Origin of the sequence: Stenotrophomonas rhizophila (genome assembly GCF_000661955.1) — a bacterium.
Classification (GTDB): domain Bacteria; phylum Pseudomonadota; class Gammaproteobacteria; order Xanthomonadales; family Xanthomonadaceae; genus Stenotrophomonas; species Stenotrophomonas rhizophila.
Genome location: NZ_CP007597.1, coordinates 2,460,984 through 2,916,743, shown reverse-complemented (window position 1 = coordinate 2,916,743; position 455,760 = coordinate 2,460,984). Strand labels below are relative to the sequence as shown.

General features: G+C 67.2%; 419 protein-coding genes, 11 tRNA genes and 1 other RNA gene (1 of these 431 cut by a window edge). 279 read left to right on the top strand and 152 right to left on the bottom strand.

The genetic code is table 11. The features are described 5' to 3' along the window. The 7 genes from msbA to DX03_RS12600 all read left to right on the top strand — a co-directional run. On the top strand, positions 1–390 hold the 3' portion of the coding sequence (gene msbA, locus DX03_RS12630; RefSeq protein WP_038689237.1) for a lipid A export permease/ATP-binding protein MsbA. It extends 1,359 nt beyond the left edge of the window; only the last 390 of its 1,749 coding nucleotides appear in the window; its start codon lies beyond the left edge, outside the window; it ends in the stop codon at positions 388–390. Then, entirely contained in the window at positions 390–1,412 is a 1,023-nt protein-coding gene (lpxK, locus tag DX03_RS12625) for a tetraacyldisaccharide 4'-kinase (RefSeq protein WP_038689235.1), read from the top strand. Before msbA ends, lpxK begins: the two co-directional genes overlap by 1 nt. 49 nt (positions 1,413–1,461) lie before the next feature. Continuing rightward, positions 1,462–2,235 carry a 3-deoxy-manno-octulosonate cytidylyltransferase gene (kdsB, locus tag DX03_RS12620; protein WP_038689234.1) on the top strand — a complete coding sequence of 258 codons (774 nt, stop codon included), beginning with the start codon at positions 1,462–1,464 and terminating at the stop codon, positions 2,233–2,235. Between the two features lie 78 nt (positions 2,236–2,313). Beyond that, on the top strand, positions 2,314–3,729 hold the full coding sequence (locus DX03_RS12615) for a nhl repeat protein (protein ID WP_038689231.1): 1,416 nt from the start codon (positions 2,314–2,316) through the stop codon (positions 3,727–3,729). Next, positions 3,726–5,573, top strand: a complete 1,848-nt coding sequence (uvrC, locus tag DX03_RS12610) for an excinuclease ABC subunit UvrC (RefSeq protein WP_038689230.1) — start codon at positions 3,726–3,728, stop codon at positions 5,571–5,573. Before DX03_RS12615 ends, uvrC begins: the two co-directional genes overlap by 4 nt. 9 nt (positions 5,574–5,582) lie before the next feature. Then, positions 5,583–6,206, top strand: coding sequence for a CDP-diacylglycerol--glycerol-3-phosphate 3-phosphatidyltransferase (gene pgsA, locus DX03_RS12605; RefSeq protein ID WP_038689228.1), 624 nt, complete (start codon positions 5,583–5,585; stop codon positions 6,204–6,206). Between the two features lie 46 nt (positions 6,207–6,252). Beyond that, positions 6,253–6,328: transfer RNA gene (locus DX03_RS12600), tRNA-Gly, on the top strand. A 95-nt stretch (positions 6,329–6,423) separates the two neighbouring features. Here DX03_RS12600 and DX03_RS12595 read toward each other — a convergent pair. Both DX03_RS12595 and DX03_RS12590 read right to left on the bottom strand, forming a co-directional pair. Next, a complete protein-coding gene (locus tag DX03_RS12595) occupies positions 6,424–7,059 on the bottom strand; it encodes a hypothetical protein (RefSeq protein WP_185753345.1) in 636 nt (211 codons plus the stop codon). Continuing rightward, positions 7,056–7,403 carry a hypothetical protein gene (locus DX03_RS12590; RefSeq protein WP_038689224.1) on the bottom strand — a complete coding sequence of 116 codons (348 nt, stop codon included), beginning with the start codon at positions 7,401–7,403 and terminating at the stop codon, positions 7,056–7,058. The genes DX03_RS12595 and DX03_RS12590 overlap by 4 nt, the downstream gene beginning before the upstream one ends. A 134-nt stretch (positions 7,404–7,537) precedes the next feature. Here DX03_RS12590 and DX03_RS12585 point away from each other — a divergent pair, with 134 nt between their 5' ends. Beyond that, the gene (locus tag DX03_RS12585) at positions 7,538–8,650 is read left to right on the top strand and encodes an NAD(P)/FAD-dependent oxidoreductase (RefSeq protein WP_038692334.1); all 1,113 of its coding nucleotides are present in this window, start codon (positions 7,538–7,540) and stop codon (positions 8,648–8,650) included. Positions 8,651–8,707: 57 nt separating this feature from the next. On the opposite strand, the gene DX03_RS12580 is transcribed toward DX03_RS12585, so the two are convergent. Then, the gene (locus tag DX03_RS12580; protein ID WP_038689222.1) at positions 8,708–10,996 is read right to left on the bottom strand and encodes a hypothetical protein; all 2,289 of its coding nucleotides are present in this window, start codon (positions 10,994–10,996) and stop codon (positions 8,708–8,710) included. A 259-nt stretch (positions 10,997–11,255) separates the two neighbouring features. Here DX03_RS12580 and DX03_RS12575 point away from each other — a divergent pair. The 6 genes from DX03_RS12575 to DX03_RS12550 all read left to right on the top strand — a co-directional run bounded on the left by DX03_RS12575 (position 11,256) and on the right by DX03_RS12550 (position 13,064). Beyond that, positions 11,256–11,331: transfer RNA gene (locus DX03_RS12575), tRNA-Gly, on the top strand. Positions 11,332–11,477: 146 nt separating this feature from the next. After that, a tRNA-Gly gene (locus DX03_RS12570) sits at positions 11,478–11,553 on the top strand. A gap of 73 nt (positions 11,554–11,626) precedes the next feature. Continuing rightward, positions 11,627–11,700: transfer RNA gene (locus DX03_RS12565), tRNA-Cys, on the top strand. Positions 11,701–11,835: 135 nt separating this feature from the next. Beyond that, a complete protein-coding gene (locus tag DX03_RS12560; RefSeq protein WP_038689220.1) occupies positions 11,836–12,288 on the top strand; it encodes a BLUF domain-containing protein in 453 nt (150 codons plus the stop codon). An 87-nt stretch (positions 12,289–12,375) separates the two neighbouring features. Then, positions 12,376–12,597, top strand: a complete 222-nt coding sequence (locus DX03_RS12555) for a hypothetical protein (protein WP_185753344.1) — start codon at positions 12,376–12,378, stop codon at positions 12,595–12,597. Positions 12,598–12,827: 230 nt separating this feature from the next. Continuing rightward, the gene (locus DX03_RS12550) at positions 12,828–13,064 is read left to right on the top strand and encodes a hypothetical protein (RefSeq protein WP_038689216.1); all 237 of its coding nucleotides are present in this window, start codon (positions 12,828–12,830) and stop codon (positions 13,062–13,064) included. 65 nt (positions 13,065–13,129) lie between these two features. Here the strand turns inward: DX03_RS12550 and DX03_RS12545 are convergent, their stop codons facing one another. Together DX03_RS12545 and DX03_RS12540 are read right to left on the bottom strand one after the other, a co-directional pair. Continuing rightward, positions 13,130–14,149, bottom strand: a complete 1,020-nt coding sequence (locus DX03_RS12545; protein ID WP_038689214.1) for a 4Fe-4S dicluster domain-containing protein — start codon at positions 14,147–14,149, stop codon at positions 13,130–13,132. 74 nt (positions 14,150–14,223) lie between these two features. Then, positions 14,224–14,520 (bottom strand): hypothetical protein, encoded by a 297-nt coding sequence (locus tag DX03_RS12540; RefSeq protein ID WP_038689212.1) that lies wholly within the window; start codon positions 14,518–14,520, stop codon positions 14,224–14,226. Positions 14,521–14,658: 138 nt separating this feature from the next. Between DX03_RS12540 and DX03_RS12535 the strand changes: the two genes are divergently transcribed. From DX03_RS12535 to DX03_RS12520, 4 genes are all read left to right on the top strand, one after another. Beyond that, complete coding sequence (locus DX03_RS12535) at positions 14,659–15,096, top strand: group III truncated hemoglobin (protein WP_038689210.1); 438 nt, start codon at positions 14,659–14,661, stop codon at positions 15,094–15,096. A gap of 44 nt (positions 15,097–15,140) precedes the next feature. Further along, positions 15,141–16,550 (top strand): oxygen-independent coproporphyrinogen III oxidase, encoded by a 1,410-nt coding sequence (gene hemN / locus DX03_RS12530; RefSeq protein WP_038692332.1) that lies wholly within the window; start codon positions 15,141–15,143, stop codon positions 16,548–16,550. A 67-nt stretch (positions 16,551–16,617) separates the two neighbouring features. Then, the gene (locus DX03_RS12525; RefSeq protein ID WP_038689208.1) at positions 16,618–17,580 is read left to right on the top strand and encodes a hypothetical protein; all 963 of its coding nucleotides are present in this window, start codon (positions 16,618–16,620) and stop codon (positions 17,578–17,580) included. 53 nt (positions 17,581–17,633) lie between these two features. After that, a tRNA-Leu gene (locus DX03_RS12520) sits at positions 17,634–17,720 on the top strand. A gap of 174 nt (positions 17,721–17,894) precedes the next feature. Here DX03_RS12520 and DX03_RS12515 read toward each other — a convergent pair. Next, the gene (locus DX03_RS12515; protein ID WP_038689206.1) at positions 17,895–18,095 is read right to left on the bottom strand and encodes a hypothetical protein; all 201 of its coding nucleotides are present in this window, start codon (positions 18,093–18,095) and stop codon (positions 17,895–17,897) included. A 210-nt stretch (positions 18,096–18,305) separates the two neighbouring features. Here DX03_RS12515 and DX03_RS12510 point away from each other — a divergent pair, with 210 nt between their 5' ends. Together DX03_RS12510 and DX03_RS12505 are read left to right on the top strand one after the other, a co-directional pair. Then, complete coding sequence (locus DX03_RS12510; protein WP_038689203.1) at positions 18,306–19,010, top strand: glutathione S-transferase family protein; 705 nt, start codon at positions 18,306–18,308, stop codon at positions 19,008–19,010. A gap of 36 nt (positions 19,011–19,046) precedes the next feature. Next, positions 19,047–20,021: a hypothetical protein gene (locus DX03_RS12505; RefSeq protein ID WP_038689202.1), complete on the top strand. Its 975-nt coding sequence runs from the start codon at positions 19,047–19,049 to the stop codon at positions 20,019–20,021. A gap of 9 nt (positions 20,022–20,030) precedes the next feature. Here DX03_RS12505 and DX03_RS12500 read toward each other — a convergent pair whose 3' ends face one another. Further along, positions 20,031–20,375 carry a phosphohydrolase gene (locus DX03_RS12500; RefSeq protein ID WP_244880118.1) on the bottom strand — a complete coding sequence of 115 codons (345 nt, stop codon included), beginning with the start codon at positions 20,373–20,375 and terminating at the stop codon, positions 20,031–20,033. Positions 20,376–20,589: 214 nt separating this feature from the next. Between DX03_RS12500 and DX03_RS12495 the strand changes: the two genes are divergently transcribed. The 5 genes from DX03_RS12495 (at position 20,590) to DX03_RS12475 (ending at position 25,960) form a co-directional block, all read left to right on the top strand. Beyond that, positions 20,590–21,606, top strand: coding sequence for a TraB/GumN family protein (locus tag DX03_RS12495; RefSeq protein ID WP_038689198.1), 1,017 nt, complete (start codon positions 20,590–20,592; stop codon positions 21,604–21,606). A 112-nt stretch (positions 21,607–21,718) separates the two neighbouring features. Next, entirely contained in the window at positions 21,719–22,174 is a 456-nt protein-coding gene (locus DX03_RS12490) for a BLUF domain-containing protein (RefSeq protein ID WP_038689196.1), read from the top strand. Between the two features lie 295 nt (positions 22,175–22,469). Then, positions 22,470–23,756 carry a nucleotide sugar dehydrogenase gene (locus tag DX03_RS12485; protein ID WP_038689194.1) on the top strand — a complete coding sequence of 429 codons (1,287 nt, stop codon included), beginning with the start codon at positions 22,470–22,472 and terminating at the stop codon, positions 23,754–23,756. Between the two features lie 30 nt (positions 23,757–23,786). Then, positions 23,787–25,409 (top strand): FMN-binding glutamate synthase family protein, encoded by a 1,623-nt coding sequence (locus DX03_RS12480; RefSeq protein ID WP_038689193.1) that lies wholly within the window; start codon positions 23,787–23,789, stop codon positions 25,407–25,409. A gap of 53 nt (positions 25,410–25,462) precedes the next feature. Further along, positions 25,463–25,960: a GNAT family N-acetyltransferase gene (locus DX03_RS12475; protein ID WP_051598853.1), complete on the top strand. Its 498-nt coding sequence runs from the start codon at positions 25,463–25,465 to the stop codon at positions 25,958–25,960. Positions 25,961–26,220: 260 nt separating this feature from the next. On the opposite strand, the gene DX03_RS12470 is transcribed toward DX03_RS12475, so the two are convergent. Continuing rightward, positions 26,221–27,468, bottom strand: coding sequence for a TIGR03862 family flavoprotein (locus tag DX03_RS12470; RefSeq protein WP_038692330.1), 1,248 nt, complete (start codon positions 27,466–27,468; stop codon positions 26,221–26,223). 9 nt (positions 27,469–27,477) lie between these two features. After that, entirely contained in the window at positions 27,478–27,918 is a 441-nt protein-coding gene (locus DX03_RS12465; protein WP_038689189.1) for an FKBP-type peptidyl-prolyl cis-trans isomerase, read from the bottom strand. Positions 27,919–27,982: 64 nt separating this feature from the next. Between DX03_RS12465 and DX03_RS12460 the strand changes: the two genes are divergently transcribed. The 4 genes from DX03_RS12460 (at position 27,983) to DX03_RS12445 (ending at position 30,911) form a co-directional block, all read left to right on the top strand. Next, entirely contained in the window at positions 27,983–28,348 is a 366-nt protein-coding gene (locus DX03_RS12460) for a DUF6164 family protein (RefSeq protein ID WP_038689187.1), read from the top strand. A 54-nt stretch (positions 28,349–28,402) separates the two neighbouring features. Beyond that, positions 28,403–29,158: a sulfurtransferase gene (locus tag DX03_RS12455; RefSeq protein WP_038689185.1), complete on the top strand. Its 756-nt coding sequence runs from the start codon at positions 28,403–28,405 to the stop codon at positions 29,156–29,158. Positions 29,159–29,310: 152 nt separating this feature from the next. Beyond that, entirely contained in the window at positions 29,311–30,297 is a 987-nt protein-coding gene (locus tag DX03_RS12450) for an LLM class flavin-dependent oxidoreductase (protein ID WP_038689183.1), read from the top strand. A 104-nt stretch (positions 30,298–30,401) separates the two neighbouring features. After that, positions 30,402–30,911 (top strand): pyridoxamine 5'-phosphate oxidase family protein, encoded by a 510-nt coding sequence (locus DX03_RS12445; RefSeq protein WP_038689181.1) that lies wholly within the window; start codon positions 30,402–30,404, stop codon positions 30,909–30,911. Between the two features lie 148 nt (positions 30,912–31,059). Here DX03_RS12445 and DX03_RS12440 read toward each other — a convergent pair whose 3' ends face one another. Beyond that, a complete protein-coding gene (locus DX03_RS12440) occupies positions 31,060–31,716 on the bottom strand; it encodes an exopolysaccharide biosynthesis protein (RefSeq protein ID WP_038689179.1) in 657 nt (218 codons plus the stop codon). Next, positions 31,700–33,010, bottom strand: a complete 1,311-nt coding sequence (locus tag DX03_RS12435; RefSeq protein ID WP_038689178.1) for a hemolysin family protein — start codon at positions 33,008–33,010, stop codon at positions 31,700–31,702. The genes DX03_RS12440 and DX03_RS12435 overlap by 17 nt, the downstream gene beginning before the upstream one ends. Before the next feature lie 282 nt (positions 33,011–33,292). Between DX03_RS12435 and DX03_RS12430 the strand changes: the two genes are divergently transcribed. Both DX03_RS12430 and DX03_RS12425 read left to right on the top strand, forming a co-directional pair. After that, the gene (locus DX03_RS12430; protein WP_038689176.1) at positions 33,293–33,919 is read left to right on the top strand and encodes a DUF47 domain-containing protein; all 627 of its coding nucleotides are present in this window, start codon (positions 33,293–33,295) and stop codon (positions 33,917–33,919) included. 13 nt (positions 33,920–33,932) lie between these two features. Continuing rightward, positions 33,933–35,054, top strand: a complete 1,122-nt coding sequence (locus tag DX03_RS12425) for an inorganic phosphate transporter (RefSeq protein ID WP_038689173.1) — start codon at positions 33,933–33,935, stop codon at positions 35,052–35,054. Between the two features lie 727 nt (positions 35,055–35,781). Here DX03_RS12425 and DX03_RS12420 read toward each other — a convergent pair. The 3 genes from DX03_RS12420 to parE form a co-directional block, all read right to left on the bottom strand. Next, positions 35,782–36,333 (bottom strand): GNAT family N-acetyltransferase, encoded by a 552-nt coding sequence (locus DX03_RS12420; RefSeq protein ID WP_038689171.1) that lies wholly within the window; start codon positions 36,331–36,333, stop codon positions 35,782–35,784. A 12-nt stretch (positions 36,334–36,345) separates the two neighbouring features. Continuing rightward, a complete protein-coding gene (locus tag DX03_RS12415; protein ID WP_038689169.1) occupies positions 36,346–36,804 on the bottom strand; it encodes an acetyltransferase in 459 nt (152 codons plus the stop codon). Between the two features lie 166 nt (positions 36,805–36,970). After that, on the bottom strand, positions 36,971–38,860 hold the full coding sequence (gene parE, locus DX03_RS12410) for a DNA topoisomerase IV subunit B (RefSeq protein WP_038689167.1): 1,890 nt from the start codon (positions 38,858–38,860) through the stop codon (positions 36,971–36,973). A 162-nt stretch (positions 38,861–39,022) separates the two neighbouring features. Here parE and DX03_RS12405 point away from each other — a divergent pair, with 162 nt between their 5' ends. The 8 genes from DX03_RS12405 to truD all read left to right on the top strand — a co-directional run bounded on the left by DX03_RS12405 (position 39,023) and on the right by truD (position 45,717). Beyond that, complete coding sequence (locus DX03_RS12405; RefSeq protein WP_038689165.1) at positions 39,023–39,262, top strand: hypothetical protein; 240 nt, start codon at positions 39,023–39,025, stop codon at positions 39,260–39,262. A 379-nt stretch (positions 39,263–39,641) separates the two neighbouring features. After that, positions 39,642–41,300 carry a CTP synthase gene (gene pyrG / locus DX03_RS12400; protein WP_038689163.1) on the top strand — a complete coding sequence of 553 codons (1,659 nt, stop codon included), beginning with the start codon at positions 39,642–39,644 and terminating at the stop codon, positions 41,298–41,300. Positions 41,301–41,337: 37 nt separating this feature from the next. Continuing rightward, entirely contained in the window at positions 41,338–41,682 is a 345-nt protein-coding gene (locus tag DX03_RS12395; RefSeq protein ID WP_081797235.1) for a hypothetical protein, read from the top strand. A gap of 128 nt (positions 41,683–41,810) precedes the next feature. Beyond that, on the top strand, positions 41,811–43,103 hold the full coding sequence (gene eno, locus DX03_RS12390) for a phosphopyruvate hydratase (protein ID WP_038689162.1): 1,293 nt from the start codon (positions 41,811–41,813) through the stop codon (positions 43,101–43,103). A gap of 4 nt (positions 43,104–43,107) precedes the next feature. Beyond that, positions 43,108–43,455: a cell division protein FtsB gene (gene ftsB, locus DX03_RS12385; RefSeq protein ID WP_038689160.1), complete on the top strand. Its 348-nt coding sequence runs from the start codon at positions 43,108–43,110 to the stop codon at positions 43,453–43,455. Continuing rightward, positions 43,452–44,150, top strand: a complete 699-nt coding sequence (gene ispD / locus DX03_RS12380) for a 2-C-methyl-D-erythritol 4-phosphate cytidylyltransferase (RefSeq protein WP_038689158.1) — start codon at positions 43,452–43,454, stop codon at positions 44,148–44,150. The genes ftsB and ispD overlap by 4 nt, the downstream gene beginning before the upstream one ends. A 35-nt stretch (positions 44,151–44,185) precedes the next feature. Further along, on the top strand, positions 44,186–44,683 hold the full coding sequence (ispF, locus tag DX03_RS12375) for a 2-C-methyl-D-erythritol 2,4-cyclodiphosphate synthase (RefSeq protein ID WP_038689156.1): 498 nt from the start codon (positions 44,186–44,188) through the stop codon (positions 44,681–44,683). Then, positions 44,680–45,717, top strand: a complete 1,038-nt coding sequence (gene truD / locus DX03_RS12370) for a tRNA pseudouridine(13) synthase TruD (protein WP_038689153.1) — start codon at positions 44,680–44,682, stop codon at positions 45,715–45,717. The genes ispF and truD overlap by 4 nt, the downstream gene beginning before the upstream one ends. 551 nt (positions 45,718–46,268) lie before the next feature. On the opposite strand, the gene DX03_RS12365 is transcribed toward truD, so the two are convergent. Continuing rightward, positions 46,269–46,808 (bottom strand): Smr/MutS family protein, encoded by a 540-nt coding sequence (locus DX03_RS12365; RefSeq protein ID WP_038689151.1) that lies wholly within the window; start codon positions 46,806–46,808, stop codon positions 46,269–46,271. Between the two features lie 187 nt (positions 46,809–46,995). On the opposite strand from DX03_RS12365, the gene surE reads away from it, so the two are divergent. From surE to DX03_RS12345, 4 genes are read left to right on the top strand one after another with little or no spacing between them, the layout of a single operon-like run. Beyond that, on the top strand, positions 46,996–47,775 hold the full coding sequence (gene surE, locus DX03_RS12360; RefSeq protein WP_038689150.1) for a 5'/3'-nucleotidase SurE: 780 nt from the start codon (positions 46,996–46,998) through the stop codon (positions 47,773–47,775). After that, the gene (locus tag DX03_RS12355; RefSeq protein WP_038689147.1) at positions 47,772–48,449 is read left to right on the top strand and encodes a protein-L-isoaspartate(D-aspartate) O-methyltransferase; all 678 of its coding nucleotides are present in this window, start codon (positions 47,772–47,774) and stop codon (positions 48,447–48,449) included. Before surE ends, DX03_RS12355 begins: the two co-directional genes overlap by 4 nt. Positions 48,450–48,468: 19 nt before the next feature. Then, on the top strand, positions 48,469–49,083 hold the full coding sequence (locus DX03_RS12350) for a YqaA family protein (RefSeq protein ID WP_038689145.1): 615 nt from the start codon (positions 48,469–48,471) through the stop codon (positions 49,081–49,083). Next, the gene (locus DX03_RS12345) at positions 49,080–49,862 is read left to right on the top strand and encodes a peptidoglycan DD-metalloendopeptidase family protein (protein ID WP_038689143.1); all 783 of its coding nucleotides are present in this window, start codon (positions 49,080–49,082) and stop codon (positions 49,860–49,862) included. The genes DX03_RS12350 and DX03_RS12345 overlap by 4 nt, the downstream gene beginning before the upstream one ends. Before the next feature lie 385 nt (positions 49,863–50,247). Here DX03_RS12345 and DX03_RS12340 read toward each other — a convergent pair whose 3' ends face one another. Next, a complete protein-coding gene (locus DX03_RS12340) occupies positions 50,248–50,622 on the bottom strand; it encodes an Mth938-like domain-containing protein (RefSeq protein ID WP_038689141.1) in 375 nt (124 codons plus the stop codon). Between the two features lie 13 nt (positions 50,623–50,635). Next, the gene (gene yhbY, locus DX03_RS12335; RefSeq protein ID WP_038689139.1) at positions 50,636–50,941 is read right to left on the bottom strand and encodes a ribosome assembly RNA-binding protein YhbY; all 306 of its coding nucleotides are present in this window, start codon (positions 50,939–50,941) and stop codon (positions 50,636–50,638) included. A 65-nt stretch (positions 50,942–51,006) separates the two neighbouring features. Between yhbY and rlmE the strand changes: the two genes are divergently transcribed. From rlmE to DX03_RS12250, 17 genes are all read left to right on the top strand, one after another. Then, positions 51,007–51,639 (top strand): 23S rRNA (uridine(2552)-2'-O)-methyltransferase RlmE, encoded by a 633-nt coding sequence (rlmE, locus tag DX03_RS12330; protein ID WP_038689137.1) that lies wholly within the window; start codon positions 51,007–51,009, stop codon positions 51,637–51,639. 53 nt (positions 51,640–51,692) lie between these two features. Next, positions 51,693–53,639 carry an ATP-dependent zinc metalloprotease FtsH gene (gene ftsH / locus DX03_RS12325; protein ID WP_038689135.1) on the top strand — a complete coding sequence of 649 codons (1,947 nt, stop codon included), beginning with the start codon at positions 51,693–51,695 and terminating at the stop codon, positions 53,637–53,639. A 100-nt stretch (positions 53,640–53,739) separates the two neighbouring features. After that, positions 53,740–53,928, top strand: coding sequence for a hypothetical protein (locus tag DX03_RS12320; RefSeq protein ID WP_038689133.1), 189 nt, complete (start codon positions 53,740–53,742; stop codon positions 53,926–53,928). 70 nt (positions 53,929–53,998) lie between these two features. Beyond that, positions 53,999–54,898, top strand: coding sequence for a dihydropteroate synthase (gene folP / locus DX03_RS12315; protein ID WP_038689131.1), 900 nt, complete (start codon positions 53,999–54,001; stop codon positions 54,896–54,898). Beyond that, a complete protein-coding gene (gene miaA / locus DX03_RS12310) occupies positions 54,898–55,851 on the top strand; it encodes a tRNA (adenosine(37)-N6)-dimethylallyltransferase MiaA (RefSeq protein WP_038692327.1) in 954 nt (317 codons plus the stop codon). The genes folP and miaA overlap by 1 nt, the downstream gene beginning before the upstream one ends. 106 nt (positions 55,852–55,957) lie before the next feature. Next, the gene (hfq, locus tag DX03_RS12305) at positions 55,958–56,242 is read left to right on the top strand and encodes an RNA chaperone Hfq (RefSeq protein ID WP_038689130.1); all 285 of its coding nucleotides are present in this window, start codon (positions 55,958–55,960) and stop codon (positions 56,240–56,242) included. Positions 56,243–56,268: 26 nt separating this feature from the next. Continuing rightward, entirely contained in the window at positions 56,269–57,579 is a 1,311-nt protein-coding gene (gene hflX, locus DX03_RS12300) for a ribosome rescue GTPase HflX (RefSeq protein WP_038689128.1), read from the top strand. A 265-nt stretch (positions 57,580–57,844) separates the two neighbouring features. After that, complete coding sequence (locus DX03_RS12295; RefSeq protein ID WP_038689126.1) at positions 57,845–58,339, top strand: CinA family protein; 495 nt, start codon at positions 57,845–57,847, stop codon at positions 58,337–58,339. 35 nt (positions 58,340–58,374) lie between these two features. Then, a complete protein-coding gene (gene ubiB, locus DX03_RS12290; protein WP_038689124.1) occupies positions 58,375–60,051 on the top strand; it encodes a 2-polyprenylphenol 6-hydroxylase in 1,677 nt (558 codons plus the stop codon). 751 nt (positions 60,052–60,802) lie between these two features. After that, a complete protein-coding gene (gene lexA / locus DX03_RS12285) occupies positions 60,803–61,453 on the top strand; it encodes a transcriptional repressor LexA (protein WP_038689122.1) in 651 nt (216 codons plus the stop codon). Positions 61,454–61,657: 204 nt separating this feature from the next. Beyond that, positions 61,658–62,698 carry a recombinase RecA gene (gene recA, locus DX03_RS12280; RefSeq protein ID WP_038689120.1) on the top strand — a complete coding sequence of 347 codons (1,041 nt, stop codon included), beginning with the start codon at positions 61,658–61,660 and terminating at the stop codon, positions 62,696–62,698. A 115-nt stretch (positions 62,699–62,813) separates the two neighbouring features. Continuing rightward, positions 62,814–63,305: a recombination regulator RecX gene (gene recX, locus DX03_RS12275; protein WP_038689119.1), complete on the top strand. Its 492-nt coding sequence runs from the start codon at positions 62,814–62,816 to the stop codon at positions 63,303–63,305. 105 nt (positions 63,306–63,410) lie between these two features. Continuing rightward, positions 63,411–66,059 (top strand): alanine--tRNA ligase, encoded by a 2,649-nt coding sequence (gene alaS, locus DX03_RS12270; RefSeq protein ID WP_038689117.1) that lies wholly within the window; start codon positions 63,411–63,413, stop codon positions 66,057–66,059. 141 nt (positions 66,060–66,200) lie between these two features. After that, positions 66,201–66,404 (top strand): carbon storage regulator CsrA, encoded by a 204-nt coding sequence (gene csrA / locus DX03_RS12265; RefSeq protein ID WP_019183311.1) that lies wholly within the window; start codon positions 66,201–66,203, stop codon positions 66,402–66,404. 81 nt (positions 66,405–66,485) lie between these two features. Next, positions 66,486–66,578: transfer RNA gene (locus DX03_RS12260), tRNA-Ser, on the top strand. A gap of 200 nt (positions 66,579–66,778) precedes the next feature. Further along, positions 66,779–67,783: a sensor histidine kinase gene (locus DX03_RS12255; protein WP_038692326.1), complete on the top strand. Its 1,005-nt coding sequence runs from the start codon at positions 66,779–66,781 to the stop codon at positions 67,781–67,783. Further along, positions 67,780–68,157 (top strand): response regulator, encoded by a 378-nt coding sequence (locus DX03_RS12250; RefSeq protein ID WP_038689114.1) that lies wholly within the window; start codon positions 67,780–67,782, stop codon positions 68,155–68,157. The genes DX03_RS12255 and DX03_RS12250 overlap by 4 nt, the downstream gene beginning before the upstream one ends. 73 nt (positions 68,158–68,230) lie before the next feature. Here DX03_RS12250 and DX03_RS12245 read toward each other — a convergent pair whose 3' ends face one another. Further along, entirely contained in the window at positions 68,231–68,602 is a 372-nt protein-coding gene (locus DX03_RS12245) for a hypothetical protein (protein WP_038689112.1), read from the bottom strand. A 268-nt stretch (positions 68,603–68,870) separates the two neighbouring features. On the opposite strand from DX03_RS12245, the gene DX03_RS12240 reads away from it, so the two are divergent. Next, positions 68,871–71,081 carry a TonB-dependent siderophore receptor gene (locus DX03_RS12240; protein WP_486669403.1) on the top strand — a complete coding sequence of 737 codons (2,211 nt, stop codon included), beginning with the start codon at positions 68,871–68,873 and terminating at the stop codon, positions 71,079–71,081. A gap of 140 nt (positions 71,082–71,221) precedes the next feature. Further along, positions 71,222–72,370, top strand: coding sequence for an aldo/keto reductase (locus DX03_RS12235; RefSeq protein ID WP_038689111.1), 1,149 nt, complete (start codon positions 71,222–71,224; stop codon positions 72,368–72,370). 54 nt (positions 72,371–72,424) lie between these two features. Here DX03_RS12235 and DX03_RS12230 read toward each other — a convergent pair whose 3' ends face one another. Further along, a complete protein-coding gene (locus DX03_RS12230) occupies positions 72,425–73,126 on the bottom strand; it encodes a pirin family protein (RefSeq protein WP_038689109.1) in 702 nt (233 codons plus the stop codon). A gap of 142 nt (positions 73,127–73,268) precedes the next feature. On the opposite strand from DX03_RS12230, the gene DX03_RS12225 reads away from it, so the two are divergent. Together DX03_RS12225 and DX03_RS12220 are read left to right on the top strand one after the other, a co-directional pair. Further along, positions 73,269–74,195: a LysR family transcriptional regulator gene (locus DX03_RS12225; RefSeq protein WP_038689108.1), complete on the top strand. Its 927-nt coding sequence runs from the start codon at positions 73,269–73,271 to the stop codon at positions 74,193–74,195. 130 nt (positions 74,196–74,325) lie between these two features. Then, positions 74,326–75,471, top strand: a complete 1,146-nt coding sequence (locus DX03_RS12220; RefSeq protein WP_038689106.1) for an alpha/beta hydrolase family protein — start codon at positions 74,326–74,328, stop codon at positions 75,469–75,471. A gap of 430 nt (positions 75,472–75,901) precedes the next feature. Here the strand turns inward: DX03_RS12220 and DX03_RS12215 are convergent. From DX03_RS12215 to DX03_RS12170, 10 genes are all read right to left on the bottom strand, one after another. Then, positions 75,902–75,978 (bottom strand) — tRNA-Arg (locus DX03_RS12215). Between the two features lie 82 nt (positions 75,979–76,060). After that, positions 76,061–76,137: transfer RNA gene (locus DX03_RS12210), tRNA-Arg, on the bottom strand. A gap of 53 nt (positions 76,138–76,190) precedes the next feature. After that, positions 76,191–76,267, bottom strand: a tRNA-Arg gene (locus DX03_RS12205). 61 nt (positions 76,268–76,328) lie between these two features. Next, positions 76,329–77,171, bottom strand: a complete 843-nt coding sequence (locus DX03_RS12200; RefSeq protein ID WP_038689103.1) for an alpha/beta hydrolase family protein — start codon at positions 77,169–77,171, stop codon at positions 76,329–76,331. Continuing rightward, positions 77,168–77,977 (bottom strand): bifunctional hydroxymethylpyrimidine kinase/phosphomethylpyrimidine kinase, encoded by an 810-nt coding sequence (gene thiD, locus DX03_RS12195; RefSeq protein ID WP_038689102.1) that lies wholly within the window; start codon positions 77,975–77,977, stop codon positions 77,168–77,170. The genes DX03_RS12200 and thiD overlap by 4 nt, the downstream gene beginning before the upstream one ends. A 36-nt stretch (positions 77,978–78,013) precedes the next feature. Further along, positions 78,014–78,685 (bottom strand): YoaK family protein, encoded by a 672-nt coding sequence (locus tag DX03_RS12190; protein ID WP_038689100.1) that lies wholly within the window; start codon positions 78,683–78,685, stop codon positions 78,014–78,016. Between the two features lie 42 nt (positions 78,686–78,727). After that, positions 78,728–79,234, bottom strand: a complete 507-nt coding sequence (locus tag DX03_RS12185; RefSeq protein WP_425598275.1) for a hypothetical protein — start codon at positions 79,232–79,234, stop codon at positions 78,728–78,730. After that, a complete protein-coding gene (locus DX03_RS12180) occupies positions 79,231–80,628 on the bottom strand; it encodes a PhoH family protein (RefSeq protein ID WP_038692321.1) in 1,398 nt (465 codons plus the stop codon). The genes DX03_RS12185 and DX03_RS12180 overlap by 4 nt, the downstream gene beginning before the upstream one ends. 81 nt (positions 80,629–80,709) lie before the next feature. Continuing rightward, positions 80,710–81,189 (bottom strand): peroxiredoxin, encoded by a 480-nt coding sequence (locus tag DX03_RS12175; protein ID WP_038689098.1) that lies wholly within the window; start codon positions 81,187–81,189, stop codon positions 80,710–80,712. Positions 81,190–81,267: 78 nt separating this feature from the next. Then, positions 81,268–81,828 (bottom strand): glycine cleavage system transcriptional repressor, encoded by a 561-nt coding sequence (locus DX03_RS12170; protein ID WP_038689096.1) that lies wholly within the window; start codon positions 81,826–81,828, stop codon positions 81,268–81,270. 163 nt (positions 81,829–81,991) lie between these two features. On the opposite strand from DX03_RS12170, the gene dapA reads away from it, so the two are divergent. Further along, positions 81,992–82,885, top strand: coding sequence for a 4-hydroxy-tetrahydrodipicolinate synthase (gene dapA, locus DX03_RS12165; RefSeq protein WP_038689094.1), 894 nt, complete (start codon positions 81,992–81,994; stop codon positions 82,883–82,885). A 27-nt stretch (positions 82,886–82,912) separates the two neighbouring features. After that, complete coding sequence (locus DX03_RS12160; RefSeq protein ID WP_038689092.1) at positions 82,913–83,434, top strand: hypothetical protein; 522 nt, start codon at positions 82,913–82,915, stop codon at positions 83,432–83,434. A 285-nt stretch (positions 83,435–83,719) separates the two neighbouring features. Here DX03_RS12160 and fdxA read toward each other — a convergent pair whose 3' ends face one another. Next, on the bottom strand, positions 83,720–84,043 hold the full coding sequence (gene fdxA / locus DX03_RS12155; protein ID WP_038689090.1) for a ferredoxin FdxA: 324 nt from the start codon (positions 84,041–84,043) through the stop codon (positions 83,720–83,722). Between the two features lie 253 nt (positions 84,044–84,296). After that, entirely contained in the window at positions 84,297–85,205 is a 909-nt protein-coding gene (locus DX03_RS12150; protein ID WP_038689088.1) for an SMP-30/gluconolactonase/LRE family protein, read from the bottom strand. Between the two features lie 326 nt (positions 85,206–85,531). Between DX03_RS12150 and DX03_RS12145 the strand changes: the two genes are divergently transcribed. After that, on the top strand, positions 85,532–86,962 hold the full coding sequence (locus DX03_RS12145) for a sugar porter family MFS transporter (RefSeq protein ID WP_038689086.1): 1,431 nt from the start codon (positions 85,532–85,534) through the stop codon (positions 86,960–86,962). A gap of 152 nt (positions 86,963–87,114) precedes the next feature. On the opposite strand, the gene DX03_RS12140 is transcribed toward DX03_RS12145, so the two are convergent. Then, positions 87,115–87,189: transfer RNA gene (locus tag DX03_RS12140), tRNA-Glu, on the bottom strand. A gap of 50 nt (positions 87,190–87,239) precedes the next feature. Between DX03_RS12140 and pcnB the strand changes: the two genes are divergently transcribed. The 6 genes from pcnB to pgi all read left to right on the top strand — a co-directional run bounded on the left by pcnB (position 87,240) and on the right by pgi (position 92,889). Next, entirely contained in the window at positions 87,240–88,613 is a 1,374-nt protein-coding gene (gene pcnB / locus DX03_RS12135) for a polynucleotide adenylyltransferase PcnB (RefSeq protein ID WP_038689084.1), read from the top strand. Positions 88,614–88,616: 3 nt separating this feature from the next. Continuing rightward, positions 88,617–89,105, top strand: a complete 489-nt coding sequence (gene folK, locus DX03_RS12130) for a 2-amino-4-hydroxy-6-hydroxymethyldihydropteridine diphosphokinase (RefSeq protein WP_038689082.1) — start codon at positions 88,617–88,619, stop codon at positions 89,103–89,105. A 31-nt stretch (positions 89,106–89,136) separates the two neighbouring features. Then, positions 89,137–89,952: a 3-methyl-2-oxobutanoate hydroxymethyltransferase gene (panB, locus tag DX03_RS12125; protein ID WP_038689080.1), complete on the top strand. Its 816-nt coding sequence runs from the start codon at positions 89,137–89,139 to the stop codon at positions 89,950–89,952. After that, entirely contained in the window at positions 89,949–90,791 is an 843-nt protein-coding gene (gene panC / locus DX03_RS12120; RefSeq protein WP_038689077.1) for a pantoate--beta-alanine ligase, read from the top strand. Before panB ends, panC begins: the two co-directional genes overlap by 4 nt. 206 nt (positions 90,792–90,997) lie before the next feature. Beyond that, the gene (gene panD, locus DX03_RS12115; RefSeq protein WP_038689075.1) at positions 90,998–91,378 is read left to right on the top strand and encodes an aspartate 1-decarboxylase; all 381 of its coding nucleotides are present in this window, start codon (positions 90,998–91,000) and stop codon (positions 91,376–91,378) included. Beyond that, positions 91,375–92,889: a glucose-6-phosphate isomerase gene (gene pgi / locus DX03_RS12110; protein WP_038689073.1), complete on the top strand. Its 1,515-nt coding sequence runs from the start codon at positions 91,375–91,377 to the stop codon at positions 92,887–92,889. Before panD ends, pgi begins: the two co-directional genes overlap by 4 nt. A gap of 170 nt (positions 92,890–93,059) precedes the next feature. Here the strand turns inward: pgi and DX03_RS12105 are convergent, their stop codons facing one another. Beyond that, the gene (locus DX03_RS12105; RefSeq protein WP_038689071.1) at positions 93,060–93,638 is read right to left on the bottom strand and encodes a response regulator transcription factor; all 579 of its coding nucleotides are present in this window, start codon (positions 93,636–93,638) and stop codon (positions 93,060–93,062) included. After that, positions 93,635–94,861, bottom strand: a complete 1,227-nt coding sequence (locus DX03_RS12100) for an ATP-binding protein (protein ID WP_038689069.1) — start codon at positions 94,859–94,861, stop codon at positions 93,635–93,637. Before DX03_RS12100 ends, DX03_RS12105 begins: the two co-directional genes overlap by 4 nt. A gap of 128 nt (positions 94,862–94,989) precedes the next feature. On the opposite strand from DX03_RS12100, the gene ispG reads away from it, so the two are divergent. The 4 genes from ispG to DX03_RS12080 all read left to right on the top strand — a co-directional run bounded on the left by ispG (position 94,990) and on the right by DX03_RS12080 (position 98,179). Beyond that, positions 94,990–96,255, top strand: a complete 1,266-nt coding sequence (gene ispG / locus DX03_RS12095) for a flavodoxin-dependent (E)-4-hydroxy-3-methylbut-2-enyl-diphosphate synthase (protein ID WP_038689067.1) — start codon at positions 94,990–94,992, stop codon at positions 96,253–96,255. After that, the gene (locus DX03_RS12090; protein WP_038689065.1) at positions 96,236–96,985 is read left to right on the top strand and encodes a phosphatase PAP2 family protein; all 750 of its coding nucleotides are present in this window, start codon (positions 96,236–96,238) and stop codon (positions 96,983–96,985) included. Before ispG ends, DX03_RS12090 begins: the two co-directional genes overlap by 20 nt. A gap of 181 nt (positions 96,986–97,166) precedes the next feature. Beyond that, complete coding sequence (locus DX03_RS12085; protein ID WP_038689063.1) at positions 97,167–97,814, top strand: response regulator; 648 nt, start codon at positions 97,167–97,169, stop codon at positions 97,812–97,814. A gap of 74 nt (positions 97,815–97,888) precedes the next feature. Beyond that, positions 97,889–98,179, top strand: coding sequence for a hypothetical protein (locus DX03_RS12080; RefSeq protein ID WP_185753343.1), 291 nt, complete (start codon positions 97,889–97,891; stop codon positions 98,177–98,179). A 225-nt stretch (positions 98,180–98,404) separates the two neighbouring features. Here the strand turns inward: DX03_RS12080 and DX03_RS12075 are convergent, their stop codons facing one another. From DX03_RS12075 to zwf, 5 genes are all read right to left on the bottom strand, one after another. Beyond that, positions 98,405–99,064 (bottom strand): bifunctional 4-hydroxy-2-oxoglutarate aldolase/2-dehydro-3-deoxy-phosphogluconate aldolase, encoded by a 660-nt coding sequence (locus tag DX03_RS12075; RefSeq protein ID WP_038689059.1) that lies wholly within the window; start codon positions 99,062–99,064, stop codon positions 98,405–98,407. Between the two features lie 195 nt (positions 99,065–99,259). After that, positions 99,260–101,176 (bottom strand): phosphogluconate dehydratase, encoded by a 1,917-nt coding sequence (gene edd / locus DX03_RS12070; RefSeq protein ID WP_038689057.1) that lies wholly within the window; start codon positions 101,174–101,176, stop codon positions 99,260–99,262. A 45-nt stretch (positions 101,177–101,221) separates the two neighbouring features. Further along, a complete protein-coding gene (gene pgl / locus DX03_RS12065) occupies positions 101,222–101,944 on the bottom strand; it encodes a 6-phosphogluconolactonase (RefSeq protein WP_038689056.1) in 723 nt (240 codons plus the stop codon). Further along, a complete protein-coding gene (gene glk, locus DX03_RS12060; RefSeq protein ID WP_038689054.1) occupies positions 101,941–102,948 on the bottom strand; it encodes a glucokinase in 1,008 nt (335 codons plus the stop codon). Before glk ends, pgl begins: the two co-directional genes overlap by 4 nt. Beyond that, positions 102,945–104,387 carry a glucose-6-phosphate dehydrogenase gene (zwf, locus tag DX03_RS12055; protein WP_038689052.1) on the bottom strand — a complete coding sequence of 481 codons (1,443 nt, stop codon included), beginning with the start codon at positions 104,385–104,387 and terminating at the stop codon, positions 102,945–102,947. The genes glk and zwf overlap by 4 nt, the downstream gene beginning before the upstream one ends. Positions 104,388–104,741: 354 nt before the next feature. On the opposite strand from zwf, the gene DX03_RS12050 reads away from it, so the two are divergent. Beyond that, entirely contained in the window at positions 104,742–105,833 is a 1,092-nt protein-coding gene (locus tag DX03_RS12050; protein WP_038692319.1) for an ABC transporter ATP-binding protein, read from the top strand. A 140-nt stretch (positions 105,834–105,973) separates the two neighbouring features. On the opposite strand, the gene ygfZ is transcribed toward DX03_RS12050, so the two are convergent. Continuing rightward, positions 105,974–106,837 (bottom strand): CAF17-like 4Fe-4S cluster assembly/insertion protein YgfZ, encoded by an 864-nt coding sequence (ygfZ, locus tag DX03_RS12045; protein WP_038689049.1) that lies wholly within the window; start codon positions 106,835–106,837, stop codon positions 105,974–105,976. Positions 106,838–106,876: 39 nt separating this feature from the next. On the opposite strand from ygfZ, the gene DX03_RS20725 reads away from it, so the two are divergent. From DX03_RS20725 to DX03_RS12000, 10 genes are all read left to right on the top strand, one after another. Continuing rightward, a complete protein-coding gene (locus DX03_RS20725) occupies positions 106,877–107,050 on the top strand; it encodes a DUF1674 domain-containing protein (protein WP_081797234.1) in 174 nt (57 codons plus the stop codon). A 56-nt stretch (positions 107,051–107,106) separates the two neighbouring features. Then, positions 107,107–107,499 (top strand): succinate dehydrogenase, cytochrome b556 subunit, encoded by a 393-nt coding sequence (gene sdhC, locus DX03_RS12040; protein WP_038689047.1) that lies wholly within the window; start codon positions 107,107–107,109, stop codon positions 107,497–107,499. Further along, positions 107,496–107,882 carry a succinate dehydrogenase, hydrophobic membrane anchor protein gene (gene sdhD / locus DX03_RS12035; RefSeq protein ID WP_038689045.1) on the top strand — a complete coding sequence of 129 codons (387 nt, stop codon included), beginning with the start codon at positions 107,496–107,498 and terminating at the stop codon, positions 107,880–107,882. The genes sdhC and sdhD overlap by 4 nt, the downstream gene beginning before the upstream one ends. Positions 107,883–107,913: 31 nt before the next feature. Continuing rightward, entirely contained in the window at positions 107,914–109,704 is a 1,791-nt protein-coding gene (sdhA, locus tag DX03_RS12030) for a succinate dehydrogenase flavoprotein subunit (protein ID WP_038689043.1), read from the top strand. Between the two features lie 163 nt (positions 109,705–109,867). Then, entirely contained in the window at positions 109,868–110,653 is a 786-nt protein-coding gene (locus tag DX03_RS12025) for a succinate dehydrogenase iron-sulfur subunit (protein ID WP_038689041.1), read from the top strand. Between the two features lie 148 nt (positions 110,654–110,801). Next, on the top strand, positions 110,802–111,050 hold the full coding sequence (locus DX03_RS12020) for an FAD assembly factor SdhE (protein ID WP_038689039.1): 249 nt from the start codon (positions 110,802–110,804) through the stop codon (positions 111,048–111,050). A 64-nt stretch (positions 111,051–111,114) separates the two neighbouring features. Then, on the top strand, positions 111,115–111,450 hold the full coding sequence (locus DX03_RS12015) for a hypothetical protein (protein WP_051598851.1): 336 nt from the start codon (positions 111,115–111,117) through the stop codon (positions 111,448–111,450). A 23-nt stretch (positions 111,451–111,473) separates the two neighbouring features. Continuing rightward, a complete protein-coding gene (locus tag DX03_RS12010) occupies positions 111,474–112,715 on the top strand; it encodes a lipoprotein-releasing ABC transporter permease subunit (RefSeq protein WP_038689035.1) in 1,242 nt (413 codons plus the stop codon). After that, positions 112,708–113,421, top strand: coding sequence for a lipoprotein-releasing ABC transporter ATP-binding protein LolD (lolD, locus tag DX03_RS12005; protein WP_038689033.1), 714 nt, complete (start codon positions 112,708–112,710; stop codon positions 113,419–113,421). The genes DX03_RS12010 and lolD overlap by 8 nt, the downstream gene beginning before the upstream one ends. Before the next feature lie 87 nt (positions 113,422–113,508). Continuing rightward, positions 113,509–113,970: a DUF6491 family protein gene (locus tag DX03_RS12000; protein ID WP_038692317.1), complete on the top strand. Its 462-nt coding sequence runs from the start codon at positions 113,509–113,511 to the stop codon at positions 113,968–113,970. Between the two features lie 95 nt (positions 113,971–114,065). Here the strand turns inward: DX03_RS12000 and DX03_RS11995 are convergent, their stop codons facing one another. From DX03_RS11995 to ftsY, 3 genes are all read right to left on the bottom strand, one after another. Beyond that, on the bottom strand, positions 114,066–114,335 hold the full coding sequence (locus DX03_RS11995; RefSeq protein WP_038689032.1) for an oxidative damage protection protein: 270 nt from the start codon (positions 114,333–114,335) through the stop codon (positions 114,066–114,068). Positions 114,336–114,338: 3 nt separating this feature from the next. Beyond that, a complete protein-coding gene (gene mutY, locus DX03_RS11990; protein ID WP_038689030.1) occupies positions 114,339–115,478 on the bottom strand; it encodes an A/G-specific adenine glycosylase in 1,140 nt (379 codons plus the stop codon). A gap of 183 nt (positions 115,479–115,661) precedes the next feature. Continuing rightward, positions 115,662–117,110: a signal recognition particle-docking protein FtsY gene (gene ftsY / locus DX03_RS11985; RefSeq protein WP_038689028.1), complete on the bottom strand. Its 1,449-nt coding sequence runs from the start codon at positions 117,108–117,110 to the stop codon at positions 115,662–115,664. A 231-nt stretch (positions 117,111–117,341) separates the two neighbouring features. Between ftsY and DX03_RS11980 the strand changes: the two genes are divergently transcribed. Further along, a complete protein-coding gene (locus tag DX03_RS11980; protein WP_051598850.1) occupies positions 117,342–117,674 on the top strand; it encodes a hypothetical protein in 333 nt (110 codons plus the stop codon). 235 nt (positions 117,675–117,909) lie between these two features. On the opposite strand, the gene htpG is transcribed toward DX03_RS11980, so the two are convergent. Then, positions 117,910–119,808 carry a molecular chaperone HtpG gene (htpG, locus tag DX03_RS11975; protein ID WP_038689026.1) on the bottom strand — a complete coding sequence of 633 codons (1,899 nt, stop codon included), beginning with the start codon at positions 119,806–119,808 and terminating at the stop codon, positions 117,910–117,912. 551 nt (positions 119,809–120,359) lie between these two features. Here htpG and rsmD point away from each other — a divergent pair. The 6 genes from rsmD to DX03_RS11945 all read left to right on the top strand — a co-directional run bounded on the left by rsmD (position 120,360) and on the right by DX03_RS11945 (position 125,164). Beyond that, positions 120,360–120,965, top strand: a complete 606-nt coding sequence (gene rsmD, locus DX03_RS11970; protein ID WP_038689025.1) for a 16S rRNA (guanine(966)-N(2))-methyltransferase RsmD — start codon at positions 120,360–120,362, stop codon at positions 120,963–120,965. 7 nt (positions 120,966–120,972) lie between these two features. After that, the gene (gene coaD / locus DX03_RS11965) at positions 120,973–121,482 is read left to right on the top strand and encodes a pantetheine-phosphate adenylyltransferase (protein ID WP_038689023.1); all 510 of its coding nucleotides are present in this window, start codon (positions 120,973–120,975) and stop codon (positions 121,480–121,482) included. 48 nt (positions 121,483–121,530) lie between these two features. Next, positions 121,531–122,022, top strand: a complete 492-nt coding sequence (locus DX03_RS11960; protein ID WP_038689021.1) for a hypothetical protein — start codon at positions 121,531–121,533, stop codon at positions 122,020–122,022. Between the two features lie 125 nt (positions 122,023–122,147). Further along, on the top strand, positions 122,148–122,429 hold the full coding sequence (locus DX03_RS11955; protein WP_038689019.1) for a YfhL family 4Fe-4S dicluster ferredoxin: 282 nt from the start codon (positions 122,148–122,150) through the stop codon (positions 122,427–122,429). Then, positions 122,426–124,168, top strand: a complete 1,743-nt coding sequence (ggt, locus tag DX03_RS11950; RefSeq protein ID WP_038689017.1) for a gamma-glutamyltransferase — start codon at positions 122,426–122,428, stop codon at positions 124,166–124,168. Before DX03_RS11955 ends, ggt begins: the two co-directional genes overlap by 4 nt. Before the next feature lie 108 nt (positions 124,169–124,276). Continuing rightward, positions 124,277–125,164, top strand: coding sequence for an MBL fold metallo-hydrolase (locus DX03_RS11945; protein ID WP_038689015.1), 888 nt, complete (start codon positions 124,277–124,279; stop codon positions 125,162–125,164). A gap of 214 nt (positions 125,165–125,378) precedes the next feature. On the opposite strand, the gene DX03_RS11940 is transcribed toward DX03_RS11945, so the two are convergent. Both DX03_RS11940 and upp read right to left on the bottom strand, forming a co-directional pair. Beyond that, on the bottom strand, positions 125,379–125,663 hold the full coding sequence (locus DX03_RS11940) for a PsiF family protein (RefSeq protein ID WP_038689013.1): 285 nt from the start codon (positions 125,661–125,663) through the stop codon (positions 125,379–125,381). Between the two features lie 106 nt (positions 125,664–125,769). After that, a complete protein-coding gene (gene upp, locus DX03_RS11935; RefSeq protein ID WP_019183235.1) occupies positions 125,770–126,405 on the bottom strand; it encodes a uracil phosphoribosyltransferase in 636 nt (211 codons plus the stop codon). Between the two features lie 199 nt (positions 126,406–126,604). Here upp and DX03_RS11930 point away from each other — a divergent pair, with 199 nt between their 5' ends. The 6 genes from DX03_RS11930 to DX03_RS11905 all read left to right on the top strand — a co-directional run bounded on the left by DX03_RS11930 (position 126,605) and on the right by DX03_RS11905 (position 133,264). Next, positions 126,605–129,109: a TonB-dependent receptor gene (locus tag DX03_RS11930; RefSeq protein ID WP_081797328.1), complete on the top strand. Its 2,505-nt coding sequence runs from the start codon at positions 126,605–126,607 to the stop codon at positions 129,107–129,109. Further along, positions 129,109–130,209, top strand: a complete 1,101-nt coding sequence (locus DX03_RS11925; RefSeq protein ID WP_038689010.1) for an NHL repeat-containing protein — start codon at positions 129,109–129,111, stop codon at positions 130,207–130,209. The genes DX03_RS11930 and DX03_RS11925 overlap by 1 nt, the downstream gene beginning before the upstream one ends. Then, positions 130,206–131,588 carry a purple acid phosphatase family protein gene (locus DX03_RS11920; protein WP_038689008.1) on the top strand — a complete coding sequence of 461 codons (1,383 nt, stop codon included), beginning with the start codon at positions 130,206–130,208 and terminating at the stop codon, positions 131,586–131,588. The genes DX03_RS11925 and DX03_RS11920 overlap by 4 nt, the downstream gene beginning before the upstream one ends. A gap of 49 nt (positions 131,589–131,637) precedes the next feature. After that, entirely contained in the window at positions 131,638–132,273 is a 636-nt protein-coding gene (locus tag DX03_RS11915) for an inorganic diphosphatase (protein WP_038692313.1), read from the top strand. Positions 132,274–132,317: 44 nt separating this feature from the next. Beyond that, on the top strand, positions 132,318–132,749 hold the full coding sequence (locus DX03_RS11910; RefSeq protein ID WP_185753342.1) for a hypothetical protein: 432 nt from the start codon (positions 132,318–132,320) through the stop codon (positions 132,747–132,749). 86 nt (positions 132,750–132,835) lie between these two features. Then, a complete protein-coding gene (locus tag DX03_RS11905) occupies positions 132,836–133,264 on the top strand; it encodes a hypothetical protein (protein ID WP_185753341.1) in 429 nt (142 codons plus the stop codon). Between the two features lie 6 nt (positions 133,265–133,270). Here the strand turns inward: DX03_RS11905 and DX03_RS11900 are convergent, their stop codons facing one another. The 5 genes from DX03_RS11900 to DX03_RS11880 are packed head-to-tail and all read right to left on the bottom strand — an operon-like array spanning position 133,271 to position 135,881. After that, complete coding sequence (locus tag DX03_RS11900; RefSeq protein WP_038689002.1) at positions 133,271–133,597, bottom strand: tetratricopeptide repeat protein; 327 nt, start codon at positions 133,595–133,597, stop codon at positions 133,271–133,273. Continuing rightward, positions 133,588–134,154 carry a flavin reductase family protein gene (locus tag DX03_RS11895; RefSeq protein ID WP_051598849.1) on the bottom strand — a complete coding sequence of 189 codons (567 nt, stop codon included), beginning with the start codon at positions 134,152–134,154 and terminating at the stop codon, positions 133,588–133,590. Before DX03_RS11895 ends, DX03_RS11900 begins: the two co-directional genes overlap by 10 nt. Continuing rightward, on the bottom strand, positions 134,154–134,783 hold the full coding sequence (locus DX03_RS11890; RefSeq protein WP_038689000.1) for a superoxide dismutase: 630 nt from the start codon (positions 134,781–134,783) through the stop codon (positions 134,154–134,156). The genes DX03_RS11895 and DX03_RS11890 overlap by 1 nt, the downstream gene beginning before the upstream one ends. 55 nt (positions 134,784–134,838) lie before the next feature. Further along, a complete protein-coding gene (locus DX03_RS11885; protein ID WP_038688998.1) occupies positions 134,839–135,285 on the bottom strand; it encodes a hypothetical protein in 447 nt (148 codons plus the stop codon). Continuing rightward, positions 135,282–135,881, bottom strand: coding sequence for an RNA polymerase sigma factor (locus tag DX03_RS11880; protein ID WP_051598848.1), 600 nt, complete (start codon positions 135,879–135,881; stop codon positions 135,282–135,284). Before DX03_RS11880 ends, DX03_RS11885 begins: the two co-directional genes overlap by 4 nt. A gap of 111 nt (positions 135,882–135,992) precedes the next feature. Between DX03_RS11880 and DX03_RS11875 the strand changes: the two genes are divergently transcribed. Beyond that, positions 135,993–136,319 carry a hypothetical protein gene (locus DX03_RS11875; protein WP_038688996.1) on the top strand — a complete coding sequence of 109 codons (327 nt, stop codon included), beginning with the start codon at positions 135,993–135,995 and terminating at the stop codon, positions 136,317–136,319. Positions 136,320–136,325: 6 nt separating this feature from the next. Here the strand turns inward: DX03_RS11875 and DX03_RS11870 are convergent, their stop codons facing one another. Both DX03_RS11870 and DX03_RS11865 read right to left on the bottom strand, forming a co-directional pair. Next, positions 136,326–137,399, bottom strand: coding sequence for a catalase family protein (locus DX03_RS11870; protein WP_038688995.1), 1,074 nt, complete (start codon positions 137,397–137,399; stop codon positions 136,326–136,328). Positions 137,400–137,580: 181 nt separating this feature from the next. Beyond that, positions 137,581–138,159, bottom strand: a complete 579-nt coding sequence (locus DX03_RS11865; RefSeq protein ID WP_038688992.1) for an SMI1/KNR4 family protein — start codon at positions 138,157–138,159, stop codon at positions 137,581–137,583. Positions 138,160–138,300: 141 nt separating this feature from the next. On the opposite strand from DX03_RS11865, the gene DX03_RS11860 reads away from it, so the two are divergent. Both DX03_RS11860 and DX03_RS11855 read left to right on the top strand, forming a co-directional pair. Continuing rightward, a complete protein-coding gene (locus DX03_RS11860) occupies positions 138,301–139,710 on the top strand; it encodes a cryptochrome/photolyase family protein (protein WP_038692307.1) in 1,410 nt (469 codons plus the stop codon). Positions 139,711–139,846: 136 nt separating this feature from the next. Next, on the top strand, positions 139,847–140,542 hold the full coding sequence (locus tag DX03_RS11855) for a YiaD family glycine zipper/OmpA-like lipoprotein (RefSeq protein WP_038688990.1): 696 nt from the start codon (positions 139,847–139,849) through the stop codon (positions 140,540–140,542). Positions 140,543–140,935: 393 nt separating this feature from the next. Here the strand turns inward: DX03_RS11855 and DX03_RS11850 are convergent, their stop codons facing one another. The 4 genes from DX03_RS11850 to DX03_RS11835 form a co-directional block, all read right to left on the bottom strand. Continuing rightward, on the bottom strand, positions 140,936–143,977 hold the full coding sequence (locus DX03_RS11850; RefSeq protein ID WP_038688988.1) for a TonB-dependent receptor: 3,042 nt from the start codon (positions 143,975–143,977) through the stop codon (positions 140,936–140,938). 472 nt (positions 143,978–144,449) lie between these two features. Continuing rightward, the gene (locus DX03_RS11845; RefSeq protein WP_038688986.1) at positions 144,450–145,622 is read right to left on the bottom strand and encodes a DUF418 domain-containing protein; all 1,173 of its coding nucleotides are present in this window, start codon (positions 145,620–145,622) and stop codon (positions 144,450–144,452) included. Continuing rightward, positions 145,615–146,217, bottom strand: coding sequence for a TetR/AcrR family transcriptional regulator (locus DX03_RS11840; RefSeq protein WP_081797232.1), 603 nt, complete (start codon positions 146,215–146,217; stop codon positions 145,615–145,617). The genes DX03_RS11845 and DX03_RS11840 overlap by 8 nt, the downstream gene beginning before the upstream one ends. A 250-nt stretch (positions 146,218–146,467) precedes the next feature. Then, positions 146,468–147,490 (bottom strand): LysR family transcriptional regulator, encoded by a 1,023-nt coding sequence (locus tag DX03_RS11835; protein WP_038688983.1) that lies wholly within the window; start codon positions 147,488–147,490, stop codon positions 146,468–146,470. A gap of 141 nt (positions 147,491–147,631) precedes the next feature. Between DX03_RS11835 and DX03_RS11830 the strand changes: the two genes are divergently transcribed. The 7 genes from DX03_RS11830 to DX03_RS11800 all read left to right on the top strand — a co-directional run bounded on the left by DX03_RS11830 (position 147,632) and on the right by DX03_RS11800 (position 155,875). Then, a complete protein-coding gene (locus DX03_RS11830; RefSeq protein ID WP_038688981.1) occupies positions 147,632–147,859 on the top strand; it encodes a hypothetical protein in 228 nt (75 codons plus the stop codon). After that, complete coding sequence (locus DX03_RS11825) at positions 147,856–148,629, top strand: SDR family NAD(P)-dependent oxidoreductase (protein WP_038688979.1); 774 nt, start codon at positions 147,856–147,858, stop codon at positions 148,627–148,629. Before DX03_RS11830 ends, DX03_RS11825 begins: the two co-directional genes overlap by 4 nt. A gap of 91 nt (positions 148,630–148,720) precedes the next feature. After that, complete coding sequence (locus DX03_RS11820; protein ID WP_038688977.1) at positions 148,721–149,935, top strand: efflux RND transporter periplasmic adaptor subunit; 1,215 nt, start codon at positions 148,721–148,723, stop codon at positions 149,933–149,935. A 160-nt stretch (positions 149,936–150,095) separates the two neighbouring features. Then, positions 150,096–153,266, top strand: a complete 3,171-nt coding sequence (locus DX03_RS11815; protein ID WP_038688975.1) for an efflux RND transporter permease subunit — start codon at positions 150,096–150,098, stop codon at positions 153,264–153,266. A gap of 25 nt (positions 153,267–153,291) precedes the next feature. Continuing rightward, entirely contained in the window at positions 153,292–154,029 is a 738-nt protein-coding gene (locus DX03_RS11810) for an SDR family oxidoreductase (RefSeq protein ID WP_038688973.1), read from the top strand. Beyond that, the gene (locus tag DX03_RS11805; protein ID WP_038688971.1) at positions 154,023–155,453 is read left to right on the top strand and encodes an efflux transporter outer membrane subunit; all 1,431 of its coding nucleotides are present in this window, start codon (positions 154,023–154,025) and stop codon (positions 155,451–155,453) included. The genes DX03_RS11810 and DX03_RS11805 overlap by 7 nt, the downstream gene beginning before the upstream one ends. Positions 155,454–155,608: 155 nt before the next feature. After that, positions 155,609–155,875: a hypothetical protein gene (locus DX03_RS11800; protein ID WP_038688969.1), complete on the top strand. Its 267-nt coding sequence runs from the start codon at positions 155,609–155,611 to the stop codon at positions 155,873–155,875. 1 nt (position 155,876) lies between these two features. On the opposite strand, the gene DX03_RS11795 is transcribed toward DX03_RS11800, so the two are convergent. The 5 genes from DX03_RS11795 to DX03_RS11775 all read right to left on the bottom strand — a co-directional run bounded on the left by DX03_RS11795 (position 155,877) and on the right by DX03_RS11775 (position 158,821). After that, the gene (locus tag DX03_RS11795) at positions 155,877–156,260 is read right to left on the bottom strand and encodes a VOC family protein (RefSeq protein WP_038692302.1); all 384 of its coding nucleotides are present in this window, start codon (positions 156,258–156,260) and stop codon (positions 155,877–155,879) included. Positions 156,261–156,410: 150 nt separating this feature from the next. Then, positions 156,411–157,277, bottom strand: a complete 867-nt coding sequence (locus DX03_RS11790) for an endonuclease/exonuclease/phosphatase family protein (RefSeq protein ID WP_038688967.1) — start codon at positions 157,275–157,277, stop codon at positions 156,411–156,413. A gap of 131 nt (positions 157,278–157,408) precedes the next feature. Further along, entirely contained in the window at positions 157,409–157,651 is a 243-nt protein-coding gene (locus DX03_RS11785) for a hypothetical protein (protein ID WP_038688965.1), read from the bottom strand. 88 nt (positions 157,652–157,739) lie between these two features. Next, positions 157,740–158,408 carry a hypothetical protein gene (locus DX03_RS11780; protein WP_038688963.1) on the bottom strand — a complete coding sequence of 223 codons (669 nt, stop codon included), beginning with the start codon at positions 158,406–158,408 and terminating at the stop codon, positions 157,740–157,742. A gap of 2 nt (positions 158,409–158,410) precedes the next feature. Next, complete coding sequence (locus DX03_RS11775; RefSeq protein ID WP_038688961.1) at positions 158,411–158,821, bottom strand: hypothetical protein; 411 nt, start codon at positions 158,819–158,821, stop codon at positions 158,411–158,413. 119 nt (positions 158,822–158,940) lie between these two features. On the opposite strand from DX03_RS11775, the gene DX03_RS11770 reads away from it, so the two are divergent. The 3 genes from DX03_RS11770 to DX03_RS11760 are packed head-to-tail and all read left to right on the top strand — an operon-like array spanning position 158,941 to position 160,561. Beyond that, positions 158,941–159,252 carry a hypothetical protein gene (locus DX03_RS11770; RefSeq protein WP_038688959.1) on the top strand — a complete coding sequence of 104 codons (312 nt, stop codon included), beginning with the start codon at positions 158,941–158,943 and terminating at the stop codon, positions 159,250–159,252. Between the two features lie 34 nt (positions 159,253–159,286). Next, positions 159,287–159,958 (top strand): hypothetical protein, encoded by a 672-nt coding sequence (locus DX03_RS11765; protein WP_185753340.1) that lies wholly within the window; start codon positions 159,287–159,289, stop codon positions 159,956–159,958. 54 nt (positions 159,959–160,012) lie between these two features. Continuing rightward, positions 160,013–160,561 carry a GNAT family N-acetyltransferase gene (locus DX03_RS11760; RefSeq protein WP_038688956.1) on the top strand — a complete coding sequence of 183 codons (549 nt, stop codon included), beginning with the start codon at positions 160,013–160,015 and terminating at the stop codon, positions 160,559–160,561. Here the strand turns inward: DX03_RS11760 and DX03_RS11755 are convergent. After that, positions 160,519–161,106, bottom strand: a complete 588-nt coding sequence (locus tag DX03_RS11755; RefSeq protein WP_342341998.1) for a DUF1203 domain-containing protein — start codon at positions 161,104–161,106, stop codon at positions 160,519–160,521. The two genes, DX03_RS11760 and DX03_RS11755, sit on opposite strands and share 43 nt — an antisense overlap. Before the next feature lie 122 nt (positions 161,107–161,228). On the opposite strand from DX03_RS11755, the gene DX03_RS11750 reads away from it, so the two are divergent. Together DX03_RS11750 and DX03_RS11745 are read left to right on the top strand one after the other, a co-directional pair. Continuing rightward, positions 161,229–161,954, top strand: a complete 726-nt coding sequence (locus DX03_RS11750; protein WP_038688954.1) for a hypothetical protein — start codon at positions 161,229–161,231, stop codon at positions 161,952–161,954. Positions 161,955–162,087: 133 nt separating this feature from the next. Further along, positions 162,088–162,519 carry a GNAT family N-acetyltransferase gene (locus DX03_RS11745; RefSeq protein WP_038688952.1) on the top strand — a complete coding sequence of 144 codons (432 nt, stop codon included), beginning with the start codon at positions 162,088–162,090 and terminating at the stop codon, positions 162,517–162,519. A gap of 31 nt (positions 162,520–162,550) precedes the next feature. Here DX03_RS11745 and DX03_RS20720 read toward each other — a convergent pair whose 3' ends face one another. Then, the gene (locus DX03_RS20720) at positions 162,551–163,060 is read right to left on the bottom strand and encodes a P-loop nucleotide/nucleoside kinase family protein (protein ID WP_081797231.1); all 510 of its coding nucleotides are present in this window, start codon (positions 163,058–163,060) and stop codon (positions 162,551–162,553) included. Between the two features lie 249 nt (positions 163,061–163,309). Between DX03_RS20720 and DX03_RS11740 the strand changes: the two genes are divergently transcribed. Then, a complete protein-coding gene (locus tag DX03_RS11740; protein WP_038688951.1) occupies positions 163,310–164,215 on the top strand; it encodes an ADP-ribosylglycohydrolase family protein in 906 nt (301 codons plus the stop codon). 97 nt (positions 164,216–164,312) lie between these two features. Here DX03_RS11740 and ssrA read toward each other — a convergent pair. The 6 genes from ssrA to smpB all read right to left on the bottom strand — a co-directional run bounded on the left by ssrA (position 164,313) and on the right by smpB (position 167,788). After that, positions 164,313–164,712: a transfer-messenger RNA gene (gene ssrA, locus DX03_RS20715) on the bottom strand. Positions 164,713–164,827: 115 nt separating this feature from the next. Then, complete coding sequence (locus DX03_RS11735) at positions 164,828–165,898, bottom strand: tetratricopeptide repeat protein (protein ID WP_185753339.1); 1,071 nt, start codon at positions 165,896–165,898, stop codon at positions 164,828–164,830. An 89-nt stretch (positions 165,899–165,987) separates the two neighbouring features. After that, positions 165,988–166,350 carry a DUF6713 family protein gene (locus DX03_RS11730; RefSeq protein ID WP_038688947.1) on the bottom strand — a complete coding sequence of 121 codons (363 nt, stop codon included), beginning with the start codon at positions 166,348–166,350 and terminating at the stop codon, positions 165,988–165,990. Between the two features lie 49 nt (positions 166,351–166,399). Continuing rightward, positions 166,400–166,759 (bottom strand): hypothetical protein, encoded by a 360-nt coding sequence (locus DX03_RS11725; protein ID WP_038688945.1) that lies wholly within the window; start codon positions 166,757–166,759, stop codon positions 166,400–166,402. Positions 166,760–166,850: 91 nt separating this feature from the next. Then, on the bottom strand, positions 166,851–167,288 hold the full coding sequence (locus DX03_RS11720) for a GNAT family N-acetyltransferase (RefSeq protein WP_081797229.1): 438 nt from the start codon (positions 167,286–167,288) through the stop codon (positions 166,851–166,853). Further along, positions 167,285–167,788, bottom strand: coding sequence for an SsrA-binding protein SmpB (gene smpB, locus DX03_RS11715; protein ID WP_038688943.1), 504 nt, complete (start codon positions 167,786–167,788; stop codon positions 167,285–167,287). The genes DX03_RS11720 and smpB overlap by 4 nt, the downstream gene beginning before the upstream one ends. Positions 167,789–167,847: 59 nt before the next feature. On the opposite strand from smpB, the gene DX03_RS11710 reads away from it, so the two are divergent. Together DX03_RS11710 and DX03_RS11705 are read left to right on the top strand one after the other, a co-directional pair. Continuing rightward, entirely contained in the window at positions 167,848–168,276 is a 429-nt protein-coding gene (locus tag DX03_RS11710; protein ID WP_038688941.1) for a type II toxin-antitoxin system RatA family toxin, read from the top strand. A gap of 3 nt (positions 168,277–168,279) precedes the next feature. Beyond that, positions 168,280–168,540, top strand: a complete 261-nt coding sequence (locus DX03_RS11705) for an RnfH family protein (protein ID WP_038688939.1) — start codon at positions 168,280–168,282, stop codon at positions 168,538–168,540. Between the two features lie 17 nt (positions 168,541–168,557). Here DX03_RS11705 and DX03_RS11700 read toward each other — a convergent pair whose 3' ends face one another. After that, entirely contained in the window at positions 168,558–168,953 is a 396-nt protein-coding gene (locus DX03_RS11700) for an outer membrane protein assembly factor BamE (RefSeq protein WP_038688937.1), read from the bottom strand. A gap of 103 nt (positions 168,954–169,056) precedes the next feature. On the opposite strand from DX03_RS11700, the gene fur reads away from it, so the two are divergent. Next, positions 169,057–169,473, top strand: a complete 417-nt coding sequence (fur, locus tag DX03_RS11695) for a ferric iron uptake transcriptional regulator (RefSeq protein ID WP_038688936.1) — start codon at positions 169,057–169,059, stop codon at positions 169,471–169,473. A gap of 171 nt (positions 169,474–169,644) precedes the next feature. Continuing rightward, complete coding sequence (locus DX03_RS11690) at positions 169,645–170,124, top strand: CPCC family cysteine-rich protein (RefSeq protein ID WP_244880245.1); 480 nt, start codon at positions 169,645–169,647, stop codon at positions 170,122–170,124. A gap of 25 nt (positions 170,125–170,149) precedes the next feature. Here DX03_RS11690 and DX03_RS11685 read toward each other — a convergent pair whose 3' ends face one another. Continuing rightward, the gene (locus tag DX03_RS11685) at positions 170,150–171,373 is read right to left on the bottom strand and encodes an SGNH/GDSL hydrolase family protein (protein ID WP_038688931.1); all 1,224 of its coding nucleotides are present in this window, start codon (positions 171,371–171,373) and stop codon (positions 170,150–170,152) included. A gap of 95 nt (positions 171,374–171,468) precedes the next feature. On the opposite strand from DX03_RS11685, the gene DX03_RS11680 reads away from it, so the two are divergent. After that, positions 171,469–172,386: a LysR family transcriptional regulator gene (locus DX03_RS11680; protein ID WP_038688929.1), complete on the top strand. Its 918-nt coding sequence runs from the start codon at positions 171,469–171,471 to the stop codon at positions 172,384–172,386. Between the two features lie 251 nt (positions 172,387–172,637). On the opposite strand, the gene recN is transcribed toward DX03_RS11680, so the two are convergent. Continuing rightward, the gene (recN, locus tag DX03_RS11675) at positions 172,638–174,299 is read right to left on the bottom strand and encodes a DNA repair protein RecN (RefSeq protein WP_038688927.1); all 1,662 of its coding nucleotides are present in this window, start codon (positions 174,297–174,299) and stop codon (positions 172,638–172,640) included. A 111-nt stretch (positions 174,300–174,410) separates the two neighbouring features. Between recN and hrcA the strand changes: the two genes are divergently transcribed. The 6 genes from hrcA to DX03_RS11645 all read left to right on the top strand — a co-directional run bounded on the left by hrcA (position 174,411) and on the right by DX03_RS11645 (position 181,719). Further along, complete coding sequence (gene hrcA / locus DX03_RS11670) at positions 174,411–175,478, top strand: heat-inducible transcriptional repressor HrcA (RefSeq protein WP_038688925.1); 1,068 nt, start codon at positions 174,411–174,413, stop codon at positions 175,476–175,478. Between the two features lie 84 nt (positions 175,479–175,562). Beyond that, complete coding sequence (gene grpE / locus DX03_RS11665) at positions 175,563–176,078, top strand: nucleotide exchange factor GrpE (protein WP_038688923.1); 516 nt, start codon at positions 175,563–175,565, stop codon at positions 176,076–176,078. Between the two features lie 187 nt (positions 176,079–176,265). Continuing rightward, positions 176,266–178,194: a molecular chaperone DnaK gene (dnaK, locus tag DX03_RS11660; protein WP_038688921.1), complete on the top strand. Its 1,929-nt coding sequence runs from the start codon at positions 176,266–176,268 to the stop codon at positions 178,192–178,194. Between the two features lie 161 nt (positions 178,195–178,355). Beyond that, complete coding sequence (dnaJ, locus tag DX03_RS11655) at positions 178,356–179,489, top strand: molecular chaperone DnaJ (protein ID WP_038688919.1); 1,134 nt, start codon at positions 178,356–178,358, stop codon at positions 179,487–179,489. A gap of 215 nt (positions 179,490–179,704) precedes the next feature. After that, positions 179,705–180,613, top strand: coding sequence for a pyridoxal kinase (gene pdxY, locus DX03_RS11650; protein WP_038688917.1), 909 nt, complete (start codon positions 179,705–179,707; stop codon positions 180,611–180,613). Beyond that, positions 180,610–181,719: a prephenate dehydrogenase gene (locus tag DX03_RS11645; RefSeq protein ID WP_038688915.1), complete on the top strand. Its 1,110-nt coding sequence runs from the start codon at positions 180,610–180,612 to the stop codon at positions 181,717–181,719. Before pdxY ends, DX03_RS11645 begins: the two co-directional genes overlap by 4 nt. A gap of 168 nt (positions 181,720–181,887) precedes the next feature. Here DX03_RS11645 and DX03_RS11640 read toward each other — a convergent pair whose 3' ends face one another. From DX03_RS11640 to DX03_RS11620, 5 genes are all read right to left on the bottom strand, one after another. Next, complete coding sequence (locus tag DX03_RS11640) at positions 181,888–182,091, bottom strand: hypothetical protein (RefSeq protein ID WP_038688913.1); 204 nt, start codon at positions 182,089–182,091, stop codon at positions 181,888–181,890. A gap of 71 nt (positions 182,092–182,162) precedes the next feature. Continuing rightward, the gene (locus DX03_RS11635; protein WP_038688911.1) at positions 182,163–183,929 is read right to left on the bottom strand and encodes an ABC transporter transmembrane domain-containing protein; all 1,767 of its coding nucleotides are present in this window, start codon (positions 183,927–183,929) and stop codon (positions 182,163–182,165) included. Further along, entirely contained in the window at positions 183,922–184,530 is a 609-nt protein-coding gene (locus DX03_RS11630) for an IMPACT family protein (protein WP_038688910.1), read from the bottom strand. The genes DX03_RS11635 and DX03_RS11630 overlap by 8 nt, the downstream gene beginning before the upstream one ends. Positions 184,531–184,572: 42 nt before the next feature. After that, positions 184,573–185,568, bottom strand: coding sequence for a hypothetical protein (locus DX03_RS11625; RefSeq protein WP_038688908.1), 996 nt, complete (start codon positions 185,566–185,568; stop codon positions 184,573–184,575). Then, positions 185,565–186,083: an RNA polymerase sigma factor gene (locus DX03_RS11620; RefSeq protein WP_244880244.1), complete on the bottom strand. Its 519-nt coding sequence runs from the start codon at positions 186,081–186,083 to the stop codon at positions 185,565–185,567. Before DX03_RS11620 ends, DX03_RS11625 begins: the two co-directional genes overlap by 4 nt. A 272-nt stretch (positions 186,084–186,355) precedes the next feature. Between DX03_RS11620 and DX03_RS11615 the strand changes: the two genes are divergently transcribed. After that, on the top strand, positions 186,356–189,205 hold the full coding sequence (locus DX03_RS11615) for a bifunctional diguanylate cyclase/phosphodiesterase (protein ID WP_425598274.1): 2,850 nt from the start codon (positions 186,356–186,358) through the stop codon (positions 189,203–189,205). A gap of 43 nt (positions 189,206–189,248) precedes the next feature. Here the strand turns inward: DX03_RS11615 and DX03_RS11610 are convergent, their stop codons facing one another. Further along, positions 189,249–189,842, bottom strand: coding sequence for an LOG family protein (locus DX03_RS11610; RefSeq protein WP_038688904.1), 594 nt, complete (start codon positions 189,840–189,842; stop codon positions 189,249–189,251). A 224-nt stretch (positions 189,843–190,066) separates the two neighbouring features. Beyond that, the gene (locus tag DX03_RS11605; RefSeq protein WP_038688902.1) at positions 190,067–191,563 is read right to left on the bottom strand and encodes an aminotransferase class III-fold pyridoxal phosphate-dependent enzyme; all 1,497 of its coding nucleotides are present in this window, start codon (positions 191,561–191,563) and stop codon (positions 190,067–190,069) included. A gap of 213 nt (positions 191,564–191,776) precedes the next feature. On the opposite strand from DX03_RS11605, the gene queA reads away from it, so the two are divergent. The 7 genes from queA (at position 191,777) to fabV (ending at position 200,644) form a co-directional block, all read left to right on the top strand. After that, the gene (gene queA, locus DX03_RS11600; RefSeq protein WP_038688901.1) at positions 191,777–192,841 is read left to right on the top strand and encodes a tRNA preQ1(34) S-adenosylmethionine ribosyltransferase-isomerase QueA; all 1,065 of its coding nucleotides are present in this window, start codon (positions 191,777–191,779) and stop codon (positions 192,839–192,841) included. 201 nt (positions 192,842–193,042) lie between these two features. After that, entirely contained in the window at positions 193,043–194,173 is a 1,131-nt protein-coding gene (gene tgt / locus DX03_RS11595; protein ID WP_038688899.1) for a tRNA guanosine(34) transglycosylase Tgt, read from the top strand. A 151-nt stretch (positions 194,174–194,324) separates the two neighbouring features. Beyond that, positions 194,325–194,672 (top strand): preprotein translocase subunit YajC, encoded by a 348-nt coding sequence (gene yajC / locus DX03_RS11590; protein ID WP_038688897.1) that lies wholly within the window; start codon positions 194,325–194,327, stop codon positions 194,670–194,672. A gap of 60 nt (positions 194,673–194,732) precedes the next feature. Next, positions 194,733–196,586, top strand: a complete 1,854-nt coding sequence (gene secD / locus DX03_RS11585) for a protein translocase subunit SecD (protein ID WP_038688895.1) — start codon at positions 194,733–194,735, stop codon at positions 196,584–196,586. A 16-nt stretch (positions 196,587–196,602) separates the two neighbouring features. Next, on the top strand, positions 196,603–197,580 hold the full coding sequence (gene secF, locus DX03_RS11580; protein WP_038688893.1) for a protein translocase subunit SecF: 978 nt from the start codon (positions 196,603–196,605) through the stop codon (positions 197,578–197,580). 112 nt (positions 197,581–197,692) lie between these two features. Next, a protein-coding gene (locus tag DX03_RS11570; RefSeq protein WP_244880116.1) for an IS3 family transposase occupies positions 197,693–198,927 on the top strand; the annotation gives its coding sequence in 2 pieces (ribosomal slippage) (positions 197,693–198,044 and positions 198,044–198,927; 1,236 coding nt in all). Between the two features lie 460 nt (positions 198,928–199,387). Continuing rightward, positions 199,388–200,644 (top strand): enoyl-ACP reductase FabV, encoded by a 1,257-nt coding sequence (fabV, locus tag DX03_RS11565; protein ID WP_038688887.1) that lies wholly within the window; start codon positions 199,388–199,390, stop codon positions 200,642–200,644. Positions 200,645–200,695: 51 nt separating this feature from the next. Here the strand turns inward: fabV and DX03_RS11560 are convergent, their stop codons facing one another. Next, positions 200,696–201,901 carry an MFS transporter gene (locus DX03_RS11560; protein ID WP_038688885.1) on the bottom strand — a complete coding sequence of 402 codons (1,206 nt, stop codon included), beginning with the start codon at positions 201,899–201,901 and terminating at the stop codon, positions 200,696–200,698. Next, complete coding sequence (locus DX03_RS11555; RefSeq protein ID WP_038688883.1) at positions 201,898–203,139, bottom strand: MFS transporter; 1,242 nt, start codon at positions 203,137–203,139, stop codon at positions 201,898–201,900. Before DX03_RS11555 ends, DX03_RS11560 begins: the two co-directional genes overlap by 4 nt. A gap of 133 nt (positions 203,140–203,272) precedes the next feature. Between DX03_RS11555 and DX03_RS11550 the strand changes: the two genes are divergently transcribed. Next, a complete protein-coding gene (locus tag DX03_RS11550) occupies positions 203,273–203,860 on the top strand; it encodes a TetR/AcrR family transcriptional regulator (RefSeq protein WP_038688881.1) in 588 nt (195 codons plus the stop codon). Positions 203,861–203,889: 29 nt separating this feature from the next. Here DX03_RS11550 and DX03_RS11545 read toward each other — a convergent pair whose 3' ends face one another. The 3 genes from DX03_RS11545 to DX03_RS11535 all read right to left on the bottom strand — a co-directional run bounded on the left by DX03_RS11545 (position 203,890) and on the right by DX03_RS11535 (position 207,794). Beyond that, entirely contained in the window at positions 203,890–205,962 is a 2,073-nt protein-coding gene (locus DX03_RS11545; protein WP_038688879.1) for a GGDEF/EAL domain-containing response regulator, read from the bottom strand. A 90-nt stretch (positions 205,963–206,052) separates the two neighbouring features. After that, positions 206,053–207,237: a BaiN/RdsA family NAD(P)/FAD-dependent oxidoreductase gene (locus DX03_RS11540; protein WP_102100685.1), complete on the bottom strand. Its 1,185-nt coding sequence runs from the start codon at positions 207,235–207,237 to the stop codon at positions 206,053–206,055. An 8-nt stretch (positions 207,238–207,245) separates the two neighbouring features. Then, a complete protein-coding gene (locus DX03_RS11535; RefSeq protein WP_038688875.1) occupies positions 207,246–207,794 on the bottom strand; it encodes a YaeQ family protein in 549 nt (182 codons plus the stop codon). 122 nt (positions 207,795–207,916) lie between these two features. Between DX03_RS11535 and DX03_RS11530 the strand changes: the two genes are divergently transcribed. Continuing rightward, positions 207,917–208,291 carry a hypothetical protein gene (locus tag DX03_RS11530; protein WP_038688873.1) on the top strand — a complete coding sequence of 125 codons (375 nt, stop codon included), beginning with the start codon at positions 207,917–207,919 and terminating at the stop codon, positions 208,289–208,291. After that, positions 208,288–209,169 (top strand): pseudouridine synthase, encoded by an 882-nt coding sequence (locus DX03_RS11525; RefSeq protein ID WP_038688872.1) that lies wholly within the window; start codon positions 208,288–208,290, stop codon positions 209,167–209,169. Before DX03_RS11530 ends, DX03_RS11525 begins: the two co-directional genes overlap by 4 nt. Positions 209,170–209,593: 424 nt before the next feature. Here DX03_RS11525 and DX03_RS11520 read toward each other — a convergent pair whose 3' ends face one another. Further along, positions 209,594–210,070: a YaiI/YqxD family protein gene (locus DX03_RS11520; protein ID WP_038688870.1), complete on the bottom strand. Its 477-nt coding sequence runs from the start codon at positions 210,068–210,070 to the stop codon at positions 209,594–209,596. Between the two features lie 300 nt (positions 210,071–210,370). On the opposite strand from DX03_RS11520, the gene DX03_RS11515 reads away from it, so the two are divergent. From DX03_RS11515 to pcaC, 15 genes are all read left to right on the top strand, one after another. Continuing rightward, positions 210,371–210,580 carry a cold-shock protein gene (locus tag DX03_RS11515; protein ID WP_017356920.1) on the top strand — a complete coding sequence of 70 codons (210 nt, stop codon included), beginning with the start codon at positions 210,371–210,373 and terminating at the stop codon, positions 210,578–210,580. Between the two features lie 154 nt (positions 210,581–210,734). Continuing rightward, entirely contained in the window at positions 210,735–211,427 is a 693-nt protein-coding gene (locus DX03_RS11510; protein WP_038688868.1) for a glutathione S-transferase family protein, read from the top strand. A gap of 37 nt (positions 211,428–211,464) precedes the next feature. Then, positions 211,465–213,030 carry a protein adenylyltransferase SelO gene (locus tag DX03_RS11505; protein ID WP_038688866.1) on the top strand — a complete coding sequence of 522 codons (1,566 nt, stop codon included), beginning with the start codon at positions 211,465–211,467 and terminating at the stop codon, positions 213,028–213,030. A 300-nt stretch (positions 213,031–213,330) separates the two neighbouring features. Beyond that, positions 213,331–214,842, top strand: coding sequence for a right-handed parallel beta-helix repeat-containing protein (locus DX03_RS11500; protein WP_038688864.1), 1,512 nt, complete (start codon positions 213,331–213,333; stop codon positions 214,840–214,842). 23 nt (positions 214,843–214,865) lie between these two features. Next, the gene (locus DX03_RS11495) at positions 214,866–216,161 is read left to right on the top strand and encodes a carbohydrate porin (protein ID WP_038688862.1); all 1,296 of its coding nucleotides are present in this window, start codon (positions 214,866–214,868) and stop codon (positions 216,159–216,161) included. Further along, entirely contained in the window at positions 216,161–217,048 is an 888-nt protein-coding gene (aroD, locus tag DX03_RS11490; protein ID WP_244880115.1) for a type I 3-dehydroquinate dehydratase, read from the top strand. Before DX03_RS11495 ends, aroD begins: the two co-directional genes overlap by 1 nt. A gap of 49 nt (positions 217,049–217,097) precedes the next feature. Further along, the gene (locus tag DX03_RS11485; protein WP_038688860.1) at positions 217,098–218,417 is read left to right on the top strand and encodes an MFS transporter; all 1,320 of its coding nucleotides are present in this window, start codon (positions 217,098–217,100) and stop codon (positions 218,415–218,417) included. 150 nt (positions 218,418–218,567) lie between these two features. Then, positions 218,568–219,263 carry a 3-oxoacid CoA-transferase subunit A gene (locus DX03_RS11480; protein ID WP_038688858.1) on the top strand — a complete coding sequence of 232 codons (696 nt, stop codon included), beginning with the start codon at positions 218,568–218,570 and terminating at the stop codon, positions 219,261–219,263. Further along, positions 219,260–219,907, top strand: a complete 648-nt coding sequence (locus tag DX03_RS11475; RefSeq protein ID WP_038688856.1) for a 3-oxoacid CoA-transferase subunit B — start codon at positions 219,260–219,262, stop codon at positions 219,905–219,907. Before DX03_RS11480 ends, DX03_RS11475 begins: the two co-directional genes overlap by 4 nt. Before the next feature lies 1 nt (position 219,908). Then, positions 219,909–221,123, top strand: coding sequence for a 3-oxoadipyl-CoA thiolase (pcaF, locus tag DX03_RS11470; protein ID WP_425598273.1), 1,215 nt, complete (start codon positions 219,909–219,911; stop codon positions 221,121–221,123). Positions 221,124–221,229: 106 nt separating this feature from the next. After that, positions 221,230–221,940, top strand: a complete 711-nt coding sequence (gene pcaH, locus DX03_RS11465) for a protocatechuate 3,4-dioxygenase subunit beta (RefSeq protein ID WP_038688855.1) — start codon at positions 221,230–221,232, stop codon at positions 221,938–221,940. A 4-nt stretch (positions 221,941–221,944) separates the two neighbouring features. After that, positions 221,945–222,508 (top strand): protocatechuate 3,4-dioxygenase subunit alpha, encoded by a 564-nt coding sequence (gene pcaG / locus DX03_RS11460; protein WP_038688853.1) that lies wholly within the window; start codon positions 221,945–221,947, stop codon positions 222,506–222,508. Positions 222,509–222,577: 69 nt separating this feature from the next. Then, positions 222,578–223,921 carry a 3-carboxy-cis,cis-muconate cycloisomerase gene (locus DX03_RS11455; RefSeq protein ID WP_038688851.1) on the top strand — a complete coding sequence of 448 codons (1,344 nt, stop codon included), beginning with the start codon at positions 222,578–222,580 and terminating at the stop codon, positions 223,919–223,921. A gap of 19 nt (positions 223,922–223,940) precedes the next feature. Then, entirely contained in the window at positions 223,941–224,717 is a 777-nt protein-coding gene (gene pcaD / locus DX03_RS11450; RefSeq protein ID WP_038688849.1) for a 3-oxoadipate enol-lactonase, read from the top strand. Positions 224,718–224,924: 207 nt separating this feature from the next. Continuing rightward, positions 224,925–225,317, top strand: coding sequence for a 4-carboxymuconolactone decarboxylase (pcaC, locus tag DX03_RS11445; RefSeq protein ID WP_038688847.1), 393 nt, complete (start codon positions 224,925–224,927; stop codon positions 225,315–225,317). A gap of 126 nt (positions 225,318–225,443) precedes the next feature. Here the strand turns inward: pcaC and DX03_RS11440 are convergent, their stop codons facing one another. Both DX03_RS11440 and DX03_RS11435 read right to left on the bottom strand, forming a co-directional pair. Continuing rightward, positions 225,444–226,298 (bottom strand): IclR family transcriptional regulator domain-containing protein, encoded by an 855-nt coding sequence (locus DX03_RS11440; protein ID WP_051598847.1) that lies wholly within the window; start codon positions 226,296–226,298, stop codon positions 225,444–225,446. 95 nt (positions 226,299–226,393) lie between these two features. Then, complete coding sequence (locus tag DX03_RS11435) at positions 226,394–228,835, bottom strand: membrane-bound PQQ-dependent dehydrogenase, glucose/quinate/shikimate family (RefSeq protein ID WP_038688843.1); 2,442 nt, start codon at positions 228,833–228,835, stop codon at positions 226,394–226,396. A 307-nt stretch (positions 228,836–229,142) separates the two neighbouring features. Between DX03_RS11435 and DX03_RS11430 the strand changes: the two genes are divergently transcribed. Next, positions 229,143–229,679 (top strand): adenine phosphoribosyltransferase, encoded by a 537-nt coding sequence (locus tag DX03_RS11430; RefSeq protein ID WP_038688841.1) that lies wholly within the window; start codon positions 229,143–229,145, stop codon positions 229,677–229,679. 204 nt (positions 229,680–229,883) lie between these two features. Here DX03_RS11430 and dbpA read toward each other — a convergent pair whose 3' ends face one another. From dbpA to DX03_RS11415, 3 genes are read right to left on the bottom strand one after another with little or no spacing between them, the layout of a single operon-like run. Beyond that, entirely contained in the window at positions 229,884–231,260 is a 1,377-nt protein-coding gene (dbpA, locus tag DX03_RS11425; RefSeq protein WP_038688839.1) for an ATP-dependent RNA helicase DbpA, read from the bottom strand. 48 nt (positions 231,261–231,308) lie between these two features. Continuing rightward, positions 231,309–231,593 (bottom strand): hypothetical protein, encoded by a 285-nt coding sequence (locus tag DX03_RS11420; protein WP_038688837.1) that lies wholly within the window; start codon positions 231,591–231,593, stop codon positions 231,309–231,311. A gap of 27 nt (positions 231,594–231,620) precedes the next feature. Continuing rightward, entirely contained in the window at positions 231,621–232,595 is a 975-nt protein-coding gene (locus DX03_RS11415) for a YeiH family protein (protein ID WP_244880243.1), read from the bottom strand. 210 nt (positions 232,596–232,805) lie between these two features. Between DX03_RS11415 and DX03_RS11410 the strand changes: the two genes are divergently transcribed. Beyond that, positions 232,806–233,708 carry a LysR family transcriptional regulator gene (locus DX03_RS11410; protein ID WP_038688833.1) on the top strand — a complete coding sequence of 301 codons (903 nt, stop codon included), beginning with the start codon at positions 232,806–232,808 and terminating at the stop codon, positions 233,706–233,708. Positions 233,709–233,744: 36 nt separating this feature from the next. Next, positions 233,745–235,631 (top strand): ATP-binding cassette domain-containing protein, encoded by a 1,887-nt coding sequence (locus tag DX03_RS11405; protein WP_038688831.1) that lies wholly within the window; start codon positions 233,745–233,747, stop codon positions 235,629–235,631. Between the two features lie 252 nt (positions 235,632–235,883). Here DX03_RS11405 and DX03_RS11400 read toward each other — a convergent pair whose 3' ends face one another. Together DX03_RS11400 and DX03_RS11395 are read right to left on the bottom strand one after the other, a co-directional pair. Then, entirely contained in the window at positions 235,884–236,345 is a 462-nt protein-coding gene (locus DX03_RS11400) for a c-type cytochrome (protein WP_038688828.1), read from the bottom strand. 9 nt (positions 236,346–236,354) lie between these two features. After that, the gene (locus DX03_RS11395; protein WP_038692290.1) at positions 236,355–236,765 is read right to left on the bottom strand and encodes a c-type cytochrome; all 411 of its coding nucleotides are present in this window, start codon (positions 236,763–236,765) and stop codon (positions 236,355–236,357) included. A gap of 205 nt (positions 236,766–236,970) precedes the next feature. Here DX03_RS11395 and DX03_RS11390 point away from each other — a divergent pair, with 205 nt between their 5' ends. From DX03_RS11390 to DX03_RS11380, 3 genes are read left to right on the top strand one after another with little or no spacing between them, the layout of a single operon-like run. Then, positions 236,971–238,119, top strand: a complete 1,149-nt coding sequence (locus DX03_RS11390) for an efflux RND transporter periplasmic adaptor subunit (protein ID WP_038688826.1) — start codon at positions 236,971–236,973, stop codon at positions 238,117–238,119. Continuing rightward, positions 238,116–241,622, top strand: a complete 3,507-nt coding sequence (locus DX03_RS11385) for an efflux RND transporter permease subunit (protein ID WP_038688824.1) — start codon at positions 238,116–238,118, stop codon at positions 241,620–241,622. The genes DX03_RS11390 and DX03_RS11385 overlap by 4 nt, the downstream gene beginning before the upstream one ends. Beyond that, positions 241,619–244,708, top strand: a complete 3,090-nt coding sequence (locus DX03_RS11380) for an efflux RND transporter permease subunit (protein WP_038688822.1) — start codon at positions 241,619–241,621, stop codon at positions 244,706–244,708. Before DX03_RS11385 ends, DX03_RS11380 begins: the two co-directional genes overlap by 4 nt. Before the next feature lie 684 nt (positions 244,709–245,392). On the opposite strand, the gene DX03_RS11375 is transcribed toward DX03_RS11380, so the two are convergent. The 6 genes from DX03_RS11375 to ykgO all read right to left on the bottom strand — a co-directional run bounded on the left by DX03_RS11375 (position 245,393) and on the right by ykgO (position 250,336). Next, entirely contained in the window at positions 245,393–246,628 is a 1,236-nt protein-coding gene (locus DX03_RS11375; protein ID WP_038688820.1) for a TraB/GumN family protein, read from the bottom strand. Continuing rightward, positions 246,621–247,151, bottom strand: a complete 531-nt coding sequence (locus tag DX03_RS11370; protein WP_038688819.1) for a GNAT family N-acetyltransferase — start codon at positions 247,149–247,151, stop codon at positions 246,621–246,623. Before DX03_RS11370 ends, DX03_RS11375 begins: the two co-directional genes overlap by 8 nt. Before the next feature lie 19 nt (positions 247,152–247,170). Further along, positions 247,171–248,058 carry a carbon-nitrogen hydrolase gene (locus DX03_RS11365; RefSeq protein ID WP_038688817.1) on the bottom strand — a complete coding sequence of 296 codons (888 nt, stop codon included), beginning with the start codon at positions 248,056–248,058 and terminating at the stop codon, positions 247,171–247,173. 583 nt (positions 248,059–248,641) lie between these two features. Continuing rightward, positions 248,642–249,679 (bottom strand): agmatine deiminase family protein, encoded by a 1,038-nt coding sequence (locus DX03_RS11360; RefSeq protein ID WP_038688815.1) that lies wholly within the window; start codon positions 249,677–249,679, stop codon positions 248,642–248,644. Positions 249,680–249,728: 49 nt separating this feature from the next. Then, a complete protein-coding gene (locus tag DX03_RS11355) occupies positions 249,729–250,055 on the bottom strand; it encodes a hypothetical protein (protein ID WP_038688813.1) in 327 nt (108 codons plus the stop codon). 155 nt (positions 250,056–250,210) lie between these two features. Further along, a complete protein-coding gene (gene ykgO, locus DX03_RS11350) occupies positions 250,211–250,336 on the bottom strand; it encodes a type B 50S ribosomal protein L36 (RefSeq protein WP_005409283.1) in 126 nt (41 codons plus the stop codon). Between the two features lie 194 nt (positions 250,337–250,530). On the opposite strand from ykgO, the gene cmk reads away from it, so the two are divergent. The 8 genes from cmk (at position 250,531) to galU (ending at position 258,824) form a co-directional block, all read left to right on the top strand. Continuing rightward, positions 250,531–251,211, top strand: coding sequence for a (d)CMP kinase (cmk, locus tag DX03_RS11345; RefSeq protein WP_038688809.1), 681 nt, complete (start codon positions 250,531–250,533; stop codon positions 251,209–251,211). A gap of 193 nt (positions 251,212–251,404) precedes the next feature. Continuing rightward, entirely contained in the window at positions 251,405–253,090 is a 1,686-nt protein-coding gene (gene rpsA / locus DX03_RS11340) for a 30S ribosomal protein S1 (protein ID WP_038688807.1), read from the top strand. An 87-nt stretch (positions 253,091–253,177) separates the two neighbouring features. Then, positions 253,178–253,483: an integration host factor subunit beta gene (locus DX03_RS11335; protein ID WP_017355596.1), complete on the top strand. Its 306-nt coding sequence runs from the start codon at positions 253,178–253,180 to the stop codon at positions 253,481–253,483. Positions 253,484–253,565: 82 nt separating this feature from the next. Beyond that, positions 253,566–253,856, top strand: coding sequence for a LapA family protein (locus DX03_RS11330; RefSeq protein WP_038688804.1), 291 nt, complete (start codon positions 253,566–253,568; stop codon positions 253,854–253,856). Positions 253,857–253,862: 6 nt separating this feature from the next. Next, entirely contained in the window at positions 253,863–255,041 is a 1,179-nt protein-coding gene (gene lapB, locus DX03_RS11325; protein WP_038688802.1) for a lipopolysaccharide assembly protein LapB, read from the top strand. Between the two features lie 3 nt (positions 255,042–255,044). Then, positions 255,045–256,019 carry an MraY family glycosyltransferase gene (locus DX03_RS11320; RefSeq protein ID WP_038688800.1) on the top strand — a complete coding sequence of 325 codons (975 nt, stop codon included), beginning with the start codon at positions 255,045–255,047 and terminating at the stop codon, positions 256,017–256,019. Positions 256,020–256,035: 16 nt separating this feature from the next. Next, complete coding sequence (locus tag DX03_RS11315; protein ID WP_038688798.1) at positions 256,036–257,943, top strand: polysaccharide biosynthesis protein; 1,908 nt, start codon at positions 256,036–256,038, stop codon at positions 257,941–257,943. Beyond that, positions 257,940–258,824 carry a UTP--glucose-1-phosphate uridylyltransferase GalU gene (gene galU / locus DX03_RS11310; protein WP_081797227.1) on the top strand — a complete coding sequence of 295 codons (885 nt, stop codon included), beginning with the start codon at positions 257,940–257,942 and terminating at the stop codon, positions 258,822–258,824. The genes DX03_RS11315 and galU overlap by 4 nt, the downstream gene beginning before the upstream one ends. A gap of 211 nt (positions 258,825–259,035) precedes the next feature. On the opposite strand, the gene DX03_RS11305 is transcribed toward galU, so the two are convergent. The 3 genes from DX03_RS11305 to DX03_RS11295 all read right to left on the bottom strand — a co-directional run bounded on the left by DX03_RS11305 (position 259,036) and on the right by DX03_RS11295 (position 263,486). Beyond that, positions 259,036–260,244 (bottom strand): acetyl-CoA C-acyltransferase, encoded by a 1,209-nt coding sequence (locus DX03_RS11305; RefSeq protein WP_038688794.1) that lies wholly within the window; start codon positions 260,242–260,244, stop codon positions 259,036–259,038. 131 nt (positions 260,245–260,375) lie between these two features. Then, the gene (locus DX03_RS11300) at positions 260,376–262,748 is read right to left on the bottom strand and encodes a 3-hydroxyacyl-CoA dehydrogenase/enoyl-CoA hydratase family protein (RefSeq protein WP_038688792.1); all 2,373 of its coding nucleotides are present in this window, start codon (positions 262,746–262,748) and stop codon (positions 260,376–260,378) included. A 75-nt stretch (positions 262,749–262,823) separates the two neighbouring features. Continuing rightward, positions 262,824–263,486, bottom strand: a complete 663-nt coding sequence (locus tag DX03_RS11295; RefSeq protein ID WP_038688790.1) for a TetR/AcrR family transcriptional regulator — start codon at positions 263,484–263,486, stop codon at positions 262,824–262,826. 320 nt (positions 263,487–263,806) lie between these two features. Here DX03_RS11295 and ndk point away from each other — a divergent pair, with 320 nt between their 5' ends. From ndk to guaA, 12 genes are all read left to right on the top strand, one after another. Next, positions 263,807–264,232, top strand: coding sequence for a nucleoside-diphosphate kinase (ndk, locus tag DX03_RS11290; protein ID WP_038688788.1), 426 nt, complete (start codon positions 263,807–263,809; stop codon positions 264,230–264,232). Positions 264,233–264,242: 10 nt separating this feature from the next. Next, positions 264,243–265,448 carry a dual-specificity RNA methyltransferase RlmN gene (gene rlmN / locus DX03_RS11285; protein WP_038688786.1) on the top strand — a complete coding sequence of 402 codons (1,206 nt, stop codon included), beginning with the start codon at positions 264,243–264,245 and terminating at the stop codon, positions 265,446–265,448. Beyond that, positions 265,435–266,232: a tetratricopeptide repeat protein gene (locus DX03_RS11280; protein WP_038688785.1), complete on the top strand. Its 798-nt coding sequence runs from the start codon at positions 265,435–265,437 to the stop codon at positions 266,230–266,232. Before rlmN ends, DX03_RS11280 begins: the two co-directional genes overlap by 14 nt. Positions 266,233–266,238: 6 nt before the next feature. Beyond that, positions 266,239–267,108, top strand: a complete 870-nt coding sequence (locus tag DX03_RS11275) for a RodZ domain-containing protein (protein WP_038688782.1) — start codon at positions 266,239–266,241, stop codon at positions 267,106–267,108. A 58-nt stretch (positions 267,109–267,166) separates the two neighbouring features. After that, entirely contained in the window at positions 267,167–267,805 is a 639-nt protein-coding gene (locus tag DX03_RS11270) for a YfgM family protein (protein ID WP_038688780.1), read from the top strand. Continuing rightward, on the top strand, positions 267,805–269,013 hold the full coding sequence (gene bamB / locus DX03_RS11265; RefSeq protein WP_038688778.1) for an outer membrane protein assembly factor BamB: 1,209 nt from the start codon (positions 267,805–267,807) through the stop codon (positions 269,011–269,013). Before DX03_RS11270 ends, bamB begins: the two co-directional genes overlap by 1 nt. A 12-nt stretch (positions 269,014–269,025) precedes the next feature. Further along, positions 269,026–270,417, top strand: coding sequence for a ribosome biogenesis GTPase Der (gene der / locus DX03_RS11260; RefSeq protein ID WP_038688776.1), 1,392 nt, complete (start codon positions 269,026–269,028; stop codon positions 270,415–270,417). A gap of 140 nt (positions 270,418–270,557) precedes the next feature. After that, a complete protein-coding gene (moeB, locus tag DX03_RS11255; RefSeq protein ID WP_038688773.1) occupies positions 270,558–271,697 on the top strand; it encodes a molybdopterin-synthase adenylyltransferase MoeB in 1,140 nt (379 codons plus the stop codon). Between the two features lie 235 nt (positions 271,698–271,932). Then, the gene (locus tag DX03_RS11250) at positions 271,933–273,759 is read left to right on the top strand and encodes a monovalent cation:proton antiporter-2 (CPA2) family protein (protein WP_038688772.1); all 1,827 of its coding nucleotides are present in this window, start codon (positions 271,933–271,935) and stop codon (positions 273,757–273,759) included. A 69-nt stretch (positions 273,760–273,828) separates the two neighbouring features. Next, positions 273,829–274,713, top strand: coding sequence for a bifunctional methylenetetrahydrofolate dehydrogenase/methenyltetrahydrofolate cyclohydrolase FolD (gene folD, locus DX03_RS11245; RefSeq protein WP_038688770.1), 885 nt, complete (start codon positions 273,829–273,831; stop codon positions 274,711–274,713). A gap of 355 nt (positions 274,714–275,068) precedes the next feature. Further along, a complete protein-coding gene (gene guaB / locus DX03_RS11240; protein WP_038692289.1) occupies positions 275,069–276,526 on the top strand; it encodes an IMP dehydrogenase in 1,458 nt (485 codons plus the stop codon). Positions 276,527–276,637: 111 nt separating this feature from the next. Beyond that, positions 276,638–278,203, top strand: a complete 1,566-nt coding sequence (gene guaA / locus DX03_RS11235) for a glutamine-hydrolyzing GMP synthase (RefSeq protein ID WP_038688768.1) — start codon at positions 276,638–276,640, stop codon at positions 278,201–278,203. Positions 278,204–278,297: 94 nt separating this feature from the next. On the opposite strand, the gene DX03_RS11230 is transcribed toward guaA, so the two are convergent. Further along, positions 278,298–279,221 (bottom strand): LysR family transcriptional regulator, encoded by a 924-nt coding sequence (locus DX03_RS11230; RefSeq protein WP_038688766.1) that lies wholly within the window; start codon positions 279,219–279,221, stop codon positions 278,298–278,300. Positions 279,222–279,317: 96 nt separating this feature from the next. Here DX03_RS11230 and DX03_RS11225 point away from each other — a divergent pair, with 96 nt between their 5' ends. From DX03_RS11225 to DX03_RS11215, 3 genes are all read left to right on the top strand, one after another. After that, positions 279,318–280,157 (top strand): type 1 glutamine amidotransferase domain-containing protein, encoded by an 840-nt coding sequence (locus DX03_RS11225; protein ID WP_038688763.1) that lies wholly within the window; start codon positions 279,318–279,320, stop codon positions 280,155–280,157. A 190-nt stretch (positions 280,158–280,347) separates the two neighbouring features. Continuing rightward, positions 280,348–281,130 carry a 3-hydroxybutyrate dehydrogenase gene (locus DX03_RS11220; protein ID WP_038688761.1) on the top strand — a complete coding sequence of 261 codons (783 nt, stop codon included), beginning with the start codon at positions 280,348–280,350 and terminating at the stop codon, positions 281,128–281,130. Between the two features lie 195 nt (positions 281,131–281,325). Beyond that, positions 281,326–281,964 (top strand): hypothetical protein, encoded by a 639-nt coding sequence (locus DX03_RS11215; protein ID WP_038688759.1) that lies wholly within the window; start codon positions 281,326–281,328, stop codon positions 281,962–281,964. A 182-nt stretch (positions 281,965–282,146) separates the two neighbouring features. Here the strand turns inward: DX03_RS11215 and ftrA are convergent, their stop codons facing one another. Continuing rightward, complete coding sequence (gene ftrA, locus DX03_RS11210) at positions 282,147–283,145, bottom strand: transcriptional regulator FtrA (protein ID WP_038688757.1); 999 nt, start codon at positions 283,143–283,145, stop codon at positions 282,147–282,149. 397 nt (positions 283,146–283,542) lie between these two features. Between ftrA and DX03_RS11205 the strand changes: the two genes are divergently transcribed. The 10 genes from DX03_RS11205 (at position 283,543) to DX03_RS11155 (ending at position 295,176) form a co-directional block, all read left to right on the top strand. Continuing rightward, positions 283,543–286,119, top strand: coding sequence for a TonB-dependent receptor plug domain-containing protein (locus DX03_RS11205; RefSeq protein ID WP_038692287.1), 2,577 nt, complete (start codon positions 283,543–283,545; stop codon positions 286,117–286,119). 44 nt (positions 286,120–286,163) lie between these two features. After that, positions 286,164–286,739: an FMN reductase gene (msuE, locus tag DX03_RS11200; protein ID WP_038688754.1), complete on the top strand. Its 576-nt coding sequence runs from the start codon at positions 286,164–286,166 to the stop codon at positions 286,737–286,739. A gap of 10 nt (positions 286,740–286,749) precedes the next feature. Beyond that, positions 286,750–287,787, top strand: coding sequence for an LLM class flavin-dependent oxidoreductase (locus DX03_RS11195; protein WP_038688752.1), 1,038 nt, complete (start codon positions 286,750–286,752; stop codon positions 287,785–287,787). A 149-nt stretch (positions 287,788–287,936) separates the two neighbouring features. Next, positions 287,937–288,299, top strand: coding sequence for a DUF3088 family protein (locus DX03_RS11190; RefSeq protein ID WP_038688750.1), 363 nt, complete (start codon positions 287,937–287,939; stop codon positions 288,297–288,299). 14 nt (positions 288,300–288,313) lie between these two features. Continuing rightward, positions 288,314–289,309 (top strand): MsnO8 family LLM class oxidoreductase, encoded by a 996-nt coding sequence (locus tag DX03_RS11185; RefSeq protein ID WP_038688748.1) that lies wholly within the window; start codon positions 288,314–288,316, stop codon positions 289,307–289,309. A gap of 17 nt (positions 289,310–289,326) precedes the next feature. Then, positions 289,327–290,670, top strand: a complete 1,344-nt coding sequence (locus tag DX03_RS11180; RefSeq protein ID WP_038688746.1) for an LLM class flavin-dependent oxidoreductase — start codon at positions 289,327–289,329, stop codon at positions 290,668–290,670. Between the two features lie 12 nt (positions 290,671–290,682). Further along, complete coding sequence (locus DX03_RS11175) at positions 290,683–291,894, top strand: M20 aminoacylase family protein (RefSeq protein WP_051598846.1); 1,212 nt, start codon at positions 290,683–290,685, stop codon at positions 291,892–291,894. Further along, the gene (locus tag DX03_RS11170) at positions 291,891–292,436 is read left to right on the top strand and encodes a GNAT family N-acetyltransferase (RefSeq protein ID WP_038688745.1); all 546 of its coding nucleotides are present in this window, start codon (positions 291,891–291,893) and stop codon (positions 292,434–292,436) included. The genes DX03_RS11175 and DX03_RS11170 overlap by 4 nt, the downstream gene beginning before the upstream one ends. Further along, positions 292,433–294,172, top strand: coding sequence for an ABC transporter permease subunit (locus DX03_RS21495; RefSeq protein ID WP_081797226.1), 1,740 nt, complete (start codon positions 292,433–292,435; stop codon positions 294,170–294,172). Before DX03_RS11170 ends, DX03_RS21495 begins: the two co-directional genes overlap by 4 nt. Positions 294,173–294,201: 29 nt before the next feature. Then, complete coding sequence (locus DX03_RS11155; protein WP_038688743.1) at positions 294,202–295,176, top strand: ABC transporter substrate-binding protein; 975 nt, start codon at positions 294,202–294,204, stop codon at positions 295,174–295,176. A 3-nt stretch (positions 295,177–295,179) separates the two neighbouring features. On the opposite strand, the gene DX03_RS11150 is transcribed toward DX03_RS11155, so the two are convergent. Together DX03_RS11150 and DX03_RS11145 are read right to left on the bottom strand one after the other, a co-directional pair. Then, positions 295,180–295,587: an Imm1 family immunity protein gene (locus tag DX03_RS11150; protein ID WP_185753336.1), complete on the bottom strand. Its 408-nt coding sequence runs from the start codon at positions 295,585–295,587 to the stop codon at positions 295,180–295,182. After that, positions 295,584–298,700: a discoidin domain-containing protein gene (locus DX03_RS11145; protein ID WP_038688740.1), complete on the bottom strand. Its 3,117-nt coding sequence runs from the start codon at positions 298,698–298,700 to the stop codon at positions 295,584–295,586. The genes DX03_RS11150 and DX03_RS11145 overlap by 4 nt, the downstream gene beginning before the upstream one ends. A gap of 551 nt (positions 298,701–299,251) precedes the next feature. On the opposite strand from DX03_RS11145, the gene DX03_RS11140 reads away from it, so the two are divergent. The 3 genes from DX03_RS11140 (at position 299,252) to DX03_RS11130 (ending at position 301,217) form a co-directional block, all read left to right on the top strand. Continuing rightward, positions 299,252–299,773 (top strand): helix-turn-helix transcriptional regulator, encoded by a 522-nt coding sequence (locus tag DX03_RS11140; RefSeq protein WP_038688738.1) that lies wholly within the window; start codon positions 299,252–299,254, stop codon positions 299,771–299,773. Between the two features lie 104 nt (positions 299,774–299,877). Beyond that, entirely contained in the window at positions 299,878–300,690 is an 813-nt protein-coding gene (locus DX03_RS11135; RefSeq protein WP_051598845.1) for an APH(3')-II family aminoglycoside O-phosphotransferase, read from the top strand. A 227-nt stretch (positions 300,691–300,917) separates the two neighbouring features. Continuing rightward, positions 300,918–301,217, top strand: coding sequence for a DUF6916 family protein (locus DX03_RS11130; RefSeq protein ID WP_038688735.1), 300 nt, complete (start codon positions 300,918–300,920; stop codon positions 301,215–301,217). Here DX03_RS11130 and DX03_RS11125 read toward each other — a convergent pair. Genes DX03_RS11125 through DX03_RS11110 form a run of 4 tightly spaced genes read right to left on the bottom strand, consistent with a single transcriptional unit; the run spans position 301,210 to position 303,393 of the window. Beyond that, positions 301,210–301,710 (bottom strand): GNAT family N-acetyltransferase, encoded by a 501-nt coding sequence (locus tag DX03_RS11125; protein WP_280512932.1) that lies wholly within the window; start codon positions 301,708–301,710, stop codon positions 301,210–301,212. The two genes, DX03_RS11130 and DX03_RS11125, sit on opposite strands and share 8 nt — an antisense overlap. Positions 301,711–301,760: 50 nt before the next feature. Further along, complete coding sequence (locus DX03_RS11120) at positions 301,761–302,291, bottom strand: phage tail protein (RefSeq protein ID WP_038688733.1); 531 nt, start codon at positions 302,289–302,291, stop codon at positions 301,761–301,763. Between the two features lie 51 nt (positions 302,292–302,342). Beyond that, positions 302,343–302,876 (bottom strand): phage tail protein, encoded by a 534-nt coding sequence (locus DX03_RS11115; RefSeq protein WP_038688731.1) that lies wholly within the window; start codon positions 302,874–302,876, stop codon positions 302,343–302,345. 13 nt (positions 302,877–302,889) lie between these two features. Next, entirely contained in the window at positions 302,890–303,393 is a 504-nt protein-coding gene (locus DX03_RS11110) for a phage tail protein (protein ID WP_038692277.1), read from the bottom strand. 168 nt (positions 303,394–303,561) lie between these two features. Here DX03_RS11110 and DX03_RS11105 point away from each other — a divergent pair, with 168 nt between their 5' ends. Beyond that, a complete protein-coding gene (locus DX03_RS11105; protein ID WP_051598844.1) occupies positions 303,562–310,521 on the top strand; it encodes a putative Ig domain-containing protein in 6,960 nt (2,319 codons plus the stop codon). Positions 310,522–310,658: 137 nt separating this feature from the next. Next, positions 310,659–311,678 (top strand): phosphotransferase enzyme family protein, encoded by a 1,020-nt coding sequence (locus DX03_RS11100; RefSeq protein WP_244880113.1) that lies wholly within the window; start codon positions 310,659–310,661, stop codon positions 311,676–311,678. Positions 311,679–311,933: 255 nt separating this feature from the next. On the opposite strand, the gene DX03_RS11095 is transcribed toward DX03_RS11100, so the two are convergent. The 7 genes from DX03_RS11095 to amaB form a co-directional block, all read right to left on the bottom strand. Next, positions 311,934–312,821 (bottom strand): DMT family transporter, encoded by an 888-nt coding sequence (locus DX03_RS11095; RefSeq protein WP_038692273.1) that lies wholly within the window; start codon positions 312,819–312,821, stop codon positions 311,934–311,936. A 32-nt stretch (positions 312,822–312,853) separates the two neighbouring features. Then, positions 312,854–313,903: a UDP-N-acetylmuramate dehydrogenase gene (gene murB / locus DX03_RS11090; protein WP_038688727.1), complete on the bottom strand. Its 1,050-nt coding sequence runs from the start codon at positions 313,901–313,903 to the stop codon at positions 312,854–312,856. Further along, positions 313,900–314,955 carry a quinone-dependent dihydroorotate dehydrogenase gene (locus tag DX03_RS11085; RefSeq protein ID WP_038688725.1) on the bottom strand — a complete coding sequence of 352 codons (1,056 nt, stop codon included), beginning with the start codon at positions 314,953–314,955 and terminating at the stop codon, positions 313,900–313,902. Before DX03_RS11085 ends, murB begins: the two co-directional genes overlap by 4 nt. A 9-nt stretch (positions 314,956–314,964) precedes the next feature. After that, on the bottom strand, positions 314,965–315,735 hold the full coding sequence (locus tag DX03_RS11080) for a class I SAM-dependent methyltransferase (protein WP_038688723.1): 771 nt from the start codon (positions 315,733–315,735) through the stop codon (positions 314,965–314,967). A gap of 7 nt (positions 315,736–315,742) precedes the next feature. Beyond that, positions 315,743–316,027 (bottom strand): DUF4190 domain-containing protein, encoded by a 285-nt coding sequence (locus DX03_RS11075; RefSeq protein WP_038688720.1) that lies wholly within the window; start codon positions 316,025–316,027, stop codon positions 315,743–315,745. 86 nt (positions 316,028–316,113) lie between these two features. Then, entirely contained in the window at positions 316,114–316,887 is a 774-nt protein-coding gene (locus DX03_RS11070; RefSeq protein WP_051598842.1) for an SDR family NAD(P)-dependent oxidoreductase, read from the bottom strand. Beyond that, complete coding sequence (amaB, locus tag DX03_RS11065; RefSeq protein ID WP_038688716.1) at positions 316,887–318,419, bottom strand: L-piperidine-6-carboxylate dehydrogenase; 1,533 nt, start codon at positions 318,417–318,419, stop codon at positions 316,887–316,889. Before amaB ends, DX03_RS11070 begins: the two co-directional genes overlap by 1 nt. A 371-nt stretch (positions 318,420–318,790) precedes the next feature. On the opposite strand from amaB, the gene DX03_RS11060 reads away from it, so the two are divergent. From DX03_RS11060 to DX03_RS11010, 12 genes are all read left to right on the top strand, one after another. Next, positions 318,791–320,224, top strand: coding sequence for an undecaprenyl-phosphate glucose phosphotransferase (locus tag DX03_RS11060; RefSeq protein ID WP_038688714.1), 1,434 nt, complete (start codon positions 318,791–318,793; stop codon positions 320,222–320,224). Positions 320,225–320,408: 184 nt separating this feature from the next. Next, positions 320,409–320,843 (top strand): low molecular weight protein-tyrosine-phosphatase, encoded by a 435-nt coding sequence (locus tag DX03_RS11055; RefSeq protein ID WP_038688712.1) that lies wholly within the window; start codon positions 320,409–320,411, stop codon positions 320,841–320,843. A gap of 74 nt (positions 320,844–320,917) precedes the next feature. Beyond that, complete coding sequence (locus tag DX03_RS11050) at positions 320,918–323,134, top strand: polysaccharide biosynthesis tyrosine autokinase (protein WP_038688710.1); 2,217 nt, start codon at positions 320,918–320,920, stop codon at positions 323,132–323,134. A 104-nt stretch (positions 323,135–323,238) separates the two neighbouring features. Next, positions 323,239–324,372 carry an NAD-dependent epimerase/dehydratase family protein gene (locus tag DX03_RS11045; protein ID WP_038692271.1) on the top strand — a complete coding sequence of 378 codons (1,134 nt, stop codon included), beginning with the start codon at positions 323,239–323,241 and terminating at the stop codon, positions 324,370–324,372. 28 nt (positions 324,373–324,400) lie between these two features. Then, positions 324,401–325,402, top strand: coding sequence for a WaaS/CpsH family glycosyltransferase (locus DX03_RS11040; RefSeq protein WP_038688708.1), 1,002 nt, complete (start codon positions 324,401–324,403; stop codon positions 325,400–325,402). Positions 325,403–325,471: 69 nt separating this feature from the next. Continuing rightward, entirely contained in the window at positions 325,472–326,818 is a 1,347-nt protein-coding gene (locus tag DX03_RS11035) for a capsular polysaccharide export protein, LipB/KpsS family (RefSeq protein ID WP_051598840.1), read from the top strand. Beyond that, on the top strand, positions 326,815–328,113 hold the full coding sequence (locus DX03_RS11030; RefSeq protein WP_038688706.1) for a lipopolysaccharide biosynthesis protein: 1,299 nt from the start codon (positions 326,815–326,817) through the stop codon (positions 328,111–328,113). The genes DX03_RS11035 and DX03_RS11030 overlap by 4 nt, the downstream gene beginning before the upstream one ends. Positions 328,114–328,124: 11 nt before the next feature. Beyond that, a complete protein-coding gene (locus tag DX03_RS11025; RefSeq protein WP_185753335.1) occupies positions 328,125–329,375 on the top strand; it encodes a hypothetical protein in 1,251 nt (416 codons plus the stop codon). A gap of 26 nt (positions 329,376–329,401) precedes the next feature. Further along, a complete protein-coding gene (locus DX03_RS20700; protein WP_219335230.1) occupies positions 329,402–329,956 on the top strand; it encodes an acyltransferase in 555 nt (184 codons plus the stop codon). Between the two features lie 60 nt (positions 329,957–330,016). After that, entirely contained in the window at positions 330,017–330,463 is a 447-nt protein-coding gene (locus DX03_RS11020; protein ID WP_102100681.1) for a DAHP synthetase I family protein, read from the top strand. A gap of 4 nt (positions 330,464–330,467) precedes the next feature. Further along, positions 330,468–331,016, top strand: a complete 549-nt coding sequence (locus DX03_RS11015) for a KdsC family phosphatase (protein ID WP_038688703.1) — start codon at positions 330,468–330,470, stop codon at positions 331,014–331,016. Between the two features lie 89 nt (positions 331,017–331,105). Then, the gene (locus DX03_RS11010) at positions 331,106–332,056 is read left to right on the top strand and encodes a KpsF/GutQ family sugar-phosphate isomerase (protein WP_038688701.1); all 951 of its coding nucleotides are present in this window, start codon (positions 331,106–331,108) and stop codon (positions 332,054–332,056) included. Positions 332,057–332,146: 90 nt separating this feature from the next. Here DX03_RS11010 and DX03_RS11005 read toward each other — a convergent pair whose 3' ends face one another. From DX03_RS11005 to DX03_RS10980, 6 genes are all read right to left on the bottom strand, one after another. Continuing rightward, positions 332,147–334,294, bottom strand: a complete 2,148-nt coding sequence (locus tag DX03_RS11005) for a YjbH domain-containing protein (protein ID WP_038692265.1) — start codon at positions 334,292–334,294, stop codon at positions 332,147–332,149. Then, positions 334,294–335,070, bottom strand: a complete 777-nt coding sequence (locus DX03_RS11000) for a capsule biosynthesis GfcC family protein (RefSeq protein ID WP_038688699.1) — start codon at positions 335,068–335,070, stop codon at positions 334,294–334,296. The genes DX03_RS11005 and DX03_RS11000 overlap by 1 nt, the downstream gene beginning before the upstream one ends. Next, a complete protein-coding gene (locus DX03_RS10995) occupies positions 335,067–335,753 on the bottom strand; it encodes a YjbF family lipoprotein (protein ID WP_051598838.1) in 687 nt (228 codons plus the stop codon). Before DX03_RS10995 ends, DX03_RS11000 begins: the two co-directional genes overlap by 4 nt. A 13-nt stretch (positions 335,754–335,766) precedes the next feature. Beyond that, on the bottom strand, positions 335,767–336,873 hold the full coding sequence (locus tag DX03_RS10990; protein WP_038688697.1) for a polysaccharide biosynthesis/export family protein: 1,107 nt from the start codon (positions 336,871–336,873) through the stop codon (positions 335,767–335,769). Positions 336,874–336,966: 93 nt separating this feature from the next. After that, positions 336,967–337,287: a hypothetical protein gene (locus DX03_RS10985; RefSeq protein WP_038688695.1), complete on the bottom strand. Its 321-nt coding sequence runs from the start codon at positions 337,285–337,287 to the stop codon at positions 336,967–336,969. A 117-nt stretch (positions 337,288–337,404) separates the two neighbouring features. After that, entirely contained in the window at positions 337,405–337,998 is a 594-nt protein-coding gene (locus DX03_RS10980) for a phosphatase PAP2 family protein (RefSeq protein WP_038688693.1), read from the bottom strand. A gap of 223 nt (positions 337,999–338,221) precedes the next feature. On the opposite strand from DX03_RS10980, the gene kdsA reads away from it, so the two are divergent. The 5 genes from kdsA (at position 338,222) to DX03_RS10950 (ending at position 344,935) form a co-directional block, all read left to right on the top strand. Then, positions 338,222–339,067, top strand: a complete 846-nt coding sequence (gene kdsA, locus DX03_RS10975; protein ID WP_038688691.1) for a 3-deoxy-8-phosphooctulonate synthase — start codon at positions 338,222–338,224, stop codon at positions 339,065–339,067. 126 nt (positions 339,068–339,193) lie between these two features. Then, a tRNA-Arg gene (locus DX03_RS10970) sits at positions 339,194–339,270 on the top strand. A gap of 731 nt (positions 339,271–340,001) precedes the next feature. After that, a complete protein-coding gene (locus tag DX03_RS10965) occupies positions 340,002–340,484 on the top strand; it encodes a hypothetical protein (protein WP_038688690.1) in 483 nt (160 codons plus the stop codon). A 1,088-nt stretch (positions 340,485–341,572) separates the two neighbouring features. Further along, positions 341,573–344,113, top strand: coding sequence for a hypothetical protein (locus tag DX03_RS10955; protein ID WP_185753334.1), 2,541 nt, complete (start codon positions 341,573–341,575; stop codon positions 344,111–344,113). A gap of 483 nt (positions 344,114–344,596) precedes the next feature. Beyond that, positions 344,597–344,935, top strand: a complete 339-nt coding sequence (locus DX03_RS10950) for a barstar family protein (protein WP_081797222.1) — start codon at positions 344,597–344,599, stop codon at positions 344,933–344,935. Here DX03_RS10950 and DX03_RS10945 read toward each other — a convergent pair. Next, a complete protein-coding gene (locus DX03_RS10945; RefSeq protein WP_425598271.1) occupies positions 344,928–346,052 on the bottom strand; it encodes an alpha/beta hydrolase fold domain-containing protein in 1,125 nt (374 codons plus the stop codon). The two genes, DX03_RS10950 and DX03_RS10945, sit on opposite strands and share 8 nt — an antisense overlap. Before the next feature lie 152 nt (positions 346,053–346,204). Between DX03_RS10945 and DX03_RS21185 the strand changes: the two genes are divergently transcribed. Then, positions 346,205–346,450 (top strand): hypothetical protein, encoded by a 246-nt coding sequence (locus DX03_RS21185; protein WP_038688681.1) that lies wholly within the window; start codon positions 346,205–346,207, stop codon positions 346,448–346,450. 18 nt (positions 346,451–346,468) lie between these two features. Here the strand turns inward: DX03_RS21185 and DX03_RS21180 are convergent, their stop codons facing one another. After that, entirely contained in the window at positions 346,469–346,639 is a 171-nt protein-coding gene (locus DX03_RS21180; protein WP_185753333.1) for a hypothetical protein, read from the bottom strand. A gap of 148 nt (positions 346,640–346,787) precedes the next feature. Between DX03_RS21180 and DX03_RS10935 the strand changes: the two genes are divergently transcribed. The 8 genes from DX03_RS10935 to DX03_RS10900 all read left to right on the top strand — a co-directional run bounded on the left by DX03_RS10935 (position 346,788) and on the right by DX03_RS10900 (position 352,313). Then, positions 346,788–347,951 (top strand): zinc-dependent alcohol dehydrogenase, encoded by a 1,164-nt coding sequence (locus tag DX03_RS10935; protein ID WP_038688679.1) that lies wholly within the window; start codon positions 346,788–346,790, stop codon positions 347,949–347,951. A gap of 1 nt (position 347,952) precedes the next feature. After that, entirely contained in the window at positions 347,953–348,930 is a 978-nt protein-coding gene (locus tag DX03_RS10930) for an acyl-CoA dehydrogenase (protein ID WP_038688677.1), read from the top strand. Further along, the gene (locus DX03_RS10925) at positions 348,918–349,676 is read left to right on the top strand and encodes a PIG-L deacetylase family protein (protein ID WP_038688675.1); all 759 of its coding nucleotides are present in this window, start codon (positions 348,918–348,920) and stop codon (positions 349,674–349,676) included. The genes DX03_RS10930 and DX03_RS10925 overlap by 13 nt, the downstream gene beginning before the upstream one ends. Beyond that, complete coding sequence (locus tag DX03_RS10920) at positions 349,673–350,260, top strand: class I SAM-dependent DNA methyltransferase (protein ID WP_038688673.1); 588 nt, start codon at positions 349,673–349,675, stop codon at positions 350,258–350,260. Before DX03_RS10925 ends, DX03_RS10920 begins: the two co-directional genes overlap by 4 nt. Next, on the top strand, positions 350,257–350,979 hold the full coding sequence (locus DX03_RS10915; RefSeq protein ID WP_038688671.1) for a glycosyltransferase family 2 protein: 723 nt from the start codon (positions 350,257–350,259) through the stop codon (positions 350,977–350,979). The genes DX03_RS10920 and DX03_RS10915 overlap by 4 nt, the downstream gene beginning before the upstream one ends. Beyond that, positions 350,979–351,248 carry a PQ-loop domain-containing transporter gene (locus DX03_RS10910; protein ID WP_038692259.1) on the top strand — a complete coding sequence of 90 codons (270 nt, stop codon included), beginning with the start codon at positions 350,979–350,981 and terminating at the stop codon, positions 351,246–351,248. Before DX03_RS10915 ends, DX03_RS10910 begins: the two co-directional genes overlap by 1 nt. Before the next feature lie 161 nt (positions 351,249–351,409). After that, positions 351,410–351,859 carry a PA2169 family four-helix-bundle protein gene (locus DX03_RS10905; RefSeq protein ID WP_038688670.1) on the top strand — a complete coding sequence of 150 codons (450 nt, stop codon included), beginning with the start codon at positions 351,410–351,412 and terminating at the stop codon, positions 351,857–351,859. 166 nt (positions 351,860–352,025) lie between these two features. Continuing rightward, a complete protein-coding gene (locus DX03_RS10900) occupies positions 352,026–352,313 on the top strand; it encodes a hypothetical protein (RefSeq protein ID WP_038688668.1) in 288 nt (95 codons plus the stop codon). Here DX03_RS10900 and DX03_RS10895 read toward each other — a convergent pair whose 3' ends face one another. Both DX03_RS10895 and DX03_RS10890 read right to left on the bottom strand, forming a co-directional pair. Next, positions 352,314–352,796 (bottom strand): GNAT family N-acetyltransferase, encoded by a 483-nt coding sequence (locus DX03_RS10895; protein ID WP_244880112.1) that lies wholly within the window; start codon positions 352,794–352,796, stop codon positions 352,314–352,316. Further along, the gene (locus tag DX03_RS10890; protein ID WP_185753332.1) at positions 352,793–353,611 is read right to left on the bottom strand and encodes a hypothetical protein; all 819 of its coding nucleotides are present in this window, start codon (positions 353,609–353,611) and stop codon (positions 352,793–352,795) included. The genes DX03_RS10895 and DX03_RS10890 overlap by 4 nt, the downstream gene beginning before the upstream one ends. 123 nt (positions 353,612–353,734) lie before the next feature. Between DX03_RS10890 and DX03_RS10885 the strand changes: the two genes are divergently transcribed. From DX03_RS10885 to thrC, 5 genes are all read left to right on the top strand, one after another. Further along, positions 353,735–354,457 (top strand): helix-turn-helix transcriptional regulator, encoded by a 723-nt coding sequence (locus DX03_RS10885; RefSeq protein ID WP_038688666.1) that lies wholly within the window; start codon positions 353,735–353,737, stop codon positions 354,455–354,457. 72 nt (positions 354,458–354,529) lie between these two features. Continuing rightward, the gene (locus tag DX03_RS10880; protein ID WP_038688664.1) at positions 354,530–355,477 is read left to right on the top strand and encodes a DMT family transporter; all 948 of its coding nucleotides are present in this window, start codon (positions 354,530–354,532) and stop codon (positions 355,475–355,477) included. A gap of 352 nt (positions 355,478–355,829) precedes the next feature. Then, positions 355,830–358,346 (top strand): bifunctional aspartate kinase/homoserine dehydrogenase I, encoded by a 2,517-nt coding sequence (gene thrA, locus DX03_RS10875; RefSeq protein WP_038688663.1) that lies wholly within the window; start codon positions 355,830–355,832, stop codon positions 358,344–358,346. After that, entirely contained in the window at positions 358,343–359,275 is a 933-nt protein-coding gene (locus DX03_RS10870; protein ID WP_038688661.1) for a homoserine kinase, read from the top strand. The genes thrA and DX03_RS10870 overlap by 4 nt, the downstream gene beginning before the upstream one ends. 35 nt (positions 359,276–359,310) lie before the next feature. Then, positions 359,311–360,600, top strand: a complete 1,290-nt coding sequence (gene thrC, locus DX03_RS10865; RefSeq protein WP_038688660.1) for a threonine synthase — start codon at positions 359,311–359,313, stop codon at positions 360,598–360,600. A gap of 406 nt (positions 360,601–361,006) precedes the next feature. On the opposite strand, the gene DX03_RS10860 is transcribed toward thrC, so the two are convergent. Further along, positions 361,007–361,759: a Crp/Fnr family transcriptional regulator gene (locus tag DX03_RS10860; protein WP_038688658.1), complete on the bottom strand. Its 753-nt coding sequence runs from the start codon at positions 361,757–361,759 to the stop codon at positions 361,007–361,009. A 139-nt stretch (positions 361,760–361,898) separates the two neighbouring features. Here DX03_RS10860 and hisS point away from each other — a divergent pair, with 139 nt between their 5' ends. The 15 genes from hisS to DX03_RS10785 all read left to right on the top strand — a co-directional run bounded on the left by hisS (position 361,899) and on the right by DX03_RS10785 (position 375,840). Further along, entirely contained in the window at positions 361,899–363,296 is a 1,398-nt protein-coding gene (gene hisS, locus DX03_RS10855) for a histidine--tRNA ligase (RefSeq protein ID WP_038688657.1), read from the top strand. Next, the gene (locus DX03_RS10850; protein WP_038688655.1) at positions 363,293–363,586 is read left to right on the top strand and encodes a hypothetical protein; all 294 of its coding nucleotides are present in this window, start codon (positions 363,293–363,295) and stop codon (positions 363,584–363,586) included. The genes hisS and DX03_RS10850 overlap by 4 nt, the downstream gene beginning before the upstream one ends. 172 nt (positions 363,587–363,758) lie before the next feature. Next, positions 363,759–364,130, top strand: a complete 372-nt coding sequence (locus DX03_RS10845) for a YerC/YecD family TrpR-related protein (RefSeq protein WP_051598835.1) — start codon at positions 363,759–363,761, stop codon at positions 364,128–364,130. Continuing rightward, a complete protein-coding gene (gene hisG / locus DX03_RS10840) occupies positions 364,099–365,010 on the top strand; it encodes an ATP phosphoribosyltransferase (RefSeq protein ID WP_038688653.1) in 912 nt (303 codons plus the stop codon). Before DX03_RS10845 ends, hisG begins: the two co-directional genes overlap by 32 nt. Before the next feature lie 11 nt (positions 365,011–365,021). Next, positions 365,022–366,317: a histidinol dehydrogenase gene (gene hisD, locus DX03_RS10835; RefSeq protein WP_038688652.1), complete on the top strand. Its 1,296-nt coding sequence runs from the start codon at positions 365,022–365,024 to the stop codon at positions 366,315–366,317. Continuing rightward, complete coding sequence (gene hisC, locus DX03_RS10830; protein ID WP_038688650.1) at positions 366,314–367,405, top strand: histidinol-phosphate transaminase; 1,092 nt, start codon at positions 366,314–366,316, stop codon at positions 367,403–367,405. Before hisD ends, hisC begins: the two co-directional genes overlap by 4 nt. Beyond that, a complete protein-coding gene (gene hisB / locus DX03_RS10825) occupies positions 367,402–368,475 on the top strand; it encodes a bifunctional histidinol-phosphatase/imidazoleglycerol-phosphate dehydratase HisB (RefSeq protein ID WP_038688648.1) in 1,074 nt (357 codons plus the stop codon). The genes hisC and hisB overlap by 4 nt, the downstream gene beginning before the upstream one ends. Then, positions 368,472–369,074, top strand: a complete 603-nt coding sequence (gene hisH / locus DX03_RS10820; protein ID WP_038688646.1) for an imidazole glycerol phosphate synthase subunit HisH — start codon at positions 368,472–368,474, stop codon at positions 369,072–369,074. The genes hisB and hisH overlap by 4 nt, the downstream gene beginning before the upstream one ends. Then, complete coding sequence (hisA, locus tag DX03_RS10815; RefSeq protein ID WP_038688645.1) at positions 369,071–369,805, top strand: 1-(5-phosphoribosyl)-5-[(5-phosphoribosylamino)methylideneamino]imidazole-4-carboxamide isomerase; 735 nt, start codon at positions 369,071–369,073, stop codon at positions 369,803–369,805. Before hisH ends, hisA begins: the two co-directional genes overlap by 4 nt. Then, a complete protein-coding gene (gene hisF, locus DX03_RS10810) occupies positions 369,799–370,575 on the top strand; it encodes an imidazole glycerol phosphate synthase subunit HisF (RefSeq protein WP_038688643.1) in 777 nt (258 codons plus the stop codon). Before hisA ends, hisF begins: the two co-directional genes overlap by 7 nt. Then, a complete protein-coding gene (hisIE, locus tag DX03_RS10805) occupies positions 370,565–371,188 on the top strand; it encodes a bifunctional phosphoribosyl-AMP cyclohydrolase/phosphoribosyl-ATP diphosphatase HisIE (protein WP_038688641.1) in 624 nt (207 codons plus the stop codon). The genes hisF and hisIE overlap by 11 nt, the downstream gene beginning before the upstream one ends. Positions 371,189–371,276: 88 nt before the next feature. Then, positions 371,277–372,875: a calcineurin-like phosphoesterase C-terminal domain-containing protein gene (locus DX03_RS10800; RefSeq protein ID WP_038688639.1), complete on the top strand. Its 1,599-nt coding sequence runs from the start codon at positions 371,277–371,279 to the stop codon at positions 372,873–372,875. Positions 372,876–373,047: 172 nt separating this feature from the next. Next, a complete protein-coding gene (locus DX03_RS10795) occupies positions 373,048–374,052 on the top strand; it encodes a glucokinase (protein WP_051598834.1) in 1,005 nt (334 codons plus the stop codon). A gap of 55 nt (positions 374,053–374,107) precedes the next feature. Then, a complete protein-coding gene (locus DX03_RS10790; protein WP_038688637.1) occupies positions 374,108–375,106 on the top strand; it encodes a glycosylasparaginase in 999 nt (332 codons plus the stop codon). Between the two features lie 2 nt (positions 375,107–375,108). Then, positions 375,109–375,840: a copper homeostasis protein CutC gene (locus tag DX03_RS10785; protein ID WP_038688635.1), complete on the top strand. Its 732-nt coding sequence runs from the start codon at positions 375,109–375,111 to the stop codon at positions 375,838–375,840. Positions 375,841–376,078: 238 nt separating this feature from the next. Here DX03_RS10785 and DX03_RS10780 read toward each other — a convergent pair whose 3' ends face one another. After that, a complete protein-coding gene (locus DX03_RS10780) occupies positions 376,079–379,150 on the bottom strand; it encodes a TonB-dependent receptor (RefSeq protein WP_038688633.1) in 3,072 nt (1,023 codons plus the stop codon). 620 nt (positions 379,151–379,770) lie between these two features. On the opposite strand from DX03_RS10780, the gene DX03_RS10775 reads away from it, so the two are divergent. From DX03_RS10775 to DX03_RS10745, 7 genes are all read left to right on the top strand, one after another. Continuing rightward, entirely contained in the window at positions 379,771–382,236 is a 2,466-nt protein-coding gene (locus DX03_RS10775) for a GH92 family glycosyl hydrolase (RefSeq protein WP_038688632.1), read from the top strand. 105 nt (positions 382,237–382,341) lie between these two features. Continuing rightward, on the top strand, positions 382,342–383,388 hold the full coding sequence (locus DX03_RS10770) for a LacI family DNA-binding transcriptional regulator (RefSeq protein ID WP_038692249.1): 1,047 nt from the start codon (positions 382,342–382,344) through the stop codon (positions 383,386–383,388). A gap of 44 nt (positions 383,389–383,432) precedes the next feature. Next, positions 383,433–384,743, top strand: a complete 1,311-nt coding sequence (gene fucP / locus DX03_RS10765) for an L-fucose:H+ symporter permease (protein WP_051598833.1) — start codon at positions 383,433–383,435, stop codon at positions 384,741–384,743. A 7-nt stretch (positions 384,744–384,750) separates the two neighbouring features. Then, positions 384,751–385,746, top strand: coding sequence for a carbohydrate kinase family protein (locus DX03_RS10760; protein ID WP_038688630.1), 996 nt, complete (start codon positions 384,751–384,753; stop codon positions 385,744–385,746). Next, the gene (locus tag DX03_RS10755) at positions 385,743–386,936 is read left to right on the top strand and encodes an AGE family epimerase/isomerase (RefSeq protein WP_038688628.1); all 1,194 of its coding nucleotides are present in this window, start codon (positions 385,743–385,745) and stop codon (positions 386,934–386,936) included. The genes DX03_RS10760 and DX03_RS10755 overlap by 4 nt, the downstream gene beginning before the upstream one ends. A 161-nt stretch (positions 386,937–387,097) precedes the next feature. Continuing rightward, positions 387,098–389,746 (top strand): beta-mannosidase, encoded by a 2,649-nt coding sequence (locus DX03_RS10750; RefSeq protein WP_051598832.1) that lies wholly within the window; start codon positions 387,098–387,100, stop codon positions 389,744–389,746. Positions 389,747–389,810: 64 nt separating this feature from the next. Then, on the top strand, positions 389,811–390,260 hold the full coding sequence (locus DX03_RS10745) for a hypothetical protein (RefSeq protein WP_038692243.1): 450 nt from the start codon (positions 389,811–389,813) through the stop codon (positions 390,258–390,260). 36 nt (positions 390,261–390,296) lie between these two features. Here DX03_RS10745 and mtnC read toward each other — a convergent pair whose 3' ends face one another. From mtnC to DX03_RS10720, 5 genes are all read right to left on the bottom strand, one after another. Continuing rightward, positions 390,297–390,995 (bottom strand): acireductone synthase, encoded by a 699-nt coding sequence (gene mtnC / locus DX03_RS10740; RefSeq protein WP_038688626.1) that lies wholly within the window; start codon positions 390,993–390,995, stop codon positions 390,297–390,299. Between the two features lie 3 nt (positions 390,996–390,998). Beyond that, positions 390,999–391,562: a 1,2-dihydroxy-3-keto-5-methylthiopentene dioxygenase gene (locus DX03_RS10735; RefSeq protein WP_038688624.1), complete on the bottom strand. Its 564-nt coding sequence runs from the start codon at positions 391,560–391,562 to the stop codon at positions 390,999–391,001. A gap of 294 nt (positions 391,563–391,856) precedes the next feature. Next, positions 391,857–392,501 carry a methylthioribulose 1-phosphate dehydratase gene (locus DX03_RS10730; protein ID WP_425598270.1) on the bottom strand — a complete coding sequence of 215 codons (645 nt, stop codon included), beginning with the start codon at positions 392,499–392,501 and terminating at the stop codon, positions 391,857–391,859. 755 nt (positions 392,502–393,256) lie between these two features. Next, a complete protein-coding gene (locus DX03_RS10725) occupies positions 393,257–394,684 on the bottom strand; it encodes an amino acid permease (RefSeq protein WP_038688620.1) in 1,428 nt (475 codons plus the stop codon). A 67-nt stretch (positions 394,685–394,751) separates the two neighbouring features. Further along, entirely contained in the window at positions 394,752–396,230 is a 1,479-nt protein-coding gene (locus DX03_RS10720) for an amino acid permease (protein ID WP_038688618.1), read from the bottom strand. A gap of 183 nt (positions 396,231–396,413) precedes the next feature. Between DX03_RS10720 and DX03_RS10715 the strand changes: the two genes are divergently transcribed. After that, the gene (locus DX03_RS10715; RefSeq protein WP_038688616.1) at positions 396,414–396,995 is read left to right on the top strand and encodes an NUDIX hydrolase; all 582 of its coding nucleotides are present in this window, start codon (positions 396,414–396,416) and stop codon (positions 396,993–396,995) included. 81 nt (positions 396,996–397,076) lie between these two features. Here the strand turns inward: DX03_RS10715 and serA are convergent, their stop codons facing one another. Then, positions 397,077–398,318: a phosphoglycerate dehydrogenase gene (gene serA, locus DX03_RS10710; RefSeq protein ID WP_038688614.1), complete on the bottom strand. Its 1,242-nt coding sequence runs from the start codon at positions 398,316–398,318 to the stop codon at positions 397,077–397,079. A 187-nt stretch (positions 398,319–398,505) separates the two neighbouring features. Between serA and DX03_RS10705 the strand changes: the two genes are divergently transcribed. The 3 genes from DX03_RS10705 (at position 398,506) to DX03_RS10695 (ending at position 402,070) form a co-directional block, all read left to right on the top strand. Beyond that, complete coding sequence (locus DX03_RS10705) at positions 398,506–399,894, top strand: FAD-binding oxidoreductase (protein WP_038688612.1); 1,389 nt, start codon at positions 398,506–398,508, stop codon at positions 399,892–399,894. Between the two features lie 65 nt (positions 399,895–399,959). After that, positions 399,960–400,253: a DUF2388 domain-containing protein gene (locus tag DX03_RS10700; RefSeq protein ID WP_392732939.1), complete on the top strand. Its 294-nt coding sequence runs from the start codon at positions 399,960–399,962 to the stop codon at positions 400,251–400,253. After that, complete coding sequence (locus tag DX03_RS10695) at positions 400,253–402,070, top strand: DUF7844 domain-containing protein (protein ID WP_038688607.1); 1,818 nt, start codon at positions 400,253–400,255, stop codon at positions 402,068–402,070. The genes DX03_RS10700 and DX03_RS10695 overlap by 1 nt, the downstream gene beginning before the upstream one ends. On the opposite strand, the gene DX03_RS10690 is transcribed toward DX03_RS10695, so the two are convergent. Both DX03_RS10690 and DX03_RS10685 read right to left on the bottom strand, forming a co-directional pair. After that, the gene (locus DX03_RS10690; protein ID WP_038688605.1) at positions 402,048–403,112 is read right to left on the bottom strand and encodes an ATP-binding protein; all 1,065 of its coding nucleotides are present in this window, start codon (positions 403,110–403,112) and stop codon (positions 402,048–402,050) included. The genes DX03_RS10695 and DX03_RS10690 overlap by 23 nt on opposite strands. Further along, a complete protein-coding gene (locus tag DX03_RS10685) occupies positions 403,112–403,858 on the bottom strand; it encodes a response regulator (protein WP_102100680.1) in 747 nt (248 codons plus the stop codon). Before DX03_RS10685 ends, DX03_RS10690 begins: the two co-directional genes overlap by 1 nt. Before the next feature lie 126 nt (positions 403,859–403,984). Between DX03_RS10685 and DX03_RS10680 the strand changes: the two genes are divergently transcribed. From DX03_RS10680 to DX03_RS10665, 4 genes are all read left to right on the top strand, one after another. Then, a complete protein-coding gene (locus tag DX03_RS10680; RefSeq protein ID WP_038692242.1) occupies positions 403,985–405,139 on the top strand; it encodes an efflux RND transporter periplasmic adaptor subunit in 1,155 nt (384 codons plus the stop codon). Positions 405,140–405,729: 590 nt separating this feature from the next. Beyond that, positions 405,730–408,843, top strand: coding sequence for a multidrug efflux RND transporter permease subunit (locus tag DX03_RS10675; RefSeq protein ID WP_038688601.1), 3,114 nt, complete (start codon positions 405,730–405,732; stop codon positions 408,841–408,843). A 1-nt stretch (position 408,844) separates the two neighbouring features. Then, entirely contained in the window at positions 408,845–409,234 is a 390-nt protein-coding gene (locus tag DX03_RS10670; protein WP_038688599.1) for a nuclear transport factor 2 family protein, read from the top strand. 99 nt (positions 409,235–409,333) lie between these two features. Continuing rightward, complete coding sequence (locus tag DX03_RS10665; protein WP_038688597.1) at positions 409,334–410,068, top strand: MliC family protein; 735 nt, start codon at positions 409,334–409,336, stop codon at positions 410,066–410,068. Between the two features lie 24 nt (positions 410,069–410,092). Here the strand turns inward: DX03_RS10665 and DX03_RS10660 are convergent, their stop codons facing one another. The 7 genes from DX03_RS10660 to DX03_RS10630 all read right to left on the bottom strand — a co-directional run bounded on the left by DX03_RS10660 (position 410,093) and on the right by DX03_RS10630 (position 416,979). Further along, positions 410,093–410,674: a hypothetical protein gene (locus DX03_RS10660; RefSeq protein ID WP_051598830.1), complete on the bottom strand. Its 582-nt coding sequence runs from the start codon at positions 410,672–410,674 to the stop codon at positions 410,093–410,095. Continuing rightward, a complete protein-coding gene (gene yeiP, locus DX03_RS10655; RefSeq protein ID WP_038688595.1) occupies positions 410,664–411,230 on the bottom strand; it encodes an elongation factor P-like protein YeiP in 567 nt (188 codons plus the stop codon). Before yeiP ends, DX03_RS10660 begins: the two co-directional genes overlap by 11 nt. Before the next feature lie 66 nt (positions 411,231–411,296). After that, positions 411,297–412,067 (bottom strand): SDR family NAD(P)-dependent oxidoreductase, encoded by a 771-nt coding sequence (locus DX03_RS10650; protein ID WP_038688593.1) that lies wholly within the window; start codon positions 412,065–412,067, stop codon positions 411,297–411,299. Positions 412,068–412,145: 78 nt separating this feature from the next. Then, on the bottom strand, positions 412,146–414,713 hold the full coding sequence (locus DX03_RS10645) for a sensor domain-containing protein (RefSeq protein ID WP_038688591.1): 2,568 nt from the start codon (positions 414,711–414,713) through the stop codon (positions 412,146–412,148). Next, positions 414,710–415,603, bottom strand: a complete 894-nt coding sequence (locus tag DX03_RS10640; RefSeq protein WP_038688589.1) for a hydroxymethylglutaryl-CoA lyase — start codon at positions 415,601–415,603, stop codon at positions 414,710–414,712. The genes DX03_RS10645 and DX03_RS10640 overlap by 4 nt, the downstream gene beginning before the upstream one ends. Before the next feature lie 190 nt (positions 415,604–415,793). Continuing rightward, positions 415,794–416,180 (bottom strand): VOC family protein, encoded by a 387-nt coding sequence (locus DX03_RS10635; RefSeq protein WP_038688587.1) that lies wholly within the window; start codon positions 416,178–416,180, stop codon positions 415,794–415,796. A 10-nt stretch (positions 416,181–416,190) separates the two neighbouring features. Then, on the bottom strand, positions 416,191–416,979 hold the full coding sequence (locus tag DX03_RS10630) for an enoyl-CoA hydratase-related protein (protein WP_038688585.1): 789 nt from the start codon (positions 416,977–416,979) through the stop codon (positions 416,191–416,193). 119 nt (positions 416,980–417,098) lie between these two features. Between DX03_RS10630 and DX03_RS10625 the strand changes: the two genes are divergently transcribed. The 3 genes from DX03_RS10625 to DX03_RS10615 are packed head-to-tail and all read left to right on the top strand — an operon-like array spanning position 417,099 to position 419,463. Beyond that, positions 417,099–417,353, top strand: coding sequence for a FeoA family protein (locus DX03_RS10625; protein ID WP_038688583.1), 255 nt, complete (start codon positions 417,099–417,101; stop codon positions 417,351–417,353). Further along, complete coding sequence (gene feoB, locus DX03_RS10620) at positions 417,350–419,209, top strand: ferrous iron transport protein B (protein ID WP_038688581.1); 1,860 nt, start codon at positions 417,350–417,352, stop codon at positions 419,207–419,209. Before DX03_RS10625 ends, feoB begins: the two co-directional genes overlap by 4 nt. Continuing rightward, positions 419,209–419,463 carry a DUF6587 family protein gene (locus DX03_RS10615; RefSeq protein ID WP_038688580.1) on the top strand — a complete coding sequence of 85 codons (255 nt, stop codon included), beginning with the start codon at positions 419,209–419,211 and terminating at the stop codon, positions 419,461–419,463. Before feoB ends, DX03_RS10615 begins: the two co-directional genes overlap by 1 nt. 232 nt (positions 419,464–419,695) lie before the next feature. On the opposite strand, the gene DX03_RS10610 is transcribed toward DX03_RS10615, so the two are convergent. Both DX03_RS10610 and DX03_RS10605 read right to left on the bottom strand, forming a co-directional pair. Next, positions 419,696–420,277: an NAD(P)H-dependent oxidoreductase gene (locus DX03_RS10610; protein WP_038688578.1), complete on the bottom strand. Its 582-nt coding sequence runs from the start codon at positions 420,275–420,277 to the stop codon at positions 419,696–419,698. 53 nt (positions 420,278–420,330) lie between these two features. Continuing rightward, entirely contained in the window at positions 420,331–420,732 is a 402-nt protein-coding gene (locus tag DX03_RS10605) for a MerR family transcriptional regulator (RefSeq protein ID WP_038688576.1), read from the bottom strand. Between the two features lie 155 nt (positions 420,733–420,887). Here DX03_RS10605 and dapB point away from each other — a divergent pair, with 155 nt between their 5' ends. From dapB to DX03_RS10570, 7 genes are all read left to right on the top strand, one after another. Then, positions 420,888–421,628 (top strand): 4-hydroxy-tetrahydrodipicolinate reductase, encoded by a 741-nt coding sequence (gene dapB / locus DX03_RS10600; protein ID WP_081797221.1) that lies wholly within the window; start codon positions 420,888–420,890, stop codon positions 421,626–421,628. Positions 421,629–421,909: 281 nt separating this feature from the next. Continuing rightward, entirely contained in the window at positions 421,910–423,040 is a 1,131-nt protein-coding gene (carA, locus tag DX03_RS10595) for a glutamine-hydrolyzing carbamoyl-phosphate synthase small subunit (protein ID WP_038688572.1), read from the top strand. A gap of 148 nt (positions 423,041–423,188) precedes the next feature. After that, positions 423,189–426,431 (top strand): carbamoyl-phosphate synthase large subunit, encoded by a 3,243-nt coding sequence (carB, locus tag DX03_RS10590; protein ID WP_038688570.1) that lies wholly within the window; start codon positions 423,189–423,191, stop codon positions 426,429–426,431. Between the two features lie 8 nt (positions 426,432–426,439). Beyond that, positions 426,440–426,904 carry a transcription elongation factor GreA gene (gene greA / locus DX03_RS10585; protein ID WP_026069738.1) on the top strand — a complete coding sequence of 155 codons (465 nt, stop codon included), beginning with the start codon at positions 426,440–426,442 and terminating at the stop codon, positions 426,902–426,904. 5 nt (positions 426,905–426,909) lie between these two features. After that, a complete protein-coding gene (locus tag DX03_RS10580; RefSeq protein ID WP_038688568.1) occupies positions 426,910–427,830 on the top strand; it encodes a phosphoglycerate mutase in 921 nt (306 codons plus the stop codon). 181 nt (positions 427,831–428,011) lie between these two features. After that, the gene (gene recJ / locus DX03_RS10575) at positions 428,012–429,676 is read left to right on the top strand and encodes a single-stranded-DNA-specific exonuclease RecJ (RefSeq protein ID WP_244880111.1); all 1,665 of its coding nucleotides are present in this window, start codon (positions 428,012–428,014) and stop codon (positions 429,674–429,676) included. A 1-nt stretch (position 429,677) separates the two neighbouring features. Beyond that, positions 429,678–430,289, top strand: a complete 612-nt coding sequence (locus DX03_RS10570) for a hypothetical protein (protein ID WP_038688565.1) — start codon at positions 429,678–429,680, stop codon at positions 430,287–430,289. A gap of 360 nt (positions 430,290–430,649) precedes the next feature. Here DX03_RS10570 and DX03_RS10565 read toward each other — a convergent pair whose 3' ends face one another. Both DX03_RS10565 and DX03_RS10560 read right to left on the bottom strand, forming a co-directional pair. Continuing rightward, positions 430,650–431,711, bottom strand: coding sequence for a DUF1176 domain-containing protein (locus DX03_RS10565; RefSeq protein WP_038688563.1), 1,062 nt, complete (start codon positions 431,709–431,711; stop codon positions 430,650–430,652). Between the two features lie 137 nt (positions 431,712–431,848). Then, positions 431,849–432,910: a DUF1176 domain-containing protein gene (locus DX03_RS10560; RefSeq protein WP_038688560.1), complete on the bottom strand. Its 1,062-nt coding sequence runs from the start codon at positions 432,908–432,910 to the stop codon at positions 431,849–431,851. A 138-nt stretch (positions 432,911–433,048) separates the two neighbouring features. Here DX03_RS10560 and DX03_RS10555 point away from each other — a divergent pair, with 138 nt between their 5' ends. Beyond that, the gene (locus DX03_RS10555; protein WP_051598829.1) at positions 433,049–435,964 is read left to right on the top strand and encodes a VIT domain-containing protein; all 2,916 of its coding nucleotides are present in this window, start codon (positions 433,049–433,051) and stop codon (positions 435,962–435,964) included. Between the two features lie 128 nt (positions 435,965–436,092). Next, positions 436,093–436,968, top strand: coding sequence for a LytTR family DNA-binding domain-containing protein (locus DX03_RS10550; RefSeq protein ID WP_038688557.1), 876 nt, complete (start codon positions 436,093–436,095; stop codon positions 436,966–436,968). A 58-nt stretch (positions 436,969–437,026) separates the two neighbouring features. Here the strand turns inward: DX03_RS10550 and DX03_RS10545 are convergent, their stop codons facing one another. Continuing rightward, positions 437,027–437,773, bottom strand: a complete 747-nt coding sequence (locus tag DX03_RS10545; protein ID WP_038688555.1) for a M48 family metallopeptidase — start codon at positions 437,771–437,773, stop codon at positions 437,027–437,029. Between the two features lie 204 nt (positions 437,774–437,977). Here DX03_RS10545 and prfB point away from each other — a divergent pair. The 4 genes from prfB (at position 437,978) to DX03_RS10525 (ending at position 444,803) form a co-directional block, all read left to right on the top strand. Then, positions 437,978–439,103 (top strand): peptide chain release factor 2 gene (prfB, locus tag DX03_RS10540; protein ID WP_102100629.1). Its coding sequence is split into 2 segments (ribosomal slippage): positions 437,978–438,052 and positions 438,054–439,103, totalling 1,125 coding nucleotides; the frame shifts between segments, so codons are not numbered across the junction. A gap of 126 nt (positions 439,104–439,229) precedes the next feature. Then, a complete protein-coding gene (lysS, locus tag DX03_RS10535; RefSeq protein ID WP_038688552.1) occupies positions 439,230–440,747 on the top strand; it encodes a lysine--tRNA ligase in 1,518 nt (505 codons plus the stop codon). Positions 440,748–440,944: 197 nt separating this feature from the next. Next, positions 440,945–442,084 (top strand): cyclic di-GMP phosphodiesterase response regulator RpfG, encoded by a 1,140-nt coding sequence (rpfG, locus tag DX03_RS10530; protein ID WP_038688550.1) that lies wholly within the window; start codon positions 440,945–440,947, stop codon positions 442,082–442,084. 1 nt (position 442,085) lies between these two features. Then, a complete protein-coding gene (locus tag DX03_RS10525; RefSeq protein WP_081797220.1) occupies positions 442,086–444,803 on the top strand; it encodes a response regulator in 2,718 nt (905 codons plus the stop codon). 12 nt (positions 444,804–444,815) lie between these two features. Here DX03_RS10525 and rpfF read toward each other — a convergent pair whose 3' ends face one another. Further along, the gene (gene rpfF, locus DX03_RS10520; protein ID WP_038688549.1) at positions 444,816–445,685 is read right to left on the bottom strand and encodes a diffusible signal factor synthase RpfF; all 870 of its coding nucleotides are present in this window, start codon (positions 445,683–445,685) and stop codon (positions 444,816–444,818) included. A 508-nt stretch (positions 445,686–446,193) separates the two neighbouring features. Here rpfF and DX03_RS20445 point away from each other — a divergent pair. Then, on the top strand, positions 446,194–447,297 hold the full coding sequence (locus DX03_RS20445) for a DUF6624 domain-containing protein (RefSeq protein ID WP_185753331.1): 1,104 nt from the start codon (positions 446,194–446,196) through the stop codon (positions 447,295–447,297). A gap of 100 nt (positions 447,298–447,397) precedes the next feature. Here DX03_RS20445 and DX03_RS10510 read toward each other — a convergent pair whose 3' ends face one another. Both DX03_RS10510 and acnA read right to left on the bottom strand, forming a co-directional pair. Next, complete coding sequence (locus DX03_RS10510) at positions 447,398–449,074, bottom strand: long-chain fatty acid--CoA ligase (RefSeq protein WP_038688547.1); 1,677 nt, start codon at positions 449,072–449,074, stop codon at positions 447,398–447,400. Positions 449,075–449,351: 277 nt separating this feature from the next. Beyond that, entirely contained in the window at positions 449,352–452,108 is a 2,757-nt protein-coding gene (gene acnA / locus DX03_RS10505) for an aconitate hydratase AcnA (RefSeq protein ID WP_038688545.1), read from the bottom strand. Positions 452,109–452,395: 287 nt separating this feature from the next. On the opposite strand from acnA, the gene DX03_RS10500 reads away from it, so the two are divergent. From DX03_RS10500 to acnB, 3 genes are all read left to right on the top strand, one after another. Beyond that, positions 452,396–452,620 (top strand): AbrB/MazE/SpoVT family DNA-binding domain-containing protein, encoded by a 225-nt coding sequence (locus tag DX03_RS10500; protein WP_038688544.1) that lies wholly within the window; start codon positions 452,396–452,398, stop codon positions 452,618–452,620. Between the two features lie 7 nt (positions 452,621–452,627). Then, complete coding sequence (locus DX03_RS10495) at positions 452,628–453,026, top strand: type II toxin-antitoxin system VapC family toxin (protein WP_038688541.1); 399 nt, start codon at positions 452,628–452,630, stop codon at positions 453,024–453,026. A 61-nt stretch (positions 453,027–453,087) separates the two neighbouring features. Continuing rightward, entirely contained in the window at positions 453,088–455,673 is a 2,586-nt protein-coding gene (acnB, locus tag DX03_RS10490) for a bifunctional aconitate hydratase 2/2-methylisocitrate dehydratase (protein ID WP_038688539.1), read from the top strand. Positions 455,674–455,760 lie beyond the last annotated feature (87 nt).

The following is a 455,760-nucleotide window of genomic DNA, read 5'->3' as shown; positions in this document are numbered from 1 at the left end:
GCCAATGCCTGGGAGTTCATCGAGCGCATGCCGCAACAGCTGCAGACGCCGGTGGGCGAAAACGGCGCGCTGCTGTCCGGCGGCCAGCGCCAGCGCCTGGCGATCGCACGCGCGATCCTGCGCGATGCACCGATCCTGATCCTGGACGAAGCCACCGCCGCACTCGACAACGAATCCGAACGCCTGGTCCAGGACGCGTTGCAGCGCCTGATGCCCGAGCGCACCACGCTGGTGATCGCACACCGCCTGTCCACCATCGAACACGCCGACCAGGTGCTGGTCATGGACCACGGTCGCATCGTCGAACGCGGCACCCACCAGGAGCTGCTGGCCCTCGGCGGGCTGTATGAGCACCTGCACAAGATGCAGTTCCGCGAAAGGCAGGCCTGATGGCGGCCAAGGGCACCCGCACGCCGTCGTACTGGTATGACGGCAGCGCCATTCCGTTGCCGGCGCGGCTGCTTGCGCCGTTGTACGGCGGCGCCATTGCGCTGCGCAGGCTGCTGTATCGGCGGGGCTGGCTGAAACGCCACGCGCTGCCGGTGCCGGTGGTGGTGGTGGGCAATGTCACGGCCGGTGGCACCGGCAAGACCCCGCTGACCATCGCGCTGGTCAAGCGCCTGCGTGACGCCGGCTGGAAGCCCGGCGTGGCCAGTCGCGGTTACGGCCGCGACGAGCCGGGCACGGCGCGCTGGGTGGAGGCCACCACGTCCACCGCCATCGGCGGCGACGAACCGGTGCTGATCGCGTGGAAGACCGGCGTGCCGGTCCGCGTGGATGCCGATCGCCTGGCCGCCGGCAAGGCGCTGGTCGAGGCCGGCTGCGACATCATCGTCTGCGACGACGGCCTGCAGCATTACCGGCTGGCCCGCGATATCGAGATCGAAGTGGTCGACGCGCAGCGTCGCTACGGCAACGGGCGGATGATCCCCGCCGGCCCATTGCGCGAGCCGGTCAGCCGCGCCAACGACTGCGATTTCCGTGTGGTCAACATGGGCCAGGCCAGTGATGGCGTTGGCGCGCAACCGGCGTGCGGCTTCGGCGAATGGCCGATGCAGTTGCATATCGACAGTGCCCAACCGCTCAGCGGAGGTCGCCCGCGCACGCTGGCACATTTCCGTGGCCAGCGCGTGCATGCGGTGGCCGGCATTGCGCACCCGCAGCGCTTTTTCGACATGCTGCGCGCGCAGGGCATCGGCGTGGTGCCGCACGCGTTCCCCGATCATCACGCCTACCAGGCCGCCGACCTGCGGTTTGGCAGCGAACTGCCCGTATTGATGACCGAGAAAGATGCGGTGAAGTGCAAGGTGTTTGCCAACGAGTGGCATTTCGCCGTGCCGCTGGCGGCCGACCTGCCCGCCGCGTTCTGGGTGAACCTGCTCGACCGCGTCGACAAGCTGGGCAAGCGCTGAGCGTGGTGCCCGTCGTCTCGAGTCCCCTGACATTTTCGTGAGTCCGCACATGAGCCAGCCCCTCGATTTCGTTGTCGCCATTCCGGCCCGTTACGCGGCCTCGCGCCTGCCCGGCAAACCGCTGCGCCTGTTGGGTGGCCAGCCGCTGGTGCTGCGCGTGGCCGAGCGTGCGCTGCTGGCCGGTGCGCGCGAGGTGTGGGTGGCCACCGACGACGCCCGCATTGCCGATGCGCTGCAGGGCCTGTCCAGCGTACGCGTGGCGATGACCTCGGCCGACCACGCCTCCGGTACCGACCGCCTGGCCGAATGTGCCGTACAGGCCGGTTGGAGCGACGACACGGTAGTGGTGAACCTGCAGGGGGACGAGCCGTTCGCCCCGGCCGAAGGCATTCGCGCGGTGGCCGAAGCGCTGGTCTACAGCGGGGCGGAGATGTCCACCCTGGCCACCCCGGTGGAAGACGCTGAGACGCTGTTCGACCCCAACGCGGTCAAGGTGGTGCGCCGGCAGAACCTGGATGCGCTGTACTTCAGCCGCGCACCGATTCCGTGGCATCGCGACGCCTTCGCGCGCTCCCGCGACACCCTGGCGGGGCCGCACTGGCTGCGTCACATCGGCATCTACGGCTATCGTGCCGGCTTCCTGCGCCAATTCGCAGCGTTGCCGCCGGGCACTCTGGAGCAGCTGGAGTCGCTGGAGCAGCTGCGCGCGCTGGAAGCGGGCCATCGCATCAGCGTGGCGCTGACCCCGGCCGAGTTCCCGCCGGGGATCGACACCCCGGAAGACCTGGCCCGGGCCGAAGCCTGGCTGGCGGCGCAGGGCTGACCGGCCGGCGTGTGCGGGCCGCCGTCGGATTGACGCGGCACGACGATTGCGTGACGCCGACTCCGGCATAATCGGGGCATGAACGTACAGCCCGTCCAGGACTTGCCCGAATTCGCCACGTGGCTCAACGCCACGCCCACCACCCTCACCGAACTGCGTGGGCGGCCGGTGGTGCTGGCCTTCGTCAACGCCGCCTCGGTGTGGTGCGCGCAGCGGTTGGCCGAGTTGGCGCAATGGCAGTCGCGCAACCCGGGCAAGCTGCAGCTGCTGATCCTGCAGGTGCCTCGCTTCGACTGCGAACGCGACCCCGCGCAGGCGCTCAAGCTGCTGCGCCGGCAGGGCCTGAGTGGCCCGGCGCTGCTCGACGCGGACTGGGATGGCTGGCGTCGCTTCGGCGTGACGGCCTGGCCGACGCTGGTCCTGCTGGATGCGCAGGGACGCGAGCGTGATCGCCTGGTCGGGTTCGGCGGCGAGTTGGAACGCGCGCTCAACGCGCTGTGCGAGGGCGGCGCCCGACCGGTCGACGGTGACATGGCGCTGGTACGCGAACTGAACCCCGAGCCGCGCCTGCCGCTGTCCTTCCCGACCGGGCTGGTGGCCACCACCGAGCGCCTGTACATCGCCGACAGCGGCCACCACCGCGTGCTGGAATGCAGCCACGGCGGGCGTGTGCTGCGCCAGTTCGGGCTGGGCACCGCCGATTTCATGGACGGCGGGCCGGCCGAGGCCGCCTTCAACCGTCCCCAGGGCCTGGCCCTGGAGCGCGAGTCGCTGTACGTGGCCGACACCGGCAACCATGCCCTGCGCCGCATCCACCTGCTGACCGGCCAGGTCGACACGCTGTGCGGCACCGGCCGCCCGGGCGAGCCGATCGAGGGGCCGGTGGCGCAGCCACGCCAGACCGCGCTCAACCACCCGCAGGGGCTGGCGGTGGCCGACAACCAGATCCACATCGCCATGGCCGGCGACAACCGCATCTGGACCTACCACCTGGGCCAGCGCAGCCTGCACTGGCGCGCCGGCTCGGGCGCCATCGACGAGCGCGACGGCAGCGGCCACCTGGCCGCGTTCGCACAGCCGACATCGCTGGCGGCCGTGCAGCAGGTGCTGTACGTCTGCGATGCGCTGGGGTCCTCGATCCGTGCCATGCAGCTGCGCGGCGACCTGGTGCAGACGCTGGTCGGGCAGGGCCTGTGGTCGTTCGGCGAGCAGGATGGCCCGCGCACGATCGCCCAGTTGCAGCATCCGCAGGCCATCGCGCTCAGTCCGGATGCGCCGTTGCTGTGGATCGCCGATGCCGGCAATGGCCGCCTGCGCACGCTGCGCCTGGGCGGCGGTGAACTGAGCACGCTGGAACTGCCGCGTCGTCTGCACGGCCCGGCCGGGCTGGCGCTGGGTGGCGGGGCGGTGTGGATCGCCGAGACCGACGCCCATGCCGTGCTGCGTTTCGACCCCGTCAGTGGCGTATTGAGCGAAGTCCCGATCAGCGAATGACTGTTTCCACCGCACCCGCCTTCGATGGCAAGGCATTCGCGGCCCACCTGAGTACCGCGCCCGGCGTTTACCGCATGTATGCCGCCGACGACAGCCTGCTGTATGTCGGCAAGGCACGCGCGCTGCGCAACCGGGTGGGCAGCTACTTCAACGGCACGCCCAAGACCACCCGGATCATGTCGATGCTGTCGCAGGTTGCGCGCATGGACGTGACCGTGACCCGCTCGGAGGCTGAAGCGCTGCTGCTGGAAAACCAGCTGATCAAGTCGCTGTCGCCGCGCTACAACGTGTCCCTGCGCGACGACAAGACCTACCCGCACGTCCTGCTCACCCGCGAAGACTGGCCGCGCATCGCGCTGCATCGCGGGCCGCGCGCGGTGCCGGGCCGGTACTACGGCCCGTATCCAGGCGTGACCGCCGTACGCGACACGCTCAACCTCATGCACAAGCTGTTCAAGCTGCGCAGCTGCGAGGACAGCGTGTTCCGCAACCGCTCGCGGCCGTGCCTGCAGTACCAGATCGGCCGCTGCAGCGCCCCCTGCGTGGACCTGGTCAGCACGACGGACTATGCCGAATCGGTACGTCGTGCCTCGATGTTCCTGGAGGGAAAGAGCGACCTGCTCGCGCGCGAACTGGGTACCCAGATGCAGGCGGCCAGCGACGCGCTGGAGTTCGAGCAGGCGGCCCGGCTGCGCGACCTGGTCACCGCATTGCGCAGCATGCAGACCCGCCAGTACGTGGACGGCCGCGCCGCTGATCTGGACGTGCTGGCCTGCGCCACCCGCGGCGCCAACGCCTGCGTGATGCTGCTGGCCTTCCGTGACGGCCGCAACCTGGGCACGCGCCCGTTCTACCCGCGGACCAACGGCGAGGAGAGCGCCGAAGAAATCCTGGCGGCGTTCGTGTCGCAGTATTACGCCGAACACTCACCGCCCCGCGAGATCCTGCTGGACCGCGAAATTCCCGACGCCAGCCTGATCGAGTCCGCGCTCTCGGCCTCGGCCGAGGTCAAGGTGCAGTTGAAGTGGAACGTACGTGGCGAGCGCGCCGGCTATGTCGAACTGGCCAGCCGCAATGCGCAGATCACCCTGGTCAGCGAACTGAGCAGCCGCAGTGCCCAGCATGCGCGCAGCGAAGACCTGCGGCAGATGCTGGGCCTGGCCGAGCAGGTCAAGCGGGTGGAGTGCTTCGATATCAGCCACACCATGGGCGAAGCCACCGTGGCCTCGTGCGTGGTGTTCGATGCCGCCGGCCCGGTACGCAGCCAGTACCGCCGCTTCAACATCAGCGGCATCGAGCCGGGCGATGACTACGCGGCCATGCGCCAGGCGATCGAGCGGCGCTTCCGCCGTGCGGTGGAAGAAGACGGCGTGCTGCCGGACCTGCTGCTGATCGACGGTGGCGCAGGCCAGCTCGGCCAGGCCCAGGCGGCGCTGGCCGACCTGGGCGTGGAAGGGGTGATGCTGGTGGGCGTGGCCAAGGGCGTGGAGCGCCGGGCAGGGCACGAGGCCCTGGTGCTGCCCGATGGCCGCGAGCTGCGCCCCGGGGCGGCCTCGCCGGCCCTGCAGTTCATCCAGCAGGTGCGTGACGAAGCCCACCGTTTCGCCATCACCGGCCACCGCGGGCGCCGCCAGAAGGCCCGCATGACCAGCAAGCTGGAGGATATCGCCGGCATCGGCCCGCGCCGCCGCGCCAGCCTGCTCAAGCATTTCGGCGGCCTGGTCGGCCTGAAAGCGGCCGGCGAAGCCGAAATCGCGAAAGTCGAGGGCATCAATGACGCCCTCGCTGCACGCATCTACGCTAACCTTCATGGACTGCCCGCGCCCGACGCGGCGGGCGAGTAGAGAGATGCGATGAAGTTGACCCTCCCCACCTGGCTCACCCTGCTGCGGATCCTGATGATCCCGGTGCTGGTACTGGTGTTCTACCTTCCCTACAAATGGACCAATTTCGCCTCCGCGGCGATCTTCGGCCTGGCCGCCATCACCGATTGGCTGGATGGCTGGATCGCCCGCCGCTACAACCTGGCATCCGCGTTCGGCGCGTTCCTGGACCCGGTGGCCGACAAGCTGATGGTGGCTGTGGCGCTGTTCCTGATCGTGCAGGGCCATTCGACCGCGTGGATGGCGGTGTGGGCGGCGGTGATCGTCGGCCGTGAGATCGCCGTGTCGGCACTGCGCGAGTGGATGGCCGAGATCGGCCAGCGCGCCAAGGTGCGCGTGGCCCTGATCGGCAAGATCAAGACCACCGCGCAGATGGTGGCGCTGTTGTGCCTGCTGTATTCGGTGGCACCGCATACGCCGATGCAGGACATCTGGATGGGCGTGCAGGTGTTCCACATCGGCGACTGGACGCTGGCCATCGCCTCGATTCTTACGCTGTTCTCGGGCCTGCAGTACCTGCATGCCGCGTGGCCGAGCCTGCGTGAAGACGAACGCCTGGCCCGCGAAACCGCGCGTGCGAAAAAGAATGCGTAAGGGCTGTTGACACCTGCGCATTTGGTTGTAGAATTTCGCCTCCCAAGCGGGAATAGCTCAGTTGGTAGAGCGCAACCTTGCCAAGGTTGAGGTCGCGAGTTCGAGTCTCGTTTCCCGCTCCAGATACAGGTTTCCAAGGCGATTCATCGCGGTGGAGGCCAACAGAAAAAGCGACCGGAAGGTCGCTTTTTCTGTTTCTACTGTTGGCCCAGGTCGATCACGGCGACGCGTCGGGCGCGGCTATGCAATCGTCCTGGAAGGTTAGCCGCTCATCGCGGATGCCGACGCAACGTTGCACGCGCCTGTCGTCGTGCATGGCCGCAAAGCTCACCAGCCAAGGGGACGGCACGGGATGGAGGGCGGCCGCAGGCTCAGCACCCAGGTCCACGGCCTGCTCGATGGAGTGCAGGCAGCTCTGCAAGAGCACGAAATCGTGCATCACCAGCGCGCCGTTGCGCACCGCAAGCAGCAGCAATCCGTCTTCTTGCCCTGCGCCGCAGTAGCCCATCGGGGCAGTGGGATTGGACGGGGCGCTGACGAACAGCAGCACGCTGCTGTCGGGTTCGGCGGTGAGGCGGTGCCGGCCGATCGCCAGCACAGTGTCTGACCTGGACAGCGCATCGCGCAGCGTCGTGTTCACCCGAAGCTCGGTTTCGCCGGACGCAGACAGCAGCTGCGCGCTGCCTTGGTGGCTGTCGATGCGCAGGCGTGCACCGCTGCCATCGGCCAACGGCACGCTGATGGGCGCCGGTGCAGCCCTCAACGGCAGCGTGAGGGTAGCGGCGACCAACAACAACGCCACGCCAACCCTTCGCGACACATCGCGTGTGAACGTGCCGGGCAACGGGGTCATCGCCCCCCTCCGGTTCGGGCCTGGCACCAGGTGCGTGCATTGGTGTGATCGAAGCCGGGGCAGCTGTTCTGGATGGGGATATACACGTAGGCGGCGTCTTGTCGATAAATGAAGTGGTAGTAATTGCGCCGATCCCGGCCGTATAGCCAGTAGTTGGATGAACCTTGGTTGATCACATAGGGTTCGAAGAAAAAAATCGACGACTCGGCAGGGATGACATTGCTGCCGTCCAATAGCAGCATCATCGCGTTCGAGGCGAGATTCGTTGACAGGCTGCAGGTGAGCGCTGCTGCCAGCACGGCGGCGCTCCACCAGCCGATCCACGTGTTCAATGGGGCTTTCATGGCAGGCATTCTTCCACGTGGCGGGCGCCGCCACACCTGCCCCTGTCGCTTCATCCTCGCTTCACCGGCACTTCATTGCCTCCCCCTCCATGCATTCGATCCTGTGCGCCTCGACCGCACAGGACACCCCGTTGATGGAGACGTCTTCTACCGCCTACGACTGGGACCTTGTCGTCGTTGGTGCCAGCTTCGCCGGCGCGGCCTGCGCGCTCGCCGCCGTCCAGTACGGCCTGCGCGTGTGCGTGCTGGAACGCAAGGCCGATCCCGGCGCGCGCCTGCACACCACCGGCATCATCGTCAAAGAGGCCATCGAGCAGACGTGGCTGGGCCGGGCGCCGGGTGAGTTGCTGCAACGTGTGGAGCGGGTGCGGCTGTATGCCCCCAGCCTGCGCAGCGTGCTGCTGGCCGCACCCGGCTACTACTTCATGACCACCGACACGCCGAACCTGCTGCGCTGGCTGGCGGCCGAACTGTGCGCCAACGGGGTCGACCTTCGTCTGCAGCAGTCGTTCACCCAGGCACGGCGCGACGGTGACGGCTGGCAGGTGGAGGGGGCAGGGCGCACGCGGTATCTGATCGGTGCCGACGGCGCCACCTCACGCGTTGCGCAGCGCACCGGGCTGGGCCGGGTGCAGGACAATCTGTACGGGGTGGAGCAGGAGTTTGGCGGCGTCCAGCTGGCCGAAGCCGGGGCACTGCACTGTTTTGCCAGCAAGCGCTTCGCTCCGGGGTACATCGGCTGGGCGGCGCAGAATCCAACCGGCGTGCAGGTGGGGCTGGCGCTGCGACACGATGCGGCCCACGCACGGCAGCCCGACCTGGACGGCTTCTTGCAGCATGTGCGCGACGTGGTGGGTCTGCCGGCTGCGGCGGTGCCGACCGCCACGCGCGCCGGGCTGGTGCCGTGTGGCCTGCCGGACGGCCCGATCACCGCGCCCGGGGTGATCCTCACCGGCGACGCGGCCGGTATCGTGTCGCCGCTGTCCGCCGGCGGCATCCACTCGTCCTGGCGGCACGGTTGGGCGATCGGCGACGCCGCTGGCCTGCGACTGCGTGGCAACGGGCCGCCGCCGGAAACCGTGGCACGCAAGGCAGCCCCCACCTTCCGTCGCAAGCGCCTCATGCGCTGGGCGATGGACCACCTGCAGATGGACTGGCCGCTGGATCTGGTGCTGCACTCCGGCGCGATGCGACGGGTGGCCGAGCAGGTGTATTTCCATCGGCGCGGGATGCGATTGGGGGCATAGCCTTTGGAGGCCAAGGGGATCTTTGATCCGGCCGGGCGCTGCCGGGCGATCCAGCCGTCAGCCCGACAAGTAGCCGCGATCGCGCCAGTGACGCATCGCGAATGCATCGTCGGTCGCATGGAGCGGCGGGGTACCTTCCAGCAGTGCTGCGTTGACCTGCTCCAATTGGCCGGCGGCACGATGGAAAAGTCGAACGGCCTCAACCAGCCGCGGGCCACCCTCGGCATCCAGCGGCATCGACGGTTGTTCGCTCTCCTGATCGGCGAGGTGGCGCACGCGAACGCGTTCCTGCCCGTCCTGGCAGCGCTCCAGGTCGTAGTAGAAGCTCTCCGTGGTTTCTTCATCTGTATCACGGCAGTAGCGACTCCGGGAAAAGCGCAGGATGGGATGCTGGCCTTCGGCGTCCGCGCCGTGCCCGCGCTGCCGGAACGCGGCATGGAATCTGCCTGTCCACAGTCCGTTGCGGTCGCTGTCCTCGTAGTCGTCATACGGGGTGGCCACAGGCAGGGCCAACAGACGCCGCACCCGGTCGGCGGGGATCTGGCTGGCGGCCCAGTGCCGATGCGATGCCCACTCCAGCAGCGCTGCCCAGCCCTTGAGAATGAGGGCGGTGTACTCCGGGGTGAAGGTGACACCCTCCACGCCGACCCAGTCGGGATCTGGCGTGTCCAGGGTGTCACAGGTGGCTTTCAGCAGTACCCAGCCACGTTGCGGTTTGCGCAGTGACACGACATCCCGCCACGACCAGGGCGCCGTCGCCGGTTCCAGTGTGAAGCTGACACCGATGTTGCGCGCGATGTCCTTGATCAGGATGGCGCGTCGTGGGATGCGATGCTCTTCCGACAGGTAGGCCATCACGGTCAGGTCGAGTCCGTCGCGCTTGATGCTGTGCAGGCAACCGTCGTCGGGCAGCAGGTCCGGATCGGACAGCCGGAGGAAATTCCCGGGGCTGACGTTGGCGTCTGCGAACAGCGACGGAATCGTGAAGGGCGGATCGGGGCGTTCCAGCGCTTCCCTGCAGATGACGCTGCGGCCCGCCTCCAGCCGTTCGATCATGGCGGCTGCATTAAGTGACCACTCCGGCGCGGGCTCTGGTTCGGTCTGAATCACGCAATCGGCGGCAATGATCTTCATCAGTTCATCCCCGTCCAGGTCGTCAAGATCATCTACGCGTTTGAGGCAGCTCACCTTGCCGATCAGGTCCATGCGGTAGTCGGTTTGAATCAACAAGGCGGCCACCGTGTCGCCTTCGACATGCAGGCACCCATGGTTGTAGTCGCCCCAGTACAGTTCCTCGATCGTCAGGTTGCCGCCGACATGAATCTGCTGGCCGCCTACGATGGCGTTGCGCGCCGTCAGATCACCGAGCGCGACCAGCCCGCAGCTGCCATCGGTTTCCATGCACCATAGGTGCTGTTCGATGACGACGTTGCCGGTGACCAGGATGAACCAGGGCAGGACGACATCGGCGTCTGGACGGCGCCAGCGGGCAAGGGGATCGTCCAGGTCCAAGCGGTCAAGATGCAGGTCGCCATCGACGAAAAGGACGATCGGCGGGTCAGGTCGCAGGGAATCGGTGTAAGCGCCCTGGTACAGGGAGGTCTCCGGCACCTTGTTGGCGACGTCCGCATAGGCCACTACCTCGAAGGGCCGGTCGTCCACCAGGGTTTCGCTTACCTGGGCTGGCGTTGGAGACGGCGTGGCCGCAACGACGTCGCAGGCGCGGATGATTGCACCGAATACCATTATCCAGTTGCCGACGGCCACGTCGGACAGAGAGCCCAAGCAATGCCGCAGCGCTACGGCGATGTCCCGATGCGACAGTGTGGCCGGCGCCAGGCATACGCCATGGATCACGTCGAAGGCCCACCCCAGCGGTCCATCCGCTTGTCCGGCCTGGCCCAGCGCGACCGCCCAGTCGAACATCGCCTGCAGTCGGCCGTCGGCGATGTCGCCGTAGACCGTGCGCAGCAGATCCACGACGTTGCGCCGTAGGTCGATGCACGAGGGGGCGTCGTGGTCCGCTGCGTGGCGCAGTGCCAGTTCAACCGCCATCAGGTCGCGTTCTTCCACCAGCAAAGGCGTCGGCCACCGGTGGGGGCGGTCGGGGGCCGCCTGTACCTCGGTCAGCCACGAGGCTGCATCCCGTGGGCCGGCATGCCCGCGCATCCACTGGACGGCGAACTGGGCCATCTCCAGCGGATCCTGGATCAGGGGCGACAGGATGCGGTCTGTGACCGGATCATGGCCAAAATAGTGACGCTGCCCATCCAGCAGCAGCGACTCAATGTGGCCTGTGGCGTTGAAGCGTTCGAGGATGGGGGTGTGCGGAAGAGAAAAGGGCATGTCCACGTCGCGGTATGCGAATGCACCAGTGTCCTTGCGGGGTCACACGCGTGACCATGCAATTTGTTGCATCCGACGGCTTCCGCGCCGCAGCGGCACCGGGAAGCCGTCGGTGGAGCCGGGGCTATAAATCGAAGCCCTGCGGACAGTTGACGGCGTGAAGGAATCCCGACACAATAGCGCTCCTTCGACGCAGGTCGATGGGCCGGCAGCCTCCAGTACTTCACGGTGCGGTGCAGTCGGGGCAAGCAGAAAGTCTGCGGGAATAGCTCAGTTGGTAGAGCGCAACCTTGCCAAGGTTGAGGTCGCGAGTTCGAGTCTCGTTTCCCGCTCCAGATTTCGACAGGGCCCCCTTGGGGCCTTGTTTATCTCCGCGGTGGCACGCGGGCATCCTGATCGGCAGGTTCGACAGGGATGTGAAATAAAGTGTGAAAAGGCTGGTGTGTTACCTGCGGTTTCGGTAAGATACGCGCCTGATTTTGCGGGAATAGCTCAGTTGGTAGAGCGCAACCTTGCCAAGGTTGAGGTCGCGAGTTCGAGTCTCGTTTCCCGCTCCAAATCCTGACCAGGCCCCGTTCTCGGGGTCTTGTTTTATCGGGGTATCATTGCCCGGTAAGCTGTAGGGTCACCGGCCTGGTGGCAGAGTGGTTATGCACCGGACTGCAAATCCGTTGAGATGGGTTCGATTCCCGTCCAGGCCTCCAAATTGATGACGCATAGAGCCCGCGAAAGCGGGCTTTATCGTTTGTCGGATCGCCTCCCATCTGAACGCTTCAGCGACGTGGTTTATCTGCCCGGCTGAAAGTGACAGCATCTCCCTTCCATCCAAGGACACGCCCATGCCCCTTCGCGCGATTGCCTACGTCAGTGAGGCGCCCGCCGGCTTGTCCAGCACCGCCCTGGATGCGTTGGTCGACGATGCTGCCCGCTTCAACACCTTGGCCGGCGTCACCGGCGTGCTGTTGTTTGATGGCGGCCGGTTCCTGCAGTACTTCGAAGGCCCGGAAGACGGCATGGCCGCCGTGCACGAGCGCATCCTCCAGGCACGCAGTCACCATGGCATCGTGGAGCTGTGCCGGGGCAGCGTGCCCCAGCGCTACTTTCCGTTCTGGGGCATGCGCTGGCTGGGTGTCGAGCCGGCCCTGATCCGCCAGTTGTCGGCGGGCGACTGGGCCGGGTTTGCGCGCCAGGTCAATGACGGCGCGGCGGTAAGCACCGGTCTGGACCGGTTGCTTGACCTGCTGGCGCACACCCTGCCCGCGCCCCCGGCCATGCCGGCGGCGGCGGGGTAAGTCGACCGCCTCTGGCGGCCCGGTCTTCACCGCGTCGGCACGATCGGTTGACCACGATGCAGGCTGGTTCACTTCCCAGGTTCTGCCATGACATTGACCCAGCTGTTTGCCGTCACCGGGGCGCCCGGTTCGTTCTGGGCGTCGCCCAGTAACGTAAACGGCGTACTCTGGCTCGCGATCGGCCTGGCAGGTATCGGGTTCTCGCTGGTGCTGGCCAAGGCGTTCAAGCGCTTCAATGGCCTGGTGTGGGCGCTGCTTGGCGTGGGGATCGCCATTTGCGCCTACGGAATCTGGCGGCTGGCGTCGTAGGCCGACCGCGTCAGCGGTTGCTGACATCACGCTGTCACTCTGTCCGGCCCATGCTGCTGGAGCGGGAGGGTGCGGCGCAGGTGAACCATTCAGCGATGTCCTCGCCAAACTGCCTCCTGCCGGTTGACTTGGTGCGAGGACCGTGCAAATTTTAGGTGAAGCGCAAGTGAACCTGTACGACGCAGGGTGGTAGCGCGTCTCCGATGCAAAGCAAGTCCAAGGGAGGTCGTATGCATTACGACGTACATGACTTGGCAAGTGGCGTGCGCACCGAGCTGGAAGCCAGTTACAGCAAGCATGGCTGCGGCCCGGAATTCTGGACCACCTACCAGCAGGTGCTGGAGCGGCTGGTGCCCAAAGGGCGCAGCCGTACCCAGGTCACCAATGAATTGGCGTTGATCATCGAGCAGTTGGGGATCGTGCGGCGTGCGCAGATGGTGCCGCCACGCAGTACCCGCCTGCGCTGAGTTTCCGGTCGGGGGGGCCGGTGCCATTCGGGGGAATGGCGGCCGTGGGGCAAGGGATCAGGGGTCTATAGCCGATGCAGTCCGACACCCAGCAGCACCAGCAGGGTGATCAGTGCTGTGAGCGTGCGTGGCCGCAGCCAGCGGGTGCGGCGCTGCTGCATGTGGGCCGTGCTGGCATGGCGGAGCAGGCCGGCCGGGAACTGCCACGCGCGCATCTGCGTGTTGCAGGCGTCCACGCAGGCACCGCAGGCGATGCAGTCCACGTGCGGCCCACTGCGCACATCCAAGGCCATCGGACACGCCGCCACGCAGGCACCGCAATCCACGCAGTCGCCGAGCCGGTCGGCCGGGAAGTGCGGCATCGGCCCGGCCAGGGCCGGATGGGCGGCGCGGAAGGCGTAGTCGCTGGCGCTGACCGCATCGAGCAGGCCACGGCCGCGCTGCATCACCGCGCCCAGCCCGTGCGCACGCGGCCCCCTCGGTTCGCCACGGCGTGCGTCGTACTGCACCTGCGGGGTGTCCGCGTCACACAGGCTCGGGCAGATCCGCGCGAACGGGCACAGGTCGATGCACACCTGCTGGCGCAGGAAGCCGGCGTTGCCCCAGGTGGCCAAGGCGTAGAAGGCTACCCAGAAGGTTTCCCAGCCGCTCCAGGTCGGCGGCCACAGCGTGCCGACCAACGTCTGCATCGGGCTGAACAGGCCCACGAAGGTCACCCCGGTCCACAGCGCCACCACCGCCCAGAGCAGGTGTTTGGCCGCGCGCGCCAGCGCAGGCTGGCGCAGGTGGCGCGCCGTGGCCTGCTCGATCCAGCGGAACAGACGGCTCCACAGGGTCTGCGGGCAGCCGTGGCCGCACCACACCCGCCCGGCCAGGGAGGTCAGCAGCACCAGGCTGGTGGCCATCACGGCCAGCAGCCCCAGCAGAACCCCGAGGTCCTGCGGCCACAGGGTCAGCCCGAACAGGTCGAAGCGGCGCCCCGGCAGGTCGAACAGCAGCGCCTGGCGACCGTTCCAGCGCAGCCACGGCAGTGCGTAGAAGGCGGCCAACAGGGCGGCCGACAGCAGCGGACGCCAGGGCGGCATGGGTCGTCCACGCGGCGGCGGAAGCGGTGGCGGGGCAGGATCGACCAGGTGCAGGTGAAGGCGGGCTGGCATGGTCACCCCAGCTGCTCGTCGTCGTCATCGCGGCGCGGCGGCCGTGACAGATACCAGGTCAGGCCGCTGGCTGCGGCGGTTACCGCCCAGAACATGAAGAAGCCCAGCGTGTAGCCCAGCTCACGGCTCAGCGCATGCTGCGGAAAGCTGATGTCGCGCAACTGCAGCGGATCGACAATGGCAAAGAACACCATGCTGGCCAGGCCAGCGGCGACGAAGCTGGGCCACAGGATGGCGCCCCATTGCTGGATCAACAGCCGGCGGCGGCGGGCCCCGGGTGGGTCGTGCAGGTCGGTCATTGCAGCCACGGTCAGTGTTTGACTCACAGACTAGGGCGCACGATCTGCGCCGACATTGATCCTGATCAAGATGGCGCGCCGCCTGCGCGCGCATGCTCGGCACCACGCGCAGTACCCCACCGGCCGTAGAGAAACCGCATGCAGCATCCGCCCGTCACCGCGTTGCCCACGCCATCGCTGGACCTGTGCAGCGAGCAGGAGGTCACCCGGCTGGTGCACGATTTCTACGCGCGTGTGCGCGAAGAGCCGCGCCTGGCCCCGGTGTTCACCGCCCGCGTGCACGACTGGGACGCGCACCTGGCGCAGCTGGTCGATTTCTGGTCGGCGATGCTGCGCGGTACGCGCCGCTTCAACGGCGCGCCGATGCCCAAGCACATGGCGATGGACGAGCTGGACCGCGACCTGTTCGACCGCTGGCTGCAGCTGTTCCGGCAGACCACCGCCGAATGCGCCAACCCGCCGATGCAGCGCCTGGCCGATGACGTGGCCACGCGGATCGCCGATACCTTCTGGCGCCGCTTCCAGATGCTGCGCTGGCCGCAGCTGCCGATCGCCGGCGCCGCGCGCCTGGATTGATCTGGCTCAATGCGCGCGGGGCCGGCCGCGCGCACGCTGGCGGCATGGACATCACCTCGCCTGCTGCCGCCGGGCTTGCCTGGCACTTCGACCCGGACCTGCTGCGCCGCCACGACCGGCCCGGCCCGCGCTACACCTCCTATCCGGCCGCACCGCATTTTCACGACGGCTTCGGCGCGCATGCGCTGCGCGCGGCCATCGGCGCCAGCAATGCCAGCGCCCGGCCGTTGTCGCTGTATGTGCATGTGCCGTACTGCAGCAGCCCGTGCTTCTACTGCGGCTGCAACCGGGTGATCACCCGCGACCACAGCAAGGGCGTGGCCTACGTGGCGCGCGTGCTGAGCGAAGCGGACCAGATCGCGCCGCTGTTTGATGACACGCGCGAGGTGATCCAGCTGCATCTCGGCGGCGGCACGCCCAACTTCCTCGCCGCCGCGCAGTTGCGCGAACTGGTCGATGGCCTGCGCGAGCGGTTCCGCTTCAGCACCGCCGCGCACCGTGACTTCTCCATTGAACTGGACCCGCGTTTCGTCAGTCCAGACGACATCGCCACGCTGGCCGCGCTCGGCTTCAACCGGGCCAGCCTCGGCATCCAGGATTTCGACCCGGTGGTGCAGCGGGCGATCAACCGCGAGCAGGGAGTCGAGCCGACCCTGGAGATCCTGCGTGCCTGCCGTGCAAACGGCCTGCGCTCGGTCAACGTGGACTTGATCTACGGCTTGCCGCACCAGACCCCGGCCGGTTTTGCGCAGACCCTGGAAACGGTGTTGCGCGAGCGGCCGGACCGGCTGGCCGTCTATGGCTATGCGCACCTGCCGCACCTGTTCAAGGCGCAACGGCAGATCCCCGATGCGGCGCTGCCCAGCCCGGAGCAGAAGCTGGCCCTGTTGGGGCTGGCGGTGCGGCGCCTGTCGCTGGCCGGCTACCAGTACGTGGGCATGGATCACTTCGCGCTGCCCGACGAAGACCTGTCCCAGGCGCAGCGTGCCGGCCACCTGCACCGCAACTTCATGGGGTACACCACCCATGCCGACACCGATCTGGTGGGGCTTGGCGCCAGCGCCATCAGCCATATCGGCGACAGCTACAGCCAGAACCCGCGCGACCTGCCGGGCTGGGAAGCGGCGGTGGATGCCGGGCGGTTGCCGGTGTGGCGCGGCCTGCAGCTGGATGCCGACGACGTGGTGCGCGCCGAACTGATCGGCCAGCTGATGTGCCAGGGTGAGGTGGACGGTCGCGCGCTGGCCACGCGCCATGGGCTGGATTTCGACGGCTATTTCGCCGACGCGCTGGTGGCGTTGCAGGCCTTGCAGCACGATGGCCTGGCCGAGTACGCCGACGGCGTGGTGCGCGCCACCGAGCGTGGCCGCCCGCTGCTGCGGCTGCTGGCGATGTGCTTTGATCGCTACCTGGCACGCCCGGACCAGCCGGTACGCTACTCGCGCGCCATCTGAGGGCCGGTCATCGGCGCGGTGATGCGCGTGTAGTACCCTCCGCTGGCCTCGGCCAGTGGAGTGCTGCATGAAGAAAATGCTGTATTTCTGGGCAGCGTACCTGCTGTTTTTCGCCCTTCCGTTCCCGTGCATCCTGTACTACAGCATCGGTTATCCAGTCGATGCCGCCGAGCGGACGTCGCCCGCCGTGGCCACCGTGTGGTTGGCGTTGTCGATCCTGCTGTGGGCGCTGCTGGCAGCGGCCTATGTGCATACGCTGTTGCGGGCGCCGTTCCGCGCCCAGGCGCGCACCCGGGCGATCCAGCGTGCGGCGATCCGCCGCCGCGCCCGCGTGGTGCAGGCGCAGGACACCGGTCGGCTGATGCGGGGCTGGCGGGTGTGGAACCTGACCCTGGCCTTCGACAATCTGTCCGGCACGCCGATCCAGGACCAGATGCTGGCGGTGGACAGCCAACCGCAGCTGCAGCGGTTCGTGGTCGACAACCAGCTCGATGCGCTGCTCAGCGATGATCCGGGCGGGTATCCCAACGTGGTGCTGGAAGGGGCGATGCCGGAGATCGACCGGGGTCGGCTGCTGCGCCGCGCGTTGATCGGCGTGGTGCTGCTGGCTGCGCTGGCCGCCTACTACGCCTGGTGCTGGAACGACCCGGGGCAGGGGAACGGGCAGGGCTGGACGTTCCTGGCCCCGTGGCATCCGCTGCTGGTCATGCCGGCCTGCCTGTGCGGTTATCTGGTGCTGGGCCGCCTGTTCACCCGCATGGCGGGGATCGACCGGCGCGCCGAAGCCCTCCACTACCGCGGTATCGGGGTCGAGGCCCGGGTGCTGCACGTGCGCCAGACCGGCACCGAGATCAACGCCCAGCCGCAGTTGGCGTTCCAGCTGGCCTTCGAGGACCGGCAGGGCACTACGCACACGGTTACCGTGCGCAAGGTGGTCAGCCTGCTGGACCTGCCCCGGGTCCCGCGTGAGCGCGCGCGCATTCTGTACCACCCCGATGACCCGTCGCAGGTGCTGATGCCGGACCTCTGAAACGCCCGTGCATTCCCAAACCGGGCGCGATCAGGCACCCTATGCCCCGCGTTGCCCGGATGGCGAAACTGGTAGACGCATCGGACTTAAAATCCGCCGGAGGCAACTCCATGCCGGTTCGATTCCGGCTCCGGGCACCAAACAATGTTGATGAGCAAGCCGCGCGAGGTCCAGCTGCTCTGGACCGTCAACGCCAGATTCGATCAACGATCTGACGACCGACAGAAGGATGAACATGCCTCCTTCCAACCTGCGCTTTGTGCTGCGCAGCAGGCGTACTGGCGGCGGGTTGACGCCGCCAGTGGCATCACGTGTTACTGGCAGAAATCCCGGACGCACTCGTCGCGCAGCTGCGTACATACCGGGACACTGCGGCCATCGGCCAGGCATTGCCGGTATTGATCGTTGCAGAACACGCGACCGGCGTTGCAGGCGATGGGATCCGCGTTGGCGATGGAACCGAATGCCAACAGCGCAATGAACGAAGCGACAGAAAGCCGAATCTTCCCTTTCATCCTTGTCTCCGTTGTTGTCAGGCCCGAATGGGCAGCGCCAGCGTATGAGAAAGCGTCATGCGGTTATGTGACCGCTATCGCGGAGTTTCCGTGAAGGCGAGGGAGCTGCAGCAGGGCGGGACCGCCAACCACGTGCTGCCCGGAGTGGCCGCCGGGTCCACGCCGAATACCGGTAGCATGGGCGCTCCCTCGCCAGCCTGCGCCGCCGCCATGCTTACGCTCCATATCGGCAACAAGAATTACTCGTCCTGGTCGATGCGTCCGTGGGTGCTGATGACCCAGGCGGGCATTGCGTTCGATGAAGTGCTGCTGCGGTTCGACAGCTTCGATCCCGACTCGCAGTTCAAACGCCAGGCCATGGCGCTGTCGCCGTCGGGCACGGTGCCGGTGCTGGTGGATGGCGACCTGGTGGTGTGGGACACGCTGGCGATCGCCGAGTACCTGGCCGAACGTTTCCCCGACCGCGCGCTGTGGCCGCAGGCGGTGGAGGCGCGTGCCCTGGCGCGCAGCGTATGCGCGCACATGCACAGCGGATTCGGCGCGCTGCGTCAGCACTTTCCGATGAACATCGAAGCCACGTTGCCCGAGGTGGGCGCGCGCGTGCTGCGCGAGCAGCCGGCCGTTGTCGACGACCTGCAACGCCTGCAGGCGCTGTGGGAACGCCTGCTGGCGCGCCACGACGGCCCATTGTTGTTCGACCCGTTCAGCATTGCCGATGCCTTCTTCGCGCCGGTCGTGATGCGCCTGAAGACCTATGCGCTGCCGGTCAGCCCGCGCGTCCAGCGCTACATGCAGGCGGTGCTGGCCTTGCAGGGCGTGCAGCAGTGGGTGGCGGGCGCGCTGGCCGAACACGACTTCCGCCCGTTCGAAGAGCCGTACCGGCAGGCACCGGACGCGCGCGACGGCGATGAATGACCGTCGCCGGTGCACCACCGGGCCTGCCACGCAGGGATGAACCTGGACGCTCTGTTCAACCAGCGCATCGCCGCGTTCGTGCAGGGTGGGCCGCCTGCGTGCGCGCCGGGGCCGCTGTTCCATGTCGAGGATGACGGGCAGCCCGGGCGTTGGCACCTGTCGGCCCGTGACCACCGTGGCCGTCCGATCGCACTGGTGCGCTGGCATGACGTGATCCGGGTGCCTGCGTTGGCGCGCCGCATGCGCGACCGTGGCTACACCGAGGCCGATATGCATGCGCTGCTGCTCGTGCTGACGCGGGCGGCGAACCTGTTTGCCGTCGACGCCGGGCAGCGCAGCAACAAGGATTACGCCCTGTTCGGCCACGTGCTGCACCTGTTGACGCTGACGCAGCAGACAGACGCGCACCTGGCGCTGCGCCAGCATGCGCTGTACTTCCTGCTGTTCGAGCTGGACGTCGATGATGAAGCGCGGGACCGCGTCCAGTTCGGCGAAGGACGCCTGCTGTTGCATGCCGAGCGGCTGGGCCCGCATCCGCTGTCGGAGGCCGTCGGCGCGATGTATGACAGCCTGGCCCTTTCACGTCGGCGTTTCGCACCGTTCCTGGAAGTGGCCCGCGCGTTCCACCTGGGCTGGGTGCACTGGCTGGAAACGCCAGCGCCGCCGCCCTGGCGCCTGGCACTGGACGCACCCCATGCAGCCCTGGCGCATCCGGATGTCTTCCTGGCCACGCTGCGCGATGACGAAACGCGCATCTTCGACGCGCTGATCGATGCGGCGTCACCCCAGGCGAGTCCAGCGGCGGGATTGGTGTCCCGCCTTGTGCTGATGCACTACGGCCTGCACGTGCTGCGCCACACGCCCGAGGCGGTGCTGCGGCTGCGCGACTATGTGGGCGATCCGACGCGCTTCTCGCGGGTGCTGTGTGCGCTGGTCACGCAGGGCGCGGTGCCGGACCGGGGCCGGTTCGATGCGCTGGGTCTGAGCATCTGTCTGGTCCCCGCCGGGTGACCGCGCGGGTCAGTTCGCGGCGGGTACCGGGCCCGCACCCAGGGCCAGCAGGGCGTGTGCATATTTCTGCGTCAACCGCTGCGACACCGCCGCGGGCAGGTACTGCAGGCGCGCCGGATCGCTGTTGTCGGCAATGTCGGCAAGCTTGACCTTCCGCGCCAGCGGGTTGCGTGCGATGGCGGCGTAGTAGTCGTCTGCCGGTACCTCCTTGCGCCGGGTAAGGCAGGCGACCGCCGCACGGATGTGGGCGGGGAACTGGTCCACCTCGGCCGCGAAGTCCGGGCAGTCTTCCACCACGTCGTGCAGCCAGGCCACCGCTTCGGCGTCGGCGTCGCCACGCACGCGCGCGGCCACGCGCGCGACATGACCGATGTACGGGTGGCCGGCCTTGTCGATCTGGCTGGCATGGGCGCGGCGCGCCAGCGCCTCGGCACTGCGAAGGGTATCGATGGCATCTTCTCCTGGGGACCGATGGCTGCATTATGCGGGCAGTGGCCAAACGCAAACTTTACGCAGGCGCGCCGAGGTCTCCGTAGGCTGCGTTCGACCCCAACACAGGCAAGGCAGCATGGCGAGCGCGGCACGGGCAGGGAAGGCGGTGGCGGTACTGGCGATGGCGTTGTGGTGCGTGGCTGGCGCGCAGGCCCAGACGCCCGCGGGTGGGCCGGCGGTGGTCGATCTGGCGCCGGTGGTGGTGTCCGGTGTGCAGCCCGGTCCCGGCATGTGGAAGGTGACCGGCCGCGACGGCCATGCACTGTGGATCCTGGGCACGGTGTCACCGTTGCCGGCCAAGCTGGAGTGGCGCGCCGATGAAGTCCAGGCGGTGATCGCCAGCGCCGATGAGGTGCTGGGGCCACCCGGCTGGACGGTGGACGCCGACATCGGGGTGTTCAGGGGATTGACCCTGCTGCCCTCGGCGATGAAGGCCGCGCACGATCCGCAGGGCCGGCGCCTGGACGAGATCCTGCCGGCGGCGCTGTATGCACGCTGGCTGCCGCTCAAACAGCGCTACATGGGGCGTGACCGCGGCGTCGAGAAGGACCGTCCGCTGGTGGCGGCCGCCCGCCTGTATGGCGATGCATTGAAGTCGGTGGGGCTTGGCGGCAGCAAGCCGATGACCCGTGTGCTGGAGAAGGCCTACAAGGCCCGGGGCCTGAAGCCGGTGCCGACCCGGGTGGCAATCCGGGTGGAGGATCCGCGCGCGGCGTTGAAGGAAATGCGGGGCAGCACGTTGGCCGATGCCGCGTGCTTCCAGCGCACGCTGGAGGTGGTGGAGCACCAGTTGCCGCTGCTGGTGGAGCGGGCCAACGCCTGGGCCGTGGGCGACACCGGGGCGCTGCAGCAACTGGCGGTGCAGAGCCAGTACGACGCCTGCGTGGGCGCTATCGCCGACAGCGAGTTCGGGCGCCGTCGCGGCATGGCCGGGGTGGACCAGCAGGCGGCGGATAAATGGGTGCAGATGGCGCGGGCCGCGCTGGGGCGCAACGCAACCACCTTCGCGGTGGTGCCGGTGGCGTTGCTGGTGCAGCCCGGTGGCTATCTGGCGCGCCTGGAGCAGGCCGGGTTCGAGGTCCAGGCGCCCTGAGCCTGCGACAAGCGGACGCACGCCTGCCGGTGCCGTGGCGCCCCGTGATCATCTATCTACACATGCAGGTTCGTGGCATAGTCGAAGCAGTTCTCAGGGGAGTTCTGACTGCATGCCGTTGCGTGCGATCGCCTACACCAGCGTCGCCTTCGAAGGGATTCAAGCATCGGATATCGATCGCATCCTTGCCGCGGCGACAAGCTTCAACAAGGTCGCCGGGGTCACCGGCGTGCTCATGTTCGACGGCACCCGGTTCCTGCAGTATTTCGAAGGCCCCGAAGACGGCGTCGATTCGGTCTACCAGCGTGTCCTGAATTCGCGCAGCCATCTGTTCCTGCGTGAGCTGGCGCGTGGCTCGGTCCTGACCCGCCACTTCCCCCGGTGGACGATGGCGTCGGCGGCGATCGAACCGCAGGTGCTCACCGGCATGATCGAGACCGCCTGGGAGGGCTTCAGCCCTGCGGCGCCGATCGAAGGGCAGGGCCGGGTGGGGTTCGCCCGCCTGCTTGAATTGTGGACCGGGGTAACCGGTGAACTGGAACCGGCGGCGGTCATGCTCGGCTCGTAACGCAACTGTTCGTTTCCCGTAACAAGAACATCACGGGTCCGCGCCTACTATCTCTCTACCAGCTGTGACCGGTCCTGCGGAAACTCCGCCAGGCTGTCTGAAAGGGTAGTAACCGCAGCTGGACCATTTTGTTGGCCGTCGTCCGTACTCTCCGCGGACGGCGGCTTTGTTCTTTGTGGCATGCGGCTTCCCGCGTTAGGCTGTGCCATTCGTTTCCCGGCGCCGCCCCCATGAGTCCTTCCGCCCCATTGCCGCCCCCCACCTGCACCTGCTGCCTACCCCAGGGGCGCGGCTGATGGTCGTTGGGGCAGGCGCTGCGGATGCGCCACGTATCGCGGTAATCGGGCTTGGCTACGTCGGGTTGCCGTTGGCCGTTGCGTTCGGCGCCCGTCAGCCAACACTCGGGTTCGACATCGACCACGCGCGGGTCGAGGAGCTCCAGCGTGGGCATGACCACACCCTGGAAATGGAGCCGCACGAGCTTGCCGCCGCACGGCACGCCCGTTACACCGCCGACCCCGCCGAACTGGCCGCGTGCACCATTTACATCGTGACGGTGCCCACGCCGATCGATGCGCTGGAGCAGCCGGACCTGGGGCCGTTGCGGAGCGCCTCGTCGCTGATCGCCGCCGTGCTCAAGCCGGGCGACCTGGTGATCTACGAATCCACCGTCTACCCGGGAACCACCGAGGAAGTGTGCGTGCCGCTGCTGGAAGCGGGGTCGGGACTGCGGTTCAACCACGATTTCCATTGCGGCTACAGCCCCGAGCGGATCAATCCCGGTGACCGCCAGCGCCGCCTGCCCGACATCCGCAAGATCACGTCCGGTTCTACCCCCGAGATCGCGGCGCGGGTCGATGCGCTGTACGCGACCATCATCACCGCCGGCACGTGGCCGGCGCCGTCGATCCGCGTGGCCGAAGCGGCCAAGGTGATCGAGAACATCCAGCGCGACGTCAACATCGCGCTGGTCAACGAGCTGGCGTTGATCTTCGACCGGCTCGGCATCGATACCCAGGACGTGCTGGATGCAGCGGGCAGCAAATGGAATTTCCTGCCGTTCCGGCCGGGCCTGGTTGGCGGCCATTGCATCGGCGTGGATCCCTATTACCTGTTGCACAAGTCCGAAAGCGTGGGCTACCACCCGGACCTGATCCACACCGCGCGGCAGGTCAACAACCGGGTCGGTGCGCATGTGGCCCAGCGCGTGCTGGCGCTGCTGGCGGGGCGCGGCAAGGTGCCGGCCGCTGCGCGCATCCTGGTGCTGGGCGTGACGTTCAAGGAAAACTGCCCGGACCTGCGCAACAGCCGCGCGCTGGAGCTGGCGCAGTCGCTGCAGGCGGCCGGTGCGCGGGTGGACGTGCAGGACCCGTGGGTCGGGCCGGCGGTGTTGGCCGGCAGCGGCGTGCACTGGGTGGAGCGCGCCGATCCCGGCGTGTTCGATGCCGTGGTGCTGGCCGTGGCCCACGACGAGTTCCGTGCGTTCGACGCGGCCACCGTCCGCGCACTGCTCACCCCCGATGGGGTGGTGTACGACGTCAAATCGGTCTGGCCACGGGACGTTGTCGACGACCGGTTGTAGACTCGAATGCGTTATTGATCGAGGAAAGCCATGCATCGTTACCTGGTCTACGTGCTCGCCATCCTGTTGTTGCCGGTCTGCCTGTGGCTGGCCACGATCTGGCCCGCCTGGTATTGGGGCGTCGGCGGCACCCTCGCGCTGGTGGTGCTGGGCACCTGGGACCTGTTGCAGAAGCGCAGCACGCTGCGCCGCAACTACCCGGTGATGGCGCATTTCCGCTACGGGCTGGAGTCGATCGGCCCGGAAATCCGCCAGTACTTCGTACAGAGCGACCTGGAGGACGTGCCGTTCTCGCGGCAGCAGCGCGCGCTGATCTACCAGCGCTCCAAGAACGAAATGGACGTGGTGCCGTTCGGTACGCTGCGCAGTACCTATGCGGTGGACTACGAATGGATCAACCATTCGCTGGCCCCCACCGAGATCGCGCACAGCGATTTCCGCGTGCTGATCGGCCCCAATTGCGCCAAGCCGTATTCGGCCAGCGTGTTCAACATCTCGGCGATGAGCTTCGGCTCGCTGTCGGCCAACGCAATCCGTGCCCTCAACGAGGGCGCGCGCCGCGGCAGTTTCTATCACGACACCGGCGAAGGCTCGATCTCGCCCTATCACCGCGAGATGGGCGGCGACCTGGTGTGGGAAATCGGCTCGGGCTACTTCGGCTGCCGCGATGACGCGGGCGGTTTCAGCGAAGAGAAGTTCGTGGCCAATGCCAACACCGATCAGGTGAAGATGATCGAGATCAAGCTGTCCCAGGGCGCCAAGCCCGGCCATGGCGGCGTGCTGCCGGCGGCCAAGGTCAGCGCGGAAATCTCGGTCACCCGTGGCGTACCGATGGGCGTGGACTGCGTGTCGCCGTCCAAGCACTCGGCGTTCAGCACGCCGGTGGAGCTGCTGCAGTTCGTGGCGCGCCTGCGTGAGTTGAGCGGTGGCAAGCCGGTCGGGTTCAAGCTGGCCATCGGCCATCCGTGGGAGTGGTTCGGCATTGCCAAGGCGATGCACGAGACCCAGCTGCTGCCGGACTTCATCGTGGTCGACGGCGCCGAAGGCGGCACCGGTGCGGCACCGGCCGAGTTCATCGACCACGTCGGTGTGCCGATGCACGAAGCGCTGCTGCTGGTCCACAACACGCTGGTCGGCCTGGACCTGCGCGACCGCATCAAGGTGGGCGCGGCCGGCAAGGTCACCAGTGCGTTCGAGATCGCGCGCACGATCGCGCTGGGCGCGGACTGGTGCAATGCCGGGCGCGGCTTCATGTTCGCGCTGGGTTGCATCCAGTCGCTGAGCTGCCACAGCGACAAATGCCCCACCGGTATCGCCACCCAGGACCCGCACCGCTGGCGCCACCTGGATGCGGCCGACAAGGCCACCCGCGTGCACAGTTACCACGACAACACCGTGCGCGCGCTGCGCGACCTGCTGTGCGCGGCCGGCTTGAACCACCCGTCCGAACTGGGCCCGGAGCACATCCTGCGGCGGGTATCGCCGGTGGAGATCCGCTCGCTGGCGTCCTTGTACCGGTACCTGGCGCCGGGTGAACTGCTGCGGCAGGTGCCCGATCACGCGGTGTTCCATGATTACTGGAGCGACGCGCGCAGCGATTCGTTCCAGCCGCCGGCGCGGATCCAGGCGCTGCGCACGAGCAAGTCGCGATGATGGCTGGAACGGTTCGTGATGGTGGGGCTGCCGGGCAGAGCCCGGCGCTACGGATGGGGACGGCCGGCGATGGCGGGGCTGCCGGGCAGAGCCCGGCGCTACGGGTGGGGACGGCCGAAGAGGCCGAGCGGCTGTGGGTGCTGCGCACCCGCTGCGTGCGTGAGCTGTGCAGTACGGCGTACCCGCCCGAGGTGATCGCGCCGTGGGCGGCCTCGCCACCGCCGGCGCAGTATGCTGCGCTGATCGCGCAGGGCGGCTGCGTGGTGGCCGAGGACGGGGCCGGGCAGCTGCTGGGGTACGGCATCCTCGACACGGCAGGCAATGAAATCGATGCGCTGTTCGTCGACCCCGACTGTGGCGGGCGTGGCATCGGCCAGGCCTTGATGCAGGCCCTGCAGGCCTTGGCCGATCCGGACAGGCCGCTGGTTCTGTCGGCCTCGCTCAATGCGGTCCCGTTCTACCAGCGCTGCGGTTTCCGGGCGCTGCGCGAGGAAACCTACCCGCACCCCAGCGGCGTCGCACTCGCCTCGGTGCGCATGCAACACCCCTGACCCGGTAGTGCCGGCCGCTGGCCGGCTCCCCGCGGTGCCCATGGATCTGCGTGGAGCCGGCCAGCGGCCGGCACTACCAGGTTGCTTCGGGGTGTGCGTGGAGCCGGCCAGCGGCCGGCACTACCAGGGTGCTTCGAGGCGTGCGTGGAGCCGGCCAGCGGCCGGCGGTATCAGGGTGCTTCGGGGCGTGCATGGAGCCGGCCGGCGGCCGGCACTACCGTTTCAACGCGGCCCGTTACCGGCGTTTCAACGCGGCCCGTTTACTGGGTCTGCAGGTACTGGATCACGCCGCGCCCGGCGCGCAGACCGCTGGCAAAGCAGGCGGTCAGCAGGTAGCCGCCGGTGGGTGCTTCCCAGTCCAGCATCTCGCCGGCGCAGAACGTGCCCGGCATCTGCCGCAGCATCAGCTGCGCGTCCAGCGCCTCCAGGCGGACGCCGCCGGCGGTGCTGATCACCTCGGCCATCGGGCGCGGGCGCAGCAGCGACAGCGGCAGGCGCTTCAATGCAGCGGCGATGCGGTCGGCGGGCAATTGGCCGGCGTCCTTGCCCAGCACTTCAAACAGCAGCGCCGACTTGACCCCGCCCAGGCCCAGCTGGCGGCGCAGGTGCTCACCGAAGCTGCGGCCCTGGCGAGGGCGCTGCAGCTTGTCCAGCAGCTGCGCCTCGGTCTGGCCGGGCAGCAGGTCCAGATGCAGCGTCACCGCGCCGTCGCGGGTGAGGGTGTCGCGCAGGTCGGCGGCCATCGCATAGATCAGGCTGCCTTCGATGCCATCGGCGCTGATCACGCATTCGCCCTGCAGCGTGCGTGGTTGACCGTCCAGCGCGATCCAATGGGCCACCAGCGGCTTCAACGGAGCACCAGCCTGGCGATCGCGGAAGTACGCGGTCCAGTCGACGTCAAAGCCGCAGTTGGCCGATTGCAGCGGCGCCATATCAATGCCGCGCGCGGCCAGCGGTGCCACCCATGCCGCATCCGAGCCAAGCTGTGGCCAGCTGCCACCGCCCATCGCCAGAACCACGGCATCGGCCTGCACCGTGACCTCGCCCTCGGGCGTTTCAAAGCGCAGGGCACCGTCGTCTGCCCAGCCGGTCCAGCGGTGCTGCACATGCAGGCGTACGCCCTGTTCCTTCAGGCGGCGCACCCAGCCACGCAGCAGCGGGGCGGCTTTGCGGTCCACCGGGAACACCCGGCCGGAACTGCCCACGTAGGTTTCCACACCGAAACCCAGCGCCCAGTCGCGCAGTGCCGGGCCATCGAAGTCGGCCAGCCATGCGCCCACCTCGCTGGCCCGCTCGCGGTAGCGCGCCACGAACACGTCGTGCGCATCGGAATGGGTCAGGTTCAGGCCGCCCTTGCCGGCGATCAGGAACTTGCGCCCGGGCGAGCCTTTGGCCTCATACACATCGACCTGGTGGCCGGCGGCGCGCACGGTTTCGGCCGCCATCAGCCCGGCCGGGCCACCGCCGATGATCGCCACACGTCGTGGGGCAGTGCTGGAAAGGGTCATGCAGGCCAATCAGCGCGGGGTGACGTCGAGCAGCTCGACATCGAACACCAGCGACGAACCGGGCCGGATCGGGCCGGCACCCCGGTCGCCGTAGCCGTATTCGGCCGGAATCATCAGGGTGCGCTTGCCGCCCACCTTCATGCCGGCGAAGCCTTCGTCCCAGCCCTTGATGACCTGGCCCTTGCCGAGGTCGAAGCTGAAAGGCTCGTCACGGTCAACCGAGCTGTCGAACTTGTCGCCGTGCTTGTCGGCGGTGCGCTCGTCGTAGATCCAGCCGGTGTAATGCACGGTCACTTTGCTGCCGGGCGTGGCCTCGGCGCCGGTGCCCGGCTGGGTATCGATCTTCTCGAACTGCGCGATCGTGCCGCCCGGGGGCGGACCGGGCGGGGTGCAGCCGGCAAGCGCCAGCAGCATCAAGGGGGCAAGCAGATAGGAGGGCAGGCGGCGCATGGCGGCTCCGGATCGCAAAAACGGGACGCAAGGGTAGCGCATCGCCGGGCGCTATCATGGGCGCATGTCGAAACTGCTGCTCAACCTGCGCAATGTCGCGGACGATGAAATCCAGGACGTGATCGCCCTGCTGGACCAGGCGGGCATCGCCCATTACCGCACCGAACCCAGCCCGTGGGGGATCTCCTGGGGCGGGATCTGGATCCGTGACAACGAGGACCTGCCGCGGGCGAAGGCGGTGATGGCGCCCTACCAGGAGGCCCGCGGGGTACGCGTGCGGGCCGAGCGCGAGGCGGCGCTGCGCGATGGCACCGCCGAAACCTTCGGCAGCCTGCTGCAGCGCCGGCCGCTGTTCGTGGTCGCCGTGCTGCTGGGCATGGTTGCCGCGGCGGCGCTGGTGTTCCTGCCGTTCGTGCTGCTGCGCGGCTGAACCGCCGGCGGCCACGGCCCCGGCAGCGGGGCGGTCGGCATTTATAATGGGCCGATGATCGCCAATACCGCCGCCTACCATTTCACCCCCATCGCCGACCCCGACGCGCTGTGCGCCACGCTGCTGGAGCGCGCCACTGCGGGCGGCCTGCGCGGCACCATTCTGGTGGCGGGCGAGGGCATCAACCTGTTCCTGGCCGGCACCGACACCGGCATTGCCGATTTCTACGCTGCCCTGCATGCCGACCCGCGCTTTGCCGGGTTGCGGGTGAAAACCAGCTACAGCCAGATGCAGCCATTCGCGCGGCTCAAGGCCAAGGTCAAGCCGGAGATCATCAGCTTCCGCATCGACGACGGGCAGCCGCTGGCCTACCCGCGCGCCCCGTCGGTGGACCCGGCCACGGTGCAGCGCTGGCTGCGCCAGGGCCATGACGATGCCGGCAAGCCGGTGGTGATGCTGGACACCCGCAACACCCAGGAAATCGAGTACGGCACCTTCCAGGACGCGCTGGTGCTGCCGATCACCAAGTTCACCGACCTGCCGGATGCACTCGCGCCGCACCGCGAGGCGCTGCGCGACAGCACCGTGGTCAGCTTCTGCACCGGCGGCATCCGCTGTGAAAAGGCCGCGTTGTGGATGCGCAACGACGGCATGGACAACGTGCTGCAGCTGGACGGCGGCATCCTGGGGTACTTCGAGGCCGTCGGCGGCGAAGGCTACGAGGGCCGGTGCTTCGTGTTCGACGAGCGCGTGGCGCTGGACGCGGACTTGCAGCCGCTGGTCGATCAACCCGGTACCGAAGCCGCCTGAGCGCTGGCGGCCGGGCAGGGCGCGGCACGACCGGCAGCTACGCGGCATCCTCACGAAGCCGAACCGCAGGAATCAGCATCCCGCCACCGGCACTGGCGGCGGGCGGTGGCCAGCCCCATCTGGGTGGGATGACTTCTGGAGGGAACGCGTCCATGCAATTGTCGATTCTTGATCTGGCCCCCGTGTGTGAGGGCAGTGACACCACCCAGGCCTTCGCCAACATGCTGGACCTGGCCCAGCACGCCGAAGGCTGGGGCTACCACCGCTACTGGCTGGCCGAGCACCACAACATGCCGGGCATCGCCAGCGCCGCCACGGCCGTGCTGATCGGCCACGTGGCCGGCGGCACCCGGCGCATCCGCGTCGGCGCCGGCGGCATCATGCTGCCCAACCATTCGCCGCTGCAGGTGGCCGAGCAGTTCGGCACGCTGGCCTCGCTCTACCCCGATCGCATCGATCTGGGCCTGGGCCGCGCGCCCGGCACCGACCAGCCCACCGCGCGCGCCCTGCGCCGCTACTTCGACAGCGCCGACCAGTTCCCCCAGGACGTGCGCGAACTGCTGCATTACTTCGAACCGGCACAGACCGGCCAGGCCGTGCGCGCCGTGCCCGGTGCGGGCATCCCGGTGCCGGTGTGGCTGCTTGGCTCCAGCCTGTTCAGCGCGCGCCTGGCCGCCGCGATGGGCCTGCCGTTCGCGTTCGCGTCGCACTTCGCGCCCGATGCGATGGACGAGGCGCTGGCGGTGTATCGCCGCGAGTTCCGCCGGTCGCAGTACCTGGAGGCCCCGTACGCGGTGCTGGGCATCAACGTGGTGGCGGCCGAGTCGGAAGCCGAGGCCAAGCGTCTGTTCACGACCCAGCAGCAGAGCTTCGTCAACCTGCGGCGCGGCAAGCCGGGGCTGATTCCGCCACCGATCGACGACATCGAAGACTTCTGGCAGCCGCATGAAAAGCTGGGCGTGCAGAACGCGCTGGCCTGCGCGGTGGTCGGTGACGTGCGCCAGGTGGGCGAGGGCATGGCGGCGTTCGCTGCGCGCCACAAGCCCGATGAACTGCTGCTCACGGCCAACATCTTCGACCATGCCGCGCGCAAGCGCTCGTTCGGGCTGGCGATGCAGGCGTGGAAGGCCAACGCGTAAGAACACCGTTGCGAATGCGCGCGAAGGCGGCGTGACCGCATGGTTCACGCTGCCGTGGCTGCCGATCGGCTGTGATGGGGGCTCCCGTTTCAGGAGCTACGTCCATGGCAGAACACGACCGCCAACAGCACATCAAACAACTGGCGGGCATGATCCGCGATGTCGACATCGCCATGTTCACTACCGTCGGTGTCGACGGCCGGCTCTACAGCCGTCCGCTCGGCACGCAGGAAGTCGAGTTCGATGGCGACCTCTGGTTCGCCACCGAAGCCGACAGCCCCAAGGTGGCCGAGATCGCGCTCAACCCGCGCGTCAACGTGTCCTATTCCTCGCCCTCGGGCAACACCTATGTGTCGGTCGCCGGCACCGCGCGCATCGTCGATGACCGCGCGAGGATCGAGGAACTGTGGTCGCCGGCGATGAAGCTGTTCTTCCCCGGCGGCAAGGACGACCCCAACCTGCGCCTGATCCACGTCAGCGCCGAATCGGCCGAGTATTGGGACGGCCCGGGCGGTCTGCTGGGTAGCGCGCTGTATTTCGTGTTGTCGGCCGTTACGGACGACCCGGGCGCGTTGTCGGATACCGGTACGGTGGATCTCAAGCCTGGGGCGTGATGGTTGGGCGGTTTTTGGGGCAGGTTTTGGGGCGATTTCCGGGAAGCCGACCAACGGTCGGCTCTACCTGTTCGGTGGGTAGCCGACCAACGGTCGGCTCTACCCCGGGGGCTCGCGTCGGTAGGCGCCGACCGTTGGTCGGTGCGTCTCAGAACCAGCGCTGGACCTGTTCCACCGTGTAGCTCACCAACTGGCCGGAGCTGAAGCCGAAGAACAGCACGGCGGCCAGCGCGCCGATCCAGTTCAACAACATCAGCATGCCGTCGCGTTCCAGCAGCGCCAGCGCGAACAACAGCAGCTGGAAGCCGAACAGGTAGTTGGTGAACGGGATCGGCAGCGACAGCAGCACCGCCACCAGGATCAGCAGCAGGCCGGTGAGCGCGTGCGCCGGCAGTGGCACCAGCAGCGTGGGCAGGCGCGGCTTCAGCAGCTTGTCCAGCCGCCGCAGGGGGCCGTCGATACGGGCCAGGAACCGGTGCATCGTGCCGCGCTTCGGACCGCGGTTGGCAATGAACTTCGGCAGCCACGGCCGGCGCAGGCCGAACAGCATCTGACCGCCGATCAGCAGGATCAGCGGGCCACTCACCGCGCCGCCCACCCCGGGAATCGGGATGAAGGCCGGCAGGATCGCCACGAACAGGAACACGCCGAACGCGCTCTGCTGCAGGTCCTGCAGGATCTTGCCCAGCAGCAGCCGCTCCTCCGGGTCGCCGTGGTCGAACATCGCCAGCAACGTGCGGATGCCTTCGTTGCGGTACGCCGGGCGCCCCTCGTCCGGCGGAATTGGATCAGCCGGTGAGTTCATCGGTCTCTTCTTCGGACAGCGTGCGCAGCAGCAGCTTGTCCACCCGCGCACCGTCCAGGTCGACGATCTCGATGCGCCAGCCGGCCCAGTCGAAATACTCGCCCGCATGCGGAATGCGCCCGAAGAAGTGGATGCACATGCCGGCCAGCGTGTAGTAGTCGCCGTCCTCGGCGTCGGGCAGTTCGGCATTGCCCATCAGTTCGCGCAGGTCTTCGATCGACAGCGAGCCATCGACCAGGTAGGAGCCGTCCTCACGGGTCACCACCAGGGCGTCCTCGTCCACGTTCTCCACCGACTGCAGGCGGCCGACCACCGCGCCCATCAGGTCGCTGATGGTCACCAGACCCTGGATCTCGCCGTACTCGTCCACCACCAGCGCCATCGACTGCTGTTCCTCGCGGAAGATCTCCAGCAGCTTCATCGCATGGGTGGATTCGGACACATACAGCGGCTCGCGCAGCTGCTGGAACAGCGAATGGTCATCGCGCACCAGGCGCGTCACCAGGCTCTTCACTTCCAGCACGCCCACGATGTCCTGGTCGTTGTCGCGGTACACCGGGTATCGGGAGAACTCGTTCTCGCGCATCGTGGCGATGTTCTTCTCCGGGTCGGCCACGGTGTCCAGCCAGGCGATCCGGTTGCGCGGGGTCATCAGGCTGTCGGCGGTCCGGTCGCCCAGGCGCATCACCCGGTTCATCATGTCGCGCTCGTGCGCGTCGATGACCCCGGCCTCGTGGCTTTCGGCCACCAGCATGCGGATCTCCTCTTCGGTCACCGATGCGGCCTCGTCCTTGCCCAGGCCCAGCACGCGCAGCACCAGCCGGGTGCTGTGCGAGAGCAGCCACACCGCCGGGAAGGCGATCCGGGACAGCCAGCCCATCGGCCAGGCGACCAGCCCGGCGATGTCCTCCGAGCGGGTGATCGCCAGCCGCTTGGGCACCAGTTCGCCGAAGATCAGCGTCAGAAAGGTGATCAGGGCCACGGCCAGTGCCTTGCCCACTTCACTGGCATAGGCAAAGGCGGGGAACACACCGTGCAGCCACTCGGCGATGGCCAGGCCGATCGCCTCGCCGCCGAACACACCGGTCAGGATGCCGATCAGGGTGATCCCGATCTGCACCGTGGACAGGAAGCTTTCGGGCTTTTCAGACAGTTCCAGCGCGCGTGCGGCGCGCTTGCTGGTGCCGGCCATCTGCTTCAGGCGGCTCTTGCGCGAAGTCATGACCGACATCTCGGACATGGCAAAGAAGCCGTTGATCAGGATCAGGGCCAGGACAATAATCAGTTCAAACACGGGCGTCGTCCCCGGTTGGTGGCAGGGAGGGCGTGTTCAAGCGATGGCGGCTACCGTAGGGCGCGTGAGCGCGGCGGTGCGGCGGGGGGTAAGGGTCGTCGTCCATAGAGTGCGCCCGAAGGCGCCCGCGCATCTTAACAAAAGGCCGGGGCAGGGAAGCAAACAGAGTCGTTCAGGCAGCCCCTTTGCGGCGTGAAGACAGGGGGGAGTACCCGGAGTGGACATCAAACCGTCATAATTCCGCCCGGTGCCGTCCTTCCTCGACGGCGAATAGGTTTCTCAATGTTCTCTCTGCAGACCATTTTCGGCTCCGGCAAACAGTTCTACACCCTGCTGGACGAGGCTGCCCAGGCCGCCCAGGACAGCGCCAAGGCGCTGCACGCCATGCTGCGCGATTCGGACCGCCAGCCGGCGCTGGACGCCTTCAAGCTGGCCCGCCTGCGCGAACGTGCCGCCTCGGACAAGATCAGCCAGGCCCTGGTGGACAGCTTCATGACCCCGATCGAGCGCGAGGACATCGAAGCGCTGGGTTCGGCCCTGTACAAGATCCCCAAGCAGGTCGAGAAGTTCGCCGACCGCTACTCGCTGGCCACCGCCCACCTGGAGCACATCGATTTCGCGCCGCGCGCGGCGATGCTCGAACAGGCCGCCAGCGTGGTGGTGGAGATGGTCAACGACCTGCGCCACATGAATCTGGACCGGATGACCGCGCTCAACGAGAAGCTGCGCTCGCTGGAGAACGAAGCCGACCGCCTGATGCTCGAGCTGTACCGCGACATCTACTCCGGCCGCCTGGACAACCTGCAGATGTTCCTGCTCAAGGAGTTCTTCGAGATCCTGGAAAAAGCCATCGACCGTTGCCGCGAGGCCGGTGTGGTGGCGTACCAGATCGTGCTGAAGAACAGCTGACGGACGCCAGAGCATGCTGACCCTTGTCCTGGTGGTGATCCTGGCCGCGCTCGTCTTCGAGTTCATCAACGGCTTCCACGACACCGCCAACTCCATCGCCACCGTGGTGGCGACCAAAGTGCTCTCGCCCGGTTGGGCGGTGATGCTCGCGGCTTTCATGAACCTCATCGGCGCCCTGACCGGCACCGCCGTGGCGCTGACCATCGCTTCGGGCCTGCTCAACACCAACGTGGTCGATGTGACCCCGCAGGTGATCCTGTGCGCGCTGCTGGGCGGCATCATCTGGAACCTGATCACCTGGTGGAAGGGCCTGCCTTCGTCGTCCTCGCACGCCCTGATCGGCGGCCTGTGCGGCGCTGGCCTGGCCGCGGCCCACAACAACTGGGATGCGTTGATCTGGTCCGAGCGGATCGGCACCTGGGCCCAGAACAAGGGCCTGCTGTGGAAGGTGTTCCTGCCGATGATCACCTCGCCGGTGGCCGGCTTCCTGCTGGGCATCGTGGTGATGCTGCTGCTGTGGGCGATCATCGCCGGCATGGCCAAGGCCGGTGGCTGGCTCGGGCGCCTGGCGCGTCCGCGCATCGTCAATGCGTTCTTCGGCAAGGCACAGATCGTGTCGGCGGCCTACATGGGCTTCGCCCACGGCCACAACGACGCGCAGAAGACCATGGGCATCATCGCCATGACCCTGATCGGCGCCGAGGCGACCGGTGCGCTGAACGACCTGCCGTCGTGGCTGGCCTTCATGCACCCGCAGGCCAGTGCCGGTGACGGCATCGCCATGTGGATCGTGTTGACCTGCGCGGTGGTGATGGCGGCCGGTACGGCGTCGGGTGGCTGGAAGATCATCAAGACCCTGGGTCACAAGATGGTCAAGCTGCATCCGATCCACGGCTTCGCCGCAGAAACCAGCTCGGCCACGATCCTGACCCTGGCGGCGCATTTCGGCATGCCGGTCTCGACCACGCACAGCATCTCCACCGCGATCATGGGCGTGGGTTACGCCAAGAACCCGCGTTCGCTGCGCTTCGGCGTGATCGAGCGCATCGTCTGGGCCTGGATCCTCACGATCCCGGCGGCAGGCGGCTGCGCATACCTGATCCTGCGCCTGTTCGAACTGTTCGGCTGGGCATAAGCCTGCGCACTGTAGAGCCGGGCTCTGCCCGGCTGCCACAAAAAACCCGCCGAAAGGCGGGTTTTTTGTGGGCACAAGCAACGCATCAGACAGGCATGCCCGACAGATCCCGGCGACGCCGCGGCAGGACGCGGGCCCTCGGCCCGCGTTCCCGCACGCCGGGGCGCCGAATGCAGGACACCGGGATGCTGGATGCCGTCACGCCGAACGCCGGGACGCCGGTAGGGTCGCGCCCCAGCCGACTGCCGTGAACCCCCGCCGCCGCGATATCGGCATGGAAATGATCGGCATCTGAGTGCGATGAGGCGGGATGTCGTTCGACGGTCATGCCACCATCGAACGTTGCGCCGTTATCGGCAGTCGGCCGGGGCGCGACCCTACCTTGGGTGCCCATTGCTGCGGGACGCATCGGCACGACCCTATCGGTGTTGGCCCATGCGACGCGTTGGTCCGGCACGCGCTTCGGTAGGGTCGCGCCCCAGCCGACTGCCGTGAACCCCCGCCGCCGCGATATCGGCATGGAAATGATCGGCATCCGCGTACGGTGAAAGGCGGGGTGCCGTTCGAAGATCACGCCACCATCGAACGTTGCGCCGTTATCGGCAGTCGGCCGGGGCGCGACCCTACCGGGGTCGCCATTGTCGCAGGACGCGTCGGCGCGCCCCGACCGGGATCCATCGCAGCAGGACGCATCGCCCCCAACCGGTGTCCGCCCCCGACACACTGCTCAGGCGCTGCGGTCCCCCGCCAGCAAGCCATACAACGCCGAGTCGGACAGCTCCCCGCCCACGCACCAGCGCTCGCGCAGCAGGCCTTCGCGCTGGAAGCCGATCCGTTCCAGCACCCGGGCCGACGGCACGTTGCGCGGGTCGATCTCGGCCTCCAGCCGGCGCAGGCCGCGGTCGTCCAGCAGGTGGTCGATGAAACACTGCAGCGCTTCGCGCATGTAGCCCTTGCCCTGCGCCTCGGGCGCCAGGTGGTAGCCGATCTCGGCGCGGCGTGAATCGGCATCGAGCGCAAACACCACGCAGATGCCGAGCAGCGGCGCGTCGGCGTGCTCGCGGATGCCCAGCTTGAGCTGGGTGCCGGCCCGCATCGCCGTCAGGTCGTCCAGGATCTGCGCGTAGGCCTGCTTGATGTCGGTCCAGGCGGGGTGGTTCCAGTAGCGCATCACCGCCGGATCGGACTGGATGGCGAACAGGGCGGCGCCGTCGCTGGCGCGGATCGGGCTCAGTACCAGGCGCGCGCTGTGGAGCTGCAGGGTCGGGTCGAAATACATGGGAACACTCGATCAGGAAGAGGGGCCGGCCGCGCCGGGCAGCGCCATGTGCAGCAATGGATACGGTTGATCCTGGCCATCCAGCGGCGAGCGCCCGGTGACGACGAAGCCAAGGTGCTGGTAGAAGCCGACCGCCTGCGGGTTCTGTTCGTTGACGTCCAGTGCGGTGGCACCGAGCGTCTCGATGGCATGTCGCAGCAGGTGTTTGCCGATGCCGCCGCCGCGCCGCTGCGGGTGGATGAACAACATTTCGATGCGGCCTTCGGCGACCCCGACGAAGCCGTCGATCGCGCCTTGCGCATCGCAATACACCCACAGGTCCACCGCGGCCAGATACACCTCGCGGATCAGCGGTCGCAGCGTCTGGATGGCGTGCTCGGGCAGGAAGTCGTGGGTGGCCCGTACCGATGCCTCCCACACGTCGGTGATGGCGTCGTAGTCGGCGGGCAGGGCGGGGCGGATGGCGATCATCTGAAGGTCTGGCGGTGAACCGTGTTCGATTATCGCCGTTTCCCGCACACGACCGCGCCTGCAGAGGTTCAGGGTGCATTACCGGCCCGTCACACGGACGGCAGAAGAACAAAAAAAAGCCCGCCGGTAGGCGGGCTTTCTCATCGGGCGGTGGCTGGCGCTGCGATCAGACTTCCAGCGAGGCCAGGTCGCCCTTGTTCTCCAGCCACTGCTTGCGGTCGCCCGCGCGTTTCTTGGCCAGCAGCATGTCCATCAGCGAATGGGTCTGTTCGCCATCGTCGATGGTCAGCTGCACCAGGCGGCGCGTATCGGGGTGGATGGTCGACTCGCGCAGCTGCGGCGGATTCATCTCGCCCAAGCCCTTGAAGCGGGTCACACTGACCGTGCCCTTGATCTTCTCGCGCTCGATCTTGTCCAGCATGGTGCGCTTTTCTTCTTCATCCAGGGCGTAGAACACCTGCTTGCCCACGTCGATACGGAACAGCGGCGGCATCGCCACGAACACGTGGCCGGCATCGACCAGCGCCGGGAAATGCTTCAGGAACAGGGCGGTCAGCAGCGTGGCGATGTGCAGACCGTCCGAGTCGGCGTCGGCCAGGATCACCACCTTGCCGTAACGCAGCCCGCTGATGTCGTCTTTGCCCGGATCGCAGCCGATCGCGATGGCCAGGTTGTGCACTTCCTCCGAGGCCAGCACGCTGCCCGAGGACACTTCCCAGGTGTTCAGGATCTTGCCGCGCAGCGGCATGATCGCCTGGAAGTCCTTGTCGCGCGCCTGCTTGGCACTGCCGCCGGCCGAGTCGCCTTCCACCAGGAACAGCTCGGTGCGCGACAGGTCCTGGCTGATGCAGTCGGCCAGCTTGCCGGGCAGGGCAGGGCCCTGGGTGACCTTCTTGCGGGTCACCAGCTTTTCGGTCTTGAGGCGCGCGCTGGCGCGCTCGATGGCCAGCTGGGCGATCTTCTCGCCCATGTCCACGTTCTGGTTCAACAGCAGGCTGAAGGCATCATGCGCGGCACCCTCGACGAACCCGGCGGCCTGGCGCGAGGACAGGCGCTCCTTGGTCTGGCCGCTGAACTGCGGGTCGGTCATCTTCAGCGACAGCACGAACGACACCCGGTCCCACACGTCTTCCGGGGCCAGTTTGACCCCGCGCGGCAGCAGGTTGCGGAAGTCGCAGAACTCGCGCAGCGCCTCGGTCAGGCCGGTGCGCAGGCCATTGGCATGGGTGCCGTGCTGGGCGGTTGGAATCAGGTTGACGTAGCTTTCCTGGACCAGCTCGCCTTCCGGAATCCAGGCCAGGGCCCAGTCCACGATCTCGTTCTCTTTCTTCAGGTGGCCCACGAACAGGTCGGCCGGCAGCATCTCGCGCTCGCCCAGCTCGGCCTTGAGGTAATCGCTCAGGCCATCTTCGTAGTACCAGGTGTCCTGCTCGTCGGTGGCTTCGTCGCGCAGCTTCACGGTCAGGCCGGGGCACAGCACCGCCTTGGCGCGCAGCAGGTGGCGCAGGGCGCGCAGGTTGTACTTGGGCGTATCGAAGTACTTCGGGTCGGCCCAGAAGCGCACGCGGGTACCGGTGTTCTTCTTGCCGACACTGCCCACCACTTCCAGCGGGCTGGCGCGGTCGCCATTGCGGAAGGTGATGCGGTGTTCGCTGCCCTCGCGCTTGATGTGCACCTCGACCAGGGTCGACAGCGCATTGACCACGCTCACGCCCACGCCGTGAAGGCCGCCGGAGAAGGTGTAGTTCTTGTTGTTGAACTTGCCGCCCGCGTGCAGGCGGGTCAGGATCAGCTCGACGCCGGGGATCTTCTCCTCGGGGTGGATGTCCACCGGCATGCCGCGGCCGTCATCGCTGACCTCGCAGCTGCCGTCCTTGTACAGGGTGACCTCGACCGTACGGGCATGCCCGGCCAGGGCCTCATCGACGGCATTGTCGATGACTTCCTGCGCCAGATGGTTCGGGCGGGCGGTGTCGGTGTACATGCCGGGGCGGCGCTTGACCGGGTCCAGGCCGGACAGGACTTCAATATCGGCGGCGTTATAACGGGCGTTCATCTGTTTTCATATAGCGCAAAGCGACGGCGAAGTTTGCGGTCTGGACGGTTTTTTTGCACGCCGCACGTTCAGGGGGCGGCCGACCAGGGTTGGATACACTGTGCGTGGTGGAAACCGTACCCCGGCGACCCCGTCCCAAGCCGATACCGCGAGGAGTGACCCATGAAGAAGTTGCTGACCATCGTTGCCATTGCCGCCGCCGTCGTGGCCGTGCCGTTGGCCATGGCCCAGAACGCCGGACAGGGCCAGCCCACGCCGCAGCAGGGCGAGCAGGCCGACAAGGCGCAGTCCGAGGCGGACGCCAAGGCCAAGCGCCGGGCCCAGGCCACGGCCGACATGAAGGCCAAGGGCGCGCAGGCTCCGCAGAAGGAAGAAGAGGAAGAGGCCAAAAAGAAGCGCTGAGCCTTCTTCTGCTGCCATGGGCGCCCCGGCCTTGCCGGGGCGCCTTTTTTTGTGGGGACCGCAATCCAGTGCTTGGGCTTGCGGCCTCCAATCTGTAAACTAGCGCTTTCCGGGAGCAGTGCGTGTCATCCATCAGCGAATGGACTGGCCTGATCGTGCGCGATCGCCAGCAGGGTAGGCAGGAGGTGACGGTCCCAACGGCGACCGGCACGGCCACCCCGACCTCGCCGACCGGTCCCCGCACTGCCTCCCCGATCCCGTCCCCGGCGCGTGTTTCCACCGTCCCGGCCGACCGGATCCGCCCCCCTTTCCCCTTCACGTCGTCCGTCGCCCTGCGCGCCGGCGCCGTCTCCCCCTTCCTGACAGGACACCCCCAGCCATGACTCCCTTGATCTTCGTAACCGGCGGCGTAGTGTCCTCGCTCGGCAAAGGCATTGCCGCCGCGTCACTTGCCTCCATCCTTGAAGCCCGTGGCCTCACCGTCACGATGATGAAGCTCGACCCGTACATCAACGTCGATCCGGGCACCATGAGCCCGTTCCAGCACGGCGAGGTCTACGTCACCGACGACGGCGCCGAGACCGACCTGGACCTGGGCCATTACGAGCGCTTCGTGCGTACCCGCCTGAGCCGCAAGAATTCGGTCACCACCGGCCGCATCTACGAGAACGTGATCCGCAAGGAGCGTCGCGGCGACTACCTGGGCGCCACCGTGCAGGTCATCCCGCACATCACCGACGAGATCCGCCGCTGCATGGACGAGGCCACCGAAGGCTTCGACGTGGCCCTGGTCGAGATCGGCGGCACCGTGGGCGACATCGAGTCGCTGCCGTTCCTGGAGGCGATCCGCCAGGTGCGCACCGAGCGCGGCCCGGAAAAGGCGCTGTTCATGCACCTGACCCTGGTGCCGTACATCGCCGCCGCCGGCGAGCTGAAGACCAAGCCCACCCAGCACTCGGTCAAGGAACTGCGCTCGATCGGCATCCAGCCGGACGTGCTGCTGTGCCGTTCCGAGCAGGTGGTGCCGGACTCGGAGCGCCGCAAGATCGCCCAGTTCACCAACGTCTCCGAGCGCGCGGTGATCAGCGTGCCGGACGTGGACGTGCTGTACCGCATCCCGATGGGCCTGCACGCCCAGGGCCTGGATGACATCGTCATCAACCAATTCAAGCTCGGCGACAAGGCCGGCCCGGCCGACCTGCACGAGTGGGAAGCGGCGGTGGACGCCACCCTGCACCCGCTGGACGAGGTCACCATCGCGGTGGTCGGCAAGTATGTCGACCACCAGGATGCCTACAAGTCGGTCGGTGAAGCGCTCAAGCACGGCGGCCTGCGCCAGCGCACCAAGGTCAACCTGAAGTGGCTGGAAGCCCAGGACCTGGAAGGCAGCGACATGGGCGCGCTGAAGGACGTCGACGGCATCCTGGTGCCGGGCGGCTTCGGCGACCGCGGCTTCGAAGGCAAGGTGCTGACCTCGCAGTTCGCCCGCGAGCAGCAGGTGCCGTACTTCGGCATCTGCTACGGCATGCAGGCCGCGGTGGTTGATTTCGCCCGCCACGTGGCCGGCCTGGAAGGCGCCAACAGCACCGAGAACGATCGCCAGTCGCCGAACCCGGTGATCGGCCTGATCACCGAATGGCGCACCGCCACCGGCGATGTGGAAAAGCGTGACGACAAGAGCGACCTCGGCGGCACCATGCGCCTGGGCCTGCAGGAGCAGCGCCTGAAGCCGGGCACCCTGGCCCGCGAGCTGTACGGCAAGGACGTGGTGTCCGAGCGCCACCGCCACCGCTACGAGTTCAACAACCGCTACCGCACCCAGCTGGAAGATGCCGGCCTGGTGATCGCCGGCAAGTCGATGGACGACACCCTGGTGGAAGTGGTGGAACTGTCGCGCGACCAGCACCCGTGGTTCCTGGCGTGCCAGGCCCACCCCGAGTTCCTGTCCACCCCGCGCGATGGCCACCCGCTGTTCATCGGGTTCATTCGTGCCGCGCGTGAGCGCAAGTCCGGCGCCCCGCTGGACGCGGGCGCCTGATCGCGCTGCGCACCGGTCGCCCTGCCGGGCGGCCGGCATGAGCCCGGACACAATGGCGGCGCAGAACGTGCGCCGCCGCTGGCGCGCCTGGCCCTGGGGCTGGGCCGCGCTGCTGCTGTCGATCGGCGCCTGGGCCTGCACCTTCATGCTGGTGGTGCTGGTGATGACCAGCATGGGCATGCCGGGCGATGGCAGCCATGCCCTGCAAGGCGTCGCCCCGTACCTGTATTTCACCCTGGCGCTGGGCGTCGGCCTGCTGATGGGCGGCGTGGTCGCCAGCGTCCTGGCCATGCGCCTGCGCCGGCAACCGGCCGGGGGCGTGTGTGCGCTGGTGTTGACGGCGCTGCTGCTGGTGGCCCTGCTGGTACCGGCGCTGTTCTAGGCCGCTGTCGCCGCGGCCCGCCCGCACGCCGATTTGGCAAGCGGCAGGTGGATGGCGATAATCACGCGGCAGCTTTTTCAGCGCTCCTTTTTTGGCGTTTCCCCTTCCTGACTGGTAACCGGCCCACCATGACCACGATCCGCAGCATCCACGCCCGTGAAATCCTCGACAGCCGTGGCAACCCCACGCTGGAAGCCGATGTCATCCTCGAGGACGGTTCGTTCGGCCGCGCCGCGGTTCCGTCGGGCGCCTCGACCGGCAGCAAGGAAGCGGTGGAGCTGCGTGACGGCGACAAGACCCGTTACCTGGGCAAGGGCGTGCGCAACGCCGTGGCCAACGTCAACACCACCATCGCCAACGCGCTGAAGGGCTATGACGCGGCCGACCAGGAAGGCCTGGACCGTCGCCTGATCGACCTCGACGGCACCGAGAACAAGGGCCGCCTGGGCGCCAACGCGCTGCTGGCCGTGTCCATGGCCACCGCGCACGCCGCTGCCGCCGCCAACAAGCAGGCGCTCTGGCAGTACCTGGCCGCCAAGACCGGCGTGACCCCGTCGCTGCCGGTGCCGATGATGAACATCATCAACGGCGGCGCACATGCCGACAACAACGTCGACTTCCAGGAGTTCATGGTGCTGCCGGTCGGCTTCACCTCGTTCTCCGAAGCGCTGCGTGCCGGCACCGAAATCTTCCATTCGCTCAAGTCCGTGCTCAAGGGCCATGGCCTGAGCACCGCCGTGGGCGACGAAGGCGGCTTCGCGCCGGACTTCCGCAGCAACGTCGAAGCGCTGGATACCATCCTCGAAGCGATCGGCAAGGCCGGCTACACCGCCGGTGAAGACGTGATGCTGGGCCTGGACGTGGCGTCCACCGAGTTCTACGAAAACGGCAAGTACAACCTGGTGGGCGAGAACAAGCGCCTGACCTCCGAGCAGTTCGTCGACTTCCTGGCCGACTGGGCCGCGCAGTATCCGATCATCACCATCGAAGACGGCCTGGCCGAGAACGACTGGGCGGGCTGGAAGCTGCTCACCGACCGCATCGGCAGCAAGGTGCAGCTGGTCGGCGACGACCTGTTCGTGACCAACCCGAAGATCTTCAAGGAAGGCATCGCCTCGGGCACTGCCAACGCCATCCTGATCAAGGTCAACCAGATCGGCACCCTGACCGAGACCCTGGAAGCGATCGCCATGGCGGACGCGGCCAACTACGCGGCCGTGGTCTCGCACCGTTCGGGCGAAACCGAAGACACCACCATCGCCGACATCGCCGTGGCCACCACCGCCACCCAGATCAAGACCGGCTCGCTGTGCCGCAGCGACCGCGTGGCCAAGTACAACCAGCTGCTTCGCATCGAAGAAGCGCTGGGTGCGGGTGCGCGCTACGCCGGCCGTGATGCGTTCGTGTCGCTGAAGCGCTGATCCCATGCGCAACTGGCGTTGGATGTTGCTGCTGCTGGCGCTGTTGCTGGCGTGGCTGCAGTACCGTTTCTGGTTCGGCCCGGGCAATTCAGGTGAAGTGATGACCCTGGAAGCCCAGGTCGACAACCAGAAGCGCGACAACGCCGGTCTGCAACAGCGCAATGACGCGCTGGCCGCCGAGGTCAAGGACCTCAAGGAAGGCCAGGCCGCCATCGAAGAGCGGGCACGCAGCGAGCTGGGCATGATCAAGCCGGGCGAGAAGTTCTACCGCGTGGTGGAAGATGCTCCGGTTGCGCCCGCGCGCGCGCCGGTGGCCGTCGACCCTGACGCCCCGCACCAGGACGTGCCCTGATGGGTACGGTCTGGGCGGTGGTGCCCGCGGCCGGTCGCGGCACCCGCTTCGGCGGGGAAACCCCCAAGCAGTATCTGGTCGCGGGCGACCGGGTATTGCTTGCCCATACCCTGGAGGCCCTGCTGTCGCACCCGGTCGTGGCCGGGGTGATGGTGGTGGTCGCCGACGGCGACACCGACTGGCCCGGCTGGCAGTCGCTGGCCGACAAGCCGATCCTGACCTGCATCGGCGGTGCCACCCGCGCTGCCTCGGTGCTGGCGGGGCTGCAGGCCTTGCCCGACAGCGTGCGGGCCGATGATTTCGTGCTGGTGCATGACGCCGCACGACCCAACCTGGCGGCCGCCGACCTCGGCCGGCTGCTGGAAGTGGGACGCAATGACCCGGTCGGGGCGATCCTGGCCGCGCCGGTGCGCGACACCCTCAAGCGTGCCGGCGATGACGGCGGCATCGATGCCACCGAGCCGCGTGCCCGCCTGTGGCGCGCGCTGACCCCGCAGCTGTTCCGCCGCCACCAGCTGGCACGGGCCCTGCAGGAAGCAGCCGACGCCGGCGTGGAGGTCACTGACGACGCCATGGCGATGGAGCGGCAGGGGCTGCGCCCGTTGCTGGTGGAAGGCAGCGAGGACAACTTCAAGGTCACCACCCCGGCCGACCTGTCCCGATTCGAATTCGAGCTGGCGCGTCGCGGGTACTGAGTCCGCGCGCGTCGCCACAACTGCAGGTTTTTGCCATGAACACCGCACCATTCCCGCCGGTCCGCATCGGACAGGGCTACGACGTCCACGCCTTTGGCGAGGGCGACCACGTGATGCTGGGCGGTATCCGCGTGCCGCACAGCTGCGGCGTGCTGGCCCATAGCGACGGCGACGTGATCCTGCATGCGCTGTGCGATGCGATGCTGGGCGCGCTGTCGCTGGGCGACATCGGCGTGCACTTCCCGCCGACCGACATGCGCTGGAAGGGAGCCGACAGCGCGCACCTGCTCGACCATTGCAACGGTCTGCTGCGCGAACGCGGCTGGCAGGTCGGCAACACCGACATCACCGTGATCTGCGAGCGGCCCAAGGTGGGCCCGCACGCGGCGGCCATGCGCGAGCGCATCGCCAGCGTGCTCGGCGTGGCGCTGGACTGCGTGAGCGTGAAGGCCACCACCTCGGAGAAGCTGGGCTTCACCGGGCGCGGTGAAGGCATTGCCGCCCAGGCCGTCGTGCTGCTGGTGGCGCTGTGATCGCGCTGCCGCTGGCGTTCGGCGCGCCGCTGCTGACCGCGAAGATCCGCACCACCCCCGACGATTTCCAGGTGGACGAGCTGCCCGCGTTCGAGCCGAGCGGGGAGGGCGAGCACCTGCTGCTCACCCTCCGCAAGCGCGGCGCCAATACCGTGCACGTGGCCAAGGTGCTTGCACGCTGGGCCGGGCTGCCGGACATGGCGGTCAGCTACGCCGGCATGAAGGATCGCCATGCGGTCACCACCCAGCGCTTCAGCGTGCACCTGCCCAAGCGGATCGCGCCGGACCCGGCGCTGCTGGCCTCCGATGAAATCGAGGTGGTCGAATCCACGTGGCACAACCGCAAGCTGCAGCGCGGTGCGCTGGCCGGCAACCGCTTCAAGCTGGTGTTGCGTGACGTGCAGGGCGATGCGGCGGCGATTGACGAGCGGTTGTCGTTGATCGCTGCGCGCGGCCTGCCGAACTGGTTCGGCGAGCAGCGCTTCGGCCGCGATGGTGGCAACGTGCCGGCCGCGCTGGCGATGTTCGGCGGGCGCCGGATGCGCCCGGACCAGCGCTCGCTACTGCTGTCGGCGGCGCGTTCGGCGCTGTTCAACCAGGTGCTCGCCGAGCGCGTGGCGCAGGGCAACTGGGACGCCCCGCTGGACGGTGAGGTGTGGATGCTGGACGGCAGCCGCAGCGTGTTCGGCCCCGAGCCGTTCACCGACCTGCTGGCCGACCGCCTGGCGCGGTTCGACATCCATCCCAGCGGCCCGTTGTGGGGTGAAGGCGAGCTGCGCAGCAGTGAAGCGGCCGCGGCGCTGGAACTGGCCGCGGTCAGCGACGAGCAGTCGCTGGCGTTGCGCGCCGGGCTGGAAGGGGCGCGCCTGAAGCAGGAGCGCCGTGCGCTGCGCCTGCGCCCGGCGATGCTGCAGCACCAGTGGCTGCAGCCGGACGTGCTGGAACTGAGCTTCGCGCTGCCGCCGGGCTGCTATGCCACTGCAGTGCTGCACGAGCTTGGGCCGGTGGAAGACGCCAGCCAGCCAGGCGCCTGAACAACGCGCCGGAACGGAATGCAGCCGACCAACGGTCGGCCAGACCCACACCCAGGTAGAGCCGACCGTTGGTCGGCTTGGCGCGGTGCGCGGCTTCCCGGTATCGGAACGGAATGCAGCCGACCAACGGTCCGCCAGATCCGCGTCCGGTAGAGCCGACCGTTGGTCGGCTTCGCGCGGTGCCTGGTTCCCCGGTACCGGAACGAAATGCAGCCGACCAACGGTCGGCTCTACGCGCCAGATCCACGCGCCGGAACGGAATGCAGCCGACCAACGGTCGGCCAGATCCCCGCCCGGTAGAGCCGACCGTTGGTCGGCTTGGCGCGGTGCATGGCTCCCCGGTACCGGAACGAAATGCAGCCGACCAACGGTCGGCTCTACGCGCCAAATCCACGCGCCGGACCGAAATGCAGCCGACCCACGGTCCGCCAGATCCGCGTCCGGTAGAGCCGACCGTTGGTCGGCTTCGCGCGGTGCCTGGTTCCCCGGTATCGGAACGGAATGCAGCCGACCAACGGTCGGCTCTACCGATGTGCGCTGCGTGGCGGGCGTTATCGGTTGCTCAGCAGCACCAGCACCGCGCCGGTACCGCCTTGGCCGGCCGGCGCCGAATGGAAGGCCAGCACGTCGTTGCGCTGGCGCAGCAGGCGGTCGACCAGGTTCTTCAGCACCGGCGCGCCGCCGTCGGACTGCAGGCCCTTGCCGTGGATGATGCGCACGCAGCCATGCTCGTGCGCATGCGCTTCCAGCAGGAACTGGCGCAGCAGGGTTTCGGCCTGCGCCACCGTGGCGCCGTGCAGGTCCAGCTCGTCCTGCACCGAATACTGGCCACGCTTGAGCCGCTGGAACATGCGGGCGGGCAGGTTGTCGCGGCGGTAGCTGGCGGTGTCGCCGGCTTCCAGCGGGCTGCTGTCGCGCAGCAGCCGCGCGAACTCGCCGCGTGCCTCCTGGTCGTCGCGTTCGGCCATGCGCGCACGCGGCTTCGGCTTGGGCGTGGGCGGTGGCGCCGCCGCGGGCTTGCGCAGGGGTTTGACCTCGCCGATGGCCGAACGGAACAGCGCGGCGGGGTCTTCGTCTTCAGGATGTGACATGCGTACAGCGTAATGCCAGGCGAGGGCAGCTGCCTACGGTTTCCGGGGTAGGACGATCTGCCCGCTTGCGGCACAATAGCTGACGCACTTGCGCGGTCGACCCGCCCCATCTGGGGACGCGCCGGCCCCGCCAACGCTGGAAAGTGATGGAATCGAAGTCTTGAAAAATCAAGCGGTTAAATCGCAGATGCGGATCCTGGTCAGCAACGACGACGGTGTCGACGCCCCCGGTATCAAGATGCTTGCGTCGGTATTGCGTGACGCCGGTCATGAAGTGACGGTGTTCGCCCCGGACCGTGACCGCTCCGGTGCCAGCAATTCGCTCACCCTGGACCTGCCGATCCGGCTCAAGCGCATCGACCACTACACCTGTTCGGTGGCCGGCACCCCGACCGACTGCGTGCACCTGGCGCTGACCGGCGTGCTCGAATACGAGCCGGACATCGTGGTATCGGGCATCAACAACGCCGCCAACCTGGGCGATGACGTCATCTACTCCGGCACCGTGTCGGCGGCGATGGAAGGGCGGTTCCTGGGCCTGCCGGCGGTGGCCATGTCGCTGGTGACGCGCAACCACGAGCCGCGCAACTTCGAGACCGCCGCGCGCGCCGCGGTGGAGATCGTGACCCGGCTCAAGGCCGACCCGCTGCCTGCCGACACCATCCTCAACGTCAACGTGCCAGACCTGCCCTGGAGCGAGATCCGCGGCTTCGAGGTCACCCGCCTGGGCAACCGGCACCGTGCCGAAGGCTGCATCGCCCAGCGCGATCCGCGCGGCAACGAGGTGTTCTGGATCGGCCCGGCCGGGCGCGAACAGGACTCCGGCCCCGGCACCGATTTCCACGCGGTACGCAACGGCTTCATTTCGATCACCCCGATCCAGGTCGACCTCACCCGTTACCAGGCACTGGAGAAGGTGGCCAGTTGGGTAGGTGGGCTGACCGCCGCGCTGGACCAGCCCGCATGAGCCCGCGCCTGCGCCTGCAGCCCGAAGCGGTCGGCATCGGCATGACCTCCCAGCGCGTGCGCGACCGGCTGGTCGAGCGCCTGCGTGAGGCCGGCATCGCCGACGAAGACACGCTCAATGCCATCCGCGTGGTGCCCCGGCATCTGTTCATCGACGAAGCGCTGGCCTCGCGTGCCTACGAAGACACCGCGCTGCCGATCGGCCATGGCCAGACCATCTCCCAGCCGTGGGTAGTGGCCCGCATGACCGAAGCGGTGCTGAAATGCGCACCGAAGACCGTGCTGGAAGTCGGCACCGGCTCGGGTTACCAGGCCGCGGTGCTGGGCGCGGTAGGGCTGGAGGTCTACACCGTGGAGCGCATCGGCGACCTGCTGCGGCAGGCGCGCAAGCGCTTCCGGGCGCTGGGCATGAACATCCGCACCAAGCACGACGATGGCCGCGCCGGCTGGGCCGAGCACGGTCCGTTCGATGCAATCGTGGTGACCGCCGCGGCACCGGCGCTGGTGGATGCGCTGGTTGAACAGCTGGCCGTGGGCGGCCGCCTGGTGGCCCCGGTGGGTGGCCCCGGTGCGCAGTCGCTGGTGCAGTTGACCCGTCGCGATGACGGCAGCATTGAACAGCAGGTACTGGCGCCGGTCACGTTCGTGCCGTTGCTGTCTGGCATGCTGGATTGATTCCCAGGAGCGTTACGTCATGAAGATCTTTGGTCCGCTGTACGAGCGGGCGATGAAGTGGGCCGCGCACGAGCGCGCCCCGACCTATCTCACCGTGCTCAGCTTCATCGAGGCCATCATTTTCCCGGTGATGCCCGAGGTGATGCTGGCTCCGATGTGCGTGGCCCAGCCCAAGCGCGGCTGGTGGTTTGCCACCCTGAGCCTGTCCGGCTCGATGGCCGGTGCACTGGTCGGCTACGCGTTGGGGCATTACGCCTTTGAAGTGCTCAAGCCGGTGTTCGCCGCGCTGGGCATGTTGACCAGCATCGAGAGCGGCATCGCGGTGGTGCAGGCCAAGATGGCCGAGTCGCCGTGGGCGGTGTTCACCTTCCTGGTGCTGGGCGGCTTCATGCCGATCCCGATGAAGGTCTTCACATGGGCATCGGGTATCGTCGGCGTGCCGTTGCCGCAGTACTTCCTGAGCATGTTGATCGGCCGGGGCAAGCGCGTGTTCGTGCTGGCCGCGGTGATCCGTATTGGTGGACCGCGCGCGGAAGCTGCGCTGCGGCGTTGGATTGAACCGCTGGGCTGGATCGCGACCGTGCTGGTCGTGGCGCTGGTCGCCTGGCTTGTCTGGAGGTCGAAGTTCGCATGAGTGCTGATCGGTTGAACAAGGGAATGCGCGCCACGGCGCTGCTGCTGGCGGTGGCCACGCTGGGCGCGTGCGGTACCGCGACGGTGGTGAAGCCGGCTGGCGGCCGGGGCGGCACCGTGCACACCACGCCGCAGGCGTCGGTGGCCAAGCCGGGCCAGACCGCGGTGATCCGCAAGGGCGACACCCTGTATGCGCTGGCGCGCATCCACAACATTACCCCGCGCGATTTGGCCGCCTGGAACGGGCTGTCCGAGCCGTACACCATCTACCCGGGGCAGACCCTCAAGCTGTATCCGGGTGGCGGCGCGCCGGGTCGGGCACCGACCACGGTGGTGACCGCGCCGCGTCCCGGCACGACCACCCCGGTAGCCACGCCGACGCCGTCGCCGACCACCGCCATCAAGAGCAACATCAGCTGGCGCTGGCCGGCCGATGGGGCATTGGTGGGCAGGTTCGTGGGGGCTGACGTCACCAAGCAGGGCGTGGACATCGCCGGCAGCAGCGGCCAGCCGGTCCGCGCCACGGCGCAGGGCGTGGTGGTGTATTCCGGTGCCGGCCTGGTCGGCTTCGGTGAACTGATCATCATCAAGCACAGCGACCAGTGGCTGTCGGCCTATGGCCATAACCGCAAGCGCCTGGTCAACGAGGGCCAGAGCGTGAAGGCGGGTGAGCAGATTGCCGAGATGGGCCGTACCGGCACCACCCGCGACATGCTCCACTTCGAGATCCGTTACAACGGCAAGCCGGTCGACCCGCTGCTGTACCTGCCGCCGCGGTAATCAGGGCAGCCGACCAACGGTCGGCTCTACCGGGCATTCCGCGCAGCCGACCGACGGTCGGGTATACCGGGCATTCCGGGCAGCCGACCGACGGTCGGGTCTGCCGGGTATTCCGTGCAGCCGACCAACGGTCGGCTCTACCGGGTATTCCGCGTAGCCGACCGGCGGTCGGGTCTGCCGGGTGTTCCGTGTAGCCGACCAACGGTCGGCTCTACCGGGTATTCCGCGACCGGGTAGAGCGACGCCATGCGTCGCTGCGGGGTCGAACATGCAGGCCCTTCCGCACCCGCGTACCCACCCATGGGGTGGCTCAACGTCCGGGGCAGGGCCATAGGCACAAAAAAGGCCGCTCGCGGCGGCCTTTCCTGAACGAAAATCGCCGGTTTCAGCCGGTCAGGATGAACGCCGCCGCCACCTTGCGGCCTTCGCCGGCGAGGATGTTGAAGGTCCGGGCCGCTGCCGGGTTGTTCATCACTTCCAGGCCGATCCCACGGGTCAGGCAGGCGGCCATCACGGCGGCCGGCGGGAACACCTGGGTGTCGCCCGTGCCAAGGACCACCAGCGCCGGATTCAGCGCCAGCACCGGCTGCAGGTGCTCGGGGGTCAGTTCGGCGATATTGGCCACCGGCCACGCCTCGATCAGCGTCTCGGGGGTCAGCACGAAGCTGCTGGCCAGGGTGCGGTCATTCACCTTCGCGGTGCGGCCATCGGCGGCGCGCAGGGCGTAGGCGTAATCGGGCAGTTCGTGACTCAGTTGCATCGTGGGGTCCGGATCAGCCGCGCGGCAGCACGATCTGGCGCATTTCCTTGCTCGGGCGGTACAGCACGGCCACATGGCCGATGCGCTGCACCAGCGCGGCGCCAGAGGCGGTGGTCAGTTCGGCGATCATGGCGTCACGGGCATCGCGGTCTTCGGCGGCCACCTTCACCTTGATCAGTTCATGGCGTTCCAGAACTTCCTCCAGTTCGGCCAGGAAGGCCGGCGTGACCCCCTTGCCGCCGATCTGCAGCAGGGCTTTCAGATCATGGGCATGGCCGCGGAGGAAGCGGGTCTGGGCAGAGGTCAGGGCAATAGACATTCAGGAACAAGCGGTTAACTGGGGCGATCAGGGTATCATGACCACCCGTTCCGGCCCTATTACCAATGGTATCGCGCAGCAAGAGCAGTCAACGCTGGTTGAAAGAACACTTTTCCGACCCCTTCGTGAAGAAGGCGCAGGCAGAGGGCATGCGCTCGCGCGCCGCTTACAAGCTGGAGGAGCTGCTCGCGCGTGACCGGTTGCTGAAGCCGCACATGGTGGTGGTCGACCTGGGCGCGGCCCCCGGCGGCTGGTCCCAGCAGGTGCGCCGGCAGATCGGCGACACCGGCCGGGTGTTGGCCCTGGACATCCTGGAGATGCCGCCGCTGGCAGGCGTGGAGTTCCTTCACGGAGACTTCAGGGAGCAAACCGTCCTATCGGAGTTTGAAGCGATGCTGGGGGATCAGCCGGTAGACCTTGTTCTGTCGGATATGGCCCCCAATAAAAGTGGCATGGACGCGGTCGACCAGCCGCGGATGATGCACCTGGCGGAGTTGGCGTTGGAATTTGCCGACAACCATCTCAAGCCGGGTGGTGCGTTCCTGATCAAGCTGTTCCAGGGCGTGGGCTTTGACGACTACGTGCGCGAGATGCGCCGCCGGTACGACAAGGTCGCCATCCGCAAGCCGGAAGCGTCCCGCAAGCGCTCTCCCGAGGTGTATGCCTTGGGGCAGGGCAAACGCGCGCAGATCAAGTAAGCTCAACCATACGAATCGCGTCAGGAATTAGAGGAACACCGGAGCCAATGAGGATGAACGACTTGACCAAGAACCTCCTGCTATGGGTGGTCGTCGCCGTGGTGCTGATGGTGGTCTTCCAGAGCTTCTCGCCCAAGAGCAGCGGCGCGGGAGCCCAGGGCGCGACCTATTCGCAGTTCCTGGACCAGGTGGACAGCGGCAACGTACAGAAGGTCACCTTTGCCGGTGACGTGCGCGGCGGCACCAGCCAGCTTTCCTACACCACCCGTGGCGGCCAGTCGGCCACCATCACCGCGCCCTACGATCGTGACCTGATCAACGTGCTGCGCGGCAAGAACGTGGAAATCGTCCAGGAAGAGCCGTCCAGCGGCATCTCGCTGGGCGCCATCCTGATGAACTTCCTCCCGGTGATCCTGATCATCGGCTTCTGGTTGTTCATCATGCGGCAGATGCAGGGCGGCGGTGGCGGCTCCAAGGGCGCCATGTCCTTCGGCAAGTCGCGCGCCAAGCTGCAGGGCGAAGACCAGATCAAGGTCACCTTCGCCGACGTCGCCGGCTGCGACGAAGCCAAGGAAGAAGTCGGCGAACTGGTCGACTTCCTGCGCGACCCGACCAAGTTCACCAAGCTGGGCGGCAAGATCCCGCGCGGCGTGCTGATGGTCGGTCCGCCCGGTACCGGCAAGACCCTGCTTGCCCGCGCCATCGCCGGCGAGGCCAAGGTCCCGTTCTTCTCGATCTCCGGTTCGGATTTCGTGGAAATGTTCGTCGGCGTCGGCGCCAGCCGCGTCCGCGACATGTTCGAGCAGGCCAAGAAGCAGGCGCCGTGCATCATCTTCATCGACGAAATCGACGCCGTCGGCCGCCACCGTGGTGCCGGCCTGGGCGGCGGTCATGACGAGCGCGAGCAGACCCTGAACCAGCTGCTGGTCGAAATGGACGGCTTCGAGGGAGGCGAGGGCGTGATCGTCATCGCCGCCACCAACCGTCCCGACGTGCTGGATCCGGCGCTGCTGCGTCCGGGTCGCTTCGACCGCCAGGTCGTGGTGGGCCTGGCCGACGTGCGCGGCCGCGAGCAGATCCTCAAGGTGCACATGCGCAAGCTGCCGCTGGCCGACGACGTCGAGCCGATGGTGATCGCGCGCGGTACCCCCGGCTTCTCCGGTGCGGACCTGGCCAACCTGTGCAACGAGGCGGCGCTGTTCGCCGCGCGTGGTGGCGAGAAGGAAGTCCGCATGGACCACTTCGACCGTGCCCGCGACAAGATCCTGATGGGTGCCGAGCGCCGTTCGATGGCGATGAGCGAAGAAGAAAAGACGCTCACCGCCTACCACGAAGCCGGCCATGCCATCGTCGGCCGCCTGGTGCCCGAGCATGATCCGGTCTACAAGGTCACCATCATCCCGCGCGGTCGCGCGCTGGGCGTGACCATGTACCTGCCGGAAGGCGACAAGTACTCGATGAACCGCGTGGCGATCGAATCGCAGCTGTGCTCGCTGTACGGCGGCCGTGTGGCCGAAGAGCTGATCTTCGGTACCGACAAGGTCACCACCGGTGCCTCCAACGACATCGAGCGCGCCACCAAGATGGCCCGCAACATGGTCACCAAGTGGGGCCTGTCCGACGAGCTCGGTCCGATCGCCTACGGCGAGGAAGACGATGAAGTGTTCCTCGGTCGTTCGGTGACCCAGCACAAGAGCGTCTCCGACGACACCGCGCGCCGCATCGATGAAGTGGTGCGCAGCATCCTGGACAAGGCCTACGCCCGGACCACCGAGCTGCTGACCGCCAACCTCGACAAGCTGCACACCATGTCGCAGCTGCTGCTGCAGTACGAGACCATCGACGTGCCGCAGATCGATGCGGTCATGGAAGGTCGCGATCCGCCGCCGCCGATGGGCTGGGAAAAGTCCAACAAGGACGGTGGCAACGGCAGCAACAACGACAAGGGCGGCGACGCCCGTCCGGTGCCGCCGATCGCCGGTCCTGCCGAGCAGCTGTAAGCAGGCAGTGATGTGAATGACGAAGGCCGGGGCAACCCGGCCTTCGTCGTTTCCGCGCCATAATGGCGCCCTCGTTTTCGTCGTCCGTTCCGGAGCTGCCATGTCCATCCCGCCCCCGACCCCGGTGTCGCACACCGCCGAAATGGTGATCGCCACGGTGGTGGGCGTAGGCATCGGCCTGTTCCGCGACAACTTCCTGCTGGGCGCGGGCATCGGTATCGCGTTGGGCATCCTGCTGAGCATTGCCAAGACGCTGTACGTGGATCGCAAGCGCCGCCAGCAACGCTGAGCGAGGCGTCCCGGGCTGGTGGCGATGGGCCGGCGTAAACTACGCGCTGGCGTATTCCGTGGACCTGCCCATGTTCGACATTTCCCCCCAGCTCGATTGCGGCGGCCGCGTGCTGCGACTGGACCGCCCGCGCGTGATGGGCATCGTCAACGTCACCCCGGATTCGTTCTCCGACGGCGGCGCCCACGACACCGTGGAGGCGGCGGTCGCGCATGGCCTGCAGCTGGTGGCCGAGGGCGCCGACCTGCTGGACATCGGGGGCGAGTCCACCCGTCCCGGCAGTGCGCCGGTGCCGGTGGAGGAAGAGCTGCGCCGGGTGATCCCGGTGATCGAGCGGTTGGCGGCGGAAACCGCGGTGCCGATCAGCATCGACACCTTCAAGCCGGCGGTGATGCGTGCCGCCGTGGCCGCCGGCGCCGGCATGATCAATGACATCCATGCCTTGCGTCAGCCCGGTGCGCTGGACGCGGCCGCCGACCTCGGCGTGCCGGTGGTGCTGATGCACATGCAGGGCGAGCCGGGCAGCATGCAGGACACCCCGCACTACCACGACGTGGTGGCCGAGGTGCATCGCTTCCTGACCGAGCGCATGTTCCAGGCCGAGATGGCCGGCGTGGCCAAGAAGCACCTGGTCATCGACCTGGGCTTCGGCTTCGGCAAGACCACCGAACACAACATGACCTTGCTGGCACGCTCGGCGCGGTTCCTCGATCTCGGCGTGCCGATGCTGGCGGGCCTGTCGCGCAAGCGCAGCATCGGCGAGCTGACCGGCCGCGAGCAGCCGCGCGACCGCGTGGCCGGCTCGGTGGCCGCGCACCTGATTGCCGCCCAGCGCGGCGCGATGCTGCTGCGCGTGCACGACGTGGCTGCCACGGTCGACGCACTCAAGGTATGGGCGGCGGTGGACGCGGTGCCGATGCCGCGCGTGGACGCCGCCCCGGCGATGCCGCGCTGGCCGGACGACGCCTGATGGGCGCAGACCAGCGTCCGCTGGCGATCGCGGTGATGGGCCCGACCGCGTCGGGCAAGACCGCCACCGCGATCGCACTGGCCCAACAGCTGGGCGGCGAGATTGTCAGCGTCGATTCGGCGCTGGTCTATCGCGGCCTGGAGATCGGGTCGGCCAAGCCGGATGCGGCCGAGCGCGCGCAGGCCCCGCACCACCTGCTGGACCTGCGCGATCCGTGGCAGACCTATTCAGCGGCCGAGTTCGCCGCCGATGCCGCGCGCGCCGTCGCCGACATCGTCGCCCGTGGCCGCATGCCGATCCTGGCCGGCGGCACCGGGCTGTATTTCCGTGCGCTGCTGCAGGGGCTGTCGCCGATGCCACCGGCCGATCCCGACACCCGCGCGCGGATTGCCGAACAGGCCGCCGCCGAGGGCTGGGCGGCGCTGCACGCCGAACTGGCCGGCATCGACCCGGTGGCCGCGGCGCGCATTCACGCGACCGATCCCCAGCGCATCCAGCGTGCGCTGGAGGTGTACCGGCTGAGCGGCACCCCGATCAGCGAATGGCAGAAGCTGCCCGGCGTGGATCGCCTGCCGGTGCGTACCCTCAAACTGGTGCTGGCCCCGCGCGAGCGCAGCGTCCTGCATCAGCGCATCGAGACCCGCTTCGACGCCATGCTGGCCCACGGCTTCCTGGACGAGGTCCGCGCCCTGCGCGCCCTGCCGGAGATGACCCGGGTGGCGGCGCCGCTGGACCTGCCGGCCATCCGCGCGGTCGGTTATCGCCAGGCCTGGGAATTCCTGGACGGGCAGGGCAGTGCCAGCCAGTTCCGCGACCGGGGCATCCAGGCCACCCGCCAGCTGGCCAAGCGCCAGCTGACCTGGCTGCGCGGCGAGCTTGATGTGCGCTGGTTCGACCCCCATCTGGATAAGGCTTCCCTGGCAGACGCGGTGTCGACCTTCGTCGCACGCTGACTCCACGCCTTCTCCCCTCCGGCCCGTGTACCATCAAGGATTCCGGTGGGCGGCGGGGGCCGTGGAACTGCCGGAAGACCATAAAAACAATAATCAGGAGTTGGCAATGTCCAAGGGGCAATCGCTGCAGGACCCGTTTCTCAATGCACTTCGGCGCGAGCGCGTGCCGGTTTCGGTGTATCTGGTCAATGGCATCAAGCTGCAGGGAACGATTGAATCGTTCGATCAGTTCGTGGTGCTGCTGCGTAATACGGTGAGCCAGATGGTGTACAAGCACGCCATTTCGACCGTGGTACCGGCACGCAACGTGCGGGTCGGTCCGGGCGGCGGCTATGTGCAGTCCAATGAAGGTGGCGCCGACGGCGTCCAAGGTGAAGACGACGTTGAGTAATACGTTCGGTATTTTCGGAGAACTGCGTGTTTGACCGTTCCAAGCGAGGCGAACACGCACTCCTGATCCAGCCGCATTCCGGCCGGCTCGAAGACGATGTGCTTGAAGAGTTCACCGATCTGGCCCGCTCGGCAGGGGCCAGCATCGCGGCGACCGTGACCGCGCGCATCGATCGGCCCAATCCGTCGATCCTGATCGGCACCGGCAAGCTGGACGAGGTGAAAGCCGTGGCCGATGCCACCGGCGCCGACCTGATCCTGGTCAACCATGCGCTGTCGCCGGGGCAGGAACGCAACCTCGAACGCTTCCTGGAACGGCGCGTGATCGACCGTTCCGGGTTGATTCTGGACATCTTCGCCCAGCGTGCGCGCAGCCACGAAGGCAAACTGCAGGTCGAGCTGGCGCAGTTGCGCCACATGTCCACCCGGCTGATCCGCGGCTGGACCCATCTGGAGCGTCAGCGCGGCGGTTCCATCGGCCTGCGCGGCCCGGGTGAAACCCAGCTGGAAACCGACCGCCGCCTGCTCCAGAAGCGGGTCGAGCAGCTGCAGAAGAAGCTGGAAAAAGTGGAAGTGCAGCGCACCCAGATGCGCCGCGCACGCGTGCGCAGCGAGTTGCCGCGCGTGGCCCTGGTGGGCTACACCAATGCGGGCAAGTCGACGCTGTTCAATGCGCTGACCGGTGCCGAGGCGTATGCCGCCGACAAGCTGTTTGCCACCCTCGACCCGACCGTGCGCCGCATCATCGTGCCCGGTGGCAGCGTCGTGCTGGCCGACACCGTCGGCTTCGTGCGCGACCTGCCGCATGAGCTGGTGGCTGCGTTCCGCTCGACCCTGAGCGAAGCGCGCGAAGCCGATTTCCTGCTGCACATCGTCGATGCGGCCGATCCGCACCGCGAGGAGCGCATCGCCCAGGTCGACGAAGTACTGGCCGACGTCGGTGCAGGGGATCTGCCGCAGCTGCTGGTCTTCAACAAGATCGACCGCATCGACGGTGCCGACGTGCGTCACGACGCGCAGGACGGCATCCCCGATGAGGCGCGCCGTGAGCGGGTGTGGATTTCCGCGCGCGACGGGCTTGGCCTGCCGCTGCTGCAGTCCGTACTGGGCAAGCGACTGGGCCTGCAGCATGTCACCGGCGAACTGCGGCTGCCGCCCAGTGCTGGCCGGCTGCGCTCGCGCCTGCACCAGCTGGAAGTGGTGCGCAGCGAACAGGCCGACGAAGACGGCTGGCTGCTGGATGTCGACCTGCCCATCGCCGAGGCCGAGAAACTGGCGGCGGGCGAGGGCGGCGAACCGATCCGCGCCCTGCTGCCGGAAAAGCTGCCGGAGTGGTAACCCCGGCCGGCGCCCACGCCCCGTAGCGCCGGGCTCTGCCCGGCTGCCAGCACACCCGTAGCGCCGGGCTCTGCCCGGCTGTTCGTGATTCGTAGCGCCGGGCTCTGCCCGGCTGTTCGACACCTTCAAGCCGGGCAGAGCCCGGCTCTACATGCATCGGCCGCCCACGGGCACCGGTCGCGACACTGCGTCGCACGCCCCGCACACGACACCGCCGTCGATATCGGCTAAAACGGGGGCATTCGTCCCCCGTTCCAGGATCCCCATGCACGTCCCCACCGATGCCGAACTCGGCGTCCTCGCCCGTGATGTCGGCCAGCGCCTGCAGCAGGCTGCCCTGCAACTGGTCAGCGCCGAAAGCTGCAGCGGCGGCTGGATCGCCAAGGCGATGACCGACGTGGCCGGCTCGTCGGCGTTCTTCGATTGCGGCATGGTGGTCTACAGCTACGAGGCCAAGCAGCGGCTGCTCGGCGTGCGCGCACACACCCTGGAACAGTTCGGCGCGGTCAGCCGTGAAACCGTGGTGGAAATGGTCTCCGGCGCGTTGATCAATTCCGGCGCCGGCATGGCCGTGGCCGTGACCGGCATTGCCGGCCCCGGCGGCGGCAGCCCGGACAAACCGGTGGGCAGCGTCTGGATCGGCTGGAAGCAACGCGGCGGTTACGCCCGGGCGCAGCTGTTCCAGTTCGATGGCGACCGCGATGCCATCCGCCGCCAGACCGTGCAGCAGGCACTGACGGGAATTTTCGCCCCGGTGTGACATCCTGAGCGCGTGCGTCGACAGGAGCTGTACCGATGTGGGAAACGCTGGGCACCGTGCGCGACCTGGGGCGATTGCAGGAAATCGCCTCGGTCCTGATCCGCTATGGCTTTGGCGACCTGGTGCGCCGGATCGGCCTGGCCGACGTGCTGGAACGCGCCGGGCGCCTGCTGCACTGGAACGACACGGAGATGCTGCGCATGACAGCCCCGGTGCGGGTGCGTCGCGCAATGGAGGACCTGGGCCCCACCTTCGTCAAGCTCGGGCAGGTGCTGGCCACCCGCGTGGACCTGTTCCCGCCGGACTGGATCGCCGAATTCTCCGAACTGCAGAACGCCGTACCCGCGCTGCCCTACGCGCAGGTGCGCGAGCAGCTGGAAGCCGACCTGGGCGCGCCAGCCACCGAGGTATTCGCGTGGCTGGATGAAACCCCGATGGCGGCCGCCTCGCTGGCCCAGGCCCATCGCGCAACCCTGCACGATGGCACCGCGGTGGTGCTGAAGATCCGCCGACCCGGCATCCGCGAAGTGATCGAGGCCGACCTGCGCCTGCTGGCCCGGCTGGCCGAGATCGTCGAAGCGCGCCTGCCGGACCTGCAGCGCTACCGCCCGGCCGAAGTGGTGCAGCAGTTCCAGGTATCGCTGCGTCGCGAGCTGGATTTCGCTGCCGAATGCCGCAACGCCGAGCGTATCGCCCGCAACTTCCAGGGGCGCCAGGACATCCTGATACCCAACGTGCACTGGCAGTGGACCTGCGAAAGCCTCAACGTGCAGGACTTCGTGGATGGCATTCCCGGGCGCGACCTGGTCGGCGTCGACGCGGCCGGCCTGGACCGCGTGCAGCTGGCGCGGCGTGGCGCCCACATCGTGCTCAAGATGGTGCTGGAGGACGGGTGTTTCCATGCCGACCCGCACCCGGGCAACATCATTTACCTGCGCGACGGGCGGATCGGCGTGATCGATTTCGGCATGGTCGGCGCCATTTCCGAACAGCGTCGCTTCCAGGTCGCGCAGCTGCTGCACGGGCTGGTCAGCCAGGAGCCCGAAGCGGTGTCGGACGTGCTGCTGGACTGGGCCGGTGGCGTGGACGTTGACGAATCGCGGCTGCAGCAGGACATCAGCACCTTCGTCGACCAGTACCGTGGCGTGCCGCTCAAGGACCTGCACATGGGCCTGATGCTGGGCAACATCACCACGCTGCTGCGCCAGTACTCGCTGACCCTGCCGGCCGATCTGGCGCTGATGATCAAGACCTTCCTGACCCTGGAGGGCATGGGCCGCCAGCTCGACCCGCAGTTCGACATGGCCAGTGCGGCGCGGCCCTATCTGGAACGGGTGATGTGGCAGCGCTACGCCCCCGGCGCGGTGCTCAAACGCGGCAAGCGCAGCCTGGTCGGGGTGATGGACCTGCTCGGCGACCTGCCGCGCGACGTCCGCCGCCTGCTGCAGATGGCGCGCCGTGGGCGCCTGCAGCTGAAAGTAGAAACCACCGCGCTGCAAGGCTTCGGCGACCAGGTCAACCGCGCCGCCAACCGGCTGGTGATGGGCATCGTGACCGCCGCGCTGATCATCGGCTCCTCTATCGTCATGCACAGCGTAGGCGGCGTCTCCAGCCGCTGGCTGCTGGCGCTGGGCGTGGCCGGCTTCATCGGCGCGGGTTTCTGTGGCGTGTGGATACTGTTTTCGATCTGGCGCAGCGGCAAGAACCCCTAGGGTTCTTGCCGCTGGGATCCGAAGGATCCCGCAATCTGCCGCAAACGCGGCAGATTGCACGTAGAGCCGACCGTTGGTCGGCTGCTCTACCTGGCCGCCCTCATGAGCCTCCAGCTACGTCGCCGCCCTTCATTCGCCGGCCACGAACGCCTGATTGCGGCCACCGACCAACGGTCGGTGGCTACCGGTCCAGCCACCACAGATCAGGTTCGCCGCCCATACGCCGTTACCGCACGATCAGACACCGCCCGGTAGAGCCACCCCACGGGTGGCTGCTCTCCGTTTCGGGCGTCATGAATCCCTGACCCATGGGATTGCACACGCTAAACCCCGGAAACACAGTCGAAGCCGACAAAGATCCGCGCCGCCATGCATGGCCGCGCGTTCGCGCGGCCACCGACCAACGGTCGGCGGCTACCGGCTCAGCCAACACAGATCTGGTTCGCCCACACGCGCTTGCCGAAGGATCAGACACCGCCCGGTAGAGCCACCCCATGGGTGGCTGCTCTCCGTTTCGGCCGTCATGAACCTCTGATCCAAGAGATTGCACACGCTAAACCCCGGAAACACAGCCGAAGCCGACAAGAATCCGCGCCGGCATGCATTGCCGCGCGTTCGCGCGGTCACCGACCAACGGTCGGTGGCTACGAACTGCTGAGGGCTTCGGTGAGGGTGGGATGGTCCTGCCTCTGCTTGCTCTTCTTCTGTGGGCACTTGCGTGCCCACATCGTTAGTAGTAATACTACTAACCATGGACCTGACCGATACCCAGCAGGCGATCCTGCAGTTGATCGCCGAGCGTATAGAGATCGATGGCGCACCGCCGTCGCAGACGGAAATCGCCCGCGCGTTCGGCTTCAAGGGCGTGCGCGCGGCCCAGTACCATCTGGAAGCGCTGGAGCAGGCCGGGGCGATCCGTCGCATTCCCGGGCAGGCCCGCGGCATCCGGCTGGTGCAGGCGCCGCCGCTGCAGGACGGCCTGCCGGCCTCGCTGTCGGTGCCGGCATTGCCCGACCACGTACTGCGCCTTCCGGTGCTGGGCCGGGTCGCTGCCGGTCTGCCGATCGGCGCGGACATCGGGTCCGACGATTTCGTGGTGCTCGACCGGGTGTTCTTCTCGCCCGCGCCGGATTACCTGCTCAAGGTGCAGGGCGATTCGATGATCGACGAAGGCATCTTCGACGGCGACCTGATCGGCGTGCACCGCACCCGCGACGCCCGCTCGGGCCAGATCGTAGTGGCGCGCATCGATGACGAGATCACCGTCAAGCTGCTCAAGATGGGCAAGGACCGCATCCGGCTGCTGCCGCGCAACCCCGATTACAAGCCGATCGAAGTACTGCCCGACCAGGACTTCGCAATCGAAGGCCTCTATTGCGGCCTGCTGCGGCCCAACCGCTGACCCCTCTACTACGTAAAACCTGCACGGTCTTTTGTGGCGATTCTCTGGTTCCGCTGAGGTTGGTACGGATGTCCGATAATTTTTTTCCGAACGCCGGGCAGAATCTCAGCCTGTGCGATACGCCAGCCTTAAAGTGAACCCATGGCCAAGAAGACTTCCAAAGACAGCACCTCCACCGACACGACCTCTGCAAGGACCACTCCGATGGACGAAAACAAAAAGCGTGCCCTCACCGCCGCGCTGAGCCAGATCGAAAAGCAGTTCGGCAAGGGCGCCGTGATGCGCATGGGCGACCGCGTCGTCGAGGCGGTCGAGGTCATCCCCACCGGTTCGCTGATGCTGGATATCGCACTCGGCATTGGTGGCCTGCCCAAGGGGCGTGTCGTTGAAATCTACGGTCCGGAATCGTCGGGCAAGACCACCCTGACCCTGCAGGCCATTGCCGAATGCCAGAAGAAGGGCGGCACCGCCGCCTTCATCGACGCCGAGCATGCACTGGACCCGATCTACGCCGCCAAGCTGGGTGTGAACGTGGACGACCTGCTGCTGTCGCAGCCCGATACCGGTGAGCAGGCGCTGGAAATCGCCGACATGCTGGTGCGGTCCAGCTCCGTGGACATCGTGGTGGTGGACTCGGTCGCCGCGCTGACCCCCAAGGCCGAAATCGAAGGCGAAATGGGCGACCAGCTGCCGGGCCTGCAGGCCCGTCTGATGAGCCAGGCGCTGCGCAAGCTCACCGGCAACATCAAGCGCTCCAATACCCTGGTGGTGTTCATCAACCAGTTGCGCCACAAGATCGGCGTGATGATGCCGGGCCAGAGCCCGGAAGTGACCACCGGCGGCAACGCCTTGAAGTTCTACGCCTCGGTCCGCCTGGACATCCGCCGCATCGGCGCGATCAAGAAGGGCGACGAGATCATCGGCAACCAGACCAAGATCAAGGTCGTCAAGAACAAGCTGGCACCTCCCTTCAAGCAGGTCATCACCGAGATCCTGTACGGCGAAGGCATCAGCCGCGAAGGCGAACTGATCGACATGGGTGTGGAAGCCAAGCTGGTTGAGAAGGCCGGCGCCTGGTACAGCTACGGCGATGAGCGCATCGGCCAGGGCAAGGACAATGCCCGCGGTTACCTGCGCGACAACCCGCAGATCGCCCAGCGCCTGGAAGCCGAGCTGCGCGAGAAGTTCCAGCCGGAAGAGGCCGCCCGTGAAGGCGGGGACGACGTGGAAGACGACGTCGAGTGAGTTTCCTGCGGGGCAGGGCAGCGCCGTCAGTGACGCTCGCCCTGCACCGCGGTTTCCGTATTCCCCCGACGGGGGGAGCGCCAGGGACGGCGCATTTGATTGGGTAAAGGTGGCCATGCAGGATTCCGACAGCCCGGCACCCCGCCGTAAACGCCGTGTCAGTGAACAGACCCCGGTCCAACGGGCGCTGGGCCTGCTGGTGCGCCGGGAGCACTCGCGCAAGGAACTGACCCGCAAGCTGCAGGCCCGGGGCATCGAGACCGAGGCCGCCGTGGCGGCGGTCGACACGCTGAGCGAGGCGGGCTGGCAGGACGACACCCGGTTCGCCGAGAACCTGGTCCGGATCCGGGCCAACACCGGCTACGGTCCGATCCATATCCGTGCCGAACTGGGCACCCATGGGCTGGACAGCGAACAGATCGCACTGGCCATGGACACCTTCGAGGGCGATTGGGCCGAAAATGCCCGGGATCTGGTCTGCCGTCGTTTCGGCGAGGCCGGCCCCCAGGAGCTGCCGCAACGTCGTAAAGCGGCCGATCTGCTGGCCCGGCGCGGGTTCGACGGCGACACCATTCGGCGCGCCACCCGCTACGACCCTGACGACTGAGCGGCCCGGGCCTGATACCCTTTGTGGTTTCGGCGGTCCAGCAGCGACACCCGGCCATTGGGGCTGAGTGCCATGGACCGGCCGGCCCGCATAAAGCCAGCCCCCATGAACGCATCCGTCACATTCACTACCTCCCAGATCCGCAGCGATTTCCTTGAGTTCTTCAAGGGAAAGGGCCACACCATCGTGCCGTCGGCGCCTCTGGTGCCGGGCAATGATCCGACCCTGCTGTTCACCAACTCCGGCATGGTGCAGTTCAAGGACGTGTTCCTTGGCGCGGAAAAGCGCAGCTACGTGCGCGCCGCGGACGTCCAGCGCTGCCTGCGCGCCGGCGGCAAGCACAACGACCTGGACCAGGTCGGCTACACCGCGCGCCACCACACCTTCTTCGAAATGCTGGGCAACTGGTCCTTCGGCGACTACTTCAAGAAGGACGCCATCGCCTGGGCATGGGAGCTGCTGACCCAGGTCTGGAAGCTGCCGGCCGAGCGGCTGCTGGTCACGGTCTACCAGACCGATGACGAGGCCTACGCGCTGTGGCGCGACATGATCGGCATCCCGGAAGCGCGCATCGTGCGCATCGGCGACAACAAGGGTGCGCCGTTCGCGTCGGACAACTTCTGGCAGATGGCCGAAACCGGCCCGTGCGGCCCGTGCACCGAGATCTTCTATGACCACGGCGACCACATCGCTGGCGGCCCTCCGGGCTCGCCGGACGAAGACGGCGACCGCTTCATCGAAATCTGGAACCTGGTGTTCATGCAGTTCGATCGCCAGCCCGACGGCACCCTGGTGCCGCTGCCGGCGCCCTGCGTGGACACCGGCATGGGTCTGGAGCGCCTGGCCGCGATCCTGCAGCACGTGCACACCAACTATGAAATCGACCTGTTCCAGGCGCTGATCCGCAAGGCCAGCGAACTGACCGGCATGGCCGACCTGGAGAACAAGTCGCTGCGTGTCATCGCCGACCATATCCGGGCCTGTTCGTTCCTGATCGTCGATGGCGTGCTGCCGTCCAACGAAGGCCGCGGCTACGTGCTGCGCCGGATCATTCGTCGCGCGCTGCGCCACGGCTGGATGCTGGGCGTGCGCCAGCCGTTCTTCAGCAAGCTGGTGCCGACCCTGGTCGAGCAGATGGGCGTGGCCTATCCGGAACTGCCGGCCCAGGCCGACACCGTGGTGCGCGCGCTGCAGGCCGAGGAAGAGCGTTTCGCTGAAACCCTCGACGCGGGCATGAAGATCTTCGACGACGTGGCGGCCAAGGTCAGTGACGGCGTGATCCCGGGCGTGGATGCCTTCCGCCTGTACGACACCTACGGCTTCCCGGTCGACCTGACCGCCGACATCGCCCGCGAGCGCGACATGACGGTGGACATGGACGGCTTCAACGCCGCGATGGACAACCAGCGCGAAACCGCGCGCGCCGCCGGCAAGTTCGGCGGCGGCGTGACCCTGTCCGCCGACCTGGTGGCCACGCTCACGCCGACCGTGTTCCTGGGCTACGACCGCCTGCAGGCCGACGGTCTGACCGTGCTGGCCATGCTCAAGGACGGTCGCCCGGTGGACGCGGCGCAGGCCGGTGACGAGGTGATCGTGATCACCGACCAGACCCCGTTCTACGCCGAATCCGGCGGCCAGGTCGGCGACACCGGTGAACTTGCCGGTGCAGGCGGCCAGATAAAGATCAGCGACACCCAGAAGTTCGCCGGCCAGTTCCATGGCCACGTCGGCACGATCACCCAGGGCAGCCTGAAGGTCGGCGATGTGCTGCGTGGCCAGGTCGATGGCGAGCGCCGTGGCGCCACCATCCTCAACCACTCCGCCACCCACCTGCTGCACGCCGCCCTGCGCGAAGTGCTGGGCACCCATGTGCAGCAGAAGGGCTCGCTGGTGGCGCCGGACCGCCTGCGCTTCGACTTCGCGCACTTCGCCCCGATCAGCGCCGAGGACCTGGCGGTCGTCGAGCGCAAGGTCAACGCGCAGGTGCGCGCCAACAACGCCGTCGAAGTGCACAACATGGCCATGCAGGAAGCGCTGGACTTCGGCGCGATGGCGCTGTTCGGCGAGAAGTATGGCGAGAACGTGCGCGTGCTGAAGATGGGCGATTACTCCACCGAACTGTGCGGCGGCACCCACGTGGGCCGCACCGGTGACATCGGCCTGTTCAAGATCACCTCCGAAGGCGGTGTGTCCTCGGGTGTGCGCCGCATTGAAGCGGTGACCGGGCAGGGCGCGCTGGATTACGTGGCCCACGAAGAGGCCGTGCTTGGCGAAGCGGCGTCGCTGCTCGGCGGCAACGCCGGCGACGTGGTCGACAAGATCCGCCAGCTCGGTGAGCGCCAGAAGAAGCTGGAACGCGAACTGGACGCATTGAAGGCCAAGCAGGCTGCGGGCGCCACCGCCGATCTCGGCGCGTCGGCGGTCGAGGTCAACGGCATCAAGATCCTGGCCGCGCGCCTGGAAGGCTTCGATGCCAAGGCGCTTCGTGACGCAATCGACCGTCTCAAGCAGCAGCTGGGCGACTCGGTGATCGTGCTGGCCGGCACCCAGGACGGCAAGGCAGCCCTGGTCGCCGGCGTGAACGGCAGTGCAATGGGCAAGGTCAAGGCCGGGGAACTGTTGTCCCATATCGCCAGTCAGACCGGGGGCAAGGGCGGCGGCCGCCCGGATCTCGCCCAGGGTGGTGGCGAGGACGGGCCCGCCCTTGCTTCTGCCCTTGCGGCCGTTGTCGACTGGGTCACCCCACGTATCTGAACACCTGAAGCTTCCTGCTCCTTGAAGGGGCGGGAGGCCTGACGGTACTATGGCTAATCCTTTCCCTTTGTCGTGTGGCGTTCCTTGGCTGGGCGCCGAGCCGGTGGGGAAGATCCACCGGTTCCCTGGAGACTTGCAAAAATGTTGATCCTGACTCGCCGCGTAGGCGAAACCCTGATGATCGGTGACTCGGTCAGCGTGACCGTGCTCGGCGTCAAGGGCAACCAGGTGCGTATCGGTATCACTGCTCCGAAGGACGTGGCCGTGCACCGCGAAGAGATTTACCAGCGTATCCAGCGCGGCGATGAGCCGAATGCATCCGGAAGTGAAAATTCTTCGGATTAAGGCTTTACCTTCGGGCGCGGAAAACGTTATTATTCGCGCCCCCGCTGAGATGATTCAACGCAGCGGCGGAACCAGAACACTGGAGCGGTGCCCGAGTGGCTGAAGGGGCTCCCCTGCTAAGGGAGTATAGGGCTTAAAACTCTATCGAGGGTTCGAATCCCTCCCGCTCCGCCAGATGTGAGAAAAGCCCTTGAGCGCAAGCTCAGGGGCTTTTTTTTTGCTTCTTTTTTACCCGTCTGCAGGGAAGGGCTACTTCAAGGAAAAGCGCCTTCCTTTGGTGGCTGATGCAGCATGAACGCCCGCCTGCTGCGCTGACCCGTCTTTCACAGGCGTACACCTATGGTTCTCATCCAACTGTGGATGGCCCCTCTGTGCTGCACGAACACGAACACGACACCGCGAAGTGGCGCATCTACGAGGCCCTCCTGCAGGCCACGCCGGATCTGTCGTATGTCTTCGATCTGCAGCACCGCTTCATCTATGCCAACAAGGCGTTGCTGGACATGTGGGGCATGCGCTGGGAGGAGGCGGCGGGCAAGACCTGCCTGGAACTGGGCTACGCGCCCTGGCATGCCGCCATGCATGACGACGAGATCGAGCAGGTGATCGCCACGAGGCGACCCGTACGTGGCGAGGTGCCGTTCCCGCATACCACCGAAGGCACCCGCGTGTACGACTACATCTTTACGCCAGTGTTCGGGCCGGACGGGCAGGTGGAAGCCATTGCCGGCAGTACCCGCGACATCACCGAACGTACCCGCCACGCCGAGCACCTGCAGTTGCTGGTCAACGAATTGAATCACCGGGTCAAGAACACGCTGGCCACGGTGCAGTCGATCGCGCGGCAGACCTTCGCCAATGCCGACGGCATCGACGACGCCTGCGGCAAGATCGAAGAGCGCCTGCTCGCCCTGGCCAGCGCGCACGATGTGCTGACCCGCGAGAACTGGCACAGCGCAGACGTGGCCGAGCTGGCCCGTGGGCTGGCGGCACAGGGCCGGTTTGATGCACGGCAGTTCGACGTGCAGGGCGAATCGTGCCGGATCGATCCGCGCCGTGCGATGGCACTGGCCATGGCACTGCATGAGCTGTGTGCCAACGCGGCCCGGCACGGTGCGTTGTCCACGCCGGACGGGTCGGTGCAGATTGCCTGGCAGCGCAACCGCCGTGGCGATGGCGAGGAGCTGGAGCTGGTGTGGCGCGAGCGCGGTGGCCCGCAGGTACAGCCGCCGGCGCAGCGCGGCTTTGGTTCGCGGCTGCTTGAACGCGGGCTCAAACATGACATGGGGGGAAACGTGGACCTGGCCTTTGACCCGGAGGGCGTCACCTTCCGCGTATCGATCCCCCTGCCTGACGATGCACACGAGGTTGAACGATGAAGGCGCGCGTACTGGTGGTCGAAGACGAATCGCTGGTGGCGATGATGGTCGAAGACTGTCTGATTGAACTTGGTTATGAAGTGGCGGCGGTGGCCCCCAATGTCGATGCGGCACTGGCGGCGCTGCAGGGGGGTGGCATCGACTGCGCCATGCTTGACGTGAACCTCGGCGGCACGCCGTCGTTCCCGATTGCCGAAGCGCTGGAAGCGCGCGGCATCCCGTACATGTTCGTCACCGGCTACGACGGCACCGCCATCCCGCCGAACTTCCGGGCGCGACATGGCCTGCAGAAGCCGTTCCGGATGCGCGAACTGCAACAGGCCATGGCCGGGCTGCAGGATGCCCCGGCGGTGCCGGGCGACCTGATCGCCTAGCGCGGGCGTCGCCCAGCGGCCGGATCGGTCCGGCCCGCCGTGGCAGGGGCGGGGCGGCAGCGCCGCCCGGTGATCAGGCTGCGCGTGCCTGTGCCAGCGCCAACCGCACCACGCCTTCAAAACGTTCCAGTTCGCCGCTGTCGGTGCCGGCGCGCTGGTACTGCGTCGGGTCGTCGAGCACATCCAGGACCACGGCGGTACCGCTGCCATCGTCGGCCATGACAATCACACTTTCGTAGATGCAGCCGCTGGTCAGCGCGCGCCAGCACCGCAGGGTGGTGCCGTCCAGCCACACCGCCCAGCGATCGTCGCTGGCGCGGGGCCACAGGCCGTCGCGCAGCTGCGCCAGTTCCTCGGCGGAAAAGCCGTGGCCGCAACGGATCGGCCAGCGGGTGCCGGTCAAGGGCGGAAGGCCGCCGCGCTGGGCGGGGGAGAAATCGATCATGTGCGTGCCTCGTGGGCCGTTGTGAGTGCATGCGCTGCGGTGACGCATGCCGGCACACAGTCTACCGGTGAGTTAGTAGTTTTGCTAATTTCGCGCCCGCCTACGGGCCCGGCGCCTGCGGTTGCCAAGGCAGGCTGCGTCATCGCGGACCGCGACAGCCCGCGGCTGCGGGAGTAGAATCGCGCCGCACTGAAGGCGTTGCAGCCTTCAAACCCCCTTTCCCTCCAGCCGCCGCCAGAGGACTTCCTTCCTTGCTGGAGGCGTTGCCGTGTCCGTTGCTTCGTTCCGTGTTGTCCCCACCCGCGTCGGTCGCGCTGCGTCGTCGCCGTCGTTGTCCCCGTTGAGCCTGGCACTGGCCAGCGCCCTTGGCCTTGCCGTGTTTGCCACGGCCGCACAGGCCGACGACGCGCCGGCACCGCCCAAGGACGACGCGGCGCAGACCCTGCAGACCGTGCAGGTCACCGCCAACCAGCTGGGTACCGTCACCGAGGGCAGCGATTCGTACACGCCCGGCACCATCGCCACCGCCACCCGGCTGGTACTGAGCCCGCGGCAGACGCCGCAGTCGATCAGCGTGATCACCCGGCAGGAGATGAATGATTTCGCGCTCAATGGCATCGACGATGTCATGAAGGTCACCCCGGGCATCAGCATCGTCACCTACGACAGCGAGCGCACCGAGTACTACGCGCGCGGCTTTGCGGTGCAGAACTTCCAGTACGACGGCATTCCGATGGCGCGCGATTCGGCGTACTCGGCCGGCAACACGCTCAGCGACATGGCCATCTACGACCGCGTGGAAGTGCTCAAGGGCGCCACCGGCTTGCTCACCGGCATGGGCGACCCGGGCGCGACCATCAACCTGGTGCGCAAGAAGCCGACCCGCGAACTGGCCGGCAGCGCCACGCTGGGCGTGGGCTCGTGGGACAGCTACCGCGCCGAGGTGGACGTGGGCGGGCCGCTGACCGAAAGCGGGCGCGTGCGGGGCCGCGTGGTCGGGGCCTACCAGGACAAGCACTCCAACGTGGACCACTACCAGCGCAGCAACCAGGTGTTCTACGGCATCCTGGAAGCCGATCTCGACGACAGCACGCTGCTCACCGTCGGCGCCGACTACCAGGACAGCGATCCGCGCGGTTCCAGCTGGGGCGGCATTCCGCTGCTGGACAGCACCGGCAGCTTCAACGACATGCCGCGGTCGTTCAACAACGGGGCGCGCTGGAGCCGCTGGGGCCAGTACAGCCGCACCGCCTTCGCCACGCTCCAGCACACCTTCGGCAATGACTGGGTGGCCAAGCTGCAGCTCAACCACCAGGTCAACGGATACGACGCCTCGCTCGGCGCGGCCGCCGGTGGCAACCCGGACCCGGTGACGGGGGAGGGCGTGAGCATGTGGCTGGGCCAGTACATCGGCAAGACCACCAGCAACGCCGCCGACCTGTATGTCAGCGGCAAGTTCGACTGGTTCGGTCGCCAGCACGAACTGGTGGTGGGCGGCAGTGTGTCGCGCAAGCGCTGGGTCAACAACGGTTACTCGCCGCAGCCCGGCTACATCAGCAGCGTGGCCGACTATTACAGCTGGACCGGTGACGTGCCCGAGCCGGACTGGCAGTGGGGCTACGGCGACAACCAGGTGACCCGCGAGAGCGGTGCGTACGTGGTGGCCCGCTTCGACCTGGCCGATCCGCTCAAGCTGATCGTCGGCAGCCGCATCGCCAACTACACGTCGCCGGACACCGACGAAAGCGGCGTGATCGTGCCGTACGCCGGCGTGGTCTACGACCTCAACCGTAACTTCTCGGTCTTCGCCAGCTACAGCACCATCTTCAAGCCGCAGGGCAACCAGGACGAGCAGGGCAAGACGCTCGACCCGATGGAAGGGCGCAGCTACGAGGCCGGGCTGAAGGCGGAGTTCCTTGAGGGCCGCTTCAACGCCAGTGCGGCGGTGTTCCAGCTCGACCAGGACAACTACGCCGAACCCACCGGGGGCCGCACCCCCAGTGGTGGCATCGCCTATCGCGGGCTGATGGGCGTGCGCACCAAGGGCTACGAGCTGGAGATGTCCGGCCAGGTGGCGCCGGGCTGGCAGGTCCAGGGCGGCTACGCGCACAAGATCGCGCGGCAGCAGTCGACCAAAGTCTCCACGCTGGAACCGGAAGACCAGTTCAGCCTGCACACCAGCTACCGCCTGCAGGGCGGCGCGCTGCAGGGCTGGAGCGTGGGCGGCGGTGCGCGTTGGCAGGGCAGCACCTTCGGCACCATCACCAACCCGGCCAACGGTGCCAGCCTGGTGCATCGCACCGAGCCGTACTGGCTGCTGGACGCGATGGCGCGGTATGAGTTCAACGACCAGCTGTCGGCGACGCTCAACGTCAACAACCTGTTGGACAAGCATTACTACACGATCTTCAGCTGGTACAGCACCTACACCTGGGGCGAACCGCGCAATGTGCGGCTGACGCTGAACTACAAGTTCTGATCCTGCGCAGCACCCCGGCCCGTGCGCCGGGGTACTGCAGGCGGTCCAGGCCGCCGTTGCCGTCACGTTGACGTCGTCCACGCATGGCGTGCACCGCGCGAATGCGAGGGTGGGTATTGGTCCGCCCTGCAGGAGTCGCCGTGAACGCACGTCGCCAGTTTCTTTCCGCCGCCGCTGTCGGCACTGCCGCATTGGCGGCGTCCCCGTTGCTTGCCCAGGCCGCCGGCCCGGGCAGCGTGCTGCCCACGCGCGGGCAGGTCAGTGCGCGCACGCTGGCCACCAACGCGGCGGGGCAGGCGGGGCGCTACCGGCCGCACACCCGGCTGGGGCTGGGCGGAGTGGCGATCGGCAATGGCTTTGCGGCCACCACCGATGCCATCAGTGAGGCGACGCTGGCAGCCGCATATGCGGCCGGCGTGCGCTGTTTCGATACCTCGCCCTGGTATGGGCTGGGCCTCAGCGAGCGCCGCTACGGCCATCACCTGCACAACCACCCGGCACGCGAGTACACGCTGTCGACCAAGGTCGGCCGCCTGCTGACGGCCACGACGGGCGCACTTCAGAAAACGATGTGGCAGGAACCGTCACCGTTCCACTACCGCTACGACTATTCGGCCGATGGCACCCGCCGCTCGGTGGAGGACAGCCTCAACCGGCTTGGCGTGTCGCAGCTGGACGTGGTGTTCATCCACGACCTGTCCCCGGACAACGAGAAGGACCTGGGCATGCCGTGGGAGCAGCGCTTCGCCGAGGCGGCCAAGGGCGCGATGCCGGCGTTGACCCGCATGCGCGAAGAGGGGCTGATCAAGGCGTGGGGATTCGGCGTGAACCGCCCCGAGCCTGCGCTGCGCGCGATCGCCGAGGCCGACCCGGACATCTTCCTGCTGGCCTGCCAGTACTCGCTGCTGGACCACGACCAGGCCCTGCACGACACCTTCCCGAAGATCGCCGCGCACGGCGCGTCGGTGGTGGTGGGGTCGCCGCTGCTGGCCGGCTATCTGGCCGGGCGCGAGCGGTATCTGTATGACGGCACAGTGCCGGCCTGGGCGCCGGACAAGCGCGCCAAGGTGCAGGCCATCTGCGACCGCCACGGCGTCGACCTGCGTACCGCGGCGCTGCAGTTCGCCGATGCGCCGGCGGTGGTGTCGGCGGTGATCCCCGGGGCGCGCACGCCCGAACAGGTACTGGCCAACGTGGCCTCGATGTCGGTCGCCATCCCGGCCGCGTTCTGGGCCGACCTGAAACAGCAGCAGCTGATCGCCGCGGATGCGCCGGTACCCACGGCCTGACGCGCAGCAGGCGACCCCGATCGGGTCGGGGCCGCCTGCGTGCATCGCACCGGCTTACAGGGGCAGGTCGAACACCAGCACTTCGGCATCGGTGGCGTTTTCCAGCGTCACCTGTGCCTCGTCACTGATCTGCAGCGCGTCGCCGGTGTCCAGGGGGATGCCGTTGACCTGCACCTGGCCCCGGGCCACCTGTACATAGACGCCGCGACGCGGGGCCAGTGGCAGCTGCACGCGATCGTTGCCGTCCAGGATCGTGGCGTAGATGTTGGCGTCCTGGTGGATCAGCAAGGCGCCGTCACGCCCATCCTTGGCGGCGATCAGGCGCAGCTGGCCGCGCTTGGCCTCGGGGGCGAAATGGGTCTCCTGGTAGCTCGGGGCGATGTTCTCCTGGTCGGGGAACAGCCAGATCTGCAGGAAGTGCACCGTCTCGTTGGCCGAATGGTTGAACTCGCTGTGGCTGACCCCGCTGCCGGCGCTCATGCGCTGCACGTCGCCGTAGCGCAGCACCGAGCCGGTGCCCATCGAGTCCTTGTGCTCCAGTGCGCCGCCGAGGACGTAGGAGATGATCTCCATGTTGGCGTGGCTGTGGGTGCCGAAGCCCTGGCCGCCCTGCACACGATCCTCGTTGATCACCCGCAGCGGGCCGAAGCTGGTGTAGCGCGGGTCGTAGTAGTTGGCGAAGGAGAAGGTGTGCATGGAGTTCAGCCAGCCATGGTCGGCCTTGCCACGGGTAGTGCTCTTGCGGATCTGCAGCATGGTGGATCTCCTCGGGTATTCGATGGTTTCGATGGTGGTCAGGGAGGCGTTTGCCGCGTCCCTTTCCTGTTGGCGCCAGTATCCGCTTGCGCCTGGGGTTTGAAAAACGGATAGTTTCGCAAGCCATCATCGAAAAATTCGAATGCTCAAGCTCAGCCTGGATGCCCTGCAGATCCTGGACGCCATCGACCGCCGCGGCTCGTTCGCGGCCGCCGGCAAGGCGCTGCACAAGGTGCCGTCGACCATTTCCTACACGGTGTCCAAGCTGGAACAGGACCTGGGCGTGCAGCTGTTCGACCGGGTGGGCCCGCGCGCGCAGCTGACCCAGGCCGGGCAGGCGCTGCTGGAAGAGGGGCGGCACCTGCTGCGTGCGGCGCGCGAGCTGGAGATGCGGGTGCGCCGGGTGGCCTCGGGCTGGGAAGCGGAGCTGACCGTCGCGGTGGACTCGATGTTCCAGCCGGCGCTGTTGGCCGAGGACGTGCGCGCGTTCAATGCGGTGGCCGAACAGACCCGCGTGCGGCTGATCAGCGAGTCGCTGTCGGGCACCTGGGAGGCCCTGCTGGATCGTCGCGCGGACCTGCTGGTGGGCGCGGCTGGCGAAGGGCCGAGTGGTGGCGGCTACGTGGTGGAGCCGATGGGCGTGGTGGAATTCGTGTTCGCGGTGTCGCCCTCGCATCCGCTGGCGGCGGCGCCCGGGCCGTTGGGGCGCGAGCAGCTGGCGGCCCACTGTGCGATCGCGGTGGCCGATTCGGCGCGGCGGTTGCTGCCGCGCACGGTGGGCCTGCTGATGGGGCAGGAGACGGTGACGGTGCCCGATACGGTCAGCAAGTTCCGCCTGCAATGCGCCGGGCTGGGGTTCGGCTTCCTGCCGGCGCCGTACGTGCAGCAGGCGGTGCAGCAGGGCCGGCTGGTGATCAAGCAGGTGGAAGAGCCCAAGCCCGACGAGACCTTCTGGCTGGCCTGGCGGCCGGGCGAGGAGGGGGCTGCGCTGCGCTGGTGGCGGGCGCGTATGCAGGGTCCGGTGGTGATGGCCGGCTGGTGGCCGACGATGCAGAGCTGGTTGGGATAGGGCGCCTGGCTCGGTGCGGTCAAGCTGAATCGCCGCTGCGCTGTCATCGCACGGTCATGTGGATGCGATAGAGCGCCTCGGCATCGGTCGGTACCCTGCCGGGCTCAATCTGGTTTCCCGTGTGTCCCTCATGAAGCGCCTGCTGCTGTTGTTGCTGGCCGGGGCCGGCCTGTGGCTGGCTGCCTGCTCCTCGCTCACCTCCACCGCTGCCTCGACCTCGCTCAGCGACCGGCTGGTCGCGCCCGGTGGCGTGTCCACGTTGCTGGACACCGCGGGCATTGCCGCAGCGGTGGACAGTGTGCCCAACCGGCATGGCCGGGTCACCAGCCGGGCCGGCGTGCCGATCTTCTGGCGGGCGTTCGACCCGGGCCAGTACGGGCTGCGTTACCAGTACCTGGCCCAGCAGCACGAGAACGGCGAGCCGCTGCAGACCGGGCTTGCGTTGGCGCTGCCTATGCCGTTCCGCGCGCAGCCGCCGCGCGGCACCGTGGTGCTGCTGCACGGCTGGATGATGAACGGCGATGCGATGCTGCCGTGGTCGTTGCAACTGGCCCAGGCCGGCTACCGCGTGGTCACCATCGACCTGCGCAACCATGGCCATTCCGGTGCGGGTCCGTCGGGCTATGGCACGTTCGAGTCGGACGATGTGATCGACGTGATCGATGCGCTGCAGGCGCGCGGCGAAGTGGTGGGGCCGCTGTACCTGTTCGGTGTGTCCTACGGCGCGGCCACGGCGGTGTTTGCCGCCGACAAGCTGGGCGACCGGGTCAGCGGCGTGGTGGCGATGGAGTCCTTTGCCAACGCCGGCGATGCCATCCGCAGCATGATCCCGCACCTGATGGCATTGCAGCCCAGCGCGTGGAAGGCCCAGGCGATGGCCGCCTACGGGCGCTGGCGCTACGGCGGGCAGGACATCGACGCGGTGATTGCCGCGGCCAGCCAGCGCCTGGACCTGGACCTGGATCGCGTCGACGTGGCCGGCGCGCTGGCCGACACGCGTGCCTGCGTATTGCTGGTGCACGGGCAGGATGATCAGCACGTGCGGGTGGACCAAGGCCGACGGCTGGCCTTGGCCAGCCCGCGCGTGCATTACATCGAAATGCGCGGCGAAGACCACATTACGCTGCCGTTGCGGCTGGATCTGCTGGGTGGGGTGGTGGATGACTGGCTTGCGCAGGAGGGTCCTGCCGGCGCGCGCTGCGCCGCGCCGCAGATGCCGCATGAGGCCGACCGGCTGGTGATGGCGCAGCTGCAGGCGCAAGCGCCGCGCGGATGATCGCGCGATAGGCGTCGCAGGCCAATGCGGTAGTGCCGGCCGCTGGCCGGCTCCAGGCGATCCCAGCATTCGGTAGTGCCGGCCGCTGGCCGGCTCCACGCGATCCCAGCATTCCGTAGTGCCGGCCGCTGGCCGGCTCCACGCAAATCTCCCAGCGTTCATGACGAGCCGGCCAGCGGCCGGCACTACGCGTGTTTGTTCGAGGGGCAGGGGGAGCCGGCCAGCGGCCGGCACTACGCGTGGTTGTTCGAGGGTCATGACGAGCCGGCCAGCGGCCGGCACTACGCGTGGTTGTTCGAGGATCATGACGGGCCGGCCAGCGGCCGGCACTACGCGGTCGTTCGTTGGTCGGGGTCGGTCGACGCGCGTTGGCCGATGCGGAACGCAAAAAAAAACAGCAGCCCAGGGCTGCCGTTTTTCATCGATGCAATGGTGCGCCCGGAGAGATTCGAACTCCCGACCGCCTGGTTCGTAGCCAGGTACTCTATCCAACTGAGCTACGGGCGCATTTGCATTGTCTGGTTGTGCGTCCTGCCGTACGTGTTGCCACGTTCGACGGGATGGCAGGCGAGCCTGCTGTGCGATGTAATGGTGCGCCCGGAGAGATTCGAACTCCCGACCGCCTGGTTCGTAGCCAGGTACTCTATCCAACTGAGCTACGGGCGCATTTACATCACGTTGTACTGCTGATGCCAACGGCGGAGTTGGCAACCTGTTGATGGTGCGCCCGGAGAGATTCGAACTCCCGACCGCCTGGTTCGTAGCCAGGTACTCTATCCAACTGAGCTACGGGCGCGTCAACAGGAGCGGAATTATGCGGATGTGGGCCGCATTCGTCAACGCCTTTGTGAAGAACTTCACTCAAATGAATGAAAAAGCAGCGTGGCCACGGCCTGCGGCGATTTCATCCACGCGAAGTGATCCGCATCGGTTCCCAGCGTCGCCGCATCGAGCACGCGCAGCGTGGCCTGCACCTGCGGCAGCTTGGCCAGCAGGCCCTGCATCGAAGGGACCGGCGCCAGCCAGTCCTGCGCCATCACCACGGCCGTGGCGCGGCCGCGCACGGTGCGCAGGCCGGCTTCAAGGTCGTCGGTGATGCCGACGCCGGCGTAATGATTGGTCAGCCCGACCCGGGCCCAGTCGCCGATCAGGCCGCGTGCCTCGGTGCCACCGAACCCCAGCCTACGCCCGTGCAGCACGCCCTGGCGTTGCGCCAGCCAGGGCAGGAAGCGGTAGATCAACGGTAGCGTCCAGCCGCGTGGGCCGGGAAAGGTGCGCCAGTACGGCGTGCCGCTGGCGACCAGCCACACGCGCTGGAACACCGCCGGGTGCAGCCCGGCAAAGCAGCAGGCCAGCTGCCCGCCCAGGCTGTGCCCGCCGATGAGGGTGTCCATCGCGGCGCCGTCCCGCGGGAGTGCGGCCAGGCTGGCCGGCAGGTCGTGGTAGAGGATCTCGCGATAGCCCCAGTCCTGCGTGCGCGAGGGGCGCAGGCTGCTGCTGCCGTTGCCGCGCCACTCGTGCAGGTACACGGCGATGCCGTACGCGGCCAGCGCATCGGCCAACGGCAGGTAATGGCGTGCCGCCACGCCCAGTGCCGGCAACCACAGCAAGCACGCGCGTGGCTGCGCCGGCACGCGGGCCAGCAGGTCGAAACGGTGGTCGTCGGCGGCCACGACCGGCAACGTCAGCGCCTCGATCATGCCGGGCGCGCCGCGCCGAAGTGGTCGATCACCAGCACTTCGCTGCGCCCCGGGTAGTAGCCCCCCTGCAGGCCGCGGGCGACGTAGTCGATGGCTGCTTCACAGGCATTGGGCAACGACAGGCCCTGGCACAACTGCGCGGTGATTGCCGAGGCCAGCGTGCAGCCGGTGCCATGGGCGTCCACCGGCAGGCGGGCGTGGATGAATTCGTCGCGGGTGACGCCGTCGAAGTAGCGATCGACCACGCGCGCACCCTCGTGCAAATGGCCGCCTTTCAGCAGCACCGCGCCGGTGCCCAGATCGAGCAGGGCCGCAGCGGCATCCTCGGCTTCGTCGGCGCTGGTGATGGGACGGCCGAGCAGCAGCTCCGCTTCGGGAATGTTCGGGGTCAGCAGCGTGGCCAGTGGCAGCAGGCGCGTGCGCATCGCGTGCAGCGCGCTGTCCTCCAGCAGCCTGGCACCGCTGGTGGCCACCATCACCGGGTCCAGCACCACGTGCGTGGGGCGGTACTTCTCCAGCGCATCGGCCACCAGCCCGATCACCTCGGCATTGGCCAGCATGCCCAGCTTCACGGCGTGGATGTCGAAGTCGGCAAAGCAGGCGTCGATCTGTGCCTGCAGGAACGCCAGCGGCGGTACGTGGACCGCGGTGACGCCGCGGGTGTTCTGCGCGGTCAGCGCGGCAATCGCCGACAGGCCATGCACGCGGTGGGCGGCGAACGCCTTGAGATCGGCCTGGATACCGGCGCCACCGCCGGAGTCGGAGCCGGCGATGGTGAGGGCGGAAACGGGAGAAGAGGGGGTCATGCGGCGATTGTGCAATGTTTGCCGCTGGCGTGCTGCTCAGTGCGGGCGCCACCGCCGCCATTGCTGGAACAGCATGTAGCCCAGGCCGGTGCAGCCGGTCAGCAGGGCAGGGGCCAGCAGCGCGTCGTACCCCCAGCGCAGGAACAGCCATGCGCCCAGGACGCCGCCGGCGAGGAAGCCGCTGACGATCAGCCCGCTGAGGGTCAAGCGTCGGATCGGCAACGGCAGCCCGCGCAGCAGGTGGCCCAGGCCGATGCCCAGGTCGGTGAACATGCCGCTGAGGTGGGTGGTGCGCACCACCGCGCCGCTGAAGGTGGTGGCCATGGCGTTCTGCAACCCGCAGGCCATCGCCGCGGCCAGTGCGCCCCAGATCTGTTGCTGTTTGAACAGCGGGATGGCGGCCAGCAGCAACAGCGATTCCAGCGTGAGCACCACCCCATAGCGGCGGCCCAGCTGCAGGGTGCTGTCCTGCACGATCATGCCGCTGAGCATCGCGCCCAGGCAGAACGCGATCAGCAGGCCCCACAGATGACCGACCACGCGCCAGTCGCGTTGTGCCAGCGCCATGCCAAGCTGGCTGGTGGTGCCGGTCATGTGGCTTACCGCCTGGTGTTCGAATCCCAGGAAGCCGACCACGTTGACCATGCCGGCCACGCAGGACAGCGCGATCGCACCGATCCATACCCAGGTCGGAAGCCGGATGCTCATCCGGCGTGCGGGCGGCTCATCGCGGCACGGTCAGTGCCATGCTCAACGGCCCTTCGGCGGGCCGTTGAACTGCACATCGGAGAAGGTGCCGGTGGCCGGATCGAACACCGCGCCCCAGAACTGCGCCCCGCCGTCACAGACCCGGATGGCGTCGCGCGCCGGGTCGATATCGGTGCCGTCGGGCAGATGGAAGGCGTTGAGGTAGATCAGCTGCTTGCCGCCCATCTCGATGCCGACGTACTGCCGGTCGAAATCGGCCGCATGGGGCACCTGGGCGTCCAGGCCGGGCAGCTGGGCTTCCAGCTGTTCCACCTGCTGGCGGCTGGGTGCCCAGTAGCCGGTGACAGCCCCGGCCTCGCGGCCGGGGCTGGAACGTGAGCAGGTGTCCAGCACCTGGGCGGCGATCACCGGGCGGGTGACCACCCAGGACTGGCCGGTCTTGACTGCGGTGGGCACGCTGGCGCCCGGGCGGACGTTGGCAGGCGTGCAGGCGGCCGCCAGCGCAGCAAGCGCCAGCGGCAGGACGGCACGGGACAGGGAACGGCTCACAACACCTCCGAGGCGTAATCGGCCAGGCGCGAACGCTCGCCACGACGCAGCGTGACGTGGGCGCTGTGCGGCCAGTTCTTGAAGCGGTCCACCGCGTAGGTCAGGCCCGAGGTGGTTTCGGTCAGGTACGGGGTGTCGATCTGTTCGACGTTGCCCAGGCAGACGATCTTGGTGCCGGGGCCGGCACGGGTGATCAGGGTCTTCATCTGCTTGGGGGTGAGATTCTGTGCTTCGTCCAGGATCAGGTAGCGCGACAGGAAGGTGCGCCCGCGCATGAAGTTCAGCGAGCGGATCTTGATCCGGCTGGCGATCAGGTCGTTGGTGGCCGCACGGCCCCACGCGCCGCCTTCCTGGGTGTGGGTGAGCACTTCCAGGTTGTCGGTGAGCGCGCCCATCCACGGCGTCATCTTCTCTTCCTCGGTGCCGGGCAGGAAGCCGATGTCCTCGCCGACGCTGACCGTGGCACGGGTCATGATGATTTCGCGGTAGCGCTGCTGGTCCATGGTCTGGGCCAGGCCGGCGGCCAGCGCCAGCAGGGTCTTGCCGGTGCCGGCGGTGCCGAGCAGGGTGACGAAATCGATCTCCGGGTCCATCAGCGCGTTGAGGGCGAAATTCTGCTCGCGGTTGCGCGCGCTGATGCCCCACACCGCGTGGCTGCCGTGGCGGAAGTCGTTGACCAGCGACAGGGTGATCTTGTCACCGTCCACCTTGGCCACGCGCAGTTCGACTTCATCGTCGCCCGGCAGGTAGGCGTACTGGTTGGGGTGCCAGCTCTCGTCTTCGCTGGCGATGATTTCGTAACTGGTGCGGCCCTTGTCGCTCCAGCTGCGCAGGTTGTCGGTGTGCTTCTTCCAGAAGTCTTCCGGTAGTTCGGTGGCGCCGGTGTAGAGCAGGCTGAAATCGTCCAGCGCGCGGTCGTTTTCGTAGTCTTCGGACACGATGCCGGCGATGGCCGCCTTGATCCGCAGGTTGATGTCCTTGGAAACGAACACCACCGGGATCTCGGGGATCTGCTCCTTCAGCGCCAGGATCGCGCCGAGGATGGCGTTGTCCGGGATGACCGCGCCAAAGCTCTTGCCCGCGTCGAAATGACTGGTCTGGAAACGCAGCAGACCCACGCTCTGCTTGCCGCGCAGCTGCAGCCCGTTGGGCCGAAGCAGCGGAATGCCGTCGGCCAGGTTGTCCAGGCCCGAGGCCTGCACCAGCTCGTTGAGGAAACGGCTGACCTGGCGCGCGTTGCGGCTGGCCTCGGTGGTGCCCTTCTTGCCGTTGTCCAGCTCTTCGATCACCTGCATCGGCAGGTAGACATCATGCTCCTCGAACTTGAACAGCGCGGTCGGATCGTGCATGAGCACGTTGGTATCCAGAACGTAGATGCGCTTGCCTCGGGTCATCGTCATTTCCTGGTGGCAGAACAGGGACAAGCCATCACAGCCTGCAGGGCAGGGTGATGGCCATTGGGGGGTGCAGGTTGGTCACTGGGTTTTCGCGGCCTTCAGGGCTTCAAGGACGGTGTCTGCGTGGCCGGCCACCTTGACCTTGCGCCACGCCTGCACGATACGACTGTCGGGCGAAATCAGGAAGGTGCTGCGCTCGATGCCGCGCACCTGCTTGCCGTACATGTTCTTGAGCTTGATCACGTCGAAGGCGGTGCACAGCGCTTCGTCGCCATCGCTGATCAGCGGGAAGGCGAAGCCCTGCTTGGCGCAGAAGTTGTCGTGGGATTTGACCGAATCGCGGGAGACGCCGAACACGCGCGCATCGAGGCGGGTGAATTCGGGCAGCAGGGCGTTGAAGTCGATGCCTTCGGTGGTGCAGCCCGGGGTGCTGTCCTTCGGGTAGAAGTACAGCACCAGCCACTGGCCGGCGAGTGCGCCGAGAGAGGTGTGCTCGCCGCCGGACAACGCCAGCGGCAGTGCGAGGGTGGTGCTGTCCAGGGTGTCGCCGTCGTTCATGGGTTCCTTTCCGGATCCTGGGGTCGTGCCATTACAACTGCATGAAACGCTGCGCGCCCGTGACGAACGCGCGAACGATCAGAACTTCATCGGATCCATGATGGCATCCAGGTTCAGGTGGTCGCAGAACTCGAGGAAATCGTCGCGCAGCGCGGCGATGTGCATGTTGGCCGGCACCCCGATGGTGACCTGTGCCGAGAACATCTCCGCCCCGGTCTGCATCGCCCGGTAGCGGGTGCTCTGCAGATTCTCGATGGTGATGCCCTGGCGGTCGAAGAAATCGGCCAGCTGGAACAGGATGCCCGGCTTGTCGGCGGCGATCACTTCCACGATGTACGGCAGCAGGTTGGACTGCGCCTGCTTGGCACCGGTGCGGTACCACACCAGCTTCAGGCCCTCTTCGCGCTCGAGCCGGGTCAGCATGGCTTCCAGCTTGGCCACCGCGTCCCACGAGCCGGTGGCCAGCGCGGTCACCGAGACGTCGCGGCCCACCGTGGCCAGGCGTGCATCGACCAGGTTGCAACCGCTGTCGGAGATACGCCGGGTGACGGGCAGCAGGGGGGACTCCGGATGCGTCGTGTAGGCGTTGATCAGGAGATGGTTTTCGGTCGGCGCAGGCCGCGGCGTGGTGTCGGTCAAGAGGGTTCCGGGTGATGCAAGGTGAGTCTGAACGGCCGGCGACGGCACGTTCGCCGGAGTCCAGCATACTTGCCCGTGCTTTCGACCCGCAAGTAACATGCAACGTACATCCGGCCGGCGTTTAGGCCCGCCGGGTTCCCCCTTTCTTCCGAGCAACGTTTCCTTGTCCCTTTCCGGTCTCATCACCGCGCTGGCCACGCCTTTCAAGGCCAATGGCGCATTGGATCCCGACGGTTGGCAGCGCCTGCTGCATCTGCAACTGGAGGGTGGCGTTCACGGGGTGGTGGTTGCCGGTTCGACCGGCGAGGCCGCTACCCTGTCCGACGACGAGTACGACCAGCTGCTGCGCAGCGCGGTCAAAACCGTGGCCGGGCGCATCCCGGTGCTGGCCGGGACGGGCCTGTCGGGCACGGCGAAAACCATCGAACAGACCCGCCGGGCGGCCGCCAGCGGCGCCACCCATGCGCTGGTGGTGACCCCGCCCTACGTGCGCCCCACCCAGGAAGGGCTCATCGCCCATTACCGCGCCGTCGCCGACCAGGGCGGGCTGCCGGTGATCCTGTACAACGTGCCCGGCCGGACCGGCTGCGACATGCTGCCCGAGACCGTGGCCGTGCTGGCTGCCCACCCGAACATCGTGGGCATCAAGGAAGCGGTGGGCGATGTGGGCCGCGTGCAGGCCCTGCTGGCGCTGCGTTCGGCCGATTTTGCCGTTCTCAGTGGCGATGACGGCACCGCGGCGCGCTCGATCCTGTCCGGCGTGGATGGCTTGATCTCGGTGGGCTCCAATGCCTTGCCGGGCGCATACCGACGCATGTGCGACCTGGCTGCGGCCGGCGAGCGCGAGGCAACCGAGGCGTGGGATGCCCGCCTGGAGCCGTTCCATGAATTCTGCGGCGTGGAGTCCAATCCGATCCCGGTGAAGGACCTGCTGCGCCGGATCGGCATCGGCCACGGGCTTCGCCTGCCGCTGCTGTCCCTGTCTGCGGCGCACCATGCCGCTGCCGAACACCTGGCCACCGATATCGGTGCGCTGGAAGCACTATCCAACCACTGACCACCCGTGGTCACCCAGGAGATTCCCATGCGTCAATCCGTTTCCGCCATCCGCGTGTTGTCCTTCGCGATCCTGGCTACCGCCACCCTCGTGGGTACCACCGGTTGCTTCAAGCGCGGGGCCAAGGGCGACTACGCGCTGGCGCCGGAAATGCGCCCGCTGGAAGTGCCGCCGGACCTGAACGCCCCGGGCGGCAGCCCGGCCGCCCAGGTGCCGGTGCTGGCCTCGCAGGCGGCCAAGCCCGCGCCGGCGGCAGCGTCCACCCAGGCTCCGACCAACGCCGCAGGCTTCACCGTGCCGGGCAGCAAGGACGAGGTGTTCGGCAAGGTCGGCACCGCGCTGGAATCGGTGGCCGGCGTGAAGGTCGCCAGCAAGGCACAGCTGCTGGGCTCCTATGACGTGGCCTATGAAGGCAGCGACTTCCTGGTCCGCGTGGTCGGTGTTGAAGCCGGCGCCTACGTGTCGGCTGTGGACCCGCGCGGCCTGCCGGCCACCGGCGCCGCCCCGACCAAGCTGCTGGGCGAGCTGAAGGCGAAGCTGGCTCCGTAAGGAAACCTGCGGTAGGTCCGGTTGCTGGCCGGGCAGGGATGCATTGCGTGCCTGCCCGGGTCTGACGCTGATGGCGTTGGGGCGAAGGGCAGCCGGCCAGCGGCCGGCACTACCGGGGATCCGGTTGGGGAAACGAAAAGGGCGCCCTGGGCGCCCTTTTTCGTCCGGGGATCCGGTTGGGGAAACAAAAAGGGCGCCTTGGGCGCCCTTTTTCGTTCGGGGATCCGGTTGGAGAAACGAAAAGGGCGCCCTCGGCGCCCTTTTTCGTTTGCGGCTGGCCGCGGCTCAGCGTTCCAGCAGCGGCAGCTTGTCCGGCTTGCCGTCCCATTCGCCGGCGTCGGCGGGCGGGTCCTTGCGCACGGTCAGCACCGGCCAGGATTTGGCCAGCTCGGCGTTCAGGGCGACGAACGCTTCCTGCCCGGCGGGCACGTCGTCTTCAGGGAAAATCGCGTTGACCGGGCATTCCGGTTCGCACAGGGTGCAGTCGATGCACTCGTCCGGGTCGATCACCAGGAAGTTCGGGCCTTCATGGAAGCAATCCACGGGGCACACTTCCACGCAATCGGTGTGTTTGCACTTGATGCAGTTTTCGGTGACAACGAAAGGCATGGGGAAATCCGGCGTTAAGCCGCGTAATTCTAGAACAGGTTGTGGCTGAATGCTGGCGTGGCGTGCTCAGTCGGCCCGCCGGCTGTCCGGGTAAGTGTGGGTAGCCCTTGTGCTGCAACGCGTTGCGGGGTCTGCATGGCGATCGGGCCGGGCGGTTGCGGGGTCTGCGCACCCGCGCGCTGGGCGCGGGGATTCCCTGTGCACGTGCGTCGCCGCTGCCTAAGCGCCCGGTGCATGCCCGACCCGCAGCGGGTCAGGCCACGTGGACCCGGCTCTCCGGCAGGCCAGGCTGGTCCTGGCGCGCGCTGAACAGGCTGCCCGCATGCGGGCTTGCGGCCAGGGCTTCGGGCGTGTGGTCCAGCTGCGAACTGATCACGTACAAGGTGCGCAGGTCGGCGCCGCCGAAGGCAACGCAGGTGGGGTTCTTCACCGGCACCGGCTGCACCTGCAGCAGTGCGCCGTCGGCGCCATAGCAGCTCACCTGGCTGGCGCGCCATTGTGCGTTCCAGACCCGCCCGCCGGCATCCACCGCCGACCCGTCGGGCTCGGCGGCGCGGTTGGCCAGCGTGGTGAACACGCGCACGTTGGCGGTGCTGGCGCGCTCGGGGTCGTAATCGCAGGCCATGATCCGTGGCGTCACCGAATCGCACCAGTACAGCGTGCGTCCGTCCAGGCTGAAGCTGATCGCGTTGGGAATCACGATGCCCGGCAGCGGCAGTGTGCGCAGGCCGTGGCGGCTGGAGTACTGATAGAAGCGGCCGTCGGCGGCGCGCGCCGGGTGTTCGTTCATGGTGCCGAACACGAAGTTGCCGTGGCGGTCGGCGCGACCATCGTTGCTACGCGTGTACGCGTTGTGTGGGTCCACGTCGGCCAGCCACTGCAGCGGCAGCGCCTCGTCGGTGGCTGCGGCCAGGTCGGCGCGGTGCAGCGAACTGACCAATGCCACCAGCAGCGTGCCGTCGTCGAACAGTCCGATGCAGCCGGGCCGGTCCGGCAACACCCAGTGGCGCGTGCTGCCGCTGGCCGGCGTGTGCTGCCACAACTGGCGTTCGGCGATGTCGATCCAGAGCAGGCTCTGCCGCCGGTCGCACCAGAGCACGCCCTCGCCGTGGGTGCAGCGGCTGTCCACCGCCAGCGTGGCCGGCGCGCGTTCGAGGCTCATCGCGACGCACCGGCGGGCATCCGCACCATCGGCGTGGCGCCACAGCGGGATAGGGCAATCAGGCGAACGTACATGGGCATGGGCAGGCGCTCCTCCACAATGCCGCCCCACGCCCGGGAGTGGGCAGGGCGGCCAGGCGGGCATGGTCGCAGTGGAGGGCGTCGGTGATCAACCGGTGGGCGAGCGCGGCGATGCCCGCACCGCCGCGGGCCGCCGCCAGGTCCGGGCCCACCCGCCGCCGCCCAGCCGGCGGGAAAGGTATGAGAACCTGCGCCATCCGTCCCTGCTGCGGTCGTGCGCAGCGTCCCTTCAACCCAGGGTTTCCCATGACCAGTGCTTCGCTCAGCAGTACACGTGCCGGCAGCGGCGAGAACACCGGCTTCATCATCCTGATCAGCTGCGTGGCCACCATCGGTGGCTTCCTGTTCGGGTTCGACAGCGGCGTCATCAACGGCACCGTCGATGGCCTCAAGGACACCTTCCAGTCCAGCTCGGCCGGGATCGGCTTCGAAGTGGCCTCGATGCTGCTCGGCTGCGCGATCGGTGCGTTCTTCGCCGGCCGCCTGGGCGACCGGCTCGGGCGCCGCGGCGTGCTGATCATCGCGGCGGCGATGTTCCTGTTCTCGGCCCTGGGGGCCGGCGCGGCGCACAGCTCCACGGTGTTCATCATCGCCCGGGTGATCGGCGGGTTTGCGGTCGGCGCGGCCAGCGTGATGTCGCCGGCCTACATCGCCGAGGTGGCCTCGGCCCGGTACCGCGGGCGGCTGGCCACGGTGCAGCAGATCGCGATCATCAGCGGGTTGTTCTGCGCCTTCCTGAGCAACTACCTGCTGGCCAAGGCGGCCGGCGCCTCCACCGAGTCCCTGTGGCTGGGCCAGGCGGCATGGCGCTGGATGTTCTGGATGCAGGCCATTCCCTCGCTGCTGTTCCTGTGCCTGTTGCTGCTGATCCCCGAAAGCCCGCGCTTCCTGGTGGTCAAAGGGCGCCGTGACCAGGCCCTGGCGGTACTGACCCGTCTGTACGGGCCGGCCGAGGCCCAGGCCAAGATCACCGAGATCGAAGGCTCGCTGTCCCAGGACCAGCACCGCCCGACCTTCTCGGACCTGATCAGCAAGGCCACCGGCACGCTGCGCCCGATTGTCTGGATCGGCATCGGTCTGGCGGTGTTCCAGCAGCTGGTGGGCATCAACGTCGTCTTCTACTACGGCGCGGTGCTGTGGCAGGCGGTGGGCTTTTCGGAGAACGACGCGCTGCTGATCAACGTGCTGTCCGGTGCGCTCAGCATCGGTGCCTGCCTGGTCACCGTGGTGCTGATCGACCGTATCGGCCGCAAGCCGCTGCTGTGGATCGGCTCGGTGGGCATGGCGATCTCGCTGGCGCTGGTCACCATCGCCTTCGCCAGCGGGTCGCTGGATGCCGGCGGCAAGCTGCAGTTGTCCGACAGCATGGGCGTGCTGGCGCTGGTGGCGGCGAATGTCTACGTGATCTTCTTCAACATGTCCTGGGGCCCGGTGATGTGGGTGATGCTGGGCGAGATGTTCCCCAACCAGATCCGCGGCTCGGGGCTGGCGGTGGCTGGTGCGGCGCAGTGGACGGCCAACTTCGCCATCACCGTGTCCTTCCCGGTCCTGCTGGGCAGCATCGGCCTGGCCGGGGCGTACGGCATCTATACGGTGGCCGCGGTGCTGTCGGTGTTTTTCGTGCTGCGCTTCGTCAACGAGACCAAGGGCAAGGAGCTGGAGCAGATGGAGGGCTGAGCGCGCGCCCGACCGGGGCGACCCGGTCGGGCGATGCAGCGGGTGGCACGTGCTCCCCGTTGCGCGCCTGGCAGGGCAGGGGCTGGCGGCCCCGGGCCTGGAACGCAAAAAACCCCGCCGTGGCGGGGTTTTTGGCTTCCGTGCAGTGCGACTGGTGCTCCCTAGGGGACTCGAACCCCTGTTTTAGCCTTGAGAGGGCCACGTCCTAACCATTAGACGAAGGGAGCAGGCTTTGTCGCGAACTGCGCAGCGCGCTAGTATATGGACCTAGATGCCATTGGGCAATCCCGAAAACTCAACCGGAAGCGCCAACATCAATTCTTCTGCTACATCACCGTTCAGCCTGCGCGTGATTCCGCGCGACCAGCACACCATCTCCCGCAAGGACATCAGCCCCAACGCGTTGCGCGTGTTGTACCGGCTGCGTGATTCCGGGTTCGCTGGCTACCTTGTCGGGGGCGCCGTGCGCGACCTGCTGGTCGGAGGCAACCCCAAGGACTTCGACGTGGCCACCGATGCCACCCCGGAACAGGTCAAGGCGCTGTTCCGCAACTGCCGCCTGATTGGCCGCCGCTTCCGGCTGGCCCATGTGGTGTTCGGTCGCGAAATCATCGAAGTGGCCACCTTCCGCGCCAACATCGACGATGGCAGCGGCGACCGCGAGATGGAAAACGGCATGCTGGTCCGCGACAACGTCTACGGCAGCATCGAAGACGACGCGATCCGCCGTGACTTCACCTGCAACGCCCTGTACTACGCCATCGAGGACTTCTCGGTGCGCGACTACACCGGCGGCTTCGAAGACGTCCAGGCGCGCCTGATGAAACTCATCGGCGACCCGGAAAAGCGCTACCAGGAAGACCCGGTGCGGATGCTGCGCGCGGTGCGCCTGGCGGCCAAGCTCGGCTTCCAGATCGACGACGCCAGCGCCGAGCCGCTGCCGCGGCTTGCCGGCCTGCTGGCCGAAGCCGCGCCGGCGCGCCTGTTCGAGGAAGTGCTCAAGCTGTTCCTGTCCGGGCACGGCGTGGCCAGCTTCGAAGGCCTGGAACGTTATGGCCTGCTGGACGTGATGTTCCCGGAAAGTGCGGCCGCGCTACGCAGCAACCGCAGTGGCGCGCTGCGCCGGATGGTCATCGAAGGCCTGCACAACACCGACCTGCGCGTGGCCAACGATGAGCCGGTGTCGCCGTCGTTCCTGTTCGCGCTGCTGCTGTGGCCGGCGTTCTGCCGCGCCCTGGCCAGCCTGCAGAAGCAGGGCGTGGCGCTGGAAGAGGCGCAGCGCCGCGCCGCCGACCGCGTCACCCTGCACCAGCTGACCACCATCGCGCTGCCGCGCCGCTTCTCGCTGCCGATGCAGGAGATCTGGCTGCTGCAGGGGCGTTTCAGCTCGCGCCAGCGCAAGCGCGTGATCCGCACCCTGACCCATCCGCGCTTCCGCGCCGCCTACGACTTCCTGGTGTTGCGCCAGGTGGCCTCCAGCGAGCACAGCGCCGACGTCGAGTTCTGGCGCGAAGCCCAGCTGCAGTCCGGCCCGGAGCTGGATTCGGCGCTGGATGCGGCGCATGTCGAGGGTGAGGTCGACGAAGACGGTGCACCGCGCAAGCGTCGGCGCCGGCGTCGTCGTCCGGGCGGGGCCGCCACGGGCGAGTAAGACGTGACCGCTGCCTGCATTGGATTGGGCGCCAACCTGGGCGACGCCGCGCAGACCCTGCGCGACGCGTTCGAGGCCCTGGCGGGGCTCCCGCGCACCACGCTGCGCGCGTGCTCCCGGTTGTACAGCACGCCGGCCTGGGGCAATGAAGACCAGCCGGCGTTCGTCAACGCCGCGGCGCTGCTCGACACCGCGCTGAGCGGCCCGGAGCTGCTGGACGCGCTGCTGGGCATCGAGCGCGACTTCGGCCGGGTTCGCCAGCCGGGCGTGCACTGGGGGCCGCGCACGCTGGACCTGGACCTGCTGCTGTTCGGCGAGGACGTCATCGACCTGCCGCAGCTGAAGGTCCCGCATCCCTACCTGCACGAGCGTGCGTTCGCGCTGCTGCCGCTGGCCGATATCGCCGCCGACGCGGTGATTCCCGGCCACGGCCGTGTGCGGGATGCTGTGATGCGGGTCGAGGCCTGCGGGATCGCGCCAATAGGGGGATAATGCGGGGCTTATCGCCACCGGTTATCAGCTCATGAGTACCCACGCAGACAGCAAGCCCTGGACCGTTCCCGCCCTGGCCGAGGCCAAGCGCAACGGCCAGAAGCTGGTGATGTTGACCGCCTATGACGCCGGGTTTGCGCGTGCGTTCGACGCCAATGGCGTGGACCTGATCCTGATCGGCGACTCGCTGGGCATGGTGGTGCAGGGGCATGATTCGACCCTGCCGGTGACCACCGATGACATGGTCTATCACACCCGCGCTGTGGCCCGTGTGCTGCAGCGTGCGTTGCTGGTGGCCGACCTGCCGTTCGGCGCCGACGCCACCCCCGAACGCGCGCTGGATGCCTCGCTGCGTCTGCTTCAGGCGGGCGCGGAGATGGTCAAGATCGAAGGCGCCGGGTTCAAGCTGGACATCATCCGCTACCTGGTCGAGCGCGAGATCCCGGTCTGCTCGCACCTGGGCCTGACCCCGCAGTCGGTGCTGCGCCTGGGCGGTTACCGCGTGCAGGGCCGGGGCGATGCCGCCCAGCAGCTGCGCGACGACGCCAAGGCGGCGGTCGCCGCCGGTGCCACCCTGATCGTGCTGGAGTGCGTGCCTACCCCGGTCGCCACCCAGGTCACCGCCGACGTGTCCGTGCCCACCATCGGTATCGGCGCCGGCCCCGGCTGCGACGGCCAGGTGCTGGTGCTGCATGATTTCCTCGGCCTGGACAGCGGCCATCGCCGACCCAAGTTCGTCAAGGATTTCCTTGCCGACGGCGGTTCGGTCGCCGGTGCTGTCCGTGCCTACGCCGACGCCGTGCGCGACGGCTCCTTCCCCGACGCAGAACACGCCTACGCCTCATGATCGAAACCGTCACCGAACTGTCCCGCCTGCGCGCCGTCGTCAACGGCTGGAAGCGTGAGGGCCTGCGCGTCGCGCTGGTCCCCACCATGGGCAACCTGCATGCGGGCCACTACTCGCTGGTCACGCTGGCCCGGCAGTACGCCGACCGCGTGGTCTCCAGTGTCTTCGTCAATCCGACCCAGTTCGGCCCCAACGAAGACTTCACCCGCTACCCGCGCACCCCGGAAGCCGACACCTCCGGGTTGGAGCAGGCCGGCTGCGACGTGTTGTGGCTGCCGACCGTCGAATCGATGTACCCGTTCGGCATCGAACTGGCCGCCAGCGTCAACGTGCCGGGCATCAGTGGCCTGCTGGAAGGCGCCCACCGCCCGGGCCATTTCGATGGCGTGTGCACGGTGGTCTCGCGCCTGTTCAACCAGGTGCAGCCGGACGTGGCCGCCTTCGGCAAAAAGGACTACCAGCAGCTGGCGGTGATCCGCCAGATGGTGGAAGACCTGGCCTTCCCGATCCAGGTGGTGGGCGGGGACATCGTGCGTGAAACCGACGGCCTGGCGATGAGCTCGCGCAACCAGTACCTCAACGCCGAGCAGCGCCCGGTCTCGACCACCATCCACCAGGTGCTGCTGGGCATGCGCGAAGGCTTCATCGCCGGCAAGACCCGCAGCCTGATCGAAGCCGAGGCCACCGCCGCCCTGCAGGCCGCCGGGTTCCAGGTGGACTATGCGGTGGTGCGCAAGCCGGACCTGTCCGAGCCGGCCGACGCCAATGACGGCACCCGCGTGGCCCTGATCGCCGCGCGCATCGGCAACACCCGGTTGATCGACAACCTGGAGTTCTGAGGGTGTAGCCCCCGGGGCGCCCGCCGTCCTGCGGATGTGACCCGAGATGACCGCGCAGCCACCCATGGGGTGGCTCTACCGCGGGGCGGGTGGGTCGTGACGATGCTGAACCGCTGGCAGCCCCCGGCACGGGCGGGCGCGGCTTGCCCTGCCGGTTGTCTGGCGGGTGCTAGAATTTCCCTTTCCTTTACCGTTGTCCCGTTGCCATGCATCTGTCCCTGCTCAAGACCAAGATCCACCGCGCCACCGTCACCCACTCCGAGCTGAACTACGAAGGTTCCATCGCCATCGATGACAACCTGCTGCAGGCCACCGGCATCCGTGAGTTCGAACAGGTGCACATCTGGGACGTCACCAACGGTGCGCGTTTCTCCACCTATGCCATCCGTGCCGAAGCCGGCAGTGGCGTGGTGTCGCTCAACGGCGGCGCGGCGCGCCACGTGCAGGTCGGCGACATCATCATCATCGCGGCGTTCGCCAGCATGAGCGAAGAAGAAGCTGACAGCTTCAAGCCGAAGTTGGTATATGTGGACGGCAAGAACCAGATCTCCCACACCAACGACAGCATCCCGACCCAGGCCGCATGACACAGCACAACGGATTCGACCCGCTCCACTCCCATGCCCAGCGCCTGCGTGGCGCAAGCATCCCTTCGTTGATCGCCGCCGAACCGGGCCGCGCACAATCGCTGGGGCTGCGGGTCGGTCCGTTGTACGTCAATTTCGCGCGGCAGAAGTACGACCGCGCGGCCTTGGACGCACTGCTGCAGCTGGCCGCCGAGCGCGATGTCGCCGGCGGCTTCCAGCGCCTGTTCCGCGGTGAAACGGTTAACCTGACCGAAGGCCGCGCAGCGCTGCATACCGCATTGCGGGGCGACCTCAGCGGCGCACCGGTGGCCGGCGAAGCCTTCGCCACTGCCGCCCAGGTCCGCGCGCAGATGGGCGACCTGATCGCCGCGCTGGAAAAGACCAACGTCACCGACATCGTCAGTGTCGGCATCGGTGGCTCGGACCTCGGCCCGCGCCTGGTTGCCGATGCGTTGCGCCCGGTCAGTGGCGCGCGCTTCCGCGTGCATTTCGTTTCCAACGTGGACGGCGCCGCCATGCAGCGCACGCTGGCCACGCTGGACCCGGCCACCACCGCCGGCGTCCTGATTTCCAAGACCTTCGGTACCCAGGAAACCCTGCTCAACGGGCAGATCCTGCATGACTGGCTGGGCGGCAGCGAGCGCCTGTACGCGGTCAGCGCCAACCCGGAGCGGGCGGCCAAGGCCTTCTCGATCGCCGCCGGCCGCGTGCTGCCGATGTGGGATTGGGTGGGCGGGCGCTACTCGCTGTGGTCGGCGGTCGGGTTCCCGATCGCGCTGGCGATCGGTTTCGAGCGCTTCGAACAGCTGCTGGCCGGTGCCGCGCAGATGGACGAACACGCGCTCACCGCGCCGCTCGAACAGAACCTGCCGGTCCTGCATGCCCTGACCGATATCTGGAACCGCAACCTGCTCGGCCATGCCACGCATGCGGTGATGACCTACGACCAGCGCCTGGCGCTGTTGCCGGCCTACCTGCAGCAGCTGGTGATGGAAAGCCTGGGCAAGCGCGTGCAGCTCGATGGCAGCCCGGTTGCCAGCGACACCGTGCCGGTGTGGTGGGGCGGGGCAGGCACCGATGTGCAGCACAGCTTCTTCCAGGCACTGCACCAGGGCACCAGCGTGATTCCGGCCGATTTCATCGGCTGCGTGCGCAACGATGACCCGTACGTGGTCAACCACCAGGCGCTGATGGCCAACCTGCTGGCACAGACCGAAGCGCTGGCCAACGGCCAGGGCAGCGACGACCCGCACCGTGCGTATCCCGGTGGCCGCCCGAGCACGCTGATCCTGCTCGACGCGCTCACCCCGCAGTCGCTTGGCGCGCTGATCGCCATGTACGAACACGCTGTGTACGTGCAGTCGATCATCTGGAACATCAACGCCTTCGACCAGTTCGGCGTGGAGCTGGGCAAGCAGCTGGCCAGCCAGTTGCTGCCGGCGTTGCAGGGTGAAGCGCATGCGATCACCGACCCGGTGACGCTGGAGCTGCTGGGCCGCCTGACGGCCTGACCACCGCGTAGAGCCGACCGTTGGCCGGCTAAAAGGGCAGGTAGAGCCGACCGTTGGTCGGCTATCGCGCGCAGCGCGCGGTGTTGATCGTTGTGGTGAAGAGCAGCCGACCAACGGTCGGCTCTACCGGTTGTTGCGCCCGCGTTTGCGCGGCCAACCCGCGCCCGGCCTTACCGGCTCGGGTCGCGTTCCGGACTCGGCCGCTTGGCCAGCTTGCGCTGCAGCGAGCGGCGGTGCATGCCGAGCAGGCGCGCGGCGGCCGATACGTTGCCGCCGGTTTCGTGCATGGCCTGCTGGATGTGTTCCCACTGCAGCCGGCTGATCGGGGTCATCGCGTCTGGCGGCTCCAGGTCGCCATCGTCGGCCGGGCCATCGTCTTCTTCGCCCAGTGCACGCAGGATCATCGGCACCGTGGCCGGTTTGGGCAGGTAGTCGTCGGCCCCCAGCTTGATCGCCTCCACCGCGGTGGCGATGCTGGCGTAGCCGGTGACCAGCAGGATCCGCATGTCTTCGCGCAGGGCGCGCAGCGGCTGGATCAGCGACAGGCCGGATTCGGAGCCCAGCTTCAGGTCGATCAGCGCATACGCCGGCGGGTTCTGCCGGGCCAGCAACAGCGCCGAGGCAATGTCGCTGGCGGTCACCGTTTCCAGGCCTTTGCGGCCCAGGCTGCGCTGCAGGGTGCGCAGGTACAGCTCGTCGTCGTCGACCAGCAGGCCATGGCTGGCAGCGGGCAGGGTGGGAATGTTCATGCGGAAGTCTCCGAAGACGTCAAAGGCAGGCGGAAGCCGACGCGGGTGCCGGCGCCGTTGGCCGGGCGCATCCACAGTTCGCCGTCCAGGCGTTCAATGGTGGCGTGCGACAGCGCCAGGCCCACGCCCATGCCCTGCGCCTTGCCGCTGTTGAACAGGGTGCCGGGCAGAACCGCCTGGCGGGCATCGAAGCCGTGGCCGTAGTCGCGCACTTCGCCGATCAGGGTGTCCCCTTCAATCCGCAACGTCAGGTCCACCTGCGGGCGCTCGGCCTTCTCGCCGGCGTCGGCGGCGTTGTTGAGCAGCACCATCAGCAGGTGGCCAATGCCCGGGTCCAGCGGCAGTTTCAGCGGTGCGTCGTCGTTGCGCTTGAGGGTGATGGTCGGGCGCACCAGCCGCCACTGTTCCAGCACCTGCGGCAGGGTCACCGTGTCGCGCCCGGGCGCATCGCCGGCGGCCGGCCGGGCCAGCGCCAGCACCCGCTCGCGGCACTGCACCAGCAGCTCGCGCAGCGTATCCACGTCATCGCGCACTTCGCTGCTGTTGGTCTGGTCGGCGATGTCGTCGGCCAGCAGGGTCATGGTCGCCAGCGGCGTGTTGAGTTCATGGGCCACCGACGCGGCATGGGTGGCCAGGGCCACGATGCCTTCGTTGCGCACGAAGCGCTCGCGCAGCAGGGCCAGCTCATGCTCGCGGTGGCGCAGGGCGATCGCCAGGCGGGTGGCGAACACCAGCACCACCGTGGCCGACAACAGGAAGTTGCAGACCACGCCCCACTGGTGCATCTGCATGGCGGTGAAGTAGCCGGCCGGCAAAGGCAGCCCGAAGATGCCGCTGACCGCATAGCCGATCAGGCAGGTGGCGGCCACCGCCAGGGTCCAGCGCAGGGGCAGGGCGAGCGCGGCCAGGGCGATCAGGATCAGGAACAGCGAGCCGAACGGATTGCCGATGCCACCGCTCCAGCCCACCATCCAGGTGAGCACGCTGACGTCCACCAGGATGTGGCCGAACGCGGTCACCGGCGCGGTGTCGGCGTCGTTCACGCGCAGCTGCGCGTACAGGTTGAACAGGGTCAGCGCGGCCACCCCCGCCCACAGCGGCAGCTGCGGCAGTTCCAGCCCCAGCACCGAGGTGGCCACCAGGATCGTGGCGGCCTGGCCGGCCACGGCCAGCCAGCGCAGGCTGCACAGGGTTCGGAGGAAGGGGGCGTCGGTGCCGGTCATTGCGCACATCCTATGCGCTCGGGGGCTGGCCTGCCTGCGACAATCGGCCGCATCGGTTGAATGAGTACCGACCAACGGTCGGTAGCCACGCCGCGCGCGTGAACACCCTTGGCGCGCTAAAATGGGGAATGCATGACGCCGTGACCCAACCGACCCAACCGTCCGACACCACCGTGTGGGCCCGCCGCCAGACCCAGGCCGTCCGCATCGGCGGCGTGGTCGTGGGCGGGGGCAGCCCCGTGGTGGTGCAGTCGATGACCAACACCGACACCGCCGACATCGCCGCCAGCGTCAAGCAGGTGGCCGAACTGTGGCGGGCCGGGTCGGAGATGGTGCGGCTGACGGTCAACAACCCCGAGTCGGCCGCGGCCATCCCGCGGATCGTGGAAAAGCTGCAGATGATGGGCATCGACGTGCCCCTGATCGGCGACTTCCACTACAACGGCCACCAGCTGCTGACCCAGGAGCCGGCCTGCGCCGAAGCCCTGGCCAAGTACCGGATCAATCCGGGCAACGTCGGGTTCGGCAAGAAGAAAGACACCCAGTTCGCGCAGCTGATCGAGTTTGCGATCCGCTACGGCAAGCCGGTCCGCATCGGCGCCAACTGGGGCTCGCTGGACCAGTCGCTGGCCGCGCGCCTGATGGACGAGAACAGCCAGCGCGCCACCCCGTGGGATGCCGGCCGGGTGCTGCGCGAGGCGCTGATCCGTTCGGCGCTGGATTCGGCGCATACCGCGGTCGAACTGGGCCTGCCGCGCGATCGCATCGTGCTGTCGGCCAAGGTCAGCGGCGTGCAGGAACTGATCGCGGTCTACCGTGACCTGGCGCAGCGCTCGGATTTCGCGTTGCACCTGGGCCTCACCGAAGCCGGCATCGGCAGCAAGGGCATCGTGGCCTCCTCGGCGGCGCTGGCCGTGCTGCTGCAGGAAGGCATCGGCGACACCATCCGCATTTCGCTCACCCCCGAGCCGGGCCAGTCGCGCACCGCCGAGGTGATCGTGGCCCAGGAACTGCTGCAGACCACCGGCCAACGCGCCTTCACCCCGCTGGTCACCGCCTGCCCGGGCTGCGGCCGCACCACCTCCGAGTTCTTCCAGGAGCTGGCCAAGGTGGTGCAGAACCACGTGCGCGAGAAGATGCCGGTCTGGAAAATCAGCCACCCGGGTGCGGAGAACATGACCCTGGCGGTGATGGGCTGCATCGTCAACGGGCCGGGCGAGTCGCGCCATGCCAACATCGGCATTTCGCTGCCGGGTACCGGTGAAACCCCGGCCGCGCCGGTGTTCGTCGATGGCGAGAAGGCCGTGACCCTGCGTGGCGACCACATCGCCCAGGATTTCGTGGCGCTGATCGACGATTACGTTGAGCGAAAGTATGTCCGCAGCGTCGGATAAGCCCGACGTAATGGCCGGCCAGGAGCCGGTCGCGGGGTTCCGCCATTGGATGGCGCACAACGCGTGGCGGTTCGTCCTGCTGTTCGCCGGCGTGTTGCTGCCGCTGGCCGGCTTCGTCGCACTGGCCGACGAGGTGCACGAATTTGAATCGTTCCACTTCGATGCGCCGCTGCTGTGGAAGATGCACGGCCTGCATTCGCCGGGGCTGGATCAGTTCTTCACGCTGCTCTCCAAGCTGGGCTACGAGTGGTTCCTGATCCCGGCCGATGTGCTCATCGTGGTGGCGCTGCTGTGGCGCAAGCGCTGGCGCGAGGCCAGTTTCGTGGCCATCAGCTTCGTGGGCTCGGCCTTGTTGAACCTGGGCAGCAAGCAGTTCTTCCAGCGCGACCGGCCCAGCCTGTGGGAATCGATCGCCCCGGAAAGCACGTTCAGCTTTCCCAGCGGGCACGCGATGGGCTCGATGACCCTGGCGGTCACGGTGGCCCTGCTGGCCTGGAACACCCGCTGGCGCTGGCCGGTGCTGGTGCTGGCACCCGGGTTCAGCGTGCTGGTCAGCGTGTCCCGGGTGTATCTGGGGGTCCACTATCCGTCGGACATCCTGGCCGGTTGGTGTGCCGCCCTGGTTTGGGTGGTAGGGTGCTTCCTGGTCATGTTCAGGCGCCGGCATCCCTGGCGCCACCGACCGCTCGCCGGGTCCTCGGCCGCAAAGGCCGATCGCGACGGGGTATAGGCGTAGAGTAATAGGCGTAGTAAACCGATATGGCCTGGGGTGAAAGGCTAAGGGGTAGGGGTAATCCAGCTTGGTTGTGATGCGGGCACCAGAACGCGCCGACGGGAAGGTTTCTTCCTTGTTATCGCATCATCCCGCCGCTAGGCTTGCCCCCGTTCGCAGCGTTTGAAGAGGTACGTGGATGACGATTCGAGTGTATCTGGTGGACGATCATGCGCTGGTGCGAACCGGCATGAAGATGATCCTGTCCAACGAGACCGATATCGAGGTAGTCGGTGAAGCGGACTCCGGCGAAGATGCGTTGCCTGACATCCGTCAGCTGCGACCGGACGTGGTGCTGTGCGACCTGCACCTGCCGGGCGTCAGTGGTATGGAAGTCACCGAACGGGTGGTGCGTGGCGACCACGGCACCCGCGTGGTGATTGTCTCGGTGCTCGAAGACGGTCCGATGCCCAAGCGCCTGCTCGAAGCCGGTGCCTCCGGCTATATCGGCAAGGGCTGCGATGCACAGGAACTGCTGCGTGCCGTGCGCGACGCCGCGCTGGGCCGGCGTTACCTGGGCAGCAGCATCGCGCAGAACCTGGCGCTGTCCAACGTCGAAGGCACCCAGTCGCCGTTCGACGCCCTGTCCCCGCGCGAACTGGAAGTGGCCTTGCTGCTCACCCAGGGCCTGCGCCAGGAAGACATCGCCAAGCGCTTGAGCCTGAGTGCCAAAACCGTCAACACGCACAAGGCGCGCCTGTTCGAGAAAATGGGCATCCACGACAACATCGCGCTGGCCCGCATGGCCAGCCAGTACGGTCTGGTGGATCCGGCACGGCCGATGTAACGCGTTGTCGGTGAGATTTGTACCAGGAACAAGGCTGGTACGGTCACGGAGAACTTATACTTGGGGGTGACGCCGTGAGAATTTGGCAGGCGGTCGTCAGTGATTCTGGTAGCAGGTCTCTCAATGTCGCGCATTTCGGTGCCGACACATCGGGTGGCGCGGGTATCGTGAACCTCGATGCAGATTTTCACACGAGGATTCTTCGGATCGAAGAAGAGTCGGTCGGCTATTTTCTTCACAGGTTCGGTATGGATATGTCGCACCTGGCTGACACGTGGCATCAATCATTGGAAGAGGCGATGGAGCAGGCCGAAGAAGAGTTCGGCGTTCCGCCAGCAGCGTGGTCGCTGCTGATTGAGGGATGACCAGTTCCGTCGGAGCTATGGATCTTCATTCACGAAGATCGCTCCGAAGTGACTCGGGGCCCACTCGTCAGGACTTCTGCTGTTTGACCTTCATGGGCCCCGCGCGCCAGACGTAAAGGTGGTCCCCGTTTTTGCAAAAAAAAGCCCGGGCAAGCCGGGCCTTTTTCGGTGCGCCATCCTACCGGTAGAGCCACGCCATGCGTGGCGGGCTCCGCCGACAGTGCCTCAGTGCGCGCGAACCCGCGCCACGATCTTCGCCGCCTGCGCCGCGCTGTCGCGCACCTTGTCCCACTGCCCGTGCTCGATCCAGCTGCCCGGCACCATCCACGAGCCGCCGATGCAGACCACGTTCTTCTGCTCCAGGTACTCGGCCGCGGTGTCCTCGGTGATGCCACCGGTCGGGCACAGCTTCAGGTCCGGAATCGGCCCGGCCAGGCCCTTGATCATCGCCAGCCCACCCACCGCCGAAGCCGGGAACAGCTTGCACACCCGGAAGCCCCGCGCATACAGCGCCAGCATCTCGGTCGGCGACGCCGCACCCGGCACCACCGGCAGTGCCGCCTGCGCCAACGCATCGGCCATGTGCGCCGGCGTACCCGGCGTCACCAGGAAATCCGCGCCCGCATCGATCGACTGCTGCATCTGCGCCACGGTCAGCACCGTACCGGCACCCACCACCACATCGGGCAGCTCACGCTTCAGCATCGCCAGCGCTTCCATCGCCACCGGCGTACGCAGGGTCAACTCGATCGCCGGCAACCCACCTTCCAGCAACGCCGCACTGACCGCACGGGCCTGGTCGAGCGTATGCACGGTCACCACCGGCAGAATGCCGGCTGCCTGCAGCAGCTCGGCTGCGCGCTTCTGATGTTGCTCGATGCTCATGTGTTTTCTCTCTTTCTCAATGACGGCAGCGCAATTGACGCGCCGGATGGTGTCCGAGGGCAGCGGATCGCCCTGGCCGGGACCGTTGAGCGGCATGGATGCCGCTCACGAGCCCCCATGGATGGGTTCACGGCGTGTCCCGGCCAGGGCGATCCGCTGCCCTGGCCCGTAGCGTCGCCGCCGCGCTTTTGCGCCTCAGGCGTCCTTGGCCTCATGCGGCGCTTCCGCCGCCGCCGCATCACGCCCCAGGTCGTACTCGGCGTCGTAATTCCAGATATCGCCGTCGGCCGTTGCCGGCCCGCACGAAATCGAAATCGCGCCCTGGTCGGCCGGACCGACCACGCGCCGGTTCAGCGCGAACAGATTGCGCCCCATGTCGTGCGCCGCCGGTGCCGTGTTCGGTGCCGGCGCGCGCGCCGCGAACTCCGCCGCGTCCACCAGCAACTCCAGCGTCCCCGCCTCGCCATCCAGACGGATCATGTCGCCCTCGCGCACCCGTGCCAGCGGCCCGCCGCGCGACGCTTCCGGCGTCATGTGGATCGCCGCCGGGAACTTGCCCGACGCGCCCGACAGACGACCATCGGTCACCAGCGCCACACGCCGCCCCTGGTTCTGCAGCAGCCCCAGCAACGGCGCCAGCGAATGCAGCTCCGGCATCCCGTTCGCGCGCGGCCCCTGGAAACGCACCACCGCCACGAAATCGTGCGGCAGCACACCGGCGGCATGCAGCTTGTTCAACACCTGCGGCGCATCCACCACCACCGCCGGCGCCTCGATCGTACGGAACTGCGGCTTCACCGCCGACAGCTTGATCAACGAACGCCCCAGATTGCCGCGCAGCAGCCGCAGCCCACCCTGGGCCTCGAACGGATCGGCCACACCGCGCACCACGTCCGCATCCGCGCTCTCGCGCAGCCCGTCGACGTACGCCAGCGTGCCATCACGCAGCGCCGGCTCCTGCCCGTACTGCGGCATCCCGCCTTCGGCCACCGTCTGCAGGTCGGCATGCATCAGCCCGGCTTCCATCAGCTCGCGGAACACGAACGCCGTACCGCCGGCGGCCGCGAAGCGGTTCACGTCGGCCTCACCGTTCGGATACACCCGCGCCAGCAGCGGAATCAGCTGCGACAGCTCGTCCATGTCGTCCCAGGTCAGCACGATACCGGCCGCCCGTGCCACCGCGATCCAGTGGATGGTGTGGTTGGTCGAGCCGCCCGTGGCCATCAACGTCACCACCGCATTGACGATCGCACGCTCGTCGATAAGCCGGCCGAGCGGACGGAAATCGTCCCCCAGCGCGCAGATCTCCAGCGCACGCTCGCCGGCGCGGCGCGTCAATGCATCGCGCAGCGGCGTATCGGGATTGACGAACGACGCGCCCGGCAGCTGCACGCCCATCGCTTCCAGCAACGTCTGGTTGGAGTTGGCGGTGCCGTAGAACGTGCAGGTGCCTGCACCGTGGTACGACGCCGCTTCGGCTTCCAGCAGTTCCTCGCGGCTGGCCAGCCCGGCGGCATAGCGCTCGCGCACTTCGGCCTTCTGCTTGTTCGGAATGCCCGGCGTCATCGGACCGGCCGGCAGGAAGATCGCCGGCAGGTGGCCGAACGCCAGCGCGCCGATCAACAGGCCCGGCACGATCTTGTCGCACACCCCGAGGTACACGGTGGCGTCGAACATGTCGTGGCTGAGGCCGATCGCCGTGGACTGCGCGATCACATCGCGCGAGAACAGCGACAGCTCCATGCCGCCACGGCCCTGGGTGACGCCGTCGCACATCGCCGGCACGCCGCCGGCCACCTGCGCGGTGGCGCCCATGTCGCGCGCAACGGCGCGCAGGATCTCCGGATACGACTCGAACGGCTGGTGCGCCGACAGCATGTCGTTGTAGGCGGTGATGATGCCCAGGTTCGGGGTGACACCGCCGCGCAGGCGCGACTTGTCGGTCGGCCCGCACGCGGCGAACCCGTGGGCGAGGTTGCCGCAGCTCAGGCGCGAACGGAACGGCCCATCGCGCAGCGAGGCATCGATCCCGGCCAGGTAGGCCGCGCGCGAGGCGACGCTGCGCTGGACGATGCGCTGGGTGATGGCATGGAGTTGGGGATGCAGGCTCATTGGCTACCGGCTATGAGAGGGCGGACGAACAACACCGGGGACAGGTCAGTCACACCAGTGGACGCGCAGTTTCGCGCCGTCGAGGTCGATCGCGTTGAGGATGGGATACAGCTGCGGGTTGTTGCTTTCCAGCGCCTGTTTGAGCACTTCCAGCTTCTGCTTGCCACGCAGCAGCAGCAGGCGCTGGCCGCTGTGCCTGAGCCCGTGCGGGGTCAGCGTGATGCGCAGCGGCCACTGGTTCGCGCCCGGGCAACCGGTGGCGTCCAGGGCGGCGTAGGGCAGGGTGCTTTCCAGCGCCCGGGCCAGGTCCTTGGAACCGGGGAACAGCGACGCGGTGTGGCCGTCGTTGCCCATGCCGAGCACGCTCAGGCACGGCGCCTGGCTGTGCTGGGCCTGCAGGTTGGCGGTATACACGCACTCCGGCAGCGGCTTGCCGACCCGCACCAGCGGGTCGAAATGCGCGCCATCGGCGCGACCGAGGAAACTCTCGCGCACCAGCCAGGCGTTGCTGTCACGGTCCTGCGGCGACAGCCAGCGCTCATCGACCAGGCTGACTTCCACCCGGTCCCAGTGCACGTCCAGTTCGGCCAGCGCCTGGTACACCGGTGCCGGCGTGGTGCCGCCGGACAGCAGCATGCGCGCGCGCCCGAAGGTGGCGATATCGTTGTTCAGCGCCTGCGCCATTTCGGCGGCGATGGCTTCGATCCAGGCATCGGCGTCGCCGTGGCGGATCAGGGTGAAGCGATCGGATGCATCCAGGCTGTTCATGCGTTGGTTCCTTGCAGGTCGCGTTCAACATCGGCGGCATAGGCAGCCGAGCCCAGCAGGCCGGCATGCGGGTGCATCACCGCCAGCGACGGCACGCGCGCCATGATCGAAGAGAAGCGCCCCTTGTGCTCGAAGCGCTGGCGGAAACCGGAGTGCTGCAGCGAATCGAGCATCTTCGGGGTCAGCCCGCCGGTCAGGAACACGCCATCCCAGGCGCCCTGCATCAGCACCAGGTCGCCGGCGATGGCGCCGAACACCGCGCAGAACACGTCCACCGCACGCATGGCCTGCGGGTCACCGTGCAGCGCACGGGCGGTCACGTCCACCGGCTGCAGCTGGCCCGGATCGATGTCGGCCATCTCGCACACGGCGCGATGGATGTTGACCAGGCCCGGGCCGCAGATCAGGCGCTCGTTGGAGACCCGGCCGAACTGCTCGGAGAGGATCTCCAGGATGCGGATTTCCTCCGGCGTGCCCGGCGGGAAGCTGACATGGCCGCCTTCGGTTTCCAGCGGATAGCAGCGGCCGTGGCGCAGGATCAGGCCACCGACACCCAGCCCGGTACCCGGGCCGATCACCGCATAGTTGCGCGGCTGGCCCGGCTTGCCCGGCACCCACGCCGCGCCGCCCACCTGGACCACGTCCTGCGGCTGCAGCAGCGAAATGGCCATCGCCTGGGCGGCGAAATCGTTGATCAGGTGCAGCTCGTCGAAGCCCAGCATGTGCGCGGTGCGGCTGCGCGAGATCACCCACGGGTGGTTGGTGATGCGCGCTTCATCGCCGTCCACGCGGCCCGCCACGGCGAACACGCCGCGCGTGGCCGAGGCGCCGACCTGTTCCAGGTAGTGCCGCGCCGCATCGCCGAGCGAGGGGAAATCGGCCACCGCGAATTCGCGGATGCTGTCCTGCTGCAGCGGAGCCTCAAGGCTGGTGTCGGCAAGCGCGAAGCGGGCGTTGGTGCCACCGATATCGGCAACCAGGACCGGTTGGTTCTGCAGCGTCATGCGTCGCCGTCCTTGCGGCCGGCGTCGGCATCCACTTCAGCCGGCAGGAAGCCGGCCGCTTCGGCCGGACCCCATTCGCCGGCCGGGTAGGGCTGCAGCGGCAGGCTGGCGGCCTTCCAGGCATCACTGACGCTGTCGATCCAGGCCCAGGCGGCACGTACTTCGTCGTCGCGCACGAACAGCGCGTGGTTGCCGTTGAACGCATCCAGGAACAGCCGTTCGTAGGCGATGCGGCGGTGCAGGCCGGTCGGCACGGACAGTTCCAGTTCCAACGGATGCAGTTCCAGCGCGCCCCATTCCGGGCCGGCCAGCGAACTCATCAGGCCCAGCTCGATGTTCTCCTGCGGCTGCAGCTGGAACACGATGCGGTTGGGCGTGGCATTGCGACGATGCGGCCGCTCGAACAGCCAGTGGGTGACCGGCTTGAGCGTGACCACCACGCGGGTGGTGCGCTCGGCCAGGCGCTTGCCGGTGACCAGGTGGAACGGCACGCCGGACCAGCGCCAGTTGTCGATATGCGCGGTGACCCCGGCGAAGGTTTCCACGTCGCTGCCTTCCGGCGGCTGGTAGGCCTGGGCCGGCTGACCGTTGATGGTGCCGGCGGTGTAGCGGCCGCGCACGCTGTCGCGGGCGGCGTGCTTGGCGTCCAGCGGGCGCAGGGCGCGCAGCACCTTGACCTTCTCGTCGCGGATGCGGTCGGCTTCCAGCGAGGCCGGCGGCTCCATCGCCACCAGGCACAACAGCTGCAGGATGTGGCTCTGGACCATGTCGCGCAGCGCGCCGGAGCGGGCGTAGTACGCGTCGCGGCCGTCCACGCCTTCGCTTTCGGCCACCAGGATGTGCACCGACTCGATGTAGTTGCGGTTCCACACGGCTTCCAGCAGCGTGTTGCCGAAGCGCAGCGCAATCAGGTTCTGTACCGCGGCCTTGCCCAGGTAGTGATCCAGGCGGAACACGCGGTCTTCGTCGATCCACTGGCCGATGGTGGAGATGATCTCCTCGGCGCTGGCGCTGTCGCTGCCGATCGGCTTTTCCAGCATCAGGCGGTGCGGTGCGGCCAGGGCGCCACCCTTGGCCAGGCCTTCGCAGGTGGAGATGTACAGGCCCGGCGGAATGGCCAGGTAGCTCACGCAGTGGCGGTTGACCAGGTCACTGACCGACTCGGCCACCGAGTCCGCGTTGCGCAGGTCCACCGAACGGTAGTCGATGCGCGACAGCAGCGACTGGATGTCGTCCTGGCTGGCCATCGGCATGGCCTGCTGCAGGCGCGGGCGCAGGATGTCGCGGAAACCCTCGGTGTCGTGCGGGCTCAAGGCCAGCGCACGGATCTTGAAATCCTCCGGCAGCAGGCCGTCGCCGAGCAGGCGCAGCAACGAAGGGAACAGGTAGCGCTGGGCAAGGTCGCCGGTCGCGCCGAACAGGAAGAGGGTGTCGTGCATCGCTCGAGTTTCAGATCCGGGTGACATCGTTGTCAATCGCTTCTCGTCTATGTTCTCGGGGGTCCAGCTGGGCATGGTGTCCAGTGCTGCGGGTGCAACATGAACAGGCACCGGGCCAGCGCATCATGGGGCATGCACGGGGCGAATCGGGAGACTGTGCGGCTCCCGATGCGTCGCGGTCATGACCGACCAACGGATACTGCCACGTGAAAACGTTTACATGGCAGAATGAGCAGACTGTATTCGATTGCAGTGGTCGCCGTCATGCGGCACCACGCCATCGACCTGCCATCGGGAGGGCCGAAGGCAGTTCCGCATCAACAGCCCGGCAGCGGGCGGACTGGAATGGGTGATATGGCAAAAGTGCAGTTGCAGGGCGTTCGCAAGGTCTACGACAACGGCCAGGTGGCCGTCCAGGGCGCGACCTTCGAAGTGGCCGATGGCGAATTGATGGTGCTGGTGGGGCCGTCGGGGTGTGGCAAGTCGACCTTGCTGCGCATGGTGGCCGGCCTGGAAGAAATCAGCGGGGGCACGCTGACCATCGGTGACCGGGTGGTCAACGACGTGGCGCCCAAGGACCGCGACATCGCCATGGTGTTCCAGAGCTATGCGCTGTACCCGCATATGACCGTGGCCGAGAACCTGGCTTTCGGCCTGAAGCTGCGCGGCCACGACAAGGCCACGATCAGCAAGCGGGTGACCGAAGCGGCTGAAACGCTGGGCCTGACCGACATGCTCGACAAGCTGCCCAAGGCGATGTCCGGCGGCCAGCGCCAGCGCGTGGCACTGGGCCGCGCCCTGGTGCGCGAGCCGGCGGTGTTCCTGCTCGACGAGCCGCTGTCCAACCTGGACGCCAAGCTGCGCCACAGCGTGCGCACGGAAATCGCGCAGCTGCACCGCAAGCTGGGCACCACCATGATCTACGTCACCCACGACCAGGTGGAAGCGATGACCCTGGGCCAGCGCATCGTGGTGCTCAAGGACGGCGTGATCCAGCAGATCGACACGCCCATGGCGCTGTACGACCGCCCGGCCAACCTGTTCGTGGCAGGCTTCCTGGGCAGCCCGGCGATGAACGTGCTGCGCGGCACCCTGCAGCGCAACGACAGTGGCGTGGTGGTGCAGGACACCCAGCTGACCGCGCCGCTGGGCCAGGCGGCGATCGATCCGGCCTGGATCGGCCGCACCGTGGCCGTGGGCGTGCGCCCGGAGCACCTGCAGCCGGCCGCCGCCGACGATGCCACCGCGTTCGTGGCCACCATCGACGGCATCGAGCCGGTGGGCAACGAGATCTTCGTCAACATGACCGGCGGCGGCCAGCCCCTGGTGATGCGCGTTGCCCCGCAGGCGCTGCCGGCAGTGGGCGAGACCATCCGCGTGGCGATCCACCCGCAGGGTCTGCATTTCTTCGATGCGGAGAGCGGCGAGCGGTTGAACGCGGCCTGAGGTGGCGGGCGGGTTTCCGGGATTGCCGGCCAGCGGCCGGCAATCCCGGTGCCGCGTGATCGGGTGGTGCCGGCCGCTGGCCGGCAACCACGCAGCACGATCAACGCTCCTGATGTGGCGCATCGACCAACGGTCGATGCCTACCGGGCCAGGCCATCCAGCAGCGGCAGGTGCACGGTTTCCACGCCGTCCACCGACACCGGATCGCTGGCGATTTCCAGCGGCAACACCGCCAACGCCAGGTCGCCGGCCACGCTGGCCACCGTGCCGATCGCCGCGCCGTTCTGCTGCACCTGCGCACCGCTGGCGGTGCCATCGCCCACCCGCAGCAACTGCAGCGCGCGCTTGGCCTTGCCCAGGAAATGGGTGCGCGCCACGATCTCCTGGCCCGGGTAGCAGCCCTTCTTGACGCTGTACCCGTTCAATCGGTCCAGCCCCAGCTGCTGCGGCGTCCATTGCTCGCGCTGGTCGGCGGCCAGACGCGGCACACCGTAGCGCAGATCCGATTGGCGCCAGGCCAGCACGAAGCCGGCATCGTCGGTGGCCGTGGCACCGTCCAGCGGCGCGATCCGCAGCGTCCGCGGCAGGGCATCGCTGCCCACATCCAGCTCCAGCGTCTCACCGTGCACCGCGATTGCGGCGTCCGACGCCGCTTCCGGTGCAGTGAAGCTGCCGGCCACGATCCGGTCATCGCGCACCGCGATCTTGACCTTCCGGCGGAACACAAAACGCTGCAATTGCGACGCAATCGCATCGGCGTCGCCATCGGCCAGCACCAGCAGGATCCGTTCTTCATCCACCCGGATCAGCTGGAACACAGCAATGGTGCGGCCTTTGGCGCTCAGCCAGGCGCTCCACTGCCAATGCCGGACGGGCAGGGCAGTGACGTCGCTGGAAAATTGGGCGTGGGCGAACGCGGCCGCATCGGGACCATCCAGACTGAGCAGCTGGTGACCGGAGAGGCGCGGAAAACCGTTGAAATCCATGGGCAGGTTGTCAGGCACGTGAACGGGGTCTAAAATTTGTGCGTTGCGAGACCACCCATGATAGGCCAAACAACCCCCACTCCAGATTCCGACTCCGAAGCCCCGCAGGTCGATGAGAAGCAGCCGCTTCCGCAGACCCCTGTGGTGCCCGTGGAGATTGGTGGCCGCGGCGGACTCGATCCGGTGCGGTATGGAGACTGGGAGAAAAACGGACGCTGCATCGATTTTTGATCAGCATTGAGCCAACGCGGCATTGCGCCGCCCAGCCGAGACAACGAGCCCAGCGAATGGCCGCCAGAGAACGTCCCCTTTCCCCGCACCTTCAGGTGTATCGCTGGCAGATTCAGATGGCCACCTCGATCCTGCATCGAGCATCCGGCATCTTTCTGTCTGTTGGAGCCCTGATCATCGCCGGCGGCCTGCTCGCCCTGATGATGGGTCCTGAATCCTGGAACTGCTTCACCGGCCACGCCGGTAGCTGGTACGGCAAGTTGTTCCTGTTTGCATGGACGTGGGCCTTCGCCTACCACCTGTGCAACGGCATCCGGCACATCGTGCAGGATTTCGCGATCGGCTTCTCCATTCCTGCCTTCGTGCGCAGCAGCTGGATCTCGGTCTTTGCCAGCCTGGTGATCACCGCCCTGGTCTGGGCCTACGTCTTCGCCGGAGCCGCCGCATGAACAAGTTCCGTACCCCGCTGAAGAACGTGCGTGGCCTTGGCGCGGCCAAGACCGGTACCGAGCACTTCGTGATGCAGCGCCTGACCGCCACCGCGCTGGTCGGCCTGACCATCTGGTTCCTGGTGTTCGTGCTGAGCCTGATCGGCGCCGATTACGTGACCGCCACCGACGCGGTGTCCAAGCCGTGGAATGCGGTGCTGCTGGTCGGCTTCCTGGTCGCGATGTTCTGGCACGCCCAGCTCGGCCTGCAGGTCGTGCTGGAAGACTACATCCACAACTCGCTGCTGGCCCTGGCGCTGCAGACCACGGTGAAGTTCATCGCCGTGCTCGGCGCGATCGTCAGTGTTTTTGCGGTCGCCCGCATTGCGCTCGGCGTTGCCTGAGTCCAGGCACCAAGACAGGAATCCAGATTAGATGTCCGCTTACAAGATTACGGAACACAAGTACGACATGGTCGTGGTCGGCGCCGGTGGCGCTGGCCTGCGCGCTACGTTCGGTCTTGCCGCCAAGGGCCTGCAGACCGTCTGCCTGACCAAGGTCTTCCCGACCCGTTCGCACACCGTGGCCGCGCAGGGCGGTATTTCCGCCGCGCTGGGCAACATGGGTGAAGACGACTGGCGTTACCACTTCTTCGACACCATCAAGGGCTCGGATTGGCTGGGTGACCAGGACGCCATCGAGTACATGTGCCGCGAAGCGATTCCGGCCATCATCGAGCTGGAACACTACGGTGTGCCGTTCAGCCGTACCGAGGAAGGCAAGATCTACCAGCGCCCGTTCGGTGGCATGACCACCAAGTACGGCGAAGGCCCGTCCGCGCAGCGCACCTGCGCCGCGGCCGACCGTACCGGCCACGCCATGCTGCACACGCTGTACCAGCAGTCGCTGGCGCACAACGCGCGCTTCATGATCGAGTACTTCGCGCTCGACCTGATCTTCGATGACGAAGGCGTCTGCCGCGGCGTGCTCGCCCTGGACATGGCCGACGGCTCGCTGCACCTGTTCCGCGCCCACGGCGTGGTGCTGGCCACCGGCGGTTACGGCCGCGCCTACTTCAGCGCCACCTCGGCCCACACCTGCACCGGCGACGGCGGCGGTCTGGTCATGCGTGCCGGCCTGCCGATGCAGGACATGGAGTTCGTGCAGTTCCACCCGACCGGTATCTACGGCGCGGGCTGCCTGATCACCGAAGGCGTGCGTGGCGAAGGCGGCATCCTGCGCAACAGCAACGGCGAGCGCTTCATGGAGCGCTACGCACCGCACTACAAGGATCTGGCCTCGCGCGACGTGGTGTCGCGTTCGATGACCATCGAAATCCGCGAAGGCCGCGGCGTCGGCGAGCACAAGGATCACATCCTGCTCGACCTGACCCACCTCGGCCCGGGCGTGATCGACGACAAGCTGCCGGGTATCGCCGAAAGCGCCCGCATCTTCGCCGGCGTGGACGTGCACAAGCAGCCGATCCCGGTCATCCCGACCGTGCACTACAACATGGGTGGCATCCCGACCAACTACCACGGCGAAGTCGTGCGCAAGCTGGGCGACAACAACGATGCCGTGGTACCGGGCCTGTACGCCATCGGCGAAGCGGCCTGCGTGTCGGTGCACGGCGCCAACCGCCTGGGCTCCAACTCGCTGCTCGACCTGGTGGTGTTCGGTCGCGCCGTGGCCAACCGCTGTGCCGAGACCATCAAGTCCGGCGCGCCGCACAAGACCCTGCCGTCCGATGCGTGCGACAAGGCGCTGGGCCTGCTGGACAAGCTGCGCTACGCCAACGGCGACACCCCGACCTCGGTCATCCGCGACAACATGCAGCGCACCATGCAGAACGACGCGGCGGTGTTCCGGACCAGCAAGACCCTGGAAGAGGGTTGCAGCAAGATGGCCGAGATCTACGACTCCTTCCAGGACGTCAAGGTCACCGACCGCTCGCTGGTGTGGAACTCGGACCTGATCGAAACCTACGAGCTGAACAACCTGCTGCTCAACGCCGTGGCGACGATCAACTCGGCCGAACAGCGCAAGGAAAGCCGTGGCGCGCATGCGCATGAGGACTTCCCGGACCGCGACGACGTCAACTGGCAGAAGCACACGCTGGTCAATGTCGACGACAAGGGCAAGTGCAGCTTCGAATATCGCCCGGTGCACATGTACACGTTGAGCAAGGACGTGGACGTGGTACCGCCGAAGCCGCGCGTGTACTAAGAGACCTGCGGGATGACCTCCGGCCACGCAGCGCCTGCCCACCTTCCTGCCCGCACGGGCAGGGTGGTGCGCGCGCTGCGGGCCGGCGGTGTCAACTTCCTCATCTTCCGTGCTAGCCGCGCCTGCATCGCAGCGCGAGCCGCCTGAGCCAACGAGAACAGCCATGGCCGAGTTTTCCCTCCCCAAGAATTCCAAGATCGGAAAGGGCAAGCACTTCCCCGCCAAGAGCGGTGCGAAGAACACGCGCACTTTCAAGATCTACCGCTGGAGTCCCGACGACGACAGCAACCCGCGGACCGATACCTACGAGATCGATCTGGACAGCTGCGGCCCGATGGTTCTGGACGCGCTGATCAAGATCAAGAACGAGGTCGACCCGACCCTGACCTTCCGTCGTTCGTGCCGCGAAGGCATCTGCGGTTCGTGCGCGATGAACATCGACGGCACCAACACGCTGGCCTGCACCCGCGCCATTGCCGATTGCGGCAAGGCTGAAGTGCCGATCTACCCGCTGCCGCACATGAGCGTGGTCAAGGACCTGGTGCCGGACCTGACCCACTTCTACGCGCAGTACGCGTCGATCAAGCCGTGGATCCGCACGCAGACCCCGCCGCCGCCGGATCGCGAGCGCCTGCAGTCGCCGGAAGACCGCAAGAAGCTGGACGGCCTGTACGAGTGCATCCTGTGCGCGTGCTGCTCCACCAGCTGCCCGAGCTACTGGTGGAACGGCGAGCGTTACCTCGGCCCGGCGATCCTGCTGCAGGCCTACCGCTGGATCGTCGACTCGCGCGATGAAGACACCGGTGCGCGCCTGGACGAACTGGAAGACCCGTTCAAGCTGTACCGCTGCCACACCATCATGAACTGCTCGCGCACCTGCCCGAAGGGTCTGAACCCGGCGCTGGCCATTGCCGAGATCAAGAAGCTGATGATGGCGCGCCGCGCCTAAGCTGGGCGCTGCCCGGCTGTGCACGTAGAGCGGGGCTCTGCCCCGCTGAAAGGAGCCGGGCTCTGCCCGGCTGCATCAACGCCGGGCGCGACCCGGCTGCACGTTCGGCCGGGCCATGCCCGGCCTTGCTGTTTCCGGAGCCTGATAGATGGACGAAGCCACTGAACTGAAGAAGCTGCGCTGGCGTTGCCGGCGTGGCATGCGTGAACTGGACCAGCTGTTCGGGCGTTACCTGGACCGCTGCTGGCTGCAGGCACCTACCGAGGAGCGCGAGGTTTTCCTGTTCCTGCTGGAAAGCGAAGACGATAGGTTGTGGCGCTGGTTCATGGGTTACGAGGAGTGCCCGCATGCGCAGCCTGCCGCGCTCATCGCCCGGATCCGCGCCCTGCCGGCTTGAGTGGCGGCCTTCCCGCTGGCAGTGCGGAGCGCACTGGCTGATCACCGCGCTGCTGCCGTGGGCGGTGTTCAGCACTGACCTGACCGACCGCTGGCACTGGCCGGCCGCCCTGCTGGCCGTGGCCATGGGCGCAACCGGGGCGTGGCGCTACCGGCGCATGCCCGCCCAGGCCATCGTGATACCCCCCGGTGACGACCCGGCGCAGGTGGATGGGCAGCCGGTCGATGACCTGCAGCTGTCTGATCGTGGCGTGCTGCTGCAACTGGCCTGGCGCCAGCAGGGACGCCGCCACTGGCGGCTGTTCTGGCCCGACACGCTCACCCCGGCGCAACGACGTGAACTGCGACTGGCCGTGCGCGCACGCTGCATTTCCCGTTCACGTCCAGCAGTGGCACCATAGCCTGAATTGTCCGGCGCACCTGCATGTTCAAACCCATACCTGTTTCGATCGGTCTGCGCTATCTGCGCGCCAAGCGCCGTAACGGCTTCATCTCCTTCATCTCGATGGCCTCCATCCTCGGCATTGCGCTGGGGGTGACCGTGCTGATCACCACGCTGGCCGTGATGAGCGGCTTCCAGAAGGAAATCCGCGACCGCCTGCTGCAGATGACCGCCCATACCACCATCACCAGCGATGGCGCGCCGATGTCGGACTGGCAGCGTGCGGTGGATGCGGCCAAAAAGGATCCGCGCGTGGCCGGCGCTGCCCCGTACATCGAGATCCAGGCCATGCTCAGCGGTCCGCGCGTGCAGGGTGCGATCGTGCAGGGCATCGACCCGGCACTGGAGCCGGGCGTGTCGGTGATCAACCAGAAAGTGGTCAAGGGCAGTTTCGACAGCCTCACCCCGGGCAGCTACAACCTGCTGGTGGGCAAGGAGCTGGCGATCTGGTTGGGCGTGAATGTCGGTGACACCGTGCTGGTGACCCTGGCCGAAGTGCAGGGCACCCCGGTGGGCGCGATGCCGCGGCTGAAGCGCTTCACCGTCAGCGGCATCTTCGAGGCCGGCTACAACGAGATCGACAAGGGCGTGGCGTTTGCCAACATGGCCGACATGGAGCGCGTGCTGCGCATGGACGGCGTGACCGGCGTGCGGCTCAAGCTGCATGACATGGACAAGGCGTTGGACGTTGGCGTGGACCTGGCCCACAGCCTGGGCGGCGCGTACCGGGTCAGCGACTGGACCCAGCAGAACGCCAACCTGTACCACTCGCTGCGCATGGAAAAGGTGGTGATGGGCATCCTGCTCTCGCTGATCATCGCCATGGGCGCGTTCAACCTGGTGTCGTCGCAGGTGATGCTGGTGACCGACAAGCAGGCCGATATCGCCATCCTGCGTACCCTCGGCCTGACCCCGGGCGGGGTGATGCAGGTGTTCATGGTGCAGGGCTCGCTGATCGGCATCATCGGCACCGTCGCCGGCGTGATCGGTGGCATCACCCTGACCTTGAACCTGGAACGCATCCTCGGCGCGATCGAGACGGTGTTCAACGTCAAGCTGTTGCCCGAGGACGTCTATTACATCACCGGCCTGCCCACCGACATGCAGGCACCGGACATCATCGTCATCACCCTCATCGCGCTGGCCATGAGTTTCCTTGCCACCTTGTATCCCGCGTGGCGCGCTGCCCGCACCCAGCCGGCGGAGGCCCTGCGCTATGAATGAGCCGATCGATCGCGGCGACGAAGTGATCCGTGCCCAGGGGCTGGCCAAGGTGTACGCCGAAGGCCGCATGCACACCCCGGTGTTCAACGGGCTGGACCTGACCGTGTCGGCCGGCGAAACGGTGGCCATCATCGGCGCGTCCGGCGCCGGCAAGAGCACGCTGCTGCACCTGCTGGGCGGGTTGGACACGCCCACCGCAGGCGAGGTATTTGTGACCGGGCATCGCATGTCGGGGCTGACCGATGGCCAGCGCGGCCTGCTGCGCAACCGGGCGCTGGGCTTCGTGTACCAGTTCCATCACCTGCTGCCGGAGTTCACGGCGTTGGAAAACGTGATGATGCCCGTGCTGCTGGGCGGCCAGGAAGTGGCGGCTGCCAAGGAGCGCGCGCAGCTGCTGCTGGAGTCGGTGGGCCTGGGCCATCGGCTGGAGCACAAGCCGGGCGAACTGTCCGGCGGCGAGCGCCAGCGTGCGGCCGTGGCGCGCGCGCTGGTCAACAAGCCGGCCTGCGTGCTGGGCGACGAACCCACCGGCAACCTGGATGACAAGACGGCCGCCACGGTGTTCGAACTGATGCTCGAACTCAACCGCGCGCACCACACCAGCCTGGTGCTGGTGACCCACGACCGCAACCTGGCGCGCAAGCTGGACCGCGTGCTGGAGCTGCGCGAAGGGCGCCTGCACGAACTGGCCAACAGCGAGGTCTGAGCTGGCCGCTGAATGGTCGGCGCGACCCTGTCGCCGGCCTCACCCAACAGGTGCATCATCGGCATGTTCATCCTTGAAGGTGGTGCCATGAAGACCCTGATCGGAGCGGCTGTGCTGTGCCTTGCCCTGGTGGCGTGCGCCACCACCGGGCGCCTGTCCAGCCAGCAGCGGCTGGAGCTGTACCGGGCCCATGCCGGCCCGCCACAGGACAGCCTGCAGTACTTCGGATCGTTGAATGGCTGGACCGAGCTGGGCGACAGTGCGCTGGCGGTCTGGACCCGGCCCAGCGAGGCGTATCTGCTGGAACTGCGCGGTCCGTGCCAGGGCCTGGACTACGCCGCGGCCATCGGCCTGACCAGCCAGATGGGGCGGGTGTCGGCGCGGTTCGACAAGGTGCTGGTGCGTGACCCGACGCCGGGGCCCACCCTGCCGTGCTTCATCGGCAGCATCCGCAAGCTGGATGTGCAGGCCTTGCGTTCGACCGAGAAGGAGCTGCGCCAGGCGCAGGTGCAGGAGCGCCAGGACGCGCAGGCCGTGCCGGCGAAGTGACGACGTAGGGACCGCTTGGCGGTCGGGCGTTGCGTGGCGGCCATGTACCGACCAACGGCCGGTACGTACCGGTCACGATGGTCGGCAGGCGGCAATCACGCTTCGGGAACGAAACCTGCCGGCTTTTCGGCGTCCTTCTCGAACAGGTATTTCACCAGCTCGGTTTCCAGGAAGGCGCGGTGCTTGGGATCGCGCGGCGACAGCCGGTTTTCGTTGATCAGCATGGTCTGGTGCGCCAGCCAGGCGCTCCAGGCGCTCTTGCCGATGCCGTTGAAGATGCGCTGGCCCAGCTCGCCGGGGTAGGGCACGAAGTCCAGGCCTTCGGTGTCGCGTTGTTCGTACTGGCAGAAAACGGTGCGGGGCATGGCTTACTCGGACTCGGGTGAAGGTGGTGCGCCCCGCATTGTACGGCGCTTGGGCCGGGCCGGCGGCGCACCGGTGTCCAGCAGCTTGCGGATCGGCGCAGGCAGGCCGAGGCTGGGCAGGTCGGCGGCGGCCACCCAGCGCAACGTCGGGTCATCGCGTTGCAGGCCATCCACGCGCTGCACCAGCACCTGCAGGTGCAGCCGGTAGTGGCTGAAGGTGTGCTCCAACACGGGCAGCACCTCTGCGTCATCCAGCGAACCGCTCACGTGGGTGTCGAACCAGTCCTGCAGGTCGCTGCCGGTGTCGGCTTGCGGCAGCGTCCACAGCTGCGCCCAGATGCCGGTGTCCGGGCGCTTCTGCAGCAGCACGCGGCCATGGCCATCGCGCAGCAGCAGTGCGGTGGCTTCACGTTCGGGCAGGGTCTTGGTGGGCTTGGGCGTGGGCAGTTGGTCGGTGCGGCCTTCGCGGCGCGCCACGCAGTCCGCCTGCAGCGGGCAGATCACGCAGGCCGGCCGGCTGCGGGTGCACACGGTGGCGCCCAGGTCCATCTGCGCCTGGGTGTAGTCGGCCATGCGCGCGTCGGGCACGTGCGCCACGTGCGCGTCGGCCAGGGCCCACAGCGCCTTCTCCACCTTGGGCAGGCCGGGGAACCCGTCGATGCCGTGGTAGCGCGTCAGTACCCGCTTGACGTTGCCGTCGAGGATCGCAAAACGGTCGTTCCAGGCCTGGCTCAGGATCGCCGCGGCGGTGCTGCGGCCGATGCCGGGCAGCGCGTTCAAGGCCTCGACATCGCGCGGCAGCGCGCCGCCGTGCTGTTCAACGCAACGCTGCGCGGCGGCATGCAGGTTGCGGGCGCGGGCGTAGTAGCCCAGCCCGGCCCACTGCGCCATCACTGCATCGTTGCTGGCTGCGGCGAGGTCGGGCAGGGTGGGGAACACGCGTAGAAAGGCCAGGAAGTACGGAATGACCGTGCCGACCTGGGTCTGCTGCAGCATGATTTCCGACAGCCACACCCGGTACGGCGAGCGCGGATGCTGCCACGGCAGGTCGTGCCGGCCATGCCCGTCGAACCACGGCAGCAGCCGCGCGACGAAGGCATCGTCGGCGGGGACAGGGGCGCTGGCAGTGGGCTGGCGTGGCATGGTGATTCCTGGACGGGGGTAGAGCCACCCCATGGGTGGCTGCTCTATCCGGGCGGGGCAGCGCAAACTGCCGACGATGCATCCCCGTCCGATACAGCCACCCATGGGGTGGGCTCTACCAACCCGGGTGCGGCGATGCATTCACCGGGGGCGCGCGGGACGTACGCCCAGCGCGCCGTTCGATCAGCTGCCCAGCGCTTCGGGCAGCAATGCGTCGACGAAGGCTTCCGGGTCGAACACGCGCAGGTCTTCCGGGCGCTCGCCGATGCCGGCAAAGCGGATCGGGATGCCGAACTCGCGGGCCAGCGCAAACACCACGCCCCCCTTGGCGGTGCCGTCCAGCTTGGTCACCACCAGCCCGGTCACGTTGACCGCGGCATGGAACTGACGCAGCTGCGACAGCGCGTTCTGCCCGGTAGTGCCATCGATCACCATCAGCACCTCGTGCGGTGCCGCCGGGTCGATCTTGCCCAGCACGCGGCGGATCTTGCCCAGTTCGTTCATCAGTCCGCCCTGGGTGTGCAGGCGGCCGGCGGTGTCGGCGATGAGCACTTCGGTGCCACGGGCCTTGCCGGCCTGCAGCGCGTCGAACGCCACCGAGGCGGCATCGGCGTTCTGGCCCTGGGCCACCACGGTCACACCGTTGCGCTCGCCCCAGATCTGCAGCTGGGCCACGGCGGCGGCACGGAACGTATCGCCGGCGGCCAGCATCAGGCTGTGGCCATCGTCCTTGAAGCGCTTGGCCAGCTTGCCGATGGTGGTGGTCTTGCCCACGCCGTTGACGCCGACGGTGAGGACCACGAACGGCTTGGCGCTGCGGTCGATGACCAGTGGTTTGGAGACCGGTTGCAGGATGGCGATCAGGTCGCTGCGCAGCGCAGCCAGCAGCGCGTTGGCATCGGCGAATTCGCGCGCCTTCATGCGCTTGCGCAGGCCCTCCACCAGCGCGGTGGTGGCGCCCACGCCCACATCGGCGGTGATCAGCGCGGTTTCCAGTTCATCCAGCAGGTCGTCATCGAGCTTGGGATTGCGCGAGAACAGGCCGCCGAAGCTGCGTGCGATGACGCTGTTGCGCAGGCGGTCGCGCCAGCCCAGCTTGCCCGGTGCTGCGGCAGCGGTGCCTTCAGCCGGCTCGGTGGCCAGCGGCTGCGCGGCTTCCTGGGTGATCTGGTTGGCGACCAGCACCGGCGGCGGCAAGGGCGCGGCGATGGGTTCGGCCACCACCAGCGGGGCCGGGGTGGTCGGTGCGACAACGGCGGGCGCCACGGCGGCAGCCGTATCGGGCACAGCGGCCGGAACCACGGCAGGCGCGGCCACAGGGGCGGCGACCGGTGCTTCGGGCGTAACCGGTGCTGGCGCGACGGTGGCAGCAGGTACAACCGGCGGCAGCGGCGCGGCGGGTGGCGCAACGGGAGCCTCGGCAGCAGGCGTCTCGACAGCGGGCGCGTGAGCGGCGGGCACCTCAGCGGCAGGCACCTCGGCAGCAGGGGCCTCGATCGGCGCCGGCGCCGACGGGCCATCCTGGCTGGCCTGCGGGAACGCCGCGGCCAGTTCTTCGGCCGAATAGTGCTGGGTCTTGGGCGCGTCCTGGGGAGCGTCCGGGGTCTTTTTGCGACGGAAGAAACTGAGCATTGGATTCGGCGCTGAAATCAGGGGGATATGCTACCACTGCGCCCTTGGACGGCAGTGCGAACGTTGGTTTGCATTGCTGCGGGCAGCCGACCAACGGTCGGCTCTACCGGCCACCACCCACCACCGGGTAGAGCCGACCGTTGGTCGGCTGTCGGGTAGAGCCGACCGTTGGTCGGCTGCCGTCTTAAGCCAGCGCCGCGGCAGCCGCTAACGGCTGTGAAGCACTGCGTCATGCGGACGCAGCTGTACATCGTGGAGTGCAGGACCGTGAACGTGATGTCCATTGCCAGCTCGGGCCTGCGCGCCGCCACCCTTGGGGTGCAGGCGGCCGCGTCGAACGTGGCGCGCCTGCCGGTTGCCGAGGCCACCCGGATCGGCGTGGCCCAGGCCGCGGTTGCCGGCGGCGGGGTGGACGCCAGCCTGGTCGAGGTGGCGGCCGATCCGGCTGCGCCGGTGTCGGACCTGCTTGCCGCGAAAGAGGCGGTGCTGACGTTTGCTGCCAACGCCACGCTGATTCGCCGCAGCGACCAGATGCTGGGCGCGTTGCTGGACAAGCGCGCCTGACCCCGGACCACCACAGCCGGTAGTGCCGGCCGCTGGCCGGCTCCTCGCACCAGTGTGGTTTCCCATGAGCCGGCCAGCGGCCGGCACTACCGGTCATGCGACTGCAGCCATCTGCCGGCCGCTGGCCGGCTCCTCGCACCAGCGTGGTTTCCCATGAGCCGGCCAGCGGCCGGCACTACCGTGTGTGCGAAAGCCGACCGTTGGTCGGCACGCACCCGTCCCAGCATCGGTCGCCTTACGCCGACAATTCCAGCAGCAGCTTGTTGAGCCGGCGCACGTAGGCGGCCGGGTCCTTCAGCGTGTCACCGGCGGCCAGCGCGGCCTGTTCGAACAGCACGCGGCTGAGGTCGTCGAAGCGGGCGCTGTCGGCTTCCTGGTCCAGCTTGCCGATCAGCGGGTGGCCGGGGTTGAACTCGAACACCGGCTTGCTGTCGGGCACCTTCTGGCCGCTGGCTTCCAGGATCTGGCGCATCTGCAGGCCCAGGTCCTGTTCGCCGATGGCCAGGATCGCCGGGGAGTCGGTGAGGCGGTGCGACACGCGCACGTCGGCGACATCCTCGCCCAGCGCGGCCTTGATGCGGTCGACCAAGCCCTGCTTGTCCTTGGCGGCTTCTTCCTGGGCCTGCTTGTCTTCGGCGCTTTCCAGCGCGCCCAGGTCCAGGTCGCCGCGGGCGACGTCGACGAACGACTTGCCGTCGAACTCGGTCAGGTACCCCATCAGCCATTCGTCGATGCGGTCGGTGAACAGCAGCACTTCGATGCCCTTCTTGCGGAACACTTCCAGGTGCGGGCTGTCCTTGACCTGGGTGTAGCTGTCGCCGGTCAGGTAGTAGATCTTGTCCTGGCCTTCGATCATGCGGCCCACGTAATCGGCCAGCGACACGCTCTGCTCGCCGCTGGTGTCATGCGTGGAGGCGAAGCGCAGCAGGCCGGCGATCTTTTCGCGGTTGTTGAAGTCTTCGGCGGGGCCTTCCTTGAGCACCTGGCCGAACTGCTTCCAGAAGCCAGCGTAGACGTCGGGCTTGTCGGTGGCCAGCTTCTCCAGCATGTCCAGCGAACGCTTGGTCAGGGCCGACTTCATGGAGTCGATGACCGGGCCGGACTGCAGGATTTCGCGCGAGACGTTCAGCGACAGGTCGTTGGAGTCGACCACGCCCTTGATGAAACGCAGGTACATCGGCAGGAACTGTTCGGCCTGGTCCATGACGAACACGCGCTGCACGTAGAGCTTCAGGCCCTTGGGCGCGTCGCGGTGGTACAGGTCGAACGGGGCGTGGCCGGGCACGTACAGCAGCGAGGTGTACTCGAGCTTGCCTTCGACCTTGTTGTGGCTCCAGGCCAGTGCATCCTGGTGGTCGTGGGCGGCGTGCTTGTAGAACTCCTGGTACTCGGCGTCGCTGATCTCGGTGCGCGGGCGGGTCCACAGGGCGCTGGCGCGGTTGACGGTTTCCCATTCAACCTCGGCCGGGGCGTCGTCGCCGTGGTGTTCCTTGACCATCTGGATCGGCAGGCCGATATGGTCGGAGTACTTCTTGATGATGCCGCGCAGGCGCCAGCCATCGGCGAAGTCGTGCTGGTCGTCCTTGAGGTGCAGGACGATGCGGGTGCCGCGCTCGGGCTTGTCGATGGGTTCGACGTCGAACTCGCCTTCACCGCGCGAGGACCAGTGCACGCCTTCGCTGGCGGGCAGGCCGGCACGGCGGGAGTAGACGTCGACCTGGTCGGCGACGATGAAGGCGCTGTAGAAGCCGACGCCGAACTGGCCGATCAGCTGGGAGTCTTTCTTCTGGTCGCCGGAGAGCTGGCGCAGGAAGTCACCGGTGCCGGACTTGGCGATGGTGCCGAGGTGCGCGATGGCATCCTCGCGGCTCATGCCGATGCCGTTGTCGTCGATGGTGAGGGTGTGGGCGTCGGCATCGAAGCTGACACGGATGCGCAGGTCGCCGTCGTTTTCGAGCAGGGCCGGCTGGGTCAGCGCTTCAAAGCGCAGTTTGTCGGAGGCATCGGCGGCGTTGGAGATGAGCTCGCGAAGGAAGATTTCCTTGTTGGAGTACAGCGAGTGGATCATCAGCTGCAGCAGCTGTTTGACTTCGGTCTGGAAGCCCAGGGTTTGTTTTTGGGTCTGCTCGGTCACGGTGACGATGCTCCTTGGACGATGCCGCGCCCGGCGCGGCGGCTGGCTCAAGGGGTAGGGGTGGTGGGGTGGGTTTTCAAGAGCGGGGGCCGGAGCGAGAGCCAGGGGCCGGAGCCGAAGCCGAAGCCGAAGCCGAAGCCGAAGCATGACGCCAGAGCATGAAGCCAAAGGCGCGGCGCCTATCTGTCTGCGTGGGAGGCCGGTGGGGATGCGGTCCCGGGACACGGCGTAAATCCATCCTTGGAGCCTCGTGGGCAACATCCATGTTGCCCAACGGTCCCGGGACCGCATCCCCACCGGCCTCTGGCAGACGTTCCGAGTGACGCGGGTAGAGCCACGCCACGCGTGGCTGATCTTCGTTCCGGGGCAGGGATGTTGGTAGCGGCCGGTAGAGCCACGCCATGCGTGGCTGCTCTTCGTTCTGGAATCGGTACTCGTGGTGGTGGCGGTGGCCGGACCGCCTAGAATGACGCCCTGAATCGCCTGATCTTCGTACCCATGACCCGTTCCCGCTCGTTCGACCCGTCCGCTCTTTCCTTCTGGAGCCGCGCATGAAGCCGCGCCCGCCGGTGGCGGCGGCCGTGGGCCAGGTGCGGATCATCGGCGGCAAATGGCGCGGGACGAAGTTGCCGGTGCCGCTGTCGCCGGGGCTGCGACCCAGCAGCGACCGTGTCCGGGAGACGCTGTTCAACTGGCTGATGCCGCGGATTGGCGGCGCGCGGGTGCTGGACCTGTTTGCCGGTAGCGGGGCGCTGGGGCTGGAGGCGGTGTCGCGTGGGGCCGGGCAGGCGACGCTGGTCGAGCGGGATGCCGGATTGGCCCGGCAGCTGCGCGAATCGGTGGCCAAGCTGGGCGCGCAGGGGCAGGTGGCGGTGGTGCAGGCCGATGCGCTGCAGTGGCTGGCGCAGCCGCCGGCAGGGCGGGCTGATATCGTGTTCGTGGACCCGCCGTTCGCCGCCGGGCTGTGGGACCAGGTGCTGGCGGGGCTGGGGCCGCATCTGGCCGCCGATGCCTGGCTGTACCTGGAGGCACCGGCCGAGCAGGCACCGCGGGTGCCCGCGCCGTGGCTGCTGCACCGCGAGGGCGGGACCCGGGAGGTGCGTTTTGCCCTGTACCGCCGCGCCACTGCTACACTTTCACCAGATCACAACGTGTAGCTGACGTATGACCGTGGCCAACCGCCGCATTGCCGTTTACCCGGGCACCTTCGATCCGATCACCAACGGTCACATCGACCTGGTGAACCGGGCCGCGCCGCTGTTCGAGAAGGTCGTGGTTGGCGTGGCGCAGAGCCCGTCCAAGGGCCCGACGCTGCCGCTGGAGCTGCGCGTGCAGCTGGCGCGCGATGCGCTGGGCCACAACCGCAACGTCGAGGTGATCGGCTTCGATACCCTGCTGGCGCATTTCGTGCGCTCGGTGCAGGGCGGGGTGCTGCTGCGCGGGCTGCGCGCGGTGTCCGATTTCGAGTACGAATTCCAGATGGCGAGCATGAACCGCCACCTGATCCCGGAGGTTGAGACCCTGTTCCTGACCCCGGCCGAGCAGCACAGCTTCATTTCGTCTTCGCTGGTCCGCGAGATCGCCCGCCTGGGCGGCGACGTGTCCGGCTTCGTGCCCGCCTCGGTCCTCGAGGCGCTGCGCAAGGTCCGTGAAGCGAAGTCGGGCCCGTCGTAAACACCTGTCAGATCCACACATACCAAGAATCACCAAGGGAGGAATTCCATGAACAACACCATGCGTGCCATGTTGATCGCGTCGTTCGCGCTGGCCTTCACCGCCTGCAAGAAGGAAGAGGCTGCTCCGGTCGCCGAAGCCCAGCAGGCGCTGGTCGCCCCGGACGCCAATGACGACGCCGGCTGGAAGAAGTACCTGCAGGCCGTGGCCGTGCAGAACATGGGCAACATCACCAACAGCCCGTTCCTGTACTACCTGTCCCCGGAATCGGACCCGGAGTTCGCCGCCAAGTACGAGCGTCAGGTCGAGAGCGCCACCCAGGCCGTGGCCCGTGGCATCCAGCCGGGCAACATGCTGGCCTTCGGTTCGTCGGCCTCCTCGAAGATGGCCGACATGATCCAGGCCGTGTTCAAGGATGTGCCGGCTGACTCGATGAAGAACGTGCGCGTGGTGTTCATCGGCAAGGCCGCTGACAACGCCCGCGTGCAGTCCATCATCCAGCCGACCGGCGCCGAGTACATCTTCGTAGAAGCCAAGTAACCCGTGCAGTGGCGGCCGCGCGTCCCGCGTGGCCCGGGCGGCTTCTGCGAGGAAGCCGCCGTTGACCGGCCGGCGCGTATGCGCTGGCTGGTCTTCATCCGCCGGCGCGGGCGTGGAGTAACGCCATGTCGCTGAAAATCAATGAGCTCTGCGTCAACTGTGACGTGTGTGAGCCAGCCTGTCCCAATCAGGCCATCTCGATGGGTGAAACCATCTACGTGATCGATCCGGCCCGCTGCACCGAGTGCGTGGGACATTTCGACGAACCCCAGTGCGTGGTCGTCTGCCCGGTCGAATGCATCGATCCCGATCCGGACATCCCGGAAACCCAGGACGCCCTGCTGGCCAAGTTGTTCGGGCTGCAGCGCGACCATCCCGAACTTTATGCGGAGCCCCCATCCGAATGAACATGTTGTCGCGTCGTTGGTTGCTGCTCGTCCTGTTGTGGTCCCCGGTGGCATGGTCCGCCGCACCCGCACAGGGTTCCCTGGCCAGCCATCCGGACGGCGCGGCCATTGCCAGCGGCCACCACCTGGCCACCGAGGCCGGCATGGAGATCCTGGCCAAGGGCGGCAATGCGTTCGATGCGGCGGTGGCGGTGTCGTCCACCTTGGCGGTGGTCGAGCCGATCAGCTCGGGGCTGGGCGGCGGCGGGTTCTTCCTGCTGCATGACGCCCGGACCGGCAAGGATGTGATGCTGGACGCGCGCGAAACCGCGCCGCAGGCCGGCACCGAAGCCGCCTTCCTGGACAGCAAGGGCGAACTGGACCGCGACCGCTCGGTCAACGGCCCGTGGTCGGCCGGCATCCCCGGCCTGCCGGCGGCGCTGGTGGAGCTGTCGTCCAAGCATGGCAAGCTGCCGTTGCGCACCTCGCTGGGCCCGGCGATGCGCATCGCCAGTGACGGGTTCCCGGTGTATGCCCGCATGGCCAAGGGCTATGCATCGCGCCGCGAAGTGATGGAACGCTACCCCGGCACGCGCGAGGTGTACCTGCGCAACGGCAAGCCGATCGCCGAGGGCGACCTGTTCCGCCAGCCCGAACTGGCCGCCACGCTGGAGCGGCTGGCCGACAAGGGCTTCGACGGCTTCTACCGCGGCCAGACCGGCAAGGCGCTGCTGGCCGGCGTGAAGCAGGCCGGCGGCACGTGGACCGCCGACGAGCTGGCCGGCTACCGGGTCAAGCTGCGCGAGCCGATCGTGTTCAAGTACCGCGACTGGACCATCACCACCGCCTCGCCGCCGTCGTCCGGTGGCATCGCGCTGGCATCGATGCTGCAGATCCTGGAAGGCTGGGATCTCAAAGCGACGGACCAGGCCCACCGCACCCACCTGGTGGTGGAAGCGATGCGCCGCGCCTACCGTGACCGTACGTTCTTCCTGGGCGACCCGGACTTCGTGCAGATTCCGCAGAAAGTGCTGACCAGCAAGGACTACGCCCAGGGCCTGCGCGCCACGATCCACCCGGAGAAGGCCACCCCGAGCGACCTGCTGTCGGGCAACCCGACCCCGCTGGAAGACGACGAAACCACGCACTTCTCGATCATCGACCGCGACGGCAACCGCGTGGGCGCCACCCAGACGGTGAACCTGCTGTACGGCTCGGGCCTGATTCCCAAGGGCACCGGCGTGCTGCTCAACAACGAAATGGACGATTTCGCGCTGAAGCCGGGCACGCCCAATGCCTTCGGCGTGATGGGCTATGCGGCCAACGCGCCCAAGCCGGGCAAGCGCATGCTCAGCTCGATGACCCCCACCTTCATGGAATCGTCCGACAAGGTGGTGGTGCTGGGCACCCCGGGCGGCAGCCGCATCATCACCATGGTGCTGCTGGGCATCCTGGGCTACGACGACGGCCTGACTGCACAGCAGGTAGCCGCCTTGCCGCGCTACCACCACCAGTGGCTGCCCGACGAGATCTCGGCCGAAACCGGCGCGCTGTCGGTGGACACGATCAAGCAGCTGCAGGCGATGGGTCACAAGATCGAGCTGCCCGGCGACAGCGCCGAGGGCGGCCGTGGTTCCAGCCATGTGTGGGGCAACCTGCAGACCGTGGAGTGGGACCGCAAGGCCAACGTGCTCAGCGGCGGCAGCGACCCGCGCAATCCGGTGGGCAGTGCGGCGGTAACGCCTGCCGCCGCGCGCTGAGCCGGCGTCACCTGTTACTGCGAAAACCCCGCCTGCCGGCGGGGTTTTTCGTTGTATGAACCGCTGCGCCTAGCGAATATTTAACGCGTCCCGCCGGATAATTTGCGCATGAAACTATGGTCGATACGCGGTAACTCACAGAAGCTGGACGGCGGTGCGATGTTCGGCAATGCGCCGCGCGCGGTCTGGGAAAAATGGGCGGCACCGGATGATCTGAACCGGATCGAGCTGGCGTGCCGCGCCCTGCTGGCCAGCCCGCTGGCGGGCAAGACGGTGTTGTTCGAAACCGGTATCGGTGCGTTCTTCGAGCCGAAACTGCGCGACCGCTACGGGGTGCAGGAACCGCGCCACGTGCTGATGGAATCGCTGCGCGAGGCCGGCTTCGAGCACGAGGATATCGACGTGGTGGTGCTCAGCCACCTGCATTTCGACCACGCCGGCGGCCTGCTGGCGCAGTGGAGCGAAGGACGCGAGCTGGAGCTGCTGTTCCCCAATGCCACCTTCCTGGTGGGCGCCGAGCACTGGCAACGGGCGCTGCACCCGCACCCGCGCGACCGCGCCAGCTTCATTCCCGAGCTGCCCGGCCTGCTGCAGGCCAGCGGGCGGCTGGAGATCGTGGACGGGCCGTACTCCAAGGCGCTGGGCAACAGCGTGCGTTTCAGCTTCAGCGACGGGCATACCCCGGGCCTGATGCTGGCCGAGATCGTCGGCCCCGAGCAGGTCGATGGCCAGGCGCGTGGCGGGGTGGTGTTCTGCGCCGACCTGATTCCGGGTCGGTCGTGGGTGCACGTGCCGATCACCATGGGCTACGACCGCAACGCCGAACTGCTGATCGACGAGAAGCGCAGCTTCCTGGAAGACAAACTGGCGCGCAACGTGCACCTGTTCTTTACCCACGACCCGCAGTGCGCGCTGGCGCAGGTGGTGCGCGATGACAAGGGGCGGTTCGGCACCGTCCACGAGCAGGGCGAACTGAAGGCCCGCGCGCTGGCCTGATGCACCCGGCAATGCCGGTAGATGCCGACCGTCGCTCGGCACGTCATGGTAGTGCCGGCCGCTGGCCGGCTCCTCATGAACCTCGGACGCATAACGTGGAGCCGACCAGCGGCCGGCACTACCGTCGGGGCCGCCGTCCAAGCGCACCGGTAGGTGCCGACGGTTGGTCGGCACGGCACCCAATCCGAGCACCGGGTACAACCCGGCGCGAACCTCAATTCGCCTTCAGACACCCGCTCATGAAGGTCTTGCGTGCATCGCCGGCCAGCTTCTTCGCGGCGGCATCGGCATTGCAGGTTTTCATGCGTTCCTGCGGCGTGGTCGCCGCCGGGGCCGGCCCGCTCAGGCAGGCCTTCTGCGCGGACTTGTAGTCCTCGCCGGTCTTGCCCTTGTTCTTGGCCGAACAGTCGGCCATGCGCTGTTGCTGCGGGGTAGCGGCATCGGCCAGCACCGGGCTGCCGATCAGCAGCAGGCAGGCCAGCAGGGACACAGTCTTCATGGCAACACTCCACGCACGGGTAGGGTTGCGCGCAGCTTCTGCCTCGCCCTGAGCAGGCCGCGTGAAGAAGCCGGCGGCCGCGCAGGGCCGCCAGCCAACGCGTGGATCAACCGACCACGCGGGTACCGAAGATGCGATCACCGGCATCGCCCAGGCCCGGCAGGATGTAGCCCTTTTCGTTGAGCTGGGCATCGATGGCGGCGGTGAAGATCTCCACGTCCGGGTGCACGGCCTGCACGGCGGCGATGCCCTCCGGCGCGGCCACCAGGAAAATGCCCTTGATGCGGCGCGCGCCCGCACGCTTGAGCATGTCGATGGTGGCGATCAGGGTGCCGCCGGTGGCCAGCATCGGGTCCAGGATCAGCGCATCGCGCTCTTCCAGGCGGCCGGTCAGGCGCTCGAAGTAGGGCACCGGCTGCAGGGTTTCCTCATCGCGCTGCAGGCCCACCACGCTGACCCGCGCAGCCGGGATCAGCGACAGCACGCCGCTGAGCATGCCCAGCCCGGCACGCAGGATCGGCACCACGGTGATCTTGGCCCCGGCGATGCGCTGCACCGTCACCGGACCGGCCCAGCCGGCCATGGTGTGGGCTTCGGTGTCCAGGTCGGCGGTGGCCTCATAGGCCAGCAGGCCGCCGAGCTCGTTGGCCAGTTCGCGGAAATCCTTGGTGCTCAAGGACGCATCGCGCATCAGGCCGATTTTGTGCTGCACCAGCGGATGGCGCACTTCGACGATTTTCATGGGGAAAGGCAACGGTAAGCAGGAAGGCCACTAGTGTGCCGCAAGGCCCACCGAAGCCAAAGCCCGGCACCGCAGGACCCGGTGTCACGCCCATGCAACCTCCCGGACATACCGTGCTGACCCAATCTTTACGCCGTTGGGGAATGCCGTGCAGAACAAGAGCGTGTTGGGCCGGGCGATCAGCCTGTCGTTGCTGGTGATGGCCAGTCCGTCGGTGTTCGCCGCCGACACCAGCGTGGGTACCGCCGCCAGTGGGGCCGGGGCGATCGACCTGGACCGGGTCGAAGTCCGCCCGCAGCTGGAGTCGCAGACCCGCGCGGTCGACCTCAAGCGCAGCAGCGACGCCATCGAGGACGCGGTATCGTCCGACGCCATGGGCGTGTACCCGGACAAGAACGTGGCCGAGTCGCTGCAGCGCCTGCCCGGCGTCAGCGTGACCCGCGACCAGGGCGAGGGCCGCTTCGTGGCGATCCGCGGCCTGGACGCCAATCTCAACAGCGTCAGCGTCGACGGCATCGCCATCGGCACCCCGGAAGACTCCAGCCGCGCCGCACCGCTGGACGTGATCCCCTCCGACTCGACCGAGCGCCTGCGCGTGGTCAAGTCGCCCACCCCGGACATGCCCGGCGATGCCATCGGCGGTGCGATCCTGGTGGAATCGGCCTCGGCCTTCGATCGCGACGGGCGCAGCCTGCGCGGCAAGATCGAAGCCAGCCACCAGCAACTGTCCGGTGAGACCAGCCCCAAGGCGGCCTTCAACTACAGCGAGGTGTTCGCCGACACCTTCGGCGTGGCGGTGGGCGTGAACTACCAGAAGCGCAGCTTCGAATCGGACAACACCGAAGTGGAGTACGGCACCTTCGAGGGCGGCGCCAAGGACGACCTGTTCGCCAACAGCCTGCAGCGCCGCAAGTACGAGATCGAACGCAAACGCATCGGCGCCAACCTCAACCTGGACTGGCATCCCGACGAGGACAACCGCTATTACCTGCGCACGCTGTACAGCCAGTTCGACGATGCCGAAACGCGCCAGCGCACCATCTTCGATTTTGGTGACGAGGGCATCACCGCGCTGGGCGGCAACCAGTACCGCGTGGATGACCTGGCCGCCGACAGCATCCAGAAGCGCATGCGCTACCGCACCAAGAAGGAAAATACGTTCGCCGCCAGCGTCGGCGGTGAGAACCGCCTGAGCGGCGCGGTGGTCGACTACAAGGTGGGCTATACGCGCACCGAAGAGCGCGTCAACGACGAGATGGAAGCGCGTTTCGAGTACGCCGGTGACGACCTGTCCGCCACCGTCGACCAGAACAGCCGCGTGCCGCGCATCGCCCTGAGCGATGCGGGCTGGATGGACAACGGCACCTACGACTTCGACCGCATGGTGCTGTCGCCCAAGCGCGTGGACGACAAGGAACACAGCGCGCAGGTCAACCTGCGTTTCGACGGCGACAACGCCAGCTACAAGTTCGGCCTGCTCGGCCGCTGGCGCGACCGCGACGTGGACACCAACGAGCGCGAGCTGCGCGTTGGCCCGGACATCGCCCTGTCCGACTGGACCACCGGCACGCCCGAACACCGTGGCGGCACGCTGGGCCAGGGCATGAGCTCGGACGCGATGCGCCGCTATTGGGCGCAGTTCGGTGGCCAGTACAGTGCACGCCCGCAGGATGCCGGCGGCAATGCGCTGACCTCGCTGGAAGAGGACTACACCGCCCGTGAGGACATTTTCGCCAGCTACGCAATGGGCACCTGGGACATCGGGGCACTGCGCATCATCGGCGGCGTGCGCGTGGAGAACACCCAGTTCAGCGCCACCGGCAACAGCGTGGACGTGGCCAGCAATGGCCGCACCTACACCGTGACCCCGCTCACCGTCAGCCGCAGCTACAGCAACGTGCTGCCGGGCCTGCACCTGCGCTACGACGCCGGTGATGCCTGGGTGCTGCGCGCGGCCGCCAACAAGACCGTCTCGCGCCCGTCGTTCGGCGACATCGCCCCGCGCGTCGGCCTGAGCCGTGGTGACGAGGAAGTGCGCATCGGCAACCCGCAGCTGGACCCGTACGAATCGAAGAACATCGACCTGTCGATCGAGAAGTACATCGGCAGCACCGGCATCCTGTCGCTGGGCCTGTTCCACAAGGCGATCGACGGCTACATCGTCAACACGGTGAGCACGACCGACCCGGCCTACCCGGACTTCAAGGTCACCCGGGTGATCAACGGCAACAAGGCCACCGTCAAGGGCGCGGAGTTCAACTGGCAGCAGCAGCTGGCGTTCCTGCCGGCCGGCTGGGACGGCCTGCTGGTGGGCGCCAGCGGCACCTGGCTGGATACCGACTTCGATCCGGGCCTGGCCGGCCGCGAGCGCTACGACTTCATGCTGCCGCGCGCCTCCAAGCACGTTTACACCGCGCACATCGGCTATGAGAAGGCCGGCTTCAGCACCCGCGTGGCGGCGGTCTACCGCAGCGAGTACCTGGACACGCTGGGTGACAGCGCTGCCTACGACATCTACGTGGCGCCCAACACCCAGCTGGATGTCAGCCTGGACTACAAGATCACCGCCAACGTGAGCGTATATCTGGAAGCGCAGAACCTGCTCGACAAGCCGCTGGAGCTGTACCAGGGCACGCGCTCGCGCACCCTGCAGATGGAAGAGTATGGCCGCACCTATGCGCTGGGCCTGAAGGTGGCGCTGTGATGCGCGCACGTCATGCCGTGGCGGTGGTGAGCCTGGCCCTGCTGGCGGCGTGCAAGGCGGCATCCGGCCCGGCGGCCGATGCGCCGGCCGGCGCGGCTGCAACGCGTTCGGTGGCCACGGTGGCCGAAGCCTTCCTTACCCCGATGACTCCGGCCGACAACATCGACTCGCCGGCCAGCTGGACCGCCCCCGACGGCAAGCAGTGGCTGATCGCCACCGCCAAGACCACCCACAAGCTGGTGGTCTATGACGGCCAGACCGGCGCGCACCTGCGTGACGTGGGCAGCCAGGGCACCGCCCCGGGTCAGTTCGACCGCCCCAACGGCATCGCCGTGATCGACGACCTGGTGCTGGTGGTGGAGCGCGACAACCACCGCGTGCAGGTGCTGCACCTGCCCGATTTCACCCCGCTGGGGGTGTTCGCCGCCGCCGACCTGCGCAAGCCCTATGGGCTGTGGGTGAACAAGCAGCGCGAAGGCTACGACGTCTACGTCACCGACTCCTACGATGCCGGCGAAGACGCGCAGGGCAATGACGTGCTGCCGCCCCTGGCCGAACTGGACAAGCGCGTGCGCCGCTACGCACTCACGATGAAGGGGAACACGCTGGACGCGACCCTGGTGGGCAGCATCGGCGACACCAGCGATGCCGGTGCCCTGCGCGTGGTCGAATCGATCTGGGGCGACCCGGCCAACGACCGCCTGTTGATTGCCGAGGAAGACGAAACCTACGCCAGCGAGATCAAGGTGTACACGCTGGAAGGCCGCTTCACCGGTACCACGTTTGGCCGCGATGCCTTCCAGGCGCAGGCCGAAGGCGTGATGCTCAAGACCTGCGGCAAGGACGGCTGGTGGATCACCACCGAACAGGGCAAGCAGCGCAGCGTGTTCCACCTGTTCGACCGCCACACCTTGAAGCATGTCGGTGCGTTCCAGGGCAACACGGTGGCCAACACTGACGGCATCTGGCTGGATCAATCGGCATCTGCGCGGTTCCCGCACGGCGTGCTGTATGCCGTGCATGACGACCAGGGCGTGGTGGCGTTCGACTGGGCCACTGTCGCCCGGCAGTTGTCGTTGCCGCTGGAGTGCGCGCCATGACGCGCGCCACGATTACCACTGCGGCATTGCTGTTGGCGCTGCTGCTGGGCAACGGCCCGGCCGCCGCAAAGGCACCGGACAACGCTGCCGAACCCAACACCCAGGTGCCCGCCGGCAACCGCCACTATGCGGCCACTGGTTTCCCGGACCGCATGGTGGCCTCGCCGGCGCAGGACGCCGCGCGCGGCTTCGGCGTGTCCTGGCGCACCGATGCCTCCGTCAGCGCGCCAACCCTGGAGTGGGTGGTGGCCGGTGACTCGCCGGACGTGGGCACGCCCACCCGCATCACGGCGGCCACCCGCGCGCTGGAGACCGAGAACGGCACGGCGCATTACCATCGCGCCGACGTGGCCGGGCTGCAGCCGGACACGCTGTATCTCTGGCGGGTGCAGGGCAACAGCACCTGGAGCGCGTGGCACCAGCTGCGCACCGCAGGCACCGCCCGGCAGCCGCTGACGTTGCTGTACTTCGGCGACACCCAGAACAAGAACCTCAGCCACGTCTCGCGCGTGCTGCGTGCGGGCATCAAGGCCGCACCGGATGCGCGCCTGAGCCTGTTCGCCGGTGACCTGGTCAGCGGCGGCGACGGCCAGGACGACAGCGAGTGGGGCGAGTGGTTCGCCGCCGCGGGCTGGCTGCCACAGGAAACCGCGGTGGCCCCGGCCATCGGCAACCACGAGTATTTCGAGGAGTTCGAAGACACCCCGCAGGAGCGTCGGGTGCTGGGCCGGCACTGGCCGGTGACCTTCGCGCTGCCGCGCAATGGCGTGGACGCCGCCGACACCAGCACCTACTGGTTCGACTACCAGGGCGTGCGCATCGCCGTGCTCGACGGCACCTCGGCACTGGACCTGGGCACCGCGCAGGCGCAGGCCGCATGGCTGGACACGGTGCTGGCCAACAACCCGCACCCGTGGAGCATCGTGCTGCTGCACCAGCCGTTCTACTCGCCGCGCGAGGGCCGCGAGAACGCCGAACTACGCGACGTGCTGCTGCCGGTGGTGCGCCGCCATCAGGTGGACCTGGTGCTGCAGGGCCACGACCACACCTATGGCCGTCGTGGCGAGGGGCAGGGCGCCACCCCGCAGTTCGTGGTCACCGTGGCCGGTCCCAAGCAGTACCGCCTGTCAGAGCAGGCGCGCGCGACGATGGCGCCGGTGGGCGAAGACACCCAGCTCTACCAGGTGCTGAAGATCGACCCGAAACACCTGCGCTATGAAGCACGCACGGTCACCGGCCAGCTGTATGACGGCTTCGAACTGACCCGTGCCGCCAATGGACGCAAGCGCAAGACCGAACTGACGCAGGGACGCATCGCCCCCCGTGACTGCACGCGCGCGCAGACCCTCAAGGGCCGCGCCGACCGTTGCTGGGAATGACCCCCGTGCCGGGCCGTTGCGACGCGCCCGGCCGATGCTGGAGAACAAGATGACCACCCGACGCGTTCTGCCCCTGGCCGCCATCGCCGCCGCCTTGCTGCTGCTGGCCGGTGCCGGTGGCGCCACCAACGCCGTGCTGCACCCGTTCCTGGCCGCCCAGCCCAAGGAGGCCCCGGACGAGGCCAACCTGGCAGTGGAAATACCGGCCGGCAGTTTCACCAAGTACGAGATCAAGGAAGACGGCCTGGTCCATGTGGACCGCTTCCAGTCGATGCCGGTGGCGTACCCGGCCAACTACGGGTCGATGCCGCGCACGCTGGCCGGCGACAACGACCCGCTCGACGCGCTGGTGCTGACCCGCGAGCCGCTGCATCCCGGTGTGATCGTGCGGTTCCGTCCGATCGGGTTCCTGAAGATGCTGGACAACGGCGAACATGACGAGAAGGTCATCGGCGTGCCCACCGATAAGCTCGACCCCACCTACGCCGGCATCCGCGACCTGCAGGACCTGCCACTGATCGAACGCCAGCGCATCGAAGCGTTTTTCCGCGTGTACAAGGACCTGCCCGAAGGGCGCAATCCGGTGCAGCTGGATGGCTGGGGTACCGCCGCCGAGGCCAAGGCGCTGATCCGTGCCTCGATGCAGCGCTTCGACCTGCAGCAGCAGCGCCGCAAGGGCGATTGAGGCATTTCGGCGCCGATGTATCCTCTGCCCACATGGACGAGGGCATGGCGATGGAGAAGGCAGGCTGGGCAACGCAGCTGAGTGTGGTGCTGCTGGCATGGGAACTGCAACTGCTGGCCGTGCCGATGACGGCGCTGAGCGTCTTTGCGCTGGCGTGGTTGTGGGGACCTGCGTTTCACCCTGACCACGTGCCGATGCGGGCGGCGGTGGTGGTGGCCCTGATCGCCTTCATGGGCTTCTGGCGGCTGGTGCTGGGGTTCTATCGCGCCGGCCTGCGCCTGGACGGGACACCGCTGTGGGCACGCGTGTGCACCGCTGCCGGCGCGACGCTATGCGCGGCGGGGCTGGCGGTGGGCATATTCCAACGTCCCACCGGTTGGGCCTACATCGGGGTCATGGGCGTGCCGATGCTGCTGCCACTGGGACACATGCTTGCCCTGTCGTGGCGTACCACCCGGCAACGACCGGTGCGCTGAGAAAGCGCGCCGCGCCGCCTGGCCGCCACGTACATGGGCTAGCCGGCCCGTTGTATGCTCGGCGCACTACAGCCGGGGGGCGGATGATGGGCAAGTCGCAGTGGGCGAACGGGGTTGGCGTGGCCTTGCTGGTGCTGGAGTTGCTGGTGTTTGCATTGCCCGTCACCCTGCTCGATGGCTTCGGCCTGCTGATGCTGTCGCGCCCCACCGGCCACCCGGATTACGCGCCGATGCTGGTCGGCGTGTTGCTGGCCAGCGTGGCACTGGTCGGCTTCTGGCGGCTTGCGTTCGGCTTCCTGCTCGATGGCCTGACCCTGCACGGCGCGCCGCGCTGGGCGCGCTGGTGCACCGGCACCGGTGCATTGCTGTGCCTGGGGGCGTTGCTGATTGCCGGCCTCTTCAACCGGCTCAACGCACTGGCCTTTGTCGGCGTGCTGGGGCTGCCGGTGATGGTGCCGCTGGGCCACATGCTGGTGGTATCCCAGCGCGTGCCCACGCCACCGCCGCTGCCGTAGGCGCGCTCAACCGCGCGCGGCGGTCGCCTTGTCCACGCGGCGTTTGAACACCGCCATTTCCTTCTCGGCCTGCTTGTCGCCGTTGCGCTGCGCCACGGCAATGCCTTCCTGCCACGCCCGTGCCGCCGCATCGGCATCGCCGGCGGCCAGCCACGCCTTGCCCAGCAGTTTCCAGCCCGCCGAATAGGCCGGGTCCTGGGCCACGCAGCGCTGCAGGTGCGCGGCCGCCTCGGCGGGCTCGCCCGCGTCCAGCAGGCCCTTGCCCAGGCTGAAGCGCAGCAGCGCACTGTCGCGACCGGCGTCGAGCATGCGCTGCAGGGCGGTCATGTCCATGGCGACGCATCCACGTCGGCGCGGCCATCGATACGGGTGTAGCGGCTGCGGTGGTAGGCCAGTGCCGCGCCCGGTGCCGCCTCGAAACGCGCAACCCGGCCCACGATCAACACGTGGTCGCCCAGTGGCAGGCTGCGCTCCACCGTGCACAGCAGCCAGCCGACCGCCTTGCGCACCCGCGGTGCGGCGCCCCCCAGGTCGAGCACGTCCGCAGCGGCCGGTGTGCGACGCCGCAGCGGGTCGGCGAAGTGACGCGCCACCGCTTCCTGCCCCGCTGACAGCAGGCTGATGCCGAAGGACGCCGCGTCGCGGAACATGGGCAGGTCGGCGGCGCGTTCGCCGATGCTCCACGCCACCAGCGGCGGTTGCAACGACAGCGTGGTGAACGAGTTGATGGTCATCGCCACCGGCATGCCCGCCGCGCCGTGCACGGCGACCACCGCCACGCCGGTCGGGTACTGCCCGAACACATGGCGCAATGCAGCCGTGTCGAGCCCGGCACCGGACGCGTCGGCGGCCACGACCGGTGCCGCAGCAGGTGCCGGGCCCACGCGCATCAGCGCCCGCCCGCCGCCTCGAAGCGACGTGCCACTTCGCTCCAGTCGATCAGTTGGAAGAACGCGCCGATGTAGTCGGGGCGGCGGTTCTGGTAGTGCAGGTAGTAGGCATGCTCCCACACGTCCAGGCCCAGGATCGGCGTGCCGCCGGACAGGTTGGCGTAGGCGCCCATCAACGGGCTGTCCTGGTTGGGGCTGCTTTCCACCAGCAGGCGACCGTCGCGGCCCAGCGTCAACCAGGCCCAGCCGCTGCCGAAGCGGGTCTGCGCAGCCTTGGTGAAGGCGTCCTTGAAGGCGTCGTAGCCGCCCAGGTCACGCTCGATTGCCGCCGCCAACGCACCGGCCGGGCTGCCCCCGTTGCTGCTGAGCACGGTCCAGAACAGGCTGTGGTTGGCATGCCCGCCGCCGTTGTTGCGCACGGCGGTGCGTACGCTGTCGGGCAGCGCCTCGATATCGGCGATCAGGTGTTCAACCGGCATCGGTTCAACGCCGGCGTCGGCAAGCGCGGCGTTGAGGTTGTTGACGTAGGTCTGGTGGTGGCGCGCATGGTGGATTTCCATCGTCTGCGCGTCAAAGTGCGGTTCCAGGGCGTCGTAGGCGTAGGGCAGGGCGGGCAGGGTGTAGGTCATCGAAGACAACTCCTTCAGGGGAGGAGACATCTTCGGACCTCAAGCATGGTTTAGGTCAAGCGTGCCGGTGCAGCGCGTCAGCCATCGTTGGGGCAGGTCGACGCAACCAGCGCCGGCACAGCCGCGAGGCGAGCATGCAGGCAGCCAGGGCGACGGCCCAGTGGATGCCATCGTGGCCTACGTATAGCTGCACCAGCTGCCACCAGTACCGGCCGAACAGCAGCACCATGCCCGCGCTCACCACCACAAGCACGGCGATCAGCACAGGCACCAGGCGTTTCTCGACCCCGGCCTCGTGCACGGTGACCTGTCGCAGTACCGCGGCGGTGAAGTCCGGTGGCGGCGCGCTGCGCGGCAACGATCGCAGGGCCATCGCGATCTGCCGGTAGTCGGCCGACACCGCGCTGGTACGGGCGTTTGCTGCGTCGCCTGCATGCAGCCGACCTTGCTCCTGTGCCGCCCATTCGTCGGCATCGACAGGGGAGATGCGATCACGGTTCATGCGGTAACTCCCATGCGGGCGTGCAGAATCTGCCGCAGCTGCCGGCGGCTGCGAAACAGATGACTCTTGATGGTGCCTTCGGCAAGCGCAGTCACACTGGCGATCTCCGCGATGGGCATCTCTTCCAGATGATAGAGCGTGAGCAGTGTGCGCTGCAGCGGCGGTAGTGCCTCGATGGCGGCATGCAGCAGGGCGTGGTCCTCCTGCGTGCTGGTATGGGTCTCCAGGTCGAACCCGTCGCTGACCCGTTCTGCTGCGGCATGCATCTGCCCATCCGGGCCATTGTCGGCGATGGGAATGCGACGGCGTTCGAGGTGCCGCTTGGCCACCGAGTAGGCGACCTGCGCGATCCATGCTTTCAAGGGGCGTTCGCCACGGTACTGGTGCAGTGACTGATGCACGCGCAGGAAGGTTTCCTGGCACAGCTCACGGGTATCGTCGGGATGGCGGACCATGCGGTCCACGATATGCCAGCACAGGCCCTGGTAGCTGCGCACCACCTTTTCGAACGCACCCGGCGCGCCGGCAAGGACAGCGGTGACCAGCGCGTGGTCGGCGTGCAGTGCGGCGTCGTCGGGAGCGATGGGGTCGGGCATTCCCATAGGGATACGTCCTGCGGCCGATCGGTTGCAAGTGCGCTGGGTGCAACCGCCGCCGCCCGCACCGTATCTCCTTCTGCACACACCCCCACCACAGCGAGGCCTTCCATGGATTTCAACCTCATCCTGCCGATCATCCTGATTCTCGGCGTCGTCTACACCATCAAGAGCGTGGTCGACGCCGGTACGCGGCGCCGGATCATCGCCGCGCACGGGTCCGAGGCGTTGGTGCGCTCCCTGCTTGATGGCGACGCCAGCAAGCGCCGGCAGTCGGCGCTGCACTGGGGCAGCGTGCTGGTGGCGGTGGCGCTGGGCTTTGGCCTGATCGACCTGCTTGGCATCAACGAGGTGACCCCGGGCGCGATCGCGCTGTTGCTGGGCGCTACCGGGCTGGGCAACCTGGCCTATTACCTGCTGGAACGGCGGGTCCGCTGAGGGCGGTCACGGTTCGTGGATCGGGCAGCGGTTGAACCGGGAACGGAACTGCCGCGATGCCGCCATCACCACCCGGCGTGCGCGGTTGAGGCTGCCCAGCGGGCGGTGCGCAGCAAGCGCGTGCCAGGGTGCGAAGGCCAGGGCATCTTCGCGCGCTTCCGCATCGGCGCTCCATGCCGGCTGTGCGCCGATCGACAACTGCCCCACCGGCAGGAACGGGCTGAGGCCTTCTGGCCAGGCCACGGAGGCATCCTCGATGGGCATCTGCGCCAGGTCGCGGCACAACTGCACGCGCAGCTCCCACATCACCGGGGCGGCCAGGTCGGCGAAGAATGCGGCGATGGCATCGCGCTGGGCATCGGCGCCGGAGGGCAGTGGCTGTCCACGCAGCGCCAGCAGGGCAGGTGACACCGGCACCCACGAAAACTTGGCCATGTACGGGCCGTACAGGAACGGCACCTGGGTAAAGAAGGTTTCGCCCAGCGGATGATGCTGTGGCTCGCCGCCCAAGGCCTTCAAGGTGGCGCTTTGCCCGCCCACTGCTTCCAGCACCGCTTCGGCACCGCGCAACGTGGCCGACAGCACCTGCTTGGTGCGCGGCATGCGCTCGGTGGTGGCCGCCAGCAGTTTCGCCGCGCGCAGGAAACCCTGCACGCCCGGCGTACTGAACGCCGGTCCGTTGACCATCAGGAAATCCTGGCTGTGCTGCTCATCGCCGCCTTCCACGCGCGCGCCCTGCACGCCCAGAATCTTTACGGCCATCGCGCGCGGGGTGGAAACGCTGTCCGGCAGCTGTTCGGCCGGCGGTGACGACAGCCGCACCAGCGCGTCATACGCGCCGGGGCGGGCGAACAGCCCATGGGCAAGGTCGGCGGGCAGGTCGTGTGCTACCTGGAAGCGTGCGCGCAGCAGTGCATGACCCTTGGCATGCACCGCCCGATGCGCATGACCGTCATGGTCGGCCACGGTGCGGGCCATATCGGTGAACACCTTGGCCAGGGCGGCGATGGTCTCTGCTTCGTCCGGCGCGCGCTGTTCAACGTCGGGCGAGTAGGCAACGGCGGGCGCGAACGGGGTCATGAGGCGGCATCCTGGCAACGGGAGGAAGTGCCGGCTGGGGTGACCGTGGGTTACGCCCTGGCAGCAGCCGGCTTGGGCATTGCATGCAGCCACCTTGAACGCCGCCGCGTGCAAGGCCGGTGCACGGCGCATGGCTGCCGTGCGAAGGACGTGCCCTGGTGCCCACCGCCGCCTGCCGGCGTCACCACTCCAGCGTCTCGAAGAAGGTGTCCGCCGCCTCGTCATCGCCCAGCACGGCCGCCGCTGCCTTCAGGGCCGCGTCGCGATGCGCCGGGCGAAGCTCGCCGTCGTCGTCTTCCAGGTCGTCGCCGGCCTCCAGGTACACCGTGCCAACGGCTGCAAGGACGGCGACGAAGGTGGGCAGGTCCTCGGTGAGCACCGTTGCCTCCCACGTACCCGCCCCGTGGAAGGCAAACAGCACCTGGCCACTGTCGAGGTCAAGGATGAACGGGTCCGCGTTCTGGTCGGCGATCACCAGCCACTGTTCGGGCCACTCCGCGATGCGCGCCCCGGCGTCGCCTTCCCAGCGATAGCCTGCCTGCAGCGCCCACAAACGGTGCAGCGGCGGGAACGCGACGTTGACTCCGGGCACGCTGATGCCGACCGGGCCGACGCTGGCATGCACGGTCTCGCCCCACGAACCAACCTGCGTATAGAACGCGGCGAGCGCTGACGGCAGTGCGATGTCGCCTTGCCACAGGTCGGTCGATTGCGCCTTCAGCGGGCCGAAGCGGGCAAACGAAGCGTGCAGTGCGTGCATGGTGCGGGTCCATCCGGGGCGGGACTGCGAAGACTAGCCAGCATCGAGGCGGCGCACAAACCCGGTGTGGCGCCGGGCCAGTGCGTGTTCTTCACCGCGGCTGGCTATCATGGCCACGGTTTTTTCGCCTGGGTGGTGGTTGTGACGGTAGCGCTGGTGTGGTTTCGCCGTGATCTGCGGCTGCAGGACAACCCGGCCCTGCAGGCCGCGCTGGATGCTGGCCATCTGCCGGTACCGGTCTACATCCATGCGCCGCACGAAGAGGGTGATTGGGCCCCGGGCGGGGCCTCCAATGCCTGGCTGCACCGGTCGCTGGCGGCGCTGGACGCCGACCTGCGTGCGCGCGGCTCGGCGCTGCTGCTGTGCCAGGGCGACAGCCACGCCGAGCTGGAGCGCCTGATCGCGCAGACCGGGGCGGTGGCCGTGTACTGGAACCGCAAATACGAGCCGGCCACCCAACCGCGTGATGCGGCCATCAAGCGCGCGCTGCGCGAGCAGGGCATCAACGCCGAAAGCCACAACGGCAGCCTGCTGCTGGAGCCGTGGGATATCGCAACGCTCCAGGGCAACCCGTACAAGGTATTTACCCCGTTCTGGCGCAACGCACTGACCCGCCTGCAGCTGCCGGCCCCCACGCCGCCGCCGGCGACCTTGCCGGCGCACGCGGTGCAGGGCGTTGCACTGGACGCGCTGCAGCTGGCCGCGCCGCTGCCCTGGGACGCGCAGTTCTGGGACCACTGGCAGCCCGGTGAGGCCGGCGCGCACGAGGCGCTGACGGTGTTCATCGACGGCGCGCTCAACGGGTATCGCCAGCAGCGTGACCTGCCCGACCGGGTGGGCACCTCGCTGCTGTCGCCGCACCTGCATTTCGGCGAGATCGCGCCCTGGCAGATCGTGCGCCGGCTGCAGGACGAACGCAGTGCCAGCCGTGACGCCGACATCGACGGTTACATCCGCGAGCTGGGCTGGCGCGAGTTCTCCTACCACCTGCTGCACCACTTTCCGCAGACCCCGGACCACAACCTCAATCCGCGTTTCGACGGGTTCCGCTGGGCGCCGCCCAACGCCGCACAGCTGCAGGCGTGGCAGCAGGGCCGCACCGGCATTCCGATCATCGATGCGGGCATGCGCGAACTGTGGGCCACCGGCTACATGCACAACCGCGTGCGCATGCTGGTGGCCAGCTTCCTGTGCAAGCACCTGCGCCAGCACTGGCGCGAAGGCGCGCGCTGGTTCTGGGACACCCTGGTGGATGCCGATCTGGCCAACAACACCATGGGCTGGCAATGGGTGGCCGGTACCGGTGCCGACGCCGCGCCGTACTTCCGTATCTTCAATCCGGTCACCCAGTCGGAGAAGTTCGACCCGCAGGCGCGCTACATCACCCGGTGGGTGCCCGAGCTGGCCCCCCTGCCGCTGAAGGCCCGCTTTGCGCCGTGGCAGCACCCGCACCTGCTGGCCGAGCACGCGCCGACCTATCCCACCCTGCCATTGGTGGACCTCGCGGCGGGGCGGGATGCCGCGCTGGCTGCTTACCGTCACACCGTGTAAACCCGGCCGCGCGGGCGCCGCTCAGAAAGCTGAACGGGGAGCCCGCAGGGTTTTGCATCGTCATGCCGGCATCGCGTCTGCGTGTTTATTCTTTGGGCGCTCGCACGCCGGTAGACCGGTAACCAAGGAGAACACCATGATTCGACCCGCAACCCGTAACGTGGCCCTGGCCCTGATGACCGCCGCTGCTTTGACGGCCTGCGCCACCGGCGGCTCGTATACCCAGTCCGATCAGTACGGCAACCCCACCCAGCAGCAGAACAAGACCGGCCGCAACGCGCTGATCGGTACTGCCGTGGGCGTGGCCGCCGGCCTGCTCAGTGGCAACAGCGCCACCGAGCGCCGCCAGCACGCGATGATTGGTGCCGGTATCGGCGCGCTCAGCGGGGCGGCCATCGGCCAGTACCAGGACCGCCAGGAACGCGCCCTGCGCGAGCGTACCGCCAACACCGGTATCGACGTGTCCCGCGATGGCGACAACCTGACCCTGAACCTGCCGGATGGCATCACCTTCGATTTCGGCAAGTCCACGCTGAAGCCGCAGTTCTACGGCTCGCTCAATGGCGTGGCCAGCACCTTGGCCGAGTACAACCAGACCATGATCGAGGTGGTGGGCCATACCGACAGCATCGGCAGCGACGCGGTCAACAATCGCCTGTCCAAGGAGCGTGCCGATTCGGTGGCCGCCTACCTGACCGCCCAGGGCGTGCAGGGAGCCCGTATCGAAACGCTGGGTGCCGGCAAGGCTTACCCGATCGCCGACAACAGCACCGACGCTGGTCGCGCGCAGAACCGCCGCGTGGAAATCCGGGTGATTCCGCTTCGTCAATAACGCGTAACGCGCAGCGTTACGGCTCCGGTCACCGGCCGGAGCAAAAATGCCGCCCTTGCAGGCGGCATTTTTGTGGGTACCGGCCGTTGGCCGGTACGCCATGAACACGTCCGCCCGTTCGCGGGCTTGTGCCGACCAACGGTCGGCACTACCGGCGGTGGATAGGCACCGGCCGTTGGCCGGTACGCCATGAACACGTCCGCCCGTTCGCGGGCCCGTGCCGACCAACGGTCGGCACCTACCGGCGGTGGGTAGGTACCGGCCGTTGGCCGGTACGCCATGAAAACGTCGGCCCGTTCGCGGACCCGTGCCGACCAACGGTCGGCACTACCGGCGGTGGGTAGGTACCGGCCGTTGGCCGGTACGCCATCAACCCATCCGCCTGCGCGGCTCTTACCAGTCGTACTGCACCTGCAGCCGGGCGTAACGCGGGGTGGTGTTGTAGCGCGCCTTGCCGTAGTTGAAGTAGTCGGTCACCGTGCCGGCCGCATTGACGTCATAGCCGGTCTCGTAGACCTGCACCGGCTTGACCGAATTGAACAGGTTGATCACCGACAGCTGCACGCTCAGCCCGGCCAGCGCGGCCGGCGAATACACCACGTTCGGGTTGAAGGTCGCCGTCCACGGCGTACGGCCACTGCTGCCCAGCTTGGCGATATCGTCCTCACCCACGTTGCAGGTGTGGAACACCCCGCGATAGCCATATTCGGTGCCGAAGGTGCCGTTGCCGCCGCCCAGGCAGCTGATCGGCGTGCCGGATTGCACCAGCAGGTTGGCGCCGACCTGCCACTCCGGGCTCAACTGGTAGCTGCCGAACAGTTTGATGCTGTGACGACGGTCGTTGAACAGGTAGCCGTCGGCGCCGTAGGACAGCTCCTTGAAATCGAAGTCCGAGGTGGTGCCGGTGTCATCCTGGCCGTTGGTGCTCTTCACCAACCCTTCGTAGTTGCCGTGCAGCTTGGCCCAGGTGTAACTGGCGCTGGCATACCAGCGTTCGGTGCGTTTTTCCGCCGACAAGGTCAACGCGGTGTAGCGGCGCTTGGCCTTCGGCCCCAGGTCCTCGCCGGGAACGCGGATGTTGTCGGGCGTGCCGTCGCCGTCCACGTCGATGTCCAGCACCAGGTCGCTGCCCGGGTTGTATAGCCAGCAGCCGGGCAGGCCGCTGGGCACTTCCCACTCACTGTCCCAATGCGAGACGTCGTAGCCGGCCGCCTTGGCGGCGTTGTAAAGCGCACGGGAATCGCAGGTGTCATCGATCACCTGGTTGATCCGGCGCAGGGTGAGCTTGGCGCCCAGGGTCCAGCCATCCACCCAGTCGTTGCTTGAGTGCAGTTGCCGCTGGTAGCCAAGGATGAGTTCGTCCTGGGTATACGGCTTGAGCCCCTGTGAGGCGACCGCACGCGGGTTGGGTGTGCTGCCATCGGCCCCGTTGACCACGCCGTCGGCACTGCCGTTGCGGTAGGAGCCGGTGATGTTCGGCTTGCCGGTCACCGGGTCATAGCCGTCGTAGGTGAAGTAGTCCATGGTGTAGTACGAGGCGGTGGCCGCGCGCAGTGCCACGTTGGCCGCGATCGGCAACGAGTAGCGGCCGAGCGAGGCATACAGCTTGCTGTCGCCGTCACCGGTGGGATCCCACGACAGGCCCAGCCGTGGCTGCCAGATGTTGTCCTGTTTGACGAACGTGGCGCCGCTGCCGTTGCGGTTGTCGAACGAGTCGTTGCGCAGCCCGGCGTACAGCATCAGCCGGTCGGTGACCTGCCAGTGGTCTTCCAGGTACCACGACGCCTGCTTGACGCCGATCGCGCCCCCGGTGCGGAAGTTGATGCGCTGGGCGTAGTTCGCGTAGAGGTTCCAGTAGGCGCCGCTGGAATACGCCTTGCCTTGCACCGAGGTCCAGTCTTCCTGGCTGTAGCCGCCACCGAGCTGGTGGTTGCCGAGCTGCCAGACCAGATCGGCCTGGGTGGTGCGGCGTTCGTTGCTGCCGCTGCGCAGGCCCAGCTGGCTGTCGACCGCGCACCCGACCTGTTTGCCGAGCACACGGTCAACCACGTACGGGCACTCACCTTCGGGGGCGTTGATGTCGCCGTCATAGTCACCGCGCTTTCCGTCCGGGCTGATCGTGTATTCGCCAGTGTGGTTGCGCATGCGGCCATGCTGCACGCTGGCGGTGAGGTCGTCGGTGAGCTGGCTGGTCCACTTGAACACATGGGTGGTGCCACCGGCGCGACCTTCCTTGCGGCCGCGATAGTCGCGCTTGCCGGGCTCGGCATCGGGACGGTCGCTGCTGTACTCGGCGTCGTAGTAGTCGTAGCGGTAGCGTTGGCGGTTGTCGAAACCGGTGTATTCCAGGTGGTTGCGGTCGTTGAGATACCAGTCCAGCTTCAACAGCCAGTACGGGTCGCGCGAGCGGTAGTCCTGCGCCGACGCTGACAGCGAGGCGGGCGGTACCGGGGTGTTCGGGTCGCTGGCGCGACGCGGGCCGCTGGCCGTGCGGCCGCCGAAGGTAACGCTGTCCGAGCGGCTCAGGCTGCCCAGTGCGAACACGAACAGTTTGTCCTCGATCAGCGGGCCACCGGCCCAGGCGCTGGCCACGTCGCTGGAGCTGCTGTTGTTGTCGTACGAGCGCAGGATGCTGCCATCGCTGCGCAGCGTGTCCGGCGCATTCTCGCGCAGCGAAGAGGGCACGGTAGTCCAGCTGAAGCCGCCTTTCCAGGTGTTGGTGCCGCGCTTGACGTTGACGCTGGTCACCCCGCCAGTGGAGAACCCGTAGCGCGCGCCATAGCCACCGGTCTGCACGTCCAACTGGTCGATGGCCTGGAACGGCACCTCGGAGAAGGACAGGCTGTCGAACAGATTGGTGACGTTGAAGCCATTGACGTAGTAGCTGTTTTCAGCTGCCGAGGCGCCGCCGAACGAGGCCGGGCCAAAGAAGCTGCTGCTGGCCACGGTGCCCGGTGTCAGCAGGGAAATGCTGGTGATGTCGCGTGCCACCGGCAACGTGTTGAGCTGCTCGGCGGTGAAGGTGGTGCGCGTTTCCACGCTGCCCAGGTCGATAGGGGCGGCGGCACTGGCGCGCACCTTGACCGTCTCCAGCGTGGCCGCCCGGGCGAAGTCCGCCTGCGTGGTCTGGCCTGCCACCACGGTCACCTGGCGTTGCTCGCTGCTGCCGTCGGCACGGGTGATGCGGACCTCGTACTGGCCGGTGGACAGCGCCGGCAGGCGGAAGCGGCCGTCAGGGTTGATCCGGGTCTCACGCGTGGTGCCAGCGTCCAGGTGCCGGATCTGCACGGTGCCCTGGGTGGCCCCGGGCACATGGCCGAGGATGTCCCCGACCGTGCTTTGCGCCAGCGCAGGCAGCGGCGACAGCAGGGCCACCAGCAACAGGGAGAGGGGGGCCTTGCGCGGTTGGATCCGTGCGCGGAACGGGTGGTGCATGTCTCGCCTCCAGTGCATCCGGCCGGGCTGGCCAGGTCGCGTGGGGCGGAACCTAACGCCGCGTAGACAGTGGAAGTGCGCAGTGGTTCGCGGCAGCGCTCGTCAATGTGACGCGGGTTGGAGAAACAGCGATTGGAACGATCAAAGGTGTGATGCAGATCGCGCCGAACGCATCCGCAGGAGTGCGATGGATGCAGCGCGCAACGACGCCGATCACGACAATCCGCGCAGACAGAGCCAGATGCGTCCTGATGGCCCACTTGCCCGCTTGGGCGGCGCTGCGCTCAGCCGGTCTTGCAGGCCATATTGGGCATGTACAGCGTCTCCTTCTCCAGGCGGCGTTGCTGCCGCCTCCACCACAACGCCATGGTCAAGGTAGACGCCGAACAGCAACGCACACGTGCAAGGCAACGTTGCCGTGGCGATTTGGCAGCTTACGGCGTCGCTGGAAATTCTGACCGCCGCATCCGGGCTACTGCGCAGCGCTGGTGGATGTGAACGAGAACCGTGTGAGCGCTCTGAGCAGCCATTCCAGTGGGCCATAGCGAAAGCGGGCAAGCCAGAACGTGCTCGCCAGCAATTGCATGGCGAAGATCAAACCATCGACGATAACGAGCTGGACCATCGACAGGCGGTTGACAAGGCCAAGCCCATAGCCATGGAACACCAGGGCAAGGAGCACCGATTGCAACAGATAATTGGTCAGCGCCATTCGTCCTGCCGCAGCCAGCAGGCTGCGCAGCCCTGCCGCAGCAGGGCGCGACAGCAGGTCCAGAACCCCAAGGGCCATGGCAGCGGAGAGCAATGGCGCAGTCACGACGGACACCGCCAGACCGGCGGTTTCAAGGTGGGTGGCGGGAAAGAACGTCGAGCCCAATGCGTATGCCAAGGCACCGGGCACGCCAACAAGCCACCCGAGCGTATAGATGCGGCCAGCCCAGTTCTGCCGCACTGTCTCCAAGTGCTTGAACATCTCATGGCGGCCCGCCACATACCCCAGGAGGAACATTGCAAGTGCCGTCGGCGCTTGCAGAAGCAGCAGGAGGGGCAGAAAGTCCGCAAGCGCGGCGAGGTGCCCGGCAATGATCTGCATGGGGTTGTCCCGCCAGTTTTCTGCCGCAGCGAGGATCATGCTTCGCGCCATATCGGTCTGGTCCAGTACGGGCAGACCGGCCTGCCAAACGGCAATTCCTGCCCATAGGAGGCCCGTTGCGACCGTCAGGATCACTGCAAGCGTAGTGAGAAAACGATCAGTGCGTTTGCGCAGGGCCAGCAGTACCAGTCCCAGAACGGCATAGGTGGTCAGAATGTCGCCGTGGAAAAGCAAAACCGCGTGTATCGCGCCGATGACGAAAAGTCCTGCCTGCCGGCGCAGCATGCGGGGCATGAAGCGGGTTCCGGAACGCTCGGCAGACCGTATCTGCAACGTGACGGAGTAACCGAAGAGAAAGGAGAACAGCAGGTAGAACTTCAGCTCGAACACTGCTGAGACAAGGCCCCCGATGAGCGTATCGAGCCAGCTCACATCGGGCGTGGACAGACCGGTCCCATAGAAGGTCGAGGCGAAGACCAGGCTGTTGACCACAAGAATGCCTGCAAGCGCGAACCCTCGGACTGCGTCGATGGCGTCGATGCGTTCAGACATCTCCGCTGCCACGGTGTGTGCCTTGAAGAACTGCGAGCAGGTTGTCCATGGTCGCGAGCATGGTCAGTGGATTGAAGGAAGGATCGGTCCCGGCGCGACTGAATACTCCATCGATCCAAGATGACAGCAGTGCAACCATCTGCTCATCGGGCAGGAGAAAGCCCTTCTTTACGCGCGCGATGAGCGCACTGAGTGTTTGCACCAGGACCTTGTCTGCTTGGGCACTCAGCTTGGCAATTTCTTCGTCGCGCGAAGCGGCAGCGGATATTTCGAGGATGAGACACCTTTCTTCCGGATCGGCCGCGGCTTCGATGACGCCTTTCAGCAGAAGCCGAAGCGCCGCGCGTGCGTCATCGTGGTGTTCCAGCGCGCTGAGCGATGAATGCGTGCTGCGGGTGTGGGCTTCCACCACCGCCAGGATCAACGCCTGCTTGTTTGGAAAATAGTGAAACAGCTTGCCAGTGCTGGTTTTGGCTTCAACACGGACAGACTCGGTGCTGCAGCCATCGAAACCGGCGCGCGCGAAGCAGCGCCTCGCCGCCTGGATGAGATGGGCGCGTTGAGCGGCGTGGCTTGCTGCATTGGGTTTGCGCACGGATTCTAAATCAGAGTGTTCACTCTAATTTAGCTATTGTCATGCCGAAGGTCAACGGAAGGCAGGTCGGCATCGGATACCGATCGAGCCCAGCCCAGCCCGACGATCCGCATGTGACGCAGCTACCCGCAACGTCCCGCAGAATCCTTGGGTATCTGCGCTATCATGGCGCCCAGATGCGACAAGGCCGCCCGAGGGCGGCCTTGTGCGGCAGTGGATCGACAATCCACCGCAGGGAAAAAGCGCGCGATCAGGTCGCGGTGACCGTCTCCAGGATCCGCTTGCCAGTGGCCTGCAGTTCCTCTTCCACCTGTGCATTCTGCTGCTTGGCGAACTTCGCGTTCGGGCACTGCGCCAGCATGTAGTTGGCGTCGAAGTCGAGCTTGGCCACCAGGAAATCGACGAACGCACGCACCTTCGGCGAGACCAGCCGGCCGCCGGCGAACACCGCGTTGAAGTCCACCTCCGGGCCGGTCCAGCCCGCCAGTACGCGGCGCACCATGCCCGATTCGACGAACGGCTTGGCCATCACGTCACCGGTCAGCAGCAACCCTTCGCCACACACCAGTGCGCCGTTGAGCGCGGAGGGATCATTGGCCACCAGCAGTGGATTGACCGGGAAGTCGCGCAGGTCGCCACCGTTTTCGCCCAGCTGCCAGAAGAACCGGTTGTTGTTGAGGTTGCGCGCCTTGCGCATCGCCAGGATGCGATGGAACTGCAGTTCGTCCGGATGCAGCGGCTCGCCGTAGCGCTCGATGTAGGCCGGGCTGGCGAACACCTGGGTGCGCAGGCTGCCCAGCTTGCGCGCCACCAGGTTGGAGTCGGGCAGGGTGCCCACGCGCAACGCCAGGTCGGCTTCGCCTGCAATCAGGTCGAGCTTTTCGTTACCCAGGTGCATGTCCAGCTGGATTTCCGGGTACTGCGCATGGAACTCGCCCAGCAGCGGCGCGATCCAGGTGATGCCGATGGAGTAGGGCACGGTGAAGCGCAGCCAGCCGCGCGGACCGGACTGCAGCTGGTTGACCGCACCTTCGGCTTCTTCCAGTTCGCGTGCGATGCGCTGGCAATGCTCGTGGTACACCGACCCGGCCTCGGTGAGGCCCAGCCGGCGCGTGGTCCGGTGCAGCAGGCGCGCGCCCAGGCGCGTTTCCAGTTCCTGCACCTTGCGGCTGACCGTGGTCTTGGGCAGGCCAAGCGCAGTGGCGGCGGCGATGAAGCTGCCTTGCTCGACCACCTTGACGAAGATCAGCGTGTCGTTGAGATCGTGGGCCATGACGGGTCCGAAGTCGGGGAGGGGATAGGGTGCCCGAAAGATTGTGCCGGGTACGGGACGATTATTCCCCTTAATCCGGACTAATCAAGTGGGAGTTTGAGGACTAATCTGGCGCCATTCCCGAATTGAAGGACCTCCGCCATGTGGTTGCGGAACATTCTTGGCCGCGTACTGACCGGCCGCACAGCCCCGCTGGACCTGGCGATGACCGTTGAGAAGCGGCCCTCGTCCTTGTCCTACAAGGCTTTCCGAGAGTTCACCCCGCCCGCCAAGATGCAGCGCGGCGGCAGCCTGCGCCTGGGCAATCGCGATCTGGGCCGACTGGGCCGGATTGGGATTATCCCGGCGGCGGGAGTGAAAGTCCCATGAGTGGGACGCTGGCCCCCGAGGTCCTTGTTCTGGGCGGCACCGGTAGTGTCGGCCAGGGCATCGTGGCTGCGCTGCTGGAGGCCGGTAGCCCGGTCCTGGTGGTCGGCCGCGACCCCGGTCGGCTGGCGGCCCTGCAGGAACAGTTCGCCGATGAGCCCGGTCTGGAGACCCTGCTGGGTTCCTTCGGCGACGACGCCTCGGCGCAGACCGTGGCCGAGCGCATCGCGCCGCGCCGGCGCGCGTTGTCGGCCGTGGTCGATGCAATGGGTGGGCCTTACAACCGCGGCCGGGTGACCGATCGCAGTGGCGACGCGCTGCTGCAGGCGCTGCAGGCCGACGTGATGCCGCACGTGCATGCCGGCCGCCACCTGCTGCCGCTGCTGCGCGGTGGCACCCATCCGCGTCGCTATGTGTTGATCGGCGGTCCGGCCGGCTTCAAGCCGTGGGCCGGGCACGGTGAATCGTCCATCACCATGTCCGCCACGCGCATGTACGCGCAGGTGCTGCATCAGGAAGCGCAGGCGCTGGGCGTGCGCGCGCAGATGCTTGAAGTGTGCAACCCGGTCTGCACCCCGGCCAATGCGGCCAACGCCTGTATCGAGTGGCCCAGCGCCTTGCTGGTGGGCCGCCGCCTCGTATCGCTGCTGGACACCTGTACCGACAACCGCGCCATCGTGCGTTGCGATGCGCGCGATGCCGAACTGCCGCGCGGCCTGCTGCACAGGGATTGGCCTCCCCCGATGTCGCGCGACACCGCTGGTGCTGCTTGACCTCTACCAAGGTTGAGGTCGCAGGATGCGCCACCCACGTTCAGCACTACCCCCGATTTTCGAATACCACCCCTCCGTACGGATGCCTGTCATGACCTCCCCCAATTCCACTCCGCATCGTCTTACCCGACGGCTGGCCATGGCCGGCGTCTCGATCCTCGCCGCCGCCGTGCTCGCTGCCTGCAGCGGTGGCCACGCAGAAGAAGCCGGCATGCCACCGCCGCCGCAGGTGAGCGCCGCGCCGGTGCTGATCAAGCCCGTCAGCCAGTGGGACGACTTCAGCGGCCGCGTTGAAGCGGTGCAGAGCGTCGAGCTGCGTCCGCGCGTGTCCGGCTACATCGACAAGGTCAACTACGTCGAAGGCGAGGAAGTGAAGAAGGGCGACGTGCTGTTCACCATCGACGCCCGCAGCTACCAGGCCGAGTACGACCGCGCCCGTGCCGAACTGGCGCGCGCCCGCACCCAGTCCACGCTGGCCCGCAGCGAATCCGAGCGCGCCAAGAAGCTGTCCGATCAGCAGGCCATCTCCACCGAAACCTGGGAGCAGCGGCGTGCCGCGGCTGACCAGGCCGGTGCCAGCGTGCAGGCCGCGCAGGCCGCGCTGGATGCCGCCGCGTTGAACCTGGAGTTCACCAAGGTGCGCGCCCCGATCAACGGCCGCGCCGGCCGCGCGATGGTGACCGCCGGCAACCTGGTCACCGCCGGCGACAGCGCCAGCGTGCTGACCACGCTGGTGTCGCTGGACACGGTGTTCGTGTACTTCGATGCCGACGAAGCCACCTTCCTGCGGTACGCCCAGATGGCGCGCAAGGGCGAGCGCCCGAGCGAGCGTGACAGCGACCTGCCGGTCAAGGTGGGCCTGTCGGGCGAGGACGGCTACCCGCACGAAGGCAAGGTCGACTTCCTCGACAACCAGGTTACCCGCAGCACCGGCACCATCCGCGTTCGCGCGCTGCTCGACAACGCCGACCGCACCTTCACCCCGGGCCTGTTCGCCCGCGTGCAGCTGCTGGGCAGCGGCCAGTTCCAGGCCATGCTGATCGACGAGAAGGCCGTGCTGACCGACCAGGACCGCAAGTATGTGTACGTGGTCGACAAGGACGGCAAGGCACAGCGCCAGGACATCACGCTGGGCCGCAATGCCGACGGCCTGCGCATCGTGCAGCAGGGTCTGAAGGCCGGCGACCGGGTGATCATCGACGGCGTGCAGAAGGTCTTCATGCCCGGCATGCCGGTGCAGGCCAAGGCCGTTGCGATGCAGCCGGTTGCCGCGCCGGTCGCTGCGCCGGCTGTTGCAAAGAACTGAAGAGCAGCCGACTGACCGTCGGCTCTACGTAGGAGCCGACCCACGGTCGGCTCTACCGTGACTGCCATCGCCCCGTGCAGGGGAGCCCGCCACCGCTGTCACCTGTGACAGCGGCCGGGGTCGTGCACGCCGGCGATGGTGAAACCCCAGGAATCCACCCATGGACTTTTCCCGTTTCTTCATCGACAGGCCGATTTTCGCGGCGGTGTTGTCGATTGTGATCTTCGCCGCCGGCCTGATCTCCATTCCGATGCTGCCCATCGGCGAGTACCCGGAAGTGGTGCCGCCGTCGGTAGTGGTGCGTACCGTGTACCCCGGCGCCAACCCCAAGGTGATCGCCGAAACCGTGGCCACCCCGCTGGAAGAGGCCATCAACGGCGTCGAAGGCATGATCTACCTCAAGTCGGTGGCCGGCTCTGACGGCGTGCTGCAGATGACCATCACCTTCCGCCCGGGCACCGACCCGGACGAAGCGGCGGTGAAGGTGCAGAACCGCGTTGCCCAGGCCCAGGCGCGCCTGCCCGAGGATGTCCGCCGCCAAGGCGTGACTACCCAGAAGCAGTCGCCCACCTTCCTGATGGTGGTGCACCTGACGTCCCCCAACGGCAAGTACGACACCCTGTACCTGCGCAACTATGCCCGCCTGCACGTCAAGGACGCCCTGGCGCGTATCCAGGGCGTGGGCGACGCGCAGATCTTCGGCGGTGGCGACTACGCCATGCGCGCCTGGCTGGACCCGGACAAGGTGGCCGCGCGCGGCCTGACCGCCAGTGATGTGGTCGGTGCCATGCGCGAGCAGAACGTGCAGGTCTCGGCCGGCCAGCTCGGCGCCGAGCCGATGCCCAACAGCCAGTTCCTGACCCTGATCAATGCCCAGGGCCGCCTGCGCAGCGAAAAAGAGTTCGGCGACATCGTGCTCAAGAGCGGTACCGACGGTGAAGTGGTGCGGCTGTCGGACGTGGCCCGGGTGGAACTGGGCGCCGGCGACTACACCCTGCGCTCGCAGCTGGACGGCAAGAACGCGGTCGGCATCGGTATCTTCCAAGCCCCCGGCGCCAACGCGCTGGAGATCCGCGATGCGGTGATGGCCAGCATGGACGAGATGCAGAAGACCATGCCCGCCGATGTGAAGTACGAAGCGGTGTATGACACCACCATCTTCGTGCGTGACTCGATCAAGGCCGTGGTGTCCACCCTGCTGGAAGCCATCGCCTTGGTGGTGCTGGTGGTGATCCTGTTCCTGCAGACCTGGCGCGCCTCGATCATTCCGTTGATCGCCGTGCCGGTGTCCATCGTGGGTACGTTCGGTGCGCTGTACCTGCTGGGCTTCTCGATCAATACGCTGAGCCTGTTTGGCCTGGTGCTGGCCATCGGCATCGTGGTCGACGATGCGATCGTGGTGGTGGAGAACGTTGAACGCAACATCGAAGAAGGCCTGACCCCGCTGGCGGCTGCGCATCAGGCGATGCGTGAAGTGTCCGGCCCGATCATCGCCATCGCGCTGGTGCTGTGTGCCGTGTTCGTGCCGATGGCGTTCCTGTCGGGCGTCACCGGCCAGTTCTACAAGCAGTTCGCGGTCACCATCGCCATCTCCACGGTGATCTCGGCGATCAACTCGCTGACCCTGTCGCCGGCCCTGGCCGCCCGCCTGCTCAAGCCGCATGGCGCGCCGAAGGATGCCCCGACCCGCATCATCGACCGTCTGTTCGGCTGGGTGTTCCGTCCGTTCAACCGCTTCTTCAAGTCCAGCTCGGAGAAGTACGAGCGCGGCGTGTCGAAGATCCTCGGTCGCCGCGGTGCGGTGTTCGTGGTGTATGCGGTGCTGCTGGTGGGGACCGGTTTCATCTTCAAGCTGGTGCCGCCGGGCTTCATCCCGACCCAGGACAAGCTGTACCTGATCGCCGGTGTGAAGCTGCCGGAAGGCTCGTCGATCGCGCGTACCGATGAAATGCTGCGCAAGGTGGCCAAGATCGCCCAGGAAACCGATGGCGTGGCCCACACGATCTCGTTCCCCGGCCTCAACGCGCTGCAGTTCACCAACACGCCCAATACCGGCGTGGCGTTCATTCCGCTCAAGCCGTTCAACGAGCGCCATGGCCGCACCGCCGCGCAGATCAACGCCGAGATCAACCAGAAGATCGCCGGGCTGCAGGAAGGCTTTGCCTTCGCGATGATGCCGCCGCCGATCCTCGGCCTGGGTAACGGCAACGGCTACCAGATGTTCATCCAGGACCGTGGCAACCTGGGCTACGGCGCGTTGCAGAACGCGGTGCAGTCGATGCAGGGTGCGGTCGCGCAGACGCCGGGCATGGCGTTCCCGATCACCAGCTACCAGGCCAACGTGCCGCAGCTGGATGCCGAAGTGGACCGCGTCAAGGCCAAGGCACAGGGCGTGCAGCTCACCGAGCTGTTCGACACCCTGCAGACCTACCTGGGCTCGTCGTACGTCAACGACTTCAACCAGTTCGGTCGTACCTGGCAGGTCATCGCCCAGGCTGACGGCCAGTTCCGTGACAGCGTCGAGGACATCGGCAAGCTGCGTACCCGCAACGACCGTGGTGAAATGGTGCCGATTGGCTCGATGGTCACCGTCAAGGAAACCTTCGGCCCGGACCCGGTGCTGCGCTTCAACGGCTACCCGGCCGCCGACCTGGCCGGTGAGGCCGATCCGCGCATGCTGTCGTCGGCGGAAGCGATGACCAACCTCACCGCCATCGCCGCCAAGGTGCTGCCGGTGGGCATGGCCACCGAATGGACCGACCTGAGCTACCAGCAGGCCACCCAGGGCAAGGCTGCCTTCATCGTGTTCCCGGTCGCCATCCTGCTGGCGTTCCTGGTGCTGGCTGCGCTGTATGAAAGCTGGTCGCTGCCGCTGGCGGTGATCCTGATCGTCCCGATGACCCTGCTGTCGGCGTTGTTCGGCGTGTGGATGACCGGTGGCGACAACAACGTGTTCGTGCAGGTTGGCCTGGTGGTGCTGATGGGCCTGGCATGCAAGAACGCGATCCTGATCGTCGAGTTCGCCCGGGAGCTGGAGATGGGTGGCAAGGGCATCGTGGAGGCCGCGCTGGAAGCCTGCCGCCTGCGTCTGCGCCCGATCGTGATGACCTCCATCGCCTTCATCGCCGGCACCATCCCGCTGGTGCTCTCGCACGGCGCTGGCGCCGAGGTGCGCTCTGTCACCGGCATCACGGTGTTCGCCGGCATGCTGGGCGTGACCCTGTTCGGCCTGTTCCTGACCCCGGTGTTCTACGTGGCCCTGCGCAAGTTCGTCAGCCGTAACGGCGGCGGGCAGCTGGTGACCCACGGCGAACCCACCATCCACCATTGATCCCATCCCCCGCGAGGTTTCATACATGAATACCGCTACCCAAACGATCGCTCTGGTCACCGGTGCCACCCGCGGCATCGGCTTGGAAACCGTCCGCCAGCTGGCCCAGGCCGGCGTGCACACGCTGCTGGCCGGGCGCAAGCGCGACGTCGCCGTGGCCGAGGCGCTGAAGCTGCAGGCCGAAGGCCTGCCGGTGGAGGCGATCCAGCTGGACGTGGGTGATGCTGCCAGCATCGCCGCCGCCGTGCAGACCGTGACCGAACGTCACGGCCGCCTGGACATCCTGGTCAACAACGCCGGCATCCTGCTCGATGACATCAAGCTGGCACCGTCGGCGCAGACCCTGCAGACCTGGCGCGAGACCTTCGACACCAACGTGTTCGCGGTCATCGCCGTTACCCAGGCGTTCCTGCCGCTGATCACCGCCTCGCCGGCGGGCCGCATCGTCAACGTGTCCAGCATCCTGGGCTCGCTGACCCTGCACAGCCAGCCGGGTTCGCCGATCTATGGCTTTGCGGTGCCGGCCTACAACGCCTCCAAGAGCGCGGTGAATGCCTGGACCGTGCAGCTGGCCTATGAGCTGCGCGACGGCACCACCAAGGTCAACACCGTGCATCCCGGCTACGTCAAAACCGACATGAACGGTGGCGAAGGCGAGATCGAAATCAGCGAAGGCGCACGCTCCAGCGTGGGCATGGCGCTGATCGGTGCCGACGGCCCGAACGGCAGCTTCACCTACCTCGGCGAGGTGCTGCCATGGTGATCCGCCTGTTGACCGTGGCCGTGACCAGCGCGCTGCTGGCCGGCTGCGTCAGCGTCGGCCCCAACTACCAGGCGCCACCGGCTACGCCGGTGACCCTGCAGGGCGCCGCCGCGCCGGTGTTCACCTCCGCCTCGCCGGTGGCAAGCTGGTGGGCGCAGTTCGATGACCCGGTGCTGGAACAGCTGGTGCACGACGCACTGGGCACCAACCTGGACCTGCGCATTTCGATGGCCCGCGTGCGTGAAGCGCGCGCGGTGTTCGTCGAGCAGCGGCTGGACCAGCTGCCGCACGTCACCGCCGGCGGCAGCTACGACCGCCGCAAGCAGCCCGATGCCACCGTGGGCGGCGAGCGTGTCTTCAGCGAAACCTACCAGCTCGGCTTTGACGCCGGCTGGGAGCTGGACCTGTTCGGTCGCCAGCGCCGTGCCGCCGAAGCGGCGCGTGCGGACCTGGGGGCAGAGCAGGACAACCTTGCCGATGCCCAGGTTACCGTGGCCGCCGAAGTGGCGCGCAACTACTTCGAACTGCGTGGGTCGCAGAAGCGCATCGACGTGGCCAAGCGCACCCTCGTTAACCTGCGCGATACCCAGCGCCTGACCGAGGCCCGCTGGGAGCTGGGCGCCGGCAGCGAGCTGGACGTGCAGAGCAGCCGCGCACGCCTGAAGGCGATCGAGGCCGACATCCCATTGCTGGAAGTGGCCGAAGTGCAGTCGCGGCACCGCCTGGCGGTGTTGCTGGGGCAGCGTCCGGATGCACTGGACGAGTTGCTGCAGCCGCGCGAAGTGCCGGCCTACGCCAAGCAGCTGCCGTTGGGTGACACCACCGACCTGCTGCGCCAGCGTGCCGACGTGCGCAGTGCCGAACGCCGCCTGGCCGCCGCCACTGCCCGCGTGGGCGTGGCCACGGCCGATCTGTTCCCGCGGATCAGCCTGACCGGCTTCGTCGGCTTCCTGTCCGGCGATGCCAGCGGCCTGGTCAACGGTGCCAACAAGGCGTGGTCGGTGACCCCGTCGATCAGCTGGGCCGCGTTCGATTTCGGTACCGTGCGGGCGCGCCTGCGTGCCAGCAAGGCGCAGGCCGACGGTGTGGCGGCCGAGTACGAGAAGGCGGTGCTGTTGGCGCTGGAGGACACCGAGAACGCGCTCACCCGGTATGCCAAGCAGCAGTCGCGGCTGGCCATCGTCGCCGAGCAGGCGCAGGCCGCGCGGCGTGCCGAGCAGTTGGCGCAGATCCGCTACCGCGAGGGTTCGGAAGACTTCCTGACCCTGCTGGATGCGCAACGCACCCAGCTGGCGGCGGACGACGCACTGGCGGCGGCCGAATCCACGGTCAACGTGAGCGTGGTGGGGGTGTACAAGGCCCTGGGTGGTTGGGGCCAGCAGCAGGATGCCGCACCGCCGGCCGTGGCCGGCACGCTGCGCTGACCTGGCAGGTGAGGGCGGCCTGGCCGCCCTCACCTGTGCGCTGCGTCAGAGTTTGCCGCGACTGCGAGCCAGAAAAGAGGCCATTGGCGGCTTTGCCACTGCCGTAGACATCAATCCAAGTGATACAAAACGTCCCTTTTACCGGGGACGTTTCCATGATCAAACCCAACCCGTGGCGAGGCGACGCCACGCCCGCGCAGACCGGGCAGGCGGCACTGTCGCCCGGCGCGATCACGCTGCTGGTGCTTGCCGCAGTGATCGTGGCGCTCGGCTTTGCCAGGCTTCCCGACACGCTTCTGGCCATCGGCGTCCTTCTTATCGGGGTGTTCCTGGCCATCGTGGCCCGGATCTGCCAAGCGCGCGACCAGCATCTGGCGTTGTGCCGGCTGTTGGGGGAGCGCGCCAGCCAACGCAGGCCCTGACTCAATCCCAGTGGTTCACCGCCGCACCCTCCTGCCCATCGCGCATGCGCACGATGCAGAACCGGTGTCCGGTAGGGGCTTCCATCACCCACCAGCGTTTGACGAATCCGATCCGGCGCGCGCCCAGTGCTTCCAGGCGCACGGCCTCGGCGTCGATGTCGTCGCTTTCGATATCCAGGTGCACGCGTGACGCGTGGTCCACCCGCTGCACTTCCACATTCAGCCCGGCTGGCGCCCCGGCCAGGTCGGCGTACTCGGCCCCCTCTTCGCTATAGGCCGGTTGCGCGCGGTACCCCAGTGCTGCCGACCAGAAGGCAGCGGCTTCGTCGGCGGGGGTGTTGTGGCAATCGATGATGAAACCGGCCAGGCGGCTGCGGTGGGCCATGGTGGGCACCTCCAGGGTGGGAGGGTGCCGGTATCGCACCGCGGGCATCGACGGGGCGTGACGTAGCCCCGCCCGCGCTGTCCCAACCGCAGCGGCCGCTACGGTGCCCAGGCCGCGCCGCGATGTGCGGCACGGCCTGGATGGGTTGCCTCAGCGGGCTGCTGCCGCCGGGAAGCGCAGCTCGGCCTGCACCGGATAATGATCCGACGGCAGCACGCCGCCCGGCGCATTGTCGAGCGTCTGGAAACGGTCGACCTTGAAGCCGCGCACCAGGATCCAGTCCAGTTCCACGGTCGGCTTGCCGGTGAAGTCGTGGAAGGTCAGCCGCGGGCCATCGACCTTGGTGGCCAGCTTGCGGGCATCGCCCAGTGCCGCGGTGAACGCCTGGTAGGTGGTGCTGCCCGGTTCGCTGTTGAAGTCGCCGGTGACCACCACCGGGATGTCCTTGGGCAGCGTGGCCAGGCGCGTGGCGATCAGCTTGGCGCCCAGCACGCGGCGCGGCTCGTCCTCGTCGCGGTAGGGAAGGTGGGTGTTGAGCAGGTAGAACTGCTTGCCGTCGGCCTGGCGCTGGAACAAGGCCCAGGTGACCATGCGCGGCATGAGATTGCCCCAGGTGATGCTGCCCGGCACGTCGGGCGTGTCGGACAACCAGAAATCGCCCTGTTCCACCACCTTCAGCTGCGCGCTGTCGTAGAACACGCCCATATGTTCGTCGCCGCTGCCGCCGCGCCGGTCCTTGCCGAACCAGCGGTACCCGGGCAGGTGGGCCACCAGGTAATCGGCCTGCTTCTGCACCAGCTCCTGCGTGCCGAACACCGCCGGGTGCTGCTCGCGCAGCAGGCTGACCATCGCATCGCGGCGGTCGTCCCAGCGGCGGCCGGGTTCGGTATCCACGGGGGTGCGCACATTGAATGACATCACCCGCAGCGGGGCAGCCGTGTCGGCCAGTGCGTGGCCGGCCGGCAGTGACAGGGCCATCAGCGCCAGCAGCGCGGTACGACGAAAACGAGACAACATTGGAATCCCTCCATCCCATGAAAACGTTTCCCCGAAGGGTCGCATGGAATGGGGCCAGGGGGAATTGCACGCATTGGCGGATGGAGGGGCAGGCGGAGCGCGCCTACCCCGTGCGGCTCACCGCCGCCGTCTTACTCGTTGGGCACGTACCACTGCCCGTCCTGGTCGATGTGGTAGACACTGGCAACGTGGCGATTGCCGTTCTCGTCCAGGTAATAGGTGGTGCACCGCTGGTGGTACACGTACTTGGCGACCATGAACGGGACGCACTCGGTGAAATGACCGTCCAGTGGCGAGGCCTTGGCCATGCCGACGGTTCCGGTTGCGCCCAACGTGATTACCAATGCGGCCATCGCGGCCAAATGCAGTTTCATCAGCAGGTTCCTTGCTTCTGCAGCGCACATGCGCAGGACTTATCTAGCATGTGGCGCGACGTGCAGTAAACGCTGCACTGCCGCACGCTCAGTTCGCCAGCAGGATCCAGCCGATCAGGCTGTTGATCACGATGCCCAGCATCAGCACCCAGATGGTCGACAGCACCGTGTTCGGCCACGATCGCTGCAGGGCCACCTTCAGCCAGCCAGCCTGCACCACGGCATACCAGAGCAGCGACAGCACCGACACCGCAATGCCGATCTGGGTGGACAGCGCGCCCGGAAGGCGCACGAACACCATGCTGGTCGACAACGCCACCGCAAACGGGGCCGTCAGGTAGCACTGCATGAAGAACGGACGGCGCAGCGATTCACGGGTCATCGCCACCTTCTTGCGCCGCAGCAGGTGCACGCTGCTGATCAGCGGCCACACCGCGAAGGTGATCGAGCGATACAGCAGCAGGCTTTCCTCGTTGCCGAACACCGTTCGTGACAGCTGCCCGGTCCCGGTCACCTGCTGGTGCATCAGCAGTTCCACACCGTGTGCGACCAGCACCGCCAGCATCAGGAACATCGGCGGGCTGATCGCATCGTCGAACTGCTTGTCCAGCTTCTGGGTCAGCTCGGTGTTGACGTACTGCGCCATGCGCCGCGGGTAGACGATGACCCGGTACAACGTGCGCGGAAAGAACAGGAACCAGGTGCAGAGTTCGTAGAGAAACTCTTCCAGCGACCGGAGCAGTTTGAGGAAATCCATGGTCAGTGGATGGCGACGGTCAACGTATGCGGTGCCTTCTCGCCGCGACGTGCCTGCGCACGCATCTGATAGACCTGCACCACGTAGGTGCCGGAGGCGGGCAGGGGGCCGGTCCAGCGCCGCGTCTCATCGGTGCTTCCCAGTGCTTCGCCTTGGCCGGGCACCACACCCGGCGCGTACACGTTGAAACTGGCATTGGCGCTGCCCGCCAGCGTAACGGTCATGGTCTGGCCGGCCCGTGCGCCAACCGTGTAGCGGACGGTGTCGTAGCCGGCAACGGTGCCACGCAGCGTGGCGCTGCTGGTGCCCTTGGCGAACTGCACCGGCGTGGTGGTGACTTTGTCGGCCGCGCCGGCCAGGGTGGGGGCCAGTGCGAGCAGGGCGGTCAACAGAATCGAACGGAAGGGGGCCATGGCAGTCTTCGCTGTCCGGGAGGGGATGACCGGAGCATGATCGCCCGCACATCAAGGTGTTGTCGATGACGCCAGGGAGGGTAACCTTGGCGGTTCCTTCTTGAACGGCAGGCCCCCCGATGGATTACCAGCTTGTGATCAAGTTCTGGAGAAAGTCGCTGGACGACGAGGCCTTCCTGGCCACCCTGGAGGCAGAGCTCAGCCAGGTCCTGGGCGCGACGGCGGCGCTGGACGGCCACGACATCAGTGCCAAGGAGATCAACCTGTTCATGTTCACCGACGACCCGCGCTCGGTCTTCCGGCGGGCCAAGGACGTGCTGGACCGGCTTGGGGTGCTGCACAGCGTCTCCGCAGCCTACCGGCTGGTCGGCGGCGCGCAGTTCACTTCGGTGTGGCCGCTGCGCATGGCCCGGAAATTCACCCTGCCGTGAGCGAGCGTCGGCACCGTCACAAGGAGCGTAACGCGTGACCCAGGCTACCCAGGCAATGCTGAAGACGCTGACCGATGCCGTCGCCGCCGAGTTCGCGGCCACGGGATTCGTGCTCAAGCGCGGGCGCCATTTCGAGCGCGTCGGCGCATCCGGGCGCACCCACCGCTACACGGTCGGGTTGTCCAAGCAGAAAGGGTGGTACTCGCTCCACCTCACCCTGGGTCTGCTTGATCGAACGCTGATGGCAGGGGTGAACGCCGTGCTGGAACAGGCGCTGCGCGACGAGGCATTCGACTATCCGGAGAGTTGGCCGCCCGCTCTGGTCGAATCCACCATCAAGGCCCGTGTGTCCAACCCGGTGGTGGCGGAGCTGACTGATTGGCGGAGCCTCAGGGACGACACCGAAGCGCTGGATGCCTTCAACGCGCGCTTCTGGATCTGGCTGCGCGCGTTCGACAGCCTCGACGAAGTGCCGGGCTGGCAGGCACAGCTGTCCGCGAGCGTCACGCTATCGTTGGAGTGGTTCCGCAGGGCAGACGCAGCGGAATGGATCGAAGCCAACACCGACTATCCCGCGCTGTATCTGTTGCACCGGCGCTCGGCACACGACGCGCTGCAAGCACGCTACCAGGCGCTCTTGGAGCGCGCGCCCGACGCGCAGGAGATGCGGCTGTTCCACAAGCACCTGAGCGCGGCTGCCGGTTGACCCATCCGGTGTGACGCGGGCAGATTGAGGCAAACCGCACCGGCACCCAGCATCATGCGCACCAGCATTCCACCTTCCGGGCACCCCGAGGTCAGCCTGCGTCACTTGGTGCGGGACGACGCCGCCGAGTGGTATGCCTGCCTGATGCAACCGGGCGTACTGGAACACACTAGCTGGCAGCTCTCCTCCGTGGACGATCTGGCGCCGCTATTCGACGCGCTGGAAACACCCCGCGCGCCTACCCAGATCCGCATGGCCGTCGTGGATCGCGCCGGTGCCTTGGTGGGCAGCATCGGCTTCCACAGCATCCAGTGGCCGCATGGCACCGCAGAAATCGCCTATGAACTCTGCCCGGCGTACTGGGGGCGCGGGATCGCCAGCGCGCTGTGCCAGTCTGTCAGCCGATGGGCGTTGGCGGCCTTCGGCTGGCATCGCATCCAGGCGTGCGTGCTGGACACCAACGTGGCCTCCGCCGCCGTGCTGCGCCGCTGTGGTTTCCAGCACGAAGGCCGACTACGCCACTTCCGGCAGGTGCGGGGTGTGGCGCGTGACTTTGATGTCTATGGATTGATCTCGACCGACGGCGGCGTCGCGTCGGGCTGAACGTCGGTCGTGCAGCGTTCGGCACGGCAGGAATAGCAGCCGCGCCCGGCGTTGTGCAGATGGACCTGGTGCACGTGGGGATCATCGAACAACTGGTCCAGCGTGGCGGCCACTTCAGCGCCTTCGCAGACCTGCCCGCTCAGCATGAACGCCCCGGCGTCGTAGGCGCGTACCGACATCTGCCTGCGATGCACGTAGGGCGGCACCACGCCGGGTGGCAACACGCAGCGTACTGCATGGCACCGGATGAACACCGGCCCGGATGCGCGGTAGGGCGAGCTGGATGCCAGGTGCGTGTAGGGAAGCAGCAACAGTTCTTCGCCGACGCGTGCATCGACCAGGCTGATGCGGCACGGGAATCCGTGATCCTGCGTGGCTACGCAGCGCACGATACCGCGCGCTGCGAGGTCGCTGTCATCCATCTCAACGAGGTATTCGAATTGGCGGTGGTCAAGGCCGCTCAGATGCCAACGGTGCATGGGCGTCTCCTGGTGTGCGCCCATCGTGATGCGATGTGGGGGAAGTTGCTCGCCATCTTTGGACACCACACCATCGGGCAACACAACACCGTGCTTTTGGCGCCGTCGGAGCCGCAGCGTTTCCTTCGCTCGCTGGCCGGGTGCACACTACGACGTATCGACCGTCTTTTTCTCATGCAGGGACCGCCATGTTCTACCAGACCGATATCCGCGAGCTCCAGCCGGGCCTCACCCCGTTTCCCACAGAGGTATTCGCTCCCGGGCAGGCGTGGTTGGCGGCGCATCTGCTGCCGCTGATCTCCGTGGACCTGGGCATTCTGCGTCCGGAACTGGCGGGCACCGTGGCCACGATGCTGTGCCCCGTCGAGCCCTATGAAGGATGCCTTGGCGAAGAGACCGAGGCGCATCACAACGCCTGCATCGGCACCAACTGGATCGCGTTCGAGCTGACGACCGACAACCGTATGCGTTTCCTCGGGGAAGAAGGCTACTTCCTGGGGAGCAACGTGCAGGATCCGGAGCTGGTGGAGCACATCGGCGAAATGCGGGACAGCTACGAAAGGGCGAAGGCCTATTTCAAGGACCAGGGGCGGTTGGCCAGCTATTCGCACTTTGGCGAAGGCGGCCCCAACGAGCAGGCCTACCTGGACACGCTGGGTGGACAGATCTCCGACGGGAACTGGACCGAGACCGCGCCCATCCCGCCTGCGTTCGAGCTGTGGCTCGATCCGCTGATGTATGAGCGCGATCGCGCGGCCGATGCGGAGAATGTGCGCATCACCCGTGCGGGCAGGCCGTTCTTCGCGGTTGCCACGGTCGCCGGTTACAACTGGTGTGCCACCGGCCCGGATGCCATCGTGATGCTGTACGAACCGGACAGCCGCACCGTGCTGTTCTCGTTTGATTGGACCTGATGGACGACGGGGTGTTGAGGCGGCGGGCGAAAGAACGGGCGGGGGAGGGTGGTGCCCACATGATCCGCTGTCGCTGAGGAGCCGCTCCGATTTGCTAGGATTCAAGGTCCCAACACTGCCAGCAGATGGAACCATGCAGTTCGATATCTCCATCACAGACTCGCCTGATGCAGAGGCGCTGGATCTGATCGCCAATGGATTGGATGGCTTCAATCTGGATGCGGCCGGTTACGCCGACCGGCGTGCGTTGGCGGTTCTGGTCACTGATCCCGAAACCGGCAAGGTGCTGGGCGGTCTGACTGGCCGGACATCATTGGGGATGTTGTTCATTGATCTGTTCTACCTTCCGGCAGAACTGCGTGGGCATGGCCTCGGCGCGCGCATTCTCGCGACCGCTGAGGACGAAGCCAGGCGGCGTGGGTGCTGCTCTGGTGTGCTGTACACCATCAGCTTCCAGGCGCCGGATTTCTATGTGAAGCACGGTTGGCAGGTGTTCGGCGAGGTACCGTGCGAACCGGCCGGAGCGCGTCGCGTGTTTCTCAGCAAAGACTTGTCAGCGGCCTGAGCGCCGGACGACCCCGGCGAGGGGGTGCAGATCACCCGCGACCGGCAATCAGGTGCTGGGTGACAATCGAAACGGCTTGCACCGGTGACATGAGTGCCGTGTCTATTGAAAACGGTGCATCGGCCCACGCTTCATACTCGTGATCCAACACCGATTGCCAAGAGGGGGGTGTCAGCCCCGGAACATCACCCGGCCTTGTTTCCACCCGCCGCTGATGTTCATTTTTATCCGAGCAGATCACTTCAATATTCACCAGCTCAACGCCAGCCGTCGAGGCGATTTCGCTCCAGGCAGTTCGGCTCTCCATTACGGGATTCACACCATCAACGATGACTGTCCGTCCCAGAGGGAGATTGCTCAGCGCAAGCGCATTGGCAACCATGTAGCCACTACGCCCCACATCGTGCGCAAGCGCACCGGAGTTTCGAATCGCTTGCTCAATCGTATCGATCCGCAGATACAGAGCGCCAATCTTCGCGGCGAGCCCCTTGGCGATAGTGGTTTTTCCGGTGCCAGGAAGGCCGCTGAATACGATAAGCACTCTCTGTCCTTGCGGTGGGGTCAACTCAATAGGCGCGTTGGCCCGATACACGATGGCCGCTGCCCAACCTCGCTCGCCGCTACGTCTGTCTGCAAGCGGGTCAGTTCCTGCATCAGATTAGCAGCTGTGGATAGCGGGCTCAGGCCACGGAAGCGCGCCGTACGTCGCGGTTGTTGCGCGGCGTGTTCACCGCGCGCCTGAAGCAGTGGGCCTGCATCGCCGGTGGCGCTGTTGTCCTAGAATGGCCACATGGACCTACAGAATCGATACCGAGGCGCTTTGCTCGGCTTGGCCGCAGGCGACGCCGTTGGCACCACGCTGGAGTTCAAGCCACGCGGCAGCTTCGAACCGCTGACCGACATGGTGGGCGGCGGGCCCTTCGATCTGGAGTCAGGACAGTGGACGGACGACACGTCCATGGCCTTGTGCCTGGCCGAGAGCCTGATCCGCTGCGACGCGTTCGATCCACGGGATCAGATGAACCGCTACGCCAATTGGTATCAGCATGGCTACTGGAGCTCGACGGGCACCTGCTTCGATATCGGCGTGGCAACACGCGGCGCGATCCACACCTACCTAGTGACCGGGGAGCCTCTGGCGGGCAACACCGACCCCGATAGCGCCGGTAATGGATCGATCATGCGCTTGGCGCCCGTGGTCCTTCGGTTTGCCGGGCTGCCGGAGCTGCAGGCCATGGCCGTGCTGAGTTCCCGCACAACGCACGGGGCGGGGGAGTGTCTGGACGCGTGTCGCCTGCTGGCCGTGGCGCTTGAACGCGCGCTGGCAGGGTGCGACAAGTCGAAGGTGTTGGACCTGGCCGCTATCGAGGTGTCCAGCCAGCGTCTGCGCGACATCGCCGCCGGCGGATACCGGAGCGCCCAGCGCGGCCAGGTACGTGGCACGGGCTACGTCGTGGACAGCCTGGAAGCCGCGTTGTGGTGCTTCCACCAGCACGACACCTTCGCCGGTGCGGTGCTGGAGGCGGCGAACCTCGGTGACGATGCGGATACCACTGCGGCGGTTGTCGGTCAGCTGGCGGGTGCCTTTTACGGCGTGGCCGGCATCCCAGCGGCTTGGCTCGCCCGCGTGCACCGGGGAGACGAGATCGCGGCATTGGCGGACGGCCTGCTGCAGCGCAATCTTGCCGAGGCATAGGCTCCCTGCGCACCGCCCATGCCGGAAATTAAAAAGCCCGGGAACCCTTATTGTGTAAGGATTCCCGGGCTTCTTCGGATTCTTTCGAACCCGTCATTGGTGGAGGTGGGCGGAATTGAACCGCCGTCCGAAGGCACTCCATCCCCGGTACTACATGCTTAGCTCGCCGTTGAATCTCGCCCTGTGGCAGCACGGCGTGCAAAGCGCACCCCAGGACCAGCCTGCTTTAGTTAAGTCGTGACTGACAGGCAGCCATCACAACCGGTTCCGTGATAATGACCCTACATCTACGAGCACGGGCACAAGTAGGTTCGGGGGTTCGCCTTAGGCGGCTGTAGAACTAAAGCAACTGCTGCTGTTTAGGCGGCGATTGCGAAGTCCGAACCGTAGTTGTCGTCGTTGGCAACTAAAAGTTTGCTGCTGGATTAACGAGGAAAGCTGCCCCCTCGGCATGCACCAAGTAACTTCACAACCCCCGTCGAAACCAATGCACCCCCGGTTTCTTCAAGAACCGCAAGACGTCTGGCGACCCAGACGCTACTTGACGGGGCCAATGCTACTCCACTCCAGCTGAACAGTCACGCGAGCCCGTCGGTACGCGCGGAGACGGTCTTACAGGTAGGTCCCTTCGCTGTGCAGCAGTTGGCGGATGCTGCGGAACAGCTGTAGCGCTTCGGCCTGCTGGGCCTCGGTCATGCGGGCCTGGAACATGGCCACCTGGTTGGCGAACTGGCGGTCGTCGATCGGAAGCCCCTCGTCGTGCGCCGCCAGCGCGTAGGCGTAGGCTTTCACGTCGTCCTGCTCGACGCCCGTGCCGTACTCGTGCAGCGCGCCGAGCTGGGCCAGACCGGGCGGGTGGCCCAGTTCGGCGGCGATCAACGTGTAATGCGCGCCCTTGGCCAGGTCCTGTGGCACGACGTCGCCGCGGCCATACAGGTACTGGTCGGCCAGGTAGAACACCGCATGGGCGCGGCGCTCCTTCCCGATCGCCTCCAGCCAGCGTTCGGCCTGCACCGGATCGGGGTCGACGCCGAGCCCGGCGAGGTAGGTGATGGCCAACTGTTCCTGGGCGAACGCGTCGCCCGCCTCGGCCGCCTTCACGTACCACCGCGCCGCTTCGGGAAGGTCGACCGCGATGCATTGGGCGCCGGCGGGGTAGCGGTTGTAGCGGTTGATGGGGCCGCCGATGGCGTGGATGTCACCCAGCCGGCGCATCGCCTCCGCATTGCCCTGCGCCGCGGCCTGGCGGTACAGGGTGATCGCGCGGGGCAGGTCGGGCGGCGTGCCCAGTCCGAACAGATGGGCCTCGGCCAGGCCGGACTGGGCGGCGGGAAGCCCCTGGTGCGCCGAACGCTGGTACCAGCGCAGGGCTTCATCCGGATCTCGGAGGACGCCGCTTCCCGTGGCGTAGGCGTGGCCCACCCGGTTCTGGGCAGGCGCATCACCGGCCTGGGCCAGCACCAGATCCGCCGCGAAGGTGCCGTCGGGTTCCTGCAGGGCCGTGCCTCTCATGCTGGCGGCGTCATCGGGGGTTTCCATGCGGTCGTCCGCGATGCGTCGGCGGTCCGCTTCGTCGGCCGTGCAGGCGTGCATCGCGGGGATGGCGGCGGGCCTGGCGGCCGTCGCCGCGGTCGCCGTGGCGGCCAACGCGCCGAACAACAGCAGTGGGGTCAACGTGCGCATCATGAATGTCCTTTGCGGAATGGGGTACATCCCGAAAGGGCGACCGATACTACGTACAGGGCCTGCCGTTGCCGGCGGCGTGGTCTGGCTCAGGTCGTCGCGGTGCGCCGGCTCCGCCACCCGAGCCACAGGCCGGCCAGCAGGCAGGCCGCGATGATCGCGATGGACAGGGGAAGGTGGAAGCTGCCTTCGCCGGCCGCGGCGAAGCCGGCGTGGATGAGGAAGGTGGCGATCCCGAGTGCCGCGCAGATCCGCGCGTACATCCGCGCCTGCGGGCTGCCCAGCACGACGTGCCGGTACCCGAGCAGCAGCACCGGCAGGGCCAGCAGGTTGAACAGCAGGTAGCCCTGCACGCCGCCCGGCAGGTGGAACAGGTCCCACTCATGCCAGTAGGCGGCGTCGATCTGGTGCACGATCAGTGCCAGCAATGTGGCGAAGTAACTCTTTTCCATGAGGTGCCGGCAGGCGTCCGTTCCTGTTCTGTCTGCGTGCCGCGGTGGTTCAGCGCTTGCCTTCGCGCTGGCGCTTGCTGTCGGCCTGGTGCTTGGCCTTCAGCTTGCGCTGGTGGTTCTGCTCGTTGCGCTGGGAAATGGCCTGCTTGCGGGCTTCCGGCTGGACCTGCGCCATCAGCGCGTCCACGCGTGCCACCAGGCGGCGGTGCTCGAGGGTATCGAAGGTCTGGTTCTCGGACGCGTCGCGCTTGGCATTGCGCACCAGGTAAGTCAGCACCTTGAGCAGGGCGGCCGGGTCCATCGCGCGGGTCAGCTCGGCGAAGATCGACTCATAGGCGGCGATATCGGCCTTGATTTCAGCGATCGGGTCCGCGCTCGCGGTGGTTTCCTGGGGGATTTCCTGTGTCACGCAACGCTCCAGCCTGGGTAATAAGCGGGGATTCTGACACTTGTGGGTGCGCTGCGGGAAAATGCCGTGCGCGTGGCCCGGCCGTGTGCGCTCAGCCGCTGGCCAGCCGCTTGCGCAGGTAGCTTCGGTGATGCCCGGGCGGGAAGTCCTCGAGCCGCCCGACGATCTCGTAGCCCTGCTTGAGGTAGAAGCCCTCAGCCTGCCAGGAAAACGTATCGAGCATGGCCGAATGGGCGCCCATCGCTGCCGCCTGCTGCTCGGCATCGACGAGCAGGGCCTGCCCCAGCCGACGGCCGCGCTGGCCGGCGTCCACCCACAGGGCGTGCACCATCAGCCAGCCGCCGTAGACATCGGCCACCAGACCGGCACAGGGCTGGCCCTGCGCGTCGCGGATTACCCGGTGCAGGGGCCGGTCATCCAGTGCACTGCCGCAGGCGGCGTCGTTGAACGCGCGCAGCCCGGCCAACACCGCCGCCGCGTCGTCGGCCGTGGCCGGTTCGATACGGGGTGGCGGGGCAGGGGCGGTCACGCGTCGCGGTTGTGGCGGCGCATGGTCCGCGACTTCTCGCGGGCCCAGTCGCGGTCCTTTTCGGCGTCGCGCTTGTCGTGGGTCTGCTTGCCCTTGGCCAGGGCGACCTCGAGCTTGATCTTGTTCTTGCTCCAGTACATGGCCGTCGGGACGATCGTGTACCCGTCGCGCTGGACCCGGCCGATCAGCTTGTCGATCTCGCTGCGATGCAGGAGCAGCTTGCGCTCGCGGCGGTCGTTGGCCACCACGTGGGTGGAGGCCTGGATCAACGGGGTGATCTGCGCCCCGATCAGGAAGATCTCGCCATCACGCACGTAGGCGTATGCATCGACGATGTTGCCGCGCCCGGCGCGGATCGACTTGACCTCCCAGCCCTGCAGGGCCAGGCCGGCCTCGAAGCGATCTTCGATGTGGTACTCGTGGCGGGCACGCTTGTTGAGCGCGATGGTTTTGTTGGCCGTCGCGCTCTTTGCTTTATCCTTGCCGCTGTTCTTGCTCATGTCCGTATTGTCTCCGATTCGGGCCTCCCCGGTCGATTCATCAGCAATCAGTAATCGAAATGCCAACTATCCGCCGTAGTGCCCTGGTCGAACATTCGGCTGCCCGCATGTTTGACCTGGTCAATGATATCGATGCCTATCCGCGCCGCTTCCGCTGGTGTTCGGCTGCGCAGATCCTGGAATCCGGACCGGACCGCCTGGTGGCGCGCCTGGACCTGGGGTTGGGCGCGTTCACGACCTGGTTCATGACCGAAAACACCCTGCAGCGCCCGAGCAGCATTGATATGCAGCTGCGCGACGGGCCGTTCAAGCGCCTGCACGGGCGCTGGGAATTCCATGCGCTGGCCGAGGATGCCTGCAAGGTCAGCCTGACCCTGGAGTTCGAACCCACCTCGCGCCTGCTGGGGCCGGCGCTGGCGCTGGGCTTCCAGGGATTGGCCGACCGCATGGTCAATGACTTCGTCAGCGTCGCCGATGCGCAGGACTGAGCCGTGATTGCGGTGGAGGTGGTGCTGGCCTGGCCAGACCGGGTGGTGTCGCGGCAGCTGCAGTTGCCCGCCACAGCCACGGTTGGCGAGGCCATCGCGGCCGCTGCGCTGGAGGGCAGTGCGCTGTGCCCGGCGGTGGCCGTGCACGGGGTGCTGGCCCGCCCGACCCAGCTGCTCCGCGAGGGAGACCGGGTCGAGCTGTTGCGTCCGCTGCTGGCCGATCCCAAGGACAACCGCCGCCGGCGCGCCCGCGCCAGCAGCTGAAGCCGGGTCAGGCTGGCTCAGCGGCCGCGCTGCTTCTTCTTGTCCTTGGCCAGGTTGCGGCCGAACTGGCGCACGCTGGACTTGGCAAGCTCGGCATCCTGGTTGGGGAAGTACTCGCCGTCCCACCGGGTGACCTGGTCATTCTCGAAGTAGACCGTGAAGTTCTTCACTTCGGTCTGGCCGAGGCGGTTGACCCGCTCGCTGGCGGTGTAGTCCCAGCGCTGGGCGTGGAACGGGTCCGGGATCGAGGGGGTGCCGAGCAGAGCGTTGACCTGCTGCTTGCTCTGGCCCACCTGCAGCTGACCGACGGCCTGCTCCCGGATCAGGTTGCCCTGATAGATGGGTTGCTTATAGATGATGCCGCAGCCCGTGGTGGACAGGGCAACGGCGGCGACCAGCAGGAGATTGCGCATCGGGAATGGCGTTTGGGGAAATCCAGTCGATGATACACTCACGACGCGTCGCCGCGACCCAATCCGAGGCAGCTGGCGCTAAATCGCCAATGAACGGAGAACTATGGAAACCCACGACCTGCGCAAAGTCGGCCTGAAGGTGACCCATCCACGGATGCGGATCCTGGCGTTGCTTGAGCAGCGCAATGCCCAGAATCATCAGCACCACATGACCGCCGAAGACATCTACCGCCAGCTCCTGGAGCACGGTGACGAGATCGGCCTGGCCACGGTGTACCGGGTGCTGACCCAGTTCGAGGCCGCCGGCCTGGTGCTGAAGCACAACTTCGAGGGCGGCCAGGCCGTCTACGAACTGGACCGCGGCGGCCACCACGACCATATGGTGGACGTGGACAGCGGCAAGATCATTGAATTTGAAAGCCACGAGATCGAGGAGCTGCAGCGCAAGATCGCGGCGGACCACGGTTACGAGCTGGAAGAGCACTCGCTGGTGCTGTACGTGCGCAAGAAGCGCAAGTAAGCCCCTTGAACAGCCGAGTGTGACGAGACCCCGGGCATGCCCGGGGTTTTTCGTTATCCGTCGCCGTCGCCATCGGCCTCGACGGCGTCTTCGGATGGCGCGACTCTGAGGGATTGTGCGGAATGTGGGGAAGCGGGAATGCGTAGCGTTGGAAGGTCGGCTGCATTGGCCGTGTTGGCGGTGGATCGCCTGTCACAGCTGTCGACAGCCGAGCTGGAGGACCATCTGTCTGCGGACTATCTGGATGAGACGTCTGGCCAGCCCTTGCCCTACGGCAGTGTGTTCGACGAGGCGGCGCAGGCGTTCCTGCTGCGGCATTTCGTCGAGGTGGTCCTTCTGGGGGTCTCAAACGAGGCCCTTGAGACGCATTTGGCCGCCTGTATGGGGCGACCGGTGGCCGTGGTCGGCAATGAGCCGCCGCTGGAGGCCTGCCCCTGCTGCGGGTTCCTGACCCTCTCCCAGCGGGGTGAATATGACATCTGCCCTGTCTGCATCTGGGAGGACGATGGCAAAGGCGCGCACGACCCATCTCTGTACAGCGCCCCCAACCGCGCCTCGCTGCGGGACTTTCGGGTACGCGTCAGCGAGCGGATCGACAGTCGAGGCCGTTGGTACAGGCGGGCACGAATGCCAGAGGGACGACCGGATTGAGACGCCCTGCGGCGCTCGCTGGATATCACGGGCGCATCAGAATCGGTTCCAGGTCGACCGCCTCGGCCATCGCCCGGTTGCCCGCATCGCCCGGATGCAGGTGGTCGCCGGAGTCGTAAGCAGCCGCCATCCGTGAGGGATCGGCCGGATCACGCAGCGCCGCGTCGAGGTCGATCACCGCGTCGAACGGGCTGTCGGTGCGCAGCCACGCGTTGAGCTGGCGGCGCAGTGCGTCCTTGTCCGCGGCGTAGTAGTCGTCCAGCGGCGTGCCGGGCAGGGCGCCGGCGAACGGGGGCAGGGTGGCACCGAGGACGCGCAGGCCCCGTGCGTGGGCGCGCGTGGCCAACGCGCGATAGCCTGCCTGCAGTTCGCCCAGCGTGGGCCGGGCCTGGTTCCGGGCGAACGCGGTGCCGGGCCAGCTGATGTCGTTGATGCCGATCAGCACGATCACGCTGGCGACGCCGGGCTGGTCGAGCACGTCGCGCTGGAAGCGCTCGAGGGCCGATTCCCCCATGCCATCGCGCAGCAGGCGTCCGCCGGAAATGCCCGCGTTGACCACCGCCACGCCATGCGGGGCCAGCCGTTCGGCCAGGTGGTCGGTCCAGCGCTGGTCGCGGTCCAGGCTGGCGGTGGCGCCATCGGTGATGGAGTCGCCGATCACCACGACGCTGCGGGCGCCGGCGGCGGCCTGCACCTCGATACCGGTCACGAACAGGCGCGCGGTGGTGGTGGATGCCGGATCCATTTGCGGCGCCAGAGTCTGGTCGCCGGCCCCGATCGATGCGGTTTGCCGGCCGTCCCAATGGAACGTGCGCAGCGGGGTATTCGCGGGAACGTAGACGCTGACCTGCACGGCCTGCCGGTCGCGGGTGGGCAGCAGCACGGGGTCGCTTAGGCGCGCCTGGCCCGGGGCGATCTGCGTGCCGGCCCGCCCGTCGAAGGTCAGCGGAAGCGGTGCCTGGCCGTCAGCACCGGCCACGCTGGCCGCGCCGATCTGCAGTGGCGCCGTGCCATACGCGTTGCTCAGGCGTACCCGCAGCTGGTCCCCGCCCAGACTGAGGCGGGCGGTCTGGCGGAAGGTCTGCCCTTCCAGGGCGGCCGGGATCAGGGTGGGAAACAGGAACGTCGCATCCCAGACCGGCTGTGGGCTGGCCTGCCAGCTGGCCACCCAGGTGGCAGGCGGCTGGGCCGACGCCGAGGTCGATGCGGCGAGCAGGGTCATGGCGGTGAAGCGGGTGAGGGCGTTCATCGGGCAATCCGTTGGAGGGGACGGCCATCGTGATCTTCGCTGCATCTGTGAACTAGACTGCGCACGGACAATCATCTGTGAATTGGATTCACCCCATGGCAGGCACCGACATCAACCGTTCGGGCGAACTGGAAGTGTTCGTTCGGGTCATCGAAACCGGCGGCTTTTCGGCCGCCGCGCGCTCGCTGGAGCTGAGTCCCTCGGCGGTCAGCAAGCTGGTGTCCCGGCTGGAACAGCGGTTGGGCACGCGGTTGCTGCAGCGCTCCACCCGGCAGCTGCAGTTGACCCCCGAGGGCTGTGCCTTCTACGAGCGCGGGCTGCGCGTGCTGGCCGACCTGGACGAGGCCGAGCGCTGCGCCAGTGCGCATGCCGAGCCGCGCGGGCGCCTGCGGGTCAATGCCAACGTGCCATTCGGGCACCACTTTCTGTTGCCGCTGTTACCCGGCTTCCTGGCCGCGCATCCGCAGGTGGGCGTGGACGTGGTGCTGACCGACGAGGTCATCGACCTGCTCGAGCAGCGCACCGATGTGGCGGTGCGGGCCGGGCCATTGAAGAGCTCCAGCCTGGTGGCGCGGCGGCTGGGCGCGACGCGGATGATGATCGTGGCGGCGCCCGCCTACCTGGCGCGGCATGGGATGCCGCAGAGCGCCGACGCCCTGCAGGCGCACAACCGGCTGGATATCGCCCACCCACGTGCGCAGTCCGGCTGGCCGCTGGTGGTCGACGGCGAGCGGCAGGTGGTGCAGACCGGCGGCAGTGCGCGTGCCAGCGATGGCGAGGCGTTGCGCCGGCTGGTGCTGGGGGGCGTGGGACTGGCGCGCCTGGCGGCGTTCCAGGTGCAGGCTGATGTTGCGGCGGGGCGCCTGCTGCCGGTGCTGGAGCGGGCCAATCCGGGCGATCTGGAAGAGGTGCACGCGGTGTTTCAGGGGCAGGGCGGGTACCTGCCGCTGCGGGTGCGTGCGCTGCTGGATTACCTGATGGCCCACGTGGACCTGGCCAAGCCGTTGGGGTGAACGGCGTGCAGGTGGATGCGTCGCACGGGGCCGGCATAGCGGGGAGCCGGCCAGCGGCCGGGATTGCCGGGCGAGGTGCAGTGGGTCCGCGAGGAGCCGGCCAGCGGCCGGGATTGCCGGGCGAGGTGCAGTGGGTCCGCGAGGAGCCGGCCAGCGGCCGGCACTACCGGGCGAGGTGCCGCCACGGGTAGGTACCGACCGGTGGTCGGTACGTCAGGCGGTACGCACCGACCGTTGGTCGGTACCCGGCCTCACACCTGCAGCAGCTTGCGCGCGGCCGCGCGGGCCTCCTTGCTGACTTCGACCCCGCCCAGCATCCGCGCCAGTTCTTCCTCGCGGGCCTTGGGGTCCAGCTTTTCCACCGCGCTCTGGGTCATGCCGTCCACCGGCGCCTTGCTGACCCGGTAGTGGGCGTGGCCCTTGGAGGCCACCTGCGGCAGATGGGTGACGCACAGGACCTGGCGCTTCTCGCCCAGGGCGCGCAGCTTGTGCCCGACGATGTCGGCCACGGCGCCGCCGATGCCCGAATCCACTTCGTCGAAGACCATGGTCGGCACCGCGTCCAGGCCCAGCGCCGCCACCTCGATGGCCAGCGAAATACGCGACAGTTCACCGCCCGAGGCGACCTTGCGTAGCGCACGCGGCGGTTGCCCGGCGTTGGCCGCCACCAGGAACTCCACGCGCTCGGCGCCGTTCGGGTCGGGCTTGGCCACGGCCTGCGGTTCGATCTCGATCAGGAACTGGCCACCGCCCATGCCGAGCTCGCCGATCAGGGTAGTGGTGGTGTCCGACAGCGCCGTGGCGGCCTTGCGCCGGCTGGCGCTGAGCGTGTCGGCCACCGTCTGCCACTGGCCGGCGGCGCGCTCGATCTGGCCGGCCAGCGCCTGCAGGCGGGTGTCGGCGCCGCGCAGCTGCTCGACCTCGGCTTCCATCGCGTCGCGGTGTTCGCCCAGCGTCTCCATCGGCACCCGGTGCTTGCGCGCCAGATCGTGCAGGCGGCCCAGCCGGCGTTCGATGTCCTCGAACTGCTCGGGGTCGGCATCCAGGTCGTCATGCACCCGGTCCAGCAGCGCCAGGGCCTCGTCCAGCTGGATGGCGGCGCTGTCGAGCAGGGCGTCCACCTCGCCCAGGCGCGGGTCGTGTTCGGCCACGCGCGCCAGTTCGTGGCGGGTCTGCTGCAGCAGCTGCAGTGCCGAGGTGTCCTCGTCGCCATTGAGGCGGGCCACGGCGACATCGCAGGCGGCGATCAGGGCGCTGGCGTGGGCCTGGCGGCGATGGCTGCTGCCCAGCTGGGCAATCGAGGCCGGATCGAGGTCTTCGCGCTGCAGCTCGCCCAGCTGGTGTTCCAGATAGCCGATGCGGTCGCTGACATCGCCCTGGCGCGACAGGGCCTCGGCCTCGTCCACCAGCGCCTGCCAGCGTGCGGCGGCCTGGCGGACCTGGCTGCGCTCGGCGTCGTTGCGCGCGAACGCGTCCAGCAGGGCCAGCTGCGAGGGCCGCGCCAGCAAGGCCTGCTGTTCGTGCTGGCCGTGGATTTCGACCAGGGTCGAGGCCAGTTCGGTCAGCTGGGTGAGGGTGACCGGGCGCCCGTTGATCCAGGCGCGGGAGCCGCCATCGGCGCGGATGATCCGGCGCAGCTGGCACTGGTCCTCGTCGTCCAGTTCGTTCTCGCGCAGCCAGCGCCGCGCCGGGGCGTCCTCGCCGGGGGCGAATTCGGCCGACAGTTCCGCGCGGGCGGCACCGTGGCGGACCACGCCGCTGTCGGCGCGCAGCCCGGACAGGAAGCCGAGGGCGTCGACCATCAGCGACTTGCCGGCGCCGGTCTCGCCGGACACCACGGTCATGCCCGGCCCGAATTCGAGTTCGGTAGCACGGACGACGGCAAAATCCTTGATCGATAGATGTTTGAGCATGGTTGTCTGTTCTTGAGCCGCGCAACGCTAGCATGGGGCGGGGACAGCTCCAATAACTTGCCTTCGGTCCCCGGAGCCATTATCTAGGATGGCGTCTCACAGGCTGATTCCATGCACCCCACTGCGTCACATCTTGCGCCCCGCGCCCGCCACCTGCTGCGGACGCTGATCGCCCGCCACATCCAGGACGGCGAGCCGGTTGGCTCGCAGACACTGGCGCGGCTGGCCGGGCTGGATGTCAGCCCGGCCACCATCCGCAACATCCTGGGCGACCTGGAAGACCTGGGCCTGCTCAGTTCGCCGCATACCTCGGCCGGGCGGGTGCCCACCGCGCATGGCTACCGGGTGTTCGTGGACAGCCTGGTCAAGATGCAGCCGCCCGGCGAGGGCGAGCTGAGCCGGCTGCGCACCGAACTGGCCAGCGGCAGCGGCACCCAGGCCCTGCTGGGCAGTGCCTCGGAGCTGCTGTCGGCGATGAGCCACTTCGTTGGCGTGGTCAGCGCGCCGCGGCGTGAACAGTTCGCCTTCCGGCATATCGATTTCGTGGCGCTGGACGCGCGCCGGGTGCTGGCCATCCTGGTGTTTGCCGACAACGAAGTGCAGAACCGGGTGATCGAGCCCCGCCGCAGCTTCGGCCCCGGCGAGCTGGAGCAGGTGGCCAACTATCTCAATGCCAACTGCGCCGGGCGGCCCTTGTCGGAGATCCGCCAGCGGCTGCTGCTGGAGCTGCGCGACGCGCAGTCGGAAATGGAGCAGCTGCTGGCCCACGGCATCGAGCTGGCCGAACAGGCGCTGGTGCCGCCGGCCGACGACATGGTGCTGGCCGGCGCGACCCGGCTGATGGGCGTGCAGGACCTGTCCGACCTGGAGCGGCTGCGCGAGCTGTTCGAGGTATTCGCCAGCAAGCGCGAGATCCTGCAGCTGCTCGAGCGCACCATCCAGGCCCCGGGGGTACGCATCTTCATTGGCGAGGAGACCGGGGTGATGCCGTTGGAAGGGGTGTCGCTGGTGACCGCGCCGTATTCGGCCGGCGGCCAGGTGCTGGGCGTGCTGGGGGTAATCGGGCCCAAGCGCATGGCCTACGACCGCATGATTCCGCTGGTGGAGGCCACCGCCCAGGTGCTGGGCGCGGCGTTGGCTGACCCGGCCGGCGGCGGATTGTCCCGCGATCGCACATAAAACCCGCGGTTGGACTCTTGAAACGGGACCCCGCGCCCACATAGGGGTGGGTGGAGGCGGAGAGTCACCGCCAAGGATCCGGAAATGAACCAAGATCAGCCTGATATCGCATCCCAGAATCCCGCCGGTGAGCCGGCTGCCGAGCCGTCCCTGCAGCAGCAGCTGGACAGCCTGCACAATGAAGTGGCCCTGCTGCGCGCCGAATCGCTGCGCGAGCGCGCCGACCTGGACAACCAGCGCAAGCGCGTGGCCCGCGACGTCGAACAGGCGCGCCGCTTCGCCAATGAAAAGCTGCTGGGCGAACTGCTGCCGGTGTTCGACAGCCTGGACGCCGGCCTCAACAGCGCCGGTGCCGAGCCCAGCCCGCTGCGCGAAGGCCTGGAGCTGACCTACAAGCAACTGCTCAAGGTCGCCGCCGACAATGGCCTGACCCTGCTCGACCCAACCGGCCAGGCCTTCAACCCGGACCACCACCAAGCCATCAGCCAGGTCGACGCGCCCGGCGCGGCACCCGGCAGCGTGGTCCAGGTGTTCCAGAAGGGCTACCTGCTCAACGATCGCCTGCTGCGCCCGGCCCTGGTGGTTGTGGCCCGCGACTGATCCGGTCGTTGGCTGGCCGGTCGTTGGCCAGCCGGGCAGAGCCCGGCTCTACTGGACGCTGAACACGTTGGGCCGCCATCGGACACTGTGTTTGGTGGGTGGCTTGAAAGTCCTCCCGGCGTCCCACACATCCCATTCATAACCCGGCAACTGCCGGATGTTCCCCGACATTTCAGGAGTCTCCCTCATGGGCAAGATCATTGGTATCGACCTCGGCACCACCAACTCGTGTGTGGCGATCATGGACGGCGGCAAGGCCCGCGTCATCGAGAATTCGGAAGGCGACCGCACCACGCCTTCGATCGTCGCCTACACCAAGGACGGCGAAGTGCTGGTTGGCGCCTCGGCCAAGCGCCAGGCTGTCACCAACCCGAAGAACACCTTCTACGCCGTCAAGCGCCTGATCGGCCGCAAGTTCACCGACGCTGAAGTCCAGAAGGACATCGCGCACGTGCCCTACGGCATCCTGGCCCACGACAACGGCGACGCCTGGGTCCAGACCAGCGACGCCAAGAAGATGGCCCCGCAGGAAATCTCCGCCCGCGTGCTGGAGAAGATGAAGAAGACCGCCGAAGCGTACCTGGGTGAAACCGTCACCGAGGCCGTGATCACCGTGCCGGCCTACTTCAACGACAGCCAGCGCCAGGCCACCAAGGACGCCGGCCGCATCGCGGGCCTGGAAGTCAAGCGCATCATCAACGAGCCGACCGCCGCGGCGCTGGCCTATGGCCTGGACAAGGGCGACAACAAGGATCGCAAGATCGTGGTGTACGACCTGGGCGGCGGCACCTTCGACGTCTCGGTGATCGAGATCGCCAACGTCGACGGTGAGAAGCAGTTCGAAGTGCTGGCCACCAACGGCGACACCTTCCTGGGCGGCGAAGACTTCGACAACCGCGTCATCGAGTACCTGGTCGACGAGTTCAACAAGGACCAGGGCATCGACCTGCGCAAGGATCCGTTGGCCCTGCAGCGCCTGAAGGATGCTGCCGAGCGCGCCAAGATCGAGCTGTCCAGCGCCCAGCAGACCGAAGTGAACCTGCCGTACGTCACTGCGGACGCGTCGGGCCCGAAGCACCTGAACATCAAGCTGACCCGCGCCAAGCTGGAAGCGCTGGTGGAAGAGCTGATCAAGAAGTCGATCGAGCCGTGCCGCGTGGCGCTGAACGACGCCGGCCTGCGCTCGAGCGACATCAGCGAAGTGATCCTGGTCGGCGGCCAGACCCGTATGCCGAAGGTGCAGCAGGCCGTCACCGAGTTCTTCGGCAAGGAACCGCGCAAGGACGTCAACCCGGACGAAGCCGTGGCATTGGGTGCGGCGATCCAGGGCGGCGTGCTGGGCGGCGACGTCAAGGACGTGCTGCTGCTGGACGTGACCCCGCTGTCGCTGGGCATCGAAACCATGGGCGGTGTGTTCACCAAGATCATCGAAAAGAACACCACCATCCCGACCAAGGCCTCGCAGGTGTTCTCCACCGCCGAGGACAACCAGTCGGCCGTGACCGTGCACGTGCTGCAGGGTGAGCGCGAGCAGGCCCGCTTCAACAAGTCGCTGGCCAAGTTCGACCTGTCCGGCATCGAGCCGTCGCCGCGCGGCATGCCGCAGGTGGAAGTGTCCTTCGACATCGACGCCAACGGCATCCTGCACGTGTCGGCCAAGGACAAGAAGACCAACAAGGAACAGAAGGTCGAGATCAAGGCCGGTTCGGGTCTGTCCGAGGACGAGATCGCGCGCATGGTTGCCGATGCCGAAGCCAACCGCGAAGAAGACAAGAAGTTCCATGAGCTGGTCCAGGCCCGCAACCAGGCCGACGCGCTGATCCACGGTACCCGTACCGCGATCACCGAGCACGGCAGCAAGGTCGGTGGCGATGTGATCGGCAAGGTCGAGTCGGCCCTGGCCGACCTGGAAACCGCCATGAAGGGCGACGACAAGGCGCAGATCGAAGCCAAGTCGAAGGTGCTGGAAGAAGCCGGCCAGTCGCTGTTCGCTGCATCGGCCGCGGCCGATCAGGGCGGTGCTGCCCCGGGCCCGGACGCCGGTGCCAACAGCGGCGCGCACGACGATGTGGTCGACGCCGAGTTCACCGAAGTCAAGGACGACAAGAAGTCCTGATCCGGCCCAGACACGGGGCGTTGCGCAGGCAACGTCCCGTTGTCGTTTTCCCTGGGTCCTGGCAGCCGTAACACGGTTTGTCGGGGCGCCCGACGAAAGAGCGGACGTGGTTCCGCTCTTCCGCTTTGACGAATCCCGACCTCCGGATACCGATTCAAGTTATGAGCAAGCGCGACTATTACGAAGTGCTGGGCGTGTCCCGCACCGCCAGCGAAGAAGAGCTGAAGAAGTCCTATCGCCGCTGTGCGATGAAGTTCCACCCGGATCGCAATCCGGGCGATGCGGCGGCCGAAGCCTCCTTCAAGGAGTGCAAGGAAGCCTACGAAACCCTGTCTGACACCAACAAGCGCCGCATGTACGACGCCCACGGCCACGCTGCGTTCGAGCATGGCATGGGTGGCGGCGGTGGTGGCCCGGGTGGTCCGGACATGGGCGACATCTTCGGTGACATCTTCGGCAACATCTTCGGCGGTGCCGCCGGCGGTGGTCAGCGCCAGGCCCGTCGCGGTGCCGATGTCGGCTACGTGATGGAGCTGGACCTGGAAGAAGCGGTGATGGGCGTGGAGCGCCGCATCGAGATTCCGACCCTGGCCGAGTGCGACGACTGCGATGGCAGTGGGTCCGAAGACGGCAAGGTGGACACCTGCAGCGTGTGCCATGGCCACGGCCAGGTGCGCATCCAGCGCGGCATTTTCGCCATGCAGCAGGCGTGCCACAACTGCAACGGGCGCGGCAAGATCATCCAGACCCCGTGCAAGACCTGTCACGGCAACGGCCGTGTGGAGGAAGACAAGGTGTTGTCGGTGAAGGTGCCCGCGGGCGTCGATACCGGCGACCGCATCCGCCTGTCGGGCGAAGGCGAGGCCGGTCCGGCCGGTACGCCGCCGGGCGACCTGTACGTGGAAGTGCGGGTGCGCGAGCACGCGATCTTCCAGCGCGACGGCGACGACCTGCACTGCGAGGTGCCGATCCGGATTTCGCAGGCGGCCCTGGGCGATACCGTCCGCGTGGCGACCCTGGGCGGTTATGCGGAAATCCGCATTCCGGCCGAAACCCAGACCGGCAAGCTGTTCCGCCTGCGTGGCAAGGGCGTGCGTTCGGTGCGCAGCCGCAGCGAAGGCGATCTGTACTGCCGCGTGGTGGTGGAAACGCCGGTCAACCTGACCACCGAGCAGCGCAAGTTGCTGGAGCAGTTCGAAACCACCTTCACCGGCGAAGAAGCGCGCAAGCACTCGCCCAAATCGGCGACGTTCATCGACGGCGTGAAGGGCTTCTGGGACCGGATGACCTCGTAAGCGAGGCCGGTTCCTGCGATGTAGCGAAGGCCTCCTGGCGACAGGAGGCCTTTTTTTGTGCGCCGACGACGCGAGGTAGAGCCACCCCATGGGTGGCTGCACCGCCCGGCCCAAGGTAGAGCCACCCCATGGGTGGCTGCACGCGGTATCAGGTGGGTCGACAGCCACCCATGGGGTGGCTCTACCCGGGGGCGCGCGGGGCGTAAAATGGCGGTATGAACGAATCCCTCGAAAGCCACCTGGTCCACGGCCGCCGCCAGCGCCCGGACGGTCCGTCGCCGGTCGACGTCATCTCGGTACAGTCGCAGCTGGTCTATGGCTACGCCGGCAACAGTGCGGCCGTGCCGCCGCTGCGCGCGCTGGGCGTGCGCGTGGCCGAAGTGCCCACCACGCTGCTCAGCAACGCGCCGTTCTACCCGACCACGCGAGGCCGCGTGCTGCCGGCCGACTGGTTCGCCGAGCTGCTGCTCGGCGCCAGCGAGCGCGGGTTGCCGCAGCGTGCGCGCATGCTGGTCTCCGGGTATTTCGGCAGCGTCGGCAACGGCGCGGCCTTCGCCGACTGGCTCGACCAGGTGCTGCCCACCGCGCCGCAGCTGCGCTACTGCCTGGACCCGGTGATTGGTGACACCCACACCGGCCCCTATGTCGAGCCCGGCCTGGAAACCATCTTCGCCGAGCGGCTGCTGCCGCATGCCTGGCTGGTGACCCCCAACGCCTTCGAACTGGGCCGCCTGACCGGCATGCCCAGCCTCGCCGAAGACGATGCCATCGCCGCCGCGCAGGCGCTGCTGGCGCGTGGCCCGCAGTGGGTGCTGGCCCACAGCGTGGGCGGCGAGCCCGGCCAGCTGGTCACGCTGGCGGTCAGCCGCGAGGCGATCTGGCGCTGGTCCTCGCCGCACCTGCCGGTGGACGTGGCCGGCACCGGTGACGTGCTGATGTCGCTGCTGGTGGCCTTCCTGCTGCGCGGCGAATCCTTCGAACAGTCGATTTCGCGCGCCATCGCCGGCGTGCACGTCGCGCTGGAAACCACGCTGGCCAATGGCCACGAGGAGTTCGACGTGCTGGCCGCCGCACCGGCCGCGTTGGCGCTGCCGCAGCGCTTCGTGCCCGAGCGCATCGCGTGAGCGCACGGGTAGTGGGCATCGTCGGCAGTGCCGGCGCGTATGGCCGTTGGCTGCGCGGTTTCCTGCAGCAGCGGATGGGCGTGGAGGTGATCGGCCACGATCCCGCCGACCCGCAGTCGCACACGCCCGACCAGCTGCTGGAGCAGGCCGATGTGCTGGTCTTCTCCGCGCCGATCCGGCACACGCCAGCGTTGATCGCCGACTACGTCGCGCGCTCGGCCGGGCGCGAGGCCGGACGTCTGTGGCTGGACGTGACCTCGGTGAAAAGCGCGCCGGTGGCGGCCATGCTGGCCTCGCAGGCCGAGGTCGTAGGCCTGCACCCGATGACCGCACCGCCCAAGGCGCCCACGCTGAAAGGCCGGGTGATGGTGGTCTGCGAGGCGCGCCTGGCGCGGTGGCAGCCGTGGGTGCAGCAGTTGTGCGACGCGCTGGAAGCCGAATGCGTGCGCGCCACGCCCGCGCACCACGACCAGGTGATGGCGCTGGTGCAGGCAATGGTGCATGCCACCCACCTTGCCCAGGCCAGCGTGCTGCGCGAGTACGCGCCGCTGCTGGGCGCGCTGCCCGCGTTGATGCCGTACCGCTCGGCGTCGTTCGAACTGGACACGGCGATCATCGCGCGGATCCTGTCGCTGAACCCGGCGATCTACGAGGACATCCAGTTCGGCAACCCGCACGTGGCGCCCATGCTGGACCGGCTGCTGGCCCAGCTGCAGCAGCTGCGCGCGCAGGTCGGGCAGGGCGATGATGCCGCGCGTGCGGCGTTCCGCCAGCAGCTGCTGCTGGACAACCGTGACAGCCAAGGCGAAACGGTGTTGGCCGAAGGCAACTACACCTTCGAGCGGGTGGGCTATCTGCTGGCCGACCTGACCGAGCGCAATGCCATCAGCGTGCATCTTCCCGAAGACCGGCCCGGTTCGCTGCGCGAACTGCTGCACGTGTTCGAGCGGCACGCGGTGAGCCTGGCGTCGATCCACTCCTCGCGCACGCCAGGCGGGGAAGTGCATTTCCGTGTTGGCTTCGTGGCCGGCAGCGATGTGCAGGCGCTGCAGCGCGCCGCCGTGGAAATCGATGCCACCGGCATCGGCCGGGTTCTGCCGCGCTGACGTGCTGCAACGCCGCATTCATCCACAGGGGGTGTGGATGAGTTGCGCACAAACATGTGGATAACCGCGTGCAGCCGTTGCAGGCAAAGGCTGTCAAGATGGCTGGTCATAAAATGACCAGCCTGTCGCAAACTTTTTTGGGTCGCGCCCATCCGGCGCGCCGCGCGCTCAGGTGGTCAGGGTCAATTCGCCGCCAGGGGTGCGGAACTGACGGCCATCGCGGACCAGGTGGCGGCCATCGGCCAGCTCGTAACGGACGTTCGCGTCCGCGGCTGCAGCCGACGGTGCGGCGGCCGCCTCGTCCTGCTTGAACTCGATGATGACGTAGCTTTCGCCCGAGGCGTCGGTAGCGGGAAACTGTCGAAACGACATGAAGCACCTCCTGCAGTGGCATGGACCTGTGACCTGCGCACCATGCAACCGGCCGCGTTAGCAGTGCGTCATCAATCGATGAACTGCAGGCGTGCCAGCTCCGCGTACAGCCCGCCCTCGGCCAGCAGTTGTTCGTGCGTGCCCTGGGCGATGATGCGGCCGTGGTCCATCACCACGATCCGGTCGGCCTTGAGCACGGTGGCCAGGCGGTGGGCGATGACCAGCGTGGTACGCCCCGCCATCAACCGTTCCAGCGCCTGCTGCACCGCGCGCTCGCTCTGCGCATCGAGTGCACTGGTGGCCTCGTCGAGCAGCAGGATCGGGGCATCCTTCAGCAGCGCCCGTGCGATCGCGATGCGCTGCTGCTGGCCACCGGACAGGCGCGCGCCGCGCTCGCCCAGCTCGCTCAGGTAACCGTCGGGCAGTGCCTGCAGGAACTCGTCGGCTTCGGCGGCCTCGGCGGCGCGCTGCACCTCGTCATCGCTGGCTTCCAATCGGCCGTAGCGGATGTTGTCCAGGGCGGTGGCGGCAAACAGCGTGGGCTGCTGCGGGACCAGCGCCATCTGCGCGCGTAGCTGCGCCGGGTCGACCTGGCGTACATCCACGCCGTCGACCAGGATGCTGCCGGTGGCCGGATCGTGGAAACGCAGCAGCATCGACAGCACCGTGCTCTTGCCGGCCCCCGAAGGACCGACCAGGGCAACGGTCTCGCCGGGCCGCACATGCAGGTCGAACCCTTCCAGCGCCGCGGTGTCCGGGCGCTGCGGGTAGTGGAACACCACGTTGTCGAAGCGGATCTCGCCGCGCAGCGGCAGGGGCATCGGCATCGGGTTGGCCGGTGCGGTGATCTCGATGTCTTCCTGCAGCAGTTCGGCGATCCGTCCCATGCCGCCGGAGGCGCGTTGCAGTTCGTTCCAAACCTCGGCCAGCGCGCCGACCGAGCCGCCGCCGATCATCGCGTACAGCACGAACTGGCCAAGCGTGCCGGCCGTCATGCGACCGTCGTTGACATCGTGCGCGCCCAGCCACAGCACCCCCACGATGGCACCGAACACCAGCACGATGGCGGTGGCGGTGACGATCGACTGCGCGCCGATGCGCCGGCGCGCGGCCTTGATCGATTCGCCCAGCGCGACGTTGAAGCGGCCGCGTTCATAGGGCTCGCGTGCATGCGCCTGCACGGTACGCACCGCGCCCAGGGTTTCGGCGGCCAGGCTGTTGGCGTCGGCGACGCGGTCCTGGCTGGCGCGGGCGATGTTGCGCAGGCGGCGTGCACCGATGATCACCGGCAGCACGGCCAGGGGGATGCCCAGCAGCGACCACACGGCCAGACGCGGGCTGGTGACGAACAACATCACCAGGCTGCCAACCACGGTCACGCTGCTGCGCAGGGCCACCGACATGGTGGAACCGATCACGCTGCGCAGCAACTCGCTGTCGGCGGTCAGCCGGGACACCAGTTCGCCGCTGCGGCTGCGGTCGTGGAAGCCGGCGCCCAAGGTGATCAGGTGGGTGTAGAGCTGGCTGCGCAGGTCGGCCACGACCTTTTCGCCCAGCAACGACACGAAGAAGAAGCGCGCGGCGGTGGCCAGCCCCATCACCACCGCGACCAGGAACAGCAGGCCGAACGCGCGATTGATCTGGCCGTTGTTGTTGAAGCCATGGTCGATCATCAGCTTGACCGCCGGCGGCAGGCTCAGCGTGGCCGCCGACGAGACCGCCAGGGCGACCAGCCAGGCAGTGAACAGCCCCGAATGGCGACGGACGAACGGCCACAGCGTGCCCAGACTGCCCAGGCGGCGCAGCGCGGGGGTCGGGGCGGGGGTGGTGTCAGTCATCAAGGGGGCCTGGTTCGGTGCATCGTTGGATGCGGATACGATCACGGGTGGCGTCGCGGAGGCGGTTTTTCAACGGCTCGGCCTGGTCGGCCGGCAATTCAACCTGCATTTCCACCCCGGACGGGGTAAAGGATTCATCGAGTTTCTCGGCCGCATGGCTGGACAGCGCGGCATGCAATGCGCCCAGGTCCTCGAATGCAGCCTGCACGTGCAAGCGGGTCAGGGCCACCAGTGGCAGGCGCGGCGCGGTACGCAGGCATTCGGCCGCCGTGCCTCCGTAGGCCCGGACCAGGCCGCCGGCACCCAGCTTGATCCCGCCGTACCAGCGGATCACCACCACCATCACCCGGTCGAAGCCCTGGCCATCGATGGCGGCCAGGATCGGTCGGCCGGCGGTCCCGGCCGGTTCGCCATCGTCACTGGAGCGGTATTCGCTGCCGTGTCGGTAGGCCCAGCAGTTGTGGGTGGCATCGGGGATCGCCACCTGCTGCAGGAATGCCAGCGCGGCGGCCGCCGTGTCGATCGGCGCGGCATGCGCGATGAAGCGGCTGTGCTTGATCTCCAGGCTGTGGCTGACGACGGTGGCGAGCGTATCGGGCATTCCCACCATTGTAGGTGACGACCGTGGGTCGTCACGTGCCCCTCAGTTGTCCAGCAGCTGGCGTACGTCGCGTGGCACGCGCGCTTCCGGGTACTGCTGCAGGTAGCGTTCCAGGCTGGCGCGCGCGGTATCGCGGTCGCCGGCATCGCGACGCTCGCGGATGCGCTTGAGCCACTGCTTGCGCGGCAGCAGGGCATCGGCCGCAACGGCGGCATCGACGGCGCTGGCCGACAACGCACCGCCCACGGCCGGCGATGCCGCGCGCCGCATCACGCCGGGTGCGCCTTTCATCGGGCGCGCCGCTTCGTTGGTCATCGGTGCCGGTGCGGCGGTGAGCGCGTCGTCCCGCGCCCGCGCGCCGGTCACGGTGACGGTGTCGTTGGGGCGCGGCTCTGCGCTGTCCATCACGTACGCGTGTGCACGCGGGGCAGCGGCGGCCTGCATCGGGGCGGCCGCGGGTGCCGGCGGGGCCGGCGGCATCGGCGGCATCGGCGGGGCCACTACCGACGGCGCGGGCTGTGCCGCCATCGGGCGCGGCACGTCGTGGGGCGGAGGCGGCGGCGCGGCGGCCAGCGAGCGTTGCTTGGCCTGCGGCTGGGCCGCCGGCGCAGTGGTCGCATCGGCCACCTCGGCAGCGGCCATGGCAGGGGCGGCTGCGTCGGCGGCCGGTGCCTGCGCGGCATCCTCGGCGGTTGCAGGCGCAGGTGCGACCTCAGCCAGCGCGGGCGGGGTCGGGGCGTCGGGCTTGAGCTGCCAGGCGATGCCGACCGCGAACACCACCGACGCGGCCAGGCCCAGCGCGGCGGGCAGCCGCGACCGCGGCCGGCGCGTGACGGGGGCGGCAGCCCTGGGCGGTTGTGATGCAGCGTCCGCGTCGTCGGAGGGAACCGCCGTGGCCACCGGTGCGGCCTGCACGGCCGCCCGTGCGGCCGCCAACACCGCCTCGTCCAGCGCAGCCGACGGTGCGCTGGGCACCGCACGGCCGAGCAGGCGGGCCAGTTCGCGTTCTTCGGGGGTCAGCGGATCCGAGCGGTTCATTCGGACAACCCCGCGCGCAGCTTGTCCATCGCATAGCGCAACCGTGATTTGACCGTTTCGCGGCCCACGCCGGTGATCTGTGCGATCTCTTCCAGGCTCAGTTCCTGCTCCAGCCGCAACTGCAGTACCTCGCGCTGTTCATCGGGCAGCTGTTCCATCGCCAGCTGCAGGCGCCGGCGTTGTTCGAACTCGGACAGCTGGCTTTCCGGGGTGCGGGTATCGCTCATCCGTGCCACCCGCTCGTCGGCGTCGCCGGGCGCTGGCGGACGGTGCCGCGCGGCGCGCCAGTGATCGTTGAGCCGATTGTGGGCGATCCGGAACAGCCACGTGGTGAAGGCGGCGTCGGGCTGCCAGCCGGCGCGCGCGGCGATCACCCGCTGCCAGACGTCCTGGAACATTTCGTCGGCCAGCGCGGCATCGCGCAGCTGGCGCAGCAGGAAGCTGTACAGGCGGCTGCGGTGGCGCGCATACAGGGTTTCAAACGCGCGCAGCTCCCCGCCGGCCCAGGCCAGCATCAGCGATTCGTCGGTTGGCAGGGCAGCGGCGTCCACGGCGCACAGGGTAAGCGCTGGGCCGCCGTCCGCATAGCGGGGCGGGGCGGCGACGGCAGGCGACAGCAGGGGCGCGGGCACGGGGGACATGACCAGTTCAACGTTCGAAGGCGCTGAACGGGGTTGTGGGCTTCCATTGCCCCCCGCCCGCCGCGTTATGCTCAGGGCACAGGGGAGGTGCCGGGCATCCGGCGCCAGAAGAGATCAGCATCGTGTCCAGCCAGGTAGCGACATCCGTGCGGCATTCCGATCATGACGCGGTGGTTTCCGCTGCGCTCGCGCAGGCGTTGGGCGCGCTGCTGCCCGGCGACGCGCAGGTGGCGCTGGCCTGGTCCGATCCGGGCCTGGGTGAAGGCTGCCAGGCCGATCCCGCCCCCGCGCAGGACCCGGCCGCGCTGCTGGAGGCACTGCTGGGCGGTGCCACCGGGGCCGAGACCGCGCTGCGTCGCTGGCAGGACCATGGCAGCGAACTGGCCGTCCAGGCGCTGACCGCCGACGGCGGCGTGCCCGACCAGGCGTGGTGGGACATCGCCCGCCAGGCGCTGCAGGACGCGGTGGCACTGGCCCGGCAGCGGGCGCAGATCCGCTCGCTGGAAACCTCCAAACGGCTGCAGCAGGCGCTGTACGAGATTGCCGACCTAGCTGGCGCGGACCTGGAAATGGCCGACATGCTGCGCCACTTCCACCGCGTGCTCAATTCGCTGATGTACGCGCAGAACTGCTACATCGTCGAGTACGACGACGTGCGCCGACGGGTGCGCTTCCTGTACTTCGCCGACCAGCGCGACAGCTTCGTGGCCGACCCGGACCGCAGCTACGAAGAACACGAAATGCCGCGCAGCCTGACCTTCGCGCTGCTGCGCCACGGGCAGCCGCTGAGCGGACCGTCCAACGAGCTGCTGGCGGCGATGAACGACGAATACGACCCCAGCCGCGGGCCGGAAAGCCTGGACTGGCTGGGCGTGCCGATGCTGCGCGAAGGCCGCGTGTGCGGGGCCATCGTGGTGCAGAGCTACGAGCACCGGGTGCGCTACAACGAGGCCGACCGCACCCTGCTGGGCTACGTGGCCCAGCACATCCTCACCGCGATGGACCGTCGCCAGGCCCAGGTGCAGCTGGAGCGCCAGGTGGAGCGGCGCACGCTGGAACTGCAGCGCGCCAACCGCAGCCTGCAGGACGAAGTGGTGGAACGCCGCCGCGCCGAGAAGCTGCAGCTGGCGTTGTTCAACATCGCCGAAATGGCGATGAGCGCCGAGAGCCTGGCCCAGTTCTATGTGCAGGTGCATGGCGTGGTGGGCACGCTGCTGGATGCACGCAATTTCTACATCGCGCTGGTCAACGAGGTCGGCGATGGGCTGGATTTCGTGTACTCGGTGGATGAGTACAACGCGTCCCGCGCGCCGCGTCCGTTCAGCCAGGGCCTGACCGAGTTCATCGTGCGCAACCGGCAGCCGCTGCTGGCCTCGCGCGAGCACATCGACGCCCTGCGCGACGCCGGGCGGGTGCGCGAGTTCGGCGCGCGTTCGCATTGCTGGCTGGGCGTGCCGCTGCTGAGCGACGACGACGTGGTCGGGGTGATCGTGGTGCAGAGCTACTCGCCGGAGGTGAGCTTCACCGCGCACGACCAGCGCCTGCTCACCTTCGTGGCGCAGAACATCGGCAACGGCCTGGCCCGCCAGCGCGACCAGGAGCGCCTGCGCAACGCGCACGCCGAGCTGGAAAAGCGCGTGGACGAGCGCACCCGCGAGTTGGCCGAGGTGAACGACAAACTGCTCGGGCAGATCGGTGAACGTCTGCGCGCCGAGCAGCGCCTGACCCATCAGGCCATGCACGATGCGCTGACCGGGTTGCCCAACCGCCTGCACCTGCTGGACCGGCTGGAAGATGCGATCGCGCGCGCCCGGGTGCCCGACGGCCCACGCTTTGCGGTGCTGTTCCTGGACCTGGACCGGTTCAAGCTGGTCAACGACAGCATCGGCCACGCGGCCGGCGACCAGATGCTGGTCGAGGTGGCCAAGCGGATCGTGTCGATGATCGGCCCGGGCGACGTGGTGGCGCGGCTGGGCGGCGATGAATTCGCGATCGTGCTGCAGTGCGACCACGGGCTGGATTCGGCCCGGGAGTTCGCGCAGCGGATGCTGGTGGCGCTGGAAGAGTCGATGTGGGTGAAGGGACGCGAACTGTTTCCGTCCGGCAGCCTGGGCATTGCGATGTGGAACCCGCGCTACCGCAATGGCGAGGAACTGGTACGCGACGCCGACGCGGCCATGTACCGGGCCAAGGCCCAGGGCAAGGACCGCTGTGCGGTGTTCGACGAGGCGATGCGCGAGGAAGCGCTGCGCAGCCTGGATTTGGAAGCGGACCTGCGCCGGGCGATCATCAACCGCGACTTCCTGCCGTATTACCAGCCCATCGTGCGGCTGTCCGACGGCGCGGTAGTCGGCTATGAGGCGCTGCTGCGCTGGCGCCACGAACGGCGCGGGCTGCTGTTGCCCAGCGCATTCCTCGACCTGGGCGAGGAAAGCGGGCTGATCGAGCAGGTGGACTGGCTGCTGTATGAAGACGTGATCGGGCAACTCGCGCGGGGCGGCGAGGGCTATCTGTCAGTGAACGTGTCGCCGCGACATTTCCGTTCGGCCGATTTCAGCACCCGCCTGTTCGGGCTGATCGAGGCGGCCGGCGCCGATCCCCACCGCCTGCGCCTGGAGATCACCGAAGTGGCGCTGCTCGACGACGGTCCGCGCACGCTGCGGATCCTGCAGACGCTGCGCGAGCGCGGCGTGCTGGTGCAGCTGGATGATTTCGGTACGGGCTTCTCGGCCCTGTCCTACCTGCACCGCTTCCCGATTTCGACGTTGAAGATCGATCAGAGCTTCATCGCCGGCCTGCACGGCCAGGACATGCAGAGCACCTATGCGCTGGTGCAGGGCGTGCTGTCACTGGCCCGCACGCTGGGCATCGAAACGGTGGGCGAGGGCATCGAAAACGATGCCCAGCGCCAGACCCTGTTGCAGCTGGGCTGCGACTACGGCCAGGGCTACCTGCTGGGCCGCCCCGCGCCCATGGAAACCTTCGAAGCCCGGTAGTGCCGGCCGCTGGCCGGCAAACCCACATCACCGCATCAAGCGATCACACCAACGCGGCGCGACGCTTTTCATCGATCCACTTGGACGCCTGCGCCGGCTCATAGGCGCGCATCCAGTCCAGCATGGCGTCGATGTCCGAGCCGTACCAGAGGTCGGCGCGCTGTTCCGGGTGCAGGAAGCGCTCTTCGACCATGCGGTCGATCATGCCGATCAGCGGGGCGTAGAAACCGTCGACATCCAGGAACGCGCACGGCTTGTTGCCGATGCCGAGCTGGCGCCAGGTGAGCATCTCGAAGATCTCTTCCATGGTGCCGAAGCCGCCGGGCAGGGCCACGAACGCGTCGGACAGCTCGAACATGCGCGACTTGCGCTCGTGCATCGAGCCGACGATCTCCAGCTCGGTCAGGCCGCGGTGGGCCACTTCCCAATCGGCCAGCTGCTGCGGAATCACGCCGGTCACTTCGCCACCGCCGGCCAGCACGGCATTGGCCACGGTGCCCATCAGGCCAACGTTGCCGCCGCCATAGACCAGGCGCAGGCCGTCGCGGGCGATGCGGTCGCCCAGCGCGATGGCGCGCTCGGTGTAGATCGGCTTGCTGCCGGGGTTGGAGCCACAGTAAACGCAAATCGACTTCATTGGATCTTCCTGTGTTCGGGAACGGGTGCGGCGGAAACGAAAAAGCCCCGCCGATGACCGATGTTCCGGCCTCGTGACGGGGTTCGTTCCGCGAATGCGGGGGGTGATTATCGCGCGTTCGCGGCGCGGAGGCCAATCGGCCCATCGCCGGTAGAGCCGACCGTTGGTCGGCTGCCGTATCGCGGAACCGACCATGCGGGTTCACACCCGCACGGCCACGGGCCTTACGCCGCCTGCGACTGCTCCCGGCGCGGGCCTTCCTTCAACGCCCGGCCCACCAGGCCCACCAGCAGGTCCAGCTCTTCGCTGTCCATGCCGAAATGCGGGGTGAAGCGCAGCGAGTTCTCGCCGCCGTGGATGACGTTGATACCGTGGTTGCGCAGCCATTCCTCGGTGGAACCGGCGCCGTAGCACTTGAACTGCGGGGCCAGCTCGCACGAGAACAGCAGGCCGGTGCCCTGCACCTTGGTGATCAGCCCGCCCAGGTCGCTCTTGAGCTGCTCCAGCTTGCGCACCGCTTCCTCGCCGCGCACGCGGATGTTGTCGCGCACCTGCGGGGTCAGCAGCGACAGGGTGGCGCAGGCCACGTCCAGCGCACGCGGGTTGGAGGTCATGGTGTTGCCGTAGATGCCCTTGCGGTACAGCTGCGCGGCATGTTCGGTGACGGCCAGGACCGACAGCGGGAACTGCGCCGCGTTGAGCGCCTTGGAGTAGGTCTCCATGTCCGGCGCGTCCAGGCCCTCGAACCCGGGGTAGTCCACCAGCGACAGCACGCCATGCGCACGCAGGCCAGCCTGGATCGAGTCGATCAGCAGCAGGCTGCCGTGCTGGCGGGTCAGCTCGCGGGCCAGCGCATAGAACGACGGCGGCACCGAACGGCCCGGGTCGCCTTCGCCCATCACCGGCTCCAGGAACACCGCTTCGATGAACCAGCGGTTCTGCTCGGCCTCGGCGAAGACGCGCTTGAGCGCCTCCTCGTCGTACGGGGCCAGGGCGATGACGCTGTCTTCGCCGCGGTAGCTGGCCAGGTGCTGGGTGTAGGTCTTGCGGCTGGAATCGGAGTACAGGCCGGGGCGATCGGTGCGGCCGTGGAAGCTGCCCTTGATCACCACCCGCTTGATCTTCGCGCCGGCATGGCGGGCACCCGGGTCGGTCTGCAGCTTGGCGTTGACGTCGGCGATGCGCGCGGCCAGGCCGACCGCCTCGGAGCCGGAGTTCAGGCACATGAAGTGGCTGAACGGGCAGCCGCCGCGACGGTGGCCGATTTCCTTGCGAAGCGCCTGGATGAAGCGCTGCTGTGACAGGCTGGGCGTCATCACGTTGGCCATCACCTGCGGGGCGGCCATCGCCTCCATCACGGCCTCGGGGGTATGCCCGAAACCGAGCATGCCGTAGCCGCCGGCGTCATACAGCACCGCACCCTTCAGGGTGACCACCCAGGAGCCGCGGGCGGCGAGGGCGACATACGGGGTCACCGCATCGTCGGCATAGAAATTGACGAAACCGTCCTGCATCGCATCGATCTGGGCGCGTTCGTCGGCGGCCAGCAGCGCGCCAAGGTCGGCGCGCACGCGCTCGAATTCGGCGGCGGCAGCGTCGATCGCGGCAACCAGGTGCGGGTGGCCAGCGGCCAGGCGTTCCAGCGTGGCGTCATCCAGGCCGGCGGTGAGGCGGGTGCCGGGCTGGGCGCGAAGGGGGGCGAGGCGTTCGATGAAGCTCATTGCAGATCTCCTGAAACAATTGGCGGCACGGCGCAAAACGCAAAACGCGCGTCTATTCGCGCGCGCTCGGGGTATTCCTGCTCGTGCATCTGACTTCCAGCCTGATGCTATCACGCGGTTTTTCGCGCGATAACCCCGTCAAAAACTGTTGCATAGCAGCATTTTGCGCGACGTTCGGTAAAAGCTGCGTTGCCACCGAGGGCCAGTCGTACAATGGCCGACATTGCCTACACGTTGCCGTGCGCTGCCTTGAAGAAGTCCGATTTCAACTACGAACTGCCGCCCGAGCTGATTGCCCAGGCGCCCCTGGCCGAACGCTCCGCCAGCCGCCTGATGCTGGTGCCGCAGGCGCCGGCCGCCTTCGATCACCGCCACGTGCGCGACCTGCCGGACCTGCTCAACCCGGGTGATCTGCTGGTGTTCAACGACACCCGCGTGATCCCCGCGCGCCTGTTCGGGCAGAAGGCCAGTGGCGGCCGCGTCGAAATCCTGATCGAGCGCCTGCTGGGCGCGCAGCAGGCCCGTGCCCAGGTGGGCGCGAGCAAGTCGCCCAAGCCCGGCAGCCGGATCGCGCTGGACGCGGGCGGCGAGGCGGAGGTGCTGGGGCGCGATGGCGAGTTCTATGTGCTGCAGTTCCACGTGCCCGAGGCACTGGAGCAGTGGCTGCTGCATGCCGGGCGGCTGCCGTTGCCGCCTTACATCCAGCGTGAGCCGGGGCTGGACGACCGCGAGCGCTACCAGACCGTGTTCGCGCGGGAAGTGGGCGCGGTGGCCGCGCCGACCGCCGGCCTGCATTTCGACGAAGCGCTGCTGGCGGCCTTGAAGGACAAAGGGGTCGATTTCGGCCATGTGACCCTGCACGTGGGCGCCGGCACCTTCCAGCCGGTGCGGGTGGACGACCTGACCGACCATGTGATGCACCGCGAATGGCTGAACGTGGGCGCCGAGCTGGTCCAGCAGGTCCGCCGCACCCGGGCCGCCGGTGGGCGGGTGATCGGGGTGGGCACCACGGTAGTGCGCGCGCTGGAAAGCGCGATGCACGACGGCGAACTGCTGCCGTATGCCGGCGAGACCCAGATCTTCATCACCCCGGGTTACCGGATCCGCAGCGTGGACGCGATGGTGACCAACTTCCATCTGCCGGAAAGCACCTTGCTGATGATGATTTCGGCGTTTGCCGGCCAGGCGCGGGTGTTCGAGGCCTACCGGGCCGCCATCGCGGAGAAGTACCGGTTCTTCAGCTATGGCGACGCGATGTTGTTGTTCCCGCAGGCGTGAATTGAGGGCAGCCGACCGACGGGCAGCCGACCAACGGTCCGCTCTACGTCGGTGGGTGGGTCGCCGGCCAACGGCCGGGTCCACGCGTTTGGGTAGGTACCGGCCGTTGGCCGGTACGGTTGGCGGGTCGATCCGTGCCCGTCCGGCCATGTCGGCCGGTTTTCGGCGATAATCGGCAATTATTTGCCCGAATCCCGCTCCATGTCCCGACTCCAGTTCCAGCTCCAGACCACCGACGGCCGTGCCCGCCGGGGCCGCCTGACCTTCCCCCGTGGCACCGTGGAAACCCCGGCCTTCATGCCGGTGGGCACCTATGGCTCGGTCAAGGGCATCCTGCCGGAGCAGATCCGGGCGCTGGGCGCGGAAATCATCCTGGGCAACACCTTCCACCTGTACCTGCGGCCGGGCCTGGACGTCATCGCCGACCACGGCGGCCTGCACGGCTTCGCGCGCTGGGATGGCCCGATCCTGACCGATTCGGGCGGTTTCCAGGTGTTCTCGCTGGCCCATCGCCGCAAGATCACCGAACAGGGCGTCACCTTCTCCTCGCCCAACGACGGCGCACGCGTCTTCCTCGGGCCGGAAGAGAGCATGCGCATCCAGAAGGTGCTCGATTCGGACGTGGTGATGATCTTCGACGAGTGCACCCCGTACCCGGCCACCGAGCCGGTGGCGCGCACCTCGATGGAGCTGAGCCTGCGCTGGGCCCAGCGCAGCCGCAACGCGCATGACGAACTGGGCAACGACGCCGCGCTGTTCGGCATCGTCCAGGGCGGGGTCCACCACGACCTGCGCAGCCAGTCGGCCGAGGGCCTGCAGAAGATCGGCTTCGACGGCTACGCCATCGGCGGGCTGGCCGTGGGCGAGCCCGAGCACGAGCGCAACGCCATGCTCGACCACATGCACCCGATCCTGCCCGCCGACCGCCCGCGCTACCTGATGGGCGTGGGGCGCCCGGAAGATCTGGTCGAAGGCGTCGCCCGTGGCGTGGACATGTTCGATTGCGTGATGCCCACCCGCAACGCCCGCAACGGCCACTATTTCACCTCGGCCGGCACCATCCGCATCCGCAACGCGCGCTACCAGCGCGATATGGACACCATCGAGCCGGGCTGCGGCTGCCACGCCTGCACCAGTGGCTACACGCGTTCCTATCTGCGCCACCTGGACCGCTGCAACGAAATGCTGGCCCCGATGCTGGGCACCATCCACAACCTGTATTACTACGAAAAGCTGATGGCCGACATGCGCGCGGCCATCGAGGCGGGAACCTTTGCCGCCTTCCGTGAGTCCTTCTACGCGGCCCGTGGCATGGCCACGCCGGCGTTGTAAGGGCCGCACGCAGTCCAAATCAGCGCGCAAACCCTGCCAAACGGCCCAAGGACGAACTCCCGGGGCCATGGCATACTTCGTGGCTGACCCCCGTTTCGCGGCGACTCCCCGGCCCACCTGGGCGGGGCGCCTCCCAACCCAAGGACACAAGATGAACCTGATCGCTTTCCTGATTCCCGCCGCCCACGCCCAAGCTGCCGGCGGCTCGCCGCAGGGCGGCATGGGTCTGACCACGCTGCTGTTCCCGATCATCCTGATCGCGATCATGTACTTCCTGATGATCCGCCCGCAGATGAAGCGCCAGAAGGAACACAAGGCGATGCTGGAGAAGATCAAGCGCGGCGACGAAGTGCTGACCAACGGCGGCATCGCCGGCACGGTCACCGACATCGGCGACAACTTCATCACCCTGGAAGTGGCTGACAACGTGCGCATCCGCGTGCAGAAGGGCGCCGTGGGCAACGTGCTGCCCACCGGCACGCTGAAGTCGGCCAACTAAGCCACTCCTTTCCGAAGCACAACCGCGGCGCCGGGATGGGCGCCGCGCGGGACCCAAGCAATGCTCGAATTTCCACGCTGGAAGTATTTCCTCATCCTGATCGTGCTGGCGCTCAGTACCCTGTACGCGCTGCCCAACGTCTATCAGAAGGACCCGGCCGTCCAGATCACCGCCAACCGTGGCGGCCAGATCGACGACGCGCTGCGTGACCAGGTGCTGGCCGACCTCAAGAAGGCCGGTATCGCCACCATGGGCGCGGAAAAGGAAGGCGACAGCCTGATCGTCCGCCTGCCGGACCTGCAGGCACAGGCCGCCGCCAGCGACACGCTGCGCGACAGCGTGGGCGAAAACTACGTGGTGGCCCTGAACCTGGCCTCGACCGTGCCGGACTGGCTGGCCAAGCTGGGCGGTCGCCCGATGGTGCTGGGCCTGGATCTGCAGGGCGGTGTGCACTTCGTGCTGCAGGTCGACCAGAAGGCTGCGCTGGACAAGCGCCTGGATGCCTACGCCGAAGACGTGCGGACCAGCCTGCGTGATGCCCGCGTGGCTTACCAGTCGGTGGAGCGTCGCCCGGACAACAGCATCGTGGCCACCATCAGCCCGTCGGCCGGCGAAGAAGCGGTCACCAAGGCGCGTGATGTGATGGCCAAGGCGCAGCCCACCCTGGGCTACAACGTCACCGGCAACCGCATCGCCATCACCGTGCCGGAAACCGAGCTGAACCAGATCGCCAACGGGGCGATCGAGCAGAACATCAATACGCTGCGCAACCGCGTCAACCAGCTGGGTGTGGCCGAGCCGATCATCCAGCGCCAGGGTGCCGACCGCGTGGTGGTGCAGCTGCCGGGCGTGCAGGACACCGCCGAAGCCAAGCGCATGATCGGTGCCACCGCGACGCTGGAATACCGCGCCGTGGTCGACGGCAACGCGCAGGACGCCATCGCCAGTGGCCGCATCCCGCCGGAAGCCAAGGTCTACCAGCGCCGTGACAACGGCGGCCCGGTGCTGCTCAACAAGCGCGTGATCGTCACCGGTGACCAGATGGTCGCCGCGCAGGCCACCACCGACCAGAACGGCTCGGCCGCGGTCAGCGTGACGTTGAACAACGTCGGCGGCCAGCGCATGTTCGACTTCACCAGCGCCAACGTGAACAAGCCGATGGCCGTGGTCTACACCGAGCGCATCCCGACGGTGACCATGGTCGATGGCAAGGAAGTGCGCAGCTTCCGCGTCAAGGAAGAGGTCATCTCGGTGGCCAACATCAACGGCGTGTTCGGCAAGAACTTCCAGACCACCGGTCTGGAGAAGAAAGAAGCCGAAGACCTGGCCAAGCTGCTGAAGTCCGGCTCGCTCGCCGCGCCCATGGACTTCGTGGAAGAGCGCGTGGTCGGCCCGAGCCTGGGTGCCGAGAACGTGCAGAACGGTATTACCGCCGTGGTCTACGCGTTCCTGTTCACCCTGGTGTTCTTCAGCGTGTACTACCGCATGTTCGGCGTGATCACCTCGCTGGCGATGCTGTTCAACCTGCTGATCGTGGTGGCGGTGATGTCGATGTTCGGTGCCACCATGACCCTGCCGGGCTTTGCCGGTCTGGCGTTGTCGGTGGGCCTGTCGGTCGACGCCAACGTCCTGATCAACGAGCGTATCCGTGAAGAGCTGCGGGCCGGCATGCCGGGCAAGACCGCCATCGTGACCGGTTACGACCGCGCCAGCGGCACCATCCTCGACGCCAACCTGACCGGCCTGATCGTCGGCGTGGCCCTGTACGCATTCGGTACCGGTCCGCTGAAGGGCTTCGCGCTGACCATGATCATCGGTATTTTCGCCTCGATGTTCACTGCGATCACCGTATCGCGCGCCCTGGCGACGCTGATCTACGGCCGTCGCAAGAAGCTCCAGAACGTGGCCATCTGACGGGACGACTCGCACAATGAAACTGTTTCCGCTGCACATCCTCCCGAACGACACCAAGATCGACTTCATGCGGTGGCGTCATGCCGCCATGGTGGTCACCCTGCTGCTGTTCATCGGTTCGATCGCACTGATCGCCACCAAGGGCTTCAACTACGCGCTGGATTTCACCGGCGGCACCCTGATCGAGGCCCGTTTCGAGCGCAAGGTGGACGTCGAAGACGTCCGCGCCAAGCTCGAAGCCAATGGCTTCGAAGGCGCCCAGGTGCAGAGCTTCGGTGGCAACACCGACCTGCTGATCCGTCTGGCGCCGCAGGGCGAGCACGCACCGGGCACCGGCAATTCGGCCAGTGACCAGCGCACCGCCGCTGCGGTGGTCAAGGCGATCTCGCTGAGCGACAACCAGGCCACCATCCAGCGCAACGAGTTCGTTGGTCCGCAGGTCGGCAAGGACCTGGCGATGAACGGGCTGTACGCCACGCTGTTCATGCTGGTGGGCTTCCTGATCTACATCGCGTTCCGCTTCGAGTGGAAGTTCGCGATCACCGCCAGCATCGTGGCGCTGTTCGATCTGCTGGTAACGGTGGCCTACATCTCGGCCACCGGCCGCGAGTTCGACCTCACCGTGCTGGCCGGCCTGCTGTCGGTGATGGGCTTTGCCATCAACGACATCATCGTGGTGTTCGACCGCGTCCGCGAAAACTTCCGCAGCCTGCGCGTGGAGCCGCTGGAAGTGCTGAACCGTTCGATCAACCAGACGCTGTCGCGTACGGTGATCACCGCGGTGATGTTCTTCCTGTCGGCACTGGCGCTGTACATGTACGGCGGCACCTCGATGGAAGGCCTGGCCGAAACCCACATGGTGGGCGCGGTGATCGTGGTGCTGTCCTCGATCCTGGTGGCCGTGCCGATGCTGACCATCGGCGCCCTGCGCGTGACCAAGCAGGACCTGCTGCCCAAGGCCAAGGACATCGAGGCGCTCGAGCGTCGTCCGTAAGCCACCGGCTGCATGAAGCACCTGAAAAGCCGCGCCCTGCGCGGCTTTTCTTTTTTGCGTGACCCGTCCTGAATTGAGTTGACACCTTTTCCCACAGGAAGAGGAATGTTCAATGGATTCAACACTCAGGCGCAGCCAGCGGGATTACTCGCTGGCCTTCAAATTGTCGGTGGTCGACCAGGTCGAGCGCGGGGAACTGACCTACAAAAAGGCCCAGGAGCGATACGGTATCCAAGGACGGAGCACCGTGCTTGGCTGGCTTCGCCGTCATGGTCGGCAGGATTGGTCGGGTGGTGCATCATCTGCCCCCATGACCACTTCACCCAAAAGCGGGGCGGGCAAGCCGCTGACGCCGGAACAACAGATCAAGGCCTTGCAGGTGCAACTGCGGGAAGCCAACGAGAAAGCGCAGCTTTTCGAAGCCATCGTCGATGTTCTCAAAGAGGACTACGGGGTGCGGATCGTAAAAAAGCCTTCCGGCAAGTCCTCACGCAAGGGCGCCTCCAAGGCCTAAGCGTGGCAAGGGCTTGCCGACATTTCGGCATTAGTCGGCAGGCGTACTACAAAGCCGGCCATCGCCAACAACAGCAGCTGGTCGAGGGCGCGCGGGCGATCGCCTTGGTGGGTGGCTATCGGGCCCGTCAGCCACGCATCGGCACCCGCAAGCTCCACGGTCTGATCAGGCCGGCACTGCAGGAATCGGGGATAGCGATGGGGCGGGACCGCCTGTTTGGTGTCCTTCGTGATGCCCGGCTCCTGGTGCCCATGCGGCGCGCATATCACAAGACAACCGACAGCCATCACCGCTTCCGACGGCACCCCAACCTGCTCAAGGCTGGCGAGGGGCGCGTGGTACCCACCGGCTGCGAGCAGGTGTGGGTCGCCGACATCACCTACCTGCCGACGCAGGGGAAATTCGTCTATCTGAGCCTGATTACCGATGCGTGGTCACGCAAGATCGTAGGCTGGAGCGTGCATGACACGTTGCAGACAGAGCAGGTCGCCCAAGCCCTGCAAATGGCGTTGAAGGGGCGAAAAACGCGCCAACGTCTGGTCCATCACTCCGACCGTGGCATCCAATATTGCTCGGACTACTACCAAAAGATCCACGCCAAGCACGGCGTGACCTGCTCGATGACTGACGGCTACGACTGCTACCAGAATGCGCTGGCCGAACGGGTGAATGGGATCTTGAAAGGTGAGTTCCTGCTGTATCGGCCTCGAGACCTGGCGCAGGCGCGCCAGATGGTGGCCGAGGCGGTGGCGATCTATAACGCCGAACGCCCGCACCTGTCCCTTAAAATGCAGACGCCCGATGCAGTGCATCGGGCGTCCTTGGCCGCCTGACGGCGGCCGGTTCATCCACCACAGGTGTCAACCTATGGCAGGACGGGTCAGCGCGGCGGTAAAAGCCCAGCCGGGCAGAGCCCGGCTCTACGGATTGTGTGGCAGCCGGGCAGAGCCCGGCTCTACGGGGCGTGAAAGCGCGTAGAGCCGGGCTCTGCCCGGCTGCTCTTCTCTCCGCGCGCAGCCCACTGTCGGGCGAGGGACGGGATGGGCGTGGCGGGACCGTTGGGCCGCATGGATGCGGACCACGAGCCCCCAAGGACGGGTTTACGGCGTGTCCCGCCATGCCCATCCCGTCCCTCGCAACACCGGGGCGAGCAACCCGCCATACACCCCCGTCGGTTGTGAAACACCGCCCCGCACACTACGATCCCATGCGTTCCGCGCAGCCGCCCCGGTGGCGCGCACCGCCCCTTTTCATCGCGCAGGCCCGGCCTGCGCCAGTCCAAACGAGGTTTCCATGGTCATCAAACCGCGTGTGCGCGGCTTCATCTGCGTCACCACCCATCCCGTCGGCTGCGATGCGGCCGTCAAGCAGCAGATCGAATACATCCAGGCCAAGCCGAAGATCGCCAATGGCCCCAAGAAGGTGCTGGTGCTCGGCGCCTCCACCGGCTACGGCCTGGCCGCGCGCATCACCGCCGCCTTCGGCAGCGATGCCGCCACGCTGGGTGTGTTCTTCGAGCGTCCGGGCACCGAAACCAAGCCCGGCACGGCCGGCTGGTACAACACCGCCGCCTTCCACAAGTACGCCGAGCAGGCCGGCCTGTACGCCAAGAGCGTCAATGGCGATGCCTTCTCCGATGAAGTGAAGGCCAAGGTCATCGAACTGATCAAGCAGGACCTGGGCCAGGTCGACCAGGTGGTGTACAGCCTGGCCGCGCCGCGCCGCAAGCATCCCAAGACCGGCGAGATCATCAGCTCCACGCTCAAGCCGATCGGCGCGCCGATCACCCTGCGCGGCCTGGACACCGACAAGGAAGTGATCACCCAGACCACCATTGAACCGGCGACCCCGGAAGAAGTGGCCGGCACGGTGGCGGTGATGGGCGGCGAAGACTGGCAGATGTGGATCGACGCGCTGCTGGAAGCGGGCGTGCTGGCCGACGGCGCCACCACCACCGCCTTCACCTATGTGGGCGAAGAAATCACCCAGGCCATCTACTGGAACGGCTCGATCGGCGCGGCCAAGAAGGACCTGGACAACAAGGTACTGGGCCTGCGTGAAAAGCTGCAGGCCATCGGCGGCGATGCACGCGTGTCGGTGCTCAAGGCCGTGGTCACCCAGGCCAGCTCGGCCATCCCGACCATGCCGCTGTACCTTTCGCTGCTGTTCAAGGTGATGAAGGCCAAGGGCACCCACGAAGGCTGCATCGAGCAGCTCGATACGCTGTATGACATCGTGTACGGCGGCAAGGACACCGGCACCGCAACCGAACGCCTGCGCCACGCGCTCACCGATGGCGACCGCCAGGTTGACCTGATCGACGACGCGGGCCGCCTGCGTGCGGACTACAAGGAAATGGCGCCGGACGTGCAGGGCGAAGTGGTGGCCCTGTGGCCGCAGGTGACCAACGAGAACCTGTACGAGATCAGCGACCTGGCCGGCTACAAGGCCGACTTCCTGCGCCTGTTCGGGTTCGGCGTGGACGGCGTGGATTACGACGCCGACGTGGCCACCGACGTGCAGATTCCAAACCTGGTCGACATGGCCTGACCCAGGGCGCCCCATCAGGGGCGCGCCTGAGCTGCACTGCAAACGCCGGGATTACCCGGCGTTTGTCGTTTGCGTCCGCGGCGGCTGTCCACGTGCGGTCAGCACCACCGCCAGAATCAGCGCGGCGCCGGCACAGCCGGCCGACGTCCACAGCATGATGCTCAGTCCCGGCCCGTCCATCAGCTGGCCGCCGCTCCATGAGCCCAACGCGATGCCGACGTTGAACACGCCGACATAGAGCGCGCTGGCCATTTCAACGGCGTGCGGCGCGGCCCGCATCACCCAGGTCATCAACGCCACCGACACCCCGCCGTAGGCCAGCCCCCAGACCAGCAGCACGGCGGTGCCACCGGCGACCGTGTCACCGATGGTCAGGAACAGCACCGGCGTGAGCAGCAGGCCCAACGCAATGGCCGCGACGGTCGGTGCCGTGCGACGCGCAGCCGCGGTGCCAGCGAGGAAATTGCCGCCGATGCCCGCGATGCCATAGCCGAACAGCACCGCACCCATCCAGCGCGGATCGATGCCGGCCACGCCGACCAGCAGCGGCCGCACGAAGGTGAAGGTCATGAAGTGGCCGCCGACCAGCAGCAGCGTCAACAGCAACCCTGCCTGCAACGCCCGGTTGCCCAGCTGCGCGCGCAACTGGCGCAGGGTAGGCGAGGACGCTACCGGCAGCGCGGGCATCGCCAGAAGATGCAGTGCCAGCACCGCAGCGCTGAACAGCGCCATGCCGGCAAAGGCCCATCGCCAGCCGGCCAGGTCGCCGATCCAGGTACCCAGCGGCACGCCCAGCACCGACGCCGCCGCGACACCGCCGAAGATGATCGACGTGGCCAGGCCCACGCCCTCGGCCGGCACCAGCCGCGCCGCCAGGCCACCGGCGATGGCCCAGATGCCCCCCATGCAGAACCCCACCAGCACCCGGGCGGCGAGCAGCCAGTAAATGTCCACCGCCAGCGCCGAGGCCAGGTTGGCGACCACCAGCAGGGCCAGCAAGCCCGCCAGGATCCAGCGGCGGTCAATGCCCCCGGCGCCGATCACCGCGATCGGGGCGAACACCGCGGCCAGCAGCGCCGGTAGCGAGAGCGTCAGGCCCACGGTGCCGGTGCGCGTGCCCAACTGTTCGGCGATGCTGGACAGCAGGCCTACCGGCAACATCTCGGTGGTGACCACCGAGAACGTGGCCAGGCCGGCGGCCACCACCGCCAACCATGGACGCTGTGCGAGGGAGGGGGCAATGGAAACGCGGGTCATCGGTCGGATCCTGCAACAAGGGTGGCGGGCGCTTCGGCCGCATCGGGTGCGGCGGCAGTCCTGGCGGGCAGACGTTGATGCACCCACAGCGTGGTGATCACCACCAACGCAGCACCGGTCACGGCGACCCCAAATCCCGCGCGTGCACCGGCGATATCCACGACCTGGCCAGCACCGGCCGCACCCATCGCCACGCCCACGTTGAGCCCGGCCAGCAGCCAGGTCATGCCTTCGGTCAGCGGATGCGCAGGCACCAGCCGTTCCACGATCGACATCGCCACGATCATGGTCGGGGCGAAGAACACCCCGGCCACCAGCACGGCCACCGCAAGCGCGGCGATGCTGTCCACCTGCAGCAGGGGCAGGGTGGACAGCGCGGTGGCCATGCCGCCCAGCAACAGCAGCCGCCGCAGCGGCCAACGCAGCGACACCGCACCGAACAAGAGGCCGGCCACGCACGAGCCCAGTGCATAGGCGGACAGCACCACGCTGGCCGCACCGGGCACGCCGCGCTGCTCGGCGAAGGCGACACTGGTGATGTCCACGGTGCCGACAATCACACCCATCGCCACCATCAGCAGCGCCAGCAGACGCACGTTCGCCACGCCGAGCGCCGACCCGTGGCGGTCGCCCGCATCGATGGGCTGCAGCGGCGGTTCGCTGCCGCGTTGCACGACCAGCGCGGCGACGCCCAGGGCCAACAGCACGGCGGCAGCGAACAGGCCGGCCAGCGGATCGATCGCCACCGACAGCCCCACCGCCAGCGGCGGACCGGCAATGAAGGTCACTTCGTCCAGCACGGTTTCCAGTGAGTAGGCGGTCTGCAGGCGCGGTTGCCCCCGGAACATCGCGGCCCAACGCGCGCGCACCATCGCCGACATGCTGGGCATGGACCCGGCCAGCACCGCCCCGGCAAACAGCGTCCATGCCGGTGCTTGCCGCGAGGCGGCGGCGAGCAGCAGCGCCATGCCGAACACACTGATCGCCGTTGCGACCGGCAGCACGCGCGATTGCCCATGGCGGTCCACCAGGCGTGAGATCTGCGGCGACAGCAGCGCGTAGGTGAGGACGAAGGTGGCGGCCACGCTGCCGGCCAGGGCGTAGCTGCCGCGCAGTTGCGCAAGCAGGGTGATGATGCCGATGCCGGTCATCGGCAGGGGCAGGCGCGCCAGCAGCCCGGCCAGGGCGAAGCGCCCGGTTCCGGGGGCGGCGAACAGGATTCGGTACGGGGCGAGCATCGGTGTTTCTCCAGGATTCGGCCGTCGGCCCGATGGGCGGACGAACATACATACGACATGTATGAATAAAATCCTATATACATACGGGGTGAATGTAAATAATCATACGTGCCGTATGTAAGGAGTTGACCGGATGGCCCGCCGTACCCGTGCCGAGATGGAAGAAACCCGCGCGGCCCTGTTGGCGACCGCGCACGCCGTGTTCACCGCGCAGGGCTATGCGGACGCCTCGATGGACGATCTGACCGCGCAGGCCGGGCTCACCCGGGGCGCGCTGTATCACCATTTCGGCGACAAGAAGGGATTGCTGCAGGCCCTGGTGGCGCAGCTGGACGCCGCCATGGATGCCCGCCTACAGACGATTTCGGCCACTGCGGCCGACCCATGGGACGGGTTCCGCAGCCGCTGCCATGCCTACCTGCAGATGGCGCTGGAGCCGGATATCCAACGCATCGTGCTGCGCGATGCGCGCGCGGTGCTGGGCGGGGCATCACCGGAGGCGCAGCGCCACTGCGTCGCCTCGATGCAGGGCCTGATCGAGAACCTCATGCGCCTGGGTGTGGTGGCGGACGCCAACCCGCAGGCGCTGGCCTCGCTGATTTACGGCAGCCTGGCCGAAGCGGCGTTCTGGATTGCCGAGAACCCCGACGCAACCGAGCGTCTGCGCCAGGCACAGGCCGCGCTTGATCTGCTGCTGCGCGGCCTGCTGGCCACCCGGTAGTGGGTCACGACCGTTGGTCGTGACGCCCCTTACGCGAAATCGAAATTCATCACCGGCCCGGCGGGGCCGACGAAGTCGCCCTGCACGTAGTCCACGCCGGCACTGAACAACAGACTCATCGAGTTGGCATCGGCGACGAACTCGGCGATGGTGCGGATGTTGGCCGACTGCGCGCGTGCGGTGATTTCGCTGATCTTCTCGCTGTGCTCGCGGGTGCTGGCCACATCGCGGGTGAAGTCGCGGTCCAGCTTGAGGAACTGCGGCTGGAAGTGCGCCAGCAGCTGGAACGAATCCAGCCCCGAGCCGAACTGCTCCAGGCCGATCCGGCAGCCCAGCGGCGCCACCTCGGCCAGGAACTGCTGGGCATTGCGCAGGTGGGTGAACACCTTCGCTTCCGGCGCATGCAGCCACAGCCGCTCGCCGGGCACGCCCTGGGCCTGCAGTTCGCGGCGCAGGGTGGCCACCATCTGCGGGTCGTTGAACGATTCGGGGGTGATCTTGACCATCATGTGGGTGGGGTGGCCGGCGCGTGCGCGCTCGCCCAGCACGCCGATGGCGTGCGCCACCACCCAGCGGTTGATGTCGGCCAGCAGCCCATGTTCCTCGGCGATGCCCAGGAACGCGGTGGGGCTGAGCAGTTCGCCGTTGTTGTCCAGGCGCAGGTACGCCTCGTACAGCTCCAGCGGCTCGCCCTGCAGGCTCAGCACCGGCTGGTAGTGCAACTGGAAGCCGTCGCCGCCCAGCGCTTCGCGGATGCGGGTGACCCAGCGCTGGATGCGTTCTTCTTCCACCCGGTCGATGGCGGCCGGATCGAAGATGCGCGTGGTGTTGCCCAGTTCCGACGCCGCCTGCTGGCATTCGGTGGCGCGCGCCAGCACCTGGCCGATGCTGGCGATCTTCTCGCCCACCTGTACGCCGCCGATGCTGACGGTGACCGTGGCCGAGCGCTCGCCGATGCTGAACACCTGGCCGGCGAACGCGTCGCGGATCTGGTCGGCCAGGGCCACCGTCTGCGCGTAGGCGCCTTCGGTCAGCACCGCAAAGCTGTGCTCGCCAAAGCGGGCCACCTGTGCCACATCGCCGACGCTGGCGGCCAGCACCTGGCCCAGTGCGCCGATCAGCGCATCGGCCGAATCCAGCCCGATGTCCGGCAGCAGGCGCGCGTAGTGGTCCGGCTCGATCAGCAGCAGGCCGAACTGGCCCTCGCTGCGGCCGGCCTGGGCCACTGCGTTCTCCACGTGCAGCATGAAGGTGGGGCGGTTGAGCAGGCCGGTGACCTGGTCGCGCTGGCGCAGGTCTTCGACCTCGCGGGCCAGTTCCGGGTCGAACTCCATCCGCCGGCGGCGGAACACCACCTGCAGGCAGGATTCGCCTTCGTAACTGGCCTGGGTGAATTCCATGGTGGCCGGGAACACCGCGCCGTCCTGGTTGCGCGCATCCACCTGGTACTGCGGCGGTGGCGCCTCACCCTTGCTCATCGACTTGAGCAGCTGCTTGAAGCCGTCCACGTGTTGCGGGGCCACCATGTCCAGCAGCGAAATGCCTTCGACGTCGTCGAAGGATTCGTAGCCGAACATCTCCAGGTACGCCTCGTTGGCGCGGATGTGCATGCCTTCGTGGACGTAGGCGATGGGGTCGCGCGAGGAGGAGATCAGGGCATCGCAGCGGCGTTCGGTTTCGCGCATCTGCGCTTCGATGCGGCGCAGCCCGCGGCGCGCGTGCAGGTCGGTCCACTCGTTGCGCACCACCGCCAGCAGGTGCTCGGGGCGGTTGCGCAGGGCGATGGCGCGGATGCCGTTGGCCCCGGCTTCCACCCATTCGTTCTCGTCGATCGACTCGGCCAGCAGGATCATCGGGATGTCCTTGCCACTGGCCGCGATCTGCTGGGTGACCAGCAGCAGCGGAATGCTCTGCGCAGGCGCGGCCAGCACCAGGTCGATCGGCTGGCTGCCCAGGATCTGGGCCAGCTCCTCGGCGTGCTGCGGGCGCGCCGGGCGCACCGCGATGCCGCTGTTGCGCAGCGTGCTGACGATGGTTTCAGCGTTTTCACCGCTGTCATCCACGATCAGCAGGCGCACGGTCATGTCATTCGTGTTCTGCATTCACTACTCCCCGGACTGCAAACTTGATACACGATGGCTGTGGATACGTCCATGCGGCAAACGGTAGCCGGTCACGAATCCGCCGCCGGCTTACACCACCTGGCCTGCGGCATGGCCGCTGGCCCAGGCCCACTGGAAGTTGTACCCGCCCAACCAGCCGGTCACGTCCAGCACTTCCCCCACGAAGTGCAGGCCGGGAACCAACTGCGATTCAAACGTACTGGACGACACCTTGCGGGTGTCCACGCCCCCCAGGGTGACCTCGGCGGTACGGTAACCCTCGGTGCCGCTGGCCACCAGCGGGAAGCCCTGCAGCAACGCCGCGGCCTCGCGCAGTTGCGGTTCGTCGATCTGCTTGACCGGGCGGTCGGGCAGCCAGTGCTCGCACAGGCGCAGCGCCAGCCGCCGCGGCAGCACTTCGGACAGCACCGTGCGCAGTTCGGCGGCGCCGCGGTCGCGCTTCATCGCGCGCAGCCAGCCTTCCGCGTCCTGGCCTGGCAGCAGGTCCAGGCGCAGGTCGTCGCCGGGCTGCCAGAACGAGGAGATCTGCAGGATGGCCGGGCCGCTGATGCCGCGGTGGGTGATCAGCATGGAGTTGCTGAAGGCTACATCGTTGCAGCGCGCCGTCACCGGCAGGGCCACCCCGCTGAGGTCGTTGAAGCGTTCCTGATGCTTGCCGCTCAGGGTCAGCGGGACCAGCCCGGCGCGCGTGGGCAGCACCTCATGCCCGAACTGGCGGGCCAGCTCGTAGCCGAAGCCGCTGGCGCCCAGGCTGGGGATGGACAGCCCGCCGGTGGCCACCACCAGCGAGGCGGCATGGAACTGCCCCTGTGCGGTGGTGACATGGAAACCGTCGCTGCCGCGTTCGACCTTGGTCACCCCGCAGTCGGTGCGCACCTGCACGCCGGCGGCCTGGCACTCGTCCATCAGCATGCGCACGATCTGCTTGGAGGAGATGTCGCAGAACAGCTGGCCCAGTTCCTTCTCGTGGTAGGCGATGCCGTGGCGTTCGACCATCTCGATGAAGTGCCACGGCGTATATCGGGCCAGCGCCGACTTGCAGAAGTGCGGGTTGGCCGAGAGGAAATTGGCCGGCGTGGTGCCGGTGTTGGTGAAGTTGCAGCGCCCGCCGCCAGACATCAGGATCTTCTTGCCGACCTTGTTGGCATGGTCGATCACCTGCACCATGCGGCCGCGTTGGCCGGCGGTGAGCGCGCACATCAGCCCGGCCGCGCCGGCGCCGATCACCAGCACGTCGCATGCAATGGGCTTCATCGCCTGGCTCATTCCTTGATGCGCTTACGCCAGGTCGGGATCACGTCCAGCTGCATCTGGTCGTTGATCAGCTGCACTTCGCCATCCTGGATCAGCACATTCCAGCGCATGGCGCGCTGGATCTGCTCGGCCCAGCGTTCCACGAAGGTGCTGTCCAGATCCAGCACCGAGAGGTTGTCGAAGCGCTCCAGGCCCTTGGCCTGCTTGCTCCACCAGATATCGGCGCCGTGCCCGGCGAAGGTGATCACCTGCACCTGCCGGCTGCGATTGCAGGCTTTGCGGATGCGCGATTCGTCGGGCTGGCCCAGGTCGATCCATTGCAGGATGTCGCCGGTGTAGTCGCGGTGCCACAGGTCCGGCTCGTCGTCGGTACTCAGGCCGCGGCCGAACTCCAGGCGGTCCTCTGCATTCAGCGCGAAGGCCAGCAGGCGCACCATCAGGCGCTCATCGTTTTCCGACGGGTGCTGGGCGAGGGTCAGGTTATGGGTCGCGTAGTAGCCGCGATCCATGTCGCTGATCTGCAGTTCGGCCTTGCGGATGGTGGCGGTGAGAGCCATGGGGATACCGGGAGCAAAGAGGACCATGATAGTGGTTTGCCCCGGGGGTGTCCGGGGCGATGCTTCTGGAGGAGGGCGTTTGGTGGCACGCTGGGCGCTTCGCGGTCCGGTTGTCGCCCTGCATGTCACGTTCCCCGCCACGCCGTCTGGTCATCGACGGTGCTCCCTTCATCTGCAGCGTCCGGCGTGGGCCGGTCACCGCCGACCCGGCCTGCACGGTGCTGTCGGCTTACGGTGCCGGGCGCCGCCTGCGTATCCGCTTCGATGCCGATCCGGCACGTGGTTGCCTGTCAGGCGATGCGGGGCTGGCCACGGGCAGCGTGCGGACCGCCGACGGTCAGTGGATCAACCTGCACCGGCCGGCGGTGATGCGCGCGCTGATCGACGCCGGGCTGGCTGCAGCCGATGTGCGGGGCGATGAGCGCGATGGCTGGGCACTGCTGGCGGTGGCCGCGCTGCCTGCCGACGCCGACGCTGGCGGCGGAGCTTCGGCATGACCCCGCCCAGTCGCCTGCAGCTCCCTCCGGGCACGTGGGCAACGCTGCTCGACGGCCTGTGCGCGCGCTTCCCGCGGATCGACCGGGCGCAATGGGAAAGCCGCTTTGCACGCGGGCGGGTGCTGGACGCGCAGGGCAGGGCGCTGGCGCCGGACCGGGCGTGGCAGGTGGGGCTGGAGATCCAGTATTTCCGTGAGGTGGCCGAGGAGCCGGTGATTCCGTTCCTTGAAACGGTGGTGCATCAGGATGCGCACCTGCTGGTGGCTGACAAGCCGCACTTCCTGCCGGTGACCCCGGCCGGGGCGCATGTACGCGAAACCCTGCTGGCGCGGCTGGTGGCGCGCACCGGCAATGCGGACCTGGTGCCGCTGCACCGGCTGGACCGCCTCACCGCCGGGCTGGTGCTGTTCTCGACCCGCTCCGATAGCCGTGACGCCTACCAGCGGCTGTTCCGCGAGCGACGCATCGACAAGACCTACGAGGCGTTGGCCCCGGCGCTGCCCGGGCGAACGTTTCCGCTGGAGCGGCATACCCGGCTGGTAGCGGGCGAACCGTTCTTCCGCATGGCCGAAGTGCCCGGTGAGCCCAATGCCCGCACCCGCATCGAGGTCATCGACGCCGACGGCCCGATCTGGCGCTACCGGCTGCACCCCGAGTCCGGCCGCAAACACCAGTTGCGCGTGCACATGGCCGCGCTGGGCGCCCCGATCGAGGGCGACGACCTGTATCCGGTGTTGCGCACGGCGGGCGAGGGCGACGCCGCGGCACCGCTGCAGCTGTTGGCCCAGGCGCTGGCATTCCTCGACCCGCTGACCGGCGAACCGCGTCATTTCAGCAGCGACCGGCAGCTCACAGCCAAGGTGGCGGCCCCCCGGTAGTGCCGGCCGCTGGCCGGCTCCCCGCAAAAACCCCGTAGCGCCGGGCTCTGCCCGGCCCCCGCAAAAACCGGTAGTGCCGGCCGCTGGCCGGCTCCCGGCGACGCCTGGATTCATGCAGAGCCGGCCAGCGGCCGGCAGCCCACGTGGTGCCCGGAATTCATGAGGAGCCGGCCAGCGGCCGGCACTACCGGGGTGCCCGAATTTCATGAGGAGCCGGCCAGCGGCCGGCAGCCCACGTGGTGCCCGGATTTCATGAGGAGCCGGCCAGCGGCCAACAGCCCCCGTGGTGCCAGAATTTCATGAGGAGCCGGCCAGCGGCCGGCACTACCGGGGTGTCCGAATTTCGTGAGGAGCCGGCCAGCGGCCGACAGCGCACGTTCTGCCCGGATTTCATGAAGAGCCGGCCAGCGGCCGCCCTCCCGGTTCAGCGCCCTGAACGCTTCGCCAGCCACCGATCCAGTTCAGCCGCGAACGCCTGCCTTTCACGCGGGCCCAGCGGCGGCGGGCCGCCGGTCTGCACGCCGGCGCCGCGCAGTTCCTCCATGAAATTGCGCATCGACAACCGCTCGGCCATGTTGTCGGGGGTATACAGCTGCCCGCGCGGGTTCAGCGCCACGCCCTGCTTGGCAATGACCAGCGCCGCCAGCGGGATGTCCTGGGTGACCACCAGGTCGCCGGCGGTCACCCGCTCGACGATGGCGCTGTCGGCCACGTCCAGCCCGGCGGGCACCTGAAGGAACTCGATCACCCGCGAGGGCGGGGTGCGCAGCCAGTGGTTGGCTACCAGGGTCAGCGGCACCTGCACGCGCTCGGCGGCCCGGAACAGGATCTCCTTGATCACCCCGGGGCAGGCGTCCGCATCAACCCAGATGCGGCATATGGCGGAACTTGAATCGGGCATTTGGCTGATCTTAAGGTAGGAAAAGTCTGAATGGGGCGTGCGAAATCGTGTAGGATGCGCCAATCCCTTGTCCCGTCAGGCGTGACGGGGGGATGGCTGAATAAACCAGCTATCGCTTTTTAGGTAAAACACGAGTATCGTCACCCACACTGTGTTTGCTAGGGTCACCGTGAATCGTGGCCTGGTGCAGTTGATCTCACGATCTGCTCATCGATCCGCTTTACCAACGCCTGCAACTCAGTCTCGGCTCCGATAAGCGGCGGCCGCGATTATTTCAACTATTGTTTCAGGAGTTAGTACATGTCTGATCGTCAGCAGGGCACCGTGAAGTGGTTCAACGATGCCAAGGGCTTCGGCTTCATCACCCCGGAAAGCGGCCCGGACCTTTTCGTGCACTTCCGTGCCATCCAGGGCACCGGCTTCAAGTCGCTGCAGGAAGGCCAGAAGGTGACCTTCGTCGCCGTGCAGGGCCAGAAGGGTATGCAGGCTGATCAGGTGCAGGCGGTCTAATCGACCCCCCGCTACCGTCAGGTTGCAATGAAACGCCGGGAGCGAAAGCTTCCGGCGTTTTTTATGCGTGCTGTTTTTTCATCCGCGGGCGGCCGATGACATCGGCAGGGCATGTACCTCGTTACGATGTCGCTTTGAACCTGTGGACCCGTCAATGATCAAGGTGCACCATCTGGACCACTCGCGCTCGCAGCGCGTGCTGTGGATGCTCGAAGAGCTGGGCCTGCCGTACCAGCTGGTCAACTACCAGCGCGACCCCACCACCTGGCTGGCGCCGCCGGCGCTGCGCGAGATCCACCCGCTGGGCAAATCGCCGGTGCTGCAGGACGACGCCCTGGTGCTGGCCGAGTCCGGGGCCATCCTGGAATACCTGGCCGACCGCTACGACAGCGCCCGCCAGCTGTCGCCTGAACTGCTGCCGGCCCAGGCCGCCGAGCGCGTGCGCTACCGCTACTGGATGCACTACGCCGAAGGCTCGGCGATGCCGCCGTTGCTGTTGAGCCTGGTGTTCGCGCGGGTACGCAAGGCGCCCATGCCGTTCTTTGCCAAGCCCATCGCCCGTGGCATCGCCGACAAGGTGATGAAGGGGTTCGTAGGCCCGCAGCTGAAGCTGCACCTGCAATGGATGGAGCGCGAGCTGGGCCAGTCGCCGTGGTTCGCCGGCGAACGCTTCACCGCCGCCGACATCCAGATGAGCTTCCCGATCCAGGCAGCCGCGTCGCGTGCAGGCAGCATGGACGCGTACCCGAAGCTGCAGGGCTTCCTGCAGCGCATCGAACAGCGCCCGGCCTACCAGCGCGCCACCGAACGCGGCGGGGCGCTGGACCTGGGCGCAGGCGCGGCGTGAACTTGCGGGGGCGCAGCGGCGCCCCCATCTGGTGAGCATGGATACCCAGCCCCTGCGCTTCGACAACCGATTCATCGGCGACCTTCCCGGCGACGAGGAAACCGGCCCGCGCGTGCGCGAGGTGCGCGGTGCTGCGTGGTCGTCGGTGATGCCCACGCCGGTGGCCGCACCGCAGCTGCTGGCGCTTTCCACCGAGGTTGCCGACCTGCTGGGCCTTGGCCCGGACCTTACCGACAGCCCGGATTTCGCGCGCGTGTTTGGCGGCAACGCGCTGTATGCCGGCATGCAGCCGTGGGCGGCCAACTACGGGGGCCACCAGTTCGGGCATTGGGCCGGGCAGCTTGGCGATGGTCGCGCCATTTCGCTGGGCGAGCTGCTGGCCCCGGACGGCGCGCGCTGGGAACTGCAGTTGAAAGGGGCCGGGCGCACCCCCTACTCGCGCGGGGCCGACGGCCGCGCGGTCCTGCGCTCGTCCATCCGCGAATTCCTGTGCAGCGAAGCCATGCACCACCTGGGCGTGCCGACCACGCGCGCGTTGAGCCTGGTGGGCACCGGCGATGCGGTGGTGCGCGACATGTTCTACGACGGCCACCCGAAGGCCGAACCCGGCGCCGTGGTGTGCCGGGTGGCGCCGTCGTTCATCCGTTTCGGCACGTTCGAACTGCCGGCCTCGCGCGGCGACGTGGCCTTGCTGCGCCAGCTGGCCGATGCCTGCATTGCCCGTGATTTCCCGGCGCTGGCCGATGCCGGCCCGCAGCGCTATGCGCAGTGGTTCGCGCAGATCTGCGAGAGCACCGCGATCCTGGTGGCGCACTGGATGCGGGTTGGCTTCGTGCATGGGGTGATGAACACCGACAACATGTCCATTCTGGGCCTGACCATCGACTACGGCCCGTATGGCTGGGTGGACGACTACGACCCGGACTGGACCCCGAACACCACCGACGCACAGGGCCGCCGCTACCGCTTCGGCACCCAGCCGCAGGTGGCGTACTGGAACCTGACCCGGCTGGCGCAGGCACTGTCGCCGCTGTTCGACGACGTCGCGCCGCTGCATGACGGGCTGGCCCGTTTCCAGGCCGTGCACGCCCAGCGCGAGCGCGAGGACATCGCGGCCAAGTTCGGGCTGGCCCAGTGCGGCGATGACGACGTGGCGATGATGGCCGCCTGGTTGCAGATCCTGCAGGACGGCGAGATGGACATGACGCTGGCCTTCCGCGGCCTGATGGCGCTCGATCCGCAGGCGCCGTCGGTGCAGGTGCTGGACGAGGCTTTTTACAGCGCCCAGCGACGCGAGGCGGTAGTGCCCGCAGTGCAGGCCTGGCTGCAGCAGTACGCCGCGCGCCTGCGTGCCGATACGCTGGATGCGGCCATGCGCCAGCAGCGGATGGCGGCGGCCAACCCGCTGTATGTGCTGCGCAACTGGCTGGCGCAGGAGGCCATCGAACAGGCCGAGCAGGGCGACATGAGCGGTGTGCACACGCTGCTTGAAGTGCTGCGTACCCCCTACGACGTGCAACCGGGCCGCGCGCATTTCGCCGGCAAGCGCCCTGACTGGGCGCGTGACAAGGCAGGCTGTTCGATGCTGTCCTGCAGCTCCTGAGCCCGGGTGCGCGGTACGCCGCGCCTTCACTGCGACCCTTCTGACTGCACGCTATTGCATGCCGCCGCGCCTGCGGTGGCCGTTGTCGTGCCTGCGTCTACGACAATGGTCGTAGCGGTGAAATCCGATAATCGCACACGTAGTCGATAAACGCACTTGAATGGTGCAGTGCGATAAACCTACTTTCAATCCCGTTCCAAGCGATCCACCTCTGGCGGGCGAGGGCAGTGCCACTACGGTACTGAAGCCAGGTACAGGGGAAAGACCGCCGGAGTCCCTTTCCCTGTGCGGAGCCTGCGCATGCGTTGCCGTCTGTCTGTTGTTTCCCTGACCCTGCTTGCCCTGCTGCCGTCGCTGGCGCTGGCCTACCAGGCCGAGCCGCCGCGCGAGGCGCTGCAGGTGCTGCATGTGGACCGCTATGCCGACGACGCCGCCCCCGGGTCGCTGCGCTGGGCGATCACTACCGCCAACCAGGCTCCCGGCCGCTACCGCATCGAGATTGCCGCGGTGGGCAGCGCGCCGTACGTGATCCGCCCGGCGTCACCGCTGCCGGAGATCGTCGGCCCGGTGCAGATCGTCGGCACGCCGTGGGCGAGCGCCGGCCAGTACGTCGCCATCGATGGCGGCGGCTACGTCACCGGCACCGGCACCGATGCCTGCCCGGGCGCCGAGCCGGGCCAGTCCGGCACCAACGTGCGCACCACCACGCTGCCGGGGCTGGTCCTGCGCGACACCACGGGCGTTGAGCTGAGCGGCCTTGAGATCCGCAACTTCTGCATCGGCGTGCTGATCAACCGCAGCAGCCACAGCGACATCCACGACAACCGCATCGTGGCCAACAAGGGCGGTGCCGGCATCATGCTCACCGGCGACGACGGCAAGGGCCAGTCCACCGCCACCACCACCGTGCACAACCGCATCGTGCGCAACCAGTTCGTGGACAACGGCGACGGGTTGGAACTGACCCGCGGCGCGGCCTGGAACCTGGTGGCCGACAACCTGTTCCAGTCCACCGCGGCCAACCCGGAGCCGTCGCAGGGCATCGAAATTCTGTGGGGCAACGACAACACGGTGGTGCGCAACCGCTTCGTCGACTATTCCGATGGCCTGCAGATCAACTGGGGCAACCGCAACTACATCGCAGCCAACACCTTCATCGGCAATTCGATCGGGGTCAGCGTCACCGGCAGCGACAACGTGGTGGACGGCAACACGATCACCGGCAACGGCATCGGCATCGCGGTGCGTCCGCAGCCGGTGAGCGCACCGAACCGCTTCAGCGCCAACCAGATGGTGGGCAACGGGCTGAAGATCGCGCGCTGCGAAGCCGGTGGCGCCTGTGCCACGGGCCAGCCGCGCGGGGCGATCGTGTTCGGCGTACCGGGGCTGGAACACGCGAACTTCGTGGGCTCGCGCGGGCGCGGGGTGGATACCGACCCGTCCAAGCGCGCGCGCATCTGCAGCGGTGCCGACACCACCGGGTGCCAGCCTGCCCCCAACCTGGGCCAGGCCGCGCCGGTGCTGCAGGCAGTGCAGGGCACCGGTACCGCACGCACCGTGCAGGGGGTGTTCCAGGGCGTGCCGGGGCAGCGCTACCAGCTGGAGGTGTTCGGCAACCGTGCCGCGAGCAGCAGCGACGCCGAACGCCCGCTCGGCACCGTAGACGCCGTCACCGATGCGCAGGGGCAGGGCCGTTTCACGCTGGCGCTGCCGACCACCGGCGAGGCTGCCGGTATCGCCACGCTCACCGCCACCGCGACGTCCGCGCTGGGCGCCACCTCCCCGTTGAGCGCGCCGCTGTCGCTGCGCTGACCCGTCGACCCCGAGAGACTCCGATGCGATTTCCGAACCCCACTCCGCTGGCCCTGCTGTTGTCCGCCGCCGTGCTGGCGCCCGCGCTGGCCCACGCGCAGGACAGCAATCGTTACGACGGCAAGACCCTCACGGGCGACTGGGGCGGTACCCGTACCGCGCTGGACGAACGCGGCATCCGCTTCCGTGGCGACTACGTGGGCGAGGCGATGGGCGTGGTCGACGGCGGCTACGGCCGCACCGGCGCGCGCTATGCGCAGCAGGTGCGGGTCGGCGTCGACCTGGACATGGGCCGCCTGGCCGGCTGGGACGGCGGCGCCTTCCACGTCACCCTCAACGACCGCCGCGGCAACAGCACCTCGGCCGACCTGGTCGGCAACCGCTTTCCGATCCAGGAAGCCTACGGCGGGCAATACACCCGGCTCACCGAGGCCAGCTACGACCAGACCTTCAACGCCGGGCTGTCGTATTTCAAGCTGGGCTACTACGCCATGGGCAACCAGTTCGGCCTGCACAGCCTGCTGACCCACTTCGTCAACGCGGCCTTCTGCGCGCATCCGCTGGCGATGTCCGGCAACAGCGGCTGGTACAACTACCCCACGGCGCGCTGGGGCGGTGAAGTGGCCCAGCAGGTGAGCCCGGCGCTGAACGTGCGCACCGGCTGGTTCCAGGTCAACCCGAACCTGGGCGGCAACATCGAACGCAATGCGTTCCGTCCGTTCGTGTCGGGCACCACCGGTTCGCTGATTCCGCTGGAAGCGACCTGGACCCCGGACAAGGGCGGGGCGCACCCGGGCGTGTACAAGTTCGGCGGCTACTACGACACCTCGCGGGTGGACCAGCGCGGGCTGGATACCTCGCCCACCACCGGCCGCCACGGTGCGTATGTGCTGGCCGAGCAGCGGCTTACCCGCGAAGCCGGCGACCCGCAGCGCGGGCTGACCGCCTTCGCGCAGTACATGGTGTCGGACACCGACACCGCGCAGATCCGCCGCTGGTACGCGCTGGGGGGCGTCTACCAGGGCATCGGCTCACGCGCGCAGGACAGCATCGCGCTCGGCTACGTGGGCGCGGACATCAACCGCCGCCTGGTCGACGCCCGCCGCGCCACCCTGGCCGACGCGGGCGTGCCGCTTGACTCGCCGCTGTACCAGCTCAGCCAGGCCGAGGAATTGTTCGAACTGTCCTACAGCATCCAGGTGAATCCCTGGCTGATGGTCCGCCCCGACGTGCAGTACATCGTCAACCCCGGCACGTTCGCCTACACCCGCACCGACAACGCCTGGGCCGTGGGCGTGCAGGCCAAGGTGACCTTCTGATGCGCACCTTCCTTCCCTCGTTCCTGGTGAACCGCATGCGTCCGCTCACTCCCTTCATGCTGGCCGCCGTGCTCGGCGGCGCGGCCGCCGTTGCCCACGCCGCACCGGTACCGGTCACGCCCTTGCAGGTAGGTACGCTGCGCATCGGCGAAGGCGCACCGCGCACCATCGTGCCGATCACCGGTGCCACCGCCGAACAGGCGCTGCAGCAGGCCGCCGTGATCGCCGCCAGCCCGGCCACCGACCTGGCCGAATGGCGCATCGACTACCTGGACATCGCCACCGACGGCAAGGCGCTGGTGACCCTCGGCAAGCGCATCGCGCGCACGCTGGACGGCAAGCCGATGATCCTCACTTTCCGCACCCAGGCCGAAGGCGGCAGCAAGCCGATCAGCGACGCCGACTACGCCGCGCTGTACGCGACGCTGCTGCGCGGCGGCTTCACCCAGTTGATCGACGTGGAGATGTTCCGCGATCCGGAGCGGGTGGCGGCACTGGTCGCGCAGGCGCATGCGGCCGGGGTGAAGGTGGTGATGTCCAGCCACGACTTCCATGCCACCCCCGCGCGCGAGGAGATCGTGGCGCGGCTGCTGCGCCAGGAGGTGATGGGCGCGGACGTGTTGAAGATCGCGGTGATGCCGCGCGACGCCGGCGACGTGCTTGCCCTGCTGGATGCCACCTGGCAGGTGCGCCAGCGCAGCAGCAAGCCGCTGCTGACCATGTCCATGGGCGGCACTGGCGTGGTCTCGCGGCTGGCCGGGGAAACCTTCGGCCAGGCGCTGACCTTCGGCATGATCGGCACCCCGTCGGCGCCGGGCCAGGTTGAGGTCGAGCAGCTGCAGCAGGTGCTCCAGGTCATCCATTCCTCCAGCCAGGCCGGTCGTTGAGACCTCCCCGCCGGACGCCCCCCGCACTACGTCGTCGCAGGATCCCCGTATGAGCCATGCCACCGCCGCCGCTTCCCCGCTCGTGCTCGAGCGGATGAGTCCCTTCCAATGGACGGCGATCGCCATCTGCGTGCTGTTGAACATGCTCGATGGCTTCGACGTGATGGTCATGGCGTTCACCGCGCCGCACGTGTCGGCCGACTGGGCGCTGTCGGGCAAGCTGCTGGGCATCATGCTCAGCGCCGGGCTGGTCGGCATGGCGCTGGGCTCGTTCCTGCTGGCGCCGTTGGCCGACCGCTGGGGCCGGCGGCCGATGATCATGCTGTGCCTGGTGATCCTCACCGTGGGCATGGCGTTGTCGGCGCTGGCCAGCAACGCGTGGCAACTGGGCGCGCTGCGCGTGTTCACCGGCGTGGGCATCGGCGGCATGCTGGCCGGCGTGGGCGTGATCACCGCCGAGTACGCCAACCCCAAATGGCGCAGCACCGCGGTGGCGCTGCAGGCCACCGGCTACCCCATCGGCGCCACCCTGGGCGGAGTGCTGGCGGCCTGGATGCTGCAGCATTTCAGCTGGCACAGCGTATTCCTGATCGGCGCCGGCGCGTCGTTGCTGTGCATCCCGCTGGTGCTCAAGTGCCTGCCCGAATCGCTGGATTTCCTGGTGGCCCGGCGTCCGCCGGATGCCTTGCCGCGGCTCAACGCGTTGCTGGCGCGGATGCACATGCCCGCGCTGCAGGCGCTGCCGCCGACACCGGTGCGCGCCGATGGGCGCAAGGGCTACGCCGCGCTGTTCGTCGGCGACCTGCGCCGGGTGTCCGTGCTGATCGCGATGGCGTTTTTCCTGCACATGTTCGCGTTCTATTTCGTGCTGAGCTGGACGCCGAAGTTGCTGGTGTCGGCGGGCGTGTCGGCCCAGCAGGGCATCACCGGCGGGGTGCTGCTCAACCTCGGCGGGATTGTCGGTGGCAGCCTGTTCGGCTGGCTGGCGTCGCGCTGGGCGTTGTCGCGGCTCACCGCAGCCAGCCTGCTGCTGGCGATGGTGGCGATGCTGGCCTTCGCCGGTTTCAACACCCAACTCGGTATCGCCTTCCCCGTGGCATTCGTGATCGGTGCGGCGTTGTTCGGCGCCATGGCCGGGCTGTATGCCGCCGCGCCGGTGGTATTTGCCGCCGACGTGCGCACCACCGGGCTGGGCTGGGCGATCGGCATTGGCCGGGTCGGCGCCATCCTGTCGCCGCTTACCGTCGGCCTGCTGGTCGATGCAGGCTGGTCGCCCACCGCGCTGTATGTGCTGTGTGCGCTGCCGTTGGCACTGGCGGCGTGGGCCTGCCTGGGCCTGCGCGTCGGCGTTGGCCAGACGCGCAACTGAGCCGACGGGTATGGACATCCACGTGTGCGATTATCGCATCATGAGTCCGATTATCGGATTGACCGCGTCGTCGCCGCTGCGCACCATGTCCGCGTCCCGTTTTCCCCCGTATGTCGCCGCCGCCTGCAAGGCACGGCAAGGAGCAACGCAGTGATCGACAAGACCGTGGCCAACGCTGACGCAGCGGTGGCCGACATCCACGACGGGGCGACGGTGATGATTGGCGGGTTCGGTACCGCCGGCATGCCCGACGCCCTGATCGATGCCCTGATCGCGCAGGGCGCGCGCGGGCTGACCATCATCAACAACAACGCCGGCAACGGCGACACCGGGCTGGCCGCGCTGATCCGGCACAAGCGCGTGCGCCGCATCGTCTGCTCGTTCCCGCGCCAGGCCGACTCGCAGCATTTCGATGCGGCCTACCGCGCCGGCGAGATCGAACTGGAGCTGGTGCCGCAGGGCAACCTGGCCGCGCGCATCCATGCCGCCGGCTCGGGCCTGGGTGCGATTTTCACCCCCACCGGTTACGGCACCGAACTGGCCCACGGCAAGGAAACCCGCGAGATCGACGGGCGCCACTACGTGCTGGAATACCCGCTGCACGCCGACTTCGCACTGATCAAGGCCCATCACGGCGACCGCTGGGGCAACCTGGTGTACCGCAAGACCGCGCGCAACTTCGGCCCGCTGATGGCGATGGCCGCGCGCTGCGCGATCGTGCAGGTGGATGCCGTGGTGCCGCTGGGCGACCTGGACCCGGAAGCCGTGGTGACGCCCGGCATCTTCGTGCAGCGCGTGGTTGCCCTGGATGCCACCGCCACTGCCACCGCTGGAGCCCGCGCATGAACCGCCTGAGCCGCGAACAGATGGCCGCGCGCGTGGCGCGCGATATTCCCGAAGGTGCCTACGTCAATCTGGGCATCGGCCTGCCGACCACGGTCGCCAACTTCCTGCCGGCCGACAAGGAGATCTTCCTGCAGTCGGAAAACGGCCTGCTCGGCATGGGCCCGGCGCCGGCAGTGGGCGAAGAGGATCCAGACCTGATCAATGCCGGCAAGCAGCCGGTGACCCTGCTCACCGGCGGCTGCTATTTCCACCATGCCGATTCGTTCGCGATGATGCGCGGCGGTCACCTGGACATCTGCGTGCTGGGTGCATTCCAGGTGTCGGCGCAGGGCGACCTGGCCAACTGGAGCACCGGTGCGGCCGATGCCATTCCCGCCGTCGGTGGGGCGATGGACCTGGCCATCGGCGCCAAGCAGGTCTTCGTGATGATGGACCTGCTGACCAAGCAGGGGCAGAGCAAGCTGGTGGAGGCGTGCAGCTACCCGCTCACCGGGCTGCGCTGCGTGTCGCGCGTGTATACCGACGTGGCCGTGTTCGACCTGGGCGAGGCGGGGGCGCGTGTGCTGGAAATGGTGGACGGGGTCAGCATTGAGCAGCTGCGTGAGCTCACCGGCCTGCCGCTGCAGATGAGCGAAGGAGCCTGACATGACCCTGCACGATACCTACATCATCGATGGCATCCGTACCCCGATCGGCCGCTACGGCGGCGCATTGGCCGGCATGCGCGCCGATGACCTCGGCGCGATCCCGTTGAAGGCGCTGCTGGCGCGCCATCCGCAGCTGGACCCGGCGTTGATCGACGAGGTCTACCTGGGCTGCGCCAACCAGGCCGGCGAAGACAACCGCAACGTGGCCCGCATGAGCCTGCTGCTGGCCGGCCTGCCGGTGAGCGTGCCGGGCAGCACCGTCAATCGGCTGTGCGGCTCGGGGCTGGATGCGATCGGCACGGTGGCACGCGGCATCGCCGCCGGTGAACTCGGCCTGGCCATTGCCGGCGGCGTGGAGTCGATGTCGCGCGCGCCTTACGTGATGGGCAAGGCAGGCACGCCCTTCGCGCGCGACCAGGTGATGGAAGACACCACCATGGGCTGGCGCTTCATCAACCCGCAGCTGCGCGCGCTGTATGGCGTGGAGACCATGGGCCAGACCGCCGAGAACGTGGCCGAGCGGTACGCGGTGTCGCGCGCCGACCAGGACGCGTTCGCGCTGCGCAGCCAGCAGCGCGCCGCCGCTGCCCAGCAACGCGGGTTCTTCGACGGCGAAATCGTGGCGGTGGATGCACCCGGGCGCAAGCGCGGTGAAACCGTGCGCGTGGCACGCGATGAACACCCGCGCGCGGACACCACGCTGGACGCGTTGGCCGCGCTCAAGCCGTTGTTCCGCCAGCCCGGCACGGTGACCGCCGGCAATGCGTCGGGCATCAACGATGGCGCCGCCGCGGTGCTGCTGGCGTCGGGCGCACAGGCGCGCGCACTGGGCCTGACCCCGCGCGCGCGCATCCTCGGCTTTGCCAGTGCCGGGGTCGAACCGGCGGTGATGGGCATGGGCCCGGTGCCCGCCACGCAGCGCCTGCTGGCGCGGCTCGGGCTGTCCATCGCCGATTTCGATGCGATCGAGCTCAACGAAGCGTTCGCCTCGCAGGGGCTGGCGTGCCTGCGCCAGCTCGGTGTCGCCGACGATGCCGCACACGTCAACGCCAATGGCGGTGCCATCGCGCTGGGCCATCCGCTGGGCATGAGCGGCGCGCGCCTCGCCCTGACCCTGCTGCGCCAGCTGGAAGCCAGCGGGGGGCGGCGTGGCCTGGCCACCATGTGCATCGGCGTGGGCCAGGGGGTCGCGCTGGCCATCGAGCGCGTGTGACCGCCCCTGTTTTTTCCTGCTTCACGGCCGCTGCCGCCTTCGCATGGCAGCGTGCCACTGCCTTTCAGCTGCGGCCCCAACGGCCGCCCGCCAACCGGAGTACGCCATGAGCGATCCCACTGACCTGCGCGGCTATCGCAGGCCCTATCCCGGCACCCAGCCGGACCGCATCCACCTGCCGTATGCATCCACCCGCCTGCGCGGCCCCGGGCGCGACCCGATCCAGATTCCGGCCACGCTGTCCGAAGTGACCGGGCCCACGCTGGACCGCATCACCCTGGGCGAACACGCCGCCGACCTGACCGCCGGCTTCAAGGGCCAGCCGCTGGGTGAGCGCATCGTGGTCAGTGGCCGGGTGCTGGACGAGAACGGCCGCCCGGTGCGCAACAGCGTGGTCGAGGTATGGCAGTGCAACGCCGCCGGTCGCTACCTGCACAAGGGCGACCAGCACGACGCACCGCTGGACCCCAACTTCACCGGCACCGGCCAGGTGCTCACCGACGACCACGGCCGTTACCGCTTCACCACCATCAAGCCCGGTGCCTACCCGTGGCGCAACCACTACAACGCGTGGCGACCGGCGCATATCCACTTTTCGCTGCATGGCGAAGGCATCGGCCAGCGCCTGGTCACGCAGATGTATTTCCCCGGCGACCCGCTGCTGGCGTACGACCCGATCTACAACTGCGTGGACGACGCCAAGGCCCGCGAGCGCATGGTGTCCTCGTTCGACTGGGAAAACACCGCCAACGAATTCGCCCTCGGCTACCGCTTCGACATTGTGTTGCGCGGTCGCAAGATGACCGTGTGGGAGTAAGCAGATGAGTTTCCAATCCACTCCGTGGCAGACCGTGGGCCCGTACTACCGGCTGGGCCTGGAACCGCTGTACCGCACCGACATCGCGCCGGCCCAGGCGCAGGGTGAGCGCGTACAGGTGCAGGGCCAGGTGTTCGATGGCCTGGGCGTGCCGGTGTCCGATGCCGTGCTGGAAATCTGGCAGGCCGACGCGCAGGGAATCTACGCGCATCCGGAAGACCCGCGCCACGACGCGCATGACCCGGCCTTCGATGGCTGGGGCAGGGTGCCCACCGACGCGCAGGGCCGCTTCGCCTTCACCACCGTGCGCCCGGGCAGTGTGGCCGGCCCCAAGGGGCAGCCGCAGGCACCGCACCTGATGGTGCTGGTGTTCATGCGCGGTCTGTTGCGCGCGGCCAGTGCGCGGGTGTATTTCAGCGACGCGCCGGGCAATGCCGACGATCCGATCCTGGCCCTGGTGCCGGCCGAACGCCGCGCCACGCTCATCGCCCAGGCGCAGGGCAACGGCCTGTACCACTGGGACGTGCGCATGCAGGGCGAGCTGGAAACCGTGTTCTTCGACTACTGATGCCGGCCTGCACGCGCGGCCTGACGACGCGCGGGTAAGCTGGGTCCACCTTTGACTGGATGGCGTTTGATGAGCGATTTCCCCTCGCTGCTTGGCGGCCTGTTCGGCGCGCCGGAGGTGGACGCGGTGTTCACCGACACCGCGCGCCTGCAGGCGATGCTCGACGTGGAAGCCGCGCTCGCACGCGCGCAGGTGCGCTGCGCGGTGATTCCGCCGGCCGCGCTCGGTGCGATCGAAGCGGCCTGCCGGGCCGACCTGTACGCCGTGCCCGCCCTGGGCCAGGCCACGTTGCTGGCCGGCAACCCGGCCATTCCGCTGGTCAAGGCGCTGACCGCGCAGGTGCGCCACGCGGATGCCGACGCCGCGCGCTGGGTGCACTGGGGCGCCACCAGCCAGGACATCATCGACACCGGCGCGGTGCTGCAGCTGCGCGAGGCAGTCGGCCTGGTGCAGGAGCGGCTGCACGTGCTGTGCACCGCGTTGGCGGTGCTGGCCGATGCCGAGCGCGATACCGGCCTGCCCGGGCGCACGCTGCTGCAGCAGGCGGTGCCGGTGACCTTCGGGCTGAAGGCGGCCGGTTGGCTCGATGCATTGCACCGCAGCCAACGGCGCCTGCAGGCGTTGTACGCCGACACGCTGGTGCTGCAGTTCGGCGGTGCGGCCGGCACCCTGGCCTCGCTGCAGACGCGCGGCCTGGACGTGGCCCAGGCCCTGGGCGACGAACTGCAGTTGCCGGTGCCGGCGCTGCCGTGGCACACCGCCCGCGACCGGGTGGCCGAACTCGGCAGCACGTTCGCGCTGCTCACCGGCACGCTGGGCAAGATCGCCACCGACATCGTGCTGCTGATGCAGTCCGAAGTGGCCGAAGCATTCGAGCCGGCCGGCGAGGGCAGGGGCGGGTCATCGGCGATGCCGCACAAGCGCAATCCGGTGGGCTGCGTGGCGGCCATTGCCGCGGCCACCCGGGTGCCGGGCCTGTTGTCCACCTTGTTCGTGGCGATGCCGCAACCGCATGAGCGCGCGGCCGGGCAGTGGCATGCCGAGTGGGAAACCGTGCCGGAGATCGTGCGCCTGTGCGCCGGCAGCCTGGCCCAGGTGACCGTGGTGGTGCAAGGCCTGCAGCTGGACCGGGCGCGCATGCGCGACCACCTGGACAGCCACGGCGGCCTGCTTTACGCAGAAGCGGTGGCGGTGACGCTGGCTGAAACGCTGGGCAAGGCCACCGCGCATGCGCTGGTGGAACAGGCCGCACGCCAGGCGCTGGCGCAGTCGCGGCACCTGCGCGAGGTGCTGCAGGAGATGCCGGACGTGAGCGCGCAGCTGTCGCCGACGCAGCTGGCGGCGTTGTTCGCGCCCGACAGCTGGCGTGGCATGGCCGACACCTGGATCAATCGCGTGCTGGCGCAGCGCTGACCCTTATTGGAGGGGTGCAATGGATTTTCTTGAGCTGGACGCACATCGCCTGCATTACCGCATTGACGGGCCGGACGATGCGCCGTGGTTGACCTTCTGCAACTCGCTGGGCACCGACCTGCACATGTGGGACCCGCAGATGGCCGCATTGTCGGGGCGGTTCCGGATCCTGCGCTATGACCGCCGTGGGCATGGCCACTCCAGCGCGCCGCCAGGCCTGTACAGCGTGGCCGACCTGGGCGCGGACGTACTGGCCCTGTGGGACCACCTGGGCGTGGCACGCAGCCATTTCTGCGGGCTGTCGATCGGCGGCCTGACCGGGCAATGGCTGGGCGTGCATGCCGGCACGCGCCTGCACACGCTGACGGTGGCGGCCACCGCCGCGAAGATCGGCACGGCCGAGAGTTGGGAGACGCGCATCGCGCAGGTGCGTGCGCAGGGCCTGTTGCCGTTGCGCGAAGGCACGGCCGAACGCTGGTTCACGCCGGCCTTCGTCGCGGCGCAACCGGCGCAGGTAGAGGACATCCTGCAGCGCTTTGTCACCACCAGTGTGGCGGGCTACGTTGGCTGCTGTCATGCCGTGGCTACTGCGGACTTCCGTGACCAGCTGGCGCAGATCGGAGTGCCGACCCTGGCCATCGCCGGCGACGACGATCCGGTCTGCCCGCCCGCAGACCTGCAGGCCATCGCGCGCGGGGTCGCCCACGGCCACGCCGTCGCCGTGCCCGGCCGCCACATCTGCAACATCGAATCGGCCGACGCATTCACCGCCGCCCTGACCGCCCACACATCGTAGGTACCGACCATTGGTCGGTACACCCCCACACCGATCGTGACCGGCACGCCCCCACACCGTAGGTACCGACCGTTGGTCGGTACACCCAGACACCGATCGTCACCGGCACGCCCATACACCGTAGGTGCCGACCGTTGGTCGGTACATCCAGACACCGTAGGTACCGACCGTTGGTCGGTACACCCCACCCAAAACGAGGCATCCCCAATGGACGAACAGGAACGCTACGAAGCCGGCCTGACCGTGCGCCGCGCCGTACTCGGCGAGGCCCACGTCGAGCGCTCGCTGCAGGCGCGCACCGACTTCACCCACGAATTCCAGGACTTCATCACCCGTACCGCCTGGGGCACGGTGTGGACCCGAGACGGCCTGCCACGTCACACCCGCTCGCTGCTGACCATCGTGATGATGGTGGCGTTGGGCCATGACGAAGAGTTCAAACTGCACATCCGCGCCGCGCGCAACAACGGCGTCACCCCGGACGAGATCAAGGAAGTGCTGCTGCAGGCCGCCATCTACTGCGGCGTACCGGCCGCCAACCACGCCTTCGCGCTGGCCAAGCCCATCCTCGAAGAACAAGCCAACGCACCACCGCGGTAAGCCCAGCACCGGTAGTGCCGGCCGCTGGCCGGCAACCCGATACACCCGAACGGAACCGGATACCGCCGGGCGCTGGCCGGCAACCCGATACACCTGAACGGAACCGGATACCGCCGGCACCCCCCCTCAATGCAGCAACGTACCCAACCGCTGCGCCGCTTCCCGCAGCCGCGGCAGCAACTGTGACTGCATCACCCCCAGGCTGATCCGCCCGGCCTGGGTGCCGATGTTCAGCGCGCCCACCACCGCGCCACTGCGCGCGTGCACCGGCACGGCGATCGAGCGCAGCCCGATCTCCAGCTCCTGGTCCACCAGCGCCACGCCGTCGCGGCGCACGCGTTCCAGCGTGTCCAAAAACTCGTCCATGCGCGTCACGGTGCGCTCGGTGCGCGGCCGCAGCGGATTGCGTTCCAGGTAGCTTTCCAGCGTGTCGTGCGGCAACGCGGCCAGCAGCACGCGACCCATAGAGGTGCAGTACGCGGGCAGGCGGCTGCCCGCGCGCAGCCCGATCGACATGATCCGCACGGTTTCGGCGCGGGCCACATACAGCACGTCATCGCCATCCAGCACGCCCAGCGAGCACGACTCGTGCACGTCGTCGCGCAGGGCATCCAGCACCGGCTGCGCCGCCGCGGTCATCGACGACGACGCCACATACGCCCCGCCCATGCCCAGCACGCGCGGCAGCAGCACGAAACCGCGCCCCTGTTCGCCCACGTAGCCCAGCTTCTCCAGGGTGTACAGCACGCGCCGCACCGCCGCGCGCGAGATGCCCGTTTCGGTGCTGATCTGCGACATGGTCACTTCACGCGGGTGCTGCGAAAACACGCTCAGCACTACCAGCCCGCGACCCAGGGAGGTCATGAAATCCGGATCGCCCTGGTTGTCCTGGATCAGTTGCATCAGCTCGTGGCTGAGCCCGCGATCCTGCGGCGGGGCAGGGGCGCGCTTGGGGCGACGGCTGGGAGGTGCGGCAGACATGGCGGTGGTTCGTGCTCGGTGATCGTGCATGGTAAGGGCTGCACGCGATGAAGCGAAGCTGCGCGCCACGGTGCGAAGACCGTGGCGCGCGTGGCTCAGCGCGTGGCCGGCAACGCGTAGGCGATCACATAGTCGCCGCGATCCGGCGACTGGCGTGCGCCGCCGGCGGAAATCACCACGTACTGGCGACCGGTCTTCGGCGACACATAGGTGATTGGCGTGCCCTGGCTGCCCACCGGCATGCGTGCCTTCCACACTTCTTCACCGGTGCGGCTGTCATAGGCGCGCAGGTAGTAATCCTGGGTGCCGGCGAAGAACAGCAGGCCCGACTGGGTGGCCAGTGAACCGCCCAGGGTGGGCATGCCGATCGGAATCGGCAGGCGCATCTTGACGCCCATCGGGCCGGTGTCCTTCACCGTGCCCACCGGCACCTGCCAGACCAGCTGGTGGGTGGCCAGGTTGATCGCCGACAGCGTGCCGAACGGCGGCTTCTGGCACGGAATGCCCAGCTTGGACAGGAAGCGGTCGCGCAGCGAGCCGTACGGCGTGCCGGTCTGCGAGGCTGCGCCCATTTCCACGCCGCCGGCGCCTTCGGTCATGTCCGCGCGCGGAATGAGCTTGGTCCACAGCCCCAGGCGCATGTCGTTGACGAACAGGTAGCCCGTGGTGGGATCCACCGACGCGCTGCCCCAGTTCATGCCCCCCAGCGAACCGGGCCACTGCAGGGCCAGGTCCTCGCCCGGCGGGGTGAACATGCCGTCGTAGCGGAAGCCCTTGAACTGGATGCGGCACAGCATCTGGTCGATCGGCGTGGCGCCCCACATGTCCGATTCGGTCAGGGTCTGCGCACCGATCTGCGGCAGCCCCACCGACAGGCGTTGGGTAGGCGAGTAGCGCTCGCCGGCGGCGTTGCCCTGCGGTGCCGGGATGTCGCGCACCTCGGTGATCGGCTGGCCGGTGGCGCGGTTGAGCATGAACACCTGGCCGGCCTTGGTGATCTGCAGCAGCGCGGGCAGGGTGCCGCCCTTGCCATCGGGCACGTCGGTCAGGGTGGGCTGTGCGGGCAGGTCGTAATCCCACAGGTCGTGGTGCACGGTCTGGTAGACCCAGCGCTCCTTGCCGGTGGCCACATCCAGTGCCACCACTGCCGAGCTGTACTTGTCGTCCTGCGGGGTGCGCTCGCCGGCCCACTGGTCCGGCGTGGTGTTGCCGGTGGGCAGGTAGACCAGGCCCAGCTGCGGGTCATAGGCCATCGAGGTCCACACGTTCGGGGTGGCGCGGGTGTAGTGGATGGACGGATCCAGCGGCACGTCCGGGGTTTCCCGGGACAGGTCCCAGACCCAGGCCAGCGCGCCGCTGCGCACGTTGTAGGCACGCACCACACCGGAGGGTTCGTTGACCTCGATGTTGTCGGCCACCCGCCCGCCCACGATCACCAGTTCACCGGCCACCAGGGGCGCGGCGGTCAGCGTGTAGAAGCCGGGCTTGATCTCGCCCATGCCACGCTTGAGGTCCACCACGCCGCCTTCGCCGAAGTCCGGGCAGGGCGCGCCGGTGGTAGCGTCCAGTGCGAACAGGCGGGCGTCGATCGAGGTCATCAGGATGCGCTTCTCGCACAGTGCCGGGGCCGTTGCGGCAGCGACGGTGGCCGGTGCGGCAGGGCTCGGTGCGGCAGGACTCAGTGCGGCAGCGACGGTGGGGGCGCCGACCAGCGGCTGGCCTGCGTCGAAATAGCCCAGGCCACGGCAGCGCTGCCAGTTCGGCGCGGTCGCCTTGGGATCGAACGCCCAGCGCTGCTTGCCGCTGTCCACGTCCAGCGCCACCACCTGGTTGTGCGGCGTGCACAGGTACAGCGTGTCGCCAATCTGCAGCGGGGTGTTCTGGTCTTCGGCGCCGAAGCCATCGCTCTGCGGCACGTCGCCGGTATGCGCGGTCCAGGCCACTTGGAGCTGGGTGATGTTGGCCGGGGTGATCTGGTCCAGCGCGGCGAAACGGGTGCCGGCGGTGGTGTTGCCCCAGTGCTGCCAATCACGTTGCTCGCTGCCCTTGGCCACCGGCACCACGGCCGGTGACGCGCCCTGCGCGGTGACCACCGGGCGCGGCTGGAACGCCGACACCGCCGTGCCCAGCAGGCCCACCAGCAGCAGCGCGGCCACGCCATAGGCCGCGCGCCCGGGGCGCTGGCCACGACTGCGCCGCAGCACCGGCCAGGTCAGCGCGACCAGCATCGCCAGCACGGCGGGCATCACCAGCCGCGACACCAGCGGCCAGAATTCCAGCCCGGCATCGGCCAGTGCCCAGGCCACGGTGGCGACGAACGCCACCCCATACAGCAGCGCGCCCAGTGGGCGGCGCAGGGCCAACAGGCCGCCGGCCACCAGCGACGCGGCGCCCATCAGCAGGAAGTACCAGCTGCCGCCGAGCTGGGCCAGGCGCACACCGCCCACCAGCAGAACCAGGCCGAACAGCATCACCACGATGCCAATCAGGACCACCAGGGTGCGGCACAGGGCCGACGGTTTCGTGTTCTCGTCCACGTTGCATGAACCTCTACAGGAAACCCGGTACCGATCGGCACCGGGCAGGCCCGCGCGCGCCATGCGTGGCGGGGACCGTTGGCCATCTCACCCCGGCATTGCCTTGCCCTGCAGGGGCGCGGGAATGCTTCGCTGCTTATCGCGGAAACGGAGTGAACGGCCGGTTAGGGCGATTATCGCACCGTTGTGCGATTTCGGCGTGAACCCGGGGTGCCACCGATGGAACGCAGCAACGCAGCGGCCTGGCCAGGCGGGCAGTGCCGCGCCGAAGCGTTTACCCTATGCCACCCCGTTCGTTGCCCGCCCCATGACCGAGTCTTCCGCCACGCCCGCCTGGGCCGGCCGCCTGCGTGATATCGCCGATTTCCCCAAGCCGGGCATCCTGTTCAAGGACATCATGCCGCTGCTGGCCAATGGCGATGATTTCGCCGCTGCGGTCGATGCGATGGTGCAGCCGTGGCGCACGGCGAACCTGCAGGCGGTGATGGGCATCGAATCGCGCGGCTTCATCCTGGGTGCGGCCATGGCGCGCGTGCTGGGCGTCGGCTTCGTGCCGGTGCGCAAGCCGGGCAAGCTGCCGGGCCGCACGCTGAAGCAGGAATACACGCTGGAATACCGCACCGACACCATTGAAGTACACGCCGACGCCTTGCCGGCCGGTGCGCGTGTGCTGGTGGTTGATGATGTGCTGGCAACCGGCGGCACGTTGCTGGCGGCGTTGTCGCTGGCGCGCCAGTTGCAGGTGGAGGTCGTGGGCGCGGCGGTGCTGGTGGAACTGGCCGGGCTGGGCGGACGCGAGCGCTGGGACGGCGATGTGCCGTTGTTGGCCAACCTGGTGTATTGAGGCCGGGCTCTGCCTGGCGGTTTGACATCGCGTAAGCCGACCAACGGTCGGCTCTACCGGATGGCGCGTAGAGCCGGGCTCTGCCCGGCTGTTCGACATGGTGCAAGCCGACCAACGGTCGGCTCTACCGGGCAGGTGCGTAGAGCCGGGCTCTGCCCGGCTGTTCGACATGGTGCAAGCCGACCAACGGTCGGCTCTACCCCATTACATCCGGCGGACGCGGAAGCGGCGGCCCTTGATTTTGCCTGCTTCCAGCCGGTCGATCGCGCGGCCTACCTGCTCGCGCGCGATGGCCACGTACGAGCGGGTGGCGTAGATGTCGATCTTGCCGATCACCTTGGCCGACAGCCCGGCCTCACCGGTCAACGCCCCCAGGATGTCGCCCGGGCGCAGCTTGTCGGTCTTGCCGCCATCGATGCGCAGGGTTTCCATCGCGGCCTGCGGCAGCACGGCGGGGCGGGCCGTCGCCAGCGGGGTCTTCTGCCAGTCCAGCGGCTTGCCCTGCGCGGCTTCCAGCGCATCGGCGCGGTTGCGCTCGCGGCCGGTCACCAGGCTCACCGCCAGGCCGGACGCGCCGGCGCGGCCGGTGCGGCCCACGCGGTGTTCGTAGGTTTCGATGTCGGTGGGCAACTCGTAATTGATCACGGCCGCCAGGTCCTGCACGTCCAGCCCGCGCGCGGCCACGTCGCTGGCCACCAGCACGTTGCAGCTGCGGTTGGCGAAGCGCACCAGGACTTCATCGCGGTCACGCTGTTCCATTTCGCCGTGCAACGGCAGTGCCGAGAAGCCGAACTGCTGCAGCGAATTGGCCACGTCGTCCACGTCACGACGGGTGTTGCAGAACACCACCGTCGATTCCGGGTTGTACTTCAGCAGCAGGCCGGCCAGCGCCTTCTGCTTGCTGGCCAGGTCCACTTCGCAGAACAGGTGGCGAATCGCCGGTGCGTTGTCGGCACCCTGGACAGTCACTTCCACCGGATCGCGCAGCAGCACGCGGGCGATCTCGCGGATCTCATCGGGGTAGGTGGCCGAGAACAGCAGCGTCTGGCGATCCTTGCTGGTGCGCCCGGCAATCTCGCGGATCGGCTCTTCAAAGCCCATGTCCAGCATGCGGTCGGCTTCGTCCAGCACCAGCGTGGTGACACCGCCCAGCTTCAGGGCGCGCTTGCGGCCGAGCTCCTGGATACGGCCGGGCGTGCCGACCACCACGTGCGGGTCGTGCGCTTCCAGCGAGGCCAGCTGCGGGCCCAGCGGCATGCCGCCGGTGAGCACCACCAGCTTCAGGTTGGGAATGCCGGTGGCGAGCTTGCGGATCTGCTTGCCCACCTGGTCGGCCAGTTCGCGGGTGGGGCACAGCACCAGAGCCTGGGCGCGGATCACCGACGGGTCCAGGGCCTGCAGAAGGCCCAGCCCGAAGGCGGCGGTCTTGCCGCTGCCAGTAGGGGCCTGGGCGATCAGGTCGCGGCGCTCAAGGATCGCCGGCAGGCTCTGCGCCTGCACGGGGGTCATCTGGGTATAGCCCAGCGCGTCGATGCCCGCCGCCAGCGAGGCCGACAGGGGCAGTTCGGAGAATTCATTCATGGCGCATTCTACCCGCTGCGCCGCCTGTCGGGCGTGTGCCGGCGCTGCTCAGGCCAGATCCAGCGCCCGCAGCCCCTCCATCAACGCGGTGTGCTGGGCATGGCTGAACGCGCCCGGGCCGTCGCTGACATCCAGAATCAGTGTGTGGAACCAGGGATTGGGGTGGCTGACATCCTGCTCCCAGCGGACCACGACATCCGGGCCTAGCACCCGCTGCAGCAGGTCGATCAGGTCGTCTTCGGCTTCATCGACGGCGCCATAGCGATCCAGCACCAGCCGGTACGGGATGTGCAGGCGGCGGCGATCGACGGGGGGAACACGCTCACGCTTCATCGCCCCAGTGTTGCATGCGGCACGCGCTCACCCCAGCAGCGCGTGCACGCCCACGTTGATGCCCAGGCCCCCGGCCAGCAACCAGGCAAACAGCAGCAGGGCCAGCAGCAGCGGCTTCATGCCGGCCTGGCGCAGCGCCGATACATGGGTGGTCAACCCCAGCGCGGCCATGGCCATGGCCAGCAATACCGTGTCCACCTCGATGGCCAAGGCCACCCACCCGGCGGGCAGCAGGTGCAGCGAATTGAACCCGGCCACCGCAACGAACCCGAAGGCGAACCAGGGCACCACGATCTTCGCGCGTGCCGCCCCGGGCTGGGCGCTGCCGCCGCGGGCCAGCAGCAATGACAGCGCGATCAGGAACGGGGCCAGCATCATCACCCGCACCATCTTGGCGATCACCGCGGTATCGGCGGCCCCTTCGCTGACCGCGCGCCCGGCCGCGACCACCTGCGCCACTTCGTGCACGGTCGAGCCGGTGAACACGCCATAGAACGACTCGCTCATCGGCAGCACGCCGTGCGCCAGGTTGAGCTGGTACAGCGCCGGGTACAGGAACATGCCCAGCGTGCCGAACACCACCACCGTAGACACCGCCACGGTGACCTGCTCGGCGCGCCCGCGCACCACCGGTTCGGCGGCCATCACCGCCGCCGCGCCGCAGATCGCGCTGCCGGCGCCGATCAGCAGTGCGCTGGTGCGGTCGATCCCGAACCAGCGGGTGCCGGCCCACCACGCCAGCCCGAAGGTGCTGGCCAGCACCAGCGCATCGATCAGCACGCCGGCCACGCCGACCTGGCCGATGTCCTGGAAGGTCAGGCGCAGGCCGTACAGCACGATGCCGGCGCGCAGCAGCCACTGCTTGGAAAAGCCCACGCCCGCCGCGGCCCGGGGTGCCAAGCGCGGGTACACGCTGTTGCCCAGCGCGATGCCGAGCACGATGGCCAGCGTGAGGGCACTGATGCCGTGCGCCTGCAGCCACGGCAGGGTGGCCAGCGCCATCGCCGCCACGGCGACACCGCCCGCCAGCAGCAGGCCGGGCAGGCGCCCGCGCCAACGTTGGGCGAGGGCGGGCAGGAACAGGGCAGGGCGGGGGCTGGACGCGTTCACGAAGCGGCTCCTTGTAGGGAGCGTCCAGCCTGCGCTCGCCCCACAAACCTGTAAAACGCATTATTGATGTGATTTCAACCGGTTTTATGGGTTAATGCGCGCATGCGCATCAGTCTTCGCCAATGGCAGGTATTCGTGGCCGTGGCCGACGCGGGCACCACCGCCGCCGCCGGCGCGCAGCTGGCGTTATCGCAGTCGGCCGCCAGTGCGGCGCTCAACGAACTGGAGGCGCAGTTGCCGTCGCTGCTGTTCGACCGCATCGGCCGCCGCCTGGTCCTCAATGCGCAGGGCCGGGCCCTGCTGGACCCGGCGCGCGGGCTGCTGGCCGCGTCCGCGGACCTTGAGGCGATGGCCGGGGCAGGGCGGCCGGCATCGGCCACCGGGGTACCGCTGCAGCTGCGGATCGGGGCCAGCACCACCATCGGCAACTACCTGCTGCCCGCCCGGGTCGCCGCCCTGCTGGCCGACCAGCCGCACGTGGACGTGGACCTGCGTATCGGCAACAGCGCCGAGGTGGTCGCGGCGGTGCAGCGGCTGGAGGTCGACCTGGGCCTCATCGAAGGCCCGTGCCACGAGAGCGGGCTGAACGTGCTGCCCTGGCAGCAGGATGCCCTGGTGATCGTGGCCGCCGCCGCGTCCCCGCTGAGCGCCCGCCCCGACCTTTCCGACCTGTCTGCCGCGCGCTGGCTGCTGCGCGAACCCGGCTCGGGGACCCGCGAGGCGGTGGAGCAGGCGTTGCTGCCGCACCTGCACCACTTCGCCCGCGCCATGCAGCTGGGCAGCACCGAGGCCATCAAACAGGCCGCCGCCGCCGGGCTGGGCGTGGCCTGCCTGTCGCGGCACGCGGTGGCCGATCTGGTGGCGCTGGGCAGCCTGCGCATCCTGGACACCCCGTTGCCGCCGCTGTCGCGCCAGTTGTGGGTGGTCCACCACCCCGGCAAGCACGTACCGCCGCCGCTGCGCGCCCTGCTGGGGCTGGCCGCGGACGCTTTTGCGTCCGGTTGAGCGACGCCGCACACCGCCACACCGTACAATGGTCGGATGCCTCTGATTACTCTGCAAAACGTCGACTTCAGCGTCGGCGGCCCCCTGTTGCTGGAAAAAGCCGAACTGTCGATCGAACCGGGCGAGCGTATCGCCCTGATCGGCCGCAATGGCGCCGGCAAATCGACCCTGCTCAAGCTGCTGTCCGGCGACCACAAGCCCGACGACGGAGAAGTCCGCGTGCAGCAGGGGGTGCGCATCACCCGCCTGGAACAGGAAGTCCCGCACGGTGCCGCCGGCAGCGTGTTCGACGTGGTGGCCGATGGCCTGGGCGAGCTGGGCCAGTGGCTGGCCGAGTTCCATCACCTGAGCATGGCCGACGAGTTCGACGGCGATGCCTTGTCGGCCGTGCAGGCCAAGATCGACGCTGCCAACGGCTGGGGCCTGGACCAGCGCGTCAGCGAAACCCTGACCAAGCTTGACCTGGACGGCGAAGCCGAATTCGCGCGCCTGTCCGGCGGCATGAAGCGCCGCGTGCTGCTCGGCCGCGCGCTGGTGTCCTCGCCGGACCTGCTGCTGCTCGACGAACCGACCAACCACCTGGACATCGAAGCCATCGACTGGCTGGAAATGTTCCTCAAGAACTGGAACGGCAGCGTGGTGTTCGTCACCCATGACCGTCGCTTCCTGCGTGCACTGGCCACCCGCATCGTCGAAATCGACCGGGGCCAGGTCACCAGCTGGCCGGGCGACTGGGCCAACTACGAGCGCCGCCGCGAAGAACGCCTCAATGCGCAGGCGCAGGAAAATGCGCGCTTCGACAAGCTGCTGGCGCAGGAAGAAATCTGGATCCGCCAAGGCATCAAGGCCCGCCGCACCCGCGACGAAGGCCGCGTGCGCCGCCTCAAGGCGATGCGCAATGATCGCTCGCAGCGCCGCGAACTGGGTGGCAACGTGCGCATGGAAGCGGCGCAGGCGGAGAACTCCGGCAAGAAGGTCATCGACGTCAAGGACATCTCCTTCGCCTTTGGCGAACGCGTGATGGTCAAGGATTTTGAAACCGTCATCCTGCGCGGCGACCGGATTGGCCTGATCGGGCCGAACGGCAGCGGCAAGACCACGCTGCTGAAGCTGCTGCTGGGCGACCTGCAGCCGCAGAGCGGCGAAGTGCGCGCCGGCACCAACCTGCAGATCGCCTACTTCGACCAGTACCGTGCGGTGCTGCGCGAAGACTGGACCGCGATCGAGAACGTGGCCGAAGGCCGCGATTTCATCGAGTTCAACGGCAAGCGCAAGCACGTGCATGCCTACCTGCAGGACTTCCTGTTCTCGCCCGAGCGCGCCCGCGCGCCGATCACCCGCCTGTCCGGTGGCGAGCGCAACCGCCTGCTGCTGGCCAAGCTGTTCGCGCAGCCGTCCAACCTGCTGGTGATGGACGAACCGACCAACGACCTGGACGTGGAAACCCTGGAGCTGCTCGAAGAGCTGCTCAGCGATTACGCGGGCACCTTGTTGCTGGTCAGCCATGACCGTGACTTCCTCGACAACGTGGTGACCTCCACGATGGTGATGGAAGGCGACGGCGTGGTGGGCGAGTACGTGGGCGGCTACAGCGACTGGCAGCAGCATGCCGCGCGCGTGGCGGCGGCGGCTGCCGCGGCACCGGTGGTGGCGGGCAAGCCGGCGGCCTCGGCTGCGTCAGCACCGGCTGAGCCGGCTGCTGCCAAGCGCAAGCTGAGCTACAAGGATGCGCGCGAGCTGGAACAGTTGCCGCTGACGATTGAAACCCTGGAGAAGGACGTCGAAGGCCTCACCGCCGCGATGAACGACCCGGCGTTCTACCAGCGCAGCGCGGCGGACATGGCGGCGCACAATGCGAAGCTTGCCAAGGTGCAGGCGGAGTTGGATGCGGCGTACGCGCGCTGGGAAGAGCTGGACGCGTGACGCGCCCGTAGAGCCGGGCTCTGCCCGGCTTGGGTCGGGCGTTCATGGCCCGGACGGAGGGCAGCCGACCAACGGTCGGCTCTACCGGTCAGGCGTTCATGGCGCCCGGCGAAGGGCAGCCGACCAACGGTCGGCTCTACCGGTACTGGGGTTCATGGCGCCGGACGAAGGCAGCCGACCAACGGTCGGCTCTACCGGGTGGGGTTCATGGCCCGGACGGAGGCAGCCGACCAACGGTCGGCTCTACCGTGGTCATTTCAACCCGTGCAGGTCCCGCAGTTGCGTGGGGCGCGAGCCGAAGTAGGCGGCCAGGTCGGCGATGTCCTGATCGCTCAGGTCGGTCGCCTGCGGGGTCATCAATGCGTGCTGGCGGTCGCCGGCGCGGTACGCCTGCAGTGCGTGGGCCAGGTAGTCACCGTACTGCCCACCCAGTTTCGGGTAGGTCGGGTCGATCGGCTTGTTGCCGTCGGCGCCGTGGCAGTCGATGCAGCTCTGGCCGGTGGCCTTGCCCTTGACCTGGGCACGGGCCTCGCCGGCGGCGATGCGTCCGGTGGGGAGACCGGCCGATGAGCCGGACCCGTGCTCGCCACTGGCGTGGCCCGGGTCGGCGGCGGAATCTGCGCTGTTTTCCACCTGCGACTGCGAACACGCAGCCAGCAGCAGGGCAACGGACAGGGCGATGGCATAACGCTTGAAGGGCGCGGCTTTCGTCATGGGCGGTGCTTACTTGACGGTGGACAGGTAAACAGCGAGATCGGCGATCTCCTGTTCGCTGAAACTCATGGACTGCGCCTGCATCGTCGGATGCTTGCGCTTGCCCTGGCGGTACTCGCTCAGCGCCTGGCTGAGGTACTGCTGGGTCTGCCCACCAATCTTGGGCACCCTGTAGCTGGGGTAGGCGTTCTTGTAGCCGGTGATGCCGTGGCACCCCTGGCAGGTGTACGCCAGGACCCGGCCATTGTCGAAACTGCCCGTCAGCCCAGCCGGAGCGGCGGGGGCGGGCGGGGTAGCGGCAGGGGCGGGTACGGGTGCGGCAGGTGCGGCGGGTACTGCTGGAGCAGTTGCGGCCTGTGCGGCGGCCCCGAGGGGCAGGAGGACGGCCAGAAGACAAGCGGCGAGCGGCTGCGGGCGCATGATGTCCTTTCCGGTGTACGGGTCTGGTCGTTCCGGCGTGGGGTACGGAACTGGCCCGAGTATAGCCTGCGTTTTCATCTAGCTGAAACCGGGGGCGGCACGGGCGTTGCCGCAGGTCACCATGACCTTTGGGATATGGTGTGATCGTGACGTGGTGCATTACTTTGCTACCACACCTGCCCACGCATCCCTCAGGGACACGACGATGTCGCGAATTTCTTTCCTGCACGGCCGCACCGGAACCTGCGCCGCTGCACTGCTGATCACCACCTCGCTGCTGCTCAGCGGCTGCGGCGCTGGCGCCGGCGCCACCGATGCGCAAGCCGCCGAAAAAGACCCCAAGGCTGAAAAAGCCGTCGACGCCGTACCGGTCGAGGCGGTCGCCGCCAGCCGTCGCGCCGTCGCTGCCAGCTACACCGGCACCGCCGCGCTGGAAGCGCGCGCCGAATCGCAGGTGGTGGCCAAGACATCCGGTGTTGCCTTGGCGGTCCTGGTCGAAGAAGGCCAGGCGGTACGTGCCGGGCAGCCGCTGGTGCGCCTGGACCCGGACCGTGCGCGGCTGGCCGTGGCGCAGAGCGAAGCGGTGATGCGCAAGCTGGAGAACAACTACCAGCGTGCGCAGAAGCTGATCGGCCAGCAGATGGTCAGCGCCGCCGATGTGGACCAGATCAAGTACGACGTGGAAAACGCCCGGGCGCAGTACCGCCTGGCCACGCTGGAGCTGTCCTACACCACGGTGGTTGCACCGATCTCCGGCGTGATCGCTTCGCGCTCGATCAAGACCGGCAACTTCGTGCAGATCAACACGCCGATCTTCCGCATCATCGACAACTCGCGCCTGGAGGCCACCCTCAACGTGCCCGAACGCGAGCTGGCCACGCTGCGCGCCGGCCAGCCGGTGACGCTGGTGGCCGATGCGCTGCCGGGCAAGTCGTTCCCCGGCGTTGTCGACCGCATCTCGCCGGTGGTCGATGCCGGCAGCGGCACCTTCCGCGTGGTCAGTGGCTTCGGCGAAGACGCACAGGGCCTGCAGCCGGGCATGTTCGGCCGCATCCGCATCGACTACGACCAGCGCGCCGACGCGCTGGTGGTGCCGCGCCTGGCGCTGCTCGACGATGGCGAGCCGGCGGTGTTCCGGGTGCGCGCCGGCAAAGTGGCACGGGTACCGGTGAAGCTGGGCTATGCCGAAGGGCCGTGGGTGGAAATCCGCGAGGGCCTGGCCGAAGGCGACCAGGTGGTGACCGCTGGCAAGGTGGCACTGCGCGATGGCACGGCGGTGCAGGTGATCGGCGACAAGCCGGCCACCGCCACCGCATCGGCGCAACCGGCGAAAAAGGCGGAGAGCCGTCAATGACCTCGGCCGGCAACGACCACGGCAACGATCCGCACCACGGCGACCGCCCGGGTGCACAGGGCGGGGGGCTGGTGGAATTTGCCACCCGCCGCCGCGTCACCATCGCCATGTGCACGGTGACGCTGATGCTGTTCGGCGTCATCGCGCTGGGCAACCTCAAGGTCAACCTGCTGCCCGACCTGAGCTATCCCACCCTGACCGTACGCACCGAATACACCGGCGCGGCCCCCACCGAAATTGAAACCCTGATCAGCGAACCGGTCGAAGAGGCCGTGGGCGTGGTCAAGAACCTGCGCAAGCTCAAGTCGGTCTCGCGTACCGGGCAGAGCGACGTCGTGCTCGAGTTCGCCTGGGGCACCAACATGGACCAGGCCAGCCTGGAAGTGCGCGACAAGATGGAAGCGCTGAACCTGCCGCTGGAGGCCAAGGCTCCGGTGCTGCTGCGCTTCAATCCGTCCACCGAACCGATCATGCGCCTGGTGATCTCGGCCAAGGCCGACGCCGCCACCGATGCCGACGCGGTCCGCCAGCTCACCGAGCTGCGCCGCTATGCCGATGAAGACCTGAAGAAGAAGCTCGAACCGGTGGCCGGCGTGGCCGCGGTCAAGGTGGGCGGCGGCCTGGAAGACGAGATCCAGGTCGACATCGACCAGCAGAAGCTGGCCCAGCTCAACCTGCCGATCGACAACGTGATCAAGCGGCTCAAGGAAGAGAACATCAATATCTCCGGCGGTCGCCTGGAGGAAGGCTCGCAGCGCTTCCTGGTGCGTACCGTCAACCAGTTCGCCGACCTGGACGACATCCGCAACCTGCTGGTGACCACCCAGGGCAGCAACGGCAGCGCCGCCGACGCGGCCATGCAGCAGATGTTCGCCATTGCCGCCTCGACCGGCTCGGATGCGGCCGTTGCCGCCGCCTCGGCCGCGCAGAGCGCGTCCAGCAGCAGTTCCTCGACCATCGCCAATGGCGTGCCGGTGCGGCTGAAGGACGTTGCCAGCGTGCGCCAGGGCTACAAGGAACGCGAGGCGATCATCCGCCTGGGCGGCAAGGAAGCAGTTGAACTGGCGATCTACAAGGAAGGCGACGCCAACACCGTGGCCACCGCCGAGGCGCTGCGCGCGAAGCTGGAGCAGATCAAGGCGCAGATTCCCGGCGACGCCCAGCTGACCACCATCGAAGACCAGTCGCGCTTCATCGAACACGCCATCAGTGACGTCAAGAAGGACGCGGTGATCGGCGGCCTGCTGGCCATCCTGATCATCTTCCTGTTCCTGCGCGATGGCTGGAGCACGTTCGTGATCAGCCTGTCGCTGCCGGTCTCGATCATCACCACATTCTTCTTCATGGGCCAGATGGGCCTGAGCCTCAATGTGATGTCGCTGGGCGGCCTGGCGTTGGCCACCGGCCTGGTGGTGGACGACTCGATCGTGGTGCTGGAGAGCATCGCCAAGGCGCGTGAGCGTGGCCTGGGCATCCTACAGGCGGCCATTGCCGGTACCCGCGAAGTGAGCATGGCGGTGGTCGCCTCGACCCTGACCACCATCGCGGTGTTTCTGCCGCTGGTGTTCGTCGATGGCATCGCCGGGCAGCTGTTCCGCGACCAGGCGCTGACCGTGGCAATCGCCATTGCGATCTCGCTGCTGGTGTCGATGACCCTGATTCCGATGCTCAGCTCGCTCAAGGGCCGCCCGCCGCTGGCGTTCCCGGACGAGCCGGCACACGCAGCATGGCAGCCCGAGAAGCGCTGGCTCAAGCCGGTGGCCAGTGGCCGCCGCGGCGTCGGTGCGCTGGTCCGCTGGGCCTGCTTCGGCGTGGCCTGGGCAATCATCCGCGTGTGGCGCGGCGTGGTGGCCGTGGTCGGGCCGGTGATGCGCAAAGCCAGCGACGTGGCGATGAAGCCCTACGCGGGCGCCGAACGCGGCTACCTCAAGCTACTGCCGGGCGCGCTGCATCATCCGGGCAAGGTCCTGGGCTTTGCCGCGCTGGCCTTTGTGGCCACCATGGCGCTGGTGCCGATGCTGGGCGCCGACCTGATCCCGCAGCTGGCCCAGGCCCGCTTTGAAATGACCGCCAAGCTGCCGGCCGGCACGCCGCTCAAGCAGACCGATGCGCTGGTCCGCGAACTGCAGCTGGCCCATGCCAAGGACGACCAGATCGCCTCGCTGTATGGCGTCAGCGGCAGCGGCACGCGGCTGGATGCCAGCCCCACCGAAAGCGGTGAGAACATCGGCAAGCTCACCGTGGTGATGGCCGGTGGCGGCGATGCGCGCACGGAAGCGGCCATCACCGAGCGCCTGCGCGATTCGATGCAGCAGCACCCGGGCGTGCAGGTCGATTTCGCACGGCCGGCCTTGTTCAGCTTCTCCACCCCGCTGGAGGTGGAACTGCGCGGCCAGGACATGGCCACGCTCGAGCGCGCGGGCCAGGCTCTGGCCGCGATGCTGCGCAACAACCCGCACTACGCCGACGTCAAATCGACGGTGGAAGAGGGCTTCCCGGAAATCCAGATCCGCTTCGACCAGGAACGCGCCGGCGCGCTGGGCCTGACTACCCGCCAGATCGCCGATGTGGTGGTGAAGAAGGTGCGCGGCGACGTGGCCACCCGCTACAGCTTCCGCGACCGCAAGATCGACGTGCTGGTGCGTGCACAGGAAGGCGACCGCGCCAGCGTGGAGAGCATCCGCCGGTTGATCGTCAACCCGGGCAGCAGCCGTCCGGTCACGCTGGATGCGGTGGCCGAAGTGGTCGCCACCAACGGCCCCAGCGAGATCCATCGCGCCGACCAGACCCGCGTGGCGGTGGTCTCGGCCAACCTGCGCGACATCGACCTGGGCGGCGCGGTGCGCGAGGTGCACGACATGGTGGCCAAGCAGCCGCTGGGTGCCGGCGTGGGCATGCACATCGGCGGGCAGGGCGAGGAGCTGGCCGAATCGGCACGTTCGCTGATCTTCGCCTTCGGCCTGGCGATCTTCCTGGTGTACCTGGTGATGGCCTCGCAGTTCGAGTCGCTGCTGCACCCGTTCGTCATACTGTTCACCATTCCGCTGGCGCTGGTCGGGGCGATCCTGGCCCTGATGCTCACCGGCAAGCCGATCTCGGTGGTGGTGTTCATCGGCTTGATCCTGCTGGTGGGGTTGGTGACCAAGAACGCGATCATCCTGATCGACAAGGTCAACCAGCTGCGCGAGGCCGGGGTGCCCAAGCAGGACGCGCTGGTGGAAGGCGCGCGCTCGCGCCTGCGTCCGATCATCATGACCACGCTGTGCACGCTGTTCGGCTTCCTGCCGCTGGCGGTGGCGATGGGCGAGGGTGCCGAAGTGCGCGCGCCGATGGCGATCACCGTCATCGGTGGCCTGCTGGTATCCACGCTGCTCACCCTGGTGGTGATTCCGGTGGTATACGACCTGCTCGACCGCCGCGGTGATGCCTACTACCGCGAGCGCGGCCGCAAGCATGCCGGCCACGCTGAGTCCGTCGGTGGCCCTGCGCAGGAGCCGGCATGAGCATCGCCGAGTTCTCCATCCGCCGCCCCATCACCACCATCATGTGTTTCGTGTCGCTGGTGGTGGTGGGCCTGATCGCCTCGTTCCGGCTGCCGCTGGAAGCGTTGCCGGACATCTCCGCGCCGTTCCTGTTCGTGCAGGTGCCCTATACCGGCTCCACCCCCGAGGAGGTGGAGCGCAACATCATCCGCCCCACCGAAGAAGCGCTGGCCACCATGACCGGGATCAAGCGCATGCGCTCCTCGGCCACCGCCGAAGGCGCCAGCATCTTCATCGAGTTCACCGACTGGGACCGTGACATCGCCATCGCTGCCTCGGATGCACGTGAGCGCATCGATGCGATCCGCAGCGACCTGCCCGACGACCTGCAACGCTACAACGTGTTCAAGTGGTCCAGCAGCGACGAACCGGTACTGAAGGTGCGGCTGGCCAGCAGTACCGACCTGACCGGCGCGTACGACATGCTCGACCGCGAGTTCAAGCGGCGCATCGAACGCATCCCCGGCGTGGCCCGGGTCAACATCTCCGGCGCACCGCCGAACGAGGTGGAAATCGCGATCAGCCCCGACCGGCTTACCGCGCACAACCTCAGCATCAACGAGCTCAGCGACCGCCTGCGCACGCTGAACTTCTCCATCTCGGCCGGGCAGATTGACGACAACGGCCAGCGCGTGCGGATCCAGCCGGTGGGTGAAATCACCGACCTGCAGGAGCTGCGCGACCTGGTGATCGATACCAAGGGCCTGCGTCTGGGCGACATCGCCGAGATCCGGCTCAAGCCCACCCGCATGAACTACGGCCGTCGCCTGGACGGCAACCCGGCCGTGGGCCTGGATATCTACAAGGAACGCAGCGCCAACCTGGTGGAGGTCTCGCGCGCCGCATTGGCGGAAGTGGAGGCCATCCGCACCCAGCCGTCGATGCGCGACGTGCAGATCAAGGTCATCGACAACCAGGGCAAGACCGTGACCTCCTCGCTGCTGGAACTGGCCGAAGCCGGCGCGGTGGGCCTGCTGCTGTCGGTGACGGTGCTGTTCTTCTTCCTGCGCCATTGGCCGTCTACGCTGATGGTGACCCTGGCGATCCCGATCTGTTTCGTGATCACGCTGGGCTTCATGTACTTCGCCGGGGTCACCCTCAATATTCTGACCATGATGGGCCTGCTGCTGGCGGTGGGCATGCTGGTGGACAACGCCGTGGTGGTGGTGGAGAGCATCTACCAGGAACGTGAGCGCATGCCCGACCAGCCACGGCTGGCCTCGATCATCGGTACCCGCAACGTGGCCATCGCGCTGAGCGCCGGCACCTTGTGCCACTGCATCGTGTTCGTGCCCAACCTGTTCGGCGAAACCAACAACATCAGCATCTTCATGGCGCAGATCGCGATCACCATCTCGGTGTCGCTGCTGGCCTCATGGCTGGTCGCGGTCAGCCTGATCCCGATGCTGTCCGCACGCATGCAGACGCCCAAACTGGTGCATTCGGAAACCGGCGTGATCGCCCGCCTGCAGCGCCGCTACGCCAAGGTGCTGCAGTGGACGCTGGAACACCGCGGCTGGAGCGTGTTCGGCATCCTCATGGTGGTGCTGGTCAGCCTGGTGCCGATGAAGCTGACCAAGATCGACATGTTCGGTGGCGAGGGCGGCAAGGACATCTTCATCGGCTACAACTGGAAGGGGGCCTACACCTACAGCCAGATGTCCGAGGAGGTCGCGCGGGTCGAGCGCTATCTGGACGAGAATCGCGAGAAGCTGCACATCACCCAGGTCTATTCCTGGTACAGCGAGCAGGAAGGCAGCAGCACCACCGTGACCTTCGATGAGAAGCATGCCGACAACCTGCCCGCCGTGCAGGAGGCGCTGCGCAAGGGCTTGCCGCGATCGGCGCGCACCGATTACATCGTCGGCAACCAGGGCGGCGATGGTGGCGGTGGCGGTGGCAACCAGTCGGTGCAGGTGCAGCTGGTGGGCGACTCGACCAAGATGCTGCAGGAGATCGGCGAAGACGTGGTGCCGCTGCTGGCGCGGCGCAAGGAACTGCGCGACGTGCGCATCGACAATGGCGAGAAGGGCAGCGAGCTGTCCATCCACGTCGACCGCGAACGCGCGGCCGCGTTCGGCTTCAATGCCGAACAGGTGGCCAGTTTCGTCGGCCTGGCGCTGCGTGGCGCACCGCTGCGCGAGTTCCGCCGCGGTGACAGCGAGGTGCCGGTATGGGTGCGTTTCGCCGGGGCCGAGCAGAGCAGCCCGGAAGACCTGGCCAGCTTCACCGTGCGCACCGGCGACGGTCGCTCGGTGCCGCTGCTGAGTCTGGTCGATGTCTCGATCAAGCCCTCGGCCACCCAGGTGGGCCGTACCAACCGCCAGACCACGCTGACCATCAAGGCCAACTTGGCCGAGAAGGTCACCGCGCCCGAAGCACGCAAGGCGATGGAGGAAACCCTCACGCCGATGAGCTTCCCGGCCGGCTACACCTTCACCTTCGATGGCGGCGATTACGGCAACGACAACGAGGCCATGCAGCAGATGCTGTTCAACCTGATCATCGCGCTGGTGATGATCTATGTGGTGATGGCCGCGGTGTTCGAATCGCTGCTGTTCCCCGCGGCGATCATGAGCGGGGTGTTGTTCTCGATCTTCGGGGTGTTCTGGCTGTTCTGGATCACCGGCACCTCGTTCGGGATCATGTCCTTCATCGGCATCCTGGTGCTGATGGGCGTGGTGGTGAACAACGGCATCGTGATGATCGAGCACATCAACAACCTGCGCCGGCGCGGCATGGGCCGCACCCAGGCGCTGGTGGAAGGCTCACGCGAGCGCCTGCGCCCGATCATGATGACCATGGGCACGGCCATCCTGGCGATGGTGCCGATCTCGCTGACCGACACCCAGCTGCTCGGCGACGGCCCGCCGTACTACCCGATGGCCCGCGCCATCGCCGGCGGCCTGGCGTTCTCCACCGTGGTCAGCCTGCTGTTCCTGCCGACCATCTACGCCATGCTCGACGACATGAGCAGCGCGGTCTCCCGCATCATCCGCCGCGCCCGCGGCCTGCCGGCCAAGGGCGAAGCAGCAACGGCCGCGTAGCGCCACAGAACCCGGTAGAGCCGACCGTTGGTCGGCTCCACGGAATGTGTAGGCACCGGCCGTTGGCCGGCGCCACGGAATGCGTAGATACCGGCCGTTGCCCGGTACACGATCGAACGGCAGCCGACCAACGGTCGGCTCTACCGATGTATCCGGGCATCCGCGTTCACCCACGATGCGTAGGCACCGGCCGTTGCCCGGTTCGGGTAGTGCCGGCCGCTGGCCGGCTCCACGGAATGCGTAGATACCGGCCATTGCCCAGTTCACGAACGAACCGCAGCCGACCAACGGTCGGCTCTACCGATGTATCCGGGCATCCGCGTTCACCCACGATGCGTAGGCACCGGCCGTTGCCCGGTTCGGGTAGTGCCGGCCGCTGGCCGGCTCCACGGAATGCGTAGATACCGGCCGTTGCCCGGTACACGAACGAACCGCAGCCGACCCACGGTCGGCTCTACCGATGTATCCGGGCATCCGCGTTCGCCCGCGATGCGTAGGCACCGGCCGTTGCCCGGATCCGGTAGTGCCGGCCGCTGGCCGGCTCCACGGAATGCGTAGATACCGGCCGTTGCCCGGTACACGAACGAACCACAGCCGATCCACGGTCGACACCCAACACCCCGTCCGACAACAAAAAAGGCCACGCAGTGCGTGGCCTCTCGATTGTGCAGGCGCGCGCAGCGCTTACCCCGCCACCTTGCCCCACACCTGCAGCCCGGTCAGCCACAACCCCAACATGCTGCCCAGGTTGGTCAGCATGAAGGTCAACACCACCCGGGTTACCCGGTTGCGGTACCAGCCCTTCACGCTCTGCGCGTCGTCACGCAGCTTGAGGAAATCCTCATACGCCGGCTTGCGCAGGCGCGTTTCCACCAGCGCGGCGAACGCGCCGGTCGGAATGCTCAACCGGAACGGCTTGAACGGCGCCACCACGATCGCCGTCAGGATGCTCAGCGGATGGCTGCCCGCCAGCAGGCAGCCCAGGCCCGCCAGGCCGCCGGTGTACATCGCCCAGGTCAGCAGCAGCTCGCCGCCCATGCCCAGGCCGCCCCGGTAGAAGCCCAGAGCGATCCCGGCCAGCACCACCGCCAGGATGGTCAGCGTGATCCAGGGAATGTTGCGCTTCTTCGGCACCGCTTCCAGCGACTCGCGCAGCGGGCCGGGGGCGTCGGTATCGGTTTCCAGGTACTTGGCCAGGCCGGCCAGATGCCCGGCGCCGACCACCGCCAGCACCTCGCGCTGGGCCGGGTCGTGCACTTCGCGCAGGCGCGTGGCCATGTAGCGGTCGCGCTCGCCGATGATGGTTTCATACAGCGCAGGGCTTTCGCTGGCGAACTCGCCGAAGCTGGCTTCCAGCATGTCGCCCTGCTTGAGCTTTTCGATCTCGTCTTCGCCAACCTCGTCGGACGCGAACAGGCCGGCGCCCAGGCCCATCACCAGCTTGATCCGGCCGAAGAACCCCAGCCGCTGCGAGGCGCGCTTGAAGGTCAGGCCCACTTCGCGGTCGATCAGGTGCACCGGCAGGTTGTGTTCGTTGGCCAGGGTCACCGCACGCTTGAGTTCGGCCCCCGGCTCGATGCCGAGCTGCTCGGCCAGGCGACGCTGGTAGGCGGCCAGCGCCAGGTTGGCGGCGAACAGCGCCACGCGACCCTTGCGGATGACCTCGACCAGATCCAGCTTGGCCAGTGCATCGGGGTTGGTCAGTGCCTGCAGGCGCTGGGCGTCCAGTTCCACGGCGACGGCGTCGAAGCGGCCACTGCCGATCGCCCGTTCCACCGCTTCCACGCTGGCCTGGGACACGTGCGCGGTGCCGAGCAGGGTGTAGCGCACGCCGTCGCGTTCGACCACGCGGACGGGCTGGCCGGCGAACAGGGTGTCGCCGGTGTCATCGAGTTGGGGTTCAGTCATTGCATCATTCATTCGAAGGGGCGCTGTCGGCACCATCGCCGAGCGCGCGCTGCATCTGGACGGTGTCCAGCCAGCGGCCATGCTTGCGGCCGAGGCCGCGGAAAATGCCCACGGTGTGGAAACCGAAGCGCTCGTGCAGTTTGATCGAGGCGGTGTTGGTCGGCTCACCGATCACCGCCACCATCTGCCGGTAACCGCGTGCGACGCAGGCGTCGATCAGGCCCTGCATCAGCGCGGTGCCGACGCCACGGCCCTGGAAGGCGGCATCCACGTAGACCGAATTTTCCACGGTCCATTGGTAGGCGATGCGCCCGCGGTAGGTGTTGGCGTAGGCATACCCGGCCACCTGGCCATCGACCTCGGCCACGATGTAGGGAAAGCCGCGGCCCACGATGTCGTGCATGCGCCGCCGCATTTCCGCCGCGTCGGGCACGTCGTACTCGTAGGTGTTGACCAGGTCGGTGACCTCCACCGCGTAGATCGCGGTGATGGCATCGATGTCGGTGTCGCAGGCGTCGCGCAGCAGCACGGTCACGGGGTGGGGGTCCTGGGTGTCAGTCGATGTAGCGCTTGAGCAGGTCGCCGTATGCATCGATGCGGCGATCACGCAGGAACGGCCAGATGCGGCGCACGTGCTCGCTGCGCTGCAGGTCGACGTCGCACAGGAGCACGGTGGGCTCGCCACCGGCTTCGGCGATGAACTCGCCCTGCGGGCCGAGGACGTGGCTGTTGCCCCAGAACTGGATGCCCGAGGCACCCAGCGGCGAGGCTTCATGGCCCACACGGTTGCAGCTCAGTACCGGCACGCCGTTGGCCACGGCATGGCCGCGGTGGCTGAGCACCCAGGCATCGCGCTGGCGGCCCTGTTCGTCCTGCTGGTCGTCCGGGTCCCAGCCGATGGCGGTGGGGTAGAGCAGCAGTTCGGCGCCGGCCAGCGCCATGAGGCGGGCGGCTTCGGGGTACCACTGGTCCCAGCAGACGAGCACGCCGAGGCGGCCGACGGAGGTGTCGATCGGCTTGAAACCGATGTCGCCGGGGGTGAAGTAGAACTTTTCGTAGAAGCCCGGATCGTCCGGGATGTGCATCTTTCGATACTTGCCCAGGAGCGTGCCGTCCTTTTCGAAGACGACGGCGGTGTTGTGATACAGGCCGGCGGCACGGCGTTCGAACAGGGAGCCGACGATGACCACGCCGTGCTTTTTGGCCAGTGCGCCAAGGCGTTCGGTGCTGGGGCCGGGGATCGGCTCGGCGAGGTCGAATTCGTCCACCGACTCGTGCTGGCAGAAGTACGCGCCGTTGTGCAGTTCCTGCAGCAGGATCAGCTTGGCACCCTGGGCGGCCGCTTCCGCCACGCGCGTTTCGATCACGGCCAGATTGGCGGCGGCGTCACCGTGGTTGCGCTCCTGGATCAGGGCGACGGAAAGGGTGTGGCGTGAGCTCATCCGGGTGCGGTCCTGCAGGGGGAAAAACCCAGTTTATCGCGGATGGGTGCACGCAGCGTGCTGGGCGCTAAATGCGCGGCGGGCGCCTGCTCGTAGAGCCGGGCTCTGCCCGGCTGGACCGTAGCCGTAGAGCCGGGCTCTGCCCGGCTGCCTCACCACCACGTCAAACCGACAGCCGTGGCTTGGGAATGCCCGAGCTGGGCCGGCAGGGATGGGGGTACGGGACACGCCGTGAACCCATCCATGGGGGCTCGTAGAAAACATCCATGTTTTCTACGGTCCCGCACCCCCATCCCCGCCGGCCCCAGACGGTGTGCAGGAGGCCACGGGAGAGCAATCGCCGTCATGCGCACTGTCTTTTTCCGTGGCCACCTGATCACTGTCGAAGGCGGGTCGGGGCGGGCTTGCGGGGGTGTGAGCCGCATGGATGCGGCGACCAAGCCCCCAAGGATGGGTTCACGGCGTCCCCCGCAAGCTCGCCCCGACCTGCCAGTCCCGCGAGCGCGCAGACACCCGTGCGTTGCCGAAAACGAAAAGCGCCGGGACAAAGCCCGGCGCCAGTGTGTCGATCTGCGGTGTGGCGTTACGCCAGCAACCCCTCCGGCAACTGCATGGTGATGCAGTGCAGGCTGCCGTTCTGCCAGATCAGCGAGCGGCACGGCACAGGGACGATCTCGCGGTCCGGGTAGGCCTGCGCCAGTACCGCGCGGGCGGCCTCGTCGGCAGCATCCCCGTAGGCCGGCATCAGCACCGCGCCGTTGAGGATCAGGTAATTGGCGTAGGACGCCGCCAGCCGGCGGCCATCGTCGATCACCGGCTGTGCCCACGGCAGCGGGAACAGCCGGTACGGCGCACCGTCGGCGGTCCGCAGCGCGGCCAGCTCGTTGCCCATCGCCTGCAGTTCGGCGAAGTGCGAATCGCTGCTGTCATCGCAGGCCTGGTAGACGATGCTGTCCACCGAGGCGAAGCGTGCCAGCGTGTCGATGTGCGCGTCGGTGTCGTCGCCTTCCAGATACCCGTGGTCCAGCCACAACACACGATCCTGCTGCAGCCAGCCCGCCAGGTCGGTGCTGAGCGAGGCGCGCTCGCGGTCCGGGTGGCGTTCGTGCAGGCACTGCCAGGTGGTCAGCAGCGTGCCCGCACCGTCGGTTTCGATACCGCCGCCTTCCAGCGCGAACGGAATGCTCTGCACCTCCGCGTTCGGCGCGAACACGCCCGCGGCGTGCAGTACGCCGACCAGCTGGTCGTCCAGGCTCGCGTCGAACTTGCCGCCCCAGCCAGTGAAGCGGAAATCGAGCAGCCGGAAGCCGCCGTCGGCGCGCTTGAGCGTGATCGGGCCCGAATCGCGCAGCCACGTGTCGTCGTACTGCGCGGTGACGAACCGGACCCGGTCCACGTCGATCCGGTTGGAGCGCAGGCGCGCATCGGCGTAGGCCTCCAGATCATCGTCGGCAACGATGATCAGCACCGGCTGGAAGCGGGTGATGGCCGCCACCAGGGCGATGTAGGTGTCCTCGACGTCACCCAGGCGGTCGGCCCAGTCGGTGTCGGCGTGGGGCCAGGCGATCAGGATGGCGGACTGGGTTTCCCATTCGGCCGGAAAGCGGAGCGTGTCGTTCATGGTCTCGGTGCGATGGCCCGCCGTGTGGCGGGCGGGAGAAAGGAAAGAATCAGCGGATCGGCGGCTTCGGGCCGACCTCGTTGGCGTCGGCCTTGTTGGCCACCACGTCGATCACCTTCTGCTTCTCGAAGTAGACGGTGAACTGCGGGTACACCCAGCGGTTGATGGTCGGCCACTGGCGCTTCTGTCCGCCGCGCGGCTCCAGGCGCTCGCCCGGGTCGCCGAACTGCGACTGCACCTGCTGCATGCTCTGGCCGCGGACGGGCAGGGCGGTGGCGGGCTTTTCCTGGCTGCGGTCGATCAGCAGCGTGTCGGCATGGGCGCTGGCGCAGGCCAGCAGGGCCAGCAACGGCAGGGTGGTCAGGTAACGCTTCATCTCGATCTACTCCCCAGTGGTCAAGAATACGGAAGGGGCCACGAACGACAGTCGTGACCCACCCGGCGATTACAACAAAAACGGCAATAAAAAACCGCCCGGAGGCGGCTTTTTATTCAGGTTGGTCGCGGCCGTGGGCCGTGACGCCTTCAGGCTCAGCGCTGGCGAGCCTTGAAACGCGGGTTCGACTTGCAGATCACGAAGATCTTGCCGCGGCGACGGACGACCTTGCAGTCGCGGTGACGGGCCTTGGCCGACTTCAGGGAAGACAGGACTTTCATTGCATACCTCGGCGTAAACGTTGGATTCGGTTGGAGCGCGGCCGCGATATGCAGATGACAATCGGCAGGTGACGCCCGTTCAAGCCCGCAATTGTACCGGTCTTTTTTCCATCCTTTCAAGTGGTTGCACGAAAAAGGTCTCAGGCGGCCCCGGGCGGGGGCTAGAATGGGCGGTCCATTCCACAGGGAAACCCATGAACCAGCTTCCTCCCGTGCTCACCATCGACGGCCCGTCCGGGGCCGGCAAGGGGACTGTCAGCCGCATTGTCGCACGCCGCCTGGGCTGGCATTACCTGGATTCTGGCGCCCTGTACCGCGCCGTGGGCGTGGCCGCCAGCTGGGCCGATATCGATACCTCCGACGCTTCCGCGCTGGTGCGCTGCACCTTCGACACCCATGTCCGGTTCGTCGAAGCGGCCGATGGCGGGCTGCGGGTGGTGGTCAACGATACCGATGCCACCGATGAGCTGCGCCTGGAGACCACCGGCGCGCTGGCCTCGGCCATTGCGGCCATCCCGGAGGTGCGGGCCGCCCTGAAAGAGCGCCAGCGCGCATTCAGGGTTCTCCCCGGTCTGGTCGCCGATGGCCGCGACATGGGCACGGTGATCTTCCCCGACGCCCCATTCAAGGTCTTCCTGACCGCCAGCGCCGAGGAGCGTGCCGGGCGCCGGCATAAGCAGTTGAAAGACAAGGGGGTTTCTGTTAACTTTGAAGACCTCCTGCGCGAGATCATGGCCCGCGACGCCCGTGATGCACAGCGCACAGTGGCGCCCCTGAAGCCGGCAGACGATGCCGTCATCATCGACACCAGTGGCATCGGCATCGACGCAGTCGTTGCCAACGTGTTGGATCTGCTTCCGGTTTCGGGTGCCTGATCCGTTGTACAGGAGAACCGCCAGCCCATCGGCGGTGTCGCACATCGCAAGGCAACAAAAGCTCCGTCCCGCAATAGTGCGTGGCGGTTTTCCTACTTAACACACGACTCGCCGTACCGGGGTCGACCAACAGGCGGGCAGTAAGCGGTTCCCTTCGGGGGCCAATGCCCATGTGTCCAACAGAGTAAATCTAATGACCGAATCATTTGCAGAGCTGTTCGAAGCCAGTCAGGCCAATCTGGCCAAGCTGAAGCCGGGCTCGATCGTCAGCGGTGTCGTTGTTGAAGTCCGCGGCGATGTCGTGGTGATCAACGCCGGCCTGAAGTCCGAAGGCATCGTGCCGATCGAACAGTTCCGTAACGACGCTGGCGAGATCGACGTTGCTGAAGGCGACGTCGTCAAGGTCGCCCTCGATTCCATCGAGAACGGCTTCGGTGAAACCGTCCTGTCGCGCGAGAAGGCCAAGCGCGCGATGGTGTGGGACGAGCTGGAAGAAGCGTTGGAAAAGAACGAAACCATCACCGGTCGCATCAGCGGCAAGGTCAAGGGTGGTTTCACCGTGGACATCAAGGATGTCCGCGCGTTCCTGCCGGGTTCCCTGGTCGATGTGCGCCCCGTGCGCGATCCGGCCTACCTGGAAGGCAAGGAGCTGGAATTCAAGCTCATCAAGCTGGACCGCAAGCGTAACAACGTCGTGGTCTCGCGCCGCGCTGTCGTCGAAAGCGAGCACTCGGAAGAGCGCGAGCAGCTGATGGACAAGCTGCAGGAAGGCGCGATCCTGAAGGGTGTCGTCAAGAACCTGACCGATTACGGCGCATTCGTGGACCTGGGCGGTATCGACGGCCTGCTGCACATCACCGACATGGCCTGGAAGCGCGTGCGCCATCCGTCCGAAGTCGTGAACGTCGGCGACGAGCTGGACGTCCGCGTGCTGAAGTTCGACCGCGAGCGCAACCGCGTTTCGCTGGGTCTGAAGCAGCTGGGTGAAGATCCGTGGGACAACATCGCCCGTCGTTACCCGGCCAACAGCCGCGTGTTCGGCAAGGTCTCCAACGTCACCGATTACGGCGCATTCGTCGAGATCGAGCCGGGCGTCGAAGGTCTGGTGCACGTCTCCGAAATGGATTGGACCAACAAGAACGTCAACCCGTCCAAGGTTGTGCAGGTCGGTGACGAAGTTGAAGTCATGGTCCTGGACGTCGACGAGGAGCGTCGCCGCATCTCGCTGGGCATGAAGCAGGTTGCCGCCAATCCGTGGGAAACCTTCGCTGCCATCCACAAGAAGGGCGACAAGGTGTCGGGCCAGATCAAGTCGATCACCGACTTCGGCATCTTCATCGGCCTGGACGGCGGTATCGATGGCCTGGTGCACCTGTCCGACATCAGCTGGAACACCACTGGCGAAGACGTGGTCCGCAACTACAAGAAGGGCGACAACCTGGACGCCGTCGTCCTGGCCGTCGATCCGGAGCGCGAGCGCATCAGCCTGGGCGTCAAGCAGCTGGAGCAGGATCCGTTCGGCCAGTACATGGCGGCCAATCCGAAGGGTTCCAAGGTCGAAGGCGTGGTCAAGGAAGTGGACGCCAAGGGCGCAACCATCGAACTGGCTGACGGCATCGAAGGCTACGTGGCTGCACGCGACGTTGCCAACGAGCGCGTCGACGACGCGACCCAGTTCCTGAAGGTCGGCGACAAGGTGGAAGCCAAGTTCGTGGGCATGGATCGCAAGGGTCGTACCCTGCAGCTGTCGATCAAGGCCAAGGACGACGCGGAAATGCGCGAAGTGCTGGAGGAATACCAGTCCTCTTCGGCTTCCAGCGGCACCACCCAGCTCGGCGCGCTGCTGCGTGCACAGCTGAACAGCAACAAGTCCGAGTAATCGGCCTCACGCTGTCGTAGTTTCCTGGACGGCCCGGACATCAGTCCGGGCCGTTTCAGGGTCTGAGTTCCCCCCGAAGAGCCCGTAATGACCAAATCCGAGCTGATCGAAATCCTGGCGCGCCGACAGGCGCATTTGAAGTCGGACGATGTCGATCTGGCAGTGAAGTCGTTGCTGGAAATGATGGGTGGGGCGCTGGCTGGCGGGGATCGCATCGAGATCCGCGGGTTCGGCAGTTTTTCGTTGCACTACCGGCCACCCAGGCTGGGGCGCAACCCCAAAACCGGGGAATCGGTCGCGTTGCCGGGCAAGCATGTCCCGCACTTCAAACCAGGCAAAGAACTGCGCGAGCGCGTCAGCGCCGTGGTGCCGCTGGAAAGCGACCCCGCGTAGCACGGACCATCGGTCCGCTGATCCTTTGTCCCGCTGCTCTATATTCCGCTACTCTTGAATCCCCCGGAACTGGAGCTGCTCCATGAAAGTCGTACGTCTCCTTATCCTGCTGGCGGTTCTCGTCGCCGGGCTCATCATCGGTGCGCTCAACTCGGACAAGATGGTCCTGAGTCTGGGCTTTACCCAGATCACCACCACCACCGGCCTGGCGATCATTGTCGCCCTGTTGACCGGTGCGCTCATCGGCGGCGGCATCGTGCTGGCCAGCCTGGTGATCCCGCTGTACGCCAAGCTGCGCAAAGCGCAGAAGGCAAGCCCGACCGTGGTCGTGGCACCTGCTTCCACCCCTTCTTCTACTTTCGACGGACGCTGAGCCCCGATGGAATTTGTCTCCGAGTGGTTCTGGTTCTTCCTGTTCCTTCCGCTGGCCGCGTTGTCCGGCTGGGTGATCGGGCGTCGCGGCGGTCAACGCCATGGCGACAACCAGGTCAGCCGCCTGTCCAGTACCTATTTCCGTGGCTTGAACTACCTGCTCAACGAGCAGCCGGACAAGGCCATCGAGCTGTTCCTGCATATCGCCGAGCTGGACAAGGAAACCTTTGAGACCCAGGTCGCCCTGGGCCATCTGTTCCGCCGCCGCGGTGAAGTGGACCGCGCCATCCGCCTGCACCAGGGCCTGGTCAACCGTGCCGACCTGACCGATGCACAGCGCGTCCAGGCGCTGCTGGCGCTGGGCGAGGACTACATGAAGTCCGGCCTGCTGGACCGCGCCGAAACCGTGTTCACCGAACTGGCCCAGCTCGACCAGCGGGCGCCGCAGGCGCTCAAGCACCTGATCGGCATCTACCAGGCCGAGCGCGACTGGGAAAAGGCGATCGACAACGCCAGTCGCTTCGAAGAGGTCACCGGCGAGCCGATGGGCAAGCTGATCGGGCAGTTCGAATGCGAGCTGGCCGAGCGGTTCCGGGGCGCCGGGAAGATCGAAGAGGCGAGGGCGGCCATCGCGCGCGCCTACCAGGCCGATGCCATGTCGGTCCGCGCCGGCATCATTGAAGGGCGTCTGGAAACCGATGCCGGCAATGCCGAAGCGGCCGTGCGCGCGTTCGAGCGTGCCGCACGCAATGATCCCGAGTACCTGCCCGAAGTGCTGCAGCCGCTCATGCAGAACTACCGCAAGGTCGGCGACCTCGGCGGTGCACGTGCGTTCCTGTCGGAGATGACCGAGCACTATCGGGGCATCGCCCCGGTGCTGGCGTTGACCCAGTTGATGGAAGAGCAGGAGGGCGTGGCCCCGGCGCGTGCCTACCTTGGCCGCCAGCTCAAGGATCGCCCCTCGGTGCGCGGCGAGTCGGCGCTGATCGACCTGACCCTGGCCGAGGGTGCCGACTCCACGGCCACCCTGCACGACCTCAAGCACATCACCGACCAGCTGCTGGTGCGCAACCCGGCTTACCGTTGCACCCGCTGCGGCTTCGGCGCCCGTACCCACCATTGGCAATGCCCCAGCTGCAAGGAGTGGGGAACGGTCAAGCCGCTGCTGAATTACGCGGTGCTCTAAGCCATGCCCGTGGCCTGGATGATCGGTCTGTCAGCGGTGCTGGCGATCGCGGCGGCGCTCACCTGGGGCGCGCGCCACTACGCGCTGCGCCGCAACCTGATGGACCAGCCCGGCGAACGCCGCAGCCATGGCGTGGCGACCCCGCGCGGGGGTGGGATCGCCATCGTGCTGACCCTGCTGCTGGCTGCCGTCGCGGCCGCCGTGGCGTGGCCGGCCGCGCGCATAACGCTGGGGGTGTTCAGCCTGGGGCTGGCGCTGGTGGCCGGCATTGGCTGGTGGGACGACCACCGCCCGCTGCCGGCCATCCGCCGGCTGCTGGTGCACATGGTGGCGGCCGCGCTGCTCGGCGGCCTGGTCTGGCAGGCCAGTGGCAGCCTGGTGCACGCCGTGCTGGCGGCCCTCTTCACCACCTCGCTGATCAACATCTGGAACTTCATGGATGGCATCAACGGCCTCGCCACCACCCAGGCGATTCTGGCCGGGCTGGCCTTCGCGATGGTGATGCCGCTCCCGTTCGCGCTGGCCGGCGTGGTGCTGGCGTTGGCCTGCCTGGGCTTCCTGCCCTTCAATTTCCCGCGGGCACGCATCTTCATGGGGGACGTCGGCAGCGGCGCGCTGGGCTATGCGATCGCGGCCCTGGTGTGCCTGGCCAGCGTGGTCACCGAGATCAACTGGCTGCTGTTGCTGGTGCCCCTTTCGGCCTTCCTCGTGGACGCAGGCTTCACACTGCTTTCGCGCATGCTGTCCGGGCAACGGTGGATGGAAGCCCACACCCAACACCTTTACCAGCGCGCGGTCAAAAGGGGTGCAAGTCACACCTTGGTGACCGGGTTGTATTTTGTTTTTGGCCTGTTCAGTATTACAGTGTTTAATGCTTGCAGTGATCTGCAGCCGAGGTGGGAGGCTGCCGTAGCGGGTGCGTGGATGATGTTCGCGACCGGCTTGTGGCTACTCCTGCGCAATGGAATGCGCAACTAGAAGGATTGTTTGTTTTATGACGCCTTGGCAGGACCGTCTTACCAGTTTGCTCCCGCGCGCCGCGATCGTGGCCCACGACCTCTTCATGGTCTGGGCATGCTGGCAGCTGTTGCATGCCGGCCGCTATTCGATGCTGGCCGACGCCCCCTCCCTCCCACTCTGGAACATCGACACCTCACTGGTGCTGGCGATCCAGGCCGTGGTGTTCTGGCGGGTGGGCCTGTACCGCGGCCTGTGGCGCTTTGCCAGCGTGGCCGACCTGCTCAACATCTTCAAGGCCAGCTTCATCGGCCTGTTGGCCATTGTCGTGGCCCTGGCCTACAAGCGCTTCGCCGGCGTGCCGATGTCGGTGCTGGTGATCTATCCGTTCGCGCTGTCGGCCCTGCTCGGCGCGCCGCGCCTGCTGTACCGCGCGTGGAAGGACTATCAGGCGCTGCAATCGGATGCCAGCGCCCGCCGCGTACTGATCCTGGGTGCCGGCCAGGCGGCCGAAGCCCTGGTCCGTGACCTGCGCCGCTCGGGCGACTTCCACCCGGTGGGCCTGCTCGACGATGCGCCGCACCTGCAGGGCGCCAAGCTGCAGGGCCTGCCCATCCTGGGCACGCTCGACGATGCCCCGTCGGTGGTGCGCGAGACCGCAGCCAAGCTGCTGGTGATCGCCATTCCGTCGTTGGATGCGGTCGGCATGCAGCGGGTGGTCGCCTTGTGCGAAGCCACCGGCGTGCCTTTCCGCATGGTGCCCAAGCTCAACGATGTGCTGCTCGGGCATTCGCTGCCCGGTGAACTGAAAGAGGTCGCGATCGAGGACCTGCTCGGGCGCAAGCCGATCCTGCCGGACTGGTCGCTGATCCGCGGCTGGCTGGGCGGGCGCACGGTGCTGGTGACCGGGGCAGGCGGCTCGATCGGTTCGGAGCTGTGCCGCCAGTGCGCGCGCCACGGTGCCGGCCGCATCATCCTGCTTGAGATGAGCGAGCTGTTGCTGCTCACGATCGAGGCCGAGCTGACGCGCAGCTTCCCGGACCTGGATGTACAGGCCGTGCTGGGCGACTGCGGCGATCCGTCGGTGATCCGGCATGCGCTGTCGCTGGCAAGCGTGGATGCGGTATTCCATGCGGCGGCCTACAAGCAGGTGCCGGTGCTGGAGCGCCAGCTTCGCGAAGCCGTGCGCAACAACATCCTGTCGACCGAAACGGTGGCGCGTGCCTGCGTGGAAGCGCGCATCGAGCATTTCGTGTTCATCTCCACCGACAAGGCGGTCGATCCGGTCAACGCGTTGGGCGCCAGCAAGCGCTACGCGGAGATGATCTGCCAGAGCCTGGACCAGAAAACCAGCCACACGCGGTTTGTCACGGTGCGCTTCGGCAACGTGCTGGCCTCGGCCGGCAGCGTGGTGCCGCTGTTCCGCGACCAGATCATGAAGGGCGGGCCGGTCACCGTGACCGACCCGGAAGTCACCCGTTACTTCATGACCATTCCCGAGGCGTGCCAGCTGATCCTGCAGGCGGCCGCGTCGGCATCGCATGGCGCGATCTACACGCTGGACATGGGCGAGCCGGTGCCGATTCGGGTGCTGGCCGAGCAGATGATCCGTCTGGCGGGCAAGCAGCCGTACAAGGACATCGCCATCATCTACACCGGGCTGCGCCCGGGCGAAAAGCTGCACGAGACCTTGTTCTATTCCGACGAGGACTACCGGCCGACCGCGCATCCCAAGATTCTCGAGGCTGGCGTGCGCACGTTCGCGCGCGATCAGGTGCTGGGCAACATACCGCGCCTGCGCGACGCCATCGCCACCTACGACACCGATGCCATCAACAGCATCCTGTTCGCGACCATGCCGGAGTTCTCGCCCCTGCAACAGGACGATCACGTCGCGTCGGCTAAAGTACTTCCTTTCCCGGCACGAGAGGCCAACAGGCTGTGACGAACAAGCGTATTCGCAAGGCGGTTTTCCCCGTGGCAGGACTGGGTACCCGGTTCCTTCCCGCGACCAAGACGGTACCCAAGGAGATGCTCCCGATCATCGATCGGCCGCTGATCCAGTATGCCGTCGACGAGGCGATCGAAGCCGGCTGTGACACCTTGATCTTCATCACCAACCGCTACAAGCATGCGGTGGCCGATTACTTCGACAAGGCCTACGAGCTGGAGCAGAAGCTCGAGCGTGCCGGCAAGCTGGAACAGCTGGAGCTGGTGCGCCACGTATTGCCCAACGGCGTGCGTGCGATCTTCGTCACCCAGGCCGAAGCGCTGGGCCTGGGCCACGCGGTGCTGTGTGCCAAGGCGATCGTCGGTGACGAACCGTTCGCGGTGCTGCTGCCCGACGACCTGATCTGGAACCGTGGCGATGGTGCGCTCAAGCAGATGGCCGATGCGAACCAGGCCAGCGGTGCGAGCATCATCGCGGTGGAAGACGTGCCGCATGAAAAGACCGGCAGCTACGGCATCGTCGCCACCGACGCGTTCGATGGCCGCCAGGGCCATATCAGCGCGATCGTCGAGAAGCCCAAGCCGGAAGACGCGCCCAGCGACCTGGCTGTGGTCGGCCGGTATGTGCTGAGCCCGAAGATCTTCGAGCTGCTGGAAGCCACCGGCACCGGTGCCGGCGGTGAAATCCAGCTCACCGACGCCATCGCCGAGCTGCTCAAGAGTGAGCCCGTGGACGCGTACCGTTTCGAAGGAACGCGCTTCGATTGCGGCACGCACCTGGGTCTGGTTGAAGCCACCATCCGCTTTGCGTTGAACAACGACAAGCTGGCCGGCCCGGCGCGCGAGATCATGAAGAAGGCGCTGGCCGAGGGTTGATCGCGGGCGCGATCACCCGGGTAAGTACCGACCGTCGGTCGGCACGCGGCCCCCGGTAGGTACCGACCGTTGGTCGGTACACGCGCCAGCAAAAAAAGGGCAGCCTCGCGGCTGCCCTTTTTGCATTTCGTTGGTGTTCCCGCATCAACCAACCGTCGATGCCGTCCAGCAGGGCAGGGTGCCGGCCCTGGAGCCGGCACCGCCCGCTACATCACAGCGACTCGAAGATACCCGCCGCGCCCATGCCGGTGCCGATGCACATGGTCACCATGCCGTACTTCTGCTGGCGACGGCGCAGGCCGTGCAGCAGGGTGGCGGTGCGGATCGCGCCGGTCGCGCCCAGCGGGTGGCCCAGGGCGATGGCGCCGCCCAGCGGGTTGACCTTGGACGGGTCCAGGCCGCAATCGCGGATCACCGCCAGCGACTGCGCGGCAAAGGCTTCGTTGAGCTCGATCCAGTCCAGCTGGTCCTGGGTCAGGCCGGCCTGCTTGAGCGCCTTGGGGATCGCGGCGATCGGGCCGATGCCCATCACTTCCGGACGCACACCGGCGACCGAGAAGCTGACGAAGCGCGCCAGCGGGGTCAGGCCGTAATCCTTGATCGCCTGCTCGGAGGCCAGCAGCACCGCACCGGCGCCATCGCTCATCTGCGAGGAGTTGCCCGCCGTGACGGTGCCGCCGAACTGGCCGTTGCGGAACACCGGGCGCAGCTTGGCCAGGCCTTCAGCGGACGAATCCAGGCGCGGGCCTTCGTCGGTATCGACGACCGTGTCGCGGGTGATGATGCGGCGGCCGTCGGCCAGGTCCGGCTGGCGGGTGCGCACGTCGTAGGGGCTGATCTCGTCCTTGAAGTCGCCGTTCTGGATCGCGGCGATGGCCTTCTGGTGCGAGGCCAGTGCGAAGGCGTCCTGCTCCTCGCGCGAGACCTTCCACTCTTCGGCGACCTTCTCGGCGGTGATGCCCATGCCGTAGGCGATGGCGACGTGGTCGTTGTCGAACACGCTCGGTGCCATGGCGATCTTGTTGCCCATCATCGGCACCATCGACATCGACTCGGTGCCGCCGGCCAGCATCAGGTCCGAATTACCCAGACGGATCTGGTCGGCGGCCATGGCCACGGCCTGCAGGCCCGAGGAGCAGAAGCGGTTCACCGTCTGCGCGGCGATGGTGTCGGGCAGGCCGGCCAGCAGCACGCCGATGCGGGCCACGTTCATGCCCTGCTCGGCTTCCGGCATCGCGCAGCCGATGATGGCGTCATCGATGCGGTTGAGGTCGATGCCCGGCGCCTGTGCGACCACGGAGCGGAGCACGTGGGCCAGCATGTCGTCGGGACGGGTGTTGCGGAACACGCCCTTGGGCGCCTTGCCCACCGGGGTGCGGGTGGCGGCGACGATGTAGGCGTCCTGGATTTGCTTGGTCATTGCAGTGATCTCTCTAGATTTTTAGCCGGAGTGCCGACCAACGGTCGGCACCTACCAGAAGCGGACAGGTGTGCCGACCAACGGTCGGCACCTACCGGGCGCGGACGGGGGCCGTCGCGCCCGGCGCGCCATCAATTGCGCAGCGGCTTGCCGGTCTTGAGCATGTGCGCGATGCGGGCTTGGGTCTTTTCCTGCTGGGCCAGTTCAACGAAGTGCTTGCGCTCCAGGGTCAGCAGCCACTCTTCGTCGACCAGCGTGCCGCGGTCCACTTCGCCACCGCACAGCACGGTGGCGATGCGCACGGCGATTTCGTAGTCGTACGGGCTGATGAAACGGCCTTCCAGCATGTTGACCAGCATCATCTTGAAGGTGGCGATGCCCACGTCGCCGGCCACCTGGATGCGGCGGGCCGGCATCGGCGGACGGTAGCCGCCTTCGGCCAGCGCCAGCACTTCGGCCTTGGCGATATGCAGCGCTTCGAAGCTGTTGAACACCACCTTGTCGGTGGCGCGCATCAGGCCCAGTTCCTTGGCGTTGACCGCCGAGTTGGAGACCTTGGCCATGGCCACGGTTTCGAAGGTCTTCTTCAGTTCGGCGAACACATCACCGCCCGGGCCTGCAGCCTGCGAGGCGCGCACGGCCAGTTCCTTCAGGCCGCCACCGGCCGGCAGCAGGCCAACGCCGGCCTCGACCAGGCCGATGTAGCTTTCCAGCGCGGCCACGCTCTTGGCGCTGTGCATCTGGAACTCGCAGCCGCCGCCCAGGGCCAGGCCGCGTACCGCGGTCACCACCGGCACCAGCGAATACTTGATCGCCTGGCTGGTGCGCTGGAAGTTGTGCACCATCTCTTCGAACTGGTCGACCTTGCCGGCCTGCAGCAGACCGAGCGCGCCGGCCAGATCGGCACCGGCGGAGAAGGGCTCCTTCTGCTGCCAGATCACCAGGCCCTTGTAGTCCTGCTCGGCGCGCTTGATCGCTTCCTGCAGGCCGTTGAGCACGTGGTCGGAGACGGTGTTCATCTTGGTCTTGAAGCTGACCACTGCGATACCGTCGCCGTCGTGCCACATGCGCACGCCGTCGTTCTCGAACACGGTTTCGCCCGGAGCGAACTTCTCGCCCAGCAGCGGATCCGGGAAGCGCTGGCGCTGGTACACCGGCAGCGCCGAACGCGGCAGCTTGGCGTTGCGGGTCGGGCTGTAGCTGCCTTCGGCGGCATGCACGCCGTCGCGGCCATCGAACACCCAATCGGGCAGCGGAGCGTTGCTCATGCTCTTGCCGGCCACGATGTCATCGGCGATCCACTGCGCCACCTGCTTCCAGCCGGCGGCCTGCCAGGTTTCGAACGGGCCCAGCGACCAGCCGTAGCCCCAACGGATCGCCAGGTCGACGTCGCGCGCGGTTTCGGCGATGTCGGCCAGGTGGTAGGCGCTGTAGTGGAACAGGTCACGGAACGTCGCCCACAGGAACTGCGCCTGCGGGTGCTGGCTTTCGCGCAGCTTGGCGAACTTTTCGGCCGGGTTCTTGATCTTCAGGATCTCGACCACTTCCGGTGCGGCGGTGCGGTCGGCAGGGCGGTAGTCCTGCTTCTCCAGGTCCAGCACCACGATGTCCTTGCCGACCTTGCGGAAGATGCCGGCACCGGTCTTCTGGCCGAGTGCGCCCTTGGCAATCAGCGCGTCCAGCCACTTCGGCGACTTGAAGAACTCATGCCACGGATCGTTGGGCAGGGTGTCGCCCATGGTCTTGATCACGTGCGCCATGGTGTCCAGGCCGACCACGTCGGAGGTGCGGTAGGTGGCCGACTTCGGGCGGCCGACCAGCGGGCCGGTCAGGCCGTCCACTTCGTCGAAGCCCAGGCCGAATTCCTGGGTGTGGTGGATGGTGGACAGGATCGAGAACACGCCGATGCGGTTGCCGATGAAGTTCGGGGTGTCCTTGGCGTACACCACGCCCTTGCCCAGCGTGGTGACCAGGAACGCTTCCAGGCCTTCCAGCACGGCCGCGTCGGTGGTGCTGGCCGGGATCAGCTCGGCCAGGTGCATGTAGCGCGGCGGGTTGAAGAAATGCACGCCGCAGAAACGGTGGCGCAGCTGCTCGGGCAGCACGTCGGCGAGCTTGTTGATGCCCAGGCCCGAGGTGTTGGAGGCCAGCACGGCGTGGTCGGCCACGAACGGGGCGATCTTCTTGTACAGGTCCTGCTTCCAGTCCATCCGTTCGGCGATGGCTTCGATGATCAGGTCGCAGTCCTTGAGCTGCTCCAGGCCGGTCTCGTAGTTGGCCGGGGTGATCGCCTCGGCGTAGGACTTGCTGGCCAGCGGGGCAGGGCTGAGCTTGCCCAGGTTGGCGATTGCCTTGAGCACGATGCCATCGGCCGGACCTTCCTTGGCGGGAAGATCGAACAGCACGGTGTCGACGCCGGCGTTGGTCAGGTGGGCCGCAATCTGGGCACCCATGACGCCGGCACCCAACACGGCGGCGCGGCGGACTAGCAGGGAATTGGACATGTCGATAAGCCTTTGTTGGTCTGGCAGCCGGGCAGGGCCCGGCTCTACGGAGGGTTCAGTGGGCAGAGCCCGGCTCTACGGGGTGGAAACGGAGGTCGACGGAGCGTCGGTGACCGCGCTGGCGCGGAAACCGGCTTCGGCGAAGTGGATCAATTCGCGGGCGGCATGGGCACGATGCGCCGCTTCGGTGACACCGGCGGGTCGCTTGATCAGGCCGAAGTCGGCCATCGCATAGGTCAGCGAGCCGGCCAGGAAGTCCAGCCGCCAATACAGCTCTTCCTTGCTCAACTCCGGCACGCAGGCCGCGATGGCCTTGCCGAAGTCGCGCAGCACGTGGCCGTAGTGGTCGGACAGGAACTTGCGCAGGTTGTCGTTCTTTTCCGCGTAGGCGCGGGCGATCACACGGACGAAGGCGCCCCCGGTCTGGCGGTCCTGGGCCATCGCCAGCGCCGGCTCGACAAAGGCGGCCAGCACCGGGCGCAGCTGGCCGGGGTGCTCGCGGCGGGCGCTGTCCAGCTGGGCCAGGCGGGCGGTGGTCATCTCGTCCATGCGCCGGCGGAACACCTCATTGACCAGGTTTTCCTTGGAGCCGAAGTGGTAGTTGACCGCCGCGATGTTCACATCGGCCTGGCTGGTGACCTGGCGAAGCGAGGTCCCGGCGAAGCCATGCTGCGCGAACAGCTCCTCGGCAGCGCCGAGAATGCGGTCCTTGGTGGAGAAATGTGCGGGCTTGGCCATGGGTCGGGCAGGGTTCAATCAAACGATTGTTTGATATTAGACCCGGGGCTGCGCGGGTGCATTGTGCGGCGCACAATGGAAGGAGGGGTTCGTTCATCTGCCCCCGGGTAGTGCCGGCCGCTGGCCGGCAACCCCGTACAGCTGAACGGGCGCGCGTCGCCTGGGGTTCATGGGGTTGCCGGCCAGCGGCCGGCACTACCGCGGGGGCGGGTTACACGTTAGAATTGCCTCACGTATATCAGGCTAAGCCCGCGTTTCGACGCGGGTTTTTTTCATGTTACTCTCGGGCCGATCAGTGGCCCGCCCAACGGAGAATTCCCATGGCGCTGGAGCGCACCCTTTCCATCATCAAGCCGGACGCCGTCGCCAAGAACGTCATCGGTGAAATCTACGCCCGCTTCGAAAAGGCCGGCCTGAAGGTCGTCGCCGCCAAGTACAAGCAGCTGTCGCGCCGTGAAGCCGAAGGCTTCTACGCCGTGCACCGCGAGCGTCCGTTCTTCAACGCGCTGGTCGAGTTCATGATCTCCGGCCCGGTGATGATCCAGGCCCTGGAAGGCGACAACGCCGTCCTGGCCCACCGCGACCTGCTGGGCGCCACCAATCCGAAGGAAGCCGCTGCGGGCACCATCCGCGCCGACTTCGCTGAATCCATCGATGCCAATGCCGCCCACGGCTCGGACTCGGTTGAGAATGCCGCGATCGAAATCGCCTACTTCTTCGCCGCGACCGAAGTCGTCTCGCGCTGAGAGTGATGCCGTGAACGAGGTCGTACAGCCAACCGCCATCCCATCCGTGCTCATCCCGAGCGTGGCTGTGGCCAAGCAGAACCTGCTCGACCTCGATCGCGAGGGTCTGGAGCGCTTCTTCGCCGAGACACTCGGCGAAGCGCGCTACCGTGCCCACCAGGTGATGAAGTGGATCCACCATCACTACGTCACCGATTTCGACGAGATGACCGACCTGGGCAAGGCGCTGCGCGCCAAGCTCAAGCAGCACGCCGAGGTCCTGGTCCCGAACATCGTGTTCGACAAACCCTCCAACGACGGCACCCACAAGTGGCTGCTGGCGATGGGCAACGATGGCAAGAACGCCATCGAGGCGGTCTACATCCCGGACAAGAACCGCGGCACGCTGTGCGTGTCCTCGCAGGTCGGCTGTGCGCTGAACTGCACGTTCTGTTCGACCGCCACCCAGGGCTTCAACCGCAACCTGTCCACCGCCGAGATCATCGGCCAGGTGTGGGTGGCGGCGCGGCATCTGGGCAACATCCCGCACAAGCAGCGTCGTCTCACCAACGTGGTGATGATGGGCATGGGCGAGCCGTTGATGAATTTCGACAACGTCGTGCGCGCCATGAGCGTGATGCGCGACGATCTGGGCTACGGCCTGGCCAACAAGCGCGTGACCCTGTCCACCTCCGGCCTGGTGCCGCAGATCGACCGGTTGTCCGCCGAGAGCGACGTGTCGCTGGCGGTGTCGCTGCATGCGCCCAACGATGCGCTGCGTGAAACCCTGGTGCCGCTCAACAAGAAGTACCCGATCGTCGAGCTGATGGCCTCGTGCGCACGCTACCTGCGCGCCAACAAGCGCCGCGAATCGGTCACCTTCGAATACACCCTGATGAAGGGCATCAACGACCAGCCCGAACACGCCCGCCAGCTGGCGCGGCTGATGCGCCAGTTCGACAACGCCGTGCAGACGTCGCACGCGGGCAAGGTCAACCTGATTCCCTTCAATCCGTTCCCGGGCACCCGCTACGAGCGCTCCGGTGACACCGAGATCCGTGCTTTCCAGAAGATCCTGCTGGATTCGCAGGTCCTGACGATGGTCCGACGCACCCGCGGCGACGACATCGACGCTGCCTGTGGCCAGCTCAAGGGCCAGGTGATGGACCGCACGCGTCGCCAGGCCGAGTTCAACAAGACACTCCAGGATGGGAAAAGCCGGGATGCCGCTGCCTGATTTCCGATTGCCAGCCGTTGTTTTCATCGCGCTGGCATTGGTCGGCTGCGGCAAACAAGGCATGAAGCCCCCCGCCTCCGCGCTGGGGGTGGCCCCCACGTACGAGGTCCGCGACAACGCGGCCACGCGTCGCCGGTTCAATTACCAGGACCAGATGACGCTGGCCGACCGGGCCTATCAGTCCGGCTCGCTGGCGGCGGCGGAGAAAAACGCCCGTTCGGCGCTCAAACTGGACGGCGACCGGCCAGAGGCCTATCTGATGCTGGCCACCCTGGCGGCCCGGCGCGGCGAAGACGTCGCTGCGGGCGGGCTCTACCGCAAGGCGGCCGAACTGGCGCCCGAACGCGGCGATGTGCTCAACAATTATGGCGCCTGGCTATGTACACATGGCCGCGCCGCCGAGTCGCTGGTCTGGTTTGACCGCGCGCTTGCTGCGCCGGGCTATGCCACACCGGCCTCGGCGCTGGCCAATGCCGGTGGCTGTGCGCTGGAGGCGGGCCAGTCCGAACGGGCCGCCCGCGACCTGCGTGCCGCCCTGCAGGTTGAGCCGGGCAACGCCTATGCACTGGAGTCGATGGCGCGCAGCGAGTACGCCCAAGGCCGCTATTTCGAGGCGCGCGCCTTCTCCCAACGTCGTCTTGCGGCTGCACCGGCCACACGTTCCGTGTTACAACTTGCCTCTGAAATCGAGGCGCAGTTGGGTGACACGGTTGCATCCGGTCGCTATCTGCAGCGAATTCGCGACGAATTTCCGCAGGATGCGGCTCCTAATTCCCGGGGTTGAAGCATTGTGATTGATGACCAGACTGTGAACGCTTTTGATGCCGCTGCCGGCTGTGGGGTCCGTCTCCGCCAGGCGCGCGAAGCGGCAGGGCTGACGCTTGAAGCGGTAGGGCAGCAGTTGCACATGCCGGTGCAGGTGGTGAAGTCGCTGGAAGCCGAGCAGTGGGACCGCCTGGGCGCCCCGGTGTTCGTGCGCGGCCAGTTGCGCAGCTATGCGCGCCTGCTGAAGATCGATCTGGGCGAGGTGCTGGAACAGGCCCGGATCGGGCCGGTGGTGCCGCCGCAGCTGGTCAGCCACACCCATACCCCGCGGGCCAGGCGCATTGCCGAGAGCCTCGGCCGCCGCGTGCTCTATGTGGGCATCACCGCCGTGCTGGCCGTCCCGGTCTGGTTTGCCACCCGGGGCCACTTCGACGGCAGCGCCAACACCCCCAATACCGCGTCGCTGGATGTGATCCCGGCGGCCGTTCCGGTGGGCGGCGGTGCCGTTCCTGCCGAGGCGACCCCGGCGGCGCCGGCACCCACCAGTGCCACCACCGGCACCCCTTCGGCGCCTTACCTGGCGTCGCTGACCCCGGTGCCGCGCCCGGCGGCCACCGCGGCGGTGCCGACCGGCGCTCTCAACCTGCAGTTCAAAGGCGACAGCTGGGTCGATATCGCCGCCCCCGACGGCAGCACCGTGGAAAAGGCGCTGATCAAATCCGGCGAAGCGCGCAGCTTCACGCCGGGCCAGGTAGGCCGCATGGTGCTGGGCAATGCGTCGGCGGTCGAGGTTCAGCAGGCCGGCACTATCGTCGATCTTTCGCCGTACCAGCGAGCCAACGTGGCACGCTTTACGGTATCCTCTGACGGCTCCGTGGCCCCAGTTCCGCACTGAGTCGCGTTTCCCAATCCAATTCAAACAGCTCCTCCTTACGGGCGGGGCGAGAGTACGCATGGCGATCGACGACCTGCTCGACGAGCACGAACAAAGTGAACGCGTCCGCGGCTGGCTGCGGAAGAATGGTGTCAGCATCCTCGCCGGCGTGGCGATCGCAATCGGCGGCATCGCCGGTTGGCAGTGGTGGCAGAAGGACCACAGCAACCAGCTGGCCGGCGCCAACGTCCAGTACCAGGCAGTGCTCAAGCACCTGCAGGACAAGGATCTGGCCCAGGCGGCCAAGGGCGTGAAAGCGCTCGACGACGGCAAGGCCAACATTTACTCGGACCTGGCGGCGTTGCAGCTGGCCAAGGCCCAGGTCGAGGCAGGCAAGAACGAAGACGCGCTGGCAACGCTGCGCGCGATCAAGGCTGACCCGGAATTCCAGCCGGTCATCGAGCAGCGCATCGCGCGCCTGTTGCTGGCCACCGGCAAGACCGATGATGCGATCAAGGCGCTTGGCACCGCCAGCGACAGTGCCAGCCTGGAAATCCATGGCGATGCACTGATGGCGCAGGGCAAGCGTGATGCCGCCCGGCAACAGTATGAGAAGGCGCTCAAGACGCTGGACGTGGCAGCGCCGCAGCGGCGCCTGCTTGAAACCAAAGTGATGGATGCCGGTGGCACCGTCACCGATGCTGCGGAGTCGGTGTAATGAAGCATATGGTCATGATCAAGCGCGTTGCCACCCTGGTTCTGCTGGGCGTGGCGTTGTCCGGTTGCACTACCGTCAAGGGGTGGTTCGCCGGCAAGGATGCAGCGGCCAAGAAGGCATTGGAGCCGGCTGAACTGGTGAAGTTCGAGCCGACCGCCAAGGTCGACCGGCTCTGGAGCGTGAACGTCGGCAAGGGCGAGAAGCGCATCGGCGTCCGCCAGGGCCCGACCGTGGCCGACGGCCGCGTGTATGCGGCCGCCATTTACGGCGGCGTGCATGCCATCGACCTGCAGACCGGCAAGAAGGTCTGGACCTGGGAGCCGGCCAAGGAAAAGAAGAAGCCCAAGCTGCGCCTCTCCGGTGGCCCCGGCGTGGGTGGCGGCCTGGTGGTGATCGGGACGCTGGACGGCCAGGTCATCGCGCTGGGTGCCGAAGACGGCGCCGAGAAGTGGCGCGCCAAGGTGCCTGGCGAAGTGATCGCCGCCCCGGCAATCGCCCAGGGCATGGTGTTCGTGCGCAGCAACGACGGTCGCGTGACCGCCTTGGATGCCGAGAACGGCACCCAGCGCTGGTTCAACCCGCGTGAGCTGCCGGCGCTGACCGTGCGCGGCAATGCCGCCGTGGTGGCTGGCCCGGGCGTGCTGTTCGTCGGCAACGATGATGGCAGCGTGTCGGCCCTGGCGATGACCGACGGCCGCACCGTGTGGGACCAGATGGTCGCCAACGGCGAAGGCCGTACCGAACTGGAGCGTATGTCCGACGTGGACGGCGCCCCGGTGCTGGAAGGCAATACGCTGTTCGTGGGCAGCTTCAAGAACCAGACCATGGCGATCGAAGGCCCGACGGGCCGTCCGCTGTGGTCGCGTGATCATGGCGGCGCCGGTGGCGTGGCCCTGACCTCGGGCAATGTGTTTGTCACCGACAACAAGGGTGGCGTGTTCGGCCTGGACAAGAGCAGTGGCAGCGCGATGTGGTCGCAGACCGCCTTGGCGCGCCGTTCGCTGACCGGACCGGCGGTGCAGGGCGACTATGTCGTTGTAGGCGACTACAAGGGCTACCTGCACTGGTTGCGGACAGATAATGGCGAGCTTGCCGCTCGCGCCAAGAGTGGCGGTGACGCGCTCCTGGCGCAGCCGGTAACCGCTGATGGGATTCTGCTGGTGCAGAACGTTGATGGAAAGCTGACCGCATTCCGGTTGGCACAATAAGGAGTTACCGCGATGCTGCCCTTGGTCGCCCTGGTTGGACGGCCGAATGTCGGCAAGTCCACGCTGTTCAATGCGTTTACCCGTACGCGCGACGCGCTGGTCCATGACCAGCCCGGCGTGACCCGGGACCGTAATTACGGTGTTTGTCGTCTTAACGAAGACCACCCGTTCCTGGTGGTCGATACCGGCGGTATCGCCGGTGAAGAAGAAGGTCTGGCCGGTGCTACTGCCCGCCAGGCCCGCGCTGCCGCCGCCGAGGCGGATCTGATCCTGTTCGTCGTCGATGCCCGTGAGGGCCCGATGGACGACGAGATCCTGTCCTGGCTGCGCAAGCTGGCGCGTCCGACGTTGCTGTTGATCAACAAGATCGACGGCATGAACGAAGACACGGTGCGTTCGGAGTTTGCCCGTTACGGGTTCGGCGAAATGCTGACCGTGTCGGCCGCGCACCGCCAGGGTCTGGACGATCTGTTGGACGAAGTCGTGGAGCGGCTGCCTGAAGAGGGCACCACCGAGACCCTCGACACCGATCCGAACCGCATCCGCATTGCCTTCGTTGGCCGCCCCAACGTGGGCAAGTCGACGCTGGTCAATCGCCTGCTGGGCGAAGAGCGCATGATCGCCTCCGAAGTGCCCGGTACCACCCGCGACTCGATCGCGGTGGACATGGAGCGCGACGGTCGCGAGTACCGCCTGATCGACACCGCCGGCCTGCGTCGCAAAGCGCGCGTGGAGGAAGTGGTCGAGAAGTTCAGCGTGATCAAGACGCTGCAGGCGATCGAGCAGTGCCAGGTGGCCGTGCTGATGCTGGACGCGTCCGAAGGCGTGACCGACCAGGACGCCAGCGTGCTGGGTGCGGTGCTCGATGCCGGCCGTGCGTTGGTCGTGGCGATCAACAAGTGGGATGGCCTCACCGACTACCAGCGCGAGCAGGCCGAAGCCCTGGTGTCGCGCAAGCTCGGCTTCGTGCCGTGGGCCGAAGTGGTGCGCATCTCGGCCAAGCATGGCTCGGGCCTGCGCGAGCTGTTCCGCTGCATCCACGCCGCGCATGCCTCGGCGACGCATGAATTCAGCACCAGCGAAGTCAACAAGGCGCTGGAAGTGGCCTACGAGACCAACCCGCCGCCGGCGATCCGTGGTCACGTGTCCAAGCTGCGTTACGTGCATCCGGGCGGCTCCAACCCGCCGACCTTCATCGTGCACGGCACGCGCCTGAAGGACCTGCCGGAGTCGTACAAGCGCTACCTGGAGAACTTCTTCCGGAAGCGTTTCAAACTGGTCGGTACCCCGGTGCAGTTCATCTTCCGCGAGGGTGTGAACCCCTACGAAGGCAAGAAGAACGTGCTCACCGAACGTCAGGTCAAGCGCAAACGGCGCCTGATCAAGCACGTCAAGGGCAAGTGACCCAACGAAGAGCCGGCGAAAGCCGGCTCTTTTCATTGCGGCGCTGCCGGCTGCTGGGCACACGCGAAGGTAGTGCCGGCCGCTGGCCGGCAACCGCGGCAAACCCGCCGCGCGCGCCCCGGTGCGCGATAATCCCGGCCATGCGCACCATCCCCGAACTCACCCCCGCCCAGGCACGCGAACGCGTCGCCCGTGGCGCGTTGCTCATTGACGTGCGCGAAGCGCACGAACGTGCCGCCGGCATGGCCGAGGGCGCGCTCGGCGTCGCCAAGGGCGAGCTACTGGCATCGCCGCCTACGCATCTGCCCGCCACCGATCGCGAGGTGGTGTTGATCTGCCAGAGCGGCAGGCGCTCGCTGGATGCCGCAGTCGCCCTGGCCGACCTGGGCTATACGCAGTTGGCATCCGTGGACGGCGGCACCAACGCCTGGCGGGCCGACGGCCTGCCCTTGGTGCAGCCGCTGCAGACCGACGACGAGCGCGACTTCAACGAGCGCTACGCGCGCCACCTGCTGCTGCCCCAGGTGGGCGTGGCAGGCCAGCAGACACTGCTGACCTCGCGTGTGCTGGTGCTCGGTGCCGGTGGGCTGGGTGCGCCGGCCGCCTTCTATCTGGCAGCGGCCGGGGTAGGGCACCTGCGCATCGCCGATGACGATGTGGTCGAGCGCAGCAACCTGCATCGCCAGATCCTGCACACCGACGCCAGCGTCGGCATGCCCAAGGTGCTGTCGGCGCGCGAACGCCTGTTGGCGCTCAATCCGCACCTGGATGTGGACGCCGTGCAGGTGCGCGTCAGTGCCGACAATGTCGATGCACTGTTGGACGGGGTGGACGTGGTGCTGGACGGCTCGGACAACTTCCCGCTGCGCTACCTGCTCAACGATGCCTGCCTCCAGCACCGCATTCCGCTGGTGTACGGCGCGGTCGAGCGCTTTACCGGCCAGGTCAGCGTGTTTGACGCCGGCCGCCAGCGTGGCCAGGCGCCGTGCTACCGCTGTCTGTTCCCGGAGCCGCCGCCGCCGGAGTTCGCGCCCAACTGTTCTGAAGCCGGCGTGCTGGGCGTGTTGCCGGGAATGGTCGGGTTGCTCCAGGCCACCGAAGTGCTCAAGCTGCTGCTCGGCATGGGCGAGTCGCTGGTTGGGCGGCTGCTGAGTTTCGATGCACTGGGCATGCGTTTTCGTGAGACCCGGCTGCGCCCCGATCCGGACTGTCCGCTGTGCGCGCCAGGGAAGGCGTTTCCCGGGTACATCGATTACGCCGCGTTCTGCAGCGGACCGTAACGCCGGGCGCTGCCTGATTTCGGCGACCGCGTAGCGCCGGGCTCTGCCCGGCTGCATTTCACACGTTGCCGGCGAGCCGGGCAGAGCCCGGCTCTACGTGATTTCAGGACGATCCTCGCCGCCACCCGGCTCATCGTTCTGTTTTCGGCACGATCATGCGCAACATGGATGCTATTGCCGCCCGGCGCTTTGCCCTATCGTTGAGCCATCTAAAGTAGTCCGGGGAAACAACCGCATGGCGGTCGAAGCAGGTGCCAGTGAGCTGGTGAAAGTCGTGGCGCTGCTGGGCGCGGCGGTGGTGATGGTGCCGCTGTTCCGACGGCTGGGGCTGGGCTCGGTGCTGGGCTATTTCGCTGCCGGCCTGGCCATCGGCCCGTTCGGCTTCGGCTGGTTCTCCGACCCGCAGGCGATCCTGCACACCGCCGAACTCGGCGTGGTGATGTTCCTGTTCGTGATCGGGCTGGAAATGCGGCCCTCGCACCTGTGGGGCCTGCGCAACGAAATCTTCGGGCTCGGCACGCTGCAGATCGTGGTCTGCGGCGCGGTGCTCACCGGCGTGTGCATGCTGTTCGGGTTCCCGGTCAACGTGGCCTTCATCGGCGCCTTCGGCTTCGTGCTGACCTCCACCGCGGTGGTGATGCAGCTGCTGGCCGAGCGCGGCGACATTGCCTTGCCGTCCGGGCAGAAGATCGTCTCGATCCTGCTGTTTGAAGATCTGCTGATCGTGCCGCTGCTGGCCGTGGTGGCCTTCATGGCCCCCGTGCAGGCCGACGCCGGCGACAGTTCGCGCTGGGTCAGCGTGGGCATCGGTGCCGGTGCCATCGTCGGCCTGGTGCTGGTGGGCCGGTTCCTGCTCAATCCGCTGTTCCGCATCCTGGCCGCGGCCAAGGCGCGCGAAGTGATGACCGCCGCCGCGTTGTTGGTGGTGCTGGGCGCGGCGCTGCTGATGCAGCTGGGCGGGCTGTCGATGGCGATGGGTGCGTTCCTGGCCGGCGTGCTGCTCAGCGAATCCACGTTCCGCCACCAGATCGAAGCGGATATCGAGCCGTTCCGCGGCATCCTGCTGGGGCTGTTCTTCCTCAGCGTGGGCATGGCGCTGGATCTCACCGTGGTGGCCAACAACTGGCCGCTGATTGTGTCGGGCGTGTTCGCGCTGATGCTGGCCAAGGGCGTGTGCATCTACATCGTGGCGCGCATCATGGGCAGCGACCACCGCCAGGCGCTCGACCGCGGCGTCGTGATGGCGCAGGGCGGCGAGTTCGCGTTCGTGCTGTTTTCCGCGGCCGCAGCGGCCGGCGTGATCGGGGTGGAGGTCAACGCCAACCTGACCGCAATCGTGGTGCTGTCGATGGCGCTCACGCCGCTGTTCGTGCTGCTGCACGACAAGCTGATGCCCGACCGCGAAGTGTCGCTGGATGGCGTTGAAGAAGCCGACGGCCTGTCCGGCAGCGTGTTGATGATCGGCTTCGGTCGTTTCGGTCAGGTGGCCAGCCAGTCGCTGCTGGCGCGCGATGTGGACGTGACCATCATCGACAACGACGTGGACATGATCCACAACGCCGAGCGCTTCGGGTTCAAGATCTACTACGGCGACGGCACCCGCCTGGACGTGCTGCACGCCTCCGGTGCGGGCTCTGCGCGCGCCATCGCGGTGTGCGTCAACAACGCCCAGGACGCCGACCGCATCGTGGAACTGGTCACCCATCAGTTCCCGCAGGCCAAGCTGCTGGTGCGCTCGTTCGACCGCGAGCATTCGCTGCGGCTGATCCATGCCGGTGTGGACTACCAGATCCGCGAGACCTTCGAATCGGCGTTGCAGTTCGGTCAGGTCGCCCTGATGGAACTGGGCGCCGACCAGGACGATGCGCGCGAGATCGCCGAGCAGATCCGCGAGCGCGACGCCGAGCGTTTCGAGCTTGAAATGGCCGGTGGCAGCATGCGCGCCGGGGCGCACATGGTGTTCGGCACGGCGCTGCCGGGCGTGCCCACGCCCACGCCGTTCACCGCGCCCAAGCGCAAGGCACGCACGCTCAACGCCGACGAAGTACCGGAAGAAGAATGACGCGCCGGTGGGCGGGGCGGGCCTAATCGGGGACAATGGCGTCCCCGCCGCCCCCGCCTGCCGCCCTCGATGAGCTCACCGACCCCCGCACCCGCCGTTCCCGCCCGCATTCTGGATGGGCGCCGCATCGCTGAAGACCTGCTGGACAGCCTGAAGGTCCGGGTGGATGCCCGCCTGGCCGCCGGTGGCAGCCGCCCGGGCCTGGCCGTGGTGCTGGTGGGAGGCGATCCGGCCTCGACCGTGTATGTGCGCAACAAGCGCCGCGCCGCCGAGAAGGTGGGCATCGAGGCCTTCGATTACGACCTGCCGGCCGGCACCAACGAAGCGCAGCTGCTTGAGCTCATCGACCAGCTCAACAACGACCCCAAGATCCACGGCATCCTGGTGCAGCTGCCGCTGCCGGGCATTCCCGACGCCAGCCGCCTGATCCACCGCATCGACCCGCGCAAGGACGTGGACGGTTTCCACCCCGAGAACGTGGGCCATCTGGCCCTGCGCGAGTTCGGCCTGCGCCCCTGCACCCCGCGCGGCATCGTCACCCTGTTGGGCCACACCGACCAGCCGGTGCGCGGACGCAACGCCACCATCGTGGGGGTGAGCAACCACGTGGGGCGCCCGATGGGCCTGGAGCTGCTGATTGCCGGCTGCACCGTGACCAGCTGCCACAAGTTCACCCCGCGCGACGTGCTGGAGCGCAGCGTGCGCGACGCCGACATCCTCGTGGTGGCGGTGGGCCGCCCGGGCATCGTGCCGGGTGAATGGGTGAAGCCGGGCGCCGTGGTGATCGACGTGGGCATCAATCGCCTGGATGACGGCCGCCTGGTCGGCGACGTCGGCTTCGAGGCCGCCGCCCAGCGCGCCAGCTGGATCACCCCGGTGCCGGGCGGGGTAGGGCCGATGACCGTGGCCACGTTGATGCAGAACACGCTGGAAGCGGCTGAAGCGGCCGTCTGACCGCCCGTGCCGACCCTGGGTCGGCACATCGCCCGGAAGCCCATGCGGGCTGGGCCCTGTGCCGACCAACGGTCGGCACCTACCGCGGCGGCAATCCCCGGGCGGCAATCCCCGGGCGGCAATCCCCGGGCGGCAATCCCCGGGCGGCAATCCCCGGGCGGTACGCGGCGGCAACCCCCGGTAGAGCCGACCGTTGGTCGGCTGCCGTTGGCGCGGTGGCGCATCGCCCGGGGCACAGCCGACCAACGGTCGGTGCAACCCGTCCGCCGGCGCGACACAGCGTCGCACCGGCCCCCTGCCCAAGCGGGCCGAATCAGGGTAAAATGTCGCGCTTCCCCACATCTCGGGTATGCCGATGCTGCGCATCCAGGCTGAAGCTCTCACCTACGACGACGTCTCGCTCGTCCCCGCACACTCCACGATCCTGCCCAAGGATGTCAGCCTGGAAACCCGGCTGACCCGCGACCTGCGGCTGAAGCTTCCGATCCTTTCCGCGGCCATGGATACGGTCACCGAAGCACGCCTGGCCATCGCCATGGCCCAGCTCGGCGGCATGGGCATCATCCACAAGAACCTGACCGTGGAGCAGCAGGCCGCCGAAGTGGCCCAGGTCAAGAAGTTCGAGGCCGGCGTCATCCGCGACCCGATCACGGTCGGCCCGGAAACCACCATCCGCGACGTGCTGGCCCTGACCCAGGCGCGCAACATCTCCGGCGTGCCGGTGGTGGACGGCGGCGGCCAGCTGGTCGGCATCGTCACCCACCGTGACATGCGCTTCGAGACCGAGCTGGACGATCCGGTCCGCCACATCATGACCAAGAAGGATCGCCTGATCACGGTCAAGGAAGGCGCCGCGTCGGAAGAAGTGCTGCAGCTGCTGCACCGCAACCGCATCGAAAAGATCCTGGTGGTCAACGATGATTTCGCCCTGCGTGGCCTGATCACCGTGAAGGACATCCAGAAGAACACCGATTACCCCAACGCCGCCAAGGACACCGCCACGCGTCTGCTGGTGGGTGCTGCCGTGGGCGTGGGTGGCGACACCGATCGCCGCGTCGAAGCGCTGGTCGCCGCCGGTGTGGACGTGCTGGTGGTGGACACCGCGCACGGCCATTCGCAGGGCGTGCTGGACCGCGTGCGCTGGGTCAAGAAGAACTTCCCGAACGTGCAGGTCGTGGGTGGCAACATCTGCACCGGCGAAGCGGCACTGGCGCTGCTGGACTGTGGCGCGGACGCGGTCAAGGTCGGCATCGGCCCGGGCTCGATCTGCACCACCCGCGTGGTCGCCGGTGTCGGCGTGCCGCAGATCACCGCGATCGACCTGGTGGCCGAAGCGCTGCAGGACCGCATCCCGCTGATCGCCGACGGTGGCATCCGCTACTCCGGCGACATCGGCAAGGCGCTCGCCGCTGGTGCGTCCACCATCATGATCGGTGGCCTGCTGGCCGGTACCGAGGAATCGCCCGGCGAAACCGAGCTGTTCCAGGGCCGTTCCTACAAAAGCTACCGCGGCATGGGCTCGCTGGCCGCGATGGAGAAGGGGTCCAAGGACCGCTACTTCCAGGACGCCTCCAGCGCCGACAAGCTGGTGCCCGAAGGCATCGAAGGCCGCGTGCCGTATCGCGGCCCGGTGGGCGGCATCATCCACCAGCTGATGGGCGGCCTGCGCGCCACCATGGGCTACGTGGGCTGCGGCACCGTCGAAGACATGCGCAGCAAGCCGAAGTTCGTCAAGATCAGTGGCGCCGGCCAACGTGAGAGCCACGTCCACGACGTGCAGATCACCAAAGAGCCGCCGAACTACCGCGCCTGATGCGGCATGAGCAAAGAGGAACGAGGAAGCTGATTCCCGTTCCTCTTTCTCTATCGGCCGCCGGTTTTCGTATTCGTTTCCTGTTTTCTTTCCTGCATTGCCCAGGGCGCCATGACCAACATCCATAACGACAAGATCCTCATCCTCGATTTCGGTGCTCAGTACACCCAGCTGATCGCGCGCCGCATCCGCGAGCTTGGTGTGTACTGCGAAATCTGGGCATGGGACCACAACCCGGCCGAGATCGCCGCGTTCGGCGCCAAGGGCATCATCCTGTCCGGTGGCCCGGAATCGACCACGCTGCCGGGCGCGCCCGCCGCGCCGCAGGAAGTGTTCGACAGCGGGCTGCCGATCTTCGGCATCTGCTACGGCATGCAGACCCTGGCCGCCCAGCTCGGTGGCGCCACCGAAGCGGCCGACCAGCGTGAGTTCGGCCATGCCGAAGTCAACGTCGTGCACCCCGATGCGCTGTTCAAGGGCCTGAGCGACCACGGCGGCGAGCCGAAGTTGAACGTCTGGATGAGCCACGGTGACCACGTCTCCGTCGCCCCGCCGGGCTTCACCGTGACGGCCGTGACCGATCGCATCCCGGTGGCCGCGATGGCCAACGAAGAGAAGCGCTGGTACGGCGTGCAGTTCCACCCGGAAGTGACCCACACCCTGCAGGGCCAGGCGCTGCTGCGCCGCTTCGTGGTGGACGTGTGCGGCTGCGAAACCCTGTGGACCGCCGCCAACATCATCGACGACCAGATCGCCCGCGTGCGCGAACTGGTGGGCGATGACGAAGTCATCCTGGGCCTGTCCGGCGGCGTCGATTCGTCGGTCGTGGCCGCGCTGCTGCACAAGGCGATCGGCGACAAGCTGACCTGCGTGTTCGTCGATACCGGCCTGCTGCGCTGGCAGGAGGGCGACCAGGTGATGGCGATGTTCGCCGAGCACATGGGCGTCAAGGTGATCCGCGTGAATGCCGCGGACCGCTATTTCAGCAAGCTCGAAGGCGTGAGCGACCCGGAAGCCAAGCGCAAGATCATCGGCAACCTGTTCGTGGACATCTTCGATGAAGAGTCCAACAAGCTGAGCAATGCCAAGTGGCTGGCGCAGGGCACCATCTACCCGGACGTGATCGAGTCGGCCGGCAGCAAGACCGGCAAGGCACACGTGATCAAGAGCCACCACAACGTGGGCGGCCTGCCGGAGCACATGAAGCTGGGCTTGGTGGAGCCGTTGCGCGAGCTGTTCAAGGACGAAGTGCGCCGCCTCGGCGTCGAACTCGGCCTGCCGCGCAGCATGGTCTACCGCCACCCGTTCCCGGGCCCGGGCCTGGGCGTGCGGATCCTGGGCGAAGTGAAGCGTGAGTACGCCGAACTGCTGGCCAAGGCTGATGCGATCTTCATCGACGAACTGCGCAAGGCGGATCTGTACGACAAGACCAGCCAAGCGTTTGCGGTGTTTCTGCCGGTGAAGTCGGTGGGCGTGGTGGGCGATGCGCGGGCTTATGAGTGGGTGATTGCGCTGCGTGCGGTGGAGACCATCGATTTCATGACGGCGCATTGGGCGCATCTGCCGTATGAGTTCCTGGGTACGGTGAGCAACCGGATCATCAATGAGTTGCGGGGGGTTTCAAGGGTTGTCTATGACATCTCGGGGAAGCCGCCGGCGACTATTGAGTGGGAATGAGTTGAAAGAACGAGGGCGCCGAGAGGCGCCCTTGTTGATTTGGTTTATCGGAAAAATTAGTTGAAATCCGACACCCCCAGCGAGCATCGCAGTCTCAACCAACGCCGTCCTCAACCACGGACCCATTCCCCACCAGCAGCTCAATCATCGCCCGCGCTGCTGCCGACTGGCGCCGATGCGGCGCATAGATCACCGAGAACGGACGCGACCGCCCACGCAGCTGCGGCAGCACTTCCACCAGTTCCCCACGCTGCAGCCGCCCGCGCACGATGAACTCATAGCTCTGGCAGATGCCGATCCCCTGTTCGGCCAGCGACACCACGCCCAGCACATCGTCGGATGTCTCGATGGACGAACGCGGTACCCAATCCACGTCGTGCCCATCGTCGCGGAACACCCACGGCGCCAACCGCCCGGTGCGCGGCATGACAAACGGCAGGCACAGGTGCTGCTGCAGATCGTCCAGCGTCTGCGGAGTGCCGCGGCGCTGCAGGTAGTCCGGCCCGGCCACCAGCAGCAGCGGGGCGTCTTCCAGCTTGCGCGCCACCAGCCCGCTGTCCGGCAGCTGGCCCAGGCGGATGGCCAGGTCGAAGCCTTCAGCCACCAGGTCCACGTTGCGGTTGGTGATGTTCAGTTCCACCTGCACCTGTGGGTACTGCTGCGCAAAGCGCGCCAGCACGGGCGGCAGGCGGTAATGGCCATAGGTGGTCGGCACGCTCAGGCGCACGCGGCCGGCCAGCGCGCCGTCCTGGCCCTGCACGTCGCGTTCGGCATCGTCCAGCAGGCCGAAGGCGGTGCGCACCTGTTCCAGATAGAGCCGCCCGGCGTCGGTCAGGCCTACGCGGCGGGTGGTCCGCTGCAGCAGTTGCCGGCCCAGCCGGGCTTCCAGGCGAGTGACCGCGCGGCTCAGCACCGACGGGGTGGTGGACAGCGCCACCGCGCCGGCGGTGAACGAGCCGTGCTCGACCACCGCCATGAACACCTCCACATCGCCCAGGTAGTCGAACTTGCGGCTCATTTGGCTCTCCGGGGAACAGATGTTTTGCGATGGGGCCAATTTATCGCCGCCGGGGCGATGAATAAAGTGGCGGGCATTCCCCGATAGGAGCTCCCCATGAACCTGATGACCCGGCTGGCCGCAGCACTGGCCCTGACCCTGGCCGCTACCGGCGCCCATGCCGCCAACGTGCTGGTGGTGCTGTCCGACGAGAACCGCCTGGACCTGAAGGACGGCAAGGTGCTGTCCACCGGCTTCTATCTCAACGAACTGATGCAGCCGGTCAAGCTGCTGCTGGACGCGGGCCACGAAGTGACCTTCGCTACGCCGCAGGGGCGGGTGCCAACGGTGGATGCGTCATCGGTGACGCCGGCGTATTTCGGCGACGATGCCGCGCAGTTGAAGGCGCATAAGGATCTGCTGGAGAAATTGGCGTTGACCTCGCCGACGGCGTCGCCGGTGGTCAGCCTGGCGCGCATCGAGCAGCAGGGCTACGCGCACTTCGATGCGGTCTACATCCCCGGTGGTCACGCGCCGATGCAGGACCTGCTGAAGAGCCCGGCGCTGGGCCGGTTGCTGGCCGATTTCCACCAGCGCAACAAGACTACCGCGCTGGTCTGCCACGGCCCGATCGCGCTGCTGTCCACGCTGCCTGATGCCGAGGGCTTCGTAGCGACGCTGGACGCCGGTGCCATGCCGAGCACGCCGAAGTGGATCTACAGCGGCTACCAGATGACCGTAATCAGCAACCAGGAAGAAGAACAGGCCAAGCCACTGCTGGGTGGCGGTGAGATGAAGTTCTATCCGCAGACCGCGCTGCAGCGGGCGGGTGCACGGTTCAGCAGCAACACCACGCCGTGGACCGCCCATGTGGTAGTGGACCGCGAGCTGATTACCGGGCAGAACCCGGCTTCGGCGTTGGAGGTGGGGCAGCGGCTGGTTGAGCGGTTGAAATAAGCCGGTTCGTTCTGAGCGCGTGTGCTTGCGGAGAATTCCTCGCGAACTGCGCGGGATCTCCGCCAGTTGGTGAGGCGCGTTATCCCGGACGCCTTCATGGCCGTCGGCGGCAAGAGGCCACGGTCACGGCATGCGCTGATGGGCTTCCCGGCCGCTACACTGACCGCCTACGCCCGATGGAATCTCGCCCATGTTCACTGGAAAAGTCGCGGTGGTTACTGGCTCCACCAGCGGTATCGGTCTTGGCATTGCCACTGCGCTCGCGCGGAAAGGCGCCAATATCGTGCTGAATGGATTTGGCGATGCGGTGGAGATCGAGAGAATCCGTTCCCGCCTGGAGACCGAGTTTGGCGTAAGGGTGGCGCATGATGGCGCCGACCTTTCCCGTGGTGAGGCGGTGCGGGAAATGATTGCCCAAGCCGTTGAGAAGATGGGGCGCATCGACATCCTGGTGAACAATGCGGGCATCCAGCACACCGCTTCGATCGAGGAGTTTCCCGTGGAAAAGTGGGATGCAATCCTCGCGCTGAATCTATCGGCGGTGTTCCATGCAACGGCGGCGGCCTTGCCCTACATGAAGCAGCAGGGATCCGGCCGCGTGATCAACATCGCGTCGGTGCATGGACTGGTTGCGTCGGTGAACAAGTCTGCTTATGTGGCGGCGAAACATGGCGTGGTGGGATTCACCAAAGTGACGGCGCTGGAGAACGCGGGCACGGGCATCACGGCCAATGCCATCTGCCCCGGTTGGGTGCGAACGCCTCTGGTCGAGCAGCAGATCACCGCGTTGGCGGAACGGGAGGGAACGGATAAGGAGTCCGCCGCGCGCGCACTGCTGGCCGAAAAACAGCCCTCGTTGCAGTTTGTGACGCCCGAGCAGCTCGGCGAAATGGTGGTCTTCCTGGCCTCGGACGCCGCTGCTCAGATTACCGGCACGGCACTTCCGATGGATGGTGGCTGGACAGCCCGCTGACTGGCCGGTTGTGCCGGCCGCTGCAGCATCGGCAGCGCCACCCGGTGTGCTACCCGCGCGCCGTGATCCACGCACCAGGCGCAGCATCCTGCCCATGCCGCTGGCAGAACCGGCCGGGGTGACGATGCTGCCTTATCGAATTCCGCCGTCAGGCGCTACAGTTCGCGGTTCCACCCGTACCTGCAAGGAAGCACGATGTCAGAGCTGGATTACCGCGCCTTCTACCGCCTGTTGGCTGCTGAAGTGCGCGCCTCGACGGACGTCGGCCAGTCCATGCAGACGCTGTTGGCCTGGGGCGACCAGCGCATCCCGCACCCGTCCTGGGCGGCGCTGGCGAAACTTGATTGTTCGGCAGAGAGTGCCGGCGTGGGCAAGTGGCTCACCCGTGTGCTGCGGCGGGCGCCGTGCCCCTTCCCGGTGCGCGCGATCTACTTCGGGCTTGGCGAACGTGCCACCCGCGACCGCGTGGAATTTGCGGACCTGTATTTCGGTCTGTTGAGTCACTACGAACCGGAGGACAAGGCCTGCGAGTGGTTGTGGCGCAACCCCAGCCACTATCCCGACAAGGCCTACCTCGGCTCGGCAACCTTGAAAGCGGCCGGCGTGATCTGCAACGCGGACGAGGTCGCCGGACTGGGCACGCCCGGCCACATAGTGTTTGCGTTGGCGTTCGCAACGTTGCTGCTCCGGGCTTCGCTGGACGGAAGCATCCATCAGCTGCTGGGTGCGGTGGAGCCGGTGGGTGTGGTCGTTGGCTTCGATTCGGGCGACCTGTTCCGGCTGGGGGAGCTCCATAGCGATGGTTTCCGGCCCACAAAAGGTGCAATGACCTAGGGAGCGCGGGAGTGCGGCCTGCACAATGCCGCATCGCCGACATGCGCGCGACCTGCCCGTGAACCGAGCTGGATGATGGGCTGGTGCTGTTCGTGATCGGCTTCGCGCTGCAGTGTTGGCATATCCGTGCGCAGTCGCACGGCGCACGCCAGTTGCAGCGCGCCGGATGAGGCAGTCGCCGGTCAGCAGCCCGGGCCGCGCGCCGTGGCAGCTTCCCGGTGCCGGTCGCGATAGGTCGCCGGGCTGAGCGCGGTCTGCCCGCGGAAATGACGCCTGAACGATTCCTGCGATCCAAACCCGGCCTGTTCGGCCACCCAGTGCAGCGGGCGGTCGGTGGTTTCCAGCAGCTCGCGCGCGTAGGCCACGCGCTCGCGGATCAGCCAGTCGATCGGTGACAACCCGGTCGCGTCGAGGAACTGCCGCTGCAGTGTGCGTTGGCTGAGTGCGGCCTGTTCGGACATGCTCTTGAGCGAGTGCTCCTCGCGCAGGTTGCGGCGCAGCCATTCCATCAGCCGGGCAAGCCGGGTGGGTTCACCCACCGGTATCGAGCGCACCACGCGCTGGCTGCGCTCGGCATCCCGCCACGGTGCCAGCACCAGCCGCTCGGCCACCAGGTTGGCCACGCGCGCGCCGTAATCCTTGCGCACCAGGTGCAGCATCATGTCCATGCCGGTGGCCGAACCGGCCGAGGTGATGATGCTGCCCTCGTCGACGTACAGCGCGTTCTCGCGCACGCGCACGTTGGGAAATTCGCGGGCGAGGGTGTCGGTGAGCCGCCAGTGAGTGGTGGCGCTGCGGCCGTCGAGCAGGCCGGCCCACGCCAGCACGAAGGCGCCCGAACAGATCGAGGTGATGCGTGCGCCGCGCTGGTGGGCGCGAATGAGCGCATCCAGCAATACCTGCGGCGGCCGCTCGGCAGGATCACGCCAGCCGGGCACCACGATGGTGTCGGCGTGCTCCAGCGCCTCCAGTCCGTAAGGCAGCTGCACCTGGGTGCCGCCGAGCATGCGCAGCGGTCCCGGTTCGGCGGCGCACACCTGGGTGGTGTACCAGGCCACGTCCAGCTCGGGGCGGATGGGGGCGAACAGGCCGACGGCGCAGCCGAACTCGAACAGGCCCTGGCCGTGGCAGGCCGCGATGGCAACGGTGGGCGGGGTGTGCGGGTCATGGGGGGAGGGCATCGTTTGATGCTAGCGGGGTGGGCGCTGCCACGCAGGGCGGGGCGCTAATGACGTCATGACATCGGGATATATGGCTGCCGATGTCGCGCATCGACGCACGGCGATGGGGGCATCCACGCAGGGTGTGCACGCGGCGTCGGCGTCTAACGACATGCCGAACGGGCATGTGCGTGGCGCGATGTTGCGGGTGGGTGGCGCGTGAACGGCTGTTGCGCGCTGCGTGCAGGCCATTGAATGGAGGCCTGTTTCCGATCAGGCCCTGAGATGTCCTTGCCCTCTCTGTCGCGATGTTGCCGGTGCGCTGCGCCCAACGCGAGCTGATGCCCTGTGACGCACCGTCGCGGACCTGACCGTCCTCCTTCCTTCAAGAGTCCCCATGCCTCCTGCCTTCCGCTCCCTGCCTGCGGCACGCGTGCCGACGCTGACCTCCCTGTCTGTTCTGATCGCGCTTGCACTGGGTGCAGGCGCTGCCCACGCCGCCGGACCGGAGGCACCGCCCGAGACGGTGGTGGCCTCCGGTACCGCCGCCGCGTCCACGCTGGATGCGGTGGTGGTCACCGGCTCGCGCACCAGCAACCGCACGGTCAAGAACAGCTCCACGCCCATCGATGTAATTTCGGCCGAGGACCTGGCGTCCACCGGGCAGGCGAACCTGCTGGAAGCGCTGCAGCGCAGCCTGCCGTCGCTGAGCCAGATCGGTGGCTACCAGAGCGACCAGGAGAGCCTGATCCGTGGCTACCAGCTGCGCAACCTGTCGCCGGGGTACACGCTGGTGCTGGTCAACGGCAAACGCCGCAACGCCAGTGCCTATGTCAGCGGCGCCAACGGCGGCGGCTACCCGGGTCATGCCTGGACCGACCTCGCGTTGATTCCGGTAGCGGCCATCGACCATATCGAAGTGCTGCGCGATGGTGCGTCCGCGCTGTATGGCTCCGACGCGATCACCGGGGTGATCAACGTGATCCTGAAGTCGAACGCGCACGGCGGCGATGTGTCGGTGGAGAGCGGGCAGAGCATCGATGGTGATGGCACCCGCACCAGCGTGCGCGCCAACATCGGCCTGCCGTGGGGGCAGGACGGGTTCGTCAGCCTGTCCGGCGAGAACACCCGCCAGCACCATGCGATCCGCACGCGGCGCTACATCGATGCCTACCTGAGCTACCCGGCGCTGGACGCCAGCGGCAACCCGGTGGCGCTGCGCCCGAACAACCGCCTGCCTGCCGGCACCACGCCGAACCCGGCCGAGGCATCGCGCGATCCGGAAGCCAACACGATCCTCAGTTCGCCGTCCTATGCGCTCACCGCGCTGTCGGTGAATGCAGGCCATGGCCTGGGCGAGAACGCGCAGTTCTACGCCACGGCGACGGCCAGCGACCGCACCGCACAGGCCATCCAGAACTTCCGCCTGCCGGCGACGATCTTCGGCACCTACAAGGCGCCGAGCGTACTGAACGTGTGGCCCGACGGCTTCCTTCCGGTACTGGAAACCAAGGAGAAGCAGTACACCGGCACCGCCGGGGTCAAGGGTCACTGGGGTGGCTGGGACATCGACGGCAGCCTCACCGGCAACCGCAACACGGTGCGCACCTATACCCGCCACTCGGCCAACTTCTCGCTGGCCTATCCCGGTGCGCCCACTGATTTCTATGACGGCAAGCTGGACTACCAGCAGGGCATCGCCAACCTGGATCTGCGCCGTGGCTTCGACGTGGGCGCCTTCGCCTCGCCGCTGGAGGTGAGCGCGGGTGCCGAATACCAGCACGAGCGCTACGAGCGCGGGGCCGGGCAGTGGGAGTCGTACACCGGCTTCGGTGCGGCCGCCTTCGTGGGCTATTCCACCGCCGATGCGGTGGAGGCCACGCGCAACAGCAAGGCGGTGTACGTGGGGGCGGCGACCAACGTGACCTCGCGCTGGTACCTGGATGCCGCGGCGCGCTGGGAAGATCACTCTGATTTTGGCAGCGTATCGACCGGGCGGCTGACCACGCGCTTTGATGTGACCGATGCGTTCGGCGTACGCGCCACGGTGAGCAACGGCTTCCATGCCCCGAGCCTGGGTGCGCAGTATTACCAGGCCACCGGCAGCTGCCCGTGCGGCACCACGCTGGTGGCGCAGGTGTCCTCGCCGGCGGCGCTGGCACTGGGTGCCACGCCGCTGCAGCCGGAGAAGGCCGACAACTACAGCCTCGGCGTGACCTGGGACCCGAGCGCGGCGTTCCACCTGGCCCTGGATGCCTACCAGATCGACATCCGCGGCCAGCTCGGTCAGTCCAGCCAGATCGGTTACAACGCGCAGGACCCGGCGCGCATCACCGACAACAGCGGCACGGTGCTGAGCGCCGCGCAGAAGAACACGATCGATGCGCTGCTGGGCACGGCGGGTATCAGCATCCTGCCCGGCGATGCGTTCTACGCCAGCTACTTCACCAACGTAGGTGATACCCGCACGCGGGGCCTGGAGCTGACCGTGGAAGCCAACCAGGAAACCGCCTGGGGCAAGCTGCGCTGGAGCTACGCCGCCAACGTGGGCCGCACCACCATCCAGAAAGTGCGCGACATCCCCGCGGTGCTGCAGGGGCTGCCCAACATCAACCTGCTGACCAAATCGAGCGAGTACGCACTGCGTTTCCGCACGCCGTCCTACACGCAGGTGGCCGGGCTGGGCTGGCAACACGGGCGCTGGCGCTCGAATGTGGATTTCACCTACTACGGGCCGATCAAGCGCCTCAACAACGGGGTGGAGTACAAGCAGCCGCCGGTGCTGGTGACCAACCTGTCCGGCAGCGCGGAGCTGGGCGGTGGCTGGAGCGCGGCGCTGGGCATCAACAACGTGTTCGACAAGCGCACCCGCAAGGTGCCCGAGTACGCCCGCAGCGCCACTGACGTGGCCAGCATCGAAACCACCTGGGACACCGGCGATGTGCTGAGCACCATCGGCGCGTTCTGGTATGGGCGCATCAACTACCGGTTCTGAGCAAACGCATCCGACCAACGGTCGGCTCTACAGGGAGCATTGCGATGTCATCTGCATTGAACGTGGTCGCGCTGATCGGCTCGCCGAACAGCTCGGCCAACTCACGCACGCTGTTGCTGGTACGGCAGGTGCTGGACCAGCTGCGGCACCGGCTGCACATCGATGTGCAGTGGGTGGAACTGGCGCCGATCGCGCGCTCGTTGGGGCAGGCGCTTACCCGCGAGGAGGTGGAACCGCGCATCGAACAGGCGCTGCAGCGGATTGAAGCGGCCGACCTGCTGATCGCCGCTGCGCCGGTGTACCGCGGCTCGTATCCTGGCCTGTTCAAGCACCTGGTGGACTTCATCGGACTGGAGGCGCTGGTGGATGTGCCGGTGCTGCTGGCGGCCACCGGCGGCAGCGAGCGCCATGCCCTGGTGATCGACCACCAGCTGCGCCCGTTGTTCAGTTTCCTGCAGGCGCACACGCTGCCGATCGGCGTGTACGCCACGCCGGCCGATTTCAGCGACGAGCAGGTCAGCAGTGCCGCGTTGCAGGCGCGGATCGTGCTGGCCGCCGAGCGTGCCGCGGCCCACCTGTCACCGACCGCTGCGCCGCTGCCGTTGCGCCGCATCGCCTAGGTATCGGCGCATGCAGCTGCGGCATCTGGCCTTTCTCACCCCGGGCAGCTTCCGGCCCGACGATCCGCGCAGCGGGCTGGACGATGCGTTGGCGCTGATTGCCTTTGCCGAAGCGCTCGGCTACGACGGCGCGTGGGTGCGGCACCGGCACCTGGAGCCGGGCATCAGCTCGGCGGCGGTGTTCCTGGCGGCGGCCAGCCAGCACACCCGGCGTATCGAACTGGGCACGGCGGTGATCCAGCTGGGCTACGAAACGCCGTTCCGCCTGGCCGAGGATCTGTCACTGCTGGACGTACTGTCCGGCGGCCGCCTGCAGGTGGGCGTGAGCGCCGGACCGCCGCCGTTTGCGGACCTGGTGGGCCACCTGCTGTTCGATGGCGATCCGGCGCGGATCGACTTTTCGCATGCGCGGGTGGGGCGCTTGATCGAGGCGCTGCACGGACATCCATTGGGCGACACTGATACGCAGGTAGGCAACGCGGTCTCTCAGTACCGGCCCCGCCTGCAGCCGCATGCGCCCGGGCTCGCATGTCGGCTTTGGTATGGCGCCGGTTCGGTGCCGTCGGCACGCTGGGCGGCCGGGCAGGGGCTGCACCTGCTGCTGGGCAACGTGGCGCGCGCTGAAACCCATGCGGATTTCGTGAACACCCAGCGCGAGCACCTGGCGGTGTATCGCAGCGGCCTGGCTGATGGCGCGACCTCACGCGTTGCCGCCGGGCGCGTGCTGGTGCCGCTGGACGGCGCCGACGCCGCCACCCGCCAGCGCCTGCTCGCATTTGCCGCGCTGCGCCATGCGCGCACGCTGGAACCGCAGGGACCGCGGCGCACGTTGTTTGCCGCAGACGTGGTGGGCAGCGCGGCGCAGATCGTGGACCTGCTGCAGGCCGATCCGGTGCTGCAGCAGGTGGACGAGCTGCGCGTGGAGCTGCCCTATGAACTGCCCGCCAGCGACTACCGGCGGATCCTGCAGATCGTGGCCGAACAGATCGCGCCGGCGCTGGGGTGGGCGGGCGCTGCCGCTGCGCCGCGGTTGCGAGCGGCCCCATAACCCCAGGCGTTTTGCATATGGCCAACGCGCATTTGCGTGGCCGGATCCGACCGCTGATTGTCGAGTTACGACGTAGGCCGGCGCGGCCACGTCTCTAGCATCAAGGTTCCAACGGCGCGCTGCCGCCGGCCACGACGAGGAACGTATCCGTGTCTGCTTATCCCCCGAACAAACCCATCCTGTTCCTGCTCGACCGCGAATTCGAAGACGGCCAGCTGCCGGGCCAGCGCTTCTTCTGCCGGCACAGCCTGTTGTTGGAAGGCGCGCTGTCCAGCATCGAGGGACTGGACGCGCAGCTGGACGTGCGAAGGATCGGATTTGCCCGGCCGCGCCGCGAAGTGATCGCCGAGATCGGCGAACAGGACCAGTCGCTGCCCAAGCTGGTGCTGCCCCAGGGCGTGCAGTCGGCGCATGCCAGTGGCGCGCACGACGACCGCCAGTACATCTCCGGTGCCGAACCGATCCTGGCCGCACTGAACGGGTTGTTGGGCATTCCCGTGGCCCATCCCTGAGCAAGGAGTACACGATGAGCTACCTGACCAGCGTGCTGGACAAAAGCCCGATCCGCGATGGCGGCACACCCGAGCAGGCGCTGCGCGACAGCCTGCGCCTGGCCCAGCATGCCGAGCACCTGGGCTACCACCGGTACTGGTTCGCCGAACACCACGCCACCCCGCAGCTGGCCAGCCCCGCGCCGGAAGTGCTGGCGGCCTGGGTGCTGGCACAGACCGCGCGCATCCGCGTCGGCACGGGCGGGGTGATGCTGCGCCACTACGCGCCGTACAAGGTGGCCGAGACCTTCAACCTGCTGGCCAGCCTGGCCCCGGGCCGGGTGGACCTGGGCATCGGCAAGGCGCCCGGCGGACTGCCGGCCTCCACCGCGGCGCTGGCGGCCGGGCGTACGCCGGCCGGCGCGTTCGAGCAGCAGCTGCACGATCTGGAAGGCTTCCTGTCCAGCAGCCTGCCCGCCGACCACCCGCATGCCGCCGCACAGGCGCGGCCGCTGCCGCGGACGCCGCCGGAGCGCTTCCTGCTCGGGGCAAGCCCGCATAGCGCGCGCCTGGCGGCCGAGCTTGGCTGGCGTTTCGTCTATGCGGCGCATTTCGATGGCGACCCGCGCAGTATCGAAGCGGCGTTCAACGCCTACCGCGCGGTGTCCTCGCAGGCCCCGTTGCTGGCCACGGTGGCCTTCGCTGCGCCCACTGCGGAGGCGGCCGCACGCCATCTGGGTGCGTTGCGCATCTACAAGCTGCACCTGGGGCCGGGGCAGACCGTCAACCTGCCCAATCCGGAAGCCGCGGCCGAGTATGCGCGGCAGGTGGGCGTGGCCGACTACCGCATCGAAGAGACCCATCCCAGCGTGCTGTCGGGCGATGCACAGCATGTGCGCCGCGCGCTGGACGACCTGCACCAACGCTTCGGTGTGGGCGAATTCATCCTGGATGCGCCGGTGGCCGACCTCGACGCACGCCTCACCTCACTCGAACTGCTGTCGCCCGCGCCCCGCGCGGCGGTGGCCTGATCCCCCAGGAGAACGCCATGAGCAAGACCCCGCGTCCCATTCCGTTCGGCATCATGCTGCAGGGCCCCGGCAGCCACATGCATGCCTGGAAGCATCCCTCCAACGTGGCCGATGCCAGCGTCAACCTGCAGTACTACATCGACGTGGCCCGCACCGCCGAAGACCATGGCATCGCGTTCGGCTTCGTTGCCGACGGCCTGTACATCAACGAGAAATCGATCCCGCATTTCCTCAACCGCTTCGAGCCGATCACGCTGCTGTCGGCGCTGGCCACGGCCACCACGAAGCTCGGCCTGGCTGGCACCTTGTCCACCTCCTACAGCGACCCCTATACGGTGGCGCGGCAGTTCGCCTCGCTGGACCTGATCAGCGGCGGGCGCGCGGGCTGGAACGTGGTGACCTCGCCGCTGGAGGGCTCCGGGCGCAACTACGGCCGCCCGCATCCCGATCATGCGCTGCGCTACCAGATCGCCGACGAATACCTGGAGGTGGTGCAGGGCCTGTGGGATTCCTGGGACGACGATGCCTTCGTGCGCGATCGCGACAGCGGCACCTTCTTCGCGCCCGGGAAATTCCGCCGGCTGGACCACAAGGGCCGGTTCTTCCAAGTGGAAGGTCCGCTCAACATCCAGCGCTCGCCGCAGGGGCAACCGGTGATCTTCCAGGCCGGCGCGTCTGACGATGGCATCGCGCTGGCCGGCAAGTACGCCGATGCGGTGTTCACCCACGCGCCGTCGCTGGAAGAAACCCGCGCGTTCACCCAGAAGGTGAAGAACGCGGCGATCGCACACGGTCGCAGCGCTGCCGACGTGAAGATCTTTCCGGGCATCGGGCCGATCGTCGGCGCCACCGCGGAAGACGCCGAAGCCAAGTACCAGGCCATTGCCGCGCTGGCCGGGCTGGACGATGCACTGGCCTACCTGGGGCGTTTCTTCGACCACCACGATTTCACCCAGTACGACCCGGACGGCCCGTTCCCGGAGCTGGGCGACATCGGCGCCAACTCGTTCCGTTCAACCACCGACAAGATCAAGCAGGACGCCCGCGCGCATGGCCTGACCCTGCGCCAGGTGGCGTTGCAGGCGGTCAGCCCGCGCCCGAGCTTCATCGGCACCGCCGAGCACGTGGCCGACGAGCTGATCCGCTGGTTCGAGGCCGGTGCCAGCGATGGCTTCATCCTCGGCTTCTCGGTGCAGCGCGAGGGCCTGGACGACTTCGTCAGCCAGGTACTGCCGATCCTGCAGGCACGTGGTTACCACCGCGGCACGTTGGAGGGTGGCACCTTGCGTGACCACCTGGGGCTGCCGCGCAAGGCCAGCCGCCATGCCGGCGACACCGCACCCGTGCGCAAGGCGGGCTGAAGGAGCATCACGATGAACATCCTGCACCGGCCCCCGGTTGATATCGTTCCCCTGCACGGCGGCGTGCTGCCCGCTATTGCAGCACGCAACGCCGACGCCATCGCGATCCGCCACGACCTGCACCAGCACCCCGAGCTGGCCTTCGAAGAGCACCGCACCAGCGCCCGCGTGGCCGAGCTGCTGCAGCAGTGGGGCTATGCGGTGACCACCGGCGTTGGCGGTACCGGCGTGGTGGGCACGCTGCAGCGCGGGCAGGGCAGTCGTCGCCTGGGCCTGCGTGCCGACATCGATGCACTGCCGATCCATGAGGAATCCGGGCTGGGCTACGCCAGCCAGCGCGAGGGATTGATGCATGCCTGCGGGCACGATGGCCACACCGCCATCCTGCTCGCGGCCGCGCACTACCTGGCCCACCACGGGCGCTTCGACGGCACCCTGCAGCTGGTGTTCCAGCCGGCCGAGGAAACCGGCTCGGGCGCAACGAAGATGATTGCCGACGGCCTGTTCGAGCGCTTCCCGGTGGATGCGATCTACGGGTTGCACAACTGGCCCGGCGTGCCGGTGGGCCATTTCGGGTTCGTCGACGGCCCGGCGATGGCGTCGGTGGACTGGGCGAAAGTTCGGGTGGTGGGCAAGGGCGGCCATGGTGCCGAACCGCAGGGCAGTGTCGACCCGATCCTGGCCGCCGCGCATATCGTGACCGCGCTGCAGAGCGTGGTGTCGCGCAATGTCGATCCGCGCCAGATGGGCGTGGTCACGGTGGGCTCCATCCATGGCGGCAAGGCAGCCAACGTGATTCCCGATGCGGTCGAGCTGACCCTCACCGTGCGTGCCTATCTTCCCGAGGTGCGCGACACCCTGCGCCGCCGCGTCACCGAGATTGCAGAACACACCGCCGCCGCCTTCGGTGCGCGTGCCGAGGTCGAGTTCCCGCGTGGTTTTCCCAGCGTGATCAACCATCCCGAGCAGACCGCGTTCGTGCGCCAGGTGGCGTTGGACGGCTTCGGTGCGCAGCAGCTGGTGGACGGGTTCGCGCCGCGCACGGCCAGCGAGGACTTTGCCTTCCTGCTGCAGGCCCGGCCGGGCAGTTTCGTGTTCGTGGGCAACGGCGACAGTGCGCCGCTGCACAGCCCGCGCTACGTGTTCAACGATGCAGCCATCGCGCCGGCCGCCAGCCTGTGGTCGCGGCTGGCCGAGCGTTACCTGGTGGAGGATGCGGCATGAGCGACCTGTTCCTGTACACCTCGGTGCACGACCCGCTGGCCAAGCCGCTGTTCGATGGGCTGGAGCAGGAGTACGACAGCCGCTACGCGGATGTGCGCGGGCGCATCGGTGGCAGCGCCCGCGAAGAACTGGAGCGTTACCCGCCCGATGCCTTTGCCGCACCCGTAGGGGCGTTCGTGCTGCTGCTGCGCGACGGCGTAGCCATCTCCGGCGGCGCCTTCATGCCGCACCGCGATGCCGACACCGCCGAGTTCAAGCGGATCTGGACGTTGCCGGGTCTGCGCCGCCAGGGCATCGCGCGACGCGTGCTGCAGGAGCTGGAAGACCAGGCCGCGCGGCAGGGCTACCGGCGCGTCTACCTGACCACCGGGTTCCGCCAGCCCGAAGCGGTGGGCCTGTACCTGGGTCATGGCTACCGCGCGTTGTTTGACCTGCAGGCCGACCCGGAAACCGTGGCCCACCTGCCGTTTGAAAAGCACCTGCCGCTACCGCACCCGGCTGCCAACGCCGCGCCGCCGCAGCGGCAGGGAGTCCACGCATGAGCACCCCATCCAGCACGCTGCCGGGTATCGTCGCACCCGCCACGCCATCGCCCGCGCTGCGCATCGTGCCGGCGCGGCATCCGCTGCAGCTGGCCGGTACCGTGGTGGCGCTGGCCCTGATCCTGTTCGGCCTGCAATCGGTGCTGGGCAACCCGCGCTGGGGCTGGGGCACGTTTGCCGAATGGTTCTTCGCCCGCCCGGTGCTGGAAGGGTTGGCCCGCACGCTGTGGCTGACCGCCCTGGGCACGGCGCTGGGCTTCGGCCTGGGCACCGTGCTGGCACTGGCGCGGGTGTCCGGCTCGCCGCTGCTGGCGGCGGTGTCGTGGGGCTACGTTTGGCTGTTCCGCTCGATCCCGCTGCTGGTGCTGTTGCTGCTGCTCAACAACCTGGGCTATCTGTACAGCACCATCGCGCTGGGCGTGCCGTTCACCAGCATCACGCTGTTCTCGTACCCGACCACGCAGCTGATCGGCGTGTTCACCGCGGCGGTGCTGGGGCTTACCCTCAACCAGGCCGCGTTCTCGGCCGAGGTGATCCGCGGCGGCATTCTCTCGGTGGACCACGGCCAATACGAAGCGTCGGCGGCGCTCGGGTTGCCGCGTGGCCGGCAGATCCGCCGCATCATCCTGCCGCAGGCCATGCGTTCGATCCTGCCGGCCGCGTTCAACGACGTGATCGGGCTGGCCAAGAGCACCTCGGTGGTCTACGTGCTGGCGTTGCCGGAGCTCTTCTACACGGTGCAGGTGATCTACCGGCGCAACCTGGAAGTGGTGCCGCTGCTGATGGTGGCCACGGTCTGGTACCTGGTCATCCTCACCGTGCTGTCGCTGGCCCAGCATCGCATCGAGCGACGTTTCGCACGCGGCCAACTGCAGCGGGAACGTACGGTGTCCAAGCTGCCACCGCGTACGCCTGCAGCGGGCAGCGCTGCCCGTGCCGGTTCGCGCCCGTCGATCGCCCCGGTGCTGCAGGGCAACGGCGCCACGGTATCGCTGCAGGGCGTGGGCAAGGTGTTCGGCGACCAGACCGTGCTTGAGGACGTGCACCTGGAGGTGAGCGCTGGCAGCGTCACCGTGCTGATCGGCCCGTCCGGCGCCGGCAAATCCACCCTGCTGCGCCTGATCAACCACCTGGAGCGTGCGGATCAGGGCTTTGTGACCGTGGACGGGCAGCTGGTGGGCTACCGCCGCGAGGGCGACACGCTGTACGAGTTGCCGGAAGGCGAGATCCGCCGTCGGCGCGCCGACGTGGGCATGGTGTTCCAGGGCTTCAATCTGTTCCCGCACCTGACCGCGCTGGAGAACATCGTCGAGGCACCGATCGCGGTGCGCGGCCTCGCCCGCGCGCACGCCGAGCAGCAGGCGTACGACCTGCTGGAGCGGATCGGCCTGGCCGACAAGGCGCACGCCTATCCGCGCGAGCTCTCCGGCGGCCAGCAGCAGCGCATCGCCATTGCCCGCGCGTTGGCGCTGCAGCCCAAGGTGCTGCTGTTCGATGAGCCGACCTCGGCACTGGATCCGGAGCTGGTGGCCGAGGTGCTGAGCGTGATCGAAGAGCTGGCGCGCTCGGGCACCACGCTGGTGATCGTCACCCACGAGCTCGGCTTTGCCCGCCGCGTGGCCGACCACGTGGTGATGATGGACCAGGGCCGGGTCGTGGAGCAGGGCCCGCCCGAAGTGGTGTTCGACCGGCCGCGCCAGCCGCGTACCGCCGAGTTCCTTGCAAAGACGCTGTAACCCCCTTTCACTTTCAGCAGGGAAACCGCATGAACGCCCCCCACAAACGACGCGTCTCCACCGGCAGTGCACTGGTTGCCGCGGTGCTGGTGATCGGTGTTGCCGGCATCGTCTACTCGCGCGTCGAGCAGGGCAGCGACGCGGCACCGGCTGCGCGCGCCACCCTGGCCGGTGATGCCGCGCCAGCCTTGAACGGCACGCCGGATCCGAAGGCGGCGGCCCTGATCCCGGCGGGCTTCACCTTCGTCACGCCAGGCACGTTGACCGTGGCCACGCATCCGGCGCAGCTGCCGCTGGCCGATTACGGCGCCGACAACAAGCAGATCGTGGGCGTCGAACCGGACATCGCCCGGCTGATCGCCGACGGCCTGGGCCTGAAGCTGGTGCTGGTCCCGGTGGCGTGGCCCGACTGGCCGCTGGGGCTGCAGTCGGGCAAGTACGACGCGGTGATTTCCAATATCACCGTGACCGAAGCGCGCAAGCAGAAGTTCGACTTCTCCAGCTACCGCTACGACCTCCTGGGCATCTACACCCGCACCGATGGCCCGATCCAGAAGATCACCACGCCCGCCGATGTTGCCGGGCTGAAAGTGGTGGTGGGGGCCAGTACCAACCAGGACCAGATCCTGCGTGCCTGGGACCAGCAGAACATCGCCGCCGGCCTGAAACCGGTCGAGTACCAGTACTTCGACGACGCGGTGGTGGGCCGCCTGGCGGTGATCACCGGGCGCGCGGATGTGTCCTTCGAGCCCAACGCCACCGGGGCGTATTCGGCGCGCGACGGCAAGGTGCGGCGGGTGGGGCTGTTCCCGGGCGGCTGGCCCGATGCGGCGGCGATTTCGGTGACCACGCGCAAGGGCAGCGGGTTGGCCGAACCCATCACCCAGGCCTTGAACACGCAGATTGCCTCGGGCACCTATGCCCAGGCGCTCAAGCGCTGGAATGTGAGCGAAGAAGCGGTGGCGCAGTCGCAGACCAATCCGCCGGGGCTGCCGAACCTGTAAGCGTCAGGACGCCAGCCAGACGATGCCCTCGGGCTTGTCGCCACCACTGTGGAGAAAGGTGGCCACGGCACTGAAGCACTGCTCGACCGCCACGCACCAGGAAAGCGGGTAGGTGTCCACCTGCCCGTTGCCGAGCACGTAGTCGGCCGATCCGATGCGCGTGGCATCACCGCAGGAACGCACGCCGGCATCGCCTTCAACCGGAATGTACATCAGCCAGGCATGGACACCGTTGCGCAACATGCACAGGGTGGCACCGGTCGGCGCAGTCGCCCATAGCTCGAAGGCCGGCAGGGTGTTCGCCCGTGCGAGGGCTGCGTCCACCTGTGCTTGCGTTGTAGCGGCCACGCTCTGGCCGTTGAGGTCCAGCTCCATCGCGCTCGCGTTCCTCTGTTCGTCTGTTGCGTTCACCAGCGCGCTTCAAGCGTGCGGAACGGCTGCGCCAGCCGCACCCCGTCGGCATCGTAATCGCGTACCGCGCGCCCATCCACGCGCACGCTGGCCGGGCGCGTGCGTGCCGGCCACCACACGCGCACGGCACTCTGCTTGCGCAGGCCCGGACCAAGGGTGACCCGCAACGTGCCATCGTGCTGCCGCGCCTCCATCTGCAGGGTGCCATAGGCGGTGGGCAGGCGATCAACCGCCAGTCCTTCCCCGGCCACCCACGACGGTGGGGCGCCCGGCAACAGCGACAGCGCATCGTCGTCCTCGCGCATCAGCATGCCGAACAGCGTGCGCCCGTACTCCGCGCCGATCCAGGTGTGCGGCATGTCGCCCAGGTAGCGCGGGAAGCGCAGCCGCGAATGCACCACTTCGGCGAGCACCTGCCATTCCAGCGGGCGGCGGTCGTGCAGCAGGCCCTGCAGCAGCTCGTCGGCGGCGTCGGGCTGGTTGAGATGCACGTAGCTCAGCACGTTGCGGATCTCATACGGCGTGTAGGCATACAACGCCCCCGGCTGGTTGCGCTTGCGCACGTCCGCCAGGTAGCGCGCGAACGTGGTGCGCAGCGCCTCCGCGGGCAATACGTCCTGCGCACCGGTGGGGTCCAGTGCGATCGACACGCCGGTCGGGTCGCCGTCGCCCAGGTCGGCCGAGGAGGGAATGAAGTCGATGCCCTTCCACGCCATGGTCGCGCGGATCGAGGCGGCCAGCGCATCGTGCAGTGCGGTGTATTGTTCGCGCGCCCAGCGGGCGGTGTCAGGGTCGCCCAGCGATTCGGCCAGCCAGGCGCCGTCGTGCCAGCCCTTCAGGCCCCAATAATCATCCCAGTAGCTGTGCGTGGGCGAGGGGTAGCCTTCGTGGCTGATCGACGGGGCCAGGATGCCGGCGAAACGTTCCGGTGACGGTTGGCTGGCCATGTAGCCCGGCACCAGTGTGCGTTCGCGCAGCGCCTGCAGAAAGCGCAGCGCCGCCTTCACCTTGGGCAGGTACGCGCGCACCGATTCGGGACCGCCGTCCAGCCGCGCCACATCGGCGACCAGCGAAACGTACTGGCCCTGGCTGTCATATTCGATGTCCGAGCCGAAGCCGGTGTTGACGCTGCCGTCGTCGTTGAGGATCGGCGAGACCAGGCCGTTGGCGTGCACGCCGTGTGCGCTGTACCAAGCCAGGTAATCGCGTGCGACCTTGGCCTCGCCCATGCGCAGCAGCACCGCCGAGGTGGCCATGCCGTCGCGGATGAAGGAGCGGTTGTAGTTGCGCGGTCCCGGTTGCATGGCCGGGCCGGTCTGGTTGATCAGCATGTACGCGGCCTGCGCGCGCAGCATGTCCACCAGCGACGGGTCGGGCAGGCGCAGCCCGACCTGGCCCAGCCGTGCCTGCCAGTCGGCCGACACCTCGGTGGCCAGCGCGTCGTAAGCGGCGTCGGGGTCGGCGGGCAGGTTGGCCAGGTCCAGCGCCGGTGCATCGGGCAGGCTGCCGTTGGCGGCGGTGGGCGCGGTGCCCAGCGGGAAGGCCAGCACCACCGAGCGGCTCGCGCCGGGCGCAAGCTGCACGCGGTAGGCCAGCGCGGCGGCCGCGAGGCCATCGGCGTCTTCGGCGTGCTGGGCGGCGGGCAGCATGCCGCTGGCGATGGCCGTGGTGATCTCGCTGCTGCCTTCGTTGCCGAACGGGGCCGCACCGGCGGCATCGACCGGCGTCAGCGACTGCAGCAGCGGTCGCCCGTTGATGCGCACCGCGCGGCCCTCGATGGCCACCTCGCGGATCGGCGACAGGCCGCCGTTCTGCCACGGCGGATTCATCTGCATCGGGCGTACTGCCAGCGTCAGCGTGCCCGCCACCGGCGTGGTGCCGGTATTGCGCAGCCGGTGGCGCACGAACGTGACCGGTTGGCCGCCGCGCTCGATGGCGAAGGTTTCGCTCTGCAGTTCCAGCCCGGGTTGCGGCGACCAGGTGGCCGACGGCATCGGTTTCCAGCCATCGCGCAGGGCGTGCGCTACCGGCGCTGCAGCGGCACCGGCCGTGGTGCCATCGGCGTTGCGCCAGATCGGTTGCACCAGCGGTGCGCCCTTGAACGCTTCGAGGTTGCCATACTCGTCGAAGATCGATTTCTGCCGGCCGGCGTGCACGCCCACCGCCGTCCAGTAGGTCTGCTGCAGGTGCAGTGAGGCCGGGAACAGGGCGCGCTGCGCGCCGCTGGCGGCCACTTGATAACGCTTCATCGGGGTCATCACCGCGGCCGGCCCCAGCAAACGCAACCGCGCGATCCGCGGGGCAGTGCCGGCCACGCGCAGGCGCAATGCCTTCGCTGTCACCGGTGCGTTGCCGGCCAACCAGCTCTGGGTGCGGCTGCCGGCCTGCGGGTCGCGGGCGAGGTCGACCCAGCGGCCATTGGCGTCCTGCGCCTGCAGGCGGGCGGCACCGTGACCACCGGCCCAGTCGACGGCCAGCCCGGTGGTGGACTGCGCGCGCGGCAGGGTGATTTCCAGCTGCGATTCGCCGCCGGCGTGTGCGGGCATCGGGACGCTGGCGTCGCCCTGCCACAACGCCGCCGCCTGGGCCGGATCCAGGCCGGCCACGCGTGCGGCTGCCGTGGTATCCAGCGGCTCAAGCTCGAAGATCGACACGCCCCAGTCGGAGGTCTTGTCCGGGCTGGCCAGGCGCAGGTAGCGGGCCTGGCGCGGGGCGAAGAACAGGGTTTCGATCCCGCCCAGCGAATCCCGCATGGTGTAGGCGGGCTGCCAGTGCGTGCCGTCCACCGACGTCTGCAGGCTGTAGCCCTCCGGGTTGGAGACATCCCAGGTGATCCGCGCGCCGCCCAACTGGGCGGGTGCGCCGAGATCCACCTGGAACCAGTGGCCCGGGCTGAAGGCGCCGCCGGTGACGGTCTTCGGGTCGCCATCGATCAGGTGACTGACCGCCATCGCGGGCACCTGCTGCGAGGAGCTGCTCGCCTGCCACTGGGTGCGGGGCGGCAGGTTCTGCGCCAGGCCGGTGGCGGCCAGCGCCAGTGCGGGGAAGAGCAGGGCGCGTGCCAGGTGGCGGGGCGTGGGCCCAACAGTCCAACGTTGAACATGCAGCCGCATCGACGCGCTCCCGATCCTCTGGCCCCAACGGCGGGGCAGGGCACACGCTAGCAGGCGTTGTAATCGTTTACATGACGCGTCGCAATATCACGGTTCGGTGGTCCGGACTGCGTTGGGTTCACAGAATCGGGTGCCGGTGGTGGTGCGTGAGCACGTCCGCTGCCCACGATGGGAACACACGAGAATCCGTCGATGAAAAGGAGCTGGAGATGACACGATTACGTGCGCCGTTATGGTTGTCATTTGACAACCTGTACTCGGCGCTGCAAGCTGGATATCGGTGATGGGCCGACCGGCTCACCCGAAGAAGGAGGTTGAGGTGGCCCTCCGGTATGCCGAAGCGCGTGGTTGGCGGGTTGTTCCGGGTGGCAGTCATGCTTGGGGACGACTTTACTGTCCGTATAAGGACAGAGATTGCCGCTGTGGTGAGTTCTGCATTACAAGTGTCTGGAGCACCCCGAAGAACCCTGGCAATCACGCACGCGCGCTGCAGCGCATGGTGGATGGCTGCACCGTGCTTGCTGCATCACGCACCGCCGAGGAGTAGCGGCATGGAATTTACTTTTACCCTGAAGTACCACCTGTCCGAGACCGATCAGGATCCTGATGCCCTGGTTGAACGGCTCGCGGAAGCTGGCTGCGATGATGCGCTGGTGGGCGTTGGCCTGCCAGGGCGGCTCGCGCTGGCGTTCGTTCGTGAGGCTGACAGTGCCGATGCAGCCGTACACAGCGCGCTGGACGACGTTCGGAGTGCCGTTCCCAGCGCTCGCCTGATCGAAGTTTCTCCTGATCTGGTGGGTTTGACCGACGTCGCGGACATTGTCGGTATGAGCCGTCAGAACATGCGCAAGTTGATGCTTGCACACGCCGACAGCTTTCCACTGCCTGTGCACGCTGGCAGCACCTCGATCTGGCACCTTGCCGATGTGCTGGTTTGGTTGCAGGGGCGGGGTGGCTATGTGCTGGAAGGCAACCTCCTCGAGGTGGCGATGACGGCATTGCAGGTCAACCTGACCAAGGAGATCTGCCGTCTTCCCTCTCCGACATCCAGGCGTGTTGCGCACCTCCGTTGAGGGGCGCCCCGCCCGGGGGATCGCCCATGGCTGGCATCATTGTCTCGATCTCCACGCCTGGTTCGCCGCCTTGCATTTGATGCGGCCGGCCGCACGATAAAAGCATGTCGAATTCAACACCCCCCGGGCGTTGCCCTACCACCCCGCTTCTTCCCCACGTGTGGCACCAGCGCCTGGCCGGCGGCCGCATCGAGGCCCAGGCGATCGGCGCCTCACGCGCGGATGTATTCCGGGCGCACGGCGGCGACGGCCCGGATGTGTTCCTCAAGCGCGAGCCGGCCGATGATCCGTTCGGTGAACTGCAGGATGAAGTGGCGCGCCTGCGGTGGTTGCGGGGGCAGGGCGTGGAGGCGGCGCAGGTGCTGGATACGCACGACGATGCCAGTGGGCGCTGGTTGCTGATGCGCGCAGTGCCCGGCCGTGACCTGGCATCGTCGCCGGACCTCGCCCCGCTGCAGGTGGTGCACCTGGTGGCGGATGCGCTGCAGGTACTGCACAAGCTGCCGATCGACACCTGCCCGTTTGACCACCGGCTGCCCCATCGCCTGGCGGCGGCACGGGCACGCATGGATGCCGGCGCCGTGGATGCCGACGATTTCGATGACGCGCGCGCGGGGCAACCGGTGTCGCAGGTCTTCGCGGCGCTGATGGCGAGCGTGCCGGCGCAGGCGGACCTGGTCGTTACCCACGGCGACGCGTGCCTGCCCAACCTGATGGCGGCACAGGGCTGCTTCACCGGGTTCATCGACTGCGGACGGTTGGGCGTGGCCGATCGCCACCAGGACCTCGCGCTTGCTGCGCGCAGCATTGCCAGCAACCTCGGCGAGCAGTGGGTGGCGCCGTTCTTTGCGCGCTACGGCACCGTGCCCGATCCTGCGGCGTTGGCGTTTTATTGCCTGCTGGACGAGTTCTTCTAAGGGCGCACCACGTGACGCATCGTCCACTGCCTTGCCTGTCAACTTGACGGGCACACGTTCAATCGCCGCGTGCGCTGGCCCCGTCGTAGGGTGCTGAAGCACTGTCCATTGACGCCGGGCGCAGAGGTTGCAGGCGTCTGCTCCGGTACGCGCGCATGGTGTTCCGCCCGCGACGGCTTTGTGCAAGACTCGCTCCCTGACCCTGGCGTTGCAAGGATGGGAAGCGCATGCAGTTTTTTGCCCTGGACAATTTTGCAGGACTGGTGAACCAGACGTTCGAGGTTGCGCTGGGCGATGTGGGAAACACCGCGTTCGTGCTGGTCGAGGCGCGCCCGTTGCAGCCGGGTGAGTCACTGCCGGGGCAGGTACGCGCACCGTTCTCGCTGCTGTTCCGCCACGAAGCGGCGATCGTGTTCCCGCAGAAGACCTACCCGATGCAGCATGAGGCCTTGGGCGAATTTGGCATCTTTCTGGTGCCGATCGCGCGCGATCGTACCGGGTTCATTTACCAGGCACTGTTCAACTGAGTGCCTGGCGCATCGCCAGGCGCAGCGTGTCGCCGCCAACGCGGGCAAAACCCAATCGCTGATACAGCCGAAGCGCCGCCGCATTGTCGCGCAGCACGCTCAGCTCCACGGCGTCGCATGCGTGCTGCCGTGCAAGCTGCTGCACGTGTACAAGCAATGCGGTGCCCATGCCCTGTCCACGCACGGCCGACAGCAGCAGGATGTCGATGATGTGCAGCGCATCGCCGTCAGCGTGCAGGTAGAGGCGGCCCAGCGGGCTGCCAGTGCGCTCCACGATCAGGAACGCCGCGTCGGGGTACTGCCCGATGTAATGGCGGTGCTGCAGTTCGAACTGACTGTCCAGAAACGCACGGCGGGTCACGTCCGGCCAGGGCACCGCGGCAAGCTCCGCCGCGCGTGACTGGTGGTACAGGTCACGCAGGAACGTCATGTCCTGTTCAAGGGCAGGGCGCAGCGTGATGCCATGGGCGTGCAACGGCGACGTCGCCGCCACGGGATGTGGCAGCGACGTCGGAAAGCCCGGCAGTGATGAGTAGCGGGATGTCACGGACGCTGAGGGAAGATGCCGCTCAGGGCGATGCAGAAGTTCACCGTCAGGTAGGGCTGCCGGTTTTCGTGCGGTAGGCCGCCGCCTGTGGGCGCTACCATCGTCGGCGCAAAGCTGGCGTTGGAGGGCGTGGTGTCGGCGAACGGCGGGGTGGTGGGAATGGTCACGGCGTCGCCTTGTGCCGGGGTTCCGTGCAGCTTGGTTGCGTCTCGCTGCGCGTACACACTCATGGCATGGTTGTGCGGCGGCAGCTGCAATGCCTGCAGCGACACCTGCGCAGTACCGAAGGTTTCACCTAGCGCGCGTTGGTAGCCGCCCGCGCTCTGGCCTTGGCAGGCCGCGGCATTGCCCGCCAGGTTGGGCAGGGCGAAATTGCTGCGACCATCCCCGCCGTAGGTCACACCGAGCAGCGCGAACAACGCCGTGTTCTGCTGGAGGGGAAGAAGCTGCCCGGCGCAGAATGCCCAGTCGCGTGGTGCGAACGGAAAGCCGTACATCTGGATTTCGCCGATAAATGGTTCAGTCATGGATCAATTCCCTGTGGCAGTACTGCATTCCATGGTGGATGAGGCGGACGTTCAACTCTGGCTCGGGAAAATACCGTACAGGCTGATGCAGTAGCGCAGGGTCACGCTTGGCATGGTGTTGTCATGCGGCTGCGCATTGCCAACGGGCAAGAGCATGCTCGGTGACAGGGAGCGGCTGTCCACCCCGTTGATGTCGGCGGTGTACATGGTGTCGCCGCTGACGGCGCCGAGCAGGCTGGCCGCCGTAGGCTGCAGCGATGAGGCCGCTGCACTGGTGGCCTGCATGGCATGGGTATGCGCCGGCATCTGTGCCACGGTCAGGGTGACCTCGTCACTGCCGAACACCTGGCCCAGCACGCGTGGCGACGTGCCGCCGGTCGCGGTGCCTTGGTGAACCGGTACGCGTCCGCTCAGGTTGGGCAGTGCGAAGGTCGATTCGCCATCACCGCCGTAGGTGGTGCCGATCAGCGCAAACAAGGTGTCATACCCGCTGATCGGCAGTAGTGCGCCATTGCAGTCCAGCCAATCCACCGGTGCGAAGTTATAGGGAAACAATCGGATCTCGCCGACGTAAGGAGTACTCATTGCCGATCTCCGGTCAGTTGCGCGAAGGGAATACACCCTGCAACAGGATGCAGAAATTCAGCACGCTGGAAGGCTGCATATTGGGATGGGGCTGGTTCTGCCCCGTGCTCGACAGCGTGGCCGGATGCAACGCAACGGTTGCCCCATTGGCGGGTCCGTACAGGGCGGTGCCGGCTTTGGCGTAAAGATTGTTGACTGGCGTACGCGCAGTTCCGGCATCGCTGGTGGCAATGGTCAGGTGGGTGTGCGGCGGAATGTCCTGGAGGGTCAATGTGACCTGCTCATACCCGCCGATTGCACCCACCGGCTGGTTCGGGGTGGATCCAACGGGCGTGCGTCCGCGCATGTCCGGCAAGGCGAAGGTGGTTCTGCCATCGCCACCAAACGAGGTTCCCAGCAGGGAAAAAAGCGCCTGGTTCTGGGCAATGGACAGCAGGGATCCGTTGCAGAAAGCAGTTCCCTTACGCGCAAATCCAAATGAGTTGATGATTATCTGCCCTAAAAAAGCATCCGACACGGTGGTTATCCCCTTTCCCTGATTACCGCTCCCGCTCCTGAGTTCAAGCGTGGCTGTACTGTTCATCAAACAGGACATACTTGACAAGTGCTCCCGCCGCGCACCTACTACGCCCGCCGGGGGGCGTTTTCGTGGGGAAGTGCGGCCCTGGTTTCAGGGGATAAACTCATGGCACAGGGAACGTGGGTCCAGCGCGCAGCGCTGGCCGTGGTGAATCAGCTGTCGGCATTCAAACTGCGTCGCGTCATTATATTGACGCCACTGTGGATGGCGTTGCTGTGGTCGGCCGGTGTGCAGGCGGCCAATTGCCCTGACATGACGGTGCCCGATGCGAACACCGTGCCGTCCACCTCGCCCATGGTCTCCGGCGGCACCATCGTCATCGATGCAAGCGCCTGCGATTCCTTCGGCGGCATCGGGGGCAGCGGCCCGGTTGGCAATCCCAACAACTACGCCACTGCCCACGGCCAGGTGAGCGTGAACTCGCTGACCAACCGGGTCACCTACACCAACAACGGCGGTGGCGCGCCGGTCGACACGTTCACCTTCAAGGATGACAACGGCCAAACCGTCAATGTCACCGTGAACATCGGCGCCGCATCATCCCCCATCACCGTGACGCCGGCCAGCGCGCCCAAGCCGATCATTGGTGGAAGCTACACGCTGCTCATGGGCAGCAGCGGCGGTACTGCTCCCTACACCTACACCCTGGGTGCGGCGACGCTGCCGCCGGGCATCACCTTCACCAATGGCACGTTCTCGGGCAGCGCCAGTGGCGGCGGCACCTATTCGGTCACGGTGAATGTCACCGATGCCGCCAGCCTGACCACCAGCAAGACCTATACGTTCGTGGTGGACACGCCGACCATCACCTTGCTGCCCCCGCCGACGATGACCGTGAACGTGCCTTACAGCCATCAACTGGTCGGGCAGGGCGGTACGGCGCCGTACACCAGCTTCGCCCGGGACACCGGCAACCTGCCGCCGGGCATCCTCTTGAGTCCAGCCGGCGTGCTGTCGGGCACCCCCACCGCAGTGGGCAGCTACGCGTCCTCCATCAGCGCCTTTGACAGCAGCACCGGGACTGGCCCGTACCGCGACGCAACGGCCTTTACGATGGTGGTCTCGACGGCTCCGCCGATTATCATCGCGCCCACGACGTTGCCAAACGCTGGCGTGGCCACTGCCTACAGCACCACGCTGACCGCCACCGGCGGTAACGGCGGGCCCTACAGCTATACGGTGGTCACCGGCGCACTGCCCGCAGGTCTCACGCTGGCCACGAACGGCACCCTGAGCGGCACGCCGACCGCAGGCGGTACCTTCAACTTCACCCTGCGCGCCGCCGACACTGCCGGCAACACGGGGGCGAGCGGCTACACGCTGGTCGTGTCCGCACCGACAATTTCGATTGCGCCCACCACCTTGCCCACGCTCACCCGCAACGCGGCATACAGTCAGACCATTACCGCTGCCGGTGGTACTGCGCCGTATAGCTATGCGGTGACCAATGGCGTAGCGCCGGCTGGCGTCACACTCTCCCCGACCGGGGTACTGTCCGGCACGCCCACCACCGCCGGGGCCTACGCGTTCACCGTCACGGCCACGGACAGCAGTTCCGGCAGCGGCCCCTACACCGGTGCGCGTGGCTACAGCGGCACGGTGCAGCAGGACACCCCGGTGATCGGGCCGACAACGCTGCCGGGTGGCACCGCCGGGGCTGCCTACGCCCAATCGCTCACGGTCACGGGCGGAGCAGGGGCGCCGTACACATTTGCGATTGTCGGCGGCGCCTTGCCGAGCGGCCTGGTCTTGAACACCAGCACTGGGCAGATCTCCGGCACGCCCACTGCCGTAGGATCGTTCCCAGTGACTGTCCAGGTCGCCGATGCCGGTGCGTCCATCGGCGGGCGGGCGTACACGATCACCATCGCGACGCCGGTGCTTTCGCTTGCACCGTCTGGCGCTGCGCTGAATGGTACTTATGGGTCCGCCTACAGCCAGAGCTTCAGTGCCAGCGGTGGCACCAGTCCCTACGCCTACACGTTGAGTGGCGCGTTGCCCAATGGGCTCACCTTCAGTGGCACCACGGGTGTGCTTTCCGGCACGCCTACCCAGGCGGGCGCGTTTGCCTTCACGGTCAGCGTGACAGAGGCGACCACGGGTGCCGGGGCGCCATACACGTTCAGCCGCGTCTACACCCTTACGGTGTCCCCGCCCACCATCGCCATTGCACCGCTGACGCTGCCGTTCGGTGCTGCGGGCGCGCCGTATTCGCAGACCCTGACCGCCAGCGGTGGCGTGGCGCCGTACACCTTCCAGGTCGTTGCGGGCAGTCTTCCGGCCGGCGTGTCACTGTCGGCGTCCGGGGTGCTGTCGGGCACGCCAACGGCGGCCGGCACGTTCAACGTGACCTTCCAGGCCCGCGATGCCAACCTGCAGACAGGCCAGCGTGCCTACTCCTCCAACATCGCTGCGCCCACGCTTGCGCTGTCGCCGGCAAGCGGCACCCTGCTGGCTGCATACGGAATGGCGTACAGCCAGAGCTTTACCGCCCTGGGGGGCAATGCGCCCTACACATATTCCCTGAGTGGCACAGTGCCTTCCGGACTCAGCTTCAACAGCAGTACCGGCACGTTGTCCGGCACGCCGGTGCAGACCGGCAGTTTCCCGCTGACTGTCACTGCCACCGACAGCAGCACCGGCACGGGTGCGCCGTTCAGTGTCTCGGCCAATTACACGCTCAGCGTTGCGTCGCCTACCATCGTCATTGCGCCGGCGAGCCTGCCGGTGGGGGGCGTGGGCAGTGCGTACTCGCAGACAGTGACCGCCAGCGGCGGCATAGCGCCGTATACCTTCGCGGTCACCGCCGGTTCACTGCCGGCCGGTGTGACGCTGTCGTCCGCGGGTGTTCTGAGCGGCACGCCCACGGCGGGGGGCTCGTTCAACTGGACCGTCACGGCCACCGATGCCGGCAGCATGACGGGCGCGCATGCCTACACCATGACGATCAGTGCGCCCACCATCGACCTCACGCCAACAACGCTCCCCGATCCCACCCAGGGCGCAGCCTACAGCGCGGCGCTGAGTGCCAGTGGCGGCACGGCGCCGTACACCTTCAGCATCGTCGGAGGTGCCTTGCCCGCCGGCATGACCCTCAACAGTGGCGGCACGTTGTCCGGCACGCCGATCAATGCAGGCCCGTATGCGTTCACTGTGCAGGCCAGTGACAGCAGTACCGGCGTCGGCCCCTTCAATGGCACCCGGTCCTACAACGGCACCGTGCAGCCCGGCATTCCGGTGCTCAACCCGGCGACCCTGCCCAACGGGGCGATCGGTGCGGCGTACACGGCGGCCTTGTCGGTAACCCAGGGCGCGGGTGCACCGTACACCTTCAGCCTGGTATCGGGCGCGCTGCCCGCGGGCCTCACCCTGAGCAGCGGCGGCGTGATTTCCGGCACGCCCAACACGGCCGGTTCGTTCACCGCCGTGGTGCAGGTGACCGATGCGGCTGCGCAGAACGGGCAACGCAGTTACACCATCACCATTGGTGCGCCGACCCTGACCCTGTCGCCGGCGGCCGGTACGCTCAACGCCACCTACGCGGCGGCCTACAGCCAGACGTTCAGCGCAGGCGGTGGCGTCGCGCCTTACACGTATGCCGTAACGGCCGGTACGTTGCCCACCGGGATGTCGCTGGCGGCGGCCACCGGGACGTTGTCGGGCACGCCCACCCAACCTGGTTCGTTTGCGATCACGGTGACCGCGACCGATTCCAGCGGTGGCGCAGGCGCACCCTTCAGCATCAGTCAGAACTACAACGTGGTCGTCGCGTTGCCCACCATCGCTGTTGCGCCGACGACGGTGCCCGGCGGCACCGTGGCCATTCCGTACTCGCAGGCCTTGTCCGCCACTGGCGGCATCGCTCCGTATACGTTTGTGGTCAGTGCCGGCGCACTGCCGGCCGGCATGAGTCTGTCCGGCGCTGGCGTGCTGTCGGGCACGCCGACGGCCAGTGGCACGTTCAATACCACCGTGACGGCCACCGATGCCAACGGCCAGACCGGCGCACGGGCGTATGCCCTGCAGGTTGCTGCGCCCACCATCGTCGTGACCCCGGCAATGCTGCCATCGCCGGCGCAGGGCCTGGCCTACAGCGCCACCTTCAGTGCGAGTGGCGGCGTGGCGCCGTACAGCTTCTCGGCCACCGGTGCGTTGCCGCCGGGTCTGTCGCTGACCACCGGCGGCGTGCTGTCCGGGACGCCGACCGCGTCGGGCACCAGCAGCTTCACCGTGCTGGCAACCGACAGCTCGGGTGGGGCAGGGCCGCATACCGGCGCGCAGGGCTACACGCTGAGCACCTCGGCCGGTCCGTCCATCGACCAGACCAGCGTGCCGGCCGCCACCGTGGGTAGCGCGTACAGCACCACGCTCTCCGCTACGGGCGGCACCGCGCCGTACAGCTTCGCCCTGGTCTCCGGTGCGCTGCCTGCCGGCATCGTGTTCAGCGGCGGCGGTGCCTTCAGTGGTACGCCGACCCATGCCGGCAGCTTCGCCCTCACCGTGCGCGTCACCGACAGCAATGGCGTCACCAACCAGCAGGGCCTGGTGCTTGTGACCGGCGCGCCGACGCTGGCACTGACCCCGGCCGCGGGCAGCCTGCAGGCCGACTACGCGGTGGCCTACTCGACCCCCTTCGCCGGCAGTGGCGGCACCGCGCCGTACACCTACACCGCCACCGGTGCGTTGCCTGCCGGGATCAGCCTCAATGCAGCCACCGGCGTGTTGTCCGGCACGGCCACGCAGAGTGGCAACTTCCCGATTGCAGTGACCGTGACCGATTCCTCCACCGGTGCCGGCGCACCGTTCCAGCGGATGCAGAACTACACGCTGGAGGTGGCCGCGCCCAACCTGGTGGTGACCCCGGGCAGCCTGCCCAACGCGGTGGTCGGCGTGGCCTACACGCAGGCGCTGACCGCCAGCGGTGCGGTGGCGCCGTACACCTACACGCTGCAGGGCGGCAGCCTGCCTGCGGGGATGCAGCTGGATGCAGCCAGTGGCGTGGTGTCCGGTACGCCGGTCAGTGCCGGCAGCAGCACGCTGACCGTGCGCGCTACCGATGCCAACGGGCAATCGGTGGACCAGGCCTACACGTTGACCGTGGATCCGGCACAGATCGTGGTCGACCCGGCCGTGCTGGCCGCGCCGCAGGTAGGCCAGGCCTACCGGCATGCGTTCAGCGCCACCCGTGGCAACGGCAGCTACACCTGGAGCGTGGCCAGTGGCAGCCTGCCGGCCGGGTTGGCGTTGGCGGCCGACGGTGTGCTCAGCGGTACGCCCACCAGCATCGGCACCAGCACCTTCGTAGTCAGCGCAAGTGACGGGCAGAACTACGCCGGCACCCGCAGCATCACCGTGACCGTCAGCCAGGCGCAGGCCGTGGCGGCGGCGCAGACGGTGACGGTGCTGGCCGGCCAGACCATCACCTTCGATGCCACCACCGGTGCCAGCGGCGGACCGTTCGACACCGCCGCCATTGCGGCTGCACCGGCCACCGGCAGTGCCAGCGTCGCCGGCCTGCAGATCAGCTACACGGCGCCGTTGGAGGCCAGTGGCACGGTTGGCTTCACCTACACGCTGGCCAACAGCAGCGGCGTGTCGGCCCCGGCGCAGGTGACGGTCACCGTCAACCCGCAGCCGATCGCTGCCGCGCTCACGGCCAGTGGCCTGGCGGGCACCACCATCAGCGTGGAGCTCACCGAAGGCGCGCGCGGCGGTCCGTTCACTGCGGCCAACGTGGTGTCGGTGATGCCGGCCAGCGCGGGTACGGCCACGGTGAAGGCAAGCGACGCTGGCTACCGGCTGGAGTTCGCCGCGGCGGGTGGTTATGCGGGCGTTGCGCAGTTGGTGTACACGCTGAGCAATGCCTATGCGACCTCTGCACCGGCCACGCTGGCGGTGACCATCACTGCTCGCCCCGACCCGACCAAGGACGCCGAAGTGATGGGCATCCTGGACGCGCAGGCCGACGCCACCCGGCGCATGGCCACCGGCCAGATCAACAACTTCCAGCGTCGTCTGGAAAGCCTGCATCGCGGCGGTGGCGACGGTTTCAGCAACGGCATCAGCCTGTCGTCCGCCTCGTCGGGACGGACAGGGCAGCGCGGCAGCCTCTCGGCCGTGGACCAGAGCCTGGCCGATTCCCTGCGCATGAACCTGATCGAGCCTGCGGCAGATCCTGCCGATGCCACGGCAGGCGATGCGACCCGCGGCACCGGTGGCCTGCCGGGCGGCATTGCGGTGTGGACCGGCGGCGCGCTCAGCTTCGGCAATGGCAACAACCGCAATGGCCGCAGCTCGGCGGACTTCACCACGTCCGGCCTGAGCATGGGCGCCGACACGCGGATCAGTGACGGCGTGGCGCTCGGCGCGGGCGTGGGTTACGGCCACGACAGTGCCGATGTCGGCAACAAGGGCAGCCACAGCAGCGTGGACAGCTACAGCGTGGCGACGTATGCCAGCTGGCGGCCGAGCCGCAACACCTACCTCGATGGCCTGGTGGGGTACCAGTGGTTGTCGCTGGACGCGCGGCGCTTCGTCACCGGCAATGGCAATACCGTGCACGGCAGCCGCGATGGACGTCAGCTGTTTGCCTCGCTGGCACTGGGCTACGAGCACCGCAGCGAGACCCTGCTGCTGTCGCCGTATGCACGACTGGACGTGGCCGACGCCACGCTGGACGGCTACACCGAGCAGGGCCGGGTGGGCGACACGCTGACCTATGACGAGCAGAAGCTGCGCACCAGCACCGGCAACCTGGGCCTGCGCAGCGAGTACCTGGTGCGCACCGACAGCGGTACCTGGTTGCCTGGCGCACGCATCGAGTTCCAGCGTGATTTCCAGGGCAGCAATGCCGCCACCCTGCGCTACAGCGACCTGTTGTCCGGCCCGGCCTATTCGGCGTCGCTGCGCGACCAGTCGCGCAGCCGCACGCTGCTCGGCATCGGGGCGCCGTTCCAGTCCACCTCCGGCTGGTTGTTCCGGTTCGAGTACCAGTTCCTGTTCGACAGCCAGGCGGGCGACGTGCAGTCGATCCTGATCGGCGCAGAGAAGAAGTTCATGCCGTAACCCAACGCGCGCTGCCGTCCTGACGGCAGCGCGCAGCGGTGTGGTTCGTGATCGGTTGCGCTGTGCGCCACGTATGTTTCTGACATAGTGATGGCGTGTTCGTGCAACACGGCGGATTGATGCTGCATCCTCAGGAATTGTCCACGTCCCAGATTGGCCTGGCGTTGTCGCAGGCATGGGGTGTGCACGCCAACGTGGTGGTGCAACGGCCGACCGGTGCCGATGCGGGCGCCACTGTGTACCAGGTGATCGCACGCGATGGAGCGCGGTGGTGGCTGAAGTGCCGGCGCTACGCGGTCGATGAGACCGTGTGGAAGGTGCTGCAGTACCTGCGCAGCCAGCGCGGCCTGGACGAGATCGCCGCGCCACAGCCCACTCTGGAGGGCGCCCCAGCACTGCGGCTGGACGGCCTGCAGTGGACGTTGTTTGCCTATGTCGAGGGTCAATCCGGATTCGAGTCGGCGCTGTCGCAGGCGCAGTGGCGGCGGCTGGGCGCAGTGCTGCGGCAGGTGCACGACACGCCGTTGCCGGATGCCCTCCGCGCCGGGCTGGCCCAACCCCATTTCGATGACGACAGCGCGGTGGAGCGGGTAGGTGCGTGGCTGCATCGCACCGACGTGCGTTGGCCCGTGCGTGATGATCTTGCCGCGCAGTTCCTGCGCGCCTGGCAGCAGCATCGGCCCCGTATTGGCGAGGTCTGGCAGCACTGCACGCAGCTGCGTGAACGGCTTCAGAGCCGGGCATGGGCGCGGGTGTTGTGTCATGGCGACCTGCACGCCGGCAACCTGCTGCTGCGTGCCGACCAGGGCCTGTGCCTGATCGACTGGGACGACATGCTGCTGGCCCCGCGCGAGCGCGACCTGATGTTTGTCGGTGCGGGTGTGGGCGGGCGTTGGGGGCGCGATGACCCACCGGGGTTCGGTGAGGGCTACGGCGAGGTGAGCATCGACATTGAGCGCCTGGCCTATTACCGGCATTGGCGCATCCTGCATGACGTGCAGGAGTTCCATGACCTGCTGTTGGAACCGGGTGCGGCCTCGCGCCCGCCGGCGCAACGGCGCCAGGCGGTTCGCTACATGGAAGAGCAGTTCGCGCCGGGCAACGTGGTCGACAGCGCGGCGCGCAGCTGGATCGCGGCCACCGGGCAAGCGGGGTAACGGCACCCCTTGGGTGGCTGTCGTGCGACCGGCATCGGGGGGTAGAGCCACCCCATGGGTGGCTGCCGTGCGACCGGGATCATTGCGGTATCAGCCACCCATGGGGTGGCTCTACCGGGCGGTTGGGGCGTTGGTGTGTCAGCCACCCATGGGGTGGCTCTACCGGGCGGTTGGGGCGTTGGTGTGTCAGCCACCCATGGGGTGGCTCTACCCGGGCGGTTGGGCGTTGGGGCGTCAGCCACCCATGGGGTGGCTCTACTCGCCTGGCTTGGCGCCGGCCGATGCGGCTTGAGATGCCGCGCGCCGTACCAGTACTGCTTCACGATGGGCGATGTAGGCATTGGCGCCCAGGATGATGCCCGCACCGATCACGGTCCAGCGGTCCAGTGTTTCGCCAAACAGCAGCCAGCCCAGCACGGCAACCAGCGGCAGCTGCATGAAGCTGATCGGGGTTAGTGCGGAGACTTCGCCCAGGCGCAGCGCCCGCGTCCACAGCAGCTGGCCCACCGTGCCGAACAGGCCGGTGGCGGCCAGCCACACCCACGCCATGCCGGTCGGCCACACCCAGACGAACAACGCGGGCACCAGCGACAGCGGTACCCAGAACACGTAGGTGTAGAGCACCACGGCATCGGCGCTGTCCACGCGGGTGAGCTGCTTGATCTGAATCGCCACCAGCGAACTCAGTACCGCGGCCAGCACCGCCACCAGGGTGCCGGGGGTAAAGCTGGTCGAGCCCGGCCGCACGATGATCAGCACGCCGATGAACCCGATGATCACTGCCGCCCAGCGTCGTGCGCGCACGGTTTCGCCGAGCCACAGCACGGCGGCGATGGTGACGAACAGCGGCGTGGAGTAGGACAGCGAGATCGCCTGCGACATCGGCAGGTGGCCGATCGCCCAGAACGCGCACAGCATCGACGCCAGGCCGATCGTGCTGCGCAGCAGGTAGCGCGGCAGCTGCTGGGTCTTCAGCGACGCGCGCCCCGGGCGCAGCAGCATCGGCAGCAGGGCCATCAGGCCGAAGGCGTTGCGGAAGAACGCCACTTCCTGGGTGGGCACCGAGCGGGTGGCATAGCGGATGGCCACCGCCATCAGCCCGAAGGCCAGCGTGCTGCCCAGCATCAGCAGTGCCGCACGCAGAGGAGTGGGGGCGGGCAGGGCGAGTGGCGGGGTCACCACTGCGCGCCGATCAGGCGCGGCTCCGGTTCGATTGGTACGCCAAACTTCTCCAGCACCGAGGCCGAGATCTGCCGCGCCAGCGCCAGCAGCTGCTCGCCGGTGGCGGTGCCGTGGTTGACCAGCACCAGCGCATGGTGCGGCGACACGCCGGCGTCGCCGTCACGGTAGCCCTTCCAGCCACAGGCCTCGATCATCCAGGCCGCCGACAGCTTGCGCCGGGTGTCCTGGTCGGCCGGGTACACCGGCAGGTCGGGGAAATGCTGCAGCAACACCTCCACCTGTTCCAGCGGCAGCACCGGGTTCTTGAAGAAGCTGCCGGCATTGCCCAGTACGTCCGGGTCGGGCAGCTTGCGGCGGCGGATGTTGATCACCGCGTTGGCCACATCGGCGGCCACCGGCAATTCCACACCCATGGCCTGCATTTCTTCCGTGATGCCGGCATAGCCCAGACGCAGGGCGTGCAGCAAGGGCAGGCGCAGTTCAATCGCGGTGATCAGGTAGCGCTCCGGCATCTGCTTGAACACGCTGTCGCGGTAGCCGAACTGGCAGGCCTCGGGATCCAGCCGGACCCACGCAGCGGTCTCGCGATCCCAGGCTTCCACGGTCTGGATGAACTCGTCCACCTGCACGCCGTACGCGCCGATGTTCTGGATGGGGGAAGCGCCGGCCGTACCGGGAATCAACGCCAGGTTCTCCAGCCCGGACAGGCCATTCTGCAGCGACCACATCACCAGCCCATGCCAGCTGACCCCGGCGCCGGCACGGACCACGGTGTGGTCGGCGCGGTGTTCCAGGATCTCGATGCTGCGGTTGGCAAACACCAGGACCGTGCCGTCCACGTTGCCGGCCAGCAGCACGTTGCTGCCACTGCCCAGCACCAGCAGCGGCGCGTCGGCGACCTGCGGCAGCGCCAGTACGTCCGGCAGCAGCGACGGGTCGTGCAGCTCCAGCAGCTGTGCCGCGCTTGCCTCCACGTGGAAGGTGTTGAGCGCCTTCAGCGACGCGTTCTCAGTCAGGGTCCAGGCAGGCATTGCGTTACTCATAGGGGGGCAACCGCACCGCGGCTGGGGGCCTCGCGGCGTCGGCGAATGGCTTCAACGCAGTCCTGCACCAGGGCCGGGCCACGGAAGATCAGGCCGCTGTAGCACTGCACCAGGGCCGCGCCGGCGGACATCTTGGCCACCGCGTCGGCACCGGACTGGATGCCACCGACGCCGATCAGCGGCATCGACTCGGGCAGGCGTGCGCGCAACCGGCGCAGGACCAGCGTGGACTGGCCCAGCAGCGGCGCGCCGGACAGGCCACCGGCCTCCTGCGCGCGCGGGTCGCCCGCCACCGCACTGCGGTCGATCGTGGTGTTGGTGGCGATCACGCCGTCCACCTTCAATTCGCTGAGCACGCGGGCGGCCGCATCGATGTCGCGGTCGCTCAGGTCCGGCGCCACCTTGACCAGCATCGGCACGCGCCGGCCATGCTTGGCGGCGAGGTTTTCCTGGCTGTCGCGCAGCTGCGAGATCAGCTGGCGCAGCGCCGTTTCTTCCTGCAGCTCGCGCAGCCCGGCCGTGTTCGGCGAGGAGATGTTGACGGTGATGTAGTCGGCCAGCGGATACACCTTCTGCAGGCAGTGCTGGTAGTCGTCGAACGCCTGCTCGTTCGGCGTGTCCTTGTTCTTGCCGATGTTGATGCCGAGCAGCCCGTGGCGGCGCTTGGCCCGTTCAACATTGCGCACCAGTGCATCCACGCCGAGGTTGTTGAAGCCCATGCGGTTGATGATGGCCTGGTGGGCCGGCAGCCGGAACAGCCGCGGTCTCGGATTGCCTTCCTGCGGACGCGGGGTGATGGTGCCGATTTCGACGAAGCCGAACCCCAGCGCCAGCAGGGCATCGATGTGCTCGCCGTTCTTGTCCAGCCCGGCGGCCAGGCCAACCGGATTGGGGAACTCCAGGCCGAAGGCCTTGGTGGGCAGCGGTTCGATACGGCCGGCCAGCAGGGGCGTGGTGCCGGTTCGGTAGGCCAGCTCCAGGCCGCTCAGGCCAAGGCCGTGGGCGCGCTCTGCATCGAAGGCGAACAGGAAGGGGCGGGCAAGCGAGTACATGGCGTTCTATCAGTCCAGCGTGCCGACAAAGGCACGGGTTTGGTATTCAAAGGCAACCTGGCCGTCCACGGCGTGGGCATCGAACAACTGCTGCAGCGCCTCCAGCATCGGTGCATGGCGGGGGTGGCCGGCCTGCGGCGCGTAGGACGAGGACAGCAGGCGCCCACGCAGCCCATCGAGGTCCATGCGCTGCACGTTGGGGAAGCCGGCCAGGCCGCGCAGGCCCGCGCCGAACCAGGCGCGCATGGCGTCATCATCCTGGTAGCGCTCGGCCACCTGGGTGTAATCGGTGCCGAACTCCAGCAGCAGCTGCTCGTAGCCGATCAGGAACGGCGAGGCGTCCAGCAGGCGGGAGTTCCAGAACACCAGCGCCATCCCACCGGGATGCAGGATGCGCGACCACTCGCGGCGCACCGCGGCGGTGTCGAACCAGTGGAAGGCCTGGGCGGCAGCGACCAGACCAACGCTGTCGTCGGCCAGGGTGGTCGCCTCGGCGGTGCCGTCGACCAGTTTCAGGCGCAGGTAATCGGGGGTCAGCCACTGCTCGGCGGCGGCGCGCATGGCCGCATTGGGTTCCACCGCGATGACCGGGTGGCCGCTGGCCAGGAACAGACGGGTGGAAATGCCGGTACCGGCGCCGATATCGGCGACCAGGGTCTCGGTGGGCACGCCGATATCGTGATGCAGCCAGTCCAGTAGGGCCGGCGGGTAATCGGGACGGTAGCGGACGTAGTCGGCGACGCGGCTGCTGAAGCGTTCGGTCGAATCCGATGCACTCATGGGGACCTCACGATTGGGATGCGGCAAACAGGGCCAATCCACCGAAGAAGAGCACGAAACCCACCACCACCAGGATGCTGCCGATCACCGCCAGCCAACCCAGTACCAGTCCGGCGACCGCCAGGCCGTCGCCTTCCAGCGCCTGCGGCTGGCGACGGATTTCCGCGCGCGCCATGTGGCCGGTGACGATGGCAATGAGACTGCCGAGAAACGGAAAGACCGTCCAGCCCACGATGCCCATGATCAAGCTGACTACGGCCAGCGAGCTGGTCTGTCGATAGGGCTGGTTCATCCGTTTCCTCCATGGCAGAGCGCCCATGATAGTGCCTGCGCCGGGATTAGCCCATCGGCGCGGGCGGCGTGCAACCCGGCAGGGCCTCAGCCCATCAGGACCTGGCCACCATCGACGTTCAACGTGTGGCCGGTGATCCAGCGCGCCAGCGGCGAGCACAGGAACAGGGCCGCATCGGCGATTTCCTTCGGCTGGCCGAAGCGGCCGAACGGAATTTTGGCCAGCGTGGCGTGGTACAGCGCCGGGTCGTGCTCGCGGCGACGGGCCCACAGGCCGTCCTCGAACTCGATCGAGCCCGGGGCAATGGCATTGACGCGGATCCGCTGCGGGGCCAGCGCCAGTGCCTGGGAGGTGGTGTAGTGCATCAGTGCGGCCTTGGCCGCGGCATACGGAGCAGCGCCCGGTCGCGGTTGCAGCGCGGCGATCGAGGCCAGGTTGAGGATGCAGGCGTCGCTGGACTGCTGCAGCCAGGGCAGGGCCAGTCGCGAGGCGCGTACCGCCGACATCAGATCGATGCCCAGGCTGGCTTCCCAGCCGGCTTCATCGTCGGCCATGCCGTAGCCGGTGGCATTGTTGACCAGCACATCGATACCGCCCAGCGCGTGGGCGGCATCGGCCAGCCAGCGGCCGATGTCGTCCAGCACCCCGAGGTCGGCCGACGCGGTGTGGATGTCCAGGCCCATGGCCTGGGCATCCGTGCGCAGCGCAGTGAGCCCGGGCTCACCGCGGGCACAGACCGACACGCGGGCGCCCGCCGAAGCGAACGCCAGCGCCATTGCCCGCCCGATGCCCTTGCTGCCGCCGGCCACCAGTACCCGGCGGCCGGTGAAATCCAGCGATGGGGCAGCGGGCGTGGGCATCACAGGTCGAACTTGATGCCCTGGGCCAGCGGCAGCGAATCGGAGTAGTTGATGGTGTTGGTCTGGCGACGCATGTAGACCTTCCACGCATCCGAGCCGGACTCACGGCCACCGCCGGTGTCCTTCTCGCCACCGAACGCACCGCCGATTTCCGCACCGGAGGTACCGATGTTGACGTTGGCGATGCCGCAGTCCGAGCCGGCCGCCGACAGGAAGCGCTCGGCCACCTTCAGGTTGGTGGTGAAGATCGACGAGGACAGGCCCTGCGGCACGCCGTTCTGCATGTCGATGGCTTCGTCCAGGGTGCTGTACTTCATCACGTACAGGATCGGGGCGAAGGTCTCGTGCTGCACCACTTCGTCGCTGTTCTTCAGGCCAGTGATGATGGCCGGCAGCACGAAGTTGCCGGCGCGGTCGATGCGGGTGCCGCCGGTTTCCACGGTGCCGCCGCTGGCCTTGGCCTTCTCGATCGAGGTCAGGAACTGCTGCACGGCGCCGTCGCTGTTGAGCGGGCCCATCAGGTTGGCCGGGTCGGTCGGGTCGCCGATCTTGCCTTCCACCTGCTTGTACGCCTTGACCAGCGTGGCCAGCACGTCGTCATGGATGGATTCGTGCACGATCAGGCGGCGGGTGGTGGTGCAGCGCTGGCCCGCAGTGCCGACCGCGCCGAACACGATGCCCGGGATGGCCAGCTTCAGGTCGGCGGTTTCGTCCAGGATGATGGCGTTGTTGCCGCCCAGCTCCAGCAGGCAGCGGCCCAGGCGGTGGGCAACCTTTTCGGCGACCTGGCGGCCCACCTGGGTGGACCCGGTGAAGCTGATCAGCGGCACGCGCTTGTCGGCCACCATCTTCTGCGACAGCTCGGTGCCGGCGTCGTTGATCAGGAAGAAGATGTCCGGGAAGCCGGCGCCGCGCAGCGCTTCATTGCAGATGCGCATCGAGGCGATGGCGGTCAGCGGGGTCTTGTTGGACGGCTTCCAGATGCACACATCGCCACAGATCGCGGCCAGGAAGGAGTTCCAGGCCCACACCGCGACCGGGAAGTTGAACGCACTGATGATGCCGACCAGGCCGAGCGGCTGGTACTGCTCGTACATGCGGTGGCCGGGGCGCTCGGAATGCATGGTGTAGCCATAGAGCATGCGGCTCTGGCCCACGGCGAAGTCGGCAATGTCGATCATCTCCTGCACTTCGCCGTCGCCCTCGGGCTTGCTCTTGCCCATTTCCAGCGCGACCAGCGAGCCCAGTGCGTCCTTGTGGGCGCGCAGCGCTTCGCCGCACAGGCGCACGGCTTCGCCACGGCGCGGGGCCGGGGTGGTGCGCCATACCTTGAAGGCCTCCTGGGCGCGGGCCACGATGGTTTCGTAGTCGGCGTCGGTGGTGGCGTGGACCTGGGCGATCGCCTCGCCGGTGGTCGGGTTGACCGGGGTGATCAGACCGGCGCTGGTGGCGGTGGACCACTCGCCATTGCCGAGGTAGGTGCCAGCGTTGGTCGCGTCCAGGCCGAGGGCCTTGAGCAGATCAGAGGACATGCAAACTCCTGTTGCGTTGCGTTTGTAAGGCGCTGGCCGCTGGCAGGGTGGGGGGCGGCAAGCTGACCGCTGATGGTAGCAGAGCGGGGCGGCTGGACTGGCTTGGACAGCCATGGCGGGCGATCACCCGCGCCACTCTGAATGCGTCAATCCATTGATCCAAAAGGTAAAAAAAGACAAGGTCAATTGTGACGCTTCGATCCGGATTGTGATATTTTTGTGAGCTGAGCGGCACTTGCCGCCGTCATCTGCTCTTTCCAGGGAGCGTCATTGTCTCAGGGGGGTCGTTGCACGGGCGGGGCGGAGTACGAGCGTCCCGGCAAGTGTTTCATTATGGAGATGTCGCTGTGCTACATGGATCCGTAGACCCATTGCCTGCCCCGCGGGGGCGGCGGCGTGTAACCGCTGAGGCGCGTGCCGCCCTGGAAGTATGGTTGCGCGTGCTCGACCTGTTGCTGGTGCCGAGTGCGGCCCTGCTGGGTCACATCCTTTTCCACGGTTGGATCCCGGCCTCGCATTCGCAGCGCGTGGTGTTCGGGGCCGTGCTGCTGTGCTGCGTGGTGTGTTTCGCCGTCGCGCCGGTCTATCGCAACTGGCGGGCGCGCAGCCTGCTGGCCGAGATCTGGACGCTCTTCCTGGCGTGGACAGCAGCATTTGCGCTGTTCTCGATGTACTCGGTGCTGATGGACGTGGCCGACGCCGTGCCGGCACGCTGGCTGGTGAGCTGGTATGCGCTGGGCCTGGCGGGAATGGGCGTCAGCCGTTTCTGCATCCGGCTGCGCGTGCACAACCTGCGCTCCAGGGGGCTGGATCGCCAGCGGGTCCTGCTGGTGGGCTTGCGGGCCCCTGCGCTCAAGGTGCATCGGCTGCTCCGCAGTCGCCCGGAGATCGGCAAGGAGGTCATTGGCTACTTCGCTGGGCCTGACGACATCGCGACCCGTCGCGATGGCGGCGGTGCGCCGCTTCGACTGGGCGCGCTGGAGGACCTGGAGGCTTACCTCGACCAGCACCGCGGTCAGATCGAGCACATCTGGGTGTCCTTGCCGCTGGGCGGGCGCGCGCGCCTCAAACAGGTGCTCAAGCTGCTCGAGCGCTATCCCGTCCAGGTCAGGCTGGTGCCCGACACCACCGGTTTGGGCGCATTGAATCCCGGCGTGCACCAGGTCGGGGATGTGCCGATGATCGGCGTGCGCCAGGGGATGGTCGAGCCGCACCTGCTGATGGTGAAGCGGGTCGAGGACATGGTGGTAGCCGGGGTGGCGCTGGTGGTGCTGTCGCCGTTGCTTGTGCTGCTGGCCTTGGGGGTGAAGCTGAGCTCACCGGGCCCGGTCCTGTTCCGCCAGCGCCGGCACGGGCTGGATGGGAAAGAATTCAAGATGTTGAAGTTCCGGTCGATGCGGGTGCACGAGGAGTCGAGCGGGACGCTTACCCAGGCCACCCGCGGAGATGCCCGCATCACGCCATTCGGGGCTTTCCTGCGCCGAACCAGCCTGGATGAGCTTCCCCAGTTCCTGAACGTGCTTGGCGGCAGCATGTCGGTGGTGGGGCCGCGACCGCATGCAGTGCAGCACAACAACCAGTACGAGCGGCTGATCGAGCGTTACATGCACCGGCACTACGTCAAGCCGGGCATCACCGGGTGGGCCCAGGTGAACGGGCTGCGCGGTGAGACGCCGGAGTTGCGGTCGATGAAGAAGCGCGTGCAGTACGACATTGATTACATCCGGCGCTGGAGCCCGTTGCTGGACATGCGGATCATCCTGCTGACGGCGTTCAAGGTGCTGGGGCAGAAGACGGCGTATTGAATAAAGCGAGGGCGTTCTGGCTACGAGACTTCTGTCTCAGTTCCGAGTGTCTTCCCTGTCTCACAACGTGGTAGTGGCCTGCGTCGGCGTGCCGGGGCAGGGTGATCGGTTATTCTGTTCGATTGGATGGTGTCGCTGCAGCGGAGCAATACCTTCCCATTGGCTATATCGGAACTTGTAGCGCGTGTTCAAGCATATTCTTTTTGTCTGCATCGGAAACATCTGCCGCAGCCCTTCTGCCGAAGTCATGATGCGCGACGCGCTGGCTGGCAGGGGCATCGAGGTCACCTCGGCCGGTCTGGGTGCCCTGGTCAACCATGGCATCGACGCTACGGCGCAGGAACTGCTTGTCGAGCGCGGGCTGGACGGGAGTGCGCATCGTGCCCGTCAGGTCACGCCACAGATCCTCTCCGCTGCCGATCTGGTGCTGGTGATGGAGAAAAAGCATCTCAAGCGGATCATGGAGATCGCGCCGGAGGCCTCCGGCAAGTCGTTCCTGCTGGGCAAGTGGAACGAAGAATGCGAGATCCCCGATCCCTACCGCCAGCAGCGTCCGGCATTTGAACACGTGTATCGGCTGATGGCCGAGGGCGTGGAGAGCTGGAAGCGCTACGTCTGATTGCCTACGGGCGCACTGTTTTGAGTGACAGCTGATTCTGTCGCGCTTCCTTTAAATTACCGCAGCGATCTTCTATGACAAGCCAAGAGTCCCGAGCCACTCCTTCCGACGAAGCCGATGAGATCGATCTGCGCCAGCTGCTGGGCACGCTGATCGACCATAAATGGTGGATCGCTGGTATTACCGGCCTCTGCCTCGCCGTCGCAGCTAGCTACGCGCTGTTGGCTACGCCGATCTACCGTGCCGACGCGGTCGTCCAGGTCGAATCGAAGATGCCATCACTTCCAGGGCTGTCAGACCTGAGCCAGTCTTTGGGTATGGGAACCGGAAGCGCAGAGGCGTCGACTGAAATCGCGTTGATCACCTCGCGGTCCGTGCTCGGCAGTGCTGTCGAAGAGCTCAAAATGGACATCGAAATAGAGCCGAATCGGTTCCCCATCATTGGTGCGTATCTGGCCCGGAGGGCCGAACGGTCCGCACCAGATCAATTGGCTGAACCTCGTTTCGGCATGTCCCGTTTTGGTTGGGGGGGCGATAAGCTCGAAATCTTCCAGCTGAATGTCCCTTCGAGACTTATCGATACTGATCTGACCTTGATCGCTGGGCCGAAAGTGGGTCAGTACTCACTCTATGACGCTGATGGCAATCTCATTCTCAAGGGAGTCGTCGGACAGCCCGCAAAGTCGGGGGGAGTCGTCATCCAGGTTGCCAGTCTTAATGCAAATCCGGGGATGAAATTCTGGGTAAGCAAGCTCCGCACGCTCAGTGTCGTTGGTGATCTCCAGAAGCAGGTAGGTGTAACGGAAGTCGGAAAGGACTCTGGAGTTCTGTCCCTTTCATATGAAAACTCCGATCCCGTCTTGGCCCAGGAATTCCTGCAGCAGGTTGCTCAGGCTTATGTCCGCCAGAACGTTGACCGGAACTCCGCTGAAGCGTCGGCACAGCTGTCGTTCGTCAGGGAGCAGTTGCCCAGCGTGCGAATTCAGGTTGACGCGGCTCAGGATGCGTTGAGTGCATACCAAACGCGCGCTAACTCCGTAGACATATCCCTGCAGACTAAGGGGCTGCTGGATCAGGAGGTTGCGGTAGAAACGAGCATTCAACAGTTGCGAATGCAGCAGGCTGAGATGGATCGGAAATTTACTCGCGATCATCCTGCCTACCAGGCACTGATGCGACAGATCAGCGGTCTGCAGGGGCGAAAGTCTGGCTTTCAGAGCCAGGTGAGGCAGCTTCCTGATGCTCAGCAAGAGCTGCTGAAGCTGACCCGAGATCTGAAGGTCAGCAATGAAATCTATACGGGCATGTTGAACCAGGCGCAGCAACTGGATGTCGCGAAGGCTGGCACTGTGGGTAACGTCCGTATTGTTGATGCTGCTGCGGTCGACGCGACAACGCCGATAAAGCCGCGTAAGCCGATGATCGTGTTGATTGGCACAATATTCGGGGCGCTTCTCTCGATTGGCATTGTCCTTCTCAAGCAGATGCTCAACCGTGGAGTGGAGGATCCGTCGCAGATCGAGGAGCTTGGTCTTCCTGTGTACGCCTCTATCCCGGTCAGTCCAAAACAGGAAACCGACTCTGTCCGCGGGTCGTTCCGTGCGGACGGCAAGCTGCACCTTCTGGCGGTCAAGGACCCGGCCGATCTGGCAATCGAGGCGGTACGCAGCCTCCGCACGAGCCTGCACTTCGCCCGTTTGGAAGCGAAGAACAACGTTGTTCTGATTTCTGGCTCCAGCCCGAATGCAGGCAAGACGTTTGTCTCTTCTAACCTTGCTGCAGTCATTGCGCAGGCGGGTCAGCGAGTGCTTATCATCGATGCCGATATGCGCAAGGGTACGTTGCACAAGGCAATGGGGGTAAAGCAAACGCCGGGCCTGTCGGATGTGCTTGTCGGCAAAGTTTCCGCCACTGATGCCATCCAGGTGCTGCCAGGACTTGAACACCTCAGCTTCATCACTCGTGGCGATGTTCCGCCGAATCCGTCCGAGCTGTTGATGCACGAGAACTTCACCCGCCTGTTGGAGACGGTAGCGCGTGACTACGACCTTGTGATCATTGATACGCCGCCGATTCTGGCTGTGACGGATGCTGCAATCATTGCTCATCATGCAGGTACCTGCCTTTTGGTGGCCCGTTTCGGCCTCAACCAACCGAAGGAGCTTGCGTTGGCCAAGAAGCGCTTCGAGCAGAACAACGTAAAGCTCAAGGGTGCGATCTTCAATGCGGTCCAGCGACGTGCAACCGGCTACTACAGCTACGGCTACTACGAGTACAAGTCGACCGAATGAAGGCCACGGTCCCGGGCGCGAACCAGCGTCCTGACCGACATGGAGGTCACGGCAGCTGCATCGAGCAGGTCCGCGACGCACTTAGAGAGACTGCGGAGAAATACATGAAAGTTCTGATCACTGGTGGGGCTGGGTTCATTGGCAGTGCATTGGCGCGCGCGCTCAGCGCACGCGGTGACGAGGTTACTGTCCTGGACAATCTATCCCCCCAGATCCATGGCGACAGTCCAGAGGACTCTCCGCTGCTGGCGTCGCTGCCCACGGACGTCGTGGTGGTCAGGGGCGACGTCCGCCAGCGTGAGGACTGGTTGAAGGTTCTGCCCGGCCAAGACGTGGTGGTCCACCTTGCGGCTGAGACCGGCACGGGTCAGTCCATGTATGAGATCGACCGCTATGTCGACGTCAACGTACGTGGAACTTCTTTGTTCCTCGACCTGATCGGCAACAGCGTGCAGGGCTGCGAATCGGTCAAGCGGGTAGTAGTGGCATCTTCCCGCTCCATCTACGGCGAAGGCAAGTACAAGGGCCAGAACGGCCCGGTGTACCCTGGTGCGCGCGTTGATGCCGACCTCCGCGATGGCGTATTCGAGTGCCGTGACCCGCAGAGTGGCGAGTTGGTAGCGCCTCTGCCGACGGATGAATCTTCCCGCATCCATCCCAGCTCGATCTACGGCATTACCAAGCAGGTGCAGGAGCAGTTGGTACTGGTCGGCGCCGCCGCCATCGGTATCCAGGGCATCGCCCTGCGCTACCAGAATGTCTACGGACCTGGGCAGTCGCTGAAAAACCCATACACGGGCATTCTGTCGATCTTCTCCACCCTGCTGTTGCAGGGCAAAGGTGTGAACATCTTTGAGGACGGCAAGGAAACTCGTGATTTCGTGTTCATCGACGATGTGGTGGCGGCGACAGTCGCCGCCATTGATGCGGATGTCAGCGGCGAGGCATTCAACGTCGGTACCGGTGAGGCCACCGATGTGATCACCGTCGCCAGTGCGCTGAAGGAGGCGTATGGCAAGGGCGGGGAGATCAGCATTTCCGGCAACTACCGTATCGGCGATATCCGTCACAACTTCGCCGACCTTAGCCGCGCTCAGGCAGCATTGGGTTACCGTCCGCAGGTCACCTTCGCAGAGGGTGTGAAGCGCTTTGCCGCGTGGGTTCTGACCCAGCAGATCGAAGACTCCGGCTACCAGCGGTCGGTGGACGAGATGCGGGCGAAGGGCTTGCTGAAGTGAATCACGCCTCGTCGCTGGAGGGTGTGGGATGAGCGAGTCGCTGACGGGCAAGCGCGTGCTTTTCATCGCCCCGATGTTCTTCGGCTATGAAAAACTGATCAAGGGCGAGCTCGAGCAGTTAGGTGCTGTGGTCGACTATTTCAGCGACAGGCCGGGAGCGGACTTCCTGACCAAGGCCTTGATCAGGGTGGACCGCCGCTTCCTCGCGAGGAAGATCGAGCGCTACTACGGTGACATCATCGAGCAAGCCCGAGGTCGTGATTACGACCTCGTGCTGATCATCCGTGCCGAGGCCGTGTCCGGGAACATTCTGGATCGACTTCGCAGTCTCCATTCTCGTGCGAGGTTCGTGCTGTACCTATGGGATTCAATGCACTACAACCCGAATGCCCGTAAGGTGTTGGGGAAGTTCGATGCTGTCCTGTCCTTTGATCGCGCCGACGTCGACGCGAACCCGCAGATTCAGTTCCTGCCACTCTTCTATGGCAGGGATTTCGAGCGCGCCGCGAGCTGGACCGGAAGTTTCAAGTACGACGCATGCTTCATCGGTACCATTCATACTGATCGCTATAAGGTTCTCGAGCAGGTTATCGATCAGCTTGAGCGGGATGGCATGAGGGTATTTGTCTACTGCTACTACCCGTCCCGCACGCTGTTTCGGTTGCGATCCCTATTCGACGGCGGCTTCCGACGATTTGCCCGGAAGTATGTCAATTTCAAGGGCATTCCACTGTCTGAGGTTGTCGACCGCATCGCAGAGAGTCGCGCCGTGATCGATGTGAACAGGCCTGGTCAGCTTGGCCTTACTATGCGGACCATCGAAGCGATTGGCGCGCAGCGTCTTCTGGTGACCACGAACGAGGATATCGTCAATTACGACGTCTACTCGAAGAAAGGCGTGTGCCTGATTGATCGAACTGCGCCAAAGGTGGACAAGGAATTTCTCGACATTGAAGGCGTTCCGCATGCCGAGTCAGTGCGCGTCGGGCTTTCCGCCAGAAACTGGGTGGTGCGCGTCATTGGGACCTAATCGGGTCATCGCTGCAGTTCGCTGCCGAGCCCCTCACTCTGAAAGCACTATTAATTCACTCGGTCGCGCATGAAGTACCTTACCGTCGTCTACTACGATACGTTCGCCCGATTCTTTTCTGCAATCGAAGATGAAGTCAGGACACGGGACAGTGAGGCTGAATTTCTTCACCTCGCTCTTTTCCCTAGTGCCTACCTCTACATGCTGAGTGAAAAGCGGACGGTGCGCTTGCTTCCCTGGGAAGCGACAAAAGCGCGCCCGGAAGGGGAATTGCCTACGGATTCTGCGCTGGATCGCATCGGTGCTTACCACTCCTACATTCTTTCAGGTGCGGGTAGGCAGGAGAATGCACGCGTCCGCCAACGAGCGGCAAAGTACGTCGACGCGGTGTCCAGGATTCTTCGAGAGTTTCGCCCAGACCGCGTAATCATGTCTGGCGACACTCGCATTGCGTGCGAGTCGCTGCTCTTTTGCCTTGCGCGCGATTGGCCGCATGTCCCTAAGTTCCATTTCGAGCAGGGTCCGGGTGGCACCACCATCCTTGATCGCAATGGGGTCAACGCGAACTGTTCATTCAGGTTCGAGGCCGCCGCCCTCACCGGCGAGGGCTACTCGGCGACGGAACCCAACAGGCGTAGTCGTTTCAAGCGCAATCGATTGCTCAGGGCCGTCGATCACCTGTTGTCTCGCTCATTGGGGGTGATATCACGGCTCCCGGTAGAGTGGGAGATGCTGCCGATGCCCCGGTATTCAAAGCAACGTTACGATGCCTGCTTAGGGTCGATGCCGATGGTCGGTGCAGACGGTGCGCCGCGTGTGCTCGTGGCGCTGCAGGTTCCGGACGACGCGAACAACATTCATCATAATCCGCTGGGTCTTGGTGATGCGCAGTTTGTCGAGCAGGTAGTACGCGCTGTTCAACAGCTGGGCGGAAGTGTCCTGATCAGAGAGCATCCCCTGTATCGGCGCAAGTACAGCGCCGAGCTGTACGAATTGATCTCCCGCACCCCTGAGGCCGTGCTTTCGAGTGCAGGATTGAAGGATGACTTGTCAGTGGCGACAGTTGTGGTGACGGTCAATTCAATGACCGGTTTCGACGCCTATATGTCCGATGTCCCTGCCATTCTGCTGGGGCGTGCGTTCTATGATCACCTCCCGGGGATCGTACGGGTTGAAGGGGACGCCAACCTGGCCGCTGCCATCAGTTCAGTACAGGGGAGGGCGGTATCCGATCTTATTGAAGGCTGCGATCCCAAGGCGATCTTTGCGCAGATGAGGGCGCGCTATTTCATCGATGGGCATTGGCTTGATGCCGATCTGGTTGCGCCGGCCCACATCGCCGATATCGTAGTGACAGGCGATAGTGTGGTTGCCAGGGGTAATCGCGTTATTGCGGGTCAGGTGGTGATCGAATGACGGCCAAGGGAATCTATCTGGGGGTCGCATCCAACCTGGTCGGCAACGCGCTGATGCTTGGTGCGACGCTCTGGCTCACCCGGCTGATTAGCCCCGCCGAGTTCGGTGAGTTTCGCGTGGGGGCCAATTTTTCTACGTTGGTGATCCCCTTCCTTGCGTTGGGTGGGGAACGGTTGATCAGCCGCTTGATCCAGAAGGGTGACGCAGCGGGTGTTGCGACCACCGTGCGGATGGTAATGACGGTCGCGCTCGTCGGCAGCATCGCCCTGCTCCTTGCTTATCCCGTGCTTGCCCGATATGCCTTCGCAGGGACAGTGGGTTTCCCAGTCTTCGCGCTGGGTGTACTGCTTGTTCCGTTGACCATCTGCTACAACCTCGCAAACACGATCTGGAGGCACACGGGTTCGCCTGCCGACGCGCAGATCCACCTGAACTTCTATCAGAGGCTCCTGCGTGCGCCACTTCTGATTACATTTGCTTGGTTGCATCCAACGGCCGTCTCAGCGTCTGCTGCGATGTTCATTGCGCAGGGAACATCGCTACTGCAGCTACGCAAGCATGTCCGATTGGCGCTAAAGGATGGGGCTCGTCCTGGTGTGCCGTCGCGGCGGAACAGGTCGGTGATGGGCGAAATGCTGGTGATCGGGTTGCCGGTTGCGCTTCTTGCCGCTGTCGACCGGATCGATGTCTTGATCATCAATGGCGTTATGGGTGTGGAGACGGCCGGCGAGTACGACCTCGTCTACATGTTGGCAGTCACTGCCATGTTTCCTGCCATGGCGATGTCCAAGACATCCGAACCGCTGCTGCTGTCTCTGAAGCAGGATCTCGATCAGCAACGGCGCGTCAGATCGCTGCAGATTCGGGCGCTGGCGCTTTCCTGTGCTGCCCTAATTGGAATCGCGGTGATTTCGCCTTTCATTCCAATGGTGCTCGGAGTGGCCGGGCCTAGTTTTCCAGCCGCGGTATTGGTTCTGTCGGCGGGATTGGCACTCTCCAGTGTGTGCGGGCCCGTACTTGAATACATGCAAATCAATGGGCGAGCCAGGGTGGCGCTGCTCTTGGCAATGGCTCTGATGGCTTTGTTTGTCTGGATGAAGTGGATGGCCGCAACGGCAGGTAGTCTTGTGCTGTTCGCATTCCTGGGCGGACTCTTCTATTTCCTCCTTCGTCTCTGTCTGGCTGCCTATATATACTGGTCTGACCGAGTGCTGCTCACCAATCCTTATGTGCTCATGACATCCGTCGTTTCTTATGCTCTTGTTGCAAAGTGGGTACTTGGGGGCCGGGGATGAGTGCGCGTAGATTGATTGATCTTGGATTCGGAATTTTCTTTGTCCTGATCATGCTGGTTAGTGACGCCGCCTTTGCTAGCGTCGCAGTCCCCGTTGCCCTCGTCGCGTATCACATCATCAAGCTCCGTGAACTTTCGAGCTCGATTGAGTTTTCATTCCTTCTCCTTTTCTCGATCACCTATCCTGTATTCTGGATCTTTTCCGTTTTGCTGAGCGTGGATATTCACTACCTTTATTGGAATGTGAACTCTGGCTTCATCGTGCAGGCTTTCTGTGTTCAGGGGATTTTCCTTGCTACCCTGTTCCTGGTGATGGGTAGCTTCAGACCATTTACCGTCGTTGATTACCGTCGGCGTAACAGTGCGGTGGTTTTCTGGGCTGCGATCATCGCGATGGCTACGTGTCTCGTTATCGCGGCACGATCCATCCAGGGAAGTATTTTTGAGCAATCTTATGATTATGAGTTGAGTGGCTCATCGATCCTCTTTGAGTATGTGCTAATTCTAATTCTTGTGGCTTTCTGCTACTCGGGAGAGAGCGCTGTTCGGCGACGCGTCTTGTTCTTCTTCGCGGCCCTGTTCGTTATTGCGCCGCTGTACTTTGGCAAGCGCTTGCCGGCCTCAATGGTCGCGTTCGCTGTGCTGCTTCTCTACGTTCGCCCAAAGAACATCAGACAGGTCGCTCTAATATTCGGCGCGGGGTTCGTTGCTCTTTCGTTGCTGGCGCTATTTCGCGTGGGGGATTCGGGGCAGAGCCTGGCGCAGGTCATCTTCAATATTAGTGAGGATGGCTCCATGCGCAACAACCAAGGAGGGGTTATCTACTCATCCGCGGTGTACATGAAACTCGTCCATGACGGAATATTCGACATGCAGTTCGCGATGTCGTCGATGTTTAACGTGGCGCTCTCAGTGTTTCTGCCATCCTCAATGGTCGATGATTCTGCCTATATCAACTTTGCTGCAATGAAGTACATTCCGATTCCCGGCAATGGTGGATTTCCTGGGGTAACATTTTTCGTGTGGGGTGGTATCCCGGGTGTCGTCCTGGCAGGTGCGTTCTTCGGTTGGGTGATGAGGCGCAGTAGCCGCTATCCATTGCTCGCGGTGTACGCAACATTCCTGTTTCTTACTTTCCCTCGCTGGATGGCGTACAACGTCAACATCATGTTCAAGGCTGGAACTCTATTGATGATTGCCTTTGTAATCATTCGATTGGTTTCTGCTGCCAGCAAGCGCTCCAGTGCTACCGTCCGTCCCTGAAGTCAATCTCCTCATCTGGAGTTCCTGTGCACCGACTTTATAAAGCGGCTTGGGTCGTTCGTGCGATGCTCTTCAAGTGCATCTTTCGGTCGTTCTCAATGCCGGGTTACCTTGGCAAGCCGACGTTCATTCTTGGCGCGTCGCGGATGTCCTTTGGAGTGAAGGTGCGCATATTTCCTGGAATGCGCGCCGAGTGTTTCGACGGTGGATCGCTGAAGGTTGGTGACGACGTGTCGATTGGTCAGAACTTTCACGTAATCTGCAGTTCTGAGCTTTCGATCGGCTCGGGCTGTTTGATTTCCTCCGGCGTTTTCATAACTGACACCGATCACCAATACAGCGATGTCTCACTGCCTGTATCTCATCAACCTGTTTCGGTTCGGTCGACTCAGATCGGGGAAAACTGTTTTATCGGCGTCGGTGCTCGAATTCAGGCTGGAACAACGCTCGGTAGAGGCTGCGTTGTCGGTGCAAATGCTGTGGTGAGAGGTAGTTTTCCTGATCATTGCGTTATCGCAGGAATGCCTGCGCGCATCATCAAGCGCTATGACTTCGAGACAGCCAGTTGGCTACGCGTGTAGCGCAACATCTCATTGGCAGGCGAGGTGATGAAGGTGGGGCGTGTGCGGATCTCAGGGGTAATGACTGTTGCGAAAGACCTTTCCCTTGTCCTGCTTGGTGGCCTGAATCTCTTGGAGGGCTCGGACTCCACGCCTTCCGTCGGCGAGTGCCTCGGAGTGACCCGTAAGCGGGGCATTGCATGCGTCCACAGAGCTTCGTTCGACAGGGCGAGTCGCTTGTCGGTCAGCTCACATGAGGTCGCCCGAGTGGCAGCGGTGGCTGAGGTAATCGACGTCCAGCAGATACCGGCATTCTTGGCGCGCCAAGCCGACTTGGTGGAGGTAATCGCGCAGATGGGTGGCGGGGTGAACCTCAAGAAGCCGCGGTTTCTGCGCCCGACTGATCAGGATAAGGCCCTCTGTGATGCCCTCAACGCGCTTCCGTTATGCACCTTGGAGCCCTTGGTGGCCCAAACCCAAGTGGTAGACGACCTCCCAATAAGCCTTCCTGATCTAAAGGTCAATTGATCCGATGCAGACAGATTACGCAGGTCCGGTAAAGCTGGTGCTTTTCGACGTTGATGGGGTGCTGACCGATGGCGGCCTCTATCTAGGCCCCAGCGGTGAACTGTTGAAGAAATTCAACGTTCGGGATGGACTGGCAGTGTCGTTGCTTCGTTGCCATGGCATCCGAAGTGGCGTGCTGTCTGGCAAGAGCAGTGAAGCACTGGACTTCCGGATACAGCAGTTGAAATTTGACGTATCGGTTACGGGTAGGCTCGACAAGCAAAGCGCCTATCAAAAAATCAAGCAGGACCTGGGTGTCGAAGATGCTGAGGTAGCCTACGTGGGCGACGACGTTGTTGACCTCCCACTTGTCGGTCGCGTTGGGCTCTTCTTCGCGCCCAGCGATGCGCACGCAATGGTCCTTGCAAAGGCGGACCACGTCATGTGCGCGCGAGGCGGCGGTGGTGTTGCAAGGGAGGTAGCAGAGCATATCTTGCTTTCAGGTGGTCTCTCTTTGGAGCAGGCCTATCAGCCACTCATGGAAGGATGGAGCGAGCTACACGTCGTGCAATGACCTTCATCCGTAGTCAAGGCTGAAGGGGTGCAGAAGGTGCGTCGATCTTGCCGATGTGTCTGTTTGTAGAATTACTCTAGGAGATTGAGATGAGTGAAGTTGAACGCGGTGCCACCGATTATCTGGCGTCCGCCCGACGTGTTTTTCAGATCGAGGCGGAGGCCGTTGCTGGTCTCTCAAAGAAGATCGACCAGGATTTCGAGGCTGCCGTGGAGCACATCCTGCGGTCCGACGGCCGTACGATCATCTGTGGCATGGGAAAGTCCGGAATCGTCGGCAGGAAGATTGCGGCGACGTTGGCCAGTACCGGCACGCCGAGCTTCTTCATGCATCCTGGCGAGGCGTACCACGGCGACCTGGGGATGGTGACCGCTTCGGACGTGTTCATCGCACTTTCGTTCTCGGGCGAGACCGATGAAGTGGTGAAGCTGCTGCCCTTCCTGAAGGAGAATGGCAATGTCGTTGTCGCCATCACCGGAAATCCTGCGTCCACGCTGGCACGGGCTGCTGACCGCCATCTTGATGTGAGTGTGGCGCAGGAGGCCTGCCCACTTCGGCTTGCTCCGACCGCATCGACGACTGCGACCTTGGCGATGGGGGATGCATTGGCCGTGACGCTGATGGAGGCGAGGGACTTCAAGCCCGAGAATTTTGCCCGCTTTCATCCGGGCGGGTCCTTGGGGCGCCGACTGCTAAGTCGTGTCGAGCACGAGATGATCCGTGAGGACCTTCCAATCGTCAGCGTCGACGCAGACATAATGGGCGTCATCAACGCTATCACCCGATCCAGTCTCGGGCTGGCGATTGTGCAGAATCAAGCGGATTGGGCGGTCATCACTGATGGCGATGTCCGGCGTGCGGTTGAGGCTTTCGGCAAGGATGTGTTCCAGAAGACTGCTGGCAGCCTAATGAGCCTGGATCCTGCTCGAGTGAGCGTTGGCACGCGTGTCGAGGATGCGCTCGTGCTGATGGAGCGACGTCGTATTTCTGCGCTGCTGGTTTTCGATCACGACCGCTTGGTAGGCGTGTTCAAGAAGTAGCCTCACCATATCCTGGCCGGCCGAGGGTTGGTCGTGGCCGGGGGATGTTTGAGCTAAGGGGCAGCTGCGCTGCCCCTACCTTCGAAAACTCTATTTCGCCACGGTGTCGAGGTTATCGAAGAAGAACTCCGGGTCGCGCTCGGACGTGGCCTGATACAGGCTGTAAGCATGCCCCACGCGTGCACCACCATCTCGGTACAGCGGGTTCCAAAGGAAGTTCGCACGCGCACGGGTCGAGCGCGGCAGCAGGAAGTCGAAGGGCACGGACACATAGATGCCCTTGTCAAAGCTGCCTTCGCCAAAGTCCTTGGACGACACGTCAGTCTTGGTCGCGTAGGCGCCCATGGTGACGCCGTTGTCGAATGCGCGGGAAACGGCCATCGTGGCACCCCAGTCCTTGGCCAGGTAGCGGCCTGCACTCAACGCGGTCACCACGCGGCGCTCTTCGCCCCACATGTAGTAGAAGCTGGCATGGCCGGTAGCAACGCTGTAGTCGCGGAAGCTCAGGCGCTGGTCGAAGTCGCGCTGCTTCACCCAGTTGGCTTCCACGCCTACCGCCCAGCGCTCATTGAGCGGACGGTACAGAACTTCGCCGCCGACGCCGGCGTACATGGACTCAAGCAGGCCCGCGTACGCCATGCCATATAGATCCCGACCGAGCTGACGGGTGCCGGTCAGCTGCAGGCTGGGCAGGGTCAGGTCTTCGGTGGTCATGTACTGACGAATGTTGGTACGGACACGCGGAAGGCGACTGGGTGCGTCGTAGCGGAACTTGTCGTAGTTGTTGTACGCGTTGTAACTGACGGTGCCGGTGAGCCACAGGTTGCGGGCCAGGTAAAGGTTGGCGCTGTAGGTGCCAGCTACCTGGAAGAGCACGAATCCGTCTGGGCCGCCAAGCGATTGCTGGTAGCCAATGTTGAAGGCGCCATCGAAGCGGCGCAACGGCGCCTGGTAAAGCGTCTGCCTGCGCTGCGCCGCAGGCGGCGCCATTTCGATGTGTCCGGCGAGGGTGCTCAGTTCGGTCTTATGCTCGACGTGGTCGACAAACGACTTGCGTTCAATGCTGGTTTCTATGATGGGCATACCCAATCGTGTGTTCTGCACAGTGAACCAGTCGATGTCGGATGGAAGTGCGCCATCCAGAATGCGTGCAGTGCGGCCGATGCCCTGCGCGGGGTAGTGGAAGCGACGCTGCTCGCCTGTGACGATCACTTCCGCCCCGCGCTGACTGATGCGCTGCACGCGCAGGCCCGCGTTCTGCTCCAGCCGGGTTGCCAGGGTGGGCCAGTCCAATGGAGCGGCCGCAAGGGCGGTGCTGTCCGTGCGGGCATCCTGATCTTCGGCGGTGCGCTGCTTCAGCGGCACCGGTGGCGGATCCAGCAACTTTGGCATGGAGGTCGCCTGTGCCAGATTGGTGCGCAGCGTGACGCCGAACATCGCCAGGTCGCCGCGCTCCCAGCCCAGGTGCAGGTGCACGTTCTTGTTGACCGCGTAGGACGCGCCAATATTGAAGGGGCTGCGCTGGCGCTGGTTGTTGTTCTGTGGCTCGTGCTTGTAGTCGTTGCCGTCGTACTCCAGCTTCAGCTGCAGCGGCTCCCAGGGCGTTTGATAGGCAACGCCGCCAAACACGCCCACCGGGCCTCGGAACATACCGTCGCTGTTGAGGCTGCCGGTTCCCTGCGCGCGTGGACGGGTCTCGAAGTTGTCATCGATGGCGGTCAACGGATTCTTGAAATCACCGCGGTTGCCGATGTATCCAGTAGCCAAGCCAAGGCTGGCATCGAACGCGCCCATCCGCTTGCTGGCGACCAGGTATTCGCTGGAGAACAGGCCGGTGCCGCCAAGGTCGCGAAAACCTGCAGATACCTCGGGAACCCAGCGGCTTTCCTTCAAGAGACGGATCTTCAGGTCGATCGACTTGTCCTTGTAGTTCTGGTCGCCACTGAGCCATTCATAGCCATAGCGCCGATTGGCTACTGAAACATAGCGGAACGCGCCTTCCATCCACGGCAGTGGCTGCAGCACGATGTTGTAGCGGCTGTACGGCGAGGTATGGCTGGCGGTGAAGGCGAGCTCTCCTTCGTCGGCCATGCGCGCCGTAGGCGTCTGCAACAGGCCGATGCCGCCCCAGTCACTAGCGCTGGGTGCCGGTGCGTTTTGGGCGTACAAGGCGCTGCTGATGCTGAGGCTGAGCGCAGCAAGCGCAAGACGCGCGGCCGGTGTGCGAAGCGAAGAAATCAAAGCGAAACTCCGGGCGCATGCAGCACCTGGGTGGCGAGGAAGCGGGCGACTTCCTCGTTGAGATCGGGGGCGGTCTGGCCGAGTGTGCTGGCCTGCAGCGGTACATAGACGATGGCGCCCGGCGCAAGCGTGGACGCCGGCGAGCGGTTCCATAAGGCGATGCCGAGCTTCTCCACGTGACCATCGGGCTGGATGACGTAGAGGTCATCGCGGCTTGCGGCGGCAAGGGCAGGGCACTGCGACAGATAGGCGCGCGGTGCCTGGTCGGGTGCGTGGTCCAGCGTGCATTGCTGGGCAACCGCACCCATCACCGTGACGGTGGCGGGGCGGGGCGGGTAGACCAGGCGGTCGCCATCGGCCAGCGGCCGGTTCTGTGACAGTGCAGCTTCAACGTTACGTGCGGCGAGCAGCGCGGGAACGCGCCCGGTGACCGGCATGCTGTCGATCTCCCGTGCAAGTGCGGTGGCGGCCTGTGCGCCGTCGGGGTCGCGATCGGCGCGCTCCTCGATCTGGCCCAGGTCGAACAGCACGCCGGCCTTGAGCCGCGTCTGTGCCAGCTGGTCGGCCTGACGCAACCATGCGGCCGCCAGGGGGTAGGCACTTGGTAGCGGTTGGGCGGCCAGCGCTGCATCGCTCAGCCGGGCGTCGGCCGGCAGAACCTGTGCACCGGGATTGCGCACCTGACCGAGGACGTCAACGTTGATCGTAGGGGCGGCAGTGCTGGCGCCGCAGGTGGCCAGGCCCAGCGCGAGGGCGAACAATCGCGGTTTCATCGACGTTGCAGGTCCAGGCTGTACGGCTTGAGTTGGGTGATTTCCAGGTGCGTGCCCGGTGCGATCATCTGCTGGCTCTTCCAGACGAAGCCGCTCGCGGGGTCCACCCAGTAATGGTTCTCGCCCTTCCACTGCGTGCCACGCAACGTCTCGCGAACATGCACCAGCGTGCGCACCTTACCGAGGATGTCCACCGGCTCGGCGCCCAGGCGCTCAAGCGTGCCGGTGACTGGGATGCCGTAGCGATAGCCCGGCATCAGGTCATACCGACGCTGTACGGTGACGGTGCCTTGCAGCGTGTGCAGGGCGTGGAAGGGGTTGGCGCCCTCGATCCACATCTGCTGGAGCTCCGGCGTGCCGCCGTGCGTACCAACCAACAGGCCATCCTGCAGGAACACGATGCTGCGCTCGCTGCTGTACCACGCCTGCCGCCCGGCATCGATGTTGCCCAGCACCAGCACGGCGCCGCCGTTGGGGCCGTTGACCTTGATCTGCGGGTACGGCTTGGCGCCGACTTCGGCTGCCGTAGGCTGCACGTCCGGTGCGCCCTTTACGGCCAGCTGCACCGTCTTGAGGCTGGTACGACCCACCACGCCGCAGCCGGTCAGTGCCAGGGTAATCAACAGCAACGCGGCGATGCCGCGCTGCGCCTTGTTCGGGGCGGTCAGAGCGCTCCTGCTCATCAGTGAACCACCGTCAGTTGTCGAGATCGTTACGCGCGCTGGCGGCGTTGCTGATGATCGAGGTGAACGGCAGCAACTGGTTCACGAAGCGGCTCCAGCGGGTTACGCCGGCGGCGCCCACGAAGACCACGTCGCCGGGCAGTAGTTCGAACTGGCTGGCCACGGCAAAGGCGGCCGGGGACTTGGCTTCCAGGTGGAACACGGTCGACGGCTTCTCCTGCAGATCGTTGGAGCCGCGGATCACATAGACCGCATTGCCATTGGACGTGCTCTGCTGCAGGCCGCGTGCGCGACCCAGGGCCTGGCTCAGCGAGATGTCGCTGGTCTTGAAGCTCATCGCACCCGGCTGGTTGACTTCGCCAACCACGAACACTTCCTTGCGGTCCAGATACGGCACATACAGATGGTCGCTGGCCTTCAGGAAAATATTCGTCGCCCCGCCGCCCTGGCGACCAAGTCGGTCGAGATCGATGGAATAGGTAACGCCTTCGCGGGTGAGGCGCACACCGGAAAGGTCTGCCTGTGCAGCATCCAAGCCCGACTGGCTGATAGCGTCACCCAGCGTCAGCGGGGTCACGGTCAGTGGAACGGTGGCTGCCTGGCGTGAGGCGCCGGTCACCCAGACGCGCTGGCTGGCGTAAGTCAGGATGGAAACATCCACCTGGGGTGATTCGATGTAGCGCGCCAGTTTGGTGGCAAGCAGTGCGCGCAGTTCGCTGGGCGTCTTGCCCGCAGCGTCCACACTGCCGATGTATGGATAGAACAGGGTCCCGTCGGACTGCACAGGGCGGCCGGCCGCGTTGAGCTGCTGCTGTGGACCTGCCGGCACAGTCAGTTCCGGGTGGTCCCATACCGTGATGTACAGGATGTCGCCCGCGCCGATCGTGTAGGGGCCGGGCTGATAGGACGTCAGTGCCACCGGCAAGGTCGGCACGTCGCGCGACGCGCGGTCCATGGCGATGAGTTTCGGCGTGATCGGGATCAGCTCGATCTGGTCGTTGCCAACCGGCTGGTCATCCCGTGCGAATGCGCTGGAACGCATGTGCTGACCGGGGGCGAACACGCAGCCAGACAGGGTGAGGGCGAGCGCCAGAGTGGCGCCGAGACGCTTGCAGTCCATCGATGATTCTTCCTGGCCCTGTCGGGCAAAACAAAAAACCCCCGCCGGACCTTCGCCCGGCGAGGGCGTGATGACCTTGTTCCGACTAGCGGATCAATTGGTGCCGGTGGTGCCCGTGGTGCCGGTCGTGCCAGTGGTGCCGCCCGGGCCCGGAGGCGTGGTGCCGCCACCATTGTTGTTGCCGGCGTCGTCCTTGCTGCTGTCCGCAGCAAGGCTATAGGCCACGGCAGCAACCGCAATCCCGCCGCCAACCATGGCAGCAGTGGTAAGGGTGCCGTTGGCAGCGCCAGTTGCTGCACCAGTGCCCGCGACTTCCGTAGCAGCAGCTTCGGAGGTGGTTTCAACCGGGGCTTCCTGGGCCAGAACCGGGTACGACATGGCGACAAGGGCCAGTGCGGCGATAATCTTCTTCATTACGGGGTCTCCTACTCCGTCAGGTAAATATTCGCAGTCATGTTCGCTTCTTTAGCCATTCAGTGTCAAGGCGAAAATCCTCCTGAAATCAATGGCTGGGCGGGAGCGTTCTGAAGGTCATCGCGAAAGATGCTGTCGGCCGTAGACACTGTCCCGCCCCGAGAGGGTCGTGGCCAAGCGTGTCACCAAGTCATGCGTTCGCACGGTGGGCATGAGCAAGGGCACCAGCAGTCCCAAACACGCGGCCAGCGCCAGCGTTCGTATCGGGGTCGTGAAGCTGGCGGGCCGCGCCGAAAGCGCGTAGGCGGACGCTGCGCAGCCGAGTACCCAGCCACTGACGACCTCGGACACAGAGTGCGCATGAAGTGGGAGGCGCGAATAGGCGATGGCGGCGGCCAGCGCGGCACCTGCCGCAGCCCATGCGAGCGGGGCGCGGGCGCGCCCGTGGGTGGCCAGGTGGAAAACCACGGGATAGATGGCGGCGCTGATGGTGGCGTGGCCGCTGAAGCCGGTGAAATCAAGGCGGGCCCACCCCAGGCCCCAGCCGAGGTACGCGAGTTTGGACGCCAGAGTGAGTGCGGCGGCGATGGACAGACTTATCGCCCAGCGACGCCGTAGCCCTGCACTCGCCTTGGGGCCTGCCAGCAGCAGGATGAGGCTCAGTGGCAGCAGCCAGCGGCTGTCACCGAGTTGGGATAGGCATGCCCACACGGCAACGTCCGAATCGATTCAGGGAAGGCGAGCATAAGCCAGTGCTGATGTACCGGGGCCGGATCGGCGGGGGCGGGGCCACAGGGAGGATCCGGCCAATTGCGGCTGGGCAGGCCCGAAGTGGTGCCATTGGGCAGCCGAGCCATTTTCTAGCGTGGCCATGCGGCCTAGAATGTCGCCTGATCGGTCCGCATGTCGGCCGCATTTCACCCAAGGAAATTGAATGAACGTTACCGTTGCAGAAGGTGTAGTGGTCGGGAATCGCCTCCCGTTCGTGCTGTTTGGCGGCTTGAACGTGCTGGAAGACCTGGATTCGACCCTGCACGCGGCCGAGCACTTCACCACGGTAACGGCCAAACTGGGTATCCCGTACGTGTTCAAGGCCTCGTTCGACAAGGCCAACCGCTCGTCGATCGCATCCTACCGCGGGGTCGGCCTGGAAGAGGGGCTGCGCATCTTCGAGGAGGTCAAGCGTCGTTTCGGCGTGCCGGTGATCACCGACGTGCACGAAGTGGCCCAGGCTGCCCCGGTGGCCGAGGTTGTCGACGTGCTGCAGATTCCCGCCTTCCTGGCCCGTCAGACCGACCTGGTGGCGGCCATTGCCCGGACCGGCTGCGCGGTCAATATCAAGAAGCCGCAGTTCCTCAGCCCCACGCAGATCAAGCACATCGTGTCCAAGATCCGCGAGGCCGGCAATGAGAACATCATCCTGTGCGAGCGCGGGTCGCAGTTCGGCTACGACAACCTGGTCGTGGACATGCTGGGCTTCCGCGAGATGATCGAGTCCACCGGCGGCCTGCCGGCGATCTTTGACGTGACCCACAGCCTGCAGCGCCGCGACGCGGGCAGCGAAGCCTCGGGTGGCCGCCGCCGCCAGGTGGCCGAGCTGGCCCGTTCGGGCATGGCGCTGGGCTTGGGCGGGCTGTTCCTCGAGGCCCACCGTGACCCTGACCACGCACGTTGCGATGGCCCCAGTGCGCTGCCGCTGTCGGCACTGGAGCCGTTCCTGGCCCAGATCAAGGCGCTGGACGAACTGGTCAAGGGCTTCCCGGAACTGGATATCCGCTGAGGCGGCCTGCCGGCATTCGGCGGCGACGGCCTTGGTCCCGTCGCTGAATGTGGGTATCCTTGATGGCTGCACGCCGCGTTGGCGCGTGCAGCCAGCGGTCTGGCGGGTGTTTTCCGTCCCGCACTTGGCCCCGTAGCTCAGCTGGATAGAGCGTCCCCCTCCTAAGGGGAAGGTCGCCCGTTCGAATCGGGCCGGGGTCACCATATTTCAAGCACTTACACGATGTTGCACGCCTGCAATGGCCTTGTGCGCGTAGAAAATGTGCCGAAGGCGGTGAAGACTCCTGCCGACACCCGCAGGCTTGCCATCCGCTGAAAACCAATCGGTAACCGTATGCGTGTAGGTGCCGACCAGGGGGGCTGGTAGCTCAGTCAAGGCAGCCACGGCATTCGCACTCAATGGCATCCTCTCCGCGACCCGGATACCCCGGTCAACTGAGGCAGATCTTCACGAAAGGGGATGCTCATAACCAGACTCCCATTCGTGCGACCAAGTACAGTCCAGATTCGGATGCGCCGGATGACGGAGGTTTCCCTGTTCCGTTTTCCGCTTTTTCTTCGGTGGCTTAATGGTCCACTTCGCCCGCCCGGATACAAAGTTACCCAGTGCCACCATTCTGCACCAGGACTTTTATATTGACGGCTGAAGGGCCTTTCGCCTGCCTGCTGGAGCAGTTGCTTGGGGTTCTTGCGCGGGGTATCAACCGTGCGGCTGGCGCGGCAGACCTCCATGCCGGAGGCTCACTGGCCAGCAACTTTATCTTTTTGTCGTAAGGGTAGGGGGCGCAGAACCCCGGCGAGGGCAGAGAAACTCGCGCTGTACCTGGCTTCCACGCTCAGAGTGCCAATTTCGTCATATTTGCGTCCGGAAAGTGTGGATAAACTCCGCCGGCACGCATGATGCGTGCACTACGCCAATTCCGAGGACGATAGTCATGTTGAAAGGATTTACACCTCTCGCCGCAGCTGCGCTGTGCCTGCTCGGCCTGTCCGCCTTTGCCCAAGACGCCGCAGCGGGTCAATGGGTCGATAGCGGCAGAACCGCGTACTTCAGACAGAGCGCCTACATCAGCGCTTTTGACTACACCTGCAACGCCGGCCAGAATCCTATCAGTGGTTTTCCAGGCAGCTGCCCCAACGATGCGGCCAGTGGCTGGACGGCCAACTATGACGTCTCCAGCGCAGAGGCCAATAGTCAGCGCATGGCCTGCAATCACAATCCGTACCAGATCGGCTCGACTTGCTACGGCATTGCTTATGCGATCAACGGGCACGCCTACGCCGGTGATCTACCGGCCGCGTGCAACGTCGGCGCGCGCACAGTGGTCTATTTCTCCCTCATGGAAACCGTCGCGATCCAGTACGAAGAGCTCGACTTGAACATAGTCGAATCGGCGACAGAGTACGTCTGCCAGTAAACCGGTAGCAGAACGCCGCCGCCAAGCGCGACGGCGTTCTGCACCCCTGACCGCCTATACGGCGGACCCGTTACGGCCAGTCGCCGAATCTGAAAACCCGACCCGTATCCTGCGCGCATGCTCCCGCCTGACTTTCGATGGCGATCAGTGGCCAGCCGTCTGGATGGGCTGCCGCGCTGCTGTGTGTAACAACGTCGAGATGCCAAGGCTTGGCCGGCGCGTTGACGATTGCGAGTGGTGGGTCTGGGTGGACCAGCATCTTCCATCACTTTCGGCACGGCGGCCGCGGTTGGTCTTGCCGCAGCCAACTTGCCGTACCTGGGAGGTTTGATTTCCCTGCCGGCAATCAAATCTGCGATGCCTTGGTTGTGCGCCGCTCTCGTCCTGGTGTTGATCTCTAAGTTCTTCGGAAGCTTGATCTGCATCATGGCCGGCGCAGCGGATGAGATCCGGAGGATACGGCGGAAGGTAGCCGGTGCCGGCGAGGCAATGCCCTCACCGGCTGCGTTCTTTGCTGGGACAGAGAAAGCGAAGCCGCGGCCAATTCGATGCTTCACAGCGAAAGTCGGCACACTCCTCGGCCGGAGGGTGCTTCGCGCGCTGATGGTCAGCGGGCTCGCGGCCTTGCTCGCGGCGGGATGCGTCGTAATATTCTGGGGCGTATTGCTATCCCCTGCGCGCATCTGAGCACTCTAATGAGCTCCTATTCTGGTGCCTTGCCATCTGACCGTCGCGGTGTTTGGCGCATTATTGGCGCACAAGGAGCATCAGGCCTTCTGCGGTATGGCGTGCTGCCCAGGGAGGTCATCTCGACTCCTCCAAACGAGCGGCGAGCATTCCATCGGGCGCATCGCGGGCGTCATGGCGCTCTACTCTCCAAGCGCGAACAGGCCTCGGTTTCAACAGTAAGCCACTGCTTGGCCCCCGCCTAGAGGTGTGCGCTGGGGCAGTAGCGCTAATCCGCTGATCAGCTGCCATCTTGTAAACTCTCCGGCCGGACCAGACCTCGGGCGCGACACGCGACCGACAGAGCTGGATGGAACCACCGCGCCTCGCTGCACCTTTCCTTCGTAGACATGGACGACACCGTGGACTTGATTTCTTCCTACTCGCGCTTCTATGCGCTCCCGCTTACCGAGCAGATCGTTGCGGCGATCACGGCCGATTTCGCCGCGCTGGATGTCCCCGATCTGGTCCACGCGCACCTGCGCAACAACCCGCGGTACTTTGGCGGCATCGACAAGACGCTTTCCGGCTTCGTCGTGCTCGACGACGAGGGCGACAACTACACCCTGCTGGACCTCCGGGGAGGCGGTCAGGTGTGGTGGCAGGACCACGAGACCCGGCTGGTGGAACCGCGTTTCGCCAGTCTGGCCGATTACCAGGCCTTCCGGGCGCGGATGTGGGAAAAGGAACTGGAGTTGGACGAGCTCGACGAGTGGGACATCGGCGATGACAGGGAGGACGCAGAGGCCGCGCTCTTGCACGAATACGCGTGGACACCCTCTCCGCAGGATGCCGGCACCGCCGACCTGCTCACGCGCTACCAGTGGGTCATGCAGGCGCTTTCGCAGGCTGCCTGCGACAACCAGGGCCAACCGTTGCAGGGCCCGGATGAACTGGGTGCCGAGGCGTTCAACCATTATCTGAGCACGTTCCCCACCAAGGAATACGAACAGCGCGAATTCGAGGCAGCACTGCCCTTACTGAGCGGGGACGTGCACCTCGCCGTTTACTGGCTGCTGCACACGCGTCTGCTCGGCCAGGATGCGCGCCTTGCGCAGGTTCTGGAGCAGGTCGCCGACGTGGCTACGCCATTGCTGCGCGCATTCGTGGCCACCTTCGGGACAATGGCTGACGACGCAGACCTGCCGGTCGTCCCCGATTTCCGCCACCGCCGCGCACGCATGCTGGTGTGGGCGCAGATCGACGCCAAGGCGCCGGTTGCGCAGCGTCTGCGGGCGCTTGCGGTATCGCCCCGTTCGGTAGGGGCCATGGTTCTGGCTCACATCGACAGCGCGCTGGAGCGCGATGCCGACGCACTGGACCCGGCGGCCACCCTGCAGGCGCTGGATCGGATCACCGACACCGATGCCCCGGCGACATGGGCTCTGCGCGCGCGCATGCAACTGTGTCTGGGCGAGGACGCAGGCGCGGCTGCGGACGCGGCCACGCAGTTGCTCGCCGCGTCACCGACGGCGCACTGGCAGGTCCTTGCCATCCTGCACCCTGTTCACCAGGCCATCAGCGATGGTCGCGCGCTCCTGACCGTCGTTCAGCCGTTGCTGGCATGGGACGACCTGATGCTGCGCGTACTGGACCTGGCCGAGCAGGCGCAACGGTTGCTTGGCGACGCGGAGACGGCGCTCAGTGTCGAGGCGCTGGCTGGCAACCGTCGCCTGGCTGAGGACCTGCTCACCATCTGGGATGCGCCTGACTTCGCCGAGGGCGTCGCCCAAGCCGCTCCGGCCACGCGCGATGCAATGGCCATACGCCTGGCACGGCGCCCGGACCTGGCGGACGACGATGATGCGCGGCGATGGGCAATCGGCCATCTGCTCGACAGCACGCTGCCGACGCGGATAGAACTGGTGCAGCGCGCCCTGCCGCAGTTGAGCGGCAAACTGCAGGCGTCGCTGTTGCCGGAGCTGTGCCGCAGCGTCACCGATGCTGGCGACGCACTGGTCCCCCTGCTGATCGCGATGATCGAGGAGCCGCCCGCTGGCGATTATCTTGCCGAGTTGGAGGCCGATAACAGGGTCGACGCCATCCTGGCGGGTCTGCGAGCCTTCTGGAGCGACGCGCGCCTGTTCGAGCCGCTGATGGCCCTGTTGAACGCCGCGCCGGTGAAAAGCGTGGTAACCGATCGGGTCAGCGAGGACATCAAACGTCTGCGGGAGGTGCTGGACACGACCCAGCGCCAGCGTCTGTTCTACTGGGCCCTGGCGCGGACTCAGGCCCGCGCGACGGCGCTCGCGCCTGACAGGAGCGACGACTACCCGGCAAGGCGCGTGCTGGAAGCAATGACGTCGGCTGACATGGCTGTCACCATCCGCGCCGCGCTGGAAGACGCGTCGGCCGCGATGCACCGCGGCGAACATGCGCGCAAGCAGGTACTCGATACCCTGTACGAGAGTCTGGGCACCATGGGCCCACAGGCACCGGGCAACACCGACTACCTGCTCTCGCGACTGTGGGACGAGAAAAGTTTTCCGCGCGGACTGTGTTTCGCACTGTCCGAGTGCTGGACGCCGGCATTGCATGCCCAGGTCCTGAAGCGCCTGCGTGAGCAGCCGTCCCTTGCCGCGGCTGGCATTTACTGCGCAAGTCACGGTTGGGAAAGGCGCCACAGCGAAACGCTGGACGTCGCCGAGTTGGTGCTGGCCTGGCCGCTACCGGACGACGCGGCCGAGCGCGGACTGCTCAAGTATGTGCTGCTGATGGGCTGCGTTGCGGCATTGTCGCTGAATAAGTACGCGCAGGTGCGTACCCTCTATGCGCCCGCGAGCGCCATCGACGCCACCGCCTACATGGTGGGAGCGCATACCACCACCGTGTTCGACCCGTTCGCCGACAGTGCCTTGCAGGCCAAGCTGCACGGCGCGATGGGTGACGAGAAAGGGCAATAGCAGACTGTAGTGCTGCCCCGGCTTGAGGGCGCAGGCGCTTGGGGCATGTCCGTCGCCGGACGTACCCCAAAGCGGCCGGAAGAGGTTATTCCCGCCTGCGTAGGAAGTCGTCAAACACCACGCTGCTGATGGCCTGTCTCGCTTTGCAGCCCGGGCAGCGCATCGCAATGCCACCGGGCACTGCCAGCAGTGTCGATTCGTCAGCCGCAGTGAAGTGGTGGTTGCACTTGAGGCAAGACGCGGTCACGGAAGTGACACGCGCTGCGCGATCGCTGGAGAGCTCGCGATCGCCAGCAACTTCAATCAGATGGAAGACACCTGTGGAGGACATCGTTGGCTGATCCGTCGTGTTGCTGAAGGAGTAGACGCAAGTAGACCAGTGCAGGTGTACTGCGCCGGTGCAGTCATGGTCAACGTCAGGTGTAGAGCGGAACTCGCCGCCACTGCTCTAGACTATCGGCCTTAATCTCCAGGACGGAGCCCATGCAAGCGTTGAACATTGGCACGACGATCCGCCTGGATTTCACCCGGGTCACAAGCTGGGACGAATACCACGAGGTCTTCGTTGCAGCCTTTGGCCTGCCGGCATTCTATGGCCGCAACGGCCATGCGCTGCTTGACTGCCTGTCCTCCCTGCGCGACGCCGACGCAGGGATGAGCCGGGTGGTGGTAGCGCCCGGGGAGGTCGTTCTGGTGCAAGTGGATGGCCTGGCCGCCATGCCGCGCGAGCTGCGCGAATCCTTCATCATGACGCTGGAACTGCTCAGTGAACGTTGTGCGGCGCGCGAACAGTCGTCGCCCATTGTCCTCGTGATCACCTAGTGCTCGCTGCCGCTGCGGGGGCAGGGTGGCTGGCGGGCAACGCCGTTTCGAGGTGCTTTGCAAAGAACCTCGCCATCACCCGATACGCCTGCTGGCTTTCCGGCAGCTTGGCATCCAGATGGAACGCGTGCCCCAGCCCCTCCCACACATGCAGGTCCGACACGCGCTCCAGATCGACCAGCCGGCTGTGCATGTAGGACACATTGCTCAGCTCCGCCGCGCGGGTGCCGGTGATGAACAGCGTGGGCGGAAACTGCGCCAGCAGCGGTTCGGAAAACACCGGCGACACCAGCGGGTCGCGGAAGTCGACGTCGCCGTAGTAGAGGTCCTCCATGATGGGCAATGTGCCGTCGGCATGGGGCAGCAGGGCGTCGTTGATCGCGGCCATGACGTAGCGCGAGTCGCCGCCGTAACGCGCATCGCCGCCTGCGCAGAACAGGCCGGCAGCGCCGGGCATGGGCAGCTTCTCCTTCGCGAACCAGGCCAGTGACTCCCCGGTGAGCACGCCACCGGCCGAGCAGCCGAAGATGCCGATGTGCGCGGCGGGCAACCGCGCCAGTGCCGCCCGGTACACCGCCGCGACATCCTCGCTGGCCGCAGGGAAGCGGTGCTCGGGGCCCTGGCGATACTCCACGGCAAGCACGGTCATGCCGGTCATCGCCGCCACCGGGATCGCCTCAAGCAGGCCCAGGCTGTCGGCGCGTCCGAACACAAAGGCGCCGCCATGCAGTTCGATCAGCAGGCGTTGATTTGCAGGGTCAGCCGGCGCACTGCGTGGCTGCACGCGCACCACCGGAATGCCGCCCCAGGTTTCGTGATGCAGCTCCACCGCGAAGCGTTTGCGCAGTTCGGCGATCTCGCCATAGGCCCATTGGTCGGTCCCCTTGCGGATACTGTCCAGCTGCGCGAGGACGGCGGGATTGTCCAGCTTGGCCGCGGGATCACCGTGGATCACTGCGCTGCGTACGCTGTCCTGCGCCTGCGGGCTGAGATAGGGCGAGACCGGCAATGCGAAGCTGGGCACCTGGCGCACGCCGTCAGTAGGCGCTGCGGCGTGCGCGCCGGGGGCCAGCAGCAGGCACAACGGAAGCGCCGACATCCATTTCGAAACAGCCATGTGCACGGTCCACGTTGCGGGAATGCGGCACAGGATAGCGCCCGGCGTGGCCTCGTACTAAGCGTCACCGTGCCGATACGTGCACGGTGCCGTCGCCGGTTGTTGACGCGCTACCGGCGATGCTCTGCCATCCCACCCGTTGGAGCTACCCGATGAACGCATCGTCGCATTCGCCGCCCGGCGCGCCCCCTACGCCCACGCCAGGGTCGCCTGATGCGCCGCCGGTGGAAGTGCCGGTGAGCCCGGAACCGCCGGTGCAGGAGCCGCCTGCCGAAGCACCGCCCCAGGGGGATCCTCCCGCGCAGGTGCCGCCGCTGGAGGCGCCGCCTGAAGGCGATCCGACCCCTGCAGCGCCGCCGGTGGAAGCGCCGCCCACCTCACCGCCTGGGCAGCAGTAGTACGACGGGTGGCCTGCCTCAGTCCTGCGACGGGGGCGCCTCGTAGTCGGCCGGGGTGACCTTGCCGTCGTCCTGTTCCGCCATGTCCTTGTCCCTCCAGCGGGCGTCGTCATTGCGGACCTTGTCCGGTGTGAATGCCTTCTGCTGATCGTCTTCGGGCGTGCCGCGTGGATGGGTGGGTGTGTTCATTCGCTGACTCCTGTGTGGGTGAAGTTGGAGCATCCTGCCGCCCGGGTGAACGTACCGTCGCTCCCCCTCAACATGGCGCACACGGTTGAGTCACCCCCCCGGTACGCAGCCCGGCGTAGCAATGGTGCATCCCTCACTGGAGCAGCATATGCGCGCATTGACCTACCACGGCAGCAAGGACGTCCGTGTCGACACCGTCCCCGATCCGGTGCTGGCGGCTCCCGACGACCTGATTCTGCGCGTGACCGCCACGGCGATCTGCGGTTCGGACCTGCATCTGTATCGCGGCAAGATTCCCGACCTGCACAGCGGCGACGTGCTGGGCCATGAGTTCATGGGCATTGTCGAAGAGGTCGGCAGCGGTGTGAGCGACCTTCGGCCGGGCGATCGGGTCGTGATTCCGTTCGTGATTGCCTGTGGCAGCTGCTTCCATTGCCGTCTTGCCGAGTTTGCCGCGTGCGAAACCACCAACAGCGGCAAGGGGGCGGCGACCAATCAGAAGGGCATCCGTCCGCCGGCGGCGCTGTTCGGTTACAGCCATCTGTATGGCGGCGTGTCGGGTGGGCAGGCCGAGTTCGTGCGCGTACCCAAGGCCAATGTGGGTCCGTTGCGGATTCCGGACGGGCTGTCCGACGAGCAGGTGCTGTTCCTGTCGGACATCCTGCCCACCGGCTACCAGGCGGCGATCAATGCCGGGGTCAAGCCCGGCTCCAGTGTGGCGATCTTCGGCGCAGGGCCGGTTGGCCTGATGAGCGCGGCGTGCTGCCGCCTGCTGGGGGCGGAGACCATCTTCATGGTCGATCACCTGGCGTACCGCCTCGACTTCGCGCAACGCACGTACGGGGTGACGCCGATCGACTTCACGCGCGTCGATGATCCGGCCGAATACATCGTCACCCAGACCAACGGACGCGGCGTGGATGCCACCATCGAGGCAGTCGGGTTTGAAGCCGAGGGCAGTGCGCTCGAGTCGGCGTTGACCACGCTGAAGGTGGAAGGCAGCAGTGGCGTGGCGATCCGCCAGTGCATCGCGGCCACGCGTCGCGGCGGCACCGTGAGCATTCCCGGCGTGTATGCCGGCTTCGTGCACGGCTTCCTGCTCGGCGATGCCTTCGACAAGGGGCTGACCTTCAAGATGGGCCAGACCCACGTTCAGAAGCTGATGCCGGAGCTGCTCGACCATATCGCAGAAGGCAATCTCGATCCGGGGGTGATCGTCACCCACCGCATGCCGCTGGAAGAGGCGGCCAAGGGCTACGAGATCTTCGACCGCAAGCAGGAGGATTGCCGCAAGGTGATCCTGACGCCCTGACATGGGTACGGTGAGCAACATCGCCACGCCGCGTACGGAAACGCCTGCCTTGGTGCAGCACGCGCAGGCATGGCTGGCCCGCCATCCCGCGCTGCCGCTGCCGGGGGCGGGCGACACGCTGGGGCGCTGGCGGCTGTTGGCGCAGATCGGGGCGCAGGATCTATGCCTGGCCAAGCTGCTGGAGGCGCACTATGACGCCGCGGCGATTCTGCATGAACTTGACGCCCCGCCGCTGGCTACCGGGGAACTGGCGGCGGTATGGGCCGCCGAAGGACCGGCGGCGACGCTGGCCTTCGATGCCGGCAGCAGAACGCTGAGTGGCGCCAAACCGTGGTGCTCGGGTGCCGATTGGGTGGGCGCGGCGCTGGTGACGGTGCGGGTGGACGGGCACTGCCGGCTGTTCCGTGCGGACCTGCGACAGGCGCGCCTGAAGTGCGACACCCAAGCCTGGCAGGCCACCGGCATGGAGCGCATTCCCAGCGCTACCGCGCACTTCGACCGCGTGCCGGCCGTGGAGATCGGCGCGGCCGACGCCTACCTGCAACGCCCCGGCTTCTGGCACGGCGGCGCGGGTATCGCCGCGTGCTGGTTCGGGGCGGCAACGGCATTGGCCGCGCCGCTGCGGTGCTCGCCCAAGGCGGGTGAGCCGGGCGTGGCAGCCGGGCTGCTCGGCCAGGTCGACATGAGCCTGTCCGCGTGCGCGGCGCTGCTGCGTGAGCTGGCGGACTTGATCGACGCCGCCCCCACACATGCCCACATGACTGAAGTGGTGCGGGTGCGCAGCGTGGTGGAGCGCGCTTGCGTGCAGACCCTGGATCTGGTCGCGCGGGCGCTTGGGCCGGGGCCCATGTGCATGGACCCGGAGCACGCGCGGCGCTGGAGCGACCTGACCGTGTTCATCCGCCAGAGCCATGCCGACCGCGACTGGCAGCAGCTGGGCATGGACTGCCATCGCGAGGGGCGGGCATGGACGTTGTAACGCGCCACATTGCCGGCGACGGCGTCAGCGAAGCCCAGTGGCAGGCGTGCGCGTGGCTGGATGCGCTGCCGGTGTGCGACGCCGCCACGCTGCTTGCGGGCCATGCACGGCTGGTGGTGGTGTCGCCGCACCCGGACGACGAAGTGCTCGCCTGTGGCGGACTGATGGCCGCTACCCAAGCGCTTGGGCTGCCGGTGGTGGTCATGTCGGTTACCGATGGTGAGGCCTGCTATCCCGGTCAGTCGGCGTGGCCACCGCGCCGGCTGCGTAGCACGCGCCAGCAGGAACTCGCGCGTGCATTGGACTGCCTCGGCCTGGCCGATGGTGTCCATCACGCGTTCCACATGGATGACGGTGCCGTAGCCGGTAGCGAAGCAGCGCTGGCGGCGCGCCTGCTGGCGTTGCTGCGCGCCGATGATCTGGTGCTGGGGCCGTGGCGCCTCGATGCACATCCCGACCACGAGGCAGTGGGCCGCGCCTGCGCGCTCGCGGCCGCATCACGTGGCTGCACGCTGCGCGAATTCCCGGTGTGGGGCTGGCATTGGCTGGATCCGCAGGACGCATCGCATGCCTGGGCGTCCGCGACGCGCGTCCCGCTGAGCGCCCAGCTGATGCAGCGCAAGCGCGCGGCCATCACCCAGTTTTCGACCCAGCTTGGCGCGGTGGACGGGCTGGACTGCGACCCCATCCTGCCACCCACGGTGGTGCAGCGTTTCGAGCGTGACTACGAGGTGTTGATTGGATGAACACGACCGCCTACTTCGACGCGCTCTACCAGCAGGACGATCCGTTCGCGTACCGCACCCGCTGGTACGAGGCGCGCAAGCGTGCCCTGACCCTGGCCAGCCTGCCACGGGCCCACTACCTGCGCGGCTGGGAGCTGGGGTGCTCCAACGGGGTGCTCACCGCTGCACTCGCGCCGCGCTGCGCGCAGTTGCTGGCCACCGACCTGAGCGAAGAGGCGGTGAGCGCGGCACGCGTTTCCTTGGCCGCACAGTCACATGTGCAGGTCGAGCGTGCCGAGCACCCGCGTCAGTGGCCCGATGGCACGTTCGACCTGATCGTGTTCAGCGAGCTGGGCTATTACCTGGACCCGCCCACAATGCAGGCGATGGCGGCACGGCTGGCCACGTCGCTGGACGCGCAGGGGGTGCTGATTGCCTGCCACTGGCGGCCGGACTTTGCACAGGCCAGGTGCTCGGCCGCGTTCGTGCATGCCCAGTTGGACGCGTTGCTGCCGCGGGCGTTCTCCTGGTGCGATGCGGACATGCTGCTGCAGGGCTGGTCGCGCGACACCCGCTCGGTTGCCGAGCACGAGGGGCTGCGATGATCGCGGCGATCGTACCGGCGCACAACGAGGAGCGGCTGATCGGTCCCTGCCTGCAGGCGTTGCAGGCGGCCGCGCAGCATCGCGCCCTGGCCGGCGAAGACGTGCGGATCATCGTGGCCCTGGACCGCTGCAGTGACGCCACGGCGGCGATATGCCGACGTTTCGGGGTACAGGTCGTACGGGTCGAGGCGGGCTGTGTGGGGGTGGCGCGTGCAGTGGCCAGCGATCACGCCCTGGCACAGGGCGCGCGATGGATCGGCTGCACTGACGCCGACAGTCGCGTGCCGGCCGATTGGCTGGTGAAACAGGTGCAGTGCGGTGCCAGCGCTTTCTGCGGGGTGGTGACCGTGGACGATTGGCAGGACTATGCGCCGACCGTGCAGCGAGCCTTCGGGGCCAGCGAGCAGGCACGGGACGGCCACCTGCACGTGCACGGGGCGAACATGGGCTTCAGTGCCAGCGCCTACCGCGACAGCGGCGGATTTCTTCCCCTGGTGACCGGCGAAGACGTCGCCCTCATTGCGGCCATCCAGGCCAGTGGCGCGCGCGTGGCCCGCCTTGCCACGCCACAGGTGGTAACCAGCGCCCGCCGTCATGCGCGGGCGGTGAACGGATTCAGCGACTTCCTGCGGCGGCTGGAAGCACAGCTGTGCGGCAACGCGGATCCGCCCGAAGCAGTGCTCGCTGGCAGCGCGACCAAACCAGCGGCTGCGTGCTGATGGCAGCGGTGGATCTGCTCGGCTGGGCGGCGACCGGCATCCTGGTGGCGACGCTGTGGCGTCAGATCTGGAAACAGTGGCACGCGCCCGACAGCGAGGCGGTGTCCACCTGGTTGTTCGTCGGGCAGATCAGTGCCTCAGTGCTGTTCATTCTGTACAGCATTGCGTTGCAGTCCTGGGTGTTCGTGGTCACCAACAGCCTGGTGCTGGGCACCGCGGTAGCCGGGCAGGTGCTGTCGCGCGTGAAGCGACGTCGCGACGTGTCGTGAAGACGCAATCGCATGGCGAACACGCGATGGAAACAATCGCAACGCGCCGTCGATACGTCACTGAACCGCTTGTTTTCAGTGTCACGCCGACTTCATTGGCGATGCGGAAAAGTGGATCCACCCAAGCACGGGCAAGCCCGAAACTTCAGGAGCAGATCGCAGTGACTACCGAAACCAAGACCACGCACACCTTGAATGACCTGATCGAAATCGCCCGCGACGGCAAGGATTTCTACACCGAGGCGGCCGGCAAGGTGAAGGACGCAGAACTGTCTGCGCTGTTCACCCGCATCGCCGGGGTGAAGGACGAACTGGTCCGCTCGCTCAGCGCCACGGTGGTGGCCGCCGGTGGCAAGCCGGCCGACCACGGCACGGTGGTGGGGTCGATGCAGCAGTTCTACGGCAAGATCCGCGCCACCCTGGGCGACACGCAGTACGGTTATGTGGCTGAACTGGAGGAATCCGAGGATCGCCTGCTGAAGGCGTTCAAGGACACCCTCACCGACAGCGACACCACCCCGGCCGCGCGCCAGGAAGTGCAGCGCCTGCTGCCGCAGGTGCAGGAATGCCATGCGGTCATGCGCGACCGCAAGCATGCAATGAAGCACTGACCGCCGGGCATCGCGGCGCCTTGATCGGCGCCGCATGAACACGCGCAGTGCACCGCGCAGACAGCCCCGGTACGCCCGGGGCTGTCTGCGTCTGGCGGCCGAACGCCGCCGTACGGGGGGTGGGGATTTGGTGCATACTCGATCGAAAGGGCTGACTGGATCTGTTATGGAACACATGCGTTGGCTGACGCTTCGGCTTGGCAACAATCAATCCATCGGACCGAAGGTGCTGTCGGACCTGTGGTCCAATGCCTGCGAAACGAATCAGTCGTCGGTGACCCGCGACACGATGCCGGGCAAGTCCACGTCCTATGCGCTGCATGCGCCGCTGTCGCTGGCGTATCCGAAGCGCGCCGAGCTGCGCATGCGCAAGCTGTTGGAAGAGGCCGGTTACACCTTCACGCTGGGGTCGCTGGCCGATCGCCCGGCCCCGCAGCCGCTTCGCGTGCGCTGATCACGGCGGCGCGAGCCGCCGGACCATGATGCGCACCGGAAACCCGCCGGCATGCACGATCGATTCCAGCGGCATCCAGCCGAGCCGGCGGTACAGGCCGCCATCATCGGCTTCGGTCTGCAGGTAGACCTCGCGCACGCCTTCGCTGGCGGCGCGCGCCATCAGGTCGGTGATCAGGGCCTCGGCGACGCCCTTGCCGCGTTGCGCGGCATCCACGTAGACGCCCCCCAGCCAGTGAAGACGTTCCGGGCGTTCCGCACGTTCATGGAACTTCAGCTGTGCGGCCGCGACAGGGCGATCGTCCTGCATCGCGACCAACAGCATCGGCAGGGCGTCGGGCTGCAGGAACACCTCCAGCCGTTCGCACTCGTCGGCCAACGTCCGGCCGGGCACGTGGTGCCCCCACTGCTGGAAGTACCAGGCCGCGACCTGCGGCAGCAGCTGGGGCCGGTCACTCAAGGTGACCCGAAGCAGGGCCGTCACGACGCGGCCGGGTAGACGGCGAGGATCGCGCAGCGGGACAGGGTGCGGTTGATGGGCGGTTCCGGCAGGGGCCCACGTTCGGAGATCGCGACCAGGATGGGGTCCACCGTGGGGATCACTTCCAGCCGGTCGCCCGGGTGCCCACAGATCACGCCGGTATTGAAACCGGAATGGAAACGCAGCTGTGGCGAGTGCACCAGCTCGCAGGATGACGCCACTTCGATGATGTAGCGGCGGTGGCCACCGGAGTAGCGGGGGTTGGTTTCCACGGTGACGCCCTGCGGGCTGTCGCTCCAGCTGCGCACATGGCGGGTGCTGAAGCAGTACGACGGTGAACCGCGGAAGGTGCGCCGCTGCTCGGTGACATTCACCGCGCCCAGCGTGACCGGGCGCGCAACGCCGCTCTGCTTTGCATGCTGTGCGAATTCGCGGCGGCTGATGCGGTCCACCGCGGTGATGGTGCAGGTTGTGTCGCCGGCGACGACCCGCTCATCGCCGGTGCCGCAGACCCAACTGTCGACAGCGGCAACGCGCGGGTCTTCGGCGGCGAGCAGTCCCGGGCAGGCAGCATTGAAGCGCAGCCGCCACGGTGACTGGTGGCGGTCGAGCAAGGTGATGCTGTCGGGGCTGCTCTGGTTCATCTCCAGCAGGCCCTTGGCGTCCATGCACTGCGGGCCCGGCGCAGTACGCGCGGCGGACACTGGGGCAGAGGATTCGGCGTGGGCAGTGGTCAGGGGAAGACCCACGGCCAGGATCGCAAGCAGGGCCGGAAACCGGCGGCGCTGCCGCACAGGCGGAATGGAAGGGGACGTCACGGCATGCACTCCTTGCTGACTGGACGGTCCCGACTATAGCACCGGCCCGCGCGGCCCTTGTTGCACCGGGCACAGGGGGCGCGCAGACTCCTCCTTCCCCCGGGTTCCGTACTGTCTTCGGCCATGTCCACCGCTGCCTTCAACCTGCGTCGCTACGGCCGCACGTCCAGCGTGGACCGGCATGACTTCGCGCAATGGGTGGTGCCGCTGCAGGGCGAACTGACGTTCGAACTGGAGGGGCGCGGCGCACGCCTGGACGTGTGGCAGGGCGCCTTCGTGGCGCCGTCGGCAGGGCACGCGCAATGCGCGCTGCAGGACGATCGGTTCCTAATCGTGGATTGCCCGGCTGCGCTGCTGGATGACGACACCGTGGAGCGCCTGGCGCGGCACCCGGTGCTGGCATTGCCTGCGCCCGTACGTGCGATGGCGCGCCGGGTCAGCGCGGCAGGCACCGGCCAGATCGACCCTGCGGTGGTGGCGCGTGAGATGCCGCTGCTGCTGGAGGCCTTTTCGCCGGCTGGCAGTGCCACCCGCCTGCAGGCGGTATGCGCGCGCATTGAACGCCAGCCCGGTCAGGCCTGGCCGGTGGAGCGCATCGCGGCCGAGGTGGGCGTGAGTGGCAGCCGGGTGCACGCGTTGTTCCGGCACGCGTTCGGCCTCAGCCCGCAGGCCTGGTTGAGCAGCTGCCGTCTGCGCTGGGCGCGTGGCCAGTTGGCCGGCACCGACCTGGCCATCGCGCAGATTGCCCAGCACGCGGGCTACTCCGAACAGAGTGCGTTGACCCGGGCACTGCGCCGCGAATGGGGCATGAGCTCGGCCGAATACCGGCGCCGGCAGCGGCAGTAGCCTGGGTCAAGACCGCCGCTGTGCCGATGCCTACACTGGCGCCTTGTTTCCGGTAGCGGTGCACGCGCGCAGATGAATCGATCGATGGGAGTGGGCATCGCCAACGGCATTGCCGCCGGCGCACTGTGGGGCGTGGTGTTCCTGGCGCCGGCGATGCTGAGCCAGTTCGGTGCGGTGCAGCTGTCGGCCGGTCGCTATCTGGTCTACGGGCTGATCGCCGTGGTGTTGCTGGCCCCCCGTTGGCGCGACCTGCGCACGCGCATCGGCATGGCCGAATGGCGCGGCCTGCTGTGGCTGAGCCTGGCCGGCAACCTGGTGTATTTCGTGTTGCTGGCCAATGCCGTGCAGTGGGCCGGTGGCGCGGCGGCGTCGCTGATCGTCGGCCTGATTCCGGTGGTGGTGACGCTGGCGGGCGTGCGCGAGAAGGGCGCCGTGCCGTTGCGCAAGCTGGCGCCCGCGCTGCTGCTGTGTCTGGCCGGGGTGGCGTTGGTGGGCTATGAGGCGCTGCAGGCCGAGCACGCGCAGGGGTCCACCGGCCGTCGCCTGCTGGGCCTGCTATGCGCGGTGGGCGCGCTGTTTTCGTGGGCGGTGTATTCGATTGGCAACAGCCGCTGGCTGGCACGCCGACCGGACCTGTCCGGCCACGACTGGTCGCTGTTGACCGGCGTGGCGACCGGCGCGCTGTCGCTGTTGCTGGTGCCCAGTGCGTTCCTGCTGCCGAGCGCATCCCACGCCGCGGTGGACTGGGGCTGGTTCTGGCTGATCAGCGCCGGGGTGGCGGTGGTGGCCTCGGTGCTGGGCAACGCGTGCTGGAACCGCGCCAGCCGCAATCTGCCGCTCACCCTGACCGGCCAGATGATCGTGTTCGAGACCCTGTTCGCGCTGCTGTATGGCTTCGCTTGGCAACAGCGCTGGCCGACCCCGATGGAAACAGTCGCGATCGCGTGCCTGGTGTCCGGCGTGCTGATGTGCGCGCACGCGCATCGGCCGCCGCGGGCAATTGCGGAACATGTGGGCTGAGTGCGTTGCTGTGGCTGCATGGTCTCATTCGCAACCTTTTTGCCGACGATGCAGGCTGATCGCGCCCCGCTTGATCTTGCACTGCAACACTTGACAAGCCCCCGCCGGCGTAGTTTTCTTGGCCCATGGTCTCTATCGCCGCCACCGCCCAGCTCTGCACCGCCGCCCTCGCGGCCGGTCGAGGCGTGCCTGCGCAGACCACCGGTACCACCACCATTACCACCGTCACCACTCGCCTGGTGCGGCCCGTCGTCTTCGCGTAATTTCCGAAAACAACGGCCCCGCACCCGGAACAGGTTGCGGGGGAGCGCCTTCAACCTGACCCGATGCGGGGCCTCGAATCGAGGTCTTCATGTCATCCGTCGCCGTCCTGCCTGCTGCCGCTGAACCCGCTGCCCCCGAACTGCGGGCCGCCACCTCCACGATCGTGCATAAATTCGGCGGCACTTCGGTGGCCGATGCCGAGCGCTACCGCCATGTCGCCCAGCTGCTGCTGGCGCGCGAGGAAGCGGTGCAGGTCACCGTGGTGTCGGCCATGAAGGGCGTCACCGATGCGCTGATCGCGGTGGCCGGCCTGGCCGCCGACAATGCGCCGCACTGGCGCGACGCGTGGCATGCGCTGCGTGCGCGTCATCGCGGGGCCGCAGTGGCATTGCTGGGCGAACACGCCGGCCAGACGGTGGAGTGGCTTGATGCCCGGTTCGAGCACCTCGCCGAGGTTCTCGGCGCGTTGGCGGTGATTGGCGAGTTGCCGGTGGAAGTGCTCGACCGGGTGCAGGGGCTGGGCGAGGTGTACTCGGCGCAGCTGCTGGGGCAGTACCTGCAGAGCCTGGGCGAAGCGTGCGCGGTGCTGGACGCACGGGATGTGCTGGTGGTGGATCGCGGCGAGCTGGGGGTGGACGTGGACTGGGTGCAGAGCGCACAGCGCCTGGCGCGCTGGCGTGAGGCGAACCCATCGCCGCGCGTGGTCGCCACCGGTTTCGTGGCCCGCGACCGCCGCGACCGCATCACCACCCTGGGGCGCAACGGCAGCGACTATTCCGGCGCGATCTTCGCGGCGCTGTTCAATGCCGATGAACTGCACATCTGGACCGATGTCGACGGCGTGCTGTCGGCCGACCCGCGCGTGGTGCCGGAAGCCGTGCAGCTGGACGCACTCAGCTACGACGAGGCCTGCGAGCTGGCGTACTTCGGCGCGAAGGTGGTGCACCCGCAGACGATGTCGCCGGCGATCGAGCGCGGGCTTCCGATCATCATCCGCAACACCTTCAACCCCCTTCACCCGGGCACGCGCATCACCGCCGAACGGACCGTTGCCGGGCCGATCAAGGGCCTGACGCTGAGCCCGGACCTGGCCGTGCTGAACCTGGAGGGCACCGGCCTGATCGGCGTGCCGGGCACGGCCGAGCGGGTGTTCGCCTCGTTGCGCAACGCGCACGTGTCGGTAGTGATGATCTCGCAGGGGTCGTCGGAGCATTCGATCTGCTGCGTGGTCAAGCAGGCCGAGGCGGTGCGGGCGCGTGATGCACTGCTGCAGGCCTTCGCCCATGAACTCAACCTGGGCCAGGTGCAGCGCGTGCAGCTCACCGACAACGTCAGCGTGCTGGCGGCGGTCGGGGATGGCATGGCCGGGCAGCCGGGCGTGGCCGCACGCCTGTTCGAATCGCTGGGGCGGGCGCAGGTCAACATCCTGGCGATCGCGCAGGGTTCGTCCGAGCGCAACATCTCGGTCGCCGTCGACAGCCGCCACGCCACCAAGGCACTGCGCGCCGCCCATGCCGGGTTCTGGCTGTCACCGCAGACCTTCTCGGTGGGCGTGATCGGGCCGGGCAACGTCGGCGCGGCGCTGCTGGACCAGCTGCAGGCAGCGCAGTCGCAGCTGCTCGGGCGTGCCAACGTCGACCTGCGGTTGCGCGCGGTGGCCTCGCGCAGCCGCATGGTGCTTGATCAGCGCGGCCTGCACGGCGACTGGCGCAGCGCACTGACCGCATCGTCCGAAGCCACCGATCTGGAGGCCTTCACCGAACACCTGCTGTCGGCCCACCTGCCGCATGCGCTGGTGATCGACTGCAGCGGCAGCGCCGAGGTGGCCGACCGCTATGCCGGGTGGCTGGCGGCCGGCATCCACGTGGTGACCCCGAACAAACAGGCCGGCGCCGGCCCGTTGCCGCGCTACCAGGCCATCCGCGAGGCGGCCGCCGCCAGCGGTGCACGTTTCCGCTACGAAGCCACGGTGGGGGCCGGCCTGCCGGTGATCACCACGTTGCGCGACCTGGTCGATACCGGCGACGAGGTGCTGGCCATCGACGGCATCTTCTCCGGCACGCTGGCGTGGCTGTTCAACAAGTACGACGGCCAGGTGCCGTTCTCGCAGCTGGTGGCGCAGGCCCGCGGCATGGGCTACACCGAGCCGGACCCGCGCGATGACCTGTCGGGCGTGGATGTGGCGCGCAAGCTGGTGATCCTGGCGCGCGAGGCCGGGCGCGATCTGAGCCTGGAGCAGGTGCAGGTGGAGAGCCTGGTGCCCGAGGCGCTGCGCCAGGCCGGAGTGGAGGAGTTCATGGCGGGGCTGGATGCGGTGGATGCGGTCTTCGCAGAGCGCCTCGCCGCGGCCCACGCGCGGGGCGCGGTGTTGCGTTACGTGGCGCGGCTGTCGCCTGACGGTGCGCAGGTAGGGCTGGTGGAGCTGCCGGGCGGGCACGCGTTCGCGAACCTGCGCCTGACCGACAACGTGGTGCAGTTCACCACGCGCCGCTACTGCGACAACCCGCTGGTGGTGCAGGGCCCCGGTGCGGGCCCCGAAGTGACCGCCGCCGGCGTGTTCGCCGATGTGCTGCGGGTGGCGGTGGGTGAAGGAGCGCGCCTGTGAGTCGTGGTGATGACCAAGTGGCACGCGCGTTCTCGCCGGCGTCGGTGGGCAACGCGGCGGTGGGTTTCGACATCCTGGGGCATGCCATCGCCGGCGTCGGCGACACGGTGACCGTGCGCCGCATCGCGGCGCCGGAGGTGCGCATCAACGCCATCCGCGGCACGCCGTTCGCGCTGCCGCTGCACGCGCCGGACAACACCGCGGGTGCGGCGTTGATCGCGCTGCGCGAGGCGCTGGCCTTGCCGTTCGGATTCGAGGTGGAGATCGACAAGGGCATCGCGTTGGGGTCGGGCATGGGCGGCTCCGCGGCGTCCTGCGTGGCTGCGCTGGTGGCGGCCAATGCGCTGCTGGACGCGCCGCTGTCGCGCGAGGCGCTGTATCCGTTCGCGCTGGAGGGCGAGGCGGTGGCCAGCGGCGGGCGGCACGGCGACAACCTGGGCCCGATGCTGCTGGGCGGGCTGGTGTTGAGCACGGCCGAGCGGCTGGTGCCGATTCCGGTGCCGGACGCCTGGCACAGCCTGCTGGTGCACCCGGAGGCTGTGCTGGAAACCCGCCGCGCACGCGCGGCGCTGCAGGGCAGCTACGCGCTGGGCGAGTTCGTTGAACAGAGCGCCAATCTCGCGCTGGTGCTGAGTGGCTGCTTCACCGCCGATGCGTCGCTGGTGCGTGCCGGCCTGCGCGACGTGCTGGTGGAGCCGCGCCGCGCGGGGCTGATTGGCGGCTTCCATGCCGCACGTGATGCGGCGCTGGCGGCCGGTGCGATGGGCGCCAGCATTTCCGGTGCCGGGCCGAGCGTGTTCGCCTGGTTCGAGCGGCGCGACGCCGCGCTGGCAGCGCAGGCGGCGGTGCAGCAGGCCTTCGCCGATGCCGGGTTCGACAGCCAGGGCTGGATCTCGCCCTTGAACGCGCCGGGCGCGCAACTGCTGTGAGTGTGGTGCTTCTTAACTTTCTTCCAGGATCACCGATGAATTTCGTTTCCACCCGTCACACCGCACCGCCCGCCACGCTCAGCCAGGCCATTGCCGCCGGGCTGGCCCCCGACGGCGGCCTGTATGTTCCCGCGCAGCGCCCGCAGGCGTCAGCGTGGCAGCCGCAGGGCTCGCTGGCGCTGGATGCTGCGGCGGTGCTGGCACCGTACTTCGACGGCGATGCGCTGGCACCGCACCTGCCGCAGCTGTGCGCCGATGCCTTTGATTTCCCCGCGCCGCTGCGCGCATTGAGCACCCCCGGCGACCATGTGCTGGAGCTGTTCCATGGTCCCACCGCGGCGTTCAAGGATTTCGGCGCGCGCTTTCTCGCTGCCAGCCTGGCCCGGTTGCAGCGGGACCGCGAGCAGCCGCTGACCATCGTGGTGGCCACCTCCGGTGATACCGGCGCGGCAGTGGCGGCGGCCTTCCACGGCCAACCGGGCATCCGCGTGGTGGTGCTGTACCCCGATGGGCGCGTGTCGCCCCGCCAGGCGCACCAACTGGGGTGCTTCGGCGACAACATCCACACGCTGCGCGTGGCCGGCTCGTTCGATGACTGCCAGGCGATGGTGAAGCAGGCCTTGGGCGATCGCGAGCTGCAGGCGCGGGTGCCGCTGAGTTCGGCCAACAGCATCAGCCTGGGGCGCTGGTTGCCGCAGATGAGTTACTACGCGCATGCCGCGCTTGAGCACCACGCCCGCACCGGCAACGTGCTCAACCTGGTCGTCCCCACCGGCAACCTGGGCAACGCGATGGCCGCACTGCTGGCCCGGGCGATGGGCCTGCCGCTGGGGCAGGTTGCGCTGGCCACCAACGCCAACGACGTGTTGCCGCGCTTCTTCCACGGCGGCGCGTACCAGCCAGCCACCAGTGTGGCGACGTTGGCCAATGCGATGGACGTGGGCGCGCCGAGCAACTTCGAACGGCTGCGCTGGCTGTATGCCGATGACGATGCCGCGTTGCGCGCGGACCTGCACGTGGAGGCGGTGGATGATGCGGCGATCCGTGCGTTGATCGCGCGGCGCTGGACGCAGGCCGGCGAAGTGTTCTGCCCGCATACCGCCACCGCGGTGGCGGTGCTGGAAGCGTTGCGTGCCGATGGCATGCCGGGCGACTGGGCGGTTGCGGCGACGGCCCACCCCGCCAAGTTCGAATCGGTGGTGGAACCGTTGATCGGCCAGGCGCTGGACGTGCCGCCGTCGCTGTCGGCGCTGCTGCAGCGGCCGGCGCACGCGCAGCCGTGCGCGCCGGAGTACGCGGCGCTGCGCGAGGTCCTGCTCACGTAGCGCCGGGCTCTGCCCGGCTGCCGTTCGTTCCGGGGTCGTGATGTCTGATGCAAGCCGGGCAGAGCCCGGCTCTACGCGTTACTCGCCGGAGTGGGGGCTGCTCACGTAGCGCCGGGCTCTGCCCGGCTGCCGTTCGTTCCGGAGTCATGATGTCTGATGCCAGCCGGGCAGAGCCCGGCTCTACGCGTTACTTGCCGGAATGGGCGTTGCTCACGTAGCGCCGGGCTCTGCCCGGCTGCTGTTCGTTCCGGAGTCATGACGTCTGATGCCAGCCGGGCAGAGCCCGGCTCTACGCGTTACTCGCCGGAGTGGGGGCTGCTCACGTAGCGCCGGGCTTTGCCCGGCTGCCGTTCGTTCCGGGGTCATGGGCGGCTGTCGCCAGCCGCGCAGAGCCCGGCTCTACCGGTTACTCGCCGGAGAGCGTGTGCAGGGCGGCTTCGTCGAGGATCTCGACGGTGTTCAGGTGGGGCAGGGCGATCAGGCCCTGCTGGCGCAGTTTGGTGAACGTGCGGCTCACCGTTTCCATGGTCAGGCCAAGGTGGTCGGCGATGTCGCCGCGGCCCATGGGCAAGGTCACGCGCAGGCCGTTGCCGCCCAGGCGGGCTTCGCGGGCGGCCAGGCGCAGCAGGAAATCGGCGAGCTTTTCCGCCGGCTGCAGGCGGGCCAGCGACATGGCCGCGTCCTGCGCAGCGTCCAGTTCCTGGCAGGCGCGCTGCAGCAGCTTGCGCTCCAGGTGCGGGAAGCGGGCGCGCAGCTCTTTCATCTGCGGCAGCGCCACCCGGCAGACGCGGCTGTCGGCGATGGCCTCGATGTCGTAGCGGTGATGGTCGTTGCCGCTCAGGCCCAGGTAATCCCCCGGCAGCACGAAACCGCTGATCTGGCGGCGGCCGTCGGGCAGTGTCCGCACCAGGCGTAGTGCGCCGGCGGTCAAGGTATAGACATGTAGGCGCGGTTCGCCGCTGCGGGCCAGGGTGGCGCCCAGCGCCACCGGCTGCGACACGGTCACCCGTTCCAGCGCCAGCACTTCGTCCGGCGACAGCGCCGAGCACACGGCCAGATGACGTACCGAGCAGTGCAGGCAGTCGCGCAGCGGCGAGCAGCCCGGGCTGGCGGGATCTTCAACGGCGGAAAGGGCGGTACCGGAGTGGGGCCGGGTCATGTCGAACCAGGGAGCGGGGCCTGCTTATGATACTTCATGCGGCCAGTGGCCCGGACCGGCGCGATCAGCGCAGCCCCGCGCGCTGGCTGCGGCTAGAATATGCACCACGCTCATCCCCCGATTCGCAGGAGTCCCGCAAGTGATCAAGCCCCGTACGCCGCCCGGCATCATGGAATTGCTGCCGCGCGAGCAGATCGCGTTCCAGCGCATGCTGGACGTCATCCGCCGCAACTACGAGCGGTTCGGGTTCCTGCCGGTGGAAACCCCGGTGTTCGAGCTGTCGGACGTGCTGTTGACCAAGTCCGGCGGTGAAACCGAGCGCCAGGTGTACTTCGTGCAGTCCACCGGCGCATTGGCCAACGCGGCCGAAGCCGGCGACAAAACGCTGCCCGAGCTGGCCCTGCGCTTCGACCTGACCGTGCCGCTGGCCCGCTACGTGGCCGAACACGAGCATGACCTGACGTTCCCGTTCCGTCGTTACCAGATGCAGCGCGTGTACCGCGGCGAACGTGCCCAGCGTGGCCGCTTCCGCGAGTTCTACCAGTGCGACATCGACGTGATCGGCAAGGACACCCTGAGCACGCGCTATGACGCCGAAGTCCTGGCGGTGATTCATGCGGTGTTCGCCGAGCTCAGCATCGGCGCCTTCAGCATCCAGCTGAACAACCGCAAGCTGCTGCGCGGCTTTTTTGAAAGCTTGGGCGTGGCCGACGGCGAGCGCCAGCTGGCGGTGCTGCGCGAAGTGGACAAGCTGGACAAGCGCGGCCCCGACTACGTGCGCGAGACGTTGGTAGGCGAAGGCTTTGAGATCCCGGCCGAGCAGGTCGAGCGCATCCTGGCCTTCGTCGCAGTCCGCTCCAGCAGCCACGCCGACGCGTTGGCGCAGCTGGACGCGCTGCTGGCCGATCCGGCCGCCAGCGAGACGCTGAAGGTGGGCGTGGCCGAGCTGCGCGAAGTGCTGGAGCTGGTCAAGGCGCTGGGCGTGCCGGAAACCGCGTACTGCCTGAATTTCTCCATCGCACGCGGCCTGGATTACTACACCGGCACCGTGTACGAAACCACGCTGACCGACCACCCGCAGATCGGCTCGATCTGCTCCGGTGGCCGTTACGAAGACCTGGCCAGCCACTACAGCAAGTCCAAGCTGCCGGGCGTGGGCATTTCCATCGGCCTGACCCGCCTGTTCTGGCAGTTGCGCGAAGCGGGCCTGATCGCCGGAATCGAAGACAGCAGCGTGCACGCGCTGGTGGCATTGATGGACGACGCCAGCCTGCCGCAGTCGCTGGACATCGCCCGCCGCCTGCGCGCCGGTGGCATCAATGCCGAAGTGCAGATGGAGCCGAAGAAGATCGGCAAGCAGTTCCAGTACGCGGCCAAGGCCGGGATCCGTTTCGTGGTGCTGGCCGGTGACGATGAGCTGGCCCGCGGCGTGGTGGCGGTGAAGGACCTGCTGCGCGAGCAGCAGTTCGAAGTCTCGCGCGAGGAACTGGCCAGCACCCTGCAGGTGGAACTGGAGCAGGCCAAGGTCATGCCGTGAGGCGGTTGGGGGCGGCGGCAACGCTGCTGCTCCTGCTGACCGCGTGCCGGACCGATCCTGCGCTGCACAGCCAGCGGATCGGTCCGGGCCAGTACCGGCTGACGGTCGACCGCTGCCACGTGATCGACCGTGAGCAGCTGCAGCGTGACCTGCGCGGGTTGGCCGGGCAGAAGTGCCCGGACGGGGCAGGGGAGCTGGAAGCCATCCAGTCCATCCCGAGCCGACAGGGCAGCCTGTTCGGCGAGTGCCTGCGCAGCGGCGCCCTCCGCGCCGAGGTAACGTGCCGGTAGGTACCGACCGTTGGTCGGTACGCCGCTAAAACGCCCGCTACCCAAAACAAACGCCCGCTCAGCGGGCGTTTTTCGTTCCCGCCCCCTGAACCAACCCGGTCCGGACATCAACCCGGTTTGACCGAGTGTTGTCGTTTGCGCTAATGTAATAGCACGCTATTACATTGATACGATGAAACTACGCCCCGCCCCCCGAGAAAAAGACGCCCAGGCCGATCTGGCCTGCCTGGCTGCGGCCTTCGCCGCGCTGTCCAGCCCCGAACAGGTCACCGCCTTCCTGCGCGACCTGTGCACCCCGGCCGAGCTGGAGGCGCTGTCGGACCGCTGGAAGGTGGTGCCGCTGCTGCAGCAGGGCGTGCCGTATCGCGAAATCCACGAACTGACCGGCGTCAGCGTGACCACCACCGGGCGCGTCGCGCGTTCGCTGGAGCATGGGCACGGCGGCTATACCGCCGCCATTGCCGTCACCGCCACGCCTACGCCCCCCGAATCCGAGCAAGAGAGCCTCCCCCATGAGTGCAACCCAGAACGCCCCGGCCCGTGACCGGCTGCGGATCGCCATCCAGAAGAACGGGCGGCTGGCCGAGCCGGCGCGCAGCCTGCTCACCGCCTGCGGACTGAGCTGGCGGCAGAGCCGCGACAAGCTGTTCTGCTACGGCGAATCGCTTCCGGTCGACCTGCTGCTGGTCCGCGACGACGACATCCCCGGGCTGATCGCCGATGGCGTCTGTGACTTCGGCATCGTCGGCCGCAACGAGCTGGACGAGCAGGGTGCCGCGCGCCGCCGGATCGGCCTGCCGGACGCCTACCAGGCGCTGCGCGGCCTGAATTTCGGGCAGTGCCGGTTGATGCTGGCGGTGCCCGACGAATGGGAATGGACCGGCGTTGAGCAGCTGGCCGGCAAGCGCATCGCCACCAGCTACCCGGCGATCCTGGCCGACTGGCTGGCCGCGCGCGGCGTGGATGCGCAGGTGGTGGAACTGTCCGGGTCGGTGGAAATCGCGCCGCGCCTGGGCACCGCCGACCTGATCTGCGACCTGGTCTCCAGCGGCGCCACCCTGGCTGCCAACCAGCTCAAGCCGGTGGAAACGCTGCTGGAAAGCGAAGCGGTGCTGGCCGGCCCGGTGAAGACCCCTGACGACGCCCGCGCCGGGCTGATGGCGATGCTGCTGCGGCGGCTGGATGGCGTGGTCAAAGTGCAGGACAGCAAGCTGCTGATGTTCCGCGCCGCGCTGGACCGTGTGTCCGAGCTGACCCGGCTGCTGCCCGATGCCGACCCGCTGGTGCAGCTGCCCGACGACGGCGGCCACCTGCGCCTGCAGACCATGTGCCACGGCGCTTTGACCTGGCAGCGGTTGGAAGATCTGGAGCGCGCAGGCGCCCAGGGCCTGATGGTATTGAGCGTGGAGCGTTCGCTGGCATGAACCGTCTTTCGATGAATGTAGTGCAGTGGTCCACCCTGGACGCCAGCGCCCAGGCGCAGGCGCTGCAGCGCCCGGTACAGGCCGTGGCCGCGCAGACCCGGGATGCGGTCGCCGGGTTGATCGCTGCCGTGCGTGCCGACGGCGACGTTGCGCTGCGCGAGATCAGCCTGCGCTTCGATGGCGTGGCCCCCGAATCCTTTGAGGTCAGCGAAGCCGAATTCGCCGCGGCCGAACGGGCCGTTCCGGACGACCTGCGCCAGGCGATGGTTGAAGCGGCCGCACGCATCGGCGTGTTCCACAAGGCCGGCATGAGCCAGGGTTATGCGGTGGACACCGCGCCGGGCGTGCGCTGCGAGCGCGTGGTGCGGCCGATTGGCCGGGTGGGCCTGTACGTGCCGGCCGGCAGCGCCCCGCTGCCGTCCACCGCGTTGATGCTGGGCGTGCCCGCGCAATTGGCCGGGTGCCGCGAAGTGGTGCTGTGCACGCCGCCGCGCAAGGACGGCAGTGCCGACCCGGCGGTGCTGGTGGCCGCGCGCCTGACCGGCGTGCACCGCGTGTTCAAGCTGGGCGGCGCGCAGGCGATCGCGGCGATGGCCTATGGCACCGACAGCGTGCCGGCCTGCGACAAGCTGTTCGGCCCCGGCAACAGCTTCGTGACCGAAGCCAAGCAGCAGGTGGCGCAGGACGGTGCGGCGGCGATCGACATGCCGGCCGGTCCGTCCGAAGTGCTGGTGATCGCCGATGCCGGCGCCAATCCCGCGTTCGTCGCCGCCGACCTGTTGTCCCAGGCCGAGCACGGCCCCGATTCGCAGGTGTTGCTGCTCACCGACGACGATGCCCTGCTGGCGCGGGTCGACGCCGAAGTGCAGGCGCAGCTGGCGCGTCTGTCGCGCGTGGCCATCGCCACCCAGGCGCTGCAGGCCTCGAAGCTGATCCGGGTGGATTCGCTGGCCCAGGCCTTCCAGATCAGCAACCGCTATGCACCCGAGCACCTGATCCTGGCCCTGCGCGAACCCCGCGCGTGGCTGGAACAGGTCGAGGCGGCGGGCTCTGTCTTCCTCGGCGACTACACGCCCGAGGCGTTGGGCGATTACTGCAGCGGCACCAACCATGTGCTGCCCACCGCAGGCGCCGCACGCGCCTACAGCGGGGTGAGCGTGGCCAGCTTCCAGAACCTGATCAGCGTGCAGTCGGCCACCGCGCAGGGCATTGCCGCGATCGGCGGCTGCGCGCGCACGCTGGCCCGTGCCGAAGGCCTGGACGCGCACGAAAATGCGGTGGCACTGCGCATGCAGGTGGCCGCATGAGCGCGCCGGACGCGGTGATGTCGCTGGTCCGTGCGGACCTGCAGGCCTTCGCCGGCTATTCGTCGGCGCGCAGCAGCGCGCTGGTCGGCGATGTCTGGCTCAACGCCAATGAGTCGGCCTGGGCCAACCCGGCCGACAGCGAAGGCCGGGCACGGCGCTATCCGGATCCACAGCCGGCTGCGCTGCGTGCACGCTTGGCTGAACTGTATGGCTGTGCGACCGAGCAGCTGCTGCTCGGCCGCGGCAGCGATGAGGCGATCGACCTGCTGGTGCGCGCGCTGTGCGAGCCCGGCCGCGATGCGGTGCTGGTGACCCCGCCGGTATTCGGCATGTACGCGGTGTGCGCGCGGCTGCAGAACGCGCCGCTGCTGGAGGTGCCGCTGCGCGACGACGGCGATGCGCTCAACGCCGATATCGATGCGGTGATCGCCACCGCGCTGGCCGGCAACGCCAAGCTGGTGTTCCTGTGTTCGCCCTCGAACCCGGCTGGCAGCGCGATCACGCTGGAGCAGGTGGAACGGGTGGCCACGGCGCTGCAGGGCAGGGCGCTGGTGGTGGTGGACGAGGCCTATGCCGAGTACGCCGCGCTGCCGTCGGCGGTCACGCTGCTATCGCGTTACGACAACGTGGCCGTGCTGCGCACGCTGTCCAAGGCGCACGCGCTGGCCGCCGCGCGCATCGGCAGCCTCATTGCCGCGCCGGCGCTGATCGCGCTGCTGCGCCGCTGCCAGGCGCCGTACCCGATTCCCGGCCCCTGCGCCGAGCTGGCCCTCGCTGGCCTGAGCAACAGCAACCTGCAGCTCACCGCCTCGCGCGTGGAGCGCATCAAGACCGAGCGCGGCCGCCTGCAGCAGGCACTGGCCGTGCTGCCGGGCGTGCTGCGCGTCTACCCCTCGCAGGGCAATTACCTGCTGGTGCGCTTCAGTGATGCGCAGCAGGCCTTCGATGCGCTGTTGGCGGCCGGTGTGGTGGTGCGCGACCAGCGCGCCGCGCCGCAGCTGCACGACGCCCTGCGCATCACCATCGGCAGCACCCTGGAGAACGACCGTGTGCTCAGTGCGCTGGCTGCGCGGAGGGTCGCGGCATGACACCCATCCTGTTCGTGGACCGCGACGGCACGCTGATCGAAGAGCCGGCCGATTTCCAGATAGATGCTTATGAAAAGATCCGCTTCGTGCGCGATGTGATCCCGGCGATGCTCAAGCTGCGCGATGCCGGTTACCAGTTCGTGATCGTCAGCAACCAGGACGGTCTGGGCAGCGAAGGCTACCCGCGGGCCAGCTTCGACGGCCCCAACGACCTGATGCTGCAGATCTTCGCCAGCCAGGGCATCGTGTTCCGTGACGTGTTGATCGACGGCACTTGGCCGCACGACAACGCGCCCACCCGCAAGCCGGGCATCGGCATGATGCTGCCCTACCTGCAGGACCGCAGCATCGACTGGGCCCGCTCGGGCATGGTCGGCGACCGGCCCACCGACATCCAGTTCGCCGAGAACATGAAGATCCGTGGCTTCCAGCTGCGCACCGAACAGTTCGGCGGGCAGTGGGACTGGAACGGCATCGCCCACGAACTGGCCGATGCACCGCGCCGCGCCACCGTGCAGCGCAATACCAAGGAGACCAGGATCCGCGTCGAGGTCGACCTGGACCGCACCGCCGAGCCACAGACCCACACCGGTCTGCCGTTCTTCGACCACATGCTGGAGCAGATCGGCAAGCACGGCGGTTTCGCGTTGAGCGTGCAGGCCGAGGGCGACCTGCACATCGACGAACACCACACCATCGAAGACACCGGCCTGGCCCTGGGGCAGGCGCTGCGTGAAGCGCTGGGCGACAAGCGCGGCATCGGCCGCTACGGCTTCACCCTGCCGATGGATGAAACCCTGGCCAGCGCCGCCCTGGATTTCAGCGGCCGGCCGTATTTCGTGTTCGAAGGCGAGTTCAAGCGCGAGCGCGTGGGCGATATGCCCACCGAGCTGGTGCCGCACTTCTTCCGTTCGCTGTGCGACGCCGCCGGGCTCAACCTGCACCTGAGCGTGCGCGGCGACAACGACCACCACAAGGTGGAGGCGTGCTTCAAGGCACTGGCCCGCGCCCTGCGCCAGGCGCTGCCGCGCCAGGGCACCGCACTGCCCAGCACCAAGGGGGCGCTGTGACCGAGGTTGCCCTGATCGATGCGGGCGGCGCCAACCTGGGGTCGGTGCGCTATGCACTGGAACGGCTGGGCGTGCAGGTGCGGCTGGTACGCGACGCGAAGGGCCTGCAGGGCGTGTCGCGGGTGATCCTGCCCGGCGTGGGCGCGGCCCCGCACGGCATGGCGCGCCTGCATGCGCAGGACCTGGTGCAGCCGCTGCGCGAGCTGCAGGTGCCGTTGCTGGGCATCTGCCTGGGCATGCAGCTGTTGTTCGAGGGCTCCGAAGAGGGGCACGTGGAATGCCTGGGGCTGATGCCGGGGGTGGTCCGCCACCTGCACCCGGCCACCGGCATCCGCGTGCCGCACATGGGCTGGAACCGCCTGCGGCCGCTGCGCGAGTCGGCGCTGCTGGACGGCGTGCCCGAACGTGCCAGTGCCTACTTCGTGCACAGCTATGCGGCACCGCTGGGCGAGCACACGGTGGCGGCCTGCGACCACGGCGGCCTGTTCGCCGCGGTGGTGCAGCGCGGCCTGCACAGCGGCGCCCAGTTCCATCCGGAGCGTTCGGCCGCCACCGGCGCCCGGATCCTGCGCAACTTCATCGAGAACGAACCGTCATGAGTTTCACCGTCTATCCCGCCCTGGACATCCGCGAAGGGCGCGTCGTGCGCCTGCTGCAGGGCGACTACGCGCAGCAGACCACCTATGGCGACGACCCGTTGCCGCGCGCCCAGGCATTCGCCGATGCCGGCGCCAGCTGGATGCACCTGGTTGACCTGGATGCCGCACGGGCCGGCGGTTACACCTTGGCCCCGCTGCTGTCGGCGATTGCCCGGCAGACCGGCTTGAAGGTGCAGACCGGCGGCGGCGTGCGCTCGCGCGACGACGTGGCGCGCATTCTTGATGCGGGCGCCACCCGGGTGGTGGTCGGTTCGGTGTCGGTACGCGCGCCGGAGACGGTGATCGGCTGGCTGGGCGAGTTCGGCCCGGAGCGGCTGACCATCGCGCTGGATGCCCGCCAGGCCGACGACGGCCGCTGGCTGCTGCCGGTGCACGGCTGGACCGAAACCGCCGAAGACACCCTGGATGTGCTGGCAACGCGGTACGCGCAGGCCGGCATGACCCACCTGCTGTGCACCGACATCGCCCGCGACGGCATGCTGTCCGGCCCCAACATCGGCCTGTACCAGCACCTGGCCACCCTGTTGCCGGGCGTGGCGGTGCAGGCGTCCGGTGGCGTGCGCAGCGCGGCCGACGTGGCCGAGGCCAAGGCGGTGGGCTGCGGCGGCGCGATCCTGGGCAAGGCGCTGCTGGAAGGCCGCATGACCCTGCCGGAGGCGCTGGCATGCTGAGCCGCCGGCTGATTCCCTGCCTGGACGTGCGCGATGGCCGCGTGGTCAAGGGCGTGCGTTTCCGCGACCACGTCGACATGGGCGACATCGCCGAGCTGGCGCTGCGCTACCGCGACCAGGGCGCCGACGAGCTGGTGTTCTACGACATCGGTGCCAGCCCCGAAGGCCGTGCGGTGGACGTGGGCTGGATCGAGCGCATCGCGCGCCTGATCGACATTCCGTTCTGCGTGGCCGGCGGAATCTCCGACGTGGAGACCGCGCGCCGGGTGCTGTATGCCGGTGCCGACAAGATTTCGGTCAATTCCCCGGCACTGGGGCGCCCGGCGCTGATCGAGGAACTGGCCGATGCGTTCGGCGTGCAGTGCGTGGTGGTCGGCATCGATTCGGTGCGCGAGGCCGACGGGGAATGGCGGGTACGGCGCTTCAGCGGCGACCCGGACAAGACCCAGGCCGTGCCGGTGCGCACGCTGGACTGGCTGGTCGAGGCGCAGCGCCGCGGTGCCGGCGAGATCGTGCTGAACTGCATGGACAGCGACGGTGTGCGCCGCGGCTACGACGTGGCCCAGCTGCGCCAGGCACGCGCGCTGTGCCAGGTGCCGCTGATCGCCTCCGGCGGAGCCGGTGAGATGCAGCACTTTGCCGACGTGTTCGACCAGGCCGATGTCGATGGTGCGTTGGCCGCCAGCGTTTTCCACAGTGGCGCCATCGCCATTCCCGCGCTCAAGCAGTTCCTGCGCGAGCAGCAGATCGAGGTTCGAGATGTCTATTGAGGTACTGCCGTCGCGCGAGGCGCTGGACGGACTGGCGTGGAGCAAGGGCGACGGCCTGCTGCCGGTGGTGGTGCAGGATGCCGACAGCCTGGCCGTGCTGATGCTCGGCTATGCCAACGCCGAATCGCTGGAAATGACCCTGGCCACCGGCCACATGACCTTCTACAGCCGCAGCAAGCAGCGCCTGTGGACCAAGGGCGAGTCGTCGGGCAACGTGCTGGCGGTGGTGGCGGTGCGCGTGGACTGCGACAACGACACGTTGTTGGTGAGTGCGCGCCCGGCGGGCCCGACCTGCCACACCGGCAGCGACAGCTGCTTCGAGCGGGCCCCGGGCAACTTCCTGGGCCGCCTGGATGCGTTCGTGCGCCAGCGCGAGCAGCAGCGCCCCCCGGGCAGTTACACCACCACGCTGTTCGACGGCGAGATCCGCCGCATCGCGCAGAAGGTGGGCGAGGAGGGGGTGGAAACCGCGCTGGCCGGGGTGGCCCAGGACGATGCGGCGCTGCTGGGCGAGTCAGCCGACCTGCTGTTCCACCTGATCGTGCTGCTGCGCGCGCGCGGTTTGTCGCTGGCCGACGCGGTGGCCGTGTTGGCGGCGCGCCACGCAGGGTGAGCGCATGAATCGCGTTTAACGTCGGTGAAACGCGGCACAAGCGATGATGTGCCGCTTTACAATCACCCACCCCGAACGGACCGTCCCGATGACCCGCACTGCTGCCTGGCTGGCTTGCCTGCTGTTGACTACCGCACCCGCCCTGGCCGCCGAGGTGACCGTGACCGGCAAGGTCTATCAGGAACGCGACGGCAAGCCCGGGCGCGGGCCCACCGACCCGGGCATGGCCGGGGTGCAGGTGTCCAACGGCGAGGTGATCGTGCGCACTGCCGCCGACGGCAGCTACAGCCTGCCGGTGCGCGACGGGCAGACGGTGTTTGTGATCAAGCCCGATGAGTACCGCTTCCCGGCCGCCAGCAACGGGCTGCCGTCGTACTGGCGCCACTACGCGCCGCAGGGCTCGCCGCGGCTGAAGTACGACGGTATCCGCGCCACCGGCAGCAACGTGCGCAACTGGGACTTCGCGCTGGAACCGGCCAAGGGCAGCGACGCCGCCCGCGCCGGGTTTGAGATGCTGGTCTTCACCGATTCGCAGACCGCCAGCCGGCAGGACATCGACTATTACCAGCGCGCCATCGTCGACCCCATCATCGGCAAGCATCCGGCACGGCTGGGCACCACGCTCGGCGATATCGTCAACGACGACCTGGACCTGTACCCGACCATCAACAAGGCCACCGCGCTGCTGCAGGTGCCGTGGTTCCACGTGCCGGGCAACCATGACCTGGATTTCGACGCCGGCGATGACCGCCACTCGCTGGACAGCTGGCGCGCGGTGTACGGGCCCGATACCTACGCGGTGGAAGAGGGCGGGGCCAGTTTCGTGTTCCTCGACGACGTGGTCTACGACCCTGCCGCCAAGCCGAGCTACGTGGGCGGGCTGCGCCCGGACCAGTTCACCTTCCTCGGCAACTACCTGAAGGGCCTGCCGCGCGATCGCCTGGTGGTGCTGGGCATGCACATTCCGCTGTTCGATGCCGCGCCCGGCCGCGAAACCTTCCGCCACGCCGACCGCACGCGCCTGTTCGCGTTGCTCAAGGAGTTTCCCAACGTGCTGGTGCTCAGCGGCCACAGCCACACCCAGCAGCACTACTACCATGGCGCCGCCGAGGGCTGGCAGGGCAGCAAGCCGTTGCATGAGTACAACGTGGGCGCCGCCTGTGGCGCGTTCTGGTCGGGCGTGAAGGACAGCAACGGGATCCCCGATGCCACCATGAGCGATGGCACGCCGAACGGCTATGCGGTGTTGTCGGTCAAGCCCGGCGGCGACTACGGCCTGCGCTATTACGTGGCCCGCGCGCCGGATGACTACCAGATTGCCCTGCACGCGCCCAAGGTGCTGCGCAAGGACGCCTACCCGGCATGGGGCGTGTACGCCAACGTGTTCATGGGCCAGGCCGATACGCTGGTGGAATACCGCGTGGACAGTGGTGCCTGGCAGACCATGAAGCGGGTGGAACAGCCCGACCCGCGCCTGTTGGTGGAGAACGTGGCCGACGACCAGGCCGAGCGCCTGCGCGGTTTCGATCGCTCTCCCGAAGCCACGCCGTCGCCGCACCTGTGGCGCGGCGCGCTGCCCACCAACCTGACGGCGGGCGAGCACAAGGTTGAAGTGCGCGCAGTGCACGCCGATGGCCCCACCGCCTCGGCCAGCACCAGCTACCGCCTGCAGGTCGGCAAGCCCTGATGGGGCGCCTGCCGCGCACGGCGCAGCGGCTGCATACGCTGCTGTACGGCGCGACCTGCTTTGCAAACCCGGTGCGATCGCCGAAAATCGCACCGGGTTATTCGACCCCAGCCAAGGCCTGCGAGTGAGCGTTGCGGTACCGTTTCCGGAGCATTCTCCGGCCCCTTCCGACGTGTCTTTGCTGACGCCCGGTCGGGAATCGTCTGTTGAAACGCTGCTCGTGGCCGACGTCGGTGGCACGTTCGCGCGCCTGGCCGTGGCCGAACTGCGTGCCGGTCAGCCGCCGCAGCTTGTCGGCCTGCGCCGTTACAGCTGTGCCGCGTTTGCCAGCCTGGCCGCGATCCTGGCCGATTTCATCGCCAGCGCCGGGCAGCCGCTGGACAGCGCCGTGGTGGCGATCGCCGGGCTGCTGGAAGGCGACCACCTGGTCAACACCAACCTGCCGTGGCCGGTGTCGGTGGCCGACACGCGCACCCAGGCCGGCCTGCGCTCATTGGCGCTGATCAACGATTTCGAAGCGGTCGCCTACGCGATCCCGCATGTGCAGGCCGATACCCTGGTGCCGCTCAATGGCGCGCCTGACACCGCATCGCGTTGGCCGGCGCTGGTGCTCGGCCCGGGCACCGGGCTCGGCGCGGCCCTGCGTTTCCAAGGCGGGCACCAACCCGTACTGGCCAGCGAAGCCGGCCATGCCGCGCTTACTGCCGGCACCGCACTGGAACTGGAGATCCTGCGGCAGATGCAGCAGCGCTGGGCGCACGTGGACCAAGAGCGCATCCTGTCCGGAAGCGGCCTGATGAACCTGTACCCCTGCCTGTGCGGCCTTCGCGGCGTGGCACCGCAGTGGGACACCCCCGAACAGCTGATCGCCGCCGCGCATCTGGGCGACGACCCCGTCGCGGTGGAAACGCTGGAGGTCTTCAGCGCGTGGCTGGGCAGCCTGGCCGGCGACCTGGCCATCACCTTCGGTGCGCGGTCGGTGTACCTGGTGGGCGGCATTCCGCCGCGCATCGCGCACTTCCTGCACGCGGGCGGCTTCCAGGCGCGGTTCCTGGCCAAGGGTGTGATGGGCCGGGTGCTGGCGCAGGTGCCGGTGTGGCGGGTGGAACATGGCGAACTGGGCATGCTGGGTGCGGCGGTATGGCACGCCGCGCGCCACGAACGCGCCGTGGCATGACGCGTCCGCCCGGCAGCGGGCGGCTCGATGACCAATCTTGCAGGGAGTGGGTGGGATGACCGATCGCAGGCAGTTCCTCCAGGCCGGTGCACTGGCCGCAGGCGCGCTGGCCCTGCCGCGCGCCGGTGCGCGGGCAGGCGGCGGCGCGCGGGTGGTGTCCACCTGGGATTTTGGCGTGGGCGCCAACCAGGCGGCGTGGAAGGTGTTGGCCGGCGGCGGCAGCGCGCTGGACGCGGTTGAAGCCGGCGCGCGCTGGGCCGAGAGCGAGTTGTGCAACCCCACCGTGGGCCGCTGCGGCAATCCTGATCGCGACGGCGTGCTCAGCCTCGACGCCAGCATCATGGACGGCGATGGCCGCTGTGGTTCGGTGGCGGCGCTCACCGACATCCTGCATCCGGTGTCGGTGGCCCGCAAAGTGATGGAAAACACGCCGCACGTGATGCTGGTCGGGCAGGGCGCGCAGCAGTTCGCGGTCGAGCAGGGCTTCGAGCGCCAGAAGCTGCTCACGCCGGCGGCCGAAAAGGCGTGGCGCGACTGGTTGAAGACCGCCCAGTACACGCCGGAGATCAACGTCGAGCGCCGCGGGCGTCCCGGCGACAGCAGCAACCATGACACGCTCGGCATGTTGGCCATCGACGCCAACGGCCGCCTGGCCGGTGCCTGCACCACCAGCGGCATGGCCTGGAAGCTGCACGGCCGGGTGGGTGACAGCCCGATCATCGGCGCCGGCCTGTACGTGGACAACGAGGTGGGCGGCGCCACCGCGTCAGGAGTGGGCGAAGAGATGATGCGCAACGCCGCGTCGTTCCTGGTGGTGGAGCTGATGCGCCAGGGCCGGTCGCCCGCCGAGGCCTGCCGCGAGGCGATCGCCCGGTTGGTGCGCAAGCGCCCCGAGGCCAGCAAAACCCTGCAGGTGTGCTTCCTGGCGCTGGACAAACAGGGCCAGGTCGGCGCGTATGCGTTGCACCGTGGCTTCGTCTACGCGGTATGCGACAAGGATCGCCAGGACGACCTGCGTGATTCGGCATCGGTCTACACCAGCGAGCAGACCTGAGCATGGCGCGTCGGCTGCTGGAAATCGCCTCCAATTCGGTAGCCTCGGCGCTGGCCGCGCAGGCCGGTGGCGCCGATCGCATTGAACTGTTCGACAACCTCGCCGAGGGCGGCACCACGCCGTCTTACGGCAGCATTGCCGTGGCCCGCGAGCGCCTGCGCATCCCGTTGTTCGTGTTGATCCGCGCGCGCCCGGGCGACTTCCACTACGGCCCGCTCGAGGCGGAGATCATGCTGCGCGATATCGCCCACTGCCGGCAGCTGGGCTGCGATGGCGTGGTGATTGGCGCGCTGGACGCCGACGGCAACGTGGACACGGCGCTGTGCCAGGCGCTGGTGTCGGCTGCCGGGCCCCTGCAGGTAACGTTCCATCGCGCGTTCGACGCCGCACGCGACCTGCCCGCCGCGCTGGAGCAGGTGATCGCGCTGGGCTGCCAGCGCGTGCTGACCTCGGGCGGCCAGGCCAGTGCCGAAGCGGGCGCGGAGAGGGTGGCGGCGCTGGTGGCGCAGTCGAACGCGCGCATTGGCGTGATGGCCGGCGCAGGGCTCAACGCGCGCAACATCGCCGCGGTGGCCGCACGCACGGGGTGTGTTGAACTGCACGCATCGGCCAAGGCGGCGCAGCGTTCGGCGATGCGCCACCACAACCCAGCCCTGGTGGGCCTGTCGCCGGATTGGACCGTTACCGACGCCGAAGAAGTCACCGCGCTGCGCGCCGCGCTGGACCAGATCTGACGCATGGCGGGTAGAGCCACCCCATGGGTGGCTGCTCCCGGTTCTGGCACCGCGTGTAGCCACCGAGGGCTGCGACAGCCACCGAAGGTTGCGACAGCCACCCATGGGGTGGCTCTACACCGGGGGCGAATGCATCCCGCGACGGCTTCCCCAGGCCCACAAAAAACGGCAGCCACCTGTACCAGCGCGGCTGCCGTGGAGGACCGTTACCCCCCCCGAAGGCGGGGGCGGGTGACGCTTAGAACTTGTAGTTCACGCCGAAGTACAGCTGGCGGCCGGCATAGATGTTGGACAGCAGACGGGCCTCGGTGTCGTTGCCCAGGTAGCTGCGCAGTTCGGACTTGGTGGCATTGAGCACCGAAGCGGTCAGCGTCCAGTCCGGCGTAACGTTGTAGGCAACGTTCAGATCCAGCTGATCGTAGGGCTCGGTGTAGCTGGTCAGGCCATTGTTGAGGCCGCCGACCACTTCACCGCGACGGTTGTACGAGGCACGCGCCAGGAAGGTGTCGTTCTCGTAGAACAAGGTCACGTTGGCCTGGTTCTTGGCGCTGCCGACCAGCGGCGACGAGCCGATTTCTTCGCCATCGAGCACGATCGACGCCAGGTTGGTGTCGTTGTAGGTGTAGTTGGCCTGCACGCCGAAGCCGAAGCCGAAGGTGTACTGGCCGTACAGTTCCACGCCCTGCGAGACGCCGTCACGGCCGTTGGCCTGGGTTTCGTACTTCTGCACCGTCACCGATTGCCCGCCGACGGTCATCTGCTGGTCGCGCACCACCGGCACGGTGAAGTTGTCCACGTTCTTGCGGAACAGCGACACGCCGGCCACCGCGCCTGGCTTGAAGTACCACTCCAGGCCGAGGTCGAACTGCACCGCCTCGAATGGCTCCAGCGCCTTGTTGCTGCCCGAGCCATACCAGCCGGGGGTGTCGGTGCCACCGGCGACGCGACGGTCGTTGCTGTATTCCTCGCTGACGTAGCGCAGGCCACCCGGGTAGGCAATGGAGGTGTAACTCGGGCGGGCGATCACCTTCGACGCCGCGCCGCGCAGCACCAGCGAATCGGTGATGTCCCAGGCGATGTTGAAGCTGGGCAGGAAGTCGGTGTAGGTCTTGTCCAGCGAGCTGAGCGTGTAGACCTTGTCGCGTGCCTGGGGGTCCGGCACGCGCACGAAGCCGCCCTGGCAGCGCAGGGTCGGATCGGCGGCCGGGTCATCGCAGCTCATCGGTGCACCGGCGGCGTTGTCCACGAAGTAGTCGTTGAAGCGCTCGACCGAATCGCTGGACTGCGCGAACTGCTTGGTACGCACCACGCGCACACCGACGTTGCCGCGGACGCGTTCAGTACGGAAGTTGGCCTGGAAGTAGCCGGAGTAGATCTTCTCGTTGACGTCGTAGACGAAGTCTTCTTCGGTACGGTTGTGCGAGCCGCCGTAGGTCTTGTTCAGGTAGTCGATGTAAGCCGGGTAGTCGACGCCCGGGAACACGTTGGCATTGAAGCCGCCGGCGATGTTGCTGATCGGGTTGGACAGGAAGAAGCCCGGCTGGGCGTTGCCGGCGGTGGGGTCGCAACCGGCCTGGTAGCGATTGTTGTCGTAGTCGGCCGGGTCCAGGCCCGGGCATACCCAGTACGTGTTGCCGGTGTTGCGGTGGACCTTGCCATCGCGGTACTTGGTACCGAACTGGATGGAATCCAGCCAGCCGGCTTCGAACAGTTTGGTGACATCGGCCTGGAAGTAGTTCTGTTCAACTTCGGTCTTCATCCACGACGAATCGGTGGAACCGGTATCGACTTCGGCAATGCCGGCCATCAGCTGCTGCTGCAGGTCCGGCGAGAACTGCACCGACGGGGTGCCGGTCAGGTCCCACGCGGTGTACTGATTGCCCGACTGCCACTCGCTTCCCACCTTGCGGCGCGGCTTGGCCGACATGCGGAAGTTCATCGACGGACCACCTTCGGACCAGGTACGGCCGCCGGTGAAGGAGGCCTTCCACAGCGGGCTGATGTCCCAGTCGATGGTCAGGTCGGCGGTCTGCGAGAGCGCCTTTTCCTTGCTGTAGCCGCCGGTCAGCTGCGGGGTGGGGATGGTGCAGTCATCCGGGCCCCAGCCACCGGGCTTCATGCCGGCCGCAGCGGCCTCTTCCTCGCTGCAGTAGTAGGTCTTGCCGGCCAGCTTTTCGTACTGCGCACCGGTGACGATGCTGCCGCTGGGATCGAAGGTCAGGCCGTTGAGCAGGCGGCCACCGTCCCAGTTGCCGTCCTGGTTGTAGCGCGCCAGGTTCCACTCCGGCACCTTGAGCATGTTCTGGGTGTAGTCACCCTGCAGCTCGAAGCGGAAGTAGTTGGCGGTCAGGGTCACGTTGTCGATCGGCTTGAACTGGAAGGTCAGCTGGCCGCCCTTGCGCTCGCGCTTCTCTTCCTTCACCGCGAAATTGACCGAGGTCGGCATGAAGAACTCGCTGTAGTTCTTGCCGGTCTGGTTGTTGAAGCCGGACTGCCCCCACCAGTAGTGGATGCCATCCTGCGGCAGCAGGCCACCGTTGGCATCACGGGCAGTGGTGCCGTCGCCATACCACTGGTAGTCCTCGGTGCTGGCTTCCATCGTGCGGCTGGTGCGCTTCTGCTGGGTCACGCCGACGAGCACGCCGAAGCGCTCGTCCTTGCTGTGCCAGGAGTACAGCGCCGACGCCTGCGGATCGATGTCGTGGCTGGTGTCCGAGGAGGTGCCTTCCAGGTTGACGTAACCAGAGTTGGCTTCCATGTCGAGCGGGCGACGGGTGTGCAGAATTACGGTACCGCCGATGCCGCCTTCATCGATGCGCGCTTCCGGCGACTTGAACAGTTCCGCGCTGGACAGCATGTTGGACGGCAGCAGCGTGTAGTTGAACGAACGCGTGGCCTCGTTGTTGGTCTCCGAAGACGCAACGAAGTTGCCGTTCAACTGGGTCAGGGTCAGGTCTGGCGCCAAGCCACGCACGCTGACGGACTTGCCTTCGCCGCCGCTGCGGGTGATCACCACGCCCGGCACGCGCTGCAGGGCATCGGCCACGTTTTTGTCGGGGAACTTGCCGACGTCTTCGGCGGTGATCACTTCGACCACGGCGTTGGCGTCGCGCTTCTGCTGCAGACTCTTTTCGATGGCGTAGCGATAGCCGGTGACGGTCACGCTGTCGAGCGTGGTGGCCTCCGGCGACGAAGCGGGGCTGGCCTGCTGTGCGAATGCACTGGCGGGCACCATCGCGGCGGCGAACAGCGCGGCGGTAATGGCGGCCGACAGCGTGTCGCGGTTGCGCATGCGGGACATCTTGTTCATTCCACTCTCTCCCTCTCCTGGATTGAAACGGTGGCGATACGTTGTTGAATCGATCTAATGTTTTGGGAGGGCTGTTGCCAGCGCTGAGCTCCCGTGCGTCCCGCATGCAGCCTGGTGGGCCCCCACCCACCGCTCCGGCAATCGTGACCGTTTGAAGTTGGATCGATCTAAACGATTGGCGGGGAATTTTTAGCACGGGTTCGGCAGGGAAGCATGCTGCTCCGCAATATGGCCAAGGCGGGCCGGGAACCGGGCGGATGACGTCGGCGGAGTGAAAACGTTTTCTTGCGCGGGACGGCGGAGGCGGGAGCCGGTGGTCGATCGTCCCGTGGTGAGAACCGGGTTCCCGGTGGAGCTGTGGCAACCGGCGAAAGGCAGCTCCCCGGTACCAAGGGCCGGAACGAGGGGCCTGGCAGCCCTCCCAGACGAAAAACGAGCGGCACCATGTTGCGCCGCAGAATGCATCCGCCGAAATCTCCGTGCTTTACTTGAATCGATCTAAATTCACGGCAACGTGGATCTGGACCGGTGCCAGCGGGGGAATGGCTGGCACGCCATGGCGGGCATCCGCCGTGCCTTTTTCCGTCTGCCGTACCGACATCGACCCACAGGATCCACGCATGCGCCGACTGCCGTCCGTCATCGCCGTTACCCCGTTGCGCCGCCCGCTGCCGCGCTTGGCCTGCCTGCTCGCGCTGGCCTTCGCGCCGGTCCTGCAGGCCGCCGCCCCGGTCGCGCTGGAGCGCGAGGTCAATACCTTCATCGGCAGCAAGGATGACGGCAACACCTTCCCGGGCGCGTCGGCACCGTTCGGCCTGATCCAGGTCAGCCCGATCGGCGAGCATTACGCCGGCTGGCGCTACGACGATCCGAAGATCCGCGGGTTCGGCCATTCATTCCTGTCCGGGGCCGGGTGCTGGGAGCAGGGTGGCCAGGTGTCGGTGCTGCCGGTCACCGGTAGCATCGGAAAGGGTGGGGACTTCAACACCGACGATGCCAAGAGCTTCGACCACAAGCGCTACGCGTCCACCTACACCCACGACGGCGAGATCGGCCAGGCCGGCTACTACAAGGTGCGCCTGACCGGTTACGGCGGCATCGATGCCGAAGCCACCGCGCGCACCCGTGCCGCCGCCGAGCGCTACACCTTCCCGGTCGACGCCGGCACCGGCCACGTGCTGGTCAACGTGGGCCAGGCCAACGAGCGCCATTCGGTGATCGGCAGCGTGATCGACGTGGTGGGTGATCGCGTGGTCGAAGGCAAGCTGGTCACCAAGAGCTTCTGCGGCGGCCACCAGTACACCACCTGGTTCCGCATCGAGTTCGACCGCCCGTTCAAGGCGTTTGGCACCTGGGGCGAAGAAGGCGGCCTGGCCGACGCGCGCCACCGCATGGAGGGCGAACAGAAGCCCAGTGGCGCCTGGTTGAGTTTCGATACCGGCAAGAACCGCGCGGTCACCGCGATCAGCGCGATCTCGCACGTGGACGCAGAAGGCGCGCGCAACAACCTGCGCAGCGAGGGCATGCAGGGCGGCAAGCTGCTGGGCTTCGAGCAGATGCGCAGCCAGTCGCAGCAGCAGTGGCGCCGTGAACTGGCCACCACGCGCATCCACGGCGGCAGCGGCGACGACCGCACCGTGTTCTATTCAGCGCTGTATCACGCGCTGCTGCAGCCGCTGACCGGCAGCGATGCCGACGGCCGCTACCGTGGCTACGACGATGCGATCCATCGCGCCGACGGCTGGACCTACTACGAGTACTTCTCGCTGTGGGATACCTATCGCGCGCAGAACCAGTGGCTGGCCCTGACCCGACCGGAGGTGGCGCGTGACATCGGCCGCAGCCTGCTGGCCATCAACGCGCAGGGCGGCTGGTTGCCGCGCTGGGGCTACGCCAACTTCGAGACCAACATCATGACCGGCGACCCGGTTACTCCGTTCCTGGTCGACCTGTGGCGCTTCGGCGCGCTGGACGGGCGCGAGGGCGAGGCCTACACCGCGCTGCGCCGCAACGCCTTCGAGCAGCCGCCGCTGAACTCGCGGCATGCCGGCCGCTCGGGCAACCCCGGCTACGTGGACAACGGCTACGTCGCCTACGACCGCGCGTTCCCCTCCAAGGGCATGGACGTGGACCCGCACCACGGCGGTTCGGCCACACTGGAATACGCCCTGGCCGACTGCGCGCTGGCGCAGATGGCCGATGGCCTGGGCCATGCCGACGACGCCAGCACGTTGCGTGCGCGTGGCGGCAACTGGCACAAGGTGTGGGACCCGCAGGTGCGCGACGAGGAGACCGGCATGAGCGGCTTCCCGCGTCCGCGCATGGACGACGGCAAGTGGTACGTGCCGTCCGACGGCCACTACAGCCCGCGCTCGCACCATGGCTTCCATGAAGGCACCGCGTGGCAGTACCAGTGGCTGGCGCAGCAGGACGTGCCGGGGCTGGTGCAGGCCATGCACGGCCGCGAAGAGGCCGGCAAGCGCCTGGATGCGTTCTTCGCCTACGACGCGCTGGTGCAGTCGCCGCTGACCGCCGCGCGCAAGGAATGGGTGGTGGGCCCGTACAGCTACTACAACCAGTACCGCTACAACCCCAACAACGAGCCGGACCTGCACGCGCCGTGGATGTACACGCTCATCGGCCAGCCGTGGAAGACCGCCACCGTGGTGCGTGCCGCGCAGCAGCTGTTCACCAACGCCCCCAATGGCGTTACTGGCAACGATGACCTGGGCACGATGTCGGCGTGGTACCTGTTCAGCGCGATCGGCCTGTACCCGGCGGTGCCGGGCAGCGGCCAGTTCCTGCTGCACACCCCGCGCTTCGACAAGGTGGAGGTGGACCTGGGCACCGGCCGCACGCTGACCCTGGCCGCCGCCGGTGCAGACGGGCGCACGCTGCAGTACGTGCAGGGCGTGCGCGTGGACGGCAAGGACCACGCCCCGGTGTGGCTGGACTGGAACCGGCTGCAGCAGGGCGGTCGCATCGACTTCGCCCTGGGCACGCAGGCCCCGACCCGCGGCTGGGGCACCCAGGTCGAGGCGCTGCCGCGTTCGTTCTGCGCCACCCCCGGGGCGGTGCTGGAATGAACCGTTGCATCGGCGGCGGTCGCGATCTGCGTGCCTGCAGGGGCGCGGTCCGCTTGCCGATGCGATCGTTTACGCTTGCCGGATGACAAGGACCGGGCAGACACCATGAATGACAAGGTCAAACCAGCGGGCAAGGGCACGCGCGCCGTCACCGTGACCGATATCGCCGAAGCGATCGGCGTGTCGCGGGCGACCGTGTCGCTGGTGCTGCGTGGCAGCCCGCTGGTCAATGTCGACACCCGCGCCAAGGTCGAGGCCGAGCTTCGCCGCCAGCGCTATGTCTACAACCGCGGCGCGGCCAACCTGCGCCGGCGCACCTCGTCCAGCGTGGCCCTGGTGATCAACGACCTGTCCAACCCGTTCTTCGCCGAATTCGCCTCCGGGGTGGACGAGGCATTGGGTGCGAAGGGGTTCGTGACCCTGCTGGGCAGCACCGGCGAATCACCGCAGCGGCAGCAGGCGGTGCTGACCACCCTGATGGAACACACCCCGGCCGGGTTGATCCTGTCGCCGGCCGAAGGCAGTGATGCGGCCGAACTGCGCCAGGTACTGGGCTTCAACGCCAACGTGCTGCTGTTCAACCGCGAGCCGCCCGGTGCCGACTGGGATTTCCTCACCCTGGACAACCAGCAGGGCGCCTACCTGGCCACCCGCCACCTGATCGAACGCGGGCACGAGCGCATCGCGTTCTTCGGTGGCCATGCCGATTCCAGTTCCTGCCACCAGCGCCGGTTGGGCTATGCGCAGGCACTGGCCGAAGCGGGCAGGGAGCTGCATCCGGACTGGCTGATCGAGTCGGCCCCCAGTCGCCTGGAAGCGGCCGCGCGCAGCGAAGAACTGTTCGCGCGCGTGCCGGCGCCGACCGCGGCGGTCTGCTACAACGACAGCGTTGCGCTCGGGCTGATGCTGGGCCTGGCCTCGCGCGGGGTGCGCCCCGGCGTGGACTTCGCCGTCACCGGTTTCGACGATATCTCCGAAGCGGCGGTGGCCTTGCCGCCGCTGACCACGCTCACCGTGAACCCGCGCGAGCGGGGCCGCCAGGCGGCCGAACTGCTGCTGCAGCGGCTGGACCATCCCGATGCCGCGCCACAACGCACCGTGGCGCCCGTACAACTGCGCATCCGCGCCAGCAGCGGCCCGGTGGCTGCGTGATGGCGTTTCCCTTTACCTGCCCGCGCAACGAGGCGCGTACCTGAATGCCCATTTCTCCAACGCCCCGACTGCCTGCCTCGTCATCGTCCGCGCCCGTGGTCAACACGCGCATGGCCCTGGCCGTGGCCACCACGATCTTCTTCATGTGGGGCTTCCTGACGTGCCTCAACGACATCCTGATCCCCCATCTGAAAGCGGTGTTCGAGCTGAACTACGCCAAGGCGATGCTGGTGCAGTTCACCTTCTTCGGCACCTACTTCCTGATGTCGCTGCCCGCCGGCCGGCTGGTGGCGCACCTGGGGTACAAGAAGGGCATCGTGGCGGGCCTGGCCATCGCGGCCGTCGGTGCACTCGGCTTCTGGCCGGCCGCCGAACTGCGCGTGTATGAAGCCTTCCTGGGCGCGCTGTTCGTGCTGGCCACCGGCATCACCGTGCTGCAGGTGGCCGCCAACCCGTACGTGGCACTGCTGGGGCCGGAACAGACCGCGTCGAGCCGGCTGACCCTGGCCCAGGCGCTGAACTCGCTGGGCACGGCAATCGCGCCGATCTTCGGCGGGCTGCTGATCCTGGGCAACACGGTCAAGAGCGCCGATGACATCGCCGCGCTGCCCTCGGCCGAGCAGATTGCCTACCGCGTGCAGGAAGCGCAGTCGGTGCAGGGCCCGTACGTCGGCCTGGCCATCGCGCTGGCGCTGCTGGCGGTGTTCGTCTACCTGTTCCGCCTGCCGGCGCTGACCGAAACCACCGAGCAGGGCGACAGTGGCACGCACACCCTGATGGATGCGCTGCGCCACAAGCACGTGCTGTTCGGCGTGCTGGCGATCTTCTTCTACGTGGGCGCCGAAGTGTCGATCGGCAGCTTCCTGGTCAACTACCTGTCGATGCCGTCCATCGGTGGTTTCACCGAGCAGCAGGCGACCCACTACGTGTCGGCGTACTGGACGCTGGCGATGATCGGGCGCTTCGCCGGCTCGGCGATCATGACGCGGTTCTCGCCGCGCCTGCTGCTGACCCTGTTCGCGGTGGTCAACGTGCTGCTGCTGGCGCTGACCATGCTTGGCTCGGGTCACGTGTCGCTGTATTCGGTGGTGGCGGTGGGCCTGTTCAACTCGATCATGTTCCCGACCATCTTCGCGCTCAGCATCGAGCGTTTGGGACCGCTGACCAACAAGGCCTCCAGCCTGTTGATCATGGCCATCGTGGGCGGCGCCGTGGTGCCGTACCTGCAGGGCGTGCTGGCCGACCATATCGGGCTGCAGCCGTCCTTCATCCTGCCGCTGGTCTGCTACGGCTACATCATTTTCTATGGCCTGTCGGGTTCGCGCCCGAGCGCCGCATTCCGCCAGGGAGCCTGAGGCCCGAATGAGCAAGATTGTCTGTTTCGGCGAGATTTTGATCGATCTACTTGCCCAACCGCCGGCCACGCCGGACACCCCGCGCGCGTTCCTGCAATACGCCGGTGGTGCGCCGGCCAATGTCGCCGTCGCGGCGGCACGGTTGGGTGCCGACACCCATTTCGCCGGCATGCTCGGCCAGGACATGTTCGGTGACTTCCTTGCCGAGAGCCTGGCCGACGCGGGCGTGGCCACCGACTGCATCGTGCGCACCGACGCGGCCAAGACCGCGCTGGCGTTCGTGGCCCTGGACGCGCACGGCGAGCGCAGCTTCAGCTTCTACCGGCCGCCGGCCGCGGACCTGCTGTTCCGCAGCAGCCACTTCCATCCCAACTGCTTCGCCGGCACGCGCAGTTTCCATGTGTGTTCCAACAGCCTGACCGAAGCGGAGATCGCCGAGGCCACGCTGGACGGCATGCGCCGCGCGCGCGCCGCCGGCGCCATGGTCAGCATCGACCTCAACCTGCGCCCCGCGCTGTGGCCGACCGGCGTGGACCCGCTGCCGCGGCTGTGGGAGGCCCTGCAGTTGGCCGAGCTGGTCAAGCTGTCGCGCGAGGAACTGGATTACCTGGCCGCCGCACACGCGGGTGGCGGCGACGCAGTGATTGCGCGGCTGCTGGGCGCGCAGGCGCAGGCGGTGGTGATCACCGACGGCGCCGCCCCGATCCGCTGGCACACCCGCCACACCGAGGGCGTGCTCACCGGCTTCCGCGTGCAGACAGTGGATTCCACTGCGGCAGGCGACGCGTTCGTGGGCGGGTTGCTGTTCGGCATCGGCGAGCGCGGCGGCGACGGCAGTGCCTTCGCCACGTTCTGCCAGGACCCGTCCGCCCTGACCGGGGCCATCCGCTTCGGTGCGGCGGTGGGTGCGCTGGCCGTGACCCGCAAGGGCGCGTTCGCCGCCATGCCCAGCCTTGATGAAGTCCAACAGCTGCTGCAGCAACAACAGGAAGACGCCGCATGACCACGCCGGTTCCGCCCACCCCCGATTTCCGTTCGCCTGCGTTCCTGCGCGCACATATCGCGCAGACCATGGCCTTCTACCAGCCGCATGAGATCGACCCCAACGGCGGCTTCTTCCACTACTACCGTGACGGTGGCAGCGTGTACGACGCCAGCCACCGCCATCTGGTGAGCAGCACCCGCTTCGTGTTCAACCACGCGATGGCCTACCGCGAGTTCGGCAAGCCCGAGGACCTGGCGGCGGTCGAGCACGGCCTGCGCTACCTGCGCCAGGTGCACCGCAATCCGGCCACCGGCGGCTACGCCTGGACCCTGCGCGATGGCGTGGTCGAAGACGCCACCAACCACTGCTACGGCGTGGCGTTCGTGCTGCTGGCCTACAGCTGTGCGCTGAAGGCCGGCATCAGCGAGGCCCGCGGGTGGATGGACGAAACCTGGCAGCTGCTGGAACTGCGCTTCTGGGAACCGTCGTTCGGCCTGTACAAAGACGAGGCGGACGCGAACTGGACCTTCAGCGACTACCGCGGCCAGAACGCCAACATGCACATGTGCGAAGCGATGCTGGCCGCGTTCGAGGCCAGCGGCGAACAGCGCTACCTGGAACGCGCGCTGCTGCTGGCCGACCACATGACCCGCCGCCAGGCCGCCCAGGCTGATGGGCTGGTATGGGAGCACTACGACCGCCAGTGGCAGATCGACTGGGACTACAACCGCGACAACCCCAAGCACCTGTTCCGCCCGTGGGGTTTCCAGCCCGGCCACCAGACCGAGTGGGCCAAGCTGCTGCTGATCCTGGACCGCCATGTGCAGGCCGACTGGCTGGTTCCCACCGCCCGCCACCTGTTCGACGTGGCCGTGGCGCGTAGCTGGGACGCCGAGCGCGGTGGCCTGTACTACGGCTTCGCACCGGACGGCAGCGTCTGCGACGACGACAAGTATTTCTGGGTGCAGGCCGAATCGCTGGCCACCGCCGCGCTGCTGGCCAAGCGCACGGGCGATGCGCAGTACTGGGACTGGTACGACCGGCTGTGGGGCTATGCCTGGCAGCACATGATCGACCACCGCTACGGCGCCTGGTACCGCATCCTGGACGCGGACAACCGTTCCTACAGCGACGAAAAAAGCCCGGCCGGCAAGACCGACTACCACACCATGGGCGCGTGCTACGAAGTGCTCAACGTAGTGCGTTGAATCCGGTAAAGCCGACCGTCGGTCGGCTGCCCCAAACCCGGTAGAGCCGACCGTTGGTCGGCTGCCCCAACATCCCGGTAGAGCCGACCGTTGGTCGGCTGCCCCAGAATCCCGGTAGAGCCGACCGTTGGTCGGCTGCTCCCACAACCAGGCAGGCCACCATGCGCGCGCACCGCCGTTTCCATGTCGTTGCACCGGCCTGCTGGCTGTTGCTGGTCCTGCTGGCCGCGTGGGCACCGCCCGTCGCGGCCGCCCCATTGGCGGCAGACTGGTCATTCCGCCTGCTGCCCGGTGACGCGCGCGGTGCCGCGCACCCCGGCCTGCAGCAGTGGCGCCCTGCGCAGGTGCCGGGCGCGGTGCATACCGATCTACTGGCTCAAGGGCTGATCCCCGATCCCTACGTGGGCGCGCCCGAGGCGGGCCTGCAGTGGATCGGCCTGGCCGCCTGGGAATACCGCGCCCGCTTCGACGTGGACGCTGCCACGCTGGCACGCGCGCATGCCGAGCTGGCGTTTGAAGGCCTGGACACCTTTGCCACGGTGAGTTTGAACGGCCAGCCGCTGTTGCAGGCCAACAACAGCCACCGCACCTGGCGCGCGCGGGTGGACGGCCGGCTGCGTGCCACCGGCAATGAACTGCGCATCGTGCTGCGGTCCCCGATCACCACGCTGCTGCCGGGCGTGCAGGCGATGCCGCACAAGATCGCCGGCAACTACCCTTCGCCGTACGGCGACGAGCCCAAAGACGCGATGGTCGGCAACTTCGTCCGCAAGCCGGGTTACCACTTCGGCTGGGATTGGGGCCCGCGTTACGTGACGGCCGGCATCTGGCGCCCGGTGCAGCTGGACAGCTGGAATGCGCAGCGCCTGACCACCCTGGCCGTGCAGACCCGCGCGCTGGACGCCGCGCACGCCGATCTGGCGATCACCGTGCAGGTGGAAAGCGCCGCGCGTGGCACTGCCGCAGTGCGCGTGGACGTGCTGGACCCGGATGGTGTGTCAGTGGCCCGTATCGATCGTGACGCCTCACTGCAGGCCGGCGACAACGCCATTACCGTGCCGGTCGCGCTGAAACAGCCGCGCCGCTGGTGGCCGGCGGGGCAGGGCGAGCAGGCGCGCTATACCGTGCGGGCCACGCTGGCACCGGGCGGTGCGGACGCGCGCCGGATCGAACAGCGCATCGGCCTGCGCACCGTCGAGCTGCGCCGTGACGTGGACCGCCAGGGCGGGCAGGGCTTCGCGTTCGTCATCAATGGCGTATCGATCTTCGCCAAGGGCGCCAACGTCATCCCGTTCGACATGTTCCCGGCGCGGGTGGATGCCGCGCGGATCCGCCGCGAGCTCACCGCCGCGCGCGACGCCAACATGAACATGCTGCGCAACTGGGGCGGGGGCTACTACGAGGACGATGTGTTCTTCGACATCGCCGACGAGCTGGGCCTGCTGGTCTGGCAGGATTTCATGTTCGGCGGCGGCATGCAGCCCGGCTACGACCCGGCGTTCCGCGCCAACGTGGTGTCCGAGGCGCGCGACAACGTGCGCCGGCTGCGCCACCACCCCAGCGTGGTGCTGTGGTGTGGCAACAACGAGGAAGAAACCGCCTGGAAAGACTGGGGCCATGGCCGCGACCTCACCGCTGCCGACCCGGCCTTCGCGGCGAAGGTATGGCAGGGCTACGTGGACCTGTTCGGCAACGACCTGCGCCAGGTGGTGGCCGATGAAGGGCTGGGCGTGCCGTACTGGTCCAGCTCGCCCAGCAACGACCTGGACGACAAGGCCAACGATTCCACCCGGGGCGACAAGCACTACTGGCAGGTCTGGGGCAACCCGGCGCTGCCGGTGACCGCGTACCTGCGCGAGACCCCGCGCTTCATGTCCGAATACGGGCTGCAGGCATGGCCGTCGCTGCGTGCGCTGGAGGGCATCATTCCGACCGCCGATCAGCAGGTGGACAGCGCCACGGTGCGCGCCCACCAGAAATTCATGGCCGGCGAGGGCAACCAGCGCCTGTTGAAGTACATCGAAGAGGAGTACGGCACGCCGCGCGATTTCCCGGCGTTCGTGTACCTCAGCCAGGTGATGCAGGCCGACGGCATCCAGCTGGCCGCGCTGCACCACCGCGCGTCGCGGCCGTATACGATGGGCTCGCTGTACTGGCAGCTCAACGATGTGTGGCCGGGTGCCTCGTGGTCCAGCATCGACTACGCAGGCCGCTGGAAGGCACTGCACTTCCACGCCAAGCGCTTCTTCGCCGACCAGGCCGTGGCCGCATTGCGCGACGACGGCATGACCCGGGTAAGCCTGCTCAACGACCGCCAACAGGGCCTGCAGGCGACCTGGCGCCTGCGCGTGATGGATCTCGATGGCGCGCTGCGCAGTGAGCAGCGGCGTACGGTGGCCTTGCCGCCGTTGTCCGCGCTGGAGGTGGGCCGGTTCGCCGATGCGGACCTGTTGAAGGGGGCCGATCCAGCACGCACCGTAGCAGTGGTGGAGTTGTTCGACGGCGGAAGGCTGCTGTCACAGCAGCGGGTGTATTTCGCGCCGGCCAAGGCCTTGCTGCTGTCACCGGCGACGATCGACAGCGAACTGCGCGCCGATGGCGACGGGTATGTGTTGACCCTGCGTTCGCCTACGTTGGTGCGTGCGCTGTGGATCGCCTTCGATGGGCTGGACGCCACGCTTGACGACAACGCGCTGGACCTGGTGCCGGGCGAGACAGTGACGATTCGGCTGCACGCGGATGCCGACCTCGCATCGCTGCAGAACGCGTTGAGGCTCACCTCATTGGTCGATGCAATGGCCGCACGCTAGCGGCGGCAGCCTGTCTGCGCACGCCTGGAGTATTCTCCAACGTATCGTTGACCAGGCCACGCGCGTGTTCGCAGCAGACAGACGCATCATCCAGAGCAGGTGGCAGGCAGAAGCGTATCCCCGCGAGAATTCACTCGCTTTCGCCAATGGATTCTATTGCCTGTTCGAAACGTCCGAGCCACACCCGCAGGTGATGGAAAAGGCATGGGTTCCGGCGTCGGATGCGTGGCAGGCCGACGCCGAGGGTTGCGAGGGGCTGGCAGTCCTGAATACCGTCGCGCTGTCAGACACGCGGATCACCTGCGGCGAGTGCTGCGCCGCAGGTGAAGATGGCTTTATCGCGGTGAGTGAGGCGGCAACCAATACGTTGGTCTGGCTGCTGGTGCTGCGCCGAACGGACCCATTCGTCAGCGTGGCGCTGGAGGAAGATGGCGTTCGCGCCACCTCGTCGCGCGGCACAACGGTTCTCATCCCGTTGGACCGCCCGGATCAGCTATCCATCACGTGGGCCTGAAGACGCTTGCTGCCTCCGCCCCCGTTCGCCTCGCGGTCATAGCGTGATCTGCTGGAAATTCTCGACGCGGTCGTGGCCGTGGGTCGCTTCGCCGTTGCGCGGCAGCGGGTAGTCATCCAGGCGGTCGAGCAGGCGGGTCTGCAGGCCCGCCTCGCGTGCGGCGTCCAGCTCTTCCACCACGTCGGACAGGAACACGATCTGGCCTGCCGGCACGCCGATCGCCTTGACGATGTGGCGGTAGCTGTCGGCATCGCGCTTGCCGCCCACTTCGGTGTCGAACCAGCCCGAGACCAGCCCGGTCAGGTCACCGGCCTCGCTGAAGCCGAAGAACTGCTTCTGCGCCGGCACCGAGCCGGACGAATATACGTACAGCGGCTTGCCTTCGGCATGCCATCCCTTCAGCACCGCCGCCACGTCCGGGTAGAAGTGCGCCTTGTAGTCGCCGTTGCGGTAGCCGCTTTCCCAGATCATGCCCTGCAGCGCCTTCAGCGCGGTGTGCTTGCGGTCCTGGTCGATCCAGCCCTGCAGCGTTTCCACGACCAGGCTGTCCTGGCAGGCGCCACCGATCTCCACGGCCACCGCGTCCAGCCAGCGGCGGACCTCCGGCTGCTGGCCATGGGCAGCGACGAACGCCGGCAGGGCCTTGCGCGCATAGGGGAACAGCACGTTCTTGACGAACGAAATGCTGCTGGTGGTGCCCTCGATATCGGTGAGGATGACGGTTGGATGCGGCATGGATCAGTCGGCCTGGTGCTGTGCGGGGTGGTAACGCGGGAACTGCTGGGCGATATCGCTGCCGGTGAAATGGCCGACCCAGCCGTCGGCTTCGGTGAAGAAGCGGATCGCCACGAAGCTGGGTTCTTCGCCCATGTCGAACCAGTGGGTGATGCCATCGGGCACGGCGATCAGGTCATCCTTGACGCACTCGATCTCGTAGACCTTGCCGTCCAGGTGCAGGGTGAACAGGCCGGAGCCGGCAACGAAGAAGCGCACTTCGTCTTCCTTGTGGAAGTGTTCGTCGAGGAACTTCTTCCGCAGCTCGGCGCGGTTGGGGTTGTCCGGGGCGATCGAGGCCACGTCCACGCTCTTGAAGCCATGTTCGGCCACCAGCCGGTCGATGTCGGCCTTGTAGGCGGCGAACACCTCCTCCTGGCTCGCGCCGGGCGCGACCGCCTGGGTGGCCTGCCAGCGCTCGAAGGTGACGCCGATCTGCTTGAGTTCGGCGGCGATCGCCGCGCCATCACGGCTGTCGAACAGCGGGGCGTCCGGGGCGGTGTCGTCAAAAATGCGGAGTCGGCTCATGGCGGCGGCAGCGAGGCGGAGAAGGGGGAAGGAAAGGGTACCAGCGCAGCGCCGGGGAAGGGGCCGCAGGCGGATGGTGAAGGGCGGAATACAGATTCCCTTCAGGAATCTGGAGAGTCCGCAGCCCACGGTAGTGCCGGCCGCTGGCCGGCTCTTCATGAACGTTGGAAGATCTGGAAGAGCCGGCCAGCGGCCGGCACTACCTGGATTGCGTGGAGCCGGCCAGCGGCCGGCACTACCGGAATTGCGTGGAGCCGGCCAGCGGCCGGCATTACCGGGGTGCCGCGCTGCCTTTCAGCCGCGCAGCTTGCGCAGTTCCAGTTCGCAATGGAACAGGAATTCAAAGGCTTCCAGGTGCCGGCGTGCTTCGGCCATCGTGCGGCCCCAGGCGTACAGGCCGTGGCCGTCGATCAGGTAGCCCCACAGGGATTGGGTGTCGAGCAGCGCGTCGACCTGGGCCGACAGCACGTCCATGTCCTGGGTGTTGGCGAACACCGGCACGTCGATGGCCATTTCGTGGGTGCTGTTGCCGTGGAAGGCCTTGAGCAGCTCGTAGCCTTCCAGGCGGATATGCCCCTGCGGCGCATACAGGCGCGAGGCCACCGTCTGCACCGGCGAGTGGGTATGCAGCACGCAGCCGATTTCCGGGAACCGGCGATACAGCTGGGTGTGGAGCAGGGTCTCGGCGGACGGCCGCAGCGGACGGCCCACGGCCTTGCCGTCGAAGTCGACCACCATGATGTCGTCCTCCACCAGCCGACCCTTGTCCTTGCCGGACACGGTGATCGCCGCATGGCGGTCATCCAGGCGATGGGAGAAGTTGCTGCTGGTCGCCGGTGTCCAGCCCGACTGGGCCAGCTCACGCACGTTGTCGATCAGCACCTGGGCCAGCTCGCTCAGGCGCGCCGTATCGTAGGGGAAGGTGTTCATGGCTGGCATTTTAACGGGGTGGATCGGTAAAAGCAGGTACTACGTAGAGCCGTTTTCCTGACTGGGCTGGGCGGGGTGGGGTTTGCGGGGGACGCCGTGAATCCGTCCATGGAGGCTTGGTCGCCGCTTGCGCGTGTGCGCTCTCGTGCGCACACGGCAAGACCGGGGTTGGGCGTCCTGCCCAACCCGCCCGAGGCATGCCTCGGGCCCATGCGGCTCACACCCCCGCAAACCCCACCCCGCCCAGCCCCCGACACACTGAGGCGCGTGCCAGCCGGTGGGGTGGGAGAGAAAAAGCAAAGCCGGCCAGTGGCCGGCTCCAAGGCGTGACGACCAACGGTCGTCACCTACCGCGATTTCATTTTTTGTGACCAATCCCCGAACACCGAACACCGGCCATCAAGGGGCACGCTGTCGACAAGTGGCGATCAACAGTCACCCCCATCAATTTCACCCTTCCTCAGCGGCCCCGATCACCCCGAGCAATGAAACCAGGCAACACCCCTCCCAGCCCAAACGCTGCGTTGGCTTCCGGCACCGTCACACGGAACCTGTCGAGGGTGGGACGGGGTGAGGTTGCGGGGGTGTGAGCCGCATGGATGCGGCGACCAAGCCTACAAGGACGTACTTGCGGCGTCCCCCGCGGCCTCACCCCGTCCCGCCACCCCCACAGCACCCCAGAGCCGCAATTGCCGTTGCCGTTGCACTTGCACTTGCAGTAAAAAGCGGGCCGCCGGGCCGCAGGCCCGGCAAAACCCCACCCTTTACTTCCCGGCAAGCCGACTATTCCGATACCCATACCCGAAGTAGATCGCAAAGCCCACCGCCGTCCAGATCCCCATCAGCATCCAGTTGTGCGCCGTCATCGCCGTCAACAGCGCGATACAGCTCAGCACCCCCAGACTGCAGATCAACCACGCCATCGGCATCCGGAACGGACGCGGCAAGTCTGGCTGCGTACGACGCAGAATCAACACCCCCGCGCACACCGCCGCGAACGCAATCAGTGTCCCCATCGACGTCAGCTCCCCCAGGATATCCAGCGGGAACAGCGCCGCCAGCAACGCGATCCCGATCCCCGTGATCACCGTATTGATGTGCGGCGTCCGGTACTTCGGGTGAATCTTCGTGAACACCGGCGGCAGCAACCCGTCGCGGCCCATGATCATGAAAATACGCGGCTGCCCGATGATCATCACCAGCACCACCGACGACAGCCCGATCAGCGCCCCGATCTCCACCACGATCCGCAACCAACCCAACTGCGGATGCGCCGCCACCGCCGTCACCACCGGCTCGTCCGTACCCAGCAACTGATACGGCACCAGCCCGGTCATCACCGCCGCCATCGCGATGTACAGCACCGTGCAGATCACCAGCGACAGCAACATCCCGATCGGCATGTCACGCTGCGGCTTGTGCGATTCCTGCGCCGCCACCGACACCGCCTCGAACCCGATATAGGCGAAGAACACCATCGCCGCACCGCGCAGCACCCCCTCGAAACCGTACTTGCCCGGCCCCGCGTTCTCCGGAATGAACGGCGTCCAGTTGGCCGGATCCACATACTTCCAGCCGGCGATGATCACCAGGATGATCAGCCCGGTCTTCAGCACCACCATCGCCATGTTCATCGCCGAGGATTTGCTGATCCCCACGTAACACAGCCAGGTCAGCAGCAGCACCAGGATCGCGGCCGGAATGTTGGCGATCGCCCCGGTCGGGCGCAGTTGCCCATCCAACGGCGCGCTGACCAGTGCAGCGGGCAGGTGGATGTCGAAATGACTGAGCAGGCTCAGGAAATAGCCGGTCCAGCTCACCGCCACCGCCGAGGCCGACACACCGTATTCGAGCACCAGCATCCAGCCGATGAACCAGGCCGACAGCTCGCCGAACGTGGCGTAGGTATAGGTGTAGGCGCTGCCCGAGACCGGCACCATCGCCGCGAACTCGGCATAGGCCATCGCGCAGAACGCGCAGCAGATCGCGGCGAGCACGAACGACAGCATGATCGCGGGGCCAGCGTGGTTGGCCGCGGCCTGGCCGGTGATCACGAAGATGCCGCCGCCGATCACCGCGCCGATGCCCAGCGCGGTCAGCCCCCAGGGGCCGAGCGTGCGGCGCAGGCTCAGGCCGTTGGCGTCTTCGTGGGCGGCGTGCGGGTGCTTGGTGGCCCACAGTTGCTTGAACATGGTGTGTTTTCTTATAGGTGGAGCGTATGTGGAACGGGCCGGCGCGTGGGCCGGCCCGTCAGGTACATCAGGCGGACGGAGTGTTGAGCTTGCTGTGGCGCATGCCGTAACCGAAATAGATCAGCAGGCCCAGCACGGTCCAGCCCACGAACAGGTGCCAATGCACCACGAACGCCTGCCAGAACAGGAACAGGCACGACGCCGCGCCGAGCGGGCAGATCACCCACACCAGCGGCACGCGGAACGGACGCGGCAGCTCCGGGCGGGTGTAGCGCAGGATCAGCACGCCCACGCAGACCGTGGCGAAGGCCAGCAGGGTGCCCATCGACACCAGCTCGCCGAGCACGTTCAGCGGCACCATGCCGGCCAGTGCGGCGGCGATCACGCCGACCACGATCGTGGCCCAGTACGGGGTACGGAAGCGCTTGTGGACCTTGCCGAACACCTTCGGCAACAGGCCGTCGCGCGAGATGGTGTAGGCGATGCGGGTCTGGCCCATCATCATCACCAGCACCACCGAGGACAGGCCGGCAATGGCGCCGATCTCCACGGCGGTCTTCAGCCAGGACAGGCTCGGGTAGGCTTCCAGCGCGGTGGCCACCGGCTTGTCGGTGCCCAGCAGGTGGTACGGCAGCATGCCGGTCAGCACCGCGCACACGATGATGTAGACGATGGTGCAGACCGCCAGCGAGCCCAGCAGGCCGATCGGCATGTTGCGCTGCGGGTCCTTGGTTTCACCGGCGGCGGTGGAGACCGCATCGAAGCCGATGTAGGCGAAGAACACGATGGTGGCCGCACGGAACACGCCGCTCCAGCCGAACTCGCCGGACACGCCGGTGTTTTCGGGGATGAACGGATGCCAGTTGGCCGGGTCCACATGGGCCGCGCCAATGCCGACGAACAGGCAGATCACGAAGACCTTGATGGCCACGATGATCGCGTTGACGAACGCGGACTGGGTCACGCCCACATACAGCAGGCCGGTCACCGCCGCCACGATCAGCATCGCCGGCAGGTTGAACAGCTTGCCGGAGGCGGCGAACTCATGCCCGTTCCAGGCAATGGGCGCGGCACTCAGCGCGTCCGGGAACGGCATGTGCAACGTGGTGGTGATGAAGCTGATCAGGTACGCCGACCAGCCCACCGCGACCGACGCCGACGCGAACAGGTACTCCAGCACCAGGCACCAGCCGATGAACCAGGCCATGCCTTCGCCGAGGGTGGCGTAGGAATAGGAATACGCGCTGCCGGAGACCGGCATCATCGCCGCGAACTCGGCGTAGCACAGGCCGGCCAGCGCGCAGGCGAAGCCGGCGAACACGAACGACAGCATGACTGCCGGGCCGGCGTGGTTGGCCGCAGCCTGGCCGGTCAGCACGAAGATGCCGGCACCGATCACCGCGCCGATCCCGAGCATGATGAGGTGTTTGGCTGTGAGGGTCCGTTTCAGTGTGGCTTCGCCGTCCAGGCTGCCTTCGATGGGTTCACCCGCGTCGACGTGGCCGGCGGGTTCAACCGGTTTGACCCTCAACAGAGACTTCAGCATGCAGTGCTTCCCTAAATGGACAAAGGTGAGGTGCGCGGTACATTGCCGGGCACCTTGATGGCAACTGGGCGCCCCAGCGTGCGGGGCCCGCTGTACCTTAGCCAAAGCTGAAGCCCGCGCACAAGCACAAATGCAGCATGGCCCGGCGATAATCGACAAATTCCGCCCGAACCCCCCGCTACCATGTCGCTGAACCCTGAATCCGTTGCCGTTGCTGATGCTGAACTGCGTGCCCAACTGGCTGCGTATGCGCAGCGCCAGCCTGCCCACGCCGCCCTGGCTGACGAATTCAGCACACTATTGGACGACCCGGAGAACCCCTTCCTGCGCGAACGCCTGGCCGGTCATTTCACCGGCAGCGCCTGGCTGGTCAGTGCCGACGGGGAGCGCGTGCTGCTCACCCACCACCGCAAGCTGGACCGCTGGCTGCAGCTGGGCGGCCACGCCGACGGTGACCGTAACCTGGCCCGGGTGGCGCTCAAGGAAGCCGAGGAAGAGTCCGGGCTGAGCGGGCTGGTGCTGGAGGATGGCGCGCTGTTCGACATCGACAAGCACTGGATTCCCGAACGCAGGGACGTGCCTGGGCATTGGCATTACGACGCTCGCTACGTGGTGCGGGCGGTGGGCAGCGAACAGTTTGCGATCAGCGAAGAGTCGCTGGCGCTGGCGTGGCGTGAGATCCGTGACGTGGCCGCGGCAGTGATCGACGCCCCGGACAACGACGACTCGCTGCCGCGCATGGCCAAGCGCTGGCTCGCCCGGTAGGCGACGACCGTTGGTCGTCGCGTGGGGCAATCGGCTCCCGTTCAAAGGTGTATCGACCAACGGTCGATAACTGCCTGGGGATCAATACAACACGCGCGTCCGCAGCGTGCCCGGGATCGCGGCCAGTTCGTCGCGCACGGCGCCGGCCTGTGCCTCGCTGGCGGTGATGTCGATCACCACGTAGCCCACCTTGGCATCGGTGCGCAGGAACTGGCCGTCGATGTTGACGTTGTGGCGCGAGAAGATCTCGTTGACCTTGGACAGCACGCCCGGCACGTTCTGGTGGATGTGCAGCAGGCGCAGGCTGTCCTCGTGCTCGGGCAGGGTCACTTCCGGGAAGTTGACCGCCGACAGGGTGCTGCCGTTGTCGCTGTAGCGCACCAGCTTGGCCGCCACTTCAACGCCGATGTTGTCCTGCGCTTCCAGCGTGCTGCCGCCTACGTGCGGGGTCAGGATCACGTTGTCGTGCGCGGTCAGCGGCGACACGAAGGCATCGCCGTTGCCCTTGGGCTCGATCGGGAACACGTCCAGTGCCGCGCCGCCGATATGGCCGGCGTGCAGGGCCGCATCCAGCGCGTCGATGTCGACCACGGTGCCGCGTGCAGCGTTGATCAGGTGCGCGCCGGGGCGCATGCGGGCCAGCTGCTCGGCGCCGATCATCCACTGCGTGGCCGGCGTTTCGGGCACGTGCACGGTGACAATGTCGGCGCGCGACAGCAGGTCGTCCAGGCTGATCGCCGCGCGGGCATTGCCCAGCGACAGCTTGGTTTCCACGTCGTGGAAGATCACCTGCATGCCCATGGCCTCGGCCATCACGCCCACCTGGGTGCCGATGTGGCCATAGCCGATGATGCCCAGCGTTTTGCCGCGCACTTCGTGGCTGCCGGCCGCCGACTTGGACCAGCCGCCACGGTGGCATTCGGCGTTCTTCTGCGGGATGCCACGGGTCAGCATGATCGCTTCGGCGATGACCAGCTCGGCCACGCTGCGGGTGTTGGAGTAGGGCGCGTTGAACACCGGGATGCCGGCCAGTTCGGCCGCGTCCAGGTCGACCTGGTTGGTGCCGATGCAGAAGCAGCCCACCGCCATCAGGCGCTTGGCGTTGGCCAGCACGTCGGCGCTGAGCTGGGTGCGCGAGCGGATGCCGACGATGTGGGCCTCGGCGATGCGTGCCTTCAACTCGTCCTCGGGCAGCGCCTTGCTGTGGAGTTCGATCTGCGAATAGCCGGCGGCGGTGAAGACGTCGATCGCGGTCTGGCTCACCCCCTCCAGCAACAGCACGCGGATATCCTGCTTCGGGAACGAGGTCTTCTTCGGCGACATGGGCGGGCGCAGCGTGTAGGGCGGGAGCGCCCAACTATGCCAGAACAGGCGGGGGATTGTGCAGTGCGCCAATCGGCGCGGCGATGGTTTCAGATGCATCCGTTGACACGTTGAAGGGGATGCCGGCGGGCAGGCCCGGCGTGGCGGTCTGCTACGCTTGGGAATTCCCTCGTCCTGCCTTGCCGCCATGACCGATCCGCGCCTTTCTTCGCTGTTGCAGGACTGCCCCGGGCTGCGGCTCACGACCGAAGCGGCCGATCTGGAGCATTACGGGCGCGACTGGACCCGGCGCTGGACGCCGGCGCCGCTGGCGATCGCCTTGCCGGGCAGCGTGGACGAGGTGCAGGCGATCCTGCGCTGGGCGAGCACGCACCAGGTGGCGGTGGTGCCGTCGGGTGGGCGCACCGGGCTGTCCGGTGGCGCGGTGGCTGCGAACGGCGAACTGGTGCTCAGCCTGGAGCGGATGAACAAGCCGCTGGCCTTCGACGCGGTGGACCGCACCCTGACCGTACAGGCCGGTATGGCGCTGGAAGCGGTGCACAACGCAGCGCTGGAGCACGGGCTGATCTACCCGGTGGACTTCGCCGCGCGTGGGTCGTGCTCGATCGGCGGCAACATCGCCACCAACGCCGGCGGCATCCGCGTGATCCGCTACGGCAACACCCGCGAGTGGATCGCCGGATTGAAGGTGGTCACCGCCAGTGGCGAGCTGCTGGAGCTCAACAAGGGCCTGATCAAGAATTCCAGCGGCTACGATTTCCGCCAGCTGCTGATCGCCTCCGAAGGCACCCTGGGCGTCATCGTCGAGGCGACGCTGCGGCTGACCGATCCGCCGCCGGCCAGCAACGTGATGCTGCTTGCACTGCCCAGCTTCGAGGTGCTGATGCAGGTGTTCGCCGCGTTCCGTGAGCGGATGCAGCTGCAGGCGTTCGAGTTCTTCACCGACCGCGCGTTGGAACACGTGCTGGCGCACGGTGCGCAGGCGCCGTTCGAGCAGGTGCACCCGTTCTACGTGGTCACCGAATTCGCGGCCGGCGACGAAGCCCAGGAGGCCGCCGCGATGGCGGCGTTCGAGGCCTGCATGGAGCAGGGCTGGGTCAGTGACGGCGTGGTCAGTGCCAGCGATGCGCAGGCCGCGCAGCTGTGGCGCCTGCGCGAGGGCATCACCGAAGCGGTGGCGCGTTACAAGCCCTACAAGAACGACGTGTCGGTGCGGATATCGGCGATGCCCGCGTTCATGGCCGAAACCCAGGCGCTGATCGGGCAGGCGTATCCGCAGTTCGACGTGGTCTGGTTCGGCCACATCGGCGACGGCAACCTGCACATCAACGTGCTCAAGCCCGATGCCACCGAAGATGCGGAATTCCTGACCCAGTGCGAGCACGTGACCAAGCTGCTGGCCCAGGTGCTGGCACGGTTCGATGGCAGCATCTCGGCCGAACATGGCATCGGCCTGGTCAAGAAGGGTTACCTGGACAGCACCCGCAGTGCGCCGGAAATCGCTTTGATGAAGGCGGTCAAACGTGCGTTTGATCCCCAAGGGCTGCTGAATCCCGGCAAGCTGTTCGACCTGTAGGACGCGACAGGTCTTCACGCAGGCTATACGCTCTGCGCTTTCCCACTTCGAACGACACCATGACGATGCGTCCGATCCTGCTTCTCGCCGTGCTTGCCCTGCCGTTGCCGGCGCTGGCCTCCAGTTTCGCCGGCTCGTCCGCTGGCTCCGCCTCCGGTGCCTCGTCGGCCGGTTCGTCCAGCTCGGACGATGACAAGATCGTGCTCGATGCGCGCGAAGACGCGGCGGCATTCGTTGCCAGCGACGGGGCCATCCGTGGCGCCCGCCTGGAAGCGGCCCTGCTGCACCTGCGCGAACACGATGCCGCGCAGCGTGATACCAGCGACCTGGCGTTGGCCCGGACCCTGCTGGCACGCTGATGCAGGCGCGTCGCCGGGCCCGCCACTGGCGTTGGGCGGCCCTGGCGGCGCTGTTGGCCTGTCCCTTCGCGCAGGCGGCGCTGCAGTTCGAGCTGCAGTCGGACGGACTTGATGGGCAGCAGATCCTGGCCGCCGAGCGTGCACTGCAGGACATGCAGCACGTAGTACCTGCCGCCTGGCAGGACCGTTTTGATCGCCCGGTAAAGGTCGGCTGGTCGTCCACCCTTCCAAAACACGTGCATGGCCGCACCCGCCGTGGCGCGATTACCCTGCGCCGTGACCTGCTCGATGACGTACGCACGGGCGAGCCACTGCCGCGCGCGCTGCAGGCCGCGCTGATCCACGAACTCACCCATGTGCTGGACCGCGCCGCAGGCGGGGGCTGGTCGCAGACGGCGCGATGGCGCGACCTCAGTGGCTGGCAGCAGCGCCCCTGGCGGCTGGGTCGCACCGGCAATCATTTCAGCACGCGCAGCCCCGACGAGTACGAGCGGACCAGCCCGGCCGAGTTCCTGGCGGTCAACGCCGAGCATTTCGTGCTGGATCCCGCATATGCCTGCCGGCGCCCGGCAGTGCATGCATGGTTCACCGCGCAGATCGGTGCCAGCGGACACGCCCCGGACTGCGATGCACGTCTGCCGTTGGTGCAGGCCGACGACGCATCGGGTGCCGCATCGCTGCTGCAGCTGGATCCGGCCCGCGTGTACGCGGTGGACTACCTGCTCGCCGAGGGCAACGACCGGCTGATGAGCCGCTGGGGCCACAGCATGCTGCGGCTGGTGATCTGCGCGCCGGGCCGCGCGCCGGGGCCTGCCTGCCGGATGGACCTGTCCTACCACCGGGTACTGTCGTTCCGCGCGTTTGTCGGCGATGTGCAGATTTCCAGTTGGCGCGGGCTCACCGGTTCGTACCCCTCGCGGCTGTTCGTGTTGCCGCTGAACCAGGTGATCAACGAGTACACCCAGCTGGAACTGCGCGGGCTGTCCTCGGTGCCGTTGCAGCTGCAGGCCGGGGAGATTGCCAGCCTGCTCGAGCGCGTGGCCCAGGTGCACTGGAGCTATGACGGCAGGTACCTGTTCGTGAGCAACAACTGCGCGGTGGAAACCGGCAAGCTGCTGCAGGAAGGCGTGCCGGCCTGGGCCACGCCCGGCCTGAACCGGATCACCCCGCGTGGCCTGCTGACACGCCTGACCCGGGAGGGACGCGCCGATCCCACAGTGCTGCAGAACCGGGCCGAGGCGACCCGCCAAGGCTACTACTTCGCCTCGGCGCAGGATCACTACCAACAGCTGTTCGAGGTGGCCCGGGCCGAACTGCCGCTGGACACTGCCGAGGTGGCCGCATGGCTGCAGCGTCCGGCGGCGCAGCGTGCACCGTGGCTGGGGCAGGGTGGGCTGCGCGCAACGGCGGCGTTGCTGCTGCTGGAACAGGCGGCACGCCAACGCGAGGAACTGCGTGCGCGCGACCAGCTCAAGCGCACGCTTGGCACCCGCGCACAGGGCGCCGACCCGGCCCGCGACACCTTGATGGCGCTGCTGCACGACACCGGCCAGCTGGTCAGCCCGGCGGCGCTGGTGCCGGGCGGCGGCTACGGTCTGCCGCTGGGCAGCGAGCGGGCGGCTGCCGCGGCATCCACCGCGGCCATCAGCGCCCGCGGCGTACCGGCGTGGCAGCAGCTGCAACAGCAGCTGCGCGCGCGCCTGCCGGCGGCACAGCAGCAGGAACTGGTCACGATCGAGAACAACCTGGACCGGCTGGGCGCGCGCATGCGTACCCTGGCGCGCGAGGAAACCGCTACTGACGCGGCAGTTCGATGACAAAGCGTGCGCCACCCAGCGCACTGGCGGTGCACGATACGCGGCCGCCATGGGCATCGGCGATGGCCTTCACCACCGCCAAGCCCAACCCGCTGCCGCCGCGCTGGCGCGAACGCGAGCCATCGCCGCGCATGAACGGGTCGAAGATGTGGGCGCTCAACGCGGGGTCGATACCCGGTCCCTCATCGTCGATGGATACCTGCACGTGGGTGGCGGTGTCATGCACGGCGATGCGCACGCGCCCGGGCGTGGCGTAGCGGCGCGCATTCTCCAGCAGCGCCATCAGGGCCTGGCGCACCCGGGTGGGATCGCAGTGGGCCGGATGCTCCTCGCGCGAGGTTTCCAGTTCCAGCACGAAACCGCCGCTGCGGAAGCCGGGGTCTACCAGGGTCATGACCGAATGCACTTCATGCACCACGTCGCTGCGCGCGCGGCGCACGTCTAGCCGCGCGCTGTCGGCCAGGCTCAGCACACGCAGGTCTTCGATCAGCCGGGACAGGCCTTCCACCTGCGCCAGCAGGCTGCGGAACTGGGCTTCATCGGGCTGGAACACCCCCTCGGCCAGACCCTGCAGACGGCCACGCAGGATGGTCACGGGGGTGCGCAGTTCGTGGGCGATCGCGGCGTGCCACATCACCCGGTCGGCATCCATGTTCTGCAGGCGGCGCGCCATGGCATTGAAGTCGTCCACCAGCAGCGCCACCTCGCCCAGCGAGCGGTCGCTGGCGGCGGCCCGCGCGCCAAGGTCGCCGCCGGCCAGCTTGCCGATGCTGTCCACCACCGAATTGAGCGGGGTCAGGATGCGCTGCGACAGCCGTACCGAGGCAGCCACGGCCACGGCGAGGCCCAGCAGGGTAACCGCGGCCATCCACACCAGTTCGGGGCCGGTGGGGGCCCAGCCGGTGGGTTCCTCGGCGTAGGGGTAGAAGTTCACCAGCACCGCGTACAGCAGGTAGGAGCTGAGGATCACCATCACGATCACCGCCAGCACCATCAGCGACATCGACACCACGATGTGCCGGCTCAGGCCCGGGCGGCGCATCAGTGGTCGGCCGCCAGCCGGTAGCCCACGCCGCGGACGCTGGCCGGCACGTTGCCCAGGCCCACGTCATCCAGCTTGCGGCGCAGCTTGCTGACATGGCTGTCCACGGTGCGCTCCAGGGCTTCGCTCTCGGGCAGGCACTCGTGCATGAGTTCGCTGCGGCTGAAGATCCGTGACGGGGCCAGCGCCATGCAGTGCAGCAGTTTGTACTCGGTCAGGGTGAGCAGCAGTTCGTGGCTGTAGCCGTCGCCCTCGACGTGTACGGCGTGGGTTTCGGGGTCGATCACGAGCCTGCCGACGCGCAGGATGCCGGGTTTGGCCGGGCCACGCGCATTGAGCGTGCGGCGCAGGACGGCGCGCACGCGCGCGGCCACTTCGGCCGGGTTGAACGGTTTGACCACGTAGTCGTCGGCGCCCATGCGTAGTGCGGTGAGCTTGTCCAGGTCCTGGTCCAGGGCGGTGAGCATGATGACCGGGGTGTCGCCGCGCTGGCGCACGGTGTTGAGCACGGTCCAGCCGTCCATGCCGGGCATCTGCACGTCGAGCAGGATCAGGTCGGGGCGGGCGCTGCGGTGCAGGGCCAGGGCGCCGATGCCGTCCTGCGCGCGCACGGTGCGCAGGCCTTCGCGATGGAGGTAGGCGGCAACGATGTCGGCGATTTCCGGTTCGTCTTCGACGATCAGGACCAGCGCGTTGAGCGAGCGGTCCCAGTGCGCGGCGGCGCTGGGCGAATCGGTGGCGTGCATGCGGGGCAGGGCCAGAAGGTGCTTGTGCTCCATCGTATCTCCACAGTTCCTCCATCGAAACCCCACGCAGGCGCCGCAGACTTCGCCATTCATGATTCTGGCCGCGTGTGCGGCCCTGTGCAGCTGATGAAAACCAACAGGATTCAAACCGCTGTATGGGCGGTGCTTGCGGTCATGCTTGCGGCATGTGCCAAGGACGAGGCGGCGCCGGTGGCGGTGCCGGAGGTGAGCGTGGTGTCGCTTTCGCCTGCGACGGTGCAGCGCGACGATGAGTTGCCGGGGCGTGTGGCGGCGGTGCGTACGGCGCAGATCCGCGCGCAGGTGGGCGGGATCGTGCAGCGGCGGCTGTTCGCGCAGGGGGCGGAGGTGCAGGCGGGTACGCCGTTGTTCCAGATCGACCCGGCGGCGTTCCGTGCGGAGGTGGACAGTGCGCGGGCGTTGCTGCAGCGCAGTGAGGCGGCGGTGGCGCGGACGCGGGTGCAGTCGGAGCGGCTGGGTTCGCTGGCGGCGGCGCAGGCGGTGAGTCAGCAGGCGCGGGATGACGCGCATTCGGAGCATCAGCAGGCGGTGGCGGACGTGGCACAGGCGCGTGCGACGCTGGCGCGGCGGCAGTTGGATCTTCGCTATGCGACGGTGGAGTCGCCGATTGCGGGGCGTATCGATCAGGCGCTGGTGACCGAAGGGGCGTTGGTGACGGCGAGCGATGCGACGCCAATGGCGGTGGTGCAGCAGTTGGACCAGGTGTACGTGGATGTGCGGCAGCCGGCGTCGATGCTGGAGGGTATTCAGCGTGCGGTGGTGGCCGGTCAGCTGGATGCGGCGAAGGGTTTGCCGGTGACGCTGCTGGGTACGGGCGGGACGCCGTATGTGGAGCAGGGGCGGATGCTGTTTTCGGGGATCAATGTGGACGCGGAGACGGGCGACATTGTGTTGCGGATCGTGGTGGACAATCCGGCGCGCCGGTTGTTGCCGGGGATGTTCGTGCGGGCGCGGGTGCCGCGCGGGGTGCAGGTGGGTGCGTTGTTGGTGCCGCAGCAGTCGGTGCTGCGTAGTACGGGCGGGCAGTCGTATGCGTGGGTGGTGAGTAAGGAGGGCAAGGCGGTGATCCGGACGATCGAGGTGGATGGTCTGGTGGGCCGGGAGTACGTGGTGAGCCACGGGCTGCAGGCGGGTGAGCGGGTGGTGGTGGAAGGGCAGGAGCGGTTGCAGGAAGGGATGGCGGTGACGGCCCGGCCTTGGCAGCCGGCTGCTGCTGGTGTGAAGGCGAAAAGCGAAAGCTGAAAGGCCAGAGCTGCCTTCAGCACCTGCTCTGTGGCTGGGCCGGGGCGGGTAGGTTCACGGGACACGCCGCAAGTACGTCCGTGTAGGCTCCGTCGCGCCATCCATGGCGCTCAGGGTCCCGTGAACCCACCCACCCCGACCCTCGACACTGGGCTGGTGGCCTTGGGCGAGCGAAGTGCAACGGCGGCGTTTCTCGGCACCTGTCGCGATCCAATCGACGTGGGGTCCTCTGTCTTTGGTCTTGTGGAGCGAATGCCGCAGGTGCAGTGGAAGCTCTGCTTTCCTGTGCGCGCCAGCCATGTGTCAGGGGCTGGTGCGGGTGGGGTTGCGGGACCCTGAGCCGCATGGATGCGGCGACGGAGCTTACAGGGATGTACTTGCAGCGTGTCCCGCAACCCCACCCGCACCTGCCCAGCCCGGTGCAGGCGCGGACAGTAGCTCTTGCCCTTGCCCTTGCCCTTGCTCTTGCTCTTGCTCTTGCATCGCAGTGGCTTGAGCAATCCCGCAGTACGACGAAGAACCTTTTTTGTGGATGACGATGCCACTGCACCGGCTGCTTTCGCTGCGGTGCCACGGCGAGAGGATGTTGCATGCCGCAGTTTTTCATTGAGCGCCCGGTGTTTGCGTGGGTGCTGGCTATTTTCGTAGTGCTGGCCGGTGCGCTGGCCATTCCGCGCCTGGCGATCGAGCGCTATCCCAGCGTTGCGCCGCCCAGCATCAGCATCTATGCCAGCTATCCCGGGGCGTCGGCGCAGACCATGAACGATGCCGTGGTCGGGCTGATCGAGCGCGAGCTGTCCGGGGTCAAGCACCTGCTGTATTTCTCCTCGTCCACCGATACCTCGGGTGAGGCCTCCATTACCGCTACCTTCCGCCCCGGCACCGATCCGGAGCTGGCCCAGGTGGACGTACAGAACCGCATCAAGGCGATCGAATCGCGGCTGCCGCAGGCAGTGCGACAGAACGGCCTTGGCGTGGAGGCCGCCGATTCGGGCTTCCTGATGCTGGTCGGGCTGCGCTCCACCGATGGCCGCCTCGACGAAGTGGCCCTGAGCGACTACATGGCGCGCAACATCGTCGAAGAACTGCGGCGCATCGATGGCGTAGGCCGTGTGCAGCTGTTCGGTGCCGAACGTGCCATGCGGATCTGGGTCGACCCGTCACAGCTGGTGGCCTACCGCCTCACCCTGGGCGACCTGACCACCGCCATCAGCGAACAGAACGCGCAGATCGCCCCCGGCCGGGTCGGCGATTCGCCGGCGTTGCCGGGCCAGCGGGTCACCATTCCCCTCACCGTGGAAGGCCAGCTGAGCACGCCCGAGGCGTTCGCCGCCATCGTGCTGCGGGCCAACCCGGATGGCTCCCGGGTGGTCATCGGTGACGTGGCGCGGGTCGAGCTGGGCGCAGAAAGCTATGCGTGGTCCACCCGTGAGAACGGCGCGCCGGCAACCGCGGCGGCCATCCAGTTGTCGCCGGGGGCCAACGCAGTGAAGGTGGCCGGCGCGGTACGTGCGCGCATGGCCGAACTCGAACCCACCCTGCCGGTGGGCATGCAGTCCACCGTGCCGTTCGACACCGCGCCGTTCGTGGCGATCTCGATCCAGAAAGTGCTGATCACCCTCGTCGAGGCGATGGTGCTGGTGTTCGCTGTGATGTACCTGTTCCTGCAGAACATCCGCTACACGCTCATCCCGGCGATCGTGGCGCCGATCGCGCTGCTGGGCACCTTTGCGGTGATGCTGGCGGCCGGCTTCTCGATCAACGTGTTGACCATGTTCGGCATGGTCCTGGCGATCGGCATCATCGTCGACGATGCCATCGTGGTGGTGGAAGGCGTCGAGCGGATCATGGCCGAAGAAGGCCTGCCGCCACGCGAGGCCACCGCCAAGGCGATGAAGGAGCTCACCGGTGCGGTGATCGGCATCACCCTGGTCCTCACCGCGGTGTTCATTCCGATGGCGCTCGCCGATGGGTCGGTGGGCGCGATCTATCGGCAGTTCAGCCTGGCCATGGCGGTTTCGATCCTGTTCTCGGCGCTGCTGGCGCTGACCCTGACGCCGGCGCTGTGCGCCACGCTGCTCAAGCCGAGCACGCGCGGCCACCACGGGCGTGGTGGTTTCTTCGGCGCGTTCAACCGCGGCATGGCGCGCATGACCGACGGCTACCAGGGGCGCGTGGTGCGCATCCTGCAGCGCGGTGGACGCAGCATGGCCGTGTTCGCCGCACTCGTGGTGGCGCTGGGGCTGGGTCTGCATCTGCTGCCCGGCGCGTTCCTGCCCGAAGAGGACCAGGGCTACTTCATGACCTCCATCCAGCTGCCGGCCGATGCCACCGCCGAGCGCACCCTGGAGGTGATGCAACGCTACGAGGCACACATCGCCGCGCGTCCGGGCATCGCCTCCAACCAGGCGATCATGGGCTACAGCTTCGCCGGGTCGGGGCCGAACGCGGCCATGGCTTACACCATGCTCAACGATTGGGACGCGCGCGCCGGTGCCACCGTGGCCGACGAGGTTGAACGCGCGCAGCAGGCCATGGCTGCTGCGCCGGAAGGCCAGGTGATCGTGGTGACCCCGCCGGCCATCGACAGCCTGGGCACCTCGTCCGGGTTCGACCTGCGCCTGCAGGCGCGTACCGGCCAGAGCCAGGCGCAGCTGCAGGCGGCCCAGCAGCAGCTGCTGGCGCTGGCCGCCGCCAGCCCGCTGCTGCGCGACGTGCATGCCGAAGGCCTGCCATCGGGCAGCACCGTGCGGTTGGAGATCGACCGGCACAAGGCGCAGGCCATGGGCGTGGGCTTCAGTGCGATCAGCGACACGCTGTCGGCGGCGATGGGCTCGCAGTACGTCAACGATTTCCCCAATGCAGGCCGCTTGCAGCAGGTGATCGTGCAGGCCGACGCACCGCACCGCATGCAGGTGGACGATGTGCTCAAGCTGCACGTGCGCAATGCCAACGGCGGCATGGTGGCGTTGGCCGAGCTGGTCACCCCGGTGTGGTCGCAGACGCCATTGCAGCTGGAACGCTACCAGGGCTTCCCGTCGCTCAGCCTGTCCGGCAATGCCGCAGCGGGCGCGTCCAGCGGCCAGGCCATGGCCGAGATGGAGCGGCTGGCGCGGCAGCTGCCGGCCGGCTTCGCACTGGCCTGGACCGGGCAGTCGCTGCAGGAGCGCGCCTCCGGTGCGCAGGCGCCGTGGCTGATGCTGCTGTCGATGCTGGTGGTATTCCTGGTGCTGGCCGCGCTGTATGAAAGCTGGTCGATCCCGGCGGCGGTGTTGCTGGTGGTGCCGCTGGGCCTGCTGGGCGCGGTGGCGGCCGTACTGTTGCGCGGGTTGCCCAACGATGTGTTTTTCAAGGTCGGGATGATCACCGTGATCGGGCTGTCGGCCAAGAACGCGATCCTGATCGTGGAGTTCGCGCGCCAGCTGCAGCTGCAGGGGCATGGCCTGGTGGATGCAGCGATCGAGGCGGCACGGCTGCGGCTGCGCCCGATCCTGATGACGTCGCTGGCGTTCGCGCTGGGCGTGGTGCCGTTGATGCTGGCCACCGGCGCGTCGGCCGAAACCCAGCATGCGATCGGCACCGGGGTATTTGGCGGGATGCTGACCGCCACCGTGCTGGCGGTGTTCTTCGTGCCGCTGTTCTACGTACTGGTGCAGGGCGCACGCCGCTGGCGCTGGCCATGGCGGCGACGCCGGGAGGAATGACATGAGCACGACCGTGCTTGAACACACCATCGCAACGGCCGAGGCACAGGTCCTGCAGCTGCTGTTGGCGCAGGACGTGGACGCACTGCAGGCCTGGCTGTCGCCGTCGCTGTTTTTCAGCGACGGGGAAGGGCAGTGGTTGGGCGCGCATCCCTGCCTCACGGCGTGGTCAACCGGACAGCTGCGGATCACCGCGCTAGAGCAGGCTGCGGTGGAACCGCTGGTGTGCGGGCAGCTCACCCTGGTATCCAGCGACGTGCGGCTGCGCTATGCCGACGCGGCCGGCGAACACGCGCGTGCACTGCGCCTGCTGCGGGTGTGGGCCAGCGCATCGAACGCGGCCGGCGTGCACCTGCTGTCGATCGGACTGCTGCCGCCGCGCGGGGTCTGAACCGATGCTGCAGCCCATGGAGTCAGGGCTGCTTCACCTCCTGCTGCAGGCTGCGGGCTAGGATGGTTCGCTGAACGCAACAACCGCAAGGAGTCCAACATGCGTGCATCCCCGTGGCTTTTCAGCCTGGCCATCGCCACCGGCCTGAGCGCCTGCCAGCCCGCGCAACGTGCCGAGGGCAACGCCAGCGAGGCGGGTGGGGGCGAGGCGCCGCCGCCCATGGCTGCTGCCACCTCCGACGAACGCAGCTACGCGTTCCAGTGTGGCGACGTCGCCGTGCAGGCCACCTACCGCGGCCAGGATTCGGCCAGCGTGGTGGTGGAAGGTCGCACCTACCCGATGGCATCGGAACCGGCAGCGTCCGGCGCGCGCTACGGTGACGGGCAGGGCAATGTCTTCTGGACCAAGGGCACCACCGAAGGCACGTTGCAGTTGAAGGGCGAGCCGGATCGCACCTGCACGGGCAGTGGTGAACAGGGCGCTGCAGCGCCGCTGCCGACCGCGCAGGACGCCACCGCGGCCGGCTTCCGCGCCACCGGCAACGAGCCGGGCTGGCTGGCCGAAGTGGCTGCCGGCGCCACGCCGCACCTGCGCGTGGAAACCGACTACGGGCAGCGCACGCTGGAGATCGCGGCGCCCACCCAGGGCAAGGATGGCTGGTCGGGCACGGCCGCGGACGGCACGCCGGTCAAGCTGACCTTCCAGCGCACGGTGTGCCAGGACGACATGAGTGGGCAGGCGTTCGGTGCCACGGCCATGTTGACCGTGGGCGCCCGCCAGTATCACGGCTGTGGGGATTTTGCCGGGGCTCCGGCCCTGGCCGCCAAGCCGTAAACGGCAGCCGCATACGCGTCGCCGCTACGGCTGGCAGTCGGCCGCCGGTACCGGACCGGTGAACAGGTCGTAGCGCTTGCCGACGCCGCGCAATGCGTGGCGGATTTTGCACTCGTCGTGATGGCGTTCGTACAGTGCCGCGAAGATCCGCTCGCGGCCGTCGCAGTACTCCGCTGAGGCCTGTTCCAGCTCCTGGCGGCGTTCCTCGTCGTAGGGCTCTTCGCCGGCGAAGTGCTGGCACGTGTTTTCGCGTTCGAGGAAGGCGCGCACATCGGCGGGCATCGCGCAGTAGATGCGGATGTCGGCCAGGTTACCCACGTCGCCGGACACCTCGCAGCCCGCAGCAGCGCGTGCGCGTTCCAGCTGCTCCAGGTCGGGCATGCCGACGTCCTCGTCGGCATCCGCATCCGCATCGAGCGGTGCATCGGCGGCGGCTGCTAAGGCAACATCGGGTGCCTCCTCCATCGCGGGTGCAGGCGTGGCCGCTACGGGAGCTGCGGCGGCCGGCACCGCGTCGACCGGGTGCGCGCCGCTGTCGCCTGCCTGCGGCGAACACGCCGCAAGCAGGGACAGGCAGCCCACCAGCGCCAGGCGCTTAGTCGGCACGACCGGCGAACTCACCGGTGGCGGTATTGACCAGCACGCGTTCGCCGTTGGCGATGTACTCGGGCACCATGATTTCGATGCCCGTGCTGAGCTTGGCCGGCTTCGGGCGCTTGGTGGCGGTGCCGCCCTTCATTTCCGGCGGGGTTTCGACCACTTCCAGCACCACGCTGGTCGGCAGCTGCACGCCCACCGGGGTTTCGTCGATCACCTGCACGTAGATGCCGGTCAGGCCATCGGTGATGTAGCCGGCGTCATCGCCCAGCACATCGGCGTCGACCATGTACGGCGTGTAGTCCTCGTCATCCAGGAACACGAATGCGTCGCCGTCCTTGTAGGAATACGTGGACTGGCGGCGCAGCAGCTCGACTTCGGGCAGGTTGTCGTCGGCATCGAAGCTGGCATCGAGCTTGTTGCCGCCCGGCACGCTGTACATGATGAAGCGGAAGCGGACGTTGCCGCCGCGACCCTGCGGCGAGCTGCGCTCGATGTCGCGGATCTGGTAGACGCCGTTGTTGTATTCGACGACGTTGCCTTTCTTGATGTCGTTGGCTTTCATGGAATGAAGGTCGGTTCGTGGGAGGTCAGGGTGCCTGTCCGGGCACCCGGCGGGATGGGTGTCTGTTTACTTGGGCGCCAGGCGCACGCCACCGTCCAGGCGGATGGTTTCGCCGTTGAGGTAGGTGTTGCCCAGGATATGGCCGACCAGGCCGGCGAAGTCGTCGGGCTTGCCCAGGCGCGGCGGGAACGGGATCGAGGCCGCCAGCGATTCCTGCACGGCCGGCGGCATGCCATCGACCATCGGGGTCCAGAAGATGCCCGGGGCAATGGTCATCACGCGGATGCCGAAGCGCGACAGCTCACGCGCCATCGGCAGGGTCATGCTGACCACGCCGCCCTTGGAGGCCGAATACGCGGCCTGGCCGATCTGGCCCTCGTAGGCGGCCACGCTGGCGGTGTTGATGATCACCCCGCGCTCGCCGTCGTCGCCGGGGGTGTTGTGCTGCATGCGGTTGGCCGCGGCCTTGGCCACGTTGAAGCTGCCCACCAGGTTGACCATCACCGTGGTCTGGAAGTTGGCCAGCGGCATCGGCGCCTCCTTGCCCAGCACGCGGCCGGCACCCAGGATGCCCGCGCAGCTGATGGCGACATTCAAGCCGCCCAGGAAGTCGTGTGCGGCGTCGATCTGCGCGGCCACGGCCGCCTCGTCGCTGACGTTGGTGGTGAAGTAGCGCGCGTTGACGGCGCCAAGCGCCGCCACGGCGGCCGCGCCCTTGTCGTCATTGAGATCGAACAGGGCGACCTTGCCGCCATGGGCAACCAGGAACTGGGCCACGGACAGGCCGAGGCCGGAGACGCCTCCGGTGATGACGGCACGGACAGAAGACAGCTGCATCGCAAGGTTCCGCTGGATCAGGAACCGCCGATTCTAGCGGAAGCCGGGGGTGCCGCTGTTGTGCGCTGCGCGCCGGGCTCAGTGACGGGGTGTCAGGCGCCGGGCGAATTCATCCGGTGCAAGCCCGGGCGCGAACAGGAACCCTTGCCCGACCGTGACCCCCAGCGCCTGCAGGAAACGCCGCTGCGGCTCCGATTCGATGCCCTCGGCCACCAGGCCCAGCCCCAGGCTGCGCGCGATGCCGCAGACCGCCTCGCACACTGCCTCGTCGGAGCGGTTGCCCGGCACGCCCTCGACGAACAGCTGGCTCAGCTTGAGCCCGTGTATCGGCAGCCGGCGCAGATAGTTCAGCGCGCTGTAGCCTTCACCGAAGTCGTCGATGGTCAGCTGCACGCCCATTTCACGCAGGCGCGCGAAGGTCTGCAGGGTGTCCGGCGCGTCCTCGATCAGCACCCGCTCGGTGAACTCCAGTTCCAGTGCGCTGCCCGGCAGGCCGAACTCGTCCAGTACCTGGCGCACGTGGCGGGCCAGGTCTTCGCCGACGAACTGCCGGTAGGACACGTTCACCGCCACCCGCACGATGCCCAGCCCGGCATCCTGCCACTGGCGGATCTGGCGGCAGGCCTCGCGCAGCACCCACAAGCCGATCCGCACGATGTCACCGGTGCTTTCGGCGTGGGCGATGAAGATGTCCGGGCGCAGTTCGCCCAGCTGCGAGTTGCGCCAGCGGATCAGGGCTTCGGCGGCCACCATGCGGCCGTCGTGCAGGCTGACCTGCGGCTGGTAGACCAGGTGGAACTCGTCGTCGTCCAGCGCGCGGTGCAGGCGGCTTTCGATCTGCAGGCGGTCGTGCTGGCGCTGCGCCAGCTCCGGGGAAAACACCTGCCAGCCGTTGCGGGTGCGCCGCTTGCAGTCGTACATGGCGATGTCGGCGTTCTGGATCAGCTGTTGCGGGCGCAGCCCGTCCTGCGGCGCGCGGGCGATGCCGATGCTGGTGGTCACTGCGAATTCGTCGCTGCCGAACCGGAACGGCGTGCTGAACCCGCGCGTGATCGCCTCGGCCAGACGCTCGGGTTGGTCGGCCTGGTCGCGGGTGTCGCAGACCACCAGGAATTCGTCGCCGCCGAAGCGTGCCAGCAGCCCTTCGGTGCCGATCGCGGTGGCGATGCGGCGGGTGGCATCGATCAGCAGTTCGTCGCCGGCGTTGTGGCCCAGCAGGTCGTTGACGGTCTTGAACCGGTCCAGATCGATGTACAGCACCGCCACCCGGCAATGGGTGGGGTTGGCCATGCGTGCGGCCAGGTCGTTGAGCACCGCATCGCGGTTCATGATGCCGGTGAGCGGATCAGTACGGGCCTGGATGCGCAGGGTTTCCTCGGCCTGCTTGCGCGCGGTGATGTCCTGCACGGTGCCGGCGATGCGCGCGGCATCCACGTCGCCGGCTTCGGCTTCGCCGATCATGCGCACCCAGAACGAATGCCCGTCGCCGCGCTGGCCCTGCAGCTCCAGCTCGAACGGCACCTGCTTGTCGATCACGTCCAGCAGCGCCTGCTGCAGCTGCGAGCGGTCGTCCACGCGCAGGCATTCCAGCAGGTGCGCCATGTCGTGCAGCGGCAGCTCCTGGCCCAGGATGCGATTGGCCTCGTCGGTGAGGTACAGCCGCTGCAGGCCGCGGTCCCATTCCCAGCCGCCGATGTGCGCCAGCGACTGGGCGCGGTCGAACAGGGCATTGGTGCGCTTGAGTTCGGTGATGTCGCTGAACATGCCGAACACGTGGTCCGGGCAGTCGCGGCCGGTGCCGAACACCGGCACGTTGGTGGTGGAGATCCAGATCATGCGGCCGCGCGGGCGGTGGTACAGCCCGACGATGGTGCTGCGGATGATCCGGCCGGTGCGCAGCGAGACCGCCGCCGGCCATTGCTCGCGGGTCAGCGGGTGGCCGTGTTCGTCCACGCAGATCCAGTCGTCCGGGGCCAGCATCGCCTGCAGGCTGCCGCCGTTGCCGGGGGTGCCCAGGATGCGGTGCGCGGCCGGATTGGCCGAGACCACGCGCAGGTGGCTGTCGAACAGGACCACGCCCTTGTCGATCGACTCCATCAGCAGGCGGTAGCGCGATTCGGCCTGCCAGCGGCTGCTCAGGTCGCGCGCCACGGCCACGATGCAATGCTCGCCCTGGTGCTCGAACCCGGCCGAGTGCACTTCCACCGGGAAGCGGCTGCCGTCGCCGCGCATGTTGGTGACTTCGATGACGTAGGTTTCGCCCCGGTGCAGCGCTTCCCACACCGGGTCCAGGTGGTCGTTGGGCAGGTCCGGGTTGAGCAGTTCGATCGGCTGCCCGACGATGTCCTCGCGCGGGCGGCCATAGGCGCGCACGCCGGCCTTGTTGAGGTCCAGCACCACGCCCGATTCGCTCAGGATGCTGACCGGGTCGGGCACGGCATCGAACAGGGCGGTGTAGCGGCGCAGTGCCAGCTGGCGGTCGTCCATCGCTTCCTGCAGGGCCTGCTGCACCTCGCGCAGCAGGGTGCGCAGGTCGGCCTCGCCCGGCGGGCTTGCCAGGGCGCGATCCATGGCGGCCAGCGCGTGGACGTGGGCGGTGAGGTGATCACCGGCCGCAACGTCCCTGCGCGGGCCGCGGCGGCTCATGTGGCCGCCAGCGCCTTGCCGGCCTTGCTGCCGGTCTCGCGGCCCAGCCGCGCCGCCAGCCAGCGGCCGGTCGCGGCCAGCGCCGGCAGGTCGATGCCGGTGCGCATGCCGATGCCGTGCAGCAGGTACACCACGTCTTCGCTGGCGACATTGCCGCTTGCGCCCTTGGCGTACGGGCAGCCGCCCGCGCCGGACACGGCCGAATCCACCACGCGCACGCCTTCCTCCAGGCACGCATCGATGTTGGCCAGCGCCTGGCCGTAGGTGTCATGGAAATGCACGGCCAGCGCCGACATCGGCAGTTCGGCTGCCACCGCGTGCAGCATCGCGCGCGCCTTGCGCGGGGTGCCCACGCCGATGGTGTCGCCCAGCGAGATTTCGTAACAGCCCATGTCGTGCAGGGCGCGTGCCACCCGGACCACCTCGCTGACCGCCACTTCGCCCTGGTAGGGGCAGCCGAGCACGGTGGAGACGTAGCCGCGGACGTTGACCCCGTCGGCCTTGGCGCGCTCAAGGATCGGCGCGAAGCGGGCCAGCGATTCGTCGATGCCGGCGTTGGTGTTGGTGCGGTTGAAGGTTTCCGACGCCGCAGTGAATACCGCCACTTCCGAGACGCCCACGGCGCGGGCACGGTCGTAGCCCTGTTCGTTGGGCACCAGCACCGGGTAGGCGATGCCGGGGCGACGCGCGATGCCGGCGTAGACCTCGGCGGCGTCGGCCAGTTGCGGCACCCAGCGCGGGCTGACGAAGCTGGTGGCTTCAATGGTGCGCAGGCCGGTCAGCGACAGCTGCCGGATCAGCTCGATCTTGTCGGCGGTGGCCACCGGCTGGGCTTCGTTCTGCAGGCCGTCACGCGGGCCGACTTCGACGATGCGGACGAAATCATCCATGGCAGGCCTCCCGGCGGACGGGATGGCGCACAGCAGGCTGCAGAAGGGGCAGGGGTCGGGTCACAGGGATACCAGGGGAAAGAGGGTGGCCCGCGTTCCCCGGCGGGCCACGAAAGGGGGATACGCGGGCTGGGCGACAAAGCGGCCAGTCCGCGGCGGGGAGCGCGGTCGTCGGGGGCGACCGGGGTGCTCAGCCCGGGCGGTGGCAGACCGCTTCGATGTTGTTGCCGTCCGGGTCGAGCACGAAGGCCCCGTAGTAGCTGGGGTGGTAGTACTCGCGGATGCCGGGCGCGCCATTGTCCTGGCCACCGGCCGCGAGCGCGGCGCGGTGGAACGCATCCACCGCCTCGCGGCTGTCGGCGCTGAAGGCCACGTGCACGCCGCCGTGGGCGCCGGGGGCGTTGCCGATCCAGAAGTCCGGCTTGCCGGTGCGGCCGAAGCCGGCATGGTCATGGTCGCCGGTCTGTTCGGCGCTGACCTGCATCACCACGCGGATGCCCAGCGGGGCCAGGGCCTGCTGGAAAAACGACAGGCTGCGCGTGAAGTCGGCGCAGCGGATACCGATGTGGTCGAGCATGTGCGTGTCCTCAGTCCTGGGTGACCCAATGCGGGGCGCGCTTGTCCAGGAACGCGCCCAGGCCTTCCTGGCCCTCGGCCGACACCCGCAGACGCGCGATCAGCGCGGCGTTGTCACGGTCCAGCGCGTCGCGGTCGCGGCCCACGCTGACCCGGCGCACCAGGTCCTTCGCCGACGCCGATGCCACCGGGCCGGCCTTGTCCAGCAGGCCCAGCTGGCGCTGAACCGCCTCGTCGATGCGTTCAGGTTCGATCAGCTGGTGCACCAGACCGATCCGCAGCGCGGTTTCGGCGTCGAAATGCTCGCCGGTGGCAAACCAGCGACGGGCCTGGCGTGGGCCGATCGCGTCGATCACATAGGGGGAAATCACCGCCGGCAGCAGGCCCAGCCGGCTTTCGGTCAGGCCGAAGCGGGCGGTGGTGCTGGCAATGGCGATGTCGCAGCAGGCCACCAGGCCCACCCCGCCACCAAATGCGGCACCCTGCACTCGCGCGATGGTGGGCTTGGGCAGCTCGTCCAGGGTGCGCATCAGCCGCGCCAGCGCCAGCGAATCCTCGCGGTTGGCGTCCTCGCTGGCGGCGGCCATGCCGCGCATCCACTGCATGTCCGCGCCGGCCGAGAACGAGGCGCCCTGGCCGGCCAGCACCACCGCGCGCACCTGCTCGTCACGGCCGGCCGCTTCCAGCGCGGCGGTGAGCTGGGCGATCAGGGCCGCATCGAAGGCGTTGTGCAGGGTGGGGCGGTTCAGCCACAGCGTCAGTACCGCGGCACTGCGTTCAATCCGTAATGCATCACTCATGGGGGGCCTGCGGTTACTCCATACATGTACGGATCATAGCGGGCCATGGGGCACGGGCAATGACGCGGCGCGGCGATGCTAGAATTGATAACCATTCCTGATTGGCAAGAAGGCGCTCCGTGACGTTGTCCGATCTGCCTCTGCACGGTTCCGCCCTGGTGGACGCCGTGCAGGACCTACATGCAAACGATGCGATCGCCCGCCGGCTCCGTGAGCTGGGTTTCGTCAAGGGCGAGGATGTGCGTCTGGTAGCCCGTGGGCCGGTGGGCGGTGAACCGCTGCTGGTGCAGGTCGGGTTCACGCGCTTCGCCCTGCGCCGCAGCGAGGCCCGGCGCATCCTGGTCACCGCGATCCCGGCCGGAGCGGCGGCATGAGTGCGGTGGCGCTGCCCCTGCGCGTGGCGCTGGTGGGCAACCCGAACAGCGGCAAGACCGCGCTGTTCAACCAGCTCACCGGCAGCCGCCAGAAGGTGGCCAACTACACCGGCGTCACCGTCGAGCGCAAGGAAGGCCGCCTGCGTGCGCCGTCGGGGCGCGAGTTCGCCGTGCTCGACCTGCCGGGTGCCTACAGCCTGCAGCCGGCCAGCCTGGACGAGGCCATCACGCGTGACCTGTGCCGGGGCTTCTACCCGGGCGAGGCCGCGCCGGACGTGCTGCTGTGCGTGATCGACGCCACCAACCTGCGCCTGCACCTGCGCTTCGCGCTGGAACTGCGCGAGCTGGGCAAGCCGATGATCGTGGCGCTGAACATGGTGGATGCGGCCGAGCGCCGTGGCATCAAGATCGACGTACCGGCGCTGGAGCAGGCGCTGGGCGTGCCGGTGGTGGAAACCGTGGCGGTGCGCCGCAACGGTGCCCAGGCGCTGGTCGCGCGGCTGGACGCGATGGTGCCGCATCTGCAGGCGCCCGTGGCGCTGCCCGATGCGGACGCGGATTACCACGCGCAGGTGCGCGGCATCCTGGCCGCGTCGGTCAGCATGCCCACCCGCACCGCGAAGATCGATGACGCGCTGGACCGCTGGCTGCTGCACCCGGTGTTCGGGCTGATCACCCTGGTGGTGGTGATGTTCCTGATCTTCCAGGCGGTGTTTGCCTGGGCCACGCCGCTGATGGACGGCATCGAGGCCGGCTTCGGCTGGCTGGGCGAGACTGTGGCCACGGTGCTGCCCGAAGGCCCGCTGACCAGTCTGCTCACCGACGGCATCATTGCCGGCGTGGGCGGGGTGGTGGTGTTCCTGCCGCAGATCCTGATCCTGTTCGCCTTCATCCTGGCGTTGGAGGAATCGGGCTACCTGCCACGCGCGGCGTTCCTGCTGGATCGCATGATGGCCGCCGCCGGGCTGTCCGGGCGGTCGTTCATCCCGCTGTTGTCCAGCTTCGCCTGTGCGGTGCCGGGCATCATGGCCACGCGCAGCATCCAGGACCCCCGCGACCGCCTTGCCACGATTCTGGTGGCACCGCTGATGACCTGTTCGGCGCGACTGCCGGTGTATGCGCTGCTGATTGGTGCGTTCATTCCGGCCAAGACCCTATGGGGCTTCGTCAGCCAGCAGGGGTTGATCCTGTTCGGCCTGTACATGGCCGGCATCCTCAGCGCGCTGGCGATGTCGTGGGTGATGAAGAAGTGGCGCCGCGACAAGAGCGAGCACCCGCTGATGCTGGAGCTGCCGTCGTACCGCATTCCGCACCCGCGTGATCTGGCTGTTGGCCTGTACGAGCGCGGCATGATCTTCCTCAAGCGCGTGGGCGGCATCATCCTGTCGTTGACCATTCTGCTGTGGGTGCTGCTGAAGTTCCCGGCGGCACCGGCCAACGCGACCATGCCGGCCATCGACTACAGCTTTGCCGGGCAGATCGGTCATGCCATGACCACGATCTTCGCGCCGCTGGGCTTCAACTGGCAGATCTGCATCGCCCTGATCCCGGGCATGGGCGCGCGCGAAGTGGCGGTGTCCTCGCTGGCCACGATCTATGCGTTGTCCGCTGCCGATGATGACGCGGCGATCCAGGCGCTGACCCCGGTGGTGGCCCATGGCTGGTCGCTGGCCACGGGTCTGTCGCTGCTGGTGTGGTTCATCTACGCGCCGATGTGCATTTCCACGCTGGCCACGATCAAGCGTGAAACCAACTCGTGGAAGCAGGTGGGCTTTGCCACCGTCTACCTGTTCGCCGCGGCCTATCTTGCCGCGCTGGTCACCTACCAGGTGACCGTGGCACTGGGCGGCGGCTGATGAGCACCGGCCTGCTGCTGCAGTACATCGTGGTGGTGCTGATCGTGCTGGTCAGCGCCTGGGTCGTGCTGAAAAAGCAGTTCCCGGGCACCGTGCGCAAGGCGCGCGGAGCGATCGCGCTGGGGCTGGTGAAGCCGCAGCGTGCCGCCTGGGTGCAGGCCCTGGGGCGGAAGATCGCGCCCCCGGCCAGCGGCGGCGGTGGCGCCTGCGGTGGCTGTGACAGCTGCGGCCCGAGCACCCCGAAACAGCACTGAATCAGCCCGCGTAGCGCCGGGCTCTGCCCGGCTGCCCTCGGCCAATGATGCGGGGATCTGACCCAAGCCGCGTAGCGCCGGGCTCTGCCCGGCTGCTCTCCGGCCAATGGCGCGGGGATCTGACACAAGCCGGGCAGAGCCCGGCGCTACGACGTCGCCCTCGAGCGTAGAGCCGGGCTTTGCCCGGCTGCTCTTCTGACGCAAGCCGGGCAGAGCCCGGCTCTACGATGCGTCAGCGGGCCTGCCGGCCCAGCTGCTCTGCCTGCTGCAGCCACGCCTCGCGCTGCGCCTCGGAGGCGCTGCGCACCGGCCCGAAGCCGCTGATCTTCACGGGCCGGATGCCGCAGAAGTCCAGGATCGTCCGCCGGATCTGCTGGTGCCCCGGCATGCGGTATACCCAGCGGTAGTACCAGGGCGGCGTGTCCAGGGTGGTGATGACCCGCGCGCTGCGTCCGGCCAACAGGCGGTCCCACCACACCGAATCGGCGCGGTAGCGGAACGCGACTCCGGGCAGGAAGGCGCGGTCGAAGAAGCCCTTGAGCAACGCCGGCATGCCGCCCCACCAGGTGGGGTACACCAGCACCAGGTGCTGGCAGGCGGCGATGGCGGCGTTGATCTGTTCAAGGCCCGGTTCCAGCGGCTGGATCTGACGGTAACCGTGGCGCAGGATCGGGTCGAAGTCGATCTCGCCCAGCGCGAACAGCTGCACCTGGTGGCCGGCGGCCAACGCGGCGTGTTGGTAACGCGCGGCCAGCGCGCCGCACAGGCTGTCGCGGTCGGGATGGCCAAGCAGGATGACGATGGATCGGGACATGCGGGCGCTCGTTGCGGGGTGGTGCAGGCTACGGTCTGCCCCATGGGGCAGAGTCAAGCCGCCACGCACGCGCCCTGGGTCAGGCAGGCATCGAGCGGGCCGTGGTGGCCGTCGGCCGCCAGCAGGGCCACCTCGGCACGCAGGTCGGTCAGCGCGGTGTCGAGCTGCCGCAGCCGCGCCAGTTCGGCGCGGACGGCGTGCTGGCGTGATGCCAGCAAGGCCTGCACCTGGTCCCAGTCGATGCTGCCGTCATCGCGGCGCAGCGCGGCCACGTCGGCCAACCGGAAGCCCAGTACCAGCGCCTGGCGGATCAACAGCACCAGGTTGAGGTCCTGTTCGCTGTAGTGGCGGTAACGGTTGACGCGCGGCACCGTGGCCAGCAGGCCGCGTGCCTCGTACAGGCGGATCGCCTTCTGGCTGGCGCCGCTGCGCCGGGCCACTTCGGAAATGAGCATGTCAGTCGCGCACCGTGCCGCCGGTGACACGAACACGTTGCTGCGAACGCTGCATGGGTGACGGCCTGGAAAAACAGGTGCACAGGGTAGCAAGCGGGAGCATGCGCGCCGTAATTGCCCTTGTGCAGGCCTGCCCGCACCGCTAGCCTGCGGGCATGACCACTCCCCCTCTTCGTTTGCTCATCCACGGCGCGTCCGGACGCATGGGCCAGGCCCTGCTGCGGCTCGCCGCCGAACACGCTTCCCTGCAGATCGTCGCCGCGGTGACGCGCCGTTCACCGGCGCAACGGGTGGTGGACGGTGTACCGCATTTCGCCAGCAGCGAACTGGCCGGTGCGCCCACCTTCGACGTGGCCATCGACTTCAGCCTGCCCGAAGGCTTCGACCCGATCCTGGCGCTGTGCGTCGAACGTGGCGCCGGGTTGGTGTCGGGCACCACCGGGCTCAGCGAGGCGCAGCGCCAGGCGCTGATCCAGGCGGCCGCCGGCATCCCGCTGGTGTGGGCGTCCAACTTCAGCCTGGGCGTGGCGGTACTGGACGAGCTGGTCGAGCGCGCCGCGGCGGCGCTGGCGGGCTGGAACTGCGACATCGTCGAGTCGCACCACGTGCACAAGCAGGACGCGCCCTCCGGGACCGCGCTGACGCTGGGTGCCGCGGCGCAGAAGGGCGGGGCAGACCCGCACTACGCCAGCCTGCGCGCCGGGGACATCGTGGGCGAGCACCTGGTCCAGTTCACCGGGCTGGGCGAGCGCATCGAGCTCACCCACCGTGCCACCAACCGGGACATCTTCGCCCGCGGCGCGCTGTTTGCCGCCACCCAGCTGGCCGGTCGCGCGCCCGGCAGCTACCGGGTCCGCGACCTGCTGGCCGGGGCCACCCCGGCCGCTGCTGGCTGAACGCGCTGGCTGAACAGGCCGGCCGGTCCGCCCGGACCGACCGGCCCGGCGGGGCCGCGAGCGCTGCGCTGGCTGAACCCCGGGCGCGGTGATCGCGCCCGTACGTCAGCGCATGCATGTAAACGCTGGCGTCGCAGCCCCCTTGCCTTTACAATTCCCGCTCGCCGAATCACGACAGCCGGACCGGTCCCGCACCGCAGTCCGCGCTTTTTTGCAGCCGCTTTTTCGTGGAGCGCAGGCGTGACTTCGGTGCCCCCATCGGTAGCCAAAGTGAGATCTCCGTGACCCAAGCCGCAATCCTCGTCCTCGAAGACGGCACCGTATTCGAGGGCGAATCCGTAGGCGCGCCCGGCCTGTCCGTCGGCGAGGTGGTGTTCAACACCGCCATGACCGGTTATCAGGAAGTGCTGACTGATCCTTCCTACGCCCGGCAGATGGTCACGCTGACCTACCCGCATATCGGCAACACCGGCATGACCGACCAGGACGACGAGGCCCACAAGGTGTGGTCTGCCGGTCTGATCGTGCGCGACGTGCCGCGCCGTCCCAGCAACTGGCGCAGCCAGGTGTCGCTGCAGGACTGGCTGCTGCAGCGCGGCGTGGTGGCCATCTCCGGCATCGACACCCGCAAGCTGACCCGCATCCTGCGCGAGCGCGGCGCCCAGAACGGTGCGCTGATGGCCGGTGACGGCATCAATGTGGACACCGCCCTGGAAGCAGCGCGCAAGTTCCCGGGCCTGAAGGGCATGGATCTGGCCAAGGTGGTGAGCACCGACAAGGCTTACCCGTGGACCGAAGGCCAGCTGGACCTGGACAACAACGAGTTCGTCAGCGCCGCCCCGAAGTTCAAGGTCGTGGCCTACGACTTCGGCGCAAAGCTCAACATCCTGCGCATGCTGGCCGAGCGTGGCTGCGACATCACCGTGGTGCCGGCGCAGACCCCGGCCGCCGACGTGCTGGCGATGAACCCGGACGGCGTGTTCCTGTCCAACGGCCCGGGTGACCCGGAACCGTGCGACTACGCCATCGAGGCGATCAAGGTGTTCCTGGACAAGAAGCTGCCGGTGTTCGGCATCTGCCTGGGCCACCAGCTGCTGGCGCTGGCCTCCGGTGCCAAGACGGTCAAGATGGGCCACGGCCACCACGGCGCGAACCACCCGGTGCAGGACCTGGACGATGGCCGGGTGATGATCACCTCGCAGAACCACGGCTTCGCGGTGGATGAAGCCACGCTGCCGGCCACCCTGCGCGTGACCCACCGCTCGCTGTTCGATGGCACCAACCAGGGCATCGCACGCACCGACGTGCCGGCGTTCTCGTTCCAGGGCCATCCGGAAGCCTCGCCGGGTCCGCACGACGTGGCACCGCTGTTCGACCGTTTCGTGACCCTGATGGCGCAGGCCAAGGCCTGATCCGCCGCCGCCGGCGCCCCCGGCGGCATCGCGACGGAACGCGAGTCCCTGCAGTGCCGCAGCCCTTGGCGCGGCGCTGCACCCCCGGAAGTTTCCTGATCGACAGCGTGCGATCACCCCGACACGCTGTACTGACTTAGAGAAGACAATGCCCAAGCGCACTGACCTTAAAACCATCCTCATCATCGGTGCTGGCCCGATCGTCATCGGCCAGGCCTGTGAGTTCGACTACTCCGGCGCGCAGGCCTGCAAGGCGCTGCGGGACGAGGGGTATCGCGTGGTGCTGGTCAACAGCAATCCGGCCACGATCATGACCGACCCGGAGATGGCCGACGCCGTCTACATCGAGCCGATCAACTGGCAGACGGTCGAGAAGATCATCGCCAAGGAAAAGCCCGACGCGCTGCTGCCGACCATGGGCGGCCAGACCGCGCTGAACTGCGCCTTGGACCTGGCCGACAACGGCGTGCTGGAGAAGTACAACGTTGAACTGATCGGCGCCAAGCGCGACGCGATCCGCATGGCCGAAGACCGCGAGCTGTTCCGCGTGGCCATGGGCGAGATCGGCCTGGACTGCCCGTCGGCCGCCGTCGCGCACACGCTGGAAGAAGCGATCGAGATCCAGACCCGCGTCGGCTACCCGACCATCATCCGCCCCAGCTTCACCCTGGGCGGCAGCGGCGGCGGCATCGCCTACAACCGCGAAGAACTGGTCGATATCGTGACCCGCGGCCTGGAACTGTCGCCGACCACCGAAGTGCTGGTGGAAGAGTCGGTGCTGGGCTGGAAGGAATTCGAGATGGAGGTGGTGCGCGACACCGCCGACAACTGCATCATCGTCTGCTCGATCGAGAACCTGGACCCGATGGGCGTGCACACCGGTGACTCGATCACCGTGGCCCCGGCCCAGACCCTGACCGACAAGGAATACCAGCGCCTGCGCGATGCCTCCATCGCCGTGCTGCGCAAGATCGGCGTGGATACCGGCGGCTCGAACGTGCAGTTCGGCATCAGCCCGACCACCGGCCGCGTGGTGGTGATCGAAATGAACCCGCGCGTGTCGCGTTCGTCGGCGCTGGCCTCCAAGGCCACCGGCTTCCCGATCGCCAAGGTCGCGGCCAAGCTGGCCGTGGGTTACACCCTGGACGAATTGAAGAACGAGATCACCGGCGGCCTGACCCCGGCCTCGTTCGAGCCGTCGATCGACTACGTTGTCACCAAGATCCCGCGCTTCGCCTTCGAGAAGTTCCCGGCCGCCGATGCGCGCCTGACCACCCAGATGAAATCGGTGGGCGAGGTGATGGCGATGGGCCGCACCTTCCAGGAATCGCTGCAGAAGGCCTTGCGTGGCCTGGAAACCGGCAAGATCGGGCTGGACCCGACCGGCCTGGACCTGGCCAACGAAGACGACATCACCACCATCAAGCGCGAGCTCAAGGCCCCGGGCCCGGAGCGTCTGTTCTTCGTGGGTGATGCGTTCCGTGCCGGCTTCAGCGTGGAAGAGGTGTTCGCGCTGTCGCACATCGATCCGTGGTTCCTGGACCAGATCGAAGAGATCATCCAGGCCGAAGCACAGGTCGCGGCCGAGGGTATCGACGCACTGGACGGCGCACGCCTGCGCAAGCTCAAGCGCGCCGGTTTCTCCGACGCCCGCCTGGCCGAACTGACCGGTACCAACGAAGCGGCCGTGCGCGCGCTGCGCCGTGCGCACAAGGTGCGCCCGGTGTACAAGCGCGTGGATTCCTGCGCCGCCGAGTTCGGCACCAGCACGGCCTACCTGTACTCGACCTACGAGGACGAGTGCGAAGCCGCGCCGAGCAACCGCGACAAGATCATGATCCTGGGCGGCGGTCCGAACCGCATCGGCCAGGGCATCGAATTCGACTACTGCTGCGTGCACGCGGCATTGGCGCTGCGCGAGGATGGCTATGAAACCATCATGGTCAACTGCAACCCGGAAACCGTCTCCACCGATTACGACACCTCCGACCGCCTGTACTTCGAGCCGCTGACGCTGGAAGACGTGCTGGAGATCGTCGAGCTGGAACAGCCCAAGGGCGTGATCGTGCAGTACGGCGGCCAGACCCCGCTGAAGCTGGCGCGCGCGCTGGAAGCCAACGGCGTGCCGGTGATCGGCACCTCGCCGGACTCCATCGACCTGGCCGAAGACCGCGAGCGCTTCCAGCAGCTGGTGGACAAGCTGGGCCTGAAGCAGCCGCCGAACCGCATCGCCCGCAACGACCAGGAAGCCCTCCTGCTGGCGCGCGAGATCGGCTACCCGCTGGTGGTGCGCCCGAGCTACGTGCTGGGCGGCCGCGCGATGGAAATCGTGTACGGCGAATCCGACCTGGCCCGCTACGTGCGTGACGCGGTGAAGGTGTCCAACGATTCGCCGGTGCTGCTGGACCGCTTCCTGGACAACGCGGTGGAAGTGGACGTGGACATCATTGCCGACAAGGACGGCAACGTGCTGATCGGCGGCGTGATGGAGCACATCGAAGAAGCCGGCGTGCATTCGGGCGATTCGTCCTGCTCGCTGCCGCCGTACTCGCTGTCGGCCGAGACCCAGGCCGAGCTGCGCCGCCAGGTGGTGGAACTGGCCAAGGCCCTGAACGTGGTCGGCCTGATGAACACCCAGTTCGCGATCCAGGCCGGTGAGAACGGCGAAGACATCGTGTACCTGCTGGAAGTGAACCCGCGTGCCTCGCGCACCGTGCCGTTCGTGTCCAAGGCCACCGGCATGGCGCTGGCCAAGATCGCCGCGCGCTGCATGGCCGGCATGACCCTGGCCGAGCAGGGCGCGCTCAAGGAGATCGTGCCGGACTACTACTCGGTCAAGGAAGCGATCTTCCCGTTCGCCAAGTTCCAGGGCGTCGACCCGATCCTCGGGCCGGAGATGCGCTCCACCGGTGAGGTGATGGGCGTGGGCCGCAGCTTCAGCGCCGCCTTCGCGCGTGCGCAGGAGGCCGGTGGCATCAAGGCCCCGCCGCTGGGCAAGGCGTTCGTGTCGGTGCGTGACCCGGACAAGCAGCGCGTGCTGCCGGTGGCCAAGCTGCTGCTGGAGCGTGGCTACACGCTGGTGGCCACGCGTGGCACCGGTGCCTGGCTGCAGCAGCACGGCATGGACTGCGAGATCGTCAACAAGGTGGTCGAAGGCCGTCCGCACATCGTCGACTCGATCAAGAACGGCGAGATCGTGTATATCGTCAACACGACCGAAGGGCGTGCGGCGATCAACGACTCGTTCTCGATCCGTCGCGAGGCGCTGCAGCACCGCGTCACCTATTCGACCACCATTGCCGGCGCCAAGGCGCTGGTGCAATCACTGGAATTCCGCGGGACCGGCCCGGTCTGGTCGCTGCAGGAACTGCACAAGGAGTTGAACGCATGAGAGCACCGATCACGTTGAAGGGCGCGCAGCGTCTGCGCGAAGAGCTGGACCACCTGAAGTCGGTCAAGCGCCCGAAGGTCATCGCGGCGATCGCCGAGGCACGCGAGCACGGCGATCTCAAGGAGAACGCCGAGTACCACGCCGCGCGCGAGGAGCAGGGCTTCATCGAAGGCCGCATCAAGCAGCTGGAAGGCGAGCTTTCGCATGCCGAGATCATCGACATCACCAAGCTCAACGCCGGCAGCAAGGTGGTGTTCGGCGCCACCGTCGAGCTGTCGGACGTGGAAAGCGATGAAGAGAAGCGCTACCAGATCGTGGGTGACCTGGAAGCGGACATCAAGCTGGGCCTGATCGCGATCTCCTCGCCGCTGGCCCGTGCCTTGATCGGCAAGTTGGAAGGCGATGCGGTCACCATCGACGCACCGGCCGGCCAGCGCGAGTACGAAATCGTCAGCGTCCAGTACCTGGACTGACGGCGATGGCCACGGCGACGTTGTTGCTGCCGGCGCGCAGCCGGTTTCCGGCGGCGCCGCTGCCCGATGACGTCGCCAAGGCGCTGGGGCGTGCGGAACGCCGCAGCGCCGAGGCGGGCGAGCGCGCCCAGCTGCGTCGGCACTTCCAGACGCAGCCGGACGCGTGGTCGGCCGCAGCCCTGACCCGCCAGCTGGATGTCGGCGACGCCGACGGCGCGGTATGGCTGCGGGCCGATCCGGCCAACGTGGTGCCGGACATGCATGGCGCACGCCTGATGGGGCACGGGGATACCCTGCGGCCCGATCTGGCCGATGTCATGCATCTGCTGCCGGCCTTGCAGCCGTTGTTTGCCGGCTACGGTTTCGTGCTGGATGCCCCGGTGCCGTCCCGCTGGTATCTGCGCCTGCCGCCCGGCACCACGCTGCCGGTATTCGCCGAGCCCGATGAAGTGCTCGGCGATGATCTGTTTGCCCACCTGCCCGAAGGCGATGCAGGCCGCCGCTGGCGCGCCCTGCTGACCGAGGCGCAGGTGGTGTTGCACCAGCACGCGTGGAACCAGCAGCGCGTGGCCGACGGCAAGCGGGCGATCAACTCATTGTGGTTCTGGGGCGGCGGTGAGCTGCCCGAACGCGTGACCACCGCGCATGCCCAGGTCCGCAGCCGCGATGCGCTGCTGCAGGCGCTGGCCAAGGCGGCAGGCCTGCAGGCCGATGGCGAGCAGACCGTGGATGCCCTGGTGGACCTGCGCCAGCTGCGTTCGCTGGAGCAGTTGGGCAACGATGCGATCCGGCCGCTGCTGGCGGCGATCGCGCGCGCGGAATTGACGCGGTTGGTCCTGGATTTCGAGGACGGCACCCGCGTCGAGATCGACAAAGGCCAGCGCTGGCGGTTCTGGAAGAAGCCGGTGCAGCTGCACGACCTCTGAGTGCGTCGAAGGACAGCCGGCCAGTGGCCGTCCCCGGCGCGCCATCCACGCTATGCGTGGATGCGTTCCCCGGGCAGTATCATGGTCGCGCACGTCATTGATCGAGCCCGTTTTGACCCAGTCTGAAGCACCCCGTATCCAGCGCCGTCCTGCCGCCGCCGTCAGTGAGTGGCCGTCATCCATGTTGCCGTTGCTGCAGCGGTTGTACGCCGCGCGCGGGGTTACCGATGCCGCGCAGGCCCAGCCAAAGCTGGCCCAGCTGCATGCGCCGGATCTGCTGGGCAGCATGCAGGCCGCGGTAACGCTGCTGGCCGATGCGATCGCCAACAACGAACGCATCCTGATCGTCGGCGATTTCGACTGTGATGGCGCCACCGCCTGCGCGGTCGGCGTACGCGGCCTGCGCATGCTCGGCGCACGCGACGTGGTGCACGCGGTGCCCAACCGCATGCTGCACGGCTATGGGCTGTCGCCATCGCTGGTGGCCGAACTGGCCCCGCTCAATCCCGGCCTGCTGGTCACGGTCGATCACGGGATCGCCTGCCACGCCGGCGTCAACGCGGCCAAAGCCCTGGGCTGGAAAGTACTGGTCACCGATCACCATCTGCCCGGCGAGCACCTGCCGCCCGCGGATGCGATCGTGGACCCCAACATCAGCGGCGATGCCTTCCCGAGCAAGGCACTGGCCGGCGTCGGGGTGATCTTCTACGTGTTGATGGCGCTGCGTCGCCATTTGCGCGAGCAAGGCGCATTTGCCGCGACGCCGGAGCCGGACCTGCTGACCCTGCTGGATCTGGTCGCAGTGGGTACGGTCGCCGATCTGGTCGCGCTGGATGACAACAACCGCGCCCTGGTCTCGGCCGGCCTGCGCCGGCTGCGCAGCGGCAAGGGCTGCGTCGGCCTGCAGGCGCTGATCGAGGCCAGCGGGCGCGATCCGGCACGGCTGAGCGCCACCGACATCGGTTTCGCGCTAGGCCCACGTTTGAATGCCGCCGGCCGGCTGGAAGACATGGCGCTGGGCATCGAGCTGCTGCTCACCGAAGACCGCGCCCACGCGCGTGAGATCGCCACGACGCTGGAGTCGATCAACACCGAGCGCCGTGCGGTCCAGCAGTTGATGACCGACGACGCGGAACTGGCGGTGTCCCGTGCGGTGCTCAGTGCCGAGGGTGTGCGTCCGGTCGCCGCCTGCCTGTTCGATGCCGAGTGGCATCCGGGCGTGGTCGGCCTGGTCGCCTCCAAGATGAAGGATCGCCTGCATCGCCCGGTGATCGCCTTCGCGCCGTCCGAGCCGGGCGGCGATTCGCTGCGTGGCTCGGCGCGCTCGATTCCCGGCTTCCACATCCGTGATGCGCTGGCCTTGGTCAACGCGGCGCACCCCGGCCTGATCGACAAGTTCGGTGGCCACGCCATGGCCGCGGGCCTGAGCCTGCCGCACGCGCAGCTCCCCGCGTTCGAGCAGGCCTTCGTGGACGTGGTGGAGCGCACGCTGGATCCGCTCTCGCTGCAGCAGCTGCTGCTCACCGACGGCGAGCTGTTGCCGCAGGAGCTGGATTTCGCCCATGCCGAGGCGCTGCGCCTGGCGGGCCCGTGGGGGCAGGGCTTCCCCGAGCCGCTGTTCGATGGTCACTTCCAGGTGGCGCGCTGGCAGGTGCTCAAAGAGAAGCACCTCAAGCTCAGCCTGCGCGTGCCGGGCCGCCCCGAGCCGGTCAGCGCGATCCACTTCAGCGGCTGGACCGGCAATGCGCCGGCCAACCACGTCCACATCGCCTATCGGCTGGTCAGTGATGACTACCGGGGAGGCGGCGCGATCCAGCTGATCATCGAGCACTGCACGGATGCCTGACATGCTCCCATCGCCCACCGAACGTTTCGACCTGCAGAGCCGCATCGTGCTGCAGGGTGACGAGACCGCCCGCACCGAACTCTCCGCCCGCGAGGGCTTCGAATTCCCGGACCTGGACGGCTCGCGGCAAAGCGTGGCGTGGCTGCTGCGGCAGGAACTGGCCGCCCGGGTCGAGAGTGGAGATGGCACAGCCAGCTGCCCGGTCACGGTCGACGACGCGGTTGCCGCGGTGATGGCGCGACTCAGCCGGACCCGCTGCGTGGCCACGGGCTACCAGCCTTCGGACGACCCGGACGATTACCGGGATGCCGACGATCAGACCGGCGCGCTGGCATATACCTGCGCGCTGCCCGATTCGGCCGCGTTGCGTCCCCTGCATGCAGCGCTGCGCGCGGCGCAGGACGGTCCGGATCGCCAACAGGCCGCGCAACGTCTGCTGGCCGCCTACGTTGAACACCTCTCCAGCGCACCGGACCAGCCGGTGCACGCACATCACGCCGTATTCTCGCGCCCGTACTCGGCCGACCACGCCGTCATGCAGAGCATGGCGATCATGGAAACGATTCTTCCCGCGCTGTTCCCCTTCGACGGCTGGGAAGACGACGACGGTTGAGCATCGCCGCGCGTGGCGAACTTGCTCCAGCATTCAGTTGACCATCGAGCGCCGCGCTGCTGCCTAACGGGAAAGAGCATCCCTTAGCGTGTCAGCGCCCCAAAAAGTCAGACGCAATTGAAGGCCCCGTACCTGAACCTTTGCATCGCAGCTCAGTGTCGAGCCAGGGCCAGCCTCCTCATTTGCAAAGCACAGTACGCTCATACCAAGGCTAGCCAGCAGGAGCGAACCAATTAGAAGAGGGCGTAGGTAGCTTGACGGATGCATGAAAAGTCCTGGATTCGGGCTTCAAAGGCTAAGTGCTGGCCGAGGCCGACACCATGCAAGTTTTCGCAAAATTGGGTCCCTTTGCTCTCCTACCTACTCGCGCACCTCGGTCACCAGTGTCGGCATCTGCCATGGCCCGCCGGCGGTTACGAAACGGCACAAGCCGGTGGTCATTGCCGAAGTGGGGACAACAGCCTTGCCATCCCACGCCCAAGTCTCGACGGACCAGCAGTCGCCGAGTCCACGCCCCTTCTGTGATGCGAAAATCTCGTTGATTTCACCACCTTCGCTGGCCGATTCGGTGACCAGATCAGCCCGATAGGGCACGCGGTGGTTGACCACCCAATAGCCGAACCCTTGGTTGTACGCCCCCATCCAGCATTGGGTGGAAACCAGCAGTTTGCTGCCGCTTAATCTGCGTACGGTCAGCGGGTAGTCGCGTTCGTCGGAGAACAGGTCGGGGCATCGCTCCTGCAGCTCCGCCTGTGCGGTGGCACGCAGAGCCGAGCGCAGGGAAGGCGATCGTTCCAATGCTCTATCGGCTACGCGGGTCGGCGGTGGCGTCACCACTTTGATGATGGGCATGGCAAGTGCGGCGGAAACACTGTTCTCGCTGCGGTTGCCTTTGCGCAGCAGCGCACCGGGGGTGCCAAGTCGACCTTGGAATTCATCCATCTTCAACAGAACGGCCGCGGCGCCCTGGTCGGAGAGACGCCAGACACGATCACTGTCATCGCCATCAACGACAAGAATTTCGCTGTCAACGGTCAGCGCACGTAACAGGGCGGTGACCAGCCGGGAAGTCAGGCCTGGCCCGCCATCGACCACTGGCCCCAGGTCGTTGCCGTTGATGTGCAGGCGTAGCGATGGCGGCGGGGGCTGGTCAATATCGCCGATGGCCAGTTGCGCGGTAACCGGCTGGCGAGGCCCGCCCTTGCGGGTCAGCAGCACGGAAACCGGGGCATGTTCGCCGGAATTCGGCTGGTAGCCTGCCGCGCGACAGGTGCGGGTGTTGTCGCAGGCCAGCATCCAATCGCCATGATGGAACTCGATGCCCTTGGGCGAGGGCGAGGGCGAGGGCGCGGCGAGGCAGGGCAGAATGCCCAGCAACGACAGTGCTGAAGCGAGATTCAGGCGTTTGTAGAGGCGGCGCATCGGGTGCAGCTCATGACGGGTTGCATAGGCTCGTCGCTATCGCCGCCAGTTGTATATGAAATTAATACGAATCTCTTTGGCGATGATGCGCGCAGGCGACACATCACCGGGCCTTCTGCCAAGCCGCGTTCGAGGGCTTACTCCCGCACCTCGGTCACCAACGTCGGCATTTCCCAGGCGCCGCCGGCCGAGACCAACCGGCACAGCCCGGTGCTGGACACGTCGGTCTTCACGAACTGGGTGCCGGTCCAGCCCCAGCTGGTGGTGTAGAAGCAGTCGCCCAGACCGCGGCCCCTGTGCGATTCGACGATGGTGCGCACGTCATCGCCTGCGCCGGAGGTGGTCACCAGCCGCGGCTGGTACGGGGCACGGTCGTTGACCACCCAGTAGCCGTCACCGGTGTTGTAGGCCGCGCGCCAGCAGGCCTGCGAGACCAGCAGCTTGTCCGCACTCAGGCGCTGCACGGTGATCTCCTGCGGGCCCTCATTGGAGATCACGCTGTCGCCCGGGTGCAGGGCCTCGCAGTCGTCGGCCGATGTCGCCGCGGCCAGCGCCGCGCGCAGCGCCTTCGATTCGCCCAGCGCTTCATCGGCGGGGCGGGTGGGCACTACCTTGGCCAGCTTCACCACCGGCATCGGCACGGCCGGCAGCACCGTGCTTTCCGCCTTGGTGCCCTTGCGGGCCAGCGCGCCCGGCGTGCCCAGCCGGCCCTGGAACTCGTCCATCTTCAACAGCACCGCCGAGGCGCCGCGATCGGACACCGTCCAGCGCTTGCCGTCGTTGCCAGTCAGCACGATCCGGCTGGTGCCGGTCAAGGTGGACAGCAAGGCCTTCACCTGCGCCGGCGAGAGCACGGCGGTGCCGTCTGCGGCCTTGTAGGCCAGTGCGCCCAGTTTGGTGTCGTTGATCTGCAGTGATAGCTGCTTGGGCAGTGCTGGTCCGTCCATTTGCCCGAGCATCACCTCGGCCTTGACCGGCTGGTCGGGGCCCGCCAGCCGGGTCAGCAGGATCGACACCGGCGCATTGCCGCCGTCCTCGTCGTTCTGGTAGCCGGCCGCGCGGCAGGTGCGGGTGTTGTCGCAGGCCAGCGTCCAGTCGTTGTGGGTGAAGCTCAGGCCATTGACGGCGGCGGCGGGCGCGGCGTGGGCCGGCAGCAACGGGGCCAGCAACAGCAGGGGGAGCAGGGCAGGCAGGCGCATGCGGGACGTCCTTGTAATGACGCAATGGGGGAGCGGCATCTTGGCCCACTGCGGCGGGCACGCCAAGCCTTGCATCGGCTCAACCCCGTTTGCCGGCATGATCCGTTCAACCTGCTGTCATCGGATAAGGAGCGTCACATGCAACGCACACTTCGTGGGATCGGCATGCTGGGCATGCTGCTGCTGGGCACGCAGGCAGGTCTGGCACCGGCACGCACGGTGCCGCGTCCGCCACCGGTAACGCCGGTGCTGCAGGTGGCCGGGGCCGAGGCGCCCGTGCAGCTGCGCCAGGTGCGCCTGGACAGCCGCGTGGTGGCGGGCCTGGGCGAGACCCGCATCGAGATGACCTTCTTCAACCCCAACCGCCGCGTGCTGGAAGGGCAGCTCGAATTCCCGCTGGCCGACGGCCAGCAGGTGGCCGGGTTCGCGCTGGACATCGACGGCGTACTGCGCGACGCGGTGCCGGTGCCCAAGGCGCAGGGCCGCCAGGTATTCGAGGCGATCGAGCGGCGCCGGGTCGACCCGGGCCTGCTGGAGCAGACCGCGGGCAACCAGTTCCGCCTGCGCGTGTACCCGATCCCGGCCCACGGCAGCCGCCGCATCGTGCTCACCTTCCGTGACACCCTGCCGGTGGATGCACAGGGATTGCGCTGGGCCATGCCGCTGCAGTTCGCACGGGGCGCCGAGGAAGTGGTGCTGCGCATGGAAGCCCGGGGCACCGGTGCCCCCACGGCGATCCAGCCGTCGCCCTGGAAATTCAGTGCCGAACAGGGCGCCCATGTCGCGCAGTGGCAGGGGCGCGGTGATGCATTGCCGGCACAGGTGCTGTGGCGGCTGCCGCAGGTGCGGCAGCCCGACGTGGTCACCGGCCTGCACGAGGGGCAACGCTATCTGCTGGCGCAGGTGCCGGTGCCGCCACAGGCCACGCCGCGGGTGCTGCCGAAGCGCGTGGGGCTGGTGTGGGACGCATCCGGTTCGGCGCGCCAGCGTGACCGGGCCGCGGAGTTCGCGGTGCTGGACCGTTACTTCGCGGCGCTGGGCACGGGCGAGGTAGAGCTGACCGTACTGCGCGACCGCGCCGAACCGACGCGCCGCTTCCGTATCCAGGGCGGCGACTGGAGCGCGTTGCGGACCTACCTGACCGGCCTGCCGCTGGACGGTGCCAGCGCGCTTGGCGCGTGGACGCCGCGCCCCGACATCGGCGAGTACCTGCTGGTCAGCGATGGCCTGTCCAACTACGGCACCCCGGCGCCGCCGACACTGGCAGCGGGACAGCGCCTGTACGCGCTGAGCAGCGCCGGCGCGCGCACCGATGGTACCCGCCTGCGTGCATGGACCGGGGCCCACCATGGGCAGGCATTGGTGCTGTCCAGTGCGGCCGAGGTCGAGGCGGTGCTGCCCTTGCTGCTGCAGCAACCGGCGCAGGTCGTGGCGTTGCGCGGCACCGGTGTGGACCAGCTGGTGGCGGACGCAAGCGCGGCCAGCCAGGGCTGGGTGCGGGTGTCCGGCCGGGTGCAGCGCGATGATGGCGTGGTGGAGGTGCAGGTGCGCCTGGCCGATGGCCGCGACCACACCCAGCGGATCACGCTGGCCGGTGCCCGCGCACTGGACGGGGGGCTGGTGGCGCAGGCCTGGGCCGGCGCCACGCTGGCCGGTTACGCGGCCGACCCGGTGGGCAATGCCGCGCGGATCGGCACGCTGTCGCAGCAGTTCGGGATGGTCGGTGCGGACACCTCGCTGCTGGTGCTGGAGACCCTGGACGACTACCTGCGCTATGGCATCCGCGCCCCGGCACCGCTGCGCGCCGACTACGACCGCCTGCATGCCGTGCGCATCGGCGACGAAAAGCAGGCGCGTGCGCAGCGCCTGGACCAGATCGCGCTGCAGTTCGCCGAACGCGAGCGCTGGTGGAACACGCGCTGGCCCAAGGGCGCGCCCGCGACCCAACCGGTGCTGACCAAGGCCGCGCCCATGGCGGTTGCCGCTGCGGATGCGCAGGTCTACATGGAGGCGCGCGTCAATGACGTGGTCACCCCACCTTCGCCGCCCGCACCGCCGGCGCCGGCGCCGATGGCACTGGCCGCTGCGCCGCGTGGCGACCTGGAGGCTGTCGCCGTCACCGGCAGCAAGCGCAGCCGCAGCAACAGCGGCGCCATCGCAGTCACGCTGGCCGCCTGGGAACCCGATTCGGCCTATGCCCGACGCCTGCGCGGTGCCGCACCCGCACAGCTGTACGCGCTGTACCTGGCCGAACGCGAGCAGCACAGTGACAGCAGCGCGTTTTACCTGGACGTGGCCGACCTGCTGCTGGCCGCCGACCAGCGCGAGCTGGGCTTGCGCGTGTTGTCCAACCTGGCCGAGATGCAGCTGGAAAACCGCCACGTGCTGCGCGTGCTCGGCTACCGCCTGATGCAGGCCAATGCGCCGGACCTGGCGGTGCCGGTGTTCCGCCAGGTGCTGCGGCTGGGCGAGGAAGAGCCGCAGAGCTTCCGTGACCTGGGCCTGGCGCTGGAGGCCAGCGGCCAGTACCAGCCGGCGCTGGACGCGCTCAACGAGGTAGTGGTGCGGCCCTGGGACAGCCGTTTCGACGGCATCTCGCTGATCGCGCTGGACGAGCTCAACACCCTGGCCGCACGCGAACGCGTGGATGCCCGTGCCGTCGATCCGCGGCTGCGCCGGGCGCTGCCGCTGGACCTGCGGGTGGTGCTCAGCTGGGACAGCGACAACAGCGACATGGACCTGTGGGTGACCGACCCCAACGGCGAGCGCGCCTACTACGGCAACCGGCTCACCTACCAGGGCGGGCAGATGTCGCAGGACTTCACCGGCGGCTACGGGCCCGAGCAGTTCTCGCTGCGCGATGCCAAGCCCGGCAAGTACAAAGTGGAGGCGAACTTCTTCGGCAGCCGCGAGCAGCTGGTCACCGGCGCCACCACCCTGAGCCTGCGCCTGAGCACGCACTGGGGCACCGGCAAGCAGCGCGACCAGCAGGTCACGATGCGGCTGAAGGACAAAGCCGAGACGGTGCTGGTGGGCGAGTTCGAGGTGCGCTAGCACGCCACCGCGGTTCGACAGGGAACAGGACAGGGCGACGCAGATGACGTCGCCCTGTCTGCACTGGGGCGGGCGGCTACAATCCAGGGCCTGCCCCTCTTTTCCGGCCTTTCTGCATGGACCCTGTCATGGCCCCCGCCGCGCCGGTGCGCTGGCGTCCCGCCACCCGCTTCCTGGTCTGGTCGGCCATCCTGCTCACGACTGCGGTCGCCAATGCCTTCGTCGAGGTAATGGACGCCCAGCGCCGTGGCGATGGCCTGGCACTGTGGGAACCGATGATCTGGGAGCTCAGCAGTGTGGTCGTGATCCTGCTGACCCTGCCGTTGCTGTGGTGGGGTTGCCAGCGCTGGCCGCTGCATGCCGATACCTGGAAGCGACGGCTGCCGGCGTACCTGCTGGCCAGCGTGGCGTGGTCGCTGGTGCATGTGGTGGGGATGATGGCCCTCCGTCATGTGTCCTATGCGGCGCTGGGCCAGCACTACGAAGACGGCTCACCCTGGCCGACGCGGCTGGTGTACGAGTACCTCAAGGACGTCCGCGCGTTCTTCAGTTTCGTGGCGATCGAACACTTCTTCAGCTGGTTCGGCCGGCGACGGCAGGGCGAGGCGCATCTGCTGGCAGCGCCCGATGACGCGCCCACGGCGGAGCCCGCCGATGTGGCACGTCCCGAGCGCTTTCTGGTGCGCAAGCTGGGCCGGGATTTCCTCGTGGCCACCGCCGATATCGAATACGCGCAGGCGGCCGGCAACTACGTCAACCTGCGTGTGCGCGGGCATGACTATCCGTTGCGCAGCACCATGGCGGCGCTGGAGGAGCGGCTGGATCCGGCGATCTTCGTGCGTGCCCACCGCAGCTGGGTGGTCAACGTGCGCCGGCTGGTCTCGATCGAGCCCCTGGACGGCGGTGAGGCGCTGCTGCACATGGACGATGGCGGGCGGGTGCCGTGCAGCCGCCGGCAGCTGCCATCGTTCCGCCAGGCATTGGCGGCGCAGGCCACCGGCTGACGGCAGAGCGCCGCCAGCCGGCGTGGCACCCCGGATGCCCGGGATGCCGTCAGGCAGCTCAGCGCTTGCCGTCTTTCTTGATCATCGCGTCGATGCGACCGGCGCGTGCTTCCGAGCCCGGGTGCGAGGACATCAGGCCACCTTCGCTGGACAGCTTGCGGAACATGCTGGCCAGCGCGGCCGGGTCGTAGCTGTGGCGCTTCATGAAGCGGTAGCCGTACTCGTCGGCCGCGCTCTCTTCCTTCTGCGAGAACTGGGCGTTGACGAAGCCTTCGGCCAACTCGCCCAGCTGGCCCTGGGTCAGGTCGGCGACGTTGGCGTTGCCGGAGGCGGCCAGGGTGTCGCGACCGGCCGAAGTCAGCATGGCGGTGCGCATCTTGGTCTTGCTGTGGCCCAGCTTCACGTGGCCGATTTCGTGGCCGATCACACCACGCACTTCGTCGTCGGAGGCCATGTCCATCAGGCCCGAGTACACGCGCACGCAGCCGTTGGCCATGGCCCAGGCGTTGACGTCTTCGGTGAGGTAGACCTTGAAGTTGAGGTTCAGGCCGTCTTCGTTGGCCAGGCCCTGGGTGATCTTGGCCAGGCGCTGGGCATACGGGCTGTTGGCCGGGGCGATCTTGTTGTCCTTGTCCATGTAGGCGCAGGCCTGGTCGGCGGCCTTGGCCACGTCGGCATCGGACAGGGTCAGGGCCTGGCCGGCCTTCATGCCGGTGCCGGCCAGCGACTTCAGGTCGATGGCCGAGGCGTTGCCAGCGGCGAAGCAGGCCAGGGCCAGCAGAACAGCGGAGGATGACTTCCTCATCGGGTAAAGCTCCATGTAGGTGGTATTGGGGGCGACCGCTGGCGGGGGCCACCGGGCGCGGCAGGAGTCTACCCTCTGGCCCGCCCGGCGTGTTCACCCATCGCTGACGCGGGCCGCCCGGGCGCCACCGCCGCCGGCCGTTGCGGCCTCAAAGCCCCGGATAGGCTATGATGGACAGTCTTTTCGCACGCACTAATTGCCGACATGATCGAGCTCAATCCTGTCCGCCAGCGCATCACCGATCTCACCGATCGCGTGCTGTCGCTCAGGGGGTATCTTTGACTACGACGCCAAGAAAGAGCGTCTGGAAGAAGTAACCCGGGAACTGGAAAACCCGGATATCTGGAACAACGCCGAATACGCCCAGAACCTGGGCCGCGAACGCGCCAACCTTGAAAAGACCGTGGGCGGCATCGCCACGATCCTGGATGGCCTGTCCGAGTCCGGCGAACTGCTGGAACTGGCCGACAGCGAACAGGACGAAGATACCGCCCTGGCCGTGGTCGCCGACCTGGACAAGTACCAGAAGCACGTTGAACAGCTGGAATTCCAGCGCATGTTCTCCGGCCAGATGGACAACGCCGCGGCGTTCGTCGACATCCAGGCCGGCGCCGGTGGTACCGAAGCCCAGGACTGGGCCGAGATCCTGCTGCGCATGTACCTGCGCTGGTGCGAATCGCGCGGCTGGAAGACCGAGCTGATGGAAGTGTCCGGTGGCGACGTCGCCGGCATCAAGTCGGCCACGCTGCGCGTCGAAGGCGATTACGCCTACGGCTGGTTGAAGACCGAAACCGGCGTGCACCGCCTGGTGCGCAAGTCGCCGTTCGATTCGGACAACCGCCGCCACACCAGCTTCACCTCGGTGTTCGTGTCGCCGGAAGTCGATGACAACATCGAAATCGACATCAACCCGGCCGACCTGCGCACCGACGTGTACCGGTCCTCCGGTGCCGGTGGTCAGCACGTCAACAAGACCGAATCGGCGGTGCGCATCACGCACATTCCGACCAACACGGTCGTGGCCTGCCAGACCGGCCGCAGCCAGCACCAGAACCGCGACAACGCGATGAAGATGCTGGCCGCCAAGCTGTACGAGCTGGAAATCCAGAAGCGCAACGCCGAGCGTGACGCCGTGGAAGCCACCAAGTCCGACATCGGCTGGGGCAGCCAGATCCGCAATTACGTGCTCGACCAGAGCCGTATCAAGGACCTGCGCACCGGCATCGAACGGTCGGACACGCAGAAGGTGCTGGACGGCGACCTCGACGAATTCGTCGAAGCCAGCCTGAAGTCCGGCCTGGCCGTGGGTGCCAAACGCACCGACGCCTGACCGTCGGGGCCGCCGCGCGCGGCCCCGATCCGGTGTGCCCGGGCCGCGCCCGGTTTCGCAATCCGCCCCGACCATCGGCATGATGGCGGGGACCGTACCTCCCCCCGACATACATAGACCCACGCCATGAACGATCAGACCGCCGCGCCGCAGCCCCCCGTCGACGAGAACAGCCTCATCGCCGAGCGCCGCGCGAAACTGACCGCCCTGCGCGGGCAGGGCATCGCCTACCCGAACGATTTCCGCCGCGAACAGTTCGCCGGCACCCTGCAGGCCGAGTTCGCCGACGCCGAGCAGTGGACCGCTGAAGCGCTGGAAGCCACCGACCGCCAGGTGAAGATGGCCGGCCGCCTCATGGCCAAGCGCGTCATGGGCAAGGCCAGCTTCGCCCAGATCCAGGACGAGTCCGGCCGCATCCAGCTGTTCCTGCAGGGCAGCACCCTGGGCGATGCCTACACGGCGTTCAAGGGCTGGGACGTGGGCGACATCATCGGCGTGGAAGGCGGGCTCACCCGCACCAAGACCGGCGAGCTGTCGGTCAAGGCCACCAGCATCCGCCTGCTGACCAAGTCGCTGCGCCCGCTGCCGGACAAGTGGCACGGCCTGGCCGACGTGGAGCAGCGCTACCGCCAGCGCTACGTCGACCTGATCGTGACCCCGGAGTCGCGCGAGGTGTTCATCAAGCGCTCGCGGATCATCCGCGCCATGCGCGCCTGGCTGGACAGCCGCGACTTCCTGGAAGTCGAAACGCCGATGATGCATTACATCCCCGGCGGCGCCACGGCCAAGCCGTTCACCACCCACCACAACGCGCTGGACCTGGACCTGTACCTGCGCGTGGCCCCGGAGCTGTACCTCAAGCGCCTGGTCGTGGGTGGGCTGGAGCGCGTGTACGAGATCAACCGCAACTTCCGCAATGAAGGCGTGAGCACCCGCCACAACCCGGAATTCACCATGATGGAGCTGTACGAGGCCTACGCCACGTACACCGAAGTGATGGACCTGACCGAAGGCGTGATCCGTGACGTGGCCAGCAAGGTGCTGGGCACCACCACGGTGGAGTGGGACGGTGCCACCATCGACCTGGCCCCGGCGTTCCGCCGCTGGCGCATGGACGAGGCGGTGCGCCACCACAACCCGGAGATCAGCGCCGCCGACTGCACCGACCGTGATGCGCTGGCCGCCCATTGCGAGCGCCTGAAGATCCGCATCAAGCCGTCCTACGGCTGGGGCAAGCTGCTGCTGGAGATCTTCGAGGCCACCGTCGAGCACACCCTGGTGCAGCCGACCTTCATCACCGACCACCCGGTCGAGGTGTCCCCGCTGGCCCGCGCCAACGACGACCAGCCCGGCTACACCGACCGCTTCGAGCTGTTCATCAACGGCAAGGAGCTGGCCAACGGCTTCTCCGAGTTGAACGACCCGGAAGACCAGGCCGCCCGGTTCCAGGCCCAGGTGACGGCCAAGGAAGGCGGCGACGACGAGGCCATGCACTACGACGCCGATTACATCCGTGCGCTGGAGTACGGCATGGCCCCGACCGGCGGCCTGGGCATCGGCATCGACCGTCTGGTGATGCTGCTGACCGGCAGCAGTTCGATTCGTGATGTGCTGCTGTTCCCCTACATGCGTCCGGAAAACTGAGACGTGCGTCCGGGTGCCCGGCACGGGCATCCCGGGCGGGGTTCCGCTGCCGTGGCCGCGCGAGTATCGTTTCTGCGTGGTCATCCGGGCAGTTCGGCGTGATGGCCAGGCAATGATCGAGCCGAAGGCGGGCGTGACGCTCGCATCACACTGCGGCTACGATCATGAACCGGGCGATCGCGACGGGAGGCGGATCCATGCAAGGTGCCAGTGTGCAGAGTGGCGGAGTATCCTTTCCGCAGCATGTTCCAGTGTGGTCCAGGAAGACGGCGGAAGCAGCCTTGAATATTGTCATCGTTGACGATCAGACGTCCGCGCGCACCATGCTGCGTCATGTCATCGAGGACATCGCGCCGGAACTGAGCGTGCACGACTTCGGTGACCCGCTCACCGCGCTGGCCTGGTGCGAGTCGCACCCGGTCGATCTGTTGCTGCTCGACTACCGCATGCCGGAAATGGACGGGCTGGAATTCGCCCGCCGGTTCCGCCGCCTGCCCAAGCACCGCGACATCCCGGTGATCCTGATCACCGTGGTCGGCGACGAGCCGATCCGCCAGGCCGCGCTGGAAGCCGGCGTGATCGATTTCCTGGTCAAGCCCATCCGCCCGCGCGAACTGCGCGCGCGCTGCTACAACCTGCTGCAGCTGCGCCAGCAATCGGAAAACGTCAAACAGCGTGCGCTGTCGCTGGAGCAGCGCCTGCTGGCCAGCATGCACGAAGTGGAAGAGCGCGAACGCGAAACCCTGTCGCGGTTGGCGCGTGCGATCGAGTTCCGTGATGCCGGCACCAGCGCCTACCTCGAGCGCATGGCGCACGTGGCCGGGTTGATCGCCGAACAACTCGGCCTGCCCGAGGAAGAGTGCAAGCTGATCGAAATGGCCGCGCCGCTGCACGACATGGGCAAGATCGCCATTCCCGATGCAGTGCTGCTCAAGCAGGGCAAGCTCAACGAAGAAGAGCTGGCGATCATGCGCCGGCACCCGCGGATCGGCTACGAGCTGCTCAGCGGCAGCCAGAACCGCTTCATCCAGGTGGGCGCGCTGATCGCGCTGCGCCACCACGAGCGTTATGACGGCAGCGGTTACCCCGACGGCCTGATCGGCGATGCGATCCCGCTGGAAGCGCGGATCGTGGCGGTGGCGGATGTGTTCGACGCGCTGATCTCGCCCCGCCCGTACAAGGAAGCGTGGACGATGGAAGCCACCATGGCCTACCTGTACGCGCAGCGTGGCCGCCTGTTCGACCCGCGCTGCGTGGACGCGCTGATGAAGGGCCGCGAGCAGCTGGAAGAGATCTGCGCCCAGCACTCGACCGCCTCGACCCGCCCGGGAATGTGAGATGCAGCCCCTGTACCCGTGGCTGAAGCGCCGGCTGGCGCAACGTCCGGATACCGAGCACGGGCAGGTGGTCGTGCGGATCGCCCTGATTTCGCTGATCCTGCTGTATGTGCTGCTGGCGGGGGCGCGCAACCACCTGCTGGACGAGTACCACGGCGTGCTGGCCACGGCGCTGACCGGGCTGGGCATGTCGCTGCTGTTGCTGGGCTGGCTGCTGTGGCGGCCGCAGCGGTCGCACCTGCGCCGGGTGGTCGGCATGCTGGCCGACTACGGGTTGATCGCGCTGGGCATGATCCAGATGGGCGAGCCGCTGGCCTGGGTGTATGCGGTGGTGATGTGGGTGACGGTGGGCAATGGGCTGCGCTACGGCAACCGTTACCTCGCCGCTGCCATCGCGCTGGCCATGCTCGGCTTTGGTACCACCGTGTTGCTGACCCCGTACTGGATGGACAACGCCAGGCTGGCTTTCTTCCTTTGGTTGGGGCTGGCAGTGGTGCCGATGTGCTGCTCGACCCTGCTGCGCCGACGCATGCGAGTGCCCCCCATGAACGAGTCTCCCCGCACCGGCCACGCCGGCAAGCAGCACTTGCTGGCCCGGTTCAAGCAGCGCCTGTCGGGCCGGCCCGACAGCGAGCACGCGCAGAACCTGATCCGCATCGCCATCACCTCGCTGTTCATCATCTACCTGGGGTGGCGCTACCTGGAAAACCACGGCGATACGCTGCTGGCCACCTGGCTGATCCTGGCCTTCGAGCTGACCGTGTCGGCCGGGCTGCTGGCGGCCATCCTGCTGCAGCCGGGCGTATCGCACGTGCGGCGGGTGATCGGCATGCTCACCGACTATTCCTGCATGGGGCTGATCATGACCATCCAGGGCGAGCCGGCCGCGCCGCTGTACGCGGTGTGCCTGTGGGTCACCATCGGCAACGGCATGCGCTATGGCAGCACCTACCTGCGCGTGGCCACGGCCATGGGCTGCGTGGCGTTCCTGTGCACGATCATGCTGGCGCCGTACTGGCAGCAGCACAGCTACCTGGCGTGGGGGCTGCTGCTGGGGCTGGCGGCCATCCCGCTGTACTTCGACTCGCTGCTGCACGCACTGACCCGCGCGGTGGCCGAGGCGCGCCAGGCCAACGAGGCCAAGAGCCGCTTCCTGGCCAACATGAGCCATGAATTCCGCACCCCGCTGAACGGCTTGGCGGGCATGACCGAAGTGCTGGCCACCACCCGCCTGGACGAGGAGCAGCGCGAGTGCCTCAACACCATCCAGGCCTCGGCGCGCAGCCTGCTGGCGCTGGTGGAGGAGGTGCTGGACATCTCGGCCATCGAGGCCGGCAAGGTCCGCGTGGAGCGCCACGAATTCGCCCTGGCCGACGTGCTGCAGGCGATCAACCTGATCCTGACCCCGCAGGCGCGCACCAAGGCGCTGGAGTACCGCGTGGTGGTGGACGAACACGTGCCGCCGCGGCTGTACGGCGATGCCGGCCACCTGCAGCAGATCCTGCTCAACCTGATGGGCAACGCGGTCAAGTTCACCGATGACGGCTTCGTGGCGTTGAGGGTGTCGCTGCTGGACGGGCAGGTCGGCGAGCGGGTGATGCTGCGCTTTGAGATCCTCGATAGCGGCATCGGCGTGCCGGCCGCGCTGCGCGAGCGCCTGTTCGATGCCTTCGAGCAGGCTGACGTGGGCCTGGCCCGCCGCCACGAGGGCACCGGCCTGGGCACCTCCATTGCCAAGGGCCTGGTGGAATCGATGGGCGGCCGCATCGGCTATACCCCCAACAGCCCACGTGGCAGCGTGTTCTGGGTGGAAATCGCGCTGGACGTGGCGATGACCCCGGTACTGACCGGCGACACCACCGAGAATGGCAACGTCATCGCCTTCTCCAATCCGTTCCTGCGCCACCGCGCCCGGGTGCGCAGCCTGCGCGTGCTGGTGGCCGACGACCATGCGGCCAACCGCATGGTGCTGCAGCGCCTGCTGGAGAAGGCCGGCCACAAGGTCGTCTGCGTCAATGGCGGCGAGCAGGTGCTGGACATGCTGGAGCAGTCCGACTTCGACACCGCCATCGTCGACCTGCACATGCCGGGCATGAGCGGCCTGGACCTGCTCAAGCAGCTGCGGGTGATGCAGGCCAGTGGCATGCCCTACATCCCGGTGATGGTGCTCAGTGCCGATGTCACCCCCGATTCGATCCTGCGCTGCGAACAGGCCGGTGCGCGCGCGTTCCTGGCCAAGCCGGTGGTGGCCACGCGGTTGCTCGACATCCTGGCCGACATCGCCGCCAACACGCGGCCCGAGCCGGGTATCCAGGCGGTGCCCGCCGCGCCGGTGGTGGCCGGCGCGCTGGATCCGGCGGTGCTCGACGAGCTGGCCGCGCTGGGCATGGGGGAGGGGTTTGAAAAGCAGTTCATCGCCCAGTGCCTGAGCGATGTCGACGGTTGCATGGCCCGTATCCAGACCAGCGGTGAACAGCAGGCCTGGGATCAGCTGCGCGAACACGCCCACGCGCTGCGTGGGGTGGCCAGCAACCTCGGCCTGGTTCAGGTGGCCAATGCCGGGGGTGAGCTGATGCGCATGCCCGACTGGCAGCTCAAGGCCGAATGGACCCCGCGCGCGGCTGCCCTGGGCAATGCGTTGCGGCAGGGAAGGAAGGCACTCGACGCCCGGGCTGTCGCCCTGCGGCAGTCCGATGGCGACGAGTGCACGCCCTCCTGAACATGGCCAGGCTCAGCCGGCATCACCGTTGCGCCGTCCCTGTGCCCGCACCAGCCGGTCCATCGTACGCAGCGACTTTTCGCCCAGCTGCATGGCCGTGTCCACCCAGATCTCGGTGATCCGCATCATTTCGTGCAGCGGCACCATGCTGGACACTTCCGACACTTCGCGCATGGCCGCCCAGGCGTGCGGAATGCGCTTGCTGTCCTTGATCACCCGCTCGACCGCGGCCACGCCTTCACCCACCGGCACCACCACGTCCACCAGGCCCATCTCGTGCAGTTGGCGGGCGGTGTAGAGGTTGCCGTCCAGCATGATCTTCTCGGCCAGGCGCGGGCTGATCCGCTGGCACATGAAGGAGTAGGCGCCCATGCCGGGGAACAGGTCGAACAGCACCTCGGGCAGGCCCATCAGCACGCCTTCCTCGGCCACGATGGTGTGGCAGCTCAGGGCCGCCTCGAAGCCACCGCCAAGCGCGTTGCCCTGCACCAGCGCGATGCTGTGCGCGCGCACGCCCAGGCCGGCGTGGAACGCATGCACCCCGCGCACGCAGCGCTGGGCGTAGTCGAGCAGGCGCGGGCGGTCGCCGTCGCGGATCAGGCGGCAGAACAGTTCCAGGTCGCCGCCCAGGTTGAACACGTCGCTGTCCGACGCCAGCACCACGTGCGGGGACAAGGCGTGCGAGATGCTCAGGCGTTCGCCGAGCTCGCGCTGGTAGCCCACGATATCGTCCACCAGCCGCGAGGCGAAGCAGGGGCGACCGGGCTGGTCGACCAGGTTGGCGTGCATGTGGATCCAGTACACGTCACGGTGCGCTTCTTCGGTGATGCGCAGGGTCGGGTGCAGCTGCGGGCGGGGGGCAAAGGGATGGACTGCAGACATGGGAGTTCTCCGTAAGACCGTCCGGCCGACCGCATTGCGGACGGAGAATGAAGGGGGCGAGCAGAACGTGCGGCGGCGAGTGATTCTATGCGCGGGGTGTGAACCGCCCGCAAGCGCTGCCCCGGCCAAGCGCAGTCCCGGGTGACCCGGCCCAGGGGCGGTGGCTGTCATCTTGGGCAGCTTCATGCCGCGTTGACGCCCGCAAAGCCTTGCGGCCCGGGGCTCTTGGGCAGTCCCCCGCACGCGGCCCGGCGTTTCTGGGCCCGGGGTGGCGGCGTTCGGAATGGAACGAATCTGGGCGGGGTGCATCGGGTCAGGGTGGGGTTGCGCGGGTCTGCCCCTGGCTCCTGTGGCCACTTGCCCGCTGCTTGTCGATCTGTAACTAATAGACCGTTCAAGGAGTGGACAAGGCGCGTGCGTAGTTCCGGGCGCGATGACAGGTTTAAACGGGGGAGCAATGGAGAGAATTTACGCCACGCGCGTTGGGCGCGTGACAGCGTCAGCGGTCTTGCTCATCGCACTTCTGGGTGGAGCGACGACGGCTTTCTCTGCGGAACGCACGATCGAGATTTCACGCGCAAAAGGTCCGGACCCGGATCTCAGGAAAAGCATCGCTGCTCAGGTGGCGGCCAGTACAGACCCCTTGTCCCCAACCGCATTGAAGAGCTTCAGGGATCTGCTTGAAACTAGAGGCTGGCCTACGTTTGATGCGGCGGGAAGGGAGGGTATCGACGATGCCGGCAAACTGTTGCTCCGCGCATCGAGCGATGTTGAGTTCCAGCAGCAGCTTCTGCGGCTCCTGGATGATCGGGTGGGGGTAGACATAGATCCGCTTGGCTACGCGCGGCTCTCCGATCACGTTCAGATCAGGCACGATCAGACGCAGTCGTACGGAACACTCATGGGTCTGGTCGACGGCGGGATTGCGATCAGCCCGGTTCTGGACGGCATCGCCGCAGCACGATTCTTCCGTGATTTTTATGGCTTGCCATCTGTCGAGGAGCAGATCGCTTCAGCAAGGTCCGCGCATGCGGCCGGGCAGCGCCTTTCCGACATCAATGGTGATCCACGACTCTCGGCGGACTTCAAGCCGTATACCCAGCCTGCAGTTCGTCAACGATTGGGAGAGATGATCGCAGGCGACCAAGCCACTCGGGCTGGGCTTTCCAAGGCGACTGGAGCGGCGCGCGAAAAGCTGCTGGCCGAGATGCGGGAAATTGACAGAAAGAATATCGGGGAGATAAAGAGAATTTTTAACGAAGTGGGATTTCCCGACGTACAGATGGTGGGTCGGGACGGCGTCTCTACTGCCTTCCTGCTGGTTCAACACGCAACCGACGATCCGGCGTTTCAGCGGCGCGCTCTGGAGCTTGCCAGGCCGTTGATGGATTCGCGCCAGATGTCCAGGCAACAGTTCGCCGCACTCACCGACCGCGTTCTTCTGGCCGAAGGCAAGCAGCAGTATTACGGTACCCAGGTTGAGATCGTGGCGGGAAAGGCGGTTGCAAAATCCCTTTCCGACCCGGATGGGGTGGATTCGCGCAGGGCAAGCATGGCGATGGGACCGCTGGACGAGTATCTGAAGATCCTGCAGGAGCGTTACCGGAAGTAAGCCGAGGCGCTGTCGCAAAGCGCAGCATGTTCTGCCGGCAACAAAAACGCCCGCAAGGTGGTGCCTTGCGGGCGTTTGGTAGTGCGGTTGCTACCCCTGCTTACGCCGGTGGCGTATCGCGCAGTTCGCGGCGCAGGATCTTGCCGACGTTGGTCTTCGGCAGTTCCTTGCGGAACTCCACGATCCGGGGGTGCTTGTACCCGGTCAGGTTGGCCCGGGCGTGTTCCTTGACCATCTCGGCGGTCAGGTTCGGGTCCTTCTTGACGATGACCACCTTGACCACTTCGCCGGACTTCTCGTCGGGCACGCCGACTGCGGCCACTTCGAGCACGCCAGGCATCATCGCGATGACGTCTTCGACCTCGTTGGGGTACACGTTGAAGCCGGACACCAGGATCATGTCCTTCTTGCGGTCGACGATGTAGAAGAAGCCGTGCTCGTCCATCCGCGCCATGTCGCCGGTGTGCAGCCAACCGTCGGCGTCGATGGCCTGGGCGCTTTCTTCCGGCCGCTGCCAGTAGCCCTTCATCACCTGCGGGCCCTTGATGCACAGCTCGCCCACTTCGCCCGGGGTCAGCGTCTTGCCGTTGTCATCCTTGACGCACGCATCGGTGGACGGGATCGGCAGGCCGATCGCGCCGTTGTACTCGGCCAGGTTGAGCGGGTTGATGCAGGCGGCCGGCGAGGTTTCGGTCAGGCCATAGGCCTCGACCAGGGTCACGCCCGTGGCCTTCTTCCAGCGCTCGGCGACCGCGCGCTGCACGGCCATGCCGCCGCCCAGGGTGAACTTCACGGTGGAGAAGTCGATCTCGTCGAAACCGGGCGTGTTGAGCAGGCCGTTGAACAGCGTGTTGACGCCGGTGATGGCGGTGAAGCGGGTGGCCTTGAGCTCCTTGACGAAGCCCTTCATGTCGCGCGGGTTGGTGATCAGGTGGTTGCAGCCACCGAACTTCATGAAGACCAGGCCGTTCGCCGTCAACGCGAAGATGTGATACAGCGGCAGCGCCGTGATGATCACTTCCTTGCCCGGCTCGATGCCCGACGTGGACAGCCACGCCGAGGCCTGCTGCATGTTGGCGATCAGGTTGCGGTTGGTGAGCATGGCGCCCTTGGCCACGCCCGTGGTGCCGCCGGTGTACTGCAGGAAAGCCACATCCTCATGGTCGATCTCGACCTTGGGCAGGGTGTGGCGGCTGCCCAGCTTGAGTGCCTGGTTGAAGCGCACCGCGCCGCGGATGCTGTAGTTGGGCACCATCTTCTTGATGTACTTCAACACGAAGTTCACCAGCAGGCCCTTGGCACCGAGCATGTCGCCCAGGCCGGTGGTGATGACCTGCTTGATCGGGGTGTCGGCAAGGACCTGCTGGACGGTGTCGCCGAAGTTGTCGACCACGACCAGCACCGCAGCGCCGGAATCCACCAGCTGGTGCTTGAGCTCGCGCGCGGTGTACAGCGGGTTGACGTTGACCACGGTGAGGCCGGCGCGCAGCACGCCGAAGGTGGCCACCGGGTACTGCAGGCAGTTGGGCATCATCAGGGCGACGCGATCGCCCTTTTTCAGCTGCAGCTCGCCGAGCAGGTAGGCAGCGAACTGCTCCACCAGCGCGTCGGTTTCACCATAGGTGAGCTGCTTGCCGAAACTGGAGTAGGCGGGACGGTCGCGGTACTTGGCCACCGAGGTATCGAACACGGCAGAGACCGAAGCGAACTCGTTGACGTCGATCTCGGCAGGTACGCCGTTGGGATAGCTCTGCAGCCAGGGACGTTCCAGACTCATATTCCCCCTCCAGGAATCGTTGATGAAAGTGTGTGCTGGCCCTGAGTATCCGCCAGTTCACGTCCGGGCAGCATACCGGGCCGGATGGAAAAGGCGAAGAGGGCGTGAAGAGGCGGCGATCTGCCGCGGGGGTGACGACCGCATGGCCCGTTGGCCCCGGTGGGTCGCGACCGCGCTGGACCACGAGCCCGGTGGGCCAAGACCCTGGTGGGCCACGACCGTTGGTCGTGGCGCTTTCATGGCAGCCCCGACCAACGGTCGGGGCCTACCGGTGGGGTCAGCCCTTGGCAGCCAGCTGGCGCAGTACGTACTGCAGCAGGCCGCCGTGCTTGAAGTACTCCACTTCCTTCGGCGTGAGCAGCATCACGTGCACCTCGAAGGTCTTGCGGGTGCCATCGGCCTTGGTGGCCGTTACGGTGGCCGTCTTGCTGGCGCCATCGTTCAAGCCGGTGATGTCGATGGTCTCCGAGCCGTCCAGGCCCAGGCTCTGCGCGTTCTCGCCGGCCTTGAACTGCAGCGGCAGCACGCCCATGCCCACCAGGTTGGAGCGGTGGATACGCTCGAAGCTCTCGGTGATTACGGCCTTGACGCCCAGCAGGTTGGTGCCCTTGGCCGCCCAGTCACGCGACGAGCCGGTGCCGTATTCCTTGCCGGCGAACACCACCAGCGGCACGCCGTCGGCCTTGTACTTCATGGCCGCGTCGTAGATCGCCAGCTTCTGCGGCTCGCCACCGCCTGCGGGGAAGTACAGCGTGTTGCCGCCTTCCTCGCCCCCGAACATCAGGTTCTTGATGCGGATGTTGGCGAACGTACCGCGGACCATGACGTCATCGTTGCCGCGGCGACTGCCGTAGCTGTTGAAGTCGGCCGGCTGCACGCCGCGCTCCTGCAGGAAGCGGCCTGCCGGCGAGTCCTTCTTGATGTTGCCGGCCGGGGAGATGTGGTCGGTGGTGATCGAATCCCCGAACAGGCCCATCACCCGCGCGCCGTGCACGTCGTCGACGTGACCGACCTGCATGGTCATGCCGTCGAAGTAGGGCGGGTTCTTGATGTAGGTCGATGCGCCGTCCCATGCGTACAGGTCGCCGTCCGGCGAAGCGATGGTGTTCCAGCGGGTGTCGCCCTTGAACACATCGGCGTAGTTCTGCTTGAACATCTCCGGCCCGATGGTCGCGGCGATCACATCGCCGATTTCCTTGTTGCTCGGCCAGATGTCGCGCAGGTACACGGGGTTGCCGTCGCGGTCATTGCCCAGCGGCTCGGTGGTGAGGTCGATGTCGGTGGTACCGGCAATCGCATAGGCCACCACCAGCGGCGGGCTGGCCAGGTAGTTCATTTTGACTTCCGGGTGCACGCGGCCTTCGAAGTTGCGGTTGCCCGACAACACCGAGGTCACCACCAGGTCGCCAGCGGCGATGCCGGCGCTCACTTCGGCCGGCAGCGGGCCCGAATTGCCGATGCAGGTGGTGCAGCCATAGCCGACCACGTAGAAGCCGATCTTCTCCAGCTCGGTAAGCACGCCGGCCTTTTCAAGGTAATCGGTGACCACGCGCGAGCCTGGGCCAAGCGAGGTCTTCACCCACGGCTTGCGGTCCAGGCCCTTGGCGGCCGCGTTGCGTGCGAGCAGGCCCGCACCGATCATCACCGCCGGATTGGAGGTATTGGTGCACGAGGTGATCGCGGCGATCACCACCGCGCCGTCCTTCAGGCGGAAACGCGTGCCATCCAGTTCCACATCGCTGTAGCCCTTGGCCAGCTGTTCGTTGCCGACCGCGGCGCCGCCGCCTTCGTTGACGAACTTGGACACGTCATCGTTGCGCTTGTCGCGGTTGGTGGTCAGCCCCACCAGGCTGTCGCGGTAGTTCTGCTTGACGTCTTCGAGCAGCACGCGGTCCTGCGGCCGCTTCGGGCCGGCCAGCGACGGCTTGACCGTGCCCATGTCCAGTTCCAGCGTGGCGCTGTAGCTGGCGTGCGCGGTCTGCGCGTCGTGCCACAGGCCCTGCGCCTTGGCGTAGGCCTCGACCAGGGCGATCTGTTCTTCACTGCGGCCGGACAGGCGCAGGTAGTTCAGCGATTCCTCGTCGATCGGGAAGATGCCGCAGGTGGCGCCGTATTCCGGGGCCATGTTGCCGATCGTGGCGCGGTCGGCCAGCGGCAGGTGCTGCAGGCCTTCGCCGAAGAACTCGACGAACTTGCCAACCACGCCGTGCTTGCGCAGCTGCTGGGTGACAGTAAGCACCAGGTCGGTGGCGGTGGCGCCCTCGGGCAGCTTGCCGGTGAGCTTGAAACCCACCACCTGCGGGATCAGCATCGAGGACGGCTGGCCGAGCATGGCCGCCTCGGCTTCGATACCGCCCACGCCCCAGCCGAGCACGCCGATGCCATTGATCATGGTGGTATGGCTGTCGGTGCCGAACACGGTGTCGGGGTAGGCCACCGGCGTGCCGTCCTTGTCGGCGGTCATCACCACGCGGGCCAGGTTCTCCAGGTTCACCTGGTGGACGATGCCGGTGTTGGGCGGCACCACCTTGAAGTTGTCGAACGCCTTCTGGCCCCAGCGCAGGAAGCCGTAGCGTTCCATGTTGCGCTGGAATTCGATCTTGCCGTTGAGGTCCAGCGCGTCGGGCGTGCCGAACACGTCCACCTGCACCGAATGGTCGATGACCAGTTCCGACGGGATCTGCGGATTGATCTGTTCCGGGCGGCCGCCCAGCTTGACCACCGCATCGCGCATCGCGGCCAGGTCGACCACGCAGGGCACGCCGGTGAAATCCTGCAGCACCACGCGCGCGGGCATGAAGGCGATTTCGATGTCCGGCTCGGCGGTGGGGTTCCAGCGGGCCACTGCCTCGATGTGGTCGCGACCGACCGTGGCGCCACCATCCTCGTGCCGGAGCAGGTTCTCCAGCAGGATCTTCATGGAGTAGGGCAGGCGGGAGATGTCGAACTGCTGTCCGAGCTTGGGCAGGCTGAAGTAGTCGTAGGTCGTGCCGCCGACGTCCAGCTGGCTGCGGGTGGAGAACGAATCGCTCATGCGGGGTGACTCCTCTTGCGGATGGCTTGCGTTGGCCCGCCCGAGGCAGGCCTGCTTGCGTTCGCCGTTGGCCCATAGGCCCGGTGACCGTTCCAAGTATGAACGATTCAGCCGGCCTTCGGCCTGCGGCATCGGGTCTCAGGGTACATAGAGATATGTATCGCTGATGTCATGGGGACCTGCGTATCCTTTGGCCGGCAAGGCCGGGATGGGGCGTGGCGCGTCCTCGGGTGGAAGTATGCCCCCGGAAGTATGTATAATTTGTGCATACTTTGGAGGGCCTACCGATGGAAGCCACCGTTGCAGAACGCGGACAGATCACCTTGCCCAAGGCGGTCCGCGATGCGCTCGGCCTGACCAAGGGCACCCAGCTGAAAGTGGAACTGGACGGCAGCCGGATCATCCTGCGCAAGAGCGTGGACGACGCGATTTCGCGCGCCCGCGGCAAGTTCGCCCTGGATGGCTTCGATTCGGCCCAGGCCGCCGTCGACGCGGTCCGCGACGCCGAGTGAGCCGCGCATGATTGCCGTCGATTCGCCGGTCCTGATCGAGCTGCTCAGCAACGGCCCCCAGGCCGACGCCGTGGAAGCCTGCCTGCGCCAAAGCCTGGTCGGAGGGCGCGTGGTGATCTGTGGCGTCACCCTGGCTGAGATCTGCGCCTCGCTGCGCGGCGGCGCCGAGGTGCAGGGCGCACTGGAAGAAATGGGTATCCATTTCAGCCCGCTGGAGGCCAAGTCCGCATTGCGCGCCGGCGAGATGCACCGCCGCCACCGCCAGCGCGGCACCAGCAGGCGCGGGCTGGACGATTTCATGGTCGGGTCGCACGCGCTGCTGCAGTGCGATGGCCTGATCACCTGGAACGATACGTTTTACCGCGACTACTTCAAGGGCCTGAAGCTGATCGTGCCGCACGCTTGAGCCCACTTATTCCACCGCTGTATTCAATCGCAGTCTTTTCAAAGAAATCCCGGGAGTTGTCATGTTGGAAGCCTACCGCCACCACGTAGCCGAGCGCGCCGCGCTTGGCATCCCGCCGCTGCCGCTGAACGCCCAGCAGACGGCCGACGTCATCGAACTGCTGAAGAACCCGCCCGCCGGCGAAGCCGAGTTCCTGCTGGAACTGCTGACCCACCGCGTGCCGGCCGGCGTCGATGACGCCGCCAAGGTCAAGGCCTCGTACCTGGCCGCGATTGCCCTGGGCAGCGAAGTCAATGCGCTGATCAGCCGCGAGCGCGCCACCGAACTGCTGGGCACCATGCTCGGCGGTTACAACGTCGCCCCGCTGGTGCAGCTGCTGGATGACGCCGTGGTCGGCGCCATCGCCGCCGACGCGCTGAAGAAGACCCTGCTGGTCTTCGACGCCTTCCACGACGTGCAGGAAAAGGCCAAGGCCGGCAATGCCAACGCCCAGGGCGTGCTGCAGAGCTGGGCCGATGCCGAATGGTTCACCAGCCGTCCGCAGGTGCCCGAAAGCCTGACCATCACCGTGCTCAAGGTGACCGGCGAAACCAACACCGACGACCTGTCGCCGGCCCCGGACGCCACCACCCGCCCGGACATCCCGCTGCACGCCTTGGCGATGCTGAAGAACAAGCGCGATGGCATCGAGCCGGAAGAAGACGGCAAGCGCGGCCCGGTCAAGTTCCTGGAATCGCTGAAGGACAAGGGCCACCTGGTGGCCTACGTGGGCGACGTGGTCGGTACCGGTTCGAGCCGCAAGTCGGCCACCAACTCGGTGCTGTGGTTCACCGGTGAAGATATTCCGTTCATCCCGAACAAGCGCTTCGGCGGCGTGTGCCTGGGTTCCAAGATCGCCCCGATCTTCTACAACACCATGGAAGATGCCGGCGCGCTGCCGATCGAACTCGACGTGTCGCAGATGAACATGGGCGATGTGATCGAGCTGCGCCCGTACGACGGCAAGGCCCTGAAGGACGGCGCGGTGATCGCCGAGTTCAAGGTCAAGTCCGACGTGCTGTTCGACGAAGTGCGCGCCGGTGGCCGCATTCCGCTGATCATCGGCCGCGGCCTGACCGCCAAGGCGCGTGAAGCGCTGGGCCTGGCCCCGACCGATCTGTTCCGCCTGCCGATGGACCCGCCGGATACCGGCAAGGGCTTCTCGCTGGCGCAGAAGATGGTCGGCCGCGCCTGTGGCCTGCCGGAAGGCCAGGGCATGCGCCCGGGCACCTACTGCGAACCGAAGATGACCTCGGTGGGCTCGCAGGACACCACCGGCCCGATGACCCGTGACGAGCTGAAGGACCTGGCCTGCCTGGGCTTCTCGGCCGACCTGGTGATGCAGTCGTTCTGCCACACCGCGGCGTACCCGAAGCCGGTGGACGTCAAGACCCACCACACCCTGCCGGAGTTCATCTCCACCCGTGGCGGCATCTCGCTGCGTCCGGGCGACGGCGTGATCCACAGCTGGCTCAACCGCATGCTGCTGCCCGACACCGTCGGCACCGGTGGCGATTCGCACACCCGTTTCCCGGTGGGCATTTCGTTCCCGGCCGGCTCGGGCCTGGTCGCCTTCGCGGCAGCTACCGGCGTGATGCCGCTGGACATGCCCGAATCGGTGCTGGTGCGCTTCAAGGGCACGATGCAGCCGGGCGTGACCCTGCGTGACCTGGTCAACGCGATCCCGCTGTACGCGATCAAGTCCGGTCTGCTGACCGTGGCCAAGGCCGGCAAGAAGAACATCTTCTCCGGTCGCATCCTGGAAATCGAAGGTCTGCCGGAGCTGAAGGTCGAGCAGGCGTTCGAACTGTCCGATGCCTCGGCCGAACGTTCGGCTGCCGGTTGCTCGGTGCACCTGAACAAGGAGCCGATCATCGAGTACCTCACCAGCAACATCACGCTGCTGAAGTGGATGATCGCCGAGGGTTACCAGGACGCCCGTTCGCTGGCGCGCCGCATCGAGAAGATGGAAGCCTGGCTGGCCAACCCGGAGCTGCTGGCTCCGGACGCCGACGCCGAGTACGCCGCCGTCATCGAGATCGACCTGGCCGACATCCACGAGCCGATCGTGGCCTGCCCGAACGATCCGGACGACGTCAAGACGCTGTCGGACGTGGCCGGTGCGGCCATCGACGAAGTGTTCATCGGTTCGTGCATGACCAACATCGGTCACTTCCGTGCGGCCGCCAAGCTGCTGGAAGGCAAGCGCGACATCCCGACCAAGCTGTGGGTGGCACCGCCGACCAAGATGGATGCTTCGGAGCTGACCAAGGAAGGCCATTACGGCACCTTCGGCACCGCCGGCGCACGCATGGAAATGCCGGGCTGCTCGCTGTGCATGGGCAACCAGGCGCAGGTGCGTGAGGGCGCGACGGTGTTCTCGACCTCGACCCGCAACTTCCCGAACCGTCTGGGCCGCAACTCCAACGTGTACCTGGGTTCGGCCGAACTGGCCGCGATCTGCTCGCGTCTGGGTCGCATCCCGACCAAGGAAGAGTACATGGCCGACATCGGCGTGCTGGATGCCAGCAGCAAGGACATCTACCGCTACATGAACTTCGACCAGATCGAGGACTACCAGGACGTGGCCAAGACGGTTGCTGCCTGATGCGTTGCCGGCCGATGGCCGGCAACCGGTAGCCATCGACCGTTGGTCGATGGGCTGAAAACAAAAAACCCCCGGTGAAAGCCGGGG

Coding starts and splice junctions, on each gene's coding strand:
- lpxK (WP_038689235.1), top strand. CDS start 390: ATGGCGGCCAAGGGCACCCGCACGCCGTCGTACTGGTATGACGGCAGC.
- kdsB (WP_038689234.1), top strand. CDS start 1,462: ATGAGCCAGCCCCTCGATTTCGTTGTCGCCATTCCGGCCCGTTACGCG.
- DX03_RS12615 (WP_038689231.1), top strand. CDS start 2,314: ATGAACGTACAGCCCGTCCAGGACTTGCCCGAATTCGCCACGTGGCTC.
- uvrC (WP_038689230.1), top strand. CDS start 3,726: ATGACTGTTTCCACCGCACCCGCCTTCGATGGCAAGGCATTCGCGGCC.
- pgsA (WP_038689228.1), top strand. CDS start 5,583: ATGAAGTTGACCCTCCCCACCTGGCTCACCCTGCTGCGGATCCTGATG.
- DX03_RS12595 (WP_185753345.1), bottom strand. CDS start 7,059: ATGACCCCGTTGCCCGGCACGTTCACACGCGATGTGTCGCGAAGGGTT.
- DX03_RS12590 (WP_038689224.1), bottom strand. CDS start 7,403: ATGAAAGCCCCATTGAACACGTGGATCGGCTGGTGGAGCGCCGCCGTG.
- DX03_RS12585 (WP_038692334.1), top strand. CDS start 7,538: ATGGAGACGTCTTCTACCGCCTACGACTGGGACCTTGTCGTCGTTGGT.
- DX03_RS12580 (WP_038689222.1), bottom strand. CDS start 10,996: ATGCCCTTTTCTCTTCCGCACACCCCCATCCTCGAACGCTTCAACGCC.
- DX03_RS12560 (WP_038689220.1), top strand. CDS start 11,836: ATGCCCCTTCGCGCGATTGCCTACGTCAGTGAGGCGCCCGCCGGCTTG.
- DX03_RS12555 (WP_185753344.1), top strand. CDS start 12,376: ATGACATTGACCCAGCTGTTTGCCGTCACCGGGGCGCCCGGTTCGTTC.
- DX03_RS12550 (WP_038689216.1), top strand. CDS start 12,828: ATGCATTACGACGTACATGACTTGGCAAGTGGCGTGCGCACCGAGCTG.
- DX03_RS12545 (WP_038689214.1), bottom strand. CDS start 14,149: ATGCCGCCCTGGCGTCCGCTGCTGTCGGCCGCCCTGTTGGCCGCCTTC.
- DX03_RS12540 (WP_038689212.1), bottom strand. CDS start 14,520: ATGACCGACCTGCACGACCCACCCGGGGCCCGCCGCCGCCGGCTGTTG.
- DX03_RS12535 (WP_038689210.1), top strand. CDS start 14,659: ATGCAGCATCCGCCCGTCACCGCGTTGCCCACGCCATCGCTGGACCTG.
- hemN (WP_038692332.1), top strand. CDS start 15,141: ATGGACATCACCTCGCCTGCTGCCGCCGGGCTTGCCTGGCACTTCGAC.
- DX03_RS12525 (WP_038689208.1), top strand. CDS start 16,618: ATGAAGAAAATGCTGTATTTCTGGGCAGCGTACCTGCTGTTTTTCGCC.
- DX03_RS12515 (WP_038689206.1), bottom strand. CDS start 18,095: ATGAAAGGGAAGATTCGGCTTTCTGTCGCTTCGTTCATTGCGCTGTTG.
- DX03_RS12510 (WP_038689203.1), top strand. CDS start 18,306: ATGCTTACGCTCCATATCGGCAACAAGAATTACTCGTCCTGGTCGATG.
- DX03_RS12505 (WP_038689202.1), top strand. CDS start 19,047: ATGAACCTGGACGCTCTGTTCAACCAGCGCATCGCCGCGTTCGTGCAG.
- DX03_RS12495 (WP_038689198.1), top strand. CDS start 20,590: ATGGCGAGCGCGGCACGGGCAGGGAAGGCGGTGGCGGTACTGGCGATG.
- DX03_RS12490 (WP_038689196.1), top strand. CDS start 21,719: ATGCCGTTGCGTGCGATCGCCTACACCAGCGTCGCCTTCGAAGGGATT.
- DX03_RS12485 (WP_038689194.1), top strand. CDS start 22,470: ATGGTCGTTGGGGCAGGCGCTGCGGATGCGCCACGTATCGCGGTAATC.
- DX03_RS12480 (WP_038689193.1), top strand. CDS start 23,787: ATGCATCGTTACCTGGTCTACGTGCTCGCCATCCTGTTGTTGCCGGTC.
- DX03_RS12475 (WP_051598853.1), top strand. CDS start 25,463: ATGGGGACGGCCGGCGATGGCGGGGCTGCCGGGCAGAGCCCGGCGCTA.
- DX03_RS12470 (WP_038692330.1), bottom strand. CDS start 27,468: ATGACCCTTTCCAGCACTGCCCCACGACGTGTGGCGATCATCGGCGGT.
- DX03_RS12465 (WP_038689189.1), bottom strand. CDS start 27,918: ATGCGCCGCCTGCCCTCCTATCTGCTTGCCCCCTTGATGCTGCTGGCG.
- DX03_RS12460 (WP_038689187.1), top strand. CDS start 27,983: ATGTCGAAACTGCTGCTCAACCTGCGCAATGTCGCGGACGATGAAATC.
- DX03_RS12455 (WP_038689185.1), top strand. CDS start 28,403: ATGATCGCCAATACCGCCGCCTACCATTTCACCCCCATCGCCGACCCC.
- DX03_RS12450 (WP_038689183.1), top strand. CDS start 29,311: ATGCAATTGTCGATTCTTGATCTGGCCCCCGTGTGTGAGGGCAGTGAC.
- DX03_RS12445 (WP_038689181.1), top strand. CDS start 30,402: ATGGCAGAACACGACCGCCAACAGCACATCAAACAACTGGCGGGCATG.
- DX03_RS12440 (WP_038689179.1), bottom strand. CDS start 31,716: ATGAACTCACCGGCTGATCCAATTCCGCCGGACGAGGGGCGCCCGGCG.
- DX03_RS12430 (WP_038689176.1), top strand. CDS start 33,293: ATGTTCTCTCTGCAGACCATTTTCGGCTCCGGCAAACAGTTCTACACC.
- DX03_RS12425 (WP_038689173.1), top strand. CDS start 33,933: ATGCTGACCCTTGTCCTGGTGGTGATCCTGGCCGCGCTCGTCTTCGAG.
- DX03_RS12420 (WP_038689171.1), bottom strand. CDS start 36,333: ATGTATTTCGACCCGACCCTGCAGCTCCACAGCGCGCGCCTGGTACTG.
- DX03_RS12415 (WP_038689169.1), bottom strand. CDS start 36,804: ATGATCGCCATCCGCCCCGCCCTGCCCGCCGACTACGACGCCATCACC.
- parE (WP_038689167.1), bottom strand. CDS start 38,860: ATGAACGCCCGTTATAACGCCGCCGATATTGAAGTCCTGTCCGGCCTG.
- DX03_RS12405 (WP_038689165.1), top strand. CDS start 39,023: ATGAAGAAGTTGCTGACCATCGTTGCCATTGCCGCCGCCGTCGTGGCC.
- pyrG (WP_038689163.1), top strand. CDS start 39,642: ATGACTCCCTTGATCTTCGTAACCGGCGGCGTAGTGTCCTCGCTCGGC.
- DX03_RS12395 (WP_081797235.1), top strand. CDS start 41,338: ATGAGCCCGGACACAATGGCGGCGCAGAACGTGCGCCGCCGCTGGCGC.
- eno (WP_038689162.1), top strand. CDS start 41,811: ATGACCACGATCCGCAGCATCCACGCCCGTGAAATCCTCGACAGCCGT.
- ftsB (WP_038689160.1), top strand. CDS start 43,108: ATGCGCAACTGGCGTTGGATGTTGCTGCTGCTGGCGCTGTTGCTGGCG.
- ispF (WP_038689156.1), top strand. CDS start 44,186: ATGAACACCGCACCATTCCCGCCGGTCCGCATCGGACAGGGCTACGAC.
- DX03_RS12365 (WP_038689151.1), bottom strand. CDS start 46,808: ATGTCACATCCTGAAGACGAAGACCCCGCCGCGCTGTTCCGTTCGGCC.
- surE (WP_038689150.1), top strand. CDS start 46,996: ATGCGGATCCTGGTCAGCAACGACGACGGTGTCGACGCCCCCGGTATC.
- DX03_RS12355 (WP_038689147.1), top strand. CDS start 47,772: ATGAGCCCGCGCCTGCGCCTGCAGCCCGAAGCGGTCGGCATCGGCATG.
- DX03_RS12350 (WP_038689145.1), top strand. CDS start 48,469: ATGAAGATCTTTGGTCCGCTGTACGAGCGGGCGATGAAGTGGGCCGCG.
- DX03_RS12345 (WP_038689143.1), top strand. CDS start 49,080: ATGAGTGCTGATCGGTTGAACAAGGGAATGCGCGCCACGGCGCTGCTG.
- DX03_RS12340 (WP_038689141.1), bottom strand. CDS start 50,622: ATGCAACTGAGTCACGAACTGCCCGATTACGCCTACGCCCTGCGCGCC.
- yhbY (WP_038689139.1), bottom strand. CDS start 50,941: ATGTCTATTGCCCTGACCTCTGCCCAGACCCGCTTCCTCCGCGGCCAT.
- rlmE (WP_038689137.1), top strand. CDS start 51,007: ATGGTATCGCGCAGCAAGAGCAGTCAACGCTGGTTGAAAGAACACTTT.
- ftsH (WP_038689135.1), top strand. CDS start 51,693: ATGAACGACTTGACCAAGAACCTCCTGCTATGGGTGGTCGTCGCCGTG.
- DX03_RS12320 (WP_038689133.1), top strand. CDS start 53,740: ATGTCCATCCCGCCCCCGACCCCGGTGTCGCACACCGCCGAAATGGTG.
- folP (WP_038689131.1), top strand. CDS start 53,999: ATGTTCGACATTTCCCCCCAGCTCGATTGCGGCGGCCGCGTGCTGCGA.
- miaA (WP_038692327.1), top strand. CDS start 54,898: ATGGGCGCAGACCAGCGTCCGCTGGCGATCGCGGTGATGGGCCCGACC.
- hfq (WP_038689130.1), top strand. CDS start 55,958: ATGTCCAAGGGGCAATCGCTGCAGGACCCGTTTCTCAATGCACTTCGG.
- DX03_RS12295 (WP_038689126.1), top strand. CDS start 57,845: ATGCACGTCCCCACCGATGCCGAACTCGGCGTCCTCGCCCGTGATGTC.
- ubiB (WP_038689124.1), top strand. CDS start 58,375: ATGTGGGAAACGCTGGGCACCGTGCGCGACCTGGGGCGATTGCAGGAA.
- lexA (WP_038689122.1), top strand. CDS start 60,803: ATGGACCTGACCGATACCCAGCAGGCGATCCTGCAGTTGATCGCCGAG.
- recA (WP_038689120.1), top strand. CDS start 61,658: ATGGACGAAAACAAAAAGCGTGCCCTCACCGCCGCGCTGAGCCAGATC.
- recX (WP_038689119.1), top strand. CDS start 62,814: ATGCAGGATTCCGACAGCCCGGCACCCCGCCGTAAACGCCGTGTCAGT.
- alaS (WP_038689117.1), top strand. CDS start 63,411: ATGAACGCATCCGTCACATTCACTACCTCCCAGATCCGCAGCGATTTC.
- csrA (WP_019183311.1), top strand. CDS start 66,201: ATGTTGATCCTGACTCGCCGCGTAGGCGAAACCCTGATGATCGGTGAC.
- DX03_RS12250 (WP_038689114.1), top strand. CDS start 67,780: ATGAAGGCGCGCGTACTGGTGGTCGAAGACGAATCGCTGGTGGCGATG.
- DX03_RS12245 (WP_038689112.1), bottom strand. CDS start 68,602: ATGATCGATTTCTCCCCCGCCCAGCGCGGCGGCCTTCCGCCCTTGACC.
- DX03_RS12230 (WP_038689109.1), bottom strand. CDS start 73,126: ATGCTGCAGATCCGCAAGAGCACTACCCGTGGCAAGGCCGACCATGGC.
- DX03_RS12225 (WP_038689108.1), top strand. CDS start 73,269: ATGCTCAAGCTCAGCCTGGATGCCCTGCAGATCCTGGACGCCATCGAC.
- DX03_RS12220 (WP_038689106.1), top strand. CDS start 74,326: ATGAAGCGCCTGCTGCTGTTGTTGCTGGCCGGGGCCGGCCTGTGGCTG.
- DX03_RS12200 (WP_038689103.1), bottom strand. CDS start 77,171: ATGATCGAGGCGCTGACGTTGCCGGTCGTGGCCGCCGACGACCACCGT.
- thiD (WP_038689102.1), bottom strand. CDS start 77,977: ATGACCCCCTCTTCTCCCGTTTCCGCCCTCACCATCGCCGGCTCCGAC.
- DX03_RS12190 (WP_038689100.1), bottom strand. CDS start 78,685: ATGAGCATCCGGCTTCCGACCTGGGTATGGATCGGTGCGATCGCGCTG.
- DX03_RS12180 (WP_038692321.1), bottom strand. CDS start 80,628: ATGACCCGAGGCAAGCGCATCTACGTTCTGGATACCAACGTGCTCATG.
- DX03_RS12175 (WP_038689098.1), bottom strand. CDS start 81,189: ATGAACGACGGCGACACCCTGGACAGCACCACCCTCGCACTGCCGCTG.
- DX03_RS12160 (WP_038689092.1), top strand. CDS start 82,913: ATGCGTCAATCCGTTTCCGCCATCCGCGTGTTGTCCTTCGCGATCCTG.
- fdxA (WP_038689090.1), bottom strand. CDS start 84,043: ATGCCTTTCGTTGTCACCGAAAACTGCATCAAGTGCAAACACACCGAT.
- DX03_RS12150 (WP_038689088.1), bottom strand. CDS start 85,205: ATGAGCCTCGAACGCGCGCCGGCCACGCTGGCGGTGGACAGCCGCTGC.
- DX03_RS12145 (WP_038689086.1), top strand. CDS start 85,532: ATGACCAGTGCTTCGCTCAGCAGTACACGTGCCGGCAGCGGCGAGAAC.
- panB (WP_038689080.1), top strand. CDS start 89,137: ATGAGTACCCACGCAGACAGCAAGCCCTGGACCGTTCCCGCCCTGGCC.
- panC (WP_038689077.1), top strand. CDS start 89,949: ATGATCGAAACCGTCACCGAACTGTCCCGCCTGCGCGCCGTCGTCAAC.
- panD (WP_038689075.1), top strand. CDS start 90,998: ATGCATCTGTCCCTGCTCAAGACCAAGATCCACCGCGCCACCGTCACC.
- pgi (WP_038689073.1), top strand. CDS start 91,375: ATGACACAGCACAACGGATTCGACCCGCTCCACTCCCATGCCCAGCGC.
- DX03_RS12105 (WP_038689071.1), bottom strand. CDS start 93,638: ATGAACATTCCCACCCTGCCCGCTGCCAGCCATGGCCTGCTGGTCGAC.
- DX03_RS12100 (WP_038689069.1), bottom strand. CDS start 94,861: ATGACCGGCACCGACGCCCCCTTCCTCCGAACCCTGTGCAGCCTGCGC.
- ispG (WP_038689067.1), top strand. CDS start 94,990: ATGCATGACGCCGTGACCCAACCGACCCAACCGTCCGACACCACCGTG.
- DX03_RS12090 (WP_038689065.1), top strand. CDS start 96,236: ATGTCCGCAGCGTCGGATAAGCCCGACGTAATGGCCGGCCAGGAGCCG.
- DX03_RS12085 (WP_038689063.1), top strand. CDS start 97,167: ATGACGATTCGAGTGTATCTGGTGGACGATCATGCGCTGGTGCGAACC.
- DX03_RS12075 (WP_038689059.1), bottom strand. CDS start 99,064: ATGAGCATCGAGCAACATCAGAAGCGCGCAGCCGAGCTGCTGCAGGCA.
- edd (WP_038689057.1), bottom strand. CDS start 101,176: ATGAGCCTGCATCCCCAACTCCATGCCATCACCCAGCGCATCGTCCAG.
- pgl (WP_038689056.1), bottom strand. CDS start 101,944: ATGAACAGCCTGGATGCATCCGATCGCTTCACCCTGATCCGCCACGGC.
- glk (WP_038689054.1), bottom strand. CDS start 102,948: ATGACGCTGCAGAACCAACCGGTCCTGGTTGCCGATATCGGTGGCACC.
- zwf (WP_038689052.1), bottom strand. CDS start 104,387: ATGCACGACACCCTCTTCCTGTTCGGCGCGACCGGCGACCTTGCCCAG.
- DX03_RS12050 (WP_038692319.1), top strand. CDS start 104,742: ATGGCAAAAGTGCAGTTGCAGGGCGTTCGCAAGGTCTACGACAACGGC.
- DX03_RS20725 (WP_081797234.1), top strand. CDS start 106,877: ATGATAGGCCAAACAACCCCCACTCCAGATTCCGACTCCGAAGCCCCG.
- sdhC (WP_038689047.1), top strand. CDS start 107,107: ATGGCCGCCAGAGAACGTCCCCTTTCCCCGCACCTTCAGGTGTATCGC.
- sdhD (WP_038689045.1), top strand. CDS start 107,496: ATGAACAAGTTCCGTACCCCGCTGAAGAACGTGCGTGGCCTTGGCGCG.
- sdhA (WP_038689043.1), top strand. CDS start 107,914: ATGTCCGCTTACAAGATTACGGAACACAAGTACGACATGGTCGTGGTC.
- DX03_RS12025 (WP_038689041.1), top strand. CDS start 109,868: ATGGCCGAGTTTTCCCTCCCCAAGAATTCCAAGATCGGAAAGGGCAAG.
- DX03_RS12020 (WP_038689039.1), top strand. CDS start 110,802: ATGGACGAAGCCACTGAACTGAAGAAGCTGCGCTGGCGTTGCCGGCGT.
- DX03_RS12010 (WP_038689035.1), top strand. CDS start 111,474: ATGTTCAAACCCATACCTGTTTCGATCGGTCTGCGCTATCTGCGCGCC.
- lolD (WP_038689033.1), top strand. CDS start 112,708: ATGAATGAGCCGATCGATCGCGGCGACGAAGTGATCCGTGCCCAGGGG.
- DX03_RS12000 (WP_038692317.1), top strand. CDS start 113,509: ATGAAGACCCTGATCGGAGCGGCTGTGCTGTGCCTTGCCCTGGTGGCG.
- DX03_RS11995 (WP_038689032.1), bottom strand. CDS start 114,335: ATGCCCCGCACCGTTTTCTGCCAGTACGAACAACGCGACACCGAAGGC.
- mutY (WP_038689030.1), bottom strand. CDS start 115,478: ATGCCACGCCAGCCCACTGCCAGCGCCCCTGTCCCCGCCGACGATGCC.
- ftsY (WP_038689028.1), bottom strand. CDS start 117,110: ATGCTCAGTTTCTTCCGTCGCAAAAAGACCCCGGACGCTCCCCAGGAC.
- DX03_RS11980 (WP_051598850.1), top strand. CDS start 117,342: ATGCGGACGCAGCTGTACATCGTGGAGTGCAGGACCGTGAACGTGATG.
- rsmD (WP_038689025.1), top strand. CDS start 120,360: ATGAAGCCGCGCCCGCCGGTGGCGGCGGCCGTGGGCCAGGTGCGGATC.
- coaD (WP_038689023.1), top strand. CDS start 120,973: ATGACCGTGGCCAACCGCCGCATTGCCGTTTACCCGGGCACCTTCGAT.
- DX03_RS11960 (WP_038689021.1), top strand. CDS start 121,531: ATGAACAACACCATGCGTGCCATGTTGATCGCGTCGTTCGCGCTGGCC.
- DX03_RS11955 (WP_038689019.1), top strand. CDS start 122,148: ATGTCGCTGAAAATCAATGAGCTCTGCGTCAACTGTGACGTGTGTGAG.
- ggt (WP_038689017.1), top strand. CDS start 122,426: ATGAACATGTTGTCGCGTCGTTGGTTGCTGCTCGTCCTGTTGTGGTCC.
- DX03_RS11945 (WP_038689015.1), top strand. CDS start 124,277: ATGAAACTATGGTCGATACGCGGTAACTCACAGAAGCTGGACGGCGGT.
- DX03_RS11940 (WP_038689013.1), bottom strand. CDS start 125,663: ATGAAGACTGTGTCCCTGCTGGCCTGCCTGCTGCTGATCGGCAGCCCG.
- upp (WP_019183235.1), bottom strand. CDS start 126,405: ATGAAAATCGTCGAAGTGCGCCATCCGCTGGTGCAGCACAAAATCGGC.
- DX03_RS11930 (WP_081797328.1), top strand. CDS start 126,605: ATGGCCAGTCCGTCGGTGTTCGCCGCCGACACCAGCGTGGGTACCGCC.
- DX03_RS11925 (WP_038689010.1), top strand. CDS start 129,109: ATGCGCGCACGTCATGCCGTGGCGGTGGTGAGCCTGGCCCTGCTGGCG.
- DX03_RS11920 (WP_038689008.1), top strand. CDS start 130,206: ATGACGCGCGCCACGATTACCACTGCGGCATTGCTGTTGGCGCTGCTG.
- DX03_RS11915 (WP_038692313.1), top strand. CDS start 131,638: ATGACCACCCGACGCGTTCTGCCCCTGGCCGCCATCGCCGCCGCCTTG.
- DX03_RS11910 (WP_185753342.1), top strand. CDS start 132,318: ATGGCGATGGAGAAGGCAGGCTGGGCAACGCAGCTGAGTGTGGTGCTG.
- DX03_RS11905 (WP_185753341.1), top strand. CDS start 132,836: ATGGGCAAGTCGCAGTGGGCGAACGGGGTTGGCGTGGCCTTGCTGGTG.
- DX03_RS11900 (WP_038689002.1), bottom strand. CDS start 133,597: ATGGACATGACCGCCCTGCAGCGCATGCTCGACGCCGGTCGCGACAGT.
- DX03_RS11895 (WP_051598849.1), bottom strand. CDS start 134,154: ATGCGCGTGGGCCCGGCACCTGCTGCGGCACCGGTCGTGGCCGCCGAC.
- DX03_RS11890 (WP_038689000.1), bottom strand. CDS start 134,783: ATGACCTACACCCTGCCCGCCCTGCCCTACGCCTACGACGCCCTGGAA.
- DX03_RS11885 (WP_038688998.1), bottom strand. CDS start 135,285: ATGAACCGTGATCGCATCTCCCCTGTCGATGCCGACGAATGGGCGGCA.
- DX03_RS11880 (WP_051598848.1), bottom strand. CDS start 135,881: ATGCCCGACCCCATCGCTCCCGACGACGCCGCACTGCACGCCGACCAC.
- DX03_RS11875 (WP_038688996.1), top strand. CDS start 135,993: ATGGATTTCAACCTCATCCTGCCGATCATCCTGATTCTCGGCGTCGTC.
- DX03_RS11870 (WP_038688995.1), bottom strand. CDS start 137,399: ATGACCCCGTTCGCGCCCGCCGTTGCCTACTCGCCCGACGTTGAACAG.
- DX03_RS11865 (WP_038688992.1), bottom strand. CDS start 138,159: ATGCACGCACTGCACGCTTCGTTTGCCCGCTTCGGCCCGCTGAAGGCG.
- DX03_RS11855 (WP_038688990.1), top strand. CDS start 139,847: ATGATTCGACCCGCAACCCGTAACGTGGCCCTGGCCCTGATGACCGCC.
- DX03_RS11850 (WP_038688988.1), bottom strand. CDS start 143,977: ATGCACCACCCGTTCCGCGCACGGATCCAACCGCGCAAGGCCCCCCTC.
- DX03_RS11845 (WP_038688986.1), bottom strand. CDS start 145,622: ATGTCTGAACGCATCGACGCCATCGACGCAGTCCGAGGGTTCGCGCTT.
- DX03_RS11835 (WP_038688983.1), bottom strand. CDS start 147,490: ATGGCCCACGATCTCAACGACACGCTGATCTTCGTCAAGGTGGTCGAG.
- DX03_RS11830 (WP_038688981.1), top strand. CDS start 147,632: ATGTGGTTGCGGAACATTCTTGGCCGCGTACTGACCGGCCGCACAGCC.
- DX03_RS11825 (WP_038688979.1), top strand. CDS start 147,856: ATGAGTGGGACGCTGGCCCCCGAGGTCCTTGTTCTGGGCGGCACCGGT.
- DX03_RS11820 (WP_038688977.1), top strand. CDS start 148,721: ATGACCTCCCCCAATTCCACTCCGCATCGTCTTACCCGACGGCTGGCC.
- DX03_RS11815 (WP_038688975.1), top strand. CDS start 150,096: ATGGACTTTTCCCGTTTCTTCATCGACAGGCCGATTTTCGCGGCGGTG.
- DX03_RS11810 (WP_038688973.1), top strand. CDS start 153,292: ATGAATACCGCTACCCAAACGATCGCTCTGGTCACCGGTGCCACCCGC.
- DX03_RS11805 (WP_038688971.1), top strand. CDS start 154,023: ATGGTGATCCGCCTGTTGACCGTGGCCGTGACCAGCGCGCTGCTGGCC.
- DX03_RS11800 (WP_038688969.1), top strand. CDS start 155,609: ATGATCAAACCCAACCCGTGGCGAGGCGACGCCACGCCCGCGCAGACC.
- DX03_RS11795 (WP_038692302.1), bottom strand. CDS start 156,260: ATGGCCCACCGCAGCCGCCTGGCCGGTTTCATCATCGATTGCCACAAC.
- DX03_RS11790 (WP_038688967.1), bottom strand. CDS start 157,277: ATGTTGTCTCGTTTTCGTCGTACCGCGCTGCTGGCGCTGATGGCCCTG.
- DX03_RS11785 (WP_038688965.1), bottom strand. CDS start 157,651: ATGAAACTGCATTTGGCCGCGATGGCCGCATTGGTAATCACGTTGGGC.
- DX03_RS11780 (WP_038688963.1), bottom strand. CDS start 158,408: ATGGATTTCCTCAAACTGCTCCGGTCGCTGGAAGAGTTTCTCTACGAA.
- DX03_RS11775 (WP_038688961.1), bottom strand. CDS start 158,821: ATGGCCCCCTTCCGTTCGATTCTGTTGACCGCCCTGCTCGCACTGGCC.
- DX03_RS11770 (WP_038688959.1), top strand. CDS start 158,941: ATGGATTACCAGCTTGTGATCAAGTTCTGGAGAAAGTCGCTGGACGAC.
- DX03_RS11760 (WP_038688956.1), top strand. CDS start 160,013: ATGCGCACCAGCATTCCACCTTCCGGGCACCCCGAGGTCAGCCTGCGT.
- DX03_RS11750 (WP_038688954.1), top strand. CDS start 161,229: ATGTTCTACCAGACCGATATCCGCGAGCTCCAGCCGGGCCTCACCCCG.
- DX03_RS11745 (WP_038688952.1), top strand. CDS start 162,088: ATGCAGTTCGATATCTCCATCACAGACTCGCCTGATGCAGAGGCGCTG.
- DX03_RS11740 (WP_038688951.1), top strand. CDS start 163,310: ATGGACCTACAGAATCGATACCGAGGCGCTTTGCTCGGCTTGGCCGCA.
- DX03_RS11735 (WP_185753339.1), bottom strand. CDS start 165,898: ATGCGCACGTTGACCCCACTGCTGTTGTTCGGCGCGTTGGCCGCCACG.
- DX03_RS11730 (WP_038688947.1), bottom strand. CDS start 166,350: ATGGAAAAGAGTTACTTCGCCACATTGCTGGCACTGATCGTGCACCAG.
- smpB (WP_038688943.1), bottom strand. CDS start 167,788: ATGAGCAAGAACAGCGGCAAGGATAAAGCAAAGAGCGCGACGGCCAAC.
- DX03_RS11710 (WP_038688941.1), top strand. CDS start 167,848: ATGCCAACTATCCGCCGTAGTGCCCTGGTCGAACATTCGGCTGCCCGC.
- DX03_RS11700 (WP_038688937.1), bottom strand. CDS start 168,953: ATGCGCAATCTCCTGCTGGTCGCCGCCGTTGCCCTGTCCACCACGGGC.
- fur (WP_038688936.1), top strand. CDS start 169,057: ATGGAAACCCACGACCTGCGCAAAGTCGGCCTGAAGGTGACCCATCCA.
- DX03_RS11685 (WP_038688931.1), bottom strand. CDS start 171,373: ATGAACGCCCTCACCCGCTTCACCGCCATGACCCTGCTCGCCGCATCG.
- DX03_RS11680 (WP_038688929.1), top strand. CDS start 171,469: ATGGCAGGCACCGACATCAACCGTTCGGGCGAACTGGAAGTGTTCGTT.
- recN (WP_038688927.1), bottom strand. CDS start 174,299: ATGCTCAAACATCTATCGATCAAGGATTTTGCCGTCGTCCGTGCTACC.
- hrcA (WP_038688925.1), top strand. CDS start 174,411: ATGCACCCCACTGCGTCACATCTTGCGCCCCGCGCCCGCCACCTGCTG.
- grpE (WP_038688923.1), top strand. CDS start 175,563: ATGAACCAAGATCAGCCTGATATCGCATCCCAGAATCCCGCCGGTGAG.
- dnaK (WP_038688921.1), top strand. CDS start 176,266: ATGGGCAAGATCATTGGTATCGACCTCGGCACCACCAACTCGTGTGTG.
- dnaJ (WP_038688919.1), top strand. CDS start 178,356: ATGAGCAAGCGCGACTATTACGAAGTGCTGGGCGTGTCCCGCACCGCC.
- pdxY (WP_038688917.1), top strand. CDS start 179,705: ATGAACGAATCCCTCGAAAGCCACCTGGTCCACGGCCGCCGCCAGCGC.
- DX03_RS11640 (WP_038688913.1), bottom strand. CDS start 182,091: ATGTCGTTTCGACAGTTTCCCGCTACCGACGCCTCGGGCGAAAGCTAC.
- DX03_RS11635 (WP_038688911.1), bottom strand. CDS start 183,929: ATGACTGACACCACCCCCGCCCCGACCCCCGCGCTGCGCCGCCTGGGC.
- DX03_RS11630 (WP_038688910.1), bottom strand. CDS start 184,530: ATGCCCGATACGCTCGCCACCGTCGTCAGCCACAGCCTGGAGATCAAG.
- DX03_RS11625 (WP_038688908.1), bottom strand. CDS start 185,568: ATGAACCGCTCGGATCCGCTGACCCCCGAAGAACGCGAACTGGCCCGC.
- DX03_RS11620 (WP_244880244.1), bottom strand. CDS start 186,083: ATGCTGGCCTGGGCCGGCGGGGAGCTGCGCGCGTTTGAAACCCTGTAT.
- DX03_RS11610 (WP_038688904.1), bottom strand. CDS start 189,842: ATGAAGTCGATTTGCGTTTACTGTGGCTCCAACCCCGGCAGCAAGCCG.
- DX03_RS11605 (WP_038688902.1), bottom strand. CDS start 191,563: ATGAGCTTCATCGAACGCCTCGCCCCCCTTCGCGCCCAGCCCGGCACC.
- queA (WP_038688901.1), top strand. CDS start 191,777: ATGGCCGACATTGCCTACACGTTGCCGTGCGCTGCCTTGAAGAAGTCC.
- tgt (WP_038688899.1), top strand. CDS start 193,043: ATGTCCCGACTCCAGTTCCAGCTCCAGACCACCGACGGCCGTGCCCGC.
- yajC (WP_038688897.1), top strand. CDS start 194,325: ATGAACCTGATCGCTTTCCTGATTCCCGCCGCCCACGCCCAAGCTGCC.
- secD (WP_038688895.1), top strand. CDS start 194,733: ATGCTCGAATTTCCACGCTGGAAGTATTTCCTCATCCTGATCGTGCTG.
- secF (WP_038688893.1), top strand. CDS start 196,603: ATGAAACTGTTTCCGCTGCACATCCTCCCGAACGACACCAAGATCGAC.
- fabV (WP_038688887.1), top strand. CDS start 199,388: ATGGTCATCAAACCGCGTGTGCGCGGCTTCATCTGCGTCACCACCCAT.
- DX03_RS11560 (WP_038688885.1), bottom strand. CDS start 201,901: ATGACCCGCGTTTCCATTGCCCCCTCCCTCGCACAGCGTCCATGGTTG.
- DX03_RS11555 (WP_038688883.1), bottom strand. CDS start 203,139: ATGCTCGCCCCGTACCGAATCCTGTTCGCCGCCCCCGGAACCGGGCGC.
- DX03_RS11550 (WP_038688881.1), top strand. CDS start 203,273: ATGGCCCGCCGTACCCGTGCCGAGATGGAAGAAACCCGCGCGGCCCTG.
- DX03_RS11545 (WP_038688879.1), bottom strand. CDS start 205,962: ATGCAGAACACGAATGACATGACCGTGCGCCTGCTGATCGTGGATGAC.
- DX03_RS11540 (WP_102100685.1), bottom strand. CDS start 207,237: ATGAAGCCCATTGCATGCGACGTGCTGGTGATCGGCGCCGGCGCGGCC.
- DX03_RS11535 (WP_038688875.1), bottom strand. CDS start 207,794: ATGGCTCTCACCGCCACCATCCGCAAGGCCGAACTGCAGATCAGCGAC.
- DX03_RS11530 (WP_038688873.1), top strand. CDS start 207,917: ATGTCACGTTCCCCGCCACGCCGTCTGGTCATCGACGGTGCTCCCTTC.
- DX03_RS11525 (WP_038688872.1), top strand. CDS start 208,288: ATGACCCCGCCCAGTCGCCTGCAGCTCCCTCCGGGCACGTGGGCAACG.
- DX03_RS11520 (WP_038688870.1), bottom strand. CDS start 210,070: ATGCCCGATTCAAGTTCCGCCATATGCCGCATCTGGGTTGATGCGGAC.
- DX03_RS11515 (WP_017356920.1), top strand. CDS start 210,371: ATGTCTGATCGTCAGCAGGGCACCGTGAAGTGGTTCAACGATGCCAAG.
- DX03_RS11510 (WP_038688868.1), top strand. CDS start 210,735: ATGATCAAGGTGCACCATCTGGACCACTCGCGCTCGCAGCGCGTGCTG.
- DX03_RS11505 (WP_038688866.1), top strand. CDS start 211,465: ATGGATACCCAGCCCCTGCGCTTCGACAACCGATTCATCGGCGACCTT.
- DX03_RS11500 (WP_038688864.1), top strand. CDS start 213,331: ATGCGTTGCCGTCTGTCTGTTGTTTCCCTGACCCTGCTTGCCCTGCTG.
- DX03_RS11495 (WP_038688862.1), top strand. CDS start 214,866: ATGCGATTTCCGAACCCCACTCCGCTGGCCCTGCTGTTGTCCGCCGCC.
- aroD (WP_244880115.1), top strand. CDS start 216,161: ATGCGCACCTTCCTTCCCTCGTTCCTGGTGAACCGCATGCGTCCGCTC.
- DX03_RS11485 (WP_038688860.1), top strand. CDS start 217,098: ATGAGCCATGCCACCGCCGCCGCTTCCCCGCTCGTGCTCGAGCGGATG.
- DX03_RS11475 (WP_038688856.1), top strand. CDS start 219,260: ATGAACCGCCTGAGCCGCGAACAGATGGCCGCGCGCGTGGCGCGCGAT.
- pcaF (WP_425598273.1), top strand. CDS start 219,909: ATGACCCTGCACGATACCTACATCATCGATGGCATCCGTACCCCGATC.
- pcaH (WP_038688855.1), top strand. CDS start 221,230: ATGAGCGATCCCACTGACCTGCGCGGCTATCGCAGGCCCTATCCCGGC.
- pcaG (WP_038688853.1), top strand. CDS start 221,945: ATGAGTTTCCAATCCACTCCGTGGCAGACCGTGGGCCCGTACTACCGG.
- DX03_RS11455 (WP_038688851.1), top strand. CDS start 222,578: ATGAGCGATTTCCCCTCGCTGCTTGGCGGCCTGTTCGGCGCGCCGGAG.
- pcaD (WP_038688849.1), top strand. CDS start 223,941: ATGGATTTTCTTGAGCTGGACGCACATCGCCTGCATTACCGCATTGAC.
- pcaC (WP_038688847.1), top strand. CDS start 224,925: ATGGACGAACAGGAACGCTACGAAGCCGGCCTGACCGTGCGCCGCGCC.
- DX03_RS11440 (WP_051598847.1), bottom strand. CDS start 226,298: ATGTCTGCCGCACCTCCCAGCCGTCGCCCCAAGCGCGCCCCTGCCCCG.
- DX03_RS11430 (WP_038688841.1), top strand. CDS start 229,143: ATGACCGAGTCTTCCGCCACGCCCGCCTGGGCCGGCCGCCTGCGTGAT.
- dbpA (WP_038688839.1), bottom strand. CDS start 231,260: ATGAATGAATTCTCCGAACTGCCCCTGTCGGCCTCGCTGGCGGCGGGC.
- DX03_RS11420 (WP_038688837.1), bottom strand. CDS start 231,593: ATGAAGCGTGAGCGTGTTCCCCCCGTCGATCGCCGCCGCCTGCACATC.
- DX03_RS11415 (WP_244880243.1), bottom strand. CDS start 232,595: ATGGCGCTGGCCACCCTGCCGTGGCTGCAGGCGCACGGCATCAGTGCC.
- DX03_RS11410 (WP_038688833.1), top strand. CDS start 232,806: ATGCGCATCAGTCTTCGCCAATGGCAGGTATTCGTGGCCGTGGCCGAC.
- DX03_RS11405 (WP_038688831.1), top strand. CDS start 233,745: ATGCCTCTGATTACTCTGCAAAACGTCGACTTCAGCGTCGGCGGCCCC.
- DX03_RS11400 (WP_038688828.1), bottom strand. CDS start 236,345: ATGACGAAAGCCGCGCCCTTCAAGCGTTATGCCATCGCCCTGTCCGTT.
- DX03_RS11395 (WP_038692290.1), bottom strand. CDS start 236,765: ATGCGCCCGCAGCCGCTCGCCGCTTGTCTTCTGGCCGTCCTCCTGCCC.
- DX03_RS11390 (WP_038688826.1), top strand. CDS start 236,971: ATGTCGCGAATTTCTTTCCTGCACGGCCGCACCGGAACCTGCGCCGCT.
- DX03_RS11385 (WP_038688824.1), top strand. CDS start 238,116: ATGACCTCGGCCGGCAACGACCACGGCAACGATCCGCACCACGGCGAC.
- DX03_RS11380 (WP_038688822.1), top strand. CDS start 241,619: ATGAGCATCGCCGAGTTCTCCATCCGCCGCCCCATCACCACCATCATG.
- DX03_RS11375 (WP_038688820.1), bottom strand. CDS start 246,628: ATGAATGATGCAATGACTGAACCCCAACTCGATGACACCGGCGACACC.
- DX03_RS11365 (WP_038688817.1), bottom strand. CDS start 248,058: ATGAGCTCACGCCACACCCTTTCCGTCGCCCTGATCCAGGAGCGCAAC.
- DX03_RS11360 (WP_038688815.1), bottom strand. CDS start 249,679: ATGAACGACACGCTCCGCTTTCCGGCCGAATGGGAAACCCAGTCCGCC.
- DX03_RS11355 (WP_038688813.1), bottom strand. CDS start 250,055: ATGAAGCGTTACCTGACCACCCTGCCGTTGCTGGCCCTGCTGGCCTGC.
- ykgO (WP_005409283.1), bottom strand. CDS start 250,336: ATGAAAGTCCTGTCTTCCCTGAAGTCGGCCAAGGCCCGTCACCGCGAC.
- cmk (WP_038688809.1), top strand. CDS start 250,531: ATGAACCAGCTTCCTCCCGTGCTCACCATCGACGGCCCGTCCGGGGCC.
- rpsA (WP_038688807.1), top strand. CDS start 251,405: ATGACCGAATCATTTGCAGAGCTGTTCGAAGCCAGTCAGGCCAATCTG.
- DX03_RS11335 (WP_017355596.1), top strand. CDS start 253,178: ATGACCAAATCCGAGCTGATCGAAATCCTGGCGCGCCGACAGGCGCAT.
- DX03_RS11330 (WP_038688804.1), top strand. CDS start 253,566: ATGAAAGTCGTACGTCTCCTTATCCTGCTGGCGGTTCTCGTCGCCGGG.
- lapB (WP_038688802.1), top strand. CDS start 253,863: ATGGAATTTGTCTCCGAGTGGTTCTGGTTCTTCCTGTTCCTTCCGCTG.
- DX03_RS11320 (WP_038688800.1), top strand. CDS start 255,045: ATGCCCGTGGCCTGGATGATCGGTCTGTCAGCGGTGCTGGCGATCGCG.
- DX03_RS11315 (WP_038688798.1), top strand. CDS start 256,036: ATGACGCCTTGGCAGGACCGTCTTACCAGTTTGCTCCCGCGCGCCGCG.
- DX03_RS11305 (WP_038688794.1), bottom strand. CDS start 260,244: ATGACCAAGCAAATCCAGGACGCCTACATCGTCGCCGCCACCCGCACC.
- DX03_RS11300 (WP_038688792.1), bottom strand. CDS start 262,748: ATGTCCAATTCCCTGCTAGTCCGCCGCGCCGCCGTGTTGGGTGCCGGC.
- DX03_RS11295 (WP_038688790.1), bottom strand. CDS start 263,486: ATGGCCAAGCCCGCACATTTCTCCACCAAGGACCGCATTCTCGGCGCT.
- ndk (WP_038688788.1), top strand. CDS start 263,807: ATGGCGCTGGAGCGCACCCTTTCCATCATCAAGCCGGACGCCGTCGCC.
- DX03_RS11280 (WP_038688785.1), top strand. CDS start 265,435: ATGCCGCTGCCTGATTTCCGATTGCCAGCCGTTGTTTTCATCGCGCTG.
- DX03_RS11270 (WP_038688780.1), top strand. CDS start 267,167: ATGGCGATCGACGACCTGCTCGACGAGCACGAACAAAGTGAACGCGTC.
- bamB (WP_038688778.1), top strand. CDS start 267,805: ATGAAGCATATGGTCATGATCAAGCGCGTTGCCACCCTGGTTCTGCTG.
- der (WP_038688776.1), top strand. CDS start 269,026: ATGCTGCCCTTGGTCGCCCTGGTTGGACGGCCGAATGTCGGCAAGTCC.
- moeB (WP_038688773.1), top strand. CDS start 270,558: ATGCGCACCATCCCCGAACTCACCCCCGCCCAGGCACGCGAACGCGTC.
- DX03_RS11250 (WP_038688772.1), top strand. CDS start 271,933: ATGGCGGTCGAAGCAGGTGCCAGTGAGCTGGTGAAAGTCGTGGCGCTG.
- folD (WP_038688770.1), top strand. CDS start 273,829: ATGAGCTCACCGACCCCCGCACCCGCCGTTCCCGCCCGCATTCTGGAT.
- guaB (WP_038692289.1), top strand. CDS start 275,069: ATGCTGCGCATCCAGGCTGAAGCTCTCACCTACGACGACGTCTCGCTC.
- guaA (WP_038688768.1), top strand. CDS start 276,638: ATGACCAACATCCATAACGACAAGATCCTCATCCTCGATTTCGGTGCT.
- DX03_RS11230 (WP_038688766.1), bottom strand. CDS start 279,221: ATGAGCCGCAAGTTCGACTACCTGGGCGATGTGGAGGTGTTCATGGCG.
- DX03_RS11225 (WP_038688763.1), top strand. CDS start 279,318: ATGAACCTGATGACCCGGCTGGCCGCAGCACTGGCCCTGACCCTGGCC.
- DX03_RS11220 (WP_038688761.1), top strand. CDS start 280,348: ATGTTCACTGGAAAAGTCGCGGTGGTTACTGGCTCCACCAGCGGTATC.
- DX03_RS11215 (WP_038688759.1), top strand. CDS start 281,326: ATGTCAGAGCTGGATTACCGCGCCTTCTACCGCCTGTTGGCTGCTGAA.
- ftrA (WP_038688757.1), bottom strand. CDS start 283,145: ATGCCCTCCCCCCATGACCCGCACACCCCGCCCACCGTTGCCATCGCG.
- msuE (WP_038688754.1), top strand. CDS start 286,164: ATGTCATCTGCATTGAACGTGGTCGCGCTGATCGGCTCGCCGAACAGC.
- DX03_RS11195 (WP_038688752.1), top strand. CDS start 286,750: ATGCAGCTGCGGCATCTGGCCTTTCTCACCCCGGGCAGCTTCCGGCCC.
- DX03_RS11185 (WP_038688748.1), top strand. CDS start 288,314: ATGAGCTACCTGACCAGCGTGCTGGACAAAAGCCCGATCCGCGATGGC.
- DX03_RS11180 (WP_038688746.1), top strand. CDS start 289,327: ATGAGCAAGACCCCGCGTCCCATTCCGTTCGGCATCATGCTGCAGGGC.
- DX03_RS11175 (WP_051598846.1), top strand. CDS start 290,683: ATGAACATCCTGCACCGGCCCCCGGTTGATATCGTTCCCCTGCACGGC.
- DX03_RS11170 (WP_038688745.1), top strand. CDS start 291,891: ATGAGCGACCTGTTCCTGTACACCTCGGTGCACGACCCGCTGGCCAAG.
- DX03_RS21495 (WP_081797226.1), top strand. CDS start 292,433: ATGAGCACCCCATCCAGCACGCTGCCGGGTATCGTCGCACCCGCCACG.
- DX03_RS11155 (WP_038688743.1), top strand. CDS start 294,202: ATGAACGCCCCCCACAAACGACGCGTCTCCACCGGCAGTGCACTGGTT.
- DX03_RS11145 (WP_038688740.1), bottom strand. CDS start 298,700: ATGCGGCTGCATGTTCAACGTTGGACTGTTGGGCCCACGCCCCGCCAC.
- DX03_RS11140 (WP_038688738.1), top strand. CDS start 299,252: ATGGAATTTACTTTTACCCTGAAGTACCACCTGTCCGAGACCGATCAG.
- DX03_RS11135 (WP_051598845.1), top strand. CDS start 299,878: ATGTCGAATTCAACACCCCCCGGGCGTTGCCCTACCACCCCGCTTCTT.
- DX03_RS11130 (WP_038688735.1), top strand. CDS start 300,918: ATGCAGTTTTTTGCCCTGGACAATTTTGCAGGACTGGTGAACCAGACG.
- DX03_RS11120 (WP_038688733.1), bottom strand. CDS start 302,291: ATGACTGAACCATTTATCGGCGAAATCCAGATGTACGGCTTTCCGTTC.
- DX03_RS11115 (WP_038688731.1), bottom strand. CDS start 302,876: ATGAGTACTCCTTACGTCGGCGAGATCCGATTGTTTCCCTATAACTTC.
- DX03_RS11105 (WP_051598844.1), top strand. CDS start 303,562: ATGGCACAGGGAACGTGGGTCCAGCGCGCAGCGCTGGCCGTGGTGAAT.
- murB (WP_038688727.1), bottom strand. CDS start 313,903: ATGAGTAACGCAATGCCTGCCTGGACCCTGACTGAGAACGCGTCGCTG.
- DX03_RS11085 (WP_038688725.1), bottom strand. CDS start 314,955: ATGTACTCGCTTGCCCGCCCCTTCCTGTTCGCCTTCGATGCAGAGCGC.
- DX03_RS11080 (WP_038688723.1), bottom strand. CDS start 315,735: ATGAGTGCATCGGATTCGACCGAACGCTTCAGCAGCCGCGTCGCCGAC.
- DX03_RS11075 (WP_038688720.1), bottom strand. CDS start 316,027: ATGAACCAGCCCTATCGACAGACCAGCTCGCTGGCCGTAGTCAGCTTG.
- DX03_RS11070 (WP_051598842.1), bottom strand. CDS start 316,887: ATGCCCACGCCCGCTGCCCCATCGCTGGATTTCACCGGCCGCCGGGTA.
- amaB (WP_038688716.1), bottom strand. CDS start 318,419: ATGTCCTCTGATCTGCTCAAGGCCCTCGGCCTGGACGCGACCAACGCT.
- DX03_RS11050 (WP_038688710.1), top strand. CDS start 320,918: ATGACAAGCCAAGAGTCCCGAGCCACTCCTTCCGACGAAGCCGATGAG.
- DX03_RS11045 (WP_038692271.1), top strand. CDS start 323,239: ATGAAAGTTCTGATCACTGGTGGGGCTGGGTTCATTGGCAGTGCATTG.
- DX03_RS11040 (WP_038688708.1), top strand. CDS start 324,401: ATGAGCGAGTCGCTGACGGGCAAGCGCGTGCTTTTCATCGCCCCGATG.
- DX03_RS11035 (WP_051598840.1), top strand. CDS start 325,472: ATGAAGTACCTTACCGTCGTCTACTACGATACGTTCGCCCGATTCTTT.
- DX03_RS11030 (WP_038688706.1), top strand. CDS start 326,815: ATGACGGCCAAGGGAATCTATCTGGGGGTCGCATCCAACCTGGTCGGC.
- DX03_RS11020 (WP_102100681.1), top strand. CDS start 330,017: ATGACTGTTGCGAAAGACCTTTCCCTTGTCCTGCTTGGTGGCCTGAAT.
- DX03_RS11015 (WP_038688703.1), top strand. CDS start 330,468: ATGCAGACAGATTACGCAGGTCCGGTAAAGCTGGTGCTTTTCGACGTT.
- DX03_RS11010 (WP_038688701.1), top strand. CDS start 331,106: ATGAGTGAAGTTGAACGCGGTGCCACCGATTATCTGGCGTCCGCCCGA.
- DX03_RS11000 (WP_038688699.1), bottom strand. CDS start 335,070: ATGAAACCGCGATTGTTCGCCCTCGCGCTGGGCCTGGCCACCTGCGGC.
- DX03_RS10995 (WP_051598838.1), bottom strand. CDS start 335,753: ATGAGCAGGAGCGCTCTGACCGCCCCGAACAAGGCGCAGCGCGGCATC.
- DX03_RS10990 (WP_038688697.1), bottom strand. CDS start 336,873: ATGGACTGCAAGCGTCTCGGCGCCACTCTGGCGCTCGCCCTCACCCTG.
- DX03_RS10985 (WP_038688695.1), bottom strand. CDS start 337,287: ATGAAGAAGATTATCGCCGCACTGGCCCTTGTCGCCATGTCGTACCCG.
- kdsA (WP_038688691.1), top strand. CDS start 338,222: ATGAACGTTACCGTTGCAGAAGGTGTAGTGGTCGGGAATCGCCTCCCG.
- DX03_RS10965 (WP_038688690.1), top strand. CDS start 340,002: ATGTTGAAAGGATTTACACCTCTCGCCGCAGCTGCGCTGTGCCTGCTC.
- DX03_RS10950 (WP_081797222.1), top strand. CDS start 344,597: ATGCAAGCGTTGAACATTGGCACGACGATCCGCCTGGATTTCACCCGG.
- DX03_RS10945 (WP_425598271.1), bottom strand. CDS start 346,052: ATGGCTGTTTCGAAATGGATGTCGGCGCTTCCGTTGTGCCTGCTGCTG.
- DX03_RS21185 (WP_038688681.1), top strand. CDS start 346,205: ATGAACGCATCGTCGCATTCGCCGCCCGGCGCGCCCCCTACGCCCACG.
- DX03_RS21180 (WP_185753333.1), bottom strand. CDS start 346,639: ATGAACACACCCACCCATCCACGCGGCACGCCCGAAGACGATCAGCAG.
- DX03_RS10935 (WP_038688679.1), top strand. CDS start 346,788: ATGCGCGCATTGACCTACCACGGCAGCAAGGACGTCCGTGTCGACACC.
- DX03_RS10930 (WP_038688677.1), top strand. CDS start 347,953: ATGGGTACGGTGAGCAACATCGCCACGCCGCGTACGGAAACGCCTGCC.
- DX03_RS10925 (WP_038688675.1), top strand. CDS start 348,918: ATGGACGTTGTAACGCGCCACATTGCCGGCGACGGCGTCAGCGAAGCC.
- DX03_RS10920 (WP_038688673.1), top strand. CDS start 349,673: ATGAACACGACCGCCTACTTCGACGCGCTCTACCAGCAGGACGATCCG.
- DX03_RS10915 (WP_038688671.1), top strand. CDS start 350,257: ATGATCGCGGCGATCGTACCGGCGCACAACGAGGAGCGGCTGATCGGT.
- DX03_RS10910 (WP_038692259.1), top strand. CDS start 350,979: ATGGCAGCGGTGGATCTGCTCGGCTGGGCGGCGACCGGCATCCTGGTG.
- DX03_RS10900 (WP_038688668.1), top strand. CDS start 352,026: ATGGAACACATGCGTTGGCTGACGCTTCGGCTTGGCAACAATCAATCC.
- DX03_RS10885 (WP_038688666.1), top strand. CDS start 353,735: ATGTCCACCGCTGCCTTCAACCTGCGTCGCTACGGCCGCACGTCCAGC.
- DX03_RS10880 (WP_038688664.1), top strand. CDS start 354,530: ATGAATCGATCGATGGGAGTGGGCATCGCCAACGGCATTGCCGCCGGC.
- thrA (WP_038688663.1), top strand. CDS start 355,830: ATGTCATCCGTCGCCGTCCTGCCTGCTGCCGCTGAACCCGCTGCCCCC.
- thrC (WP_038688660.1), top strand. CDS start 359,311: ATGAATTTCGTTTCCACCCGTCACACCGCACCGCCCGCCACGCTCAGC.
- DX03_RS10860 (WP_038688658.1), bottom strand. CDS start 361,759: ATGACCCGGCCCCACTCCGGTACCGCCCTTTCCGCCGTTGAAGATCCC.
- DX03_RS10845 (WP_051598835.1), top strand. CDS start 363,759: ATGAAACTACGCCCCGCCCCCCGAGAAAAAGACGCCCAGGCCGATCTG.
- hisG (WP_038688653.1), top strand. CDS start 364,099: ATGAGTGCAACCCAGAACGCCCCGGCCCGTGACCGGCTGCGGATCGCC.
- hisD (WP_038688652.1), top strand. CDS start 365,022: ATGAATGTAGTGCAGTGGTCCACCCTGGACGCCAGCGCCCAGGCGCAG.
- hisC (WP_038688650.1), top strand. CDS start 366,314: ATGAGCGCGCCGGACGCGGTGATGTCGCTGGTCCGTGCGGACCTGCAG.
- hisB (WP_038688648.1), top strand. CDS start 367,402: ATGACACCCATCCTGTTCGTGGACCGCGACGGCACGCTGATCGAAGAG.
- hisA (WP_038688645.1), top strand. CDS start 369,071: ATGAGTTTCACCGTCTATCCCGCCCTGGACATCCGCGAAGGGCGCGTC.
- hisF (WP_038688643.1), top strand. CDS start 369,799: ATGCTGAGCCGCCGGCTGATTCCCTGCCTGGACGTGCGCGATGGCCGC.
- hisIE (WP_038688641.1), top strand. CDS start 370,565: ATGTCTATTGAGGTACTGCCGTCGCGCGAGGCGCTGGACGGACTGGCG.
- DX03_RS10800 (WP_038688639.1), top strand. CDS start 371,277: ATGACCCGCACTGCTGCCTGGCTGGCTTGCCTGCTGTTGACTACCGCA.
- DX03_RS10790 (WP_038688637.1), top strand. CDS start 374,108: ATGACCGATCGCAGGCAGTTCCTCCAGGCCGGTGCACTGGCCGCAGGC.
- DX03_RS10785 (WP_038688635.1), top strand. CDS start 375,109: ATGGCGCGTCGGCTGCTGGAAATCGCCTCCAATTCGGTAGCCTCGGCG.
- DX03_RS10780 (WP_038688633.1), bottom strand. CDS start 379,150: ATGAACAAGATGTCCCGCATGCGCAACCGCGACACGCTGTCGGCCGCC.
- DX03_RS10775 (WP_038688632.1), top strand. CDS start 379,771: ATGCGCCGACTGCCGTCCGTCATCGCCGTTACCCCGTTGCGCCGCCCG.
- DX03_RS10770 (WP_038692249.1), top strand. CDS start 382,342: ATGAATGACAAGGTCAAACCAGCGGGCAAGGGCACGCGCGCCGTCACC.
- fucP (WP_051598833.1), top strand. CDS start 383,433: ATGCCCATTTCTCCAACGCCCCGACTGCCTGCCTCGTCATCGTCCGCG.
- DX03_RS10760 (WP_038688630.1), top strand. CDS start 384,751: ATGAGCAAGATTGTCTGTTTCGGCGAGATTTTGATCGATCTACTTGCC.
- DX03_RS10755 (WP_038688628.1), top strand. CDS start 385,743: ATGACCACGCCGGTTCCGCCCACCCCCGATTTCCGTTCGCCTGCGTTC.
- DX03_RS10750 (WP_051598832.1), top strand. CDS start 387,098: ATGCGCGCGCACCGCCGTTTCCATGTCGTTGCACCGGCCTGCTGGCTG.
- mtnC (WP_038688626.1), bottom strand. CDS start 390,995: ATGCCGCATCCAACCGTCATCCTCACCGATATCGAGGGCACCACCAGC.
- DX03_RS10735 (WP_038688624.1), bottom strand. CDS start 391,562: ATGAGCCGACTCCGCATTTTTGACGACACCGCCCCGGACGCCCCGCTG.
- DX03_RS10730 (WP_425598270.1), bottom strand. CDS start 392,501: ATGCCAGCCATGAACACCTTCCCCTACGATACGGCGCGCCTGAGCGAG.
- DX03_RS10725 (WP_038688620.1), bottom strand. CDS start 394,684: ATGTTCAAGCAACTGTGGGCCACCAAGCACCCGCACGCCGCCCACGAA.
- DX03_RS10720 (WP_038688618.1), bottom strand. CDS start 396,230: ATGCTGAAGTCTCTGTTGAGGGTCAAACCGGTTGAACCCGCCGGCCAC.
- DX03_RS10715 (WP_038688616.1), top strand. CDS start 396,414: ATGTCGCTGAACCCTGAATCCGTTGCCGTTGCTGATGCTGAACTGCGT.
- serA (WP_038688614.1), bottom strand. CDS start 398,318: ATGTCGCCGAAGAAGACCTCGTTCCCGAAGCAGGATATCCGCGTGCTG.
- DX03_RS10705 (WP_038688612.1), top strand. CDS start 398,506: ATGACCGATCCGCGCCTTTCTTCGCTGTTGCAGGACTGCCCCGGGCTG.
- DX03_RS10700 (WP_392732939.1), top strand. CDS start 399,960: ATGCGTCCGATCCTGCTTCTCGCCGTGCTTGCCCTGCCGTTGCCGGCG.
- DX03_RS10695 (WP_038688607.1), top strand. CDS start 400,253: ATGCAGGCGCGTCGCCGGGCCCGCCACTGGCGTTGGGCGGCCCTGGCG.
- DX03_RS10690 (WP_038688605.1), bottom strand. CDS start 403,112: ATGCGCCGCCCGGGCCTGAGCCGGCACATCGTGGTGTCGATGTCGCTG.
- DX03_RS10685 (WP_102100680.1), bottom strand. CDS start 403,858: ATGCACGCCACCGATTCGCCCAGCGCCGCCGCGCACTGGGACCGCTCG.
- DX03_RS10680 (WP_038692242.1), top strand. CDS start 403,985: ATGAAAACCAACAGGATTCAAACCGCTGTATGGGCGGTGCTTGCGGTC.
- DX03_RS10675 (WP_038688601.1), top strand. CDS start 405,730: ATGCCGCAGTTTTTCATTGAGCGCCCGGTGTTTGCGTGGGTGCTGGCT.
- DX03_RS10670 (WP_038688599.1), top strand. CDS start 408,845: ATGAGCACGACCGTGCTTGAACACACCATCGCAACGGCCGAGGCACAG.
- DX03_RS10665 (WP_038688597.1), top strand. CDS start 409,334: ATGCGTGCATCCCCGTGGCTTTTCAGCCTGGCCATCGCCACCGGCCTG.
- yeiP (WP_038688595.1), bottom strand. CDS start 411,230: ATGAAAGCCAACGACATCAAGAAAGGCAACGTCGTCGAATACAACAAC.
- DX03_RS10650 (WP_038688593.1), bottom strand. CDS start 412,067: ATGCAGCTGTCTTCTGTCCGTGCCGTCATCACCGGAGGCGTCTCCGGC.
- DX03_RS10645 (WP_038688591.1), bottom strand. CDS start 414,713: ATGAGCCGCCGCGGCCCGCGCAGGGACGTTGCGGCCGGTGATCACCTC.
- DX03_RS10640 (WP_038688589.1), bottom strand. CDS start 415,603: ATGGATGATTTCGTCCGCATCGTCGAAGTCGGCCCGCGTGACGGCCTG.
- DX03_RS10635 (WP_038688587.1), bottom strand. CDS start 416,180: ATGCTCGACCACATCGGTATCCGCTGCGCCGACTTCACGCGCAGCCTG.
- DX03_RS10630 (WP_038688585.1), bottom strand. CDS start 416,979: ATGAGTGATGCATTACGGATTGAACGCAGTGCCGCGGTACTGACGCTG.
- feoB (WP_038688581.1), top strand. CDS start 417,350: ATGAGTGCGGTGGCGCTGCCCCTGCGCGTGGCGCTGGTGGGCAACCCG.
- DX03_RS10615 (WP_038688580.1), top strand. CDS start 419,209: ATGAGCACCGGCCTGCTGCTGCAGTACATCGTGGTGGTGCTGATCGTG.
- DX03_RS10610 (WP_038688578.1), bottom strand. CDS start 420,277: ATGTCCCGATCCATCGTCATCCTGCTTGGCCATCCCGACCGCGACAGC.
- DX03_RS10605 (WP_038688576.1), bottom strand. CDS start 420,732: ATGCTCATTTCCGAAGTGGCCCGGCGCAGCGGCGCCAGCCAGAAGGCG.
- dapB (WP_081797221.1), top strand. CDS start 420,888: ATGACCACTCCCCCTCTTCGTTTGCTCATCCACGGCGCGTCCGGACGC.
- carB (WP_038688570.1), top strand. CDS start 423,189: ATGCCCAAGCGCACTGACCTTAAAACCATCCTCATCATCGGTGCTGGC.
- DX03_RS10580 (WP_038688568.1), top strand. CDS start 426,910: ATGGCCACGGCGACGTTGTTGCTGCCGGCGCGCAGCCGGTTTCCGGCG.
- recJ (WP_244880111.1), top strand. CDS start 428,012: ATGTTGCCGTTGCTGCAGCGGTTGTACGCCGCGCGCGGGGTTACCGAT.
- DX03_RS10570 (WP_038688565.1), top strand. CDS start 429,678: ATGCTCCCATCGCCCACCGAACGTTTCGACCTGCAGAGCCGCATCGTG.
- DX03_RS10565 (WP_038688563.1), bottom strand. CDS start 431,711: ATGCGCCGCCTCTACAAACGCCTGAATCTCGCTTCAGCACTGTCGTTG.
- DX03_RS10560 (WP_038688560.1), bottom strand. CDS start 432,910: ATGCGCCTGCCTGCCCTGCTCCCCCTGCTGTTGCTGGCCCCGTTGCTG.
- DX03_RS10555 (WP_051598829.1), top strand. CDS start 433,049: ATGCAACGCACACTTCGTGGGATCGGCATGCTGGGCATGCTGCTGCTG.
- DX03_RS10550 (WP_038688557.1), top strand. CDS start 436,093: ATGGCCCCCGCCGCGCCGGTGCGCTGGCGTCCCGCCACCCGCTTCCTG.
- DX03_RS10545 (WP_038688555.1), bottom strand. CDS start 437,773: ATGAGGAAGTCATCCTCCGCTGTTCTGCTGGCCCTGGCCTGCTTCGCC.
- lysS (WP_038688552.1), top strand. CDS start 439,230: ATGAACGATCAGACCGCCGCGCCGCAGCCCCCCGTCGACGAGAACAGC.
- rpfG (WP_038688550.1), top strand. CDS start 440,945: ATGCAAGGTGCCAGTGTGCAGAGTGGCGGAGTATCCTTTCCGCAGCAT.
- DX03_RS10525 (WP_081797220.1), top strand. CDS start 442,086: ATGCAGCCCCTGTACCCGTGGCTGAAGCGCCGGCTGGCGCAACGTCCG.
- rpfF (WP_038688549.1), bottom strand. CDS start 445,685: ATGTCTGCAGTCCATCCCTTTGCCCCCCGCCCGCAGCTGCACCCGACC.
- DX03_RS10510 (WP_038688547.1), bottom strand. CDS start 449,074: ATGAGTCTGGAACGTCCCTGGCTGCAGAGCTATCCCAACGGCGTACCT.
- acnA (WP_038688545.1), bottom strand. CDS start 452,108: ATGAGCGATTCGTTCTCCACCCGCAGCCAGCTGGACGTCGGCGGCACG.
- DX03_RS10500 (WP_038688544.1), top strand. CDS start 452,396: ATGGAAGCCACCGTTGCAGAACGCGGACAGATCACCTTGCCCAAGGCG.
- DX03_RS10495 (WP_038688541.1), top strand. CDS start 452,628: ATGATTGCCGTCGATTCGCCGGTCCTGATCGAGCTGCTCAGCAACGGC.
- acnB (WP_038688539.1), top strand. CDS start 453,088: ATGTTGGAAGCCTACCGCCACCACGTAGCCGAGCGCGCCGCGCTTGGC.